The organism is Streptomyces sp. QH1-20, assembly GCF_041283565.1.
GTDB lineage: Bacteria > Actinomycetota > Actinomycetes > Streptomycetales > Streptomycetaceae > Streptomyces > Streptomyces syringius.
In genome coordinates this window covers 6,912,235-7,373,607 of record NZ_CP166299.1, presented here as the reverse complement: position 1 = coordinate 7,373,607, position 461,373 = coordinate 6,912,235, and the positions used below count along the sequence as shown (strand labels likewise).

Here is a 461,373-nt window from a genome sequence, read left to right as displayed (position 1 = left end):
CATCATCTACACCGGCGGCACCACGGGGCTGCCCAAGGGCGTGATGTGGCGGCAGGAGGACCTGTTCTTCTCCGGCCTCGGCGGCGGTGCGCCGACCGGCGTGCCGGTGAAGCGGCCGCAGGAGGTGGCCGAGCGGGTCGCGGCGGGCGGCGAGGGGCTCGTCTTCTTCCCCACCCCGCCGCTGATGCACGGCACTTCCACACTCACCTCGTTCATCGCCTTCGACTTCGGGCAGAAGGTCGTCCTCCACCGCAAGTACGCGGCCGAGGAGGTGCTGCGCACCGTCGCGCGCGAGCGGGTGACCAGCCTCTCGCTGGTGGGCGACGCGATGCTGCGGCCGCTGGTGGACGCGCTGTCCGGGCCGCTGCGCGACACCGACTGCTCCTCGCTGCTGACCGTCAGCAGCTCCGGTGCCGTCCTCTCCGACACCGTGCGCGCCCAGTTCGCGGCGCTCCTGCCCCAGGTGGCACTGCTGAACAACTTCGGCTCCTCCGAGTCGGGCTTCAACGGCACCGCGACCGAGGACGCGGGGCCCCTGCGGGGCTTCCGGTTGCGCGTCAACGACCGCACCGCCGTGGTGGATCCCGCGACCCGCGAGAGAGTCGCAGCCGGCGAGGTGGGGCGGATCGCGCAGCGCGGCCATGTGCCGCTGGGCTACTACAACGACCCCGTGAAGACCGCCGAGACGTTCTTCCGGGCGCACGGCGAGCGCTGGGTGCTGCTCGGTGACATGGCGACGGTCGACGAGACGGGCGTGGTCACGGTCCTCGGCCGTGGCTCGCAGTGCATCAACACCGGTGGCGAGAAGGTGTATCCGGAGGAGGTCGAGCAGGCCCTCAAGGCCCATCCGGATGTGTACGACGCACTGGTCGCGGGCGTGCCCGACCCGAGGTGGGGCCAGCGTGTCGCCGCCGTAGTCCAGCCCCGTGAGGGTGCCGCGCCCCTGACGGCCGACGCCGTACGGACCCACTGCCGGGCCCGGCTCGCGGGCTACAAGATCCCGCGCGTCGTCGTCCTCACCGACCACGTCCGGCGCTCCCCCAGCGGCAAGGCGGACTACCGGTGGGCGCGTGAGGTGGCGCGGGCGGCGGCCGGGGGCGACGGCGGGGACGGCATCGAGGCGAAGGCCTGACGCGCACCCGCCGGTCCCCCCTATCCGCCGAACAACGAGGGAAGCTCGCCGGGCGGTCGTGGCGAGGCCAGGTGGTACCGGCCGCAGCTCATCGACCAGTCCAGGTTGCCCCGGATCCACGCCCCCAGGCCCCGGACGTACCGGGCCAGCCGTGCGTCCCCCTCCTCGGCCAGCGGCTTGGCCAGACGGTCGAACCGCTTCATCTGTTCCTCGCACATGCCCACCGCCCTGTCCAACGCCTCCGCCAGGGAGCAGTTGAAGTGACCGGCCAGCACGGTGATCAGATTGATGTGGCCCGGCCAGTACAGTTCGCGGATGCCTGAGAGAACGTCGTGGGTGTAGGCGATGGCACGGGCAGCCGCCTGCTCGCACAGGCGTACATCGCGCCTCGCCCACACCGGGCCCGGCAGATAGCAGTCGTCGGCCAGTTCGATGATGACGAAACACACGCCGCGCATCAGGATCGTGGACTCCCGGAGCCGGAGGTACTGGCCGAGGTCCGGCGCGATGCCCTTGGCGCGGTAGATCGCCTCCGCCGCCACCGCGCCCAGATACCGGTTGAACCCGTCGGCGACGCGCTCCACCTGCTCCGGGTCGGCCGCCATACGGGCCAGTCTGCCGCGCAGGTCCACCAGGGCTTCCAGATAGGGCTCGGGGACCGTGGGGGTCTCGCGCCGGCTGTGCAGCACCCGCTGCGACCACAGGATGTGCTCGGCCAGCTCCTCGATCCTGCCCTGCGCCGGCGCCCGTTCGCAGAACCGGTCGTCCTGGAGGAACAGCCACACCATCAGCTGTGCCGCCAGCACCGCTCCCTCGAGCCCGCCGTGCGGGTAGGTCAACGCGCCCAGTTCACCGAACCGGGCCTCCCGGGCCATGACTTCCTCGGCGGGCGTGGTGATGTAGCCGAAGCGCCGCATCCAGGTGACGGTCCGCTCGGTCACCTCCTTCTCGTCCGGGTGGCACGCCGGGGCGACGGGGCACCAGAGGTGTGGTGCGCGGAGCCCCGCCGCCGGGTGCGTCGGATCAGTCGGCGGCAGGGTGGGCGGGGCAGCGGCGCGCTGTGGTTCCATCGGCGGCCTCCTGGTGTCCCTGGTCTCGGATGCCGCGTGGCTCGACCGTCAGCTTCAAGGGGACGGGTGAGAGCGTCATGCGCAGCAGTGGCGCCGGGTCCGGTGTGCCGGGGACCTTCGCGAGAGCGACCCGGGACAGGACGACGGCGGCGGCCAGCGTGGCCTCGGTGATGCCATAGGTGTCGCCGATGCACTTGCGGGTGCCGGAGCCGAACGGGATGAACGCTGCGCGCTGTTCGGGGCGCACCTGACCGGGCAGCCAGCGGTCGGCGGAGAAGCGTTCCGGGTCGGGGAAGACTTCGGCGTCCCGGTGCAGGCAGTAAGGGCTGAACATGACTTCGTCCCCCGGCGACAGAGCGGCGCCTTCGAGGCGGACATGCCGGGTGACCTTACGGCTGAGGACCGAGACCGACGGATACAGCCGCAGGGTCTCGGTGAGGGCCCGGCCCAGGCGGGGCAGGCGAGGAACGTCGTCGTGGGCGGGGGCGCGCCCGGCCAGTACGGCATCCACCTCCCCGTGCAGGTCCTTCTCCAAGGTGGCGTCCCGGGACAGGACGCAGAACATCCACGCCAGCAGGTCCGCGGTGGCGGGGATGCCGCCGATCATGAGGGTGGCGATCTGATCGCACACCTCCTCGTCGGTGAAGCCCCGCCCCCGGTCGTCCCTGGCGGACATGATCATGGAGAGCCCGTCGTCCAGGCCGGCTCCGCGGGCCCGGTAGGCGGCGACCATCCGGCCGATCAGGGAGCGCGCGGTGACGCGGGCCCTGGCAAAGCGGCGATTGGCCGGCAGGGGGGCCTTGTGCACCAGACCGACGGGGATGACCATCTGCCACCACATGCCGGGCATCAGGACGGTGTAGGCCTCTTCGATCTCGAGGGTGAGCCGCGCCTGGGCGGGGTCCGAGAACAGGGTGCGGGTCAGGGCACGGCAGGCCAGCCGGCGCATCTCCCGGCAGACATCCACGATCTGACCCGGCTGCCATGAGGCGACCATGTCTTCGGCGCACTCGACCATGGCGGTGGTGTAGGAGTCGATGCACGGCCGGCGGAACGCCTCGTTCATCAGGGGCCGCTGATAGCGGTGGTCCTCCGCCGAGCAGGTGCCGAGGCCGTCGCCGATCAGGGTGCGGGCCGCGTCGACGAACGGGCCGCCCTTGTCGAACCGGTGCTGCTCGGTGACCAGCACCTGACGCACCGGGCCGGGGCGGGTGACGAGGTGGACGAGCTTGGGACCGAGGCGCAGCCGCACCACGGGGGCGAGGGCGTGCTGCTCGAGGAGGAACGGCATGGGGTCGCGCCACATCGGCAGCGTATGACCCAGAAGCGGGAGGGCCTTGGCGGCCGTGGGCGGGATGACGGTTGTAGCGGGCGCGGACATATGGCCCCTTCTTCCGGTCCTGTGATCCCTGCTCCCGAAGGGAGAAGCGCACGCTCCGGGAGGGGAAAGCGCACGACAGAGCCCCTGCGGCCCTCCATGCTGGCGCCGCCCGGCCCGCTCGGTAAGAGCGTGCGCGGTAGCGCGTGAGGGGCGCGGGCCGGGCGGGTCGGCACGCCTTCCCGGGGCGGCAGTTGGATGGGCACAGTGGTGCGGTCAGGGGCAGGACGCGGGCACGAGGGGGCGGCGTGTGAACACCATCAGTGACGTACCCACCGCTCCCGGCGGGCTGCCGGGGGTGGGGCATCTTCACCGGCTCGCCCGGCACCGGCTGCGCTTCCTGGAATCGCTGCGACAGGTCGGGCCCTTGGTGCGTATCCGGCTGGGTACCGCGCCGGTGTACGTGGTGACCGACCCCGCCCTGGTGCATCAGGTGCAGTCGTCCAAGGGACGCAGCTTCGGGCGGGGCAAGCAGTTCCAGCGGATGGTGCCCCTGCTGGGCCACGGTGTGATCACCTCGGACGGGGAGCTGTACCACCGGCAGCGGCGCACCATCCAGAAGGCGTTCACCCCGGCGCATGTCGAACGGCACCTGGTGACCATCCACCGGCAGGCGGAAAAGCTCTGCGCCTCCTGGGAGGAAGGAAGGCCGGTGGACGTGCTGCATGCCATGAAGGGTCTTTCGGTGGCGGTGACGGCCGAGACGCTGTTCTCCGGGCGCATGACCGAGCAGGTCCTCTCCCAGCTGAGCCGGGTGCTGCCGGTGGTGGAGAAGGCCGCGGTCGAGCGCCCGATGATGCCGAAGGTGGTGGACCGGCTGCCGCTGCCCTTTGTGCGGCGCGGCGACGAGGCAATGGCCCGGATGCGTGCCGTGGTGGAGGAGGCGGTGGCCGCCTGCCGGGGGCGGGCCCCGCGGAGCGAGGGCGACATGGTGGCGTGCCTGCTGGCGGCGCGCGATCCGGACACCGGACGGCCGCTGAGCGACGACCTGGTGTGCGACGAGGTCATCGCCATGCTCATCGGCGGGGTGGCCAATGTGCCGGCCACGCTGGCGTGGGCGTGGTTCCATCTGGCGCTGCGCCCCGGGGCCGAGGAGCGGATGCTCACCGAGATCGGCGGGTCGGCCGACGCCCCTTTGACGACGGCGGACCTGAACCGCCTGCCCTACACCCGGGCGGTGATGTACGAGACGATGCGGCTGCACTCGGTCCAGTTGGTGACGCAGCGCACCACCGCCGCCGTGGAACTGGGCGGGGTGATGCTGCCGTGCGGCACCGACACGGCCTACAGCCAGCACTCGCTGCACACCGACCCCCGTTTCTGTCCGCGACCGGCGGTGTTCTCGCCGGAACGGTGGCTGCCGGGGAGCGGATGGGAGCCGGCCCGGCACGCGTTCGTTCCGTTCGGCGGGGGCAGGTTCAAGTGCGTCGGGGACAATTTCGCCTGCGCGGAGATGATGGCGACGCTGGCGGCGGTGGGCGGACGGTGGCGGCTTCGGCGGCCGCCCGGTGTGCGGGTGGGAGTGTCGGTGCGGGAGCCCATCCCCAGCCCCACGGGCCTGAGTCTCGTGCCGCGTCACCGGTAGTGCCGCGTGGTGGGTCCTGCCGGGCTCGCGTCGTACTCCTTGACTACCGCCCCGGGCTGCTGGTTACTTGATCACACAGATGGCTACCGAATGATCGGTCGGCTCGGCAGGGCGGTGGAGCACATGACGGATTCCCGGGGACTTCCCGACGCGGCGGAGCGGCTCTCGCACGAGGAGCTGGCGGCACTGCAACTGAACAGGCTGCGCTCCACACTGCGGCACGCCTACGACCACGTCGACTTCTACCGGCGCTCGTTCGACGCGGCCGGGGTGCGCCCCGAGGACTGCCGCAGCCTCGCCGATCTGGCGCTGTTCCCCTTCACCACCAAGGCCGATCTGCGTGCCGAGTACCCCTTCGGCATGTTCGCCGTGCCCCGGGCCGAGGTGCGGCGCGTCCACGCGTCCAGCGGCACCACCGGCGAGCCGACCGTCGTCGGCTACACCGAGCGGGATCTCGACACCTGGGCCGATGTCGTCGCCCGCTCCATCCGCGCCGCCGGCGGCCGGCCGGGCGAGACGGTCCACGTGGCCTACGGCTACGGGCTGTTCACCGGCGGTCTGGGCGCGCACTACGGCGCCGAGCGGCTCGGCTGCACGGTGATCCCCGCCTCCGGCGGCATGACCGCGCGCCAGGTACGGATCATCGTGGACTTCCGGCCCGAGGTCATCATGGTGACGCCGTCCTACATGCTCACGCTGCTCGACGAGTTCGAACGCCAGGGGGTGGATCCCCGCTCCACGTCGCTGCGGGTCGGCATCTTCGGTGCCGAACCGTGGGGCGAGGGGATGCGCCGGGAGATCGAGGACCGCTTCGCCATCGACGCCGTCGACATATACGGGCTCTCGGAGGTCATGGGCCCCGGCGTCGCCCAGGAGTGCGTGGAGACCAAGGACGGCCCGCACATCTGGGAGGACCACTTCTACCCGGAGATCGTCGACCCCCTCACCGGGGAGCTGGTCCCCGAGGGCGGCCACGGCGAGCTCGTCTTCACCTCGCTCACCAAGGAGGCCATGCCCGTCGTCCGCTACCGCACCCGCGATCTGACCCGGCTGCTGCCCGGCACCGCCCGCCCCGCCTTCCGCCGGATGGAGAAGATCACCGGCCGCAGCGACGACATGGTCATCCTGCGCGGGGTCAATCTCTTCCCCGCGCAGATCGAGGAGATCGTCCTCGGCACCCCCGGCATCGCCCCGCACTTCCAGCTACGGCTGACCCGCGAGGGACGGCTGGACCGGCTCACCGTGCGGGCCGAGGCCCGTCAGGGGGCCACGCCCGAACAGCGGGCGGCGGCGGCCTCGGACATCGTCCGGCGGGTGAAGGACGGGATCGGGGTCTCGGTTGCGGTCGAGATCGTGGCCCCCGAGACCCTGGAGCGGTCGGTGGGCAAACTCAAGCGGATCGTCGACCTGCGCCCGAAGAGCCCGTCGTGATCCGCGCCGTGCGCCGGTGGCGGCCGCCTCTCACGAGCCGAAGCGCTCGCGCAGCTCCCGCTTGAGGATCTTCCCACTGGCGTTGCGCGGCAGCCGGTCCACGAACAGCACGCGCTTGGGTGCCTTGAACGCGGCGAGCCGCTCACGCGCGTAGGCGATCAGCTCCCCTTCACCGACCTTGTCGCGTACGACGACCACGGCCGTGACCGCCTCGATCCACCGCTCGTCCGGCAGTCCGATCACCGCCGCCTCGGTGACGGCCGGGTGCCCGTAGAGAACGTCCTCGACCTGGCGGGAGGCGACGAGCACACCACCCGAGTTGATGACGTCCTTGACCCGGTCGACGACGGTGAAATAGCCCTCGTCGTCGCGGACGGCGAGATCGCCGGAGTGGAACCAGCCGTCGCGGAAGGCCTCCGCCGTCTCCTCCGGCTTGTCCCAGTAGCCCTCGCACAACTGCGGTGAGCGGTAGACGACTTCGCCCGTGGTACCGGCGGGCACCTCGCGGCCCTGCTCGTCCACGACCCGGGCCTCGACGAACAGCACCGGCCGCCCGCACGACTCCAGTCGCCCCTCGTGCTCGTGCGGACCGAGGACCATGGCCAGCGGGCCGATCTCGCTCTGGCCAAAGCAGTTGTAGAAGGCGAGGCCGGGGAGGCGGGCGCGCAGCCGTTCCAGGACGGGGACGGGCATGACGGAGGCCCCGTAGTACGCCTTGCGCAGGGCGCTCAGATCGCGGGTGGCGAAACCCGGGTGGCCGGCCAGCGCGATCCATACGGTCGGCGGGGCGAAGAAACTGCCGACGTGCCCGGCGGAGACGAGTTCGAGGATCCGGTACGGATCGGGGGCGTCGATGACGATGTTCTCCGCGCCCACCGCCAGATACGGCATCAGGAAGACATGCAGCTGCGCCGAGTGGTAGAGCGGCAGCGCGTGGAGAGGCCGGTCCGTCTCCTTCAGATCGAGGGCCAGGACGGCACTGGTGTAGGCGTGCACCAGCGCGCTGTGCGTCATCATCGCGCCCTTGGGCAGCGCGGTGGTGCCGGAGGTGTAGAGCAACTGCGCGAGATCGCCCTCGTCCGGGCCGCCGGCCAGGACCGTGACCGTCCCCGGCCGGGCCACGAGCCGCTCCAGCAGGGATCCGGTGGCATCGCGCAGCGGCAGCGCGCGCACCTCACCCGGCAGCCGGTGTGCGAGGTGCGGGTCGGTGAGCACCAGGGCGGCACCGGACTGTTCGAGGAGGTAGCGCAGGTCCTCACCGGTGAGGTGGTGGTTGACGGGCACATGCACCAGCCCGGCGCGGGCGCAGCCCAGGAAGCCGATCAGATAGGCGTCGGAGTTGTGCCCGTACGCGGCGACGCGGTCACCGGACCGCAGGCCGTGCTCCAGCAGCACCCGGGCCGCGCCGGTCACCGCCTCGTCGAGCTCGCGGTACGTCCAGGCGCGCTCCCCGTACCGCAGGGCGGTCCGCCCCGGTACCCGCCGGGCGCTGCGCCGCAGGACGCCGTCCACCGTGCTCTCGCGTGCTGAAGGCCGTGAAGACATGGCCGGATCCTGCGGGCGCGCCCGGGCCCGCGTCAAGGGCACCGGAGAACACGCACGAGACGGTCAACTGACGGCGCGGCGGCTGCGTCTGACCCCTCGCAGACAACTGTTTCTCCGCTCTTCATAGGGGAGTTCATGGTGCACCTCCGTCACCGCTTACGCGCGCTGACCGTAGGGGGGCTGGCGCTGCTGACCGCAGCCACGGCGCTGCCCGCCTCGGCCGCCGCCCCGGACCGCACGGACAGACCGTCGGGCGGCGGGCTGTCCGCCGTCATCCGCTACACCGAGTACGGAATCCCGCACATCACCGGCAAGGACTACGCCCAGCTGGGGTTCGGCCAGGGCTGGGCGCAGGCCACCGACCAGGTGTGCACGCTCGCCGACGGGTTCGTCACCCTGCGCGGCGACCGCTCGCGTCACTTCGGCGGCGACGCCGCGCCCGACCGTTCGCTGTCCGCGGCCGCCACCAACCTCTCCAGCGATCTGCACTTCCGGGGGCTGCGGGAGGCGAGGACCGTGGAGAAGCTCCTCGACCGGCCCGCGCCCCTCGGTCCGACCCGGCAGGCCAAGGAGCTGATGCGCGGCTGGGCCGCCGGGTACAACGCCTGGCTGCGGCAGAACAGGATCACCGACCCGGCCTGCCGCACGGCGGACTGGGTCCGCCCGGTGACCACCCTGGAGGTGGCGCGACGCCTCCACGCGATCACGCAGCTGGCCGGCCACGGCGCGGTCGTGGACGGCACCACGGCCCCCCGGCCGCAGGACAAGAAGCCCGCCCGCACCGCCGGGGCTCTCGACCCGGCCAAGGCGTCCCGCGAGCTCCTCGTCCGCCGCGGCAACACCATGGGGTCCAACGCGGTCGCCTTCTCCGGCTCCACCACCGCCGACGCACGCGGCCTGCTGCACGGCAATCTGCACTACCCGTGGCAGGGCGGCGCCCGGTTCTGGCAGACGCAGCTGACGATCCCCGGCGAGCTGAACGTCGCGGGCGGCTCGCTGCTCGGCGTGCCGGTCGTCACCGTCGGCCACAACGCGGACATGGCCTGGAGCTACACGGTCGCCACCGGCATGGCCATGAGTGTGTACGAGCTCAAGACCGTGCCCGGCGACCCGTACTCCTACCTCGTCGACGGCAAGCGCGAGCGCATGACCGAGCGCGCGGTCACCGTGCCGGTGCGGGGCAAGGACGGCCGCACCACCGAGGTCACCCGCACCCAGTGGTGGACCCGCTTCGGTCCGGTCACGACCAGCATGGAGGACATTCCCCTGCCGTGGACGGCCGACTCCGTCCACACACTCGTCGACCCCAGCACAGAAAATCTACGGATGACCGACACCTTCCTGGCGCTGAGCAAGGCCCATGGGGTGCGCGGTGTCCAGGACGCGCTGCGCCGCACCCAGGGGCTGCCGTGGGTCAACACCATCGCCGCCGACTCCCGGGGCCACAGCCTCTACACCCAGTCACAGGTGCTGCCGCGGGTCACCGACGAGCTGGCGAAGCGGTGTTCCACTCCGCTCGGCCGGCAGGTCTTCCCGGCCTCGGGCCTCGCGGTGCTGGACGGCTCGCGCCGGGACTGCGCGCTCGGCAACGACCCCGACGCGCTGCAGCCCGGGACATTCGGCCCGGCCGCGATGCCGACGCTGGTCGACGCCCCGTACGCCGAGAACGCCAACGACAGCGCCTGGCTCGCCAACGCGGACCGGCCGTTCACCGGCTACCCCAGGATCTTCGGCGACATCGGCACCACGCGTTCGCTGCGCACCCGCGGTGTCATCGAGGACGTCGCGGCCATGGCCGAGCGCGGCAAGCTGAAGGTGGCCGACCTTCAGCGGCAGGAGTTCGCCAACCGGTCGCACGCGGGTGATCTGGCGGCCAAGGACGCGGCGAAGGCGTGTGCGGCGCTGCCGGGCGGCAGGGCCACCGGCAGCGACGGCAAGGCCGTCGACGTCTCGGCGGCGTGTGACGTGCTGGCCGGCTGGGACCGGACCGTGCGGGCCGGCAGCAGGGGCGCGCTGCTCTTCGACCGCTTCTGGCGCGCTCTGGTCCGCTCCGTTCCGGAGCAGCGGCTGTGGCGGGTGCCGTTCTCGGCGGCCGCCCCCGTCACCACCCCGAACACCCTCAACACCGCGGACCCGGGCTTCGCCAAGGCGCTGGCCGACGCGGTCGGCGAGCTGCGCGCGGCAGGCATCGCGCTGGACGCCCCGTGGGGCGAGCACCAGTTCGTCGTGCGGAACGGCAAGCGCATCCCGCTCTCCGGCGGCGCCCACGCGCTGGGCATCTGGAACGTGATCACGGCCCGCTGGGACGCACAGCGCGGCGGTTACCACGAGGTGGTGCACGGCTCCAGCTACATCCAGGCCGTCGGCTTCGACGGCAGTGGCTGCCCCGTGGCCCGTACGCTGCTGACCTACGGGCAGTCCTCCAACCCGCTCTCGCCGCACTACAGCGACCAGACCGAGCTGTTCTCGGCGGGGCGCATGGTCACGAGCCGGTTCTGTGAGAAGGACATCCTCGCGTCACCGAAGCTCAAGGTGGTGCGGGTGAGCGAGCACTGATCCGCTCCGAACGCGACGGGGGCGCACCGCGCGGCATCGCGCGGTGCGCCCCTGGCCGTGGTCCCGGCGTGGGTCAGACCCAGATCTGGACCGCTTCCAGTCGCAGCGAGCGGCCGGTCGTGCCGACGGTGACGGGGTTGCCGCGCACGGACCCGAGCCAGCCGAGGTTCTGTACGTGCGCCCGGGCCGCCACGGATCCGGAGTTGACGCTGACGGAGAGCGCTTCCATCCGGCGGGACTGGCCTGTGGTCCCCACGACGACGTTGGTGTAGTCCGCGCCGCAGCGGGTGCCCTGCCAGCCGATGCCTTGCAGATGGGCGTTGAGGCACAGGCCGCCGACGTTGCCGGTGGCGACCTCCAGGGCCTCGATGGCTCTGCTCTGGCCCGTGGTGCCGGCGATGCTGCCGTCACAGACGGCCGACTGCCAGCCGATGCCCGCGACATGGGCGCGGTAGCACACGATGCGGGCGTCCGGTCCGTTCGTCGCGCGCTTGCCCAGTTCGGCCCGCACCGCTTCGGCGGCCGTGCGCGGCGCACCGGCCGAGGTCTGGCCGCGCCCGGTGTCCGTGGCGGCCGGGCCCGCGTGGGCGGTGCTCATGCCCGTCGCGCCGAGCACGGCGGTGACGGACAGGGCGAGCAGGGCTTTTCCGCTCTTGGTGACGAAGCCGTTCACAGTGGTGTCCTCCTGTTGATGGGCTGACAGCGGACATGTCTAGCGAGCCGGGGAGGAGAGCGGAACCGCGTGGGCCGAGGCGGCCGGGATTGGTGTGTGAGGGGCCGGGTCCGGGTGTGCGGGGCGGGATCGGGCGGGTCAGACCGAGCGCTCCCGGCCGTCCCAGTACGGTGCGCGAAGGCGCCGTTTGTAGAGCTTGCCGTTGGGGTCGCGGGGCATGGCGGTGATGAAGTCGAGGGACCTGGGGCGCTTGTAGCCCGCGAGGCGGTGCTCGCAGTGGGCGAGGATCTCCGCGGCGAGCGCCGCGTCCGGCGCCCGGCCGCCCGCGGGTTCCACGACGGCCTTGACCTCCTCGCCCCATTCCTCGTGCGGGATGCCGAAGACGGCGGCGTCGGCGACGGCGGGGTGGGCCAGGAGGACGGATTCGATCTCGGCGGGGTAGATGTTGACGCCGCCCGAGATGATCATGTCGATCTTGCGGTCGCGGAGGAAGAGATACCCGTCCGCGTCGAGATGGCCGATGTCGCCGACGGTGAAGAAGTCACCGATGCGGTTCTTCGCCGTCTTGCCCTCGTCCTTGTGGTACGCGAAACCGCCGGTGGTCATCCGCAGGTAGACGGTGCCGAGTTCACCGGCGGGCAGCCGGTTGCCGTCGTCGTCGAAGACGGCGAGTTCGCTGATGGGCCAGGCCCTGCCGACCGTGCCGGGCTTCTTCAGCCAGTCCTCGGCGGTGGCGAAGGCACCGCCGCCCTCGCTCGCCGCGTAGTACTCCTCGACGCAGGGCCCCCACCAGTCGATCATCGCCCGTTTGACGTGGTCGGGGCAGGGGGCCGCGCCATGGACGGCGTGCCGCATCGACGAGATGTCGTACGCGGCCCGGACCGGCTCCTCCAGGGCCAGCAGCCGCTGGAACTGGGTGGGGACCATATGGGTGTGCGTGCACCGGTGACCGTCGATGAGGCGCAGCATCTCCTCGGGCGTCCACTTGTCCATCATCACCAGCCGGTGCCCGATGTGCAGGGAGGCGGCGGCGAATTGGAGGACGGCCGTGTGGTAGAGCGGCGAGCAGACGAGGTGGGTGTTGCCGTCGAACGGCTTGATGCCGAAGATGCCGAGGAAACCGCCGAGGTGGGACTCCTCGGGTGGCCGGCCGGGCAGCGGGCGGCGGATGCCGCGGGGGCGGCCGGTGGTGCCGGAGGTGTAGTTCATGACCCAGCCGAGGGTGCGGTCGCCGGGCGGGGTGGCGGGCTGGTGGTCGAGGAGGTCGGTGTACGGGCGGAAGCCGGTGATGCCGCCGACGGCGTAGCGGCGGTCGGCGGGGGTGCCGGCCTCGTCGGCGGCGGCCGTCGCGGCGGCGGCGAACCGTTCGTGTGCGATGAGGACCTCGGCGCCGGAGTCGGCGACGATCCAGGCGATCTCCGGGCCGACGAGGTGGTGGTTGACGGGGACGAGGTAGAACCCGGCCTGGGTGGCGGCGAGGTACGCGGTGAGGAGCTCGACACCATTGGGCAGGACGACGGCGAAGGCGGCGCCCGGCCGGAGCCCGGCGGCGCGCAGCCCGTGCACGAGCCGGTTGGCGGCGGCGTGCAGTGCGCCCGCGGTCCATTCCCGGCCGTCCGGTGCGACGAGCACGCGCCGAGTGGGGTCGGCGGTGGCCTGCGCCCAGAAGCCGTTGGGGTGCTGGAGCGTGTCTGCCATGGCGGTGCTCCTCCTCAGGTGTCCGTGCCCGTGCCGGTGGCGATGGCGCGTCCGGCGATGCGCTGGAGGCGGTCGAGGGCGTGCTCGAAGCCCGTCGTCAGGTCGTCGAAGACGGCTTGGACGCTGCGCCGCGTGGTCATCCGGCCGACGATCTGGCCGACGGGTGTCCCCAGCAGCGGCTCGGCCTCGTACCGCTGCACCCGGGAGACGGCTTCGGCGACCAGCAGTCCCTGGAGCGGCATGGGGAGCGTGCCGGGGCCCGCGGGGTCGTCCCAGGCGTCGGTCCACGCGGTGCGCAGCTGGCGGGCGGGTTTGCCGGTCAGGGCGCGGGAGCGGACGGTGTCGCCGGAGCCTGCGGCGAGGAGTTTGGCGGTCAGGGCCGGGGAGTTCAGTTCGGCCTCCTCGGTGGTGAGCCAGATCGAGCCGAGCCAGACGCCCTGCGCGCCGAGGGCGAGGCCTGCGGCGATCTGCTCGCCGGAGCCGATGCCGCCGGCGGCCAGGACGGGCAGCGGGGCGACGGCCCGGACGAGTTCGGGCGTCAGCACCATGGTGGCGATCTCACCGGTGTGGCCGCCGGCCTCGTAGCCCTGGGCGACGACGATGTCGATGCCGGCGGCGACGTGGTGCGCGGCGTGCCGGGCGCTGCCCGCGAGCGCGGCGACGAGCATGCCGTGGTCGTGGGCGCGCCGGACGACGTCGGCGGGCGGCGGGCCGAGGGCGCTGGCGAGCAGTTTGACGGGGTAGTCGAAGGCGACGTCGAGCTGGGAGCGGGCGACCTCCTCCATCCATCCGGTGATGCGCCAGCCCGAGGCCTCGCCGTCGGGGAGTTCGGGCACGCCGTACCGGGCGAGGGTCTCCGCGACGAACCGGCGGTGCCCGGCCGGGATCATCGCCTCGACGTCGGCCTCGGTCACGCCCTCGACCTTCTTGGCGGGCATGACGACGTCGAGCCCGTACGGCTTGCCGTCGGTGTGGGCCTGCATCCAGTCGAGGTCCCGGGCGAGGTCGTCGGGGGTGCTGTAGCGCACCGCGCCGAGCACGCCGAGGCCCCCGGCCCGGGAGATGGCCGCGGCGACCGCGGGGAAGGGCGTGAAGCCGAAGACGGCGTGCTCGATGCCCAGCTGCTGGCTCAACTCCGTCTGCATGGGCGGCAGGATGCCGCAACGGGCCGGGCGAGGGAAGAGCATTTCTGATGCTGCGTCAGGTCGAGGTGGTCGGTCCGGGACCGTCGCGCACGGCCCTGCGGCGTCAGCGCGGGTGGTGGGCCCCGTGCGGGGAGCGGGTCTGGCGCAGCGCCGCGACCTGGCGGTACAGCTCGTGGGCCTCGGCGGAGCGGCCCAGCTGCTCCAGGCAGTGGGCCTCGTCGTTGCGGCTGGCCAGGGCGTCGGGGTGGTCGGCGCCCAGGACCCGCTGGCGGGCCTGGGCGACATCGCGGTAGACGGCGAGGGCGTCGGTCCAGCGGCCCAGCCAGCCGAGCCCGACCGCGACCTCACGGCGGCTGACGAGCGTGTCGGGGTGCTCCGGGCCGAGGACCCGGGCACGGATCGCGCAGACGTCGCGGGCCTCGGCGAGGGCCTCCTCCCAGCGGCCGAGCCGGCCGAGGTTGACGCCGAGGCCGTGCCGGGCGCGCAGGGTGTCGGGGTGGTCCGGTCCCTGCGCGCGGGTGCGGACCTCCACGAGGTCGCGGTACAGCGCCAGGGCCTCCGCGCTGCGGCCGAGCCGGCCCAGACAGATGCCGGCCTCGTAGCGGGCGGCGAGGGTGTCGGGGTGGTCGGCCCCCAGCGCCCGGAGCCGGGCGGCCGCCACCTCGTGGTAGGTGTGCAGCGCCTCGGCCCAGCGGCCCAACTGACCGAGGGCGTAACCGACCTCGTAGCGGGTGACGAGTGTGTCGGGGTGGTCGGCGCCCAGCACTCGGGCGCGCGCCGCGGCCACGTCCCGGGCCATGCGGTAGGAGTCCTCCAGCCGCCCGAGTCTGCTGAGGTTGTAGGCGAGGTTGTGGCGGCAGCGCAGCGTGTCCGGGTGGTCGGCGCCCATGGTGCGCTCCCGGGCGGCGAGCACATCGGCGTAGACCTGATGGGCCTCGAAGTGGCGGCCGAGCTGCCCGAGTACGTACGCGGTCTCCTGGCGGGCGGCGAGGGTGTCGGGGTGGTCGGGGCCGAGCACCCGCTCCCGGCCGTCCGCCGCCTGGGCGTATTCGCGCAGCGCGTCGGCGGGACGGCCCAGCCGGCTGAGGGTGAAGGCCACTTCGTACCGGCTGGCGAGGGTGTCGGGGTGCTCCGGACCGAGGACGTGCTCGCGCTCGGCGGCCACGCCGCGGTGCACCTTCCCGGCCTCGTCCCAGCGGCCGAGACGGGCCAGGCTCAGCCCGGCGCTGTGCCGGCTCGCCAGCTCGGCGAGGACCTCGGGGGGCGGCGGCGGGCGCTCGGTCCCGGTGGCGGCGGGGGTCGGGCGGCGGGGGTCGGCGACGCCGTTCCACGCCCCCGTCCAGGAGCCGGTGAGAGCGGCGGCGGGATGCGGCGGGGGCTGGAGCGGTCCGGTGCCGGCCGCCTTGGAACCGGTGGTCATGTTCCGGGCCCAGCCGGGCAGCCGGGGCGGCTCGGGCAGCCGCACGGACGCCCGGACCGGCCGGACCCTGCCCTCGGGCAGCGTCCGGTGCGGCGCGGAGCCGGCCCCGCGCACCCCGCCGGACCGGCCCGGCGCGCGCAGCCGCGCGATCCGCCGCACGAGCTCGCCGGCGTCGTCCGGCCGGTCACCGGGCTCCTTGGCGAGCAGGTCCAGGACGATCCGCTCGAAGTCCTCGGGCAGTTCGGGGCGCCGCTCGCGCGGCGGCTCGGGCTGGGTGTCGCGGTGGCCGACGAGCACGGCCCAGGCGTCGTCCATGTCGAAGGGCGGGGCACCGGTGGCGATCTCGTAGAGGACGCAGCCGAGCGAGTACAGATCGCTGCGGTGGTCGACGTTGCCGCCGCCGATCTGCTCGGGCGACATGTAGTGCGGGGTGCCCATGGCGATGCCGGTGCCGGTGAGGCGGCTGGTGAAGCCGATGTCGTGGCCGAGGCGCGCGATACCGAAGTCGCAGATCTTCACGGTGCCGTCGGCGACGCGCATGATGTTGGCGGGCTTGAGGTCGCGGTGCACGACGCTCTGGCGATGGGTGTAGTCGAGGGCGGCGCCGACCTGCTCGGCGATGTCGACGACCTCGGGCACGGGCAGGGGGCGCTGCCGGTGGTCCTCCAGGAGCTGGCTGAGATTGCGTCCGTCGAGCAGCTCCATGACCAGGTACAGCACGCCCTCGCACTCGCCGAAGTCGTGCACGACGGTGATGCCGCGGTGCTGGAGCGCGGCCGCGACCCGCGCCTCGCGCCGGAACCGCTCGCGCAGCACGCGCAGATAGGACTGCTCGTGATGGGGCCCCATGGGCTTGAGGCACTTGACGGCCACGTGACGGCCCAGCGACTCGTCGCGGGCCCGCCACACCTCGCCCATCCCGCCCCGCCCGATCAGGTCGAGCAGCTGGTACCGGCCCTGGATCAGCCTGGTGTCCGCCATCGGTGTGCCGCCGCCCCCGTCGAATTCGCTGTGCCGCCCCCGGCCCCTCCAGTATGGCGGCCGGTCCCCGCGGGTTGTAGGCGGAAGGTCGGCCCTCGGTGTGCGCGGTCCCCGCGTCGATCACCGGCCCCCTTTCCCGGTTCCCCTACGCCCGTGGCCCGACGAGGTTCGTCTCCCAGGCCCAGGCGGCGATGCCCACCCGGTTACGGACCTTCAATTTGGCCTGGATGTTGGCGATGTGGGTCTTGGCGGTGCCGGGGCTGATGAAGAGTTCGGCACCGATCTCGGCGTTGGTCAGGCCCCGGGCGACGAGGCGGGTGATCTCTCGTTCCCGGTCGGTGAGCGGGGTGCCCTGCTCGGTGGGGGCGGTGGGTGCCGGGGAGACCGAGGAGGCCGGGGAGGGGGACGGGGTGGCCAGCCGGTCGAGGAGGCGCACGGTGATCTGGGGGCTGATGAGCGCGTCCCCGGCCATGGCGGCCCGGACACCCTCGATCAGCAGCGCCGGGCCGGATCGCTTCAGCAGGAAGCCGCAGGCGCCGTTGCGCAGGGCCGTGTGCACGTACTCGTCGTGGTCGAAGGTCGTGACGACCACGACTCGCGGCGGCCGGACGGCTTCGGGGCCCGTGAGCAGGCGGGTGAGTTCCAGGCCGTCGAGGCGGGGCATGCGGATGTCCGCCAGGACGACATCGGGTTCGAGCCGGCGGGCGAGGTCCAGTGCGGTGGCACCGTCGGCGGCCTCGCCGACGACCGTCATGTCCGGCTGTGAGTCGAGTACGAGGCGGAAGCCGCTGCGGACGTCGCTGTGGTCATCGGCCAGCAGGATGCGTATGGTCACACCGGCCATGATCCCTCTCCGGGAGACCGGTGCCGGGACCGGTGTCCGGGAGGGCCCCGGGCGGCCGGAGCGGGTCCGGTGTCCGGGAGGATCCCGGTGCATGGAGCGGGTCCGGTGTCCGGAGGGGGCCCGGTATCCGGGGCAGGACGGCGACGACGTGCCAGCCGCCGCCGTCACGCGGACCGGCGGACAGGCTCCCGCCGGCCACCCGTACCCGCTCGCGCAGGCCCCGCAGACCGTGTCCGCCGTGCCGCTCGTCCCGCTCCCAGCGGGTGACGGGGCCCTTCTGCCCTTTCGCCCCCGCGTCGTTGCTCACCCGGACCTCGACGGTGTCCTCTCCCGCGGCGGCGAGGACGACATCGACGCGGGTCGCCCGGGGCGCGTGCCGACGGACATTGGTCAGCGCCTCCACGACGACGCGGTACGCGGTCGAGCCGACGTCGCGGGAGAGGGTGTCCGCCGCGCCCGGGTCGAGGGCGAGATGCGCCCGGGGACCGTCCGCGGCCGAGAACCGCTCGATCAGCCCCGCGAGTTGCCCGGGCCCCGGCAGCGGGTCGACACCGTGCGGAGCACCACCGGGCGGAGCGGCACCGTCGGACCAGGTGTCGTCGGACCAGGTGTCGTCGTGGAGCATCCGGACCATGCGGTCCATCGACTCCAGCGCGTTCAGCCCCGCCTTCTCGATGCGCCTCAGCGCGGGCAGGGCCTGCTCGGGGGCCGAGGCGGCGACGAACCTGGCCGCCTGCGCCTGGGCGACGATGCCGCTGACGTCGTGGGCGATGAAGTCGTGGAGGTCGCGGGCGATCTCGAGCTGCTGCGCCCGCCGCGCGTCCCGCACCCAGCCCCGTCCCCGGCGCTCGGCCCACCGGGGGTAGCCGCCGACGACGACGGCCCCCAGCACCGGCAGCGACCAGAACGCGGCCGCGCCGACGTGCGCCAGGAAGGACAGGGACGGCACCAACGGCCAGGTCCACAACGAGACGGCCGCCCCGACCACGAGCCCGGCCGGCGGCACGTGCCGCGCCGGCGACCGGCGGACCACCACGGTGAGCAGCGCCGCCAGCGCCCCCGCCTCGACGAGGTTCCCGTACGAGCCCCAGCCGCCGTCCGTCCGGTCGGGCGTCACGGCGAAGGTACTCACCAGGGACAGCACCGCCGCCGCCGTGACCGGGAGTGCCAGGCGCCTCCTGGACGGCGGTCGGCACAGGAGCGCCCAGAGCGCCAGCGCGGGTGCCGCGGCCGTCGCCAGGGCGGCGACCGGATGCACCCCGTGGGCGAGGGCCGCGACGGCCGCCGCCGCGCAGGCCGACACTCCTGTGCCGGCGGCCAGGACCGTTTCGTGACGCGTCATCGCCGAAGTCATGCGCTCCCCCATGATCGTCCCCATGCCAAGGACTCTACGGACGGCCGCCGCACCGGCGCTCTCCGCCGATCGGCACAGACCCGCCGCCGACGGGAGCGGAGGGATCCGCCGATCGGCAGATGGCCGCGGTCACGACCGGTGGACGAAGCTTGATCCATCAGAGGGAGCGCGGCCACCAGGCCTGCGGATCGAGGGAGTTCACCATGCGAGGCATCACCGGCACCACCTGCCGCAAGGCCGTCGTCGCCGTCGTCGCGACGGCGGCACTGGCCACCCTGACGACCGGCGTCCCGGCTTCGGCGGCGCCGGAGAAGAGCGACGCGCGGCCGACCAAGCCCGCGAGCGTCCACGGCGGGGGCCGGATCTTCTACGGTTTCGTCCCCGACGACGACATCCGCTTCACCGTCGACGCGACGTCCGCGCCGTACTCGCGGCCCTATCCGGGCATCCCGCAGTTGGAGAACGGCCTGCCCACCGACGCGAAGGGCACGATCACCATCTCGCACTGGTCGGCCAAGGAGAAAAAGACCATGAAGTCCGTGGCGACCGTCGACTGTCTCGTGACCGGCGACCGCACCGCGACGGTCACCGCGACCATCGCCACGGTCAACGACCCGGAGCTGGCCGACACCATCGGTGAGCGGCGGGGATTCAGCATCTACGACGGCAGGGGCGGCCGGGACCGGTTCGGCTTCTCCTGGGGGGTGGGGAACCTGGACACCGACCGGAAGGGCAACCCCGTCGGGGCGCGCGTGGGCACCTGCATGGCCCCGGCCCCCTTCGCCCCGGTGAGCGAGGGCGGCTTCACGGTCCGTCACGCGGAACTCGCCACGGAGCCGCCGAAGGCTGCCCGGGGCCGCTGACCCCGGTCCGGTCCGGCGCGGGGGTCCGGACCGGCCCGGGTGGCCGGAGGGCGTCGGCCCGGTGGGCGCGGGCGCGGCGTCAGGCGTCAGGCGTCAGGCGGTGGGCAGGGTCAGGGCACCGAGCTGGAGCAGCATGCCCAGCCAGTCCTCGCCGAACCACGCGTCGGTGATCTTGCCGTTCCGGACGGTGTAGATGCCGATGCCGATCCATTGGGCTTTCCTTCCGGTGGCCGGTATCCCCATGAACGCTCTGGAGTGGGTGGCGCTGCCGACGAACCGGACCACGACCTTGTCGCCGCTCGCGACCATGTCTTTGACGTCAAGGCGGAGGTCGGCGAGGGCGCCCCGGTTCGCCGTCATGAATCCCTTCCACTCGGCGAGGCCGTGGCATTCCCCCAGGATGCCGCCGTGGCAATGGAGGTCTTCCGCCCACAATTCGTCGACGAGACCGAGGTCGCCGCCGTTGACCACTTCGTCGAGGTGTCGTCTGACGACGGCTGTGGGGCGGGCCGGGGCGTCGGGTCCCAGCAGGACACGTATCGGTGGTTCGTCCAGCTCCACGAGGCGGCGGAGGGTGTCCGCGACCGTGGCCGGGTCGTCGGCCGCGCGGAGGGAAACCTCCTGGCGGAAGCCGGAGTCGGAGTCTCCGGGCTCGATCACGGTGACCTTGATCCCGAGCGGGGCGACCTCCTGGGCGAGCACCTCGCTGAAGCCGCTCACGGCCAAGTCGGACAGGTGGCACGGGGCGAGACCCGGTACGGCGATGGTGAGGACGTGCCCCTTGCCCTGACGGCGCAGCACGGGCAGGACCGCCCTGGTGACGTTGACGACTCCTAAGAGGTGGGTGTCCTCGACAGCCGCCGGGACGGATTCCGGATCCGGAACGGATTCCGGATGCGCGTGGCCCGCGTTGTTCACGACGACGTCGATCCGCCCGAACGCCCGCACCGCCTCGTCGACGGCCCGGCGTGCCGCGGCCGGGTCGGTCACGTCGAGCGGGAGGGGCAGGAGGTCACTGCCGTAGGACCGCGCGAGTCCGTCGAGGCATCCCTCGCCATGGGTGGTCGCGGCGACGCGGTCGCCGGCGCGCAGAGCCGCTTCGGTGATCTCCCGTCCCAGGCCGCGGTCGCTCGCGGTGATGAACCAGACCTTGCCGGTCATATGCCTCTCCTTCTTCTGGCCACAATCCGTTGGGTTCTGGCATTTCAGCCACTACTGGGCTGTGCGGACGGTGACTAGCGTCGACGAACAACGCCCCCTGGGGCACTACTCGCACAGAACTTCCCACCGAAGGGACCCGCCCCGATGCTGTGTCAGATCGTGCTGTTCGACGGCTTCGACCCGCTGGACGTCATCGCCCCCTACGAGGTGCTGTTCGCCGGCGGGATGGCCGCGCCGGGCGCGCTGACGGTCGAGCTGGTCTCGGCCGAGGGTGCGCGCGAGGTGCCCAGCGGTACGGGGCCGTTGTCGCTGCGAGCCGTCGCCGCACTCGATCCGCAGCGCGCGGACCTGGTCCTCGTGCCGGGAGCGGCGGGTCGGCCCGGCGCCCTTTCCGACCCCGGGGCCCCGGGGGACGAGGACTCCATCCCGGCCCGGCTCAGCCGTGCGCTGCGGACCGGACTGCCGGCCCTGCTGAAGGAGGCCCTCGACCGCGAGGGGCTGACCATGGCGACGGTCTGCGGCGGCTCCGGGCTCCTCGCCATGACCGGGCTGATCGCCGGCCGGCACGCGACCACGCACCACATGGGTGTCGGCCTGTTGGACGCCGGCGGCGTGGTGGCGATCGACGCCCGCGTCGTCGACGACGGTGACCTGGTGACCGGCGCGGGCGTCACCTCCGGCCTGGACCTCGGCCTGTACCTGCTGGAGCGCGAACTGGGCCCCCGCGTCGCGCACGCCGTCGAGAAGCTCTTCGTCCATGAACGCCGGGGCACGGTCTGGCGCGCCACCGGCCCGGTGCCCGCCGGGTTCTGAAACGCCGAGCGGGCCCGGGGAGGTTCTCCCCTCCACGGGCCCGCACCGGTACGAGTGTCCCTTGCCCCTACTGGGGCTGGAAGGACCAGATCGGGTAGTTGCCCTGCAGGTTGCCGCCCGCACCGGCCGGCGTGGAGCCGATACGGCCGCTCTTGTGGTTGGTCTTCGTGTAGTACTGCACCCGGTGCCCGGTCCCGTTCCACACGGAGCGGACGTTCTGCCCCCGCCGGATGAAGGAGCAGTCGTCGGCGGTGTTCGCCTTGCTGTCCTGGGCCCACTGGCAGCGGGTTCCCCCGCCGTTCCAGTCGCTGTAGATGCAGAAGTGTCCGGGAGCGCAGTTGAAGGCCGCCAGGCGGGTGGGGGCCGTGGGGAACGTGGTGGACGCGGTCGCGGTGGGCACGGCCCCGAAGGCGGCGACGACCAGGGCGACAGCGGCGGTGGCGAGCGAAGGAATACGACGCATGACAGGGCTCCATTTCCTCGTCGGCTGAGCACGGTGGCGGGCGGGCGGGAAATGCCACCCATCAGCCCAACGAGGCACCCACGGACAGGAAACGGGCCATGCGACGGACGCGGCGTCCACGCGCGCGTGCGTCAGGTCGCCGACATGTCGGCGACCGCCCCGGTCCCCTGCCTCACTCCCCCGGCTCGGCAGCCACGATGCCCAGAAGTCCGGGAAACCGCTGCTCGATGTCGGCCCGGCGCAGAGTGGCCATGCGGCTGTTGCCCCGGTCGACCTGCCGGATCAGGCCGGCCTCGCGCAGCGCGCGGAAGTGGTGCGTGACGGTCGCCTTGGAGACCGGCAACCCGAACGAGCTGCACGTGCGCGCCGCGCCGTCGGGTTCGGCCGCCAGCTCGCGCACCACGCGGCGGCGCAGCGGATCCGCCAGCGCGGAGAGCACCGGGCCGAGCTCGATCTCCTCGACGCTCGGGTGGCCTTCATCGTCGGGCATACGGGACCCTCCCCCAGAGGTATGGATTGCATCGTACCTACGAGTCCGATACCGTCCGGCAGGTACGAGATTCATTGTACCTACCAGGGGGAGAACCTTCATGACCCAGCCCTTCGCACTCGTCGGCATCGCACGCCCCAAGCCCGAACGCGCCGAGGAGTTGAAGCAGCTGCTGCTCTCGTTCGTCGAGCCGACCCGGCAGGAATCCGGCTGCCTGGAGTACCACTTCCACGAGGATCGCGACGAGCCCGGCGTCTTCGTCTTCTACGAGGCCTGGCGCTCACAGGCCGATCTCGACGCCCACCTGGCACTCCCCCACATGCAGGCCTTCTGGGAGCGGCGCATGGACTACCTGAAGACCGACTTCGAGATCCGCTTCCTCACCATGCACAGCCCCTACCAGCGGTGACGCCGCGCCGGTCGTTGGCGTGCCGGCGCCGCGGACCGCCCTGATGCGAGGAGTCACTCCTCGCACTGCCTGATGCACTCCGTGCTGGGCTTCCATGCACAGCAGGCGCGGCCACGCGGCGTGGCGTCGTCTCGCCGGGGTCGCGCTCCGGCCCGCAGGCGGGTCTAAGCCTTGATCGGTGCGGCCGGCCTGGCGGCCTGCTCGATCTTCGCGCAGTGGGCTGCGCGGGCTTCCTCGTCGATCTGCTTCTCGTGTTCGGCGCGCACCCCGGTCCGGCCGTCGAGGCCCTCGCGCAGGATGTCGGCGTGCCCGGTATGCCGGATGGACTCGCCGAGGACATGGACCATGATGGCGAACAGGTTCGTGTTCGGATAAGGCTCCGGCCACCACGGCACGTGGCCGGGGGCGTCGAGGGGAAGCTCGCTGATCGTCGCGTCCGAGTGTTCCCACGTGCGCCGGTAGAACCCGATGATCTGATCGCGGGTCTCGTCCTCGGTCGCCCACAGATCGCTGCCGTCGGAGTCCTGCCACCGGGGCAGCGGTTCCGGGGAAGGGCGGCCGAAGACCTCGCCGAAGTACCTGGCCTCGACGCTGGCCACGTGTTTGACCAGGCCGAGGAGGTTGGTCCCGGTCGCCGTCAAAGGCCGGCGGGCGTCGTAGTCGGACAAGCCGTCGAGCTTCCAGAGCAGCGCCTCGCGGTCCCGCCGCAGTCTCCCGTGCAGGTTGTCTTTAGCGAATTCATCGATCATGCGGCACGAGCCTGCCATGGGTCGCTCGTGGCCTCAAGATCCCGAACGTGTTCCGCAACGACCGGCAGAGCCGAGGCCTGGCCATGGCCGCCGCCCTGACCTGTTACAAGAAGCCCGCGAAACTTGCCACGCGAGACAACCTCTCAGCCTTCGGCCGATGTGGCATCGACGACGGACCGTGGATGGGCACATCCCGGACTACGGCGCGCCGTCGCCGTCGTCGACCGAGAGCTCCACACTGCGACGGATGCGCATCCGAAAGCCACAGAACGCACAGGGCGGCTCGCCCGGGTGGACGACGACAGCGCCCGCAAGCGGCGTGGCGCTCCTCACAACCCCTTGAACCTCACATCGGTGTGAGTTCTTAGCGTGAGGGCCATGACGAACACAGATCGCCCCATAGCCCTCTACGGTTTCCTGCGCCCCAGGCCGGAGCGCGCGGACGAGGTCCGGCACATCCTTTCCTCTTTCGTGGAACCCACCCGGCAAGAGCCCGGCAACCTTCAGTACCACCTCCACGAGCACGAGGACGGCCGCTTCTTCCTGTACGAGGTCTGGCGCTCCCGGGAAGACCTGGACCGGCACAACGCGACACCCCCGCTGCGTGCCTTCCTGGAGAATCTGTCGACCTTCCTGGAGGAAGACCCGGAGGGCTACTTCGACACCATGCTCAGCCCGTATGCCGAGACCGAACTGCTTCCCGCCTGAGGGGACACCCACGACAGGCCCGGTGCGGCGAACAGGGCGGAGCAGCGCCGCAAGACGTCAGCGGCGCACCCTGGGCATGCCGAGCCCGATCCAGGAGATGATCTCCCGCTGGATCTCGTTGTTGCCACCCCCGAACGTGAAGATGACGGCGCTGCGGTAGCCGCGCTCCAGTTCTCCGTGGAGTACGGCGCCGGCGGAGCCCTCCTTCAGGGGGCCGGCCGCGCCGAGGATCTCCATCAGCCAGGCGTAGGCGTCCCGGCGGGCCTCGGATCCGTAGACCTTGACGGCCGAGGCGTCCTGCGGGGTGAGCGTGGCCCGCTGCAGGGCGTCCACCATGCGCCAGTTGAGCAGCTTCATGGCGTCGAGCCTGAGGTGCGTACGGGCGAGCCGGCCACGGACCCAGCCGAGGTCGATGACGCGCCGGCCGTCGGCGAGCTTGGTGTCGGCGGCCCAGCGCTGGACCTGGCGCAGGGCGCTGATGGCGGTGGCACCGTGGGCGGCGAGGGTGACGCGCTCATGGTTGAGCTGGGTGGTGATCAACCGCCAGCCCTGGTTCTCCTCGCCGACGCGGCGGCCGGCGGGCACCCGGACGTTGTCGTAATGGCTCGCGGTGGTGTCGTGCGAGGCAAGGGTGCGGATGAGGGTGCAGGAGTAGCCGGGGTCCGTGGTCGGCACGAGGAGGATGGTGATGCCCTTGTGCGGCGGCACTCCGTCCTCGACGGGCCGGGTGCGCACGGCGAGCCAGACCCAGTCGGCGGTGTCGCCGTTGGTGGTCCAGATCTTCTGCCCGTTCACCGTGTAGTGGCCGGTGGTCTCGTCGCCCTCGCGCACCGCGCGGGTCCTGAGGGAGGCGAGGTCGGTCCCGGCGTCGGGCTCGCTGTAGCCGATGGCGAAGTCCAGCTCACCGGAGAGGATCTTCGGGAGGAAGTACGCCTTCTGTTCGTCGGTGCCGAACTGCATGATCGTGGGGCCGACGGTGTTGAGGGCCATGAGCGGCAGTGGCACGCCCGCCTGCGCGGCCTCGTCGAAGAAGATGAACTGTTCCATCGGCGTCATGCCGCTGCCGCCGTACTCCTTCGGCCAGCCGGCCCCGAGACGGCCGTCCGCGCCGAGGCGGCGGATCGTCCGGCGGTAGAAGCGCTTCTGCTCGGCGGGGTCGAAGTGCCGGGCGTAGGCGTTGTCGGGCACCAGCGCGGCGAAGTACTCCCGCAGTTCCGCGCGCAACCGCCGCTGTTCGGGGGTGTACTGGAGATCCACGGCCCCTCCAAGGTCCCGCTGGTCCCGGTGGCTGTTCCCTGGCACCGGCGCGGGTGCCCCGCGACGACGGCGCACACAGTAGAACGCGTTACAGAAATACGGAAGGGGTGGCGGGACGCGAACGGCCCCGGGGGCCGGTGGGCCCCCGGGGCCGGCCCGGGCGATCAGAGGGAACAGCTGAGGAACAGAGGGCTCAGCGCGCCGCGTGCTTGCGGTGGCGGCCGCCGCCGGCCGGTGCGCCGGGCGCTCCGGCCCGTGTCTGCCCGGGCACGTACGCGATGCCCTGTGCCGTGGCGGCCTCGCGGGCGAGGGCTTCCCGCTCCTGGGTGAGCCCGTAGCGCTCCATCAGCGGCACACGGTGCAGCTGCGGCAGCAGCCAGGCGTGCCACACGCCCGTCACGAAGGTGATCGCGGAAGCGGCGATCAGCACCGAGCCGAAGGTGTCGGTCGGGTAGTGGGCGCCGACGTACATCCGGGAGAAGGCGATGAGCAGCACCGCGAACGTACCGAGGACGAGGACGGTCCGCCGGTGCCGACTCTCGCGCAGCAGGAAGTACGCGGCGATCACGGCCGAGACCGTGAAGGCGGTGTGACCGCTGGGGAAGCTGTTGGAGCCGATCTCCGGGTCCAGCATGAACTGCCGCGGCGGCCGGGGCCGGGCGACGAGGGCCTTCGCGATCTGCGTGCTGTTCCAGCCGACCGCCACCACGAGGAAGGTGGCGACCGCCTTCGTCGGCTTGCGCCGCACGAACAGCAGCCAGCCGCTCCAGACCGCGAGGATCAACAGGCCCGCGATCGGCGAGGCGAGGGCGCTGACGCCCTCCATCGTGTGGTTCAGCCAGCCCGTGCGGGTGTTGGTCTGGATCGTGCGGTCCAGCTGCAGGTCGTGCGGCTGGATCAGCTTCGTGTGCGCGGCGACGAGGCCCAGCGCGATCGCGGTCGCGAACAGCAGGATGGAGTTGCGCAACCAGTGGCGCACGTAGGGCATGGGCAGGGCGTCCTTTGGATCTCTGGCGGTGGGTGCAGGCGGGGCGGTACCGAAGCGGCAGGGCACGCGGAGGTGTCGAACACACGTCGCGCGGATGTCATCGGCACGGCTGTATGACAAAAGCTACACGCGATCACCGCGTGCCCCACCGGCGCGCCCGGCCCACGACGGGCTCCGCGCCCACACTCTGGGGCCGGCGCCGCGAAGCCGTGGCAAGGTTGTGACGTTTTGCCCCGCTGCGCGGTGCGGGATTTCAGCAGAACGACGGACCCGTCACCACCGGTTACGCGGCGTGGCAGGCCTCGATCAGGGCGCGCAGCCCGGCCCGGGGCGGATCGGGCCGTACGGCGAGGTAGGTGCGCATGGCCGGGGCGGGGTCGCGCAGCGGGCGGAAGACGACGCCGGGGACCGGGAGCTGGTCGGCGTGCGGCGCGTAGAACACCGTCCAGGACGGCTTGCCGAAGCCGATGCCGGCCAGGGTGTCCTGGGCGGTCGTGAACTCCGCGCCGAACCACGGCTCGAATCCGGCCGCCCGGCAGGAGCGTGTCACCAGGTCGTACAGCGCGGGGTTGCGGGACCGCGAGGACAGTCGCACGGGCAGGGCGGCGAGATCGGCCATGTCGATCACACCGCGCACGGCGAGGTCGTGGCGGGCGGGCAGGGCGACCATGAGCGGGTCCTGCCACAGCGGCAGCATCTCCAGCTCCGGCTCCGTCCGCTCGCCGCGCAGCAGTGTCGCGTCCAGCTCGCCGGACCGCACCCACTTCAGACGGTCGTCGGTGGTGCCGGTGACCAGCTCCAGCTGGGCGCCGGGGGCGAGCCGGGCGAACTCGGCGAGAATGGTGTCCAGCCGCACGCCCAGCCCGGAGCTCGAGCCGAGCCGCAGCGTCCCGGCCCGCTCCGCGCGCAGCTCGTCGATCGCCGCCCGGGCCCGCGACCCTGCGGCCAGCACCTCGCGGGCGTGCGGCAGCAGCCGTCGGCCCGCCTCGGTGAGCCGCACGCTCCGGGTGGTGCGGTCGAACAGCGGGACGTCCAGCTCCCGCTCCAGCCGGCGCACCTGCTGGCTGACCGCCGACTGCACGATGTGCAGCCGCTCGGCGGCCCGTCCGAAGTGCAGCTCCTCGGCCACGGTCAGGAAGTACCGCAGCTGCCGGATCTCCATGCCCACCCCGCCACCCGGCCGACGCGGCAGCGGCCGCGATTGATCACGTGTCGTGATGAGTGTATGCGCGAATCCCCCCTTGGTCGCCGGTCGTGATCGCGATGAGGTGGGGCCCACCGGCGGACCGCACACCGGCGCACGGCACACCAGCGATCGAAGGAGTCGGCATGACGTACGTGGATGTGAACGGCACCACCCTCTACTACGAGGACGAGGGCACCGGACGGCCCCTGCTGTTTCTGCACGGCTGGGCGACCAGCGGCCGGGTGTGGGGCGCGCAGCTGCCCGACCTCGTCCGGGACCACCGGGTCGTCACCGTCGACTGGCGCGGCTGCGGCCGGTCGGCCCGGCCTTCCCGGGGCAACACCATCGACGGGGTGGTCGCCGATCTCGTGGCGCTCGTCGGCGCGCTGCGCCTGGACCGTCCGGTCGTCGTCGGCTCGTCGATCGGTGGCGTCTTCGCGACGGAGCTGGGCGCGCGCCACCCGGAGCTGATCGCGGGCGTGGTCTCCGTGGACGGGCCCGCCTACTGGCCTTCGACGACGCCCGCTCTGCTCGGCGGGCCGGTCGAGGGGCTGCGTCGCGACCGGGCCGGCACGGTCGCCGGGTGGGTGCCCGAGTGGTACGCGCCCGGCACCCACCCCGCACTGATCGACTGGACGGTCCGCCAGGTCCTCGATTCGGGCGTCTACGTCGACGACCAGCTCCCGGCCTTCGCCTCCTACGACCCACGGCCGCTGCTGCCCGGCCTGCGGGTGCCGATCCACTACATCCACGGCGAGCTCGACACCCAGATCCCGCTCGATGTGGCGCGGACCTGCGCCGCGCTCACGCCCGGCGCCGAGGTGAGCGTGATCGCCGGGGCGGGCCACCTTCCGCACCAGGAACGGCCGGACGCGTTCACCGCGGCGCTGCGGGCCGCGCTCGCCCTGATGCCGCCGGCTCCCGCCGTCGGCTGACGGCCACCACACGCATCACACACACCACATCACAGGGGGATGGATCATGCCCAGAACAAGCCTGCGGATCAGCGGCGGCGACGCCGTCGTCGAGTACGACATCACTGGTACGGGTCCGGGCCTGGTGCTCGTGCACGGCACCGGCGCCGGCCGCGAGCAGTGGCTGCCGCTCACCGAGGCGGTCGCCGACCGGTTCACCGTCGTCGCGCCCGACTGTTCGGGTTCGGGCGGCACCACCGACCACGGCGGCCCGGTCACCCTGGCCGACCTCGCCGGCGAAGTGCTCGCCGCCGCGGACGACGCGGGGCTCGACACCTTCCACCTGGTCGGCCACTCCTTGGGCGCGGCGGTCGCGACCCACCTCGCCGGGACCCGTCCGGACCGGGTCCGTTCGCTCGTGCTGCACGCGGGCTGGGCACACACCGACGCCCGGCTGGACGCCGAGTTCCGGTACTGGCTGGAGCTGCTGAGCGCCGACGCCGCGCACGGGACGTCGCTGTTCGCGCGGATGCTGCCGCTGATGGCCTTCGGCCCCGGGTACTGGGCGCGCACGGACGCCGCGGCCCACGAGGAGCTGGTCGGGGCGCTCTCGGGGATGATCGCGACGGGTACCGCGCGCCAGACCGCGGCCGACCGGACGGTGGACCTGCGGCCCCTGCTCGGCCGGATCACGGCGCCGACACTGGTGCTGGCCAACGCGCATGACCGGATCATCGCCCCCGAGCAGCAGCAGGCGCTGCTGGCAGGCATCCCGAAGGCCCGGTACGCGGAGATCGACGCGGGCCACGGCGCACCCGCCGAGGACCCGGCCGGCTTCGCCGCCAGGATCGCCGCCTTCCTGGACGAACAGCCGACGCCCCCCACGGAGACCGTGGCCGTCCGCTGACACCGCGCACGGTCCGCGCACCGCGGCGGCCCGGGGCCTCACCGCCGGCCGAAGAACTCCACCTCGGCGACGGCGAGCCGCCGGTCGAGGCGGATGCCGAAGTCGGCGTCCGCCGTCAGCCGGATGCGTACGACGTCGGAGCCGCGCAGGGCGAAGGTCTGCTGGCCGGGCTGGTCCCGGAGGGTGACGGTCTTCGTGCGGCGCTCACCGTCGGCGGCGACGAGCAGCACGGTGATCCGCGCGGGGCGGGCCTGGGTGAGGAACTCGTCCTGGTTGACCGAGCTTCCCGAAGTGATCAGCAGCTCCCGCAGCCGCACCGGCTTGTCGAAGTCGGCCTCCAGGTACTGCCCGACGCCCGAGCCGGGGTTGACGGGTGCCCAGTACCGGTTGGTGAAACCGTCGAAGGCCGCGCTCGCCGGATGGCCGGGGGCCTCGCTGGAGGCGCGGACCTCCGTCGGGCGCAGCGCCTCCGGCTTGGTGGTCCGGTCCCGGGTGAAGGTGAAGACGTCGGGGAGGTGGGAGCGGCCGAACCAGACCGCGAGCAGCAGGACCAGCAGCGTGAGGGGCAGCGCGAGGCGCGGCCGCCGCCAGGTCCGGTGCCGGGGCCTGCTGCCGGCCACCAGCGCCCGGTCGGGGCGCCGGAGGATCCGTCGCCACCACGGCGGGCGCGCCCGGCGGGGTGGCGGCGCGGTGTCGAGGACGGCACCGCAGCGGCAGCACAGCTGCCGGTCGTACGGATTGTCCGTCCGGCACAGGGGGCAGGGCCGCCCCGGCGGTCGCAGGGGCGGCGCCGGTTGGCCGGCAGCGCCGGTTTCCGGGCCGCTGTCGGGGCCGGGCTCCGGGCGGTCGCCCGGACGTCTGGGGGCGGCCGGGGGCAGGGGTTCCGCCGGGGTGGATGGCGGGGTGCGGGGGCGGGGCGGTGTCGTCGGTGCCGCGAGGGGGGCCGCCGCGGGCCGGGGCGGCACGGACGGTGGTGGGCCGGCGGGGCGGGACGCGGGCGGGGGCTCGGGGCCAGGCGAAGGAACAGGCGAACGGACAGGCGGGGGCGACGGGGTGGCGGCGGATGACGGGGGCGCGGGGGCCTCTCGCTCCTCCCACGCCAGGAACGCCTGGCAGGAGGCGCAGAAGCGGTCCGCGGTGTCGTTGTGGTGTCCGCAGTCGGGGCAGGTCATGACGGGTCCGCTCCCTCCGCCGTCGTGGGCAGCAGCTCGACCCGGTACGCGAGGTGCGCGGGTGTCTCGGCGGCGACGAGCCGCTCCAGCCGGGCCCGGTCGATCCGGTCCGGGTCGGGCACCCGCAGCCGGACCGTGACCGAAGCCCCGGCCGAGCCGGGCAGCGCGGCCCCCGGCACCGGCGACCAGGTGGTGGCCCCGCTCTCGTCGATCTCCGGCTCGGTCCCGGTCTCCAGCCGCACCGCCGCGGCCAGCCCGTGCCGCGTCCCGCGCCGCCGGTGCCGGGCGACCGCCTCGGTGACCACGGCGCGCCGCTGGTCCTCCGGCCGCCCGGCGTCGGCCTCCACCGCGAGCCAGCCCGCCAGCCAGGCGAGGAAGTCCTCGGGCGCGGTGCGGGGGTGGAGGTACGCGGGCAGGTTGTCGAGCGTGAGGTGCAGCGGCGCCAGCACCTCGTCCAGGGCGCCCAGGAAGCGCTGGAGGAAGTCGTGTTCGAGGTAGAGGGCGGGCAGTTGGTCCAGGAGGGGGTGGGGGGTCGGCAGGCCGGGGATCGTTCCGCGCACGTCGGTCAGTCCTCCCTCACCCTGAGCTGGTGTTCGTAGCTGAACGCCAAGGCGTGCCGGCCGAGTGTGATCTTGGTGGTGGCCTCGGCCCTGCGTCCGGTGACGGGGTCGGCGGGGAAGAGCCGTACGTCCTCCACCAGATCGACGCCGGGCACCTGTTGGAGCACGCCGAACACCTCGCCGGAGTGGATGGGCCGCCCGAACGGCCAGCCCTGCCCGGCCGGGCCGCCGGTGAGCGGGTTGAAGTAGCCGTAGAGGGCGGCCAGTGCCCTCTCGCGCAGCCGGTCGGCCGCGACGGCCCGGCCCGCCCGGACCGAGGCGACGACCGTGACGCCCTGGTAGTAGGGGGGTTCGACGACGAGCCGGGTGCCGATGGGGCGCCGCTCGTCCAGATACGCGGCGACCATGGCGAGGGTGTCCGGTGGCGGGATCAGCTCGTCGAAGTCGATCCGGCCCTGCGCGTCGCTGCGGCCGGCGGGAACGACGAGGAGGCGCACCCCACCGGTCCGGTCCTCCCCCTCGGCCCCTCCGGCCCCCTCGGCTTGGCCCGCCGGTACGCACTTCACGCGGGCGGCGTCGGGCGCGACTTCACGGGCGAGCTGTTCGTAGTCGTGCGGGACGACGGCCCGGTGCAGGGTGCGCAGGGTCATCGGGCCGCGGACGCGGGCGTTGTCCACGCTCTCGCCGTCGACGCCGCCGAGCGCCGGCCGCCGGTTGTGCACCCGGGCCACGTACGGCAGGGAGCTGCGCAGCACGCGCAGCGCGCCCCGGGCAACGTTGCCGCGGCGGCCGCCGCCGGTGCGGTAGGCCCGCACCCGGACCGGGCAGCCCTTCGGGGGCACGGCGCCGTACAGCCGGAGGGTCCCGTCCTGTTCCCGTACGGCCGGGCCGAAGTCGACCCGGCCGGAGGTGGGGTCGAGGGTGATGTGCCGGTCGGTCGCGGTGGAGTGGGCGAAGTCGTCGACGCGTGTCCACTCGACCCAGCCGCCGCCCTCCGCGACTTCGACGACGAAGGGTTCCTCGGCCGGCACCACCGGCGGCCGGGAGACGTGGAAGGCCTGGCCCGGTACGCCTTCCGACGGGCCGAGGAGTTCCTCGGTGACGGTCTCGGCGTGGGCGGCCTCCACGGTGCCGCCGATGGTGAACGCGGTGATGTGCCGTACGGTCGGCGACGCGAGGTAGGCGGGCTGGTCCGGGGCGGCTTCCCGCAGCCGGCAGCGCAGCCAGCCGGCCGAGTGGCGGGCCACGACGGAGGCGCTGTGGGTGGCGGGCATGTGCAGGATGACGTCCCCCGCCTTGTTGAACGCGCCGGTGTCGTCCTGCTCCACCTCACAGGGCGCCCAGGCCTCGCCGTCCCATGCCTCCCACACCAGCGGCGGGCGGCGGGGGTCGACGCCCACGCCGTCGACCCGGCAGTCCAGGCGCAGCACGAGGACACAGCCGGGCACGGGATTGGTCAGGCCGATGTAGAGACAGTCACCGGGTGCGGGCGAGGCGGCGAAGCAGGGCACGTCGCGGCCGAGGGCCAGTTCCTCCGAGCGGTCCGTGGCGTTCCCGGCGTCGGGCCAGGTGGCGAGGTGGGCGAGGGAGCACGGCGGCACCGGCAGATCGCGGCTCGTGGTGAAGACCACGGCCTCCTCGGTCTCGGTGCGTACGGTCGCGACCTCGGTACCGGCCTTGATCCGCACCGGCTCCGGCTGCGGGGCGGAGAGCCGGAAGGTGACCTCGGTGCGGGCCGCCGTCGGTGGGTAGAGCCGCACCCCGATCAGGTCGAGGAAGGCCAGATAGTTCTTGTCCGGCACCCGGTTGAGGCGGTAGACGAGCTGGTCGACCATGGTGGCGAAGGCCTCGATGAGGGTGACGCCCGGGTCGGAGACGTTGTGGTCCGTCCACTCCGGGCAGCGCTGCTGCACCAGCCGCTTGGCCTCGTCGACCAGCGTCTGGAACCGGCGGTCGTCCAGGTTGGGGCCGGGGAGCGTCATGAGCCCTCCTCGGGGCGGAGGTCGTGCCCCGCAGTGGGGGGTGCGTCGTGCTGCGGGATCACGTAGAAGGGGAAGACGAGGTTGCGCGGGTCGTTGGCGCCGCGGATCGCGTAGCTGATGTCGATGTAGAGCACCCCGTCGTCCGCCTCGTCGAAGCGGACGGCGACGTCGGCCACCTCCACGCGCGGCTCCCACCGCTCCAGGGCGAGGCGCACCTCGTAGGCGAGCTGCCCGGCCGTGCCGGCGTCGGCGGGCGCGAAGACGTACTCGCCGAGGGCGCAGCCGAACTCCGGGCGCATCGGGCGCTCGCCGGGCGAGGTGCCGAGGATCAGCCGGATGGACTCCTCGATCTCCCGGTCCCCGCCGACCAGGGCGATGCCTCCGGTGGGGTCCGTGCGGGGCGGGAACGCCCAGCCCGCGCCGATGAACTGCTGTGCCACGCTCCTCACCCCCCGATCAGCACGGTCGGGCAGCCGGCGACGATCGGGGAGCCGCAGCCCGTCGGATCGCCGACGCGGGCGGCCGGGCGGCCGCCGATCAGCACGCCGGTGCTGCCCGCCACGATCGTGGACGGCGGGTGCGCGGCGGGCGAGGCGCACTGGTGCGGTGTGCCGACGGTGGCGGCGGGACTGCCGCCGATCAGCACCGTGGGGTCCCCCGGCGGGCCGACGGTACCGGGATGGCCGGTGGGATCGCCGACGCGTGCGGCTGCTGGCATGAGCGGTGCCCCTCTGCGTGGACTGCGTGGACGTCAACTGCTGGATCCATTGCCTCGACCGCTGGTCCCGGCCTCTTCGACGACCTCAATTGATCTTCACCAGGGGCGCGTTGACGGATACGGTCCGGCCGCCCTTGACCTCGGTGCGGGTGGTGCCGTTGACCGCCACCTGGTTGCCCTGGACCTCCACGGCGCCGGTGGTGGCCACGGTCACCTGGCCGTTTCCGCCGTCCAGCCGCACTCCGCCGCGGGCCGTCAGTTCCACCGAGCCGCCGGTGAGTTCCAGCGTGCCGTCGCCCGCGTCCAGGGACACCCCGGCACCCGCCTTGATCGACACCCGTTGCCCGGCGTCGATCTCCACGGTGCCGTCGCTGTGCAGCACGATGGTGGTGCCCCTGCGATCGAGGTCGATCTTCAGCTTTCCGTCGCCGGTGACGAGCCGTACCCCCTGGGGGCCGTTCGCCGTGTCGAGGAGTTCGAGCTTGTTGCCGTCGCGGGATCCGAAGGCACGCTTGTTGACGGCGCCACTGGTCGGGTCGACGGTCCCGCCGTCCTGGCCCCCGGCGCCCTGGGACGGCTTGTCCTGCCCGTTGTAGAGGGCGCCCAGCACGTACGGGCGGTCCAGGTGCCCCTGCTCGAAGCCCACCAGCACCTCGTCGCCGACCTCGGGGACGAACACCTCGCCGCCGCCGGTGCCGCCCGCCTGCGCGGTACGGGCCCAGTCGCTGGCGTATGCGTCCGACAGCCACGGGAAGCCCACCTTGACCCTGCCGAGCCCTTCGGGGTCCTTGATGTCCGTGACCGTGGCGTTGACCAGCCCGGACATGCCCTGGTGGGCGGAGGCGCCGCCGCCGGTCAGCCCGAACAGCGAACGCTCCTGCTGCCCGGAGACCGAGATCCACGTCTCGTACCCGCGCAGCGAGTCGAACACGTGCCGCGAGGAGGTCACCGTGTACCGCCCCTCGAAGGGTGCCCCGACGCCGGTCAGCGTGACCGCACCGCCCGCCCGGACCGCGGGGTTGCCCCGGATGACCGCCTCCAGCTCGGCGAAGGACCCGGAGATGCGCTCGGCCAGCGCCCCGGCCGCCTGGTCCACCTCCGCCTGCGTGCCGTACGGGGCGTCCGTGACGACGAAGCCGGCCTCCCCGAACGGCGCGGTCACCTGCGCCGCGGTGACACCCAGCTCCAGGGTCCGGGCCTTCCCCGCCTCCGCGCGGCCCACCAGCGGCTGTTTGGCCCGTACGTCCCAGCCGCGCACCTCGACCGCCGAGACCTGTTCGGCCGCCGACACCCCGGCACGGCAGCGCAGCAGATTGACGCCCATCTCCAGGACGAGCGGGTGCCGTTCGGCCCGGGCCGAGACGTCGGGCGCGCCGCCCGCCTGTGTCGGCCGGGCGACGTGCACCTGCCCGTCGGCCACGTAGAGCTGCGCGCCGGCCTCCTCGGCCAGGCCCCGCAGGAACTCCCCGTCGCTGATATTGGGCTGCGCCACGTGCTCCAGCACCGGGCCCGCGACATCGACCTTCCCGGGGCGCAGCCCGGCCCGCTGGGCGACACGGGCACAGATGTCGGCGAGGGTCATGTTCTGGTAGCTCGCCACCCGGCGGCCGCGGAAGAGGCGGTAGGACTCGTCGAGGCCGCGTACGACCGTGAAGGTGCCGGTGTCGTCGATCTCCACCTCCAGGGCGGTGACGCTGCCGGTCAGCAACGGCGGGGATGCCGGGCCGCCGCCCGCGCGGGCCAGCAGCCGCACCTTCGTCCCGACGGCGATCCCCGCCTGTCCCAGCAGCACCCTGCCGGGGTCGCGGAAGCGCAGCACGAACAGATCGGGCAGCGTGCGGCTGTCGTCCACATAGCCTTCGACAAGGGTGTTCGCCAGGGCCGGTGGCAGCGGGCGGCCGCCGAACTCCACGAGCACGGACTTGGCGACGCTGTGTTGCGCCACGGGTCTGCTCACCGCCCCACGGTGTCGTCGTCGTACGGACCGTCCGGGTGCCGGAGCCGGTCCAGCTCGTCGAGGGCGGGGAGCAGCAGCTCCCGGCCGTTGGTCAGCCGCATCGGGTCGTCGATGCCGTTGGCCTCGGCGATGACCCGCCAGGCGGTGGGGTCGCCGTACTCGCGCCAGGCGAGGTGCGCCAGGGTGTCGCCGGTCTGTACCCGGTGCACCCGCCGGGCGTGCAGCGCGCCGGAGGTCGGGTTCTGTCCGGGCGTCTCGCCGCTGATCTCCTCCATCGTCACCTGGCACACGGCGCGGACCGGCACACCGGAGGTGGTGAACAGGGTGTATTTCACCTGCACTTGGCTGACGTAGCCGGGGAACCCGGTGAGGCCGCCCCAGTGGAACACCACCCACGGCGGGGACGACCGCTGCTGCTGCCGCGTCTCGTCGGTCGGCACACAGCAGGCGAACAGCCGCTCCACCGCCTTCACCACGCTGGTGTCATGGGTGTCGCTCGCGTCGAAGAACATCTCGACGGTGAGCTTGCTGGGCTGCGGCCCCTGGTACTCGGGCGGACCGGCGCTCTTCGCCCCCTTGGCGGGGGTGCGTTTCCACGCCGCCGCCTTGGTCAGGCTCAGTTCCTTGGGGTTGAACTGGAAGTCGATCCGCCCGCACGGCCCGCCCGGGGTGAGGCCGCCGCCGGGCGGCGGGGTGCGCAACTCCAGATAGGCGTGCTCCAGTTTGGGCCTGGCCCCGCCTCCCCGGGCCGCGGAGCCGCCGGTGCCGGCGGCGCTGAACGCCACGGGTGCGCTCATCGGCCTCAGCCCTCCATCACATAGCCGTGGTGGGCGATCTCGATGGTCTCGGTGGCCACCTTGGGCGACTCGGGGTTGAAGGACGGTCCGGTCCAGCGCACCGGCACGACCTCCAGCAGCCCCCACTGGGCGACCTTGCGACCGTCCCCGGTACGGGCCTCGATGTGCGCCGTCCGGCGTTTGAAGCCCGTGGTCATGCCGGCGAACCACTTGGCCACCTTCTCGGTCTCGCGGGTCAGCGGCCGGGACAGCTTCACATTGGGGTACTTCAGGCGGGTGGGCAGCTGCCACAGGTGCCCGTTGTTGCCGCCCTCCTCCCGCTGCTCCAGCACCACTTCGCAGCCGAGCCCCTCGCAGGTGTTGAACGAGCCGAGTTCGATGCCGTCGACGGTGACGACGAAGCAGACACTGACCGCCGGGTCATCGGTTACGGGCATGCGCTGTCCCCTCTGCTCTGCTGTGTGGTTTCAGTGCCGGGTGTCGATGAGGAAGCCGGCCCGCTCGCGTTCGAGCCTGAGCTCGGCCTTGAGCAACCGGCTGAGCGGGGCGAACAGGGCGCGGACCAGCTCGTCGGTCACGGCGGGTGCGGTGCCTTGCGGGGTGCCTTGGGCTTCGGGGTGACCGGTGGTGCCGGGCGGGGTGGGAACGGGGTCGGAGCCGGGCTCGGGTGCGGGCTCGGGATCTGCTCCGGGAGGCGGCGGCTCGGGCGGGGGGCCCGGCCCCGGCGGTGGGGGTTCGGTGGGTGCGGGGCCGGCAGCGGCCGCTTCGCGCTGTACGGCGGGCAACGATCGCGACGCCCGGAAGACGACCGAACCGTCAGCCATGCGCTGGGCCACTCCCGCGGCGACGGCCACCGCACCGGCGTCGAGCATGCGGGCGGGCTGTTCCGCCCGCGCGGGGAGCGGCGGCGTGGCCGGGGAGCCCGTCAGCCGCTGCACCGGGGCAGCGGGGAGGCCGGCGACGGGCGGCGGTACGGGGGCCGCTGTCCAGGGGACGACGGGGGTGGGTGCTGTGCCGGCGCGCTGGACGGGTGGTGGTGCCGTCGCCGGATCGGGTCCGGACCATCGCACGGGGACGACTGCCGGGGCCGGCGGTACGGGCGCGGGGTCAGCCGGTCCCGTGGGGAGCGGGCCGGGTCCGGAGAAGAGGGGCAGGGATCGCTGAGCGACCAACGGGACGGTGTGAGTCACCGTTCTCGGAGAGGGGCCCGGATCGGTGTGTGCCCCGGTGTGTGCCTCGGTGCTTGCCTCGGTCGGTCGGCCGTCGGCGGCGATGCGTTGGAGCGGTACCGGCGGATGAGTGCCGGGGGCTGCCGGTCCACTGGGCGGGGTCACCACCAGCGGGGACGCGCCGAGCAGCGGACGTGCGGGGGTGGGGGGTTCCGGTGCTGCGGGGACGTCTGCCGGGGCGTCGGGGCTGACGGGCTCCGATTCGGTCGGGCCGGTCGGGTCGGTCGGGCCGGGAAGCGGGGGCACGGCGGCCGGAGTCTCTCCGGTGCTCGCGACGGGCGTGCGCTGTGCGGTGGGCGGCAGCGCGGCGAGGGGCGCGCCCAGCCCGAGGCCCTGCGGTGCCGTGGAACGCTGCGCCAGGGGCGGCGGGGCGGGGGCATCGGGGACGGGCACGGGGTCGGGCCCCGGGGCGGTTGCCGGGCCCGGGGCCGAAGGCACAGGCTCCAGTTGATGGACGAACGTCTCCAGCGGTCTGGCCGACATCAAGGGTTCGCCACTGACCATCCGCTGAAGGGGAACGGGCGGCGCCGACGGCGCCATGTCCCGACTGACCGCCGGTGCGGGCTCGGACGCTCCGGACACGGGTGTGGCGACGGAACGCGACGCCAGCCCGTGGCCGACTCCGGACGGCGCCTCCGGGCTGACCTCGTGGCCGAGCGGAGCCGTGGTGAAGGAGGCGTTGCGCCAGGTGTTGAGGGAGCCGCGAAACCCGTCCGGGTCGGTGACGAGAGCCACGTCGCCGAGGGCGCGTTGCAGAGGTGGCAACTCCCGCCAACCGTCCGCGGGCCCGGCCGGGGAAGGGGACGCGGGCGCAGCGTCGGGTGCTCCGGCGTCGCGACGGCCGCTCAGCCAGGACAGCAACCCCATCAGTGCCCCGGTCCGTTCAGCCGGGCGACCTGCTCGACGTATCTCAGCCGGTCGGCGTGTTCGAGGTCGAGGATCTGATCGAGCGACCAGTGGAAGTGGTAGGCGAGGTACGCGACTTCCTCGTGGATGCGGTCGGCCGCGTACGTCACGATTCCCCCAGGCGACCACCGCCGGCGAGATCCACCGCGAAGTTCTCCCGGCACGCGGGGCAGGTGACGGCGGCGCGGGTGTGGCCCTCGGCGTTGATCCGTCGGTAGAAGTCCTGCAGGAAGGCGAGGTCGGAGGCGAAGAGGTCCTCGACGACACCCGGGTGGACGTCCTCGATGGTGCCGAGGCGGGTGAGCACGCGGGCGATGAGCACCACGGAGAGGTAGGCGGAGTTCTCCCGTACCCGGTCGTCCCGCAGCGGGATCAGCTCGTCCCGGGCGGTCGCCAGTCGCATCACGCCGGAACGGTGGACGGTGCCGGATTCGTCCACGTACCCCCGTGGCAGTTCGAAAGCGAACTCGGTGCGCAGCCGCTCCGGCTGAACCGGGGATTCGGCTTTCGGACGGGCGGTCGCCGCCGCGATGGTCCGGCGCATCAATCGACTTCCAGGCTCTCGTACGTGATCGCCAGTTTCTCCGTGAGGACGGAGGTGTCACCGGCCTTGAGCGCGCTGATCTCCAGCGACTTGGGCCAGGCGTTGATCAGCTTGTAGCGCTTGATCGGGATGCCCTCGTAGTCGTAGACGATGATCGATCCGTTGCGGCGGGCGCTGTTCATCTTCCCGAACCGGGAGTCCTTGATCCAGCGTTCGAAGCTGTTGTCCTCGGTCAGACCGCGGGCGACGGTGACCTCTCCGGCCTTGGGGCGTCCGGGCAGTTTCTTGATGGCGTATTTGCCGTCGGCGGTGTTCTGCTTCAGCTCGATGACGTCCTGTTCCATCTTCAGGCCGGTGACCTCGGTGATCTGCCGGATGAGGACGCTGTCGAATTCCAGCCCGAAGGAGTGCCCTACGGAACTGTCGAGATCGGGGAGCGGCATACCAGTCTCCTAGGGTCGGTACCGGAGTTCAGTCGTGTGCGCGGTCATTCGTCGACCGCGCCGCTTCCGCCGGACAGCTGGGCGAGCCGGAACACCACGAACTCCGCCGGCTTTACCGGTGCCACTCCGACCTCGCAGATGACCTGCCCCGCGTCGATGCTCTCCGGCGGGTTGGTCTCGCGGTCGCATTTCACGTAGAACGCCTCGTCCGGAGTGAGGCCGAACAGGGCTCCCTTCCGCCACTCGTTGACCAGGAACGCCGACACGGTGCGCCGGACCCGGGCCCACAGGGCGTCGTCGTTGGGCTCGAAGACCACCCACTGCGTTCCGGCGAGAATCGACTCCTCCAGGTAATTGAAGAGCCGCCGGACGTTGAGGTAGCGCCATGCGGGGTCGGCGGCGAGGGTCCGGGCGCCCCAGACCCGGATGCCGCGGCCGGGGAAGGCCCTGACGCAGTTGAGGCCGATCGGGTTGAGGAGGTCGTGCTCGCCCTTGGTGATCTGCGTCTGGAGGGCGACGGCTCCCCGCACGACCTCGTTCGCCGGGGCCTTGTGCACCCCGCGCGACTCGTCGTTGCGCGCCCACACGCCCGCGATGTGCCCGCTGGGCGGCACGAAGGCGTTGCGTCCCACGCCCGGGTCGAAGACCTTGATCCACGGGTAGTACATGGTGGCGTACTTCGAGTCGAACCCGGTGCGGTCGGTGCGCCATGCCTTGATCTGCTGCGGGCTCAGGCCGGGCGGCGGGTCGAGGATGGCGATGCGGTCACCCATCGCCTCGCAGTGGGTGATGAGGCCCTGCTGGACGGAGACGACCGTGTCGAGGTCGAGTGCGCCGCGCTCGTAGGCGCTCATCAGGTCGGGTGCCGCCACCATGGTGATCTCTTCGACGGCCTCCAGGCCGCCGAAGCCGGTGCGGAGGTCGGGGTCGCCGACGTAGGACTCGGCCGACAGCGCTTCGGGAGCCGGGGTGCCATCGGGCGGCGGGGCGGCGAGGGAGACCGACTGCGCGGCGGGCCGCGCGGGCGCGGCGCCCTTGCCGGGCTCCTCCAGGGCGATGAACCGGGAGCGGGACGCGACCTGCGCGGCCACGTTGTCCTTGCCGCGCTTGGTGGTGACGGCGGGATAGGTCTCGACGACGTCGCCGTCCCGCTTCACCAGGAGCGTGAAGACGTCCTGGGGCGGGTCCTCGCCCTCCGGGTCGGTGACTTCGACGGTGATCTCGCCGGTGACGCCCGGCAGGGCGCGTACGAGGTAGGGCCCGAGCGATGCCGGTGGTCCGGCGGCGAGGGCGGGGGCGGCGCCCGCGTCGTCCCCGTCTCCTCGCTGCCCGCCGATGCGTACGACGTAAGCGATCCCGCCGCCGTTGGCGAAGAAGCCGTAGACGGAGCCGGCGAGGTAGGTCCCTTCGACGAAGTCACCGAAGACGCCGACGAACTGGGTCCAGTTCGTGATGAGTGTCGGCTCGTGGAACGGACCCTTCTGCGCGAATCCGACGAAGGCGGCGACCGAGGTCCCGACCCCTTCGATCGGCCGCGACCCGGACTCCACCTCTTCGACGTAGACGCCCGGGGACAGGTACGACGGCATACCACTCTCCTTGACCGGGGAACGAGGGTGATTCTCGTCAGCGCCCGGGATCAGCGGAACGAGCTTTCGGCCGCCCCGACGTGCACGGCCGCCTGCCCGAACGGGCACCGGGCGATACCCCGGTTTTCGTCCTCCGGGCCGTGCCGCCCGTCTCCGCGGTCCGCGCATGCTCGACGCCATGTCGGGGACGTACGGAACCGTACGGGACGACCGGGTCGCGGCGTGAAGGCCGGCCCGGAAAAGGCCACCACGAAGGAACGCGGCATTCAGTCCGGGGCGGGAGCGCTTTCTGCCCGTGCCACGGAATCCGTATCCGCCCCGGTGCGCGGGGGCCGGGGGCTGGACCGACGCGCGATGCAGCGCCTTCAGGGGGCAGCGGGCAATGCGGCCGTCTCCCGTTTGGTGGCCCAGCGCTATGCGGAGGTGGTGACACCCCCGCCCGCTCAGGCACCGGGCTTTCGTGAGGTCACGGCGGATGTCGCGGCGAAGAAGCAGACGATCGCGCAGCACCCGCCGGCGGCCGGTGAGTCCAAGGCCGCGCAGGACGCGGCGGTGGCTCCGCCGGACGACAAACAGGCCCAGGGCAAGGCGGCCCAGGCCGAGAAGATGAACGCGGCGAAGCCGGGCGAGTTCGACAAGGCGGGGTTCATCAAGGCGGTCAACGACGCGATCGCGGCGCAGGCGCCGAAGAACCTCGACGAGGCGGACAAGTTTGCGGAGTCCGGGAAGGCCGACAAGGTCAGGGAACAGGTCGAGGGGAAGGTCGGGGAAGGCAAGGAGTCCTCGGCCAAGGACATCGAGACCACGACCGAAGCGGCCCCGGACACCTCGGCGGCCCAGGACAAGCAGGTCACCCCGATGACCCCGGACAAGCCTCCGGGGAACCCCGGCCCGCCGAGCGCCGACGCCGCGATACCGGCGAAGCAGCCGGACGCGGTGACGGACTTCTCCGAGGGGCCGAAGGAGAACGACAAGGCGCTGGCCGACGCGGAGATCACCGAGGACCAGCTCGCCAAGGGGAACGAACCGGAATTCGACCAGGCGCTGTCGGAGAAGAAGAAGGCCGAGGAACACTCCGCGCAGGCCCCCGCCCAGGGCCGGGCCGCCGAGAGCCGGCAACTGACGACGGCGAAGGCGAACGCGGCGGCGGCCGGCACCCAGGCGATGGCGTCCCTCACCGCCACCCGCACTGCGGCGGGGCAACAGGTCGACGGCGGAAAGAGCGAGACGAAGTCGAAGGACGAACGGAAACGGGCCGAGGTCACCGCCAGGCTCCAGAAGGTCTTCGACGACACGAAGAAGGACGTCGAAGGCACCCTGTCGGGCCTGGACAAGACGGTCGACGACCAGTTCACGCGAGGCGAGAAGGCCGCCCGGGACGCCTTCATGGCCGACCAGGAACGCCGGATGAAGGCGTACAAGAAGAAGCGCTATTCGGGGTTCACGGGAAAACTCAAGTGGGTCAAGGACAAGTTCAAGGGCCTCCCGGAAGCGGCGAACCAGCTCTACCAGGAGTCCCGCAAGCTCTACGTCCAGCAGATGCAGGGCGTCATCTCCGGCATCGCCGACACGATCGGCGCGGAGCTGGGGGCGGCGAAGGCCCGTATCGCGAAGGGCCGTGCCGAACTGAAGGCCGAGGTGGACAGACTCCCCGCGGACCTGCGGCAGTTCGGCGAGGAGGCGGCGGCGGACTTCGCGGGCAAGTTCGACGACCTCGAGTCGGAGGTCAATGAGAAGTCCCAGCAGCTGGTGCAGGAGCTGGCCACCAAGTACACCCAGGCCCTCAACAAGATCGACGAGGAGATCAAGAAACTCCAGGAGGCCAACAAGGGCCTGATCGACAAGGCGAAGGACGCGATCGTCGGCGTCATCAAGACGATCAACGAACTCAAGAATCTTCTGATGGGCATCCTGGCGAAGGCCGCCGGAGCCATCATGAAGATCATCAAGGACCCGATCGGCTTCCTGGGCAACCTGGTCCAGGCGGTGGGCGCGGGCCTGAACCTCTTCATCACCAACATCGCCGACCACCTGGAAAAGGGCCTGGTCTCCTGGCTCCTGGGCACCGCGGTGAAGGCGGGCCTGGAACTCCCGGCGAAGTTCGACCTCAAGGGCATCATCCACATCATCGGCTCGCTGCTGGGCCTGACGTGGGACAACGTCCGCGCGCGCGTCGTCCGCAAAGGCGTCCCGGACGCGGCGATGAGCGCGGTCGAACAACAGGTTCCCGTGGCCCAGTCATTGCAACGCGAGGGCCCCGCGGGAGCGTCCAAGGAAATCTCCGCCCAGACCGGCGACCTCAAGGGCTCAATTCTCCAGAAGCTCAAGAGCTATCTGATCCCGACGGTCCTCATCGCGGGCATCACGTGGATCGTGTCCCTGCTGAACCCCGCCTCCGCCTTCGTCAGGGCGGTCAAGGGAATCATCGACATCGTCATGTTCATCGTGAACCAGGGCGCGCAGATCGTCGACTTCGTCAACGCGGTATTGGACGCGGTCGTCGCCATCGCGAACGGCGCCAAGGCGGGCGTCCCGAAGATGGTCGAGACGGCGCTGGCGTCGAGCGTTCCGCTACTGATCGGCTTCTTGGCGGCGCTGGTGGGTGTGGGCGGGCTGGCGAACAAGGTGAAGCAGGTCTTCCACGCGGTGGCGCGGCCGGTGAACCGCGCGATCGACAAAATCGTGGACTTCTTGGCGAAGGCGGGCAAGAAGCTCTGGGACAAGCTCAAGAGGAAGAACGGCGAAGACGGCGAAAAATCCAACAAGAACAATCCGGAGAAGCTAAAAGAAGCGGCGAGATTCGCAGCCGAGGACGCACACAATAGACTCGCACGCGGAGTAATTGCGGATCAGATTCCGAGCGCGCTTGCACGCGTCAAACAGAAATGGAGCAAAAAGGGCCTCAAAGGGCTCGAGATAATACGATCCGGCAAGAGCTTTGGCGTCGAAGCGAAAGTCAATCCCACTCACTCGAGTGAGAAGAATCTAAAATTCGTCGAAGGCGACCTGAAGCAACATCACCCCGAACCGTGGAACGAAGATGAGCTGCGAGGCTGGAAGATCAAGTCCGACGAATACATGAAAGGGGTCACATGGGCTCGTGGTTATCTCAACTACAAGGCCAATACCACCAATGAGAAAAGATTCACCCGGAAGTTCAGAAGCGGAGAGAGGAAAACCGCATATCGCGAGGCTGGTAGCTTCCGCGGAGCACATGCAGAAGAGCATGTAATCACGCTTTTTAACAATAAGTGGCAATCCGCCTTACCGCAGGCCCCGACCTCGGTCCGGACCGATATTCACGTCTCGAAGTCACCTTGCACCAATTGCGCCGACTACATAAGCCAATACGCAAGGACCGTCCGGCAGACCGCCCCCGAGGCGAGAATTACAGTCCATGCCTCACAGCTCTACCATGGCGCACATACATTCCCCGAGGAAGTGAGGCAACGAAACCCGGAGCCGTTCAAGATACCCGAAATAAAGTCGAAGATCGAGCTTGCCGAGAACGGCGAATCGGGACGACACTCGGGCTACAACCAGGAGGCATCAGACAAACTCCCCGCCACAAACTGGCATAAGCAATCCAGCGGACCAACGGCAGGGAACCCAGGGATTGCCATTCTCCGGGACAACAATGTCGAAGTGAAGGGATTCGAATACACAACCGACCCGAACGACCCCGACGCCCCACCAAAGTTTCCCCACCCGGACATGATGCGGATAAACGAAAATTCTACTCAAGAATATAAGGAACAGTTGCGGCACAGAATTGACGCCGTTAACGACGCTGTCCAAGAGGTCGAAGGTTGGCTTTCTCAGGTGAAAGTTTAGCCCACCCAAGACCACCCTGGATCGAGCTGCACGCCCTGGAATACAGCCAGGCGTGGCAGAATCGGAGGATAGTCATCGTGGTCACTACGGATCAACTGCGAAGCGCATTCGGCACGAACCGCATCCGCATCGTCCCGCGTGAGCAGATTCCCCACGAAATAAGTTCAGACTCAGCACAAAGAGCGCTGACCGAGATCGGGCTGCCGCCCGCCCTTCTAAATATCGTGATGGTGCACTCGGAAATCACTTCCTCCATACCGAAACTGTCAGAGATATATGCGCGATACAAAAAGCCGACGCCACCTCACTTGGCACACTTGTTCAAGATTGCCCAATTCGGAGCCGGCAGCGCCTGCCTGAACGGCAGGAGCGGACAGGTCCTACTTGCGATCCTGGACCGCCCCAATCTTGACCCGCCACTGATCAATACCACCCTTGAGCTCTTCATAGAATTCCTATACGAAATCGAACTGGAACGCGCAACCATCGCGAGGAATGATTCACCCCTCCCTCACATCCGCCGACTGACCGGCCGACTCGCAACGTTGGATCCGCCCGCCATGGGCGAACTATCACCTTGGCATTTTGTGCTTGAGGTTGCCCTCGATGAGTCGAATTGGTAACTCAATATTTACTCGGTCGATCACCAAGTCCAAGCAGTGGGTGGCGGACCCGTCCGGGGTGATCCTTAGTCGGTCGAATCAAGGGACCACCCCGACCCGGGTGGTCGTCGCGTAGCGGGCAGAGGGATCACCCACTGGGCTGAGCTCGCAATCAGCTCGCGAGCAGCCCCATATACGGCCCGAATTCCGCGGCCAGCGTCAAGCGCCCCAGCTTCTGGTACTCCCGCTGCACCCCCCGGATCAGGTCCGACATCGTCACCGGCTCCCCCGACTCCGCCGACAGGTACGCCGCCGTCACCGCCACCGACCGGATGTTGCCTCCCGCCAGTTCGAACGACTCCGCGCAGAACTTCAGGTCCAGACCCGGCGAGCGCGGCAGCACTCGGCCCAGGCAGCGTTCCCACAGCAGCAGGCGTTGCTCCGCGTCCGGTACCGGGAAGTCGATCACCAGGTCCAGGCGGCGGGTGAAGGCGTCGTCCAGGTTGGCCCGTAGGTTGGTCGCCAGGATCGCCAGGCCGTCGAACGATTCCATGCGTTGCAGCAGGTACGCGCTCTCGACGTTCGCGTAGCGGTCGTGGGCGTCCTTCACCTCCGAGCGTTTGCCGAAGATCGCGTCGGCCTCGTCGAAGAGCAGCACGCCGTTGATTCCCGCCGCTTCCGAGAAGATGCGTTCCAGGTTCTTCTCCGTCTCGCCGACGTACTTGTCGATGACCGTCGACAGATCCACCGTGTAGAGGTCCAGTCCCAGATCCGCCGCGATCACCTCCGCCGACATCGTCTTCCCCGTACCCGAGTCGCCGGCGAACAGGGCCGTCACCCCTCGGCCCCGTCCGCCCCCGGGGCGCATGCCCCACTCCCCCAGGACGAGGTCACGGTGGCGGGCCCGGGCTGTCAGTTCGCGTAGTTGGGTCAGGGGGTCCGGTGGGAGGACCAGGTCCGGCCAGCCGACCGTCGGTTCGATGCGGCGGGCCAGGCGGTCCAGGCCTGCCGCGTTCTGGGCTCGGGCGCCGGCGCGGATGTGGTCCGGGCCGAGGGGGCCCCCGTCCAGCGCGGAGGCCTGCGCCGCGCTTCGGGCCGCGCGGGCGATCTGGTCCGGGGACAGGAGGAACGGGGACAGGACACCGGTGACGTCCAGATCCGGCGGGACGGCCTTGGCGTACGCCTTCGTCCACAGGGCGGCCCTCGCCGGCGGTTCCACCCTCGGGGCGTGGAGCAGCAGCGGTGGCCGGGTCGACCAGGTCGCGTCCCACGGGGCCCGCCCCACCAGGATCACCGGGAGCGGCGCGTCCGCGACCATGCGGATCACCTCCGGCTTCTCCCGGGCCAGGGCGTCGACGGGCCCGCACACCAGGCCCGCGCCCGTGAGGCGGGCCTCGCGGGCCAGGACGCGTACCGCTTCCGTCGGGTTCGGGTCCGCGGCCAGGCGTTCGAGGTCCACGCCCAGCGTTCCACGGCCCGAACGGGTCAGCGCGGACGCCGCCAGGGCCGTGCCCGCTCCGCCCTGTTCCTCCCTCAGGTACGCGAGTTGGATGCCGCCGTCCAAGCCGCGTGCCAACGGCCCCGGGTCGCCCACCCCGGACACCTCGCGCACGTCGTGCCACGGAGCGAGCAGGTCGGCGATCCGCGGGGCCGGGGTGTCGTCGCCGAGCAGATGGGAGGTGACCCGGTCCGGGACACGTAACTCCCGGCTCAGGAAGGGGCGGTCCCCCTCCTCCACCAGGAGCAGACCGCCCGCGCGCAGCGGCGCCGACGGGCCCAGCCGTCCTCGCGCACCCGCGTCGGCGGCGGACAGTCCGCACAGGCCGAGGGCCAGTCCCACCGAGGGACGGCGGCGCGTCACGTCGTCGTTCAAGTAGCCGTAGAAGGCTTCGAAACGGTCGTCCAGGTCCGGTATCAGGGCGATGAGCAGGATCTCCGTGTCCAGCTCGGTCAGGTCGAACTCCGCCGTGAGCAGGCCCAGTCGGGTCGGGCCGGTCGGCTCGGCGGGTTCCGTCGTGAACTCCGGCACCACGATCCGCCTGCCGTCGTCCAGCAGCCGTCGCACTCTCTCGTCGCTCAAGTACAGCCCGCGGAACGCGTCGTCCGGGTCGGGGTCCGTCTCCTGTCTCGCCGCCACCGCCCGTCGCACACGCTGCTCGACGATGACCGCGCGGCTCAGGAGGTGGCTCAGGCTCTGGTCCTCGGTCATGCCCGACCGTCCTCCGCGAGCCGGGACTCCGCCACCCGGGACTCCGCCACCCGGGAGGCGATCCCCGCCGACGGGGCCCCGGGCCGGGTGCCGTAGACCGGCAGCCGTCGTCCGTCCGGCGTCCTCCGGTAGGCGCCCTCGGCCTCGGACGGCCGCTCGGGCGGGATGCCGGAGAAGCCGAGCCGCACGCCGTCCTCGCCGACCGGCGGGCCCGCCTCGTACACCGGCGACGCCGTCACCGGCACGCTGACCACCAGGTCGAGCGACGGTTTGAGTTCACCTCCGAGCGCGCTCCACACATCCGCGAACGACCGGTCCTCCGGCGGGGGCAGGGCGATGGTCATGGGGACCGCCACGCCGATCTCCGCCAGGGAGCCGGTGAGGCGTTCCACGGGCAGGGCCTCGTAACGCAGCAGGCAGGCGAGCAGTGAGGACAGCAGCCGGTGTTCGTCCTCCGGGCGTTTGGTCCACGCGGTGATCAGGTACGAGAGCTTGAAGTAGCGCGGTGGCCGGCGGCGGGCCACGACGACACCGGCCTCGTCGTACTCGTTGTGCAGTCCGCGTTCCCGGCGCCGGGTGTCCTCGCGGATGTCGTACAGGTACAGATTGACCGTCGGTGCGTTGACCTTGGCGGCCCAGTCACGGGTGGGCGCGTCGAAGGCCACCGCGATCTGGGCGCCCTCCAGGGCGTCGTCCCGGAACAGGGTGCGCAGGGACTCGTCGACCTCATGGATCACAGGGGTGTATTCCTCGCCTCAGCTTCGGCCCACGAAGTCCGGTGGGTTCAGATTGCGTTGCACGACCAGGAAGGGTCGCTGGAGCCGGTCCAACCCCCTGACGTCCGCGTGGAGTTCACGCGGACCGAGCTGGTCCTTGCGCAGCACCAGTACCTGGGCCTCGAACGATCCGTCGCGCCCGACGCGCACCACCGACCGGGCCGCGGTGATCCCCGGCTTCCAGGTGAGCCGCACGGTCGCGCCGGGCGGGAAGTCCTTGCCGCGTGCCTGCACCACCTGGCCGGGTGGTCCGACCTCCGGGGTGATCGTGAGCTTCGGCCGCAGGACGCGGAGCCGGGCGACGGCGGTGTTGTTGCCTTGTCGTGGGTCCCGCAGCGCACCGCGCACGGTGGCGCGTACCTCGCCGTCCGCCGCCGCCGTGTACACCGCCGATTGCGTCACCGTGAGCCGCCCGCCCACCGGGATGCTGCACGGGTTGTCCTGTCCGCAGGCGGAGAGCCGGCCCACCGCACGCTTGCTCGCGTCGGTCACACCGGGCCACTCCGCCGCGAGCACGACGCCTTCCGCCGCCCTGGGGCCTGCGTTGGTGAGGGTGTAGCGCGCCTGTGTGGTCCTGCCGACGTAGTCGGGTACGGGCGTCACGCTCGCGGTCACCGCGACGTCCGCCTCGACCGGAATGGGGGCCGGGAGCACGCTGAAGACGGCCGTGTCCGTGCCCCTGTTGCCCGCGGAGTCCGTCGCGGTGCAGCTCACCTCGGTGGTTCCCAGCGGGAAGAGCGACCCCGACGCGGGGACACAGGTGACCGGCAGATTCCCGTCCACCGTGTCCATGGCGGTCGCGACGTAGTCGACCTTCGCACCGTCCTTGCCCGTCGCCTCGACCGTGCGGTCGTCCACCGTCACCTGCGGGGCGGACGCGTCATTGACGACGAAGTTGGCCGTGTCGGTGCCCTTGTTGCCCACGTAGTCGGTGGCCGTGCAGGTGACGTGGGTGGTGCCCATCGGGAAGAGCGACCCCGACGCGGGAGTGCAGACGACCGGCAGCTCGCCGTCCACCGCGTCGTTGGCCGTCGCGACGTAGTCGATCTTCACGCCGTCCTTGCCCGTCGCCTCGGCCTTGTGGTCGTCCACCGTGACCCGCGGGGCCTCGACGTCGCGCACGGCGACGCTGATCCGCTCGTGGTAGTCGGGTACCGGGTCGGGTACGGCCTCCTGACCCGCCCGCGTGCCGCCGGACAGCGTTCCCCCGCCCGGTACCTTGCTGTCCATCAGGAACTGGACGGTGCAGTGCAGGGTCTGCCCCTGCGGGGCGTCGCCCGCCGCGGTGATGGTCTCCTTGAAGGCGACGGTGGTGCCGCTGGTCACCTTTTGCGTCGCCGGCTCCAGGGTGACGGTGAGGGCCGGGTCGCAGCCGGTCGTCCGGTGGCTGACGGTCGTGGGCAGGGCGGTCAGGCCTTCCACGATCTTGTCGGCCACCCGCTTGGGGTCGACGCCCTTCAGGATCGTTCCCCCGGTGCTGTTCGCCACTTTGCTGCCCTGGTTGGGCTCATGGGGCTCCTTGGGGCGCCCGTCGCCGTCGAGACCGTCACCGACGGGGGTGTCGATGTCGACGGCGACCACGCGTGCCTTCCTGCCCGTCAGCGCGCCGATGGCGTCGTCGAGGCTGTGACCGAGGCTGGGGTCATGGCTGGAGGCGTCGCCGATCAGGACGACGACCGGGCTCGCGCCCTCCCGGAACGCCGTCTTCCCGCCTGCCCCGTGGGCGATCTGCCACAGCGCGTTGATCCAGTCCTCGACGGGCGGACTGCTGCCTCCGAGGTCCGCCTTGAGCTGGTCGACGCCCTTCTCCTGGACGTCCTTCAAGTCACCCGTCAGCCCCTGCAGAACGGTGAACGCCTTCTCGCCGTCGGTGACGTCGCCGTACTTGGCCACGGCGAACCAGGAGTCCGGTTGTGCGTCCCGTACCGTCCTGGTGATGGTGCTGAGCTCCGTCTTCAGCTTGCCGATGGTCTCCGCCATGCTGATGGTGCCGTCCACCAGAAGCACCACATCCGGTCTCGGTGGTACGACCGGCGTTCTCACCTGTTTGTCCACCTGGAAGGACGCGCCCGGGGCGAGGGCCGTCGCGACGGTGTCGGGCCGGACCGTCCACCACTCCGGGGAGGCCCGGCCGCCGGCCGTGGCGGGTACGACGGCGACCAGCAAGGCCAGCACGACCGTCACAGGGCCGATGCGGGAAGCCTTGATACGCGCCCAGGAGCGTCTGCCGCAGCCCGAGCCGGAGGCCGCCCCCGTCCTCAGCGATCGCTGAACCCCTCGCACACCCCACCCCGTTCACGATCGGTGCCCCGGGGCGGCCGCGCCCCGGCCCGTCCCACCCTCGCGTGCGTGTGCCCGCACCCACAGTGGAGTGCGAGCCAACCCTTCGGGTGCGCAGCGCTGCCCGAAGGGGCACGAGCGCGACCGCGCGTCGGTCAGATCAGTCCTTGCCGGAGGGCGTAGGCCACGGCGTGCGAGCGGTTGCGCAGATTCAGCCGGGTCATCACCGCGTGGAGTACGTTCTTGATGGTGCGTTCGGAGTAGGCGAGCTTCAGGGCGATGTCGGCGGTGTCGTATCCCTCGGCGACCAGCCGCAACACCTCGATCTCGCGGGCGGACAGGCCGTTGAAGTTGATGCCGCGCGGCCCGAGCACCTCGCCCTGCAGCCGGCCGACCTGCTCCAGCAGGCTGCCCAGCAGATCGGCCGGCACATACCCCTCTCCCCGCGCCACGGCCCCTATCACCTGGACCAGCCGTTCGGGGGTGGCCTCGGCGCGCCGGACGACTCCGACGAAGCCGCATTCCGCCGCGCTCACCAGTTGCTGCTCGTCGATCTGTGTGGTGACCAGTACCCCCCGCGCGGTGCTGGTCCGCTGGATCTGGCGCAGTACGCGCAGCGCGACCTCGTCGACGATGTCCACGACCATCACCACGACCTGGGCGTCCTCGGTGCCGCCCCGGTCGACGAGCCGTACTTCGGGGCGGGTGCGCAGCTGGCTCGCCACTCCGGCCTGCGAGATGGGGTCCTGTGCTCTCAGGTCGACCATGATGCGGTCCGCGGTTGTCTGGTTCACATCGTTCCTCCCTTGCCGAGCCACCGGTCCTGGTCGAGCCACCGATGTGATGCCTGCCGAATGTCGAATGCATCTGTCGTGCGCCTGTCACGTTATGGGCACCCGCCGCTCTCCCCACCCCCCTCATTTCCCGGCAAGCTCAGTATTCACCCGGGAAACTGACGATGTCTCAGGGCGAACCGCGATGTGCCCGAAAGTGTTCCTGTGCGGCCGCTGCCTCGCTGTGGTAGCGGACCGTAGCGTGCGCGCCATGAGTGTTTCGGCGAGCCTGGACGAGTCTTCGGTCACCGTGGAGCCCGGTGGCGAGGCCGAACTTTCCGTGCGGGTGCTCAATGCGGGCACCACCGTTGAGGAGTTCCGGTTCGAGGTGGCCGGGCCGTGTGCCGGCTGGACCACCGTCGAGCCGGCGAGCCTGTCCCTCTACCCCGGCGCGTCCGGCTCGGCGACCCTGCGGCTCCGGCCACCCCGCGACCCGGGCATCGTCCCCGGTGAGACCCCTCTCGGCCTGCGCGTCGTGCCCACCGGCGACCCCGGCGCCACCGTGGTGCCCGAGAGCGTCGTGACGGTGCTGCCGTTCACCGAGATCACCTCCGAGCTGGTACCGCGCACCTCGCACAGCGCCTGGCGCGGACGGCACAAAGTCGCGGTGGACAGCCGGGGCAACACACCTGTGACGGTGTTGCTCACTCCCCAAGGCGGCACCGAGAGGGCCCGGTTGGTCTTCGAGCCCGCCGAGCTCACCGTCCCGCCCGGTCAGGCCAAGTTCGCGAAACTGAAGGTCCGCCCGGCGGGGCGCCTGTGGCGCGGGGCACCGGTCACCCATCCGTTCCAGGCGGTGGTGGCACCGAAGCCGGTGGAGGGGCAGGGGCCGTACGAGCCGGAGGTGCTGGACGGCTCGTACGAGCAGCAGGCCATCCTGCCGGGCTGGCTGCCCCGCGCGCTGATCGTGGCGGCCATGCTGGTGGGGGTGCTGGTGGGGCTCTGGTTCGCGGTGCTCCGCCCCACCGTGCGGTCGGCCGCGCGGGAGGCGATCACCCCCGACGCGGTCGAGAGAGCCGTGAACAACAGACCGAAGGGGACCGGGACCGCGGGCTCATCAGGACAGCCGTCGGGCGGCCCGAACGCCCCGGGCGTCGCCGACGGCGGCGCGACGACGGGAACCTCGGGCTCGTCCGGCTCCCGGGCCACGCCCGGCGCTTCGGCCGGTTCGGCGCCGAAACCCGGCGAGCCGGGCGGGCCCGCGGCCCCCAAGAGCGCCCGGGTGGAGGTCCGGGACTCGGTCGGCGGCGGGGCGCAGAGCGCGTCCGCGATCACGGTCCCCGAGGGGAAGACCTTCGAGCTGACGGACATCGTGCTGCAGAACCCGCAAGGGGACGCGGGCACACTCGTCGTGTCGATCCAGGACGAGCAGCACTTCAATCTGGCACTGGAGAACTTCCGTGACTCCGACTACCACTTCGTGACGCCGATCGAGGTCCCCGCCGGTGGCAGGGTCACCCTGTCGGTCAGCTGCCGTGAGGTGGGCCGGCCCGTCAAGGCACCGACTCCGTCACAGTGCTCCGAGTCGATGTTCCTCGGTGGTTCCCTACGGGCGGAGAAAGCCGGTGACGACTGAGCGCACGGCGCCGCGCTCGCGGACCCGGCCGGCTACTCCGGCGGTGTCTCCTCTTCCTCCTCGCCGCCACCCTCCGTGGCCCGCTGCACGAACGACCCTTGGACGTCGGCCGGCTCCTCGTCCTCGTCCGCGGTCTGCCGTTGCACCGGTGGCACGGCGGCCGTGGGTGCGGGTGCGGCAGCCGGTGAGGCGGGTGGTGCCGCGGCCGGGGCGGGCTGTGACATGACCCGCTCGGCGGTGGCCACGGCCTCCTGCTCGAAGCGGTCCCCGGGGTCGCTCACCCGGATACCGCCCGGCGCCTCGGTGCCCTCGACCGGGCCGCTGCGCTGCTGGATGACGTGGGTGAGTTCATGGGCGAGCGTGGTCCGGCCCGCGTGCGAGGACGGGTCGTAGGCATCGCGCTGGAACACGACGTCGTTGCCCACCGTGTACGCGCGGGCGCCGACGTCCCGCGCCGACTCGTGCGCCGCGGAGCCCGTGTGCACCCGTACGTCGGAGAAGTCCGCGCCCAGCCTGGCCTCCATGTCGGAGCGGGTCTCCGGGTCCAGGGACCGTCCACCGCCCGAGGCGAGCACCTGGTGGACCGAGGAGCGCGGCGGGGCGTCCTCCGGCGTCTGTCGTTGGAGCATCGACCGTACGGCGCCGTTGCCCACGGCACGCTGCAAGGCAGCCGTCCCGGAACGGCCGACCACGTCGGTGCGCCCCGAGGCGGCAGCCTCGTACAGTCGGGAAAGCCCGGCAGGCGCGTCCGCTGCCTTCTCGGGCCGCACCGTCTCGCCGTGCTCATGCTCGTGCTCGCTGCCGTGCTCGTGTGCGTGCATGCGTGGCTCCCCTCGACTCCTCCAGCCTCGCCGGAGGGCGCCAGGGGCGTCCAGGCCCGGCTCCCGCCGGGAAAGGGCAGCACGCTCTGCCCGAAAGGGAAAGCCCCGACCGCCCTTGCCTGCGACCGTCGCGCCTCGATCCCACCCACCCGGCGTCACGCACTGGACGTGTTCACCTACGGTACGTATCCGCGGGCCTCGTGGTCACCGTGACAGCGCGGTCTCACCGTGCTTGAGTTGAAGGTGAGGGCCGCGAGTGTCGCAGAGTTCGCCATATGTGTCGCACCCTGACAGGTCTCGGTGTCTCCCCAGCTCGTGACCAGCACGAACGGGCCCCGGGCGGGCACGGCGGCGCCTCCATTAGGAGGGAGCCGTCATGGCTGCCACAGTCAACCGCGGCGAGATCGAAGCCGACATCAAGCAGACCTTGGGCCTCGTCCCGCACTTCTTCTCGACCATCCCGACCGAGCTGCTCGCACCCGAGTGGGAGATCTTCAAGAAGATGGAGCTCGGCGAGACGCTCATACCCAACAAGTACAAGGAACTGATCGGCGTCGGTCTGCACTCCGAGACCAAGTGCCGCTACTGCAGTCTGTTCCACACCGAGGCCGCGAAGCTCTTCGGCGCCACGGACGAGGAGATCCAGGAGGCCGTGCACTACGCGAAGGCGAGCCTGGGCTGGAGCGCGTACATCAACGGCATGCAGGAGGACTACGACAACTTCGCCGCCGAGCTGGCGCAGGTCGTCGACTACGTGCGGTCCCAGGGCTGACCGATGGAACTGGAGAGAGTCCGCCCGACGGTGCTCCGGGGGACGTTCCACGCGTACGAGCTGGCGGCCCTGGCCGCGGCCGCCCGTTACGTCACGGAGTCCGAGCCCCCGGAGCTGCCCGCCGAAGCCCTCGCCCAGCTGCGTCAGGTGCTGGAGGAGTACGACCGGCAGGTCCGCGAACTGTCGGCCCCGTGACGCCGTGACGTCCGGTGCTCAGCGCCCGGCATCACCGCCCGGCGCCGCCCCGCCGTGACCGGCGGCCACCAGGCACTCCGCCTGAGCCATGGGCGTCGCGTCCTCGAACAGCCTGTTGAGCAGGGCGCCCTCGAGCTCCACGGACGCGACCTCGTCGACACCGTATTCCGCCAGCAGTCTGCCGATGGACTGCAGGGCGAGAAGTGAGTAACCGCCGAGTTCGAAGAAGTCGCTGCGGTGGATGTCGATCGATTCGACTTCCACTTCCAGGACATCGGCCCAGATCCGGCGGACCGCCCCCGCCACCGCTTCGGCGGCGGGTGGCTCCCCCGATGGTGCTGCATCGGTCGACACAGTAGAAGTAACGGTATTCCGGAACATTGAATCGTCCGCCACAGATCCCCCAAATGGAATGTGCGCGCCTGACTGATTTCCTTTTCGTTCACGGCTTGCCCTTTTTCGGGCTCCGATGGCCATCGACCCCGACGGGGGGTGGCTGTTGCCATGAACGCTTACCAATGGTTGATGAAACCACATCAGGATCATTGCCGCAAGCATCTTCCGCGGAAACCTACTATCGCGACACCGATCCCAACTCCCCTACTGCTTCCCACTGTTGATGTGTATTACTCTTCTCGAAGGGCGCTTGCCGGAACGTTCCGAGCCGCGAAATCGCCCCGCCGACGACGGGCCTCCCGCCGGAGCGACAGGCCCCGCGCGATATCGCCTCTCCCCCTTTCCCGTGCGCCCATGTTCCGCACCCATCCATATTCCCGGGCCGTACCGCGTGCGCGTCACCCGGCGGCGACCCGAACCGACCCTGGAGGAAGGCCCGATGGGAAACACCAGGCCGACCGTCACGATGACCGTCGACGGTCGCGCAGTCGAAGGCGAGCCCGCGGGGCTGCCCGTGGAGGACCCGGCGCTCGCCCGGCCCTTCACCCACGCTCCACGGTGCACTCCCGACCTGCTCGCACGGGCCGTGAGCTCCTGCGGCACGGCCTTCCCCGCCTGGGCCGCCCTGCCGGAGAGCACCCGGCGTGCCTACCTGCTCGCGTGTGGGGACGCCCTGTCCCCGTACACCGAGGAGCTGGCCCTGTTGCTCACCCGGGAGCAGGGCAAGCCGCTGTGGGACGCCCGGGCCGAGGTGCGGCGGGCCGTGGACTGGTTCCGCCATACCGCCGAACTGGCTCTCCCGGTGGAGTCGTTCACCGATGACCAGGGCTCCCACGTCACCCTCTCGCGCGCACCGCACGGCGTCGTGGCGGCCATCTCGCCCTCCAACTTCCCTGTCATCCTCAGTGTCTGCAAAGTCGCACCGGCGCTGTTGGCAGGCAACACCGTGGTGCTCAAGCCCTCCCCCGAGACGCCGTTGACCGTCCTGCGGGTGGGGGAGCTGCTCCGGGAGGTGCTGCCGGCCGGGGTGCTGAACGTCATCTCCGGGGACGGCTCCCTCGGCGCGGCCCTCACGGCGAGTCCGGGCGTCGGGATGGTCTCGTTCACCGGCTCCCCGGCCACCGGCCGGGCCATCGCCCGGCAGGCCGCCGAGACCTTCACCCCCGTCGTCCTCGAACTCGGCGGCAACGACCCGGCGATCGTCCTGCCCGGCACCGACATCGCCGCTGTGGCCGGGCCCCTCTTCCAGGCCGCGCTGGTGAACAACGGCCAGTTCTGCGCCGCGGTCAAACGCGTCTATGTGCCACGCCCGCTCCGGGAACAGCTTCTGGACGCGCTGGGCGGGCTCGCCACCTCGGCGGTCGTGGGGCCCGGGCTCACGGCGGGCACGGAGCTGGGGCCGCTGGTCTCCCGTGCGCAGCGGGACACCGTCACGTCCATGGTGGAGGAGGCGGTGGCCGCGGGCGCCCGGGTGACCGCGCGGGGCAAGTGCCCCGAAGGAGAAGGCCACTTCTATCCGCCGACCGTGGTCACCGACCTGCCCGAGGGCAGCCGGCTGGAGGTGGAGGAGCAGTTCGGCCCGGTGATCCCGGTGATCGCCTACGACGAGGTGGCGCAGGCCGTGGAGCGCGCCAACGCGACGCCCTACGGCCTCGGGGCCTCCGTATGGGGGGCCGGTGAGGGTCTCACCACCACGGCCGACGCGTTGCGATGCGGCACCGTCTGGCTCAACACCCACGGTGAACTCCGGCACGATGCTCCCTTCGGTGGGGTCGGCTGTTCGGGAACGGGGGTCGAGTACGGCTACTGGGGGCTGCTGGAATACACCAGGATCACGGTCCGCAACGTCTCTTCCCGTACGGCGTAGGGCCTCTCAGTCGCCGGACGGGCTGGTCAGCCCGTCCGGCGACTGAGGACACCGCCGCGCAGCGGAGGTGCGCCTTCACACGAGCAGGTCGGGGTCCTTCGCCACGGATTCCAGCAGAGCCGCAAACGTGTCGGTGAGGTGCCGCGCGGTGGTGTCGTCGTAGAGCGCGAGGTCGTACTCGAAGAGGCCGTCGTAGCCACCGTCGTCGCCTTCCTCCAGCATCACCGTGGCGTCGAACTTGGCGGACCGGGTGTCGGCCCGCAAGGGCGTCACGGTCAGCCCGGGAAGGTCGGGGCTGCGGACCGTCGTACTGCCGTAGGAGAACATCAGCTGGAAGACGGGGCTGTGGTGACGGCCGCGGGCCGGGCGGACTTCCTCGACGACGCGGTCGAAGGGGACGTCCTGATGGGCCATGGCTTCCTGGACCGTCTCCTTCACCCGGGGCAGGAACCGGCGGAACGTCGCCCCCGCGGGAAGCCGGGTGCGCAGGGCGAGGGTGCGGGTGAACAGGCCGATCAGATCGACGGTCTCCGGGCGGTCGCGGCCCGACAGGAGGGTGCCGACCACCATGTCGCGGGCGCCGCCGGCCCGGTGGACGAGCGCCAGGAACCCGGCGAGCAGCACCATGAACGGGGTGACGCGTTCGGTGGCGGCCAGCTCGCGCAGTCGCGCCGCCACGTCCGGTCCGACGGAGAAGGGGTGGACGGTCGCCCCCGTCGGGCCGCCGACGCTGTCAGCGGCGACACGGGTCGGGGGCAGTCGCGTGACGGGCGGTGCGCCCGCCAATTTCTCCCGCCAATAGTCGAGTTGTCGGTCCATGGCCGGTCCTGTGTGCTGTTGGCTCTGTCCGACGGCGTGGTCCGCGTACTGCACCGGCAGGGGCGGCAGCCCCGCCGGTACCCCCGTGAGGGCCTCCCGGTAGTGGTGCGAGAGCTCGCGGAACAACACGTCCATCGACCAGCCGTCGAAGACGATGTGGTGAAAGACGAGTACCAGGACGTGGTCATCGGGCCCGGCGCGCAGCAGGGCCGCTCGGAGCAGCGGGCCGCGCGTGAGGTCGAAGGGGGCACCGGCCAGTTCGGCGACCGCACGGCGCAGCGCGCTCTCGGGCCGGCCGGAGAGATCGGTGATGCCGAGGGTGAGCGCGTCGGCGGTGCCGGGCGGGGCGACGATCTGTACGGGACGCCCGTCCTCGCTGCCGATGGTGGTGCGGAGCGTGGCGTGCCGCCGTACGATCCGCCGCAGCGCCCCCAGCAGGGCCGCCGGGTCGAGCTTGCCTTCCAGCCGCAGGACCACCGGGTCGTTGTAGGCGGCGCCGGACGGGGCCATCTTGTGCAGGACCCACATACGGCGCTGGGAGGACGTCACCGGAGCACGCGTGGGCTCCGCTGCCTGCCGCGCGTCCTCGGCCGGCGCGCTGCGCTCCGCCGAGATCAGTGCCGCGAGGGCGCCCACGGTCGGTGCTTCGAAGACCATCCGCTGTCGTACGTCGACGGCGAGTGCCTCGCGCAGGTGGGCCGCGAGCCGGGTGGCCGTCAGGGAGTCGCCGCCGAGGGCGAAGAAGTCGTCCTCGACGCCGACGTGGGGGACGCCGAGCGTCATCGCCCAGATCCCGGCGAGTGCGGCTTCCAGCGGGGTGCGCGGCGCGATGCCGCCCGGTGCGGCGGGCTCCGCGTCGAGCGGCAGCTCCCGCAGCGCCCGGCGGTCCACCTTGCCGTTCGGGTTCAGCGGGAGGCCTGCGACGGGGACGATGCGGGAGGGGACGAGTGCGGGTGCGAGCTGGGTGGTGAGGTACGCGCGCAGGCCCGCGTCGTCCTGCCCCGCTTCCCCGACCACGCAGGCGCAGAGCTGGTCGGTCCCGGCGGCGGTCTTCCGGGCCAGGACCGCGCACTCGGTCACCCCCGGATGGCGTCGGATGACCGACTCGACCTCACCCGGCTCGATACGGATGCCGCGGATCTTGATCTGGTGGTCGATCCGGCCGAGGAATTCGAGGTTCCCGTCGGCCAGGCGGCGTACGAGGTCGCCGGTGCGGTACATCCGGCTGCCCGGCCGGTCGCCGTAGGGGTCGGCGAGGAACCGCTCGGCCGTCATCCCGGGGCGCCCCAGATAGCCGCGGGAGACGCTGTCACCGGCGATATAGAGCTCGCCGGGCCGCCCGTCCGGCGCCGGGCGCAACCACTCGTCGAGCACATGAGCCCGCACACCGCCCAGCGGCGTTCCGACGGGGACGCGCGACCATGTGCCCACGTCGGCCGCCGGGCCGGTGGCCTCGTACAGCAACTGGGAGATGGTGCCCTCTGTGGCGCCGTACTCCTGCACCAGGCGGACCCCGGTGGGCAGCCAGGCCGCGACCGCCTCGACGGCGACCGCCTCGCTGCCGACGACCAGCAGTCGCAGCGAGGTGGGAGGCCGTGGCAGCCCGTCGCGTTCCAGCTCGCGCGACCACTCGTACCAGTAGGCGGGGGTGAGCTGCATGACGGTGACGCCCTGCGTGTCGACGACCGCCCGCAGACGGGCGCTGTCGGCGAGCGACTCCTCGGGATCGAGTACCAGGCAGGCTCCGGTGACCCAGGTGGAGAGGATCTCCTCGGCGGCCACCGAGAAGCCGATGGAAGCGAACTGCAGCACACGGTCGCCCGGCCCCAGTCCGAGCCGTCGGCCGACCTCCAGGGCGAGGTTGGCCAGCGGGCCGTGGGTGAGGCCGACGCCCTTGGGCGTGCCGGTCGAGCCGGAGGTGTACGCCACCCAGGCCAGGTTGTCGGGGTGGAGCGGGCGGCTTTCCGCAGGCCGCGTCCCGGCCTCCGGTGCGTCGTCCGGTGCGTCGTCCGATGCGTCGTCCGGATGCACGACGGTGCCGGGGTAGTCCGTGGCGGGCCCGGAGGCCGGGTGGCGACGGGTCAGCAGGATGGGGGCGGCGACGTCGTCGAGGATGAAGACAAGCCGGTCGCGGGGGTAGCCGGGGTCGAGCGGGACACAGACGCCGCCTGCCTTGAGGACGGCGAGGACCGCCACCGCCAGTTCGACGGAACGGGCCAGGTGGATGCCCACCCGGACCTCCGGGCCCACGCCGTGACGACGCAGCCGGCGGGCGAGCCGGTCGGCCCGCCGGTCGAGCTCCGCGTAGTCGAGGCACTGGTCACCGCAGAGCACGGCGGCGGCGTGCGGGGTACGGCGTGCCTGGTCCTCGACCAGCCGGTGCACGCCGGGGGTGGCGAACCGGGCCCGCTCGACGGCCGACGGCACTGTGGTGGAGGTGCTCACGGGATCAGCACCACCTTGCTCGCCTCCCCGGCGTCGAACAGCCGGAACCCCTCGGCCGCTTCGGACAGCGGAAGCCGGTGCGAGATGACGAAGGTGGGGTCGATCCGGCCGCCGCGCACCAGGTTCATCAAGGGTTCCCGCGCGCTGATCGGGTCGCCGACGGCGAACCGCAAGGTGATCTCCTTGGCGAAGGCCAGGCGCGTCGGCATGGGCATCGCCTCGGAGGCGTGGGAACCCACGGCGCACACCACACCCCGCGGCCGTACGATCTCCAGCGCGCTCAGCAGGGCGGCGTCACTGCCGACCGCTTCGAGGACGACGTCCGCGCCGCGCCCGCCCGTCAGGTCCCGGACCCGTGCGGGGAGGTCCGTGCCGGTGGGGACCGGCTGGGCACCGTGCCGGGCGGCCAGGGCGCGCCGGCTCTCCAGCGGGTCGACGGCCAGCACCGCGGCGGCGCCGAGGACCCACGCGGACTGCATGGCCAGCAGGCCCACGGGGCCGCAGCCCACCACGGCGACGGTGTCTCCGGGGCGCACCTCGCCGCCCACCGCGCCGGCGTAGCCGGTGGCGAGGACGTCCCCGATGAGCAGGGCCTGTTCGTCGTCGACGGCGTCGGGGACGGGGAACAGCACCACGTCGGCGAAGGGCACGCGCACGTACTCGGCGTGGCCGCCGGCGAAGGCCGTCGTGCCGACGACGGTGTCGTAGCCGAAGAGGCCCACCCGGTCGCACTGGTAGTGCCATCCGCGACGGCACGGCCCGCACTGCCCGCACGCGATGATGTCCGAGGCGACGACCCGGTCGCCGGGCGCGAAACCGCGCACCCCGGGTCCGACGGTCTCGATCACGCCGGTGAACTCGTGTCCGGTGACCGTGCCCGGTGTGAACGACGCGATCTCGCCCCGGTAGGGGTGCAGATCGGTGCCGCAGATGGCGCTCCTGACCACCCGGACGATCGCGTCCCCGGGGTCCTCGACGCGGGGCGTGGCGACCTCGTCGGTGAGCTTCACCTGGTACGCCCCGTGCCACTGCAAAGCCCTCATGCGTCCTCCTCCTTCTTCTGCTTCTCCGGAAACTTCTGTTTCTCCGGGAACGGCGGTCGGGCTCGCGGGCCGTCCAGTTCGTGGGTCGCGGCCAGAAGTGCGCCGTGCAGGTCGTCGAGCAGGCGCGCGGCGGCCGCGTCGTCGTACTGGGCGCGATGGTGGGTCAGCAGTGCCCGCAAGGCTCCGTCCTCTTCGTAGAAGCCGAGGTCGATGTCGTATCCGGAGAAGGGGTCGGGGTGGTTGATCAGCGTGACGTCGACGCCTTCGAGCGCGGGCGGCACCTCGGGGGTGGACTGGAAGGAGACGCACACATTGGTCACGGACCTGAAGCCGCGCCGTTTCAGACCGAGCTCCGCCATCAGTCGCTCGTAGGGAACGTCACGGTGCGTGTACGCCCCGATCATGGTGCGCCGTACGTCGTGCAGCAGCCGGCGGAAGTCGGTGCCCTGGGGTACGCGGGTGCGCAGCGGAAGGACGTTGACGAAGAATCCGACGGCCCTCTCGAACTCGACGCGGCTGCGGAATCCTCCCCGGGTGGCGACCAGGATGTCGTCACCCGGCACATAGCGGCGCAGCACCTGCTTGAAGGCGGTGAGCAGGAGCATGTAGAGGGTGACGTGCTCGCGTTGGCTGATCTCCCGCAGGCGGTCGTAGAGGGGTTGCGGGAAGGTCAGCCACCGGGTCACCGGGGGCCCTTGGGCCCGGCCGGCCGCCGGCCGGGCGAGGGACAGTTCGGGCAGCGGTGTCACCCCGGCCAAGGCCTGGCGCCAGTAGGCGAGTTGCCCGGGGTACACGGGGCCTTCGAGCCACTCCCGCTGCCATCGTACGAAGTCGGCGTAGTGGGTGGTGACGGGTGGCAGGGGCGAGGGCAGGCCGTGGAGACGCGCGGTGTAGAGCCGCTCCAGCTCGCGGAAGAGCACGGACCACCACGACCAGGCGTCCGACACCAGGTGGTGGGTGGTGATGCGGATGATGTGCTCGCGCGGGGCGAGCCGGATCAGCACGGCCCGGATCACCGGGCCGTGGACCAGGTCGAACGGTTGCCTGAGGTCCGCGTCCAGGAAGCGGGCGGCTTCCGCCTCCCGCTCTGTCGGTGCGAGGGCCGACAGATCGGTCAGCGGCAGGGGTACGGCGGCGTCCTGGGTCACCTGCTGGACGGGCTGTCCGTCCACCACTGGGAACCGGGTGCGCAGTGCCTCGTGTCTGCGGACGAGTTCCTCGATGCTCCGGTGCAGGGCCGCCGTGTCCAGCCCGCCGACGAGACGGAAGGTCATCGGGTCGGCGTACAGCGTCGTGCCGGCGAGCCTTTCCAGGAACCACATGCCCTGCTGGGCGTAGGACAGCGGCAGGGCCTGTCGACGGCGCTCCGGGCGGTCCGCCGCCCTGACTTCGTCCCCCACCGGCCCCTCCCCCCCTCCTGCCTGCCACGTCTTACTTGACACCGCTCACGAACAGCCAGCGCCGGGGCACTTCGGTCAGCCCCAGGTCCTGGAAGGTCGTGCGCAGGGCGGCCTTCAGTGCCTCGGAGCCGAGGGCCATGTCCGTGAGGCCGGTGGCGCCTTCGATGAAGACCGAGTAGCCGCACAGCGCGTCCCAGTCCTCCAGCGTCCACGCGTAGGTCTCCTCCTCGGCCTTCACCGCGGAGAATCCGGCCCGCTCGAAGAGTTCCTCGTGCTGCTGCGGCGTCAGTGTCTCCATGGCGACCGGCTTGTCGCGCTCGAGGACCAGATCGCTGCCCCGGCTCTTCAGCCAGGCGCGCGTGGCCTGCAGCCAGCGGGCATAGAAATGGCGAGTGCCGGGCAGCACGGCACCGTCGTAGAACAAGGTGTTGAGGGCGCACCGGCCACCGGGTTTCAGCATCCGGTAGCACCCGCTGACCACCGATCCCCTTTCGCCTTCAGGGATTTGGTGCATCACATTGCTGAGCACCGCGACATCCACCGGGTCGACCAGGGATTCGACGTCCTGGGCACGCCCGGTGAGAAAGCGGACCTTGGGGTCGCGCAGCCTTTTCCTGGCGATGGCGAGTTCGTGCTCCGACGGATCGACACCCACGATGGAGCCGACGTGTGCGAAGCGTTCGAGGAGTAATTGGGTGGCGAGCCCGGAGCCGCAGCCGACGTCCACGACGACGCTTCCGGGAGCGGCCTCGCAGATGTCGACGAGTCGCTGGGTCACGTCCCCGTACAGGCCGCGCCGCGACATTTCATCGAATTCGTATCCATGGACAAAAGTCATTGCTTCCTCGTCCTCCTCTTACGGGGTGAACACTTTTACGGGCTGAACGGGTCCGGTCAGCCGGTCAGCGTTGCCGCCGTGCCGCCCATGACGGCCCGGTATTCGTCCGGGGTCAGCGGATCGCTGCCGTCGGGCCACGGCTCGGTGTCCTTGGCCAGCCGCGCCATGCGGTCCATGGACTCGGTCATGGTCGCGAAAGGGAAGTCGGTTCCCCACAGCACACGGTCCAGTACGCCTCGTTCGCGGGCGTGAGCCAGTGCGGCGGCCACGGTCCCGGGCGGCAGGTACGTGCCGAAGATCGACAGGTCGGCGTACAGATTCGGGTGGCGGGCCAGCAGCTCGACGCAGGGGCCGGTCCATGGCCTGCCGAGGTGGGCCAGGATGATCCTCAGGTCAGGGAAGTCCCGGGCCACCGGCTCCAGCAGCAGCGGGGAGAAGTAGCGGCCGTCCGCGTTCTTGGCGGGGGTGTAGCCGGTGTGGACGAGCACCGGGATGCCGAGTTCCCCCGCGGTCTCGTACACGTCGTACCAGCGCCGGTCGGCGGGTGACATCCGCAGATAGCAGGGGGCGGTCTTCAGTCCGCGCAGCCCCCGTTCCGTGATGGCGTGCCGCAGTCGGGCGGCGGCGCCGGGGGTGCCCGCGTCCACGGAGGCGAAGCCGATGAACCGGTCGGGGTGGCGGTCGCACAGGTCGGCGACGAAGTCGTTGGGCACCGAGAAGCCCTCGACCCGCCGCACGTCGAAGGCGAGCAGGAAGGCCCGGTCGACGCCGGCCGTGTCCATCTCGGTGATCAGTTTCGTCTCCGGCGCGGAGAGTGCCTCGGGCGGCATTCCGGTCGTGGCCATCATCTGGTCGGCGAAGGCGGTGGTGAAGTGCCGGTAGTACTCCCCGGCGTGCACATGGGAATCGATGATCACGTACGGGTTCCCTTCACAGGTGCCCGGGCACGGCGGTCCCAGGCGGCGGTCCGGCGCGCCAGAACAAGAGATGGACGCCTTTCGCTTCCAGGACCAGGTGTTCGGTGGTCTCCGGGTCGGTGGCCGTGGCCGCCCGTCGTACGGTGGTCCGCGCTTCGGTGGGGGCGTGGTTGATCACGACGCCGCACCGTTGGTCCCCGCGGCCCAGCACGGTGGTCTCCACCAGGGGATCGTCGGCACAGAGCTCGGGCCGAATCCCGGCCGCCTCGGCGACGGTGGCGTACAGCCGGTACCAGGGTGCCTCCTGGAGGCGGTAGGGCGCGTTGAGCCGGTCCTCCAGCGGGGCGTTGAGGTAGTAGGCGGTGCCGTGACCGTAGGAGTTGCGGGTCAGGGCGGGCGAGCCGTTGGGGAAGGCGGCGAGCACCTCGGCACCGGCCGTGTCGATCACCGGGATCTGGCCGGGCGGCCAGTCGACGGGGAACCGGTGACCGGCCCAGGTGAAGGCCTCCTGCTCGGCGGCGCGCAGGGTGAAGTCCTTGGTCCGCACCCCGAACAAGTCCTCGCCGCCGGCGCCGTGCAGCAGATCGCCGGTGGAGTAGAGGACCGTCCCGCCGGACGCGGTGTACCGCTCCAGGCGGCGCTGGTCGTGCAGCGAGAGATGACGGACCGAGGGGCAGACGACCATCGCGTAGCGCTCCAGCTCCGCACCGTCGGTGAACCCGTAGGACAGGTGGGCTTGTTGGAGCAGCAGATGGGCGTAGAAGGCAGCGGGGGCGTCGGACCCGGAGGCCGACAGATAGCCGCCGCCGTCACCGTCGCCCTCGGGCAGGAAGACCCCGACCGTGGCGGGCCGGGGAGCGAAGCCCGCGAGTTCGGTGGTGACCCGGCGGGCGAAGGTCCGGTACTCGGCCATGGCGGGCTTCTCGCGGCCGTCCGCGTCGAGCAGCCCTACGAAGCGTTCGCCCGGGCGCAGGGCGTACGGCTTGCGCTCGGTGGTGAAGTCCTGCCAGCACCAGACGGCGGTGCCGACCGCGCCCGCGGCGAAGGCACTGTGGGCAGCTGCCCGCAGATACCCCGCCGCGGTGGCCTCGTCGCAGCCGTAGCTGCCCATCTCGTCGACGTAGACGGGTGTGTGGGCCCGGCCGCGCCGCACCAGATAGGGCAGGAAGGAGGTGGCTTTCGGCGCGGAGACGGACTCGATGTGGAACGGGGTCCACACCGGGAATCCGTGCAGTCCGACGAGGTCGAGGGGCTGGGCGTGCTCGGGGCGGAAGGCGTGGTCGCCGACCACGGCGGACGCCTCGTTGGCCTGGAGGACCAGCGCGCCGGGGTCCGCCGCGCGGACGGCCCCGGCGAGCAGGCCCCACCACGCGCGGGCCCCGTCGGCGTCGAGCGCGGCCGAGGCGGCCGGGTCCACGTGGATGATCTCGTCGCCGAGGTCGTAGGCCAGGACGTTGGGCGCCTCCCGCAGGGCGCCGGCGATGTGGTGGACGAAGTCCCGTTGGCGTTCGGCCATGTCCGGGTCGTGCCACAGGTCGCGGCCGTCGCGCCAGGGCGGGTCGAAGCGTTGTCCGTTCATCCAGATGGTCAACAGCGAGGGAAGGCAGAGCAGACCGTACCGTCCCGCGATCTCCACCAGCTCGCGCAGCCGGGCCGTCATCACCGGGTCGTACGCGCCTTCCTCCGGCTCGAAGTCGGCCCAGAAGACGAAGAACCGTACGGTGTTGAAGCCCAGGTCCGCCATGCGGCGGAAGTCGGCGTCGAGGGTTTCGGCGTCCCACTCCCGCCAGTAGTCGCACCCGGCCCGCGAGGGGTGGTAGTCGCAGCCCACGCTGAAGAAGGGCCGTCCGTCGCGGTGCAGAGCGCCGTCGACGAGGGTGATCCGCCCCGGCTTCAGGGTGCCGGCCGCCATGCCGCCCTCACCGCCTCGACGACGAGCCGGACCTCCCGGTCGCCGATGCCCGCGTAGAGCGGCAGCGACAGCTGGCGCCCCATGACGCTCTCGGTGACGGGCAGACTGCCGGGGCCCACTCCGTAGCGTTCGCGGTACGCCGTGAACAGGTGGGTGGGCGGGTAGTGCACACCGCTCTGGATCCCCGCGGCCTTCAGCCGGTCCTGCACGAGGTCGCGGTCGAGCCCTTCGGGCAGCACCACGGGGAACAGGTGGTGCGCGCTCTCCTCCACCGGCCGGTCGGCGAACGGCAGGGTGATGCCGGGCAGGTCGGCGAGCTGGTCCCGGTACTGCCGCACCGCTTCCTGGCGGCGTTTCCCCTTGGCCGCGAGGGCTTCGAGCTGGACGCGGCCGAGCGCGCAGGCGACCTCGGTCGGCCGGTAGTTGAGCCCGAAGGTGTCGACGTCGTAGGTGGAGGGTCCACCGCGGTGCCGGTCCTGGGCGCTCACCGTGAGGGCGTGCGAGCGCAGCCGCCTGATCCTGGCGCGGACGTCGGGGTCGCGGGCGACGACCATGCCGCCCTCTCCCACGGCGAGGTTCTTCGTGGCGAAGAAGCTGTAGCAGCCGATGTCGCCGACGGTACCCAGGACGCCCTGAGCGGTGGCGGTGGCCGGGGCATGTGCCGCGTCCTCGATCAAAACGAGTCCGTGGGCGCGGGCCAGCTCGGTCAGGGCCTTCAGGTCCGCCGCGTAGCCGCCGTAGTGCATCGCGACGACGGCACGGGTGCGTGGGGTGATCCTGGCGGCCGCGTCCGCCGGGTCGATGGAGAGGTCGTGTGCGCCGCCGATCTCGGCGAACACCGGGGTCGCCCCGGACAGGGCGACCATCGCGGCCGCGGAGACGAAGTTCAGCGACGGCAGGATGACTTCGTCACCGGGGCCGAGCCCCAGGGCGAGCACCGCCAGGTGCAGGGCGGCGGTGCCGTTGGCGACCGCGACGGCGTCGTCGACGCCGAGGGCGGCGGCGTAGCGGGCTTCGAAGTCCTGGGTCACGGGCCCGGTGGACAGCCAGCCCGAGCGCAGCACGTCGGCCACCGCCTCCATTTCGGCCGCGCCGATCTCCGGACGGTACAGGGAGACCTTCCAGTCGCTCATCCGCCCACCATCTCCTCCGCCGGGCCGGTGCCGGCCCACAGCTCGCTGTGTTCGTCGGGGCCGAGGTAGCGGGAGCGGTCCGCGCGGAACGCCGCGGTGGCGCGCTCCAGTTGCTCGGGGGTGCCGATGTCGCACCATTCGCCGTCGAAGACATAGCCCTCGACGCGCTCGCCCTGCTCGCGTGCGGCGGCCAGGAGGGCGGGCATGTCACGCCGCCCGCCGGGTGACAGGAGAGTGAGCAGGGACGGCTCCAGTACGTAGATCCCGCCGCTGACCAGGAAGCTCATCCGGGGTTTCTCCCGGAAGCCGGTCACCTGCTGCTCCTCGTCGATCTCCACCACTCCGTGTGCGATGTCGATGTTCTGCTGGGCGAGGGCGATGGTCGCGACCGCCTGGGACTTCTTGTGGCGTGAGAAGAGGTCGGCGAAGTCGATGTCGGTGAGCAGGTCCGCGTTCATCACGAGGGTGGAGTCCTCGAACGGTGGCAGCAGGGTGAGCGGGCCGGCGGTGCCCAGGGGCTCCTCCTCCAGGGAGAAGTCCAGTTCGAGGCCGGCCCAGCGGTTCCCGCCGAAGCTGGCCTTGATCATGTGTGCGCGGTATCCGAGCGACAGGGTGACGTGGGTGAAGCCCGCGCTCCTGAGCTGCAACAGGATGATGTGCAGGATGGGTATCCCGTCCACCGGCATCAACGGCTTCGGGACGGTGAGAGTGGCGGGCCGCAGCCGGCGGCCCTCGCCTCCCGCCAGTATCACTGCCCTCATCGGACCCCCTCCGTCTGCTGCCGGGCGGCCGTCAGTGTGGTGTAGACCGTGTGCACCCGGTCGGCGACCGCCTCCCAGGTGAGTTCGCGGCGTACCCGGTCGTAGCCGCTGCGTCCCATCGCCGCCCGTTCGGCGGGGTGGTCGAGGAGGCGGTTCACCGCCTCGGCCACCGGGCGCGCGGCCGGGCTCACGAGCAGGCCGTCGCGGCCGTGGGCGACGACTTCCTCGCTGCCCATGAACGCGGAGCCGATGACCGGCTTGCGGCAGGACCACGCCTCCACATAGACGAGCGGGAACAGATCGGCGGTGGACGGCAGACACACCAGGTCGCAGGCCGCGAGGGCGCTGTGTTTGGTGTCCTCGTCCGCCATGTCCAGCTCGATGATCCGGGGATCGGCGTGTGCCGCGAACCGGCTCACGCAGTCGTCGTCCCAGCGGGGGCCGAGGAAGACGAAGCGGGTGTCCGGGTGGCGTTCCCAGACGTGCCGGGCCGCCTCCAGTACGACGGTGTAGCCCTTCGAGCGCATCTTCCTGCCCAGGAAGAGCACCATCGGCCCGGTGATGCCGTGGGCGCGGCGGAAACCCTCGGGATCGGCGACGCCGGGCAGGTGCGGGCCCTGCCCGATGAGGTGCAGCACGGAGTCGTCGACCCCCTCGCCGCGCAGCATGGCGCGTTCCGCCTGGGACAGCACGAAGACGGCGTCCGCCTGCCGGCAGCAGTCGAGCACCGTCTCCCGGTCCGGCCACACCTCGGGAGCGGAGGCGGGGGTGATGGTGAAGGGAACGTCCCAGGCGCGGGCGAGCTCCAGGCCCGCCCGCATGTCCGCCGGGTGGAAGGCGTCGAAGGCGTGGAGGATGTCCGCCGCGCGGGGAGGGTCGTCGGCGGGATCGGGGATCGCCTCGACGCCGAGCCCCGCGGCCGCCATGAAGCGGGCGGAGTCCTCGTCCACCGCCCCGGAGTAGACGCCCACCTCCAGCCCGCGCCGGCTCATGCACTCGGCGAGGTACTGCGCCATCAGCTCGGCCCCCGCGCGGGCCGGGAAGTAGCCGCGGTGCACATAGCGCACGCGCATGGCGCTCACCGCCCCTCGCGGGCGGCTATGTCCCGCGCGTACCACTCGTACGTACGCCGCAGTCCCTCGCTCAGGTCCACCTTCGGGGCGTAGGCGGTGAGTTCGCGCAGCCGGGTGAGGTCGGGGAGCCGCCGGGACGGGGACAGCGGCGGGGCGGGGTGGACGTCGAGGGCCGGCCGGCGACCCACCGTCTCGAAGACCTTCCGGGCGAGGTCCTCGATGAGGACCTCCTCCCGGTCGTTGCCGATGTTGACGAGCAGCGTCTCCTTGGTGGGCAGAGCGGTCAGCGCGGTGATCGCGTCGACCGCGTCGTCGACGTAGCAGAAGGCGCGGCTCTGGTCGGCGCCGTAGACCGCGAAGGGGTCCGCCCCGCCGAGCAGCCGCTCGATGAACTGCGGGATGACGTGTTCGTATCCCATGCGGGGGCCGTAGATGTTGTGGAAGCGCACCATGCGCAGCGGGAAGCCGAACCTCCGGGCGTAGTTGCGGCAGAGCAGCTCGCCGGCGATCTTGCTGAAGCCGTAGCTGGAGCGGGCCACGGTGGGGTCGGAGACCATCAGCGGGACGTCCTCGGAGGTGGGTACCTCCGCGATTCCGGCCTCGACGCTGCCGGCGTACGCCTCGCTGGAGGAGGCGAAGCAGAGCGTGGCCCCGGTCAGGGTGGTGAACCAGTCGAGGAGGTGGACGGTGGCGAGGAGATTGGTGCGCAGGACGCGCTGCGGTTCCTCGTTGGAGTGCACGACGCCGACCACGGCGGCCAGGTGGTAGACCTCGGTGAAGTCATCGGCGAGCAGACCGTCGGGGACGGGGGTCGTCAAGTCGTGTTCGACGAGGGTGACCCGGCCGAGCAGCTCGGCGAGTTGTTCGTCGGAGCGGCCCCTGCTGAAGTCGTCGAGGAGGGTGACATCGCAGGTGGCGGCGAGCTTACCGGCCAGGTGCAGGCCGATGAAGCCCGCACCGCCGGTGATCAGGATCTTCTTACGCACTACCGAGCCTCATTACCTTCGTCGTGGGCGGGAGGACCCGCCAGGTGTCGTACACCAGCGCCGGAGGGCACATCCGTGAGATCAGGTCGTCGGCGTCCAGCTCCGCGTAGCGGGCGTGGTCGTTGAGGAGGATCACGGCATGGGCGTCGGTGAATCCCTCGGTGACCGTCACCGGGCGCACGCCCAGCGCCTCGATCCGCTCCGGCGGGACGACGAAGTCATGCCCGACGATCTCCTTGACGCGGCCGCGCAGGAATGCCAGCAGCGGCTCGTAGGGGGCGCCGCGCAGGTCGTCCGTCTCGGGGCGGCCCTTGTAGGCGAAGCCCGAGATCAGGATCCTGGCCTCGCCGGGGTCCAGCCCCTGGTCGCGCAGTGCGGCGAGGACGCGTTCGCCGACCCTGCGCGGCATGGATTCGTTCAGGGTGCGGGCGGCCGTGACCAGCTGGGGTGTGTGGCCGTGGGGTGCGAGTGAGTACCTCAGCAGGTAGGGGTCCTTCGTCAGGCAACTGCCGCCGACGAAGCCGGGCTTGTTGATATCGGGCCGCGGGTAGTCGAGGTTGGCGGAGCTGATGATCTCCATCGCGTCGAGGCCGAGCTTCTCCGCGATCAGCCCGATCTCGTTGCCGAATCCGTAGATGAGATCGGTGTGGCAGTTGCAGGTCAGCTTGATCAGCTCGGCGGCCTCCAGGGAGGAGACCGGCACGACCTGCTCGGTGACGGTGGCGAAGAGTCCCGCGGCGAGCTTCACGGCCTCGTCGGTCAGGCCGCCGACGATCTGCGGGAGGGACAGCAGCTCCGCGAGGGCCTGCCCCTGGATGGTCCGCTCGGGGCAGAAGGCCAGCAGGGGTTCGGCGGTGCGGCGGCGCAGGACGGGCAGCACCAGTCCGCGCGAGGTGCCCACCGGTACCGTGCTGCGGACGATCACCAGGGTGTTGTCGTCCATGCGGTCCGCTATCGATGCGGTCGCCGCCGTCAGATGGCTGAGGTCGGGGGTGGTCCCGCCGGCCTCGATCGGTGTTCCGACACAGATGATGACGACGGGCGGCAGTCGCAGCCCGTCGATGTCCGATGTGACCGCGAACGACCCGCTCGCGGAGCCGTCCTGGATCTGCTTGTCGACTCCGGGCTCCGACAGTTGCAGCTTCCCGCGGGCGAGGTCGCCCGCCACCGCCGGATTGGCCTCGTAGCCCAGTACCCGCTTGCCGGTGGACAGGAGCGCCGCGGTCAGTGTGACCCCGACGTATCCCAGCCCGACGACGCAGACATCGAAGTCCTCGTACGAAGTGCGCGGTTCCATTGAACGTACCCCCTGGATGCGACTCGGTAAGGTGCGGATCGCCGACGGGTCAGCCGACGACCCAGTGGGTCTTTTCGGGCCTGCCGCCCAACTGCCGCTTCTGGTCGTCGAGTCCCTTCACTTCGGACCCGCCCGCGTCGACTTCACGGATGCCTTGGTCCCACATTTTTTTGAAGACGTTCAGCCAGACGTACTGGGGGATCGCGGTGAATCCCGTCGGGTCCTTGAATATCCCGATCAGCCGCTCCGGGAAGCGCATGGACATGGTGCAGTAGAGCGATGCCCGGTGCGGTGCGGTGCGTTCTCCCGCGAAGAACATCACGGGGACCTCTTCGCCGTCCTCGACGGACAGGCTGCCGAGGTAGGCGAAGTAGTCGCGCTCGTTCTCGCCGCCGGGGCGCTGGGTGATGAGCGCCCGGTAGTCCTCGGGGGTGGAGCCGACCACCGTGCCCTGTTCGCTGCGGGCCTCGAAGTACCCTTCGACGATGCCCCGGGCCTTCCCCTGCTCCGTCTCGCCGTAGCCGTACGGAAGGATGCGGAAGTCCAGATGGTCGTTGCGGCGCAGGAAGTTCTCGAACCTGCGGAAGGCCAGGCGGTTCTTGCTCTTGTACCGCCGGTTCTCCGCACCCACGAGGTTCTTCACCTGGATGCTGCCGTCGGCTCCTTCCGCGAAGAGTTCGTCGAGGCGGTAGACCCGGTTGGGGTATGTTTCGTCCTCTTCGGGGGCCACCGGGTGCCAGGGGTCCTTCGTCACGGGGGCGAATCCCGCCGCGAGGAAGGCGATGTGGTCCTCCGGTGACAGATGACGCACATAGATCGAGGTCCGGGTGAGACCGGCTTCGCGGACCGCGGCGATGAAGGACTGCACCACGGCGATCCTGTCGGGTCCCTTCGGCGCGACGATGTGGAGATGCTTCTCGGGGTGCGCCTCCTTGCTGAAGTAACCGACTCCGAAGAGGTTTTCCCCGTCGTGGAAGACCAGACCGTTCGGATGCTGGGTGCTGGTGCCCCGGATGTTGTATCCGTTCGTGTAGAGCATCAATCCGAGATGCCCCATCGCGAACGACCCGTCCTTGAAGTTCCCGATGGTGTCGAAGGATTCCTCTACGGGGCTGAGCTTGTCTCCGAAGAGACTCTGCAGGCGCGCTTCGAACTCGTCGCGCTCGGTTGCCGGCAGACGCATGGATTCACCTCTGCTTGGAAGATTTCACGCGACCCGACCACGCTCGGCGGCGTCAGGCCGGCGCCGGGTCGGCGGGACCGGCGGGGCCCTCGGAAAGCGTCCGGGTGATGCCGTCCAGCACGTGCCAGAAGAGCTTCTCGCCCAGCTCGGCGCAGGCACCCGTGGTGGAGGAGAGCACCCCCTGGTTGGACATCCGGTCCACGTCGACGGGGTGGCGGTACACCCCCGGTGGCGGCGGGGTGGAGTGGGTGGGCCTGGCCGCGCGGACCACGTCCGGGCGGAGATACATCATCAGGCTCGTCTCGGTCAGCCCGGCGTGCTCGGCGTGCCAGCCGGGGAATTCCGGCACGTGCTTGCCGAGCCAGTCGTCCTCCACCAGGCTCCACCAGCTGAAGGCCACGATCTCGGTGTGCGGGAAGGTCGTGGCCGGCTCGCATCCGTCGATCGCCTCGAAGAGCAGGCCCTCGTTCTCGTAGTGGCCGTTGATGACGACCAGCCGGGCAGGCGCCAGCCGTGCGAGGCCCCGCAGGCAGTGCGTGAGGTAGTCGACGAAGGTGCCGCCGCCGATGTGGACGGTGCCCGGGAAGTGCAGTCCGCCGCCGCTCTGCGGCAGCGACCTGGCGGAGAACGGCTGGCCGGGGAGGAGCAGGCCGCCGACCTCCGCGACCACCTGCCGCGCGAGCGCGTCGGGGATGTCGAAGTCCACCGACAGCGGCAGGTGCGGACCGTGCTGCTCCAGCCCTCCCACCGGCCAGACCAGGGTGGCGCCGTCCAGTGCCTCCGGCACCTCCGGGCTGGTCAGGTCGCCGTACGCGGTCACGTCGGTGGTGCGCTGCCGCATGCCCGTCATCCCCTCACCTCTTTGACGCTCCGCCCGACCAGGTCCGTGACCGTGCCGCCGTGGGCGCGCAGCCAGTCGTCGAAGCCCTCGCGGATGCCCACCAGCGTGCCGAGCATGTTCGTGTGCAGGGCGGTGTAGACCTGCACGGCGTCGGCGCCCACGCTCAGGTATTCCGCCACGTCGGTGGCGTTGCGGACGCCGCCGCAGCCCATCACGGGTACGTCGGTCCCCCGTCGGCGCAGGGCGAAGATCTCGGCGAGGACCAGGGGTTTGATGCCGGGACCCGAGTAGCCGAAGGCGCCGCCCAGTTGCACCTCGCCGGTGTCGGGGTCGACGGCGAGCCCGGCGATGGTGTCGCTCAGGGTGATCGCGTCCGCGCCGGAGGCCACGGCCGCGTCGAGGCGCTCGCCCAGCCGCTCCCCCGCCGCCAGCTTGACGCTGAAGGGCACGGGGGTGACGCGCCGTACGGCGGTCGTGTACGCGGCGACCCGTTCGGGGGTGTCCTCCAGGCCGCCCTCTTCATTGAGACAGGAGATGCCCAGTTCGAGCGCCGGGCTACCGGCGGCGGTCACCCGCTCGGCGAGCGCGGCGAGTTCCGTCGGGGAGTCCGCGTGCACGGAGGCGATCACCGGCAGCCGGTCGTCGGCGAAGCGGCGCAGCGTCGCGCACCAGTCCCCGATGGCGCGGCGGGAGTACGTCGTGCTGTTGAGCATGCCGGTGGGGAGCCGCAGCAGCCGCTCGTCCCCCGAGGGCGCCGGGTTCGGGTGGATGGTCTTGGTGACGACGGCGCCGGCTCCGGCGGCGAGCAGTCTGCGGATGTTGCGTTCCTGGTCGGTGAGCAGGCCCGAGCCGACGACGACGGGTGAGGAGAGGGGCAGGCCGAGGATCTCGGTGGCCGCCGGGTGGTGGGTGCGGCCCGTCACTCCGACATCACGACCTCGCGGCCGACCTTGGAGAGCAGCAACAGCAGCCCGGCGGGGTCCTCGCGGGCTTCGGTCAGGTCGAAGACGCTCACGTCGGCCACCGAGGGCAGTCCGCGCAGCAGGTGGCTGGCGTTGGCGGCCATGGGGGTGGGGGTCACGACGACGATGGGCTTGCCCAGGGCGGAGGCCCAGCCGAGTTCGATGTGGGTGCCGTCGGTGCGCATCAGCTCGCCGTCGGCGTCGACGGGCAGGACGGGCACGAAGACATCGCAGCGGCGCATCCAGCCGAAGTCCCGCACGCTGACCTGGTCCGGTGAGAACAGCGGGGTGTCGATCCCGAACTTCTCGGCGACGTGGGCGGAGAACACCGTGCCGTTCACGTTCGTCACCGTTTCGATGACGTCGTGTATCGCATGCCGTAACGGCTCGTGGAAGCCGTCCTGTTGGATCGCGTGCTGGATGGGTCCGCCGACGAAGACGCTGACTCCCGACAGGTCGACAAGTCCCGTGCCGTCGACGCCGTTGGCAGTGGTGTCACTCATGACTTCTCCTGATCTCCTTCGCGGAGCGAGGTGGGAGGGTGATCCTTCGGTGCCTGAGGGCACCCGGCGGTCGTGCTCGGTCCCGGTCGCGCGGGGGCGGTGGCGACGGGGGGCGGCGGAGGCCGAGGACGACGTCACGGAGGAAGGTGGTCGCACGAAGGCGGCGGCTGCTCAGGACACCGGCAGTCCGACCCAGTCCGACGCAGTCCCCCGTCCGGTGACACGGTGCCGTACCACCCGATCTTTTTTCGGTCCCGTTACCTGCTGGATATGACGTGGGAACAGTCTCCCCGGGCGGTGCGGGAACGGGCACCCCCACTTTGGGGTATGGCCATCCGGCTACGCCGAACGCCCGGCCATGCGCGGCTGCTGGGGTGCGTCCTCGATCAGTTCCACGAGCAGCCGTTCGACGTCGTGGAGGAAGGTGTGGACCTCGGGCGGGGGAAACGCCCTGGTGTCGGCGTTGAGCACCAGCCGCAGCCGGCCGGGTTCCTCGTCGTCGACGACCAGGAAGAAGTCCTCTCCTTCCGCGAAGGCGTGCCGGGCGACGACGGTTTCGGCCAGGGCGGCGCGTACCGCGTGGGCGGGTGCCGGCGGACCGCCGCCGCGTGTCTCGTGTGTGGCCCGGATGTCGTTGAAGCAGCAGGACAGGTTGATGCCGGTGCCACGTTCGCGTTCCGCGGCGCGGAGGAGTTCCTCGGCGTGGTCGGGGTCGTACAGACCGTTGGCGTAGGCGGTGGTGCAGGCGGCGAAGGCGCGCCGGGCGATGGTGGGCACGCTGTCGCCCGTCAGGTCGATCGTGACCGGGACCTCTTGGTGCAAGTTGGCCACCGCGCAACGGAGTTCGGGGGCGAAGCGATTGGCGGCCAGCAGCCGGAGGGTGCAGACGGGCAGTCCGGCGCGGCGGCCGAGCAGCGTCGCGACGGCGGTGAGCAGGACCGCGGAGGTACTCACCCGCCATCGCTCGGCCAGTACGGGCAGGGCGAGGGAGGCGGCTCGGGAATCCATGACGGCGCTGTAGCGGTCCGGTGCGGACGGCTCGGTCGTACCGGGGGCGAGGGAGGGGAACATCGTGGCGGGCGCGGCGGCCAGTTGGTCCCGCCAGTACGCCCGGGAGCGGGCCAGCAGGGCCTGTCCGCGGGGGGACCGCTCGTACTCCGCCTGCTCGACCGGTTGACGGAAGGCGGCGGGGGGTGGCGCGGGCCGGCCGGTGGTCCGGGCGTCGAGCAGCCGGGTCAGTTCCGCGGCCAGATGGCGCAGGGACATCAGGTCGGCGGCAAGGTGCGACACATGGAAGGCGGCGAGCACCGGTGCCCCGTCGGTGACGACGACCATGGCGCGGAAGAGGGGGGCCGTGGCGAGGTCGAAGGCGGTCTGCCGCATTCTCCGTCGCCAGGCGCGCAGCACGTCGCGGGGGGCCTCGCCGGGGCCGGTCGCGGCGATCTCGGTCTCGAAGGTCCCGGACCGCAGCACCTGCTGCGTGAGTGTTCCGTCGGGGCCGGGACCGAAGGCGGTGCGCAACGACTCGTAGCGGCCCAGGAGTTCACCCAGGGCGGTGAGGACGTCTGCTGCGGAGGCGTGGGGTGGCAGGCGGGCCCAGTGGGTCACGTCGTAGAAGGAGGCGTCGGTTGATTGACGTCGCATCAGGTTCCACATGTGCCGTTGCGCACAGGTCGCGGGGGCGGTGGCGGAACGCTGCCCGTTGAAGGGAGTCCGGCGCCGGACGATTTCTGCCACGGCTCGCTGCCTTTCCTTGCCCGGTGGATGAGGCGCTGCGATGCGCTGCGGGCGGGGAAATCCGGTGCGGCAGTCGTCGACGGGCCTCGGACGGATTCAACGTAGCGAAGGGGTTACCGGATCGTCACCCGCACCTGTGGACCTAGCCCTTCGGGCAGTCCGACAGTGCGCCCATCCGGGGCTTTCCGCCCGGTCGGCGAGCGCTCAGCATGGGGGTTCCGGTGCCTTCGCGCGGGCTCGGGGCGGGTCGTGGCGTACCGTCCCGCCCCGCGCCGGGCACGAGTGAGGAGGGGACCCGTGTGGGTCCCCTCGGGTGGTCCTCGTTGCGGAGGCCGTCCGGCGCTCGACATCGATGACGGCCTAGTACTTGATCAGTCCCATTTGGATGGCCGTGACCACGGCGGCCGTCCGGTTGGGTGCCCCGAGCTTGAGCAGCAGGCTGGCCACGATGCGTTTGGCGCCGTGACTGGAGATCTTCAGACGCCGGGCGATCTGCTTGTTGCTCAGGCCTTCGGCGAGCAGGAGCAGCACCTCGTTCTCCCGGCCGGTGAGGGCCGCGTCACGCCGCTGCCTGATCCGGCCCGGTCCGCTCGCCCGCTCCAGGAGCACGCGGGCGAGCGAGGCGGGCATGGGCACCTCGCCGCCGGCCATCCGCTGGAGCGCGTCCTCCACGGCGGTAGCGGTCAGCTCGCCCTGCACCAGAAAACCGTCCGGCGGGAAGGGACCGGCCAGAATGTTTTCGTCGATACCGGTATCACTCAGCAGCAGCAGAACCTTCGGTCGCAGGCCACGGACGTCGTCGGGCACGCCGCAGTCGGAGCTGTAGTCGGACTCGTGGAGAAAAATGATGTCGACGGGACTGGAACGTAAGGCGACTTCGACCTCGTCCCAGTTTTCACAGTGCGTCACTTCGCTGACGACGGACGCCGTCGCCAGAACCGCCCTCAGTCCGAGCTGGAGAACACCGTCACGAACGAGGGTCGTGACGACCAACTGTCCACCCAGGGCAGGGGTACCACACGCTACACGGCTCATAGCACTCCTCCGAGCTGTCAGCACATGCCATCGGCATGGCGGTAGTCGCGGTGCTCGCTGAACTTGCATGGGGGGCCTGATCGGCCCAATTGGATCGTTACCCTCACTTCTTTCACTGCAACCCATGTGCAACAGCACACTCTCATCAGTTCGGTCGGGGCATCGGTCATCGTCGCGTACCGCCCTTGACGGTCCTCAACGGACTTAACGCCACCAATCGTGATGTACCGGTCATCCTCGCGGTTTGCTTTTTCTCCCGCCGGTCCGTAATTCACCTGCCGACCTGCGGGCTTTCGTTTTTCCGGAAAAACCAGTAACTTCCGTGCCACGGCGCGCCCTACCGTGAATTCCAACACCCGTGGACGGCTCGATGACGAAAAATAAAACAGTGGCCACCGACGCACCCGACCTGCGTCGGGCGCCGTGCGGAAAAAGCCCCGGAAAATTAGCCCGCTTATGTGTGGCGGGTGGCACCGGTCGATGCCGCACCGGCGCACCGGAAATTCCCGGAACAGGGCCCGTGAGCGGCGGGGCGAATTTCCGGGCGCGGCGGGAAATCATGAGCGAGGAGAGCCGATGACCGCCGATACCCTCCCGGGCCCGCGGGGCACGGCCGACAAGGCGGCGGCGCCCGCCGCCGGGCCCGCCCCCGACAGTGTCGGCCGCTGGCTCCTGTCGCAGATGCGGCGCTTCCGCTGGTACATCGCCGTCCATCTGCTCGGCAGTGTGATCTGGCAATCGCTGACGGCGGCCATCCCGCTCGTCATCGGACTGGCCTTCGACGCGATCCTCAAGGAGAACGGGGCCCCGGCCGACTTCGGCACCTTCCACGCCGTCGTCGCGGGCCTGCTGGCCCTGGTGCTGGTACGCGGGATCTGCGGTATCGCGGCCACCTACTCCCTGGAGGCCTTCGCCAGCGGCCTGGAGCGCGACGCGCGGGCCGGGGTCTTCGCCAGTCTGCTGCGCAAGAGCCAGCGCTTCTTCAACCGGCACCGCACCGGGGATCTCTCCGCGCGGGCCACCGGCGACGCCGAATCGCTGAACCTCATGGTGTCGCCCGGCTTCGACATGGCCGTCGACCTGGCGCTGAACATCGCGATCCCGGTCGTCTTCATCGGCCTGGTCGACCCACGGCTGCTGCTGTCGCCCGTCATCTTCGTCGTACTGTTCGCCCTGGCCATGGCCGAGCACGGCCGGCGGCTGGAGCCGGTCTCCGACCTCACGCGTGAGCACTTCGGGTCGATGACGGCCCAGGCCACCGAGAGCATCGCCGGCATCGAAGTGGTCCAGTCGACGAGCGGCACCGACCAGGAGCGTGAGCGCTTCGACCGGCTGGCCGCCGCCTACCGCGACGCGGCCGTACGCCAGGCCCACGCCCAGGCCCTCTCCTTCCCACCGCTGCTGCTCGTCCTGGCCACGGCGGGTGCCCTGCTGCACTCCGTGTACCTGCTGCGCGCCGGTTCGCTCAGCATCGGTGAACTCGTCGCCGTACTCGGGCTGATGGGGACCCTGCGCGCCCCCACCCAGCTGGCCTCGTTCAGCATCGGGCTCATCTACTTCGGCCTGTCCGGCGCGCAACGCATCCTGGAAGTCATCAACGACCGGGACGGCGAGGCCGAACCGGGCGGCGGACACGCGGCGCCCATCGCCGGGGAAGTCGTGATGGAGAACGTCGGCTTCGGATACGACAGCGGCAAACCCGTGCTGCGCGGGATCTCCTTCCGGGTCGCACCGGGGGCGACGGTGGCGCTGGTCGGGCCCACGGGCAGCGGCAAGTCCACCCTCCTGCACCTGCTCAACCACACCTACGCGCCCGACGAGGGACGGGTCCTCATCGACGGGGTGGACGCCGCCGAGTGGGACCAGGCGTCGCTGCGTTCGCAGATCGCGGTGATCGAGCAGGACGTGGTGCTCTTCTCCCGGACCATCGCCGAGAACCTGAGCTTCGGCGCGGGTCCGGACGTCGACCGCGCCACGCTGGAGGCCGCGGCCCGTACGGCCCAGGCCCACGACTTCATCATGGCGAGCGAGAACGGCTACGACACCGTCGTCGGCGAGCGTGGCGTCACCCTGTCCGGCGGTCAGCGCCAGCGGCTGGCCATCGGCCGGGCGCTGGTGACCGACCCACGCATCCTCGCCGTCGACGACGCGACCAGTGCCGTCGACAGCGCCACCGAGCACGAACTGCAGCTGGCGATGCGGCGCGCCTCGGCGGGACGCACCACCTTCCTGATCACACCCCGGCTCTCCCGCATCCGTGCGGCCGACCACATCCTCGTGCTCGACAAGGGCCGGATCATCAGCCAGGGCAGTCATGAACAACTCCTGCGCGACTGCGAGTTCTACCGCAGGATCTTCGCGCCCTATGCGAGCGGACCGGCGGCAACCGGCGAGGCCGGGGCGCGGGCAGAGGAGGGATCCCCCTGATGGCGCATTTGCTGGATGGCATCGACCCGGACGGCTACGACCGCGCGTACGGCGACCGTGAACTGACGCGCCGCATCGTCCCGTACTTCCGGGGCTGGGGCCGGGTCGTGGCGTTCGTGACCGCGGCGGTGATCGTGGCGGCGGTCGCTGGCAGTGCCGCGCCCGTTCTGGTGGCCCGTACCGTGGACTCGGCCGCGGGCGAGGACGGCACGGGGACAGTGGCGCTGCTGGTGGCGGTCATCGTCGTCACGGGCTCCGTCGCCTGGCTGTTCACCTTCCTCCAGCAGCGCCTCACCGGCACCCTGGTCGGTGATGTGGTGCTGAAGCTGCGCGAGCACGCCTTCCGGGCGGCCACGCGGCAGGACATGGCGTTCTACGACAGCCACCCCACCGGGGCGCTCGTCAGCCGGGTCACCAACGACACCCAGTCGTTCGCCACCCTCATCACCATGGTGCTCGGCCTGCTCGGCCAGGTGCTGATGATCCTGCTGCTGATGGTGGCCCTGTTCGTGATCAATGTTCCGCTGGGGCTGCTGACCGCGGCCGTGGCCGGGGTCATCGTGGCCGTCAGCCTCGGCTTCCGGCGCGTGGCACGCAGCGCGTCGCAGCAACAGCAGCGCGCCCTCGCCGAGGTCCACGGCTATGTGCAGGAGAGCCTGCGGGGCATCGCCGTGGCACGTAACTACCGGGGTGAGGAGGCCGCCGAGGCGGGGCTCCGGGAGGTCAACGGACGGTGGTTCAGGGCGAGTGTGCGCTTGAACCGGCTCTTCAGCGGGGTCTTCCCGCTGCTGATCTCCCTGACCGGGCTGGGTACTGTCGCGGTGGTCCTGGTGGGCGGGCACGCCGTGGAGGCGGGCGGCGTATCGGCCGGTGAATGGGTGCTGTTCCTGGAGGCGTTGGCGCTCTTCTGGTCCCCGCTGACCAGCATCGCCTCCTTCTGGAACCAGCTGCAGCAGGGCCTCGCCGCCGGAGAGCGCATCTTCGCGCTGATCGACCGCGAGCCGGCGGTGCGGCAGCTGCAGCGGCTGCCCGTGCCCCGGCTGCGCGGTGACCTGGAACTGCGCGACGTCACCTTCGGCTACAGCGCCGACCGGCCCGTGCTGAAGGACGTCAGCCTGAAGATCGCCGCGGGTGAGACCGTCGCGCTGGTCGGACACACCGGCGCGGGCAAGTCCAGCGTCGTACGCCTGCTCATGCGCGCCTACGAATTCCAAGGGGGACGGGTGCTGGCCGACGGCCAGGACGTACGGACCCTCGACCTCGACCAGTACCGGCGGTGTCTCGGCGTCGTCACCCAGACGCCGTTCCTCTTCTCCGGCACCGTCGCGGACAACATCGGCCTCGGCCGACCGGGCGCGGACCGCGAGGAGATCGAGGCCGCGGCGCGCGCGGTGGCGGGCGGCGACTGGCTGGAGCAGCTGCCCGAGGGGCTGGACACCCCCACCGACGAAGGCGGCCGGAACCTCTCGACGGGACAGCGGCAGATCATCGCGCTGGCCCGGGTCTTCCTGCAGAACGCCTCGGTGCTCATCCTCGACGAGGCGACCGCCAGCATCGACCCGCTGACCGAGGCACAGATCCAGGAGGGCCTGGACGTGCTGGCCGCCGACCGCACCACCATCGTCGTCGCGCACCGGCTGCCGACCGTCCGCAAGGCCGACCGGATCGTCGTCGTCGACGACGGGCGCGTGATCGAACAGGGCGACCACACCACCCTGCTGCGGCGCAACGGCGCCTACAGCCGCCTCTACGACCGGTACTTCCGCTACCAACAGCCCGACGTCGACCCGGCCGACGGCCCGGTGGGCACCCTCGCGGATCCGGCGGAAGCGAAGCACTCCCGGGAAACGGCACGGACGGCGGACGGCGAAGAGACGGGTGCGGTCGATGCGTTCAGCAAGTGAAGTCCCCGGCACGCTGGCCGACCTGGTGCGTGCCGCCGCCGAGGACCGCCCCGACGCCACGGCCCTGCGGTCCGGCGAGGAGGCGCTCACCTTCGGCGCACTGCGGGAGGCGGTCCTGGCCACCGCGCGGCGGCTGCGCCACCACGCCCCGCCCCCGGACGGCACGGCGGCCCTGCTCTTCGAGAACACCCCGGAGTGCGCCGTGGCCTTCCTGGCCGCCGCGTACACCGGGACGCGCCTGGTGCCGCTCGAACCCGACACGGGCGAGGCCCGTCTGCTGGCCCTGCGCCGGGAGCTGGGGCCGCTGACCGTCATCGGTCACGAGGCGAAGCTGCGCGCGCTGCGCCTGCCCGGCGCCGCGTCCGCCGACCGGTGGCAGGGCGGCGGTCTTCTCCCCGTCGAGGAACCACCGGCCGGCACACCGGCGCCGCGTCCCGACGAGGCGCCGCCGACGACGGCCGGGCCCGACGTCCCCTTCCTGTACCAGTACACCTCCGGTTCGACCGGGGAGCCCAAGGCGGCCGTGCACTCCCAGCGTGACCTGGTGCACGGCGGGGAGATCTACGCGCACACCTACGGCGTCACCGCGGCCGACCGCGTCCTGGCCTCCGTGCCCCTGCTGCACTCCTTCGGCATGGTCGCGGGTCTGGTCACCGCGCTGTTCACGGGGGCCGAGCTGGTGCTGCCGGGCCGTTTCGTGCCCGCCAAGCTGCTGCGGACGGTGCGCGAGCGGGCCTGCACGGTGCTGGTGACGACCCCGCTCGCCTGCGATCTGCTGGCCCGCTCGGCCGCCGCCGACCGTGGACAGCCGCCGCTGCCCGGCTCGCTGCGGCTGTGTCTCTCCTCGGGCGCCGCACTGCCGGCCCCCGTGGCGGACCGCTTCCGGGAACACTGCGGACTGCGTGTCCAGCAGATCTACGGCAGCACCGAGGCCGGCATCATCGCCGCGCAGCGCGTGGAGGACGAGGACGCGGACCGCGGGGTGGGCAGGCCGGTGCGCGGCGTACGGATCCGGCTCGTCGACGAGCGGGGCCGGGACGTGCCACCGGGCGGCACGGGCAGCCTGTGGGTGCGCACCCCCGCGATGTTCACGCACTACCTCGACCGGCCCGGGCCCACCGGGCAGGCCTTCCGTGACGGCTGGTACGTGACGGGTGACATGGCCCGCACGGACAGCGAAGGGCGTCTGCATCTGGTGGGCCGCAAGGACTCGTTCATCAATGTGGGCGGCAAGAAGGTCAACCCCACCGAGGTCGAGGAGGTCCTCCTGGCCCACCCGGCCGTCGCCGAGGCGGTGGTGTGGGGCGAACGGGGGGAGGACGGAGCGGACGCCGACGGTGTGAGCGAGCGGGTACGGGCCACCGTGGTGGCCCGGGCGCCGTTGAGCGCGGCCGAACTCACGGCCCACTGCCGTGGCCGGCTGCTGCCGCACCAGGTGCCCGGCGGGGTCGAGTTCGTCGCCTCCCTGCCGAAGAGCCCGCTGGGCAAGATCCGGCGGGCGGCGGTGGCGGACGCCGCGGCCCGGAAGGAGACCACGGGCGGGGCCGTCGGCGACTGACGGCGACTCGCACCTCGCACGAAAGGGCCGCTTGTTGCTCCAGAGTGACCTGGAGCAACAAGCGGCCACGGGTGTCATCGGGGCCGGGGCCCCGTGCGGCTCACCCCGTTTCCTCGGTCATCCGCTCGACGACGAGGTCCGTCAGCACGCGCGGCGTCGGGCACTCGTAGAGCACGTCGGCAGCCCAGTCCAGACCGGTCAACGTGGCGAGGTGGTCCCGCAGTTCGAGCGCGGCGACCGAGGTCAGACCGAGGTCGAAGAACTCGTCCTCGGCACCGATCTCGGTCGCGGACTCGTATCCGAGCACGGCCGCGGCGAGTGTCTGCACCCCGCCCAGCACGGCCTCTGCCCAGCGCTCCGGCGGCAGCTCCGCCAGCGTCGCCCGCAGTTCGGAGTCCTGGCTGTTCAGGTCCTTCGCCTCGGGTCCTGCGTCCGGCCGGTCGTCCGCCGGCTCTGCTTCGGCCGACGACTCGGCCGACGGCTCGGCCACGGGGGCCGGTTGCGCGGTGTCGGGCTCCGCGACGGGCGGTGCCGTCTCCGGCGCTCCGGCGACAACCGGCGGCGCCGGGGTGTCCGGCGCAGCGGTCGGAGCAACGGTCGGCGCGAGGAGTCGCACGGCCGGCTCGTCGGTGGCCATGGCCCGGCACAGTCCGAGTACGGCGGCACGGGGGTCGAGGCCGGGGTCGACCGCCACGACCCGCGCGGCACGGCCGTCCCCGGCCGCCGCCCGCAAGGTCGCGTCCACGCGGTCGCCCACGGACACGACGGTCACCAAAGGCGCTTCCACGTCGTCGAATCCGGTTCCGGCCCGGACGATCGCCGCCGTGAGCCGCACCGGGCCCTCGGCGCCACCGAACTTGACGGCGCCGGGCGGGCAGGTCACCCCGCCGGCCACCAGACAGCGGGCACCGGCCCGCAGTACGGCGTCGACCGTCGCCTCGGTCAGCGCGTCCGAAGGGCCGGCCACCAGGACGTCGCCCTGGGGCCGCCACTGACCGTCCGGGACGACCGTTTCGTACTCGCGCACGAACCTGCCGTCCGTCTGGATCAGCGTCTCCCGGTGCCCGTCGGCGATGGCCGCGCAGAGCCGGGCCCGGACGCGGGCGTCGATGCCCCGCGGCAGGGTCACGACGTGGTCGCCCTCGGGCACCGTGCCGCCGTCGGTGAGCACCCAACGGGGCACACCGGGCTCGGCGACGGGTTCGGCGCCGGGCAGCGCGACCACGAGGTCGGGCCGCCCGACGCCGCCCGACCGGACGCGGGCACCGTGCCGGACCAGGACACCGGCGATCGCGTCGGCCAGGTCGTCGTCACCCCCCTCGGGGGCGAGCAGCAGCACGTCGTGCGCGAGGACCGGCGCGGACGCGTCCGGCACCGGCGTCCACCGCGCCCGCTCCATGACCGGGGCGGTCACACCGAACCGCAGACGGCCGAGGGCCGCGAGCACCTGCGCCGGCGTCTCGTCGCCCCGCAGGTCCAGCAGGCCGAGGGCGGTGGTGACGTCGGCGCCGTCGACGGCCGACCAGAACGGATCGAGCGTGGTGTCCGTCGTGGCCGCGGGCACCGCGGGCGCGGGCTCGGGCTCGGGCTGCTGCGGGACGGCCGGTTCGGGCCAGTAACGACGGCCGCCGAAGGCGTACGTCGGCAGCGGCACCCGGCTCGCCGGCCTGCCCGCGTGGACGGCCCTCCAGTCGACGTCCACGCCGTGGGTGTGCAGGAGCCCCAGGGCTTCGGTCGCGGCACGGACGTCGTCGCGGCCGCGCCGCAGCAGGGCGACGGGGCGGACCGTGGTGTCCGGCAGGCACGCCTCCGCGGCCGGGGCGAGCACGGCGTCGGGGCCCACCTCCAGGAAGGCCGTGGCTCCGCTCTCGTGCGCCTGCCGGACGGCGTCGGCGAACCGGACCGAGCCGCGCAGCTGGTCCACCCAGTAGTCGGGGGTGTCCATGGCCCGGTCGGTCCGGACGGTGGAGACCACCGGGATCCGGGCCTGCCCGAACCGCATCGTCTCCGCGACCGCCCGGAAGCCGGCGAGCGCCGGCTCGACGTGCGGCGAGTGGAACGCGACGTCCACGCGCAGCCGGCGGGTCCGATGGCCACGGTCCGCCAGCTCCTGGGCCGCCGCCAGCACGGCCTCCTCGTCCCCGGACAGGACGACCGCCCGGGGGCCGTTGACGGCCGCGATCTCCACCTGGCCGGCACGGCCGTCCAGTACGGCGAGCACGTCCTCCTCCGTCGCCCGTACCGACACCATCGCTCCCCCGGCGGGCAGCGCGCCCAGGGCGCGGCCGCGCGCGGCCACCAGCGCGGCGGCGTCGGCGAGGGGCAGCAGGCCGGAGACGCAGGCCGCCGACAGCTCACCGATGGAGTGGCCGATGAGGGCCTCGGGCACGACGCCCCAGGACGACAGCAGCCCGAACTGGGCGACCTGGAGGGCGAACAGCGCCGGCTGGGTGTACTCGGTGCGGTCCAGCAGGTCCTCCCGCTCGAACACCACCTCCCGCAGCCCCGTTTCCAGGTCGAAGTGCGCGGCCACCTCGTCGAAGGCTTCCGCGTAGCGGGGGAACGTCTCGTACAGCCCCCGTCCCATGCCGGGCAGTTGGCTGCCCTGACCGGTGAACAGCAGTGCGAGCCGCTGCCTGCTCGCGGTCGCCCGCCGCAGGCCGTCGGCCGCGCGGTTCGCCGCCAGGGCCGTCAGGGCCGCCCGCGTGCCCGGCTCGTCGGAACCGGTCACGAGGGCCCGGTGGCGGTGGGCGGAGCGGGTGGTGGACAGGGCCCGCGCCACCGCGGCGGGGTCGGACGTGTCCGCCTCCAGCAGTCGCTGCGCCTGGGCGCGCAGCGCCTCCTCGGAGCGTGCCGACAGCAGCCACGGCACGCCTTCCAGGGCGGGCAGCGTCTCCGGGGCGGCCACCGGCGGCGCCTGCTCGATCACCACGTGCACGTTGGTGCCGCTGATGCCGAACGAGGACACGCCCATGCGGCGCGGTCCGGGCTGCTCGGGCCAGGGCTCGGCCGAGGTCAGCAGGGCGACGTCGCCGGTGCTCCAGTCGACGTGCGGGGAGGGCTCGTCGATGTGCAGGCTGCGCGGCAGCAGTCCGTGCCGGATGGCCAGGACGGCCTTGATGACGCCCGCGATGCCGGCCGCCGCCTGGATGTGGCCGATGTTGGACTTGAGCGAGCCGAGCCGGAGCGGCGCCGGACGGTCCTGGCCGTAGACCGCGAGGACGGCCTGGGCCTCGATCGGGTCGCCGAGCTCCGTGCCCGTGCCGTGTGCCTCGACGGCGGCCACGTCGGTGGGGCGCAGGCCGCCCGCGGCGAGGGCCGCGCGCATCACCTGCTCCTGGGCCCGGCCGTTGGGGGCCGTGAGGCCGTTGCTCGCGCCGTCGGAGTTCAGCGCGCTGGCACGCAGCACGGCCAGCACCTCGTGTCCCAGGGCGCGGGCCCGTGACAGGCGTTCGACGAGCACCACGCCGACGCCCTCACCCAGCGCGGTGCCGTCGGCGGCGGCCGCGAAGGGCTTGCACCGGCCGTCGGCGGCCAGTCCGCGCTGGCGGCTGAACTCCACGAACGGCACCGGTGTGGAGAGCACCGTCACGCCGCCCGCGAGCGCGAGTTCGCACTCCCCCGCCCGTACCGCCTGGGCGGCGAGGTGCAGAGCGGTCAGCGACGACGAGCAGGCGGTGTCGACGGTGACCGTCGGCCCCTCCAGCCCGTAGGTGTACGCCACCCGGCCGGACAGCACGCCGCCGCCGACACCGGGGGCGAGGAAGCCCTCGGCGGCGGCGTTCTCCAGCAGGCGGCCGTAGTCCTGGTACATGGCGCCCACGAACACACCGGTCCGGGTGCCCCGCAGGGTGGCGGGGTCGATGCCGGCGTCCTCGCACGCCTCCCAGACCGTTTCCAGCAGGAGCCGCTGCTGCGGGTCCATCGCGAGGGCCTCGCGCGGCGACACCCCGAAGAAGGCCGCGTCGAAGGCGGTGGCGTCGGTCATGAAGCCGCCGTGCCGGACGTAGGAGCTGCCCGCGGCCGCGGGGTCCGCGTCGTAGAGGCGCTCCAGCGGCCAGCCGCGGTCGTCGGGGAACGGGGAGATGCCGTCGCGTTCGGCGACCAGCATGTCCCAGAGGTCCGCCGGGGAGCGGACGCCGCCGGGGATCCTGCATCCGATGCCCACGAGGACGACGGGGTCGTCCGCGTCGGCGGTGGTGCCGGGGGCCGCCGCCGTCGCGGGGGCCGCCGGGGTGGCCCCCGCGAGCAGCTCGTCCAGGTGGCGTGTCAGCGCGGCCGGGTTGGGGTGGCTGAACACCAAGGTGGCGGGCAGCCGCAGGCCGGTGGCGCCGGCGAGGCGGTTGCGCAGTTCGACGGCGCTGAGCGAGCCGAACCCCGCGTCCTTGAACGCCCGGTCGGGGTCGACCAGGTCCGGTGAGGTGTGGCCGAGCACGGCGGCGGTGTGGCCGACCACCAGGTCGAGCAGGATGCGCCGCCGGTCAGCTCCGCTCTTCCCGGCGAGGCGGCCGGCGAGTTCGGAGTCGGCGACCGGTCCGCCGGGGGTGGCGGTGCGGCGGGCCGGCGTGCCGAGCAGGTCGCGGAGCGGGACGGGCACGGCCTCGCCCTGGGCCCGCAGGGCGGCCGTGTCGAGCCGGATGGGGGCGAGCACCGGCTCGTCGGAGGCGAGGGCGGCGTCGAGCGCGGCCAGCGCGTCGGCGGTCGGCAGCGGCAGGAAGCCGGAGCGGCCGAAGCGGGCGCGGTCGACGCCCTCCGTCATGTCACTGGTGGCGTCCCACAGGCCCCAGGCCAGCGACACACCGGGCAGCCCCTGGGCGTGGCGCAGCCGGGCCAGGGCGTCGAGTCCGGCGTTGGCCGCGGCGTAGTTGGCCTGTCCGAGTCCGCCGAGGACGCCCACGGCGGAGGAGAACAGCACCAGCCGTGCCTCGGGCAGCAGTTCGTGCAGGTGGCGTGCGGCGTCGAGCTTGGGCTCCAGCACGCGCGGGAGGCGCTGCGGTGTCAGGTCGGTCACCAGGCCGTCGTCCAGCGCGCCGGCGGCGTGCACGACGGTCGTGAAGCCGGCCCCCTCGACCAGCTCCGCCAGCGCGGCGCGGTCGGCGACGTCGCACGCGACGACCCGTACGGTCGCACCGGCCTCGGTCAGCTCCTCGGCGAGTTCGGTCATGCCGGGTGCCTGTTCCCCGCGCCGGCTGGCCAGGACCAGCTCCCGAACGCCGCGGGTGTGCACGAGGTGCAGGGCGACGAGTCGGCCGAGCGTCCCGGACGCCCCGGTCACGAGGGTCGTGCCGAGGTCCGCCGCCTCGCCCGTGGCGGGGGCGGCGCGGACCAGTCGCGGCACGCTCGCGGCGCCCGACGCGAGGGTGATCTGCGGTTCGCCGGCGGCCAGTGCGGCGGGGACCGCGGCGAGGGTGGCGTCCTCGTCGTCGGCCAGGTCGAGCAGCAGGAAACGGTCGGGGTGTTCGAGCTGGGCGGACCGCACGAGGCCCGCGACGGCGGCTTCCGCCACGTCGTCGTGGACGCGGCGGGTGACCACGACGAGCGTCGGGGCCGGGTGCCCGGCCTCCTGGGGGGCCTCGCCGTTCCGGTCGTCGGCCACCCAGTCGTGGACGAGGCGCAGTGCGTCGCGCACGGCGTCGGCGGGGTCGCCGGTGGGCGCCGGGACCAGCACGAACCGGGCGGCGTCCTGGGAGGGTCGCTTCTTGAGCAGCCGGGCGAGGTCCGCGTCGCGGACGGCGTAGTCCTCGTGGTCGCCCGTCGCGTCGGGCAGGGGGCGGGTCACCTGCTCGGGGCGCAGGAGGTCACCGCGGTCGGGCCGGTTGAGTGCGCCCGCCGGGAGCTCGCGGAGCACCAGCGTGTCCACCGACGCGACCGGTGCCCCGGAGGGGTCGGTGAGGGCGAGGCGGACGGCGTCGGGTCCGGCGGCGGAGAGCGTGACGCGGACGGTGTCCGCGCCGACGGCGTGCACGCGCAGGCCCTGCCACTCGAAGGGCAGCGAGGGACGGCCGTGTTCCTGGGTGAGGAAGCCGCCGAGTGCCACCGGGTGCAGGCACGCGTCGAGCAGGGCCGGGTGGAGGGTGAAGCCGTCGGCCCCGTCGGCGCCGGGGAGTGCGACCTCGGCGAACAGGTCACCGCCCCGGCCCCGCCACAGCGCCCGTACGCCGCGGAAGGCCGGGCCGTAGGCCAGCCCCGCCTCGTCCAGCCGGGCGTACAGCGCCTCGACGTCGAGCGGTTCCGCGTCGGACGGCGGCCAGACGGCGGGCGCCGCCGGAGGTTCGTCGCCGGTGGGCAGCAGGACGGCGGTGGCGTGCGTGGTCCAGTGCCCGGACCCGGTCCGGGCGTGCAGGGTCAGTCCGCGGGAGCCGCCGCGGTCCTCGCCGGTGATGTCGATGCGCAGCCGGACGTCGGCGTCGTCGGGCAGGACGACGGGGGTGAGCAGGGTGAGCTGGTCGACGGCGGCGCAGCCGACCTCGTCGCCCGCCCTGGACACCAGCTCCGCCAGCGCCGCGCCGGGCACGACGACGTGTCCCTCCACGGTGTGGTCGGCGAGCCAGGGCTGGTCGGCGAGGGTCAGCCGACCGGTCAGCACCACCTGCTCGGCCCCGGACAGGGCGGCCCGCAGGACGGGGTGGTCGACGTTGTCGAGGCCCAGCGCGGTCGCGTCGCCGGTGCCGGCGGTGGTGCGCAGCCAGTACGGCTCGGTGACGAACGCGGTGGTGGGCAGCTCGACGTGGCGGGCGCCGGGCCAGACGGCGGACCAGTCGGGGCGCACGCCCTTGACGTGCAGCTGGGCGAGGGCGAGGAGCAGCTGTTCCGGTCCGCCCTCGTCCCGGCGCAGCGTGTGGGCGACCGCGGTGTCGGTGCCGAGGGCGTCGACGGTCTCCTGTGCGCCGTTGGTGACGACGGGGTGCGGGCTGACTTCCAGCAGGGTGGCGCAGCCGCGCTCGACGAGGGCGGTGACGGCTTCGTCGAAGCGGACCGTCTCGCGCAGGTTGCGGTACCAGTAGTCGGCGTCGAAGGCGTCGGCGCCGTCGATCCAGCGGCCTTCCACGGAGGAGAAGAAGGGGACCTCGGGGGCGCGCGGGCGCACCGGGGCAAGGGCTTCCAGCACCTGCTCGCGGACGGCTTCGACGTGGGCGCTGTGCGACGCGTAGTCGACGTCGACGCGCCGGGCCCGCACGCCGTCCGCCTCGCAGGCGGCGAGGAGTTCGTCGAGGGCGTCGGTGTCGCCCGAGACGACCACCGAGGACGCCCCGTTGACGGCGGCCAGCGACAGCCGGCCGTCCCAGCGGCGCAGCCGGTCGCGGGCCTCGTCGGCCGGCAGGGCGAGGGACATCATGCCGCCGCGGCCGGCGATGGCCGTCAGGGCCCGGCTGCGCAGGGCGACGACGCGGGCGGCGTCCTCGACGGTCAGGGCCCCGGCCACGCAGGCGGCGGCTATCTCGCCCTGGCTGTGGCCGACGACGGCGGCGGGCCGGACGCCGAGCGAGCGCCACACCTCGGCGAGGGCGACCATGACGGCGAACAGGGCGGGCTGGACGACGTCGACGCGGTCGAGGTCGCCCTCGCCGCGCAGGACGGCCGTCAGCTCGAAGTCGACGTGGGGGGCGAGTGCGGCCTCGCACTCGGCTATCCGCGCGCGGAACACCTCGTTGGTGTCGAGCAGGCGCACGGCCATGTCCCGCCACTGCGAGCCCTGGCCGGGGAAGAGGAAGGCCACCGGGCCCGAGGGGCCGGTGGTGCCCTCCACCACGGCGGGCGACGGGCGGCCCGCGGCGAGCTCGGTCAGGGCCGCGAGGAGCTCGTCCCGGTCGGTGCCGAGGACGACCGCGCGGTGTTCGTGCGCGGCGCGGGTGGTGGCCAGCGAGAAGCCCACGTCGCGGGGGTGCTGTTCGGGGTGGTCGGCCAGGAAGCCGGCGAGGGCCGCGGCCTGGGCGTGCAGCCCGGCGGCCGAACGGCCGGACAGGGGCCAGGCCCACGGCCCGGTCGCGTGGGGCGCGGCGTCCTCGGCCTCGCCCCCGTCCTCGTATACGGGCGGCTCCTCCAGGACCACGTGGGCGTTGGTGCCGCTGACGCCGAACGAGGACACGGCGGCGCGCCGGAGGTCGTCGCCGGCGGGCCACGGCACGTCGTCGGCCAGGAGCTCCACGGCGCCCGCCGACCAGTCCACGTACGGGGTCGGGGCGTCGAGGTGCGGTGTGCGGGGCAGCACGCCGTGCCGCATGGCCATGACGGTCTTGATGATCCCGGCGACGCCCGCGGCGGCCTGGGTGTGCCCGAGGTTGCCCTTGACCGATCCCAGGCGCAGCGGCTTCTTCCGCTGCTTGCCGTACACGGCGAGCACGGCCTGTGCCTCGACGGGGTCGCCGAGCGGGGTGCCGGTGCCGTGCGCCTCCACCGCGTCGACCTGCTCGGGGGTGAGACCGGCGTCGGCCAGGGCCTCCCGGATGACGCGCTGTTGGGCGGGGCCGTTGGGTGCGGTGAGGCCGTTGCTGGCGCCGTCGGAGTTGACGGCGGTGCCGCGGACGACCGCCAGCACCCGGTGGCCGGCGGCCACCGCCGCCGAGAGGCGCTCGACGACGAGCACGCCCACGCCCTCGGACCAGGCGGTGCCGTCGGCGGCGGCAGCGAAGGGCTTGCACCGGCCGTCGGGGGCGAGGCCCCGCTGGCGGCTGAATTCGATGAAGCCGGTGGGGGTGGCCATCACCGTCGCACCGCCGACGAGGGCCATCTCGCACTCGCCGCGGCGCAGTGACCGCACGGCCAGGTGCAGGGCGACCAGCGACGACGAACAGGCGGTGTCCACCGTGATGGCGGGGCCGCGCAGGCCGAGCTGGTAGGCCACCCGCCCGGAGACGACGCTGCCCGCGCCCTGGGCGCCGGGGTAGTCGTGGTGCATCACGCCGGTGAACACACCGGTGCGGCTCTCGCGCAGCGCGGTCGGGTCCAGGCCCGCCCGCTCGACGGCTTCCCAGGAGGTCTGGAGGATCAGCCGCTGCTGGGGGTCGGTGTGGAGGGCTTCCTTCGGCGAGATGCCGAAGAATCCCGCGTCGAAGGAGGCCGCGCCGTGCAGGAAGCCGCCCTCGCGGACGGTGGTCGTGCCCGGGTGGTCGGGGTCGGGGTGGTAGAGCGCGTCCAGGTCCCAGCCGCGGTCGGCCGGGGACGGTGTGATCCCGTCGCGGCCCTCGGCGACCAGGGACCAGAGGTCCTCGGGCGATTCGACGCCGCCGGGGTAGTGGCAGGCCATGCCGACGATCGCGATGGGCTCGGCGGAGCGCTCCTCGACGTCGCGCAGCCTCTGCCGTGCCGTCTGGAGTTCCGCGGTGACCCGCCGCAGGTAGTCGCGGAGCTTGTCCTCGTTGGTCATCGGTTGCGGTCCTCCAGTCCCGGCAGCGGGGTGCCGAGCTCAGCGTCGATCAAAGCGAAGACCTCGTCGTCGGTCGCGGTCTCGTAGGTGGTGAGGGTGCCCGGCGCGGTGCGCGGCGCCAGGCGGTCGAGCAGGCCGCGGACCCGTTCCACGGCGCGGTCCCGGGCCGTGTCGTCCATGTCCTCCTCCGCCGCGGTGAGCGCGGCGGCGAGGCGGTCGAAGGCCTCGGACAGGGTCGGCGGGTCGTCCGCCCCCGACGCGCCGGCGAACCGCTCGTCGAGGTGGTCGACCAGGTCGGCCGGGGTGGGGTGGTCGAACACGAGCGTGGCCTCCAGGGACAGCCCCAGGGCCGCGCCGAGCCGGTTGCGGAACTCGATGGAGCTCAGCGAGTCGAAGCCGAGCTCCTGGAACGACCGGTCGGATTCGATCGCGGCGGCGCCCGAGTAGCCGAGCACGGCCGCGGCCTGACCCCGGACCAGCGCGGACAGCCTGGCCCGCCGCTCGTCGGGGCGAAGGCCCGTGAGGCCCGGGTCGACGGCGGGCGCGTCGGCCGGCTCCGACGTGAGGAGGCCGCGCAGGAGGTGCGGCACGACGGCGGCCCGGCCGGTGCCGAGTCGCACGGCGGTGACCTCCGGGTGTCCTCCGGCGAGGGCGGCGTCGAGCAGCCGCAGGGCGGCGTCGGTCGGCAGCGGCTCGACGCCGCCGCGGGCGAGCCGGTCGCGGTCGGCGACCATGCCGTCCTCGGTCGCCCACGGTCCCCAGGCCACCGAGACGGCCCGCCGGCCGGTCCCGGCGCGCTGCCGGGCGAGAGCGTCGAGGAAGGCGTTGGCCGCGGCGTAGTTGCCCTGGCCGGGGCCGCCCAGCACGCCCGCCACCGAGGAGAACAGCACCAGTTCGGCGTCCGGCAGCAGTTCGTGCAGGTTCGTCGCGCCGTCGACCTTGGGCCGCAGCACACGCTCGACGCGCTCGGCGTCGAGGGCGGTGACGACCCCGTCGTCGAGGACGCCCGCGGCGTGCACCGCCATCGTCACCGTCCGGTCGGCCAGCAGGGCGGCGAGGGCCGCACGATCGGCCACGTCGCACGCGGCGGTCTCGATGCGGGCGTCCAGCCCGGCCAGGTCCGCCGGGCGCCGGCCGCTGCGGCTGACCAGCAGCACGTCGCGCACGCCGTGCCGCTCCACGAGGTGGCGGACCACGGGCCCGGCGAGGGCACCGCTCGCGCCGGTGACGAGGACCGTGCCGGGTCGGCGCGGCTCGCCCGGGGACGCGGCGGCCGGTGTGCGGACCAGACGGGCGCCCAGCACCCGCCCGTCACGCAGCGCCAGCCTCGGTTCGTCGGAGCCCAGCGCGCGGGGCAGCGCGGCAAGGCCGTCCGCCTCGACGAGGGTGAATCGTCCGGGGTGTTCGGACTGGGCGGAGCCCACCAGGCCCCACGCCGCGGCGGTGGCCGGGTCGGGGGCGGTGGTGAGAAGGACGAGCCGGGAGGCCGCGTACCGCTCGTCGGCCAGCCACTCCTGGAGCAGGCCGAGCACCCGGGTGGTGAGCGCGCGGGCGGCGTCGGCCGTCGGTCCGTCGGAGACGACGGGCAGGACGACGACCGGCGGCACGTCCACCAGTGCGGACGGCTCCGGTGCCCGGAGCACCTCGGCCCCGGTCGCGGCCAGGGCGGCGCCGATCCCGTCCGGGTCCGGGCCGAGCACCGCGTAGCGGGCGTGCGCGTCGGCCTCCGGGGTCTCGACGGGCACCCACTCGATGTGGTGGAGCGGGTCGGCGGGGGTGCCGGCCCGGCGCAGGACGACCGAGTCGACGGACGCCACGGGAGCACCGGCACGGTCCGTGAGCCGGACCTCGACCACGTCGTCGCGAAGGTGGACGACCCGGACCCGGGCGGCGGTCGCGCCGGCCGCGTGGAGGCGCACTCCGGACCAGGCGAAGGGCAGGTAGGGACGGTCGCCGTCGAGCTTCGAGGCGAGGGCCACGGTGTGCAGGGCGGCGTCGAGCAGCACCGGGTGCAGACCGTGCAACCCGGCGTCCCCGTCGGGTACGACCACGTCGGCGTAGACCGCGTCGGCGGTGCGCCAGGCGCGGCGCAGGCCCTGGAAGGCGGGTCCGTATCCGGACAGCGTCTCGTAGAGCCGGGTGACGTCCACCTCCTCGGCGTCCTTGGGGAGGGGCGGCGTGCTCGGGGCGTCGTCGGGGGCGGGGGCGAGGGTGCCCGTCACATGGGCGGCCCAGTCGGCACCCGCGGGGCGGGCGTGCAGCTCGAAGTCCCGCCGCCCGTCCGCCGAGGGCGGGCCGACGACAAGACGTACGTCCGCGTCGCCCGACGGCAGCGGGGTGTGGGTCACGAGCTCGGCGACCTTGGGGCAGCCCAGTCGTGCTCCGGCGTGCAGGGCCAGGTCGACGAAGTACGTCCCGGGGACGAGCACGGCGTTGTCCACGGTGTGGTCGGCCAGCCAGGGCCGGTCGGCCGTGGAGATCCGGGTGCTGAAGACGTGCCGGTCGGGCAGCTCGACCAGTTCGGCCAGTGCGGCGGGCGCGACCGGCTCGGTGGGGGCAGTGGCCCCGGCCGGCGCGGGCAGGACGGCCCGGGGGGCCGGGGCGGTCTCGATCCAGTGCCGTTCGCGGGCGAACGGGTAGCCGGGCAGCGAGAGCCGGCGCGGGCGGTCGGGTGACGGGACGGTGATGTCCGCGCCCTCGACCCAGGCCCGGGCCAGGGCCTGCAGGTCGTCCCCGGAGACCGATGCGGCGGAGCGCCGCCGCCGGCCGCGGTGGCAGCCGGTCCCGGTGCGCAGGGCCTCGGCGAACTCGGCGGTGGTGGTGGCGACGACGGCGAGCCGCTCGTCGAGGTGGTCGCGTCCGGCCCAGAGCGTGAAGGCGAGGGCCGCCGGATCGACGGGCGGGGCCGCCGCGGCGAGCCCGGCCGCCAGTCCGGCCGGGGTGGTGCCCCCGTCGACGGGCAGCCGGACGCCGAAGGTCTCCTCGATACGGTGGGCGAGCTCGGCCAGCCGCGGGTAGTCCAGGCCGAGTTCGGCCAGCGGTTCGCGCGGGTCGGCCGGGAAGCCCACGACCTCGGTCAGGATCTCCGCCAGGGCGGCGGGGACGTCGGCGCCGGCCTCCGCGCCGTCGGCCCGCTCCAGGTGGGCGAGCAGGGCCGTGACCGTCTCGTCCAGCCGGGTGGCGTCCTTGGCCGAGAGCACGAACAGCCGGGGCCGCGCCGTCTCCGGGGCGGCGTCAGAGGTGGGGTGCTCGGTCAGCACCACGTGCGCGTTGGCGCCGCCGGCGCCGAAGGAGCTGATCGCCGCGGTCCGCGGCGTGCCGTCGGGCGCTGTCCAGGGTTCGGTGGCGCGCTGCACGCGGAACCGCGAGGCGGCCCAGTCGACACCGGGGTTGAGGGTCTCGGCGTGCAGGGACGGCACCAGTTCCCGGTGGCGCATCTGCAGCACGACCTTGGTGAGGGCGGCGATGCCCGCCGCCGACTCCAGGTGGCCGATGTTCGACTTGACGGAGCCGATGGGCCACGGGCCCCGGCCGGCCCCGGCGGCGTCGAAGGCCCGCTCCAGGGCCGCGATCTCGATCGGGTCGCCCAGGCTGGTGCCGGTGCCGTGCGCCTCGAGGTAGCCGAGGCCGGCCGGGTCGACGCCCGCGCCCGCCAGCGAGTTCTCGACGAGTGCGGCCTGCGAGGCCGGGTTGGGCACGGAGAAGCCACCGGTGTGGCCGCCGTGGTTGAGCACCGTGCCGCGGATGACGGCGTGCACGTGGTCGCCGTCGCGCAGCGCGTCGCGCAGCGGTCGCAGCAGCACCACGCCGACGCCCTCCCCGGGCACGTAGCCGTCGCCGCCCTCGCCGAAGGCCCGGCAGCGGCCGTCGGTGGAGAGGAAGGACGACTGGCTGAGCAGCAGGTACTTGTTGGGGTGGACGTGCAGATTGACGCCTCCCGCCAGCGCCGCCTCGCACTCCCCGCGCCGGATCGCCTCGACGGCGAGGTGCAGCGCCGTCAGCGACGACGAGCACATGGTGTCGAGCGCGATGCTCGGCCCCTTCAGGTCGAGGAAGAAGGAGACACGGTTGGCTATGGACGCGCTGAAGGAGGAGGGGACGAAGCCGGCCTCCTCGCGCACGCCGTGCAGTTGGTACTGGTTGTACATCACGCCCGCGAACACCCCGACGGCGCGTCCGCGCCAGGCCGAGGGCGCGTGTCCCGCCTCCTCGAAGGCGTGCCACGCCTCCTGGAGGAACAGCCGCTCCTGGGGGTCGAGCACCGCGGCCTCGTTGGGCGAGATGTGGAAGAACGCGGCGTCGAACTCGTCGATGCCGTCGACGAATCCGCCCCACCGGCCGTAGGAACGGCCGGGGACGCCCTTGGTGTCGGTGTGGATCGCGTCGTGGTCCCAGCGGTCGGCGGGCACCTCGGTGATGCAGTCGCGGCCGTCACGCAGGTTCGCCCAGAACTCGTCGACGCTGCGGGCCATGGGGTAGCGGCCGCTGATCCCCACGATGGCGATCGCGTCGTCGTCGCCGGAGGCATCGGCCGCCGGAGCGGCGACGGGCACCGGAGCGGTGACGGGCTCGCCGGCCGCGACGAGTTCAGTGCCCGCGACGGCCTCGGCTGCCACCGGGGTGAATTGGCTGGTGATCGTGTCCGCCGAGCCCACCAGGGCGACGAGGTGCGGCCGGCCGCTGCCCGCGGCCCGCAGCAGGATGTCCATCGCCGTCGGGGTGTCCATGGCCTTCAGGCCCATCGTGCGCAGGGCGGCGTCGTCGAGCGGCATGCCGCCGTCGGCCCACCCGGGCCATCCGACCGACACGACCCCCGGCTTGCCCTCCGCGAAGGCGTCGAGGAAGGCGTTGGCGCAGGCGTAGTCGGCCTGGCCCCGGTTGCCCCAGGCGGCGGCCGTGGACGAGCAGAGCACGAGGAAGTCCATCCCGAGGTGCCGGGTGGCGTCGTACAGATGACGGGCCCCTGCGACCTTGGGCGCCAGCACCGCGCGGACGTCCTCGGCGCTCTTGCCCGCGATCAGCCCGTCGCGCAGCACACCGGCGGCGTGCACCACACCGTGCAGCGCGCCGTACGTGGACAGCGCGTGGTCGACCGCGCGGCGTACGTCCTCGGCGCGGGTGACGTCCGCCGCGACGACGGCGACCTCGGCCCCGAGGGCGGTCAGTTCGGCGGTCACCGACGACGGGGCGGCCGTGCGCCCGCAGAGCACCAGCCGGGCCCGTACGGTCCGCGCCAGGTGCCGGGCCAGGGCGAGGCCCACCCCGCCGAGCCCGCCCGTGATCAGGTAGACGCCCCGCTCGCGCAGGCGCGTCGGGGTGTCCGGGGCGGGCGTCGGCCGGATGTCGCGCACCCGGCGCTCCCCCGCCTCGTACCGGACGTCCACGTCGGGTGCGCCCGCCGCGAGCTCGGCCAGGGCGTCGGCGGCGTGCGGCGAGCACACCACGGCGGCGCTGACGCCCGGCTGTTCCATGCGGAGGGTGCGGAAGAGGCCCGCGACCGCCGCGGCCGGCGCGTCGGCCGGAAGGTGGCAGACGATCCGGACCGGGCTCCTGCGGGCGCGCAGCAGGGCTGCCGCGAAGGCGGTCAGGTCGACCGCCTCCCTCTCCAGGTCCTGCGGGTCGGCCGGGGTCCAGAGAACGTCCGAGGCGTCCGTCGCCCCGAGCAGGGCCGGCCAGTCGCGCGGGGTCGAGGCGTCGACGGTCAGCACGGAGGCCGGCGCGGGTGCCGGCGGCAGCGGCGCGGCCCGCCAGTGGGGCTCGAACCAGACGACCTCGGTGGGCAGTTCCTCCCGCACCCCGGTCTCGGTCGGGGCGGGGGCCGCGGCCTCGGCGGGCGGGGCCGGGGTCACGGCCTGCGCGTCGTCGGGCAGCCGGTACTCCCCGAGGTGTTCGACCAGGGACGCGAAGGTGTTGTGCTCGAACAGCAGCGTGGGCGAGAAGTCGGTGCCGTACGCCCGCTCCAGGTCGGCGGCGATGCCGAGCAGCCCCGTGGAGTCGAGGCCCAGCTCGTAGAACCCGGCCTCCTCGTCGAAGTCCGCCGTCTCGAGTCGCTCGGTGAGCAGCGCGCGCACCACGGTCTCGGCCGACTGCCGCGGGCGCGGCGCCGCCTCCAGCCGGGTGATGGCGTCCTCGTCCCGTACCCGCTTCGAGGTGAGCCCGCGGAACCACAGCAGGACGCCGCCGTCCGGGTCGAGGAAGCGGAAGTCACAGGTGGTCAGGTCGCCGTCCGGGCCGGTCGGCCGGGGCGGGGTGGCGTGCACCAGGGTGCGCGCCCCGATCGGCTGCCGGGCCCGGAAGGACTCGATGAGCATCGGGATGTACGGGCGCGCGGCCGCGCCGACCCCGGACGAGGCGAACTGCGTCGGCAGCAGCGTCGAGGAGTCCAGCGCGGCGGGGTGCAGATGGAAGTACTCGGCGTACGCCGCGGCCTGCGGGCCGAGCGACAGGTCCGCCAGCAGTTCCCCGTCACCGACGTGCAGGGTGCCGCGGGCCCGCATGAAGTCCCCGTGCTCGATGCCGGTCCGCCGCACGAGCGCGTACAGGTCCGCCATGTCCGCGGTGTGCGGCGTCCGTCCGCGCAGGGCGGCCAGGTCGACGGCCTCCGCGGGGAAGGGCACGTCCAGCAGCAGCCGGCAGTCCAGCACCGGCTCGGTCTCGCCCGACGGGCGGCGGGTGCCCGTGACGGACACCCGGTAGCCGTCACCGTCCGCGGTGAAGCCCACCCGCAGCTCGGTGTCGAACTCCTCTCCGGCGGCCACCGGGTTGCGGAACAGCACACGGCGCAGCTCCACCCGGGCGGTGTCGACGCCTTGTGCGCGCAGGATCCGGTAGATCATGTCGAGGAACGACACGCCGGGCAGGATGCGCGTGCCGTGCACCCGGTGGTCGCGCAGCACCGGGTCGGTCCCGCGCACCACCACGGTGCAGGTCAGGCCATCCAACGCTTTCATTTCTTTCCTTCCGGCACAGTCGAGAACTCGAGCTCGAAGAACGGCTCGGGCGGGTCCGTCACCACGGGAGGTCCGGCGTCCGCGGACGCCGGTGCGGGGACGGACGTCGGCGCGGGCGCCGGTGCGTCGAACCAGAACCGCCGCCGCCGGTAGCGGGGCGCCTCCAGCGGAGCGCGGGTCGGTACGTGGTCGTCGGGTGCCTGGCGCACCACCATGTGCGCGTTGGTGCCGCCGAACCCGAAGGAGCTGACGGCGCCCCGGCGCGTTCCGTCGCGGCCGGTGAAGGGCCGCACCTCCCGCACGGGGAACAGCGGTGACTCCTCGAACCGGAAGCGCCGGTTGAGGGTCGCGCAGTGCAGTGTGGGCGGCAGCTGCGCGTGGTGGACCGACAGCACGACCTTGATCAGCCCGGCCATGCCGGCCGCGCTGAGGGTGTGCCCGATGTTGGTCTTCACGCTGCCGACGCCGCAGAACCCGATCTCGTCGGTGGAGCCGCGGAACGCCTCCGTGAGCGCCTTCAGCTCCATCGGGTCACCGATCATGGTGCCGGTGCCGTGTGCTTCCACGTAGCCGATCTGTGCCGGGGTGATGCCGGCGTCCGCCCAGGCGGCCTCGATCACCTGCCGCTGCGCGCTCGGCTTGGGCGTCGTGATGCCCATGGTGCGGCCGTCGTTGTTGACGGCACTGCCCTCGATGACCGCGTAGACCCGGTCGCCGTCGCGCACCGCGTCGGACAGGCGCTTGAGCATCAGCATGCCGGCGCCCTCGCCGAGGACGATGCCGTCGGCCCGCTCGTCGAAGGTGTGGCAGCGGCCGGTCGGCGACAGCGCGCCCGCCCCGCTCATGCCGACGAACGGAACCTCGTCGAGGAGGATGTCGACGCCGGCGGCGAAGGCCAGGTCCGACTCTCCGGTCCGCAGGCTGTGCGTGGCGAGGTGCACCGCGACGAGCGCGCTGGAGCAGGCCGTGTCGACGACGACGGCCGGTCCGCGCAGGTCGAGGTAGTGGGACAGCTGCGCGGCGATGAAGTTCTGCGCCATCCCGCTGATCGAGTGCGGGCCCGCGGTGCCGTGGTGCGCACCGAAGTTCGCCGCCCGGGCGCCCGCGAAGACGCCCACGCGTCGGCCCGCGACCTCCTCGGGGGTGAGCCCGGCGTCGGCCAGGCACTCCGCGCCGGTCTCGAGGACCTGGCGCACCAGGGGGTCGACGAAGGGGGCGCCGGCCGGGTCGAGCCGGAAGTGGTCGGGGTCGAAGTCCTCGATGCCGTCGAGGAAGCCGCCCCACTTGCTGACGGTGGTGCCGGGCTGCGGGTCGGGCCGCCAGAAGCGGTCCGGGTCCCAGCGGGACGGCGGCACCTCGGTCACCGAGTCCGTCCCGGACACCAGGTTCCGCCAGAACGCCCGGTGGTCGGGTGCCCCGGGGAAGTGCGCGGCCATGCCGATGACGGCGATGCCGTCCTTCGGTCCGGCTGCTGCCGCCTCGGACTCTGCCGTCTTTGACGTGGTGTCGGCTTCGGCCCGTCCGGTGGATTCCGTGGCTGCCACGGCCCGGGGTGTCCGCTCGGTCTCCGAGGGCATCGGGGCGGGGGCCGGGGCGGGCGCCGACAGTGCGGCTTCCGGCACCTGGTCCCGCAGCGCCTTCGCGAGGAGCGTCACGGTCGGGTTCTCGAGGACGGCCGACGGCTCCGCGACGACGCCGAGCTCCCGCTCCAGCGCGGCGAGGATCTGGGCGACCATGATCGAGTCCACGCCCAGATCGGCGAAGTCCTCGTCCGGCCCGACCTGCGCGGGGTCCAGCCGCAGCGTCGAGGCGATCACCTCGGTCACGCGCCGGACGAGGCCGTTCCCGGCCTGGACAGCGGGGGCTGCCGCAGCAGGGGCGGGGGCGGCCGGCGCGTCGGCCGGACGGCCGGGCGCGGGGACCGCGAGCAGGGCGCCGGCGTCGAAGCGGGCGGCGTCCACGACGCACGGCAGGAGAACCGGGTGGCTTCCGGTCATCGCCTGGTCCAGCAGGGCCAGTCCCGTCTCCGGGTCCAGGGTCCGCAGGCCGAGGTCCCGGTAGGCCGGGGTGTCGACCTCGGGCATGCCGGCCGAGCGCCAGCTCGGCCACTGCAGCGACCTGACGACGGGTCCGCCGGTGGCGGCCCGGTACTCGGCGACCCGGTCCAGCACGGAGTTGGCCAGCGCGTAGTCGCTCATGCCGACCGCCAGTGCGGGCACCTGGCCGGCGACGGACGAGTACAGCACGACGAACCGCAGGGGGTCGTCCGCGCACCCGTCCAGGACGGCCTGGAGGCCGGCCGTCTTCGGTTCGAGGACCCGCTGGATGTCCTCGATCCGCTTGCCGATGAAGGCCGGATCGCGCATCACGCCGAGTCCGGCGCAGTGCACGATCCCGGCGATCGGGCCCAGCTCACGCCGTGCGCGGTCCAGGACCTCGGAGATCCGATCCAGCGGGGCGGTCTCGACGGCCACCCGCACGCCCGGGCGGTCGAGCGCCGCGAGGTCGCGCAGCCGCGCCGCGAGGGCCGGGTCGGTGCCGGGGTCCGCGAGGAGCGCGGGCCACTCGTCCCGGGCGGGCAGCGGCGAGCGGCCGAGCAGGACGAGCCGGTCGGCTCCCCGCTCGATGAGCCGGGCCGCGACCAGCCGGCCCAGCGCGCCCGTGCCGCCGGTGATGACGACCGTGCGGCCGGCGAGGTCCGCCGACCAGTCGGCGGACGGCGTGACCGGGTCGGCCGGGCGCAGCACCGGCCGGTACCGCTCCCCCGCCCGCACGCAGGCCTCGGTGACCGGGTCGGTCGCGGCGAGTTCGGCGGCGACCGCCGCCCGCACCGCGGCCGGCTCCAGCGTGTCGAGGTCGAGGGTGCGGGCGAACACGCCGCGGTACTCCGCCGTGAGCATCCTGACGAGGCCGGCGAAGGCCGCGCCGCGCAGCGTCGGCTGCTCGGCCCGGAACGTCGTCAGGCCGCGGGTCAGGTGCAGGTAGGCGAAGCCACGGGTCCGGTTCGCGGTGACCAGCTCGCGCAGCAGCGCGATCCGGGACCAGTCGGCCTCCGGCGTCGCGAGCGGCGTGGCCGAGAAGTCGACCAGGTCCACGACGGCGGCCATGTCACGTGCCGACTCCGCGACGCGCGCGACGGCGGCGTCGTCACTGTCGTGGTCCAGCCGGACCACGGTGGCCGCGGGGCCGAACGCCGCGATGGCGACGGGCTCGGTCTCGGCGCTGACGAGCACCATGACGCGGCCCGGCAGCTCGCCCTGGGGCAGCGGCGCGGGCTCCCAGTCCTTCACCAGCAGCAGGGAGGTCGCCGAGTCCTGCGGAGCCGGCTGTCCGCCCGCGGCGGGGCCGGCGGTGAGCCAGTGCCGTTCGCGTGCGAAGGGGTAGGTGGGCATGGACGTCAGCGGGGGCCGGTCGGACCGCAGGGCGTTCCAGTCGAAGTCGGCGCCTGCCTGCCAAAGTTCCGCGATCCGGTCGAGGTTGCCCTCCCGGACCAGGCGCGCCAGGTAGCTCGCGCCCTCCGGCTCGGACAGCCACGCGTGGCCGCCGTCCGCACCACCACTGTCGACACGGTCGCCGTCGAGGAAGGCGGCCAACCGCGCCCGCAGTTCACCGGTCGAGCCGGCGACCACCGCGAGCCGCGCCGCCATGGGGATCCGCCCGGTCTGGGAGGTGTAGGCGAGCGAGGACAGCGACGGCGTCTCACCGTCGAGGAACGTCACCGTGGCCGCGGCGTAGCGTCGCAGCGCGTCCTCGTCGCGGGCGGAGAGCACGAACACCTCACGCGCCTGGCCCTCCTGCGGGGCCGGCGGCGTCGTGGCGGGGGCCTCCTCCAGGACGACGTGCGCGTTGACGCCGCCGAAGCCGAAAGAGCTGACGCCGGCACGCAGCGGCAGAGGTGCGCCGCTGTCGTCCGTGGGCGCCCACGGGGTCGTCTCCCGTACGGGCCGGAACGGGGTGCCGGTGAGGTCGATCAGCGGGTTGAGCGTCTTAAGGTGCAGCGTCGGCGGCAGCGTCCGGTGACGCATGGCCTGCACCACCTTGATGACGCCCGCGACGCCCGCGGCGGGTTCCAGATGACCGATGTTGCTCTTGACGGTTCCGATGCCGCACGCGGTCGCGGGTCCCTCGGCCAGGGTCCGGTGGGCCCGGACGAGGCCGTCGATCTCCACGGGGTCGCCGAGCGCGGTGCCGGTGCCGTGGAGTTCGGTGTAGGAGACCGTCTCCACCGGCACGCCCGCGTCCCGGTAGGCGTCGACCAGCAGGTCGGCCTGCGCGAGCGGGTTCGGAGCGGTCAGCGAAGACGCGTGCCCGCCGTGGTTGACGGCGCTGCCGCGGATCACGGCGTGCACCCGGTCGCCGTCGGCGAGGGCGCGGGACAGCGGCTTGAGCACGAGCACGCCCACGCCCTCGCCCTTGACGTATCCGTCGGCCCGGGCGTCGAGCGCCTTGCAGCGGCCGTCCGGGGAGAGCACTCCGAGCTGGTTGCCGGCGACGACGGTCTGCGGCGACAGCACGAGGCTCACGCCGCCGGCGATGGCCAGCTCGCTCTCGCCGCTGCGCAGGGCGCGGACGGCGCGGTGCAGCGCCACCAGGGAGCTGGAGCAGGCGGTGTCGATGCTCTCGCTCGGGCCCCTGAGGTCCAGCAGGTAGGAGATGCGGTTGGCCAGGATGGTCCGCGCCAGTCCGGTGCCGGCGTGCGGGTTGACCTGTTCGCCGCGCAGGACCATCGACTCGTAGTCGTTGAACTGCACGCCCGCGAAGACGCAGACCCGGCGGCCGGCGAGCCGGTCCGGCCGGCAGCCGGCGTCCTCCAGCGCCGCCCACGTCTGCTCGAGGAACAGCCGGTGCTGCGGGTCCATGACCTCGGCCTCGGCGGGCGAGATCTTGAAGAACCGCGCGTCGAAGCGGTCGACGTCGGTCAGGAAGCCGCCCCAGCGGGCGGTGCCGCCGAAGCGCCGGGACACCTCCTGCCAGTCCCACCGGTCGGCGGGGGTCTCGGTGATCAGGTCCCGTCCGTCGGCGAGGTTCCGCCAGAACGCCTCCACGTCCGGCGAGTCCGGGAACCGCCCGGCCATGCCGATGATGGCGATGGCGTCGTCCGACGAGGACGGGGCCGGGGTGGCGGGTGCAGGGGTGGTCACCGCTTCCGTCCGGGTGACCGGGGGCAGTGCGGCGGCGGCCGGTGCCGCGTCCCGCTCCAGCAGGGCGGGGTGCTCCGCCAGGAGGTGACGGGCGAGCTTGTCGATCGTGTTGGCACCGAAGAGCGTCGTCGTCGGCACCGTCACGCCGTAGGTCTCCTCCAGGGCCACGGAGAGGGACTGGAGTCCGAAGGAGTCCAGGCCGTACTCACCGAAGCCGGCCTCCGGGTCGAGCGCCGTCGGCGCCAGGCCGAGGAGCTCGGCGACCATCGTCCGCAGCCGGCCGGTCAGTTCGCCGGCGGACGGCGCGGCCGGCTCCGCGGCCGACGACGGCTGTACGACCGAGGGCGCCTGTACGACCGACGGCGTCGGGGCGGCCGGGCGGTCCTGGGGCGTGTTCTGCCGGATCCGCATCGCCTCGATCCGCTCGCGCATCCGCTCCGGCTCTCCCGGCAGCACGGCGACCTGGGGGTGTCCCAGGCGCAGCACGAGGTCGAGCATCCGCTCGCCCTCGTCGGCCTCCAGGTAGCGGAAGCCGGTGGCGGCGAGGTAGCCGCGCTCGTCCTCGGGGTCCACGTGCATGCCCCCGGCGCGCCACATGGGCCAGTCGATCGAGACCGTGCGGCCGCTGCGGCGGCCCGCCGAGCGCAGCGTCTCGCGCTCCTCGGCGAATCCGTCGAGGAAGCGGGCGCCGACGGCGTAGTCGACGAGACCGTAGTCGCCGAGCTGGCCGGCCAGGGACGAGTACAGGACGAATACGTCCAGCGGCTCGTCGCGGGTCACCTCGTCGAGCACCCGGGTGCCCTCGAAGCGCGCCCGCAGGTGGGCGCGGAACTCGGCGACGTCCTTGCCGGGCAGCGGGGTGCGGGAAGCGGTCGCGGCGAGGTGGAAGACACCGTGCAGCGCGCCCCACCTGTCCTTGACGGCCGTCACGACCTCCGCCATGGCAGCGGCGTCGGTCACGGACGCCTGGAAGTACGCGACGTCACCGAGTGCGCGCAGCTCGGCCAGTTCCCGGGCGCGGTCCTCGGCGGACGACCGGCCGGTGAGGGCCACTCGGGCACCGCGCGCCAGCAGCGTGCGGGCGAGCAGCAGTCCGAGCCCGCCGGTGCCGCCGGTCACCAGGTGCACGCCGTCCGGGCGCAGCGGCGAGGCGACGGCGGGCAGCGCGGCGACCTCCGAGAGGGCGCGCACGCTGCGGCCGCCGGCCGAGAGACGGACCGCGGCCGCGGAGAGCCGTTCGGCCGTCACCTCGGCGAGCAGGGCGGCCTGTTCGACCCGGCCCGTGACGCGTACGACGCCGAAGGCCGTGCCGGGCAGGGCGGCGCGCAGCGAGGTGTCGAATCCGCCCCAGGCCTCCGCCATGGCGTCCTCGGGCACGAGGACCTGGATCCGGGCCGCGGCGCGGGAGGTCGTCATGGCCTGGACGAGCAGGTAGACCGACTCGATGCCGAGGTCCTCGCGGTCCGGTTCGAGCAGCGGCCACTGGTGCACGATCCGGTCCGCCGGTGTGGCGAGCAGCCGGGCGTAGTCCTCGGCCTCGCCGGGGCGGATCGTGACGGTGGAGCCGTCGTCCGCGTACGCGGAGCCGGCCCGCACGTGGACGGCGCCGGGGACCGGCAGGTCGCCGAACACCAGCACCCGGCCCGTGAACGGCGCGGCGGGCGGCACGGGTTCGGCCGTCCACGCGGCCGTGAAGAGGCTGACGGGCTCCGTGTCCGCTGTGTCACCGGAGGCGGGCGCAGGGGCGGGCTCGATGGCTCCCGCAGGGGCGCCGTCGGTGAACCAGTGCCGCTCGGCGGCGAAGGGATACGCCGGCAGGGAACGCCGGCGCGGCGCCGGGGTCCACCGGGCGGACCAGTCGATCGCCCGGCCCCGGACCCAGGCGGCGGCCGTCTCGTCGGCGCCGCGGCCCTCGAACGGTGACCGGTCGGCGTGCCGGTCGACGTGGCCGAGGTGGATGCCGGAGGAGTCCCCGGCGAGGAAGCGGCGGAGGGTGGCCACCGCGTGCTCACCGGATTCCGCGACGAACGCCAGGCGTTCGGCGTGCTCGGCGCGGCCGGACTGGAGGGTGTGGGCGGTGCCCGCGAGGTCGTGCGCCCAGGTGTCCGGGGTGTCGACGAACGAGTGCGCGAAGGCGCGCAGCCGCTCCGGGTCGCGGGCGGAGAGCGTGAACACGGCCGGGCCGTCGGCCGGCGCGGGCTCCTCGGCCGGGTACTCCTCCAGCACGACGTGGGCGTTGACCCCGCCGTAGCCGAACGAGCTGACTCCGGCGCGGCGCGGCACGCCGGGCGCCGCGGGCGCCCAGTCACGGCCGGTCGCCGCGACCTCGAACGCCGTGCCCTCCAGCGCCAGGTGGGGGTTGAGCTCCGGGCCGTGCGGGTCGCCGGTGATCCGCCCGTGCCGCATCGACAGCAGCACGCGCAGCACCGCGGCGATGCCCGCCGCCGGTTCGAGGTGGCCGATGGTGTTCTTCAGCGCGCCCAGCGCGCAGTGCGGCGCGGCCGGTGCCGGGTGGCCCCACTCGCGGTAGAGCTCGGCGAACGCCTGGCGCAGGCCGTTGGTCTCGGCGGGGTCGCCGATGACCGTCCCGGTGCCGTGCGTCTCGATGTAGCCGATGGTCGCCGGGTCGGTGCCCGCCTCGCGGTGGGCGCGCACGATGACCTCGGCCTGGGCGCGCGGGTTGGGGGCCGTCAGCGAGTTGGACCGCCCGCCGTGGTTGACGGCGGTGCCGCGCAGGACGGCGAGGATCGGGTTGCCGTCGGCACGGGCCCGGCTGAGCCGCTTGAGCACGACGGCGCCGACGCCCTCGCCGCGCACATAGCCCGCGGCGTCCTTGTCGAAGGCCCGGCCCACGCCGTCCGGGCTGAGCATGCCCGCCCGTTCGAGGGAGGCGAAGGTCACGGGCGACAGCATGAGGCTGACGCCGCCCGCGATGACCGTGTCGCAGTGTCCGAGCCGCAGCGCCTCCGCCGCGCGGTGCAGGGCCACCAGCGAGCTGGAACAGGCCGTGTCCACGGGTTCGCTGGGGCCGCGCAGGTCGAGGTGGTAGGAGACGCGGTTGGCCAGCATGGAGGGGGTCAGACCGGTCGAGGAGTACGCGTCGGTGGCCGTGCCGGAGCGCTGCACCAGCTCGGCGTACTCCGACGCGCCGACGCCGACGAACAGTCCGGTGTCGGTGCCGGCGAGGTCGGCCGGGTCGATGCCCGCGTCCTCCAGCGCCGTCCACACGGTGCGCAGCAGCAGCCGCTGGCGGGGGTCCATCCAGCGGGCCTCGCGGGGCGAGATGCCGAAGAACAGCGGGTCGAAGCGGTCGACGTCCGGCATGAAGCCGGCCCGGGTGATCCGGGTCCGGTCGGGGTGGTGCGCCGGGTCCCCGTAGTGCGCGCGGCTGTCCCAGCGGTCGGCGGGTACCTCGGTGAAGAGGTCACCGCCCCGCTGCAGGCCGGCCCAGAACTCGTCCAGGTCCCGCGCGCCGGGCAGGGTGCCCGCCATGCCGACGATCACGACCGGGTCGTCGGCGGCCCGGTCGGCCGCCGCGGCGTGGACCGGCGCGGGCTCGGGCTCGGCCGGTGCCGCACCGGCCACGGCGTCCGGGTGTTCACGGTCGAGCCACTCGGCGAGCGACTTCGGGGTGGGGGTGGCGAGGAGCTGGTCGGGCCCGACGGGCACGCCGAAGGCGTTGGCGACGTCGTCGGCGAAGCGGATGAGGCTCAGCGAGTCCAGGCCGTGCTCGTGGAAGGAGCCGGCGGGGTCGAGGTCGGTCACCGGGTAGCCGCTGACCGCGCCCAGCAGACGCAGCAGGGTGTCCAGCGAACCGGCCGGGCGGGCCGGGCGGGTGGCCGGAGCGGCCGCTGCGACGGGGGCGGCCGGGGCGACGGCGTCGATCCAGCAGCGGGTCCGGGCGAAGGGGTACCCGGGCAGCGACAGCGGGCGCACCGGGCCCTGGTGGGCGGCCGCCCAGTCGAAGACCTCACCCGCGGCCCAGCGACGGGCCACGCCGTCCGGGTCGGCCGGGGAGGGCACGGTGGCCGTGCCGGGTTCCGCGGTCACCACGGCGGTGTGGCCACTGGGCCGGCCGGCGAGGAAGGCTTCGAGCGCTTCGGTGAGCTCCCGCGCCGAACGTGCCACGACGGCGAACCGGTGGGCCATGGGCTCCCGGCCGGTCTGCAGGGTGTACGCCAGCCGGCCGAGGTCGACGCCGGCGCCGCCGCCGGCCCGGCCGGCCAGCTCGCGCAGGGTCGTGCCGCCGTGCACGGTGCCCGGCCGGACGAAGTCGCCGAGGCCGATGAGACGCACCATGGTGGACGGGTCCAGCCCCAGCTCGTCGAGCGGTTCGTCGACGGCCGTGACGGGGACGCCGACCGCGGTGGCGATGTCCTTGGGGTCGGCGCCGGGGCCGGCGGTCCGCAGCCAGTCCAGCATCCGTTCGACGACGCGGCGCAGTGCCTCCGCGTCACGTGCGGAGAAGGGGAAGACGGCCGGTCCCGTCGTACCGCCCGCCGGGGTGTCCGCCGGGTACTCCTCGACCACGAGGTGGGCGTTGGAGCCCCCGGCGCCGAAGGCGCTGATGCCCGCGCGCAGCGGCTCGGCGCCCTTCCACGGCGTGAGTTCCCGCTGTACGCGGAACGGTACGGAGTTCCAGTCGACGGCCGGGTTGAGGGCCTCCGCGTGCAGCGAGGGCGCCAGTTCGCGGGCCTTCATCTGCAGCAGCACCTTGGTGAGGGCGGCGACGCCCGCGGCCGACTCCAGGTGGCCGACGGAGGACTTCACCGAGCCGAGGGCGACGGATCCGGCCGGCAGGTCGCCGAAGGCCCGGACCAGCCCGGCCACCTCGGCCGGGTCGCCCAGCGCGGTACCGGTGCCGTGCGCCTCGACGTACGAGACGGTCGCCGGGTCGATGCCGGCACCGTGCAGCGCCGAGGCGATGACCTCGCCCTGGGCGGCCGGGCTGGGGACGGCGAACCCGCCGGTCTTGCCGCCGTGGTTGACGGCTCCGGCGAGGATCACACCGAGGATCCGGTCGCCGTCGCGCTCCGCCGCCGCCAGCGGCTTGAGCAGGACCGCGCCGACGCCTTCGCCGGGCACCATCCCGTCGCCGTCGGCCGCGAAGCTGCGGCACCGGCCGCTTTCCCCGGTGAAGCCGCCGGCCGCGAGCTGGCGGTACTTGCGCGGGTGCGGGGCGAGGTTGACGCCGCCGGCGAGCGCGTAGTCCGCCTGCCCGGCCGCCAGGGCCTCACAGGCGAGGTGGATGGCGGTGAGCGACGACGAGCACATGGTGTCGATCGCCAGGCTCGGCCCGTGGAAGTCGAAGAAGTACGAGACCCGGTTGGCGATGGAGGCGTATCCCATGCCTCCCGCGAGGCCCCGCTCGTCCTCGAACAGTTGGTAGTGCCCGTACATGACGCCCGTGTACACGCCGACGCGGCTGCCGCGCAGGCGCGCCCGGGTGTAGCCCGCGTCCTCCAGCGCGTGCCAGGAGGTCTGCAGGAACAGCCGCTCCTGCGGGTCGGTCAGCTCGGCCTCGCGCAGCGACATCTGGAAGAAGCGGGGGTCGAACTCGTCGATGCCGTCGAGGAAGCCGCCCCAGCGGCTGATCTTCTGTCCGTCCGCCTCGGTCAGCGCGGTGTGGTCCCAGCGGTCGGCCGGCACCTCGCGCACGCAGTCACGGCCGGCGCGCAGGTTCGCCCAGAACGCGTCGGGGTCGTCGGCCAGGGGGTAGCGGCCGGCGACACCGATGACCGCGATGCGCCGGTCCGCTTCCGCGGCGGGCTCCGACGGGCGGTCGGACGCGCGCACGGCCGGGTGCGCCGCCACGGCGGGCTCCGGTGCGGCGGGCTCCGCCGCGGCGGGCGCCTCGGGGAGCAGGGCGCGCACCTTGTCGGCGTGCCGCTCGACCAGGTAGTCGGCGACCTCACGGACCGTCGGGTACTCGAACAGCAGGGTCGCGGGGAGCTCTCCCATGCGCTCGGACAGCAGGTCCACGATGCGGGCCACGGTCAGCGAGTCGACGCCGAAGTTCTCGTACGTCTCGTCCAGCCAGAGCCGGTCGCGCGGGACCTGGAGGATCTCCACGAAGGCGTCCTTCACGTACTCCTGGGCGGCCTCGACCAGCGCGTCGGTGTTCCCACCGGACGGCACGGACGACGGCACGGACGGCACAGCCGGTTCGATCGCCCGCGGGGCCGCCACGGCCGCCGTGGGGAGGGCCGCCGGTGCGGCGCCGATCGGCGTCTCCGCGACCACCACGTGCTGGGTCAGCCCCTCGTCGGCCGGGAGGGCACGGCTGCGGGCGAAGCCGGCGAGCGCGAGGGCCTTGCGCCAGCCGGGCGCGGAGAGCAGCGGGGAGCCGGGCAGGCGCAGTTCGGCGTCCTCGTGCAGCCACCAGCCGTCGAGCAGACCGAAGGTGAGCGTGGCGGTCAGGACGTTGCTGCTGGCCTCGTTGAGCACCAGCCGTCCGCCGGGCTTGAGCAGCCAGGCCACCGCGCGCAGGGTGCCGAGCAGGTCGGAGGTGGCGTGCAGGACGTTGGCCGCCACGACCAGGTCGGCGCTGCCCGGCTCGAAGCCCTGGGCCACCGGGTCGCCCGAGATGTCGAGCTGCTGGAACCGGACGTAGGGGTACGTCTCGGCGAAGCGCTGCTTGCCGTGCTGCAGGAAGGCGCGGGAGATGTCGGTGTAGACGTAGGTCACGTCCGCGCCCGAGGCGGTCAGGGCCGGAAGCACGCTCGCGGTGGTGCCACCGGTGCCCGCCCCGATCTCGACGATGGTGACGGGGCCGTTGTGGCGCGACAGGCCGTCCGTGACCGCGCCGACCACGAGTTCATTGGCGCGGTCGACGACCGGGCTGCCCCGGTAGGCGCCTTCCACGAGCGCGGTCGAGCCGCCGGGGAACATCACGTCGGTGGCGCGGACGCTGCCGCGCATCACCGCGAACAGGTTCCGCATGCAGGGGAGCAGCAGCCGGTCGAAGCGGTTGAGCGCCGGCTTCTGCTCGCAGAGGGCGATCAGCTCGCCCTCCGGGTCCTGGGGGGCGGGGCGGCCGGCGGGGGTGAGGTGCCCGCCGCCGTCGTGCAGATAGCCCGCCTCGGTCAGCTGCCGCAGGAGCTCGGCGAAGAGCCTGCCCTGCGTGGGCAGGACGCGCAGTCGCTCCGCGAGGGTCGCGGGGGTCCACCGCTCGCCCTGGCCGAGGAACACGCCCTCCTGGCGGAAGAGCGTCCACAGCCAGCCGCACATGACCTCGGTCAGGCGGGCGTCGTCGGCTTCGGTGAGCAGCCGGGCGACGGGGGGAAGTGCCGTCAGCGACGGCACCAGTGACGGGTCGTCCGCCGGTGCCTCGGTGTTCATGGCTGGGTTCGTTTCTGTGTGCGCGCGGTCCGCCGGGGCGGGTTCCACGCCGACGGCGGCGAGGGCGGTGGCATCGGCCTTGACCACGATGACCTGGCGGTCCGGGCGGCCCAGCACGGCGTGCACGGCGGCCATGCCCTCCTCCGGGGTGATCGAGTAGATGCCGGTGGCCGCGAGCCGGTTGCGGTGGCGCTCGTCGGCGACGATGCCGACGGTGCCCCAGTAGCCCCAGTTGATCACGGCGACCTTGGCGTCCAGCACCCCGTCGAGGTGGTGGGCGAAGGCGTCCTCGAAGGTCGATCCGGCGGCGTAGTTGCCCTGCCCGGCGCTGCCGGAGAGGGCCACCGCGGAGGAGAAGAACAGCACGAAGTCCACGTCGGCCGAGCCGCCGAGCGCGGCGTGCAGGGCGACCGAGGTGCGGGTCTTGGCCTCGAGGACCGAGCGGAAGGTCTCCTCGGTCATCGTGGCGACGGTCTGGTCCCGCAGGACGATCGTGGCGTGGAAGACGCCGTGCAGCGCGCCGTGGGTGGCGCGCGTCCACGCGACGGCGTCGCGCAGCGCCGCGGGATCCGTCGCGTCGGCCCGGCGGTAGGAGACCAGGTTTCCGCCCGGGTCGATGGCGCGCAGCCGGTCGCGGCGGGCGGTGTCCAGCTCGCTGCGGCCGAGCAGCACGACCTTCGCCCCGTACGTGCGCACGAGCCACTCGGTCAGTTCGAGGCCGATGCCGCCGGCGCCGCCGAGGATCAGGTAGGTGCCGCCGCGGCGGATCCGCTCCCGCGGGGGCGTGGCCGCGACCGGGACCAGCCGGCGGTGGTGGAGCACACCGCCGCGCAGTGCGTACGGGCCGCCGGCGGGGACGTCGAGCACGTCCGCGGAGGGCCGGTCGGCGGACGAGCGGTCGACGACGGCCACCCGCCAGCGCGGGTGCTCCTGCGCCAGCGACAGGGCGAGGCCGTGCAGGCTCGCCGCGTACGGGTTGCCGACCGGTTCGGCGGCCGTGCCGAGCGCGTCCTCGGTGACGACGGTGAGCCGGACCGAGGAGCCGAGCCGCTGCAGGATCTTGGCGAGCCGGAACAGGGCGAGGACGCCCCGCTCCTGGGTGGCTTCGAGGGCGGCGATATCGTCCGTGCCGCCGGTGCGCGCTCCGGCGCCGGGGCCGAGCAGGATGACGTGGTCGGGGCGGCCGGTCGCGGTGTCGAGACGGTCGTGGTCCAGCTCGACGACGGTGCCGCCCAGACGGGCCGTCAGGGCGGCCGCGAGCTCGACGGACTCCGGGCCGCGGACCAGCCAGGTGGTGCCGCCCGTGGGCGCCGTTTCCCGCGCGGACAGCGCGGACCAGCGCGGAACGTACATCAGGTCGTCCGCCACCACCGGCTCCGCCGATACCGCCTCGGGAGCAGCCGCGCCCGGGGCGGGGCGCAGGGACAGGTCGCGCAGCCGCGCGCAGACACGTCCGGCGTCGTCGGTCAGGGTCAGTTCGTAGCGGTCGGTGCCGACGGTCCGCACGTGCGCGTATCCGAGGTCCGTCACCGGGGAGAGGACCTCGGCGGCGGTGAGGGCGAAGGGCACCATGGCGGGACCGGCACTCCGGTCGCGCAGCACCGCGAACGCGTGCAGCGCGCCGTCGACCACCGAGGGGTGGAGGGCGGAGCCGGCGAAGCGGGCGGCCTCGGCGGGGACCCGCAGCCGCACCAGTGCTTCCCCGTCGCCCGCGGCGATCCACTCGACGGTCCGCAGGGCGGGGCCGTAGACCAGGCCCGCCGCCGCGAGGTCCGCGTAGAGGTCGGTGCCCTCGTGACGACGGTTCAGCCGGGCCCGGACGGCGTCGATCGCGACGGTCTCCGGGGCCGGGGCGGGCAGGGCGTCGATCCGGCCCTCGGCGAGCAGCTCGCCGTCGCCGTCCCGCAGGTCGAACACCAGGCCGCTGTCACCGCGGCGCAGCCGCGTCCTGGCCGAACGCTCGGTGCCGGCCACGACGAAGGGCCGCAGCCACCGGACGTTGGCGAGCTTGAGCTGCTGCCCCGCGCCGGCCGCCTCGGCCGCCGCGCGGGCCATTTCCAGGACGGCCGCGGCGGGCAGCAGACGCATGTCGCCGACCCGGTGTCCGTCGATGTAGGGGTGCTCGGGACCGAAGGCCGTCCGGTAGGTCAGGCCGTCGAGGCTGTCGACCGGGTCGACCTCGTCCAGCAGCGGGTGCACGGGGCGCGGCGCGATCCGGACCGGGCCCGGGGCCGGCTGCGTGGGCGGCGACCAGATGGTGTCGGTCAGCCAGCAGCGCAGCTCCTCGAACGGGTAGCCCGGCAGCGGCACGCGCCGCCCTCGCGTCTCGGGCCAGTCGACCGTCGCACCGGCCGCCCAGGCGGCGGCGATGTCCGCCGGGGCGGTGCCGGCGGGTGCCGCGGCGCGGGACGCCTTGCGGCCGCGCGCGCTGCCGGTCCAGACGCCCTGCGGGTCGCTCCCCCGCAGCCTGGCCACCAGCTCGGTGACGGTGGAGGCCGAGACGACCATCCGGTCCGCCCACTCCTCACGCCCCCGCTGGAGCGTGAACGCCACGTCCGCGAGGCGGCGGTGCGGGCCGTTCTCAAGGGCGTCCGCCAGCTCGGCGGCGAGCACCGGCAGGCGCTCGGGCGCCTTGGCGGAGAGGGGGAACAGCCACGGACCGCGCTCGTCGCCGTCCGTCGGCCCCACTCCCGCGCTCTCCTGGTATTCCTCCACCACGAGGTGGGCGTTGGCGCCGCCGGCGCCGAAGGAGCTGATGCCCGCCCGGCGGGGGGTGCCCGCGATCCGGGGCCAGGGGGCCAGGTCGCGCTGCACGCGCAAGGGGGTGGAGTCGAAGTCGATGTTCGGGTTCAGCGGGTCCGCGTGCAGCGACGGCACGAGCTCGCCGTGCTGCATCTGCAGCAGCACCTTGCACAGCCCGGCCATGCCGGAGGCGGACTCCAGGTGACCGACGTTGGACTTGACCGAGCCGATCGGCAGGGTGCGCGACGACGGGACGGCCGTGCCCAGCGCCCGGGCGAGGCCCCGGATCTCCACCGGATCGCCGAGCGCGGTGCCGGTGCCGTGCGCCTCCAGGTAACCGAGCGACGCCGGGTCGACGCCGGCCTGCTCCAGCGCCTGCGCGACGAGGTCGCCCTGGGCGACGGGGTTGGGCACGGTGAAGCCGTTGGTCCGGCCGCCGTGGTTGACGCTGGAGCCGAGGATGACGCCGTGGATGTGGTCGCCGTCGCGGACGGCGTCCGCCAGCGGCCGCAGCAGCACCGCGCCGACGCCCTCGCCGGGGACGTAGCCGTCGCCGTCCGCGCCGAAGCTGCGGCACCGGCCGTCGCTGGAGGTGAACTGGCCCTGGCCCAGGAAGCGGTACTTGTACGGGTGGGCGTGCAGATTGACACCACCGGCGACGGCCATGTCGGTGTCACCGGCCCACAGGTCGCGCACGGCCAGGTGGATCGCGGTCAGCGAGGACGAGCACATCGTGTCCACGCCCAGGCTGGGGCCGGTGAGGCCCAAGGTGTACGAGACGCGGTTGGCGATCGACGCGTGCGACGAGGCGCCGATCCGGCCGTCCTCGGCCTCGTGCAGCTGGTACAGCCCGTACATGGCGCCCACGTAGACGCCGACGCGATGGGAGCGCAGATCGGCGCGGGTGCGCCCGGCGTTCTCCATGGCGTGCCAGGCCGTCTGCAGGAACAGCCGCTCCTGCGGGTCGATGATCTCCGCCTCGCGGGGCGACACACCGAAGAAGAGCGGGTCGAACTTGTCGATGCCGCGCAGGAAGCTTCCCCACCGGCTGTACCGGGCCGCCCGGTCGGCGGGGGTGGCCTGGTCGTAGTCACGCCAGTCCCAGCGGTCCGCCGGGATCTCGGTGACGAGGTCCCGGCCCGCCTTCAGGTTGGCCCAGAACTCCTCCAGCGTGTCCGATTCGGCGAACCGCGCGGCGACGCCCACGATGGCGATCGGGACGGGCCCCTGGGCAGAGGCGGTCGCACCGCCCTGGTGGAGTGCGGGGGTGGCGGTCGGCGTCACCGGCGCGGGGGCCGGAGCGGCGGGCGCGGGTGCGGGAGCCTCGACGGCGGGCGCGGGCGTCAGTTCCAGGATCCGGGCGCCGTGGTGCTCGGTGAACCAGTCCGCGAGGGCACGCAGGTTCTGGTACTCGAAGAACAGCGTCTTCGGCAGCGACCCGAAGTGCTCCTCCAGCCGACGGGTCAGGTCCATGATCAGCAGCGAGTCGATGCCGTACTGCTCGAAGGCCGTGTCGGCCTCGATCTCCTCCGGCGGGAACTCGAACACCTCGGCGAGCACCTCGCGCAGGAAGTCCTCGGCCGCGGCCGACGGTTCGGTGCCCGCCGTCCCGGGCCGCGGAGCTGACGCGGACACCACCGGCTCCGGTGCCGGCGCGTCGAGCACCTCCCGCAGGCGGGCGAGGTTGCCGTGCGCGATCAGCACGTGGTCGCCGTCGTGGCCCAGCGCCCGGTCGAAAGCGGCCAGGGCCGCGTCGGTCGGCATCGCCACCAGTCCGACCTGACGGGCCATCCGGGCGGCGGTGGCGTCGTCGGCGTCGACGCGTATCCCGCCGTCGGCCCACAGCGACCAGAGCACGGAGAGGCTGCGGCCGGGACGGTCACTGCCGCGCCGCCACGCGGTGAACGCGTCGAGGAAGCGGTTGGCGTAGGCGTAGTCGGTCTGTCCCGGGCTGCCGGCGGCGCCGGACATGGAGGAGAAGGCGACGAAGAAGTCGAGCGGATCGTTCGCGGTGGCCCGGTCGAGGTCGAGGGTGCCGCGCACCTTGGGTGCCAGCACGGCCGCGCTGTCCTCGTCGGTCTTGCGGATCAGCAGCGCGTCGCGGGTGGTCCCGGCGAGATGCAGCACGCCGTGGACCGGTCCGAACGACGCGTGGACCCGCTCGACGAGGTCCGCCGCGGCGCCGGGGGCGCCCAGGTCCGCCCGCAGGTAGTGCACATCGAGGCCGGCGGCGCGCAGGTCCGTGAGGTCGGCCGTCGCCGAACGCCCCGTCAGGACGTAGCGGGCGGTGCCCCCCAGGTGGGCGACGAGGTGACGGCCGATGGCCCCGGCGCCGCCGGTGACCAGCACCGTGCCGCGCGGCGTGAGCGGGGCGGCGGCGGGCTCGACACTCTCCCACCGGAGGGCCTGGCGGCCCTCGGCCGTGTACCGGACCCGGAATTCGTGCGGGCCGGATGCTTCGGAGGCGACGACGTCGGCGAGGGAGGCCGTCCCCGGCTCGATCACCGCGACGCGGAACTCGGGGTGCTCGTGGGCGAGGGAACGTGCGAACCCGTCGAGGGCGTACACCCGCGCGTCCTCGGCCCCGCCCGCCGGGCGGAAGACGTGCAGCACCCGCACCGGCTGCCGGGCCGGCTGCGCCGACCAGGCGCGGAAGAGCCTCAGCAGCCCGGGCAGCGGGTCGCCGTCCACGGTGCGGACGACGAGGAGTTCCTCGGTGCGGGGGAAGACGGCGTCCTCGACGGCGCGCTCGGCGCCGGGAAGCGTTCCCTCGCCGAGCAGCACCACGCGCGCGGGCCGGCCGGCCGCCGCGGCCGGGGCGGGCCGCCAGCGCTGGGCGAGCAGGTTCGTGGCGACGGCGTTGTCGAGCCGGGCGGCACCGTCGACGGCCCGGGTGACGACGGCCCGCAGCCGTACGCACACCCGGCCCTCGTCGTCCGCGAGGGTCACGTCGTGGCCCGCGGGGGTGGCGACGGCGTGCACATGGCCCTGCTCGGGCAGCGGGCCGAAGATGTCGACCGCGTCCACGGAGAACGGCAGCTGCCGTGCGCGGGGGGCCGACGGGTCGTCGTCGGTCCACAGGCAGGCCTGGAGCATCGCGTCGAGCAGGGACGGGTGCAGGGTGAAGTCGTCGAAGGGGACGTCGGCGGCCGTCGGGACGGCGACGTGCGCGAGGGCCTCGCCCGGCGCGGACCGCACCGACCGCAGGCCCTGCAGGCTCGGGCCGTAGCCGCCGCCGAGGGCGGCGAAGACCGCGTAGCACTCGTCGGCCGTCGCCGTGCGGGGCAGCCGGGCCCGGACGGCGTCCAGGTCGAGGAGCGGTGCTTCGGGCCGGGCGTCGAAGCGGAGCGTGCCGGTGGAGCAGAGCGCGCCGTCGGCCGACCCGTCGACCCGGCGCACCTCGTAGGAGACACCGTCGGCGGCCTGTTCGAGGTGCAGGCGCACGCGCACGGCCTCGTCCTCGACGAGCACGGGGCGGGCCCACAGGACGTTGACGATGCCGGTCGGCGAGCCGTGTCCCAGCTTGACGGCGGCAGCCACGGCGAACTCCAGCGCCGCCACGGCGGGCAGGATCTTGACCGTGCCCAGGGCGTGGTCGCGCAGATAGAACTCGTCGCCGGTCAGGAGCCGTTCGGCCGGGCCGTCCGCCAGGCCGGCGGGCGGGTTGATCCAGTAGCGCCGGGTCGGCCGGGGCGGGTGGGGCAGGGAGAGCCGGGCCGGGCGGCCACCGGGCAGCTCCGGCCAGACGACGGGGCGGCCCGTGACCCAACTCCGGGCCGCCTCGGCCACGTCGCCGGTGGCGAGGGGTTCCCCCGTGGCGTCCGCCCGCACGGTGCCGGTCATGACGCCCTCGCCGTCGCGCAGCCGCGCCGCCAGCTCCCGGGTGCTCGTCACGACGACGGCGAGCCGGTCCCGCAGCTGTTCCCGGCCGGCCTGCAGCGTGTGCGCGATGCCGTCGAGGGAAGCCGTGGGGTGGGCGTCCAGCCAGGCCGACAGCTCGGCCCGGTACCGGTCGAGCTGTTCGGCGCCGTCGGCCGACAGCACGATCAGTCGAGCGGCCTTGTGCTCGGTGTTACCGCTCATCAACGCTTCCCCGCCTCTTCCACTACCACGTGCACGTTGCTGCCTCCCATACCGAACGAGCTGACGCCGGCTCGGGCCGGCGCGCCGTCGGGTGTTTCCCATGCCTGTGTTCCGGACTGGAGCCGGAACGGACTGCCGGCGAGGTCGATCATCGGGTTCGGCACCCGGAGGTCCACCAGGCCCGGCAGGGTGCGGTGACGCATCGCCAGCAGGACCTTCACGATGCCGGCGACGCCGGCGGCGGCCTCCAGATGACCGATGTTGGTCTTGACCGACCCGACGCCGGTCCGGCCCGGGACGACCGGGCTCCCCCAGTCGTCGTGCAACTGGCCGAACGCCTCCTTGAGCGCGTCGATCTCGATCGGATCGCCGAGCGAGGTGCCGGTGCCGTGCGCCTCGATGTAGCCGATCGTGTCGGGCGCCACCGCTGCGGCCCGGTGCGCGGCGAGCACGACATCGCGCTGTGCCTGCGGATTGGGCACCGTGAGCGAGTGGGTGTGCCCGCCGTGGTTCTCGGCCGAACCGATCAGCACGCCGTGCACCGGGTCGCCGTCGGCCAGCGCGCGGTCCAGCAGCTTGAGCGCCAGGAGCACCACGCCCTCGCCCCGGCCGTAGCCGTCGGCGCGCTCGTCGAAGGTCTTGCAGCGGCCGTCCGGGCTGAGCATCCCGGCGCGCCGCAGTCCGGTGAAGCCGTGCGGCGACAGCAGGAGGTTCGCCCCGCCGGCCAGGGCCAGTTCGCAGTCACCGAGCTGCAGGGCGCGCGCCGCGCGGTGGACGGCGACGAGCGAGCTGGAGCAGGCCGTGTCGAACACGGCGCTGGGGCCGTGCAGGTCGAACACGTAGGAGATGCGGTTGGCCGCGATGGAGGCGACGTTTCCGATCAGGAAGTGGTCGCCCATCTCCGGGGAGCCGGGGCCGAGCAGGCTCAGGTAGTCCGCGCCGCTGAGGCCGACGAAGACGCCGGTACGGCTGCCGGCCAGTGCCGCCGGGGCCTGGCCGGAGTCCAGCACGGCCTCGTGCGCGGCGTGCAGCAGCAACCGCTGCTGCGGGTCCATCTGGGCCGCCTCGCGGGGCGAGATGCGGAACAGCGGCGCGTCGAAGGCGTCCACGTCGTCGACGAAGGAGCCCCGGAAGCTCTCGGGGAACACCCGCGCGGAGAAGCCGCGCTCCATCGGGTAGGGGCGGGTCAGGTCGCGTCCGGCGGCCAGGTGGCCCCAGAACTCCTCCAGGTTGCCGGAGGAGGGCAGCCGTCCGCCGACGCCGATGACCGCGACCGGCGGGTAGCCGTCGACCGTGGCGGCCGGTGCCGGTGCGGCGGGCGCGGCGGGCACCCGCGGGGCCGGGGCGAGCGCCTCGGGGTGCGCCTTCGTCAGGAAGGCGGCGAGGGAGGTGAGGTCGGGGTGGGCGTAGAAGACCGTCGGCCGCACGGTGATGCCGAACCGCTCCCGCAGCGCCACCGCCAACCGGGTGAAGCCGATCGAGTCGAAGCCCGACTCGCCCAGCGGCCGGTCGACGGGGACCTGCTCCGCGGTCAGTCCGGCGACGCCGGCCGTGGCCTCCCGCAGCCGCGCCAGGAGGTCGCCGCCGCCCGCCGGGGCCGGGGGCGCCGCCGGCGGCGTCGCCGTCGGGGCTTCGACGGGCCGGTCGGCGTGGCCGAACCGGCGCAGCAGTTCGTCGACCGGGAGGGCCGCCAGCGGACCGGCGTCGACCTTCGCGTTGGGGGTCAGGGGGAACCGCGCCAGGGCCACGGTCCGGGAGGGGACCATGTAGTCGGGCAGCCAGGCCGCCGCCTGCTGGACGGCTCCGGCCGCGGCCTCCGCGGCGGCCGTCACGAAGGCCACCAGCTGCGGGTGCCCCGGGAGGTCCTCGCGCACGACCACGCGGACGTCGTCGACCTCGCCGGTGCGGCGGACGGCGGCCTCGATCTCCCCGAGCTCGATGCGGTGGCCGCGCAGCTTGATCTGCCGGTCGGCCCGGCCGAGCAGCACCATGTCGCCGGTGGCCGACCAGCGGGCCAGATCGCCCGTGCGGTAGAGCCGTTCACCGGTCGAGGGGTCGGTGACGAAGCGCTCGGCCGTCAGCTCCGGCCTGCCGCGGTAGCCCCGGGCGACGCCGTCGCCGCCGATGAGCAGTTCGCCCACCGCGCCGAACGGCACGGGAGCGCCGTCGGGGCCGACGGTGGTGAAGGTGGTGTTGGCGATCGGGGTACCCACGCTGATCGGCCGGTTGCGGCGGACGCGCTGCGTGGAGGACCAGATGGTCGTCTCGGTCGGCCCGTACATGTTCCACAGCTCGTCGCACCGGTGCAGCAGCCGGTCCGCGAGCTCGGCGGTCATCGCCTCCCCGCCGCACAGCAGCCGGCGCACCCGGCCCGTCCACCCGGCGTGCAGCAGCATCTCCCAGGTGGCGGGCGTGGCCTGGACGATCGTGGCGCCCGATGCGTCGAGCAGTTCGGCCAGGGCGAACCCGTCCCGCACCACGTCCGCGGGTGCGATGTGCACGGCGGCGCCGCGGATCAGCGGGAGCAACAGTTCCAGACCGGAGATGTCGAACCCGGCGGTGGTCACGGCCAGCAGCGTGTCGTCCTCGGCGCAGCCGGGACGCTCGGCCATCGAGGTGAGCAGATTGACCAGATTGCCGTGGCTGACCTCGACGCCCTTGGGCTCTCCGGTCGACCCGGAGGTGTAGAGGACGTACGCGAGGTCGGTGTCGCGGCAGGCGACCGAGCCGGCCGGACCGACCGGAGGCGTCGGTTCGGTCGGCGCCGGGTCGGTCAGAGGGATGCGCACACCCGGCGTGGTGTCGGGCAGTCGCCCGGCCAGGTCCGGGTCGAGGACCACGGCGGCCAGGCCGGCGTCGGTGGCGATGTGGGCGAGCCGCGCGGCCGGGAAGTCCGGGTCGAGGGGAACGTACGCGGCCCCCGCGGCCTGCACCGCGAGCAGGGCCACGATCAGCGCGGCCCGGCGGCCCACGAGGACGCCGACCAGATCGCCGGGGCGCACGCCCCGGTCGGTGAGGATCCGGGTGAGGGCGTGCACCTGCCCGGCGAGCTCCGCGTAGGTCAGCGACCCCGTGGCGTCGATGACGGCGGTGCGCTCCGGGCCGCTCCGCGCGCGGGCGAGCACCAGGTCGGCGGCGGTGACGTCGCGCGGCCGCTCGGCCCGGGTGGCGTTGGCCCGCTCGACCACCTGCCGTTCGGCCGCGGAGACCAGGGCGACGTCGCCGACGCGGCGGGCCGGGTCGGCCGTCACCTCCTCCAGCAGCAGCCGGTAGTGCTCGGCCAGCCGCTCGACGGTGGCGCGGTCGAACAGCTCCGGGTCGTACTTGACGTAGACGTGCGCGCCGGTGCCGCGCACGACCACCTCGACGACGAGGTCGTTCTCGCCCTCCTGGGTGAGGTCGAGCGCGTCGCGGAAGACGGTCTGACCGGCCGCCATGTCCTGGTCCCCGCCGACGCCCTGCTGCATGTAGAAGCCGATGTCGAAGCCCACCTCGCCGTCCGAGGTCCGGCGGAGGTCGTCGACGACGGACGCGAACGGGTAGGCGCTGTGGTCCTCGGCCTCCGCCATCCGCGTCTGCACGGTGTCCATGAGCTCGGTGAAGCTCTTGCCGGGGTCGCAGTCCACGCGCAGGACCACGGGGTTGATCAGGTAGCCCACGGTGCGGTCGAAGCGCTGCGAGGGGCGGCCGTCGGTCGGCACCATGACGCTGATGTCGCGGTGCCCGGAGTGCCGGTGCAGCAGCGCGGCGAAGGCGCCGAGAACGACGCTGAACGGCGTCAGCCGGGCGGCGCGGGCGGTGTCCCGGACAGCGGTCCAGGTGGCCTCCGGCAACCGCAGCTGCACCATCTCGCCTTCGGCGTGCGAGGCCGGGCCGACCCGGCGGCGGTCGGCGAGCGCGCCGAGCACCGGTGCGGTCGAGGCACCGGCCAGGCGACCCCGCCACCAGCGCCGGTGCTTCTCGGCCTCGGGGCCGTCGAGCATCGCCCGCTGCCACCGCACGAACTCGGCGTAGGGGGCGCCGTCTTCGACGGGAGGAAGCTCCCGCCCGGCGGCGAGCGCGTCGTGGCAGGCGACGATGTCGCGCAGCAGGAGGTGGCTGGAGACACCGTCGGTGATCAGGTGGTGGAAGACCAGCAACAGCAGCGTGGCACCGCCGGGCGCCGCGATGATCCACATCCGGTGCAGCGGGTCGTCCTCGAGGTCGAACGGACGGCGCACCAGGTTGCGGACGCGGGCGGCGAATTCGCCGTCGGTCACGTGGCCGAGGTCCAGCCGGGTCACCTCCGCGGGGCGGTCGGTGACTTCCTGCACCGGCCCGGTGGCGTCCAGCCGGACGGCGATGCGCAGCTCCGGGTGGCGTCGCACCACGGCGGCCAGCGCCTCGGCGAGCCGGTCCGGGTCGGCGTCGTCACCGAGCCACAGGCCCAGCGGGAGGTTGTACGACACGGCCTGCGGGTCGGTCGCGTGGATCGCCCACAGGGCGGCCTGCCCACGGCTGAGCGGGTACGGCCCGGGCTCGGGCGCGGGCTCGGCCGCCGGTGCGGGCACGGGTGTCGATACCGGTGCCGAAGCCGGTGCCGGCTCCGACGCCGGTTGCATCAGGCCCCGCAGCAGGAGCTCCGCCACGTCGTCGGACACCTCGCCGGTGGCGATCGCCGCCAGCAGCTCGCGCAGTTCGGTGCTCATCGTCCCGTTCCCCCCTTCAGTGCGGCCAGCGCGTCGTCCACGCCGACGGTGCCGTTGCGCAGGCCCGCCAGCAGGGCCGCGACCCCGTCCTTGGCCGGCTCCGAGGGCCGCGTGGCGGCCGGTGCCGGATCCGGCCCGTCCTCCTCGTGCCCCGGCAGCGGTCCGTACGCCTCGAACACGGCCCGGGCGACCGCCCGCACCGTCTGCGCCACCCCGAACATCCGGGCCGGGATGTCCACGCCGTAGTCGGCGCCGAGGCGACGGCTCAACCGGCGCAGGCCCAGTGAGTCCACTCCCGCGTCGGACAGCACCCGGTCCACGGGCAGGCGGTCGGGCCGCATCCCCAGGTGGGCGGCCAGCAGTCCGCGCACGTGCTCACGGACGGCGCTCTCCGGGTCGTCGTCGACGGGCGCCGCGTCCGGCACGGGCCGGGCGGCGGGTACAGAAACAGCAGACGCGGAAGCGACGGGCACCGGCGCTGCGGCCGGGGCAGGTACGGAAGCCGCCGCCTCCTCCTCGACGTGGGCGGCCTCCGTGCCGGCGCCCTCATCGGCGATCAGGCCCGCCTCGGCGGCCTGGACGGTGTCGAACCTCGGTCCGGGGGTGAGCCAGTAGCTCTCCCGGGCGAAGGGGTAGGTCGGTGCGGGCACCCGTCGGGGTGCCGCACCCGGCCACAGCTCCGTCCAGTCGATCGACGCGCCGCCGACCCACAGCCGGGCGACCTTGTCCAGGCGGCCGGAGTCCACCACGGCCCGCAGGTAGCGGTTCCCCTCGGACCCGTCCAACAGCAGGGCCGTGGTGGCGTCCTGGCCGTCCCCGGCGAACACACCGGGCGCGGTGCCGTCGGACAGCCACGCCTCCAGGGCCGCCACCAGCGCGCGCGGCGAGTCGGCGACGACGGCGAGGCGGTCGGAGAACGCCTCCCGGCCGGTCTGCAGGGTGTGGGCGAGGGCGGCCGGGTCGACCCCCTCGTTGGCCGCGGCCCAGTCGGCGAGGCGTCGCGCGTAGCTCCGCAGCCGCTCCGGGTCCTTCGCGGACAGGACGAACAGGTGGGCACCGGCGGGCCCGCCGACCGGCTCCTCCCGGTACTCCTCCACCACCACGTGCGCGTTGACCCCGCCGAGGCCGAAGGAGCTCACCCCGGCGCGCAGCGGCGCCTCGGCCCCGTCGGGTGTGCGGACCCGCCGCCACGGCTCGCGTCCGGCCGGCACCCGCAGCGGGCTGCCGTCGAGGCGCAGGTGCGGGTTGAGGGTGTCCTGGTGGATGTTTCCGGGGATCTCCCGGTGCCGCATCGCGAGCAGGGCCTTGATCAGGCCGGTGACGCCCGCGGCGGCCTCCAGGTGGCCGGTGTTGGTCTTCACCGCGCCCAGCGCCACGTGCGCTTCCGTGCAGGCGGCGCCGTGATCGGCGTACAGCTCGGCGAACGCCGTCTTCAGTCCCTCGACCTCGACCGGGTCGCCGAGTTCGGTGCCGGTGCCGTGCGTCTCGATGTAGGTGACGGTCCGCGGGTCCACCCCGGCGCGACGGTGCGCCTTGACGACGCAGGCGGCCTGCGCGTCAGGGTTGGGCGCGGTCAGCGAGTTGGTGCGGCCGCCGTGGTTCACGGCACTGCCCCGCAGGACCGCGTGGATGACGTCGCCGTCGGCGATCGCCGCGTCGAGGCGCTTGAGGACGACCACGCCGACGCCCTCGGCGCGGGCGATGCCGTTGGCGGCCGCGTCGAAGGTGCGGCAGCGGCCGTCCGGGCTCAGCATGTCGGCCTGGCTCATGTCCACGAACAGCGTGGGCGAGGCCATGACGTTCACGCCGCCCGCCAGCGCCACGTCGCAGTCGCCGTGCCGGATGGCCTCGGCCGCCCGGTGGACGGCGACGAGGGAGGACGAGCAGGCGGTGTCGAGGGTCTCGCTGGGGCCGTGCAGGTTCAGCAGGTAGGACACCCGGTTGGACATGATCGCGTGCGCCCTGCCCACCGTGCTGTACCCGTCGAGCGGGACACCGAGGGCGTGCTGCAGTTCGAAGTAGTCATAGGTGCTGCTGCCGATGAAGACGCCGGTGTCGGTGCCGGCGAGCGCGGACGGCCGGATGCCGGCGTCCTCGATCGCGGTCCAGGCGGCCTCCAGCACGAGGCGGTGCTGCGGGTCCATCGCCACGGCCTCGTGCGGCGAGATGCCGAAGAACTGCGGGTCGAACAGGTCGACCCGGCGCATGAACCCGCCCCACTTCGCCGTGGTGCGGAACTGTCCCGGCTCGGGCTCCCCGTGCAGCCGCCGCCAGTCCCAGCGGTCCGCCGGGATCTCACGGACCAGGTCGTCACCCGCGACGAGGTGCTCCCAGAACTCGTCCAGGCCGTCGGAGTCCGGGAACAGACCGGCCATGCCGACGATGGCGACGGCGGCCGGATCACCGGCGAAAGGAGCGGGGGCCGCGGGAGCGGGCACCGGCGCGGGGGCCGGTACCGCCGTGACGACGGCCGGCTCGGTGGCGACGGCCGGGGCCGGGAGGGTGGTCTCGCGGGTGGGAGCCGCCTCTCGCTCAGGCGCGGTCAACCGCGCCGCGAGAGCCGGGCCGTGGTTGTGGAGGATCTTGTCGATGAGGTCGTTCGCGGTGGCCACCCCGAAGAACGCGGCCGGTGTCAGGTCGAGGTCCCAGCGCGCGTTCACCTGGTGGCTGAGCCTCGTGTACATGATCGAGTCGAAGCCGAAGCGGCTGAGCAGGTCGTCCGGCGCGAGCTCGCCCGGGCGGATCCCGGCCACTTCGCGCAGGAGGGCCAGCAGTTCGTCGGCCGCCGCCGCGCGCCACGCCTCCCCGGCGGGGGCCGTGGCTGCTGGCACGACCGCCGGGACGGCCGGGGTCGTGGCCGCGGGTACGACCGCGGCCACGGGCCGCTGCTCGTCCGTGCCGGCCGTCGTCACGCCGATGCGGGCGAGGAAGTCGTCCGTGCCCGAGACCACTGCCACCTGAACCTCCTGTCGGCCGAGCACCTGGCTCAGCGCTTCGAATCCCGTCTGCGGGGCGAGCGGGTGGACCCCAGCGGCAGCCAGCCGGTCGCGGTGGCGCTCGGTGAGCGCCGAACCGGTCCAGGCGCCCCAGTTCACGACCCGTACGGGGTAGGGCAGGTGTCCGGCGAGCGCACGCCCGACGGCGTCCTGGGCGGTGCATCCCGCCGCGTAGGCGGCCTGCCCGGGGTTGCCGAGGAAGGACTGGACCGACGAGAACACCGCGAGGAAGTCGAGCCGTCGGCCGTCCAGCGCCTCGACGAGCGCCGCGAGGGTCCGGGTCTTCGCGGCCAGGCCCGTGGTGAACCAGGCCTCGTCCATGGCCGCCAGCGACCGGTCGCTCGGCACGGTCACCGAGTGCAGGACCCCGTGCACGATGCCCACGCGGTCGAACACGGCCCGTAGCTCGGCGGGTCGGGCGGCGTCCGCCCGGTGGACCTCCACCGAGGTGCCCGTCGGGTCGATGGCCCGGATCCGGGCGGCCTTGGCCGCGTCCGGCGCGGAGCGCCCGACGAGGACGACCTTGGCCCGGTGGAGCCGCACGAGCCGCTCCGCGACATCGAGGCCCACGTCACCGGTGCCGCCGACGATCACGTACGTGCCACCGTCGCGCAGCAGGGGCGCGGCGGGTGCCGTGGTGTCGAGGGGCTGGAGCACCTCCTCGTACCACTGTCCGGCGCGCAGCGCGTAGTCACCGGGAACGGCGACGGTGACCGTGGCGGGGTCGTCCGCGCCGATGTCGACGGTGCTGACCCGCCAGCGCTCGCACTCGTGCCGCACCGACCTGGCCAGGCCCAGGGCGGCCGCGGCCATCGGGTCGGTGGGCGTGGCGAGCGGCCCGGCGGCGTCGCGCGTCACGACCGTCAGCGACAGCTCGCCGGCCGCGCCGGGGCGCGACTGCAGGTGCGTGACGATCCGGAACAGGTCGAGGACTCCGGCCTCGCCGTGGACCACGGCGTGGACCGCGGCGGGCGTCGGCAGCGACGCAAGCGGCGCGCCCTCGACCCGGTGGACGTCGGCGGCCGGGAAGTCGTCGCAACCGAGCACCCAGACGGGCCCGGTGACGGGGGCGGTGACGGCCACCTCGGCGACGGGCCGCCGGCGCGGCGCATACATCCCCGCCGGGGCGGCGGGGGCGGCGGCGTCCCTGAGGGTCTCCGGCTCCTGGGGGCCGACCCAGCACCGGCGGCGTTCGAACGGGTAGGTGGGCAGCGGAATCAGTGCGCCGTCCTGCGGCCAGTCGACCCGCTGCCCGGCGACCCAGCGGTCGGCGGGTGTCGTGCCGTCGGGCCGGGCCAGGGCGGGGTGGTCCGCGCCCTCGGCGGCGGCGGACAGCGCGGCGGCGAGCGTGTGCCGGTCGGCGGCGGTGACCGCGAGCCGTTCGGCCATGGCGTCCCGGCCGTGCTGGAGGGTGTGCGCCATGTCGGCCAGGTCCGGGGTCCGGTCCAGGGCCGCGAGCAGCGCGGCCGCGTACCGGCGCAGGGCGTCGGGCGTACGGGCCGAGACGGGGAACACCCAGGGGCCGTGCGAGCGTTGCGGTGCCCGCGCGGGCTCGGCCTCCTCCAGGACGACGTGGGCGTTGACACCTCCGTAGCCGAAGGAGCTGACGCCCGCGCGCCGCGGCCGGCCGCCGGCCGGGCTCGGCCACGCCTGCGCCGAGCGGACCAGGCGGAACGGGCTGCCGTCGAGCCGCAGATGCGGGTTCTGCTCGCCGAGGCCGGCGACGGGCGGCAGCACGCCGTGCTCCATCGCGAGGAGCACCTTGATCACTCCGGCGGCGCCCGCGGCGGATTCCAGGTGGCCGATGTTGGCCTTGACCGCTCCGACACCGCAGAAGGGCTCGGCGGGTGCCGCGAGGCCCCGTCGGCTCAGCAGTTCGTCGAAGGCGAGCCGCAGGCCGTTGATCTCGACCGGGTCGCCGAGCTCCGTGCCGGTGCCGTGCGTCTCCAGGTAGCCCACCGTGGTGGGGTCGCCGCCGGCGCGCTCGTGGGCCCGCACGATCATCGCCGCCTGGGCGGCGGGGTTGGGCGCGGTCAGGGACCGGGCCCGGCCGCCGTGGTTGACGGCGGTGCCGCGCAGCCAGGCCCGGACGCGGTGCCGGCGGGCGCGGCTCGCGCTGGTCAGCACCACGAGGCCGAAGCCCTCGCTGCGGACGAAGCCGTCCGCCCGGGCGTCGAAGGTCTGGCACCGCCCGGTCGGGCTGAGCATGCCGGTGTTGCTGAGCAGGACGTGGTTGTGCGGCGACAGGATGAGGTTGATGCCGCCGGCCACCGCGATGTCGCACTCGCCCGAGCGGATCGCCTCGGCGGCCCGGTGGATCGCGACCAGGGAGCTGGAGCAGCCGGTGTTGACCGGTTCGCTCGGGCCGTGCAGATCGAGCAGGTAGGAGACCCGGTTGACGAGGATGGAGTGCGTGGTGGCGGTGGCGGCGTGGGCGTCGACCGGCACGTCGGCGGCCTTGCGGACCTCCTCGTAGTCGCTCGATCCGGCCCCGATGAACAGACCGACGTCGGAGCCCGCGAGCGAGCCGGGCGCCAGCCCGGCGTCCTCCAGGGCGGTCCACACGCCCTCCAGCACGAGCCGCTGCTGGGGGTCCATGCCCGCGGCCTCGTGCGGGGAGATGCCGAAGAAGAGGGGGTCGAACATGTCGACGTCGTGGACGAATCCGCCGCGGTGGGCGTGCACGCCGTCCGGGAGCGAGCGTGTCTCCCACCGGTCGGCGGGCACGTCGGTGATCAGGTCGTCGCCCGCCACCAGGTGCTGCCAGAACTCGTCCAGGTCGCGGCTCGCGGGCATCCGCCCGCTCATGCCGACGATGGCGATCGCCTCCGGCTCGGCGGGGGCCGCGACGGGGACCGTCGGGGCGGGGGCCGGTGCGGGTGCGGGTGCGGCAGTCTGCTGCGGCCGGGGTGCGGCCACGACGGCAGCGGGCTCGGCGGGCGCCGGGGCGGCGGTGTGCCGGTGCTGCAGTTCGGGGTAGTCGCGTACGAGCCGGTCGGCCAGGGCGCGCAGGGTGGGCGTCTCGTAGAACAGCGCGGGCGTCACCGCCAGGCTGAACTCGTCGTTCAGCCGGGTCGCGAGGAGGCTGTAGCTGACCGAGTCGAAGCCGTAGTCCCCGATCGCCCGGTCGAGGTCGAGGTCCTCGAGGGGGATGCCCGAGGCCTCCGACGTCAGGGCCAGGAGAGCGTCGGTGAAGCCGGTGAGCGACGTCTTGGTGGCGTCGCCGGGCGTGGCGGGGTCGTCCGCCCTGGCCACGAGGATGTGCTGGAAGTTGCGGGTGGTCTCGGCGGCGCCCGGCATCGCGGACACCGCGTCGTAGCCGACGCCGGTGAGCAGCCCGGTCCAGCCGGGCACGTCCAGCAGCGGCGAGCCGGGCAGGCGCAGGGCGGTGTCGGTGTGGGCCCACCAGCCGTCGAACAGCCCGTAGGTGAGCGTGGCGGCCAGGGTGACCGAGGTCAGTTCGTTGAGCAGCAGCTCGCCGCCGGCGCGCAGCACTCCGCGCAGGTGGCGCACGGCACGGCCGACGTCCGACGTGGCGTGCAGGACGTTCGCGCCGACCGCGAGGTCGAAGCCGTCCGCCGGGAAGCCCTGGGTGACCAGGTCGGTGTCCAGGTCCAGGCGCTTGAACCGCAGGAAGGGGTACTGCTCGCCGAACTCCCGGCGGCCGTGGGCGAGGAAGGTGACCGACAGGTCGGTGTACCAGTACTCCACCCGCTCGCCGTACGGGCGCAGCGCGCGCAGCAGCCCCGCGGACGTGCCGCCGGTGCCCGAGCCGACCTCCAGGATGCGGACCTTCGCGTCGGCGGGCAGCTCCGCCAGACGACGCTGGACGTGCGCGACGAGGTGCCCGGTGAGCAGGTCGTTGTAGAGGTCGCTGATGGGGTTGCCCCGGTAGACGCGCTCCATGAGCGAGGTGCCCGACGCGGGGAAGAGGAGCTCGGTGGCGAGGAGCTCGCCCCGCAGCAGCTGCGGGTAGTGCTCCAGGCACAGGGCCAGCAGCCGTACGAAGACCGCGGATTCGGGGTGGGCGTCGGCCAGCTCGTCCAGCTGCCGCAGGTGGCCGCCGGCGCGTGCCGCGGCGAGGGCGGCCGGGACCGGGCGGTGGCGTCCGTCGCCGGCCTCGGTCAGGCCCGCGTCGGCGAGCATGTCCAGCACGGTGTGCAGCAGCCGTGCGTACCGGGGGGTGACCCCGACCCGGCGGGCGACCTCGTCGGCGTCCGGGGCCGGGCCCCGCCAGGCGCCCAGGTCGTCGAGCAGGGCGAGCAGGGCCCCGCTCGCGATCGTCGTCATCTGCCGGTCGAGCGCGTGGAAGTCCTCCACCACGCGCAGGTCCGTGGTGGTCAGCTGCCCGCCGGTCGGCGTCACGTCCGTGGTCTCCGTTCTGATCGCTCCCATGCGTGCACGCAGGTCCTCGGTGCCGGGCACCACGACGGCCTGCGGTGCCGGCTGCCTCAGTGCCTCCACGAGCGCGGCGAACCCCGCCTCGGGCGTGATGGACCCGAAGCCGGCGGCGGCCAGGCGGTCGCGGTGGGTGTCGTCGGCCACCGCGCCGACCGTGCCCCAGAAGCCCCAGTTGACCGCGCGCACCGGGTAGGGCAGGCGGGCGTCGAGGGCATGGGCGTAGGCGTCCAGGAAGGTGGAACCGGCCGCGTAGTTCGCGAGGCCGGGGTCGCCCGTGAAGGACTGCGCGGAGGAGAAGAACACCAGGAAGTCCGGGCTGTGCCCGCGCAGGGCGTCGACCAGGGTCGCCGCGACACCGGACTTGGCCGCCAGGCTCTCCGCGAGGTCCGCGTCCGAGAGGTTGCGCACCAGCCGGTCCCGCTGGACCAGCGCCGCGTGCACGACGCCGTGCACCGGACCCGCCTCGTCGAGGACGGCGGCCAGTTGCCGGGCGTCGGTCGCGTCGGCGCGTACGTAGCGGATCCGGTCCCCGAGGTCGGTGCCGGGCAGCTCCCGGCGGCCGACCAGGACGACCCGTGCGTCGAAGTCCTCGACGAGCCGGTGGGCGATCGCCAGGCCGATGCCGCGGGCTCCCCCGATGATCACGTAGGTGCCGCCCCGGCGGAGCGGGACGGGGCCGTCGGCGGCCGGGGCGGGACGCAGCACCTGGGTGTGGCGGACGGCTCCGGTGCAGGCGAGCCGGGTGCCCCGGGGCGCCGCCGTCACGAGGTCGGCGAACTCATGGGCGGGATCGAGGTCGACGGTGGCGACCGACCAGGCGGGGTGCTCGTTCTCCAGAACCCGGGCGAAGCCGATGATCCCGGCGGCGTAGGGGTCGGTCACATCGCGGCCGGGTGCCGCGGCGGCACCGGTGGTGACGACGACCCAGTCGAGTGCGGACAGGCGGGACCAGTCGCGTGCGTAGCGGACCAGTGCCTTGACACCGGCGGCCTCGGCGCGCGCGACGCGGTCCGTCTCGTGCCCGGCGGCGCCCGTGGCACCGGCCAGGACGTAGACCAGGCGCGGCGTCACGGAGATGGGGGCTCCCAGCTCGGCGAGGACCGCCCCCTCGTGCCGAGTGGCCAGTTCACGGGCGAGGCCGGCGCGGTCGGGAGCGTGCAGCACCACGACCGGACCGGTCGGCGTCCCGAGCGGGGCGGGTGCCGGGCACGCCTCCCACACGGGGACGTCCAGCGGGATGGCCTCGAACGCGGCGGCCCGGGGCCGCTCGGCGGCCGGCGCGGCCACGGGCAGCGAAGCCTGCGCGGGAGGCGCGACGTCGACCCAGCACCGTACCCGTGCGAAGGGGTAGTGCGGCAGTGCCACCTTGCGCGCCTTCCGGTCGCGGTGCAGCGCACGCCAGTCGGGGGCGGCGCCCGCGGCCCAGCAGCGTGCCAGCACGTGCGGGTCGGTGGAGTCCGGGGCGGCGGCGGTGCTCCGCCCGGTGACCGTGCCGCGGTAGCCGGCTGTTTCCGAGCCGTCCAGGAAGGCGCGGAGCACCGAGCGCAGTTCGGCCGTGTCGGAGGCGACGACGGCGAGCCGCTCCTCCATGGCTTCCCGGCCGATCTGCGTGGTGTAGGCGATGTCGGCGAGCGGGGCGTCCGATCCGGTGGCGTCCTGCACGGCCGCGGCGAGGCCGGCCAGCGTGGAGCGGGCGTCGACGTGCGGGGCCGGGCCGGGGAAGCCGTCCGCGAGCGCCCGGGCCAGCCTGCGCAGGTCGTCGGCGTCCAGGCCGAGTTCGTCGAGCTCGGCCTCCGGGTCGGCGCCGGTCAGCCCGGCCAGCTCGGCCACCTCCGCGAGCCGGTCGGCGGCCGGCAGCCGCGTGTACCGCTCCGCCAGCTCGCGCAGGGCCTGCGGGGTGCGGGCGGAGAGCAGCACGACCTGCGGTCCGACCGCGGCGGCGTCCGAGGCCCACGCCTGCGGGAACTCCTCGACGACGACATGGGCGTTGGCCCCGCCCGCGCCGAAGGCGCTGACGCCGGCGCGGCGCGGGGTGCCGGGCCCGGCGGGCCACGGCGCGGCCTCGCGCTGCACGGTCAGGCCCGAGGCGTCCCAGTCGATGACCGCGTTGGCCGGTTCGGCGTGCAGGGACGGCACCAGGGTGCGGTGGCGCAGTTGGAGCAGCACCTTCGTCAGGGAGGCGATGCCCGCGGCGGGTTCGAGGTGGCCGACGCCGGACTTCACCGAGCCCAGCCGGCACGGGGTGTCGCCGTAGACCTGGGACAGGGCCGCGATCTCGATGGGGTCACCGAGGGCCGTGCCCGTGCCGTGCGTCTCGATGTAGCCGATCGACGCGGGGTCGACGTCCGCCTTCTGCAGCGCCCGCCGCACCACGTCGGCCTGTGCGGTGGGGTTGGGTACGAAGAAGCCCCCGGCGCGTCCGCCGTGGTTGACGGCGCTGCCCTTGATGACACCGAGGACGCGGTCGCCGTCCTCCAGCGCGCGGGCCAGGGGCTTGAGCACGACGACGCCGACGCCCTCGCCGGGCACGTAGCCGTCGCCGCCGTCGCCGAAGGCGCGGCAGCGGCCGTCCGTGGAGACGAAGCCGACCTGGCTCAGGTGCAGGTACTTGTACGGGTGGACGATGAGGTTCACGCCGCCGGCGAGCGCGAGCTCGCTGTCGCCGGACCTGAGGCTCTCGCAGGCCAGGTGCAGTGCGGTCAGGGACGACGAGCACATCGTGTCCAGCGCCAGGCTGGGGCCGCGCAGGTCGAGGAAGTAGGAGAGGCGGTTGGCGACCGCCGAGGAGAAGGACGTCGGCAGCACCGGCAGCCGGTCCTCGGCGCCCAGGCCGAGCATCTGGTACTGGGTGAACATCACGCCCGCGAAGACGCCCACCGGGCGCCCGGCCACGTCGGCGCGGGTCAGGCCCGCGTCCTCCAGGGCGTGCCAGGAGGTCTGCAGGAACAGTCGCTCCTGCGGGTCCATGCCCTCGGCCTCGCGCGGCGTGATCCGGAAGAAGGCGGGGTCGAACTCGTCGATGCCGTCGAGGAACCCGCCCCACTTGCTGTACGAACGCCCGGGGGCGCGCTCCGGCTCGTAGAAGCCGGCCGCCTCCCAGCGCTCCTCCGGGATCTCGGTGACGCAGTCGCGTCCCGCCAGCAGGTTGGCCCAGAACGCGTCGAGGTCCTCGGCCATGGGGTAGCGGCCGGCGACGCCGATCACGGCGATGTCACCGTCGGCTTCCGGCGTCCCCTGCGTCTCCCGGGGCAGGGCGCGGTGCTCGGCGTCCGGCGTGCCGTGGTGTGCCTCGGGGGTCTCGGTGGCGTCGGCGGGGGGCAGGCCCAGCGACTGGGCGGCGCGCTCCGGGTCGCCGTGGAGCACGACGACCTCGGTGCCGGCGAGCGTGAGGGCCTGCTCGAACACGTCCAGACCGTCCGTCGTCGGCAGCGGGACCTGGCCCTGACGGCGGAAGAGGGCCTCGGCCGCCGGGTCGGTGCGCATGCCGCCCTCGGCCCACAGGGGCCAGGCGAAGGAAGTCAGCCCGTGCTCGCGGGCGTAGGCGTCCATGAAGGCGTTCGCGGCGGCGTAGTCGCTCTGTCCCACGTTGCCGGCGACGCCGGTCACCGACGAGAACACGGCGAAGAAGTCGAGGTCCAGGTGGCGGGTCGCCTCGTGCAGCAGCACCGTGCCACGCACCTTGGGGGCGAGGACCGCCGCGACATCGGCGGCGGACTTGGCGGTGAAGAGCCCGTCCCGCAGCACACCGGCCGCGTGGACGACGCCGTCCAGCCGGCCGTACCGGTCGAGGACGTCCGTGACCAGGGCGGACACCTCGGCCGGCACCGTCACGTCGGCGCGGAGGTACCGGCCGGCGGACGGCTGCGGCTGCGGCGAGCGCCCGGTCAGGACGGCCGTGGCACCGCGCTCGGTCAGACGGGCGGCGAGTTCCCGGCCTATGCCGCCCGCTCCGCCGGTGATGAGGTAGACACCGCCGGGCCGGACGGGGGTCGGGCCGCCGAGGTCCGCCGCGCGGTAGCGGCGGACATGGCGGCGCCCCGGGGTGTGCCGCACCCAGGTCTCGTCCGGGTCGGCGAACTCCGCGAGCAGCGCCTGGGGATCGGCGGGGCCGTCGCACTCGACGGCGGTGATCGCGAGGCGCGGCTGCTCCAGGCGTACGGTGCGGGCCAGTCCGGCCACGGCGGCGGCGACGGGCGCCGGGCCGACGTGCACGACCGGCACCGGGTCGTCGGCGAGGGCCTGGGCCAGCGCGAGCACCTCGCAGCAGGCGGCGCGCACGGCCTCGGGGAGGTCGGCGGTGGCGTGCTCCGTGCGCTCCGCCACGTGCAGGACCGCCTCGGGCGGGGCACCGAGGTCGGCGACGAGCAGCCGCAGGTCCGCCGCCTCGCCGGGGCGGATCTCGTACTCGTGGTGCGCGACGCGGCGGAAGGCCGTGCCGCGGCGGGCGGTGATCTGACCGGGTCGGACCGGCAGTTCGCCGATCACCAGCAACGATCCGGTGGCGGGCGTCGAAGGCCGGGGGGCCGCCTGCCACACCCCGGTCAGGCAGCCGGTCCGTGCGGGGGCGTCCTCCTGCGGTACGGCGGCGGCCGTGCGGGTGCGCCAGTCGTCGGGCAGCAGCCCGGCGAGGTGCTCCGCGACCGCGTCGACCGTCGGGTACTCGAACAGCAGGGTCGGGTAGAGCGCGATGTCCCAGCGTTCCTCGAGGGCGCGGACCAGCGTGAGCAGGTGCGTCGACTCCAGCCCGAGGTCGTAGAAGCCGCGGTCGCCGTCCACCACCAGAGCGGGGTCGCCGACGGCGCGGCGGACCAGTTCGACGATCTCCGCCTGGATGTCGGCGGGCTCGCCGTCCGTGCTCGCGGGCGTCGAAGGGGCCGGGGAGGCGGCGGGGCCGGCGGGGGTCACGGTGAGGGCCGACGCGGCACTGGAAGTGTCGGTGGTGAGCCGGGTGATCGCCGCCGTGGAGCGGATCCGCTTGAAGGTCAGGCCCGTGAACCGGGCGGCGGGCGCGCCCGAGCGGTCGTACAGGTCGATGTCGGCCTTCACCACGTCGTCACCGGCGCCGGCCGGCCGCAGACGCAGGTCGACCGTGCAGGCGTCGCCGAGGGTGCGGGCCGCGCGGAAGGAGGCGATGTGCAGGGGGATGAGGGGGCGTCCGTCCGCGTCCGCGCCGTCGAAGGCGAGGGCGTACGACTGCATGGTCGACCCGTCGAGCAGGGCGGGGTGGAGCAGGAAGTCGGCCACCGTGGCGCGGGCCTCGTCCCCGAGCGCGAGTTCGGACCGCACGCGGTCCGTGCTCGCCCGCAGGGTGCCCGCGCACCGCATGAACGCCCGGTGCTCGATGCCGGCCGACCGCCCGGTCACGTACACCTCGGCCACGTCGCGCGGGGTGCCGGGGGCCGTCGGTTCGAGGGCGCCGGTGAGCGGGGGCAGACCGGTGCGCAGGGTCGCCCGCAGATGGGTGGTCCCGGCGTCGTCGACGGGGGTGCCGTCCTGGGTGCGGCGGCTGGTCGCCGTCACATGGAAGACGTCGCTGTCGGGGTCGGAGTCGGGTTCGAGGGCGATGACGAGTTCACGGTCGAAGGACTCGGTGGTCACCACCGGCTCGACGAACAGGACATCGCTCAACTCGGTCCCGTCCAGCGGGATGTCGCGCGCGGCGAGCAGTCTGCAGACGATGTCGAGGAAGGTGACACCCGGCAGGGTGCGCACCCCGTGCACCCGATGGTCGTCGACGATCGGGTTGTCCCGGTTCAGGTGCAAGACGCAGCGAACGGACCGTCGGTCCACGTGTTCTCTCCTGGTGATCGGCGATGCGGCGGAGCGTGATCTACGGCCCGGGCGCGCCGGGTTGCGTGAGGGTCAGGCCGGGGTTAGGTGAGGGTCAGGTCGAGCCGGGCCGAGCGGACCGGCGCCGTGGCCGGCCCGGGCGCGGCGGGCAGGCGCCAGAAGCGGCGGCGCCGGTAGACGGGCAGCGGCAGCGGGGGCCTGCCCGGTTCGCCGGGCGTGCCCGGCCCCAGGACGACATGGGCGTTGGTGCCGCCGAAGCCGAACGCGCTGACGCCGACCCGGCTGCCGGGCGGCAGGTCCATGGCCCGCGTCACCGGGAAGAACGGCGATTCGGCGAACGCGAAGCGCGGGTTCGGCCGCAGGCAGTGCAGGGTCGGCACGAGCCGGCCGTGCCGCAGGATCTGTACGGCCTTGATGAAGCCGGCGACGCCCGCCGCGCTGAGCAGGTGGCCCATCGTGCTCTTGATGCTGCCGATGCCGCAGTAGCCGCGGTCGTCGGTGTGCGTCCGGTGGACGGTCGTCAGCGCCTGGAGCTCGATCGGGTCGCCGATCATCGTGCCGGTGCCGTGGGCCTCGACGTAGCCGATGCTGCGCGCGTCGATCCCGCCGCGGGCGAGCACGTCGGAGACCAGGGCGCGCTGGGCGCGTCCGTTGGGGGTGGTGTGCCCCATGGTCCGGCCGTCGTTGTTGACGCCCGACGACTCGATCACGGCGAGCACCCGGTCGCCGTCGCGCTGGGCGTCGGCGAGCCGCTTGAGCAGCACCATTCCGGCGCCCTCGCCGGGGACGAGGCCGTCGGCGGACTCGTCGAAGGTGCGGCACCGGCCGCTGGGCGACAGCGCCTTGCCGGCGCTGAGCATGAGGTAGGGCTCCTCGTCGAACAGCAGGTCCACGCCCCCGGCGAGAGCCATGGACGACTCGCCCGACGCCAGGCTCTGCGCGGCCAGGTGAATGGTCACCAGCGACGACGAACAGGCGCTGTCGACCACCAGGTTCGGCCCGGTGAGGTCGAGGAAGTGCGAGATGTGCGCGGCCACGAAGTTCTGGTTGACACCCGCCGTGTACTGCCGGGTGGGGGGCTGCAGATGCGCGCGGTGGTTGCCCGTGCGGGTACCGACGAAGACGCCCAGCGACTGGCCCCGCAGCTCGTCCTCGCGATAGCCGGCGTCCCGCAGGCACTCCACGGACACCTCCAGCGCCTTGCGCGCCAGCGGGTCCAGCTGCCGGGCCGACTCGTCGTCGAAGCCGAAGAACTCCGGGTCGAACAGGGCGGCGTCGTCGAGGAATCCGCCCCACTTGCTCTGGCTGCGCCCCAGTCCGCCGTCCGGGCTGTAGAGCGAGCCGATGTCCCAGCGGTCGGCCGGCACCTCGGTGACGAGGTCGCGGCCCGCCAGCAGCACGTCCCAGAGCTGCGCGGGGTCGGCGGCGCCCGGCAGCCGGCAGCCCATGCCGATCACGGCGATCGGGGTCGGCCGCCCGTCGGGGGCGGGGACCGGTTCCGTGACGACGGCACGTGCGGGCCGGTCGGCCGGCCCGGCGGCGGGGGCGGTGGTGGGGGCACCGAGCGCGCCGGCGAGTCCGGCGAGCGTCGGGTGTTCCTGGAGCAGGCTCGGGTCGACCGCGTGGCCGAGCTCCGCTTCGAGGTCCCGCACCAGTTCGGCCATCAGCAGCGAGTCCACGCCGACGTCGCCGAGCAGGGTGTCGGGGCCCAGCAGCGCCGCGTCGACCTTGGTCGTCCGGGCCACCAGGGCGGTCAGCCAGCCGAGGTCCGCCGCCGTGTCCGGCGCGTCGTCCGTGGTGGCCTCCCCGGCCGTGTCCGGCAGGGCACCGGCGCTGTCGGAGGACGGGAGGGCCGGTGCGGGGCGCGCGGGCGCCCGCTCCGCCGGGGCGGTACGCGACGGGGCCAGGAACAGCTCGTCGGCGGCCAGCGAGGTGCGCTCCACCCGGCAGGGCAGGAGCACAGGTTCGCCGGGCACTCGCAGAGCGAGGTCGAGCAGTTCCAGGGCGTCGCTCCCGTCCAGGTCGGGTATGCCGAGGGCGGCGCCGGCGCTCGTCCGCTCGACGCCCATGCCGACGCCGCGCCACAGCGGCCAGCGCAGGGCGCGCACGGCGCAGCCCGACTCGCCGTCGTGGGCGGCGGCGAAGTCGTCGAGCACGGTGTTGGCCGCCGCGTAGTCCAGATAGCCCGCGGCCAGCCGGGGCACCGCCCCGGCCACCGAGGAGAACAGCACCATGAGCCGCGGGGGCTTCGGTCCGAAGGCCGACCACAGCACTTCGAGGCCGTCGGCCTTGGGCCGCAGCACCCGGGAGATCTCCTCGGCCGTCCGGGAGAGGAAGGACGCGGGCGGGTCCATGACGCCCGCGCAGTGGAAGACGGCCTCGATCCCGCCGGCCTGCTTCCTGACCCGGCCGATCAGCCGGCGGAGCGAGGTGACGTCGTCCAGCGCGTCGGTCCGCACGGTCAGCGTCACACCGCGCTCGACCAGGGCGAGCAGCGCCGTGAGCCGGGCCCGCAGGACCGGGTCCGTGGACGGCTCGGCGGCGAGGGCGGCCCACTGGTTGCGGACCGGCATCCGGGAGCGGCCGACCAGCACGATGTGCCGGGCGCCGCGGTCGGCGAGGTGGGCCGCGAGGCGCAGGCCGATGCCGCCCAGGCCGCCCGTGATGAGGACCGCGCCACGGCCGAGGTCCGCGAGCGGATCGTCACCGGCCGCCGCCGGGGCGAAGGCGGCCACGGGACGGCGGCGCCGGGCCCCCGCGTAGCGGATCTCCGTCTCCCGGTCGGCCGCCGAGGTCTCGGCCCTGACGGCCGCGACGAGTTCGGCGGGGCCGCCGTCCACGCGGACGGTCCGCCCGTGGACACCGGGGAACTCGCCGGACAGCGAACGGTAGAAGCCGGCGAGCGCGGAGCGTTCGGCGCCGCTGACGTGCACGCAGCGCAGCCCTATGCGGGGGTTCGCGGTGAGGACGCGCTGCAGCAGCGCGACCCGCTCGGTGACCCACGTCCCGGGCGCGGACCAGTCGACCAGGTCGACGACACCGGTCAGGCCGCTCGCCTCGGGCAGCGGGTCCCCGGGGGCGTGTACGACACCACGGTCACCGAGCACCGTACGGGCGAGCTCCGGGTCGGTGGTGAGCACCAGGAGCCGGCCGTCGTGGACGGCGTCCGGTGCGGGCGCGTCCTCCCAGGTGGTGGTGAGGAACTCGGCACCCGCGACGGGTGCCGCCCAGTGCTGGTCACGGCTGAAGGGGTAGGTCGGCAGCGACACCGGCGGGGCGTCGGGGACGGTGAACTCCCCCTCCGCGGCCGGCCGGTCCTCGGCCGGGGCCACGCCGTCGGCCGGTGCGTTCGCGAGCACCGCGGCGAGCTTCTCGGCCAGTTCGCCGAGGTCAGCCGCCTCGACGGCAACGCGGCACGGCAGGGCGGCGCGACCGGTCCGCAGGGTCCGCGCGATCGACGCGAGCGGCGGGGCGTCGGCGGAGCGGACCACCTCCAGCAGCGCGGCCACGGCCTCGCGCAGGGCCCGCGGCGTACGGGCCGAGACGGGGACGAGCACCGGGAGCGGGGTGGTCGTGGCCGGGGCCGCCGCTTCGGGTGCCTCCTCCAGCACGACGTGCGCGTTGGTGCCGCCCATGCCGAAGGAGCTGACGCCGGCCCGGCGCGGACCGCCACCGGCGGGCGCTTCCCAGGCGGCGCGCTGGAGTTGGAGCCGCAGCGGGGTGCCGTCGACCTTGATCATCTTGTTCGGCCGGCGCACGTTGCGGCTGGCCGGTAGCGTCCGGTGACGCATGGCCAGGATCACCTTGATCATTCCGGCGATCCCGGCGGCCGCCTCCAGGTGGCCGATGCTGGTCTTGACCGAGCCGACGCCGCAGTGCGGCGCGGCCGGCTTCGGGTGACCCCACTGGTCGTAGAGGCGCTCGAACGCCGCGACCATGCCGGAGATCTCAATGGGGTCGCCCAGGCGCGTGCCGGTGCCGTGCGCCTCGATGTAGCCGACGGTCGCCGGGTCGACTCCCGCCTCGTTGTACGCGGTGACGAGCAGGTCCGCCTGCGCGTCCGGGTTGGGCGCGGTGAAGGACTGTGCCTGCCCGCCGTGGTTGACGGCCACGCCGCGGATCACCGCGTGCACGCGGTCGCCGTCGGCCAGGGCCCGGTCCAGCGGCTTGAGCAGCAGGGCGCCGACGCCCTCGCCGCGGACGTATCCGTCGGCGTCGTCGTCGAAGGTGTGGCAGCGGCCGCGCGGGCTCAGCACACCGGTGCGCTGGTAGGCGTGCTGCCGGGCGGGATCGCACAGCACGTTCACCCCGCCGGCGAACGCCTGGTCGCACTCACCGGCGCGCAGGGCCGCGACGGCCTGCGCGACGGCCACCAGGGACGAGGAGCAGAGGGTGTCGACGGCGACGCTCGGCCCGCGCAGCCCGAGGGCGTAGGACACCCGGTTGGCCACCAGGGAGGGGGAGACCGCGACGCTCAGGTGCGGCTCGTCGCGGCCCGCGTGCTCGGCGAGGACGGCGGCGTAGTCGGAGTGGCAGACGCCCGCGTAGACGCCCGTGCGGCTGCCGGCCAGCGAGGTCGGGTCGCACCCGGCGTCCTCGGCCGTCGCCCAGGCCACCTCCAGCAGCAGCCGCTGCTGGGGGTCCATCAGTGCGGCCTCGCGCGGGCTGATGGAGAAGAACTCGTGGTCGAAGCGGCGGATGTCGTCGAGCAGGGCCGCCTTGTCGACCAGCCCGGGGTGGGCGGCCGCATCCCAGCGGTCGGCGGGGACGGTACGGACGGCGTCCTCGTCCCGGCCCAGCAGGTCCCACAGCTCGGGCACGCTCGACGCGCCGGGGAACCGGCCGGCCATGCCGATCACGGCGATCGGCGCCCCCGCGTCGGAGCGGGGCGCGGCGGGCGGGGCGGCCGTGAGGGGGGCCGGAGCGGGGCGCTCACCGCGCAGCACGCGGGCCATGGCGGCGACGGTGAAGGCCTGGAACATGGTGCTGGGGTCGATCTCCAGCCCGCTCTCGTCGCGGGCCCGGGCAGCGGCTTCCGACAGCGCCAGGCTGTCCAGTCCGCGCCCGCGCAGGTCGTCGTCCGCGGTCAGCGATCCGGCGGGCTCGTCGAGCACGCTCTCCATCAGCGCCAGGAGCCGGGGCTCGAGGTCGTCGGGTGCGGGCGCAACGCTCTCGGAGGCGGCGGGGGCCAGGGCCGGCCGCGCAGTGGAAGGGGCGGCGACGGGGGCTCCCGCGGCGTCCCACAGGGCCGCGTAGGCGTCGGGCCGGACGAGTTGCTTGACGCTCTCCAGGCGGGCGAGCGGCCTTCCGTCGCGCTCCCGCAGCAGGGATGACGTGAGGACCACACGGTGGTCCGCTTCCAGTCGGCAGTCGTCCAGGCGGTAGCGCACCGTGTCGTCGATGCCGCAGTTGCCGAGGTAGACGATGTCCCGGCTGAGGGTGACCGCCTCGACGGCCCACTCGCCGCCCGGCACGAGAGACTGGACGTAATTGCGCTCGCCGCGGTCGTTGATGTGCGGATACGAGGCGAAGTACAGCAGGCCGGCGGCGTTCATGTCCGCGAACGGGTTGAGTTCGTAGGTGTCGCTGAACAGGCCGGCGCCGTCGGGGGCCGGGGTGGTCCGTGCGCGGAACTCACGGTGGAAGTCGAGGTGTTCCGCCGCGGGCCGCGCCACCGGGGCGCCGCCTTGCGGCCGCGGGGTGCCGGGGACGAGCCAGTTGCCGGCGCCGCGGTGGACGAAGGCCGTGAGCAGCCGGACGTCGACGTGCGCGGTGGCCGTGGCGAAGCGGATGTCGCTGACGAATGTCTGCTCGTCGAGCTTGGTCAGCGCGCCGCTCAGCTCTCCCTCGTCGTGCTCGGTGAAGGACCGCAGCGACTCGGCCGCGATGAGCCGGGCGCGGGTGAAGGCGGGCAGCAGCCGGTTACCGTCGGTGTCGGCGAGTTCGGCGACGGGAAGACCGAAGTGCTCCCCGATGAGGGACCAGTGCAGGTCACCGGCCTCACGTAACAGCCAGTTCTCGGACAGACCACTGACAGAGAGTGCGGGAAGCCCCAGAACGACCGGCCGGGTCAGCATGCGGCCACACACGCGAAACGGGCAAGTGGCGCGGAAACACACACACCACGACCTGAACGCGGCCAGGAAAAACGGCAGCGCTGAATCATCACATCCCCCACCCTGCGATGTATTGCGATGAAGTCCCGCCGACGGCGCGGCGATGCGCCGACGCTAGCGGTCCCTCGGAAGAACCGTCGCGAGCGGAAGAACCAACCTCCGTTGGAGAGGCCGGAAATCGCGCTTCGACGGAACACATCTTGGTCGATCATGACCACTTCTGCAAGGGTAACCTTCGTTCATGACAGGCATTCAGGAACCGGGGTTCTGTCCAAACGGATCGATACGGACACCCCGTTCACCAGGGCGGACATCCACGAAGCTCTCCCCTGGCGCCGAGGCCGCGCACCTTCCGCGCCCGGCGGTTCCCGAGACCGGAAAGGGCCTGCTGGCGGGGCTGTTCCCGGACGTCATCATCGTGGAACGGTTTACGGATCCCCCGGACGTCCACCTGTACCCGCAGGAGGCCGACATCGTGGCACGCGCGGTTGACAAGCGCCGACGCGAGTTCGCCACCGTCCGGCTGTGCGCGCGCACGGCGCTGGCCGGGCTCGGCATCGCGCCGGGGCCGATTCTGCGCGGCGACCGCGGGGCCCCGGTCTGGCCCGAGGGGATCGTGGGCAGCATGACCCACTGCGACGGCTACCGCGCGGCGGCGGTCGCGCGGAACACGGCGGTCGCCTCGGTCGGGATCGACGCCGAGCCCCACGCGCCGCTGCCCGCGGGCGTCGAGAAACTGGTGGCACTGCCCGAGGAACGGCGCACGCTGGACCGGCTCAGCGTCTCGCACCCGGCGGTGGCCTGGGACCGGCTGCTGTTCAGCGCCAAGGAGAGCACGTACAAGACGTGGTTCCCGCTGACCGGACGGTGGTTGGACTTCCCTGACTGCGTCATCACCCCCGATCCGGAGGACGGCACCTTCACCTGCTCGCTGAACGTCCCCGGACCGGTGGTCGGCGGGCGCCGGATCGACCGGTTCACCGGACACTGGCGGACCGTCGTCCGCGACGGCGCCGCGTACGTGGCCACCGCGATCACGCTGCCGGGCGCCCATCGAACCGCTGCCCCGTGATGCCCGGCCGGCGAAAGCTTTTCAACTGCCGCCCGCTCCCCGGAAAATGGCCGAAACTTATCCTGGAATTCAGCATTCCGCCGACGAAACCCCGTAAGAAACCAGCCAGTACAGTCCGGCCGGCCCTCCGTACGCCGTCCCGTGGGGCCGAGGACGGCAGGAATTCGATCACCCCCTTGGAACACCCATCCGGCCCCAGTAGGGTTACCGCACGTCACCAGGGGCACCGGCGTCATGGATGCGCGGCGCCTTCCGTGCGGTCCGTGCGACCCCACGAAAGGTCGCGGGCGCACCGGCCGCCGGAGACGCCGTCACCGGCACCCGCGCCCGCGCAGCGGCCGACCCACCACGCCACGCGGTACCGGCGCCCCGGCTCCGGCCCGATGCGCCGCGGCCTCACCGCCGCCCCTGCGGCCGGCCCCGACCGGCCGACCCACCGCGAGGTGCGCCGACCGCGCACCGACCGCGCCATCCGTACATTCCACTCCGAGGACGTCGCATGCAGGACATCGTCAGCGCCATCGTGAGCGGGGACGCGGCACCGGAAGACTTCGCCGCGCTCACCCTCCCCGAGTCCTACCGGGCCGTCACCCTGCACAAGAGCGAGACCGGGCTGTTCACCGGGCTCGCCACCCAGGACAAGGACCCGCGCAAGTCCGTGCACCTCGACGAGGTCCCGGTGCCCGAACTCGGGCCGGGCGAAGCCCTGATCGCCGTGATGGCCAGCTCCGTCAACTACAACACCGTCTGGTCGTCGATCTTCGAACCCTTGCCGACCTTCAGTTTCCTCTCCCGGTACGGGGCCCAGTCGCCGCTGGCCGCGCGGCACGACCTGCCGTACCACGTCATAGGCTCCGACCTCGCGGGCGTGGTGCTGCGCACCGGACCGGGCGTCAACGCCTGGAAGCCCGGTGACGAGGTCGTGGCGCACTGCCTGTCGGTGGACCTGGAGGCACCGGACGGGCACAACGACACGATGCTCGACCCGCAGCAGCGCATCTGGGGCTACGAGACCAACTTCGGCGGACTCGCCGAACTGGCCCTGGTCCGGGCGAACCAGCTGATGCCCAAACCCGCCCACCTCACCTGGGAGGAGGCCGGCACCCCCGGACTGGTCGCCGCCACGGCGTACCGCCAGCTGGTGTCCCGCAACGGTGCCGGGATGAAGCAGGGCGACAACGTTCTGATCTGGGGCGCCTCCGGCGGCGTGGGCGCCTTCGCCACCCAGTTCGCGCTGGCCGGTGGCGCCACGCCCGTCTGTGTGGTCTCCAGCGAGCGGAAGGCGGAGATCTGCCGTGCCATGGGCGCCGAGGCGGTCATCGACCGCGGCGCCGAAGGCTACCGGTTCTGGAAGGACGAGCGGACCCAGGACCCCAAGGAGTGGAAGCGGCTCGGCAAGCGGATCCGCGAACTGACCGGCGGCGAGGACGTGGACATCGTCTTCGAGCACCCCGGCCGGGAGACCTTCGGCGCCTCCGTCTTCGTCGCGCGCAAGGGCGGCACGATCGTCACCTGTGCCTCGACCTCGGGCTACAACCACGAGTACGACAACCGCTACTTGTGGATGTCGCTGAAGAAGATCGTGGGCTCGCACTTCGCCAACTACCGCGAGGCCTGGGAGGCCAACCGCCTCATCGCCAAGGGCAGGATCCACCCCACCCTGTCGCGGACCTACGCCCTGGCGGAGACCGGCCAGGCCCTGTACGACGTGCACCGCAACCTCCACCAGGGCAAGGTCGGCGTGCTCGCCCTGGCCCCCCGGGAGGGCCTCGGCGTGCGTGACCACGCGTTGCGCGAGAAGCACCTGCCGGCCATCAACCGCTTCCGGACCCCGGAGCAGCCGGCCGGCTGACGCCCCTCTCCCCCGCTCTCCCGGCTCGGCCACGGGCTGCCACCTCCCCTCGGGCGACGGTGGCAGCCCTTCGTCGTGCGCAGAGCCTGTGCTTTCTTGATTCCGTTTCAGATACAGAGCTGTATTGGGATACAGTCTCGCATCTCAGCGGCTCGTCAGGGAGGCGATCACCATCACCCAGCGGCTCACCCGGCAGCAGAGCCGGGAACTCACCCGAGAGCAACTCCTGCGGTCGGCGGCCGAGCTCTTCGCCGAACAGGGAGTGAACGGGACGTCGGTGGAGCAGATCGTCGAGCGCGCCGGCTACACCCGCGGCGCGTTCTACGGCAACTTCAAGGGCAAGCACGAACTCGTGCTGGCCCTGCTCGAGCAACGGACCCAACGCGAGTTGGAGGAAGTCCGGGCGATGAGCCGCGAGTCGGGGTCCTTCGACGAGATGATCGAGCACCTGCGTTCCTGGCACGGCGAGCGCGACCGCAATCTCGCCGGCTGGCTCGCCCTGCGCACCGAACTCTGGCTCTACGGTCTGCGCGACCGCCCGGAGCTGCTGCCGGTGCTGGCGGACCGCGAACGCCGCACCCGGGCCGCGATGGCCCAGGGGCTGGAGCAGGGCTTCGCCGATCGCGGGGTGACCACCCCGGCCCCCGTGGAACTGCTGGCGCTCATCGTGCACGCCCTGGACGACGGTCTGTCGATCCAGCGTGTGCTCTCCCCCGCCGACAGCAGCACGGACACGGTCGTGGACGTGGTGGAGCTCCTGATGACGGCCTGGACCGCCCTCGCCCACAGCACCGCGCCCGTGGACGGAAACCCCTCCGCCGCCTCCGCCGACGGAACGGCAGGCCCAAGCACCGCACGTCCGGCATCCCCCGACCGGACGCGAACACTCGAGAACCTGGAGAAGAAGCCATGAGCAAGGCAGGGCAAACGGAGCGGTCGGCTACCGCGTTACCGCCTGTTACCCCCGACGAGCCCGAGCTCGACCCGAAGCGGTGGCTCGCGCTGACCGTCCTGCTGGTCGCCACGTTCATGGACCTGCTCGACGCCAACATCATCACCGTGGCCATCCCGAGCATCCAGCGCGATCTGGGTGCCTCGGCCGTCGCCGTCCAGGCGATGACAGCCGGTTACACCCTGAGCTTCGCGGTCCTGCTGATCACCGGTGGCCGGCTCGGTGACATCTTCGGCCGCAAGCGGATGTTCCTCACCGGCGTCGCCGGGTTCGTCGTCGCCTCCGCCCTGTGCGCCGCCGCGCAGAACACCGAGATGCTCGTCGCCTCCCGGGCGCTGCAGGGACTCGCCGCCGCCATCATGGTGCCCCAGGTCCTCGCGCTCATCCACGTCACCTTCGCTCCCCAGGAGGTCGGGCGCGTCGTCAGCCTGTACGCGAGCATGATCGGTCTGGCCATCGTCTCCGGGCCCGTCGTCGGCGGTGCCCTGGTCGACTGGAGCCCGCTGGACCTCGGCTGGCGGAGCATCTTCGTCGTCAACCTCCCGGTCGGCGTGGCGGCCCTGATCGGCGCCTGGAAGTGGATGCGGGAGTCGAACTCCCCGCACGCCAAGCGGCTGGACATCATCGGCATGCTGCTGGCGATCGTCGGACTGCTGCTGCTGATGCTGCCCCTGACGCTCGGGCGCGAGCTCGACTGGCCGGTCTGGAGCATCGTCGCGCTCGTCGCGGCGGCGCCCGTCATCGCGCTGTTCGTGGTGTACGAACGCCACAAGACCCGCAAGGACGGTTCGCCCCTGGTGACGCTGTCCCTGTTCAAGGTCCGCGCCTTCGGCGCCGGCATCGGCGTGCAGCTGCTCTTCAGTGCCATTCCCGCGGGCTTCTTCCTCAGCTGGACGCTCTATCTGCAGGGCGGCCTCGGCTGGTCCGCGCTGCACACCGGTCTGACCGCGATCCCGTTCTCGATCTGCGTCCCGCTCGTCGGCGGCCTCGCCGTGCGCAAGCTCTTCCCGCTCTACGGCCGGTACTGCCTGATGGCAGGTGCGCTGAGCATGCTGGCGGGCATCGCCTCCTACGCGTGGATGGCCCGGCACGAGGGCGCGGACATCACCTCCTGGCACGCCATCCCGTCCATGCTGCTGCTCGGCTCCGGCATGGGCCTGCTGATGCCCCCGCTGACCGCGCTGGTCCTCAGGGAGGTCACCCCGCAGGAGGCGGGTGCCGCGTCCGGCATCATCAACGCCACCGGCCAGCTCGGCGCCGCCCTCGGAGTGGCCGTCATCAGCGGTGTCTTCTTCTCCGCCCTGGCGAGCAACGCCGGGCCCGAGGCCGACCGCGTCGTCCCCGCCGTCCGGGCGGTGGCGCCTCAGCAGGCCGCGGCGGTCAAGACCTGCGCGACCGACTCGCTCGGCCAGGACGATCTGTCGAAGGTGCCGCGCAGCTGCACCGAGCTCGCCCAGGACGGCGACCGGGGCAGCCAGGGCGTGATCAGCGGTGCGCTCGGCGAGATCCGCGCCAAGACGTTCGTGTCCACCTACAGCGAGACGCTGTACTGGGCGGCCGGCGGCCTCGTCCCGGTCACCGGTCTGCTGTTCCTCCTGCCGCACCACCGGGTCCGGCGGGAGGAGATGGCGTAAGCCTCGCATGCCCCACCGGCGTCCGCCGGGACGAGCGCCGGCACCGACACCGATACCGAGAAACACCTCAGGAGAACCGCAGTCATGAGTCACACGACCTACCAGGTCATCGTCCAGGGCAAGTTCGCCCCCCTCGACGACGAGCAGCGCGCGTCGCTGCGGGCCCAGGCGGACGAACACGACGTGTTCAGCGCCCGGTTCACCGAGGAGGGCACCGTCACCTACCAGCGGACGCTGCACGGGTTCGCCTTCCGCGTCCTGGTCCCCGCCGAGGAGGAGGACAGCGAGGCCCTCGTGCTGTCGAAGGCCGAGGAGCTGGCCGCCGTCGCCGTCCGCAAGCTCGGGGCCGAGTGCGGTGACCTCCGTTCGGTGGCGACCGACCTGGCCAGCATCAAGGTCCGGCGGAAGGGCCGCTGACCCGTCGGGACGCGCCGTGAGAAAGATGTGGGCCCCACGTCCGGTACGGACGTGGGGCCCGCATCGCGTCCCGCTCCTGCCTTTACGCTCCGGCCGGTACCGGCCTGGGCAGCCGCACGGCGTCCAGCACGGCCGCCTGGTAGGGGGTCAGGGCCGTCGCGGGCCCGCCCGGGGACAGCGCCGCCCAGTGCGGCTCGCGTCCGCAGGCGTACAGCGTGCCGAGTGAGGAGAGCATCGAACGGCGCTCCTCCCGCCGTCTGCCCGACGGCAGCAGCCAGCCCTGCCGTTCGCCGCTCTCCAGCGTCTGCCGGACGGGGCTGAGCAGTACGGGGTGCGCGCTGACCTCCACGAACACCTCGTGCCCCGCGGCGAAGAGGTTCTCCACCGCGGCGGCGAGCCGTACGGGCTCACGGAGGTTGCGCATCCAGTACGCGGCGCCGAGGCCGGTGCCGGGCACCGGCTCGGACGTCACGGTCGAGTACATCGGCACCCGCGTGGCTGTCGGTTCCAGCGAGCGCAGGGCGGTGTGGAGGTCCTCGCGCAGCTCCTCGACGTAAGGGCTGTGCGAGGCGACCGTCGCCTTGATCACCCGGCAGTAGACGTCCCGCCGGCCCAGCTCGTCGACGAGCGCGGCGAGCGACCGGGCGTCACCGGCCAGCACGGTCGACCGGGGGCTGTTCTCCCCGGCGACGGTGATCGTGCCGCCGCTGGCCTCGGCCACCGCCTGGGCCTCGGCGGGCGAGAGCTCCGTCGTGGCCAGGGCCCCCTTGCCGGCGATCCGGCGCAGCAGCGCGCTGCGCCGACAGGCGATCATCACGGCATCGCGCAGGGTCAGCGCGCCGGCGGTGTGCGCGGCGGCGATCTCCCCCATGCTGTGCCCGACGACCGCGTCCGGGGTCACGCCCCAGCTGCGCCACAGCGCCGTCAGGGCGATCTGCAGGGACACCATCGTGGGTTGCAGGACGTCCAGCTCGTCCAGCCGGGCCGCCTCGGGGGGCAGTCCCAGCTGCTCGATGACGGAGAAGCCCGCGAACTCGCGTACGAGCCGGTCGCAGCGGTGCATCGTGTCCCGGAACACCGGCTCGGTGGCGAGCAGTTCGCGGCCCATTCCGTCCCACTGGGCGCCCTGTCCGGCGAAGACGAACACCAGCGGGGGGCGCCGGGTGGCGAGCTCCGCCGGGATGCGCTCCACCTCGCCCGCGCACACCTCCGCGAGCTGCTTCTCCAGCTCGGTGTACGACTCGACGGCGAACGCGACGCGGCACGGGCCGGCCGTGCCCGTCGCCGCGTCGTGGCAGTACCGGGCCAGCGGCGGGAGGTCTCCTCGGGTGCGGATCCGGTCCAGGTGCGCGACCAGGAGCGTCCGCAGGAGTTCCTCGGTGCCGGCGGCGACGGCGAACAGCCGTGCGCTCACATCTCCTCCTTTCCGTGCGAACGGCACGACGCCGGAGGGCGGGTCATCGGCGGACGGCGATCTGGTGGCGGTAGCTCTCCATCGGCAGTCCGCTCATCCACGGCACGATGCCCAGCTTGCTGAGCGCCTTGATCGTGGAAGGCGGCTGGTAGCCCGCGAACATGCCGCCGAACATGAGGATCTGGCTGTGCGCGACGACCTGCCGCATCAGCGGGTTCATCCGCTGCTTGCCCAGCATGGTGCGGAAGTGGCTGCCGGGTGCCATCCGGCGGCGTACCGCGGCGCGGACCCGGTCCGATATGTCGTGGTCGGCGGTCCACTCCAGGCCCTCGGTCTCCGCGGCCGCCTGCTTCATGGTCGCGGTGCGCTGCCGGGTGTAGACATCGATGTGGCTCAGGTAGCCGCCGGGGCGCAGCACGCGCGCGGCCTCGCTGAGGAACTTGCCGAGGTCGGGGTAGGTGTGGGAGCTCTCGATGTTGACGAGGACGTCCACCGAGCCGTCCTCGAAGGGCAGGTCCTCCGCGTCGCCGTGGACGAAGCGCAGCGCGTCGCCCCGGGACAGCGTGGCCGTGCCGCGGGCGATGGCCTTCGGTGACAGGTCCAGGCCGGTCATCCGGGCGCCGGGGGCGACCCTGGACAGGAAGTTCAGGCCCTCCCCCATGCCGCAGCCGACCTCCAGGACCTCCCGGCCGGCGTAGTCGTCCAGGTCGATCGGGAGGTCGCGCAGGGCGAGGAAGTAGAGCTGCTCGCTGAAGCCGTCGGTCCAGGGCTCGCCGAATCCGGGCACCCGGGCCCGGATCTCCTCGACGAGGTCGGCGTCGTACATGCCCCAGTTCCACAGGTCGCCCTTGCCGGACAGCGTGGCGGCCATGTCGTAGATGGTGGCGCTGGCGGACTTCATGCCGGCGGCCTTCGCGCCGCTCCGCGGGGCGCTGGACTCGGCGAGGTTGATGTCCGCGAGACCGCTGGTGAAGGCGGTCATGACGTCAGGGGTGGCACTCATGGGCGGTCTCCGATGGGCGAGGCGGGGTCGGTCACGCGCTGATGGTGTCGCCGCGCACCAGGCCGAAGCCCTCGGGCACCTCGGCGGGGTCCGAGCCCGTCGTGACGGGCCGGTTGTCCCTGTCGACGAACACCACGCTGGGCTTGTACGAGCGGGCGTTCTCCTCGCTCATGGACGCGTAGGAGATGATGATGACGAGGTCACCGGGGCTGATGAGGCGGGCGGCGGCGCCGTTGATGCCGATGATCCCGCTGTCGGCCTCCCCCTCGATGACGTAGGTGCTGAGCCGGTTGCCGTTGTCGATGTCGACGATGTCGACCTTCTCCCCGGGCAGCAGGTCGGCGGCGGCCATCAGGGTGGCGTCGATGGTGACGGAGCCGACGTAGTGCAGGTCCGCCTGGGTCACCGTGGCGCGGTGGATCTTGGACTTGAACATCTCTCGGTACATGGTCTCTCCGTTCAGCGGGGCACCGGCAGTTCGTGGGCGTCGGTCATCGCTCGTCCGTCTCCGGCGAGAGGTGCACGGGGAGCCGCTGCATGGCGAGCAGGTAGCGCGGGGCGAGCTCCGCCGGGTCGGCGGCCAGGCGCACGTCGGGGAACCGCTCGAACAGGGCGGTCAGCGCCACCTCGCCCTCGATCAGCGCGAGGCTGGCGCCCAGGCAGTAGTGGGCGCCGCGGCCGAAGCCCAGGTGCGGATTGTGCTCGCGCGTGAGGTCCAGGTCCGCCGGGCAGCCGAACTCGGCCGGGTCCCGGTTGGCGGCGGCCAGCACCACCTGGACGGCCTCGCCGGGCTGCACCGTCACCCCGCCGATCTCGACGGGCTCGGTGGCGAAGCGCCGGAAGGTGTGCTTCACCGGTGCGGTGTGGCGCACCAGTTCGGCGACCGCCCGGGAGGCGATGGAGGGGTCGTTCTTCAGCAGCTTCAGCTGGTCGGGGTGCTGGAGCAGGGTGAAGACACCGAGCGCGATGAGGTTGCGGACGGTTTCGTGGCCGGCCTGGACGAGCACCATGGCCAGGGCCACCAGTTCGTCGTCGGTCAGCCGGTCGCTGTCCTCCTCGTGGACCTGCACGAGCTCGGATATGAGGTCGTCCCGGGGCTCGGCCTTGCGGGCCTCGACCAGCTCCTTGGTCACCCGGGCCATGCCGCGCACCGCGGGGGCGAACTGTTCGGGGTTCGGGCGCAGGGCCTGGGCGAGCGTCTCGCTCCACTCGCGCCACTGTTCGCGGTAGTGCTCGTCGACGCCGAGCATCTCGCAGATGACGTTGATGGCCAGCGGGTGCGCGTAGTCCGCGATCAGGTCGGGCTCGGGCTTGTCGGCGAGGTCGTCCAGCAGCCGGTGCGCCATGGCCGTGACCGCCGGCGTCAGCGTCAGCATCCGCCGGGCGGACAGGGCGCGGGTGACGAGCCGCCGCACGCGCATGTGGTCGTCGCCGTCCATGGTCAGCAGGGTCGAGTCGAACATGTCGACGATGTCCTCGGGGATGCCCCGGCTGAGCATGGAGGCCCGGTGGGAGTCGCCCGGCGGCCGGCTGCGGAAGGTCGGCTCGCTCAGTACCGCCCTGACGTCCTGGTACCCCGTGGCCACCCAGACGTCGCTGCCGTCGGCGAACTTTCCCTTGCAGACCGGGCGGGGGCCGCCCAGCCACCGCTCGCCCGCCTCCGGGTCGGTGATGAACGCCGGGTCGGACAGGTCGAACTCGCTGGCCAGCTCGTCCGGATCGGTGGTGTGCTCCGGAGCGGAGGTTTCGGTCATGGGGTCGGCCTCGCTTTGCTCAGTTTCGTGTCGTGTTCGGTGTCGCTGGGTGGCCGGCGCCGGGTGTCGTCCGGCGCCGGCCAGGGGTCAGAGTGCCGGGCGGGCGACCGCGGCGGCCTCGGTCATCAGACGGTCGGCCAGCTCGTCGGCGTGCCGGTCCCGCCAGGCGTGCAGCGGTGTGTGCGCCAGCCAGCGGTTGCACGCGCCCAGCGCCGGTCCGCAGGGGATCTGGTAGTCGGCGGCGCGGCCCTGCGCCCCGTCGATCGCCCAGGTGCTCGCCTGCGCGCAGTACCAGCGGAAGACGAGCGCCATGCGCCGCTTGGGGTCGAGCGCCGGCTCGGCGGAGCGGCCGAGGCGGGCGTAGACGTCCTCGAAGGAGGCGCCCAGATAGTCGCGCTCCACCTTGGACCGCACCGCCGCGGGGACCGCGTCCCAGGAGTCGTAGTTGCGCCACAGGTCGTACAGCTTGCCCGCGCGGGCGTGGAAGAGCACGCCCTTGCGCAGCACGCGGGCCCGGCCGCCCAGTTCGAACAGGTCGCCGTAGGGCGCGAACGCGGTGTCGTGCACGTCGGCGTCCTGGAGCAGGTCCTTGGCGGCGGCGCTCATCCCGCTCTCGGCCGTGCACAGGTTGACGGAGCCGGTCAGGACGAAGTCGGCGCCCAGCACGAACGAGGCAGCGGCCGACTCGGGTGCGCCGATTCCGCCGCCGGCCCCGATGCGCACCCCCTCGGCGACACCGCCGAGCTCCGTGCGCAGCCGGCGCAGCGCGGGCAGCAGCGCCCACAGGGTCGCGAGGTCGGAGTGGTCGCCCGCGTCGCCCACCGCGCAGACGTCGTCGGCCAGCGCGACGCGCTCCCCGGCCGCGGCCTCCTCGGCGGTGAGCAGGCCCTCGGTCACCAGCTGCCGTGCCAGTGCGGCGGGCGGCGGGGAGAGGAACAGGCGGGCGGCATCCGGGCGGGTCACCTTCGCCAGGAGCTTGCGGGGCACGTGCGCCGTGCCGTCGGCGAGGACCCGGGCACCGGTCAGGCGGTGCCGGACCAGCGCGGGTGTCACCTCGACGTGGGTGGCGGCCTCCACGAACCGGACGTCGTGGCGGATCAGCACGTCCACCAGGTCGGCCTCGGCGCGCGGGTCGAAGGGGTCGTGCGTGACGTTGACGCCGAACGGTGCGCCGGCCGGGACGCGTTCGCGGATCCGGGCGACCGCCGTGGCCACGTCGGTGGCGGCGAGTCCCGAGGCACCGAAGTAGGAGAGCAGACCGGCCCCCGCCATCCGGGCGACCAGGTCGACCGAGCTGATGCCGCGGCGCATGCCGCCCGCGGCATAGGCGAGGCGGACCCCGTAGTCGCGCCGGAAGGCGTCCGACCCCAGCGACTCGGGGCGCGGGGCCGCGGGTTCGGTACGGACGGGCGCCGGCTGCCGCGGTGCGGCGGGCACGGAGAGGTCCGCGACCGGGAGCGCGGTCGCCTCGGTGCGGACCCGGGCGATGAGCTTGGTCAGCACCTGACCGGGGCCGAGCTCCCGCACCCGGAAGTCGCCCTGGCCCATCAGGAGCCGGACGCTGTCCGTCCAGCGCACCGGTGAGGCGATCTGGCGGCGCAGGGTGGCGGCCACCTCGCCCGCCTCGTAGGGCCGGGCGTCGACGTTGCTGATCACGGGGATCTTCGGTGCCGCGAACTCGGTGGCGTCGAGCAGCCGCCCGAACTCCTCGGCGGCCGCAGCCATGTACCGGCTGTGGAACGGCGCGCTGACGTTGAGCGGGGCGCAGCGGGCGCCGGCGTCCTTCAGCAGGGGAAGGGCCCGGTTGACCGCCTCCGCGGGACCGGCGATCACCGTCTGGGTCGGCGCGTTGTAGTTGGCGATGTCGAGCTCGGCGAGGCCGTTGTCCCGCAGGACCCGCTCGACGAGCGCGGCGTCGACCGCCGATACGGCGGCCATCGTGCCGCCCGTGACCTGTCCCATGAGCCGGCCGCGCTCGGCGACCAGGCGCAGCCCGGTCTCGAAGTCGAAGACGCCGGCGGCGAACAGGGCGGCGAACTCGCCGAGGCTGTGTCCGAGGATGTAGTCCGGCAGCCTCCCGCCCTCGCCGACGGCCGCCAGCCAGGTGAGGGAGTTGACGGCATACAGCGCGGGCTGGGTGTACCGCGTGTCGCGGAGGTTGCGGCCCGGATCCTGAAGGCACAGCTCCCTGAGGGAGTAGCCGAGCACGGCGTCGGCGCGGGCGACCAGGTCGGGGAAGCGGTCGAACACCTCCCGGCCCATGCCCTTGGCCTGCGCGCCCTGCCCGGGGAAGACGTAGACGTCGAGCGTCCGCCCGCCGGGGGCGGAATGGTCGGGCGTCACCGCGGGTGCGCTCACGGGTTTCACCTCGGTTCGTCGTGCGGGGGCGGCGGGTGCTTTGGGGGCCGCCAGGAGGGGGCGCGTGTCGAGCACGGCCCGGTACAGCACCTCGTCACGGGCGTACGGGGACAGCAGGGGCAGGACCTTGGACCGGCTGCCGTCCGGCAGGGCCGCGCGCACCAGGTTGGCCATCGACCCGGACGGCCCCAGGTCGAGGAAGAGCAGGTCGTCCTGGGCGAGCAGCGGGCCGAGGGCCCGGGTCAGGTCGAACGGCTCCCGCAGCACCTGCCACAGATGGGCGGGGTCGGGCAGGTGCACGGCCCCGCCGGTGGTGCCGGAGATCAGCGGGAGCGTGGCGGGCTTCATGGCCAGTTGGCCGATGAGGTCCTTGAACGGGCCCTCCACCGGGTCGATCAGGGGCGAGTGGAAGGGGAACAGCACGGGCAGCCGCTGGCAGAGCGTGCCGGTGGCCGTGAGGTGCCGCTCGATGCGGTCCAGGTCGTCGGCCGTTCCCGCCAGGACGAAGTTGTCCGGCGAGTTGACCGCGGCCACGTGCGCCGTCGCCAGGACGGGGTCGCGCCGGGCGAGACCGACGTCGGACAGGACCGCGAGCATGCCCCCGCGGGGGCACTCGGCCTCGAACAGGTCGACCTGGCGCAGCAGGGAGCGCAGGCACTCCCGGGGGTCGACCACGCCCGCGACGGCCGCGGCCGCGACCTCGCCCAGGCTGGCACCGAGCACCGCACCGGGTTCGAAGCCGTGCGACCGCAGCATCTCCGCCAGGGCGTACTCGACCATGAAGATCGCCGGCTGGGTGAGCGCGAAGCGCGTCATCGGGAGCTCGGGGCCGTGGCCGCCGCCGTGGATGGCCTCGATGACCGAGTCGCCGCGTACGTCACGGACGACCGCGTCGAGGGAGTCGAGGGCGGCGCGGAAGACGGGGTCGGCCCCGTACAGCCACTTGCCCATGCCGTGGTACTGCGAGCCCTGCCCCGCGAACAGGAAGACGGGCGTGAGCATCATCCGGCACGCAGGGAGGACTCGAGGACCTTGTGCCCCGTCGGCAGCTGGGCCACGGACTCCACCGTGAAGCCGGCCTCCTCCAGGGCGCGGCGCATGCCCGCCTCGTCCAGGCCGATGGTGCCCTCGTCGCAGGCCACGGCCTGGAACATCGCCCGCCAGCCGTCGATGTCGTTCTCCACCAGCGGCTCCACCACCAGCAGCCGGGCGCCGTCGGCGCTGTCGGCCATGGCGGTGGCGACGGTGCGCAGGATGCGGACGCAGTTGTCGTACGTCCAGTCGTGCAGCACGTTCTTCAGCAGATAGCGGTCGGCGCCCGCGGGGACCTCGGCGAAGAAGTCGCTCGGTGTGAAGGTGATGCGCTCCAGGACGCCCTTGTCGGTGACCCGGTCCAGGGCTTCGTGGCCACGGGCGCAGACACTGGCCCGGTCGGCCACGGTGCCGCGCAGACCGGGGTGGGCGGCCAGGAGGCCGGGCAGCAGGCCGCCACTGCCGCCGCCGACGTCGACGACGGTGGAGACGCCGCTGAAGTCGTGCGCGCCGAGCAGGCACTGGGCGACCGGCACGGCCAGGTCGATCATTCCCTGGTCGAACAGCTCCGCGGTCTCGGGGTGGTTCTCCAGGTAGCCGTAGAGCGACTGCCCGAAGACCTCCTGGAAGCCCGACCGTCCCGTCTTGACGGTGTGCATCAGGCCGCCGAAGGCGTCGTCGTACAGTTCGGCGGCGAGGATGGCGAAGTGGCGCTGGGTCATGGGGTGGTCGGCGCGCAGCGGGGCGTAGGCCTCGGACAGCCGGAACTTCTCGCCGTCCCGCTCCAGCACACCGGGCACGGTGAGCATCTGGAGCAGGCGGTGGAGCACGTCCGGGTCGGTCTCGGTGCGCTTGGCGAGCTCCGCGGACGACATCGAACCCCCGTCGAGGATGTCCGCTATCTCCAGCCGGGCGGCGACCGCCAGGGCCCGGGCGAACCAACCGCTGACGGCGAGCTTGAGGATTTCCATGGGATGTCTCTCTTTCACAGGTCCCGTCAGGCGAGCCGGCGCAGCCGGTCGACCAGCGCGGCAGGGGTCGGGGTCTCGAACACGTCGGTCAGGGCGAGCCGGACGCCGGTGATGTCCTTGATCCGCTGGGCGAGCGTGACGGCCAGCAGTGAGTGTCCGCCGTTGGCGAAGAAGTGGGTACCGGCGTCCACGTCCTGGCGTTCGAGCAGTTCGGCGAAGAGGCCGACGACGGTCGTGGTGAGGTCGTCGTCGCCCGCACCGGCCGCACCGCCGCCGGCGGCCGGGCCCCGGTGCTGCGCCGCTTGTTCGGCGAGGGCCAGGTAGTCGACCTTGTCGCTGCCGGTCCGGGGGAAGGCCTCCACGGCGATGAACTGGTGCGGTACCACCGAGCGCGGGAGCTGCCCGCGGGCGTGGTCCCAGAGCTCGGCCGCGGCCTCGGGGCGGCCGGGCATCCGGACGAACGCGGCCAGGGAGCCGTCGGCGCTCGGGTCGCCGACGACCACGACGGCCGCGGCCTCGACGTCGGGGTGGGCCAGCAGGACCGCCTCCACCTCCGCCAGTTCGATCCGGTTGCCGCGCAGCTTGACCTGCCGGTCGACCCTGCCGAACAGGTCGATCCGGCCGTCCGGCCGCCAGCAGGCCACGTCCCCGGAGCGGTGGAACCGGCCGTACTCGGCGTTCTCGCCGAAGCGTTCCGCGGTCAGCTCGGGCCGCCCGTGGTAGCCGGAGGCGACGCCCGTGCCCGCGACACAGAGCTCGCCCCGGAGGCCGACCGGCAGCGGCCTGCCGTGCGGGTCGGCGATGAAGACCTGGGTGTTGGCGATGGGTGAGCCGACGTCCACCCGCCCGCCGCGGTCGGCGCTCATGCGTCCCGCGGTGGCCCAGATCGTGCTCTCGGTGGGTCCGTAGACGTTCCACAGCTCGGCGCCGGCCGCGAGCAGCGTGGCGGCCAGCTCGGCGGGCAGGGGTTCGCCGCCGGTGAGGACGGTGCGGCCGGCCAGTGTCTCGGCGGCCTCGCGGGCGACGAGCCGCCAGGTGGTGGGGGTCGCCTGCAGCAGACCGATGTCGTGGGCGGCCACGGCGGCGGACAGCAGGCCGCCGTCGGTCCGTGCCTCGTCCGGGATGACGACCGTGTGTCCGCCGTGGAGCAGCGGCATCATCAGTTCGAGCGAGGAGGTGTCGAAGCTGTAGGTGCTGAGCCAGCCCGTGGGGCGCGTCGATCCCGCCACGCCGAACCGGTCGGCGTAGTCGACGATGTGGTTGACGAGGCTGCGGTGCCGGATCGGGATGCCCTTGGGCTTGCCGGTCGACCCGGAGGTGTAGATCACGTAGGCGAGGGCGTCGGGTTCGGCCGCCGCTGCCGCCGCGACGTCCACCGGCGCGTCGGGGACGTTCTCCCAGTCGACGGCGGGCACGGTGGCGCGGCCTTCCGGAGCGGTGATCCCCGCCCCGGCTATCACGGTGCGGGCCCCGGCGTCGTCGAGCTGGTACGCCAGCCGCTCCACGGGGTGGTTGGGGTCGAGCGGCAGGTAGGCGGCGCCCGCGAGCCAGGTGCCGAAGACCGAGGCGGCCAGCGCCGCGCCGCGCGGCAGGAGCAGCGCGACGACGTCGCCGGGCCGCACGCCGGCCGCGGTCAACCGGGCGGCGGTGTCGACGGCGGCGGACCACAGCGTGCCGTACGTCGCCGTGCGGTCGCCGTCGCGGACGGCCACGGCCGTGGGGTCCTTGGCGGCGCGCTGGGCGAACCCGGCGAGCACCGAGGGTGTTTCGATGACGCGGTCCGTGGCGTTGGCCGCCTCGATGATCGCGTGGTCCCGCGGTGACCAGACCGGCAGCGCGGCGAGGGGGGCGTCCACCGAGGCGCCCAGCGCGACGAGCAGGGCGTCGTAGCGCTGGACCATCAGCTCGACGTCCGACCGGTCCAGCACGCCGGTGTAGAACACCGCGCGCACGGTGGCCGTGTCCTTGTTGGCGGAGACGAAGAATTCGAGGTCGAACTGGCTGAAACCGTTCTCCACCACGATGAGTTCGGCCTCGGCGCCGGCGACGGTGAAGGTGCGCTGGTCGTCGACGAAGGGCACGTAGTTGAACACGTGCTTGAACAGGCCGTTGCGCCAGCCGGAACCGTCGCGCTCGACCATGTCGAGGACGTCGTCGGCCGCGACGTCCTTGTGTGCCATGGCCTCCATGAACGTCCGCCGGGTCAGGGCGGTGAGGTCCCGGAAGCTCGCGTCCGACTCGAGCAGCAGACGCAGGGTGACGAGGTTGCTGTGGTAGCCGACCGTGTCCACCGCCTCGCGGGGGCGGGTGTTCACCGGGGAGCCGATGGTCAGGTCGGGGCCGGCGCCGTGGGCGGCGAGGAGCACCGCGTAGGCGGTGAGGAGGACGACCGATTCCGGCGCCCGCAGTTCGCGCTGGAGGCGGCGCACCACCGCGTGGGCCTCGGGCGACAGGACGTGGGTGACCTCGTCGCCCCGGAGGGTGGTGACGGCCTGTTCCCGCTGCTCGCAGCGGAGTTCCAGCCCCGAGGAGCGGAAGCCGGCCATCTGCTCGCGCCAGTACTCCCGGCTCGCGTCCGACGGTTCGGGCTCGTGCCAGGCGGGCACCTCGGCGGGCACGGGCGGCTCACCGGCGGCACACGCCTCGTAGAGGGACACGAACTCGGCGCGCAGGATGGCCGTCGACTGGACGTCCGACACGGCGTGGTGGACCGCCAGGCACAGGACGTCCCCGTCCTGTCCGTGCAGCAGCAGCGCCCGCAGGAGCGGGCTGCCGTCCGTGGCGAAGGGCCTGGCCACGAAGGCCGTCAGGACGGCTCGTTCGGCGGCCTCGTCCCCGTGGTGGTCCGCTTCCTCCAGGGCGACGGCCAGGGACGGCACGACGGACTTGGTCAGACCGGTGTCGTCGCGGTGGAACACCGTCCGCAGCACCTCGAAGCGGGCCGGGAGGAGCTGGAGGGCTCGCGCGACGGCGGCGGGGTCGAGGCGGCCGCGCACCCGGAACGCGAGCGAGAGGTTGCTCGCGCCGCTGTCCGGGACCAGCTCGTCGAGCAGCCAGAGGGTGCTCTCCTTGCGGGACGGACGGACGTGGCCGTCGGGAAGTCCGAGGCTCACGCGTGGGCCTCCGGGCGGTCGGCCAGGACACCGGCCACCGACTCGGCGACGGCGGGGGTGCGCAGCAGATCGCGGTGCTCGACCTCGAAGCGCCGCTCGTCCCCGATCTCGATGGGCGTGATGCCCGGCGTCGCGCGCAGGCGGTTCAGCCCGCTCTGCTCGCTGGCGGACGTGATCACCGTGGCCCGCGCCCAGCCGGGACGCGGGTCGAGACCGGCGGCGGTGGCGAGATAGGCCATGAACGAGCCGACCAGTTGGACCAGTTCGCCCGCGTAGTCCTCGTCCAGTCCGGCGCGTCGGAGCGCCGCGGTGCCGATGGGCCGGAAGGCCGCGTAGAGCCCGGCCGCGAATTCGGCCGGCTCGATACCGGGCTTCGCGACGAGTTGCTCCGCGGCGCCGGTCAGCTCACTGATTTCCTCGGCCGTCAGAACGGTGGTCATATTGCCGATCACCCGCCCGAACTGGAGGTGAACGGTGGGTACATCGACCAGCTCGGGGTCGAAGACGACCACGCGGGGGGCGGTGGACTGGCGCGCGGCGATCTTCTCGGCGAGCACGCCGGCGAACACCGATCCCGCGCAGTAGCCCAGAACCGCGCGGACCGTCCGTCCGCTCGCCGCGACCTCCGAGAGCCAGGGCTCGAGGTACGCGTCGTCCAGGGCGTCCGTCTCGGGATCGCGGACCGGTGCGACCGTCTGCCACAGATCGCAGTCCAGTTGGAGACCGGGCGCCAGATCGGCGAATCCACCCTCGTTTCGGCCGGTCACCGGAAAATCGGCGGCGAGCACAATGTCGGTGTCAGCTCCTGAATCGAGCACGACATTCCACACGGTGGGGCTGGGCATATGAATTCCCCCGAATGTCAAAAAGTCTTCGGCTAATTCCTCGACCATGTCCGGTCAGGCCAGGCTGGATCCTAGGGGCAGGCAATCCGCTCTGTCCACAGCAAACGATCATGGACCGAACCGGGACAGACCTCACGGAAACCACCGAGTGGATTTGAGCCACGGCCGATGAATTTCAGACATGCAGTGAGGGAGTTCCAGACATGCGGCCATCGCATTTCAGCCGCATTGACCAGCGGGTTCGCCGGGAATCACCGGTCCGGCCGCACACACCGGGACTTCATGCCGGACGGCCGTCGACGCCCGTTGGAAACTCCTGAATGTCAGCTTTTGCGGCGTGACGGACCCCATACGCACAGTCGGCAACGCCCCACGTCATCGGTCGTTACCGGCCATCGCGCATCATCTGCCGCCGGGTCGGCAAAGAGCCGGACCGGGCCCTGGGGGCGCATGTGTAACGTTCGGCGTGCGTGACAGCCGTTGCCGGGGGTGTGAGGAGGGGGCAGTGAGCGGGATAGTGATCCATCTGCCGCAGGAGAGCGGCGTCGCCGGCGGGGGGCCGTGCGGTGAAGCGGTGACCTTGCGGCTCGGCCCGGGGGAAGTGGCGCGCTTCGGGCGGGGATCGGCGACGACCCCGGTCGAACTCCGCCTCGCCGACGAGGCGATCTCCCGGCTGGCGGGCGAGATACGGGTGACCGACGATCATTGGCAGCTCAGCAACCACAGCACGACCCAGAGCTATGTGGTGGAGAACCCGGAGGGGGCCGGGGAGTATCTGCGGGTGCCGCCCCGACGGGCCGGAGCGCCCATCCCCTTCGAGTTCTCCCGGGTCGTGCTGCCCGCACGCCACGGCACCACCGTCGCCTTCCAGGTGTTCGCACCCGATCACGTCTATATGGACCCGCACGAGACGGGCGGTCCCTGGGGGACCCGCACCGTCACCGCCTACTCCCTGGACGAGACGGCCACCTACTTCCTGGTGCTGGTCGCGCTCTGCGAACCGCGGCTGCGTGACGAGTCGGCGGTCGCGGTACCGACCACTCCCCAGATCGTCGAGCGGCTCAGAGCGCACGCCGCCTGCGGCCGGCTGACGGCCCGGGCCGTCAGCTCGCACATCGACTACCTGGCCGGGGAGAAGATGCGCATCAGCGCCCCGGCCGGGAGCGAACCGGGCAGGGAGGCGCGCCGCAACGGCAAGCGGGAGGCGATCGTCGGACTCGCCCTGCGGTTCGGGCTCGTACGGGAGGAACATCTCGCGCTGCTGCCGCCCCGGGCCGGATCGGGCCCGCGGGGGCGGGAGACGGTGGGGTGAGACCGATGGGACCGACGATACTGATGAGACTGATGAGACGCGGCCCCGGACGCAGACCAACGGGCAGCGGCAGCGCTCAGCGGTACGCCCGGCGGACCGGAGGGGGAAACGGTGCGGGCTCCGGCCGGCTCATCGGGGGGTGAGCGCACACCGCCGCTGCCGCGTGGATACCGCGTCGGCAGCTGGGAGGTCACCGAGCCCATCGCGTCCGGTGGCTGGGGAACGGTCTACGCGGGACGCCCCGTCGACGACGGCGCGGATCCGACAGCGGGTCAGGAAGACGTCGCGCTCAAGTTCTTACCGACCGAAGGGCTCGCACCGCGTCAGGCCCGCCGGGTCGCCGAAACCGCCCGCCGTGAGGTGGAATTCGGCCTCCGGGCCCGCCATCCCAGGCTGATCCGTCTGCTGGGCTCCCTCGTGCTCAGTGACCCGGGGCACCCGTTCCTGGACGGTGCGATCGTCCTGGTCATGGAGCGGGCCGCCCGCAGTCTGCGGGACCTGCTCGCCACGGACGTGGCCGAGGCCGAGGGCGCCCGGCTGCTCACCGAGATCTGTGAGGGCCTGGCCCATCTGCACCGCAGTGGCTGGGTGCACGGCGACCTCAAACCGGACAACGTCCTGATCATGGCCGACGGCTCCGTCAAGCTGTCGGACTTCGGACTCGTCACGGAACTGACCGGCACCCGCGGTACCCACGGCTACGGGCCCCCGATGGGCACGTTCGACTACCTCCCGCCCGAGCGCTGGAAGGCCCCGCTCGGCGAGCACGGTGTGCACGTCCGGCCGAGCGTCGACATCTGGGCTCTGGGCATCGTGATCCACGAGATGTTCACCTCGGGCGCCTCGCCGTTCCCCGGGGCCACGCCGGTCTCGCGCGCGGCCGCGGCACAGGAGTACGCCGACGGACGGGCGCCGTTGCGCATGGACAACGCCGTACCGCCGTTCTGGCGGGCGCTGGCCGCCGACTGCCTGGCACCGACCCATGACGCGCGGGCCGCGCACACCGCGGAGAGTCTGCTGGCGCGCATCACCGCCCGGCAGGACACGGAAGCAGAGCCTGCCGATGAGGCGGGGGGCCGGGCTCCCTCCGGGGCCGCGCGCCCTCCGGCAGGCCGACGCCGAAGAACCCGCGCCGGACAGGCCCTGGTGGCCCTCGCGGTGTGCGGGGCGGTCGCGGCGGGCTGGTGGTACGCCGCGCGCGACGGCGGATCCGCCTCGTCGGCCGGAACCGGCGGGCACGCCGCCACGGCATCGGCCGGCACGGAGTCCGGCGCCGCGGGCCGCATCCGCGTCTTCAACACCGAACCCTCCTGCGGTGACCGCGAGGACCGGAACCCGGAGTGCAGTCTCGGCCTGGCCATCGACCCCTTGCGGCCGTACACCATCGACAACGTCGTACCGACCCGGGTCTGGCACGGTGACGTCCTTGCCGTCGACTGCCAACTCCCCAAGGGGGTACCGATCGTCGACGAGGTGGGCACCTGGTCCGCCCAGTGGTTCCGGGTCCGTCTCCGGTCCGGCTCCACCCGGTCCACGGCATGGCTGCCCGCCGTGCGGACGAAGGACCGCCCCGCGATCCCCACGTGCCCGCGCCCCACGCCCGGCCGGTGACACACCTCTCCTTGGCACACCTCTCCTTCGCGCCTCTCCTCGCTACGTACACGAACAGCTCTATCGCGGGGCACCGGGCGCCGTCACCCCGGAAGGTTCCGGATGCCGGATCGCGGTGCCCCGCGACTACCTTGCGGCTCCGTCGGTCCCCGGACCGCGCTCACACGTGACACGACTCGTACAGGGGGAACGAAACAGTGCACCTGCGCAGCATGAGAACGCTCCTGCTCGGCGGAGTCCTCGCCGTCACCGCCCTCGCCCCGGCGCCGGCCGCCACCGCGGCCCCGGCGCGCGCCGACGACGCCGTCCAGTCCTTCAGGAACCAGGCCACGGGCCGCTGCATCGACGACACCAACAACGGCTTCCGCACCTGGAGCTGCAACGGCTCCACTCCGCAGAAGTGGTCCATCCACGTCTGGGGCGACGGAACCCGCCAGTTGAAGAGCCTGAACACGGGCCGCTGTGTCGAGGACACCGACAACGGTTTCCGGACCGTCGCCACCTGCGGCTCGCAACCGGAGCAGAGCTGGTGGATCAAGGTCTGGGACGACGGCACCGTCCGCTTCCAGAACCAGGCCACGGGCCGCTGCATCGACGACAGCAGCCTGGGCTTCCGCACCTGGGCGTGCAACAACACCCCGTACCAGAGCTGGTCCTGACGGCCTCTTCTCGAGGGGGGCAGTCATGAGATCACTGATCCTTCAGCGTGTGACCAGGGCGATGGCGCTGACGCTGGCGGCCCTCGTCGCCCTGGTGACCCTGGCACCGACCGCGAGCGCGTCGGACACGGACGGGCCGATCGGGCGGGGCGAGGTCATGGACCGCGCCTGGTCATGGATCGCCGAGCGGGTGCCGTACAGCCAGAGCGGCTGCCATCGCAACCAGTTCGGCTGCTACCGCCCGGACTGCTCGGGCTATGTGTCGATGGCGTGGCACCTGGGGTCGTCCTTGACCACCTGGAGTCTGTGGAACGTCACCTCCGAGATCCCGGCGGGCGATCTGCAACCCGGTGACGCCCTGCTGCGGGACTCGGGCGGCACGGACCATGTGGCGCTGTTCGTCCGGTGGGCGGACGCCGCGCACACCCAGCCGGTGGTACGCGAGACCTACGACTTCGGGCACGTGCCGGAGGAGCGGGTGTGGGGCGACGGCCTCCGGGGGTTCTCTCCCCGCCGCTACCACCGTCTGGACGACCTGATGCCCTACGGCGCGATCAGGGTGAAGTACGACGGCATGGGTGGCCTGGGCAGCACGCTGGGGCCGCCGATCACGGGTGAGCGCGACGCCTTGATGGGCGGACGGTTCCAGCAGTTCCGGAACGGAATCATCATCTGGCATCCGGACGAGGCCTACGCGATCCACGGTGACATCCTGAACAAGTTCTGGGCCACGGACGCCGAACGCCGCTGGGGCTTCCCCACGATGGACGAGGCCGAGGCCGCACAGGCACCCGACGGGACGCGCGGCCGGTACCAGTTCTTCGAAAAGGGACTCTTCCTCTGGTCACCACAGACCGGCGCCCACACCGTCCACGGAGAGATCTACAAAGCCTTCCACGCCGCCGGCCACGAAGCGGCGCTGGGGTACGCCGTGACGGACGAGATGGACGAGCCGGGCGGCAAGGCCCAGAAATTCCAGAAGGTCACCATCCACTGGACCCCCGCCAAGGGGACCTGGATCACCAACAACTGACGCGTTATTACTCCCTTTCCGACCTGGAGGTCATGATGAGCGAGCAGCGCCCTTCCCGCAGAGGTGTCCTGAAGGCTGTCGGCGGTCTGTCCGCGGCGATGGCGGTGGGCGGCGGAACCGTCCTCGCGACGGCGTCGTCGGCCAGTGCGGCCGGTGACGGTCACGGACTGCGCATCGTGGAAGCGGGCGAGAGCGACCCCCGCATGTGGTACTACCGGTTCGAGACCGCGGCGATCGGCTGGAAGCCCGCCGTCAACGTCCTGCTCCCCGACGACTACCACCACAGCGGACGCCGCTATCCCGTGCTGTACCTGCTCCACGGCGGCGGGGGCGACTTCATCGAGTTCGACCGCCTGCCCGAGGGGGGCATCCGGGCGTGGACCGCCGGCAAGCCCATGATCGTCGTGATGCCCGACGGCGGGCGCACGGGCTGGTACTCCAACCCGGTCACCTCCTTCGTGGGCCCCCGGAACTGGGAGCACTTCCACATCGAGCAACTGATCCCGTGGATCGACGACAACTTCCGGACGTACAACGAGTACGACGGCCGCGCCGTCTCCGGGTTCTCGATGGGCGGCTTCGGCGCGCTGAAGTACGCCGCCAAGTACTGGGGCCACTTCGCCTCGGTGAGCGCCCATTCCGGCCCGGCCAGCCTGCGCGGTCGCGGCGACATCATCGTCCATTGGGCCAACGCGACCTCCGCACTCGACCTGGGCGGCGGCACCGTCTACGGCGTGCCCTGGGACCAGAACCGGGTCAGCGCCGACAACCCGTGCCAGCGCATCGAGAGTTACCGGAACAAGCGGGTCTTCATGGTCGCCGGTACCACCCCCGAACGCATCTGGGACCGGCTGAACGAGGTCAACGTGCTCGACACCCAGCGAGAGTTCCGCGGCCTCCTCGACCGCGCCGGCATCCCGCACGAGTCGCACGAGCGGGACGGCGGCCACTGGGTCCGCCCGGACCTCTTCCGCCATGACCTCGACGGCATCATCGGCCGTCTCCGCAAGGCGTAGGACCGGCCGTGCGGCGACGGTGCCCCGCCAGTTCCACCGTGGTGCTCACGCGGACCAGTGCGGGGCGTCGGGGCACCGAGGCGGATCCGAACCGTACGGGCGGTTCCACCGCTGCGATGTGCCCGAGGTCCGCGCCCTGCCATCGGGCTTCGCTTTCGGTGAGGGGCAGCAGGTCCCGGGCGCCGTAGAACTGCCGTCGGCCTGCCTGCGCGCTGCCGTGGGTACGCAGACCCAGCAGCCGGGCGGGCAGGTCGGCGCAGCGGACCCAGAGCGGGTGCGTGGCCGCGGTGGCGGGCACCGAGCGCAGGAGCTGTCCCAGGGCGCCGCGGGCCCCGGTGGTGAAGTGCCAGACGAGCGGGCCGGCGGTCACCGACCAGTGGGTGTCCGCCCGTTCCACCGCCACCGGGTGGATGTGTACCCCGTCGAAGCTGTAGGTCGAGCTGACGAAGTCCGCTGTCTGTTCCGTGGGGGCGAGGAGAAGGCGCGTTCCGTCCCCGTGCTCGACCATGACGTCACTGAAGGGTCCGAAGGGCGACCGCGGCCAGTGCCCCAGCACCATGCGGGTGCCCGCCGCGGTACCCGCACCCGCGATCCAGCCGTCGAACAGCAGCCGCGTCGCCTTGCGCATACCCACCAGTGTCCCGCGGATACCAGCCGTACGCAGGGTGAGGCCGCTGAGCAGGGCCGCTGACGGGCCGCCTGGAACGGCCGCGCCGTCAGCGGCACCGCCGCCGCGCTTCAGCGGGGCGTACGGACTACAGGAGGGCGTACGAACTGGCCCGGTCGTTCATCGCGTCCCCCACATAGGGTGTGGAGTCGCGGTATTCCTGGTGGGTGCCGGTCTGGTGGGGGTCGGCCCAGAGCTCGATCCAGCAGGCGACGGGGACGACCGAGCTGAAGGTGTCCGCCCAGTCGGTGAACTCGCCCACGTAGTCGCGGCCGTTGCCGCTCTGGCAGGCGTTGCCGTTGAGAATGATCGACTTACCGCCGAAGTTCCAGTGCTCGTAGAGGATGGCGAGCTCGGTGGCCGGCTTCCCGCTCGCGGCGGAGGACACCCGCAGTCGGTCGACCAGCTTCCGGTCCCGCGCGGCGTCCTTGCCGGACAGGGGGGCGTCGGTGACCCGTCCCTCCGTGGAGACGGCGACGGCCTCGCGGAACGTACCGAAGCACCGGGTGGTGTTCGTATCGACGTCGACCAGGCAGGTCTCCGCCTTGGTCACAGGCTTCGGCTGGGCCTGGGCGGTGGCGCTCCCGGCGGCCAGGACCATCAGACCGGCCCCGGCGGTGATGGCTATGCGTGTCACACGTGATCTCATGGGTATCTCCCCAATCGTGGACGTTCTGCCAACACCGGGATCCTCTCCGCAGCGCCAGGTATATACCAAGGGCATTCCCAGCCAGTTGAACGCACTACCGCTTCACGGGTCATGCCCGGCCATGCGCGCGGCGGCACGTATGCTCCTGCGACCTCCGAGCACCGTCAGCGCTTGGGATAGACCCTGAGAACAGGGTGCCGGGCCGGGTCGGCTGCGGGGTCCTTCTCGTTCTGCGGAGCCGTCTCGTAGAGAGCCACGTCGCCTGTCACCCGGGTGGGAAGGGTGGCGCCGCCGAGTTCGGCGTGCGCACCGGTCGCGAGGTCGACGGAGACGGAGACACCGGTTCCCGGCGTCCGGGCCGTGCCGTACGCAGTGCCGGCGTTGTCCACTCCCATGAAATCCACGCGGGTCCGGTCACGGGTCCCGCCGAAGCAGTAGCCCTTCTTGGCCTGGAGGTCGAATGCCACGTACCCGGTCACGAGATAGCGCCCGTTGTCGCTGAGCACGGCTCTGCTCTCCGAGCTGATCGCCCCTCCCTCGGTCAGGCCTTCGCACGCCAGGGCGTAGACCGGCTTCCCCGTCCGCTCCTCGTGCAGCGCCCACACGAAGTTCATGGGCAGCCCGAGCGACGAGGACTCTTCCTTCTTGGACGGCCAGGAAGCCGCGACATAGCCCCCGCGCACACCGTGCGACGTTCCGTGGTTGGGGACGTCCTCCTTCTGCGCGCCCGTCGGCAGCACGTCCTGGCTCGGCCAGGCGTCATCCATCCTGAAGTACTGATTCACCTTCAGCAGGTATTCCCGGCTGCCGCGGTCCAGGCGCGAGCTGACCGCACCGGTCGTGACGTCGACGATCCTGGCCCCTGTGCCGTCCGCGAACGCCAGCGTGCCGGCGGTGTCGTGCGGGGTGGCGGTGCCGGACCCGGGGACCTTGACCTCGCGCACCGGAGCCACGCCCCTACCGGCGGAGTCGGCGGCGAAGATCGCGGCGATGGCGGTGGCCACGCCGCGGTCGACCGCGTCCACGCCTTCCCGGACCGGCGCGACGAGCGCCGCGAAGTCCTTCCCGTTCTTGCTGGTGACCACGAGTTGCACGTCGTCGGCACGGAACTCGGCGGTCCGCCCGCTGGGCTTCCACGGCGCGCTCGACCAGCGAACGGCGCCGGTCCTGGCCTCCCGCGCTTCCACACCGAAGGCCTTGCCGCCTTCGTGGGCCCTCAGGAACAGCACCAGACCGGAGTGCGGGGCGACGGCCGGCCGGGTCAACCGCTCCGACTGCATCACGGCCCACCCCTTGCCACCGTCGAACGCCGGGGGAACCTTCTCCGGCGCCGCCCGGGGCGCAGCGGGAGCCGAGGACGACGGCCCGCTTCCCTTGGGCCTGTCCGTACCGTCCCCCGTCGCCCCGCAGGCCCCCGAAGCCCACACGACAGTTGCCGTCAATACAACAGCCAGCGTTTTCTTCATAGCTCTGTCCACGCCTCCCCGGAAAACCTCATGTCCATGGAAACTATCGGCAACTCGACCGCCACACAGGGGACTTCGGAAACGGGCGGGTGGGAAGGCCCTGAGTCCGGTTCATGACGAGACGTCGAAGGACGTGCCGAAATCTGCGGGGGCATGCGCGGGTTCCTGCGGTGCGGGTGCAGGCCTGACCGGTCGCTGCGAAAGGGCCGGGGCGGGAAGCCCGCCCCGGCCGTCGACGGCGCGGAATTTGCCACTCACGAGGCGGCTGCCCCGCATCGGTCGATACGCCCCGTTATGCGGCTGGGGTGAGTTCGGCGCGGCCGAACAGCAAGGCGTAGCCGGTGGGGAGCTGGTGCAGGATACGGGTGGTGAGGTCGGCGCCGGCGTACGCGGCGACGGCCGCGAACACGGCTCCGGTGTCCCAGCGGGTGGTGGCCAGGGAGGCGCCCGAGCGTGCGGCGAGGTCCTTGACGAAGGCCCAGCCGGTCAGGGGCTGTGTATCGGGGACCTGCGTGGTGAGGACGCGGGCGGCCTCGAAGGGCAGCCGGGCGGCCAGGTCGACGCGCTCGTCGCCGGTCAGCTGACGTCCGAGGCCCGACAGGACCAGGCGGACGGCTTCCTCGGCTCTCTCCCGGGTGGGGTAGGCGCCTTCGTAGCGGACCTTCTCCAGCATCTGCTCGTACGCCGCCCCATAGGGGTGCGGCTGGTGCGGTGCGAGCCGGTCGGAGATCACGGGGGTGGTTGCCTTTCTTGCTGTGCCGGTGTGCGGATGCGCGCACACCGGGCGGGTTGACGGGTAATCAGGTGGGCTGGGGGCGCCCGAAGAGGAGGTCGTAGCCGGCGGGGAGCTGGAGCAGGATCCGCCCCAGCAGGTCGTCGCCGACGGCGTCGGCGACGGTGGACAGCACAGCGCTGACGTCCCAGGCCGCGGTCCGCTCGGTGGCGCCCTCGATCCAGGCGGCGGTCGCCCGGACGAACCGTTCCGGGGGCAGCGGTTCGGCGCTCTGCAGCGGGTTGAGCAGGATCAGGGCGAAGCCCTCCGGCAGTCGCGCCGCGAGCTGGGTGCGGACTTCGCCGACCAGGTGCGCGCCGAGCAGGGCGAGCACCACACGGGCCGCGCGCTCCGCTTCCTCCGTAGTGCCGTATTCGCCGCGTTCCTGTACGTGGTCGAGGAACGCTTCGTGTCGCAGTGTCATCGTGCCGCCGCCCCTTCTTCTTCGGACTGCCGAGGGGGTGCGGAGGGCGGGGTCGGGGGGGGGAGATCGGGTGCCCGTCCTCCGCGTCGGTCCGGCCGGTGTCAGCCGGAGATCTCCTTGCGGCCGGAGCCGACGCCGATGGAGATCTTGCGGGGCTTGGCGCGCTCGGCGATCGGGATACGCAGGGTGAGCACGCCCGCGTCGTAGTCGGCCTTGATGTGCTCGGTGTCGAGGGTGTCGGCGAGCACGATCTGGCGGGAGAAGACGCCCAGCGGCCGCTCGGACAGCTCCATCTGCACGTCGTCGGCCTTCGTCACCGGCCGGCGCTCGGCGTTGACGGTGAGCATGTTCCGCTCGACGTCGATGTCGATCGCGTCCGCGGTGACACCGGGAAGGTCGAAGGCCACCACGTACTCGTCGCCCTCGCGGTAGGCGTCCATCGGCATCGCCGAGGGCCTCGACCAGGTACCCGGGCCCATCAGCTGCTGCGCCAGCCGGTCCAGCTCACGGAAGGGGTCAGTGCGCATCAACATCGTGAAAGCACCTCCAGCAGGTTCAGGCAGTTGCTGCCAATGCGCTCACTGACACCGTTGTAACATGTCATCCAACGGATGACAATCAAGATGTCGTCGAAGTGATGACAATCTGAGGGAGGTGTCCGTGCCCGCAGCCGACCAGCCGTCCACGACCAGCACGAATGCCCACAGTCCGGCGTCGTTCCTCGCCGCCGAGGCCGCTCTGAACGCCATAGACGACGCCTTGCGCGACGCCCGTCGGGACGCTCCGGACATGCCCGACGGCCCCGGTCCCGGGCCGGAGCAGGCGCTGGCCTCCCTGTTGCTGTTGCGGCAGGTGCGCGAGCAGCTCGCCGGATGGGAGACCGGCCTGATCGAAACCGCCCGCGACGCGGGTGCCAGCTGGGCCGACCTCGCCCATACCCTCGGCGTCGCCAGCCGCCAGGCAGCCGAGCGCCGCTATCTGCGCGGCCGCCCCGGCCCCGCCGGGACCACCGGCGAGCAGCGTGTGACGGCCACCCGCCAGGCCCGGGCCGCCGAACGCACCACCGCCGCCTGGGCCCGCGCCAACGCCGCCGACCTTCGTCGTATCGCAGGCCAGATCACCGCCCTCACCGACCTGCCCGCCGCCGCCGGCCGCCCGCTCAGCAAGCTCCACACGGCCCTCGCCCACGACGACCCCGCCGACCTCATCGCCCCCCTGGCCGCCACCCGCCCCTACCTGGCCGCCCACCCCGACCTCGCCGCCCGGCTCGACACCCTCACACCCCCTGAACCGGTCTCGCGGGGCTGCGCGTCGTGAGCGGGTGACGGAAGCGGAGACCAACAGCCGACGACCTTGGTCGGAGCAGGGCCCAACAACTGGCCACGGCTCACCCGGAGCGGCCTCCCCCGGCACGGGCCTCGGCACCCTTCCCGAGACCGCAGACAGCCCGCAACGATCAATTGACGATCCATCAGGGACGTCGGAGACCGCCGAGACCCATTACCCCTGAAACCACCGCTGACCTGCTGAAACGCAGGTCAGCGGTTCGCTCGCCCCACACCCCTGGAGACCCACATGAAAATGCTCATCAACGTCGCGGAACTCGACATTCTCTCAGGTCAGACGGTCAATGGGAGTCGGCAGGTCAGCAAAAGGTCAGCAAGGACCCGCGGTGGCAGCCACTAATCGGTCCCGCTACAACAACTTCGCCGGGGCCAGGCATAACTCACCGTAACCGCCGACCCGTGCGGCAGGAGGCCCACGACCTGCACCCTGGCCGGGGAAGTCCCAAGGTCGGCCGCCCTCTCCCCCAGAGCCCGGCGGTTGTCAGTGGGCTGTGGTGTGCTTGGCTGCCCAGCACAACTCCGTCAACTCATCTTCCGCGAGCCGCGGCGAAGTGCACGCCAACCAGCCCGAGACCTACTCGGCGCGCATCTGGGCGGACTGACTGTGCGGCGAGCACGCCCCGGAGCGCTGGCACGAAATCCCGGCAGGCCGAGCTTGCTCACCAGGGCATCGTTGGTGTCCCATCTGGGTCGAGTCCGTACGGCCACCACGTGGTCATGTTGTCGATGAGCCATGGCTCTGCGTTCTTACGGAGCCCTGGCTCCACGCCATCAGAGAAGAAGGCATCGGCGAAGGCGCCGGCGTCAGCGGCTTGCCGGGTAAGGGACTGAGCTTCCGCAACTTCTCCAGCGCGGTATCGCAAGTGAGCCAGCAGTATGTAGGAACTGGCATTTCCGAGTTGCATGATCTGCTGAACGAGAGCCTCTATCGAGTCTTCGTCCCCTGTCCGGAGCAGTACGTCGGCCAACTCCACTAGGGCGTCGCTGGCGCCTGCGCTGATGGCGTACCAGAGGAGTTTCTTGGATTTCTCGTATTCGCCGCCCTTGCTGTACCAGAGGGCGAGGTCAACCAAGGTGTCAGGTTCGCCGAGGTCGGCAGCTCGTCGAGCAAAAGCTTCCGCTCCAGGCAGGTCTCCGGACTTCGCACGCAAGTGCGCGAGAAATATCGAAGCGTCACTGTCTCCCGAGACTTCTGCGGCCTGCCGTGCGTGGTGTTCGGCTACTTCTGAGTCCTCATCGAGCCATTGGTTTCGAGCAGCCATTAGCGGCGCGCCATCTACGGTAAATTCAATGCGAATTTCGGTAGGCGCCCCATCTTCGCCGGACTTCGCCACTTCCCGCCATTGCGGTGCGACCCAGATATAGCCCATGTAAGGGGCTAACCTTTTACTGCACCTGAGCGTTTTGAGTTCATCCCCTTTTGTACGCAGAAACATACTGGGAAGAAGATCTTGAGGAGAGCCGGTGGCATCGACTACCCGACGGGTTAGGCTTTCGGTGCCATGCGTATCGTCGGCATCTCTACGCAATGCGAGGAGTCGCACGAGGGCGCCGACGTGGCCAGCATCCGCCGCTTTATTCAAGTAGTGTTCAGCCCTGTCTCGCTTGCCAGCGTTTTCTCGACGCGCCGCGAGCCACAGCAGCGCCCAGACGCTGCCGGCGTCGGCTTCGCGGTGAACAAGTGCATCGACTCCTGCGGAATCTCCAGCAGTTTCACGCATTCGTACGACACATGTCTGGGTGCCGCCGCCGGTAGGCCCACAGACGCCGGAGGCACGGTGGAGATAGAAGGCCCAGTAGAGTCGGTAGCGATGCAGTGCCTCCTGCGCGATCTGCACAAGGTCATCGGAGTCCGTGATGTGGTCGTGAGCGGACTGCCAGAAGGAAGTCGGAGGGCACAACAACATACGCTCGTGACGGCCGTACTGCTCGAGATAATCCGCTAGCCGGTACACCGGACCGCGCTTCTGGTTCGCGAAAACCGGGGACGCTACGCCTGGGGCTTGACGTGGGTGTCGGGTGCGGATCCGGCGCAGTGGGGCAAGGTTGCCGTGGACAGGGCGGGCGAGGTCAGCGAGCGCTTCTTCGAACCAGTCATCGGGCAGCGCGTCATATTCGATGTCAGTGAGATAGTCCTCGGCTGCCTCCTGCAGGAATGCGAGCGGGAGACGGACGCCGGCGCCAAGACGGCGGGCGTCCATGGCGGCCTGCAGCACAGCCCGGGCCGCAGGTTGGGCAGTGTGGTAGCGATGGAGGAGTTCAGGTCCTCCCGCCAGATCTTGCGCCAGGTTCCCGTCCGGGGTGCGCTCAAGAGCGGCTGCGAGCTGTTGGTCGCCGGCATCAGCCAGAGCCTGTGCTGCGGCAATGGCGGCAGCGTCGAACTTGTTCGGGACGTTGATCCGGCGATTGGCGATCAGGGCCCTCACCTGGGCGTGCGGGTCCGCCTGTCCTGGATGTGGGACGGCCATGTACCTATCGGCGTGTTCGGGCCACAAGGTGCCAAGAACCAGGACTGGTCCCCGACTCGGGTCAGACAAGAGGGTGGCAAGTGCTGCAGACAGGCGTTCGCCGAATCCATGACCTGCACCTAGGTAGTGCTGGGCCTCATTCAGCCACACCACAGTCCTAGGACCAAGCTGATCGATGTCGGCCAGAACGGCCTCGAGCCGGGTGAGATCGAAAGGACGCCACAACCACCATCCGTTAGCTGCCAGCGGCTGGATCGCTTCCCAGCAAGCGCGCGTTTTGCCCGTCGACGACGAGCCGATCAGAACCGCCATTTGGCTGGTCCCATTGGCGGCTGCAGCTACGCACCTGGCCAGGTCCTCATCGTGCGGTCGGTGTACATAGCCGGGCAGACCGGAGGGGCTGTATGTCCCCGCCGGAGCCACGGACGGCGCGGGCGCGGCAGGATGAACTTCCAGGTCGAGGGGATCCCAGTCGCTGATCGGCCGACCGCGCACGGCTTCTCCTGCCAAGTCCTGGACCGGCGGTATGCGCACCGCGGCTTCGCGCAGGGCCAGCAGGGGGCCCACATCCGCCCCCAGGGCCTTCGCCAAGGCCACCAGCGTGGCCTCGGAGGGCACCACTTGACCGTTCAGCGCCTGGCTGACCGTTGTCCGCCCCAGCCCGGTTCGCTGCTGCAACCCGCCCATCTGCAGACCCCGCTGCGCCCTGAGGGTGCGCAGCCGCAGCGCGAGTTCCGCCAACGGACCGTCGTGCACGTCCCTCATGTCCTGCTTCTCCGTCTCTCGCCGCGACCGTCTTCGTTCATCATTGTTCGCCCTGAACCCCGGCGAACAGCAGAATCGCGAAATTCCCCGGAGACACCGTCATCGATCCTCCTGGGAAGAAGGCATGAACACCTCATCCATCCACCTGATGTTCCTGGTCCTGCTCCTGGCAGTCGTCGCGCTCTTCTGCACCCTCGTAGGAGCTGCGGCCGGTCTGCTTGCTCGCATCGACGGAGCCACCTACGCCAGCGCGCTGCTACGAGGTGCCGTGGCCTTCGCGGGCAGTGCCACCCTCTCCCTGGCACTGCTGACCTTTGTCCTCGCAGCACTGTGAACGACGGATGCGTTGCTGCACTTCGATAGGCGCGCATGACGTCCGGGACGGCGGCACCGTCGGTTGTGGATGCTGGGGATGCCGGTCAGTGCGAGGGTGCCGCCGCTCAGTAGCTGGCTATCCGTGGTGTCGCGCCATAATGCTGGTGGCACAAGGGGGGCCTATGGATGCGTCGTTTTCCAACCAGTTTGACGTGCAGGCAGTCCTGGAGGGCGGGACGCGTCCCGTCCAGTTCGGGACGAACGTGCTGGCAGGTCTCGTCGAGGGGATCGACGGCTTCCGCCGTGATCTGGAGCAGCAGTGGCGGTCGCGAAGTCTGGGACCTGCGATGCTTGGGGCCTTTTTGTGGGTGGATGACGCGGAGCTACTGCAGCGCATCGCCGAGTTTCCCTCCGCGTGCGTGGTGGTGAGCAAGCAGTCGCGAAGCAAGTACCACGCAGAGCGGTTGCGGAAGGTCGCCGAGTCGGTGAAAGATGCCGCTGGCTTCCCAGCCGAGGCTTTCCCCGAGCTGGAAGAGCTGCGGTTCCATCAGGGCGGCAAGGCGCCAGTGCTCGGCCCTGGCTCGCCACAGGAACACGTCCGGCTGCCAGCGCTGCGCGCTCTGGGCTACCGCAAGGCCGGAAACCATCTCGTCCCGATTCTCCACACCAAGATGCTGCTGCTGGGTGAACTGTGGTGGCACGACGAGGACGCCCTGGGGGGCGTGGCAGATGTCACCGGCTTCAGGCCACATCGGCTGTGGCTGGGCAGTGCCAACGGCACGGGGAGCTCCCGACGCAGCCTGGAGTTCGGACTGTGGCTAGATGATCCCAGCCTGCTGAAGGCTGCGCAACGGTTCCTGGTCGAGGTATTGGCCCAGTCCGAGGATCTGGATCCCGACAGTGACGACCTGACGCCTGACCTGGTGGTGCCGGACTACGACGATGAGGCTATGTGGGAAGCCATGGCCGCGCTTGCCGACTATGACGCCGACGAGCACGACAGCGAGGACGACGCGTGAGCAGCGCAGGCGAGGTCGTGGCTGTCGGCTCGCCGCGGTTTACCCTGCACACTTTGGGCTGGCGGGCCTTCCAGGACCTGTGCGCGGCTGTCCTGCGGGAGGTATGGGGGCAGTCGGTGCAGGCGTTCGCCGATTCCAACGACGGGGGCCGGGACGGTGCGTTCTACGGCATCTGGCAGCCGCCAACCGACCCCAGTGGCGTGCGAGACATTGCACCAGGGCCGTTCGTGCTGCAGTGCAAGCACACCAAGAAGGCTGACGCCACGCTCGCTCCGTCCGAGCTGGAAGACGAATTCGCCAAGGCCAGCGCCCTGGTGAAGCGGGGGGTGTGCGGGACGTACGTGTTGCTGACCAACGCACGGGTCACCGGCACCTCGGAGGAGGAGATCCGCCGTCGGCTGCACGCATCCGGTGTCGCGCATCCGCTGGTCCTGGACGGTCAGTGGCTGAGCGCCATGATCGCCACGCACCGTCCTCCGCCCGCGGCGGGAAGCTCGCCCTGCCCGCCCACCGCATGACCACCGCCACCGTCGCCGACGCCTACCCCTTCCTCGCCGAAGGCGACCTCGGCGCCGAAGGCACCTACATCGGCCGCGACGTCCACGCCGAAGCAAGTTTCACGTTCGACCCGTTCGCCCTGTACGGCAAGCTCGACGGCTTCACCAACCCCAACGTCCTGCTCGCCGGCGTCATCGGCATGGGCAAGTCGGCACTGGCCAAGAGCTTCGCGCTGCGCAGCGTGGCCTTCAACTACCGGATCTACGTCCCCTGTGACCCCAAGGGCGAATGAACGTCTGTGGCCGCCGCGTTGGGCGGCACGACCATCGCGCTCGGCCCCGGGCTGCCCGGGAAGCTGAACCCGCTGGACGCGCCGCCGCGGCCGGACGGTGTCTCCGCGGAGGACTGGTCCGGCGAGGTCCGCAAGCGCCGGCTGATGCTGCTCGGCTCCCTGGCCCGCACCGTCCTCGGGCGGGACCTGCTGCCGATGGAGCACACCGCGCTCGACGTCGCCCTCGACTGCGTGGTCACCCACGCCGCCCAGACCGGCCGGACCCCGCTGCTCGGCGACGTCGCCGCCACCCTCAACAACTCCTCGCTGCTCGACATCGCCGGCGGCGAACTCTCCGGCCGCCTCGGCGACGCCGCCCGAGACCTCGCCCACGCCATGCGCCGCCTCGTCCACGGCGACCTGGCCGGGATGTTCGACGCCCCCTCCACCATGGTCTTCGACCCACGCAGCCCGATGCTCACCATCGACCTCTCCCGCCTCGGTGGCTCTGGCGACGACACCGGCCTCGTCCTCGCCATGACCTGCGCCTCCGCCTGGATGGAGAGCGCGCTCGCCGACCCCAACGGCGGCAGGCGCTGGGTCGTTTACGACGAGGCGTGGCGGCTGATGCGGCACGCGGGCCTGCTGGAGCGCATGCAGTCTCAGTGGAAGCTCTCCCGAGGTCTGGGCATCGCGAACCTCATGGTCATCCACCGCCTGAGTGATTTGCTCACCGCTGGCGACGCGGGCTCGCGCGGACGCGCGCTCGCCGAGGGCCTGCTCGCCGACTGCTCGACCCGCATTGTCTACCGGCAGGAAGCCGACCAGGTCCTGGCCGCCGCCGGACTGCTGGGCCTGACCTCCGTCGAAGCCCAGGCCATCGCCCACCTCAACCGCGGACGTGGCCTGTGGAAGGTGGCGGGCAGGTCGTTCATCGTCCAGCACCTCCTCCATCCCCAGGAGCTGGAGCTGTTCGACACCGACTCTCGTATGCACTGACACCGGAGCCCCGTGTGCCGATCTACATCCGCCACCCCGACAACCTGCGCACCGTCGCCCGCGAGATCCGCGAGCTGACCAGCGGCCTCGACGTCCCCGAGCACTGCACCGAGGAGATGGTGGCCTACACCGCCGGTGCCCGGCTCAAGGCGCTGAGCCGCATGGCGGAGGAGATCTCCAACGTCATGCTCTACCGGCTCACTGGCCCCATCTCCACCGACCAGGCGGAACTCCGCGGCAACAGCGCCCTCGCGACTGCCGCAGCAGGAACAGCACAGGCCATGGGCTACCTGACCGCGGCCCTCCACCAGGTCGCCTTTCTCAACGAACACGCCCACCGGCCGCCGTTCCCGGATCTCGCCGACGCCCGCGACGCCGCCTGGAACGTCATCCACGACCGCATCGATGACGCCCGCGCCGCTCTGCACGACACCGCCGACCAGTTGGACGCCGACGCACGCCGTCTCACCCAGCCACCACAGCGGGCCGCCCGGCGCAGCGCCGTACCGGCCCCACAGGTCCAGCGCTCGCCCGCGCCGGCATCCATTTCCACGGTCTCCCGGCACCGACCGGCCCCGTGACCCTCGCCCGCCCGCCTGCCCGCACCGGAAAGATCTCTCCTCTCTTGTTTCAACGAGCTGACCTGTCCGCGTTCGCTACCGCGCTCGCCGAGCGCCTGCCCGGCGCCTGGAGCAGCAGGTACCACGCGCACGCCGCCTATCGCGACCAGTTCCCCATCGCCGAAGAGCGCTGCCCCGCTACGAGGAAGCCCTCGTCCACGTCCGCCGCAGGGCTGCCGAAGAGCAGGCCGCCTCTGCGCGCCGTGCGACGCGGGTTGCCTTTGCCTGGCAGACCGACGGCAAGCTGACTGCGGCCACGGAGCATCCCGGTGCTGCCGAGCATCTGGAGCGCGCCGGCTTCCAGCAAGATCTCCACGCCCCCGGAGTCTTCGCGCTGCCGGTCACGCTGTCTGCCGCCGAGCGGGACGAGCGGCTGCGGACCGTGGCTCTGCAGCTCGGAGCCCTCGGCGCCGACGTCTCCATCGGCCATGCCCCCGCGCCCCTGGTGCAGCCGACTGCGACCGTTCCCGCCTCGGTCTCCCTGACCGAGCTGGCGCACCGGGCCGCTGCGGCCTCCGACCTCCACGAGGTGGCCGCGGTTCTCGATCAGACGCTCGATCCGACGACCGGAGCACTGCCGGACCTGGAGGGCGTCGTCCGCCAGGCCGCCGCCCGTGCCGCCGACACCGGGCCACCTGCGCTACGCGATGAGTTCGCCGCCTCCTTCAACGCCATCACCACCCGTCTGCAGCGCCTCACCCCGTCGGCCATCACCGGTAACGCGAGCGCGGACGTGGCGGCGTGGAAGGAACTGACCGGCGACAAGGACCAACCCCTGTACAACCGGGCACTGAGACAATTGATGCCGCCAGGCCGGGCGCTCCACATGGTGATAGCGGCAGCAGCCCTGGGGAAGGAGCTGTACGCGACGCTGGATACGCGAACGGGCGGACGGGGCGGCTCTGGTCACTGCGCAAACGCCTCGATCAGGCAGGCGCTGCAATACGTGTGCGACGAGGTTTTCACGGGCATGGCGGCAGAAGTGGGCCAGGAAGCGATGCGGTCGGCGGCGGAGGCGTTCGGCTTCAACGAGAAGTATCCGCTGGTGCCGGTACGGGCCGACGCAGACTGTCTCCAGGCCGAAGTGGTCCTCGCCGAAGAAGCGGTAGCGGACCAGATCAATACTGCGCCGGTGCTCGCGGATGGCGTGCACGTCGTAGCGGGTGAAGTTGCCTGCGACGCAGATCAGCCTGGGTGCGCTCCAGAGCACCTGGGCCGCGGCCGCGGCCCCCGGCCGGTCGCGGACCAAGTGCCCGAACTCCGCCTTGTGGTCCACGAGCCACGAAAGGTAGAAGAGCCCCTGGTTGATTACGCCTGCGTCGGTCGCACGCTTGAACTCGATGACCATTGGGGCGCCGTTCTCGTCGATGCCCAGGGTGTCGATCCAGCCCCCATGGACGGGGCCTGTGCTGTACTCGCTCGCCAGGAAACCGTACGCCGAGCATCACCTCGAGGTTCGCCTCGACGAGGTCCTGCACATCCGTCTCGGCCTCAGCAAGACGCGACGTGACTGCTACCACGCCACCTTTCGTGTGGAACAGCTTCAGCGCCGACACCTTCCCCTCCTCGGTCGCACGAGCTCAACGTCAACAGGAGGGAGTCCTGTTTCCGCCGGCTAGGTCGCAGGGCTGCGTCATCTCGTGAAGTGTCGGCGATGCGTGAATCCGCCATCCCCAAGCGTTGACCCGCGCAGCCATCACCTTCGCAGCGCCCCTCCCCTTGGCCGCCACACTCACCACAGCAGTCGAGACTGCCTTCGCCTGATGGGGCTCGGCTCTCGAGACACCGGAGTTCCTCGACGCACCAGTCTCAGTACGCTAGGACCATCACGCTGAGTAGCCCACGATTCAGCTGATTGGGCGTCAGTCAAAAATGCAGGTCAGCGACCTCAGCGACCTCACCGCCTGTTACTGGAGGAGACCCACATGAAAATGCTCATCAACGTGGCGGAGACCGTCGTCGCCGATGCCCTGCGCGGCATGGCCGCGGCCCATCCCGAGCTGGCGGTCGATGTGGAACGGCGGGTCGTCGTCCGGCGTGACGCGCCCGTCGCGGGCAAGGTGGCGTTGGTGTCCGGTGGCGGATCGGGGCATGAGCCGTTGCACGGGGGCTTCGTGGGGTACGGGATGCTCGACGCGGCGTGCCCCGGGGAGGTGTTCACCTCGCCCGTTCCGGATCAGATGGTGCGGGCGGCGGCGGCCGTGGACAGCGGCAAGGGCGTGCTGTTCATCGTGAAGAACTACACGGGCGACGTCCTCAACTTCAACATGGCCGCCGAGCTCGCCGAGGACGAGGGCATCCAGGTGGCGAGCGTGCTCGTCAATGACGACGTCGCGGTGACCGACAGTCTCTACACGGCGGGCCGACGCGGCACGGGCGCGACGGTCTTCGTGGAGAAGATCGCCGGGGCGGCGGCCGAGGAGGGCGCGCCCTTGGAGCGGGTGGAGGCGATCGCCCGCCGGGTGAACGAGTCGTCACGGAGCTTCGGTGTCGCCCTTGCTTCCTGTACGACGCCTGCCAAGGGCGGCCCCACTTTCGACCTTCCTGCCGGTGAGCTGGAGTTGGGGGTCGGTATCCATGGCGAGCCGGGGCGCGAGCGTCGGACGATGATGACGTCCGGCGAGATCGCGGACTTCGCCGTGGACGCGGTGCTGTCCGATCTGCGGCCGAGCGGTCCGGTGCTGGTGCTGGTCAACGGCATGGGCGCGACGCCGCTGCTGGAGCTGTACGGCTTCAACGCGGAGGTGCACCGGGTGCTGCACGAGCGGGGCGTGCCGGTCGCGCGGACGCTCGTCGGCAATTACGTCACCTCCCTCGACATGGCCGGGGCGTCGGTGACGCTGTGCCAGGTCGACGACGAGCTGCTGCGGCTGTGGGACGCGCCGGTCCAGACGGCCGGGCTCCGCTGGGGCCGCTGACCGGCAGGGCCGAATGCCCGCCCGGGATGCGTCGGTCAGCGGGTCACCGACAGCGTGCGCAGCCGGTTCAGCGCTGCCGCGACCTCGAAGCGGCGCGGCAGCGCGAAGTCCTCGTCCCGTACCTCCAGGAGGCACTCGGCGCCGTCCGCGAGGTCGTGGTCGAGCAGGTCGAGTGCCTCGGCGAGGGTGCGCCCGCCGCCGAGGTGGCCCCGGCGGACCATGGCCTCCAGCGCCAGTCCCACCCCGACGACATGGGGTGTGTCGGCCAGGTGCGCCACCGCGCGCAGGTCCACGGTCTCCTCCCCGAAGACGAGCCCGTCCCTCCCCCGGGCCTGGATTCTGGGCCGGCCGCGCACGGAGCTGTCGACGCCGGCGGGGTCGGGACGGCGGTGGACGGTACCGGGGTAGGTGTCGGCCTCCGCCCGGCGCCCGGTCGGTACCGCGGCGAGTTCCTTCGCGCGGGCCGTGACGTCGGACGGCCGGTAGGCGTCCATCATGACCACCCGGTCCGCCACCTCCATGTAGTCGCCGGAGCCGCCCATGACGAGCACTGTCGAGACCCCCTGGTCCCGGTGGAGGGAGCGGACCAGGTCCACGAACGGGGTGAGGGGCTCGCGGTCCTTGGCGACCAGGGCCTGCATGCGCGCGTCGCGGATCATCAGGTTGGTGGCGGCGGTGTCCTCGTCGATGAGCAGCACCTTGGCACCGGCCTCGACGGACTCGACGATCGCCGCGGCCTGGGAGGTGGAACCGGAGGCGTTGTCGGTACGGAAGTCCGCCGTGTCGTCCCCGCTCGGCAGGTGGTCGACGAAGGCATGGAGGTCCACCCCTTCGATCCGGCGGCCGTCCTCCGCGCGGACCTTGACGGTGTCGGAGCGGGAGACCACCCGTTCCCGGCCGTCGCCCGGGACGTCGTCCCAGATGCCGGTCTCCAGCGCGCGCAGCAGCGTCGATTTGCCGTGGAAGCCGCCTCCGACGATCAGTGTGACGCCCTCGGGCACGCCCATGCCGGTCACCCGGCCCGCGTGCGGGAGGTCGACGGCGACCCGGAGTTCCTCCGGGGAGCGGAAGGGGATCGCGGCCGGCCCGGTCAGTGGGCGGTCGTCCACGCCGCTGCGCCGGGGCAGGATCGCACCGTCGGCGACGAAGGCGACGAGCCCGAGCCGTGGCAGTGCCTCGCGGAGGGCGTGGGAGTCCTCGGCCGTGTCGGCGAAGCGGGTGAGCGCCTCGGCGTCGACCGCCGTGTACCGCAGGGCCCGGTCGACCAGCCGGGGCAGCCGTCGGCACAGGACGTGCTCGGCGGCGCGCGCGTCGATCCGGCGGCCGCGGCCGGGGAGCGGGACGTTCAGCCGGAGGACGACGGACCCGGGTTCGCCCATCAGTGCCGTCGGGCCGGGCGGCACCACCTGGCAGGAGCCGCGGTCGAGGATCTCCTGGCCGCCCGCGTCCACGGCGATCCCCTCGCCGGTCTCCTCGGCCGCCCGCCGGGCCAGGAAGCTCGCGAGGGCCCGGCGGCGTACGGGCGTCCGCCACAGGTCGGCGGGGAACCCGGCGACGGTCGCGGGGACGTGCAGGGCGACGCGCGCGGGAGGCGCGTACGGGTCGGCCTGGCCCCGGACGATCTCCAGGTCGAACCCGTCCATGGCCCAGCGGCCGACGAGGGACTTGTAGCGGCCGTACGACGCGCCGTCCAGCGCCCACAGGGCGTCGGCGAACCCGTCCCGGGTCCGGCGCGGCGCCGGCGGACGGCGGTCGGTGGAGCGCGGCATGGTGCGGTGTCCTTCCCGGTGGCGTCGAGCGCACGTACCCTACGCGGTCGCCGCGAAGGCGCGCGAAAGGGCGGGAAAGGGAAGGCCGCGGACCTGCCGCTACCGCCCCTCGGGCTCCTTGCCGTGCCACACCGTCGTGACGTTGCAGAATTCGCGGATGCCGTGCCCCGACAGCTCCCGGCCATAGCCGGAGCGTTTCACTCCGCCGAAGGGGAGCGCCGGGTGGGAGGCCGTCATGCCGTTGAAGAAGACGCCACCGGCCTCCATGTCGCGGACGAAGCGGAGCTGTTCTTCCTCGTCACGGGTCCACACGTTCGAACTCAGGCCGAACGGGGTGTCGTTGGCGAGGTACACCGCCTCGTCCAGGTCCCGCACCCGGTACAGCGTGGCCACCGGGCCGAAGGTCTCCTCCTGGTGGATGCGCATCTCGGGGGTGACGTCGGCGAGGATCGTCGGCTCGTAGAACCAGCCGTTCGCCAGCGGCCCGGGGGTCTTGGGCCGGGCCCCGCCGCACAGCGCGGTGGCGCCCCGGCGCAGGGCGTCGTCGACCAGTTCCTCCAGGTCGGCGCGTCCCTGCTCGCTGGCGAGCGGGCCGACGTCGGTGGAGTCGGCCATCGGGTCGCCTACGGTCAGTTCCGCCATGCGGGCGGTGAAGCGCGCGGCGAACGCGTCGTAGACGTCCGTGTGGACGATGAAGCGCTTGGCGGCGATGCACGACTGGCCGTTGTTCTGCACACGGGCCGTGACGGCGGTGCGGGCGGCCCGGTCCACGTCGGCCGAGGGCATCACCACGAACGGGTCGCTGCCGCCCAGTTCCAGCACGGTCCTCTTGATCTCGTCACCGGCGATCGCCGCGACCGAGCGGCCCGCCGGCTCGCTGCCGGTGAGCGTCGCGGCGGCGACCCTGGGGTCGCGCAGGATGCCCTCGACGGCACCGGACCCCACGAGCAGCGTCTGGAAACAGCCCTCGGGGAATCCGGCGCGGCGGAAGAGGTCCTCCAGATAGAGCGCGGTCTGCGGCACGTTGGAGGCGTGTTTGAGCAGGCCCACGTTGCCCGCCATCAGTGCGGGGGCGGCGAAGCGCACGACCTGCCACAGCGGGAAGTTCCACGGCATGACGGCGAGGATGACGCCCAGCGGCCGGTAGTGGACGCGGGCGTGGGAGGCGCCGGAGTCCTTCACCTCCGCCTCGGCGGGGTGCTCGTCGGCCAGCAGTTCCTCGGCGTGCGCGGCGTACCAGCGCATGGTCTTCGCGCACTTGGCGGCCTCCGCGCGGGCGGCGGCGAGCGGCTTGCCCATCTCGGTCGTCATGGTGCGGGCGATGTCGTCCTGGTCGCCCTCCAGGAGGTCCGCCGCGCGGTTGAGCAGCCGGGCCCGTTCGGCGAAGTCCGTCGTGCGGTAGGTGCGGAACGTCGCGGCCGCGGTGGCCAGCCGTCGCTCGATCTCCTCGGCCCCCAGCGGGTCGAACGTCTTGAGCGTCTCGCCGTTGGCGGGGTTCACCGTTGCGATGGGCATGGATGTCCTTCCTCATGCTCGATGCCTCGACCTTGCGATGCCCCGCCCGGCCGCGCAACGCGTACCGGCCCCGGCACCACGACAGGGCCCTACCCCGTCCGTGCCCGGGCACGCCGGCCGGGCGTCAATTCCGGCCCGGGATCGATCACCCGAACCGGTGCCCCCTTTCGCAGTGCGGGTAGCGGAACACGGCCCCGCCGGTATGCTTTATTTCGTCTTGAGTGATCCGCTGATCATCACTTTTCCTGCTCATCCTCTTGTTGCGCCACCCCGTGTTGTCACGTCGGCGTCGGCCTGTCGACGACCGTTGCCGCGCCGCTGATCGGTCCTCGCGCAGGTCCTTTACATCGCTGTCCCTTGCATGTCCTTTGCATCGCTGTCCCCTTGCATCGCTCTCGCACCCGGCCACGCGCAGGTCCCTGAGGAGCAGCCCTTGAGGAGCGGAACGAGATCGAGGAGCGCACTCGTCCTGGCCACCGTGCTGCTCGTGGCAGCCTCCGTGGTGTCCTGCGGCCGGGGCGGCGTACCGCCGGGCAGCGTCGCAGCGATGATGGGCGCCGGGGAGAACGGGATCACCCCTTCGGCCTATCCGGTGAACCGGAACGTCACGGTCGAAGGCTCCCCCACCCTCGCCCGCGCCGAGGCCGCCCGCCGGATCGTCATCGGGGTGAAGTCCGACCACCCCTTCCTGGGGTTCGAGGACCCCGTCACCGGGCGGCGCTTCGGGTTCGACGTCGAGATCGCGCGGATGATCGCCGCGGACCTGGGGTTCGGGCCCGGCCGGATCTCCTGGAAGACCGTCCCGCCGCAGGGCCGGGAGACGGCCATCTCCAAGGGCGACGTGGATTTCTACGTCGCCGCGTACACCATCAACGACGAGCGCAAGAAGCATGTCTCCTTCGCCGGGCCGTACTACGTCGCGGGGCAGGACCTGCTGGTCAAGCGGGGAAACAGGGACATCCACGGCCCGGGCGACCTCAAGGGCAAGCGGGTCTGTTCGGTCACCGGCTCCACGCCCTTCCAGCGCATCGAGAAGCCGGAGTACGGCGCCGAGGTCAGCTCGCACGACAGTTACGCCCAGTGCGTCCAGGACCTGATCAGCGGTGAGGCCGACGCGGTGACCGCCGACGACACGATCCTGAAGGGCTACGCGGCGCAGAACGGCGGACGGCTGCGGGTCGTCGGCCGGCCGTTCTCGCAGGAGCCCTACGGCGTCGGGCTGGCCAAGGGCGACAAGGCCCTGCGCGACGCCATCGACGACGCGCTGGAACGTCACCGGGACAACGGCGACTGGCAACGGGCCTACGACGCCACGCTCGGCCTCTCCGGAGCGCGTGCCCCGAGGCCGCCGGAGGTGATCCGGTACTGACGACGCTCGTCAGGCTGCCCGCTGCCCCGCCCACGAGGCCACGGAGGCGAACGTGCACGTACTGCTGGACAACCTCGACCTCTTCCGCAGAGGGTTCGTCGGCACCGTGGCGCTCACCGGCCTGAGCACGCTGCTCGCCCTGGTCCTGGGCACCGTGCTGACCGTCTTCCGGGTCTGTCCCGTCCCACCGCTGCGCGTCATCGGCGCCGCCGGGGTGACCGTGCTGTGCAACACCCCGCTCACCCTGCTGTTCTTCGGCGTCACCCTCGGCCTGCCGATGCTCGGCATGTCCGGGCTCAGCTACTTCACGCTCGCCGTGCTGACCCTGGGCGGCTACACCTCCGCGTTCGTCTGCGAGGCCCTCAGATCGGGCATCAACACCGTCGACGCGGGACAGGCGGAGGCGGCCCGCAGTCTCGGCATGTCCTTCGCCCAGACCACGCTGCTGATCGTGCTGCCCCAGGCCGGCCGGGCCGTGGTCCCCCCGGTCGGCAGCCTGCTGATCACCCTGACCAAGAACTCGGCACTGGCGGGCGGCTTCAGCGTCTACGAGCTGTTCAGCGTGGAGAAGACCCTCGCCGAGGAGGGTTACGCCATTCTCACCGTCTTCCTGTGGGTCGCCCTCGCCTATCTCGCACTGATCATGATGATCAGCGGGGTCTTCCGGCTGCTCGAACACCGGCTGGCGGTGGTCCGGTGACCTCCGGTGAGTCGATCCTCTTCGAGGCGCCGGGGCCGCGCGGCCGCCGCCGCAACCGGATATGCAGCGTGCTGGCGGTCGTGGGCATCGCCGCCGTGGTCGGCTATGTGATCGTGCGGCTGCACGACGCGGGCCAGTTCACCTGGGCCATGTGGGAGGCGTTCACCTACCAGGGCGTCCAGCGGCGGATCCTGATCGGGGCCCTGGACACCCTCAAGGCGTTCGCGCTGGCGGTGGTGTTCTCCCTGCTGCTCGGTGTACTGCTGGCCACGGGCCGGCTCTCCCGGCACCGTGTGCTGCGCTGGCCCGCCACCGCGCTGGTGGAGTTCTTCCGCGCGATGCCGCTGCTCATCATGATCTTCGCGCTGTACAACATGGGCTGGCTGCGTTCGTGGGTCGCGGCCGTCGCACGCTTCCTGCGGGAACACCTGGGACAGACCGGTGTCTGGCTCGCGGACAACTTCGCGAGCCCCACACTCTGGGCGCTGGTCATCGGGATCGCCCTGTACAACGGTTCGGTGCAGGCGGAAATCCTGCGCGCCGGGGCCCGCGCGGTGCCCCGCGGGCAGACCGAGGCGGCGTACGCCCTGGGCATGCGCAAGACACAGGTCACCACGACGGTCGTGCTGCCGCAGGCGGTACGGACCATGCTGCCCAGCATCGTCGGCCAGATCGTGGTGACGCTGAAGGACACCTCGCTCGGTTTCATCATCACGTACGAGGAACTCCTTTACGCGGGGAAACTCCTGGCACAGAACACGGCGACCCCCGCGGGCTATCCCTACATACCCGTGCTGCTCGTGGTCGGCCCGATATACATCGGCATGTGCCTGGCGCTCAGCACATTCGCCAAGTGGCTCGCCCACCGGGGCCGGCAGCAGCGCCGGCCCGGGCTCCGTTTCCGGTCCCCCGCGGACCCTGTCCGAAAACCCGCCGGATAAAGCGCGACGGAACAGGGGCGAGGTTTCGGTGTCCCGGCCCCGGGCAGCCATCCAGCGGAATTCGACCCGAGGCTGTGGCAAGGGTCCGTCCCGGTATCCCCGAGGCCCAAGGAGATTCGGCGATGTCCTCATCCGTACCCTCAACCGGCTCTTCCGGTCCTTCGGGTTCGGTGCCCGACGACCCGTATCCCACGCGTTATGTGACCGAGTCGGTGCCCGTCCCCCGGAGCCACCCCGTCGTCTGGAGCGGCGCACCGGACGGGAGCGGCCCGTTGCACGCGGACGAGCTGGCTGCCTACGACCGCGACGGCTTTCTCGCCTTCGAGGCCCTGCTGACGCCTGGTCAAGTCGCCGCGTGCGCCGAGGAGATACGCCGCATAGGGCGCGACAGAGCGCTGCGCGACACCGAGCGGGTGGTGCTGGAGCCGGACTCCGAGGAGATCCGGTCGGTCTTCGAAGTCCACGCGCTGTCCGAGGTGTTCGCCGCCGTCGTCCACTCGGACGCCCTGGCGGGCATCGCCCGGCAGATCCTCGGCTCCGAGGTGTACCTCCACCAGAGCCGGGTGAACTACAAAGCGGCCTTCGAGGGTTCGCGGTTCGGCTGGCACTCCGACTTCGAGACCTGGCACTCGGAGGACGGGATGCCGGCGCCCCGGGCCCTCAGCATGTCGATCGCCCTCACCGAGAACATGCCGTACAACGGACCGCTGATGATCATCCCCGGGTCGCACCGGACCTTCGTGCCGTCCGTCGGCGAGACCCCCGACGACTACCACAAGCTCTCGCTCCTGGGGAAGAACCTGCCGGCCGGGTCCGCCGACCGGGCCGGGGTGACCGCGCTGGCCGAGCGGCACGGCATCCGGCAGTTCACCGGCGCCCCGGGCTCGGCCGTCATGTTCGACTGCAATTGTCTGCATGCCTCCAGCGGCAACACCTCGCCCTTCCCGCGCACCAATCTCTTCGTGGTCTACAACAGCGTCGAGAACCCCCTCGGGGCCCCCTACGCGGCACCCAGGCCCCGCCCCGGGTATCTGGCCAACCGCACGGTCACGCCGATCCCGCGACAGGGCCGAAGCCCGGGGCGATGAGCCGGGCCACCTCCCGCGTGGTGTAACCGCGCTCGAAGTGGCGGGGCTCGGACAGCATGAGGGCGCCGAGCCCGAGGAGGGTGTGCGCGTACTCCGCCATCGTGCCCCTCCAGGCCGTGGCGTCGAGCATCCACGGCTCGGTCTCCGCCGACAGATCGGCCGTCCCCTCACGCAGGAGCGACTTGGACAGCTTCGCCCCGGAGTCGGAGAGCACCACCGGGGTGAAGATCCGTACGGGCGGCACGGCGCCGGGATAGCACAGGAACGCCTCGTCCAGGAGCCGGCAGCCCGGCGCCCAGTCCGCGCCTTTGACGATCACCGGGAGGGCGTCGGGATCGCGGGCCGCGACGCGCTCCTTGACCAGGTTGCGGTGCAGGGTCGTCAGACCTATGTAGGTGTCCGTCCCGGGGGTGACGTCCACCAGGTACTTCCCGTGGTCGAGGCAGACCGCCGCGAACCGGGCCTCCCCGGCGTCGGCCGACAGCAGTTCGGTGTCCTCGCCGTGCTTCTGCGACCAGCCGCAGCGTGGGCAGGGGAAGCTCACGGGGACCATGCCGGTGGAGGGGGCGAGTATCCACCGCAGGGTGTCCATGATGCCCAGCGAGGCCAGGAACTCCTCCCGGAACGCCACCTGTGACTGCTGACGCGTATAGGTCTCGACCTCGTACGGCACACCCGTGGCGGCGGACAGTTCGTCGAAGAGGGCGCCGTAGTAGAGCCGCACCAGCTCCCGTACACGGGACTCCCCGAGCGCGTGCCGGAACGAGCGTTCGTAGACCGAGCCCGTCTCGGGACACACGCGGGTCTCGCAGGGGGAGTTGTCGAGGGCGCCGAACCGCAGGCACGGCTCGACGCCGAAACGTTCCTGCGCTGCCGCGGCGAGCTGGAACGCGGCGGTCTGCATGACGTTGGTCCCCAGGTGGGGGGCGCCGTTGATCTGCACTCCGGCGTGCAGGACCACGCGGTCACAACGGGTGGCTCTCAGCTGGGCGTGGATGAAGTCGGCGCTGTGCAGCACCGCGTGGGCGGTGACGCTGACCGGTGAGACGGGTATGGGACGTGGTGCGTTCACGACGGACTCTCCGCCTTTCTCTCGTGCTCGTTCCCTCTCGTGCGCGGCTGTGCTCACCCCCGTCGGACCGTGCCCCGCCTCACCAGTGGTGACGTACGGCGGCCGGCGGCAGATCCAGGACCCGCAGCTGGTCCGGCCGGCCCTCCGGGCGGTACCCGTCCAGGGTCTCCAGCCGGGAGGTGCGCGAACGGGCCGCGGTCCGCAGCAGTTCCAGCAGCCCGTCCGCGGTGAGCCGGCCGGACGCCCGGGCCGCGTCCGCCCCCGCCCACCGGCAGGCCAGGCCGACGATGAAGTAGGCGGGCGGCTCGTGCCCCGTCCGCCACAGCACGGCTTCGCCCTGCTCCTCCAGGGCCAGCACCTGGTCCATGTGGCTCAGGGTGAACTCCCCCAGGGGCAGCGGGCACAGCGTGACGGATTCGATGCGGTATCCGGCCGACTCCAGCAGCCGGACCGCCTTGCGCGGGGTGGAGTAACTGCCGATGGTGAAGCCCAGGTCGGCGCGGAGCGCGCTGCCGTGCCCGATGATCGCCGGGGCCCATTTGAGCCCGTCCGTGCCACCGCCGATGGACCGGCGCCGGTCATCGGCGTGTGCGGCGAGCGGAACGTACGGCGGGTTGCTGGTGACGACCAGCGGCCGGGGCAGCGGGGTGGGCGCGGTGGCCAGCAGTTCGTCGGTGGACAGCTCGGAGAAGTCGCCCCGGGCGATGGTGACCCGGCCGCCGTCGCGCGAGGCGTAGTGCTCGGTGGCCCAGGCGACCGTCTCCGCTCCCGCGTCCACGCCGTGGACCCGCGCCGCCCCGGCGCGGGCCATCGCGGCCGCAGCCGCCCCGCTGCCCGAGCCCAGGTCCAGCACGGAACAGCCCTCGGTGATGAGGTCGTGGGCCACCCACACGCCGATCTCGGTGTCGGCGGGCTCGAAGAACACCTGCGGGGAGGTGGGCGGGACGAAGTCGTCGGCCAGGAGGTGCTTGTAGTCATGGACGCGGGAGACGTTCGGCATGGAACCTCGATCCGGGAGTGTACGGGCGGGGAGCGGGGGCGAGACGGGTGCGGTCAGCCGTGCGGGCCTGCCGCCCATTCGAGGATCGCCATCGCGCCGGACAGCTTCATCGCCGCCTGCGTCCAGGCCAGCGACCGGGGGCCGTCGAGGACGTCTCCCGCGACCTCGTCGCCCCGGTGGGCGGGCAGGTCGTGCATGAACGACGCCTGGGGCCAGCGGCCCAGCAGCGCCTCGTCGACGTGGAAGGGGCGGAACGTCTCCCGCCAGGACGCGTCGGGCTTGGCGGTGCCCGTGGTCTGCCAGCGGGTGGTGTAGACGACGTCCACCTCGTCGGGGGCGAGGGCGAGGTCGTGGATCTGCCGGACCCGGGCGCCCGCGCCGTCGGCCCGGCGTACCGCCGCCGCCAGTTCGTCCGCGGGCAGACCGTACCCGGTGGGGGTGGCGAGGGTGAGCCGGGCCCGGGGCACGGCCGCGAGCCCGTGGGCGAGCGCGACCGCAGTGTTGTTGCCCTCGCCGACGTAGAGCACGCGGATGCCCGCGAGGTCGCCGAAGGTCAGCGCGAGCGTCGCGAGGTCGGTCACGCCCTGGCTCGGGTGCTCCTGGGCCGCCATGGCGTTGACGACCGGCAGCCGGCCCTCCCGTGACAGCTCGCGCAGCTCGTCGAGGGGGCCGGCGGTGCGGGCCACCAGGGCGTCGAGCATCGAGCCCAGCACCCGGCCGGTGTCCCCCACCGATTCACCGGTGTTCAGCTGCAGATCGCCCGGCCCGAAGGTGACCGGGGTGCCGCCCAGCCGGATGGCACCGACGGTGAAGGCGGTACGGGTACGGGTCGAGGTCTTGGTGAACAGCACGCCGATCGCCTGGCCGTCCAGCGGGCGGTCGTGGGCGTGACGGTCGCGGAACAGCTCGACCGATCGCCCGATCAGACTCGTGATCAGCTCTGGTGGCAGCTCGGCCAGCGAGAACAGGCCCCGCGCGTGCCCGGGGCCCTGCCGGTCGTGGGTGTCGCCCATGAAACCTCGCTCGTCGGAGACGGATCAACGGATGGGGAAAGGGATCGGGGAGGCCGGGTACGGCAGGGCCGCACCCGACGTCAGTAGAGGGTGAGCACCTGCCCGTGGCCCCGTTCCACGGCCACCCGGTGGATCTCCCCCAGCAGGCCGACGTCCAGTACCGACATGCCGAACGGGTTGCTGATCACATGGCCCGTGGTCGGGCGGATCGCGGGCCGCTCGCCGATGAGCACCTGGCCGAGCGTGCCGTCCAGGGCCCGTGCCCCGCCCCGCACGTCGGCGTCGGCCCGTGCGACGACATGGCCGTCGCGCAGCATCCTGCCGAGGATCCGGCGGGGGTTGTCGGCCACGAGATCCACGTCGTCCACGAACAGGCCCTGTGCGGTGAGGAAGACGTCCGGCAGGAGGTCGTCCAGGGAGACGTGGGCGACGAACGTGCCCGGGACGAGCCATCCCGCGGGCAGATAGCCGCGGTCGGTGGTGGTCGTGGTCACGACGACGGGCGCCGCGCCCACGGCCGCCCGCGCGCGGTCCTGGACGTGGACCTTGAGCCGCGGGTGGTGCTCGCGTGTCCACTGCGCCAGGGCTTCGGCGCGCGACGCCGCCATGTCGTGCAGATGAACGGATCCGACGTGCGGGAACGTACGGGCGAGGAGGTCGATGTGCGCGCGGGCCAGGGTGCCGCAGCCGATGACGGTCATCGCGTCCCAGCGGCTCGGCCCGAGGTGCGTGAGGCTCACCATGGTGTACGCGGCGGTGCGGGTGGCGCTGAGCCACCCCGCCTCGGCCAGCATCACAGGGCGCGCGGTCTCGGGGTCGAAGACCATGCCCACCCCACCGGCCCGCTCCCGGCCGTGCCCCGGGTTGCTGGTGGCCGCGTTGATCAGCTTCACCCCCAGCACGGGCGGCCCGTCGTCCCGCTCCACCGCGCCGAGCATGGCGAGGGAGCGGCAGTACGCCCCTTCGCCGTTGGTCCACGGGAGGTAGCCCTCGGGCGGCAGCGTGGTGCGCCCCTCGGCCTGGCGCCGCAGCACCCGTTCGACGACCGCGCAGGGGTCGACGTCCGTCATGCAGGCCAGCACCGCGCTCCGGTCCAGAAAGAGCAGATCTTCCGTCATCCGTCGCCTCTCGACAGGGCACGGCCCCACTTGTGCGGTCACCGCGCTGTTTCGTCAACTTCCGTACGAATCGGTCGCTCTCGATCGGTTTCTGTCGCGTGGAAGGGCAGGGAGTCGGTGGGGGGCTTTTCGCCGGTCGGCACGGTTCGGCGTCAGTCGTGGAGCAGCTCCGCCGCCTCGAAGGCCTCCCGGCCGCCGGGCACGCTCAGCGCGCCCACTTCCTCGAACAGCCGTACCGCGTGCCGGGCCGCGGACCTGATGCCCGCGTTCACCCGGTCCGCCGGATAGGCATCGCGGACGACCTCCTCCACGGCCGCCGGTGCCAGCCCGGCGGCGGCCAGCGAGGCCCGTACCGGACGCAGGTCCGGCAGCAGGCTGGAGCGGATCAGCCCGGGCAGGCAGCGGGCGACGCGGCCGCGCAGCGCGGCGGGCTGCTGGGCCCACAGCTCACGGAAGAACCGGGAGAAGAAGACGTGGTGCCAGCCCTCGTCCCGGGCATGGTCGCGGACGACGTCCCGGACGACGGTGAGGACCCGGGGGTCCTTCGGCACGTCGTTGAGGATCGCCGTGATCAGCATTTCGAAGACGACGACCTGGAGCAATTGGGCGAGGACGGGCTCGTCCGGCAGAGCCTGCTCGCCGACGTGGTCGAGCCGGCTGAGGAAGGGCTCGAAGTCATAGGGGGCCGGGGGGATTCGGGCCGCGGCGGAAATCTGGTCGATGATGTCGAGGCTGTAGAGGGAGTGATAGCCCTCGTCCACATAGATGCGGTAGGCATCCAGCCGGACCGGGGTGCCCGTGTCGACCCCGCTGCGGCCTCCCGCGATCCGTTCCGTGGCCCGGTTGACCACCCGGGTCTCGAACTGGGCGGTGAAGCCGAGGTATTGGAAGAGATGGCGGGCGAGCAGCTCCGCACGGCGGCGTTCGGGCAGGGCCCGCACCCGTGGGTGGTCCCAGTAGGGGACGAGGCCGGGCGGGAAGAAGAGCCGGCCGGTCGCCAGTTCGCCGCCCAGCCGGCGGCGCGGCCCGGACCGCACCCCGGCCCGGTCGTACCATTCGCGTTTGGCATCCGCCGCGCTCACGGCGTCGACTCCTCTCGTGGAAACCGCGGTGGCGGTGGGGCGGGCGGGGCGTGGTCGCGGGTGGCCAGGATCTCCACTCCCCGGGCGACGTCCACCGGCTCCAGCCCCTTCCGCTCACGCCAGAGGGCGGAGAAGACGGTGTCGAAGTAGCGGTCGGCGCCGTCCGGGCACAGACAGGCCACGCTGTCCCGCCGGGGTGCGGTGCGCAGCAGCTTGAGCGCCGCCGCGATCAGCGCCCCCGAACTCCCGCCCACGCCCATGCCGGTGCTCTCCGACAGCCACAGGCAGGCGCTCACCGCCTCCTGCGGGGTGATCCACAGGGCGGGGCGGTAGCCGTCGGGCAGGAAGGTGGACGGCCGGCTCGCACCGATGCCCGACAGCACCCGCCGCCCGGAGACCCCGCCGAGGGCGGCCGAGCCGACCACGTCCACGCCGATCAGCTCCCACTGGGGCCGGAAGGCGGTCACATAGTCGCGGAAGCCCGCCAGGGTGCCCCCGGTGGACACCGCCACCAGGACGGTCGTGGGCCGCCCCCCGGTCTGTGCCCACAGCTCGGGGGCCGTCCCCCGGGTGTGGGCGCGGGGATTGGCCGGATTGACGTACTGATTGGGCCAGACCAGGCGGGGCTGGACGCGCAGCCGCTCGCGTATGTACGCGATCCGGCTGAGCAGATAGCCGCCCGCGCCGTCCGGCTTGTCGACGGTGACCACTCGTCCCCCGAGGGCGCGCACGGCCTCCACGACCGACGCGCTGCTGCGGGGGTCCACCACGGCCGTGAACGGCACGCCGTGCGCCGCCGCGACGGCCGCGAGGGCGAGGCCGAGATTGCCCGAGGTGGACTCGACGATGCCGATTTCGGGATCCACCCGGCTCTCGACGTCCTGCCACAGGGCGAGCGCGGTACGCCCTTTGATGGAACCGTGCGGATTGTGTGACTCCAACTTCAGCCACAACGTTCCGGGAATACCGTCCACGGAAAGCTGCAAATCGACAACCGGGGTCATGGGCGCCGGAGATCCACTGTCCCTCGGCGGATTCGCGTGACCGTCGGCCAAGCCCGCCAAAACTCCTCCTCGGTACTGCCGGATCCGCCGGGCCGAAATCCGGGAAACGATACCCCCGGATCATCGAATCTATTTCCGGGTGACGCGTGCTGCAAGATGGCGAACTCGCCACCTTTATCGGTGGGCAGGCCATGACAGCCGCATAATTGCCTGGCCTTGATGTGTCGTCAGAGCCTGCTGATGACACAGCGCGCCCGCGGCGGCCGCGTGAGTCGCCCTGCGCACCATGGCCGAAATCTCCATCCGCTGCTCCGTCATCCGTCGGTCACCTGTCCGTCATCCGTCCGGCATGCGCCCGGGTGTGTCCCGTCATGGGTGGATCGCGCTCACCGGGGGCTCTGGTCCGCCGTGTCGTCGAAGGGCCGGGCCGGGCCCCGCAGCCGGCTCGCGGCCGAGGGACCGACACCGTCACCCACCGGTGCCCCCGGGACCGGCGATTCGGTCGGCCCGGCGGGGAGGGTCGTCTGCGCCGGCAGCGGACGGCAGGGCAACGCCCGGGTGCGGTACAGCCACACCGACGCCGAGGCGGAGATCATCCCGTAGCCCAGACAGCACATCCAGGGCAGCCAGGCGTGCCCGGTGGCCCCGGCCACGTCCATGGCCCAGCCGACCGCGGCATTGCCGCCGGTCGCCACCAATCCGGAGAACACATAGAACAGTCCGTAGTAGGTACCGGTCAGCCGCTCGAGCCCGAATCTCGGGATGAGGTCCATGACCGCCGGCTGGGCGATCATGAGCCCCAGGTAGAGCAGCAGCGAACCCGTGACCATCACGACCATCCGGGAAGCCGACTCGGCGAAGCCGTGCGGTGGCCCCGCACCGCAGATCAGCAGCGGTGGTGTGAAGCCGAGCCCTATCACGGCGAGCCCGGCACCCACCCATCGCGCGCCGCCGCCGCGCCGCGCCAGCACTCGGGTGATCCGGAGCTGGAAGAGCATGCTGGCGACCGCGCCGGTGGCGAGCAGCACGCTCGCCGCGCCCTGCCAGCCGGACGCCTGCCGCGCACCCTCGGGGAGCAGCAGATAGAGCTGGTTCTCCATCGCGAACATGCCGGTCACGGCGAACGCGAAGACCACGAACCGGCGGTCGCCGAAGACCGCACGCCAGTCCGCCAGCACCGTGCCCCGGTTGCTCGGCACCCGGTACGTCGGCAGCAGGAAGACCTGGGCGCCCGTGAGGAGGGCGAAGACCACGGCCGCCGACAGCGCGCAGAGCCGGAAGTCGATGGTGACCAGCAGGCTGCCCAGGAGCAGCCCGACCAGCGAGGCGGCCGTCGAGGAGACGGTCAGGAGCGAGAACGCCTCGGCCTTGCGCTCCCCCGCCTCGAGCGCGACGTAGGCACGCATCGCCGGGTAGAACATCGCCCCGGCGAGACCGCTGAGCGCGGACGCGCCGAGCAGCAGCGGCAGTGAGTCCCCGACGGCGAAGAGGGCGAAACCCACGGTCCGCAGGGCGCAGCCGCAGATGATCACCGCGCGGGGGCCGATGCGGTCGGCCGCCGAACCACCGAGGAGGAACAGCCCCTCCTGGCTGAGGTTCCGGGTGCCGAGCACCAGCCCGACCAGGGCGGCCGACATTCCGAGCCCCTGCCCCAGATATTCCGCCAGAAAGGGAATCAGGAGGTAGAAGCCGACGTCCACCCCAAACTGGTTGAGCAATAGCAATCGCAATGCGAGCGGAAACCCGCGGACCGCCTGTAGAGTCCTCATGAATTTTCCCTATTCGACCCGAACGGGAGAGAAGAACACCCGGGCCGAGTGGGCGGCATCGCGCCCAGCGGGTGTGACGGTGCGTGCAGCGGCAAGGACGGCGGCCGGGGCGGCCGCAGATACCGCCCTTTCAAGGGTCGGAGCGCCCCGGCGTCTGGCTCGTCAGCTCGCTTTCCCGTTCAGGGGAACGGTCGCACTCGTGGCCTGAGTCGGCGGTGGATCATATGCTTTTGCAGTGCATTCAACGACTCCCCGCTGCGCTCGGAAGAATACCCGACGGACACTTTAGCAAAGCAACCGCTTGCTCGATAGAGCGCGTTCAGGGGTTACTGCACCGCCGACGGCACCGATCTGTTTTTTCGGTGCCGTCGAATTCGGTCCCGGACTTTCCTTCGAACACGGGAACCCGCGTACCTACGAACTGGCCTCCGACCGGCTCTTCACATAGGCGGCGACTTCCTGGTGCGTCGCGTACCAGATGCCCTCGTGACCGGCGATGTGCTCCAGCAACTCCTCCAGCACCACCATGCGGGACCGGTGGCCGATCACATGCGGGTGCATCGTCATCTGGAACAGCCCGCCCTCGGCGTACGCGGCGTCGAACTCGTCCCGCCAGATGCCCACCACATGACGCGGCATCGCGTACGGCCGCAGAGCGGTGTACCGGTCCATCGGGAAGTAGATCGCGTCGTCGCGGATCCACTCCGGCGGGAGTTCCACCATGCCCGTGGGCTCCCCGTCGGCGACGATCTCGTAGGGGTCGTCGTCGGCCATCAGCGAGGAGTCGTACAGCAGACCGAGTTCACGGCTGATCGCCAGGGTCGCGTCGCTGAAGTCCCACGACGGGGTACGGATCCCGACCGGACGCTGTCCGCTGAGCCGCTCCAGGGTGTCGGCGCAGCGGAACATCAGGTCGCGCTCGTTCTTGGGGTCCAGTTCCATGTTGCGTTCGTGGATCCAGCCGTGGATGCCCACCTCGTGTCCCCGGTCGGTGTAGCCCCGCGCCTCGTCGGGGCGGAGCAGGGCGCACACCGCGGGCATGAAGAAGGTGGCGGGAATGGAACGTCGTTCCAGCAGCGCCAGGATCCTCGGGACGCCCACGCGGGCACCGAACTCGCCCTGTGACAGCTTGCCCGGCTGGGTCTGGCCGTCCCGCAGCGGTATCGACTCGTGGTCGGGGTCGAAGGAGATGGCGACGGCGGCCCTCGCACCCTGCGGCCAGGTGTCGGGCTTCAGGCTCCGCCCCGCACGGACCCGCTCGACGTGTCCCCGCCACTCGTGCTCCTCCCACTGCCAGGGAAGCTTCTCCGTCAGGTGATCGCGCCGGTCGGATGCGGCCATGGTCGGCTCCTCGTCCTCGAATGCGGTCTTGGATGCGGTCTTGGATGCGCGATACCGGGGCCGGCTCACGGGGCCCATGGCCCGGGCCGGGGCCGGTCGGCTGAGCCGGACGGGGCGGTCGGGTCGATCGGGTCGGGTTGACGCGGGCGAATCCGACGGCCGGTCGCGGCCGAAGGCAGCCGCCGACGGTTCCGGGGGTCGCCGCCCGGGGCGGCCTCGCGGAATCGGGCGTACGGCCCGCGGGGCGCGGTGTCGACGGTGACCCACGGCCCGCGGGCCGACGGGAGCCGCGGTGCCGTCCGGTGGTGTGGTCGGGCGTGCACGGCGCCGGGCCTCCGCCGACATGGTGACAGGGCGTCAGAGACCGGGTCAGGAGCGCGAATGCGCCACGTTGCGAGGGCGGTTCCGCCGGGATTCCGGGCCGCTCGGCCGCGGCGTCGCGGCACGCGGGCCCCGTCGGGTCCCCCTCAAGGCCACCTGGGGCCATGACCCGTCGCCCGCGTCGTCGGTAGCGGGCGCGCGGGGCGCGCGCCCGGCGGTGGCCGAATGCGGCGCGGGCCGGGCCGATGGTCTGTCGGCGCCCGCCCGGGGTGCCTACCGTGAGTCCGCGGCCGGATCCGGACGCGCGGAGCCGCCGTGAGGGCGTGTTCACCGCCCCCGACAGCCTCGTGAGACAGCACCCGCCCTCAGGGGAGAGGAGAGTCGATCATGATGGCCCTCAACGGTTCGGGCAAGGACGCCGCCCCCGCTGCGGAACGCGTCATCACCACCCTCGCGGGTACGGGCGTGGCCGGCTCCGGCGGCGACGGCGGACCCGCGGCCCACGCGGGCCTCGACCAGCCCCGGGCCGTGGCGACGGACCGCACGGGCGCCGTGTACGTGGCGGAGTGGAAGGGCCACCGGGTCCGCCGGATCTCCCCGGACGGTCGCATCACCACCATCGCCGGCACCGGAAAACCCGGCTTCGGCGGCGACGGCGGCCCGGCCGTGGAGGCCCAGCTGAACGAGCCGGGCGGCCTCGTCCTCGACGACGACGGAAACCTCTACCTCGCGGACTACTGGAATCACCGCATCCGTAGGGTCTCCCCCGACGGGATCATCACCACCGTCGCCGGGACCGGCGAGCCCGGCCACGGTGGTGACGGCGGCCCGGCCGACCGGGCGTTGTTCAACGAGCCCCGCGGGCTGGCCCTCGACGGGCGGGGAAACCTGTACGTCGCGGAGTGGAAGGGCCATCGGGTCCGGCGCATCGACCCCGACGGTGTCATCACCACCGTGGCGGGCACCGGCGAGCCCGGCTTCGGCGCCGACGGCATCCCGGCCACCACCGGCGCGCTGCGCAACCCCATCGATGTCGCGGTCGACGGCGCGGGCCATCTCTACATCGCCGACTGCTGGACCCACCGGGTCCGCAAGGTCGCCCCGGACGGTGTCATCACCACCGTCGCCGGAACCGGCCTGCCCGGCTACGACGGCGACGGCGGACCCGCGTCCGCGACCCGCCTCCACCAGCCACGCGGCGTCGACCTGGACGGCTCCGGGAATCTGTATGTGGCCGACTCCTTGAACCAGCGCGTCCGCCTCCTCACCCCCACCGGTGTCATCACGACGGTGGCGGGCGGCGCCGACCCCGACCACGACGAGGACGGCGCCCCGGCCCTGGGCGCCGAGCTGTACTTCCCGCGCGCCGTCGCCGTCGACGCACGGGGCGACATCGTCGTCGCCGAATGCGACAGCCACCGGCTCCGCAGGATCACCACCGTCACCGGGGCGGCGGCGGCCGCCGCGCTCTCCTCGCCCCTGGCGGGCCCGGGAGGGGTTTCCGTGGAGCCGGTCGCCCCGCCCACGGTCCAACGGGGTCACGAGTTCGGGCTGGGCGCGCGGATCAGGGCCCACGCCCCGACGCCCCTCGACGGGGCGGACGTCACCGTGGAGCTCGTTCTCCCGGAAGGGCTCGTCACCGCGGCGGAGGCGACCCGGGGCCCGGTCCGCCGCACCTACCCGGGCGGGCACCCGACGTCGGCGACGGGCGGTTCGCTCGACGGCGTCTTCCGGGTCAGGGCGACCGAGAACACCCGGCCCGGCCGCTACGAGGCAGCCCTGACCATCCGCCACGGCAGCGGGGCGTCCACACGCGAGACCGTCCACGCGCTGTCCGTGGTGGTGGCCGCGCCGCTCCCCGTCACCGACGAGCACGCGTTCACCGTCCTTCAGGAGAACGTGCCGCAGGTGGCCCCCGACGGGTCCGCGGCGCTCAACGTGCTGTACACCGCGCCCGCCGGGCGGCCGGTGAACCCCGGCCGGATACCCCAGCGCTTCACCGCGCCCACCGGGTTCGTCTTCGAGGGGCGCCCGCTCTTCCGGTATCCCCACGCCCCGGACGGCGCGCGCCCCAAGCGGGTGGGGTACCGCCTGGAGAACAGCGGCAGGACGCTCGTCGTGCTCGCCAACCCGCACCTGAACACGGTCAGCGCCGACTGCGGCGGCCTGGTGTGCACCCTTTCGCTCCGGGCACTGCCGTCCGCAGCGCCCGGCCACTACACCGACGGCGCGGCGGCGATCGGCGGCCTCGCCCCCGTACCGCTCCTCGCGACGGTCCTCGCGCCCGACGCTCCCTGACGGGGTGCTGGTCCTTGCTGTCGGGTGGTCACCTAATGGCCGACGTTTCCCCGGCCCCGTTCGCCTGTCGCCCACACCCGGAACATGATGAAAGGGGGCCCTCGAAGACGGTGTGCGACAGGCCGACAGGAGAGTTCCCTTGCCCCCCAACCCAGCTGTACGAGCGTCGTCGCCCCGGAGAGTACTGAGGCGGCGCGCGGTGCTGATTCCCGTGGTCTCGATCGCGACCCTCACCGCCGTCGCTCCCCCGGCCGGTGCCGATCCGGACACCGGGGTTCCTCCCATGCCGGTGGCGCGAGCCTACCAGGGGACGACACCGCTGGATTCCCCGCGCGAAGTCACCCGGGCCTGTGCGCTGGCCGGCTGCAGATTCCAGCTCCAGCAGGAGGACAACCGCGAGTACCTCACCGCCGTGTCCTCGGTGGGCAACGCGGTCATCAACTGCACGAACTCCGACATCCTCATCGACCGCACGCTCGCGCTCGAGACGAGCAGCACCGACAACGTCGGCGGTGAGATCTCGGGGTCCACCACCGCCGAGGGCACCATCAGCACGACCGGGCAGATCACCTTCGACGCCACCAAGGAGGTGAGCACCGACTCCACGAAGGATCAGACCTCCGACCAGAGCCACGCCCAGTGGGGTGCGCAGAAGGACAAGGGCCCCACGACGGAGGACGTCACCAAGACCGGCACCAAGGACAGCAATCATGTGGGGACGAAGGACACCGCCAAGATCGGCACGATGAACAACCTCGTGCTCGGCGCCAAGGCCGCCTTCCAACTGGCTTTCAAGGCCACGTTCAGTCACGGCTGGACCGCGAAGCAGACCGAGACCACCCGGCATCAGATGACGGTCAAGTCCGGTGACATCGTGGTCTTCGGGGTGCAGAACGCGATGGTCCGGGTGCAGGGCGTCCTCAGCGCGGACAAGAAGAAGATGAACGTCAAGGACGTCACGGTCGACAGTCCGTCGACGGTGAATTCCAGCCTCCTCAACGCGCAGTCCTTCACCATGCCCAACAAGTGCCTGACGCTGCGGCCGAAGGGACGGGCGGCGCACGCGGGGCCGATGGAGGCCAGGCCGGCGGAGGTCGCGGGGTTGTACGAGATCGCCGCACCGCCCCCGTGGGTGAGGCCCACGTCCACGGTGGTCGTGCCTGCTCTCAGCAGGAAGGTGACCACTCGCTGAACGAAACGGTGCCCAGCCGCCCGCGTACGGGCAGCCGGGCACCGTTTCGTTGCTCAGCGGTTGTCGGGGGTGATCGCCGTGGGGCGCGTCTTGTCGCATTTCAGCAGCTCGACGGGGTTCAACGGCCCGGACCGCTGGTACAGCCGGTCGGGACGGCCCGTCGACGGGCCGTCGAAGGTGGCGAACAGACGCTTGCGTTCCTTCTCCACATTGCTGTTCGAGGTGGTGTCGACGATCTCCGTGAACATGCCCTCGAATCTCTCCCGGGCGGCCTGCAGTTCGAGCCAGGTCACCTCACCGGGCTGGATGGACAGGGTGATCTGCCGTTTCCGATCGTCGTTCCCCCAGGAATACGGGTACTTGGCGTACTCCTCGAAGCCCGTCGCGATCAGGGGCAGCATCTCCTTGTAGTCCTTCACCAGCTGGTAGCCCGTCGGCTTGTTCTGTCCGAGGCTGTTGTACTCGCTCGCCCTGATCACGATGTCCCGGCGGTCCGTGATCGCGTTCCTCGTGCAGTTGATGGCCGCCTCGTCGACGGTCCGTGCCACGTCGAAGTAGGGATGCGCGGACCACGGGTACACCTCGAAGGTGCACTTCCTGGCCCCCTCCGTGCAGGTCGACACCGCGCTCGCGAGGTCCTTCTCCCGGTTGTTGCCCTTGTACGCCCTGGCCGGCGGCAGCGCGGTCTTGGACACCCCGGCGTCGTAGGAGGCGGGATCCTGTGAGGCGCGCACATGGGCCAGCATGGGCCCGCAGAAGTAGCTCTCCGAGTCCTCGGTCGTGGAGGTGAACGTGATGCGTTGCTGGTCCTCCGTTGCCGTGAACGTCCTGGAACGCTTCGCGGAATCCCAGTTCGCTTCCCCCAGTCGGGACAACTCCTTTGTACTGAAGGCCTGTTTCTGATCGCCGCGCGGGCCCCAGGAGAACTCATAGGTCTGCTCCCTGCCGACCTGGTCGTCGGCACATCTCTCGCTGGACCATCCGTCCCGCTTGTAGTAGGTACTGGGGCTGTCCTCCCATGCGATCTGCACCTGCGCTCCCTTGCGGACCTCCCACAGGCGCGTCGAGATGCTTCGTACCTCACGCCCTCGGTGCAGATTGGCGGCCTGGCGTCCGTCGTCCCGGCCGGCGGCCGCCGCCGAGACCGTCCCTCCCCCGTCGACGCCGGCCGCGCCGACCTCCTTGGGCTCCCCGCCGTCCCAGCCGAACGGGGTCTCCCCGTCCCATTTCAGCTCGCCCGGTGTGTCGGCCACCCGCGGTCGCGCGAAGGTCCCGTTCATCACGTCCACCGGCACTTCGAGGTCCGCGTACGCCGGCTGCGCCGCCATGGGAAGGGTGAGCGCCAGCGCCCCGCCGAGGATGGTCGTCATACGGTTCCTTGCACACCGTCCGGTCACGGCGTCTCCTTTTGAGGTCTACGGGCTCGGTTCGCACCCCGTCGGGAGAAAGACATAGTGGTCCTTCTTGAACGGCGGCAGACCGGACAGCGGGGTGGAGCAGGCGTCGTCGACCGCCCGCGCCGGGTCGGCCTCCCGTTGCCGGTCGTTGAATTGACCGACCTTCGCCTCCTGGCCGTCGATGAGGTCCTTCTCGCGTTTCCCGTCGGTCGCCACCTCGTCGAGACAGGAATTGTCCGTGGTGATCTTGGGCTTGCAACGCTGCATCTCGGACTGGTTGTCCGTGATGCCCCCGCACGCCTGCGGCTTCTGTGAACCCTCAGGGGTGTTGCAGGGGTCCTTCTCCTGTGCCCCGCCGCACGCGGTGCCGGGCTTGTCGCCCGCGCAGGGGTCGGCGTCCGGCGGATCGTCCCGGTAGGCGTTCGCCACCGCGACGACGACTTCCTGATCCGCGTAGGCCATCTGCGCCCCGAGGGGAAGTGAGAGCGCCAGCGCCACGCCGAGGACCGCGGCGACCCGGCCCTTCCTCTGCCGTTCCGACACAGGGTCTCCTTTTCCTCGGATGACCTTCATCATCAACTGAGGGGCGGGAACCGGCGAACGGACACCCTGGGTATTGCCGCCGTTCGGGAAGAGCCGTCAAAAAGAAGCTCCGCGCGCGTCTACTCACGGCTGAAGAGCACGCTGCTGAATTCGTAGTCGCTCTTCCCCAGGGTTTCTCCCGGCGCGACCTTCTCCACCTCGTCCCCCTGACAGGACCGGCCGTTCAGGAGGCGGGCGTGGCTGCCGGTCTTGTTCGTCACGGGGACCCGGGACCGGAAGACCGTGAAGCAGGTGCCGTCCTTCGGGTCCTCGATCGTCTTCAGGGTGTCGTTCGTGCCGTCGAACCGGTGATAGGTGAATTCACCGGTAGCGGCCCGGGAGCCGAGCGGAAGGGAAACGGTGAGCACCCCGGCGGCGATCAGCGCGCCGAGGGCACGCGTCATCAGGCGCACAAGCTTTTTCTCCTTTTGCGGAGCGAGAGGGTGATACGGGCGGTGATCACGCGGCCGCGTCCACGACGGTCCTGATCAGTTACTCGTCGTTCCACGCGCCCTGGCGTTTGAAACGCCGAGCACTGTCGCCGGTCCCACCCCCGAGCAGATATATGCGGCTGGTGGGTTTCCGACGGGTGTGGGCGGTAACGCGCACCACAGGCTCACCCTCCGAGAACTCTCTGAAGGAGCCCCACATGCTTGCAGTCGCCCTCCTCCTTCCCCCGCTCCTGCTCTGCGGGGTGCTCGCCCTGGGGCGCTACGAGGAGCGTCTGCTGCGCGGGCCTGCCCCGCAGCCCCACGCGCCGGCCGGACGCCATCTGCGGGCCGTGCCCGACCTCCCCTCCCCCGAGCCGACCGCGCTGCCCGCGCCGCCGCCCGAAGAGACACAGGCCGACCGCCGCACCGCCGCGGGCCGGGGCCGGCACGCCGCCTGAGCCCGCCCAGGGGGCCGGGCGGGCTCCTCGCCGGGCGGTATGTGAGAAGCGCCGAGCTCGGACACCCGTCACTGTGGAAGAAGCACACCCGGCTGGAGCCGACGGTCACGGAAGGAGGGCGGTGTGACGGGCGAGGCGATGAGGCTGTTCAGCGAGAGCCCGGAGGATCCGTTCTCGATCGACCAGGCGGCCTCCGCGGTAGTGGACCACCGGGGAACGGTCGTGGGCTGGGGACGGCGCGCCGAGGCGCTGCTGGGCCACCGGGCCGAGGAGGTCCTGGGCCGCCCCGCGATCGAGGTGCTGGTGGACCCCGGCGACCGGGACCGTGTCACGGAGGCGGCAGCGGCGTGCCTGCGGGCCCAGGGCTGGTTCGGCGTCGTGCCCGTGCTCCATCGCGACGGCCACCGGGTGCGGATGGGAGTCCGCGTCCGCTGTGTCACCCGGGAGGAGCCGTCCGCCGAGTGGTTCCTGGTCGGCGCGCCCGCCGAGGACGTGGTCCAGTGGGAAACCGACCGGGCGGTCCTGGAAGCGCTTTTCCGGCGTTCCCCCATCGGCCTCGCCGTCCACGCCCCGGACCTGCGGATTCTACGGGTCAACCGGGCCATAGCCGGAATCGGCGGCATCCCGCCCGAAGAGACCCGGGGACACCGCATCGGCGACTTCCTGGTGGCCGAGGACGCGGAGACGATCGACGCCCGGCTGCGGCAGGTCCTCGAGACCGGCCACCCGATGATCTTCACCGAACAGTCCTGCCGGCTGCTCACCGCCCCCTGCCGGGAGCGGTTCGTCTCCGTTTCGGCGTTCCGGCTGGAGGATTCCACGGGAGAGGTCCTGGGCGTCACCCAACTGGTGGAAGACGTCACCGAAGGACACCGCGCCAGGCTCCGGCTCGCCCTGATCAACGAAGCCGGCGCCCGTATCGGCACCACCTTGGACGTGGGCACGACCGCCCGTGAGCTGGTCGAGGTCCTCGTCCCCGAACTGGCCGACTGCGCCACCGTCGACCTCCTCGAACCCGTGAGCCACGGCGAGGAACCGTCCCAGGACGGCTTCGGGCCGGTCCGCAGGGAAGCCGCCAAGTCGGTCGTCGCCCATGCGGAGAAGGTCCTGAATCCGGTGGGCGGCCTCATCCGCTTCGCGCCGGACACGCCACAGGGCAGGTGTCTGGCCGAGAAGCGTCCCATCCTGGTGGCCCATGTGGAGGGCGGCCTCGGCATGTCCGCCGTGGCCCAGGAACGCGCCGCGGGCGCCGCGGCCCTCGGCGTCCACTCGGTCATGATGGTGCCCTTGGCCGCCCGGGGCCTCGTCCTCGGCTTCGTGACCCTGTGGCGGGCCCACAACCCCGAACCGTTCGAGAGCGACGACCTCACCCTCGCCGACGAGTTCGCCGCCCGTGCCGCCGTCTGCATCGACAACGCCCGCCGCTACACCCGGCAGCACCAGGCCGCGCTGTCCCTGCAATGCCGCCTGCTCCCGGGCGAACTGCCCGAACTGTCGGCCGTCGACGTGGCGCACCAGTACATCCCCGCGGGCGCCGTGGAGGGTGTCGGCGGTGACTGGTTCGATGTCATCCCGCTCTCCGGGGCCCGTGTCGCCCTCGTCGTCGGTGATGTCATCGGGCACGGTCTCGACGCGGCGGCCACCATGGGCCGGCTGCGCACCGCCGTGCACACCCTGGCCGAACTCGACCTCGACCCCGAGGAGGTCCTTTCCCACCTGGACGACCTCGTGCACCGGCTGGCCGCCGAACAGGAGGTCAACAGCCGGGACTTCCCCAACGACCAGGTGACCGGGGCCAGCTGTCTGTACGCCGTCTACGACCCGGTGTCGGGGCGCTGCTCCCTGGCGCGCGCCGGTCACCCGCCGCCCGCGCTCGTCACCCCGGAGGGGCAGGTGAGCTTCCCCGACCTCCCCGCCGGGCCGCCCCTCGGCCTGGGCGGTCTGCCGTTCGAGGGCACGGAACTCGAACTGCCGGAGGGAAGCGTCCTCGCCCTCTACACCAACGGGCTGATCCATACGCGCGGAGCCGACATCGACGCCGCGCTGGCCCGTCTGTCGCAGGAACTGTCCGGCTCCGCCCGGTCCGTGGAGGAGATGTCCAGGGCCGTCGTGGAAGCGCTGCTGCCCGCCCAGCCCACCGACGACGTGGCCCTGCTCCTCGCCCGGACGCGCGTCCTGCCGGCGGACCGGGTCGCCACCTGGACACTGCCCGCCGAGGCACAGGCCGCCGGACAGGCCCGCGCCCTGATGACCGAGCAGTTGAGCGTCTGGCAGCTCGACGACATGGTCTTCGCGACCGAACTGATCGTCAGCGAACTGGTCACCAATGCCTACCGCTACGGCGGCGGACCGGTGACCCTGCGACTGATTCTCGGCCCCTGCCTCATCTGCGAGGTCTCCGACACCAGCAGCACCGCCCCCCATCTGCGTCGCGCCCGGAGCACCGACGAGGGCGGCCGTGGCCTGTTCCTGGTCGCCCAGCTCACCGAGCGGTGGGGCACCCGCTACGGACGCGAGGGGAAGACCGTCTGGACCGAGCAGTCCCTGCCCCCCACGTCGACACCGGACTAGAGGGCGCGGGCCGGGCGCGAGCCGGGGACTTCCGGCACCCGTGGGCAGGAAGCTGTGGACGGCGAAGCCGCAGGCGGTGTCGCACATGGTCGCCGCGATTCCGCCGTGCACGATGCCGTTGGCTGCGCGGAGGGTGGCGGCGGTGGACACGCGTGGTCCACCGCCGCTTCCCGCGGTGTGTCAGGCGTCGAGAACGGCGATCTCGAGTCGGCGGAGCCGCTCCGGCTCCGCGATCACGTCGATTTCGGTGATCCTGTCCTCCGTGATCGTGAAGCGGAGCACCAGCGACAGCCGTCCGAGCGGGGCCATCGCGAGTGCGACCGCTCCGTCGACCAGCGCCGTGCCGGTGAACCGGGCCCGGCCCATGGCGGCCATCGCGCCCTTGGCGACCGTGCGGCCGCCTTCGATGACGATGGGTTCGGGGGTGGGAACGACCGCCTTGTCGGCACGGAGCACCACACCGGGGTGGAGCAGGCCGACCAGAGCGTCGAAGTCCCCGCCGCGGGTGGCGGCCAGGAAGGCGTCGACGACGCGACGCTGACGGGCCAGGTCGGCGGCGGGCGCCAGGGTGCTCCCCTTGACCCGGCGACGTGCGCGGCTCGCGAGTTGCCTCGTCGCGGCCGACGTCTTCTCGATCATCGGGGCGATCTCGTCGAACGGCACCGCGAACATGTCGTGCAGCACGAAGGCGAGGCGCTCGGCCGGCGTCAGCGTGTCGAGCACCACCAGCAGTGCCGGCCCGATCGAGTCGGCCATCAGCGCTTCCCGCTCGGGGTCGCCCCCGTCCTCGGGGCCGATGACCGGGTCCGACGGCGCTATGTCGAGAGGGGTTTCGCGCCGGTGCTCGCGCGAGCGCAGCATGTTCAGGCATACGCGCGCCACCACCGTGGTCAACCACCCACCGAGGTTCTCGACCTTGCCGGTGTCGGCGCGAGTGGCTCGCAGCCAGGCGTCCTGGACGGCGTCATCGGCCTCGCTGAGGGAGCCGAGCATGCGGTAGGCCACCGCTCTCAGACGAGGCCGGTGCTCCTCGAAACGGTCGGTCAGCCAATCGCGTTCGTCCACCGTGTCACATTCCTTCGTCGCCGGGGGTCATGTCAGCAGATACACAAAAGCCCGCTGAAGGTACCGGGACACCGACTTCCGGACCGAACGAATTTGGAGCAGTCATGACGTCATCGATCCTGGTCACCGGTGGTACGGGCACGCTGGGCGGCCATGTCGTCCCCCTCCTGCGGGACGCCGGCCGCACGGTGCGGGTACTCAGCCGGCACGGCCGGGAGCCGGAGGACGGCGTCGAGTACGTGACCGGCGACCTGCTCAAGGACGAGGGCATCGAGGCCGCGGTGGAGGGGGCCGAGATCGTCCTGCACCTCGCGGGTGGCCCCAAGGGCGACGACGAGGCGACCTCGAACCTGGTGCGGGCGGCGTCGCAAACCGGTGTGAAGCACATGGTGTACATCTCAGTGATCGGCGCGGACACGATGCCGCTGGGCTACTTCAGGGCCAAGCTGGGCGCCGAGCGGGCCGTTGCCGACTCCGGCATCCCCTGGACGACGCTGCGTGCCGCGCAGTTCCACGACCTCGTTCTGACCGTGGTGGAGAAGATGGGGAAGATGCCGGTGGTGCCCTGCCCGGGCGGGCTGCGCTTCCAGCCGGTCGACTCGCGTGAAGTGGCGGCCCGGCTCGTGGAGCTGACGCTCGGCGAGCCGTCCGGTCCGGTGCCCGATCTGGCCGGGCCGACGGTGTACGGCATGGCCGAGCTGGCCCGCGGATACCTGCGGGCGCGCGGCAGGAGCCGGCTGATGATGCCGATGCGGATGCCCGGCAAGGTCGGCCGCGCGTACCGGGACGGTAAGAACCTGTCGTTCGACGGCGCCACGGTGGGCGAGCGGACCTGGGAGGACTTCCTGGCCGAGCAGCTGGGCTAGGGCAGCCACTGCCTCCGAGGGGATTGCTGTCCGTTTCACAGGGGGGCAGCGCCATGGAGCGCTATGACAGCGAGTTTCACAGCGGTTTCACCCGCTGGATCGAACAGCGCATCGCCCCCGAGGACCGGGACGACCACATCGAGGTCTTCGGCGTCCTCGCCCGTGTGTACGGCCTCACAGCAGACGTGGCCGATGTCGTCGCGGCCATGACCGGCACCACCGTCGGCGATGTCGTAGCGGCCTACAAGGCCGACAACACCGAGTGGGCCCGGACGCAGGCGGTGTTCGACCGCCCCGACCTGGTCGCGCTCGAGGCACACCTCGACACGATCGCCCGTCGGCACTGACGCCGTCGGCGGTCGTTCAGAGCATGTCTCGGGGTGCCGTCCGGGCCCCCGGCCACGCACAGCTTCCGGGGGCCGTCGGCCGTCGTGCCCGCGGGATTCCGGCCAAGGCAGACACTGTTCGCACAGCGGCCCCTCACAGCCACGAAGGTGCTGGCCGCAGCCGCTGTGGATGCGCCCGAAGCGCCTGATACGCACGGTAGTTGTCCCTGGTGAGTGCCCGTAGCACCTTTCGGTCAGATGTGCCGTGCACCCGGTTCTCCCGGGCCTTCGTGTCGCATCCTCGGAGCCATCACGGCAGCCGCACCGGCTGCCCGTCGAGCAAAGGGGCGACCCATGGGCACCATCAGAACGAAGGCACGGCTTCTCACCGCGGCCGTGGTCCCGCTGCTGGCCGCGTCGGCGGCGCTCGCCGTCTCCGCGCCGCCGGCCGGCGCCGCACCCACCGGGGCCGACGCGTGCACCCACCCGGCCTGGTCCAACAAGTCCGGCGGCAAGGGCACCGCCGCCGGCAGCAGCGCCCTGATACGCACCGGGCCCAGCGAGGACTGCTCCGTGACCGCCGAGGTCGGCACCGCGGTGACGCTCTACTACCACTGCTGGGTGACCAACTCGGCCGGCAACAAGTGGACCCACGTCCGCATCGGAGGGACCCAGGTCAACGGCTGGGTCTACAACGCCCGCCTGGACGACGGCGGCTCCAAGGACCCCAGCAACAGGTGCTGACCGGGTCACCGTGACGCATGCGGGTGGGGCCGGCGGTCACCGCCGGCCCCACCCGCTCGCTCTCCGGGGCACGGGCACCGGCCCGCCGCCCGCCTCAGCCCTGGCCGATCCCCTCGAACCAGGTGGGCCCGCCCTGCGTCGCCTGCTTGATCCGCGACACCGCGAAGTCCTCCATGGGCGGCAGGGCGTCCGGCTCGAACCACCCCACCTCCAGCGACTCGTCGTCGTTCACCCGCGCTTCGCCGCTCACGTAGCGGCAGAGGAAGCAGATGTCCATGAACTGGCAGACGTCGCCGTTCGGGTAGGTGATCCGCTCCAGCGCCTGTACGAGCAGGACCCGCTCCGGTACGACGTGGACCGCCGTCTCCTCGTACACCTCGCGGACCACCGCGGCGGCGGGCTGCTCGCCGGGCTCGGGGATGCCGCCGATGATCGACCACTCACCGCTGTCGGAACGCCGGCCGAGCAGGACGCGACCCGCGTCGTCGAGGACGATGGTGCTCACGCCGGGCATCCAGAGCAGCTGGTGGCCTGCCGTGGCACGGATTTCTCGGATGAAGTCGGGGGTCGCCATGCGTCGAGGGTAGTGGGCGCGATGAGCGCCGGAGCACCCGCGCCCGCCGGAGTGACTCAGGCAGAGGCTTTGCGGCCGGCGTCGAGGCCCAGCCGGGCCCGGATCACCCGCACGGCGGCTTCGGCGTCGTCCACCGTGACGGTGAACGTACGACCGTCACCCAGGCGGAGCACGAAGCCCTCCCCTCGCCGCACGACGACGGCGGTGCCCTTCTCCGGGCGCCAGCGGTAGCCCCAGCCGCCCCATTGGCGGGGGGTGACGCGGGGGGCGAAATCCGCGCCGACGACAAGGGAGAGAGGAATGCGGGTGCGCGGGACCCCGATGTGGCCGCAGCGCACTTCCAGGGATTCCGTGTCGACCCGTACCGCCACATGGACGAAGGCGATGGTCCCGTAGAGCATCAGCAGCCCGGCGGCGACGCAGCCGACCACCGCCATCACCAGGGGGGCGAGACCGGACGTCCACGCGCTGTCGACGGCCAGCTCGATGCCCAGCGCCAGACAGGCGGCACCGGCGACGGCCATCAGCCATTGGACGCGGTTGGTCGCCCGCCCGGTCCAGACGGCGATATCGGTGCCGCCGTCGGTCTCCGGGGTGAGGAGCGGGATCCCGCCCGGCTGCTTGTCGTCCTCGGGGCTCGATGAGCTCCCCTGACCCTGTGGGCCCTCGGAGTGGTCCCTCATACGTGGCAGCCTACTCACGTTCCGCCACCGCGGCAGGGGTCATGCGCGGACGGGACGTGATCGGTTGTTCAGGGGCGCACGGGACGACGCACGGAACCGGCCGTCGTCAGCGACCGCCCCTCCGGGTAGGTCAGCGACGCGGGCTCCAGCGCCCCCTCGCGGCCGCTGAGCAGCACGGTCAGCTCGCCCGTCGGCGCGGCCTCAGGGGCGGGCGAGGCTCCGATGCGGCGCAGCGCCTGGGTGGCGACGGCCACGGCGGAGCCGTACAGGGTGAGGGGCGGAGCGCCGAGCGCCGACGCGGGCCGGACGGCCGCGCGAATACGCTCGGCGACGAGCTCGTAATGGGTGCAGCCCAGGACGACGGCTCTTACCTCACGGGGTGTGCGGGCGGCGGCCGCCGCGATCGCGGCGTCGACGGCCTCCATGTCGGCCCGCTGTACGGCGTCCGCGAGCCCCGGGCAGGGCACCTCGGTCACCTCGACGTCCGACGCGAAGTCGCGGATCAGACCGCGCTGGTAGGGGCTGCCCGTGGTGGCCGGGGTGGCCCAGATGGCGACCGGACCGCCGCCCACCGCGGCGGGCTTGATCGCGGGCACGGTCCCGATGACCGGCAGCTCGGGCTCCAGTTCGGCCCGTATCGCGACGAGGGCGTGCACGGAGGCGGTGTTGCAGGCGACGATGAGCGCGTCGGGACGGTGGGCCGCGGCGGCGCGGGCGCAGGCCAGGGCGTGCTCGATGACGTCCTCGGGGGTCCGCGGTCCCCACGGCATGCCGTCGGGGTCGGAGGACAGGACGAGATCGGCGTCGGGCCGCAGCCGGTGCACGGCGGCGGCCGCCGCGAGTAGGCCGTTACCGGAGTCCATGAGCGCGATCTTCACCCGGTCACTTTAATCGATGCGGTCCGGCGCGCTTGCGGGACCGTACGTCCGGGGCCGCGGCGCCCGGCGGGCGAGGACACCGCCGCGCAGCGCAGGTGCACACCAGGGGCCCGTCGTCCCGTGCCGGGGACACGGCCGCCCGGGATTCGCCGGGTGCCCGCGCGGGCGGGGGCGGTGCGGCAGACTGCGGCGGATGAACGCGCTGACTTGGATCTCCGTCGGTTCCCTGGCCGCGTGGGTGTGGCTGCTGCTGGGACAGGGCTTCTTCTGGCGCACGGACATCAGGCTGCCGGAGCGCACGCCGCCGGAGCGGTGGCCGTCGGTCGCGATCGTGGTGCCGGCCCGGGACGAGGCCGAGGTGCTTCCGGCGAGCCTGCCGTCGCTGCTCGCGCAGGACTATCCGGGGCGGGCCGAGATCTTCCTCGTCGACGACGGCAGTACGGACGGCACGGGCGAGGTGGCCCGCGCCCTGGCGGCCGCGCGCGGCGGACTGCCGCTGACGGTGGACTCCCCCGGGGAGCCCGGGCCGGGCTGGACCGGCAAGCTGTGGGCGGTTCGGCACGGCATGGCGCTCGCCCGCTCCCGCACCGACGCCGAGTACCTGCTGCTGACCGACGCGGACATCGCGCACGCGCCGGACAGCCTTCGGGAGTTGGTCGCGGCGGCCCACTCGGGCGGGCTGGACCTGGTGTCGCAGATGGCGCGACTGCGGGTGGCGGCCTTCTGGGAGCGGCTGATCGTTCCGGCGTTCGTGTACTTCTTCGCGCAGCTTTTCCCCTTCCGCTGGGTCAACCGTCCGGGGGCGCGGACGGCGGCGGCCGCGGGCGGGTGCGTGCTCCTGCGGACCGAGGCGGCCCTGCGGGCGGGCGTGCCGGACTCCATCCGGCAGGCGGTGATCGACGATGTGTCCCTGGCACGAGCGGTCCAGCGGTCGGGGGGCCGGATCTGGCTGGGGCTCGCGGACCGGGTGGACAGTGTCCGTCCGTACGAGGGCCTCGGCGGGCTGTGGCGGATGGTGGCGCGCAGCGCGTACGCCCAGCTGCGCCACCAGCCCCTGGTGCTGGCGGGCACGGTCGTGGGACTGGCGGTGGTGTACCTCGCCCCGCCGGTGGCACTGGTGGCGGGCGCGCTGACCGGCGAGGCCGTGCCGCTGGTGGCCGGTGCGGCGGCGTGGGCGGTGATGACGGCGACGTACGTACCGATGCTGCGCTACTACCGCCGGCCGTTGTGGTCGGCGGTGCTGCTGCCGTTCACCGCGGTGCTGTACACGCTGATGACCGTGGACTCGGCGGTGCGGCACTACCGGGGCCGGGGCGCGGCCTGGAAGGGGCGGACGTACGCCCGCCCCGAGGCCGCGCCCTGAGCCGCCGGAAGATCACTTACGGCCCGGCGTCCAGTTCATGCCCCAGCCGTACGCGCGGTCGAGGGTGCGCTGCGGGCTGACGCCGCGGTCCGGGACCAGATAGCGGGCCTCGCGCTGGACGACGAGGTCGCCGCCGTTGTTGGTGATGAGGGCGAGCGCGCAGACGGGGGACGGCACGGTGCACTCGTCGAGGGAGAAGTCGATGGGCGCGCCGTGCTGCGGCTGGAGGGTGACGGTGGCGTTGAGGTTGGCGAAGCTGCGGGCACCCTCGTAGATCGTCACGAAGACCAGGATGCGCCGGAAGTCGGCGATGTGGTCGAGGTTGACGGTCAGGTTCTCGCCGGATGCCGACGCGCCGGTCCGGTCGTCCCCGTCGAGGTGGATGAAGGGCGGCTGGTGCAGCGAGCCGAAGGAGTTGCCGAGCGCCTGCACCACGCCCTTGCTGCCGTCTCTCAGCTCGAACAGCGCGCCGAGGTCGAGGTCCAGGTCGGAGTGGAGGGCCATGGCCTTGCCGAGCTTCTGGCCCCAGCTCTTGAACTGCTTGTGCACCTGCCAGTTGAGGTTGACCCGCAGCGCGCCGGAGGTGCCGCCCTGCTTGGTGAGGGAGACGGCCGGGGCCTCCTTGGTGAGCGTGACCTTGGTCAGCCGCACGGGCTGGGCCGGGGGCGGCGGGGCGGCCTGCGGGGCGGGGGCGGCGGGCTGCTGCCGCACGGGCTGCGCGGGCGGGGCCTGCGGGGCGGGCACGGGCCGCTCGGACACGGGCTGCGGCTCGTCGACGCTGATGCCGTAGTCGGTGGCCAGACCCGCGAGGCCGCTGCCGTAGCCCTGGCCGACGGCCCGGAACTTCCACTCGCCCTGCCGGCGGTACAGCTCCCCCAGCACGAAGGCGGTCTCGACCGTGGCGTCCGTGCTGTCGAAGCGGGCCAGCTCCGCGCCGCCCGCGGCGTCGGTCACCCGGATGTGCAGCCCGGGCACCTGCCCGAACGAGCCGCCGTCGGCGGAGGCCGCGAGGACCACCGTCTCGATCGCGGGCTCGACGGCCGAGAGATCGACGGTGAGGGTGTCGGTCATCGCGTCACCGGCGGGGCGCTTGCCTTCGTGCCGCACCGCGCCGGAGGCGTGCACCGCCTGGTTGTAGAAGACGAAGTCCGCGTCCGAGCGGACCTTGCCGGCCGCCAGCAGCAGCGCGGAGGCGTCGACGTCCGGCACGCCGGGGCCCGACCGCCAGCCCAGCTCGACCCGCACCGCGGGTGCCGGAATGCGGACGTTGGTTCCTTTGAGCATCCCCATGCTCCACCCCTTACGAACGAGCTGAGTCTCTGGATCGTTCCAACGTACCCTGAGGTCGTTTTTCGCCGACACCGGCTGACATCCCGTCAGCAGCGTCCGTATCGCGGCGATATGGGCACGGGTACCAGCAGTCACAGGTGACCAATCGTTCACTTGTGCACCATGTTGTCGCTTCTGGACCGGTCTGCGTCTTTGCAGGTCAGAGGCGCACCGGGGGGACCTTGCCGTAGACCGGGGTCAGGTCGTGGGCTTAACTTATGGGCTATGACCTCCCCCCGCAGCACCTACGGCGGCGGCTACTACGCCGCGTCGTCGTTCCCGGACACCCCCATCTACGACAGCCTCGTCGCCGAGCGGGGCACCCCGCAGATCGCGCCGATCCGGGTCTCCTCCCCGTACGACATGGGCAGCCAGCAGCCGGCGCTGCCCGCCCTGCCGGCACTGCCGTCCGGGCCCTCCGCGCAGCAGGCGCCGCAGGGCCAGCAGGGCGGTTACGCCGCGCAGGCCCCGCAGTACGGTCAGCAGATGTCCGCGCCGCAGCCGGCCGGGCTGCAGCAGGCTCCCGCGCCGTACATCCCGCAGCAGGCCTCGGCGCCGCGCGGCTACCCCGGTCCGCAGCAGCAACAGCAGCGCCCGGGCGGCGTCACGGGCCCCGCGGGGTACGAGGCGATGCGCCCCGTCACGCCCCGCCCGGCCCCCGCGCCGTACGAGGACCCGTACAACCGTCCGTACCCGAACCAGGGCGGATACTGACCGACCCCGCTGATCGTGCCGCTTGTCGGTCCGATCGGCCAACTGTCCGACCCGGCTGGCAAAATGACCGCATGTCCAAGCCTGTACTGCATGCGGTTCATTGCTATCCGGTCAAGTCGATGGCGGGGTACAGCCCCGGCGAGACGGCCGTGGAGCCGTGGGGGCTCGCCGGGGACCGGAGGTGGATGCTGGCCGACCCCGACGGTCGGATGATCACCCAGCGGCAGCAGCCGCGGCTCGCGCTGGCCGCCGCGCGGCCGTTGCCGGGTGGCGGGGTCCGGCTCAGCGCGGCCGGGGCCGAGCCGCTCGATGTGGCAGTGCCGGCCGTGGGCGCCCCCGGCGAGCTGGTCACCGTCGAGCTGTTCGGGGACAAGGTCGAGACGGTGCCCGCGGGGGCCGCGGCCGACGCGTGGGTCAGCGCGCACCTCGGGAGCGAGGCCCGGCTCGTGCACATGGACGAGCCGGCGGTGCGCCGCCCCGTCGATCCCCGCTATTCCCGGCCGGGCGAGACCGTGAGCTTCGCCGACGGCTATCCGCTGCTGCTCACCACCGTCGCCTCGCTCGACGCGCTCAATTCCCTCATCGCCCAGGGCGGCCACGCGGCCGAGGCCCCGCTGCCCATGAACCGCTTCCGGCCCAATGTCGTGATCGAGGGCACCGCGCCCCGGGCCGAGGACGAGTGGCGGCGGGTACGGATCGGGGAGGTGACCTTCCGGGTGGTCAAGCCCTGCGGCCGGTGCGTCGTCACGACGACCGACCAGAGCACCGCCCAGCGCGGCAGGGAGCCCCTGCGCACGCTCGCCCGGCACCACCGGATAGGTGACAAGCTCGTGTTCGGGCAGAACCTCATCCCGGAGCACACCGGAGTGCTGCGGGCCGGCGACAGCGTCGAGGTCCTCGACTGAGCGGTCCCGGCCCAATCCGCCCGGGCCCGCTGCCGGACCGCCCCGCCCCCGTTTTCGCGACTGAGCCGCCTTACACCCCCGCCGCACGTCAACGCGCCGCCCCCATCGTGGTCCACCGGGGGTGATTTTGCGCCCCGCGCCGCCTTCCTCCGCATGCGATGCCCTGTGTGAGGTATCTACGGACGGGTGAGGGGGTGGGCATGGTGCGTGCGACGACCCGGCCATGGCACTGGCGACGCAGCCCGCTGCGCCGCCGGAGCGATCTCGTCGAGGCCTGGGTGGGGGTGGTCGCGGTGCTGGTGACGCTGCTCGCGGGGCCGGCCGTGGGCTGGGGCGCGGGCTCGCTCGCCCACGAGGCGCTGCGGCAGACCGTCCGCGAACAGCATCGGCACCGGCATCCGGTGAGCGCGACCGCCGTGCGGTCGGTGCCGGACGGCAGGTCCGCGGAGAGCGGTCGCGACGCGGCCGCCGACCGTGAGGGGTACCACCGGATCGTCGCCCACTGGCGGGGCCCGGACGGCACGGCGCGCTCCGGCACGGTCTCCGTTCCCCGGGCCACCGGCCCCGGCGACCGCTTCCCGCTGTGGACCGACGACCGCGGGCGGGTCTCGACCCGGCCCATGGACCCCCGCACCGCCGCCGTCCACGCGGTGCTCGCCGGCTTCGGTGCCGCCCTCGGCACCGGTGGCCTGGTGGAGATCGTCCGGCGGCTGGTCGTATGGCGGCTCGTCCAGCGGAGGTACGCCCAGTGGGACCGCGCGTGGGAGCGGGCCGGTCACACCTGGGGGCGGGCGGACGCGGGGAGCTGACGCGCGAACGGACGAGGGGGCCGAGGGGGACGGGGTACGGAGAGGCCAACTCCCTTGGCCCACGCACGCTACGGTGGGTGCGGCCGGTACGCATCCGTCCCGGGGGAACGCACGCGACGTACGAGGTGGGGGCACGGCAGCGCCATGGCACAGGGGTCGGTCCAGGTCACACACACCGGCACGGCACGGTGGCGGCGTCGTGCGGGAGAGTACGACTGTCTCGCCTCGGCGCTGGAGGCCGCCGCCGACGGGGACGTGCTGTTCATCGCGCCGGGTACCTATCGGGAGAACGTGGTCGTCGCGCGGGACGTGACGCTGCGCGGCGCCGAGGGAGCCGTCGGTCCGGTGCGGATCGCGCCCGCCGAGGGCGTCGCCCTGACCGTCCGGGCCTCCGCGACATTGATCGATCTGCACATCGAGGGCCAGGACTCGGCCGCGCCCGCCCTCCTCGTCGAGAACGGGGCGCCGGACCTGTCCGACCTGCGGATCACGACCCGTTCCGCGGTGGGCATCGAGGTGCGCGGCGGGGGCTCCCGGCCGACCGTGCGCCGCTGCGCGGTCGACAACCCGGGCGGGGTGGGCATCGGCGTCCTGGACGGCGCGGGCGGTGTGTTCGAAGACTGCGAGGTGGTGGCCGCGGGGCAGTCGGGGGTCGCCGTGCACGGCGGTGGTCATCCGCGGCTGGAGCGCTGCCGGGTCCATCACACCTCGGGCGCGGGGCTGTCACTGACCGGCGAGGGCAGCACCCTGGACGCGGTCGACTGCGAGGTGTACGAGATCAGGGGTGCCGGGGTGCAGGTGGCGGCGCGCGCGGCCGGCCGGCTCACCGGCTGCCGGGTGCACCGTACGTCCGGGGACGGCGTGGTCCTCGACACCGACGCGGTGCTCGCCCTCGACGGCTGCGACATCCACGACGTCCCGGAGAACGGGGTCGATCTGCGCTCGCGGTCGGTACTGACACTGACGCGCTCGACGGTGCGCCGGTTCGGGCGCAACGGTCTGTCGGTGTGGGATCCGGGCACGCGGGCGGAGGCGGAGGACTGCGAGATCCGCGACAGCACGGGCGACTATCCGGCCGTGTGGGTGAGTGACGGTGCCACCGCCTCGCTCGGCTCCTGCCGGGTGCGCGAGGTCCCGGACGCGCTGTTCGTCCTGGACCGCGGCTCGCGGGTCGACGTCGTCGACAGCGACCTCTCCCAGGTCCGCAACACCGCCGTCTCGGTGCGGGACGGGGCGACGGCGCAGCTCGACGACTGCCGCGTCCGTGAGGCGGCGACCGGTGCGTGGTTCCGTGACCACGGCAGTGGCGGCACGCTGACGGGTTGCACCTTCGACGCGACGGCGACCGGTGTCATCGTCACCAAGGGCGCCGATCCCACCGTCCGTGACTGCACGGTGAGTTCGCCCGTGGAGGCGGGGTTCTATGTGTCGGCGGGCGGCCGGGGCACGTTCGACGACTGCCGGGTGACGGACAGCGCCGGCTACGGCTTCCACGTCATCGACGGTTGCCGTACGACCCTGACCCGGTGCCGCACGGAGCGGTGCGCGCGGGGTGGGTACCAGTTCGCCGAGGACGGCCCGGTCAGCGAGGGCTGCACGAGCGACGAGAGCGCGCTCCTGCTGGCGGGCGTCTCACGGGCGGCACCGGGGCCGGCGGCCACCGTCCCGGCCGTCCGCCCGGCGGTGCCGCGGGTCGCGGTGCCGACGCAGCGCTCTCCCGAGGCGCCCGGGCCCGGGGGCGCCGGCTCCGAGCCCGTCCGCGGCTCCACGACGGTGCTCGGCGAACTCGACGCGCTGGTGGGTCTGGAGAGCGTCAAGCGTGAGGTCCGCGCGCTGACCGACATGATCGAGGTCGGTCGCCGCCGTCAGGAGGCGGGCCTGAAGGCCGCCTCCGTCCGCCGGCATCTGGTCTTCACCGGCTCCCCCGGCACCGGCAAGACCACGGTGGCCCGCCTCTACGGCGAGATCCTCGCCTCGCTGGGCGTGCTGGAGCGCGGCCATCTGGTGGAGGTGTCGCGGGTGGACCTGGTGGGCGAGCACATCGGCTCGACCGCCATCCGCACCCAGGAGGCCTTCGACCGGGCGCGCGGCGGGGTGCTGTTCATCGACGAGGCGTACGCGCTGTCGCCGGAGGACTCGGGCCGGGACTTCGGCCGGGAGGCCATCGACACCCTGGTGAAGCTGATGGAGGACCACCGGGAGGCGGTCGTGGTGATCGTCGCCGGGTACACCGCCGAGATGGAACGCTTCCTGACGGTCAACCCCGGGGTGGCTTCGCGCTTCTCACGCACCATCACCTTCGGTGACTACGCGCCCGAGGAGCTGCTGCGGATCGTGGAGCAGCAGGCGGAGGAGCACGAGTACCGCATCGGTGAGGGTGCCGCCGAGGCGCTGCTCAGGTATTTCACAGCCATCCCGAAGGGGCCGGCGTTCGGCAACGGCCGTACCGCCCGTCAGACCTTCGAGGCGATGGTCGAACGGCACGCGGGCCGGGTCGCGCAGCTGCGCGACCCGAGCACCGACGACCTCACCCTGCTCTACCCGGAGGACCTGCCCGAGCTGCCCTGAGGAGGCTGGGCCGGCATCCACATCGCCAGCCGGGCCAGCAGCATGGTGCGTTCCTGGGTGAAGGCGGGGTCCGTCTGGTAGTCGGAATGGCCGAGGATCGGCGCGGGCAGCGGGTGTTCGACCGTACGCCCGTAGGCCAGGGGGTCCTTGAGCGGGCCGCAGTCGACCTCGGTGCCCGTGCCCTCCGGGAGCCGGATCGGGCCGCCGATGGGGTCGGTGAGCCGCCACAGATTGCGCCAGCAGTGTATTTCGCCGTGCAGCGCGGTGAGTTGGGCGGGACCGAAGTACGCCGGGAACCAGCGCCCGTACAGCCGCTCGATGGGTGAGCCGTAGGTGAGCAGCGCGACGCACCGGCGGGTGTCGGGGTCGAGTTGCCAGACGGCGGCGGCCGCGAGGACGCTGCCCTGGGAATGCCCGGAGATGACGAGCCGGCCTCCGGTGCGCTCGGTCCAGCTCTGCATGCGCCAGGTGAGGTCGGGGACGGCGCGCTCCGCGTAGCACGGGGGCGCGAAGGGGTGGGCGGCGCGCGGCCAGAACGTCCCGACGTCCCAGAGGATGCCGATGGTGCGCCGGGCGGCGGGGTCGCGGTAGGCGCGCCGGCCCCAGGTGAGCAGCAGGACGAAGCCCACGCCCACGAACCACGAGCCGAGGGCCTGCACGGCCTGGGCCCCGTCCTCGACGACCCCGGGACTGCCCTCGGCTGCCTGGCCGGGCACATCGCGGGTGAGCCAGGCGCCGGCCACGGCGCAGCCGCCGAGCAGGAGGGTCAGCGCGGAGACCGCGCCGATCACCCAGGGGGCGGAGTCGGTGAGTCCCGCGCGGGCGATGACGCCCGCGATGGTGCGCGTACGGGCGTTGTCGGGGCGCTCGCCGGGGTAGCCGTCGGGGACGGTGCGCAGCAGTCGCCGGCGCACCACGAGGGTCTGTACGGCGAAGTGGAGCAGCAGCACGAGCAGCGCGGCGAGCAGCACCGGGATGACGGACGCCTGCCAGGAGAGCACCACCGGCGGCCCCGGCATCGGCCCCTCCCCCATGCCGGGGGTCGCGTCGCCGTCGAGCCAGTCGGCGATGCGCTGGGCCGCTCCGCCGGCCATGACGCCGCCGAGCGCGCAGGCGAGCATCGCGACGGCGGGACCGGCGAGGCCGCGCAGCGGGGTCCGCTCGACGGGGGCGGCGCGGTGCAGGCGCAGGGCGGCGAGCGACAGCAGGACGACGAGGGCGCCCTGGGTGAGGGCGATCAGGCCGAAGGTCCTGTTCCCGGACAGCATGCCGGCGGACGTCCAGCCGGGCCGGCTCCATGCCGTGTGCAGGGCGGCGAGCAGCAGGAGGGCGAGGGCGGAGCCGGGCAGCGCCCGCGTGGTGAAGCGGTCGCGGGTGTGGTCGGCTCTGTGCTCGCTGCGGCCGCGGCGGCAGACGACGAGGACCACGAATCCCGCGGCGACCGCCAGCGCCGCGTCGAGCGCCCAGCCCGCGGTGGCCAGTGCGGCGCTGCCGCCGGATCGGCGGTCGTAGCGGCCGGAGGCCTGGCAGAGGACGGCGGCGATGGTCAGGAACCCGGCCGCGGTGTGGGCGGCGCGCAGCCGGGCCACGATCCGCCGCCCGTACCAGAAGCCCGGCAGGCACAGGGCGGGCCGGCCGGCCGCCCGCTGGTCGCCCTCGTCGACGGTGCGGCCGGTGGGCTGCTGGGATTCGTACGCGCTCCAGGTGCGGTGGGAGAGCAGCCACAGCGTCGCCATCAGGGCGGTGGGGACGACGGCGGCGAGCGCGAGCCGGCGGCCCGGCTCACTCCACCAGCCGCCGTGCCCGGCCGCCATGAAGCCGAGCCACGACTTCCGCTCGGAGCACGCGCGCGTGCCCGCGCACTGCCATGCCGTCAGGTCGAGGGCGACCTCGCAGACGGCCGCGGTGAGCAGCACGGTGAGGCTGAGCGCGATCAGACGCACCAGCACGCCGTACGCCCGTACGGTCCTGCCGCGGTCCCGTGTCGTGGGCCGCATCCAGTGCGCGAGGTTGACGACCATGAAGGGCAGGAGCAGCAGCCACAGGGCGCGTGTGCCGTTCCCGGAGGTGAGGTTGGACCAGACGTACGCCTCGCGGACCGGCTGGTCGCGGTAGTCGTCCGGCCGGTCCTCCGCGTCGCGGTCCTCGACGCGGCGGTGGATGCCGGCCACGTCGTCGCCCGCGACGCGGTCGGTGCGGGGGTCGGTCAGCATGCCCTGCGCGGTGGCGCCGCCGACGCCGTGCACGAGGAGCTCCAGCGCGAGCCGCGCGTCCGCGCAGGGATCGGCCTCGGCCTCGTGCGGGCCCATGGCCTCCGTCGCGGGCTCGCCCGCGAGCGCCGCGTCGGGGCGGTCCGCCCCCGTGGTCCGGCCGAGCGGTCCGCCCGTCTGTTCTCTCGCGTCCGGTTGTTCGGTCGATGCCACCGTGTCCCCCGATCCCGGTGTGGTGTCACGCTCCAAGGATTGTCCCGGTGGGCGCCGACGACACCTTGTCCGCGATGAGCGAAGCGCAATCGTGATCGAGCCCAGCGAACCTGTCGGTGTCGTATACGCGTGGGAGGATGTGCGCGCGCCGTCGGCGGCGGCTGGATCGAAAGGACGGGCCGGGTGGGCGACAACCAGAATCTCCTGGCGGAACAGCGGCGTGCCCTGATCCTCGACGAGGTCAGACGGCGCGGCGGTGTGCGGGTCAATGAGCTGACGCGCAAGCTCAACGTCTCGGACATGACGGTCCGTCGCGATCTGGACGCGCTGGCCCGGCAGGGTGCCGTGGAGAAGGTGCACGGCGGCGCGGTGCCGGTCGCGGAGGCGACCACGCACGAGCCCGGTTTCGAGGCGAAGTCGACCCTGGAGCTGAGCGCCAAGGCGGACATCGCGCGGGCGGCGGCGAGGATGGCCGCGCCGGGCAGTGCGATAGCCCTGGCCGGTGGGACGACGGTGTTCGCGCTGGCGCAGCAGTTGGTCGAGGTCCCGGATCTGACGGTGGTGACCAACTCGGTGCGGGTCGCCGATGTCTTCCACAGCGCCCAGCGGTCGATGACGGCCGTCGGCCCGGCGGCCCGTCCGGGCGCGGCGACGGTGGTGCTGACGGGCGGGGTGCGGACACCGTCGGACACGCTGGTGGGCCCGGTGGCGGACGCGGCCATCCGCTCGCTGCACTTCGATGTGCTGTTCATCGGGGTGCACGGCATATCCGCGGAAGCGGGTCTGTCGACGCCCAATCTCGCGGAGTCCGAGACCAACCGGCACTTCGTGCGGTCCGCCCGGCGGGTCGTGGTCCTCGCGGACCACACCAAGTGGGGCACGGTGGGTCTGAGTTCCTTCGCGACCCTCGAGGAGGTCGACGCGTTGGTGACGGACGCGGGGCTGCCGGCCCCGGCACGCGCGGAGATATCCGAACGGCTGCCGGAGCTGGTGGTCGCGGGCCCCTCCGGCGAGGTCGTCGGCATCTGAGGGCGCCTCTCTCCCCCGCAGGCCCCCGTCCCGCCCGCTTGCGGACCCATCGCCTCACCTCGTCGGCGCGGACTAAGGTGGCGGCGCCCGCTCGATCAGTCGACCCGGCCGGGGGTGCATGGCGATGGCGCACGGACTCCGCCCTGTGGGGCTGGACTTCACCGAGACCGCACCCCTGCGACTGGTATGCGCCGCCCACGCGGTCGCGGCGCCCGGGGAGGTCTACCGTGCGCTGGCCGATGACGTGGAGGCGTGGCCGCGGTGGTTCCGCGCGGTGACCTGGGCGCGGCCGGTGGAGCGGGAGGGCCGGGCGGGCCGGGAGGTGCGGCTGTGGGGCGGGTGCCGTTTCACCGAGACGGTGGTGGCGGCGGAGCCCATGACGCGGTACGCCTACCGGGCCGATGAGACGAATGCTCCCGGGCTGCGTGCCCTGTTGGAGGACTGGCTGCTGATCCCCGCCGGAAGCGGCACGATCGTCCGGTGGACGGTGGCCGTGGACGCCTCGGCGCCGGTGCGGCTGGTGCTCGGTCCGGCGCGGCCGGGGGTGGGGCACGCCTTCCGCGGGGCGGTGCGGTCACTGGACCGGCGGCTGGCGGACGCCCGGGGGCATGCGGGGTGATCGCGTGTCAGGCCGGCCACCGGCCGGTCGCCAGGAAGCGGCTGATCGTCATGGCGTAGGGGGTGATGTCCAGGCCCTGCTCGGCGAGCCACACGTCGGAGTAGTACTTGTCGAGGTAGCGCTCGCCCGGGTCGCAGATGAGGGTGACGACACTGCCCGCGCGCCCCTGGTCGGCCATCTCCGCGACGATCTTGAGCGCGGCCCACAGACCGGTGCCGGTGGAGCCGCCCGCCTTGCGGCCGATCGCCGCTTCCAGGGCGCGGACGGCCGCGACGCTCGCCGCGTCCGGGACCTTCATCATGCGGTCGATCGCGCCCGTGACGAAGCTCGGTTCCATGCGCGGCCGCCCGATGCCCTCGATGCGCGAACCCCGCTCGCTGCTCGCCGCCGGATCGCGGTCCCTCCAGCCGTCGAAGAAGCAGGAGTTCTCGGGGTCGGCGACGCAGACCCGGGTGTCCTGCTGCATGTAGCGCACGTAGCGGGCGATGGTCGCCGAGGTGCCGCCCGTACCGGCGGTGGCGACGATCCAGGCGGGCTCCGGGTGGCGTTCGAGGCGGAGCTGGTGGTGGATCGATTCGGCGATGTTGTTGTTGCCGCGCCAGTCCGTGGCCCGCTCGGCGTAGGTGAACTGGTCCATGTAGTGGCCCCCGGACCGCGCGGCGAGGGCGGCCGCCTCCTGGTACATCTTCCGCGGGTCGTCCACGAAATGGCACTGCCCGCCGTGGAATTCGATGAGCCGGCACTTCTCCCGGCTGGTCGTACGCGGCATGACGGCGATGAAGGGCACGCCGACGAGTTTCGCGAAGTACGCCTCGGAGACGGCCGTGGAGCCGCTGGACGCCTCGACCACGGGGGATTCGGGGCGGACCCAGCCGTTGCAGAGCCCGTACAGGAACAGCGAGCGGGCGAGCCGGTGCTTGAGGCTTCCCGTCGGGTGGGTGGACTCGTCCTTCAGATAGAGGTCGATGCCCCACTCGTCCGGCAGCGGGAACCGGAGCAGATGGGTGTCCGCGGAGCGGTTCGCGTCGGCCTGGACCTTGCGGACCGCCTCCTTGAGCCAGGCGCGGTAGGGCGGGTCGCTGCGGTCCACGTCGACGGTCGGGACGGCGGCGCCCGTCGGCACCCGCCCCTCCGGTCTGTCCCCCGCGTTCGTCGCCCCCGTGTTCGATGTGCTGTTCACGCCGCTCCTCACGATGTCCATCGGGCCGATGCGGAGCACTCGGACGTTTCGATCATAAATGGGCACTGGTGCCGGAGCCGCCTCACGGGCAGACTGCGCACCAGACAGACAATTCGGCCGGGAAGGCGGTGCGTCGTGGCGGAACCGGAGTTCAACGCGACAGGGGTGCGGATCGAGCGTTTTCTGCGCTCGCTCACCCGGGCCGGCCAGGTGAAGATCGAGGACGGCAGGTTCCGGCTGCTGACCAGCTACGGCCGGGAGATCGACAGCGCGCCCATCGATTCGGTCCGCGCCGGCAAGCCGTGGTTCGCCGCCCGGGACCGGGCCCTGGCGACCGTGAACGGCACCCGCTATCTGCTCACCCTGGGCCAGCGTGACCCCGCCACCCGGGACTCGGGAGCAGTCGCCGTCCGCCGTTTCCTGGACGCGGTACGTTCCGCGCACGGCAGCGGCGCAAGGGGCTGAAGGTACAGGAGTTGCACATTCGGCCGCAGGAGTCGACCCTGGACTCGTACCAGCTTCACCGAGGGTTCATCGGCGGTTACGCACTGATCCTGTATCCGCCGGCCGGCTCGAGCAGCCACCGTCGCTGGACCGGAACAGACGCGTATCGAGACGCGTATCTGCATCAGGCTAGCCCTACTTCTTCAGGGAGTCGCAGCCGTGATCAGCCGAATGAACAAGCACTGCACCGTAGAGCTCCACGCGCTTCCCCCGCGCATAGGCCAGGTCCGAAGAATCGTATCTGCGCAGCTGCGCTACTGGCATCTCGACCCTCTCATCGATCCCGCGGCGCTCGGCGTCACCGAGCTCCTGACCAACGTGCATCAACACGCGGAACCCGACAAACGCTGCACCGTCGAGATCGACCTCATGGTGGACCGCCTCACGGTCTCGGTGCGGGACCACGATCCGCGCCTGCCGCGCGTTCTGGAACCCGACGTCGCCAGCACGCACGGGCGCGGTCTCGCCCTCGTCGCCGCCGTCAGCGCGAGCTGGGGCGTCGAGGAGCGCCTCGACGGCGGGAAAGTCGTCTGGTTTACGCTCCCTGTGCCCCCGTGCGCCCCCGCTGCCCCTCCTCGGCTGGTAAAAGCCTCGGAATCCACCGCCGTCTTCGAACAGTCCGTTCTCGAACTGTCGGCGCTGGAGAAGAACCCCCTCTTCGGCGGATCCCGGCTGCCCCGGCGGCCGGCTGTGCTGCGCGAGCCCGCCCCGGCCCGGTCCGCCGTTCTCGGCTGACCGCCCCGGGCGCGCCCGGGGCGGCGGTGCGGCGGGGATCGGCGGTCAGCCGAGGGCGACCAAGGGGTCGTCGAGGACCGGCTGCCAGGCCGCTTCGGCCGCTCCGATGAGGCTGTTGTGGTCGAGGCTCGCGGCCAGGATCGGCACGCTGCCGCTGCGGCCCCAGAGGCTGCGGTCGGCGACGACGGCCCGCAGCCGCTCCGGATCGGCGTCCAGCAGCTCCCGGTGGAGTCCGCCCAGGACGACCCGGTCCGGGTTGAGGATGTTGACCAGGCCGGCGAGGCCGAGGCCGAGCCGGCCGGCGATCAGATCGGCGGCGGCGCGGACGGTCGGGTCCCCGTACTCCGAGCGGAGCAGGTCGCGGGACTGTTGCAGGAGGGAGACCTCCGGTCCCGGATCACGGCCGGCGGCGGTGAGGAAGGCGAGCGGGTCGGTCTCGACGTCCAGGCAGCCACGGCTGCCGCAGTGACAGGGCACGCCCGCGGGGTTGACGGTGAGGTGACCGACCTCCAGGGCGAGACCGGAGCTCCCGGTGTGCAGCCGGCCGTCGAGGACGAGCGCGCCGCCGACACCGCGGTGGCCGGTGGCGACGCACAGCAGGTGCTGGGCACCGCGGCCGGCGCCGTGCCGGTGTTCGGCGAGGGCGGCGAGGTTGACGTCGTTGCCGGCCACCCCGGCGACGGCGCTGCCGTCCGGGCCGTGGACGCCCGACTTGGCGAGGGCTTCGGCGAAGAGCGCGCGGACCGGCGCGCCCGCGGGCCAGGACAGGTGCAGCGGGTTCAGCGCCGTGCCGTCCGGCTCGGCCACGGCCGAGGGAACGGCGAGCCCCGCGCCGAGGCAGCGACGACCGGTCTCGCGCAGCAGGCCGGCCCCGGCCTCCACGACGGCGTCGATGATGCGGGCCGGGTCGGCGGGCACCGTCATGCAGCCGGGCGCGGTGGCGACCATCCGGCCGCCGAGCCCGACGAGGGCGGCCCGGAATCCGTCGGCGTGGATCTGCGCGGCGAGGACGACGGGGCCGTCGGGGTCGATGGCGAGCCGGTGCGAGGGGCGCCCCTGGGAGCCGGCGGGCGCCGCGGGGCGCGCGTCGACCTGGATCAGCCCGAGCGCCTCGAGCTCGGCGGCCACGGCGCCGGCGGTCGCGCGGGTCACGCCGAGTTCGGCGGTGAGCACGGCACGGGTGGGGGCGCGGCCGGTGTGTACGAGCGCCAGGGCAGGGCCGAGGGCGCTCCGGCCCCGCTCCAGGCGTGTAGTCCGAGTCTGGGTCACATGCCTATTCTGACTTTGTGCCGACGTTGAACAAAACGGGATCGGTCAATTCCGGGAACAGTACCCGCCTACGGCCGCTCCTCAGCGCCGCGCCGGCCGCCGTCGTGCCCTCGGCGGCCGCGGGGCCGCTCTCGGCCAACGCGACGGTCCGCCCGTCGTGGAGCCGCCGGTTCCGCCTCGCCGATCATGCCGACGAGGCACTGGCCGCGGGTCCGTGCCCGAGCCCCGGCGGAGTCGAAGTCGTCGTCCGTCCGGCCGCGTTGTCAGTGGTGGCTGCCAGACTTCGGGGCATGGATACTTCCCGTCTTCTCGCCACTCTCGACCGCGACGGACAACGGCTCGCGGAAGCCGCCGCGCGGGCCGGACTCGATGCCCCCGTGCCGACCTGTCCGGAGTGGCGGGTGCGCGATCTGGTGACCCATACCGGGAGCGTGCACCGGTGGGCGGCGCGGATCGTCGGAGAATCGCTCACCGCGCCGATCGAGATGCCGACGGCTCCCGAGGCGGACGGGCCGGAGCTCCTCGCATGGTTCCGGGAAGGTCACCAGCTGCTGGTCGAGACGCTGACCGCCGCCGAGCCGGACCTCCGGTGCTGGACCTTCATGCCGGCCCCCTCACCCCTCGCCTTCTGGATACGGCGCCAGGCCCACGAGATGGCGGTGCACCGTGTCGACGCCGAGTCCGCGCTCGGTGACGGATCCTCTCCCGCGGGTGCCTCGTCCGCGGGCACCTCCGCGGGTTTCTCCCCCATGGACGCCGAGTTCGCCGCCGACGGAGTGGAGGAGCTGCTCATGGGGTTTCACGCCGGAGAGCGGAGCCGGGTGCGCACGGACACTCCTCGTACGCTGCGTATGCGGGCCACGGACTCCGGCGCGGTGTGGACGGTCCGCCTCTCCGACGGGCCGCCGCGCACGGAGCGCACGGCGGAGGGCCCGGCGGACTGCGAGCTGGCGGGGCCGGTGTCCGACCTGTATACGGCCCTGTGGAACCGGCTGCCTCTCGACGTGTTGGGGTGCACGGGCGACGCGTCGCTCGCCCGGCTGTGGCGGGAGCGTTCGGCCATCGGGTAGACGGGGGCGGGCCCCAGGCGGTCGCGCGCGAGGGGAGCGACCGGGTAAGGACAGTGGGAAAGGACGGGACGAGTGAGCCCGACGGGTGACAGCTGGCAGTGCGCCGGGGTGCGGTGGAGCCTCTCCGGGCCGGCACTGGCCTGGTTGCATCCGGTGCACGGCGCCCGCACCTCACCCTTGCCCCCGGGGCGCCCGCTGGCCTTCACGACGGGGGCGCGGCGGGTGTGCGTCGGGGTGCGCAGAGGCGGTCGGCACACCGCGTGCCCGCCGGGTGCCGAGGTGTCGGCCACGGCGGTCTCCGCCCAGTGCCCGGAGTGCGCGCGGCTGGACCGTTCGCACTCCGTGGCCGCCGACACCGCCATGGACGACCCGCGCCCCTACGACGTCTATCTGGCCTGGTTCGGACCGGGAGTGATCAAGGTCGGCATCACGGCCGCCGAGCGCGAGGGTGTCCGGCTGCTGGAGCAGGCCGCGCTGTCGTACGCGCTGCTCGGGCGGGGCCCGCTGATGGCGGCACGCCGCGCGGAGGCCGTACTGGGCGCGGCCCTCGACGTCCCGGATCGCTTCCCGTACGCGGCCAAGCGCGCCGCCCGGCACCCGCTGCCGCCTCAAGCGGCACGGACCGCCGAGCTCGCCGCCTTGCACGAACGGGCCCGTGGGCTCGACGGGCTGCCCGACTCACTGGCCGTGCGGGAGTTCGCGCCGGTCCACCACGACGAGGCCTTCCATCTCGACCGGCTCCGCCCGGGCCACGGCCTCGTCGGGCTCTCCCCCGGCCGCACGGTATCGGGCCGGGTGACGGCCGTGGCCGGGCCGGACCTGTACCTCGACGCGACGGACGGGCGGCTGCTGCTGGTCGACACCCGGCAGTTGGCCGGCTGGCCCCTCGCGGCAGCCGCGCCGGGAGCGGAGACGACAGCGACCGTCCGCCCGCCGGAAGTGGCGGGCCCCGACGCGTTGTTCTGACCGGAGGGCGAGGCGGGCGGCTGAGGCTGCCCCCGGAAGGACACAGCCTCGGCCGCCGCCGACATGCGGCGGCAGCACCCCATGGCACCCGCCGCCCGCTCGGATCCGAGCCGTCCAGGGCCTTTCCGGCGGATCTTCGTGCATCAGCGAGCGGCGTCCGGGGCGTGCGATCACAAGGCGGAGGATCGCCCTCGTACCGGTCGTACTCGGGCGACTTCTCCCCACGCGGCGAGCGCGCGTGCCGGGCGTCGGGAGCCCGCGAAGATCCGCCGGACAGGCCCTAGTGCTTGTCCATCGCGGACAGCACCCGCCGTGCCACCGGGTGCGTCCGTACGATCTCGGCCAGCGTCGTCGTACCGCGGGTGATCCTCGCGAACGCGTGCCAGGCCGGGCGGAAGCCCGTGACCGCCGCGTGGATCAGCCCGGGGCGGCGCTCGAAGAGCGTGAGCATGCGGCGCCCGACCCCCATCTCCACGCCGAGTCCGGCCTTGATGGCGAAGGCGTAGTTCAACGCCTGGCGGCGGGCGTCCACCGCGTCCTGCGCCTCGGCGATGCGGACGGCCCACTCCCCCGCCAGGCGCCCCGAGCGCAGGGCGAAGGAGATGCCCTCCCGGGTCCAGGGCTCCAGCAGGCCCGCCGCGTCGCCGCAGACCAGCACCCGGCCCCGGGAGAGCGGGGAGTCGTCGGACCGGCAGCGGGTCAGATGGCCGGAGGAGATACTCGGCTCGAAGCCCGCGAGGCCGAGCCGCGCGATGAAGTCCTCCAGATAGCGCTTGGTGCCGGCGCCCTCGCCGCGCGCCGAGATCACACCGACGGTCAGGGTGTCCCCCTTGGGGAAGACCCAGCCGTAACTGCCGGGGATCGGGCCCCAGTCGAGGTGCACCCGGCCCGCCCAGTCCTCGGCGACCGTCGCCGGCACCGGGATCTCGGCCTCCAGGCCCAGGTCCACCTGATCGAGCTTCACCCCGACGTGTGCCCCTATCCGGCCGGCGCTGCCGTCGGCGCCGACGACGGCGCGCGCCAGGAGGGTCTCGCCGTCGCCGAGCACTATGGCGACGGTCCGCCGGTCGGGCACGGCCGAGCCGTGCTGCTCGACCCGCGAGACGGTCACCCCGGTGCGCACCTCGGCGCCCGCCTTCCTGGCGACCTCGACCAGGCCCGCGTCGAACTCGGGGCGGTTGATGAGACCGAAGAGCATCCGCTTGGAGCGTCGGGTGCGCGTCAGCTTCCCGTTGAGGGAGAAGGTGACGGCGTGCACCCGGTCACGCAAGGGAAGTTCGAAGCCGGGGGGAAGCGCGTCGCGCGAGGGGCCGATGATGCCACCGCCGCACGTCTTGTAGCGCGGGAGTTCGGCCTTCTCCAGAAGCAGGACCTTTCGGCCCGTCGATGCCGCCGCGTAGGCGGCCGAGGCTCCGGCGGGACCCGCTCCCACCACCACGACGTCCCATACCGGCTCCCCGTCCCCGGGTACGTCCCGGCCCGCTTCCTGGGCCGCGTTGTCGCTGCTCACCTGTGGTTCTACTCCCGCTCGATCACCGGCTACCGCTACCGCCCGCATCCTACGGGCAGCCGCCCGGCCCACCCGCTGCGGGAAGGGGCCCGGGGGCGGCCCGGTAGGACATGGGAGGATCAGGATCACCATCGCCCGTATGTACGGACTTAACGCCGCGCCCACAAGGAGCGTTCCATGGAATCGTCCTCGACCCGCCAGCAGGCCCAGGCCGCGCTCGCGGCGACCGTCGCCTCGCTGCAGCCCCGCGCCCTGACCGAGCTGGCCGAGCTGGTGGCCTTCAAGTCCGTCGCGGACGAGGCGCAGTTCCCCCGGAGCGAGTGCGAGGCGGCCGCGAACTGGGTGGCCGAGGCGCTGCGGGCGGACGGCTTCGAGGATGTCGCCCTGCTCGACACCCCCGACGGCACCCAGTCCGTCTACGGCTACCTCCCCGGCCCGGCCGGTGCGCCCACCGTGCTGCTCTACGCCCACTACGACGTGCAGCCGCCGCTGGACGAGGCGTCGTGGGTCTCGCCGCCGTTCGAGCTGACCGAGCGGGACGGGCGCTGGTACGGGCGCGGCGCCGCCGACTGCAAGGGCGGCCTGATCATGCACCTGACCGCGCTGCGGGCGCTCAAGGCCAACGGCGGCATACCGGTCCATGTGAAGGTGATCGTCGAAGGCTCGGAGGAGCAGGGCACCGGGGGGCTGGAGCAGTACGCGCAAGCACATCCGGAGCTGCTGAGTGCCGACACCATCGTCATCGGTGACACGGGGAACTTCCGTGTCGGGCTGCCGACGGTGACCGCGACGCTGCGCGGTATGACGCTCGTCCGTGTCCAGGTGGACACCTTGGAAGGCAATCTGCACTCCGGCCAGTTCGGCGGGGCCGCGCCCGACGCGCTGGCCGCGCTGATCCGCGTGCTCGACTCGCTGCGCGCGGCGGACGGGTCCACGACCGTCGCCGGGCTGGAGACACAGGCCGAGGCGAGCTGGGACGGCCTGCAGTACCCGGAAGAGGAGTTCCGCAAGGACGCCAAGGTGCTCGACGGCGTCTCCCTGATCGGTTCCGGCACGGTGGCCGACCGCATCTGGGCCCGCCCCGCCGTCACCGTGCTCGGCATCGACTGCCCGCCGGTCGTGGGCGCCACCCCGTCCGTGCACGCCGGGGCGCGTGCCCTGGTGAGCCTGCGGGTGCCGCCGGGCACGGACGCCGCGGAGGCGACGAAGCTGCTGAGCGCCCATCTGGAGTCGGCGGCGCCGTGGGGCGCCCGGCTCTCGGTGGAGCAGGTCGGCCAGGGACAGGCGTTCCGCGCCGACACCACCAGCCCGGCCTACACCTCGATGGCCGCGGCGATGCGCGTCGCGTACCCGGGCGAGGAGATGCAGACCTCCGGCATGGGCGGCTCGATCCCGCTGTGCAACACCCTGGCCGCGCTCTACCCGGAGGCGGAGATCCTGCTGATCGGCCTGAGCGAGCCGGAGGCCCAGATCCACGCGGTCAACGAGAGCGTCTCGCCCGAGGAACTGGAGCGGCTCTCCCTCGCCGAGGCCCTGTTCCTCGTCGACTACGCCGACAGCAAGCGCTGACATCCTCCCGCCGGGGAAACCGCCGGGAGGACGGCGTCCTCCCAGGCGTCCCGGTACGGACTGCCGTGTGCCTCGCGGATTCAGGCGTCCTTTCGGCGCGTTCCCTCGGGGCGGCCGCGGCCCGGCGGCGCCGTCACCCGTCCGTCGCGGGCGGCTCACCGGGCCCGGCGGCGCCGACGGACCCGCCGGTCGGCGCCCGCTGCCCGGCGCCCGTCACCCGTACCGGGCAACCGTCAGCGTGAAGCCGTCACCCGACAGGGACTCCCGCTTCGAGGTTGAGCGGGCGTCCCTGCTCGCGGGCGCGCAGCGCCCAGCGCAGTCTGCTCAGCCGGACCGGCGGCAGCAGGGACGCCGCCTCGTCCTCGGTGACGAAGCGCCAGCCGCGCAGTTCCGCGCCGGGCAGCAGTAGCCGGCGGGCGTCGGCCCCGGTCAGCCGTCCGCCGTCGAAGAGGAACCGCAGCCCGCCGAAGCCGGGCGGTTTCGGCGGCTCCCAGTCGACGACCAGCAGCCGTGGCACCGTGGCGAGTTCGATGCCGATCTCCTCGGCGACCTCGCGCATGCCCGCGCGGGCGGGCGCCTCCCCCGGTTCGACGACCCCGCCGGGGAACTCCCAGCCGGGCTTGTAGGTGGGGTCGACGAGCAGGACCCGGTCCTCCTCGTCGAAGAGCAGCACCCCCGCGGCCAGCGTCTCGGCCTTCGGCTGCGGGGTCTGGACGATCGGGCAGGTACTCGCGGCTCCGGTACGGACGGCCTCCGCGACCCGCTCGGCCACCTCGCGCGGCGTCAGCGCGCCCGTGTCGACGGCGAAAGCGTCGGCCTCCAGCCAGGACAGCGCCTCGCGGTAGGGGGCGATGTGGTCCCGGGCCCACTGGCGGACGGACTCGCTGCGTTCGGGGTCGTCCTTGTACTCCTCGCGGCCCGCTATCCGGGCCCGAAGTATCGTTTCGTCCACGGTGAGCAGCACATGGCGCACCCGGATCCGCCGGGAGGCGAGCGCTCCGAAGATCTCGTCCCGGTATTCCTGCCGCAGCAGCGTCATGGGCACCACGAGCACCCCGCCGACCTCCGCGAGCAGCGCCGCCGCCGTGTCCGCGACCAGCCGCCGCCAGATCGGCAGGTCCTGGAAGTCACCGACCTCGCCCAGCCGCTTCGCCGGGAGCAGATACTGCAGTGCCCCGCCGATCACCTCGGGGTCGAAGAGGGTGCTGTCCGGGATCAGCTCGGTCAGCTCCCTGGCCGTGCTGGTCTTTCCCCCACTGAACGCACCGTTCAGCCAGACGATCACGGTTCCCCCTTCTCCGTAGCCCCCTGCGAAGTGCCCGGACTGTGACGTTGCCCGGAACACCCTGCCACGAAAACGCGTGCGAGCGGCATGGCGCACGCCGGGCCCTCAGCGGCCGAATTCAGCGCCACGCGCTATTCGGCGGGGCCCGTCCCGGCGGCCCGGCTCCCCGCCGCCCCCTCCCACAGCCCCAGGTGCCCGGCCGCCGCCGCTGCCGCCCCGACGAGACCCGCGTCCGAGCCGAGCCGGGCGGGAAGCACCTCCACCGAGGACGCGAAGGACAACGTGGCGTAGTCACGCAGGCGTTCCCGCAGCGGGGCGAAGAGCACCTCGCCCGCTCCGGCGACGCCGCCGCCTATGACGGCGACCTCGATCTCGACGAGCGTCGCGGTGGCGGCGATGCCGGCGGCCAGCGCCTGCGCCGCGCGGGCGAAGGAGGCGAGCGCGACCGGATCGCCCGCTTCGGCGGCGGCGGCGACGGCCGCGGCACTGCGGTCACCGTCCGGGCCCGGACGCCAGCCGGCGTCCAGCGCCCGGCGGGCGATGTTGGGGCCACTGGCGATGCGTTCGACGCAGCCACGGGCACCGCACGGACACGGGTCACCGTCGAAGTCGACACTGATGTGCCCGATGTGGCCCGCGTTGCCCGTGGGACCGGTGTGAAGCCGGCCCCCCAGGACCAGGCCACCGCCCACGCCGGTGGACACCACCATGCACAGCGCGTTGGCCCGCCCCCGGGCCGCGCCCTGCCAGTGCTCCGCGGCGGTCATCGCGACCCCGTCGCCCACGAGGACCACCGGCCGCCCGCCGACCAGTCCTGCCACTTCGGCGACCAGCGGGAAGTGACGCCATCCGGGCACATTGACCGGACTGACCGTGCCGGTGGAGGCGTCGACGGGCCCCGCGCTGCCGATGCCCACGGCCCGGACGCGCGGCCAGTGCGCGGTCCGCGCGAGCTCGTCGAGCACCGCCGCCACCGCGCCCATCACCGTCGCGCCGTCCTCCTTCGCGGGCGTCGACCGCCGCGCGCGCACGAGCAGCCGTCCCCGGCCGTCCACGAGCGCACCGGCGATCTTGGTGCCGCCGATGTCGAGAGCGGCGACGAGGTCGTCGGAAGCGGTGCGCATGGGGGCTGTCTCTCCTGGTACACGGGCGGCAGGGGGGTGGCGGAAGGTCAGTCTCGCCGGTGTTGACAACGTTGTCCAGGCTCTATGCTCGACGTCACCCGCCGCACCGCGGACCCCGACGAAGGACAAGCCACCGTGGCCGACACCGCCAGCCGCCCGCAGCCCCGTTACGGCACCCGTCCGACCATGAAGGACGTGGCGGCCCGCGCCGGGGTGGGGCTGAAGACCGTCTCGCGGGTCGTGAACGGCGAGCCCGGTGTCACCCCCGACACCGAGCGGCGGGTCCAGGACGCGATCACCGCGCTCGGCTTCCGCCGCAACGACAGCGCCCGCACCCTGCGCAAGGGCCGCACCGCCTCCATCGGCCTCGTGCTGGAAGACCTCGCCGACCCCTTCTACGCGCCGCTCAACCGCGCCGTCGAAGAGGTCGCGCGCGCCCATGGGGCGCTGCTCATCAGCGGCTCCAGCGCCGAGGACCCGGACCGCGAGCGCGAGCTGGCCCTCGCCCTCTGTGCCCGCAGGGTCGACGGTCTGATCATCATCCCGGCCGGCCATGACCACCGGTATCTCGAACCGGAGATCGCGGCGGGCGTCGCGACCGTGTTCGTCGACCGTCCCGCCGGGCTGATAGACGCCGACGTGGTGCTCTCGGACAGCTTCGGCGGCGCCCGCGACGGGGTCGCCCACCTCATCGCCCATGGCCATCGCCGCATCGGCTTCATCGGTGACCAGGTGGGCATCCACACCGCCACCGAGCGGCTGCGCGGCTACCGGGCCGCGATGACGGCCGCCGGACTCCCCGTCGACGACGCCTGGGTGTCGCTCGGCCCCACCGCCCCCGAGCGGGTACGGACCGAAGCGGTCCGGATGCTCGCCGGCCCCCGGCCGGTCACCGCCCTGTTCGCGGGGAACAACCGGGTGACGGCCACCGTCGTCCGCGTCATAGCCGGCCGGCCCCGTCCCGTCGCACTCGTCGGCTTCGACGACCTCGAACTGGCCGACCTGCTCTCCCCCGGACTCACCGTGATCGCCCAGGACGCCGTGCGCCTCGGCCGGACGGCCGCCGAGCGGCTGTTCCGACGGCTGGACGGGGTCTGCGAGCCACCGCGGCGCGTGGAGCTGCCGACCCGCCTCGTCGTGCGGGGCTCGGGCGAACTCCCGCCCGCCGAAGACTGATCCGCCCCGGCCGCGGCCCCCGCCCCCGCTCTCACATCCGCGGTCCGCGCCCCGCGAGAGCGTCGAGGTCGGCGCGCGTCAGCCCGGTCAGCCGGGCGACCTCCTCCGTGTCGAGGGCACCGCAGTCCAGGCCGCGCAGCAGAAAGCCGCTGAGCGCCCTGGCCGTCGCGGGCTCGTCCATCACCTCGCCACCGGCCCGGCCGACGTAGGCGACCAGCCGGGCGGCGGCCCGGTCCAGACCCTCGCGGTAGAAGGCGTAGACGGCCGCGTAACGGGTCGGCAAGTGAGCGGGGTGCATGTCCCAGCCCTGGTAGTACGCGCGGGCCAGGGAGCGGCGTACGAGGCGGTGGTGGAGCCGCCAGGCGTCGTGCACCCGCTCGGCCGGGCCGACGGGCAGCACATTGGTCGAACCGTCCGACAGACGGACCCCCGTGCCCGCCGCCGCGACCTGCATGACGGCCTTGGCGTGGTCGGCCACCGGATGGTCCAGGGCCTGATGCGCGGCGGCGACCTGGCAGGCGGCGCTGTAGTCGAAGGTGCCGTAGTGCAGGGAGGTGGCGCGGCCCCGGGCGGCGTCGATCAGCCGGGCCACCGTGGCACGGCCGTCGGCCCCCAGGATCGCCTGGGTGGTCTCGATCTGGATCTCGAAGCCGATCCGCCCCGCGTCGAGGCCGTGGGCCTTCTCGAACTCCTCGGCCAGGCAGGCCATCGCGGTGACCTGCTCGGGACGGCTGACCTTGGGAAGGGTGAGCAGGAGTCCCTCAGGCAGCCCCCCGGCCTCCATCAGTGCGGTGAGGAAGATGTCGAGGGTGCGGATGCCCCGGTCGCGGACGGCCGCCTCCATGCACTTCATCCGGATGCCCCCGTAGGGGGCTGCCGTGCCGTCCGCGTGCGCCGCGGCCAGGAGCCGCGCCGCGCGGGCGGCCGCGGCGTCCTCCTCGGCGTCGGGACGCGGGCCGTAGCCGTCCTCGAAGTCGACCCGCAGGTCCTCGACGGGCTCGCGTGACAGTTTGTCGCGAACCCGCTCGTAAACCTCCTCCGCGAGGTCGTCACGCAGTCCGAGGACGGCGGCGAACGCGGCGGCGTCGGGAGCGTGTTCGTCCAGGGCCGCGAGCGCCCGGTCGCCCCAGGAGCGGACGGTGTCGGCGGCGAAGGCGTCGGCGGGGACGTAGACCGTGTGGACGGGCTGGCGGGTGCCCGGATCGCCGGGGTAGCGGCGCGCGAGTTCCGCGTCGACCTCCGCGAGCGATGCGTCGACGGCCTCGCGCACCGAGGCCGCGAAGGTCGTGGCCACCGTCTCGTGCTGCCCCATTGCCCACCCTCCGACTGTCAGCTTTCCGCTGTACGGAATCCACTATCCGTGTGCGGGAAGCTATCGGCGCCCCGGCCGATGGTCAACACCCCGGGGCGCCCCGGCGGGAAGACGCGTGAGGTCCCCGTGCGCGGGGCGCACGGGGACCTCAGCGGCTGACCGGACAGCGGGCCGGAAGTGGAAGGGATCAGCCCTTGCGGGACTTGACCTCGTCCGTCAGCTGCGGGACGACCTCGAAGAGGTCGCCGACCACGCCGTAGTCGACCAGCTCGAAGATCGGGGCCTCGGCGTCCTTGTTGATGGCGACGATCGTCTTCGAGGTCTGCATGCCGGCCCGGTGCTGGATCGCGCCGGAGATGCCCGCCGCGATGTACAGCTGCGGGGAGACCGCCTTGCCGGTCTGGCCGACCTGGTTGGTGTGCGGGTACCAGCCGGCGTCGACGGCGGCACGCGAGGCACCGACGGCCGCGCCGAGCGAGTCGGCCAGCGCCTCGATGAGGGGGAAGTTCTCGGCGCCGTTGACGCCACGGCCACCGGAGACCACGATCGCGGCCTCGGTCAGCTCGGGACGGCCGGTCGACTCGCGCGGCGTGCGGGAGACGACCTTGGTGCCGGTCGACAGCTCGCCGAAGGAGACGGCCAGCTGCTCGACGGTGCCCGCGGCCGGGGCGGCCTCGGGGGCGGCGGAGTTGGGCTTCACGGTGATGACCGGGGTGCCCTTGGTGACGCGGGACTTGGTGGAGTACGAGGCCGCGAAGACGGACTGCGTGGCCACCGGGCCCTCGTCGCCGGCCTCCAGGTCGACGGCGTCGGTGATGATGCCGGAGCCGATGCGGACCGCGAGACGGGCCGCGATCTCCTTGCCCTCCGCGGAGGACGGCACGAGCACGGCGGCCGGGGAGACGGCCTGGTACGCCGCGGCCAGCGCGTCCACCTTCGGTACGACGAGGTAGTCGGCGAACTCGGGGGCGTCGGCCGTGAGGACCTTGACCGCGCCGTACTCGGCGAGCACCGGCGCGGCGGCGTCGGCACCGGCACCGAGGTGCACGGCGACGGGCTCGCCGATGCGGCGGGCGAGGGTGAGCAGCTCGAGGGTGGGCTTGCGGACGGCACCGTCCACGTGGTCGACGTAAACGAGGACTTCAGCCATGGGGTGTTCTCCTGCGCGAAAAAGAGGGGCGGGTGACGGTTCGTACGGACCGGGGGAAGCTCGACTGCCGTGTGCGCCGGGGGCGGTGGCGTCGGCGGGCGACGCCGCGGGGCCCCCGGGCCTCAAGCGGTCAGATGAACTTCTGGCCCGCGAGGAACTCGGCGAGCTGCTTGCCGCCCTCGCCCTCGTCCTTGACGATCGTGCCGGCCGTGCGGGCCGGGCGCTCCGTGGCCTCGTCGACCTTGGTCCAGGCGCCGTCGAGACCGACCTCCTCCGCCTCGAGGCCGAGGTCGGAGAGGTCCAGGGACTCCACCGGCTTCTTCTTGGCGGCCATGATGCCCTTGAAGGACGGGTAACGGGCCTCGCCGGACTGGTCGGTCACGGACACGACGGCCGGGAGGGAGGCCTCCAGCTGCTCGCTGGCGGCGTCGCCGTCGCGGCGGCCGGTCACCTTGCCGTCGGCGACGGCGACCTCGGAGAGCAGGGTCACCTGCGGGACGCCCAGCCGCTCGGCGACCATCGCCGGGACGACGCCCATGCCACCGTCGGTGGAGGCCATGCCGGAGATGACCAGGTCGTAGCCGACGTGCTCGATGGCCTTGGCGAGCACCAGCGAGGTGCCGAGCGCGTCGGTGCCGTGCAGGTCGTCGTCCTCGACGTGGACGGCCTTGTCGGCACCCATGGACAGCGCCTTGCGCAGCGCGTCCTTGGCGTCCTCGGGGCCCACGGTCAGCACGGTGATCTCGGCGTCGTCCGCCTCGTCGGCGATCTGCAGCGCCTGCTCGACCGCGTACTCGTCGAGCTCCGAGAGCAGGCCGTCCACGTCGTCGCGGTCGACGGTCAGGTCCTCGGCGAAGTGCCGGTCGCCGGTGGCGTCGGGCACGTACTTCACACAGACAACGATCCTCAAGCTCACGCCGGCTCTCCTACTGCATCGTCTCTTCGTAGCTGCCTTGTGCAGGCAGCATAGGCGCCTTGTGGGGCGGATTCCGGCTGGATCGGGCTCCGCTCCCACCAGAATGTTACTCGCCAGTACATCGAGCGCGTTCCCCGAGCGCAAGGCCGCTGAACTGTGATCTGTCCAACGCGGGAAATGCGGGACGTCTCAGTCCCGCAGACCGTTGAAGCGTCCCTGGTGGTAGAGCAGCGGCCGGCCGGCCCCGGCGGGGTCGCCGGCGACCGCCTCGGCGAGCACGATCCGGTGGTCACCGGCGGGCACCCGGGCCACCACCCGGCACACCAGCCAGGCCAGTACGCCGTCGAGCAACGGCACTCCCTCGGGGCCGGTGCGCCACCGGGTGGGCGGGGCGAAGCGGTCCGCGCCGCTGCGGGCGAAGGTGCCGGCCAGCTCGCGCTGGTGCTCGCCGAGTATGTGCACCCCGACGTGCTCGGCCTCGGCGACCACGGGCCAGCTGGAGGAGCCGGTGCCGATCCCGAAGGAGACGACCGGGGGTTCGGCGGCCACGGAGGTGAGGGAGGTGGCGGTGAAGCCGACCGGACGCGGGCCGGGCGCGGTGATCACCGCGACACCGGCCGCGTGCCGCCGGAAGACGGAGCGCAGCAGTTCGGGGGTGGCGAGGTGGGCGGTGCCCAGTCCGGGTGAGGCCGTCATGGAGCTGTCCTTCTGCTGGTGGTTCGAGCCGGGAGCGTGCGGTGGAGGCTGCTCAGGGGCTCGGACAGGGCACGCTCGGGGTCCGCGGGGGTTCCACGTGCGCGCGTCCGTAGAGGCGGGTTCCAGGCCACATAGCGTCACAGTGACGATTCGGGGCACGGAGCGTCAAGGGCGACCGGGGAGATGGGAGGCGGATCACGGGTCAGACGGCTTCGCCGAGGGCCGCGATGACATCGGCCTTACGCGGCTGACCGGCGGCGCGGCGCACGACGTGGCCGTCCGCGTCGAGGACGAAGACGGTCGGCGTACCGGTGATCCGCAGGGCGCGTACGAGTGCGAGCCGCGCCTCCGCGTCGATCTCGACGTGCGCCACCCCGTCGACCATGGACGCCACCTCGGCGAGGGTGCGCCGGGTCGCCCGGCACGGCTGGCAGAAGGCGCTCGCGAACTGCACGAGCGTGGCCCGCTCCCCCAGCTCCGCGCCGATGTCGGCGGCACTCAGCCGCTCCCGCTCGCCCTCTCGGCCCCGCCCGCCCACCCGCGTCCCCTCCGTCGTCACCGTCCGGACCTGTGTCCGATCTGCCGTGTGCAGCACCGTAGAGCCCGGAGAAATTTCCCGCCCGGGCGACGGGTGTGGCGGGCGGCCTCGGGGGCAGGGACGAATGGGGTTCGGCACGGGCGGGGTCCGCGCCGGATCCCCGGTGTACCTTCGGCTGTACCGGATTCCGGCCGACGTGATGAGAATCTCCCGTTCTGCGGGGCGTCCTCGCTGGCCGACAGGCCGGGCATTCAGGCACGATCTGCCGGAAGCCGAGAACCTACGGCCGCGTAACTTCAGCCGGGACACCCCTCCCCAGGCCCAGAAGGATTCCCCGATATGGCAGAACTCGTCTACCCCCCGGTGATCGGCGTCGCCCGCACCATGTTCAAGGCGCTCGATCTGCGCTTCGACATCCAGGGCAGCGAACACATTCCGCAGCGCGGTGGGGCGGTCCTGGTGAGCAACCACATCGGATACCTCGACTTCGTCTTCTGCGGGCTGGCCGCCCGCCCGGCCAAGCGCCTGGTGCGCTTCATGGCCAAGGAGTCCGTCTTCCGGCACAAGGTGTCGGGCCCGCTGATGCGGGCGATGAAGCACATCCCCGTGGACCGCGCGGCGGGCATGGACGCCTATAAGCACGCCCTCAAGGCGTTGCGCTCGGGCGAGATCATCGGGGTCTTCCCGGAGGCGACGATCTCCCAGTCGTTCACGCTGAAGAACTTCAAGTCGGGGGCGGCCCGGCTGGCCCAGGAGGCCGGGGTTCCGGTGCTGCCGATGGCCCTGTGGGGTACGCAGCGGCTGTGGACCAAGGGTCACAAGCGTGACCTGGGCCGTCATCACATCCCGATCACGATGCGGGTGGGCGAGCCGATCGCCGCCGACCCCGCCGAGCACGCGGACACCGTCACCGAGCGCGTCCGGGCCCGGGTCCAGGACCTGCTGGAGGCGGCCCAGCGCGCCTATCCGGTACGCCCCAAGGGGCCGGACGACACCTGGTGGATACCGTCCCACCTCGGTGGCACGGCTCCCACCCCGGCGGAGGCCGCGGCGCTGGACCGGCAGCGCTAGGGCCTGTCCGGTCGGCGGCTCACCCACGTCGGGTGAGCCGCCCCGGGCAGCCGCCCGGTGAACGACCTCAAGGCCCCCGGCCGTCTGCGCGACGGCCGGGGGCCTTGTTCATGCGTGGTCACGCATGGGGCATGGGTGCGTGAGACGCGCCGCTACTTGGCCATCTCCTCCGCGACCGCCGTGACGAAGGCGTCCACGTCGGCCTCGGTGGTGTCGAAGGAGCACATCCAGCGGACGACACCGGCCGGCTCGTCCCAGAAGTAGAAGCGGTAGCGCTTCTGCAGCCGGACGGCCACGTCGTGCGGAAGCCGGGCGAAGACGCCGTTGGCCTGCACCGGGTACAGGAGCTCGACGCCGTCCACGGCCCGTACGCCCTCGGCCAGGCGCGTGGCCATGGCGTTGGCGTGCGAGGCGCTGCGCAGCCAGAGGTCGCCCGTGAGCAGGGCCTCGAACTGGGCCGAGACGAAGCGCATCTTGGACGCCAGCTGCATCGACATCTTGCGCAGGTGCTTCATCGCCCGCACCGCGTCCGGGTTGAGGACGACGACGCACTCGCCGAACACCAGCCCGTTCTTGGTGCCGCCGAAGGAGAGCAGGTCCACTCCGGCGTCGGTGGTGAAGGCCCGCAGCGGAAGGCCGAGTGTGGCCGCCGCGTTGGCTATGCGCGAGCCGTCCAGGAAGACCTTCATGCCGCGCTCGTGGGCGTGGTCGCAGATCTCCCGGATCTCCTCGGGGGTGTAGCAGGTGCCCAGTTCGGTGGTCTGGGTGATGGCGACGAGCTGGGGCTGGGCCCGGTGCTCGTCGTCCCAGCCGAACGCCTCACGGTCGATCAGCTCGGGCGTGAGCTTGCCGTTCTCGGTCGGCACGGTGAGCAGCTTGAGGCCGCCCACGCGCTCGGGCGCGCCGCACTCGTCGACGTGGAGATGGGCGCTGTCGGCACAGATCACCGCGCCCCATCGCTCGGTCGCCGCCTGGAGGGCGAGAACGTTGGCACCCGTGCCGTTGAAGACCGGGAAGGTCTCGGCGGTGGGCCCGAAGTGGGCGCGCATCACGTCCTGGAGATGGGCGGTGTAGTCGTCCTCTCCGTAGGAGACCTGGTGACCGCCGTTGGCCAGGGCGAGCGCCGCGAGGATCTCCGGGTGCGCGCCCGCGTAGTTGTCGCTGGCGAAGCCGCGCAGCTCGGTGTCGTGCCGACGCACGGCGTCGGTCACCGGGGTCACGATTGCGGAGTCAGCCACAGACGGGTTCCGTTCACTTCCTGGGCGGGCTTGGACCAGACGTCGACGATGGCCTCGGCCAGGTCGGTGACGTCCGTGAAGCCCGCGAACTTCGCGTTGGGACGCTCGGCGCGCATGGCCTCGTGCACCAGCGCCTTGACCACCAGGATGGCAGCCGCGGCCGACGGGCCCTCCTCGCCCCCCGCCTTGCGGAAGGAGTCACCGAGGGCGAGTGTCCAGGCCTCGGCGGCGGCCTTGGAGGCGGAGTAGGCGGCGTTGCCCGCGGTGGGCCGGCTGGCGCCCGCGGCACTGATGAGGAGGTAGCGGCCGTTGCCACTGCGTGCCAGCGGGGCCTCGAAGGCCAGGGAGGTGTGCTGCACCGTGCGGATGAGCAGCTTCTCCAGGAGGTCCCAGTCGGCGAGGTCGGTCTCGGCAAAGGTGGCGGAGCCACGCCAGCCGCCCACCAGGTGGACGAGCCCGTCGATGCGGCCGAACTCCTTCTCGGTGCGGTCCGCCCAAGCGCGGGTCGCCTCGAGGTCGAGCAGGTCCACGGTGTCGCCGGTGACGGTGGCGCCGCCGTGGGCGTAACGGGCGGCGTCGACGGCCTCGGCGAGGCGTGCGGCGTCCGCGTCGGAGGCGACCACGGTCGCCCCGGCCTCGGCCAGGCGCAGCAGGGCAGCACGGCCCGCCGGGCCGGCGGCTCCCGCCACCGCCACGACGGCCCCGTCCAGCCGGCCATTGCCGTTCGTCGGAGTGCTCATGGTCGTCGCCTCACTCTCGAGCTTGCTCACGCGGCCACCTGCTCGCGCGGTGCGGTGATCCCCTTGGTCGAGGCGATCACGCCGCGCAGCTTCTTGGCAAGGGCCTCATAGAACATGCTGAGCGGGAACTCGTCGGGAAGCACGTCGTCCACGAGCTTGCGGGGCGGCTGGGTGAGGTCCAGGGCGTCGGGGCCCTTGGCCCACACGGAGCCGGGGTGCGGGGAGAGGTAGGTCGAGACCAGGTCGTAGGCGGCGAACCAGTGGACGAGCTTGGGACGGTCGATCCCGTCGCGGTAGAGCTTCTCGATCTCGGCGCACAGCTGGTTGGTGACCTGCGGGGCACGCTGCCAGTCGATGTGGAGGGTGTTGTCCGTCCAGCGTACGACGTCGTGCTTGTGGAGGTAGGCGAAGAGCAGCTGCCCGCCGAGGCCGTCGTAGTTGCGGACCCGGTCACCGGAGAGGGGGAAGCGGAACATCCGGTCGAAGAGCACGGCGTACTGCACGTCGCGGCCCTGGGCATAGCCGTCGGCCTCGAGCTTCACGGCCTCCTTGAAGGCGGTGAGGTCACAGCGCAGCTCCTCCAGCCCGTACATCCAGAACGGCTGCCGCTGCTTGATCATGAAAGGGTCGAAGGGCAGGTCGCCGTGGCTGTGGGTGCGGTCGTGGACCATGTCCCACAGGACGAAGGCCTCCTCGCAGCGGTGCTGGTCGCCGACCATGTCCTGGATGTCGGCGGGCAGCTCCAGGCCCAGGGTGGCGACGGCCGCCTCGGTGACGGCGCGGAAGCGGGCCGCCTCGCGGTCACAGAAGATCCCGCCCCAGGTGAAGCGCTCGGGGGCCTCGCGGACGGCGATGGTCTCCGGGAAGAGGACCGCGGAGTTGGTGTCGTAGCCCGAGGTGAAGTCCTCGAAGGTGATGCCGAGGAAGAGGGGGTTGTCGTAGCGGGTGCGCTCCAGCTCGGAGAGCCACTCCGGCCATACGACGCGCAGGGCGACGGCCTCGAAGTTGCGGTCGGGGTTGCCGTTCTGCGTGTACATGGGGAAGACCACGAGGTGCTGGAGGCCGTCGGCGCGGTGCGCGGCGGGCTGGAAGGCCAGCAGCGAGTCGAGGAAGTCCGGCACGCCGAAGCCCGTGTCGGCCCAGCGGCGCAGGTCCGCGGCGAGAGCGAGGTGGTACTCGGCGTCGTGGGGCACGAGCGGGGAGAGCTCCCCGACGGCCGCGATCACGCGGTCGACCTCGGCCCGGACACTCTCGCCCGGCGGTGCGCCCTCGGCCGTGAGGTCGATGGAACCGTCCGCGGACTGCCAAGGCCGAATTGTCTCCACGGCGTCCTTGAGCGTGGCCCAGGCCGGGTGGCCCACCACACGCTCCGCGGACAAAATGTTGGCCTCTGCCGCTATCGGCGCAAGGATTTCCGTCATGGCTACCCCTCCTCAGGAGAACCTGGTGTTAAGACACCGTATCTGTGTCAGGTTCTTCACCTCAAGGGGAGTAGCGATAAATTATCCTGCCGACCCCCGGGTCGGGCCGCTATTTTTCCTGCCGCCCCTCACCCGGCGTGCCTCATAGGCGGGATCCTGTCACCTCCGGCACACCGGTCACGGTGACTGAACCGCTGCATTTCGGCCATGGTCCAGCCGCTCTGCGGACGTCTACCCCGGCCCCACCGCGTTCATGAGCGTTCATGAAGCGGCAACAGTCTTCCGCTATTCGGACCATTCGTGGCATGACCTGGACAGATGGCCCCGCGCGCTGCCAGTCTCCCGCCATGCCCGTCGCCAACCAGCACCGATACGCCCGCAGTCGCGGGCTCCTGGCCGCCTCAGCCGCCCTTCTGTGCGCGGCGGTCGCCGGCTGCGCCCCGCAGGACGACTCCGACTCCGCGAAGTCCCCCGGCGCGTCGTCCGCCGGCCCGACCGGTGGAGGTTCCTGCGCGAAGGGGAAGGCGGCGACCGAGACCGCCGGAAAGCTGACGGTGGGCACGGACAAGCCCGCGTACGCCCCCTGGTTCCAGGACGACGACCCTTCGAACGGCAAGGGCTTCGAGTCGGCCGTCGCGTACGCCGTCGCCGAGCGGCTCGGCTACGGCCCCGCCGATGTGGTCTGGCAGACCGTGCCCTTCCAGAACTCCTTCGCACCGGGGGAGAAGAAGTTCGACTTCGACCTCAATCAGATCTCCATCAGCGACGAGCGCCGCCGGGCGGTGGACTTCTCCCCGGGCTACTACGACGTGCGCCAGGCCGTCATCGCCCTCAAGGACTCCCCCGCGGCGAAGGCCACGTCCGTCGCCGACCTCAAGCGCGCCAAGCTCGGCGCCCAGGTGGGCAGCACGAGCCTCGACGTGCTCAACGACGTCATCAAGCCGGGCCCGCGGCCCGCCGTCTTCCAGAAGAACGACTTCGCCAAGACCGCGCTCAAGAACGGCCAGGTCGACGCGATCATCGTCGACCTGCCCACGGCCTTCTACATCACCTCCACGGAGGTGAAGGAAGCGAAGATCGTCGGCCAGTTCGACGCCAAGGGCGGCAAGGCCGAACAGTTCGGCCTCGTCCTCGACAAGGGCAGCGCCCTCACGGCCTGCGTCAGTGGCGCCGTCGACTCGCTGCGCAAGGACGGCACGCTGGCCCGCCTGGAGAAGAAGTGGCTCTCCGAGGCTGCGGACGCGCCGGTGCTCAAGTGACGGTCAAGGACACGGTGCCGGAGGACCCGGCACACGGGATGCCCGGCGCAGCTCCCGGCAAGTTCCCCGCCAAACCCCTCGACGGGCCTGTCGACGGGCCCGCGGACGACGGCTCCGGCACGGACTCCGGCCCGTTCGGCACGGAGGGCGCGGCCGATGCCTATGTGCCGTCCGCGCGGCGCGTCGAGCGCGAGCGCTTCAAGCGGGCCCGGGCCCGCCGGGCCACGGCCATCGCGGCCGGGAGCACCCTGGTCACGGCCGTCGCGCTCTTCCTCCTCGTCGTCAACTCCCCCGGCTGGCCCCGTACCCGCGAGACGTTCTTCAGCGCCCACTACGCGCGCGAGGCGCTGCCGAAGGTCCTCGAAGGGCTGCTGCTCAATCTCCGGCTGCTGCTCGTCTGCGGCGCGGCGGTCCTCGTCCTCGGTCTGCTGATCGCGATCGCCCGCACCCTGCGCGGCCCGGTGTTCTTCCCGCTCCGCGCGCTCGCCACCGCCTATACGGACTTCTTCCGCGGGCTGCCGCTCATCATCTGCCTGCTGATGGTCGTCTTCGGCGTGCCGGCGCTGCGGCTGCAAGGGGTGACGACCGACCCCGTGCTGCTGGGCGGTACGGCGCTGGTGCTGACGTACTCGGCCTATGTCGCCGAGGTGTTCCGCGCCGGCATCGAGTCCGTGCACCCCAGCCAGCGCGCCGCGGCCCGCTCGCTGGGCCTGTCGGGGCGCCAGACCCTGCGGTTCGTCATCCTGCCCCAGGCCGTGCGGCGGGTCGTGCCTCCGCTCCTCAACGACCTGGTCTCGCTCCAGAAGGACACCGGTCTCGTCTCGATCGCCGGCGCGGTCGACGCGGTCTACGCGGCGCAGATCATCTCCAGCAAGAGCTTCAACTACACGCCGTACGTGCTCGCGGGACTGATCTTCGTGGCCCTCACCATCCCCATGACCCGCTTCACCGACTGGATCACCGCGCGGATGGACCGCCGCCGGGCGCAGGGAGGCATCGTATGAGCGGGCCCGACACCCACACCGGCACCGACACAGTGCTGCGGCTGGAGTCCGTCCGGAAGACCTTCGGCCGGTCCGTCGTGCTGCGCGACGTGGACCTGGAAGTGGCCCAGCACACCGTGACCGCGCTCATCGGCGCGTCCGGCTCGGGCAAGTCCACCCTGCTGCGCTGCGCGAACCTCCTGGAGGAGATCGACGACGGCGCGATCTTCCTCGACGGCGAGGACATCACCGATCCCCGCGTGGACCCGGACGCGGTGCGCCGCCGGATCGGCGTCGTCTTCCAGGCCTACAACCTCTTCCCGCACATGACCGTGCTGGAGAACGTCACCCTCGCGCCGCGCCGGGTGCACGGGGTGCCGCGCGCGGAGGCGGAGGAGCGGGCGCGCGAGTTGCTGGCGAGGCTGGGGCTCGACGGCAAGGCGGGCGAGTACCCGGACCGGCTCAGCGGTGGTCAGCAACAGCGCGTCGCGATCGTACGGGCCCTGGCCGGCCGGCCCCGGCTGCTGCTCCTCGACGAGATCACCGCGGCGCTCGACCCGGAGCTGGTGGGCGAGGTGCTGAACGTCGTGCGTGACCTGAAGGAGGAGGGCATGACCATGGTCCTGGCCACCCACGAGATGGGGTTCGCCCGGGACGTCGCCGATCAGGTGTGCTTCCTGGACGGCGGGGTGGTGCTGGAGCGCGGTACCCCCGCGGAGGTCTTCGGCGAGCCGCGGCAGGAGCGCACGCGGCGCTTCCTGCGTCGGCTCGTGGAGGCCGGACGGCTGTGAGGGCCGGCCGGCCGCGCGGTGTCAGGCCCGTTCCACCAGTTCCTTGACCAGCAGTTCGAACTCGAGGTCATCGCGCTGCGGGATGCCGAAGCGGGCGTCGCCGTAGGGGAAGGGGGACATCCGGCCGGTGCGCCGGTAGCCGCGGCGCTCGTACCAAGCGATGAGCTCGTCGCGCTGCCGGATGACCGTCATGTGCATCTCCCGGGCGTCCCACTCGGCCCGGACGACCCGCTCGGCCTCCGCCATGATCACCTTGCCGAGCCCGGCGCCCTGCAGGGAGGGACGGACCGCGAACATCCCGAAGTAGGCGTGGGTGCCACGGTGTTCGAGCTGGCAGCAGGCGACGATCTCGCCGTCCCGCTCCACCACGAGCAGGATGCTGGACGCGTCGGTCACCACGGCCAGGACGCCGTCGGGGTCGGTCCGCTGGCCGTCCAGCAGGTCGGCCTCGGTCGTCCAGCCCGCCCGGCTGTCGTCACCGCGATAGGCCGACTCGACCAGCTCGACCAGGGCGGGCACATCCGCGGTGGTGGCCGCCCGGAAGGTCGGCTCGGCGGTGCGGCTGCCGGCGGTCTCCATCATGTTCCGGGGTCCTCTCCGTAGGGTTGTCGGCCCTTATGACCCTAACCCGGTGCGGTGTGCGTACAGTCGCGGGCATGGTGCACGTACTGAGCAGCAGGGTGCTTCTGAGGCCGACCGACCCCGAGCGTTCGCGGGTCTTCTACGGGCGGACGCTGGGCCTCGCGGTCTACCGCGAGTTCGGCACCGGCCCCGAGCGCGGCACCGTCTACTTCCTCGGCGGCGGATTCCTCGAGGTCTCCGGACGCGCCACCGCCCCGCCCGCCCCCGGCCTGGAGCTGTGGCTGCAGGTCGCGGACGCGGAGGCGGCGCACGCGGAGTTCCGGCGGCAGGGGGTCGCGGTGCTGGAGCCGCCGGAGCGGAAGCCGTGGGGGCTGGTGGAGATGTGGATCGCCGATCCGGACGGGGTGCGCATCGCGGTGGTGGAGGTCCCGGAGGACCACCCCATGCGCTACCGCCCGGGGATCTAACGGGGCGGACCCGGGCGCCCGTACGGTCCGGTGTCCGTACGGTCGGGGGTGTCCATGCGGTCCGGGTTCCTTCGTACGCTCCGGGTTCTTCGTACGCTCCGGCGTGTCCGCGGTCCGTGCGCCGGCGCTGCGCGGGCGCATGCCCACCCCTTTGCATGCTCCCCTTTTTGCGCCTGTGCGCTCCCGTGTGATGCGGCCTCAGTGGGCATTCTCCGGAGGTAAGTGTGCGTCCATGGAGGTGTGCCGTGCACGGACCGCCGCTGGTCGGGTGGTTGCTGGTGGCGTTGTGCGCCGCGACGGGCGCGTACTGCCTCCTGAGCGTGCGGGCCGGCGCGGCGGGGGAGCGCCGGGCCGCACGCGGGGACGCGCTGATGGGGCTGGGCATGGCGGTGATGGCGGTGCCGGCCGCGGCGCTGGACACCAGGCCGTGGGGGGCACCGCTGTTCGCCGTGGTGTTCGCGACCGGCGGGCTGCGCGCGCTGCTGCTGGCCCGGGAGCGTGCCGAGGCCCACCATCTGCACCATGCCGTGGGCGCGTTCGCGATGGTCTATATGGCGCTCGCGATGTCGGGCACCCCTGTCGGCGGGCACGCGGGAGCCTCGCACGAGCCGGCGGGGACTCCCCTGCTGACCGGGCTGCTGCTGGTGTACTTCGCGGTGTACGTCGTACGGGCGGTGGCCGGGCTCGTCCCGGTGATGGCCGGGCCGTCCGGCGAGGCCGCGTGGGCCGATTCCCCACCGCGCCCCGGCTGGCAGTGGCGGCCCGAGCTGACCAACGCCTGTCGGCTGACCATGGGCATCGGCATGCTGGCGATGCTGCTCACCTTGTGACGTTCCCGAGGGGGCTCGCGGGCCGCGGGACGGGCCGCCGGGGGGCGTCGGTGTGGGGGCCGGGCACGGAGCGGTCCACCCCGCCGTGGCCCGCGTGGCGTGCGTCACTTCGCTCACGGGGACGTACCCCGGGACGGCCGCGCGCTCATAGGCTGACCGGCATGATGGTCCCGCTCGCGCTGCTGGTCCTCGCCGCGCTGGCCGCGGCAATGGCGCCGCGCCTGCTGACCCGTGCCGACTGGCCCGACCGTGAACCCGTCGTGGCGCTGTGGGTATGGCAATGCGTCGTCGCGGCCGTGCTGCTGTGCTGCGTGCTCGCCATGGCACTGAGCGCCGCCGCGGCCTGGCAGGCCGTGCGCGGCCATGTCTTCGCCCTGGCACCGCACGGTGTCATGGAGGCGTACGCCCTGACCGCCTACGGGTCGTGGGCGGCACCCCTGGCCGTCACCCTCGCGTGCGGCGCGGTGTGGACGGCCGCGATGCTCACCCGCGAGGTCCACTGGGCACGTCTGCGGCACCGCCGACGGCGTGCGGAGCTGCTCATGCGCTCCCCTCTGCTGCCCGGCGAGGAGCCCGGCGCGGACCGGCTCCTGGTGCTGGAGGGCGACCGGCCCGACGCCTGGTGGCTGCGCGGTCGTGCCACGCCGCAGTTGGTGATCACGACGGGTGCGCTGCGGCGGCTCAAGGGATCGCGGCTGGACGCGGTGCTGGCCCATGAGCAGGGACACGCGCGCGCCCGGCACGACTGGCTGCTGCACTGCTCGTCGGCGCTGGCGAACGGCTTTCCGCAGGTGCCGGTGTTCGCGGCGTTCCGCGACCAGGTCCACCACCTGGTCGAGTTGGCCGCGGACGACGCCGCCTCGCGCCGGTTCGGCCGGCTGACGACCGCTCTGGCGCTCGTCGAACTCAACGAGGAAAGCGGGGTGTTCGGCCCCTGCCCGTCCCGGCTCTCGCAGGTGCCCGGCCGGGTCCACCGGCTGTTGGAGCCCACGCCCCGGCTGACGGCCGGGCGGCGGCTGCGGCTCACGGCCGCGGCGGCGCTGGTGCCGGCCGTGCCACTGTTGGTGACCTTCGCGCCGGGACTCAGCGCGCTGGGGCTCGGCACACCGGGCTGAGACCGCGCCCCGGGTCCGTGGCCGGGCCGGTTTACCGCCCCCGCGGTCCGGTCCGCGTTCGCGGGCTGGTTTCGCGACGCCTGGATGGGCGACGATCTGATCATGCAGGTTCCCACGCGCCTCTCCGCCCCGCCCGCGGCACCGGCCCGGCCCACGCGCTCCGTGTGGCTGCGTTCGGCAGCCGTGCTCTGCGCCCTGTTCCTCGTCCTCCTGGCGCTGGTCGGCAGCGGCTGGCAACCCCTGGACTCGCTGGACCGGCAGGTGGCGAACGGCCTGCACCCGGTGGCGGTGACGCAGGACGGGTGGACGCACGTCATGCGCCTGCTGTCGGACTGGCTGTGGGATCCGTGGACGATGCGCGCGGCGCTCGCCGTCACGGCGGTCTGGCTCCTGTGGCGGCGCCGGCCGCTGCCGGCACTGTGGATCGGCGTCACCTCGGTGCTGGGGACGGCCCTGCAACAAGGCCTCAAGGCGGCGGTCGGACGGGACCGTCCGCACTGGGCGGACCCGGTGGCCACCGCCCACTACCAGGCCTTCCCGTCCGGACACGCGCTGACGGCGACGGTGGCGTGCGGACTGCTGGTGTGGCTGCTGTGGCTGCACGGGGCGGACCGGCGCCGTGTGCGTGCCGCGCTGGCGGTGGGCGTGGTGTCGGTGCTCGGCGTCGGCTTCACCCGCGTCTATCTGGGGGTGCACTGGCTGTCGGACGTCGTGGGCGGTGTGCTGTTGGGCGCCGCCCTGGTGGCCGCCTCTGCCTGGACGTACGCCCAGTACGTCCAGGGGCCGAGGCGGCGGGCGCACCACGCCGGGCCGTCGGCCCAGCCCGGCACCACTCCGGAATAGTTCAACTTTCATTCATGTTGGCGGAGGGGAAAGGAGCGACCATGACCGCCTTCAGGCCCTTCTCCCCCACCGCCGAACTCCCCGCCACGCCGTACCCGCTCGCGGAGGAGTACGCACGCGCGCAGCTCTTCTTCGAGGCCCGGGACTACACCGAGGCCGCCCGCATCCTCGCCCCCGTGGTGGAGGCCGAACCGGGGCACCTGGCGGCCCGGCTGCTGCTCGCGCGCTCCTACTACCACTCCGCCCAGCTGAAGCGCGCCGAGGCCGAACTGCGGCGTGTGCTGGAGCGGGACCCGGCGGAGACCTACGCCTATCTGATGCTCGGCCGCACCCTGGAGCGGCAGAACCGGTCGGCCGACGCCGCACCCTATCTGCGGCTGGCCGCCGCCATGAACGGCGAGACCGAGCCCGCCCCGCGCCGGGTCGTCCACCGGCGCGCCGACGGCTGACGGACCCGGGTGGCGGAGTGCTCCCGGTCCGGCCGGGCGTTCACCAGCGAACCCAGCCGTTCGGGCACCGAGTCATGCCGACGCCTCCCCGGCCCGCTCCGGACGGATCACCGCCTGGGTGGCGATGAGCGTCAGTGAGTTGGTCACTCCGAGGACCGGGCCGCTCACGGTGGCCACGGCCATGTACGAGGTGAGGGAGGAGGTCCGGGCAAGGCATGTCAGAACCAGCGCTCCCCCGGCCAGGCAGCCCGCCATCAGCCGTACCGCGGCCCGCGGCGGCACCCGCCCGGCGAGCGGCCCGGCAAGCGCCATGGCCAGCGCGGGAGCGAGGAACGCGGTGCCCGCGAGGACGACCGAGAGGTCCATTGCCCCTGGAGCGTCAGGGGCACGACGAACAGGAACATCACCGTGGTGGTGTTGGCCGCGGCACCGGCCAGGGTGAGCAGCGCGTCACTTGTTCACCGACGGGGCCGAGAGCCTCAGGCAGCAGAGCGAGATCCGGCTGTCTGGCGGGGTCACCTCTCCGGACCCCCTGGGGCAACGGGCGTACCCGGGGCGGCGTGCAGGGACCCGTGCAGATGGACCAGGCTGTCCCTCGGGGAGCCGATCCGTACATGCTCCACGGCACAGACGATCAGCTCATGGTCACCCAGCTTGAGTTGGCGGTGGCGCGTGCCGACCAGCCACGCGGCACAGTCGTCGAGCAGCGGCACCCCGTGTGGGCCGGTGTGCCAGCGGGTGGGCGGCGCGAACCGGTCGACGCCGGAGGCCGCGAACCGCTCGGCCACATCCCGCTGGGCGGCGCCGAGCAGCTGGATGCCGAACCTCCGGCAGTCCTTGATCCTGGCCCAGGTCGAGGACGTCTCGGCGAGCGCGAAGGAGACCAGTGCCGGTTCGGCGCTCACCGAGGTGAACGAGGTGATCGTCACCCCGGCGGGGCCGGACGGCGTGGCCGCGGTGAGCACCGCGACGCCGGAGGCGTGGCCCCGCAGGGCGGTGCGCAGCTCACCGGCGCCGACCGTGGGCGTCGCGGTGGTCACGCGCCCGCCCCCGAGGGCTGGGTGCCGATCAGCCGTTCGGGTCGGGGGGCCACGACCGCGATGGAGCGCGGTGTGCCCGACGCCGTGTCGGGCCGGGTCTTGATGGTGATCCGGGCGGCCAGTTCGTGGGCCAGGGCACGTGCTTCGTCGGCCGACTCGCCACGGACGATGAGCAGCCCGGACCGGTCGTACGACCAGGCGATGGGGGCCACCGTGTCACCGGGCGCGACGGAGAGCTGCAGGGCCACCACCCGCGGATCGGCGCGCACCTCGTCGGCTCCGGTGACGGACTCGACGATGCCCGGCTCGGCGGTCAGGAAGCGGATGGCGCCGCCGCCCCTGGCCGGGCCCGGCGCGATGGGCGCGGTACGGTCCGCGTACCAGAGGAAGCCCAGTGCGTCGATGTCGGTCCCGTACACCTCGTGGGTGAGGTCGGTGATCCGATCGCCGCCGCGCCGGTTGTGGGACTCCACCAGGCGGGGGCCGTCGGAGGTGAGGATCACCTCGGTGTGCGAGGGGCCGTCCTTGACTCCGACGGCGTCCAGCATCCTGGTGACCAGGGAGTCGATCCGGGCCGTGGCGTCCGCGTCGAGGCCCGCCGGCTGTACGTGCCCGACCTCGACGAACGAGTCCAGCTTCTCCTTGGCCGTGTACGCGACGACCACGTGCTCGCCCGCGAAGCTGAACGCCTCCACGCTGAACTCGGGGCCCCGCAGATACTGCTCCATCACGAACGTGTGCAGCCCGAACTCCGCTGCCCAGGCCGCGACCTCCGGGACCGCGTCGGGGCCCTGCACCAGCCGCACGCCGAGGCTGCCGGATCCGTACCTGGGCTTGATCACCGCGGGCCCGAACTCGTCGACGAAGGCGCGGATGTCGGCCTCGTCGTGCCCCAGGCGGGCGGCGACCCCCTCGATGCCCCGCTCGGCCAGCAGCTCCCGGAAGGCCAGCTTGTCCTGCAGCACGCGGACGGTGTCGAGGCCGGTGCCCGGCAGGCCGAGCGCCGTCGTCGCGGCCGCCGCCGACTCCAGGCCGTCCTCGATGATCGAGACGACCCGGGTCAGTGGCCGGTGCCGGTGCACGGCGGCGAGGAGGTCGGCGACGGCCTGCGGGTCGCGGTAGTCCGTGAGGTGGGCCTCGGCCACCCACTCCAGGCCCGACGGGTCGAGTTCGTGCGGGCCGTGCACCCAGACGATGTCGAAGCCGGCCTTCCGTGCCTTCTTCAGGGCGGCGACCTGGCCGCCGATGACCGCGATCCGCGGTGCGTTCTCGTGCGTCATGCGCGCAGCTCCCGTCCCGATGCGTTCTCCAGCCAGCGCACGACCTCGACGTTGTCGGCGCCCGCCGGCAGTTCGTCGTGCGCCTTCTCCCACAGCTCCCGGCAGGCGTGACCGAAGGCGGCGGGGCCGCCCGCGGAGTCGAGCAGCGACGTGCCGATGCGGATGTCCTTGAGCATCAGGCGCAGCGCGAAGCCCGAGTCGAAGGTGCCGGGCAGCACGTGGTCGGGCAGTTTGGTCTGCGAGGCGTGGTTGCGGCCGGTGGACGCGTTGATCACCTCCAGCATCGCCGCGGGTTCGAGACCGAACGCCCGCCCGGCGAGCATGACTTCGGCGACCGCGGCGAGATTGACCGCGGAGAGCAGGTTGTTGAGCGCCTTCAGCGCGTGGCCCGCGCCCGCGGGACCCACCCGGTACACCGTGCCGAGCGCGCCGAGTACCTGCTCCGCCCGTGCCACCTGCTCGGGTTCGCCCGCGGCCATCAGCGTCAGCTCACCGGCGCGCGCGGCGGCCGGGGAGCCGGAGACCGGCGCGTCCACCACGGACACCTCGTACGCGGCGGCCGCGCGGCCGAGGGCCAGTGTGTCCTCGGGTGCGGAGGAGCCCGTGTCGACGATCAGGGAACCCGCGGCGAGGTGCGGGAGCAGCTCATCGGCCACCTGCCGAACCGCCGCCCCGTCGGGCAGCATGGTGACCACCACCGGCGCGGCCAGGTCCGCGACGTGCTTGGCCGTGCGCACGCCCGGGTGCTCCCCGGCCGCCGCGGCGACGCGCGGATCGGCGTCGTAGGCAACGACGTCGAACCCGCGCTCCGCGAGGCGACGGCACATCCCTCCGCCCATGCTCCCCAGTCCCGCAAATCCCACCCGCATGATCCGATCCGTTCCTTTCTCGATACGTGTTGCTCGCGTCCCGGCGGACGCGTTCGTGCTGTTCCGCGCTCGTGCTGTTCCGGCGCGCTCGTGGCGCGGCGCCGCTCTCATCCCGCCACGATGGCGACCAGCCCCCGGACGAGGAGGACGAGCGCCGCGACGACCGCGAGGACGAGCACCGCGCCGCGCATCCGGCCGCCGCCGTCGACCCGCCGCCGGACCGGCCCCGACAGCGCGAATCCGGCCACCACCGCGGGCAGCAGCATCGCGCCGAAGGCCAGTTGATGGTCCGGCAGCCGGCCCACGACGGTGAGGGAGCCGAGCGAGAGCAGCGTCCCCGCCGTGTAGAAGACGCTGAGGGTGCCGCGGACCGTGGGCCCGGGCTCCCGGTGGTAGACGAGCGCGATGAACGGCCCGCCGATGGACGACGTCGTCCCGGTGAGGCCCGCCACGGCGCCGGAGGCGATCAGCGTGCCCCGGTTCCTGGGCAGCCTGGCCGGGTCGAAGGCGAGCAGCGAGACGACGCCCAGGGTGATGCCCGCCGAGAGCAGGTCGAGCGTCGGCACCGAGACCACGAGGATCACGTACGAGGCAGCCACGGTGCCCACGATCCGCCCGGCCATCGCCCAGGAGACGCCGTACCAGTCGGTGTGGGAGATCTCCCGGACCGCCCCGAGCGCGGCCAGGACGGCGGCGACCAGGAGCAGTGACCCCGGCATGAGACCCGGTGCGGCGATCTGCACCACCGGCGCCGACACCAGGGCGAGACCCACTCCCAGGCTGCCCTGGACCAGCGCGCCGAGGAACACCGCGACGGACGCGAAGGCCAGGACCGACGGTTCAGGCATGGGCGGGGGCCCCCGCGCGCATCCGCTCCCCGGCCGCGCGGGCGACCCGCTCGGCCGCGACGCCCGCCACCACGAGCACCGCCGCGGCCACCACCCAGCCGAGCGAACCCGATCCGAGCAGCAGCCCGGTGACCATCACGGGGCCGAGGACCCGCTGTCCGGCCACGCTCAGATTGAAGACGGACAGATAGCGTCCGCGCTGCTCCTCGGGGGCCAGGGCGATGGACAGGTCCCACACCGCGGAGTTGGCGATCACCTCGGCCAGGGACAGCGTGACCACGGCGGCGGCCAGCCATGCCACCGCGGGCCCGCCCCCGACGGAGCCGGACGCGGCGAAGCACAGGCTGCTCACCGCGAGCACGGCGCCCGTCCACGTCAGCATCCGGGTGGTGCGCCGCTGGCCGGTCGCCAGCTTGCTGACCGGGATCTGGAGCACCACGACGAGCGCGGTGTTCAGCGCGAACAGCACGGACACCGTGGCCCGCGGGGCATCGGTGTGCTCCAGGATCCACACGGGCATCGCGACCAGCAGCATCGTGTCGAAGAAGAACAGCAGGAAGTTGAGCCCGGTCAGCGTCAGATAGCGCGCGTCGGGCAGCAGCCGGCCCTTGACCGGTCGTTCCGCCGCGCCCTTCGGGGCGGCGGCCTCGGCCGTCGGTGCGGCCGGCTCGGACACCCGCAGCACGAGCACCGCACCGCCGAGGAAGGCGAGCCCGATGGCGAACAGCGTGACCCGGTAGGCGGCCTGGGTGTCGCTGGCGAGCGCCACGCCGGCCGCCATCGCGCCGACCCCGAGTCCGCAGTTGCGTACGACATTGACCACCGCGAGCAGCCGGGTGCGCTCCTGGCGCTCCGGCACGGCCACGGCGACCAGTGCCTGGAGCACCGGAGGCCCCGCCCGGTCGCACGCCACCGCGCACAGCGTCACCACCATGAACTGCCAGAAGTCCGTGACGAAGACGTACGCCGCACAGCACACGCCCCGCCCCAGATAGACCGCGGCGAGTACCCGCCGTGCCCCGTACCGGTCGGCGAGGACCCCGCCGAGCAGCGAGATCCCCAGGGCCACGACCCCGGCGAGGGCGAGCCCGGAGGCCACCTGGTTCGCCGAGAGGTCCACCTGCCGGGTGAAGTACGCCATGGAGCTCGCCATGAACAGGCCGATGCCGAGCGACTGGACGAGGGCTGCGGCGGCGAGTCTGCGCCCGCCCGCGGTGAGCTTCACGTCACTCGGCCCCGAAGTCGAAGTCGACCTGGTCCTCGAGCTCCATCTCGCGCACGATGCGCCGCACCCCGGAGAAGTCGCGCACCAGCAGGCCGGTGCCGGCCTGGCGGCGGCAGTCCTCGACGATCTCGTCGGCCTTCTCGAACCCGGCCGCCCGCAGGATGCCGGGCCACACCGCGAAGTCCTGCTCCACGAAGGCGTGCAGCGCCTTGGGCAGCGCGTCGACGAACGTGCGGCGCTGTTCGGCGTTCATGTGCACGTACAGCGCCTTGGCGACCTCGACCATGACGGAGGAGTGCGCGGACTCGTCGCGGGCGTGCAGCCGGGGCACCAGGGCGTGCAGCGGCTGGACGGACTTGTCGCGGGAGAGCAGTTCCAGATAGGCGTTGACGCTGATCTCCGAGACGGTCGTCCACACCAGCTTCAGCAGGTCGCGCTCCCAGCGCTCCGACGCCTTCGCGTCGGCCTCCAGGAGCCGGCGGTAGGTGACCGTGTGCGGGTAGGCGGGCTCGCCGGTGATCTGCCGGACCTCGCGGGTGCGCTGCATCGCGATCATGTGCATGTAGGTGTGCCAGACCTCGTCCACATGCGTCTGCTGGACGGCGCGCTTGAGCTGGATGCCGTCGGCACCGGGAAAGGCGCCGTGCATGATCATGGCGAAGGTCGGGTTGGCGACGTACTCCTCGGCCGCGATGACCCGCTCGTTGTAGACCAGCCAGGCCATGGTGAGGACCTTCTGGCGCTGCTCGGGCGTGGCCGCGAGGTACAGGGGGTGCTCGGCGAACGGCAGCAGGTGCTCAGGGTAGTCCGGCAGCCGCTCGTCGTACTCCTCCGGCTCCGATATCTGGTCCAGGTCGGTGCGGATCGTGGCGCGCCGGGGCCAGGAGTCGGCGATCCGGCGCAGCACGGTCTCGTCGATGCCGTGTGCGTGGCCGTCCTCGTGATCGCCCTCGATGGTCTGCTCGTGCTCGGCGATGCTCAACGCAGGTCCCCTTCGGATACGTGGTCGTGTGCGGCCGACGCGATGGCGTCGGCGAGGAGGGCGAGGCCGGGCGCCAGATCTTCGGCGTCCGCCACGATCGGCGGCATGATCTTGAGGACCTGGCCGCGGGCGCCGGAGGTCTCCACCAGGAGCCCGCGGGTGAAGGCGGCCCGTGACACCCGGTCCGCGAGCGTCGGATCGGTGAAGCCGAGCCCGCGGATCAGGCCGCGGCCCAGCACGGTGCAGCCGAGGTCACCGAACGTGGCGGCCAGCTCGGTGAGCCGGTCCTCCAGGGCGGCGGCGTTGCGGCGCACCTGCGGGGCGAACTCCGGATCCGCCCAGCGGTCCAGGCAGGCCGTGGCGGTGACGAAGGCCAGGTTGTTGCCGCGGAAGGTGCCGCTGTGCTCGCCGGGGCCCAGCTGGTCGAGCTCGGGGCGGATCAGGACGAGGGCCATCGGCAGGCCGAAGCCGCTGATGGACTTGGACAGACAGATCAGGTCGGGGACGATGCCCGCCTCTTCGAAGCTGAAGAAGGTGCCGGTGCGCCCGCATCCGGCCTGGATGTCGTCGACGATCAGCAGGATGCCCCGCTCGCGCGCCACCTCGGCGAGCCTGCGCAGCCACGGCGCGCTCGCCGCGGCGAGGCCGCCCTCGCCCTGCACGGTCTCCACCACGAAGGCCGCGGGCAGGTCGATGCCGCTGCCCGGGTCGTCGAGCATGCGGGTGAGGTAGTCGATGGTGTCGACGCCTTCGCCCGCGTACCCCTCGTACGGCATCCGTGTGACGTGACCGAGCGGCACCCCGGCCGCCCCGCGCTTGAACGAGGTGGCGGACGCGGCGAGCGCGCCGAGCGAGAGGCCGTGGAAGCCGCCGGTGAAGGCGATGATGTCGGTGCGTCCGGTGACCCGCCGGGCCGTCTTGAACGCCGCCTCGACGGCGTTGGTGCCGGTCGGTCCGGTGAACTGCACGCGGTGGTCGAGCCCGCGCGGCGCGAGCACCACCTCGCGGAAGCGGTGCAGGAACGCGGCCTTGGCGCCGGTGTGCAGGTCGAGACCGTGCACCGGCCCGTCGGCCTGGAGGTAGTCGATGAGGGCGGCGCGCACCTCGGGCGGGTTGTGGCCGTAGTTCAGCGCACCGGCGCCCGACAGGAAGTCGATGTACTCGCGGCCTTCCGCGTCCCACATCCGGTGTCCCGAAGCCCGCGTGAAGACGGCGGGGAAGCGCCGGCAGTAGGTGCGTACGGCCGATTCGAGCTCGTCGAAGACGGCCGTGTCCGATCCGGGGGTCACCGGCCCTGCGGTGATCGGTTCGGCGGTGGTCATGAGGCACTCCAGGGGTCGATGCCGGTGATCTCGGCCGTCTCACGGGGGGTCAGGGCGGTGCGCGGGGAGAGCGGGAACCAGCCAGCGACGCTGAGCCGCAGCAGTTCGCGCATGCGGTCGGCGATCAGCTCCGGGGTGTACCGGTCGGGCACCTCGGCCGCGTCGATCACCGGGGTCGGCGGGAAGTAGCGGCCACCCGGGACAGGGCGTACGACGGCGTCCCACAGGTTGAGGCTCTGGCCGCCCCAGCGGGCCCGGCCGCTGAACACCGAGTACAGCGGGAGGCCTTCGGGGTGCGGCCGGCTGAGCGCCTGGTTCACGGCCTCGCTGACCATCTCGATGATCAGTCCGCAGCCGCCCGCGGCGCGGGCCCTGCGGGCCTGCGCGAAGAGCGCGAGCGCGCCGTCCAGGGCGTCGCCGTGCCGGGCCAGGCCGCCGCTCTGCGGGGTGTAGCCGAGGTGCGCCAGGGTGGGTGTGCCGGTCGCGGCCACCGCCTCGATGCAGTCGAACTCGCTCTCGCCCGCCACCTCGATCTTGACGGCGTCCGCGCCGGCCGCGACGAAACGGTCGGCGGCGGCCCGGGCCGTGGCGGGGCTGCGGGTCGCACCGTCCGGCAGGTCGGCGAGCAGGAACGGCCGCCGGGCAGCGGGGAATTCGGCGTCCAGCGCCTTGCGCACCTCGGCCACCAGGCCGGTGAGGGTGGCGAGGCCCCACTCCTGCTCGGCGTCGCCGGTCAGTGTGGTGCCGCCGCGGCCCAGGTGGGTCATGAAGTACGAGTCGCCGACCATCACGCATTCGACGGGGGCGTCGTGCAGGTCCGGCGCGCGCAGCGCCTCGGCGAGGCCCTCCACCTCGTAACCCCGATACGCGTTGATCTTGAGGCCGAGTTGTGCGGGGCTGTCGTACCGGTGCAGATACGGAGCCAGCGCGGCAGCCGCCGCCGGCCTGGCCACGGTGGTGTCAACGGTCACGGCCGCCCTCCCAGTAGATCTTGTTGATACGGCCGATGGCGTCCGTGACGACCTCTTCGGGTGCCGCGGTGAAGCAGAGCCGGGCCCAGCCGTCGCAGTGGGCGCCGAACACCCGGCCCGGTGCGAGTCCCACGCCCGCCTCGGCGCAGCGACGCACGAACTCCGCGCCGTCGCCGTACCGGCTCAGGTCGAGGAAGGTGTAGAGCCCGCCCGTGACGCGGGTGTGCGGGATCTCCAGGGCGGCGTCGGCGAGCCGCCAGGCGCGCTCGGCCGCCGCCCGGCGCCGCGCCAGCTCCTCGTCGGGGGTGGCGAGCGCCCGGAACGCGGTGTACTGCGCGGCCGTGGAGACCGAGTACAGCGTGTGCAGCGACCACTTGGTGAGGATCTCCTCCGCGCCGGGCGGCGAGATGAGGTGGCCCACGCGGGCGCCGGGCATCGCGTACGTCTTGCTGCAGCTGTGCACCGAGAAGGTGCGCTCCGCCGCGCCGGGGACGGTCGCCGTGTCGAGGAAGCCGCCGTCGCTGAAGTCGTAGTTCTCGTACGCGTTGTCGGCGATCAGCCACAGGTCGTGCCGCACGGCGAGCTCGGCGAGCGCGCCCAGGGCACGCTCGTCCAGGCGGAAGCCCGTCGGATTGTTGGGGTTGTTGAAGTAGATCGCCCGGGTGCGCGGCCCCACGGCCCGCTCGATCGCGGCGATGAAGTCGAAGTCGGGGTCCTCACTGAGCTCCAGGAAGACCGGCACCTCGCGCGGCGTCCCGCCGGCCGCCCACACCAGACCGGTCGCGAACAGCCACTGCGGGGACAGGATGAGGACCTCGTCGCCCTGCCCCAGGATGGCGTGCAGGGTCACGGCGATGGCGTGGGTGGCACCGCTCGTCACCAGGACCTGCCCGGGGTCGACGGGGGTGCCCCGGCGTCGGCTCGCGGCCTCGGCGAACGCCGAGCGCAGCGCAGGGACGCCGGGGGGCGGCGCGTGCTCGTGGGCCGCGATCCCGAACTCCGCGCGCTCCCAGGTGCCCGGCCGCGCGCAGGGCTCGAAGACGGTCTTGCCCTGCTGCAACGGCACCGGCTCGGTGTGCGCGCCGGAGCGCAGCAGCCGGTCGACGGCCACCAACGGGGAGGGCGGTATCTCACTGAGGGTTCTGGCAAAGGAAGGCATGGGGGGTGCTCACTCCTGGATTCAAAACGGGCCCGTGCTGCTGAGCGGGAGTTCGGCCGCGGCGCCGCGGGCGGGCCGGTCGATGCCGAGGTTTCCGCGCAGGGTGGTGCTCTCGTACTCGGTGCGGAACAGGCCCCGGCGCTGCAGCTCGGGCACCACGAGGTCGACGAAGTCGTCCAGGCCCTCGGGGAGCACGGGCGGCATGACGTTGAAGCCGTCGGCGGCCTCACCGGTGAACCACTCCTCCATGAGGTCGGCGACGTCCTGGGGGGTGCCGATGACGACGCGGTGGCCGCGGCCCCCGGTGAGGGACTGGTACAGCTCCCTGACCGTCAGCCCCTCGCGGCGCGCCTTGTCGTAGACGAGCTGCTGGCGGCTGGTGCTGCCCTGGGTGGGCGGCAGTTCGGGCAGCGGCTCGTCCAGCGGGAAGCCCGAGATGTCGATGTCGCCGAGGAGCTGGGTGAGCAGCCCCAAGCCGACCACCGGGTCGACCAGTTCCTGCAGTACCGCGTACTTGTCCTCGGCCTCGGCGCGGGTGCGGCCGATCACCGGGAAGAGACCGGGCATCACCTTCATCTGGTCGGCGTCGCGCCCGTAGGCGGCGGCCTGCTCCTTGATGCCGCGGTAGAACGTCCGGCCTTCGTCCAGGGTCTGCGCGGCGGTGAAGACCACCTCCGCCCAGCGGGCGGCGAAGTCCTGGCCGTCGGCGGAGGCGCCCGCCTGGATGAGCACGGGGTAACCCTGGGGCGGGCGGGCCACGTTGAGCGGACCGCGCACCGAGAAGTGCTCGCCCTTGTGGTCGAGGACGTGCAGTCCTTCGGGGTCGAAGTAGCGCCCGGACTCCTTGTCGTACCCGAAGGCGTCGTCGTCCCAGCTGTCCCACAGGCCGGTGACGACCTCCATGAACTCCCTGGCCCGGTGGTAGCGCGAGGCGTGGTCGGGCTGGGAGTCGCGGTTGAAGTTCTTCGCCTCGGCGTCCGTCACCGAGGTGACGATGTTCCAGGCGGACCGGCCGGCGCTGAGGTGGTCGATCGAGGCGAACTTCCGCGCGATGTGGAACGGTTCGTTGTACGTCGTCGACGCGGTCGCCGCGAGACCGATGTGCGTGGTGTGCACGGCGAGGGCGGACAGGAGCGTCAGCGGGTCGAACTGGAGGAAGCGGCCCCATCGGCTCAACTCGTCGGCGTTGTTGTACGGGGTGCGGATGCCCACCCCGTCGGCGACGAAGAACATGTCGAACTTGCCACGCTCGGCGGTGTGCAGGAGCTCGCGGTAGTGGGCGAAGTCCAGGCCGCCGTTCGCGCGGGCCGTGGGGTGACGCCAGGAGGCGACGTGGTAGCCGGGGGCCAGGAGAAAGGCTCCAAGACGGAGCGTACGGCGTGTCACGCCCATAGCAGGTCTCCGGTGTCCTTGCAGGTGAGGAACTTTGGATCAAGACGGACGCTAGATCAGGAGCCGAGAGGGTGACACGTTTCTGCGTGCACTGTGGTTTTACTGCGGAAAGCCGGTTCTGCTTCTTTTGCTTACCGCGCGGTAATGACCCGTTGACCCCGAGGGATCGGCGCAGGCCCCGCACCGTTCGGGGTGTGGGGCCCGGTGGCGCCGACAGGCGCCTTCGCGGAGGCGCGCTCAGCGGGGGCGCGTGCGGGAGGCGCCGTGCGCGGACTCGTAGTGGTGCTCGGGTCGGCCGGCACCCCCGTATTTCAGGGCGAGTTGAATACTGCCGCGCTCCTGGAGGTGCTTGAGGTAGCGCTGCGCGGTGGAGCGGCTCACCCCGGTGAGGTCGGCCACCTCCTGCGCGGACAGCGCCTTGCCGGCCCTGAGCAGCGCGTCGCGGATGTGCTCGGTGGTCGCCGCCGAGTACCCCTTGGGCGGCACCACCGCCTGGACCGGTGCGTGGAGCGTGCCGAAGATCTCGTCCACCTCGCCCTGCCCGAGGGAGTCTAATCGGTCGAGGCGGTCGCGCATCTGGCCGTAGGACGTCAACTTGGCCTGCAGCGCCGCGAAACCGAACGGTTTGACCAGGTACTGCAGGACGCCGTGGCGCAGCGCCGAGCTCACCTGCTCCGCCCCGCGGGCCGCCGAGACCATGATGACGTCGGTCTCGTGGCCGAGCCGACGGAGCCTGCGCACCAGCTGCAGCCCGTCCTCGTCGGGAAGGTAGTGGTCGAGCAGCATCAGATCGACGCTGCCGCGTTCGACGGCCATCAGCGCCTCGGCGGCCGTTCGGGCCCGGCCCATGACGCGGAATCCCGGAACGCGGGACACATAGCGGGAGTTGACCTCGGCGACGTAGAAGTCGTCGTCCACGACCAGCACGTCGATCACGATGCCGCTCCCGCCGCCACGAGCGGATTCCGGGGCAGTCGGTCCGTGCGCACGGCACCACCGCACGGCGGTTCGGCCGGCCGGGTCGAGCCGTCCAGAATTCGTTGAATCTTCAACTTAACCCCAGTGCATGCGCAAGATCAGAATCGTCGGTTCCTGTTCTTCCTACACCGTCAGAATGAGCAGAACAATCTTTCCGAGGTAAAGCTGAGGTATGTGCCGGGACGGCCCTGACCTGGGCTCACGCCCCTAGCCTTGAGGCCGCACGCAGCCGGTGCGTGCTCGTGGGGAGTCCTGGGAGGTGCTGGTGAGATCTGAAGCAGAACGGAATGTTCTGGCTTTCGTGGACAGCGACTATGCGGACACTCCGTACGACAAGTGGGCGGCCGATACGGGCGTACGACCGCACCTCCTGGTCTCCGCGGCGAAATTCCCGCAGTACAGCCATATTCCGGGCGCTGTCTCCCTCCCCGACTTCCGCCAGGGCGGCGAGGCGGAGCGGATGGCCCTCGAACTCGCCGAGCGCATGCCGCTCAGCGCGGTGATCGCCCGCATGGAGGGCGACCTGCTGCGCGCGGCGCGGCTGCGGGAGCTGCTCGGGGTGCCGGGCCAGGACTTCGCCAGCACCCTCGCCTTCCGCGACAAGGTCCACATGAAGACCCTGGTGCGCCGAAGCGGCCTCGAAGTACCGGAGTTCGCCCCCGTGCGCGTGGACTTCGACCTCTTCGGCTTCGTCCGCGAGCACGGCTACCCCGTGGTGGTGAAACCGGCCCTCGGCTCCGGTTCCACCGGCACCCAGGTGCTGCGCGGCCCCGCGGACCTGGCCCGCCTCCTCGCCGAAGGCCTGCCCGAACACGCCGAGGTGGAGCGGTTCGTGGAAGGCCGGATGTACGTGGTGGACGGGCTGGTGGCGGCGGGCGCACCGGTGGCCACGTTCGTCTCGCGCTATCTGAACGACTGCCTGTCCTTCCACGACGGCGTCTATCTGGGCTCGGCACAGCTCACCCGCGACCACCCGCTGACGGACCGGCTCATCGGCTATGCGCGCCAGGTCCTCGACGCGCTGCCCACTCCCGAGTGCGCCACCTTCCACCTGGAGGTCTTCCACACGCCCGACGACCGCCTCGTGCTGTGCGAGATCGGCAGCAGAACCGGCGGCGCGCTGACCTCCCCCGCCATCCACGCCGCCACCGGCTTCAACCTCGACGAGCAGTGGTTCCGGGCCCAGGTCGCCCCGCGGACCCTGACCGATGCCAGGATTCACGGCGTCGCGCCCGGACGGAGCGCGGGCTGGGTCGTCTTCTATCCCGAACGGGGCACCCTCGCGGCCCTGCCGAAGAACCCCCCGCCCTTCGTGGTGGAGGAACGCCTGCGGGCCACGGTGGGCCAGGCATACCAGGGCGGCGTGAAGTCCGCTCATTACCTGGCGGCTTACGTCCTGACCGGTGCCGACGACCAGGAGGTCGAGCGGCGCGCCCAGGAACTCGCCGAGTGGTACGCCGCGGGGGTCCGGTGGACCGGACGCCACGACGAGGACGACGACGCGTCCCTCGACCGGTAGCCGCGAACCGCGTGACGACGGCGTGCTCGCACGCGCCGCCGTGCGTCCAGGGCAGCGGGGCCGCCCTGGACGCACGGTCCGCACGGCCGGCGGCCGGCCCCGGCACCCAACGCTAGGGAAGCGTTTCTTCCATCAGCTCTGAGTCACCTTGTGTGAAACATCTGCGAATCCGGCTGGACAGCGGCGTGGCACCGTTTTTGCTCATCGCATGACTGCTCCCGGTCCCGTCGCACTGCTTCGCGACCCTTCCGCCGTTCGAGACGCACTGGTTCTCTACTCGAGCTTCTCGGCAATTCTGGCCGGCTTCGCCTTCACTGCCGTCATCGTTGTCATTTCGGTGGCCAGAGAGCGAGCAAGCGGGGCCGGCGGCGAAGAGTTGGGGGAGACGCTCGCTGTCGGGATCTCGTCGTTCTTTGCCCTCAGCGTTACCGCGGTCTCCTACGGGTCCGTCGTGGCGGTGTCCGGCGACGCCTACAGAATGCTCTTGGGGGCGCTGCTCTCAGGCACATCCCTTGCGTTTTCGTCTCTCCTGCTCACCCTGTTCATCGTCCTTCTTCTCGATGCGTTCGTGCCGGGCAGCTCGGCAGCCACATACACACGTCGCATTCTCACCCAATTCTTTCCCCTGCTCTGCTTCGCCAACTTGCAAGGGCCGCTGGAAGCGTACTTGTCGGCCGAGTTCCCGGGCGGAGCCCCGATCTCCACCAGAATCCTCCTGGGCTGCTTCCTGGTCGTACTGCTGGCCTGGAGCATCGGCGGATTCTTCATCCACCGCTGGGGCTCCTTCGTGACCCGTTTCTCCATTCCGCGATCAGGAGCCCGCTGGATGGCTCTGGGGATCCTCTGCTGCTGCGCCGCCGCCACGACCGCTGCCGCTCTCTACATGAACTTCACCGGACCGGGGGCAGTCGTCGATGTGGGTTTCATGATGGCGATCATGACGCTCGGTTTCCTCGGATTCCTCGGATTCGCGATGTGCACGTCCTTGCTGGAGCCCGCCTGACGCACCCGCGCCCGCCCCTGCCGCCCTGTACCGCTCACGGCGCGGAGTCGGGGGCGCTGAGCGGCGGGCCACCGGGGAGACTGGGCGCCATGACCGTCAAAGGTGTTCTCTTCGACTTCTCCGGAACCCTGTTCCGCATCGAATCCACCGCCTCCTGGCTGCGGTCCGTGCTCGACCGGGCCCGGATCCCCTTGGACGAGGCCGAGTTCGAACGGCTGACCCGTGACCTGGAGGCCCACGGCGCCCTGCCCGGGGGCGTCGCCCCGCGCGCGGTGCCGGCGCACCTCACCGAGGTGTGGACGGAGCGCGATCGCACCGCGGAGCAGCACCGGGCCGCGTATACCGGAATGGCCCGCGAGGTCCCGCTGCCGCGCCCGGAGCTCTACGACGCCCTGTACGCCCGTCACATGGAGCCGGCCGCCTGGCGCCCGTACGCCGACGCGGGCGCCGTGCTGGCCGAGTTGCGGCGGCGAGGTGTGCGCACCGCCGTGGTGAGCAACATCGGCTGGGATCCGCGGCCGGTCTTCCGGGAGCACGGTCTCGACGCATGGGTCGACGCGTACGTGCTCTCCTACGAACACGGCGTCCAGAAGCCGGATCCGCGGCTGTTCCGGGCGGCGTGCGAGGCGCTGGATCTGGCGCCCGAGGACGTGCTGATGGTCGGCGACGACCGGCGCGCGGACGCGGGCGCCGCCGCGGTGGGCTGCGCGGTGCACCTGGTCGACCATCTGCCGGTCGAGGAGCGTCCCGACGCGCTGCGGGCGGTGCTCGAACTGGCCGGCTGACGCGAGGCCGGGCCCATGCCGTCCACTGACTTTGGGCGATCCCCCGCGTCGCCCAAAATCAGCGGACACACCGGAGCCCGCCCTGCCGAACGGGGCGGGACACCGAGGACCTGCTGAACAGACCGGCCCGGGGGCCGGTCGCCGCAGGAGTTACAGCATGTCCCCGCGCACCGCGTCGGTCAATGAGACCCCGTGTCCGCCCTGCCTGCGGTGCGGCCCCGCGACAGGGCAGCCGGTGTCGGGGCGGCCTCGGTACCCGCCGCCGCGCCGCCACGCGTCCACCTCTCCCGTATCCCGGTTCCCGGTGCGATGCTGGACGCACCCGCGGGAAGGAGTTCCGCCGTGCTTCGCGTCGCAGTGGTCGGATCGGGACCGAGTGGGATCTTCACCGCCCAGGCCCTGGTGCAGCAGCAGAGTGTCCCCGGTGTGACGGTCGATGTGCTGGACCGGCTGCCCTGCCCGTACGGGCTCGTGCGCTACGGGGTGGCCCCCGACCACGAGAAGATCAAGTCGCTGCAGAACAATCTGCGCGCCGCCCTCGAACACCCCGCCATCTCCTTCCTCGGCAACGTCCGGGTGGGGGACGAGGCAGGGGGATTGGCGCCGCGGCGGCTGCTGGACCTCTACCACGCGGTCGTCTACTGCGTCGGCGCCGCGACCGACCGGCGCCTCGCCGTGCCCGGGGAGGATCTGCCGGGCAGCTTCTCGGCCACGGAGTTCGTCTCCTGGTACAGCGCCCACCCGGACGCGGAGCCGGGCGGGTTCGTGCTGGGGGCGCGCTCGGCGGTCGTCATCGGGGTCGGCAATGTGGCGGTGGACGTGGCCCGGGTGCTGGCGCGCGGCGCGGACGAGCTACGGGCCACCGATGTGCCGGACGCGGCGCTGGCCGCGCTCGCCGACAGCCGGGTGGCGGACATCCACATGGTCGGCCGACGCGGTCCGGGCCAGGCGAAGTTCACCACGAAGGAGCTGCGGGAGCTGGGTGCCCTGCCGGGGGCGGAGGTACTCGTGGGGGCCGAGGAAGCGGCCCTGGACCCGGCGTGGTCCGACCCGTCCGGGCTGCCGGCCGTCGGCCGGCGCAATGTGGAGGTGCTGCGGGGCTGGGCCGGGCAGCCGGCCCGGGGCCTCGCGCGCCGGATCCGGATGCGGTTCTTCCTGCGGCCCGTCGCCCTGCTCGGGGAGGACGCCGTGCGTGCGGTGCGCTTCGAGCGGACCGCGCCGGACGAGCACGGCGGGGTGGTCGGCACGGGCCGGTTCGAGGACATCGAGGCCCAGTTGGTCCTGCGGTCGGTCGGCTATCGCGGGGTGCCGATCCCGGGGCTGCCGTTCGACCCGGAGCGCGGAACCGTGCCGCATACCGGGGGGCGGGTGCTGAGGGACGGCGTGCCGTCGTCCGGCGAGTACGTCGCGGGCTGGATCAAGCGCGGGCCGACCGGCGTGATCGGCACCAATCGCTCGTGCGCCAAGGAGACGGTGACCTCGCTGCTGTCCGACGCCGAGACCCTCATGGCACGCCGGCCGGTGGGTGACCCGTACGCCGCGCTGCGGGCGGCGGGGCAGGATCCGGTGCGGTGGCCGGGCTGGCTGGGCATCGAGGCGGCGGAGGCCGCCCTCGGAGCGCGGCTGGGCCGCGGGCCGGTGAAGATCCCGGACTGGGAGGGCCTGCTCGCCGCGGCACGGGACGACCAGGCCTGACCGAAGGGCCGGCCCCGGCGCCGGAGGGCAGCGCGCCTCAGCCGTCCTCCCCCAAGCGCTCGGCCTGCCGGTCGGCCGCGGTGAGAACGCTGTCGAGAAGCCCCGGGAACAGCGCCTCCAGGTCGTCCCGGCGCAGAGCGTTCATCTTCGCCGTGCCCCGGTAGATCTGGCTGACCACACCGCACTCGCGGAGCACGCGGAAGTGGTGGGTGGTCGTCGACTTGCTGACGGGGAGCTCCAGGACGGAGCAGGACTGCTCGGTCCCGGCCGCAGCCAGGGACCGCACGACCAGCAGGCGCATGGGGTCCGACAGGGCGTGCAGCACGCTCTCGAGCCGGATGTCCTCGCGGGCGGGGTGCTCGAGGACGCGGCTGGTCGACGGGGTTGCGGACGGCGTCTGCACGGCTGCTCCTCAGGGGTCACTGCGAGGGCCCAGTATACGAGAGTCGTACGAGGATCATCGTAGTTTGACAATTCTCGTAGTACGACGGGTATCGTACGAGCCGTACCTCGGTGCACCACACGAAGGAGCCTGTCGTGAGTTCCCTGTTCGAGCCATACACCCTGCGGTCGCTGACCTTCCCCAACCGTGCCTGGATGGCGCCGATGTGCCAGTACTCCGCCGAGGTCTTCGGGCCGAACGCGGGCGTCGCGAACGACTGGCACTTCCAGCACTACGCCGCCCGCGCGGCCGGCGGCACCGGCTTGATCCTCATCGAGGCCACCGCGGTGAGCCCCGAGGGCCGGATCAGCCCGGCCGACCTCGGCCTGTGGAACGACACCCAGACCGAGGCGCTCCGCCGCGTGACGGCCTTCCTCAAGGAGCAGGGCACCGTTCCCGGCATCCAGATAGCCCACGCGGGGCGCAAGGCCTCGACCGAGCGGCCGTGGCGGGGGCGCGGCCCCGCGAGCCCGGAGGAGAGCTGGCCGGTGGCCGGGCCGAGCGCGCTGCCGTACGCGGACGACCACCAGGTGCCCGCGGAGCTGACGGTGGAGCAGATCAAGGAGATCGTGGAGCAGTTCGCGGACGCGGCGCGGCGCGCCCTGGCCGCCGGCTTCGAGGTCGTCGAGGTGCACGGCGCGCACGGTTACCTCATCCACGAGTTCCTCTCGCCGCACAGCAACCGCCGCACCGACGAGTACGGCGGCTCGTTCGACAACCGCGTCCGGTTCCCGCTGGAGGTCGTGGACGCGGTGCGCGCGGTGTGGCCCGAGGACAAGCCCGTCTTCTTCCGCGTCTCCGCGACCGACTGGCTGACAGAGAACCCCGAGGACGAGCGCGAGGGCTGGACGGCGGACGACACCGTGCGCTTCGCGCGGGAGCTGCTCGCCCACGGCGTGGACCTGCTCGACGTCTCCACCGGCGGCAACGCGCCGGCCACCCACATCCCGGTCGGCCCCGGTTACCAGGTGCCGTTCGCCCGACGGGTGAAGGAGGAGACCGGTCTGCCCGTCGCCGCGGTGGGGCTGATCACCGACCCCGAGCAGGCCGAGAAGATCATCGCCAATGGCGAGGCGGACGCGGTGCTGCTGGGCCGCGAGCTGCTGCGCGACCCCTTCTGGGCGCGCCGCGCGGCGACCGGCCTGGGCGCCGACCGGCGCATCCCCGACCAGTACGGCTGGGCCGTCTGACCTGCGGCCCGCAAGGGGGAAGGCCCGCGCTCGGCGGGCCGTCCGCCGGCAGCGGCCACCGCGCGTACGAGCGTGCGCCGGGGCTTCGTACGGACGAACACGCTCCCGTTCGTCCCGGCACAGGCTGAGCCAGTAGAGTGACGCCCCGTGGCTGCACGACCATTGAACGAGATCGTAGAAGCGGGCTGGGCCAAGGCACTTGAGCCGGTCGCCGGGCGCATCACCGCGATGGGCGACTTTCTGCGCGCCGAGATCGCGGCGGGCCGGACCTATCTGCCCTCGGGCGCGAATGTGCTGCGCGCGTTCCAGCAGCCGTTCGACGACATAAGGGTCCTGATCGTCGGTCAGGACCCCTACCCGACGCCCGGCCACGCCGTGGGACTGAGCTTCTCCGTCGCACCCGAGGTGCGGCCGCTGCCCGGCAGCCTGGAGAACATCTTCCGCGAGTTGCACACCGACCTCGGGCTGCCCCGGCCGTCCAACGGCGATCTGACGCCCTGGACCCAGCAGGGCGTCCTGCTGCTCAACCGCGCACTGACCACGGCCCCGCGCAAGCCCGCCGCGCATCGGGGCAAGGGCTGGGAAGAGGTCACCGAGCAGGCGATCCGCGCGCTCGTCGCGCGCGGTCGGCCGATGGCGGCGATCCTGTGGGGCCGCGACGCCCGCAATCTGCGACCGCTGCTCGGCGGGGTGCCCTGCGTGGAGTCCGCCCACCCCTCCCCCATGTCCGCCGATCGCGGATTCTTCGGGTCCCGGCCGTTCAGCCGGACCAATGACCTCCTCGTTCAGCAGGGGTCGGCTCCCGTCAACTGGCAGCTTCCGTGATCTTGGGCGGTAAGGTGCCCGCCATGACCACCGGCACGGACAACACGGACAACCCGCGTCGGGCGGGCGACCGGCGGCGGACGTCGGCCGGGCGTGCGCCACTGCCGGGCGCGAGCACCGTCCCGAGCGGCGTGCGCGCGGTACTCACCGGCGCCTCGACGAACGAGCGCGCCGTGCGCGACTCCGGCTGATCCCGTGGACGTCACGCCCGGGAACCCTCCGGCCGACCATCTGCGGCAGGGTCCCTCCCACGTCCTTGGCGTCGACTCGGGCGGTTCGGGCATCAGGGTCGCCCTCACCCCCGTCCGGGGTGAGGGCCCGGCCCTCACCTGGTCCTCCCCCGATCCCGCCGTCATGGGCGCCCGGGGTGTCGACGCGCACAGCCTCCTCGACCGGGTGCTGCCCGCCGCCACGCGTCTCCTGCGCGAGGCGGGCGCGGAGCGCTGCGAGGCCGTCTGCGTGGGCGCCTCCGGCATGGCCACGCTCGGCGACGATCTCCGTGCCGTACTGCCCGACGCGCTGCGCGACGCGCTCGGGGCGCGCCGGCTGGCCCTGGCCTCGGACGCGGTGACCGCCTACGCGGGCGCGCTGGGGCAGCGGCCGGGTGCGGTCGTCGCCGTCGGCACCGGGCTGGTCGCGCTCGGCACCGACCTGACGCCGGAAGGCGGCTGGCGGCGCGCGGACGGCTGGGGTCACCTCCTCGGCGACTGCGGCAGCGGAGCCTGGATCGGCCGTGCCGGGCTCGAAGCGGCGATGCGCGCGTACGACGGCCGCGAGGAGGGTGCCTCCCCCGCCCTGCTGGCCCGGCTGGAGGCCCTGTTCGGCCCCGCGCCGGAACTGCCGGGGAAGCTCTACCCGCGCGCGGACCGGCCCGCGCTGCTGGCGTCGTTCGCACCCGAGGTCGGCCGGTGCGCCGGGACCGACCCGGTCGCTGCCCGCATCCTCCAGGAGGCAGCCCGCCATATCGCCGGGGCGGCGGCGGCAGTGTGCCCCCGCCCGGATCGGGACGCACAGCGGCCACATTCGGCGCAGCCGACACATCCGGCGCACCCACCTCAGCCCGCACTCCAGGACGACCGGACCCTGCCGGTGGCTCTCACCGGCGGACTGCTCCGCATGGGTGAACCGCTCCTGACTCCACTTCATCGGGAGTTGCAATTGCAACTACCTCAGGCGCGTCTGATCACCGCCTCGGGCGATCCGCTGGGCGGGGCGTCGCTCGTGGCAGCGGCACTGGCGACGGGCACATTGCGACTACCCACCGAAGCCGGATTACTACGGATCATTTGCTGAACACATCTCCACTGATCGTATGAACCACCGAATAAATCCGGACAGACGTCGCCTAGTTGCCCCCACCCGAACGGCCCAGTCCTCCGAACGACTAACATGCGGCGCCATGAGCTCCCCCACAGGGCCCGTGTCCGGCCTGCCTGTACGAATGCCGCGCCCCCGCCAGCCTGGACGGCACCGGCGGCCGGAGCCGGCGGCTGCTCCAGCGGGTGCGCCCCCGCTGGTCCTCGCCGTACCCGGGACACCCGACCCCGCCACGCGCCTCCTCGCCGAGGAGATCCTCAGCATCGCGCGCGCCGAGCTCCCGGGGCTCGACGCGCGCATCGGCTACGTGGACGCCGACGGCGGCAGCGAGGGCTACCCCTCCCTGGACGCCGTCCTCGGCTACGCCACGGCCCAGCACGCCGCTCGCGCCAGCGAAGCCCGTGAAGAGGCCGCAGCGGACGAGAACGCCGACGCGTGGGCCGCCGGACCGGCCGCCGTCGTCGTGCCGCTGCTCGCGGGGCCCGACAGCGCCCTGCTGCGCCGCATACGCCAGTCCGTCATGAGCAGCGGCTCCGTCGTCGAGCTGACCGACGCGCTCGGCCCGCACCCGCTGCTCGCCGAAGCACTGCACGTGCGCCTCTCCGAAGCCGGCCTGGCCCGCGCCGACCGCGCGCGACTGTTTACAGTTGCAACGGCTGCGGATGGCATCATTCTGGCCACGATCGGCGGCGAGGAAGCCGTCCAGGCCGCCGGAATCACGGGCATGCTGCTCTCCGCGCGTCTCGCGGTCCCGGTCATGGCCGCCGCGCTGGACGAGGAGGGCGCGATCGCCCGTACCGCCGAGCGGCTGCGTGGCTCCGGCTCCCGGAACCTCGCCCTGGCGCCCTGCCTGATCGGTCCCGAGGTGGCCGAGACCCTCCCGGCCGTGGCCGCCCAGGAAGCAGGCTGCGCGGCGGCGGAGCCGCTGGGCGCCTACCCGGCGATCGGCAAGCTCACCCTGGCCAAGTACGCGGCCGCGCTGGGCATCGCCCCCGAGCCGTCGCTTCAGGGCGCGCCGGTGCGCTGACGCCCGTTCGGCGTCCGGATGTGGACGCCTCGCTGTTCGGAGGGGCCCTCAGGGGCCCCTCCGGTCGTTTCCGGGGCCGAGCTCCGCCGGGACCGATAGGGCCGGATCCGATCGATAAGATCCGGCCATTCGGGCACGCCCGCAGGACCGGGCGTTGCATCACTTCAGGCAAAGACCACGCAGGACGCGGCGGGCATCTTGATCGACCCGGCGCGGCGCGGCAGGCCCGTGCCGGGCTCGACGGTGAACCAGGTGACGTCGCCGGAGCGCTCATTGGCGGCGTACAGCAGGTGCCCGCCCGGGTGCGCCGACAGATCGCGGGGCCAGTGGCCGCCGCAGTCGACGGTGGCGCGGAGGCCGAGGACATCACCCGAGGCGTCGAGGGCCAGCGTGGCGATGGTGTCGTGGCCGCGGTTGGCGACCCACAGGAACCGGCCGTCGGGCGAGACCACGGGGGCCGAGGGGAAATTGGGCGCCACCGCCTCGCCCCCGGTGGCCTCCTCGGGCACGACACGCCTCTCGCCGACCGGCTCCAGGACCCCGGCCGCCGCGTCCCAGCGGCAGACCGTGACGGTCGGCTCCAGCTCGTTGAGGACGTACGCGCGGTCGCCGCGCGGGTGGAGGGCGAGATGCCGGGGGCCGGTCCCGGGGCGGAGCGGTGTCTCGCCGTGGGGCCTCGGGATGCCCGTCGCCGGGTCGAGGGCGTGGATCCACACCGAGTCCGTGCCGAGGTCGACGGCGAGCACCCAGCGCCCGGACGGATCGGGCACCACGGCGTGCGCGTGCGGGCCCTCCTGCCGGTCCGTCACGGGGCCGCCGCCCCGGTGCGGCAGGACCGCCGAGGGCGCCTCGAGCCCACCGTCGGTGCCGATGGGCAGGGCGCTGACGCTGCCCGAGCCGTAGTTGGCGGTGAGGACGTGCGTTCCGGCGGGCGCGAGGTGCGTGGGAGAGGCGCCGCCGACGGGGACGGGCGCGCCGAGCGGCTCGGGCCGGGCCGGGTCGGCGAGGGAGAAGGCGACGGCGGCTCCCTCCGCCGTCTCGCTCACCGCGTACAGCACGTCGGCGGCGGGCGAGAGCGCGAGGTAGGACGGGTTCACCACGGCGTCGGTGGCGAACACGGGCGTCAGCGCGCCGGTGGCGGGGTCGACGTCCGCGACCGTGAGGCCACGACCGCCCGCCTCCGTGAACGACCCGATGTACGCCCGCTGCCCCCGCCGACGCCCCTGCTGTCCCGTACCGGCCACCGTGCCGCCTCCCCGTCGAGCCACTGTCCGCCCGACGCTACACCGGGGCACCGACAGCGGCCGGGGTGCTCCCGGCCACCCCCGGGGCCCGGCTCAGGCCTCGGCGAAGACGCCGCGCGGGTTGCTGCGCAACGGCGCGGCGAGCGAGACGAGCGTGGCTTCCAGGTCGTGCAGGTGGGCGAGGGCGCGCTCGGCGCCGGGGTGGTGGTGCGGGACGGGGTCGAGCGCCGCGGCGGCCGGAGGCGCGCCGTCCCCGCCGGGCGCGACCAGGGCGTACAGCGCGGTCTCGACCCGCTGGCAGGCCGCGGTGAGCCGGGCGTCGTGCGAGGCGGCGGGGTCGGCGGCGACCGCCGCCAGGCCCCGTGCCTGACGGGCGCAGTCATCGAGGAAGACCATGACCTCCCGGGCCCGGGCCTTGCGCGCCCGCAGCGGGCTCAGCGGGTGCAGCAGCGGCGCGAGGGAGACGCGCACCTTGCCGAGGAGCAGCTCCAGCTCGGCGACGTGCGCGGTGGGGTCGGCGGACTCGTCACCGGCCAGTCGCCGGGCCGACTCGGCGGTGCAGTGCCGTACGGCCAGCAGGGCACGCTGGATCCAGGCGTCGGTGGCGGCGTGCGTGGTGACCGGCAGGACGACGGCGACAGCGAGGGCCGCGCCGAGAGCGCCGACGGCCGTCTGCTCGAAGCGCAGCGCCAGCAGGCCCGGGTGGAGCACACCGAGGAGCCCGTAGAGCAGCCCGGCCATGACGGTCACGAAGAACATCATCCAGCTGTAGGAGGGCGCAGCGGTGTAGAAGATGCCGAAGACGCAGACGGCCACGAGCACCGCGGTGGGCGCGGGCGCGCCGTGCAGCGGCACGGCCACGAGGAGCCCGACGCCGATTCCGGTCACGGTGCCGACGACGCGGCGGAAGCCGCGGACGAGGGTCTCACCGCGCGAGGCGGTGTTGACGAAGATCCACCAGGCGGTGCCGACGGCCCAGTACCAGCGCTCGTCGGAGACGAGCTGCCCGACGGCGAGGGCGAGACCGCAGGCGAAGGTCGCCTGGAACGCCTGGCGGGTGGTGGGCCGCGCCAGCCCGCGCGCCGCGAGGGGGGCGGGCTGGGCCGGTGGCGGGGTCCGCCGTTCGATGCACCAGAACCCGAAGCGGACGAGACCGGACGCGGCGAGCGCCATCGCCATGGCCCCGTACAGCTCCGGCAGCTGAGCCGGTACGGCGTGCAGGAACTGCGTGGCGAAGAACATCATGAAGGCGAATATCCCGAGCGCGTGGCCACGCGGGCCCCAGCGCCGGGCGTAGACGCCGCAGAAGACCACCATGAGGAACGCCGCGTCGCGCACCAGCGGCACGCCGTGCAGGGCCGTCGCGAGGGCGAGCACGGGGAAGCCGACGGCCGGCAGCAGAGCGGTGCTGACCGCCTGACGCCGCACGGTCGGGTCACCGACGGTGAAGAGCGCGAGAAGCGCCGCGAGCCCGCCCGTGATGGAGGCGGGCAGCGACAGACCACAGAGCTCCGCCGCGGCGACCGCGAGACTCACACCGATGACGGCACGGACACCGGTGCGGAGCCTGAGCCGGCCCGGGTCCGGAGCCACGAACATCCTCTTCAGAGCGGCCGCCCCCTTCTCCCCAAGTAACGAATGTGTACGCATATGTGCGGATGTATTCCGCGGATGCGCTCGGACGTCGACGTCGCATGAGCGCTTTCCGGCACGACAAAGGCGCTGCGGGGGTTCGGAAGCGGCTTCTTCGCCGCCCGACGCAGCCCAGCGCAACGCCATCAGTAGGTAGAGGAAAACATCCGGAGCCTCAATGGCTCAAGAGCTCCTCGGATAACTGCGCCATTGGTACAGTGCTGGGCCAGGAATGGTGACCATAAGGAGGCCGTTGGCTCATGGCGGTGGACGCGCTGGACGCGAAGATCTTGCGGCTGCTGCTGGAGCAGCCACGGACGAGCGTGCGGGAGTACGCACGCGTGCTGGGCATCGCGCGCGGCACGCTGCAGGCCCGGCTCGACCGGCTGGAGCGCGAGGGCGTGATCACCGGCACCGGACCGCGGCTGTCCCCCGCGGCGCTCGGTCATCCCATGCTGGCGTTCGTCCACATAGAGGTCACTCAGGGCCATCTGGACACGGTGGCGAACGCGCTCGCCGAGGTGCCGGAGATCATCGAGGCGTTCTCGATCACCGGTGGCGGTGATCTCATGACGCGGGTCGTCGCGCGCGACGCGGCGCACCTCGAGGACGTGATCCAGCTGCTGGTCCAGTTGCCGGGGGTGGTCCGCACGCGCACCGAGGTGGTGCTGCGCGAGCGCGTGCCCTACCGGATGGTGCCGCTGGTGGAATCGGTGGGACGGGCGGCCCAGCGGTCTCCCTGACGGGGCGCCCGACCGGCCTGTCCGACCCGCCTGCCCGACCGGCCCGCCTGACCAGGCCGTCTGCCCGGGCCATCTGACGGATCGTCCGAGAGGTCGCCCTCACTCGGAGAGGCGCCCCCGATGTCCCCCCGCCCACGCATAGGTGGGATTATCTGCTCGCTCATCTCAACAAGCGAGGACAAGGGGATGTACATGGATCGAAATGGGGGAAGACCGGTACGCCGGTGGGGAACGGCGCTCGTCGCGTCGACCGCGGCGATCGCCGTCGTACTCCCGGCGACGACCGCCGAGGCCGCCGCCAGCGGTCCGTCGGGCGTCACCGCCCAGGGCGCGTTCCTGCTCGACACCGGCAAGAACAGCCGGCTGTGGTCCAAGAGCGCCGACACCAAGCGTCAGATGGCCAGCACCACCAAGGTCATGACGGCGACCGTGGTCCTGGACAGTGGCGTCAATCTCAACAAGCTGATCACCATCAAGCAGTCGTACCGCGATTACGTCGCGCGTAACGGCGCGAGCACGGCGGATCTGCGCGTCGGCGACAAGCTGACCGTGCGACAGCTGCTGTACGGTCTGATGCTCCCCTCCGGGTGCGACGCCGCGTACGCGCTCGCCGACACCCTCGGCAGCGGCAGCACCGAGGCCGCGCGCACGAAGTCGTTCATCGGCAAGATGAACAAGAAGGCCGCCGCCCTTGGTATGAAGAACACCAGGTACGACTCCTTCGACGGCATCTCGGCGGCGGGCGCCAACTACACGACGCCGCGCGACACGGCGAAGCTGGCCGGTCACGCGATGGCCAACAGCACGTTCGGCACGGTCGTCAAGTCGACCAGCACCCAGCAGAAGGCCGCGAACATCAATCGCACCTACTACTGGGACAACACGAACAAGCTGCTCGGGTCGTACAAGGGCGCGATAGGCATCAAGACCGGCACGGGCTCCGTGGCCGGGCCGTGCCTGGTGTTCGCCGCCCAGCGCGACGGACGCACGGTCGTGGGCGTCATCCTCAACGCGGGCAACCGCTACGCGGACGCCACGAAGATGCTCGACTGGGCCTACAAGACCAAGACGCCGGTGAAGCTGCGCCAGCTGCCGGAATCGGCCCAGAAGGACTGACGCACCCGGCTGAGCCGAGGCGGACCGGCCACCGGGCGGTCAGCCGAGAAAGGTCAGCCGCACCTGGCGGTCCGGGTTGTCCCGATTGGTATCCACCAGACACACGGACTGCCAGGTGCCCAGTTCCAGCCGTCCACCGAGGACGGGGAGCGTCGCGTGCGGCGGCACGAGAGCCGGAAGGACGTGGTCCCGGCCATGGCCGGGGCTCCCGTGCCGGTGCCGCCAGCGGTCGTCCGCCGGAAGCAGATCCCGCAGCGCGGCCAGCAGGTCGTCGTCACTGCCCGCGCCCGTCTCCAGGACGGCGACCCCAGCAGTGGCGTGCGGCACGAAAACATTGAGCAGGCCGTCGCGGCCCGCGGCCACGGCGTCCAGGAACTCCTCACAGTCACGTGTGAGGTCGTACACGGTCTCCGAAGTGCCGGTGGAGACGTCCAGGACATGCGTACGGAACGTTTCGGTCATGTTCCCATCTTGCCCGGTGCCGGGCACGCCACCCGACTCCGGGGCGGCTGGAAAGAGCGGGAAGATCGCACCCCTCGCCACTGTTAGTGGAATCATGAACAAAATCCGGTCGCGTGAGGTCGAGGTCGTCGTGGTGGGCGCCGGGCAGGCAGGACTGTCCAGCGCGTATCACCTGCGCCGGGCGGGGTACGAGCCCGACCGGGACTTCGTCGTTCTGGATCACTCGCCGCGCCCGGGCGGTGCCTGGCAGTTCCGCTGGCCCTCGCTGACCTACGGCAAGGTGCACGGCATGCACGCGCTGCCGGGCAGGGAGCTGACGGGAGCGGACGACTCCATGCCCTCCGCCGAGGTGATCGGCGCGTACTTCGCGGAGTACGAGGCCGCGTTCGACCTGCGCGTCCATCGTCCGGTCCAGGTGAGCGCGGTACGGGAGGGGCCGGGTGGGCGGCTGTGGGCCGAGACGTCCGAGGGCGTCTGGACACCGCGGGCCCTGATCAACGCGACCGGCACCTGGGACCGCCCGTTCTGGCCCCGCTACCCCGGTCAGGAGAGCTTTCTCGGCCGCCAACTGCATACGGCCGACTACCCGGGCCCGCAGGAGTTCGCCGGGCGGCGAGTCGTGGTCGTCGGGGGTGGCACCTCGGCTGTGCAGCATCTGATGGAGATCGCCGAGGTGGCCGCGGCGACGACATGGGTGACCCGGCGTCCTCCGCTCTTCCGCGAGGGCCCCTTCGACGAGGCCCGCGGGAGGGAAGCCGTCGCGCGGGTCGAGGAGCGCGTACGGCGGGGACTGCCACCGCAGAGTGTGGTGTCCGTGACCGGGCTGCCCATGACGGCTGCCATGGAACGGGCCCGGGCGGCGGGCGTTCTCGACCGGCTGCCGATGTTCGACCGCATCACCCCCAACGGGGTGATGTGGGCCGACGGCCGCGGCGTCGACGCCGACGTCATCGTCTGGGCCACCGGCTTCCGCGCCGCCATCGACCACCTGGCACCGCTCCGGCTGCGCGAGCCGGGCGGCGGCATCCGTGTCGAGGGCACGCGCGCGGTCCGCGACCCTCGCGTGCACCTGGTCGGATACGGGCCTTCGGCGAGCACCATCGGCGCGAATCGGGCGGGCCGGGAGGCCGTCCGGGAGATCCGGTCGCTGTTGGCCGGGCCCGGCGACGGGCCCACCGGCGGCCCCCGGGACCGCCAGGTGGACAGTCCTTCACAGCACGCGATCGCTGCGGCAGTATGAGCCGCGCGACGAGGAATCATGCGTGTGGGGCTGTTCATCACCTGCGTCAATGACACGCTCTACCCGCGCACCGGTCAGGCCGTGGTCACCCTGCTGGAGCGGCTCGGCGTTCAGGTCGAATTCCCCATGGCGCAGAGCTGTTGCGGTCAACCGCAGTTCAACACGGGCTACCGCCATCAGGCCGAGCCTCTGATGCGCCGCTACGCCACCGCCTTCCAGGACGTCGACCACGTGGTCACCCCGTCCGGTTCCTGTGCGGCGATGATCCGCGACAACTACCCCCGGATCGCCGCCAAGGCGGCCGCCGAGGGGCGGGGCGACGCGATGGCCGAGGCGGCGGCGGGCGCGGTGGCCAAGACCTATGAACTGACCGAGTTCTTGGTCGATGTCCTGGGGGTGACGGACGTCGGGGCGCACTTTCCCCACACCGTCACCTACCACCCCACCTGCCACGGACTGCGGGTACTGGGCCTCGGCGACCGGCCACTGCGGCTCCTGGAGAAGGTGCGGGGCATCGAACTGCGGGAGCCCGCCGGGGCCCAGGAATGCTGCGGCTTCGGTGGCACCTTCGCCATCAAGAATCCCGCCGTCTCCGCCGCGATGGGTGCCGACAAGGCCCGCGCGCTCAGCGAGACCGGTGCGGCGGCCATGTGCGCGGTCGACAACTCCTGTCTTCTGCACATCGGCGGCACGCTCGCCCGCAGAGGCTCCACCGTCCGCCCCGTCCATATCGCGGAGATCCTCGCCAGCACGGAAGGCAGCGTCCTGTGAGCGGTCCCGTGAGCCCTATGGGCGGCTCCGCCCACGCGACGTACCTGGGCATGCCCGCTTTTCCACGCGCCGCCGCCGTCTCGACCCGGGACGGCGGGCTGCGCGCCAACCTGCGGCACGCGACGCACACCATCCGCGCCAAGCGCGCCGCGGCCGTCGCCGAGCTGGACGACTGGGAGCAGCTGCGCGCCGCCGGAGCCGCCATCAAGGACCGGACCCTGCGTCACCTCGACCACTATCTGGTGCGGTTGGAGGAGAACGTGACCCGGGCCGGGGGCACCGTCCACTGGGCGGCGGACGCCGCCGAGGCGAACCGCATCGTCACCGACCTCGTGCGCGCCACCGGCGAGCGCGAAGTCGTCAAGGTCAAGTCCATGGTCACCCAGGAGATCGGCCTCAACGCCGCCCTCGCAACGGCGGCGATCCGGGCGTACGAGACCGACCTCGCCGAGCTGATCGTGCAGCTCGGCGACGATCTGCCCTCGCACATCCTGGTCCCCGCGATCCACCGCAACCGCGGCGAGATCCGCGACATCTTCCGCGACCGGATGGCGCAGTGGGGGCGCCCGGCACCGGAAGGGCTCACGGACCGTCCCGCCGATCTCGCCGAGGCCGCCCGGCTGCATCTGCGCGAGAAGTTCCTGAGCTGCAAGGTCGCGATCTCCGGTGCCAACTTCATGGTGGCCGAGACCGGCACCCTCGTGGTCGTGGAATCCGAGGGCAACGGCCGGATGTGCCTCACCCTCCCGGAGACCCTGATCTCGGTCGTCGGCATCGAGAAGACCGTGCCGACCTGGCAGGACCTGGAAGTCTTCCTCCAACTGCTCCCCCGCTCCTCGACCGCCGAGCGCATGAACCCGTATACCTCGATGTGGACCGGGACCACCGCCGAGGACGGCCCACGCGCCTTCCACCTCGTGCTGCTCGACAACGGCCGCACCGACACGCTCGCCGACCGGGTCGGCCGCCAGGCACTGCGCTGCATCCGCTGTTCGGCCTGCCTGAACGTCTGCCCCGTGTACGAGCGGGCCGGCGGGCACGCGTACGGCTCGCCCTACCCCGGCCCGATCGGCGCGATCCTCACACCGCAACTGCGTGGCCTCACCTCCCCGCTGGAGGAGTCCCTTCCCTACGCCTCCTCCCTGTGCGGCGCCTGCTACGAGGTGTGCCCGGTCGCCATCGACATCCCGGAGGTCCTCGTTCATCTGCGCGAGCGGGTCGTGGAGGGCGGCGAGGTGACGGTCCGCGGCACGAGAACCGTCATCAAACCGGCCAGGAAGCACGCCGCCGAACGCGCGCTGATGCGAACCGCCGGCTGGGTCCTCGACCACCCCGCCGTGCTCCGGCACGGTCAGCGCCTCGCCGCCCGCACCCGCCGTTTCCACCCACGACGGCTGCCCGGGCCGGGTCGCGCCTGGACGGACTCCCGTGAGCTGCCCGAGATGCCCGCCGAGTCGTTCCGGGACTGGTGGGCCCGCACCCGAGGCGGACCGGCGAGCACCCGGTCCCGGGAGCAGGTTTCATGAGCGCCGGTTCCGGCGGTGTCGGCGGCGACGCGAGCAGGGAACGGATCCTCGGGCGGATCCGGCGCGCGCTGGCGGATGTGCCGCGGCACGAGCGCCCGCGCGACCACCCCGTCGTCCGCGACTATCTCCGCACACACGCCGAGCGGACACCCGCCGAATCCGTGGACCTCCTCGCCGAGAACCTCGAGGACTACCGCGCCCTCGTGCACCGCACGGACCCGGCCGGACTGCCCCCGCTCCTGGGGCGGCTGCTCGTCTCGCGTGGGGCCCGCCGTGTGGTCGTGCCGACCGGGCTGCCGCGCGGATGGCTGGCCGGAGCCCGAGTGGACCTGGTGCCGGACGCGCCGGCTCTGACGCCGTGGGAGCTGGACAGCGTGGACAGTGTCGTCACCGGATGCGCGCTGGCCATCGCCGAGACCGGCACGGTGGTCCTCGACTCGGGCCCGGACCAGGGTCGTCGGCGCATCTCACTCGTGCCCGATCACCATCTGTGCGTGGTGCGGATCGCGGACCAGGTGGTGGACTCGGTGCCGCAGGCCCTCGAACGGCTGGCTCCCGAGCGGCCGCTGACCTGGATCTCGGGGCCGTCCGCGACCAGCGACATCGAACTGGACCGGGTGGAGGGCGTCCATGGTCCGCGCACCCTCGAAGTGATTCTGGTGAACGGCGATCCTCGGTCGATGTGAGCCCCGCCGGGCGCGGGACTTGTGGGGCGCGGGCGTCCTGTCCGATCCTGGCCCTTCGTGCTCTTCGGCGGTTTTCCCCCGTATGTGGCTGCCGTGTCCCGTCCCCGCGTCCTGTTCTCCCGACGTCCCTCCTTGGAGCTGACGTATGCGCGCACGACGACCGAACTCTTCGAACCACCGCCTCCCGGCCATCGCGGGCGAGGAATGGCAGGCCGGTCCCGAGACCTTCCAGGTGAACCGGGAGCCCGCCCGCGCCCGGCTCATCCCCTTCGCCGATCTCCCTTCCGCCCTCGCCGGCGACTGTGCCGACTCGCCGTACTACCGATCGCTCAACGGCGTCTGGCGATTCCACTGGTCCCCGAACCCCGCCGAGCACCCGAAGGGCATCGCCGAGGACGACTTCGACGACAGTGGCTGGGACCACGTCACCGTGCCGGGCAACTGGGAGATGCAGGGCTACCCGGAACCGGTCTACCTCAACGTCCGGTACCCGTGGATCGGCTACGAGCAGCCCACTCCCCCGCACGTGCCCACCGTCTTCAACCCGGTCGGCTCCTACCGCCGTACCTTCACCCTCCCGCGCGACTGGGCCGGGCGCCGGGTCCTGATCTCCTTCCAGGGCGTCAAATCCGCGTTCTACGTCTGGGTCAACGGCCGACGGGTCGGCTACAGCGAGGACAGCTACACGCCCGCCGAATTCGACGTGAGCCCCTGTCTGCGCCCGGGAGAGAACACCCTGGCCGTCGAGGTCCACCGCTGGTGCAACGGGAGCTGGCTGGAGGACCAGGACATGATCGACGTGTCCGGCATCTTCCGTGACGTGTATCTCTACTCCGTCCCCCTCGTGCAGGTGCACGACCTGTTCGTCCGTACCGAGTTGGACCGCGACGTCCGTGACGCGGACCTCAAGGTGTCCGCGACACTGCGGTCGGCGGATCCGGAGCTGCGACCCGGCGACCACCGCGTCCGGGCCACCCTGCACGATGCCGGGGGTTCTCCAGTCCTGTCCCGGACCGCGCCCGCCCGCTTCGACGAGTCCGGTGAGGCGACCGTCGAGCTGAGCGCCCGGGTCGCCCACCCCTCTCTGTGGTCGGCCGAACAACCCTGCCTGTACGTCCTGACCCTGGAGCTGACCGATGCGCAGGGCGACACCCTCGACATCCGCCGCACCCGTGTCGGCTTCCGCACCATTGGCTACGGCCCCGGTGAACTGACGGTCAACGGCAGGCCCGTCGTCTTCCGCGGAGTCAACCGCCACGAGTGGGACCCCGACCACGGCCAAGCGGTCCCCGAAGAGCGGATGATCGAGGACATCCGCATCATGAAGCAGCACAACATCAACGCCGTCCGCACCTCGCACTACCCCAACCACCCGCGCTGGCTGGAGTTGTGCGACGAGTACGGCCTGTACGTGATCGACGAGGCCAACCTGGAGACGCACGATCTGCGCGATGTCCTGCCCGCGAGCCTTCCCGAGTGGACCGAGGCCTGTGTCGACCGGCTCCGCAGCATGGTGGAGCGTGACAAGAACCATCCGTGCGTCGTGGTCTGGTCGCTGGGCAACGAGGCCGGCCAAGGCGAGAACTTCCAGATCATGGCCGACTGGGTGCACGACCGCGACCCGTCCCGGCCCGTGCACTACGAGGGCATGAACGCGGTGGCCGATGTCGAGTCGCGTATGTACGCCGATCCGGCCGCCGTCGAGGCGTACGGAAGGTCCGGCAACCCCAAGCCGTACCTTCTGTGCGAGTACGCGCACTCCATGGGCAACAGCACGGGAAATCTCCGGGAGTACTGGGACGTCATCGACGCCCACCCGAATCTGCACGGCGGATTCATCTGGGACTTCGCCGATCAGGCGATCCGTCTGCCGGTGCCGGGCGCACCCGGCCGCACGTACCTGTCCTTCGGCGGCGACTGGCATCCGGGCCACCCCGACGACGGAAACTTCAGCTGCAACGGTCTCGTCGCCGCGGACCGCACCCCGCACCCGGCTCTGCACGAGGTGAAGAAGGTCTACCAGGCGGTGCGGGTCTCGGCCGCGGATCTGGCGGCCGGGACGGTGAAGGTGACCAATCTCCAGCTGTTCACGGGCCTTGAGGCGTACGACCTGCGGTGGGAGGTCACCCGCGACGGCGAGCCCGTCCAGCACGGCACGCTCGCCGCGCCCAGGACCGGAGCGGGTGAGTCGACGATCGTCCGCCTGCCGTGGGAGCGCCCCGAGAAACCGGAGCCCGGCGCGGAGTACTGGCTCAACATCGCCTTCGTCCTCCGCGAGGCGACCCGCTGGGCCGAAGCCGGTCACATCGTCGCCGCGGAGCAGCTCGCGCTCCCTTGGCGCTCCCCGGCACCCGCCGCGCGCGATGTGGCCGCACTGCCCGCCCTCACGGTCGTCCGGACCCCTCACGCGATCACCGTCACCGGGGCCGATCTCGAACTCGTCCTGGACGCGGCAGCCGGCACGCTCAGCACCTATCGTTACCGTGGCCGGACTCTGCTGGTGGAGGGGCCGGTCCCGAACTTCTGGCGCGCCCCGACCGACAATGACATCGGTCGGGGCGCCCAGGTCTCGTCCGGTACCTGGCGTGACGCGGGGGCGAGGCGTGCGGTCACCTCGATCGACGTCGAGCAGCCGGCTCCCGCCGAGGTGGTTCTCACCATCGTCGCCGCCTTGCCCACCGCTCCTGCCGCCTCCCGGTGGACGACCGTCTTCACGGTGCTCGGTGACGGCGAAGTGCGCGTCCGGCACACTCTCATGCCCGGGCCGGGGCTCCCGGACCTGCCGGTGGTGGGTGCGCTGCTGACCGTGCCGGGCCGCTTCGGAACGCTCGGCTGGTACGGGCGCGGGCCGCACGAGAACTATCAGGACCGCCGCGACAGCGCGTTCGTAGGCCGCTACAGCCGCTCGACGGACGCGCCGGTGTTGCCGTACGCACGTCCTCAGGCCATCGGCAATGTCACGGATGTGCGCAGCGCCTCGCTGACCGACCGGGACGGCACGGGCCTGTCCGTGCTGGCCGAACCCGTGGACGGCGGGGGCCTGTTGGAGATCAGTGCTCTTCATTGCACGCCTTTCGACCTCGAAGGTCCGCGACACCCGCATGAGATGAGGTGGCGCGACGACACGATCCTGAGCGTCAACCATCGCCAGACGGGCGTGGGTGGCAACGACTCCTGGGGTGCTCGGCCGTTGGAGCGGTACCTGCTGCACACCGACCACGACTACAGCTACACCTACCGACTCCGCCCAGCCCGGTAGCTTCGCGGCCAGGGCCTCCGTCAACGCCCCTTGGGTGGTGGTCTCTTTGATCCCATGAGCGCCAGAGTAGAAGGCCCGATGCCGACGGGTGGTGAACTGTCCACAGGCCCGGTCATATGATCACGCCGATAAAGGAGGAGTGATGGAACTGCCCCTGCACGGCATCACCGTCGTCGCCCTCGAGCAGGCCGTCGCCGCGCCGTTCGCCACCCGCCAGCTCGCGGACCTCGGTGCGCGCGTGATCAAGATTGAACGACCGGGCCGGGGTGACTTCGCCCGCGAGTACGACCGGAGCGTCAAGGGGCTCTCCGCCTATTTCGTCTGGATCAATCGGGGCAAGGAGAGTGTGGCCCTCGACCTGAAGGAATCCGCGGACCGGTCGCTGCTCGACCGGCTTCTGTCCCGCGCCGATGTCTTCATCCAGAACCTCGGCCCCGGCGCGGCCGACCGGTTGGGCCTCGGCGCCGAGACACTGCGCGCCCGCGATCCACGCTTGATCACCTGTGATGTCTCCGGATACGGCCCCGAAGGTCCCTATCGCGACAAGAAAGCCTACGACCTGCTGGTCCAGTGTGAGGTCGGACTGCTGTCGATCACCGGCAGCCCCGACGCTCCGGCCCGGCCGGGCATTTCCATCGCGGACATCGCCGGGGGGATGTACGCCTACACGGGCATACTGACCGCGCTGTACGAGCGCGAGCGCACAGGCCGGGGCTCGGCGCTGTCGGTCTCCCTCTTCGACGCGCTCGCCGAGTGGATGGGGCACCCGTACTTCGCCCAGGCGTACGGAGGCGCGCCCCTCGCCCGCAGCGGGGCCCGGCACCCGACCATCTCCCCGTACGGGCACTACGCGTGCGGCGACGGCGCACGCGTGTTCCTGAGCGTGCAGAACGACCGCGAGTGGGCGGCCCTCTGTTCGCAGGTGCTGCGGCAGCCCGAGCTCATCCGTGACCCGCGTTTCGCCGACAATCCGCTGCGCCGGGCACACGACGACGAACTGACGGCCGTCATGGAGGCGGTCTTCGCCCGTCATACGGCGGACGGGCTCCTCGCGCTCCTCGACGGCGCCGGCATCGCCAATGCCCGCTTGCGTACCGTCGGGGAGTTCGCCGACCACCCGCAGTTGACGGCGCGCGAGCGCTGGCGTGACTTCGGCTCGCCCGCAGGGCCGCTGCGCGGTCTGTTGCCGCCCGTCGAGGTACGGGGCAGGGAAGCGGCCATGGGCGCGGTGCCCGCCGCCGGTGAGCATACGGCCGCGATCCGGGCCGAGTTCTCGACGACTTCGCAGACCGGCCCGCATGAGCGACGCACGCTGTCGGATCCCGAAGGTGACCCTGCCAGTGGTACGCACCGGGTGCCTACCAAGCGCAGAGGGCTGGGTGGGGCGATCTTCGAATAGCAGGCTCTTCCTCAGCACCGCACATCACGCGAGGAAGGCTTGATCATGACTGTTCAGGTACAGCGCTCCGTCCAGGAGCACGACTTTACGACCTCGGCGCTCGGCGAGGCCGGGAGCCGGGCGAACACGGCGACGCTGTGGTCGGCGGGTTGGTCGGCACCGGTACAGCGGCCGAGCAGCGGTTTCGAGGAGAACTGGTCGGAGGCCGGATTCGCTCGGCAGTCCGTGCGCCAGATCGTCCGCGTCACCGGAAAGGGCACAGCGGCCCGCATCCGTCTGTCGAACCGGTTCGGCAGCGAGCCCCTGGTCGTCAGCGCCGCGACTCTCGCGCTGACCGATGAGGGCGCCGCCACCCGCCCCGGCACCATGAGGCAGTTGACTTTCGAGGGGGCTTCATCGGTGGTGATCCCCGCCGGTGGTGAGACCGCCGGCGATGCGACGGGACTGCTGGTCGAACCGTTGGACTCGGTGACCGTGACCCTGTACTTCGAGGAGCCCACCGGGCCCTCGACATTCCACTCGCAGGCGTATGCCCACAGCTACCGCGCCACAGGCGACCGCACGGCCGACGTCGGCGGTGAGGGCTTCGGCGAGGTCACGCATTCCTGGTACTACCTCTCCGACGTCGAGCTGTCGGGAAGCGCCACCCCCTTCGAGACGGTGGTGGCCTTCGGGGACTCCATCACGGACGGCTTCGGATCCACCGTGGGGGCGAACCGCCGCTACCCCGACGCGCTTGCCGAGCGCCTCACCACCGCAGGTCGGCCACTGGCCGTCGTCAACGCGGGGATCGGCGGAAACCTCATGCTCAACGACTCCGCCTGGTACGGCGACCGGGCCGTGGACCGGTTCGAACGCGATGTTCTCGACAAGCCCGGTGTCCGCTCCGTGGTGGTGTTCGCGGGACTCAACGACATCGGCTTCAGCGAGGTGGACCTGCCGACGTACAAGCCGAACCCGGAGGTGTCGGTCGCGGAGCTGACAGCCGGATATCGACAGTTGATCGAGCGCGCTCACAGCCGTGGCATCAAGGTCATCGGCGCGACCATCCTGCCGTTCAAGGGCTCGGAGTACCACACTCCGTCGGCCGAGGCGAAGCGTGTGGCGCTGAACGACTGGATCCGCACTTCCGGTGAGTACGACGGGGTCGCCGACTTCGACCGGGCCCTGGCCTCGCCCGACGACCCCCAGGTGCTTCACCCGGCATACGACTGTGGTGACCGTAAGCACCCCAACGACGCCGGTTACCGGACCATGGCCGAGGCCATCGAACTCGATACCCTCTGAGGGGGATCAGACCTTTGCCGTCAGCCGCGTATCGCGCCGGACGAGCGCGGCATACGAGCCCGCACCCGCGAGGAGTTCCTGGTGGGTGCCGCGCTCAGTGATGCAACCGCCGTCAAGGACGACGATCTGGTCGGCGTCGCGGATCGTGGAGAGCCGGTGCGCGATGGTGATCGTCGTCCGCCCCTCGGACAAGGCGTCGATGGCCTTCTGCACGGCGTGCTCAGTACGGGTGTCCAGCGCGCTGGTCGCCTCGTCCAGGACGAGCACGGGCGGGTCACGCAGGATGGTCCGGGCTATCGCCAGCCGTTGCTTCTCACCGCCGGAAAAGCGATAGCCGCGCTCTCCCACGAGAGTGTCGTAACCGTCGGGCAGAGAGGCGATGTGGTCGTGGATCTGCGCCGCTCGAGCGGCGGCCCTGATCTCGTCGTCCGTCGCATCGGGCTTGGCGAAGCGGAGATTGTCGGCGACGGAAGCATGGAAGAGATAGGTCTCCTGCGAGACCACTCCCACCGCGCGGGCGAGCGTATCGAAGTCGAGATCGCGGACATCGACCCCGTCGATCAGCACCCGGCCGCCACTGACGTCGTAGAGCCGGGGGACGAGATAACTGAGTGTGCTCTTGCCCGAGCCGGTCGGTCCCACGACGGCCAGGCTGCTTCCGGCCGGAACGGACAGGTCGATGTCCGAGAGCGTCTTGGTCGACGGGTCGTAGGAGAAGGAGACCGAGTCGAAGCGGACTTCGCCGCGGATCTTCTCCAGCCGCACGGGCTTCTCGGGCTCGGCGATGTCCACGGGCAGATCGAGGTACTCGAAGATGCGGTGGAAGAGGGCCAGGGAGGCCTGCATCTGCACGCCGGTGGACAACAGACTGACCGTGGGCCGGAAGAGCCCCTGCTGGAGCGAGACGAAGGCGACGAGGGTACCGATCGAGATGTCGGTCCCGTCCGCCCGCAGGGCTATCCCGGCGGCCCAGTAGATGACGGCGGGCATGGCGGCCATGACGATGCCGATGACGGACATCTTCCACCGCCCGGCCATGTTCGCCCGCACTTCGAGCCCGACCAGCCGCTCGGACTCCTTCTCGAAGGCCTTGGTCAGGGAGTCGGCACGGCCCATCGTGCGGCCGAGCAGGATCCCGCTGACGGACAGCGATTCCGTGACCATGGCAGCCATGGACGCCATCTGCTGCTGCCGCTGCGAGGTGATCTTCTTGCGTTCGCTGCCGACGCGGCGGCTGATCCATACGAACGCCGGCAGGAGAAGGAGCGAGACGACGGTCAGGCGCCAGTCCAGGGCGAGCATCGCCACGACCGTGGCGATCACGCTGGTGAGGTTGGAGACCAGGGAGGTGGCGGTGGAGGTCACGGTCGCCTGCATGCCACCGATGTCATTGGCGATGCGGGACTGCACCTCGCCGGTGCGGGTCCTGGTGAAGAAGGCCAGCGGCATGCTCTGGAGCCGGCCGTAGACCGCCGTCCGCAGATCGTGCATGACGCACTGGCCGACCGTGGTGGAGATGAGGGTCTGCAGAACGCCGAAGACGCTGTTCACGACCGCTGCGGCGATCATGCCGAGCGCCAGCAGGCTCAGCAGGCCGGTGCGGCCGTCCGGAATGGCGACGTCGAGGACCTCTCGCAGCAAGAACGGCGAGGCCACCGAGACGAGCGAGGAGGCGGCGACGAGCAGCCCGACGAGGGCGAGTCGGCCGCGATAGGGGCGGAAGAGGCGGAGGATACGGCGCAGCTGCGCGGGTTGCTCCGGGTCTGTGGGCGGGGGCGTCCAGTCCGGTTCGTCGTGACGCATGGGCTCCTTCAGAGGGGTCGGGTCAGCGAGGTGAATCCCACCGTTCACCGAGCATAGCTCACTGTTACCTATGCTCACAATGCACTGCGTCCTGGTATTCTGTTGATCATGACCGCTCCCGATCCGTCCGGGCAGCTCGCCGAGCAGCTGCTGCGCCTCACTCGTCGGCTCCACCGCGCGCAGAAGCGTTACCTCGACCCGGTCGGCATCACGCCCGCCCAGTCCCGGCTGCTCCGCACCGTCTCGCACTACGAGGAACCACCGCGCATGGCGGATCTGGCGCAGCGCCTCGAGGTCGTGCCCCGGGCGGTCACCACGCTGGTCGACGCGCTGGAGGCCAATGGCGCGGTGCGCCGGGTGCCGGACCCCACCAATCGCCGGGTCATCCGGATCGAGATCACCGATCAGGGCCGGTCGACGCTGCGCGCGCTGCGTGAGGCTCGGCGGACGGCCGTGGAGGACATACTCGCCCCGCTGAGCACCGAACAGCGCGTCGTGCTCGGCAGCCTGCTGGACGAGCTCATGACAGGCCCGGAGCGCGGCTGCTGACACGCCACGCAGCAGGGCGCGCGGGCACGTGCCCGGTAACGCGTAGGGCGGGCCCGCTGGGCCATCCGGCCCCGCGAACCCGCCCTGGGTGGGGTGGGCGGTCAGCAGCCCTGTCGGTCCTCCGTCAGCTCCCCCTGTGCCGTGGCCAGGGTCCGGTCGTAGCAGACCCCCGGACCGTACAGGCGGTAGCGCTCGCGCGAGACACCTGTCGCGTGCCGCTGGTCGCGCGGCACGTTCTGGTTGTAGGCCGCGTCACCCGTGTAGGTGTTGTCCAGCCGCGACCATCCCACACGTCGGTGCCCACGCAGCGTGACCGTGTCCGCTCGGTCGCCCATGGTCATCACCGTCCGCAGCCGGCCCCCCGTACCGATGGTGATCTCACCGTCCATGCTGTACGCGCGCTGGGCCCTGGTCGTGGTCGCGGGGCCGCGTCCGTCGACCGTCACCGTTTCGTCGTCGCTCCAACGGGCCCGCAGCGCGTCGGTCGACTCGCTCTCGGTCCAGCGGTGGAGGGAGGTACCGGCGACCTTCCGGGCGACGGTCGTCGTGACCCGCCCGTGCGAGGTGTCCACGTAGCCCGCGACGGTGAGTGAATGCGCGCCCTCGGAGGTCAGTCGGTGCTCCGCACCGGGCGTGTATTCCGTGGTGTTGGCGAGGTCCCCCACCTTGTGTGCGGTGAGCGCGCCCGTGACGCGGGTGGCTTTCGCGTCCTGCCAGACCAGGATGTTGGTGGGCGTGCTCCAGCCGCTCTGTCCCTCGGGCACTCCGGCGACCGAGATGGCGACGCGGTGCGGCTTGCCGTCGTTCAGCAGGCCGGCGAAGGGCGTGAGGTCGTACTCCACGGGCCGGACGTCGAAGGCACGCGGCCCGGGAATCACATACCAGAGGAAGGGGTTGGACCAGCCGCCGGTCCACACGGTCGGGAAGGGCGCGGCGATCCCGGCGAGCCGGCCGTCCACCGAGACCTGCACTTCCCGGTACGGGCCGTTCTTGGCCTTGCACGAGTAGGGAGCCGCGTCCGGCACGGTGAGGTACCAGAACTCCTCACAGCCTCCGCCGGAGCCGGTGGCGTACACCTCGGCCAGGATCCGCTCGCTGTTGCGCGGAGTGGTCAGGCGACCTTCGTGGACGCCGCCTTCGGTGCGCGCACCGTCCAGGGTCAGGACCTTGTCCGGGGTGTGAGCCGGCTTCACCCCGCCCTCGGCCGCGTAGAAGGTCAGGGTCACCTTGACCTTGATGACCCCGGTGTAGGTGTCGTTCACGAGGTTGCCGATGAGCATCTCGACGGGCTGAGCGGAGCGCAGGGTCGCCGCGTAACGGGTGACGTCCTTCTCCACGTTCCAGGCGATGCCCTCGGGCGAGGGTTCCGGTGTGGAGGTGCGCAGGACCTCCACACCGCCTATCCGGAGGTAGCCCAGGCGGTCGTACTGCCGTCCGGCGACGGATCCTTCGAGTCGCAGCACGACCTTGTTCCAGCGGTCGCCGCATCCTTTGGGGGGCGTGTAGGCGCTCTTGTAGGGCGTGTAATCGCGGAACTCGGTCTCGGCGACGGTCACTTTGCACGAGGTGGTGTTCGGGGTGGCCACGGGAGGCGTGGCGGTGACCGGGTCGTGCCAGTCGGTACCGAACTCCGGGGGCGGTTCCGCGGCCGCGGCGGGGCTCATGCCCGACGTCAGGCCGATGGCCGCGGCGCACAGCGCGAGAAGCAGTCGTCTCGGTCTCATGGGGCAGGAGTGAAGCGTGCCGTACCGCGGCGCGCCAGAGCCTCTTTGGCCTGATCCGTCGACTGCGCGAAAAACCAGTTGAATTCGGCACTCCCGAAACGCGAACCTTTCACTTCTCCCGCCACGCCACCCCCGACCCTGGGACGTCATGCAGATTCGCGACCTTCCGTATACCGATCCCGGCAGTCCTGACGTCCGATCAGGCCCGCGTTTCCTCCTCTGGCTCGGGCGGAATCAACTGTCCGGCCAACTGAAGGCCATGCTGTGGGGCGTTCTGCACATGGCAGCGGTGGCCGTGTTCCCCGTGGCCGTGGGCTTCGCGGTACAGGCCGTCGTCGACCGGTCCGGCGCCCGTCTGGCGCTGGCCGGTGGTCTGATGGCGCTGCTCGGGGCACTCACCGCGCTGGGCGACACCATGCTGCACCGCACGGCGGTGACGAACTGGATCACAGCCGCCGCACGGGTGCAACAGCTACTGGCCCGCAGGACGGCCGAGTTGGGGTCGGCGCTGACCCGGCGCGTCGCGGCGGGCGAAGTCGTCGCGGTATCGACGGGTGATGTCGAGAAGATCGGCTGGTTTGTGGAGGCCCTGTCGCGCTTCATCTCCGCGGCGGTCACGACGCTCGCGGTGTGCGTGGCTCTGGTGATCTACCAGCCCGCACTCGGCGTGGTGATCGCGATCGGTGTGCCCGTGCTGACGCTGGCGGTGCTGCCTCTGCTGCCGCACGCGACCAAGCGGGCCGACGAGCAGCGTGAGAAGGCGGGCCGGGCCACCGAGCTGGCGTCGGACACGGTGGCGGGACTGCGGGTGCTGCGTGGCATCGGCGGCGAGGAGCTGTTCCTCACCCGCTACCGCCGTGCCTCACAGGAGGTACGCAAGGCGGCGGTGCGCAGCGCCCGGATGTGGGCGCTGATCGCGGCGGTGCAGGTGGCGCTGCCGGGGCTGCTGCTGATCGCGGTGGTCTGGTACGGGGTCGGGCTGGCCCAGGACGGCCGGATCGGTGTGGGCGAGCTGGTGACGGTCTACGGCGTCGTGACGTTCCTGCTGTTCCCGCTGCGCCAGTTCGAGGAGATCGCCATGGCGTACTCCTTCTCGCGGCCGTCCGCGCAGCGCGCCGCCCGGGTCCTGGCCCTGCGGCGTACCGATCCCTCGACCGACGACGGAGCGCGGGGCGTGGTGCTCACCGGTGACCTGTACGACCCCGAGAGCGGGCTTCTGGCTCCCGCCGGGCAGCTGACCACGGTGGTGTGCGGCGATCCGGACGTCGCCGGACGGCTCGCCGACCGGCTGGGCGGACACGCGGCGGAAGGCCTGGAGGGGGTGCCGTCGGCGTTGCTCGGCGGGGTGGCGCTGGACGAGGTGCCGCTGGACGAGGCCCGTGCCGCGGTTCTCGTCCAGGACAAGGACCCGGTACTGATGTCCGGGACCCTCGCGGAGTTGCTGGACGTGCCCTCCTCGGGCGCGGTCGACGCCGACGCGGCGCTGGCCGCCGCGCAGTGCAAGGACGTGCTGGCCGCCCTCGCCCAGGCCTCGGTGGACGATTCCGGCGACCCGATGCGGACCCGGATCACCGAGCGGGGCCGCTCGCTGTCCGGCGGGCAGCGGCAGCGGCTGGCGTTGGCCCGGTCGCTGGTGACCGACCCTGAGGTGCTGGTGCTGGACGAGCCGACCTCGGCGGTCGACTCGCATACGGAGGCACGCATCGCGGACGGTGTGCGGAACATGCGGGAAGGGCGCACCACGGTGGTGTTCTCCTCCAGTCCGCTGCTGCTCGACCGGGCCGACCGCGTGGTGTTCGTCCGCGACGGCCGGGCCGCCGCGGTGGGCACGCACCGCGAACTGCTGCGGGACGACCCCGCGTACCGCGCCGTCGTCACCCGTGAGCCGGACGAGGAGCTGGGCACGGAGCTCGCAGAGCTGAAGAAGACCGAGCACATCGAGGAGTCGGCATGATCGGCGTGGCGCCACCGGCGCACGACCCGGCCGCACCGGAGTCGGCGACGACTTTGCCGGTCGGCAGGCCCGCGACGGTGCGGGCGTATGTGAGCGGCCTGCTCCGCAGGCATCGGACGGCGTTCGTCCTGTTGGTGTCGGTCAACGCGATCGCCGTGATCGCCTCGATGGTCGGGCCGTACCTGTTGGGCGGGCTGGTGGAGGACCTGTCGTCGGGCAAGGACGATCTCCATCTGGGCCGGGTCATCTCGTTCTTCGCGGTCGCGCTGGCCGTGCAGACGCTGTTCGTGCGCATGGTGCGGTTGCGTGGGGCGGTGCTGGGCGAGCGGATGCTGGCGGACCTGCGCGAGGACTTCCTCGTGCGGTCGGTGGCACTGCCGCCGAGCGTGCTGGAGCGGGCGGGGACCGGGGACCTGCTGTCGCGGATCACCACCGACATCGACCGGCTCGCGAACGCCATGCGCGAGGCGGTGCCGCAGCTGGCGGTGGGCTTCGTATGGGTCGCGTTGCTGTTGGGCGCGCTGACCTTGACGGCGCCGCCGCTGGCGCTGTGTGTGCTGGTCGCGCTGCCGTTGCTGCTCGTCGGCTGCCGCTGGTACTTCCGGCGGGCTCCCGCTGCCTACCGCTCCGAGGCCGCGGGGTACGCCGCGGTCGCGGCGTCCCTCGCGGAGACCGTGGACGCGGGGCGGACCATCGAGGCCCACCGGCTCGGCCAGCGCCGGGTCGCGCTCTCCGACCAACGGATTTCCGAGTGGACGCAATGGGAGCGCTACACCCTGTGGCTGCGCTCGGTCCTCTTTCCGGTGATCAATGTGACACACGCCCTGCTGTTCGGCTCGGTGCTGATCATCGGTGGCGTCTTCGTCCTGGAGGGCTGGATCTCGGTCGGCCAGCTGACGACGGGAGCACTCTTCGCCCAGATGCTCATCGATCCGATCGGGCTGATCCTGCGCTGGTACGACGAGCTGCAGGTCGCCCAGGTGTCGCTGGCGCGGCTGGTGGGGGTACGGGAGATCGAGCCGGAGGAGGCGGACGAGCGGGTGAGCCCCAAGGGCCGGGACGTCAAGGCGGACGAGGTGCGCTTCGGCTACTCGGCGGGCCGGGACGTCCTGCACGGCGTGTCCCTCGATGTGCCGCCCGGCAGTCGGGTGGCACTGGTCGGGCCGTCCGGCGCGGGCAAGTCGACCCTGGGCCGGCTGCTGGCGGGGATCTACGCACCGCGCTCCGGCGCGGTGACGCTCGGTGGTGCCGAACTGTCCCGGATGCCCACGGAGCGGGTGCGCAGGCACGTGGCCCTGGTCAATCAGGAGCACCACGTCTTCGTGGGCTCGCTGCGCGACAATCTGCTGCTGGCCCGTACGACGGCCGAGGACGGAGAGCTGTGGGCGGCGCTCGGCGCGGTGGACGCCGACGGCTGGGCGCGGGCACTGGAGGAGGGGCTCGACACGGAGGTCGGGTCGGGCGGTCTGACGCTCACCCCGGCCCAGGCACAGCAGATCGCGCTGGCCCGGCTGGTCCTCGCCGATCCGCACACCCTGGTGCTGGACGAGGCGACTTCGCTGCTGGACCCGCGCGCCGCCCGGCACCTGGAGCGGTCGCTGGCGAAGGTGCTCGAAGGCCGGACGGTCGTGGCCATCGCGCACCGGCTGCACACCGCGCACGACGCGGATGTGATCGCGGTGACGGAGGACGGCCGGATCAGCGAGCTGGGCAGCCACGACGAGCTGGTCGCGGCCGATGGCGCGTACGCGGCGCTGTGGCGGTCCTGGCACCAGTAGCCACGTGGTGATCAAGCGGCTCCCCGGCCACACGGCCGGGGAGCCGCGTCGGGGCCGATGTCCCCAGGCGGTCAGATGTACCCCAGGGCGCCGAGTCCGCCGAACCCGCCGAGCACCATGAAGGCGGGCATGAGCACCTTCAACTCCACCCAGCTTCCTGCCCGGAAGCGCATGGCCTTCGGGGGGCCGAGCGGATACCAGCGCTTGCGGCCTACGGGGATGGGCCACAGGATCGGGCAGCCCGAGACGGTGAGCGCGTCCCCGATGTCGTGCACGAGCGCGCCGAGGATTATCGGCAGACCGAGCCACATGTACTCCTGGCCCGGATCGGTGAACAGCCAGCCGGCGCCGTTGCCCGGCTCGTTGAGGACACCGGCGAGGATCCACGCGCTGGTCGCCCCGAGCAGCCAGACCAGGACGTCGCTGGAGGTCCGGGCCATCCGCCACAGAAGCCCCTCGACGGCGAGGACCAGGTGGACGAAGAGGATGCCGAGCACGGCCCAGCGGCCACCGGTCATGGCCAGCGCCGAGGCGCCCACCCCTATCAGCACCGCCCACAGCCAGGTATGGGTGAGGGTGCGATGGCCGCCGTTGCGACGCGGGTCGCTCTGTGTCCTGGTGGCCTTGTAGACGGTGTGCGAGAGCTTGTCGATGATCTCGCAGAGCCAGCGCGAGATCGGACCGAACGCACGGGATATCGTGGCCGATTTGTGGTCGAGGTCGGGGGCGAGCGCCGCCCCCGCGCAGATCAGCGCGCCGGCGACGAGCACCGGCCAGGGCATCGGATGGCCGGCCCCGGCCACCGCGGCACCCACTCCCAGCCAGGCGGCGGCTCCGGAAAGCGAGTGCGCCGGTCCCATCATGGTCGTTCCACCTCAATTGGCCCTCTGATTGACGACGTCTCGCGTTTCTGACGCCCGGTCGGCCACTCAGCGTAGCGTCCGGATGATCACCGTTCGACCGGCCGGTTCCCTGATCCGGCCCGGGGCCAGGCAGTATGGAGGCGTGACCCTTATCGATCAGATGCCGAGCAATGCCGACCCCGATGCCCTCTTCGAAGCTTTCTCGACCTGGGCCGAGGAGCGGGGCATCTCGCTGTACCCCGCGCAGGAGGAGGCGCTGATCGAGGTGGTCTCCGGGGCGAATGTGATCTTGTCTACGCCCACCGGCTCGGGCAAGAGCCTCGTCGCGGCCGGCGCGCACTTCACCGCGCTCGCCAACGACCAGGTGACCTTCTACACCGCCCCCATCAAGGCTCTCGTCTCGGAGAAGTTCTTCGACCTGTGCAAGCTGTTCGGCACGGAGAACGTCGGCATGCTCACGGGTGACGCCTCGGTCAACGCCGACGCGCCCGTGATCTGCTGCACGGCCGAGGTGCTCGCCTCCATCGCGCTCCGGGACGGCAAGGACGCCGACATCGGCCAGGTCGTCATGGACGAGTTCCACTTCTACGCGGAGCCGGACCGGGGCTGGGCGTGGCAGATCCCGCTGCTGGAGCTGCCGCAGGCGCAGTTCGTTCTGATGTCGGCGACGCTCGGCGATGTGTCCCGCTTCGAGGAGGATCTGACCCGGCGCACGGGTCGGCCCACCTCGGTGGTCCGGTCCGCGACCCGTCCGGTGCCGCTGTCCTACGAGTACCGCACGACGCCGCTGACCGAGACGCTGACCGAGCTGCTGCAGACCCGGCAGGCTCCGGTGTACATCGTGCACTTCACGCAGGCGGCGGCCGTGGAGCGGGCTCAGGCGCTGATGAGCATCAACATGTGCTCGCGCGAGGAGAAGGACGAGATCGCCAAGCTGATCGGCAATTTCCGCTTCACCACCAAATTCGGCCGGAACCTCTCGCGCTATGTGCGCCACGGTATCGGCGTGCACCACGCGGGGATGCTGCCGAAGTACCGGCGGCTGGTGGAGCGGCTGGCGCAGGCGGGTCTGCTGAAGGTGATCTGCGGTACGGACACGCTCGGCGTCGGGGTCAACGTGCCGATCCGCACCGTGCTGTTCACCGCGCTCACCAAGTACGACGGCCAGCGAGTGCGGACGCTGCGGGCCCGGGAGTTCCATCAGATCGCGGGGCGCGCCGGGCGGGCCGGCTTCGACACGGCCGGTTTCGTCGTGGCGCAGGCTCCCGAGCATGTGGTCGAGAACGAGAAGGCCCTGGCCAAGGCCGGCGACGACCCGAAGAAGCGCCGCAAGGTGGTCCGCAAGAAGGCTCCCGAGGGCTTCGTCAACTGGGGCGAGAACACCTTCGAGAAGCTGATCGTCTCGGAGCCCGAGCAGCTCACCTCGCGCTTCCGGGTCACGCACACGATGCTCCTGTCGGTCATCGCACGGCCCGGCAACGCCTTCGAGGCGATGCGCCGGCTGCTGGAGGACAACCACGAGCCCCGCAGGAATCAGCTGCGGCACATCCGCCGGGCCATCGCGATCTACCGTTCGCTGCTGGACGGCGGTGTCGTCGAACAGCTCGACAAGCCCGACGCCGAGGGCCGGATCGTGCGTCTGACGGTGGACCTGCAGTCGGATTTCGCGCTCAACCAGCCACTGTCGACCTTCGCGCTCGCCTCCTTCGAGCTTCTCGATCCCGAGTCGCCCTCGTACGCCCTGGACATGGTCTCGGTGGTGGAGTCGACGCTGGACGACCCGCGGCAGATCCTGGCGGCGCAGCAGAACAAGGCGCGCGGCGAAGCGGTCGCCGTGATGAAGGCGGACGGCGTCGAGTACGAGGACCGCATGGAGCGGCTCATGGACGTCACCTACCCCAAGCCCCTGGAAGAGCTGCTGTCCCACGCCTACGACGTCTACCGCAAGAGCCACCCGTGGGTCGGGGACCACCCGCTCTCGCCGAAGTCGGTCATCCGTGACATGTACGAGCGCGCGATGACGTTCACGGAATTCACCTCCTTCTACGACCTGGCGCGGACCGAAGGCATCGTGCTGCGCTACCTCGCCGGCGCGTACAAGGCGCTGGACCACACCGTCCCGGACGACCTCAAGTCCGACGACTTCGAGGATCTGATCGCCTGGCTCGGCGAGATGGTGCGCCAGGTCGACTCCAGCCTGCTGGACGAGTGGGAGCAGCTGGCCAATCCCGAGACCGAGACCGCCGAGGAGGCCCAGGAGCGCGCCGACCAGGTCAAGCCGGTCACCGCCAACGCGCGCGCGTTCCGGGTGCTGGTGCGCAACGCGATGTTCCGCCGCGTGGAGCTGGCCGCTCTCGACAAGGTCGGCGAGCTGGGTGAGATGGACGCCGAGGCCGGCTGGGACGCGGACCGCTGGGGCGAGGCCATGGACGCCTACTGGGACGAGTACGAGGACCTGGGTACCGGTCCCGACGCGCGGGGCCCGAAGCTGCTGCGGATCGAGGAGAAGCCGGAGGACGGGCTGTGGCGTGTCCGTCAGACCTTCGCCGATCCCAACGGCGACCATGACTGGGGCATCTCCGCGGAGGTGGATCTCGCGGCCTCGGACGAGGAGGGCCGCGCGGTGGTGCGGGTCATGGAGGTCGGTCAGCTGTAGCCTCCGAGGCGCCGCCCGCGTGGCGCGCCCCGGAAGCAGCGAAGGAGCACCGATGTCCAGTCCCGCCGACCGGCTGGTCGATCTGCTCGACCTGGAGCAGATCGACCTGAACATCTTCCGGGGCCGGAGCCCGGACGAGTCGCTCCAACGCGTGTTCGGCGGGCAGGTGGCCGGGCAGGCGCTGGTCGCGGCCGGCCGGACCACCGACGGTGAGCGCCCGGTCCACTCCCTCCACGCGTACTTCCTGCGACCGGGGCAGCCCGGCGTGCCGATCGTGTACCAGGTGGAACGGGTGCGCGACGGGCGTTCCTTCACCACGCGGCGCGTGGTGGCCGTCCAGCAGGGCCGTACGATCTTCAACCTCACCGCCTCCTTCCATCAGCCCGAGCCGGGCTTCGAGCATCAGGTGGCAATGCCGGGGGTGCCCGGCCCCGAAGAGCTGCCGCAGCTCGCGGACGAGATCCGCGAGCACCTCGGGGAGCTGCCGAGCGCCCTGCGCCACATGGAGCGGCGGCTGGCCTTCGACATCCGGTACGTGGACCGGCTGCGCTGGACCGCGCGGGAGCTCTCGGAAGCGCAGCCGCGCAGCGCCGTGTGGATGCGGACGGTGGGGCCGCTCGGCGACGATCCTCTGGTCCACACCTGCGCCGTCACCTACGCCAGCGACATGACGCTGCTGGACGCGGTGCGCATCCCGGTCGAGCCGCTGTGGGGACCACGTGGCTTCGACATGGCTTCGCTCGACCACGCCATGTGGTTCCACCGTCCGTTCCGCGCCGATGAGTGGTTCCTCTACCAACAGGAGTCGCCCATCGCGACGGGCGCCAGGGGCCTGGCCCGCGGGCAGATCTTCGACCGCGAGGGCAGACTCGTCGTGTCCGTGATGCAGGAGGGGTTGTTCCGCAAGGTCACATGAGCCAGCCCCCGAGCCGCCGCGGGCGCGCGGAGCGCCTCATGTGCGGCGGCGCAGCCGATCCCACAGCCCTCGTGGCCGGGCTGGTGCGGCGAGCGTGGTCGCGGCTTCCGCAGCCGCTCCGGCCACGGCTTCGGTGTCCGCGTGGACTTCGGTGCCGGTCACGGGGGCCGCGGGCGACGGCATCGGGCCGGGTGCTGCGTCCGGGGCGGGAGCGGGTCGCACCGCGCGGGCCTGTGCCAACGCGACGGTCAAGCGGTGCCGGTGCCACTCGATCTCGTCCGGGTCCTCCGCCAGGAGCACGGATTCGATCACTTCGTGGGCGGCCATCGCGTCCGACCGCGCGGGGACGAGAGCCGGGCGCAGCCCGGTCACATAGGCCCGCTCGTTCGGGTCCGGCACGCCGGCGGCCAGGTCTTCGGGGCTGAGCACCGACGCGGTGACCGCCGCCCGCTCCCATGGGTCATCGGTCTGGGCCAGCAACTGGTCGAGCCTGCGGGCGCGCCAGGATCGCCCGCGACGGTCCTCGCGCTCCTCCAGCGCCGTGCGCAAGAGGGAAGGCGTACGGCCGGTCAGGAGCTCGGGATTGCGGTCGGCGAAGTCCACGAGATCCGCGGCCAGGTAGTGCCAGACGACGGCTCGGTACCGGTTGACGTAGAAGCGCACGGGTGCGAAACAACCACCCCGGGCGAGTCGTCCGAAGCGGGCCGGGCTGATCCCCATCAGTTCGGCGCCCTCCGCGGTGCCGACCACCCACAACCGTGAGCGCAGTCCTTCAGGGAATCCGTCGGCGCTCCGATGGCGTTCGATCTCCGCCCGGCTGACCCTCCGTCGACGACCGGGGCCGGATGCCACCGTCCGTACGGCCCCGAGCTGCACCGCCAGCTCGAACTCGCGCGGCTTGAGCTCCAGCTCCCGTGCCGCCCTTCCGAACGCGACGCTCTCCTCGGTCGCGCCCCGCACCTCGCACTGTCGCACCGCCATGACATCCTCCCCACCACCGGCCCATCACTGACAGTGACGACGATAGTGGCGGGGGGTGACATCGCGTCGACCCTGTGGATAACTCCGTTCCGGGCTGGGGGCGAGGTCGGCGCCGCACGTCAGCGCATGCGGCCGGGGGCCTCGTCCCGGCCGTCCTGCTGTCGCGACGCGACGCTCAGGTGCTCACCGACACGATTGACGAGCAGAGTCATCTCATAGGCGACTTGGCCGATGTCGGCATCGGCGTCACCGAGGACGCACAGACAACTCCCGTCGCCCGCGGCCGTCACGAACAGCACACCCTCATCGAACTCGACCATCGTCTGACGGACTTTGCCCGCCCGGAAGTGGCGGCCGGTCCCCCTCGCCAGGCTGTGCAGCCCCGACGCGACCGCGGCCAAGTGCTCGGCGTCCTCTCGCTCGAGGTCGGCACTCGCGCCCGTCACCAGCCCGTCATTGGACAGCACCAGCGCGTGACGTATTTGCTCCACCCGCTTGGTCAGGTCGTCCAGCAGCCAGTCGAGTCCCTTGGCCATGGCCATAATGCCCCGCCTCCCCGTTCCGTGTTTTCCCCGTAACTGCCGTGCCAGCCTTGCTCACCTACGCCCCGTCGGCAACCCGCCCGGTCCGTCGGCACGTGCCTGTTGGCCAGTTGGCACAAGATGAGGACATGGCACAGAAAATGAGCGAGGAACAGTGGCGGGCCTTCCTTTCCGAGGGCACCCGTACCGGAAAACTCTCCACGGTGCGCGCCGACGGCAGTCCGCACATCGCACCCATTTGGTTCCTGCTCGACGGGGACGATCTCATCTTCAATACCGGAGAGAACACGGTCAAGGGCCGTAATCTCGCCCGGGACGGCCGCGTGGCGCTCTGCGTGGACGACGACAGGCCACCGTTCTCCTTCGTCACCCTGCAAGGGCGCGCCGAGCTGAGTGCCGACCTGGTCGAGGTCCGGTCCGCGGCCACCAGGATCGCCGCGCGTTATATGGGGGAGGCGGCGGCCGAGGAGTACGGGGCGCGCAACGGCGTCCCTGGCGAGTTGCTGGTTCGCGTCCGCGTCGACAAAGTAGTGGCTCTGACCGGTGTCGCCGAGTAACCGGCGCCCTTGGTGCGCGTCGGCCGCGCGCCGAGCGGTCGACCGCAGCACTGAAGGAGTCATCGCGTGAGCAACGACCCGGCCCGGGTGAGGGAATTCTTCACGGCGCGTGCCGAAGGCTGGGACGCCAAGTTCCCCGGGGACGGTCCCGCGTACGACGCGGCCGTCGCCGACCTCGGCCTGCGCGAGGGCGACACGGTGCTGGACGCCGGGTGCGGCACGGGGCGGGCGCTGCCGGCGCTGCGTTCGGCCGTCGGCCCGCGGGGCGCGGTGCTGGGCGCGGACCTCACCCCCGCGATGCTGACCGCGGCCGTCCGGGCCGGCCGGCATCAGCACGGTCTGCTGATGATCACGGACGTCGGCCGGCTTCCGCTGCGTGGCGGTTCGGTCGACGCGGTCTTCGCGGCCGGGCTCATCGCTCATCTCGCCGATGCCACGGCAGGCCTTCGGGAGTTGGCCCGGGTCGTACGGCCGGGCGGCCGGCTCGCGCTCTTCCACCCCATCGGCCGTGCCGCGCTCGCGGCCCGCCAGGGCCGCGCGCTGACTCCGGAGGACCAGCGCGCCGAGCCCCGGCTCCGCCCCTTGCTGGCGGACGGCGGCTGGGACCTCATCTCCTACACGGATGAGGACACCCGTTTCCTCGCACTCGCCGTCCGCCGGAGCTGACCGGGCCGAATCGGCCATGAGCGCTCCGGGGGGTGCCACGGATCACGGTTTCGGCGGCTTCCCCGGGCGCTCTCCCTCGCATTCGCCGGAGGTTCAACTCCGCTTTGGGCGGGCACACTTGAACGACGCAGGACTAGCCGCTCACGGGGCAGGTGATCCGCGTGTTCCATAAATTCCGTAAGCGCCTCGAAGAAGTCCGCCGACCGTCCCCGGTGCCGCCGCCGGTGAATCGGCAGCGCAATCTCTTCGAGGCGGCGGCCACTTATGTGGCCGCATGTGCCGAGAACGATCTCGACGGGAGCACGGAGGCGGCTCGCTGGGTCTCGCCGGAGGCTCTCAGCTTCGGCGTGAACGAACTGGCCTGCCGAGCTGTCATCGCGCTCGCTCGTGAACACGACGAGTCACCACGCACCGTGGCCCGGGCCCTTCTCGGGTTGCCTGCCGCCTGAGCCCGGCTCCGCGGCCTGTCCCCCTCCGCGTCGCTTCACCCGGCCCGTAGCGGAGCACCGACGTCGTGCATGTGACCCAGCGCCTGTCGGTAGGAGTCGATGAGCCCGGTTTCCGCGTACGACAGGCCGGCCGCCCGGCAGTACGCGCGGACGATCGGTTGGGCGCGCCGGAGGTGCGGGCGCGGCATGTTCGGGAAGAGATGGTGCTCGATCTGGTAGTTCAACCCGCCCAGGAACCAGTCGGTGAGCGGGCCGCCGCGCACATTGCGTGAGGTGAGGACCTGACGACGCAGGTGCCCCCACCGCTCTCCGTGCGGGTCCGGCATCTCCATGCCCTTGTGATTGGGCGCGAAGACCATGCCGAGGTGGAGCCCGAAAAGGGCGTGGTGGAGGAGCGCGAAGGCGAGGGCCTTGCCGAGAGACATGGAGGACAGGAGCAGGGTCACGTAGCCCAGCAGATGCAGGGTGAGGAGCGTCGCCTCGACCCGTCGCTCTCCCGCCTCTTGCCGTCTGAGGTCCCGCACGCTTGAAACCTTGAGATTGAGGCCTTCGAGAAGGAGCATCGGAAAGAAGAGCCGGGCCTGGTGACGGGTGAGCCAGCGGGCGAAGCCTTCCCGCTGCGCGGCCTGTCGCCGGGTCCAGACCAGAGCGCCGACGCCGACGTCCGGGTCCTTGTCGATGTGGTTGGGGTTGGCGTGGTGGCGATTGTGCTTGTCGTTCCACCAGGCGTAACTCATGCCGAGCAGCAGGTCGGAATGGATGAGGCCGAGAACGCGATGGGTCCGCCGGGTGCCCGCTATCTGGGAGTGGCCGCTGTCGTGCCCCACGAAGGCGGTCCGGGCGCCGAAGACCGCCATGGGCACGGCCAGGAACAGCGTCCACCACGAGTCGCCCATGAGCACGATCCCGGCGCCCGTGGCGACCAGGGTCAACGCGTTGGCGGCGATGGTCAGCGCGTACCAGCCCCGCCGTCTTTCGAGGAGCCCCTCCGCGCGGATCCGGCGCAGGAGCGGGGCGAAATCACTGCCCGCCGCGGGTTCCGCGAGCAGGGCACTGGCCTGAGGCATGAGGTCTCCGGAGAGTTTCGACGGACGGCCGGGGCGGACGGCCCGGCGGCCCGGCGGCAAAGGGGCCGCGGGATGGATGACCGAGCTCAGGAAACGTACGGGCCAGAGGCTCGAGAGAGCCATGGAGCCACCACCCTGACCGGTCGGGGGACAACCCCCGAACACCGGAGGGGGTTGAGCGCACCCCGGCCGACGACATGACACGCATCACACACCGGAGAGCCTCGCCGCCCGTTCGCGTCCTGTACCCTCGGGCGCTCCGGAGCCCACTAGTCAAATTTGAGGAATGCGCATCCCTGTGACACCACCCCCTGCCGCAACCCCCACCGAGATCGCCCGGCTGGCTCGTTGCTCGGCGGTCTTCCTCCCCGGGGACCCGTCCCGGACCGGACGTGTCGCCTTCTGGCAGCCGGACGAGCTGGACAGCGAACTGCTCGTCGCCTCGGGCGTCGTGGAGGAGCTGACGATCGCCGTCGCGGACGGCGCGTCCGTCGCCACCACGACCGTACGCGCCACCACGCTGCCCGTACGCGAGGCGCTGCCGGCCCTCACCCGCGCCCGCGCCGCGCGGGGCGAGGAGTCGGCCGCGTTCTGGGGTGCCGCGGCGTTGCTCGCACTGCAGCTGGCCGCTCGCGGCCGACTGCTGCCGGGGTTGACCTCGACCGATCACGATGCCTGGCGCGTCGGCCCACTCACCCAGGACGACCTGGACCGGGTACGGGAGTTGGCCGCCGCGATGCCGCCGGCCGCGCACGCCGTGCCCCTGCCGGACAGCGACCCGCTGCTGCTGCCCGAGCCCGAGCGGCTCGTGCGCGCCTTCCTGGACGCCGTGGCCGACGGACTGCCGCGCTCCCCCGCCGCGGCGGCGGCCGCGGGTGGTCCCGCCTTCGCCGGCCCCGAGCCGTGCCGCTTGCCCGAACAGCGCGCCTGGGCCGACGAGGTCGCCGCCGGGCACGACGCGGGCGTGCGACTCTCCCTGCGCGTCGAGGTGCTGGGCCTGGCGGAGACCGCACTCGAGGACGGGGAGGCCGATGAGGACGCCCGCCCGCGATTCCGTGCCGTCCTCCAGCTGCACAGCCTCAGCGACCCGGCGCTGGTCGCGGACGCGGCCGAGGTCTGGGCGGGCGACTCCCCCGTGGCAGCCTCCCTCGGCCGGGGAGCGCGTATGAACGCCCTGCTCGCGCTGCGCCGCGCCGCGCACGCCTGGCCCGCACTCACACCGCTGCTCTCGGCGGCGGCACCCGACGCCATCGACCTCGCCGACGAGGAGCTGGGCGAGCTCCTGGGCGCGGCGTCGACGGCTCTGGACGCCGCCGGGGTCGAGGTCCACTGGCCGAAGGAGCTGGCCCGCAAGCTCACCGCGCGCGCCGTCGTCGGACCGCCCGACGACAACGGCGGCGCACAGGACGCCGGGCGGTCCGGCATGCCGTCCCTCCTCTCGGCGGACGCGCTGCTCACCTTCAGCTGGCGGTTCGCCGTCGGTGGCCTGGAGCTCACCAAGGAGGAACTGGACCGGCTGGCCGAGGCGAGCCGCCCGGCCGTGCGCCTGCGGGACCAGTGGGTGCTCGTCGATCCGGAGGCGGTGCGCCGCGCCCGGGAGCGGCAGGACCGCAAGGTCACGCCCATCGAGGCGCTGGGTGCCGCCCTCACCGGCCGCGCCCACGCCGAGGAGCGTGGCGACGAGGACGCCGGGGAGACGGTCGACGTACAGGCCACCGGCTGGCTCGCGGCCCTGCGCGACCGCATCGCCGACCCCGACTCCTCCTGTGAGCCCGTCGGCCAGCCCGCCGCTCTCGCCGCCACCCTGCGCGACTACCAACTACGCGGCCTCGACTGGCTGAACCGGATGACCTCGCTCGGCCTGGGCGGCTGTCTCGCCGACGACATGGGGCTCGGCAAGACCATCACCCTGATCGCCCTCCATCTGCACCGCCAGGCCCTGCCCGGCGCCGCCGGTCCGACCCTGGTGATCTGTCCGACGTCCCTGATGGGCAACTGGCAGCGGGAGATCGAGAAGTTCGCGCCCGGGACGTCCGTGCGCCGCTTCCACGGCTCGTCGCGGAGCCTGGACGCCCTGGCCGACGGGGAGTTCGTCCTCACCACCTACGGCACGATGCGGCTGGACGCCGCGCGTCTGGCGGAGGCCGGCTGGGGCCTGGTCGTCACCGACGAGGCACAGCACGTCAAGAACCCGTACTCGGCGACGGCCAAGCAACTGCGCACGATCGGCGCGAAGGCCCGGGTCGCCCTGTCGGGCACGCCGGTCGAGAACAACCTGTCCGAGCTGTGGGCGATCCTCGACTGGACGACGCCCGGGCTGCTCGGCTCGCTGGGCAGATTCCGCCGGCGCTACGCGCGGTCGGTCGAGGACGGCGCCGATCCCGCGGCCGCCGAACGCCTCGCGGCGATCGTCCGCCCGTTCCTGTTGCGTCGCCGCAAGTCGGATCCGGGCATCGCGCCCGAGCTTCCGCCCAAGACGGAGACGGATCACGCGGTCACGCTCACCAAGGAGCAGGTGGCGCTGTACGAGGCCGTGGTGCGGGAGAGCCTGGCGGAGGTCGAGGGCGCGGAGGGCTTCGAGCGGCGCGGGCTGATCGTGAAGCTCCTCACGGGGCTCAAACAGATCTGCAACCATCCGGCTCAGTTCCTGAAGGAGCACGACCTCAAGGAGGGCGGCCCGATGATTTCAGGCCGGTCCGGCAAGGTGGAACTGCTCGACGAACTGCTGGACACGATCCTCGCCGAGGGCGCGAGCGTGCTCGTGTTCACCCAGTACGTGCAGATGGCGCGGCTCCTGGAGCAGCACCTGGCCGCACGTGGTGTGCCGACACAGTTCCTGCACGGGGGCACGCCCGTGCCGCGGCGCGAGGAGATGGTCCGCCGCTTCCAGGACGGCGAGGTCCCGGTCTTCCTGCTGTCGTTGAAGGCGGCGGGTACGGGACTGAACCTCACCCGCGCCGGGCACGTCGTGCACTTCGACCGCTGGTGGAACCCGGCCGTCGAGGCGCAGGCCACCGACCGTGCCTACCGCATCGGCCAGACCCAGCCGGTGCAGGTGCACCGGCTCATCGCCGAGGGCACGATCGAGGACCGGATCGCACAGATGCTCACCCGCAAGCAGGCTCTCGCGGACGCGGTGCTGCACTCCGGGGAGGCGGCGCTGACGGAACTCACCGACGCCGAACTGGCGGATCTCGTCGAACTGAGGGGGACCGGACGATGACCGGGAATGACGTTCACGCGCGCGTGGAGCGCACGTTCGACGCACTACCGCCCGCGAGGGGACGAGGATTCGCCGAGACGTGGTGGGGCCGGGCGTGGCTCCGGGCGCTCGAGGACACCGCGCTGGACGGCGAGCAGGTGAAGGCGGGCCGCAGGCACGCGCGCGCGGGGGCGGTCGGCGCGGTGTCCGTACGGCCGGGACGGATCACGGCACTCGTCCGTGACCGGGACGGCACGCGCTACCGCTCCGATGTGGTGATCCAGGAGCTGTCCGGGGCCGACTGGGAACGGCTGCTGAACCTGGTCGCCGACCGGGCAGGGCACATCGCAGCGCTGTTGGACCGCGATATGCCGCCGCACCTGGTCGAGGACGCGGCCGCGGCGGGGGTGGATCTGCTGCCGGGCATCGGGGATCTGGAGCCCGAGTGCGCCTGCGAGGCGTGGGACCACTGCTCGCACACGGCGGCGCTGTGCCATCAGGTGGCGAGGTTGCTGGACCAGGATCCCTTCGTGTTGTTGCTGATGCGCGGACGGGGAGAGCGTGAGCTGTTGGACGAATTGCAGGCCCGTAGCGTCTCCCGTGCCGCCTCGCGGCAGACGCGGGAGAGCTCGGAGGTGCCTGCGGGCGTCCTGGCGAGCGAGGCGTTCGCGGCACGGGACCTCATACCGCCGCTGCCCGACGCCCCGCCCTTGACGGACGTCACAGCACGCCCGCCCGTCCTCACCGGGAGCACCCCTGCCGGGCCCGGCCTCGACGTCGGCGCGCTGGAGTTCCTCGTCGCGGACGCGGCCGCCCGGGCCCGGCAGCTGCTGGCCGAGGCCCTGGCGCCCGGCCATGAGAGGGCCCCCGTGGCGGACGCGCTGACGGCGCGGCAGGACGCGGTACGCCTGGCCGCCGCGGGGCCGCCCGAGAGGATCACCGCCCGGCTCGCGGCGGACAGTGGCTACGGACGCGCCGAGCTGGCCCGCGCCGTCCGCGCCTGGGGCCACGGCGGAGCCGCCGCACTGGCCGTGCTGGAGGAGGAATGGACACCCGAGCCGGAGGAGCTCGCCCGCGTACGCGCCCACCTGGCGGCCGCTTGGGAGGACGACGACAAGGCGCCCCGGCTGCGGGCCACGCGCAATCGGTGGACGGTGGTGGGCACCGATACCCAGCTGCGCTACGGGCGGGACGGACGCTGGTGGCCGTACCGCAAGGAGGGTGGCCGCTGGGAGCCCGCCGGACCGTGCGACCTCGATCCGGCGGCGGCCCTCGCGGTCCTGCTCGCGGAAGAGTGAGGGACGGGCGACGGCCGAGCCACGAACGAGAGCGAAAGAATCAAAGGGACAGAACAGTCAGTAAAGAGCTTTCCAAGGCAACAGAGGGCAATGGAGGAGCTTCCAAGCCCTAGTGACAGAATATGGTGATCTACCGTTCAATCACCTTCTGGACATGGAAAGGCACTTTGGGATGACTTTCGCCCTGCTGCGCCGGTACAAGCGTTCTCTTCACCGGGAGAGCGCACCGATTCCGTACGGCGCGGGGGCTCTCGACTGTGTCGTCGTCGACCCCGTGCGCCTTCCCCTGCACAGAGCGGAGGTATCCGTACGGGATGCGAACGGGCGCGAGGTGGTGCACGGGCAGACCGACCCGCACGGTCGGTTCGCCACGAACGTGGCACCCGGCGAGTACAGCGTCGCGGTGACCGCCGAGGGGTACCAGCCCGTGCGCCAGGCGTGCGAATCGACGGAGGGAACACGGACCGACCTCGGGACCATGCCCATGGAGCCGGCGCCCACCCCCGCCCTGCCGGCCCCGGGCGCCTGGCGCATCGACCCGGACCATACGGCGGTGCGCTTCATCGCCCGGCACATCGGGCTCGCCGAGGTGCACGGCCGGTTCAACCAGTTCCAGGGCACCCTGTGGATCGGCGAGCGCATGGAGGACTCCAGCCTCGACGTCGTGATCGAGACCGCGAGCATCGACACCGGGGTCGAGCAGCGCGACGCACACCTGCGCTCCCCGGACTTCCTGGGCGTCGACAAGTACCCGTACATGCAGTTCGTCAGCGAGCGCTTCGTGCACCGCGGCGGTTCGCGGTGGGCCGTGCAGGGGGTGCTCAACCTCCACGGGGTCAGCCGGAACGTCTCGCTCGACACCCGCTACCTCGGCCTCGGCACCGGCATCATGGGCGAGACCCGCGCCGCCTGCTCGGCCTCCGCCGAACTGCACCGTGAGGACTTCACCCTGGACTGGCGGTCCATGCTCACGCGTGGCATCGCGATGATCGGGGCGACGATCAAGATCGAACTCGACATCCAGGCCGTTCCCGCGGAGTGACCGCCGCACTCCGTCTCCCCCTCGCCCCGGCAGCGGCCACGGCCGTTCTGCAGGGGCGTCAGGCGAGCGGCTTCGTCAGCTTCCGACCGCTGCCCGTACCGCCCTCCTCGGCAGTCAGGCTGCAGGTGACGGAACGAATGCCCAGCCGGTAGCCCTGTAACTTCGGGTACTGCACCAGCGTGCCGCGCGCGGTGCCGACGGGCTGCTTCAGACTGCGGCCACGCATCGGCTGCCGGCACAGCTCCGCGGCCTTGTCCTTCAGGGCGCTCTCACTGTCGTACGTGCCCGACAGCCTGGGTGTGGCGACCACCTCGCCGTCATGGGGCGCGAAACACGAGCGCTTGACCAGCCGCCCCCCGGGGCCACCGGCGGGCAGGTCGAAGCAGTCCCCCGAGGCCAGCGCGAAGTAGTACGGCCTGTCGTCGGTGGGCGTCGGAAGGCCGCTCTCGACGCTCCGCGCGGTCGGCACACCGAGCAGCCCACTGGGGAACCCGCTCGGCAGGCTCGTGGGCATGCCCGACGGCAGCGTCGTGGGGAAACCGCTGGGCAGCCCCGACGGAAGGCCGCTGGGGAGGCTGGTGGGAAGGCTGAAGGAAGGCGAGGGCCCGCCGGTCGGACTGCCGGACGGCGTTCTCTCCCCGGGCTTCTCATCGTCACCGTCCCCGACGACCAGCACCGCGCCCAGCGCCACGGCGGCGACAGCCACCAGCGCGGTGGCCGCGATGGCGATCCGCTTGCCTCCGCCGCCGTCGGGCCGGGGCGGTTCCGGCGGCCAGGGCGGCCCTCCCGGACCGAAGCCCCCCGGCGGAGGCCAGGACGGCGGCGGGGGCGGCGCGCCCGAGGGCGGTCCGAGCGGGTTTCCGGGTGGCGGTCCAGGTGGGGTTGCCATACGGTCCAGCGTCCCCACGCGCGCCCGTCCGTGACCGCGTGGTGACCGTACCGCTACACCTTCCGCTCTGGATCGCGACATTCCACTGCGTGGCGCTCCCCACGGAATGATCCACTAACAGTACTATTTTCCGGTGACCGCCGAGATTTCCCATATACGCGTGAACGAGGCGAAGGCGAGGGCAGCACGCCTCCTCCTGGCCTTCCGGCACGGCAATCAGCAGGCGTTCGACGCTTCGCTGCCGGAGACCATGACGGCCGACGAGGCCAAGGACGTCGTGTCCGCGCTCTCCTGGGTCGCCAACGAAGCCGTACGCAAGGCATATCAGCCCGACGTCGCCGACCGGGTGTTGCGACACCTCGTCCGGCGCGCGCCGGACGAGGCGGGCTGGGTCGAGACGGATGAGGAGGCCGCACCGGATGTCGCAGTGCTGCTCGAGTCCGTCCGGCGCGGAGACACGGAGCGGGTGCGGGAGCTCGTGCGCGCGACGCCCGACACCACCTTCGTGCTCGGCAAACTGGTGCACGTCGTCGCGCTGTTGCTGCCGTCGGTTCCCGAGTCCCACTTCCGCGAGGTGCTCAGCGAGCTGCGCGGAGAAACGCCTCGAGTCCTGCCAGATCATCCGTGTTGAGGTAGTCCACACCGGCGTCCAGCAGCTCGCGCCAGAGCGCGTCACGGGCCGGGCCCGGCTCGTCGGGCGTGGCCCAGAAGCGCACACACCGGCCTGCCGAATGGGCGGCGGCGACGATCCGTCGAAGGGCCGTCCGCTCACGCTCGGGTATCGGCCCTTCACCTCGCCAGGTGAAGTTCAGCCCCCAGTTGTCGCTGATGAGCGAGGTGAACGAAGCGGGAACGCCGCTGCCGAGGTCCGCGAGGCGACCGTCGTAGAAGGCGTACCGCACCCGCTCGGCCTCCATGGGGGTGCGGGCACCCCGGTCGCCCGACACGACGGCGGTGACCGCGCCACGTCGCACCCGGCCGTCGGCACAGACGCCGAGCATCGACCGGTAGCGGCGCAGGCGTCTGGAGAGTTCGCGGTAGGTGGGATCGCCCGCGGTCTTGATGTCGATGAGCAGCTGCAACGAGAGGCCGTGGCCGCGGTAGACGCGGCCGTGGTTGGCGATGACCCGACGCAGCAGCGGGTCGAGGTAGAGCGATTCGAGGGTGCGCGTCGGATCGAGCTCGGACGCGTCGTGCGCCACGAGGAGTTGCCCGCCCACGAGCCAGATGTCGGCCTCCACGCTGCCGAATCCGTGGGAGAGGGCGTCGGCGAGCGGCCGGGGGTGCGCGTAGTCGTTGTGCGCGTGCGCCCGGCGCAGCGGCGCCTTGCCACGCCCTTGGCGGGTGCCGTCGCGCGAGTCCGGCACGACGGCGAGAGCCGGGGACGCGAGGGATCCCGCGAAGGCGGCTCCGAGGGTGACGACGGCTGCGCGGCGCGTGCGCGGGTGCATGGTGCCTCCCGAATCTCTGGGCGGATATCGATGGGTCGCACGTACTGACAGCTGTGAGTATCGGGGCGCGCAGGGCCGATGTGCAGGGACGTGCCGAGAGTTGCCCACGTCGACGCCGCGGCGTTCCTTGTCGTTCGTTCGGGGCATGGTGAACTCCCTTGCGCCGTGGCAGAGTTGATGGGACCTCTGGGGAGACTGTGAGAAGACGTACTGGCCGCGTACGCGCGGTGCTGACGGTGTGGGTGGCGTGGGTCTCATTGGTGGGTGGCGGAGGGACCGCCTGGGCGGAAACGGAAGCACGGCCGACTCCGCGGTTCGGCGGTCAGGCCGGCGTCGCGCCCGGGGTCACCTATCGGAAGTTCTCGGTCTCGGGCTCGCACGGGCCGGCCTTCGGTCATGTGCTCACCGTCGATCTGCGCCACCCGAAGGTGTCGTTGGACCTGTTGTACCCGGGCCGGGTCGCCGCACGGGCGACCGTGTCCCGCCTGGCCGAGTCCCGGGGCGCGGTCGGCGCCGTCAACGGCGATTTCTACAACATCACGGAGAGTCAGCACCCGGGGGTGGAGGCGACGGGGGCGCCGGTGGGCCCGTCCATCGCGAGCGGGCACCGCCTGAGCGCGGCCGTGCCGGACGGTCAGCGCTTCGGGCCCGCGATGCCGCAGGGGGTCACCACGAGGGACGTCATCGGCGTCGGGACGGACGGGGTGGCCCGGCTGGACCGGCTCACCCTGGTGGGGACCGTGCGGACCGCGGACCGGAAGTTCCCGCTGCGCGGCCTCAATCAGTACGCCCTGCCCGTCGGCGGCGTCGGCGCGTACACCCCCGCGTGGGGAGCGGTCTCGCGGCTGCGGGCCACCTGCGGTACCGACACGGAGCGGGCGGCGCCGTGCAGCGCCGAGACCTACGAACTGACCGTACGGCGGGGCCGGGTGACCTCCGTGGCCGAGGAGCCGGGGCGGGGGCAGATCGCGTCCGGCACGGTGGTGCTGGTGGGGCGTGAGGCAGGGGCGCGGGAGCTGCGCAAGCTCCGGGTCGGCGACCGGGTTCAGGTGGACGAGCGCCTGCGGTCCGCGCACCGCGGGGCGCTGCGCTTCGCGCTGGGCGGCTTCCCGGTGCTGCGCGACGGCCACCCGCTGAGCGGGCTGGACACGGTGGCCTCAGCCGTACGGACCTCGGCCGGGCTGGCCGACGGGGGCCGGCGGCTGTACCTTCTGGCGCTGGACGGGGGCCCCGACTATCGCGTGGGCCTGACCGTCGCCGAACTGGCCGGCGTCATGCGGGATCTCGGTTCCGAGGACGCCGTGAACCTGGACGGCGGCGGGTCGAGCACGCTGGTCACCCGCGCTCCCGGCGAAGGGCAGGCCGTCGTGCGCAACCATCCCTCGGGCGGGGCCGAACGAGCCGTCCCGAACGGTATCGGCATTTTTATCCGCCGTTAACATCGTCGATTAATCCACCCTTTAGGGTGACTGCGCCCACGGAATCACCCCGCTAGCCTCGGAGAAGCATCCCCGAGAGCTTATCGACGGTTCCGCAGCAGCCGGTCGCGCAGAGGAAATGGGTGGGCATTCCCGTATGACGACGTCATTGGAATCCGGTTCCGACACGGAGAATTCAGCGGGCCGACTGAGTCTCGGCACCGCGGCCGCCCGGAATCTGGCGACCACGACCAAATCCGTACCGCAGATGCAGGGCATTACTTCGCGGTGGCTGCTGCGCATGCTGTCCTGGGTCCAGGTCTCCGGCGGTACCTACCGGGTCAACCGGCGATTGACGCACACACTCGGCGACGGCCGGGTCGAATTCGTCTCCACCGGGGCCGAGGTACGCGTGATCCCGGCGGAGCTGGGCGAGCTGCCGCTGCTGCGCGGCTTCACCGACGCCACGGTGCTCGACACGCTCGCCGGCCGCTTCACCCAGCGCGAGTTCCAGCCCGGGGACGTGCTGGTCGAGGCCGGCCACCCGGCCGATCAGGTCGTTCTGATCGCCCACGGCAAGGTCAGCAAGGTGCACGCCGGGGAGTACGGCGACCCCGCCGTGCTCGGCGTGCTGGCCGACGGCGAATACTTCGGCGACCGGGCCCTCGCGGCGGCCGAGGGGGGCAACTGGGACTTCACCGTACGGGCGGTGACGGCCTGCACGGTGCTGACCCTGCCGCGCCAGGAGTTCGAGGAGCTCCTCGAGCGTTCGCCGGAGCTGCACGACCACGTGCAGGCCTTCCGCGCCGAGACCGGACGCCCGCAGAACGAGTACGGCGAGTCGGCCATCGACATCGCCTCCGGACACGTTGGCGAGCCTGCCCTTCCCGGCGTCTTCGCCGACTATGAACTCGCCCCGCGCGAGTTCGGCCTCAGCGTCGCCCAGACGGTGTTGCGCGTGCACACACGCGTCGCGGATCTCTACAACGAACCGATGAACCAGGTCGAGCAGCAGCTCCGCCTCACCATCGAAGCACTCCGCGAACGCCAGGAACACGAGCTCGTCAACAACCGCGAATTCGGCCTCCTCCACAACGCCGACCTCAAACAACGCATCCACACCCGCACCGGCCCACCCACCCCCGACGACCTCGACGAACTGCTGGCGACCGTCTGGAAGGACCCCGGCTTCCTTCTGGCACACCCGCGTGCCATCGCGGCGATCGGGCGCGAGTTCAACAGCCGAGGCGTGTACCCGGACAGCGTCGATGTGAACGGCCACGCCGTCCCCGCCTGGCGCGGTGTGCCGATTTTCCCCTGCAATAAGATCCCGGTCACCGAGACCGGCGTCAGCTCGATTCTGTTGATGCGCACCGGTGAGGAATCACAGGGGGTCGTCGGTCTCCACCGGACGGGAATCCCGGACGAGTACCAGCCCAGCCTGTCCGTACGTTTCATGGGCATCAACGACCAAGCGATCATGTCCTATCTGGTGAGCGCCTACTACTCCGCCGCCGTTCTCGTTCCCGACGCTCTCGGAATTCTCGAGAACGTCGAAGTCGGCCACTGACGGGACCGGACAGGGCAGGGCCATGGCCCTGCCCTGTCCGCACCACGTCGCCATCCGCAGCACACCGTTTCAGGTATCGCGTCAGCTATCGCATACAGATGGGTGAATACCAGCAATGACCACGTCAGTGGAGCAAGGGCAGACCGCGCGGGCGGGCGAGTCACAGCAGAGCCTCGACACCTCAGCGGCACGCCAGCTCGCGACGACGACCAAATCCGTACCGCAGATGCAGGGGATCTCCTCCCGATGGCTGCTGCGGGTGCTGCCTTGGGTGCAGGTGTCCGCGGGTACGTACCGGGTCAACCGCAGGCTGACCTACGAGATCGGGGACGGCCGCGTCGAGTTCATCACCACCGGCTCGGAGGTCCGGGTCATCCCGCCGGAGCTGGGTGAGCTGCCGCTGCTCCGGGGATTTGACGACAATGCCGTACTGGAGTCGCTGGCGGACGGGTTCGTCCAGCGGGAGTACGCGGCGGGTGACGCCCTGGTCGAGTCGGGTCAGCCGGCCGACCAGGTCTTCCTGGTCGTCCACGGCAAGCTCAACAAGACGGGCGTCGGCAAGTACGGGGACGACACCGTGCTCGGTGTGCTGGCCGACGGCGACTATTTCGGCGAACGCGTCCCCCTGGAGCCGGACGGGGTCTGGGGCTTCACCGTAAGGGCGGTGACGCGCTGCACCGTCCTCACGCTCTCCCTCCAGGCTTTCCAGGAACTGGCCGATCGCTCCGAGTCACTGCGCGACCATGTCGCGGGCTTCGCCTCCCGGCCCACACTCCCGCAGAACAAGCGCGGCGAGGCCGACATCGCAGTGGCCTCCGGGCACGTCGGCGAGCCGGCCCTTCCCGGCACCTTCGTCGACTACGAGCTGTCCCCACGCGAGTACGAACTGAGCGTCGCCCAGACGGTGTTGCGCGTGCACACACGCGTCGCGGATCTCTACAACGAACCGATGAACCAGGTCGAGCAGCAGCTCCGCCTCACCATCGAAGCACTCCGCGAACGCCAGGAACACGAGCTCGTCAACAACCGCGAATTCGGCCTCCTCCACAACGCCGACCTCAAACAGCGCATCCACACCCGCACCGGCCCGCCCACCCCCGACGACCTCGACGAACTGCTGTCACGGCGTCGTAAGACCCAGTACCTGCTGGCTCACCCCCGGACCATCGCGGCCTTCGGCCGGGAGTGCAGCAACCGTGGCCTCTACCCGCAGAACCTCGAGGTCCTGGGCTCGTCGGTGCGCGCCTGGCGGGGAGTGCCGATCCTCCCGTGCAACAAGATCCCGATCAGCGAGACCGGCACCAGCTCGATCCTCGCGATGCGCACCGGTGAGGAAGACCAGGGAGTCGTGGGTCTGCACCAGACGGGAATCCCGGACGAGTACCAGCCCAGCCTGAATGTGCGCTTCATGGGCATCAACGACCAAGCGGTCACGTCGTATCTGGTGAGCGCTTACTACTCGGCGGCGATTCTGGTGCCGGACGCGCTCGGTGTCCTGGAGGACGTCGAGATCGGGCGGGCATAGGCGGCTCAGGGACAGGTCCGGCCCCGCTCTGGGCCGCGGTCACGCTCCGCATCCCGCCCCTGATTCAGGCTCCCGTCGTCGAGCCAGGGCGGACGATCATGAGAACGGTGACCACGGCCCAGAGCAGGTTGAACACTCCGGTGTACATGGCCAGGCGACGTAGGGCGGCGGAGGTGCCGGAGCCTTTGTCGAGCGCGGCGAGGGCAGCGGACTGTCCGGGGAGGACGAGCGCCGCCAGGATCACGGCCGCGATCAGCGTGAGGACGATCGAGACGATCAGCCAGGGGTCGCCGAGGACGTGCAGGCTGTTGGCCGTCGCGAACCCGAAGACGGGGACGACGACACCCACGACGGCATAGACGCGACAGATCCGGTGCAGGGCCTGCGGGACCGAGGCCGCATCCCGGTCACCGGGAGAGGCCGACACCGCCGACGCCCGGCGGGTGACGGCGGGGAACATACTGGCCGCCACCGTCACGGGGCCGATGGCGATGATCGCGGCGAGGACGTGAATGCTCAGGAGAAGCTTCGTCATGGAGGGAGGAGTCTTTCGGCGGGTGGGTCCGGCTCGGGGCCGGCGGTCACGGCAGATCAAGCCGGGCGCGGCTCCGACGGTAGGCGTCATCCGGCGGGCACAGAAGTGGCGGGATTGCCATAGGTCAACGGGTTCTCGCCAGCGGGTCGGGGCTACGATCTCGTCATGCACACCGTCGCCGTTCTCGCCCTGGACGGGGTGGTGGGCTTCGACCTGGCGACGCCGGTCGAGGTCTTCACCCGTGCTCGTCTGCCCGGCGGCCGACCCGCCTACCAGGTGCGGGTCTGCTCGGCCGGCGGGGACGTCGACGCGGGCGCGTTCACCCTGCGGGCGCCCTGGGGCCTGGAGGCACTGACGCAGGCGGACACCATCGTCGTGCCCGGCGTCGCGAACCCCCTCGCGCCCGTTCCGGACGGGATCCTGGACGCCCTGCGCTCGGCGGCCGGCCGGGGTACCCGGATCGCGTCGATCTGCGTGGGCGCGTTCGTCCTCGCCGCCACGGGGCTTCTGGACGGGCTGCGTGCCACCACCCATTGGCTGGGCACCACGGAGCTGGCGCGACGGTACCCCGATGTCCATGTCGACCCGGACGTGCTCTACGTCGACAACGGCCAGCTGCTCACCTCGGCCGGTGCGGCGGCCGGGCTCGATCTGTGTCTGCACCTCGTCCGGCGCGATCACGGCTCGGCCGTCGCCGCCGACGCCGCCCGCCTCTCGGTGATGCCGTTGGAACGCGACGGCGGTCAGGCGCAGTTCATCGTGCACGAACCACCGGCCCCCGACGGGGCGACCCTCGAACCGCTGCTGCGCTGGATGGAGGAGAACGCCGGACGTGAGCTCACGCTCGACGGCATCGCCGCGCGGGCCCGGCTGAGCACCCGCACCCTGAACCGGCGTTTTCGCGAGCAGACCGGCACCACGCCACTGCAGTGGCTGCACCGGGCCCGGATCCGCCGGGCGCAGCATCTGTTGGAGACCACCGCGCACTCGGTCGACCGCATCGCCGCTCAGGTGGGGTTCGGCTCCCCCACCGCGTTTCGTGACCGGTTCAAGCGGCTCATCGGCACCAGCCCGCACGCCTATCGCCGGGCGTTCCAGGGCCCCGAGGCCCGCCGAACGCTCACCGGGCCGCGGGAAGCGGGCGGTGCTCCCGCACTCGCCCGTGCCACCCCGTCAGATCAGGGGCGCACGCCGCTGACCAGCTGAGCCGTGGCCGAGATGCCGTTGGCGATGGTCGGCGCCACACTGGTGCTCGCCAGCACGAAGCCGAGCAGGACGCAGACCAGCGCGTGCGAGACGCGGAGCGCTCCGCTGCGCAGGAACACCACCGCCAGCACCAGAAGCATCAGGACCACGGAGATCGAGACAACCACGGCAAACCTCCTCGGCTGAGCGGTGAGTATGCGCCAGTCTCGCTCATCACATCGGCGCCATCCGTGCCGCGCGTGTACTCCATCCAGGTACGGATTCACCGGCCGGGGCGGGAACGGACCGTCACGGTCTCATCGGCCCCGGGCAATCTTTTCGGGCCCGCACCCGTCCGGCGGGCGGGTCATGATTCGACAGGCGTCGGGGCAGTGGCGTGCCTAGGCTGGCGGAATGAGCCGCACAGTCCCGGACACCGAGCCCGCCACGGTGCGGGAAGGGGCGCGGGAGGGCGGCGAGCGGGCATCCGCCTGGCGGCGGCTGTTGCACCGGGTGCCCAACGGTTTCGCGATCTTCTTCGGTCTGCTCGGGGTCTTCTGCGCGCTCACCTCCCTCTTCTCACCGCTGCGGCGGGTGGCGGCCCCGCTGACCGACGCGCTGGACACCCTGACCGTTCCCACGGCCCCGAACCTCGCCTACGCCGTCTTCCTGCTGCTCCTCGCCGCGGCGATGGCCGCCCGCAAGCGGGTCACGCTCTGGTTCGTCCTCGGTTATCTGGCCCTGCTGCTGCTCGCGGACGTGCTGTTGCTGGCCGTGGGGTACTGGGAGGTGACCCCGTCCCTGGTGCTGTGCGTGGCGGCCATGGTGCTGCTGGTCCTGGCCCGGCGGGAGTTCTACGCGGCATCGCGGCGCGGTGCGTTCCTGCATGCCCTTCTGGTGCTCGTCGGCGGCCTCGCCGTCGCCATCCTGGTGGGCTGGGGCCTGGTCTCCCTCTTCCCCGGGTCGCTGGAGCGCGGCGGTGGGAACAGGCTGTTGTTCGTCGCCAACAAGGTGTGCGGCGGCCTGGTCAGCGGTCGGCACTTCGTCGGCCACCCGCCGCACTGGCTGTTCTTCCTCCTCGGCCTGCTCGGCGCGCTGGCGCTGCTCAACGCCACCATGTCGCTCTTCCGCTCCCAGCGTCTGGAGGCGGCCCTGCACGACGACGAGGAGCCGCGGATTCGCGCCCTGCTCGGCCGCTACGGCGGCCGGGACTCCCTCGGCTACTTCGCGACCCGCCGGGACAAGGCCGTCGTCTTCTCCCCCAGCGGGAAGGCCGCCGTCACCTATCGGGTCGAGGCGGGGGTCTGTCTGGCCTCCGGCGATCCGCTGGGTGACCCCGAGGCCTGGACACCGGCGATCGAGGCCTGGCTGGCGGTCGCGGGGCGCTACGGCTGGCAGCCCGCCGTCATGGGCGCGAGCGAGGCCGGCGCCAGGGCGTACGCCCGGTCGGGGCTCGGTGCGCTGCAACTGGGCGACGAGGCCATCCTCCAGGTCGCCGCCTTCGATCTGGAGGGCCGCGAGATGCGGGTGACCCGCCAGGCCGTCAACCGGGTGGAGCGGACGGGCGCGACCACCCGCGTCCGACGGCACGCCGAGCTCTCCGACGAGGAGATGGGCGAGGTGATCCATCGCGCGGACGCCTGGCGCGACACCGAGACCGAGCGCGGCTTCTCGATGGCGCTGGGGCGCCTCGGCGACCCCGCCGACGGCGATTGTCTGCTGGTCGAGGCGTTCGACAGCGAGGGCAACATGATCGCGCTGCTGTCGTTCGTGCCCTGGGGGCGCGACGGGGTCTCGCTGGATGTGATGCGCCGCGACCGGGCCGCACCCAACGGCGTCATGGAGTTCATGGTCGCCCAGCTGTGTGCCCAGGCCGGGCGGTTCGGCGTCAAGCACATCTCGTTGAACTTCGCCGTCTTCCGCTCGGCGTTCGAGGAGGGCGCCCGGATCGGCGCGGGGCCGGTGTTGCGGTTGTGGCGCAAGCTGCTGTTGTTCTTCTCCCGGTGGTGGCAGCTGGAAGCGCTCTACCGCTCGAACGTCAAATACAACCCCGAATGGCATCCACGGTTCCTGTGCTACGCCGACGCGGGCGCCCTCGCGCGGATCGGGCTGGCCGCGGGCATCGCGGAGGGCTTCGTCGCGGTACCGAGCCTGGGCAAGCTGTGGAGCCGGGGGCGGACGCGCGGCGTCTCCAGCCCGGCCACCACCGCCGGGCTGCCCTCGCTCTCCGAACTCGGCTACGGCACCGCCGCGGGGGCCGGTGAGCCCGGTGCGGCGGATGAGCTCGCCGGGCTGCCCGAGCAGGTGCGGGTACGGCGGGCGAAGCTGGATCGGTTGCGGGCGGCGGGTGTCGATCCCTACCCGGTCGACGCCCACCGCACCCACACCCTCGCCGCGATCCGCGCGGCGCACGCCGGGCTCGCGCCCTCGTCCCGTACGGGCGAGCGGGTGACCGTCGCCGGGCGGGTACTGCTGGTCCGCGACCACGGCGGGGTCGTCTTCGCCGTGCTGCGCGACTGGTCCGGCGACCTGCAGCTCACCTTCACCCGCGACGGATCCGGTCCGGAGTGCCTGCGGCGCTTCACCGACCACATCGACCTCGGTGACCACATCGAGGCCGAGGGCGAGATCGGTGCCACCGACCACGGTGAGCTGACCGTCTTCGTGACCCGTACCCGGATGATCGCCAAGTGCCTGCGTCCGCTGCCCGACAAGCGCCACGGCCTGAGCGACCCCGAGGCCCGGGTGCGGATGCGCTATGTGGACCTCGCCGTGTCGACGGAGGCCCGGCGGACCGTACGGGCGCGCAGCGCCGCCGTGCAGGCACTGCGTCAGGGGCTGCTCGACCGGGGCTATCTGGAGGTCGAGACGCCGATGCTCCAGCAGATCCACGGCGGGGCGAACGCCCGGCCGTTCACCACGCACATCAACGCCTACGACCTCGATCTGTATTTGCGCATCGCGCCCGAGCTGTATCTCAAGCGGCTGTGTGTGGGCGGCATGGAGAAGGTCTTCGAGATGGGCCGGACGTTCCGCAACGAGGGCGTCTCGTACAAGCACAACCCCGAGTTCACGATGCTGGAGGCGTATCAGGCCTGCGCCGACTACGACGTGATGCTGGACCTGACGCGCGAGCTGATCCAGGGCGCCGCCGTCGCCGCCCACGGTTCGGCGGTCGCGCTGCGGACGGACGGCGACGGCAAGCTCGTCGAGCACGACATCTCGGGCCTGTGGCCGGTGAAGACCGTCTACGGCGCGATCTCCGAGGCGCTCGGCGCGGAGGTCGACGCGGACACCCCGGTCGAGGCGCTGCGCCGCCACTGCGACGCGACGGGCGTGCCGCACAAGCCGGAGCACACGCGTGGGGACATCGTGCTGGAGATGTACGAACGGCTCGTCGAGGAGCGGACCGGACCGCCCGTCTTCTACAAGGACTTCCCCACCGACGTCTCGCCGCTCACCCGCCCGCACCGCGACGATCCGCGGGTCGCCGAGCGCTGGGACCTGGTGGCGTTCGGCACCGAACTGGGCACGGCGTATTCGGAGCTGATCGATCCCGTCGAGCAGCGCCGCCGCCTCACCGCCCAGTCGCTGCTGGCGGCGGGCGGTGACCTGGAGGCGATGGAGGTGGACGAGGACTTCCTGCGTGCCCTCGAGTACGCGATGCCTCCGACGGGTGGGCTGGGCATCGGCGTGGACCGGCTGGTGATGTTCCTGACGGGCCTGTCGATTCGCGAGACGCTGCCGTTTCCTCTGGTGCGGCATCGCTGACCGCCGGGTGCGGCACGCGGGTCCGTGTGGCGGAGGGTGCGGCCGGGACTGTGCACAACACCGTTGCCCACACCGGTCGAGGTCGGCAGAATGGCGGGCATGGCCGAGCCCTCTGTCATACGGCTGCTGTGCGACGTCACGTCTGCGGATGACGGGGCTGCGGGCGGCAGCGCGTTACGCCACGCCCTCGGAGGCACCCGATGACCGCCCCGGACGAGACAGCCCTGCCCATCCCGTCGGCGAACATGACCGCCGCGCACGCCTCCGTCGCCATGATGGAACGGCTGGCCAACGGGATCGGCAGCCGGGCCTCGGTAGCGGTCGTCTACGGCGAGCCCGTCACCGCGGCGGGTGTCACCGTCATCCCGGTCGCCAAGGTCGGCTTCGGCTTCGGTGGTGGTACGGGGAGCGAGGCCGGATCGGCCAAGGCGAGCGACGGCGGAGGAGGAGGCGGAAAAGCCAGCGCTCGGCCCTGCGGCTTCATCGAGATCAAGAACGGCTCCGCCACCTACAAACCACTCCGGAACCCCTGGCTTGATGTCCTCGTACCGCTCGCCGCCCTCGTGGCGGGCACCGCCGTCCCAGGACTCGCGCGCCGCCTTGCCGAGCGCCGCCTCAAGTGAGCAGGCGCCACACCGGGCTCAGGCGCCGGACGGCTTGTTCCTCGGCGGGCTCGGGTCTTCGGCCTGGATGAGTTCGGCCCAGTGGACCGTGCGGTCGCACCAGCGGTTCAGCAGGGTGCGGTCGTGGCCGACGGCGAGGAGGCCCGCGCCGCTCTCGCGGCGGTAGTCCTCGACAGCGGCGACCAGGGCGGCGGTCGTGGAGGCGTCCAGCATCGCCGTCATCTCGTCGCAGATCAGCCAGCGCGGGCGCAGCACGAGGGCCCTGGCCAGGCAGGCTCGTTGCAGCTGGCCGTCGCTGACCTCGTGCGGCCGGCGGCCGAGCAGTTCCTCGGAGAGTCCGACCCGCGCGGCGAGCTCGGCCACCGTCCCCTCGATGCCCGTGCGCCGGCCGGCCGCGCGCAACGGCTCGGCGATCAGATCGGTGAGGCGCAGCCGCGGATCGGCGGACTGGCGAGGCTGCTGGAACACCACTCCGAAGGCGGTGCGCTGCTCGCGCGGGGCGCGGTGCCGCCAGGCCCGGACTCGCTCGCCGTCGATGAGATACGTGCCGGAGTCGGGCCGGTGCAGCAGGGAGGCGACGCGGGCCAGGGTGGACTTGCCGCAGCCGCTGGGGCCGAGGAGCCCCACGGCCTCCCCCGGCTCGACGATCAGCGAGATGTCCCGGACCACGGGTGCGCGCCGGTCGTACCCGGCGGTGATGCGCTGGAGTTCAAGCACGCGTCGGCTCCTGCGGGTGGTGGCAGGCCGTGCCGTCCAGCAGCGCGGGGACGGTCCCGCAGCTCGCCGTCGCGTGTGCGCAGCGGGCGGCGAAGGCGCAGCCCTCGGGCAGCGCGCCGAGTTCGGGGGGCATGCCGGGGATGGGGGTGAAGGCGCGCTCGGGCAGGGCGTCGAGCAGGCCGCGGGCGTAGGGGTGACGGGGGCCGGGCTCGCCGAAGAAGGCGGGTGCGTCGGTGAGTTCGACGATGCGGCCCGCGTACATCACGGCGACGCGGTCGGCGATCCGTTCGGCCGCCGCGAGGTCATGGGTGATCATCAGCAGCGCGTGTCCCGCGTCCGCGTGGCGACGCAGTTCGTCGACCGTGCGGTCGACGAGGTCGCGGTCGAGGCCGGTGGTCGGTTCGTCGGCGAGCAGCAAGGGGGCGTCGCCGACGAGGGCGAGCGCGGTGGCGGCGCGCTGGGCGAGACCGCCGGAGAGCTGGTGGGGGTAGCGGTCGAGGTGGTCGGCGGGGAACGCCGCCCGCTCGGCGGCGGCCTCGGTCTTGGCCCGCAGCCCGCTGCCGCGGGCGCCGGTCAGCTCCCGGACGGTCTCCTGGAGTTGTGAGCGCACGGTGCGTACGGGGGTGAGGTGGGCGGCGGGGCTCTGCGGTACGAGGCCGACGCGGCGGCCCCGGACCGTACGGGCGAGCGTCCGCTCGTCGGCCGCGAGGAGGTCGAGTCCGCCGACGAGGGCCCGGCCCGCGGTCTGCGCGTTCGCGGGCAGCAGCCCGAGCAGCGCGGACGCGAGGACGGACTTGCCGCAGCCGCTCTCGCCGACGAGCGCGAGGCACTCGCCCGGCCAGAGCCGGAACGAGGCGTCGGTGACGGCGGCGATCCGCCGGCCTCCACGCATGCGGAACCGTACGGACAGGCCGCTGACGTCCAGTACGGGTTCGTCCGGGGCGGGGAGGGGTGTCGCTGCCCCGCCCTTTCGGGCCTGCGTCGTCACAGCATCAGCTCCGATCGGCGGCGGGGGTTGAGCCGTTCGCGCCAGGCGCCGGCCAGGCCCGCTATCGCGAGGGTGGGGATGATGATGAACAGCCCCGGGAACAGGGTCGGCCACCAGTCGCCCGCGAGCAGGGAGCCGCGTGCGGCCTGGACCATGTTGCCGAGGCTGGCCTCGTGGGTGGGCAGGCCCAGGCCGAGGAAGGACAGCGCCGACTCGTGCCAGATGGCGTGCGGGATCATCAGCACCGCCGCGAGACCGGCCTGGGGCAGGACCCCGGGCAGCAGATGCCGCACGGTGATCCGCAGTCGGGAGGAGCCGCCGGAGACCGCCGCGTCGATGTACGGGCGCGAGCGCAGCGACAGCACCTCGGCCCGTACGATCCGGGCCGTGGACAGCCAGTGGGTGAGGGCCACCGACGCGACCACCGGCCACAGGCCGGGCCGGAACATCGCCACGATGAAAACGCCGAGCAGCAGGTGCGGGACGGACGAGAAGACATCGACCAGACGCATCACGACCCGGTCGGCCCAGCCGCCGAGGGCACCCGCGAGGGCACCGACCACCGTGCCGACGACAGTCGCGGCGAGTCCGGCCACGACGCCGACGAGCAGCGAGATCCGCAGCCCGTAGACGCAGCGCAGCAGTAGGTCCCGGCCGACCTCGTCGGTGCCGAACGGGTGCGACCACGACGGTGGCAGGAGCTTGGACCCCAGGTCCACGGCCTGCTCGTCGAGCGGCACCAGGGCGGGTACGGCGAGGACGGTGAGGACGACCGCGACGACGAGGACGGCGGAGGTACGTGTGCGCAGCGCGCGCGTGCCGCGCCGGGCGGCTCCGCCCCGGGCCCCGGCACCGGGCGAACGCCAGGCGGTGGGTGCCGCCGCCTCGGGTGCGCTTGCGGTCTCAGCCATCGAATCCCACCCTCGGGTCGGCCAGTCCGTACAGCAGGTCGGACAGCAGATTGCCCACCAGGACCGCCACCGTGGCCAGCACGGTCAGGGCGGCCAACAGCGGGAAGTCGACGCTCGTGGCGGCCTGCACGGTCGCCGCGGCGATGCCCGGCCAGCTGAAGACGGTCTCCACGAGCAGCGCGCCCGTGATCAGTTCGGGTACCCGGGAGCCGATGAGGGTGAGGACCGGCAGCAGTCCCGAGCGCAGTGCGTGGCCGAGCAGGACGGTGCGTTCGCGCAGTCCACGCGCGCGTGCCCCGCGCACGGGGTCCTCCTCCAGGGCGTCGCCGACGCCCTGGCGCACGTACAGCACGAACCAGGGCAGCTGGGAGACGGCGAGCACCACGGCGGGCAGGACGACGTGCGAGGCGACCTGTCCGGCCGTGGCGACATCGCTGCCGGTGTCGGTGAGGCCGCCGGCCGGGAGGGCACCGAGCTTGAGGGCGAAGAACCAGATGGCGAGCAGTCCGAGCCAGAAGGGCGGCGCCGCCTCCAGCGTGTACGACAGGGACGTCACGATGCGGTCGAGGAGACCGCCGCGGCGGCGTGCGGCGAGGACGCCCAGTGTGGTGCCCACGAGGACGGCCAGCGCGAAGGCCACGGCGCACAGCAGGACGGACCAGCCGATGCGTTCGCCGATGACGTCGGCGACGGGCTGGCGCAGGGTGCTGGAGTCGCCGAGGTCGCCGGTCACGGCGGAGGTGACCCAGTCCCACCAGCGGGCGACGAAGGGCCGGTCGGCGCCGAGGTTCTCGCGCAGCTGGTCGAAGACGTCCTGGCCGGCGGCGAGGCCGGCCGAACCGGCGTAGGCCTTGGCGGGGTCGAACGGCGAGGCGGCGGCGATCGCGAAGACGCCGAAGGTCACGACGGCGAGCACGGGGACGGCGAGCAGCAGCCGCCGTCCCGCCATGCGTGCCATCGGCCCCCAGGGAAGCCGGGAGGTCACTTCTTCGACTGCCAGTCCTCGACGTTCCACCAGGGTCCCGCGCCGAGGCCGTGGTCGTGCGGCTCGACCTGGGTGGTGAGGTCCCGCCGGCCGTCGTTCATGACGTAGAGGTGGTCGACGTGGGTGAGGAAGACGTAGCCGGGGTCGGCGGCGAGATCGCGCTGGACCTGGTCGTAGGCGGCCTTGCGGGCGCCCTTGTCGCCGCTGCGACGGCCGTCCTCGAGGGCCTTGTCGACGTCGGGGTTGTCGTAGGCGGCCATGTTGTTGAAGCCGTCGAGGGCGAGCGAGGAGTGCAGCAGGTTGTAGAGGTCGAAGTCGGGGTCGGCGGGGTTGCCGCCGCCGGCGAGGACCGCGTCGTTCTTCATGCGCGGCTCGATGACCTCCCAGGTGCCGCTCTGCACCTCTACCTTGATGCCGGCCTTCTTGGCGTCGGAGGCGAAGGCGAGGGCGTGCTCCTGGCGGAGCTTGTCACCGGCGGGGAACCAGAGGGTGAACTTCGCGGGCTGCCCGTCCTTCTCCCGGATGCCCTGGTCGCCGGGGGTCCAGCCCGCGTCGTCGAGCAGCTTCTTGGCCTTGTCGAGGTCGTGCGGGCGCTCGGTGCCCTTGGCGAACCACTCGCTGTCGGTGGGGACCGGGCCGTAGCCGGCCTTGCCCGCGCCTTCGAGGAGCTTGTCGACCATGGCCTCGCGGTCGACGGCGAGGTCGAGGGCGCGACGGACGGCCACGTCGCCGGTGACCTTGTTCGCGGTCGGCAGGGTGACGCCGCGGAAGTCGGTGGTGCGGGCGGTGACGGTCCGCTTGGACTTGTCGCCCTTGAAGCCCTTGACGAGGTTGGGCGGCAGGATCGCGCCGTCGAGGTCGCCGGTCCGCAGCCGGGTGGCGCGGATGTCGTCGTCCTTGATGATCGCCATGGTGAGCTTCTTGATCTTCGGCTCACCGCCCCAGTAACCGGGGTTGGCCTTGAAGCTCAGCTTCTCGCCCTTGCTCCAGCCCGTGAGGATGTAGGGGCCGGTGCCGATGGGCCGGGTGTTGAAGGAGCCGGAGTTGACGTCCTGGCCCTTGGCCGCGTGTTCGGGCGCGATGGGCAGGACGGTGCGCTCGGCGAAGGGCGCGTAGGGGTACTTGAGCGTGAAGACGACGGTGTCGTCGCCGTCGGCGGTGACGCGGTCGATGGCGTCGAGTTCGCCCTTGGCGGCGTTGTTGGTCTTCTCGTCGAGAATGGTCCGGTAGGTGAAGACGACGTCCTTGGCGGAGAAGGGCTTGCCGTCGCTGAACTTCACGCCCGTGCGGAGCTTGTACGTGTACGTACGCCCGTCGTCGGTGATCTTCGGCAGCTCGGCGGCGAGGGCCGGCTGGAGCTTCATGGCGGCGTCCCGGCGGAGCAGCCCGTCGAAGATCTTGGAATTGCCGTCCTTGCCGTAGCCGAGGAGGGGGCTGAGCGTCTCCGGTTCGTTGGCGAGGCCGACGACCAGGGAGTCCTTGGCCCCGTTGGCACCGCCCGCGCTTCCGCCGTCGCCACCGCCGGGCGTCGAACAGGCCGCCGCGCCGGCCGTCAGTACCGCTGCCATGGCCGTGGCGGCCATTCCCCGAATGGACCGGGCCGTCATGCCCATACCTCTACTCACGCACTCTCACGTACTCAAGATCAACCGCTATTGCGAATTCCTCGCAATTAAACAGCACGGATAAGAGCAGGCATGATCCGGCCCGGACAAAGCGTGCGCACTACACGTCACGGGGAGGAAGTCAGCCGACGGGACCCGGCAGATTCACCAACCGTGCCAATGCCTCCCGGTGCCGGCCGGGCGTGCCCAGCGCGATCTGGTCGCTCTTGGCGCGCTTGAGGTAGAGGTGCGCCGGATGTTCCCAGGTCATGCCGATGCCGCCGTGCAGTTGCAGACACTCCTGGGCCGCGCGCACCGCGACCTCACCGCAGTGGGCCTGGGCGACGGCGACCGCCACCGCCGTGTCCGGTGAGCCGGTCGCGAGCGCGTCGGCGGCGTTGCGGGCCGTCGCACGGGCCGAGACGACGTCCAGCCACAGGGCGGCGAGCCGGTGCTTGAGGGCCTGGAACGAGCCGACGGGACGGCCGAACTGATGCCGTCCGCCGGTGTAGCGCACCGTTTCCGCCAGGCACCACTCGGCGATTCCGAGCTGCTCGGAGGCGAGCAGCCCGGCGCCGGTGAGCAGCGCGTCGGCGACGGCGTCGCGGGCGCGGGCCGGCTCGGCGAGCAGCGTCGCGGTGGCCCCGGTGAGGGTGACCCGGGCGAGCGGCCGGGTGAGGTCCAGCGGGGTGAGGGGGGTGACGGCCACGCCCGGTGCCGTGGTGTCCACGGCGTAGAGCCCGCTGTCGGCGGGGATGAGGAGCACGTCGGCGCCGGCCGCTCCGGCCACGGAGGTGATCTCACCACTGAGCCCTGCTGCCGAGCCGCCGACGGTCGCGGGCGGCGCCCCGCCCGGGGCGGTCGGCAGGGGGACGGCGAGCGCCCCGACCCGGCCGCCGTCGGCGAGCGCGGCGAGCGGGCCGGCCACCTCGGGGCGTGCGGTGTCGCACCCGAGCAGCGTCCTCACGGCCAGTACGGCGCTGGTGAGGTAGGGCACGGCGGCGACGGACCGGCCCAGTTCCTCCAGCACGACGGCGGCCTCCCGGGCCGTGGCGCCCTGCCCGCCGAGCCGCTCCGGCACCAGCAGCCCGGCGGTTCCCATGCCGGTGGCCAGCGACCGCCAGAGATCGGGGTCGTAGGGGCGGGCCCGCTCGGCTTCCGCGAGCGCCGCGGTGGGGCCGCCGCGGTCGGTGAGCAAGGACCGGACGGCCGCGCGCAGGTCGTCCTCGGTCTCTGAGTAGAGCAGGTCGGGCGGCGCGGGAGTGGTCATCGGGGCAGGTCCTTCCACGCGGCGTCCTTGTCGGTACGGGGCTCGGGCGGCAGGCCGAGGACTCGCTCGGCGATGATGTTGAGCAGGACTTCCGAGGTGCCGCCCTCGATGGAGTTGCCCTTGGCGCGCAGATAGCGGTAGCCCGCGTCGCGGCCCGTGAAGTCGACGAGCTCGGGCCGGGTCAGGGTCCAGTCGTCGTAGCCGAGTCCCTCCTCGGCCAGCAGTTCCACCTCCAGCCCGCTGATCTCCTGGTTGAGGCGGGCGAAGGCCAGCTTCATGCCCGAGCCCTCGGGTCCCGGATGGCCGAGGGCGAGCTGCCGGCCGAGGCGCTCGGCCGTCAGCCGGGCGGCCTCGGCGTCCACCCACAGCCTCAGCAGCCGCTGGTGGAGGTCGTGGGTGCGCAGTTCGGGCCGACGGCGCCAGGTGTCGGCGACGAGGCCGATCATGCCGCTCTCGCGGGGCACCCGGGCGCCCCCGATGGCCACCCGCTCGTTCATGAGGGTGGTCCGGGCGACCTGCCAGCCTTCGCCGACCTCTCCGAGGCGGTGGGCGTCGGGGATCCGCACCCCGGTCAGGAACACCTCGTTGAACTCGGCCTCGCCGGTGATCTGGCGCAGCGGCCGCACCTCCACGCCGGGGTCGGTCATGTCGCAGACGAAGTAGGTGATGCCGCGGTGTTTGGGCAGGTCCGGATCGGTCCGGGCGAGGAGGATGCCCCAGCGGGCGAGGTGCGCCTGGGACGTCCACACCTTCTGGCCGTCGACGATCCAGCCGGCGCCGTTCCCGTCCCGGGTGGCGCGGGTGGCGAGCGCGGCGAGGTCGGAGCCGGCGCCGGGTTCGCTGAACAGCTGGCACCACACCTCCTCGCCGGTCCACAACGGGCGGAGGAACCGCCGGCGCTGCGCGTCGGTGCCGTGACGCAGGAGGGTGGGCGCGGCCATGCCGAGGCCGATGCCGATCCGGCGGGGGGCGTTGTCGGGTGCTCCCGCGGCCTCCAGGGCCTGGTCCACGACCGGCTGGAGGGCGCGCGGTGCGCCGAGCCCGCCGAGGCCTTCGGGGAAGTGGATCCAGGCGAGCCCGGCGTCGAAGCGGGCGCGGAGGAAGTCGATGCGGTCGGTGGTGGCGGGGTCGTGCGCGGCGAGCAGGTCCGCGACCCGGCGGCGCAGGGCGTCGGCGTCGACGGCGGCCGTCTCCGTCCGCCCGCTCCGCGCGGCCGTTGCGTCCGTTCGCGACGTCGCCGGGCCGCTCATCGGACCGTCTCCGGGACGACGACGATACGGCCGGTGGTCGTGCCGTCGGCGACGCGCTGGACGGCGTCGGCCGCCTTGTCGAGGGGGACCCGTTCGCTGACGAGCGGCTTGATCGCGCCCCGCTCGGCGAGCGCGGCCAGTTCCTCGTGGCAGGCGCGGACGGCGCCGGGGTCCTTGGTGTTGTACAGGCCCCAGTGCAGGCCGAGGATCGTGTAGTTCTTGACCAGGGCGTGGCTCAGCGCCGGGGTGGGGATGGTGCCGCTCGCGAAGCCGACGACCACGATGCGTCCCTCGAAGGCGACGCACTTGGTGGACCGGGTGAACGTGTCGCCGCCGACCGGGTCGTAGACGACGTCCGCTCCCCGCCCGCCGGTGGCCTCCTTGACGGCCGCGACCACGTCGTCGGCCCGGCGGTCGAGGACGAGGTCGCAGCCGAGCTCACGGGCGACGCGTGCCTTCTCCGGTCCGCCGGTGACGCCGATGACGGTGGCCCCGGCGGCCTTGCCGAGCTGGACGGCCGCGCTGCCGACGCCGCCCGCCGCCGCGTGCACGAGGAGGGTCTCGCCGCCGCGGAGCCGGGCGCGGCGGTGCAGGCCGAACCAGCCGGTCTGGTAGCCGATGTGCAGGGCGGCGGCCTCGGCGTCGTCCAGTGCCTCGGGGGCAGGCAGGACGGTGCGGGCCGCGACGACCGCCTGTTCCGCGAACCCTCCGGCGGGCAGGGCGGGTTGGGCGAGGACGCGGGCCCCGATCTCGCCCTCGGTGCCGTCGCCGAGGGCGAGGATCTCGGCACACACCTCGACGCCGGGGGTGAAGGGCAGCGGGGGCCGGACCTGGTACTGCCCCCGGCACAGCAGCGCGTCGGGGAAGTTGACGTTCGCCGCCCGGATCCGCACGAGCAGCTCACCGGGGCCGGGGGACGGATCCGGGACGTCGTCCAGGCGCATCACCTCGCGCGGTTCGCCGTTCTCGTGCACTCGCCATGCCTTCACCGGGACCTCCACGAGGGGTAGGGGGCAGCCGTCACGCCGCTCGCATACTAAGCGGTCGCTAAGGAAACGACCAGGGTGCCGTCACTCGCCCCGGCGGGCCGGTGAGCCGGGGGCGTCCGGCGAGCGGGCAGGGCGTGGCAGCGGCGGCGCGGTGGACTCCCGGGCGGCGAGCCGTGGCGCCACGTCCCGCACCCGGCGGGCCGGTCCCCCGTCGAGCAGCGCGATCAGTTGCTCGGCCGCCCGCTTCCCGAAGCCCGCCGTGTCCCGGGCCAGCGCGGTCAGCGCGGGGTGGGTGTTGCGGCAGAGCACCGAGTCGTCCCAGGCGACGATGGAGAGTTGGCGCGGCACGGACACCTCGCGCTCGGCGGCGACGGCGAGGCCGGCGACCGCCATCACATCGTTGTCGTAGACGATCGCGGTGGGCGGGTGCGCGGCGGCGAGGACGCGGCGGGTGGCGGCGGCGCCCTGCGCGTCGGAGTAGTCGGTCGTCACCGAGACGACGTCCGGCAGGGCACGGCGGTCGGCCTCGGCGCGCAGGGAGTCGATCCGGCGCCGGGTGTGGGCGAGTTCGGGCAGCCCGGCGATGTGCACGATGCGGCGGTGCCCCAGGTCGTACAGGTGGCCGACGATGGAAGCCATTCCCCCGGTGTCGTCGGCCCAGAGGTTGGAGATCGCGCCGTGCGGGCCTTCGCCGACGCCGTCCAGGGCGCCGATGACCACGGCCGGCAGACCGAGCCCGTCGAGGAGCGCGGGGCGGGGGTCGTCGTCGCGGGGGTCGACGACGAGCAGGCCGTCCACCCGGCGCTCGGCCCACCAACGGCGGTAGACCGCGCACTCGGCGTCGAGGTCCTCGACGACCTGGAAGAGCAGGCCGAGCCGGCGCACCGCGAGCGCTTCCTGCACCCCGGAGACGAGTTGGAGGAAGAAGGACTCGACGCCGAGCGTGCGCGCGGGCCTCGCCAGGACGAGCCCGACCGTGGCCGACCCCTCGCCGGACAGGGCACGGGCGGCGGTGCTGGGCTGCCAGCCGAGCTCCTCGGCGACGCGCCGGACCCGGGCGCGGGTGGCCGCGGAGACGCCCGGCCGGTCGTTGAGCGCGAAGGACACCGCGCTCTCCGAGACGCCCGCGCGGCGTGCGATGTCCTTCATCGTCGGGCGGCGGGCGGGCGTACGGCGCATGGTTCTCCCTCTGCCCCGCCCGCACCGGCGGGGCCGTCGCCTAAAGCGCTTGAGCGCCACCACACTAAAGCGCATTAGGTCGCGGCGTAAGTATTGACGCAACTCCCTTGCCGGGTGCAGGTTTTGATCTGCCTCCTCCCGGCCTCAAGGCCCCTGCCGGCCCGATCGAAGGAGCTCATCCGGCCATGACCGCCTCTCGTAGAGCAGCCGTCACCACCGCGCCCCTCCTCGCCGCCGCCCTGGCTCTCACCGCCTGCGGCTCGGGCACGGACACCGACGGCGGGTCCCGCGCCGACGGAAAGGTCGCGGGTGACATCACCTTCCAGACATGGAACCTGCGGGCGAATTTCAAGGACTACTTCAACGGCCTGGTCCGGGAGTTCCAGGAGCAGCATCCGGACGTCAAGGTCAGATGGCTCGACCAGCCCGCGGAGAACTACGCGCAAAAGCTCAGCGCCGACGCCGGGGCCGGCACCCTGCCCGACGTCGTCAACGTCTCGCCGGATCTGTCCTATCCGCTGGCCAAGGCCGGATTGCTGATGAATCTGGACAAGGAGAAGGCCACCGCGAAGTTCAAGGACGAATACACCCCGGAGGCCTGGCAGGGCAACACCCTGCCGGGGCTGGAGGGTTCGTACGCCTTCCCCTGGTACCTCAACACCGGCCCGCTCTTCTACAACAAGGCCCTGTTCCGGCAAGCCGGCCTCGACCCGGAGAAGCCGCCGAAGAGCTACGACGAGCTGTTCGCCGCCGCCGAGACAATGGCACGGCGGTCGGGCGGGAAGACCGCGACGCTGGCGGGGACCCCGTCCATCGAGGACTTCGGGCGCTACGGCGTCACGCTGATGAACGACGACGCCACGCGGTTCACCTACAACGAGCCGAAGGGCGTCGAGCTGCTGACCAAGTACAAACAGCTCTACGACCACGGCGCGCTCGACCCACAGGCGCTCACCAACACCCCGGAGAAATCCGGCCAGAAATTCCTGGAACAGAAGGTCGCCATGAATCCGGGCGGCGCCCACGACCTGGAGACCTTCAAGAAGAACGCACCGAGCCTGTACAAGAACCTCGGGATCACCGACGCGCCCAACAACACGGGCAAGCCGAACATGTACGTCATGGGTCTGGCCGTCAACAACCGGAGCGACCACAAGGCGGCGGCGATCGCCTTCGCCCACTTCGTCACCGAACGGAAGAACCAGGAGGCCTTCGCCCACAAGGTCGCCGTCTTCCCCAGCACCAAGGGCTCATTGCAGAGCCCGTACTGGGTCGAGGACGACGGAACGGACCAGGGCCGAGTCCGGGTCGCCTCGGCGAAACTGCTGAAGGGCGCCGTCAATTACACACCCGTCGTGATGAGCGACGAGATGAAGGTCGTCCTCAAGAACGAAGTGGCCAAGGCCCTCCAGGGCAAGAAGTCACCCCGGCAGGCGCTCGACGACGCCGCGGCACGGAGCGACAAGCTCCTCGAGCAGAGCTGACCGGCGCGTGGACCGGCACGCGAGGCGACCGGCCCCCCGCACCCGCACCCACCGGGCGGTCAGCCCCTGGCTCTTCCTGCTGCCCGGCCTCGGGATCGTCGCCGCGTTCAATCTGTACCCCTTCCTCACCACCGTCCACCAGGCGTTCACCGACGCGCGCACCCTCACCCCCGGCACCTGGGTGGGCCTGCGGAACTTCCAGGACATGCTGGAGGACGAACAGTTCTGGGTCGCCCTGCGCAACAGCGGTCTGTACGTCCTGCTCGTCGTGCCCTTCACCGTGCTGCTGCCGTTGCTGCTCGCCCTGTTGGTCCACAAACAGCTCCCCGGCGTCACCTTCTTCCGGTCCGCCTTCTACACCCCGGTCGTCGCCTCCGTCGTCGTGGTGGCCCTGATCTGGGGCTGGATGCTGGACGACCGCGGCCTGCTCAACGGCATCCTGCGCTTCCTCGGGGCGGGGCCGGTCGCCTTCCTCGGCGACGAATGGCTGCTGCTGTTCAGCGCCATGGCCCTGACGGTGTGGCGGGGCCTCGGCTACTACATGATCATTTATCTGGCGGCGCTCGCGAACGTCCCCCGTGAGCTGCACGAGGCCGCCGCCGTCGACGGGGCCGGTGCGCTGCGCCGCTTCGTCAGCGTCACCATCCCGGCCGTGCGCTCCACGATGGTGCTGGTCGGCGCCCTGTCGTCGGTATCGGCGTTCAAGGTCTTCGCCGAGGTCTATCTGCTGGCCGGGCCCACCGGCGGGCCGGCCGGGCAGGACACCACGCTCGTCATGCTCGTCCAGCGCACCGGCACGGGCCTGAACGGGCGCGTCGGCTACGCCTCCGCCCTCTCCCTCGTCGTCTTCACCATCGCGCTGCTGCTGATGCTGCTGGTGCTGCGCGCCGACCGCAAGGAGGACCGGTGACGACCCGGACGAGCGCCTGGGAGAAGGCGCTGCGCTATCTGCTGATGCTCGGTGTCCTGGCCGTCACCGTCGGCCCGTTCCTCTGGCAGCTGTCGACCTCGCTGAAGAGCACCACCGAGGACATCTACGCCTACCCGCCGAACTTCCTCCCCGAGCGACCGACCCTGGACAATTACGCCGGTGTCGCGGACATCATCCCGGTCTGGCGCTACGCCCTGAACTCTTTGCAGGTCGCGGTCGCCAACGTCGTCACCAACCTCGTCGGCGCCTCGCTCGCCGGATACGCGCTGGCCCGGCTGCGTTTCCGGGGCCGCCGGCTCGCGGGCCTCGCCTTCGTGGCGGCGCTGCTGGTGCCCCTGGAGTCCATCGTCATCGCGCAGTTCACGATGATGCGCGACCTCCAGCTCAACAACACCCTGATCGCCGTCGTGCTGCCCGGTGCCGTCGGCGCGCTCAATGTGCTGCTGATGCGCAACGCGTTCGCGAACCTCCCGTACGAGATCGAGGAGGCGGCCGTCATCGACGGGGCGAACGTCTGGCAGCGGTTCGTCCGCGTCGCCCTGCCGTCGGTCCGGGGCACCCTCGCCGTCGTCGCGATCTTCGCGTTCATGGGGGCGTGGGACGACTTCCTGTGGCCGCTGATCGTCCTCTCCGACTCCGACAACTTCACGCTGACCGTCGGCCTGAACTTCCTGCACGGCACGTTCCAGCAGAATCCGCGGCTGGTCGCCGCCGGCACCGTCATCGCGGTCGCCCCGCTCCTCGTGATGTTCGCCTGTCTCCAGCGGTACTTCTTCCGCGGGGTCGGCGAAGGCGCCGTCAAGGGCTGACCACCATCTCCCGCCCGAAGGGACGATCCGTATGCGTTTCGGCGTCAACTACACGCCCACCCGGGGCTGGTTCCACCACTGGCTCGACTTCGACCTCGACGACATCCGGGCCGATCTGGACCAGATCGCCGCCCTCGGTCTGGACCACATCCGGGTCTTCCCGCTCTGGCCGGTCTTCCAGCCCAACCGCACCCTGATCCGGCCGCAGGCGGTCGAGCAGTTGGTCCATCTCGTGGACGCGGCCGGTGAGCGCGGGCTCGACGTCAACGTCGACGGGCTGCAGGGCCACCTCTCCAGCTTCGACTTCCTGCCCGCCTGGACCACGACCTGGCACCGCCGGAACCTGTTCACCGACCCGGACGTCATCGAGGCGCAGGCGGAGTACCTGCGGGTGCTCGCCGCCGCCCTCGCCGACCGGCCCAACTTCCTGGGGATGACGGTCGGCAACGAGATCAACCAGTTCTCCGGTGACCCGCACCCGGACCCCGACCGGGCCGACCCCGTCCAGACGGGCCACTGGCTGCGGCGGATGCTCGACGCCTGCGAGAAGGGCGCGCCCGGCCGGCCACATCTGCACGCCTCCTACGACGCCGCCTGGTACGACGGCGCGCACCCCTTCACACCCGCCCACTCGGCCCGCCTCGGTGCGATGACCGCCGTGCACTCCTGGGTCTTCAACGGCACCGCGCAGCGCCACGGCCACGCCGGGACGGCCACCGAGCAGCACGCCGCGTATCTCATCGAGCTGTCCAAGGCCTGGGCGGTGGATCCCGCCCGGCCGGTCTGGCTCCAGGAGGTCGGCGCGCCCGCACCGCACATCCCGCCCGGCCATGCGGCCGCGTTCACCGAGGCGACCGTCCGCAACGCGCTGGACTGCCCGGACCTCTGGGGCATCACCTGGTGGTGCTCGCACGACGTGGACCGTGCCCTGGCGGACTTCCCCGAGCTGGAATACGGCCTCGGACTGTTCACCAACGACCGCCGGATCAAACCCGCCGGTGAGGTGATCGCCAGGATCATCCGCACCTGGCGCGGGAGCGGCCGCCCCGCGGAGCCTCGCCGGACCGCTCTGGTCGTGGACGCGGGCGCGGAGGAGGGCGCGCCCTACCGCTCGGTGTGCTCGCCGGGTGGTGCGTATTTCGAGGCGTGGATGCGGCTTGCCTCCGGCGGGGGGCGGCCGGCTTCGGTGCTGCTGCAACGAGCGGGTGACCTCGGGTACCTGGCGGGTCGGGGGATCACGGAGGTTTTGACGGTGGATCAGGTGCGGTAGGCGGTGGCCGTTCGGTGGATGTCTTCCCCAGCCCCGCCCCTTCCCGTAACCGGGGCCCCGCCCCGGGCCCCGGTCCTCAAACGCCGGACAGGCTGACATGTGGAGCCGCCATGCATGACAGAGCCGCACGACCTCAGGTCACCCGCCGCCGCGTCCTTGCCGCAGGCATCGGTGCCTTTGCCGTACCCGCCGTACCCGCCGCCCGCGCCGCCCGCGCCGCGCCCGCCGGGGACCTTCAGCCGTACGCCTCGTACTGGTATCCCGACAGCTTGCCGGCGGGCTCCCCCGCGCCCGGTGTCATCTGGCGCAGTCTGCGTTCCTGGGCGCCCGGTAGCGACGTCGACCTGCCCTTCAACAAGGCGACCGTGCCCCTCGCCGCCCGCTTCACTCCCCCGCCCGTCGGTTCGACCGCGCGGGCGGGGCAGGCCCGCGTGTCCGCCCTCGCGGCCTTCGCGCACACCTCGGGGAATCCGTCGCAGGGCTCCCCCACCGCCGACTACTACGCCCTCACCCACTGGGCCTACCTGGACGAGCTGGTCTTCTGGGGCGGATCCTCCGGCGAGGGGCTGATCCTCGCGCCGAACGCACCGGTCGTGGACGCCGCGCATCGCAACGGCGTACCCGTCCTCGGGACGGTGTTCCTGCCTCCGGCCGCGTACGGCGGGCAGCTGCGCTGGACGCGGGACCTGGTGCGCAGGGGCGCGGACGGCGGGTTCCCGCTGGCCGACCAGCTGATCCGGGTGGCCCGCGCGTACGGTTTCGACGGCTGGTTCGTCAACGCCGAGACCGGTGGCGGTGACGCCGCCCTGGGCGCGGACGTGCGGGACTTCCTGGCCCACCTCCGGACCCACGGCAAGGGCCTGCGCGTCACCTGGTACGACGCGCTGGCCGTCTCGGGGGACGTCTCCTGGCAGAACGAGCTGAACGACCACAACTCCCCCTTCTTCCGCGCCGCCGACTCGATGTTCCTCAACTTCAACTGGAGCCGGGCGGGGCTCGCGTCGTCCGGTGCGCTCGCCGAGCGCCTGGAGCGGGGGCGGTACGAGCTGTGGGCGGGCATCGACGTGGAGGCGAACGGCTGGGACACCCGGGTCGACTGGGACGCGATCGTCCCCGCCGACCGTCCGCATGTCACCTCGTACGGCTTCTACCGGCCCGAGTGGACGTGGACCAGCCTCCCGGCCGGCGGGCGCACGCCCACCGCCTTCCACGCGCGGGACGACCGCTTCTGGTCCGGACCGGCCGGGGACCCGTCCGCCCCCGCCGGCGGGCCGTGGCGGGCTCCGGCGGCCTCCGTCGCGGACCGCTCGACCCTGACCGCGCTGCCGTTCGCGACGAGCTTCAACACCGGGCACGGTCTGGGCTGGTACGAGCGCGGCAAGGTCCTGTCCGACGCGCCCTGGAACCATCTGGGGCTTCAGGACCGGCTGCCCGGGCGGCGCTGGGTGATCCGCACGGCCGGTGCCCGGCCGGTGGTGGGCTTCGACTTCGCCGACGCCTGGCGCGGCGGCACGAGCCTGCTCGTGGAAGGTCCGCTCGCCGCGCCGACGACCGTCGAGCTGTTCACCGCGCGGCTGCCCCTGCCCGGGACGACGGTGGTGGAGCTGGCGCACCGCACCGATGCCGGGTCGGAGGGCGTCCGCGTGGAACTGGTGGTCTCCCCGACGCCCGGCCGCTTCGTCCATGTGCCGGCGGGCACGCTGCCCGCGGGCGGGCGCGGCTGGACCACGGCCCGGCTGCGCGTCGGCGCGCTGCTGTCCGGCCGCGCCGGCCGGACGATCCACGCGCTGGGCGTCCGGCTCACCGCCACCGGTGGTGGGGCCGTCCGCTGGCGGCTGGGCCATCTCGCGGTGCGCGACACCGGGGCGCCCGGACCGGCGGCCCCCGCCCGTCCGGCCGCGGTGACCGTCGCCGCGGCGCGGCCGAACGGCGACGGTACGGCCGCGCTGCGGCTCCTGTGGAGGCCGGGCACCCGCCGGACGCCGCCCGTGCGCCATTACGAGCTGCACCAGGTGTTGCCGGGCGGTGGCCGTCGCTTCCTCGGCGGCACCTGTGGGCATGCCTACTACGTTCCGGCGCTGCGTCGTACGGGCGGCGAGGCGGTCACCCGCGTCGACGTGCGCGCCGTGGACGAGCTGTACGTCTCCTCGGCACCCGCACGCGTTTCCTTCCGCTGGTCCATCCCGTCTTCGTGAGGACACCGACGCCCATGCACAACGACCGCACCGTCACCGAAGCCCGACTCAAGCGGGTGCTGGACGAGCGCATCCGGCCCGCCGTGTATCCCGAGTCGGTACCGCTGACCGTCACCGTGTGGCACGCGCCCGGCGAGCCCGTGCCCGTCGCCGAGGGCCTCGCGGCCGGGCGCGAGCCGATCGAGGTCGGCGCGCCGTGGGGCCCGCCGTGGGGCACCAGCTGGTTCACGGTCGCCGGGACCGTGCCCGAGGAGTGGGCGGGCCGGACCGTCGAGGCGCTGCTGGACCTGGGGTTCGACGAGAACATGCCGGGCTTCCAGTGCGAGGGGCTCGTCTACCGGCCGGACGGCTCACCCGTGAAGGGCCTCAACCCCCGCAATCAGTGGGTGCGGATCGGCGAGTCGGTCACCGGCGGCGAGGAGGTGCTGCTGCACATCGAGGCCTCGTCCAACCCCGTGATCATGGACTACCACCCGTTCGTGCCGACCGAGCTGGGGGACCGGCTGACGGCGGACGACGCGCCGCGCTACCGGCTGGCCCGGATGGATCTGGCCGTCCTGGACCGGGTGGTGTGGGAGTTGGTCCAGGACCTGGAGGTGCTGGGTGAGCTGATGGCCGAGCTGTCGGTGGACTCGCCGCGCCGCTGGGAAATCCTGCGGGCGGTCGAGCGGGCCCTGGACGCCGTCGACCTCCAGGACGTCGGCGGGAGCGCGGAGCGGGCCCGCGAACAGCTCACCGGCGTGCTGTCCGCGCCCGCGCACGCCTCCGCGCACCGGATCAGCGCGGTCGGGCACGCGCACATCGACTCGGCGTGGCTGTGGCCGCTGCGCGAGACCGTGCGGAAGGTCGCCCGGACCACCGCCAATATGACCGCTCTGCTGGAGGACGAGCCGGACTTCGTCTACGCCATGTCGCAGGCCCAGCAGTTCGCGTGGATCAAGGAGCACCGGCCGGAGGTGTACGCCCGGGTGAAGAAGGCCGTCGCGGAGGGCCGGTTCGTGCCGGTGGGCGGCATGTGGGTGGAGTCCGACACGAACATGCCGGGGTCGGAGGCGCTGGCACGGCAGTTCGTGCACGGCAAGCGCTTCTTCCTGGAGGAGTTCGGGATCGAGACGGAGGAGGTGTGGCTGCCGGACACCTTCGGCTACTCGGCGGCGCTGCCGCAGCTGGTGAGGCTGGCGGGTGCCAAGTGGTTCCTGACGCAGAAGATCTCGTGGAGCCAGACCAATAAGTTCCCCCATCACACGTTCTGGTGGGAGGGCCTGGACGGCACCCGGGTGTTCACCCACTTCCCGCCGATCGACACCTACAACTCGCGGCTGTCGGGGCAGGAGGTGGCGCACGCGGTCCGCAATTTCCAGGAGAAGGGCGGTGCGACCCGCTCCCTCGCACCGACGGGCTGGGGCGACGGCGGCGGGGGGACGACGCGCGAGATGGTGGCGCGGGCGAAGCGGCTGGCGGATCTGGAGGGTTCGGCGAGGGTCGTCTTCGAGCGGCCGTCGGCGTTCTTCGAGAAGGCGCACGCGGAGTACGGGCACGCGCCGGTGTGGGTGGGCGAGCTGTATCTGGAGCTGCACCGGGCGACGCTCACCAGTCAGGCGCAGACCAAGCAGGGCAACCGCCGCTCGGAGCACCTGCTGCGCGAGGCGGAGCTGTGGGCCGCGACGGCGGCCGTACGGGCCGGGTTCCGCTATCCGTACGAGGCGCTGGACCGGCTGTGGAAGACGGTGCTGCTGCACCAGTTCCACGACATCCTGCCGGGCACCTCGATCGCGTGGGTGCACCGGGAAGCGGCGGCGACCTACCGGGCGGTCACGGCCGAGCTGGAATCGATCGTCGGGGACGCGCTGGCGGCGCTCGCGGGTGATGCCCCGGCCGGTGGGACGGTGGTGTTCAACGCGGCGCCGCACGGGCGGGGCGGCGCGGTGGCCCACGGTGGCGCCCTGGTCGGGTCCCCCGACGGCGACCCCGACCCCGCCCCGCCGACGGTCCGGGCGCGCGAGGGCGGTGGTTTCACGCTCGACAACGGCCTGCTGCGGGTCGAGGTCGACGGGCGCGGGCTCGTGGTCTCCGTGTACGACCCGGCGGCGGACCGGGAGACGATCGCACCGGGGACGGCGGCCAACCTGCTGCAACTGCACCCGGACCTCCCGAACATGTGGGACGCCTGGGACGTGGACCACTTCTACCGGAACACCGTCACGGACCTGACGGACGTCGAGACGCTGGAGCCGACGGACGAGGGGGCACTGCGGGTCGTCCGGGCCTTCGGCTCCTCACGGGTCGAGCAGTTGCTCTCCCTTCCCCCGGGGGTGCGGCGGCTGGACATCGAGACGGAGGTCGACTGGCACGAGACGGAGAAGTTCCTCAAGGCCGCCTTCCCCCTCGATCTGCATGCCGATCGCACGGCCGCCGAGACCCAGTTCGGCCATCTCTACCGCCCCACGCACACCAACACCAGCTGGGACGCGGCCAAGTTCGAGGCGTGCGCGCACCGGTTCGTGCATCTGCAGGAGCCGGGTTGGGGGGTGGCGGTGGTCAACGACTCGACGTACGGCTACGACGTGACGCGCACCGTGCGCGACGCCGACACCGGGACCACGACCACGCTGCGGCTCTCGCTGCTGCGGGCGCCGCGCTTCCCCGACCCGCGCACCGACCAGGGCATCCACCGGTTCCGGTACGCGCTGGTGCCGGGCGCATCGTTGGGGGACGCGGTGCGTGAGGGGTACCGGATCAATCTGCCGGAGCGGAGGGTGCCGGGTTCCGCGGGGGTGGAGCCGCTCGTGTCGGTGTCCGACGACGCGGTCGTCATCTCCGCGATCAAGCTCGCGGACGACGGCAGCGGGGATGTGGTGGTGCGGCTGTACGAGTCGCTGGGCGGGCGGGCCCGTGCGCGGCTGACCGCGGGGTTCCCGACGGCGTCGGTGTCCGTGTGCGACCTGCTGGAGCGTCCTGTGGCCGCCGCCACGACGGACGGGGACGTCGTGGTGCTGTCCCTGCGGCCCTTCGAGATCGTCACCCTGCGACTGACGCGGGGCTGAGCGTTTCTTGTCCTCAATCGCCGGACGGGCTGCGTGGTGCCCGTCCGGCGGTCGAGAACTTCAGGCCCCGATGGCCTTCATCAGCATCGGGAACGATGCCACCAGCTCACGCTCCCAATAGCGCCAGGTGTGCCCGCCGGTCGACGCGCACACCGTGGCCGGGACGCCGAGCCGCGCGAGCTCGGCGCGCAGCTGCTGGTTCATACCGAAGACGGCGCGCTCGACCTGGTCGTCCGTGCCGTGTGCGGCCGGGTCCGTGCAGCGCGCGGCGGACGGGGGCGGGTCGCCCCACGTCCAGCCCGCGCCCTTCTCGGCGCCGTTGCCGTAGGAGACGTAGAGCGGGGTGCCCGCGAGCTCGGCGGCCCGCTCCAGCGGGCTGTTGCGCTTCCACAGCCACTGCTCGCGCAGATCGGCCGGGTCGTTCGTGTCGAAGGGGTAACCGGGCTCGCCCCACAGGCGCTTCCAGTCGGTCAGGCACGTGAGGCCGCCGACCTTCACCGCGTCGGGCCCGTCGAAACCGCCGTCGGGTGACTTGTAGAGGGGGTTGACGGCGCCACTGTACGAGGCGGCCGCGCTGAACAGACCGGGGCGCGTGGCCGTGAACTTCAGCGCTCCCTGGCCGCCCATGGACAGCCCCGCGACGGCTCGCCGCGACCCGGCGCGGTAGTCCCGCTCCAGCAGCGGCCGGACCTGGTCGAGCAGATACGTCTCCCAGGCCGGGGCGCCCCATCTGCCGCCGTTGTACCAATTGCTGTAGCCACTGCACCCGCTGGTCTCCGGCATGACGACGATCGCGTCCCGGTCGGCGGTGAGCTCCTCGATGTGCGTATGGGCGGTCCAGTCCAGATGGTTGCCCGCGCCGCCGTGCAGCAGCCAGAGGGTGGGCCAGGTCCGTGACGCGTCCTTGGACCAGCCCTTGGGCAGCAGCAGGCGCACCCACTTGACCAGCGCCCCGGTGTCGGGCGAGGAGACCGCCAGATCGAGCGTCCGGTCGTCGACCCGCGCTTCCTTGACCACCCGGGCCGGATTGTCCGCCGCGCGGGCGTGCGCGGGCCCCGCCCCGGCCGTCTGCGCCCCCACCACCGGCAGCAGCAACGCGAACGCCGCCAGCGCCCGCGCGGCCCGCGCCGCGAATCCCCCGTACCGAGCCCTGTGCACCATGCGATCGCCCCTCACATGCCGCTCACGTCAGTGATGCGCGTCATATTACGGTGAGGGGGTGACAACGTACGTGGCTCTCCTACGCGGCATCAACGTGGGCACCAAACAGCACGTTCCCATGCGGACCTTGCGCGATCTGCTGTCCGGCCTGGGCTGCGGTTCGGTGCGCACCCACCTCAACAGCGGCAACGCGGTCTTCACCCACCCGGGCTCCGACCCGGACGCCCTGGCGGCCGGGCTCGAGGAGGCCATCGCGCGTGAGCTGGGCCTGTCCGTACGCTGCTTCGTGCGCGAGGGAGTGAACCTGCGCCGTGTCGTTGACGCCAATCCGTTCGCCGACCGCGCGATCGATCCCGCGCGGTTCCTGGTGGTCTTCCTCTCCGGCCCCTCCGGCACCGCCCGCCCGGATGCCTTCGCGGACCTCGATCCGGGCGCGTACGCGCCCGACGAGTTCGTCCTCGGGGAGCGCGAGGTGTATCTGATCTGCCCGGACGGCATCCGGGACTCCAAGCTGGCGAAGCTCATGACGGGTCGGCGCCTGGGCGAGGACGGCACCGCCCGCAACTGGAACACCGTCACCCGGCTCGCCGCCATGGCGGACGAGGCAGCCGAGGCGGACGGCTGATCGCGCCGGGCGACCGCCCCGGGCCGCCCGTACCACGCCCGCGGTACGGGCGCCGGGGGTTGTACGCCGCGCGGAGGGGATACCGCTCCTCCTGTCGGCGGCGCAGGTGGACGACGGCTCCGCTTAGCATTCGGGCATGAAGCTGCGTTTCCCCCGGCGCCCTCGGTCCGGACGCGACCGGCTGCTGGCCGCCACGGCCGCCGGCGCCGTACTCGTCGGTGCAGGTACCTGGACCGTGGCCGCGGCCACCGGGTCGGACGCCGCCGTGCACCGCGAGGACCGGTTCCTTTCGATGCCCGACGCCCCGGGCGCCGAGCGCTCGGGTCCGGTCCGCATCGACACGTCGTACTTCACCTCCGGTGACACCGACACCCGCAGACCGGCCGTGCTGCTCGCGCACGGCTTCGGGGGCAGCAAGACCGATCTGCGCGAGAGGGCGGAGGAACTGGCGCGCGACGGCTACGCGGTGCTGACCTGGTCCGCGCGTGGCTTCGGGCGGTCCACGGGCCGTATCGGCCTCAACGACCCGGGCCATGAGGTCGCCGATGTGAGCCGGCTGATCGACTGGCTGGCGCGGCGGCCGGAGGTGCGGCTCGACAAGGCGGGCGACCCCAGGGTCGGTATCGCGGGCGCCTCCTACGGCGGCGCCGCCGCGCTCCTGGCGGCCGGGCACGACAAGCGCGTCGACGCCATCGCCCCGCAGATCACCTACTGGAACCTCGCCGACTCGCTCTTCCCGAACGACGTCTTCAAGAAACTCTGGTCCGGGATCTTCTTCACCACCGGCACCACGTCGGCCGGCGCCATGCCGAGCCGCCCCGCGCCGGCCGTCGGTGACGGCCCGGCCCGCAAGGCGGGAGCCACCGCCCGGTTCTCCGGCTGCGGCCGGTTCGAGAAGACGCTGTGCGAGATGTACGAGCGGGTGGCCGTCGAGGGGAAGCCGGACGCGCGGGCACGGGAGCTGCTGGAGAGCCGCAGCCCCTCCGCCGTCGCCGGCCGGATCAAGGTGCCCACCCTCCTCGTCCAGGGGCAGACCGACTCGCTCTTCCCCCTCGACCAGTCCGACGCGGCGGCCAAGGCCATCGCCCGCAACGGCGCGCCCGTCTCCGTCGACTGGATCGCCGGTGGCCACGACGGCGGGGCGGACGAGAACGACCGGATCGCGCGGCGCACGCGCGCGTGGTTCGACCGCTACCTCAAGGACGACGAGAGCGCGGGCACCGGGCCCGCGTTCCGCGTCAGCAGAACCGGCGGCATCGACACCACCGACGGCAAGGCGCAGCTGCGCGGCGCGAGCGGGGACCGCTATCCGGGGCTGCGCGGCGACCCGCGCGCGATCGAGCTGACCGGGCGCGAGCAGTCGTTCGGCAACCCGGCGGGGGCGGCACCGCCCGCGATCTCCGCGGTGCCGGGCATCGGTTCGCTGAACCGGCTGTCGGGCCTCGGCGTCGGTGTCTCCCTCGACTTCCCCGGCCAGCACGCGCGTTTCGACTCGGCCCGGCTCACCGAGGGCGTCCGCGTCACCGGCTCCCCGACCGTGCGGACGAGGATCTCCTCGGACACCGGGGAGGCCGTTCTCTTCGCCAAGGTCTACGACGTCGGGCCGGACGGGCAGCAGGTGCTGCCCGGACAGCTCGTCACGCCCGTCCGCGTCACCGATGCGAAGGGGGGCCGCACCGTCGAGCTCAAGCTGCCCGCCATCGACCACACCTTCGAGTCCGGTCACCGGATGCGGCTCGTCCTCGCCGCCACCGACCTGGGCTACGCCTCCCCGGCCCGGCCCGCCGCGTACACCGTCGCGCTCGCGGGCGGAGCCTTGAGCGTGCCGACCGCGCCCGGCGTGCGGACCGGCTCCTCCGCCCTCCCCTGGTGGACATGGGGGTTGCCGCTCGGCGGCGCGGCCGTCGCGGCGGCCCTGCTGCTGACCGGTCGCCGCCGCACCGCGCCGCCCGCGCCCGACCCGGCGCTCGCCGAGGTGCCGTTGCAGATCACCGGCCTGAGCAAGCGGTACGCCAAGTCCGCCGACCGGTACGCGGTACGAGAGCTGTCCTTCCGTGTCGAGCGGGGCCAGGTGCTGGGGCTGCTCGGCCCGAACGGTGCGGGCAAGACCACCACCCTGCGCATGCTCATGGGTCTCATCCGTCCCGACGAGGGCGAGATCCGCGTCTTCGGGCACGCGATCCGGCCGGGTGCGCCGGTGCTGTCGCGGGTCGGGGCGTTCGTGGAGGGCGCGGGGTTCCTGCCGCACCTGTCCGGCCGGGCCAATCTCGATCTGTACTGGCAGGCGACGGGCCGACCGGCCGAGGACGCGCACCTGGAGGAGGCCCTGGAGATCGCCGGCCTCGGCTCCGCGCTGGAGCGGGCGGTACGGACCTACTCCCAGGGCATGCGGCAGCGTCTCGCGATCGCGCAGGCCATGCTCGGCCTGCCGGATCTGCTGATCCTGGACGAACCGACCAACGGGCTCGACCCGCCGCAGATCCGGGAGATGCGCGAGGTGATGATCCGGTACGCGGCCGCCGGCCGTACCGTCATCGTCTCCAGCCATCTCCTCGCCGAGGTCGAACAGAGCTGTACGCACCTGGTCGTGATGGACCGCGGCCGGCTCGTGAGCGCGGGTCCGGTCGCGGAGATCGTCGGCTCGGGCGACACGCTGCTGGTCGGCGTCGAGGGCGAGCTGCCCGAGGTGACGGCGGAGAAGGTGGCGGCGCTGCCCGGCGTGGCCTCGGCCGTGCGGAGCGAGGAGGGGCTGCTGGTGCGGCTCGACGGCATGGGCGCACCGGAGCTGCTGGTGGAGCTGGTGCGGTTGGAGATCCCGGTGGCGCGGGTCGGCCCGCACCGCCGCCTGGAGGACGCGTTCTTGACCCTGATCGGAGGCTCGGCATGAGCACCGCGGTGACCACGGCCCCCGAGTCCGCGCCCGGATACCGGGCGCGGCACACCCTGCCGCTCCGGGTGGAGGCGATGCGGCAGTTGCGGCGGCGGCGCACCCTCGTGGTGGGGGCGGTGCTGGCGGTGCTGCCGTTCGTCCTGATCGCGGCGTTCGCCATCGGCGGGCAGCCGAGCGGGCGCGACGGGCGGGTGACGCTGATCGACACCGCCACCGCCTCGGGCGCGAACTTCGCCGCGACCTGTCTGTTCGTCTCGGCTGGATTTCTGCTCGTGGTGCCGGTGGCGCTGTTCTGCGGTGACGCCGTGGCCTCCGAGGCGAGCTGGTCCTCGCTGCGCTATCTGCTCGCGGCGCCGGTGCCGCGCGCCCGGCTGCTGCTGAGCAAGCTGGTCGTGGCGCTCGGGTTCAGCGCGGCCGCGATGGTGCTGCTGCCGGTGGTGGCCTTGGCGGCGGGCACGGCGGCGTACGGCTGGGACGGTCTGCAGATCCCCACCGGCGGTGCGCTGCCCGCCGGGACGGCCGTCGGCCGGCTCGCGATCGTGGTGGCGTACATCTTCGTCGGGCAGCTGGTCACGGCGGCGCTGGCGTTCTGGCTGTCGACGGTCACGGATGCCCCGTTGGGCGCGGTGGGTGGCGCGGTCGGGCTGACCATCGTCGGCAATGTGCTGGACGCGGTGACCGCGCTCGGGCACTGGCGCGATTTCCTGCCGGCGCACTGGCAGTACGCGTGGGCGGACGCGTTGCAGCCGCAGTTGGAGTGGGGCGGAATGATCAAGGGGACGGCGGTGTCGGTGGCGTACGCGCTGGTGCTGTTCGCCCTCGCCTTCCGGCACTTCCGGGCGAAGGACGTCGTGTCCTGAGGGCCCCCGGGCCGCCCTGGTGCTCAGTCGCCGGACGGGGCGGCCCCGTACACCCCTCCCGGCTCCCGCAGCCCCGGCAGCAGCTCCCGTACCGCGCCGCCCGCCTCGGCCGGTGTCCAGCGATGGCCCTTGTCGGCCGTGGGGCCGGGGTGCCAGCCCTCCATCACGGTGATCCGGCCGCCCTCGGCCTCGAAGACCTCGCCGCTGACGCCGACGGAGTCCGCCGAGGCGAGCCACACCACCAGCGGGGAGACGTTCTCGGGGGCCATGGCGTCGAATCCGGTCGGCGGCGCGGCCATGGCGTCGGCGAACGTCCGCTCGGTCATGCGGGTGCGGGCGGCGGGGGCGACGGCGTTGACCTGGACGCCGTAGCGGGCCAGTTCGGCGGCGGCGACGAGGGTGAGGGCCACGATCCCGGCCTTGGCGGCGGCGTAGTTGCCCTGTCCCACGCTGCCCAGCAGCCCCGCGCCGGAGGTGGTGTTGACGACGCGTGCCCGGCGGGCGCGGCCCGCCCTGGCCTCGGCGCGCCAGTACCCGGCCGCGTGCTTGAGCGGCAGGAAATGGCCCTTGAGGTGCACGCGCAGGACCGCGTCCCAGTCGTCCTCGTCGAGGTTGACGAGCATCCGGTCGCGCAGGAACCCGGCGTTGTTGACGAGCGCGTCGAGGCGACCGTAGGTGTCGAGGGCCGTGGCGAGGAGCGAGGCGGCGCCCTCGGGGGTGGCGATGTCGCCGCTGTGCGCGACGGCTTCGCCGCCGCGGGCGCGGATCTCCTCGACGACGTGCTGGGCGGGGTCCGCCGAGCCGCCCTCCCCGCCGGGCCCGACGCCGAGGTCGTTGACGACGACCCGGGCGCCTTCGGCGGCGAGCGCGAGGGCGTGCGCGCGGCCGAGACCGCGGCCGGCGCCGGTGACGGCGGCGACGCGGCCCGCGCAGATTCCGGTCATCTCAGGGCTCCTCGAAGGACGTGGCCGAAGGGTGGGCACGAGCCGCGGCCAGGAACGCCGGGCGTTCGCCGCCGCCGTGGAGGACGAGACTCGCGCCGGTGATGTAGGACGCGCGGTCGGAGGCGAGGAAGACCACGGCGTCGCCGATCTCGTCGGGTTCGGCGAGACGGCCCGCCGGGACGGTGCGGGCGACGGCGGCGACGCCCGCCGTGTCGCCGTAGTGCAGATGGGCCGACTCCGTGCGGACCATGCCGAGGACGAGGGTGTTGACGCGTACGGCCGGTGCCCACTCCACCGCCATCGTGCGGGCGAGGTGTTCCAGCCCGGCCTTGGCGGCGCCGTAGGCCGCCGTGCCCGGTGACGGGCGGGTGCCGCTCACGCTCCCGATCATCAGGACGCAGCCGCCGTGCGGCTGTCGGCGCATCACCCGGTGGGCGGCGAGCGAGACGGTCAGCGGCGCGGTGAGGTTGAGTTCGAGTACGCGCGCGTGGCGCTCGGCGTCCGCGTCGTCGAGCAGCCGGAAGGGCGCGCCACCGGCGTTGTTGACCAGCAGGTCCAGTCGGCCGGAGGCCGACGCCAGCTCGTCGAACAGGGCCTGTACGGCGGCCGGTCGGCGTACGTCCACCGGCCTGAAGCAAGCGGTCCGCCCGTCGGCCGTGACCGGCTCGTCCGGCGGGCGGCGGGCGCAGACCACCACCCGTGCCCCGGCGCGCAGCAGCGCCCGTGCGATGCCCGCGCCGACGCCGCGCGTTCCGCCGGTGACGACGGCGACGCGTCCGTCCAGGTCGAGCGCTCCACTCATCCCGTACCACCTCCCGCGCCGGACGATCCGCTGCTACCTTCGCCCCTAACAAACGTTTGGTGGAAAGGTAGCTGATCCACTGATGGGTGTCTCCACCTCCCGCCCCGAAGCGGGCATCGCCGTCGTCACCGTGGACTTCCCGCCCGTCAACGCCGTTCCGGTGCGCGGCTGGTACGAGCTGGCCGAGGCCGTGCGCGCGGCGGGCGCCGACCCCGCCGTCCGCTGCGTCGTGCTGACCGCCGCCGGGCGCGGCTTCAACGCGGGGGTCGACCTCAAGGAGATCCAGCGCGGGCCGGGCCACCGGGCGCTGATCGGCGCCAACCGGGGCTGCGCCGCCGCGTTCTCGGCCGTGTACGACTGCGAGGTGCCGGTCGTCGCCGCCGTGCGGGGCTTCTGCCTCGGCGGCGGGATCGGGCTCGTCGGCAACGCCGACGCCGTCGTCGCCGCCGAGGACGCCACCTTCGGCCTGCCCGAGCTGGACCGGGGCGCGCTCGGCGCCGCCACCCATCTCGCCCGGCTCGTGCCCCAGCATCTGCTGCGCACCCTGTACTACACCTCGCGCACCGTCACCGCGCGGGAGCTGCACCGGCACGGTTCGGTGTGGCGCATCGTGCCGCCCGGCGAACTCCTGTCGGCGGCCCTGGAGCTGGCGGGCGAGATCGCGGCCAAGGACGGCTCGCTGATCCGTCTCGCCAAGGCCGCGCTCAACGGCATCGACCCGGTCGACGTCCACCGCGGCTACCGCTTCGAGCAGGGCTTCACCTTCGAGGCCGCGCTCACCGGCGTGGCCGACCGGCATCGCGAGGCCTTCGTCTCCGGGAGAACCCGGCCGCCCCGACTGCCGGGGACATCCGTGCCGGACCCCCAGGAGGAGCCGTGACCGTCGGAAAGCTGATGACAGCCGACGAGGCCGTCGGCCGGCTGGAGAGCGGCATGACCGTCGGCATCGGCGGCTGGGGCTCACGGCGCAAGCCGATGGCGCTCGTACGGGCCCTGCTGCGTTCGGATCTGAGGGACCTCACGGTGGTGTCCTACGGCGGCCCCGACGTGGGCCTGCTGGCGGCGGCGGGGCGGATCGCCAAGCTCGTGACCGCCTTCGTCACGCTCGACTCCGTCCCCCTCGAACCGCACTTCCGGGCCGCCCGGCAGAGCGGCCGCCTGGAGCTGACGGAGCTGGACGAGGCGATGCTGATGTGGGGGCTGACGGCCGCCGCGCACCGGCTGCCCTTCCTGCCCGTCCGGGCCGGTCTCGGCTCCGACGTCATGACGGTCAACCCCCACCTGCGGACGGTCGTCTCGCCGTACGCGGACGGGGAGGAGCTCGTCGCCGTGCCCGCGCTGACCCTGGACGCGGCCCTGGTCCACCTCAACCGGGCGGACGCGCGGGGCAACGCCCAGTACCTGGGCCCCGATCCCTACTTCGACGATCTCTTCTGCGAGGCCGCCCGCGAGGCCTACGTCTCCTGCGAACAGGTCGTGGACAGCGCCGATTTCGCGCCCGCGGGCGGCCCGCAGACCCTGCTGATCGCGCGGCACTGCGTCACCGGGGTGGTCGAGGCGCCGGGAGGGGCGCACTTCACCTCCTGCGCCCCGGACTACGACCGGGACGAGGCGTTCCAGGCCGCGTACGCCAAGGCCGCGGCCGACCCCGCGGCGTGGCGCGAGTTCGCGGGCCGCTTCCTGTCCGGCGACGAGGACGACTACCGGGCCGCCGTCGCGGCCTTCACCGGGGAGGGCGCGTGAGCGAGGACGCGGGCGTGACCCGTGCCGAGTACTGCGTGATCGCCTGCGCGGAGGCGTGGCGCGGCGCCGGGGAGATCCTGGCCGCCCCGATGGGACTCGTCCCGACGGCCGGCGCGCGGCTCGCGAAGCTCACCTTCTCCCCCGGCCTGCTGCTGACCGACGGCGAGGCGACGCTGATGGGTGACGTGCCCGCGCTGGGCGCGGCGTCGCGGGTGAGCGAGGGGTGGCTGCCCTACCGCCGGCACCTGGCGCTGGTCACCGGCGGCAGCCGGCACGTGATGATGGGCGCGAGCCAACTGGACCGGCACGGCAACCAGAACATCTCCTGCATCGGCGACTGGAAGCGGCCCGACCGCCAGCTCCTCGGGGTGCGCGGCGCGCCCGTCAACACCCTCAACAACCCCACCAGTTACTGGATCCCCCGGCACTCCCCCCGGGTGCTGGTCGATCGGGTCGACATGGTGTGCGGCGTCGGCTACGACCGGGCGGCGTCGGCCGGGCCCTCCGCGACCCGCTTCCACCACATCCCCCGCGTGGTCACCGATCTGGCCGTGCTCGACTTCGAGACCCCGGACCGCACGATGCGCGTGCGCTCCCTGCACCCCGGGGTCACGCCCGCCGAGCTGCGGGCGGCGACCGGCTTCCCCCTCACCGTCCCCGACGACGTGCCGCGCACCCGGGAGCCGACCCCCCGGGAACTGCGTCTGCTCCGCGAGGTCGTCGACCCGGCCGGACTGCGCGAGCGGGAGGTGCCCCGATGAGGACTCCGCTCACCGACCTGACCGGGGTCCGCCACCCCCTCGTACAGACCGGCATGGGCTGGGTCGCGGGCCCGCGCCTCGTCGCGGCGACGGCGAACGCGGGGGCGCTCGGCATCCTGGGCTCCGCGACCATGACGCCCGACCGGCTCAGGGAGGCGGTCCGCGAGGTGCGCCTGCGCACCGACCGCCCGTTCGGCGTCAACCTCCGCGCGGACGCGGGGGACGCGGAGGAACGAGTGCGGATCATCATCGGCGAGGGCGTGAAGGTCGCCTCCTTCGCGCTCGCCCCCTCCCGCGATCTGATCGCCCGTCTCAAGGACGCCGGGATCGTCGTCCTGCCGTCCGTGGGCGCGCGGCGGCACGCGGAGAAGGTCGCGGCGTGGGGCGCTGACGCGGTCGTGGTGCAGGGGGGCGAGGGCGGCGGCCACACCGGGGGCGTCGCGACCACGGTCCTGCTGCCGCAGGTGGTCGACGCGGTGGACATCCCGGTCGTCGCGGCGGGCGGCTTCCACGACGGCCGGGGCCTGGTCGCCGCCCTCGCCTTCGGGGCGGCGGGGGTGGCGATGGGGACCCGGTTCCTGCTCACGGCCGACAGCACGGTCCCGGCGGCGGTGAAGGCCGCCTACCTCGCCGCGTCCGTCCAGGACGTCACGGTCACCACGAAGGTCGACGGCCTCCCCCACCGCATGCTGCGCACGCCGTTCGTCGACGCGCTGGAGCGCTCGGGCCGGGCCCGGGCCCTGCTGCGGGCGGTGCGGCACGCGGCGTCCTTCCGCGCGGTCTCCGGGCTGACCTGGCGCCGGATGGTGCGCGACGGGCTGGCGATGCGGCACGGCAGGGACCTCACCTGGAGCCAGGTGCTGCTGGCCGCGAACACCCCGATGCTGCTCAAGGCCGCCATGGTGGACGGCCGTACGGACCTCGGGGTGATGGCCTCGGGGCAGGTCGCGGGCCTCGTCGAGGACCTGCCGTCCTGCGCGGAGCTGGTGGAGCGCGTGATGCGGGAGGCCCACGAGACGCTCGCGGGCCTCCCGCCGGTCACAGCCGCTCGATGATCGTGACGTTCGCCTGGCCGCCGCCCTCGCACATCACCTGGAGGCCGTAGCGCCCGCCCGTGCGCTCCAGTTCGTGCAGCAGGGTGGTCATCAGCTTGACGCCGGTGGCGCCCAGGGGGTGTCCGAGGGCGATCGCGCCGCCGTTGACATTGACCCGGTCCGGGTCGGCGCCCGTCTCGTGCTGCCAGGCCAGGACCACGGGGGCGAACGCCTCGTTGATCTCCACCAGGTCGAGGTCGGCCATCGCGAGGCCGGTCTTCTTCAGCGCGTGCGCGGTGGCGGGGATGGGCGCGGACAGCATCCGGATCGGGTCCTCGCCCCGCACCGAGAGGTGGTGGATCCGGGCGCGCGGGGTCAGCCCGTGGTCGCGCACGGCGCGCTCGCTCGCGAGGAGCATGGCCGCCGCACCGTCGGAGACCTGTGAGGAGAGGGCCGCGGTCAGCCGTCCGCCGGGCATCACGGGCGCGAGGGCCGCCATCTTCTCCCGTGTGGTGTCACGGCGCGGCCCCTCGTCGGTGCGCACCTCGCCGTAGGGGACGAGTTCGCGGTCGAAGCGGCCCTCGTCGATGGCCCGCACCGCCCGCCGGTGCGAGCGGAGGGCGAAGTCCTCCATGGCCGGGCGGGTGATGCCCCACCGCTCGGCGATCAGCTCGGCGCCGTGGAACTGGCTGACGGGCCGGTCGCCGTAGCGCTCCCGCCAGCCGCGCGACCCGGCGAACGGCCCCTCCGTCATTCCCAGGGGCTCGGTGGCCCGGCGGGTGGCGTAGCCGATGGGGATCTGCGACATGTTCTGCGTGCCGCCCGCGACGACCAGGTCCTGGGTGCCGGAGAGCACGGCCTGGGCGGCGAAGTGGACGGCCTGCTGGGAGGAGCCGCACTGCCGGTCGACGGTGACGCCGGGCACCTCCTCCGGGAGCCCGGCGGCCAGCCAGCTGGTCCGGGCGATGTCACCGGCCTGCGGACCGACCGCGTCGAGACAGCCGAAGACGACGTCCTCGACGGCGCCCGGGTCCACGCCCGTACGCTCCATCAGCGCCGTGAGCACGTGCGCTCCGAGGTCGGCGGGGTGGACGGACGCGAGCGCGCCGTTCCGTTTGCCGACGGGGGTGCGTACCGCTCCGACGATGTACGCCTCGGCCATGGCTGCTCCTTCGACAGATGATGCCCGTACGGGCCCTATGCGGCCGGTTCCCTCCCGGCGATGCCGTCCAGCACCATCGACAGGTACTGACGGGCGATCTCCTCCGGGCTGTGCGCCCCGCCCGGCCGGTACCAGGACGCGGCGACCCACACGGTGTCGCGCACGAAGCGGTAGGCGAGCCGGATGTCGAGGTCGGCGCGGAAGGATCCGTCGGCCACGCCGCGCTCCAGCGTGCCCAGCCAGGCCTTCTCGAACTTCCGCTGCGAGTCCACGAGATAGCCGAAGCGGGGCTGGGTGACCAGGTGCCGGGACTCCTTCTGGTAGATGGCGACGGCGGCGCGGTGCCGGTCGATCTCCCGGAAGGACTCGGTGACGAGGGCCTCGATGGTCTCCCGGGGGCCGAGACCGGCGTCGAGCACGGCGTCGTAGCCGGTCCACAGCTCGTCCAGGAAGCCGGAGAGGATCTCGTCGAGCATCGACTCCTTGGAGTCGAAGTGGTAGTAGAGGCTGCCCGCGAGGAGTCCCGCCTCGTCGGCGATCCGGCGGACGGTGGTGGCGTTGTAGCCCTGCGTGGCGAACACCTCGGCAGCGGTCGCGAGGAGCTCGCGGCGCCGCTCGGGGGCGGGGTTCGCGGTGGTCTTCCTGCTGTTCGTCGGCACTCTCTCATTGTCGGTCACGCGCGCTGGCTGCTGACGGAGACCGTCTCGCCGGTCATGTACGAGGAGTAGCCGCTGGCGAGGAAGACGATCACATTGGCGATCTCCCAGGGCTCGGCGTAACGCCCGAACGCCTCGCGCCCGGTCAGCTCGGTGAGCAGTTCGGGGGTGGTGACCTTCGCCAGGTGCGGGTGCATGGCCAGGCTCGGGGAGACGGCGTTGACGCGCACGCCATAGGCCGCGGCTTCCACGGCGGCGCAGCGGGTGAGGGCCATGACGCCGGCTTTGGCGGCGGCGTAGTGGGCCTGGCCGCGCTGGGCCCGCCAGCCGACGACGGAGGCGTTGTTGACGACGACCCCGCCGCCGGTGCCGTGGCGCAGCCGGCGCAGGGCGGCGCGGGTGCACCGGAAGGTGCCGGTGAGGGTGGTGTCGACGACCTTGTCCCACTGCTCGTCGGTCATGTCCACCAGATCGGCGGTGCCGCCGAGCCCGGCGTTGTTGACGACGACGTCGAGGCCGCCGTGCCGCTCCTCGGCGAGGTCGAACAGGGCGGCGACCTGTGTCTCGTCGGTGACGTCGCAGGTCAGCCCGGCGACGGAGCGGGCGCCGAACTCGTCGGCGAGCGTCGCGACGCACCCCCGCAGCCGGCGCGCGTGGGCGTCGCCGAGCACGACGCGGGCGCCTTCCTCGAGGAAGCGGCGGGCGGTGGCGCCGCCGATGCCGGCGCCGGCGGCGGCGGTGATGACGGCGGTGCGGCCGGCCAGCAGATCGTGACCGGGGAGATAGGGCGGCGGTCCCGCGGGGCGGGCGGCGGGCGCCACGGACTCCTCGACGCTGCTCATGGCCGTACGTTAACCTACCAAACACTTGTTAGGGAAGGAGTGGCGGATGGCCCCCGACCATGACCCCGGCCACCACCTGGATCGGGACTTGGAGCCCGACGACGAGTCGCCGGGCCCGGTGGTGCGCTACGCGCGGCGGGGCCCGGTCGCGACCGTCACCATGAACCGGCCGGAGTACCGCAACGCCCAGAATTCCGCGATGACCTACGCCCTGGACGACGCCTTCGCCGCGGCCGCCGCCGACGACGGGGTCAAGGTCGTCGTCCTCGCCGGGGCGGGCCGGCACTTCTCCGCGGGCCATGACATCGGCTCCCCGGGGCGCGACGCCGACCTCCCCTTCGCCCGCCGGGCGGGGCTGTGGTGGGACCACTGCGACAAGGCGGGCGCGGAGCGCCGCTTCGCCCGCGAGTCGGAGGTCTATCTGGGCATGTGCCGCCGCTGGCGCGAGCTGCCGAAGCCGATGATCGCATCCGTCCAAGGGGCCTGTGTGGCGGGCGGGTTGATGCTGGCCTGGGTGTGCGATCTCATCGTGGCGAGCGAGGACGCCTTCTTCGCTGACCCGGTCGTCCGGATGGGCATCCCCGGCGTCGAGTACTTCGCCCACCCGTGGGTGATGCCGCCCCGGGTCGCGAAGGAGTTCCTCTTCACCGGCGACCGGATGAGCGCACGGCGGGCGCATGAGGTGGGGATGGTCAACCGCGTGGTGCCCCGCGAGCAACTCACCGGGGGCACCCGCGAGTTGGCCGAGCGGGTGGCGGAGATGCCGCGCATGGGTCTGGCCCTGGCCAAGCGGGCCGTCAACCAGGCCGAGGACCTCCAGGGGCTGCACAGCGGTCTGGACGCGGTGTTCGGCCTCCATCACCTCGCGCACGCGCACAACGCGGAGACCGCCGCCGATCCGCTCGGCGGGATGGACGTCGCCGCGATGAAGGCACGGGCGGACACCCCCGCGCAGCCGGAGGGGCAAGGGGGGACCCAGCGCTGATGGATCTGGACTTCACGCCCGCCGAGGACGCCTTCCGCCACGAGGCGCGCGACTGGCTGGCGGCCCATGTGCCCCACGCGCCCCTGCGCTCGCTGGAGACCGCGGAGGGGTTCGCCGAGCACCGGGCCTGGGAGCGGACGCTGTTCGCCGGTCACTGGTCGGCGGTGTCCTGGCCTCTGGCGTACGGCGGCCGGGACCGCTCGCTGCTGGAGTGGCTGGTCTTCGAGGAGGAGTACTACGCGGCCGGCGCGCCCGCCCGGGTCGCCCAGAACGGCATCCACCTCCTCGCCCCCACCCTCTTCGAGCACGGCAGTGACGAGCAGCGCGCCCGCGTCCTGCCCGCCATGGCGAGCGGGGCGACGATCTGGGCGCAGGCCTGGTCCGAGCCGGAGGCCGGGTCCGACCTCGCCTCCTTACGGTCCGTCGGGGAGCGCACGGCGGGTGGCTGGCTGCTCAGGGGGCAGAAGACGTGGTCCTCGCGGGCTGCCTTCGCCGACCGCGCGTTCGGCCTGTTCCGCACCCACCCCGACGCGGACCGGCCGCACCGGGGGCTCACGTATGTGATGTTCCCGCTCGACGCGGACGGGGTGACCGTGCGGCCCGTGCGGCGCCTCGACGGCAAGCCCGCCTTCGCGGAACTCTTCCTCGACGATGTCTTCGTGCCCGACGCGGACGTCATCGGCGAGCCCGGGCGGGGCTGGTCCGTCGCCATGAGCACGGCCGGGAACGAACGGGGGCTGACCCTGCGCAGCCCCGGCCGCTTCACCGCCGCCGCGCGCCGGCTCGTCGGGCTGTGGCGGGACCGCGCCGACGCCGGCGACACGGCCCTGCGGGACCGGGTCGCCGACGCCGTGATCCGGGCCCGCGCCTACCAGCTGTCCGCCTACGCGGACGCCACGCGCCCGGCCACAGGCGGCGCGCCGGGCGCGAGGTCCAGCCTCACCAAGGTGTTCTGGTCCGAGCTGGATCTCGCCCTCCATGAAACGGCCCTCGACCTGCTCGGTCCGTACGGCGAGCTGGCCGACGGCGCGGCGGACGCGCCCGCGCGGGGCGCCTGGGCGGACGGCTACACGTTCTCCCTGGCCGGGCCCATCTACGCGGGCACCAACGAGATCCAGCGGGACATCATCGCCGAGCGGCTGCTCGGGCTGCCGAGGGGGACGCGCCGCGCATGAGGTTCCTGCTGGACGCCGAACAGAGTGCCTTCGGCCGCACCCTCGACCGGATGCTGGGCGCCGCCGACACCCCGGCGGTCGTGAGGGCCTGGGCGGGCGGCGACCACGGACCGGGGCTCGCGTTGTGGGAGCGGCTCGCGGACGCGGGGGTCTTCGCCGTCGCCGTGCCCCGCGCCTACGACGGGCTGGGGCCGCTGCCCGTCGAGGTGGGCCTCGCCTTTGTGGAGTTGGGCCGCCACGCCGTGCCCGGGCCGCTGGTCGAGACGGTCACCGCCGTGGCTCTGCTGTCCCGGCTCGCCGAGCGCGGCGAGCCGGCGCCCGCCGAGGAGTGGCTGCCCCGGATCGGCGCCGGAAAGGCGAGGGTGACGGTGGCTCTGGCGGCGGGTGGCCCGTACGCGCTGGACGCGGACGCCGCCGACGCGACGTTCGTGGTGACGGGCGACGTGTTGCGGCTCGCCACCGGCCACGGTCCGGTGCAGCCCTCGCTCGACCCCGCGCGGCGGCTGTCGCGCCCGCTCACCGGCGGAACGCCGCTCGCGGGCGGCCCCGCGGTGCGGGACGCGGCCGCGTACGCCGCCGACCGGGCCGCGTTCGCGACCGCCGCGCAGGCGCTCGGGGTCGGGCTGGCACTGCTGGAGCGCACGGTCGCGTACGCCAAGGCGCGCACCCAGTTCGGGGCGGCCATCGGCTCGTTCCAGGCGGTCAAGCACCGGCTGGCCGACGCGCTGCTCGGGCTGGAGTTCGCCCGGCCGCTGCTCCACGGCGCCGCCGTGGCCCTCGCGTCCGGGGCGCCGGGCGCGCCGGCCGAGATCGCCGCGGCCAAGGTCGCCGCCTGCGACGCGGCGTACGCGGCCGCCCGTACCGCCCTGCAGGTGCACGGTGCGATCGGCTACACCGCCGAGTGCGATGTGTGCCTGTGGCTCGGCAAGGCCCGGGCGCTGCGGTCGGCGTGGGGCACCCCGGCGGCCTGCCGGGCCCGCGCGCTGGAGCTGTTCGACGGGTAGGGGACGGCAGGTGGCGCGCGGGCGCGTGCGGACGGGACGGCCCGGCGCGTGAACCGCGCGCGTCGTGGCCTCCTTCGGCGCGTCGCCCGCGAGGCGGCAGAATCACTCTCCAGTGCACCGACCGGAGAGGATCGACACCGTGGGCCATGACGCCGGGGACGACGCCGGGACCGCCGTGAGCGCGGGGAGCGCCGGGAGCGGCAAGGGCGGCAGGGGCGACGGGGACGCCGAGGACATCGTCGCGCGTGTGCTGCGCCAGTGGCAGCAGGTCCACCCCGGGCTCGACACCGCGCCGATGGCCGTGATCGGCAGGCTGAACCGCTGTGCCGCGCTGCTCCAGCAGGCCACCGACGCCCCGCTGGCGAGCGAGGGACTGACGCGGGGGGAGTTCGACATCCTCGGTACGCTGCGGCGCACCGGCCGGGAGCTGACGCCCGGCCAGATCGCGCGGGAGACCTTCGCCTCGGGTGCCGCGGTCACCAAGCGGCTGCGGGTGCTCGAAGGGCGCGGACTCGTCGCCCGCCGAGCCGACGACCGGGACCGGCGGGTCGCCCATCTGTCCCTCACCGAGCCCGGCGGCGCGCTCATCGACCGGCTGGTCCCGCATCAGGTCGCCTACGAGGGCGCCCTGCTGGCCGGGCTCGGTGAGGAGCGCCAGGGCCGGCTCGCGGAGACCCTCGCCGAGCTCCTCGTCCTTCTCGAAGGGCGGATCGGCGGGCTCCAGCCCTGAGCCACGCCCCTCGGGCCGGCGGGGATCAGCGCAGGAGCAGCGACATGAGGAGCCGGTCCTCGTCGGGGCCGAAGTAGTCGTCCCGCCGCCCGGCCTCGGTGAAGCCGAAGGAGCGGTAGAGCCGTATCGCGGCGTGGTTGGCCGGCTCGACGCTCAGCCGCACCTCGCCGACGCCGTGGTCGGTGAGCCTGGCGAGCCCGGCCCGCAGCAGCCGTCTGCCGTGCCCGTGGCCGCGCTCGGCCGGCTCGACGCCGAGGCCGAGTATCCAGGCGTCCTTGCCACCGGGCACGACACCGGCCAGCACATAGCCGACGAGCCGGGGACCGCCGGGCGCGATCCCTTTCCCGGGCCCCTCACCGCGCCCCTCGGCTCCAGGGCCCTCCAGAACGAGTAAGTGCTCACGGTGCACGTCGAAGAGCTGACGCATGACGAAGAACGGATAGGCGGCGCCCTGGAATACCGCGCGGTCCAGCCGCAGCAGTTGCGGAAGGTCACCTTCTGCGACTTCCCGGACTCCGGGGGCATAACGCTCGCCGGTGCGGGGTGCCGCGGTGCGGCACGAGGTGTGGTCGCTGTCGTCGGACAGGGGATTCATCGCGCTCCCTTCGTGGGCCGATGCCACGACTATTGATCCTTTCGGGTGAAGAGCGAGATCCCCCGTCATTCGATCACAGGTCCGGGCACACCACGGTCAATGGCGTAAGCCCCACCCCTACCCAACCCCGGCTGCCGGTGTACCCGTCGGTGCGGGTTCTGTCCAGTACGCGCCCGCTCCCACCGGGGTGTCACCGCACCCCCCAAGCGCTACCATCGACAGATGGATCTCACGTCCGCGGGATACACCAAGGGGCTCAATCGAGAAGCCCCCTGGGACTCATTCGACTCCCGGGCTTACCACCAGCACAACTACGCCTTCCTCCGGAAGGAAGACCAAGAGATCATCGAGGCCGTTCGCGACTACTTCTGCGAGCATTTCCGGAAGCATCCCGACCGGCCCGATTCCGGTATCGATGTCGGGGCCGGCACCAATCTGTATCCCGCGTTGTCCCTCCTGCCGTGGTGCTCGAATATCACGCTGTACGAGCACTCCGTGGAGAATGTGCTGTGGCTGGAGCGGGAGGTCGCCGCGTTCTCCGCCAACTGGGGCGCCTTCTGGGAGGTGTTCACCGAGCGGCCGGAGTACCGGGCCGTCAGCGACCCCCGGGGGGCCGTCGCGTCGGCCGCGGCCGTCGGCAAGGGGGACCTGTTCGACCTGCCCCGCGAGCGGTGGGGCATCGGCACGATGTTCTTCGTGGCCGAGTCGATGTCCACCGCCTACCGGGAGTTCGAGGGGGCGGTGGCGGCGTTCGCCCGGGCGCTGACCCCGCGCGCGCCCTTCGCCGCCGCGTTCATGGAGAACTCACAGGGGTACCAGGTCGGCGATCTCCTCTTCCCGGCGTGCGGCGTCGACGCCAAGGACGTCCGCGGCGCCCTCGCGCCGTTCGCCGAAGATCTGCGGATCAGCCGGGTAGGACTGCCCGAGGATCCCATTCGCTCGGGTTATACGGGAATGATTCTGGCCTGCGGACGGCGCGTATAGAACCGGCGGATCAGCATCCGGTTCCACCACGGCGGGGCAGCGGGGAAAAGGGGCAGGGGTACGGGGGATGCGTATACAACCACGCCAGCACATGCTGGAGATCTGGCGGGCCGTAGCCCGGCAGTCGTTCCCTCACGGCGTGTGGCGCCCGGACGATACCGATGGTGATTCGAGCAGCGTCGAGGACGCCGAGCGACTGCTCTGTCTGATGTATCCGGCGACGGAATTACCGGCGTTCAGACTGGACGCGCCGGACGAAACGGCGGCGGACGTCCTGGCCGCCCTGCAGCGGGTCGGCAACAACATCGACATTCCGCGGAAGTTGATCGGCGCCATAACGGATTTCACCCGGACACACACGGACGAGGCATCGGTTCCGAGTTTCGCGGGCGGCCGGTATTTCTCCGCCGTCGATCCCGCCGCCGAACTCACCCCGGAGCAGCGCGCGCTCGGAGTCGTCGATTCCTACTCCATGTCGATCACCCTGTCGCTGGCGACGCTGGGTTTCCTGAAGGTCCTGACCCGGAAGGTGCACCGCAAGGACGTCCAGGAAATGGCCGAAAAGCTGGAGGCCGCCACCCGCACCCGGCTCTCGGCCGCCATGGTGAGCCTGCTGCGCAGCTTCACGGTGAACCTCTTCGACGCCGAATCCCCGCAGGGCCGCGCGGTGTGCGCGCTGGTGAACCAGGACGGGCTGTCGAACCGCCTGGTCGTGCACCAGCTCCAGCAGCGCCTCAAGCCGCTGCGCGCCTCCATCCGGGAGTACATCACCCTGGGTCTCAATGTGGTCGGCGATCTGGACAACGACAATCTCCTCCTGGAGTGCGGCTGGTCGTGGGGGCTCGTGCAGGACGCCCCGCCGGTCGACACCACGGAGCCGGTCGGGACGCAGCCCAAGGGGCTGGCGCACCAGGTGCCGTATCTGTACTTCACGGTCGTGGCCCTCGACGGCATCGCCGATCTGTTCTCCGAGCGCACCCTCACCCTCGGGCTGCTCAACGACGAGCAGCAGCGGCTGGCGGAGGCGCTGCGGCTGCGCTGGGAGATCACCCAGCAGTACTGGTCGATGGTGGCCCGGTTCGGTGAGGAACGCTGGCCGCTGGAGGACATCCCCTGGCGGGCGACCGCGCGGGTGCAGGAATCGGAGTACTTCAGTCTCTCGGTCGCCGCCATCCTCGTGCAGGATCTGGTGCGCCGACGGGCCACGGACGACGATCTGACGCGCACCGTCGCGGTGATGGAGGAGCTCGCGGTCCGCGCCAAGATCACCCGGCGGATGACCGACGGGGATCCGGCCATCGCCCTGCACCACCCCGGGGTGCGGCTGCCGCTGCTGGGCAGCGAGAGCATCGGGCCGCCCATGCAGTGGACCATGACGGATTTCTCGGCCCAGTTGCTCAAGCGCACCATTCAACTGTGCGCCCTGTCGCGGAACATAGAGTCCCACGACCGGCTGCTGCGGCTCGCCGAGCAGATTCTGGACCACCTCTGGAAGCGCCGTATCCCCTCGGGCCCGGGCGCCAATCTCTGGGACAACATCCGCGCGGTCTATCCGCAGTCGACGCAGACCGGCACCCCGCTGTCGTGGAGCATGACCGAGCGCACGGTGGAGTGCATGGTGGCGGCCGCGGGGCTGTACGAACAGCCGCCGATCCGCAGCCGCACGCTCAATGACATCGCCACGGCGCTGCTCAGCGAGGCGTCCCATCTCTTCGGCAAGGAGATGATGGAACCCGCGCCGGCCCTGGAGGAGTCCGTGCGCAATGACCTCAGCGACCAGTTGACGGTCGCCGAGGGGAAGCTCCGGCGCGCCCGTCAGATCGTCGACGACCGGCCCGGCACCGCCTGCACCCTGGCCCTGCAGGTCCTCGGCCAGTTGGACGAGATCGCGCTCGGCCGACGCGCGGCGTCGAGGGGGGTGTAGAGGGGTGCTGGTCTTCGCCGCCTCGGACAAGGGCGGCACCGGGCGCTCGGTGACGAGCGCGAACATCGCCTATCGCCGAGCGCTCGGCGGCGACGACGTGTGCTACCTCGACTTCGACTTCGGCTCGCCCACGGCCGCCGCCGTCTTCGACGTGCCGGGAGCGCTGCGGGGCGTCGAGGCGGGCGGTCTGCACTCCTATCTGCAGGGGACGGCGGTCGAGCCGCACCGGGTGGATGTGTGGGCCGAGTCCGAACACGATGTGCTGCGCTCGCGCCCCACCGGCGCCGGCCAGCTGGTGCTGGTCCCCGGCGACCGCAGCGGCGGCGAGTTCACCACGAACCCGGCCACCGTGCGCCGTTGCGCGGAGCTCTTCCTGCGGCTGGAGGAGGAGTTCGACATCATCCTGGTCGATCTCAGCGCGGGCCGCTCCTACGCCGTCGACATGGTGCTGGAGGCGACCGCGCGGGAGGAGCTCAGCGATCTGCGGGTGCGCTGGCTGGTCTTCCACCGGTGGACGCGGCAGCACATCATCGCCGCCCACGGCCTGGTGTTCGGCGAGCGCGGGGTGGTGGCCGGCGGCGTCACGCGAGGGCACGAGGCGGACCGGCTGCGCAGCGCCATCCGCTTCGTCCGGGCAGCCGTGCCCGACCCGGAGTCGGCGCTGTTCGCGCATGTGCCACCGCCCCAGGCGGCATGGCTGCGCAAGTGCGACCAGGATCTCAAGGAGCTGGCGGCCCGGCTGGACATCGGCGTGACGAAGGTGCTGGGCAGTGTGCCGCTGGAGCCGGTGCTCCAGTGGCGCGAGCAGTTGATCACCGACGAGGACGTGCTCACCAGCCGAGTGGCGAACGTCCGCACCCGTGATGCCTTGAAACGGCTGGCGGAGGCGCTGTCCGGCGAGAAGGCATGGGAGCCGCTGTGATGGAGACGACCTTCCGGGAGGAGAGCGCGGATCCGCGTACCCAGTCCCTGCCGCTGTCCCATCTGTCCGTGGAGCTGGGCCATCTCTATATGGAGGACTTCGCGGCGGGGCCCGGGCGGCTACGGGAGCAGTTCACACGGGTGAAGCCGTGGGCGGACGCCGCGCGGCTGTCCGTGGCGGGTGCGGCCGGGGCCCGGCGGCCCCGGGTGAGTACGTGCTTTCTGGTCGACGACTACTTCACCCGTTTCTCCTCGCCCGCCGAGTTGGTGCCGATGCTGCTGGCGGAGGCGGAGGCGTGCGGTCTGACCATCGACTATCTGGCGCGTGAGGCGGGATGCGCGGGGGCCGACGGCATGGAGCTGGCCTCACTGGTGGAGGGCAGGCTGGTCGAGTCACCGCCGGTGGGGAGCAACGGCTCCCGCCCGGCGGTGCGGGAGATCGGCTGGCTCTGCAACGGCGAACGGACCCCGGCCGCCGGCGGGGAGGCGATGAGCGGAGCCACCGGCTGGGCCGCGCCCGTCGAGACCGGGGCGCGCCGGCATTCGGTGTTCATGGACGTGGAGCTGTGGGACGACGGGGACCGGGGCCGTACGTGGTCGTGCCCGTTCCTGGCCGCCGTCTGGCAGCTGTTACGGCTGGGGCTGTTACGCCGCGAGGGGCGGCCGGTGTTACAGGTCGTTCCCTGGGGCGGTGAGCGCGGTGCCTTCCCCCGCGACTGGGACGATCTGCCGCCGCTGGTGCAGCTCAACCCCTCGGCCGCCCCCTTCGCCGCCTACGGAACGTTCTCCGTGCTTCCCTCGCGGTTCCTTCCGGTGGAGCACGCGGTACGGCTCGTGCTCGGCCAAGTGGCCCTGGAGGAAGCGGTATTGCGCCAGGCCGCCGAGCGGGCGGACCGCGAGGGCTTCGCCGTTCCCCCCGCGGTCGCCGACCGCGCCGCCTACGCCTTCTACGCCGAGCCATGACGGGCGGCGCGGGAGACGGGCCCGAGGCGTTCGTCTGCGGCGAGGTGCGCACCTGTCTGTTGCAGACGTCGGCGTCCCTGCCGCGCTCCGAGGCCGTGCGGCTGCTCCAGCTCCGGTCCGACGAGACGGTGCGCTTCTCGGAGCGCCCGAATCTGTACGCCGTCTCCCCCGAGGTGCTCACCGGCGTCGACTGCGCGCTGCCCGCCGCCACCGGCAGCCGGGTACGGGCGGTGGGCACGGTGCGGGCGCGGGCGGTGCTCACCGAGGGGCGGGTGCTCCAGGCGACGGCCCGGCTGTCCGCGCCGGCCTCGGGCGCCGACCGGCGGTTGCCGTGGGGGCACTATCTCGTACGCCCCGGCGTCGTCCAGCCGCTCGGGCGGTTGTCGGTGCCCGATGTGGCGGCGGGTTTCCTCGGCGCCCGGCCGGCCGCGCCGGACCGGCACGCGGCCGCCACGGTGGATCTGGGGGCGATCGCCGAGCGGCTGCTCGCGCGCGTCCTCGGGCAGCCGCTGCTGGACCGGCGCGCACCCTTCAAGTCCCGCCGCACCCGACTGCGGTGGTTCGCGGTCCACGCGGCGGCCGGGCAGGGCCCGCCCACCGCGGAGTTCACCGTCGCCGCCGACGGACTACGGACGCTGTGGATCTCCGCGGCGGGTCTCGACGCGGCGGAGATCGCCGGTTTCTGCGAGGAACTGGCCCTGCACGACTGGCTCCTGACGACGTTGATAAGGATGATCGACCGCAGTCGGCTCGGGTCGGCCGCGGGACCCGAGGCGGTGCTCGCCCTGCGGCCCGCCGTGGACCATCTGCTGCACCTGTGGATGCCCGGTGCCCGTACGGGAGCCCGGCTGGCCCCGCTGTGGGACGGCCTGGAACGGCACCCGGGCTTCACCCGTCAGTGGCGGACGCTGGTCCAGCGCATCCGCGATCAACTGGCCTTGCAGGCCATCCCGTTCAGGTGCGAGGCCTAGGGAGCACCCGAACGGCCCACTCACCGACAAGAACACCCATCGGGGGAAGACATGGAACGTACGACGAGAATCCCGCCGTTCCTTCAGAAAGCCGCGATCACCGTGATACTCGGGTGCGCCGCGTATCTGACGACCACGCTCACCGGGCAGCCGGAGATATGGCGGCTGACCATCTCCATATTCATCGGTGGCGCGTCGCTGATCGTGCAGTTCATGACGGACTTCGACCGCCGGCTGGGGGTGGTCGAGACGTCGCTGACGTCGCACAGCGAGGACATGAAGCAGCTCGTCGACGGCGGTTTCTCCCGGATCAACGAGGCGACCCGGCTGTTCGGCCTGGTGGAGGGCTCGGCGCTGCGCACCGACGCGGTCACCCAACTTGTCCGCAACGCCACGGAGATCGGTGTGGGCGGTCCGGACATCATCTACGACTTCGCACAGGCCGAGATCAGCCGGCTGGCCCAGCTGATGAAGGACCTGCACGGCGGCCAGGCCGCCTACGACGGCGAGGACCACGACTGGCTGCTGACGCTCACCCGCAGCGCGGGGGTCAGCATCGACGCCACGAGCACCGCGATGGACACCGATTTCTGGCCCACCGAGCTGGGCCGTCGCTATCTGCGGGCGCAGCGCGAGGCGATCAAGCGGGGGGTGCGGGTACGCAGGCTGTTCATCGTGGCCCACCCCGAGTTGCTTCAGGACGAGCGGATCAAGGCCGTCTGCCGCAGTCACGAGGACCTCGGTGTGGAGGTGCGGGTCGCGGCGATGTGCACCCTGCCGCCGGCGGCGATGCTGGACCCGGTCTTCGACTTCATCGTCTTCGACGGGGGTGTGAGTTACGAGGTCAGCCCGGCGCTGGGCAGTGAGCACACGCCGCGCCCCGTCGTCGCCAAGACGACCCTGGACGTGCGCGAGAGCCTGGTGACGGACCGCGTCCACCGTTTCAACGACCTGTGGGAGGCGGGACAGTGACCGCCGGCCCCGTCCCCCAGCTCGTGGCGCGCGTGAGCTGACCCCCTTCCCGCTCCCACAAGACATACCCCCGGGGGGTACCCACCGGAGTGGCGTCGACTGCTTGCCTCCGGATACACCCCGGGGGTACACATGGGCTCAGCAGATACCCCCCGGGGTATCTACAGCCCTTCCAGTGGGAGCAGCGATGACCACGACGACGTCGTCCGGGGCGATCTGCGGGTCGCTGCGGACGCGATCCGGCTGGCCCGCCGGACGCTGGGCACCATCAGGTCCAACCTCTTCTGGGCCTTCGCCTACAACGTGGCCGCGCTGCCACTGGCGGCCTCGGGGCTGCTCAACCCCATGATCGCGGGCGCCGCGATGGCCTTCTCGTCGGTCTTCGTCGTCGGCAACAGCCTGCGGCTGCGCGGGCTCCGCCCCCTGGGCCGGTAGGCCTTCGTCAGAGGAGCTCGTCAGGGCGCCGGGGAGACGGACGGGCCGGGCCGCCCGGGCTGGGGGAAGAGCGAGGCACAGACCTGGTCGGTGACGGACTTTCCGCCGCCGACCAGGCTCACTTTCACCTCGTCGGCCGGCAGCTTGCCCGGCACCCCGTTGTGGGCCGCCGTGCACACCAGCTGGTTGCGCGCGGTCCGGGTGAGCCGGGAGACGTCCGTCCCCAGCCGGATGACGACACGGTCGGTGCTGGTGATGACGTCCACACCGCCGACCTTCGGCAGCTCGGAGTAGTAGCCGCGCAGCCGCTCGGGCTCGTTGGGCCCCTTCAGCAGGAGCGGTACCGCGTCCTCCGCGCTCACCGCGTCACCGGCCGGGCGGCTCACCGGCACCACGCCCCCGGGGTAGGCGAAGTAGAGCACGGCCTGCGTCGCCGGAACGCCCGGCCGCTTGGCGCCCGTGGCGGGATAGCCCACGTCGATGACCTCGGTCGGTTCGATGCCGCAGCCCGCCAGTGCGGTGAGCAGACCGAACAGGGTCGCGGCGGCCGCCGCACGACGCATCCTCATGCTTGCCCCTCCTCGAACTCCCCGCACTCCCCGCGCCGCAGCGGCAGGTCCACGGTGAACACCGCGCCCCCATCGGGGCCGTTGGCGGCTCGTACGGTCCCGTCGTGCAGACGGACGTTCTCCAGCGTGATGGCGAGCCCGAGGCCACTGCCCTCGGAGCGGGCCCGGGCGGAGTCCGCCTTGAAGAACCGCTCGAAGACATGCGGGAGCACCTCGGGGTCGATGCCCTCGCCCCGGTCCGCGATCTCGATCAGCAGGCGCTGTCCGTCAGCCCCCTTCACCCCTTGCGTGGTCCGGACGGCGACGCTCACCGGTTCCCCACCGTGCTTGAGGGCGTTGCCGACGAGGTTGGCGACCACCACGTCGATGCGGCGCGGATCCAGCCGGGCCCGTACGCCCTCGGGCAGGTCGGCCGCGATCCTGTCCTGCCAGCCGCGGGCCTGGAGGGTCTTGCGCACGGTCTCGGAGACATCGACCTCGTCCAGGTGCAGGGCGGCGGCGCCCGCGTCGAAGCGGGAGATCTCCATCAGGTCCTCGACCATGCGGGCGAGTTTGCCGGTCTCCTCGCTGATGAGCCGGACGGCGTAGGCGGTGTCGGGGTCGAGCGTGGCGGCGTCCTCGTCCAGGACGTCGACGACGGCGGTCATCGCGGCCAGCGGAGTGCGCAGCTCGTGCGAGACGTCGGCGGCGAAGCGCCGGGAGTTGGCCTCCATGCGGCGCAGCTCGGCGACGTTCTCCTCCAGCGCCGCCGCCATGTCGTTGAACGTCCGGGAGAGGTCGGCGAGCTCGTCGCGGCCCGTCACCTTGAGCCGGGTGTCCAGCTCGCCGGCGGTGATCTGCTGGGTGGCGCGCCGCAGCTCCCGTACGGGCCGCAGCACGCCGCGCGCGGCGAACAGGGCGGGGACCACAGCCAGTGCGATGGCGGGCAGCGCCCCGTTCTGGGCGGCCTGGACCAGCGCCTGCACATTGAGCTCGTCCTCGCGCAGGGGAAGCTTCGCGTACACCTCGAGACCGGAGATCTCCCCGCCGTCACCGCTGTAGGTGACGGGCAGTCCGATGGCGAGCCACGGCTTGCCGTCGAGCTCGATGCGCTGGAAGGCCGCGATGCCCTTGTGGACCTTGGCCTGCACCCCGGCCGGGATGCCCCGGCTCCCGGTCGGCCCGGTGGGCGGGACGAGCGGTCCGTCCTGGTAGCGGGTGTGGACCATCCAGCGCTGGGCCACCCCCGCCCGGTTGAGGCCCTCGGAGAGCCGCACGAGGTCGTCGTTGCCCGGCGGGAAGGGCACTTCGGGCACCTGCGAGTTGACCTGCGCGCGCAGGGTCTCCACGGCCGTGTCCTGGGTGCGCTGGAGGATCTTGGTGCGGGCCTCGCGGAAGGTGAGCCCCGCCGTGGTGAGCGCGCTCAAGGCGGCCACCAGCAGGAACGCCACCACCAGGCGCGCCCGCAGCCCCCGGGCGAAGGTGCCCAGCGCCGGGCGTCCGAGCCGCAGGCTCCGGAACCCCATGCTCCGGAGCCGTGCGTGCCACGGGGCCGGGGGCTTCCCGGGGCTTCCCGGGGGCACAGCCGGGGTCGCAGCCGGGGTCACAGGGGCCCGAACCGGTACCCGAAGCCCCGCACGGTCTGGATGTACTTCGGCGACCGCGAGGAGTCCTCGACCTTGGTGCGCAGCCGCATCACACAGGCGTCCACCAGCCGGGCGTCACCGTGGTAGCTGTGCTCCCACACGTGCTCCAGGAGCTGCTGGCGGCTGAAGACCCGGCCCGGGGTGGCGGAGAGGTACAGCAGCAGCTTCATCTCGGAGGGGGCGAGCGCCAGGTCCTGGCCGTTCTTGGAGACGAGCAGGCCCGCGCGGTCGACGGTCAGGTCGCCGTGGGTCTCGGCGGGCTGGGTGACGGCCGGGTCCGGGCCGCCGTCGCTCGGGGCGGCGCGGCGCAGCACGGCCCGGATGCGCGCTTCGAGGACCTCACCCCGGGCGGGCTTGACGATGTAGTCGTCCGCGCCGGCCTCCAGGCCGAGGACGACGTCGATGTCGTCGCCGCGCGCGGTGAGCATGATGATCGGGATCTGCTGGGTGGCGCGGATGCGGCGGCACACCTCGAAGCCGCTCTTGTCGGGCAGCATCAGATCGAGCAGGACCAGGTCGGGGCGGAAGGTCTCCAGGGCGGCGAGACCGGCCCCGCCGGTCGGCGCGGCCTCGACCTCGTGGCCGCGGCGGCGCAGGGTGAGAGTGACCCCTTCCCGTACGGCCCGGTCGTCCTCGATCAGAAGCACGCGTGACATGCGGACAGTATCGTTCCCATCAGCACACCCGTGCGCCCCGCAGGCCTGTGAACAGCGCAACTGTCACCGACTGCTCATATTCCCCGCACCCCGCGTGGGCGCCGCGGCGAGGACCGGCCACAGCCCGGGCTCCTCGAAGTCCAGCGCCCACAGCGCGGTGCCCGTGACCCCGTACCGGGCCAGTACGGGCAGGTGGGCGGCGATGCCGCGGGCGTCCTGGTACCAGACCTCGCGCTGCCGGCCGTCCTCGGTGTAGGTGAAGTGCGGCGTCCGGGAGACGGGGTCGAGGGCGTAGGGGGCGCCGACGCGGCGGCGCAGCGCCTCGGCCTCGCGCGTGGTGCGGTGGGTGGCGCGGGCGGGGTCCGCCACCTTGTGGTCCCAGCCGTAGGCCGGGATCCCCATCTCGATCTTCCGGGCGGGGACCCGCGCGGTGGCGTACCGCAGGACGTCCGCGTACCAGTCGGGGCTGGAGAGCGGGCCGGGGGCGTCGAGGGCGTTGTGCAGGTTGTAGCCCATGATCCGCAGCCGGTCGAGGGTGCGGCCCAGGTGCGTGTAGTCGTGGACGGGGCCGTCGTCGCGGGTGGCGGAGCGGGGGATGACGGCGGCCACGCATTCCTTGCGCAGGGCGTGCAGCCGGTCGCACAGTTCGGTGATCAGGGTGTTGAAGCCGGTGCGGACGCGTTCGACGAGGGCCGGGGCGGCGTCGGGCTCGTTCATCCGCTCGTAGTCGAGGTCGAGGCCGTCGTAGGGGTGGGCGGTGGCGAGGCGGACCAGGGTGTCGACATGGGTGGCGCGGGCCTTCGGGTCCTCCATGAGGCGGGCCATCGCGGCCGCGTCGAGGCTTTCGGTGACGGTGGGCACGACCTTGATCCCGGCCCGGCGCAGCCCGTCGATCACGGCCCGGTCACCGGCGCCCGGGTGGGCCGTGACGCGGTCGGCGGCGGTGGCCTCGTACCAGAACGGGCTGACGGTGTGGAGCTGGTCGGCGTGGGCGAGGGCGTCCCGGTAGGCGCCCGGTTCCCAGTAGGGCAGCCAGGCCGACACGGTGCGTCGCGCGGTCGGCCGCGGCTCGGCGGCCGCGGCGGCGGGCAGCAGCGAGCCGGCGAGGGCGAGGGCCGTGGCCAGGACGGCCACACGTCTGCGGAGCATGGCCTCAGCGTCGTACGGGGTGGCTTGCGCCGCACCCGGGCCGCCTGCCGCGGCGGGCGGGCTCGGCCACCACGAGCCCGCCGGACAGGCCCTAGGAGCGTGTCCCAGTAACCGGCAACTGACCGGGTGATAGTGGTGCCGAGGTCGGTTGCCGTCGCCCGACCTGCACGCTGCCGGGGTGGCCGGGTCTTGCCGGTCCGGGAAGCGGCCCGAGGGGCCGGTGGTCCGGGCCGGTCAGGCGATCGCGGCGGCGAGTCCGGCGGTTCCGACGTGTCGGAAGATCTTCCGGAAGTTGCGGCAGGCGGCCAGAAGACGCCACTCTCCTCGGGCGCCGTCCTCGCCGCGCAGGAGGAGCCGGCGGCCGTTCTGGCAGGTCATGATCTGCCAGAAGACGGGTTCGACGATGGCCTTGCGGCGGCTGTAGGCCTTCCGGCCGGGCTTGGTCCGCAGCTTGCGGGCCATGCGCTCCTTGAGGGTGGCGTCCTTGGGGATGCATCCGCGGGGTGCGGGCGGGACCTGCTCGTCGTGCCCGAGCCGGCCGGTGGCCATGAACGTGTCGGTGCCGCAGGTCACTCGGCGACCCCTGGCGGCTTCGAGGTTGGTCTCGGAGCAGTATCCGGCGTCGACGAGGGTCTGTTCGGGGTGGATGCCGGTGTTCTGGTGGGACTGGTCGAGCATTGGGGTGTAGTCCAATGCGTCGGAGGCGTTGGTCGTCACGTCGGCGGCGGTGATCACCTGATGGTGCTCGTCGACGACGGCTTGGGCGTTGTAGGCCTGGATATAGGCGCCGTCGCTGTTCTTCATGATCCGCGAGTCGGGGTCGGTGAAGTTGGCCTGGGCCTTCGGCTTCGAGGCGGGTTGCCGGTTGCGACCCACTTCAGTCCCCCTTGCCCCTACGTTTACCGGCTTCGAGATCGGTCAGTGGGCTTGCCGGGGTGTCTGGGAGCGGAAGCTGTGGCCGAGTTCAGGGCCCAGTCCGTAGTAGTGACGGAAGTTGTAGATCAGCGGGCTCCACGTGGCCGGGTCGACGTGCTGGGAGCCGGGGACGACGATACGCGGATCGGCGTGGACCTTGAGCACGTGGGCTTCGACGATGAGGAACGCCCCGGAGGCGTCGGGTTGGACCCGGGCTGCGCGGGCCTCCAGCTGGATAGGACATTCGGCGGCCCTGGGCGGCCGGACCAGCTCGGAGGGTTCAGGTCGCAGGCCGGCTGCGGCGAACTTGTCCGGCTCGAAACGGAAGGTGTCGCGCTTGTCCACGGGTACCGGGGTGCGTCCGGTCAGCGGCGCCAGCCGCTCCACCGCCGGCCACTGGGCAGGCTCAGGGAGGTTCACCACGAGATCGGGTCGGCTGCGGAGATTGTGCGCGGTCTGTCCCCCGGGGCCCAGACCGAGGACGATGACGTGGCCGAGTGCCCAGGCCGAGGACATCGGCGCGAGGTTGAAGGTGCCGTTCTCGTTCTCTGTCGAGAGCAGTACGACCGGCGTGCCGAAGTACAGGATGCTCGGCTCGATGGTCACATGGGCGGCCGACGTGTTGCCGGGCGTGGTGCTGCGTGTAGCGGTGTCCATGGGAGTCGACCGTAGGGTGAAGACACTTCGGCCCTCACCGAAGGATCGCTGGTGGATGATGGACGGCGATGAGAAACCATGACGCGCACCTGGAGGGCCCGGACCTCGCCGCTCTGGCCGGACTCCTGGCGGACGGCACCCGCGCAAGCTTCTGCCTGGCCCTCCTGGACGGCCGGGCATGGACCGCGACCGAGTTGGCGCGCCATGCCGGGGTGGCCGCCTCGACGGCCACCGAGCACCTGAACCTCCTGGTCGGCGGAGGACTGCTCGCCCAGGAGCGTCAGGGTCGCCATCGCTACGTGCGCCTCGCCGATCCCGAGACGGCCCAACTGATCGAGACCCTTGCCTCCATGGCGCCTCGTCGCGTCAATCCGCCCCGTTCACTGCCCGCCGTCAACCGGAGCCGGGCGCTGGCCCGCGCCCGCACGTGCTACGACCACCTCGCGGGCGCCCTCGGGGTCGCGATCACCGAGGCGATGACCGACCGGGGGCTGCTGGACTGGGAGCAGGGGCTGACGCTCACCGGCAACGGGATCGCCTGGCTGGCCGGTCTCGGCATCGCGCTACCGCCCGCCACACGGCGTCCGCCCGTCCGCGCGTGCCTGGACTGGACCGAACGCCGCCCCCACTTGGCCGGTGCCGTCGGTGCCGCCCTGTGCCGCCACGCCTTCGACTCCGGCTGGATCACTCGGATCGGCACCGGCCGCGCCGTCGCTCTCACCGAGATCGGCGGGCGTACGCTTCAGGACCACCTCGGCCTGTCCGACGAGACGGGCACTCCCGTCAGCTGAACACCGATCCCGCCCGGTCAGACGCTGCCGCTACCCGCGCCTCACCGCGCCGCACCCTTCTGTGTTACTGAGACACGCCCCTAGCCCCCGATGTGCCGCAGCAGCAGGGCGCGGAAGTCCCGGTCGGTGGCCTCGTAGCGGCGGCGCAGCCGGTCGCCGGGCCAGTCCTCGGGCAGCAGGGCTGCGGGGAGCACGGGGTCGGCGAGGAGGTGGCGCAGGACCGCCGCCGAGACCATGAAGCGGCTCGCGAGGCTCTCGGTCCGCTCCTCCCGCAGCGCCTCCTCCAGCACGCGGGCCCGCGCCGCCCAGTCGTCGAGGTCCCACAGGGTCGCGGCGAGCGCGGCCGGATCGCCCTCGGGGAGGCCGGTGAGCCGGGTGCACTGCGCGTCGACGACGTCGGGGCGGGGGCGCACCAGGTTGGCCGGGCGCAGCCAGCAGCCTTCGCGCAGTTCGGCCAGGCGCAGGGCGGCCATGGCCTGGCGCAGGGCGGCGCGGTCGGCGGCCGGGCGGCGCTCGGTGGTGACGACGGCGATCTCCCAGTCGCCGTCCCAGGGGCGGGTGCGCGGGGCCCGGCTGTCGTCCTGCCGCGCCTGGCGGGCGAGGAGGCGGTCGGTGAGCCGGTAGGTGCCGTCGCGTTGTTCCAGGTCACCGGCGGCGACCATCCGGGTGAGGGCGGTGCGGACGGTGCCCTCGGCGGTGCCGAAGAGCTCGCCGACGCGGACGAGGGCGCGGGCGGGCAGGGCGGGCGGGTGATGGCCGAGAAGGGTGGAGAGCACGATCGAGCGCGCGGTCAGCGGCGGCAGGGCGAGAGATCCGGTGGCGTCCATGATTGCCGAAACCCTATCCATTACAGTCCTGAATCACGCATCATGAAAGTGTAATACCGGGCCGTACGCACCCTCGGAGGTCGCTGTGAGCGCCACGCACGAAGTCCTCAACCAGGCTCCGCCCCTGACCGGCTTCACCACGGCCGACGATCCGGCGCTGCTGGAGGCGCTGCGCCGGGACGGCGGTGGCTGGGGCGAGGCGGAGGTGCGCGAGCTGGGCGCACGGGCCGGAGCGGAGGAGACGCAGGAGCAGTCGCGACTGGCCGAGGCGCATCCGCCGGTGCTGCGCACCCACGACCGCTTCGGCCACCGCGTCGACGAGGTGGAGTTCCACCCCGCCTGGCACCAGCTGATGGCGGCGGCCGTGGAGAGCGGCCAGCACGCCGCGCCCTGGGCACAGGCCCGGCCGGGGGCCCATCTGGTGCGCGCCGCGAAGTTCTACGTCTGGGCCCAGGCCGAACCGGGCCACGGCTGCCCGATCTCCATGACGTACGCCGCCGTTCCCGCGCTGCGCGCCCAGCCCGAGCTGGCGGCGCTCTACGAGCCGTTGCTCGCGTCGCGCAGCTACGACTACGGGCTGCGGCCCCCGCTGGGCAAGCACGGCCTGATCGCCGGCATGTCGATGACGGAGAAGCAGGGCGGCTCGGACGTACGGGCCAATACGACGACGGCCGTACCGGCGGGCGACGGCTCGTATGTGATCACCGGGCACAAGTGGTTCACGTCGGCGCCGATGAGCGATGTGTTCCTGGTGCTGGCCCAGACACGAGAGGGCCTGACCTGCTTCCTCATGCCGCGGGTGCTGCCGGACGGCACCCGCAACGCGATGCGGCTGCAGCGGCTGAAGGACAAGCTCGGCAACCGCTCCAACGCCTCGGCGGAGATCGAGTACGAGCGGGCGGTGGCCTGGCCGGTCGGCGAACTCGGCCGTGGGGTGCGGACGATCGTCGAGATGGTCAACATGACCCGGCTCGACTGCGTCATCGGCTCGGCGGCCGGCATGCGCGCGGGCCTGCGGCAGGCCCTGCACCACACCACGCACCGGCGGGCGTTCGGCGCCGAGCTGATCGACCAGCCGCTGATGCGCAACGTGCTGGCGGACCTCGCCGTCGAGTCCGAGGCGGCGACACTGCTGGCGATGCGGCTCGCGGCGGCGCTGGACGCCTCCGAGGCGGGCGACGCCTCCGAGGCGGCCCTGCGACGGCTGGCGCTGGCGGCGGGCAAGTACTGGGTCTGCAAGCGCGGCAGCGCGCACGCCGCCGAGGCGCTCGAGTGCCTGGGCGGCAACGGCTACGTCGAGGAGTCGGGCATGCCGCGGCTGTACCGGGAGGCGCCGTTGCTCTCCATCTGGGAGGGCTCGGGCAATGTGGCGGCCCTGGACGTACTGCGCGCCCTGGCCAAGGAACCGGCGGGGCTGGACGCCTACTTCGCGGAGGTCGACGCGGCGGCCGGGGCGGACGCCCGCCTCGACGCGGCGGCGGCACGGGTACGCGAGCTGCTCGGTTCGCTGTCGGACCCGCACCGGGCCCAGTTGCTCGCCCGCCGGCTGGCGGAGCAGCTCACGCTGGTCCTCCAGGGCAGCCTGCTCGTACGGCACAGCACCCCGGCCGTCGCGGACGCCTTCTGCGCCTCCCGGCTGGGCGGGGAGTGGGGGCACGCGTTCGGCACCCTGCCGACGGGCACGGACCTGGGCCCGATCATCGACCGCGCGGTGGCGAAGGACTCCCGGTGACGGACGGCCGAACCGGGGCGGACGCCCCGGCGGTCCGTGCCGAGCGCCGGGGACCCGTCACCACCGTCGTCCTGTCCCGGCCCGCGGTCCGCAACGCCGTGGACGGGCCGACGTCCCGGGAACTGGCCGACGCCTTCCGGGCGTTCGAGGCGGACGACGGGGCGCGGGTCGCGGTGCTGTGGGGCGAGGGCGGTACGTTCTGCGCGGGCGCGGACCTCAAGGCGCTCGGCACCGCGCGTGGCAATCGGGTCGCGCCCGACGGCGACGGCCCGATGGGCCCCACCCGGCTGCGGCTGTCCAAGCCGGTGATCGCCGCGGTGAGCGGCCACGCGGTGGCGGGCGGGCTGGAGCTGGCCCTGTGGTGCGATCTGCGGGTGGCGGAGGAGGGCGCGGTCTTCGGCGTCTTCTGCCGCCGGTGGGGCGTGCCGCTGATCGACGGCGGTACGGTCCGGCTGCCCCGGATCGTCGGCACGGGCCGGGCGATGGACATGATCCTCACCGGCCGTCCGGTGCCGGCGGCGGAGGCCCATGCCATCGGGCTCGTGAGCCGGCTCGCCCCGCCGGGCGGGGCCCGGGCGGCGGCGGAGGAGCTGGCGGCGGAGATCGCCCGTTTCCCCCAGACGTGCCTGCGCGGCGACCGGGCCTCCGTGCGGGACCAGGAGGGTCTGACGGAGGAGGCCGCGCTGGCCGCCGAATTCGCCCACGGCCGGGCGGCGTTGGCCGAGGCCGCCGAGGGCGCGGCCCGCTTCACGGCGGGCGCGGGCCGGCACGGGGAGTTCCCGGGGCAGTGAGGTGGGGCGCGCGGCCGGGGCGGCCGGGCTTCGCACGCCGGGCCCGTCGGGGTGAATTCCCGCTGAACGCCCGGACGTTACGTCCGCATTGCCCGGCATGACGCACACACAACGCACACAGTTGTTCATCCCATCGGAGGGATTTGGTCCAGGACGCGACCAAGGGGAGCGCGGGCACCGGAAGATCTCCGTCGTGAACGGACGGGCGCCGGCAGGGCGAGCGGGGATCGTGGCCTTCGTGGCCGTACTGGCGACAGCGGGGGCCGGGCCCGCGTGGGGCGGTGAGGCCGACGGCCGGCCGACCGTGGACCCTCCGGCCACCGCGGCGCCCGGCCCCACCGGGCACGGCCGTGCCGTCGACACGGCGTCGGCTGTCCGCCGCTCCCACGGAGTGAACGTCACTGCACACGACGGCTCGTCCTCCGTCGTCATCCACCAGGGGCGTCGCCACCCCGGGGGGCCCGACAGCCGACGGGCCCGGACGGTGACCGCCGTCACGGGAGACGATCTGTCCTCCGCCGTGGTCCATGACGGCGACGAGTGCCTGGCCGTCAGCGCGCACACTGCGGGAAGTGCGACCGTGGTGCGGATCTGCGGCCCCCGGGCGCCCCGCCCGAAGCCCCCGCCCGCCCCCCGCCCGGCGCCGGTCCCGCCGGCCGTGAAACCGGCACCCGCTCCCCCGGCCCCTCCTGCCCCGGCACCGCCACCGCGCCCCGTCCCCGTCCTGGCCCGCGGCGGCGAGGTGCCGACGCCGCCGCCTCCCGTGGCCCGGCCCGCTCCCCCGCCGCCGCCCGCGCCCGCGCCGAGGCCGAAGCCCGCGCGGATCGCACCGCGCGCCTACCACCGGGCCGATGCCCCGACACCCGAGGGCGGGCCCTCGATGGTCACGCTCATGCTGCTGCTCACGGCCCCCGCCGTGCTCGCGGCCGCGCTGCTGCGGCCCCGCGGCGGCGGCGGGCGGCGCTGACCGCGACCCCGCCCCTGGCCCCCCTTCCCGCCCCCTTCCCGTCCCCCGCAACCCCCTGTTGGATCCCGGAGGTTCCCTTGTCCGAATGGCTGGTCCTGGCCATCGCGATGGCCGCCGCGTGCGCCGTCGTCCTGACCATCACCGTCGTCAGAGAACGCAGGCTCGGAGCGGACGACGACCCGACCCAGACCCCCGACGTCATCGAGTACATGACGATGATGGTCGGCGTGGTCTACGCCATCGTGCTGGGCCTGGCCATCGCCGGTGTCTGGGAGGCACGCAACAGCGCGCAGCAGGCGGTCACGGCCGAGGCGCAGGCCCTGCACGAGGTCAGTGAGCGGGTGATGGCCTACGCCCCGGACGCCCGGAACCGTACGCGCGAGGACGTCGAGGCGTATGTGACGTACGTCGTGCACACCGAGTGGCAACACATGCTGGACGAGGGCGAACTCACCGACAAGGGTGCGGAGCTGCTGGCCAAGGTGCGCCGGGACGTGACCTCGTACGTACCGCGCAACGACCAGGAGGGGCAGCACTACCAGCCGCTGCTGGACCAGGTCTCGGCGGTGGACGCGGCGCGCGGCGCGCGGGCGCAGAACGCGGAGTCGACGCTGCCGGGCGTGGTGTGGTTCGGTCTGATCGCGGGGGCCCTGGTGGCCGTGGGGCTGATCTTCACGCTGCAGATCCGGCGTTCGCCCCGCGAGCTGCTGCTGGCGGGGCTCTACAGCGCGCTGATCTCCTTCCTCCTCTTCCTCGTCTGGGACTTCAACTCCCCCTTCGGGCACAGCGTCGCGGACGCGACCGGCCCGTTCACCGATCTGTTCGCCATCTGACCGGCAGGCGCTTGAGGCCGTTCTGGAAGTTGGACACCAGCCGGACGGCCTCACCCGCCCGCTCCAGACCGGGCAGCCGGTCGATCGTGACCCGCAGCACGGCCCGCATCTGGACACGCGCGAGGTGGGCGCCCAGGCAGAAATGCGGGCCGAAGCCGAAACTGACGTGGTCGTTGGGGGCACGGGTGATGTCGAAGCGGTCGGGGTCGGTGAAGACGCGCTCGTCGCGATTGGCGGACGCGTGGAAGACGACGACCTTCTCGCCGCGCCGGATGCGGCGGCCGCCGAGCTCGGTGTCCCGGGTGGCGGTGCGCCGGAAGTCCATGACGGGCGGCCAGAAGCGCAGCATCTCCTCCACCGCGGAATGCGTCAGGTCCTCGCGCTCCCGCAACAGGGCGTACTGGTCGGGGTGGTCGAGGAGCGATTTCAGGCCACCAGGGATGCCGTTGCGCAAGGTCTCGTTCCCGGCCGTCGCGAAGAGCAGGAACATGGTCTCGAACTCGTCCCGGGTCAGGCCGCCTTCGCGCATCTGCGCCATGATGCTGCCGGGCCGGGCGTGGTCCGCCAGGGCGTGGGCGTAGACGAACATGTCGGCCAGAGCCTCCTTGGTGCGCGGGGCGGCCACACTCCCGTCGGGGCGGGTGAGCGTGGCCGGCCGGTGCGCGAGGGCCGCGCGGCCCATCGGGCTCAGCGTCCCGGCGTCGGCGGTGCACGAATCCGCGCGGTCGGCGTCCTGGTAGCCGATCACCCGGTTGGACCAGTCGTACAGCAGCCGCCGGTCCTCCTCCGGCACACCCATGAGGTGGGCGAGGGTCCAGACGGGCAGGTCCGCGGCCAGCTCCACGTAGTCCGCGGCGCCGAGGCCGGCGACGGAGTCGACGAGGGCGTGCGCCCGCGCCTCGATGACGGCCTCCAGCTCCCGCACCGCGCGGGGGGTGAAGGCGGCGGAGACGATGCGCCGCAGCCGCGCGTGGGCGGGCGGGTCCTGGTTGAGCATCATGGTCCGCAGGAAGGCGAGGTCGCCCTCGGTCTCCGGGTCGGCGATCTGGGTGGCGCCCGTGTACGAGGAGAAGATCTCGGGGGTCCGCAGCACGTGTTTGACGTCGGCGTGCCGGAAGACCGCCCAGAAGCCGGGGCCGGCGGGCCAGGGCCCGACGGCCGGTTCCCCGATCCGGCACACCGGGGCGGCGTCCCGCAGCTCCCGGTACCGGGCGTAGGGCACGCCGCGCGCGTAGGTCTCGGAAAGGAAGACGTCGGCGGTCACCTCGTGTGAAGTCACCTCACGGACGGTATGTCCTCCCCTGGCGGACGCGTCAAGGGCTGGCGACAATGTCCTGGTGGCCCGAGGCCGTCCGGCCAGGCCGGACGGCGTGACGGCTGGTTCGCGCCCCCATGCACTCTTGTAGCAGCGGGCATGCAGTGGTTTAGGTGGTACGGACCGAACGTACGGGAGGTACGGGACCGTGACCGACAGCAAGGACCTCAGAGAGGACCGCGACCGGCTCGTCGACGCGGCCGACGCGGACGCCTATGTGCGCGGCATCTGTTTCAAGACCGGGCCGCCCCGGCTGCTCGGTGTCGAACTGGAATGGCTCGTCCACGATGTGCGCGATCCCGTCCGCCCGGTCGCCCCGCCCCGGCTCGCGGCCGCCGCCGACCGGTTGCGCGCGCTGCCGCTGAAGTCGCTGCTGACCGTCGAGCCCGGCGGCCAGCTGGAATTCTCCTCACAGCCCGCGAGCTCCCTCGCCTCCTGTGTCACGGAGGTCTCCGCGGATCTCGCCCTCGCCCGCGCCGAGCTGAGTGATCTCGGGCTCGTCCTCGCCGGGTACGGCAAGGCCCCCTGGCACGAACCGCCCCGGGTCGTGCACGATCCCCGCTACGACGCCATGGAGAACTACTACGGCCGGTGGAACGACGCCGGGTACACGATCATGTGCCGTACGGCGTCCGTCCAGGTCTGTGTGGACGCGGGGTACGAGGAGCCCGGGCCGCTCGGCTACGGGCGCCGCTGGGCGCTCGCGCATCTGCTGGGCGCGGTGCTCGTCGCCTCGTTCGCCAATTCCCCGCTGCACATGGGCCGCCCGACGGGCTGGCGTTCGACCCGGCAGGCCTGTTACGGACGGACGGACCCCGGCCGCACCCTGGCTCCCTCCGACCGTCTCGACCCGCGGAGCGCGTACGCGGCGTACGCGCTCGAGGCGCCGGTGATGGTGCTCCGCTCCGACGAAGGGCCCTGGGACCCTCCCGAGGGGCTGAACCTGAGCCGCTGGACCCGTACCCGGCGGCCCAGGCCGCCGACGGTCGACGATGTCGCCTACCACCTGACCACGCTGTTCCCGCCGATACGGCCGCGGGGGCATCTGGAGCTGCGCATGATCGACGCGCAGCCCGGGGAGGAGGGCTGGCTGGTGCCGCTCGCCGTCACCGCCGCGCTCTTCGACGATCCGGTGGCCACCGAGACGGCCTACCGCACGGTCAAGGCCCTCGCGGACACCGCGGGCACCGCCCCGGCGCCCCGCAATCCGCTGTGGCGCAACGCCGCCCGGTTCGGGCTGGCCGACCCGGAGCTGCACGCCGCCGCCACCGTCTGTTTCGCCGCGGCCCGTGAGGCGCTCCCCCGGCTCGGTGCCCCGCCGCACGTCCTCGATGCCGTCGACGCCTTCAGGGCCCGCTATGTGGACCGCCACCGATGTCCGGCCGACGATCTGCTCGACCGGATGAACGGCAAGGAGATCCGCCCATGACCGCCCCCGGCCCGGATCCCGACCTGTTCCGCTCGCGGGCCGTGGAGGCCCTGCTCACGGCGCGCGAGCGGACCCGTGTGCTCACCGCCTGTGTGGACGAGCGGGAACTGACCGCCCAGCACTCGCCGTTGATGTCCCCGCTGGTCTGGGACCTCGCCCACATCGGCAATCAGGAGGAGCAGTGGCTGCTGCGCACCGTGGGCGGCCACGACGCGCTGCGGCCCGAGATCGACTCGGTGTACGACGCGTTCGAGCACCCGCGTGCCGAGCGGCCGACGCTGCCGCTGCTGGCGCCCGCCGAGGCCCGGGGCTATGTCGCGGACGTCCGTGACCGGGTCCTGGACGTGCTGCACAGCGCCCCGCTGCACGGCGGGCCGCTGCTGGAGGGGGGCTTCGCCTTCGGCATGATCGCGCAGCACGAGCAGCAGCACGACGAGACCATGCTCATCACCCATCAGCTGCGCCGCGGCCCGGCCGCGCTGTCGGCCCCGGAACCGCCGCCGGCCGCGCCGGACACGGCGCTGCTGCCGACGGAGGTGCGCGTCGAGGGCGGCCCGTTCACGATGGGGACCTCCACCGAGCCGTGGGCCCTGGACAACGAACGGCCCGCGCACCACCGCTTCGTGCCGTCGTTCTTCATCGACACACTGCCGGTGAGCAACGGCGCGTATCTGCGCTTCATCGACGACGGGGGCTACACCGACCCGCGCTGGTGGCATCCGAAGGGCTGGGAGCAGGTCCGCCGGCACGGGCTGGGCGCGCCGCTGTTCTGGCGGCGCGAGGGCACCGGCTGGGTGCGGCGGCGGTTCGGGGTGGTCGAGCCCGTACCGCCGGACGAGCCAGTGCTGCACGTCGGCTGGTACGAGGCGGCGGCGTACGCGGCGTGGGCGGGGCGGCGGCTGCCCACGGAGGCGGAGTGGGAGAAGGCGGCCCGCCACGATCCGGTCTCCGGCCGCTCGTTGCGCTATCCGTGGGGTGACACCGACCCCACCCCCGAGCGGGCCAATCTCGGCCAGCGCCATCTGCGGCCGGCCCCGGTCGGGGCCTATGCGGCGGGTGACTCGCCGCTGGGCGTGCGGCAGCTGATCGGTGACGTGTGGGAGTGGACGTCGAGCGATTTCCTGCCCTACCCCGGTTTCCGGGCGTTCCCCTACCGCGAGTACTCCGAGGTGTTCTTCGGCGACTCCCACAAGGTGCTGCGCGGCGGCTCCTTCGCCGTCGACGCCGTCGCCTGCCGGGGGACGTTCCGCAACTGGGACCTGCCGGTGCGCCGGCAGATCTTCGCGGGCTTCCGTACCGCCCGTGACGCGGAACCCGTCTGATGTGCCGGCATCTGGCTGTCGTGGGGCCCGAGGCGCCCCTCGGCGAGAGCCTCCTCGCGCCTGCGCACTCGCTGTTCCGTCAGTCGTGGGCGCCACGGCGGCAGTTGCACGGGACGGTCAACGCCGACGGGTTCGGCATCGGCTGGTACGCGGCGGGCGATCCGGTGCCCGCGCGCTACCGGCGGGCCGGGCCGATCTGGGCGGACGGCTCGTTCCTCGACCTCGCCCGTGTCGTCCGCACCGGGGCGCTGCTCGCCTCGGTGCGGGACGCGACCGTCGCGGACCCGGACGGGGAGGCGGGCGCGGCCCCCTTCACGGCCGGGCCGTGGCTGTTCAGCCACAACGGCGCGCTGACCGGGTGGCCGGAGACCGCGGCGCCGCTCGCGGCGCTGCTGCCCCCGGTGGCGCTGCTGCGGCTGGCGGCGCGCTGTGACTCCGCGTTCGTCTGGGCCCTCGTGGAGCACCGGCTGCGGGAGGGCGAGGCGATGGGGCCGGCGCTGGCGGGGACGGTCCGGGCGCTGGCCGACGCGGCCCCCGGCTCCCGGCTCAACCTCCTGCTCACCGACGGCGCCGCGATAGCCGCCACCGCCTGGGGGGACACCCTCTGGTACCTCAGCGGGCCGGGCGGCCGGACGGCCGTGGCCTCCGAGCCGTACGACGACGATCCGCGCTGGGTGGAGGTCCCCGACCGCACCCTCCTCACCGCGACCCCCACCGACATCACGCTGCGCACGCTCAAGGAGCCCTGTCTGTGAGCCCGTTCGCCCTGACCCGCATCCTCCCCCTCGACGCGACCGCCGCGGCTCTGCGCGCGGACGTCGCCACGGGGCTCACCCGAACCCCCAAGGAACTGCCTCCGAAGTGGTTCTACGACGCCCGGGGCAGTGAACTGTTCGACGAGATCACCCTGCTGCCCGAGTACTACCCGACGCGCGCCGAGCGGGAGATCCTCATCGGCCGCGCCCCGGAGATCGCCGAGGCCACCGGCGCCCGTACGCTCGTGGAGCTCGGCTCGGGGTCGTCCGACAAGACCCGCCACCTCATCCGGGCCCTGCCCGCCCTCGACCACTACGTGCCCGTCGATGTCAGCGAGAGCGCCCTGCGGGGCGCGGCCGGCACCCTGCTCGCCGAGCATCCGGCGCTGACCGTGCACGCGCTCGTCGCCGACTTCCAGTACGGCCTGGCCCTGCCGACGACCCCCGGCCCGCGCCTGGTCGCCTTCCTCGGCGGCACCATCGGCAATCTGCTGCCCGCCGAGCGGGTGGCGTTCCTCACGGCCGTACGGTCCGAGCTCGCGCCCGGCGACGCCCTGCTGCTCGGCACGGACCTGGTGAAGGACGAGCGGACGCTGGTCGCCGCGTACGACGACGCGGCCGGGGTGACGGCCGCCTTCAACAAGAACGTCCTCGCCGTCGTCAACCGCGAACTCGGCGCGGACTTCGACCCGGACGACTTCGCGCACGTCGCCCTGTGGGACGCGCGGCGGGAGTGGATCGAGATGCGGCTGCGGGCCCGTACGGCGCTCGTGGCGAAGATCCCCGCGCTGGACCTCGCGGTCCACTTCGCGGCGGGCGAGGAGCTGCGCACGGAGGTGTCGGCGAAGTTCCGCCGGTCCGGCGTCGCCGGCGAGCTGGCGGAGGCCGGGCTGCGGATGAGCCACTGGTGGACGGACGAAGAGGGCCGCTTCGCGTTGTCGTTGTCGGTGCCGGACCGGCCTGTGGCCGGACAGGGCTAGGTCTGCCGGATCTTCACGGATGCCCGCCTCTGCCCTGCGGGCCGTTGCGTGTGCACCTCCGCTGCGCGGCGGTGTCCTCAATCGCCGGACAGGCTGGTTCCGGCTGAGCTCAGCCACCCCTACAGCGGCCTGGTGCGGGCGGCCGACGACCTGACGGCGGACGCGGTCGTCGTGGGCGCCTCCGAGCGGGCGGGCCACCGCATCGTCGGCTCGGTGGCGGTCCGCCTGGTCAAGGCGGGGCGCCGGCCGGTGACGGTGGTGCCGTAGGCCTGCCGGCCGGCTGCTCCGCCGCCCCTTGCCCCGCCCCCGGTCCCGCGGGCCACGCCAACAGCGGCGCTCGCCTCGCGCGCCGTCGTCCGGTGCACCACGGTGGAGATGTCAAGGCCGCCCAGTCGCCCGGAGAGCACCCATGTCGCATCACAGCCACACGTACCGCGTGACCGAGATCGTCGGTTCCTCCCCGGACGGCGTGGACGCAGCCATCCGCAACGGGCTCGCGCGCGCCTCACAGACGCTGCGCAACCTCGACTGGTTCGAGGTCACGCAGATCAGGGGCCACTTCGACGAGGGAAAGGTCGGTCACTACCAGGTGGGCCTGAAGGTCGGCTTCCGGCTGGAGGACAGTGCCTGAGGCCGGCGTGCGGGGTGGTCAGCCGCGCGGGAGCACCGTGGAGAGGGCCTTCGGCAGGGGGTACCAGTCGGCGGTCGCGAAGCTGGCGTGGGTCCTGGCCATGAGGGCGACGCGGGCGCGGGCATCGGCCTCGGTCGGCTTGGTGCCGTCGATGACGGGCGGCACCTTGTGCGCGTCGGTCATGACCACGAGGTAGTGCCGGTCGTCGTACCAGGCGGTGTCGATGCCGCCCTTGGCGTAGGTGGCGGCGTCGCCGTCGAAGACCACGAACCACGGGCGGATGGTGGGGTCGGCGTAGCGCGTGCGCGGGTCGCCGGCCACCGCGCCGTGCACGGCGGGGAAGGCACCCGCCTGGCGGAGCCGGCCGGCGGCGGCGAGGTCGCGCAGGTGCGTGGCGTACTCCCGGTCCGTCCACAGCCGGTCGGCGGGGTTGCCCTCCTCCACCGTGCCGGGGATCAGCTCGACGACGAACTTGCCCGCGAGCGCCGACCGGCTGGGCCAGCCGCCGGCCCGTACGGCCTGGTCGAGGTCGGTGTGGCCGGCCGCGAGGTCGGCGGGCCGGTAGAGGGCGTCGCCGAGCTTCTCGGTGAGCAGGGCGTCCAGTTCGGCGGGGCCGCGTCCGCTGTCCGCGTTGAAGCCGTCCTTCATCTCCACCTTGAGGAAGACGGGCCGGTGGCCGGGGTTGGCGTCGTGCCAGGCCCGGATGTCGGCGAGGCAGCCGGCCAGGGGCTGGTTGCGGGACTTGGTGCGCAGCTCGGCGGGGGAGGTGGCGCCCTCGCAGTTGTTGGCGTTGCGCACCGGGTTGGCGTGCGAGACGCGGAAGGCGCGCCCGCCGAAGCCGTTCGTCCAGACGTCGAGTTCGAGGAGCGAGGCCCCGGAGTCGAGGGCGTCGGCGAAGTAGGGGTATTTGTCCTGGAGGTAGGCGTTGTGGAGGCCGACGGACGTCGTCGCGGAGTAGGGCGCGGTGGCGGTGTCCGCCGCCGCGCCCGTGGTCCGCGCCCCTGCCGGGGCCACCGTCGTGGCCACCGCCGCCGCTGCCGCCACCGCGACCATTCCCGTACGCGTGACTGCGCGCATGTCCCCCACCGCTTTCGTTCTGTCTTGCTGTTACGAACGAGGAGCAGGGTACGGGAGTTGATCAAGTGACGGGGACGGGGGTGGTTCAGCCCGCCCCGTAGACGTCCTCCACATAGCGGCCCGCTTCGGTCAGCTCGCGCAGCCAGGCGTCGCAGGCGGCGGTGTCCGCGCCGGTCCGGCGGGCGTACAGCTCGCGCAGGGCCGCGCGGACGCCCGGTGCCATCCGGGCGCCGTCGCCGCACACGTACACGCGCGCCCCGGCCTCCAGCAGTGCCCAGACCTCGTCCCCCTCGGCGGCGATGCGGTGCTGGACGTAGCGGATGTCCCCCGCGCCGCCGGGCCGGGGGCCGGCGCTGAACGCGGGCCGCAGGGACACCGCGCCCGCGTCCTCGGCGGCGCGCAGTTCGGCCGCGTGCAGGAAGTCCGCCTCCGGTGCGTCACAGCCGAAGTACAGCAATGCGGGGGCGAGTTCGGCGCCGGACGCGAGGAGGGCGCGGCGGTCGGCGACCGCGCCCCGGAAGGGGGCGAGGCCCGTTCCGGCGGCCACCATGACGACGGGGGCCTTGGTCCCGTGCGGGATGCGGAAGTCCGCGCGGCACGGCTGGACGCGGGCGAGGACGGTGTCGCCGGGCCGCAGCCCGGCGAGGTGCCCCGAGCCCGTGCCCCGGTACTCGCCCCGGCCGGAGCGGGCGGGGGCGCGCAGCAAGGAGACCATGAGGTCGAGGTGACCGGCCCCCGTGGCGGCGGGCGAGGAGGAGATGGAGTACATCCGGGGCCGCATGGGCGGCAGCAGGTCGGGCACGGCCGCCGGGCCGAGCGTGCCGCGCAGCGCGGGGTGGTCCTCGATCAGGTCCAGGAGGGTGCGCGGGTCGTCGGCGGGCAGGGCGCGCAGGGCGGCCTGTTCGGGCGGACAGGGGTGACGGTCGGCGAGGGCGGCCAGCTGCCGGGGCGTGGGCCGGTCCTGCAGCTCGACGTGGTGGGTGAGGATCTCCCGTACGGTCAGCGGCCGGTCGAGGACCAGGGTGCCCGGTCCCGGTCGGCCCGGACCGTTCGGCCGCACGGCGAGGACGGTTTCCGGGTCCAGGCCGAGGAGGTCCGCGGCGCGGGCGACGAGGTGCGGGGCGTTGGCGGGGAGCACGGCGAGGTGGTCGGCCGTGCGGTACTCCACCCCGTCGGGGAGCGCGAGCCGCAGGAAGTGCTTCGTGCGCGGGTGCGCGGGGTCGGTGAGGGGGTACGCCTCGGTGACCGTCATGGGCACCATGCCGTGCCGGTCGGCGAGTGCGGTGAGCGGGTCGCCGGCGATCTCGGTGACGGTGCAGGCGGGCTGAAACGCGGAGACGGCGGCGGTGGAGAGGGAGGTGTCCGCCCCGATCGACTCCGGGTCGCCGTGCCGTTCCAGGAGCGTCCTGCGCAGGGTGCGGGCGAAGTCCTCGATCGCGCCGGTCAGATCGCCCGAGACGTCGGCCTCGGCGCGGGGCAGCAGCCGGGTGCCGCCGAGCGCCGCGAGCCGCTCGTCGAGGAGGGTGGGCACGCGCTGGTAGGTGGCGGCCCAGTTGCGGTCGCCGACGCCGAGGACGGCGTAGGCGACTCCGGTGGCGGCGCCCGGGTCGGCCGCCTCGGCCCACCGGGTGAAGGCGGTCGCGTCGTCCGTCGGCCGGCCGTTGTAGGAGGCGGCGACGATGACGACGGGCGCGTCGGTGGGCAGGGCGCCGGCGTGCGCGTCGAGCGGGGCGACGGTGGCGTCGAAGCCGAGGGCGGCGGCCTCGTCGGCGAGGTTGCGGGCGAAGTCGCGGCAGGTGCCGTAGTTGCTGCCGTGCAGGACGAGCAGTCCGGTGCCCTGCCGGGCGCGGGTGGGCGCCTCGTCGCCGTCGCCGGTGTCCGTGCGCGGGGCGGGGCCGGAGCGGCCGGGCAGGGCGGCGCGGGCCTCGGCCCGGTCGGCGGGGGTGCGGCGGGCGAGGGTGAGGGTGAAGCCGTCCGGCTTGAGGGTCAGCGTCTCCTTGATCCGCAGCCGGTAGCCGGTGTGGTCGATGAAGCGGTAGCGGTGCACCAGCAGCCCGAGCAGCATGGTGGCCTCGTGCAGGGCGAACTGCCGCCCGATGCAGGCACGTTCACCCGTGCCGAAGGGTTTGTACGCGTGCGGGGAGCGGGCCGCCTCCGCCTCGGGGGCGAAACGGGTGGGGTCGAACAGCTCGGGATTGTCGCCCCAGACGGCGTCCCGGTGGAGCAGCGGCGTGAGGACGGTGACGCCCTGGCCCGCGCGCAGCGGGTAGCGGCCGCCGAGGAGGGTGTCCTCGCGGGCCTGTCGGCTGAAGGCGGCGGCGGTGGGCCACAGCCGCAGCGCCTCGCTCAGCACCTGCCGGGTCCAGCGCAGCCGCCCCACGTCCTCGAACGTCGGCTCGGGGTCCTCGGTGTCGCCCCACAGTTCGTCCGTCTCCCGCTGGGCGAGGCGCAGCGCGACGGGGTCCTTCAGGAGGTGGTGGAGCGCGAAGGACAGCGCCCCGGAGGTGGTCTCGTGGCCGGCGATGAGGAAGGTGATGACCTGGTTGCGGATGTTGGCGAGGTCGAGGGTGGTGCCGTCGGCGGGGTGCGGGGCGCCGAGCATGAGGCCGAGGAGGTCGTCGGTGCTGCTGTCGCCGGCGGCCGTACGGGCACTGATCACGTCGTCCACGACGCCGGCGAGGAAGGCGGCGTCCGACCGGAACGCCTCGTCCTCGGCGCGGTGGTCGCCGCCGGGTGCGCGCCCGAGGGCGTGCATGCTCCAGTCCAGGCAGCGCACCATGGCACCGACGAAGGGGTGCGGCTCCTCGCGGGCGAACGACTCGAAGTCGTAGCCGAACCCGGCGAGGCCGATGGTGTCGAGCGTCATCCGGGTCATGTCCTCGGGGACGTCGACGGGCGTGCCCGAGCCGAGCCGGGCGTCCCAGGAGGAGATGAGGCGGCGGGCGACCCGCAGCATGGCCGGGTGGTAGGCGCGCATCGACCCGAGGGCGAAGGCGGGCATCAGGATGTCGTGGGCCTTGGCCCAGTTGGGCTCGTCGTTGTACGCGGTGAACAGTCCGTCGGCGGCGAACTCGCGGACGTTCTCCAGGGCCGGGCCGACGTACTTGGTGAAGCGTTCCTCGTCGGCGAGCTCGGTGACCAGGTCGAGCGAGCTGACGAAGAGGGTGTCGAGGCCGTTGAGCCTGCGCCGGAAGACCGGGCCGTGCCGGCGTGCCAGCCGCATCGCCTGCTGGACGGGGGTGGCTCCGGCGCCGACGGCGGAGATGTCCACCACGGGGACGGCGTCGTTCCCGGTGTCCGATGGTGTGCCGGACGGTGTCGTGCCTGACGGCTCGACACGTGTGGCGGGCAGGGCGTGCGCGGGCTGCGCGAGGGTCGCGTGGGTCATGCGTCCAGGCTGGCCGCCCCGACGGGGGGTGCCGTCGGCGGCGACTGCATGATTGTGCAGTGGTCCGCGGCGTGTCGCTCTTGCGCGCGAGCACGCCAGGGGCTCGCAGGAGCACGGTACGAGCGGGAGGCCCGCGGGCATGAGCAGCGACGAGTACATCGCCTGGCGCAACCACTTCCTGCTGCTGCTCGACCGGATCCCGACGCCGATCGCCGTCTGCCGGGCGGACGGGGAGATCACGGTCGCGAACCCGGCCATGGCCGCCGAGTGGGGCGCGGTCCCCGGGCGGCTGCGGGGCCGCAATGTGCTGGACCTCTTCCGCCCGCGCGCCTCCGCCCAGCTCGACCGGCTCGGTGAGGCGCTGCGGCTGGGCCATCGCTCCCGCTACCGCGTCGAGGTGTGCTGGCCCGCGGCGGGTGCGGACGGGGCCGAGCGCGAGGGCGAGCTGTTGGTGGACCCGGTCGGCGAGCCGTCCCCGACGTATCCGATGCTGCTGGTGGTGCTGCGGGTGCGGGCGGCCGGGCCCGCCTCGCCCGTGGCGCCGCCGGAGGCGGAGGTGAGCGAGGTGGAGGCCCGGATCCTCGCGCTGGCGGCGTCGGGGGCCACGACGGCCGCCGTGGGCAAGGCGGTCGGGCTGACCGTGGACGGGGTCAATTACCATCTGGCCCGGCTCACCCGGCGCTGGCGGGTGCCGAACCGTACCGCGCTGGTGGCCAAGGCGTATGTACTCGGGGTGCTCTCCCCCGGGCGGTGGCCGCCTACACCTGCCGGTCAGCGGGTGCGCAGCACGCAGTCGCCGCACATGCCGCCGGAGGGCACCCGGTAGTACAGACAGCAGCTGCGGCGCCGGAAGGACGGCACGCCGCGGGTGGTGAGCGTGCCGGTGCCGCGCAGCAGCGGGTCCTCGAAGAGGGCTTGGGTGAGGGTGACCGCCCGGGCCGCGTCCTCGGGCCGGCCCTGTTCGAGGCACCAGGTGTGCAGGACGCGCAGGGAGCCGGCGAGGGAGGAGGCCGCGTTGCCCCACAGCAGCCGCCCGGAGATCGGGACGACCGCGCGGGTGAGGTGGTGCAGGCAGGCCAGCCGGTCGTGCAGGACGCTCGCGGCGATCAGCGGCACCGGGTCGGTGCCGGGCGGCAGGGCGGCCGGGCGGGGCAGCCAGAGGTCGTCGGGGGCGGTTCGGGCGGGGTGCCACCACAGCGCCGGGCCCGTGAGGTCGGGGACGCGTCCGGTGAGCACGGCGGAGCCGAGGGCGATCGAGAGCAGCCGTCCGGCGATGCCCTGGAAGGCGATGGACGCGGCCACCCGGCGGTCCGCGGTATCGAGCCGCTCGGCGACGGTCGCCACCCGGGCCCGTACGGCCGGTTCGGCGAGGGGCAGATAGCCGTCTCCGGGCGGCCCGTCGGGGGCGGCGGGTCCGGCGTCGGTGCGCAGGGCGAAGAAGGGCCCTACGGAGTCGAGGTCGCCGAGGTGCATGGGCGGGTGCGCCTTCCTCAGTCGGTCGTGCGGCTGCCGGGGGGCGCGCCCATAGGTATCAGAAGGCACCCCGCGGGCCACCGGCGGGGTGACAGCTCGTCACCCCCTGCGGACCGCCCGGGAACGCTGCCCGGGCACCACGCCCACCATGCGACGCATCCTTGACAGGCTTCCCGCCCCACAGGAGCCTCGACCTGACAACGATGTCATCGGAACATGTGAGGGACGTGGACGATGAGATGGACCCAACGCCCGCGGCCGCGCACCCTGGCGGTCGCACTCGCCCTCGCGGCGATGCTGGGCGGTACCGCCCTCGTATCCGCACCGGCGGCCCCGAAGGCCGAGCCCCTCACCGATCTGGTGAACCCGTTCATCGGCACCCAGAACGCGGGCAACACCTTCCCCGGCGCCTCGGTGCCGTTCGGCATGGTGCAGCTCTCCCCCGACACCAGGCGCAACTTCGGCTACGACTACAAGGACGACCACATCCGTGGCTTCAGCTCCGTGCACCTGTCCGGGGTCGGCTGCAACCTCGGCGGCGATCTGCCGGTCCTGCCCACCACGGGTGAGGTGACGGAGACCGACTACGGGCGCTACGCCGCGAAATTCGACCACGCGGACGAGAAGGCTCACCCCGGCTACTACCGGGTCGCTCTGCAGACCGGCATCACCGCCGAGCTGACGGCGGGTGCCCGCACCGGTCACCAGCGCTACACCTTCCCCGCGACGGACAAGGCCAACGTCCTGCTGAACGCCGGACAGTCGATCCACAAGACGGTCTCCACCACCGTCGAGATCCTCGATTCCCGTACCGTCCGCACCACCATCACCGGCCGGGGCTTCTGCCGGGACACCCGCCCGTACACCCTCCACACCCTCACCCGTTTCGACCGTCCCTTCACCACCTACGGCACCTGGAACGGCGGGACGGTCACCGACCGGTCCAAGCACTCCACCTCCACCGGCCGCAACGGCGCCTGGGTCCGCTTCGACACCACCGCCGACCGGACCGTCGAGGCCACCACCGCCATCAGCTACGTCGACGCGGCGGGCGCGGCGGGCAACCTGCGGGCCCAGCCCGGCGGCTTCGACCGGACGGCCGAGGCCGCCCGCTCCGCCTGGGAGCAGCGGCTGGGCTCGGTACGGGCCGTGGGCGGCGGGAAGTCGCTGCGGCGCGCCTTCTATTCCTCGCTCTACCGCTCCTTCCTCACCCCCAACATCGGCAGTGACGCCGACGGCCGCTACACCGGCTGGGACCAGCGCACGCACCGCGCCGAGGGCTTCACCTACTACCAGAACTGGTCCCTGTGGGACACCTACCGCACCCAGGCGCAGCTGCTGGCGCTGCTCGCGCCGGGCGAGTCGCGGGACATGGCGCTGTCGGTGCTGCGGATCGACACCGAGAGCGGCTGGCTGCCCAAATGGGGCTACGCCACGGTCGAGACGAACATCATGACCGGTGACCCCGTGACGCCCTACCTCACCAACGCCTATCAGCACGGGCTGCTGAAGGGCCACGAGGAGGAGGTCTACCGGGCGCTGCGCAAGAACGCCGACGGGGTGCCCCCGGCCGAGTCCATGCAGGTGGGCCGGGAGGGCAACGCCGAATACGTCCGGAACGGTTTCGTGCCCTTCCGGCCCGACGCGCCCGAGCGCAAGCCCGGCGACACCGACTACAAGCACGCCGCGTCGGCCACCTTGGAGTACGCGCTGTCCGACGCCGTGCTCGCGAAGATGGCGCGGGGCCTCGGCCACCGGGAGGACGCCGAGCGGTACGCGGCCCGGTCCCTGAACTACCGGAAGCTGCACGACGCGACCACCGGCTTCTTCCGCCCCCGGGACGCGAACGGCGCGTTCGCCGGGTCCGCCGACCCGGCGAAGAGCCCCGGCTTCCACGAGGGCACGGCCTGGCAGTACCAGTGGCTGGTGCCGCACGACGTGCCGGGCATGGTGAAGCTGATCGGCGGCAAGGACGCGGCGGACAAACGGCTGGACGCGTTCTTCGCGTACGACAAGCTGCTCGCCGATCCGGCGCGGACCGCGCGCGAGGTGTGGATCAACGGCCCCTACGCCTACTACAACGCCGACAAGTACAACCCGCAGAACGAGCCGGACCTCATCGCCCCGTACACCTACCTCTCCACCGGCAAGCCGTGGAAGACGACGGACGTGGTGCACGCCGCGCTGACGCTCTTCACCGACACACCGACCGGGATGACGGGCAACGACGACCTCGGCACGATGTCGGCGTGGATGGTGCTCTCCGCCATCGGGGTGTACCCGGTGCAGCCGGGCGGTGACGTGTGGGGGCTGAGCACCCCGGTCTTCGACCGCGTGGACCTGCGGCTGGACCGGCGCTGGTACCCGCAGGGCGGCTTCGCGGTCACCGCGCCGGGCACCTCGGGCACCGACCGGTACATCCGCTCCGCGCACCTGGACGGGAAGCAGCTCGACCGTACGTATCTGACGACCCGGGAGATCCGCCAGGGCCGGCGGCTGGACTTCCGGGTGGGCGCCACCCCCTCCCGCTGGGGCACGGCACGCACCTCCGCGGCGCCCGCCATCGGATGAACCCTCGGCCGGGCGCGGGGCGGCACCTTCCTTCGCCGCCCCCGCTCGGCCATGATGACCGGCCGTCAGCGTCGACGAGAGGACACGAGATGGCCGGGCTCCGGCAAGGCGTACTGCGCCGCAAACCGATCGAGCACATCGAGGAGGCGGAGACGGCCGAGGGCGGTGGGCCCTCCCAACAGCTGACCCGGACGCTGGGCCTGTGGCAGCTCACGGCGATCGGTGTCGGCGGCATCATCGGCGCCGGCATCTTCAGCCTCGCGGGCACCGTCGCGAACGGCACGGCGGGCCCGGCCGTGCTCATCTCCTTCCTGATCGCGGGCGTGGCGAGCGCGGCCGCGGCGTTCTCGTACGCGGAGTTCGCGGGCCTGATCCCGCGCGCCGGATCCGCCTACACCTACGGCTACGTGGTGCTCGGCGAGATCGGCGGCTGGTTCATCGGCTGGGACCTGCTGCTGGAGTACACGGCGATCGTCGCGGTCGTGGCCATCGGCATCTCCGGGTACATCAACTTCCTGCTCGGGGAGGTGAACGCGGAGCTGCCCGCGTGGATGCTGGGCGCCCCGGGCACCGGGGACGGGCACCGGGTGGACCTGTTCGCGGCGGTGCTGTGCCTGCTGATCGCGTATCTGCTGACCATGGGCATCAAGAACGCGGCCCGCTTCGAGACCGTGGTCGTGGGGCTGAAGATCCTGGTGGTGCTGCTGGTCGTCGTGGTGGGCTTCTTCCACGTCAAGTCCGACAACTACACCCCGTTCTTCCCCTTCGGCGTCACCGGCGCGTTCACGGGAGCGGCCACGGTCTTCTTCGCGGTGTTCGGGTACGACGCGATGTCCACGGCGGCCGAGGAGTCGAAGGACGCGCAGCGGCACATGCCGAAGGCGATCATGTACTCCCTCGCGGTGTCGATGGTCCTCTACGTCCTGGCGTGCCTGGTGCTCACCGGCATGCAGCCCTACAAGGAGATCGACAAGGAGAGCGGCTTCTCCACCGCGTTCAAGTCGGTGGGGCTGACCGGCATCGCGGACGTCATCGCGGTCGGCGCGATCATCGGCATCCTGACGGTGATGTTCACCTTCATGCTCGGGGTGACCCGTGTGTGGTACGCGATGAGCCGTGACGGGCTGCTGCCCAAGTGGTTCGCGAAGACGCACCCGACCCGGCACGTGCCGACCCGGGTGACGTGGATCGTCGGCTTCGCGTCGGCGGCGATCGCGGGCTTCGTACCGATCGGCGAGGCGGCGGAGCTCACCAACATCGGCATTCTGCTGGCCTTCGCGGTGGTGTGCACCGCCGTCATCGTGCTGCGCTACAAGCGGCCGGAGCTGCCGCGCAGCTTCCGCTGCCCGTGGGTGCCGTTCGTCCCGGCGGTCGGGGTCGCCGCGTCGATCTGGCTGATCACGTATCTGGCCTGGCAGACGTGGGCGCGGTTCGCGGTGTGGTTCGGCATCGGGCTGGTGGTGTACTTCGCGTACTCCTACCGCAATTCGGAGCTGGCCAAGGCGGAGCGGGCGGCCGGCCGCCAGGACTGACGCGCCCTCTTGTTGAGGAGCCCTATTTCAGCAGGCGGGAAAGCCTCCGGTCCGCGAGAGGCTTCCCGCCTGTCTGGCAGGTGGGGCAGTACTGGAGGGAGGAGTCGCTAAAGGACACCTCCCGGATCGTGTCCTGGCAGACCGGACACGGCTGCCCGGTCCTGCCGTGCACCCGCAGCCCGCTCTTCTTCTCCGCCTTCAGCTCCCCGGCGGCGTGCCCGCGCGAGCGTTCCAGCGCGTCGCGCAGGGTGGCGCCGAGGGCCGCGTAGAGCGCTGCGGTCTCCTCCTGTGTGAGGCTCGCGGCGAGTTTGAAGGGGGACATGCGCGCGGCGTGCAGGATCTCGTCGGAGTAGGCGTTGCCGATGCCGGCGATCACGCTCTGGTCCCGCAGGACGCCCTTGAGCTGCCGGCGCTCCGCGCGCAGCAGCCCCGCGAAGACCTCCAGGGTGAACTCCGGTGCCAGGGGGTCGGGGCCGAGCCGGGCGATGCCCGGCACCTCGGCGACGTCGCGGACGCAGTACACGGCGAGCCGCTTCTGGGTGCCGGCCTCGGTGAGGTCGAAGCCGTCCCCGGCGGGCCCCGCGAGGCGCACACGGAGGGCCAGCGGTCCCTTCCCGGGCCGCGGCGGGGCGTCCGGCAGGGGGTCCCGCCAGCGCAGCCAGCCCGCGCGGGCGAGGTGGAAGACGAGATGGGGGCCGTCGGTGACGAGATCGAGGAACTTGCCGTGCCGGCGCACCCCGACCACCGTGCGGCCCTCGACATCGGTCAGCGGCGGGTCGTACGTCTTCAGCACGCTGACCGTCAGCGGCAGCACCCGCTCGACCGTACGGCCGACGAGGTGCTCGGTGAGGAAGCCGGCCAGCGCTTCGACCTCGGGCAGCTCCGGCATGCTTCCAGTCTGCCGCAGCGGGCCGAGGCGGCAAGTCAGCGCACGGTGGCCGCCCAGTCGACGCGGTAGCCGGTGAGCCAGTCGGCGCTGCCGTCCCCTTTCTCCGCGACTTTCTCCGCGACCTGGCGGGCCACCTCGGCGTCACGCGCCCGCCGCTCCTCGAAGGTGGGCGACAGCCGGCCCGCCATCTCGGCGCTGAGCGCGACGGCCCGCTCGACGCGCGCGCGGCGCAGCCGCTCGTAGGCGGCGAAGGCCCGCTGCGCGTCGGGGAGGTCGCGCAGACAGCGGGCGAGGACGACGGCGTCCTCGATGGCCAGCGAGGCGCCCTGCGCGGCGTTGGGCGCGGTGGCGTGGGCGGCGTCCCCTATGACGACGGCACGCCGGCCGTGCCAGACGGGGGTGGTGGGGATGTCGTAGGCGTTCATGCCGACGACGGCGTCACCGGTGGCCGCGGCGATGGCGGCGGCGGGCGTGCGGTCGGCGCCGAAGGTGTCGATGACGCGGCGGCGCCAGTGGTCCGGGCCGGCGGCGAGGTCGGCGGCGGGCAGCTCGGCACCGGGGATGTTCGCGAACCAGTAGGTCGTGCCGTCCGGTGCGGTGGTGCAGCCGAAGAACCCCTGCCGTCCGTAGATCATGCGGTAGGTGTGCGGCGGGGCGGGGTCGGTGGTGTCCCGGGTGCGGCCGCAGACGGTGAGCTGGCCGGTGTGGCGGGGCGGCGGCGCGGCGGGGTCGAGGAGGGTGCGGGTGCGGGAGTGGATGCCGTCGGCGCCGATGAGCAGATCGCCCTCGGCGCGGGTGCCGTCCGCGAAGGACGCCACGACCCGGCCGCCCGCCGTGGTCGTGGCGTCGACGAGGCGTTTGCCGTACTCGATACGGACACCGCGGCGGACGGCCTCGTCGCGCAGGGCGCGGTAGAGGGCGGCGCGCTGGAGGGTGCGGGGGCTCAGGGCCGGCTCCGCGGTGCCCGCGAGGGGCCGGGAGCCGAGCGGTGCGCCGGTGTCGGAGAGGAACTCGGCCGTCTCGGCGGGGAAGGAGTGCTCGCGCACGGCCACGTCGGCGCCGATGCTCCGCAGCGCGGCCAGCCCGTTGGCGAAGAGGACGAGGAACGCGCCGAGATGGTCGGCGCCGGTGGGATACGCCTCGTGGACGGTCGCGTCGAAGCCGGCTTTCCGCAGGGCCATCGCGGCCACGGGTCCGGCGATGCCCCCGCCGATGATCAGAGCATGCGCCATGGTGCTCCGTTCCGACGCCTCGCGTGCGGTCGAACGCTTGACCATGAGCGTAGCGGGCCGGGGTGCGGTGCTCCAGAGTGCGTGCCGACGGGTCCGGGGCCGCTCAGCCGCCTCCCCGCAGGGCCTCGGCGAGATAGGGCGCGGTCACGCTTCCGGCGGCGCCCGCCACGTCCCCCGGGGTTCCGGCGGCGACGATCCGGCCGCCCTCGGCCCCGCCGCCGGGCCCGAGGTCGACGACGTGGTCGGCGCCCGCGGCCACGGCCATGTCGTGCTCGACGACCACCACCGTGTTGCCCGCGTCGACCAGTCCGTGCAGCTGACGCAGCAGCAGTTCGGTGTCGGCGGGGTGCAGTCCGGTGGTGGGCTCGTCCAGGAGGTACAGGGTGTGTCCGCGGTGGGTGCGCTGGAGTTCGGTGGCGAGCTTGATGCGCTGCGCCTCCCCGCCGGACAGCTCGGTGGCGGGCTGTCCCAGGCGCAGATAGCCGAGGCCGACGTCCTGGAGCGTCCGCAGGCCGCGCAGCGCGGCGGGCACGTCGGCGAGGAAGCCGACGGCCGCGTCGACGGTCATGTCGAGGACGTCGGCGATGGTCGCGCCCCGGTAGGTGATCTCCAAGGTCTCGGGGTTGTAGCGCGCGCCCCGGCAGGCGGTGCAGGGCGCGTACGTGCCGGGCAGGAAGAGGAGTTCGACGGCGACGAAGCCCTCGCCCTGGCAGACCTCGCAGCGCCCGGCGACGACGTTGAAGGAGAAGCGGCCCACGGTGTACCCGCGGGCGCGGGCCTCGTCCGTCGCCGCGAAGACCTTGCGGACGGCGTCGAACAGGCCGGTGTAGGTGGCGAGGTTGGAGCGCGGGGTGCGTCCGATCGGCCGCTGGTCGACCCGGACCAGGCGGTCGATCGCCGCGAGCCCCTCGGCGGCCGCGGCGGCGGGGCCGTGCTCACCGGTCTCGCCGTCCTCCTCGTCGGGGCCCGCGCCGACGTGGGAGCCGACGACCTCCGCGAGCACCTGGCTGACCAGCGTCGACTTGCCCGAGCCGGACACGCCGGTGACGGCGGTGAAGACCCCGAGGGGGAACTCGGCGTCGAGGTCGCGGAGATTGTGCCGGGTGACACCGCGCAGCCGCAGCGAGCCGGAGGGGGTGCGGGGCGCGCGCGGGACCGGCGGCGCCGCTTCGGGGAAGACGAACCGCCGGGTCGCCGATTCCGCCACGTCCGCGAGCCCCGCGACCGGCCCGCTGTGCAGCACCCGCCCGCCGTGTTCCCCGGCGTGCGGACCGACGTCGACGAGCCAGTCCGCGCGGCGTACGACGTCCATGTGGTGCTCGACGACGAACAGCGAATTGCCCGCGGCCTTGAGTCGGTCCAGGACGGTCAGCAGGGCGGCGCTGTCGGCGGGGTGCAGCCCCGCCGACGGCTCGTCCAGGACGTACACGACGCCGAACAGCCCCGAGCGCAGCTGGGTGGCGAGCCGGAGCCGCTGGAGTTCACCGGCGGAGAGAGTGGGAGTGGGGCGGTCCATGCCGAGGTAACCGAGGCCGAGTTCGGTCAGCACCTCGATGCGGGCGACGAGGTCCTTGGCGAGCGTCGCGGCCACGCCGTCGCGGTCGCCGTCGTCCGTGGCGGCCGGTCGCAGCACCTCCGCGAGCCCGGACAGGGGCAGCGCGGCGAGCGCGGCGATGTCCCGCCCGGCGAAGGTGACGGCCAGCGCCTCGGGCCGCAGCCGCCGCCCGTCGCACACCGGGCACGGCCCGCTCACCAGGTGCCGCTCGGCGCGCGCCCGCAGCGCGGCGCTCTTGGAGTCCGCGAAGGTGTGCAATACGTAGCGTTTCGCGCTCATGTACGTGCCCTGGTACGGGCGTTGGATCCGCTCCGCGTCCCGTACGGGGTGCACGGTGACGACCGGCTGCTCGTCGGTGAACAGGATCCATTCGCGGTCGGCGGGCGGCAGCTCGCGCCACGGCCGGTCGACGTCGTGGCCGAGCGCGGCCAGGATGTCGCGCAGGTTCTTGCCCTGCCACGCCCCCGGCCAGGCGGCGATCGCCCCCTCCCGGATCGACAGCGACGGATCGGGCACCAGCGACTCCTCCGTCACCCGGTGCACCCGCCCGAGACCGTGGCACTCGGGGCACGCCCCGGCGGCGGTGTTGGGCGAGAAGGCGTCGGAGTCGAGCCGCGCGGCTCCTTCGGGGTACGTACCGGCCCGGGAGAACAGCATCCGCAGCGAGTTGGACAGCGTGGTCACCGTCCCGACGGAGGACCGCGACGTCGGCGCCGACCGCCGCTGCTCCAGTGCCACGGCGGGCGGCAGCCCGGTGATCTCCTCCACCTTCGGCGCGCCGACCTGGTGGATCAGCCGTCGCGCGTAGGGGGCGACGGATTCGAAGTAGCGCCGCTGGGCCTCGGCGTAGACGGTCCCGAAGGCGAGCGAGCTCTTGCCCGAGCCGGAGACCCCGGTGAAGACGACGAGGGCGTCCCGGGGGATGTCCACGTCGACACCCCGCAGATTGTGCACCCGGGCGCCCCGGACACGGACGTACCCCGCGGACGGGTCGGCGGGGAGGGCCGGGTCGTTCATCGAGGTCATCTCCGCGGTTCGCGTGGGCCTGGCCTGCAGATCTTCGACTATATGCCGCCATTCGCCTGACCGGCGGATCTTCGGCTGCGGGCCGGCTGTGCCGCCTGCGGCGGCGAGCGCCCTGCGGGCGCGTCCTCAAACGCCGGACGGGCTGGATGTGGCTGAGGACACCGCCGCGCAGAGGTGCACACGTCGGCTACCTACGAACGGCCCGCTGCCGTCAGCGCGCGCGTGAACGCATGACAGGGAGCCGCCAGTACGCGTGCCGTCTCGCCCTGTTCGACGATCTCGCCGTCGTCCAGGACCGCGATACGCGTCGCGAGGGCCGCCGTGTCCAGGTCGTGGGTGATGAGGACGAGCGCCGGGCCGTCGGGCTCGTGGGTCAGCTCGGTCAGCAGTCGGAGGATGCCGCGGCGGGTGACCGTGTCGAGGCCGGAGGTGATCTCGTCGCAGATCAGCACCCGGGGGCGGGCGAGCAGCGCGCGGGCGAGCGCGGCGCGCTGGAGTTCGCCCCCGGACAGCCGGCCGGGCCGCCGCCGGGCGTGTTCCTCGCCCAGCCCCACCCGGGCGAGGACCGTACGGGCCTCCTCCTCGGCCGCGCGCGGCGTGACGCCGCGCAGCCGCACGGCCGTGCGGGCCACTTGGTCCAGCACGGGCCGGTATTCGTCGAAGGCGGCCCGTGCGTCCTGGAAGGCGTACTGCACCGCCGCCAGTTGGGACCGGTTCCGGCGCCGCAGGCTGCGGGGCAGGGGGGTGCCGTCGAGGCTCACGACCCCGTCGTAGGTGGAGTGGAGTCCGGCGAGGCATCGGGCCAGGGTGGTCTTGCCGCTGCCGGACCGTCCCACGACGGCCAGGCACTCCCCCGCGCGGACCGTCAGCGAGGCACCGCGGAGCAGATCACCGGTGCCGCGATGGCGCGCGGTGACACCCTCGGCGGCGAGCAGCGGGGCCCCCGACGGCACACGCACCGGCGCCGGCGCCGTCTTCTCCTCCCCGTGCAGGAGTTCACGCGTCCACAGGTGCCCGGGCGCGGCCCATACGTCCTCCACCGCCCCCGACTCGATCACTCGCCCCTCCCTCATCACCAGCACCTCGTCGGCCAGCTCGCGCACCACGGGCAGATCATGGCTGAGCAGCACGACCGCGATGCCCTGCCGGGCGACCGCGGCCAGCTCGGCGACGATCCGGCGCTTGGTCAGGGCGTCCTGGCCCGTGGTCGGTTCGTCCGCGACGACCACGCGGGCGCCCAGCAACAGGGCCTGGGCCAGCACCACGCGCTGCTGCTGGCCGCCCGAGAGCTGGTGCGGGTAGCGCGTGAGGACCGACCGGCCGTCGGGGAGCTGTGCCGAGGCGAGGGCCGCCAGCACCCGCTCGCGCGCCGCCGCGCCGCGTGCCCGGCGGGGCAGGGAGCGGACCCGGTGGCGGGCGATGTCGTGCAGGAGGGCGCCGACGCGCCGGGCCGGGTTGAGGACGGACGCCGGGTGCTGGGGGACGTACCCCACGAGCCCCTCCGCGACGCGTACGTCACCCGTGACCCGCGCCCCCGCCGGGTACTCGCCGAGCAGCGCGAGGCCCGTCGTCGTCTTTCCGCTGCCGGACGCCCCGACGAGCGCCGTGACCCGGCCGGGCCGCGCCGTCAGGTCCACGCCGTCGACGAGGGCGCGGCCGTCGATCTCGACCCGGAGCCCCCGGATCTCCGCCACGGGCCCGGGTGCGCCCGCCGATTCGCTCATGACCGTCCTCTCTTCTTGGCCAGCCCCGCGTCGAACAGCAGATTCGTCCCGACGGACAGGGACACGATCAGCAGTGCGGGGACGACCACCGCCCACGGCGCCACGAACAGCCCGGTGCGGTTGCGGTCGACCATCACCGCCCAGTCGGCGGTGTCCGCTTCGACCCCCACCCCCAGGAACGCGGCCGTGGCGACCAGGTACAGCGCGCCCGTCAGCCGGACGCCCGCGTCGGCGGCGAGCGTGCGGGCCATCGAACGCCCGACGTATCCGGCGGCCATCCGCCACCAGCTCTCGCCCTGCATGCGCAGGGCCTCGACGGCCGGGCGGGACGCGGCCTCGGCGGCCTGCGCCCGGACGATCCGTGCCGCGTCCGGCACGGTGACCAGTGCCACGAGCAGCGCGAGCCCGGCGGTCCCCGGTTCCAGAGCCGTCGCCACCAGCAGCACGAGGAGCAGGGACGGTACGGCCAGCAGGACGTCCAGGGGGCGCATCAGGGCCTCCTCCAGCCACGGCCGGTGGGTGAGCGCGGCCGTGAGTCCCACCGGCAGGGCCACCGCGTACGCCAGTGCCGTCGCCGCGAGCGACACGAGCACGACGGACCGGCCGCCGAGCAGCACCTGCCGCCACACGTCGCGGCCCACGAAGTCCGTGCCGAGCCAGTGCCCGCCGCCGAGGGTGAACGACGTGCCGCGCGCGCCCGCTCCGCCCGCGAACCAGGGGCCCAGCAGGGCGAGGAGCAGCGGAATCCCGACGATCACCGCGCCGGCCAGAAAGCGCTGGGGCCTCATGCCGCCACCCCCGCCCGGGGGGCGAAGCGGCGGGCGACCAGGTCGGCCGCCAGGTTGAGCACGACGGCGACCAGTCCGAAGACCACCGCGAGGCCCTGCACCACGGGGACGTCCCGGGCCGCGACCGCGTCCATGAGGACCGTGCCGAGGCCGGGGACGACGAACAGCGCCTCGACGACGATCACACCGCTGAGCAGCCAGTCGACGGTCCGGGCGAGTTGCTGGGCGGCGGGGGCGACGGCGTTGGGCAGGGCATGGGCGTAGCGGACGCGGGCGCCGGAGATCCCGTACCGGCGGGCCTGGGCGGTGTACGGCGCGGCCAGCGCGTCGATCATCCCGGCCCGTACGAGCCGGCTGAGGGAGCACACCGGGCGGGCCAGCAGCACCAGGACGGGCAGGACGAGCACCGCCGGGTGGGCGAGCAGGTCGGTGCCGTATCCGACGGCGGTCGGCGGCAGCCAGCCCAGGCGCAGCGCGAAGACGGTCACCAGCAGCACCCCGAAGGCGAATTCGGGCACCGCGTACACCGCGAGGGTCAGGGAGCTGACGGCCCGGTCCACGGGCCCGCCTTCGTGCCGGGCGCCCAGCACACCGAGGCCGACGCCGAGGGGCACCAGCAGGATCACGGTGAGCGCGGCCAGCAGCAGGGTGGGCCCGAAGCCGTCGGCGAGGGCGGAGGTGACGGGGCGTCCGGAGGCGAGCGAGACCCCGAGGTCTCCGTGGAGCAGGCCGGCGGCCCAGTCCGCGAGGCGTTCGTGCGCGGGCCGGTCCAGGTGCAGCGCCTCACGGATCGCGGCGATCCGGGCCGGGTCGGGGTCGTCGCCCGCCAGTGCCACGGCCGCGTCGCCCGGCAGGGCCTCGGTGAGCGCGAAGACGAGCAGCACGACGGCCGCGGTCTGCGCGAGGCCGAGCAGCAGCCGCCGGGCCGCCCAGGAGCGCCACGGGGACGGCTTGGCGGGCCCGGGCAGGACGTCGGTCATGCCAGCCACACGGTGTCGAAGCGGGCCCAGTCCAGCGTGTTGGCGGGGGCTTCCTCGGCGACGCCCCGCACCCGGCGGCCGGTGCCGACGATCCAGTCGGCGAACCCCCACACCAGGAATCCGCCCTCGGCGTGCAGCCTGCGCTGCATCCGCTCGTAGAGGGCATGGCGCTCGGAGGTGCTCTTCGTCGACTGGAGGCGCTGGTAGAGGGCGTCGAAGTCCTTGTGGCGCCAGTGCGTGGCGTTGGTGGTGGAGTCGGTGAGCAGCCGCTGGGAGATGTGCGACTCGATGGGCATGGCGCCGGAGCGGTAGCTGGCCAGGGTGCCGGAATCGAGGATGTCCTTCCAGTAGCTGTCCTTGTTTCCGGTCCTGACCTCGATCGTGACGCCCGCTTTCCTGGCCTGGTCGCGGAAGATCCCGGCGGCCTCGACGAACCCGGCGGCGACCGGCGAGGTGTCGAGGGTGACCCGCAGGTCCTCGGCGCCCGCCTGCTTGAGCAGATGGCGGGCGCGGTCGAGGTCCTGGGTGCGCTGCGGCAGCCCGGCCGCGTAGTGGGCGTAGCCCTTGCCGAAGAGGTCGTTGCCGACCTCTCCCGCCCCGGACAGCGCGCCCTTGACGAGTTCCGCCCGGTCGGCGATGAGGAAGAACGCCTCCCGCACCCGCGGGTCGTCGAACGGCGCCCGGTCGGTCTTCATCGCGAAGCCCTGCATGGCGCTGTCGCGCAGCCGTACGATCTCGATCTGCCCCTTGCCCTCATGGGCGCGGGCGGTGGTGGGGTTCAGCTCGTGCGCGTACTCGACCTGGCCGCCGAGCAGGGCGTTCACCCGCGCGGACTCCTCGCCCGCGACGACGAACTCGATTTCGTCCAGGTGGGGGGCGCCCTCCCAGTAGGCGTCGTTGCGGCGGAAGACCGCGGAGCGGCCGGGTGCGAAGGACACGAAGCGGAACGGGCCCGAGCCGACCGGCTTGTCGAACCGCTCGGTGCCCTTGGGGACGACGTACGCGCCGAACGCGGCCAGCACATTGGGGAATTCGGCGGTCGGCCGCTTCAGCCGGAACTCGACGGTGCGGGCGCCCACCGCGCGGCTCTCGGCGAGGTCGATGGGTTCCAGGGACGCCTTGGCGCGGTAGGCCTTCTTGGGGTCGGCGATGCGGCGGTAGCTGTAGAGCACGTCCTCGGCGGTGACGGGCTTGCCGTCGTGGAAGACCGCCTCGCGCAGGGTGACCGTCCAGCGGTCCAGTCCGGAGTTCGGCTCCCAGCGGGTGGCGAGGCGCGGCCGGGCGGACATGTCGGACCCGTAGTCGGCGAGCTTGTCGAACAGCGCCTTGGCGCGGGCGGCGTCGGCGAACAGATTGCTGAGGTGCGGATCGAGCGTCTCGGCGGCCCCGCCACCGGCGAACGCGGCCCGCAGGCGGCCACCGCGCTTCGGCTTGCCGCCCTTGTCCTGCCCGGACTTGAGGGCGGGTCCGCCGCCGCAGCCGGCGAGGGTGAGAGCGGCGGCGGTGCCGCCGGTCGCGGCGAGGAAGCCGCGACGGTTGAGGCCGGGATAGTGGCGCATGGGTGCTCCTGGTGATGGGTGACTGTAGGTGTCCTCAATCGCCGGACGGGCTGGATTTCCAGCCCGTCCGGCGATTGAGGACCGGGGCCCGGGGCGAGCCCTGGTTCGGGAAGGGGTCAGGTCCGGCGGGCGACCACGTGCAGGCGGTCGCCATCCGCACTGCCCGTCGGCGCCGGGCCACCGGCCCGCCACGCCGGCTCCGTCCGCGGCCCCGGCCCGTCGTGCAGCTCCAGCACCGTGAAGCCGTGCGCGGCCAGTACGTACCGCAGTTCCTGGGGGAACAGCAGCCGCCAGGCGGACCGTTGCTCCACCGGTGGCGACCCGTCGTCGGTCGTCCAGACGCGGCGCCGGCACAGCAGTTGCGCGGCCCGGTCGACCCGCAGCCTCGTGACGTGGCGGTACGTCGTGCCCTGCCAGGTGAACGAACCGGTCGCCGGCGCGTCCAGCAGTTCCGTACTGCCCAGGAAGAACGCCCCGTTGCGCATTTCCGCGACGAGCAGCCCGCCCGGTGCGAGGGCCCGGCGGCAGGAGGCCAGCAGCCCGTCGAGGTCGTCGTTGGTGTGGCAGTACAGCAGGGCGCTGTCCAGGCAGACCACGGCGTCGAAGACCTGTGCGCCGAGGTCGAAGCGGCGCAGGTCGGCGCGGACGTACTCCGGGCCCCGGTGGTGGGCGCGGGCGTGGGCGAGCATCGCGTCGGACAGGTCCGCGCCGGTGACCTCGTACCCGGCCCGGTGCAGCCACGCCGCGTCGCGGCCCGTGCCGCAGCCGAGGTCCAGGACGCGGCGGCCGGCGGTGTGGGAGCGCAGGCAGTGGTCGGCCCAGCGGGCGGCAAGGTGGCCGGGGTCGGGGAATCTGGCCTCGTACAGCGCGGGGTGGTCGGTGAGGAGGTTGGGGTCGGTCATCGGGTGGCTCCCACGGGTTGCTGTGGCAGGACGCGCAGCCGGTGCAGCCAGGCGACTCCGCCCGCCGACGCGAGTCCGAGGGCGAGGCAGCAGGCCCAGGGCAGCCACGCGGCCCCGTCGCGGCCGCCCGCGTCCATCGCCCAGCCGACGACGGCGTTGCCGACGGCCGCCGCGATGCCGGAGACGACGTAGAAGATCCCGAAGTAGGTGCCGGTCAGCTCGGGGCGGCCGAACGCGGGGATCAGTTCCATCACGAACGGCTGGGCCACCATCACCCCGAGGTACAGCAGCAGGGCACCGCCCAGCACCGGCAGCAGTCCGAGGGCCGCCCGGGCCGCGCCGCCGGGTTCGGCGGTGCCCGTCACCACCATGGGCGGCAGGAACGCGAGTCCCATGAGGGTGAGCCCGGCGCCGATCCACTGCGTGCGGCTGCCCCGGTTCTTCAGCGCGCGGGTGACACGCAGTTGCAGGCCCAGGTTGGCGAGGGTGCCGACGAGGAAGACGATCCCGGCCGCGCCGTCCCAGCCGGTGGCCCGGCGGGCGCCGTCGGGCAGCAGGAGGTAGAGCTGGTTCTCCATGGTGAACATGCCGACCATGGCCAGCGAGAACGCCAGGAAGGCTCGGTTGGAAAGGACTTCCCGCCAGTCGGCGAGCACACTGCCGCCGGTGGGGGTGACCTCGCGGGCGGGCAGGACGAGCGCCTGGGCGACGGTCAGCAGGGCGAAGATGCCGGCGGCCGTGAGCGCGGAGGCGCGGAAGTCGACGAGCAGCAGGGCGCTGCCGAGCAGCGGGCCGACCAGGGCGCCGGTCGTCGCGAAGACGTTGAACAGGGCGAACGCCTCCGCCTTGCGCTCCCCCGCCTCCTGCGCGAGGTAGGCCCGTACGGCCGGGTTGAACAGGGCCCCCGCGAGTCCGCTGAGGACGGACGCGGCGAGCAGGATCGGCAGTCCGTCGCCGAGGGCGAAGAGGGCGAAGCCGACGGTGCGCAGCGCGCATCCGGCGATGATGACGCCGCGTGCCCCGAGCCGGTCGGCGGCCGAGCCGCCGACGATGAACAGGCCCTGCTGGCTGAGGTTGCGGACGCCGAGGACGATGCCGACGACGGCCGCGGACATACCGAGGTCCTGGCCGAGGTGGGTGGCGAGGTAGGGGATGAGCAGATAGAAGCCGGTGTTGACACCGAGCTGGTTGACCAGCAGAAGGCGGATCGCGAGCGGGAAGCCGCGTATCTCATGCCACGTGCGCACGGTGCGGTGTCTCCTTGGCGGGGCCGGGTATGCCGGGGGCGGGCGGGCCCGGGGTGGTCGTGGCTCCGGGCTCGGGAGCGGGCTCGGCCCGGCGCACGCCGAGGCCGGCGCGGTCGGCCGCCCGGACGGTCCCGTCGGTGCCGCCGATGCCCTGCCAGGGGTCGTGGGCGAGCAGCAGGTGGCCGTCGAGGTCGATCCAGCGGGCCCGGTCGGCGAGGTGGACGGCGGGGGCGATGCCGAGCGAACTGGCTGTCAGGCAGCCGAGCATGAGGTCGGTGCCGCTGCCCGCCAGTGCCTCGGCGATGCGCAGCGCGGCGTGGGGGCCGCCGCATTTGGCGAGCTTGACGTTGACGCCGTGCACCCGGCCGGCGAGGCGGCGGGCGTCGTCGAGGCCGACGGCGTCCTCGTCGGCGATGAGGGGCAGCGGCGAGGTCCGCGCGAGGCGGGCGAGGGCCTCGGGGTCGCCGGGGGCGATGGGTTGTTCCACGGCCTCGACGCCGAGTTCGGCGAAGCGCGGCAGCAGTCGTTTCGCTTCCGCGGTGGTCCAGGCGCCGTTGGGGTCGAGGAGCAGCCGGGCGTGGGGGGCTCCCTCGCGTACGGCCCGGACCCGGGCGAGGTCGTCGGCGGGGTCCGGCGAGCCGCCCTTGATCTTGATGACGGTGAAGCCGCTGTCCGCCAGGCAGCGGGCCCGCAGGGCGGCCCGTACCGGCGACGTGATCCCGATGGTGCGGGCGGTCGCGGCGACGGGCGGGGTCTGGGCGCCGAGGAGTTGGTGGACGGGGGTGCCCGCGCGCTTGCCGACGAGGTCAAGCAGGGCCGCGTCGACGGCGGCGCGTACGGCGGGCGGCGTGTCGAGGGGCAGCAGCGCGCCGTCCCGGGCCGCCGCCAGGGCGCTCTCCGGCTCGGCGAAGCGGCCGAGTTCCACCGCCGCCTCGCGCAGCAGCCGCCCGAGGGCGTCGGCGTCCAGCCCGTAGTAGACGCTGGCCACGGCCTCGCCGTGGCCGCGTGCCCCGCCGTGCTCGACGGACAGCCACACGGCGTCCCGGGCGTCCATGACGGACCGGGAGATGCGCAGCGGTTCGGCGAGCGTCAGGCGCGTGGTGTGCAGGGTGCTCTTCACGGGGTGCCTCCACAGGGGGTGGGTGCCGGGTCGGTCACCGTCCGGCACCGCGCCCAGCCCGTGGCCTCCGCCGCGCGGGGGTGCGGGATCTCCACGGGGCGGGTGACGGCGGCGGCGAGGTCGAGGCCGTGGGCGGTGGTGAAGTCGTCGTCGTAGAGCGTGCCGAGGTAGCGGTGCGGGCCGTCGGGGAAGACCGTGGCGACGACCGCGCCGGGGTGGACGCGGGCGGCCCAGGCGGCGACGAGTGCGACGGCGCCGGTGCTCCAGCCGCCGCTGACGAAGTTGGCGCGGGCCAGTCGGCGGCAGGCGCCGGCCGCCTCGGCGGGGCCGACCCAGTGCACCTCGTCGAAGGCGTCGTAGGCGACGTTGCGCGGGTGGATGCTGCTGCCGAGGCCGCGCATGAGGCGGGTCCGCGCGGGCTGGCCGAAGATGGTCGAGCCGGTGGCGTCGACGCCGATGAGCCGCAGGGCCGGCCAGTGGCGGCGCAGCGGTGCGGCGACGCCGGCGCTGTGTCCGCCGGTGCCGACGCTGCAGACGAGGATGTCGAGGTGGTCGAGCGCCCCGGCCAGCTCGGCGGCGAGCGAGGCGTAGCCGGCGACGTTGTCGGGGTTGTTGTACTGGTCGGGCCAGTACGCGCCGGGGTGCGCGGCCAGGACCTCGTGCAGCCGGGCCAGCCGTGCGGCCTGCCAGCCGCCCTCGGGGGCGGGCCGGTCGACGAGTTCGAGGCGGGCGCCGTACGCGCGCAGCAGCTGCCGCATCGAGGGTTCCAGCTCGGTGTCGCCGATGAGGACGACGGGGTGGCCGAGGGCCTGTCCGGCGAAGGCGAGGCCGATGCCGAGCGTCCCGGAGGTGGATTCGATGACGGGTGCGCCGGGGCGGAGCTCCCCGCGCTCCCGGGCGCCCATGAGCATGGACACCGCGGCGCGGGCCTTCATGCCGCCGGCGCCGAGTCCTTCGAGCTTGGCCCAGAAGCCGGGGTGCGGGAAGGGGAGTTCGGCGGTGACGCGGGCGAGGGGGGTGCGGCCGAGCAGGGCGAGGAGGTCACGGTTGGCCGGCGGCGCGGCCAGCAGCGCAGGGGTCATCGGATGCCTCCGTAGCGGTGGATCACGCCGGGTCCGCCGTCGAGCCAGAAGAAGGGGTAGGGCTCGGCGCACACCGCGCCGACGCCCGCGCCGAGCAGGCGTGGCAGGACGGCGCTGCCGGTCTGCGCGAACATCACCAGCGGCTTGTCGTGCCGGGCTGCGTGCTCGCGCAGCGCCTCGAAGGTGCCGTTGCCGAGGGTCATCCCGGAGGCGAGCACGGCGTCGCAGCCGGGGAGTTCGGCGAGCGCGTCGGTGCGGATCCGCTCGCCCCATTCGGTGGTGCCGCCCTTGAGGTCGCAGGGCACGTAGTCGACGCCACGCGCCCGCAGGGCCTCCATCAGGGAATTGACGACACCGACCACCAGGACCCGGCCGGGGGCGGCGCCCAGCAGGTCGACGACGCCGCGGGCCCGGGCCCGTGACTTGTGCAGCGAGCTGCCGGCGGGCAGCGGCCAGGGGCTCGCGCCGTGGGCGGGGGTGTGCGGGGCGACGTGCATCAGATAGGCGTCGAGGGCTGCCACCCGGACGGCCTGGACGGGGTGGGCGAGGAGGGTGGCGACGCTCGCGCCGACGCATTCCTCGATGGCGGCGGCGGGCAGCGTGCCCGGCTCGACCGCGCACGAGCCGACGGCTTCGCCGAGGCGCAGGCTCAGCACCTCGTTGCGGTAGCCGCCGCTGCGCCCGTCGTGGCGGACCGCCTGGCTGGTGGTGAAGGCGACGCTGATCCGCGCGTCCTGCGGGGACGGGCCGAACTCTCCGGCGCGTACCCGCTGTTCGAGGTCGGGGAGGGAGGTGGCGAGCGGGATGCCGGTCACGGTCACGGCTTCACCATCCGGGGACAGAGGCCGGCCAGGAGCCGCTCGACACGGTCGCGCGCACCGGGCCCGTCGGGGTCGGCGGCCATGACGTGGCCGAGGTAGTCGTTGTTGCTGCCGCTCGCCTTCACGGTGGTGCCGGGCCGGGCGAGATGCGTTTCCAGCACGCCGGGTTCGCCGTCGACGCCGTCGGCTCCGTCGATGGCCTCCAGCGTGCCGGGGGCCCCGGGGACGAGGAACCCGATGGCGGCGCTGCGCAGCCCGGTCTCGCGGGCGGTCAGGTCGGGGGCGAGCCCGAGGGCGACGTCCACGCAGGCGGCGGTGAGGTCGATACCGGTGACGTGGCGGACGAGTTCGGTGATGCGGTTGCCGGCCGGCCGGGGGTTGACCTCGACGACGCGGGGGCCGTCGGCGGTGAGCTTGATCTCGGTGTGGGCGACGAGGCCGTCGAGCCCGAGGGCGTCGAGGGCGCGCAGTGCGGTGTCGGCGGCGGCCCGGGCGGACTCCTCGGGGAGGTCGGCGGGGAACATGTGGCCGGTCTCGATGAACGCGGGTGCGCCGCTCACGCTCTTGTCGGTGACGCCGACGACGTGCGTCGTCCCGGCGAAGGACACGGTCTCGACGCTGACTTCGGGGCCTTCGAGCAGCTCTTCGAGCAGGACGACGGCCTCGCGTCGCTGCCCGCGGGCGTTGACGGGGAAGTCGGCGAGGGCGCGGTAGGCCCCGGCCAGCTCGCTCTCGTCGGCGACCTTGCGTACGTACATCCCGGCGCACAGGTCCACGGGCTTGAACACCAGGGGGTAGCCGAGGTCGCGGGCGGCCTCGGCGGCGGCCGCCCAGTCGGGGCAGAGCGCGAAGCGCGGGCCGGGCAGCCCGGCGTCGGCGAGGGCGCGGCGGGTGGCGTCCTTGCGGCAGGCGGCGGCGACGGCCCGCTCGGTCGGGCCGGGCAGGCCGAGGCGGGCGGCGATGCGGGCCGCGGTGGGGAGGTAGTAGTCGCAGGAGGTGATGACGCCGTCGAAGCGCAGCGCGGAGTGCAGCCGCTCGATGTGCGGGAGCAGCGTCTCCACGTCGTTGGTGTCGGCGGTGACGATGTTGCGGGCGGCGAGCAGCGGGTGGGCCGTGCCCTCGGGGGCGGCCCGCAGATAGTGGTGGAGGTCGCGGGTGAGGAAGGTGAACTCGTGGCCGCCTTCGCGGATCGCCCGTGGCAGAAGTCTGCTCATCGATCCGACCCAGCTCTCGACCATCAGCAGATGTCCCACAACTCTCCCTTGGGGTGGCGCTGTCCGGGAGCGGGGCATGCCGAGGAGAGCCCTCGGGGCCCGGGTCCCGTCTTGACTGAGCCCACACGTTATCGATAATCGTTTTCATTGTCATCTGTCGTTCCATCAGCCACTCGCGCCCCACTCACCTCGATTGCGAGCCACGTGAACCGCTCCACCCGACTGCCCGGCCTCCTCTGCGCCCTCGCCGCGACGAGTGCCGCCCTCGCCGTCCTGCCTCCCGTCAACCCGGCACGGGCCGACGGGGCCCCCGCCCGCTCCCCGCACTCCGGCATCCGCTTCGGCGCCTGCCCCGAGGCGGTACCGGCCCCGCCCGCCCCCGCCCGCGTCGAGTGCGGCTCGCTGGAGGTACCGCTGGACTGGGACCGCCCCGACGGCCGCCGGCTGCGCATCGCCGTCTCCCGGGTGCGCGCCACGGGCACCCCCGCCGAGCGCCGGGGCGTCCTGCTCGTCAATCCCGGCGGGCCGGGTGGCTCCGGCCTCCCCTACGCCGTGACCAAGCGCGCCAAGCTGCCCGAGCGGGTCCGCCGCGCGTACGACGTCATCGGCTTCGACCCGCGCGGCGTCGGCGGCAGCGCACCCGCCGACTGCGGCGCGATGGGCGGGCTGTTCCGCACCCCCGCCGCCGATCCCGTCCCGCGCGGCCGGGCGGCCGAGCGGAACCACCACAGCGCACTGCGCCGCCTCGCCGACGACTGCGCGGCCGGCGCGGGCCCGGCCCTGCCCCATCTGTCGACCGCGGCCACGGCCCGGGACATGGACGCGATACGGGCGGCGCTCGGCGAAGAGCGGATCGGCTTCCTCGGCGTCTCCTACGGCAGCTATCTCGGCGCGGCCTACGCGGCGCGCTTCCCGCACCGGACCGGCCGGATGGTGCTCGACAGCGTCGTCGGGCCCGAGAGCTGGTACGACTTCGACCTGCGCCAGGCCCGCGCGCTGCTCCGGCAGCGCGTGACCCTGCTGGAGTGGCTGGCCGCCCATGACGACCGGTTCGCGCTCGGCGGGAGCGCGCGCGAGGTCCGCGCGGCCTACGACCGGGTGCGGGCGTCCCTGGCCGCCCACCCGGCCGACGGCTTCGGCCCGGCCGAGTTCGACCGCGCGGTGTACCGGGCCCTCGGCCGCACCGAGCGCTGGGCGCCGCTCGGTGACGGGCTGCGCGCGTATCTGCGGGACGGCGCGGTCGAGGGGCTGCGCCCCAAGGCGCCCTTCGACGGGCCGGAGTCCCGCAACTACGAGGCCGCGAACCGCATCGTGAAGTGCGCGGACGGCCCCGGCCCCGCACCCGCCCGCGTCACCGCGGACCTCCGCGCGCTGCGCCGGCTCGACCCGTTCCCCGTCGTCACCGGCATCGAGGCCTCGGCCTGCGCGTACTGGCACCACCGCCCGGACAGCCGCACCCCGCTCGGCGGCCCGGCCACACCGCCCGTCCTACTGGTCGCGTCCGCACACGACCCCGTCACCCCGATCGAGGGCGCCCGGCGGCTGCGGCGCGAACTGCCCGGCTCCCGCCTGGTGACCCTGGCCGACGACTACTCGCACGGTGTCTTCGCCAGCCGGGGCAACGTCTGCGTGGACGACACGGTCGCCGCCTACCTCGTGGACGGCTCCGTACCGGCCGCGGACGTCCGCTGCGCGGGGCCGGGCCTGCCGACGGCCTGAACCGCCGGTGATCGCCCCCGCGCCCGATTCTTACGAAAGGAGGACGTCTTCCCTGGTGGGGCCCGCATCGTCGGGTGTTCGCCGCCCGACGGTGCGAGGCTTGCGGCATGCAGACCCCACCCCCCGCCCGTGTCCTCGTCGTCGACGACGATCCGACCGTCGCCGAGATCGTGACGGGCTATCTCGACCGGGCCGGTTTCACCGTCGACCGGGCCGCGGACGGCCCCACCGCCCTGGAGCGGGCCGCCGCCGCCCGGCCCGACCTCGTCGTACTGGATCTGATGCTGCCCGGCATGGACGGCCTGGAGGTGTGCCGCCGGCTGCGCGAGCGCGGGCCGGTGGCGGTCATCATGCTGACGGCACGCGGCGACGAGGACGACCGCATCCTCGGGCTGGAGGTCGGCGCCGACGACTACGTGACCAAGCCCTTCAGCCCCCGGGAGCTGGTCCTGCGGGTGGAGTCCGTACTGCGCCGCGCCCGCGCGCACGCCCCGGGGCCCCCGTCCGCGCCACCGCTGCGCGCCGCCGGGCTGGAACTCGACCCGGTGGGCCGCCGCGCCACCAAGGACGGCACCGCGCTCGCCCTCACGCTCCGCGAGTTCGACCTGCTGTCCTATCTGCTGCGCCACCCGGGCAAGGCGTGCGGCCGCGAGGAGCTGATGCGCGAGGTGTGGGGGTGGGAGTTCGGCGATCTGTCGACGGTCACCGTGCACGTACGGCGGCTGCGCGGCAAGGTCGAGGACGACCCGGCGCGCCCACGGCTGATCCGGACCGTGTGGGGCGTCGGCTACCGCTTCGAGCCGGCGGACGTCCCGGAGGGCGGGGGCGGCCGTGCGTGACGTCCTGCTGATCGCCCTCTTCGCCTTCCTGGGCGCGGCCGCCGCGGGACTGCTGGGAGCCCTCGCCCTGCGGGCCCTGCGCCACCGCTCGGTCCTGGTCTCCCTGGCCGTGGTGGCCGTGGTGTCGGTGGCGGCCATGCTCGCCGGGACGCTCGCCGTGGCCCGGGCGATGTTCCTGTCGTCCCACGACCTGACGGTCGTGACGACGGTCTGCGCGATGGCCGCCGTGGTCTCGCTCGCGACGGCGCTGCTGCTGGGCCGGTGGGTGGTGGCGCGCAGCAACGCCCTGACCGTGGCGGCCCGTTCCTTCGGTGAGGGCGGCAGCTTCGCCGCCCCCGGCGGCGGCTCCACGGCGGAACTGTCCGCGCTGGGGCGGGAGCTGGCCGCGACGAGCGAGAAACTCGCGCGGTCACGGGAGAGGGAGCGGGCGCTGGACGCCTCCCGCCGGGAACTCGTCGCCTGGATCTCGCACGACCTGCGGACCCCGCTGGCCGGCCTGCGGGCCATGGCGGAGGCGCTGGAGGACGGCGTGGCCGAGGACCCGCCGCGCTACTTCCGCCAGATCCGCACCGAAGTGGACCGGCTCAACTCCATGGTCGGCGACCTCTTCGAACTCTCCCGCATCCACGCGGGCGCGCTCCCGCTGAGCCCGAGCCGGATGTCGGTGTACGACCTGGTGGGCGACGCGCTCGCCGGGGCGGGCCCGCTGGCGCGCGAGCACGGGGTCCGCCTGGTCGGCGACCCGGTGGCCGAGGTCCCGGTGGAGGTCGACGGCAAGGAGATGACGCGCGTCCTCGGCAACCTCCTCGTCAACGCGATCCGCCACACCCCGGCCGACGGCACGGTCGCGGTGGCCGCGCGGCGGGGCACGGACGAGGAAGAGGACACCGTCGTGCTGTCCGTCACGGACGGCTGCGGCGGCATCCCCGAGGACGACCTCTCCCGCGTCTTCGACACGGGCTGGCGCGGCTCCCGGGCCCGCACACCACCGGCGGGCGCGGGCCTGGGCCTGGCCATCGTCCGCGGCATCGTCGAGGCCCACGCGGGCCGCGCCGCGGTCCACAACGTCCCCGGCGGCTGCCGCTTCGAGGTCGTCCTGCCGGCGGCGGGGTGACGCCCACCGGAGCTCACCGATGCGGTGAATCGAGCCGCCCGAAGGGGATTTTCAGCCCAGCCCCCACCGCCGACCGGCTCCCGCGCCATCCCGCTCCGCTCTCCTCAGCCCTGTTCACGCGGCGAGCGTGGCGCGCCGAAGCCAGCAGGGCCGGTCACCCGACGCCGTGGACGAAGCCGTGACCGCCGCCCGACCGACGACGCGGCAGCGCCCCCGGCTCCGCCGCGCCTCCACCACCGCGCCGCGGTCAGCGGCTCGGCATCGCCTGGCCGCCGAAGCCGCGGCCGCCGTCGGCCGCGTCCCGCCACCAGGCGTCGATCGCGTCCGGGTCCATCGCCGGCCAGTCCGGCGTCCGCTGGACCTGTGCCCGGCCCAGCCGACGGGCCAGTTCGACCGCCGCGCGGCCGGAGGGGGTGCGTTCGGCGTCGTACGCGGCGACCGCCTCGCCCCAGGTGGCGGCCGAACGCAGGGAGCGCTCCAGCACCGAGGCGTCCTGCAGCGCCTTGACCGCGCCACCGCCGGCGTGCGGGCGGGCGACGGCGGCCGCGTCGCCGAGGAGGGCGAGCCGGTCCTCCCCGAAGTGCGGGACGATGAGGTCGTAGATGGGCTGGACCTGCGTCTCGGCCTCGGGGGTGCGTCTGATGACCTCCTGCCAGAAGGGCGGGAAGTACTTCTCGATCACCTCGGTGTGACCGGCGATCAGCTCCTGAGGCACCGCACCCGGCGGCAGGCTCGTGGGGTCCTCCAGCGTCAGCCCCGCCGCAGCCGGCGGGGCGGCGTAGAACACCCAGTTGGCGGAGACGCCCCGGCCGCCGCGGCCGGGGATGCGGTAGGCCATCAGATGACCACCGGGGAAGCCGACGGACGTGGCGGCCTCCTCGGGCCAGGCCGTGTCCGGGCCGGGCAGCTGTTCGGCGGGCAGGGCGCCGCGCCAGGCCAGATACCCCGCGTACACGGGCACCGTGGCCGCGCGGGTCGCCGCCCGGACGACCGAGCGGTAGCCGTCCGCGCCGACGACGAGGTCGAAGCGCTCCTCGCTCCCGTCGGCGAACCGCAGCGTGGCGCCGTCGGGCTCGGACAGCACCCGCTCGACGGCCGCCCCCTGGCGGTAGGTGACGGACGCGGGTATCCGGGCCCGTAACTCCTGCCAGAGCGATCCCCAGTTGTACGAGCGGAACGGGAAGGGCACCGCGCCCACCGTCCGCCCGGCCCGCTCCGCGCCGTCCCTGACGACCCAGGGCCGGTGGGTGAGGCGCACCCAGGGGATGTCCGCGTCGATGTACCCGGCGGCCTCCATCTCGGCGTACCGGTCGTCGTGGACGGCGAGGCCGACTCCCCGGTCCTCGAGCCGGCCGGCCGCCCGTTCGTAGACCACGACCTCGTCGGCTCCGGCCCGTGTCGCGGCGAGCGCGGCGGCACAGCCCGCCACGCTCCCGCCGACGACGGCCACGCGTCCTTTGCGCATTGACGATCCCGTTCCTCTCCCGGCCCGGGACGGCACAACGGCTCCCCCGGACCCTCGTTCTGTACCCGGACCACCGACGTGATCCGTGGAGTGCCCAGCGGGCTCCCCCGTTCGTGGTCGAGTCTGCTCAACTTCTCTTCCGCGCGCTCCCGTTTTCACCGTGACCTGCGACTCGTTGTGCGCCGAACGGGCGGTGGCACCGAGTCCGCTTCGTGCGGCGGTGTCCATGTGGTGGACGCGTCGGGCGAGCCGGTGCTACGCACACCCTGAGCGCGTCGCGCGGACCGCAGGCACCGGCACGAGAAAGGGCTGACCGCATGGCAGACACGGAAGACGAGCCGGGCCGACGGGTCGGATTCGTCCGTCGCATCGGGCTGTTCCAGGCCACCGCCCTCAACATGAGCCAGATGTGCGGCATCGGCCCCTTCGTGACCATCCCGCTGATGGTCGCGGCGTTCGGTGGGCCGCAGGCCGTCATCGGGTTCGTGGCGGGCGCGGTCCTCGCGCTGGCGGACGGGCTGATCTGGGCCGAGCTGGGGGCCGCGATGCCGGGGGCGGGCGGCAGTTACGTGTATCTGCGGCAGGCGTTCCAGTACCGCACCGGAAAGCTGATGCCGTTCCTGTTCGTCTGGACGGCGATGCTCTTCATCCCGCTCGGCATGTCCACGGGTGTCATCGGCTTCGTGCAGTATCTCGGCTATCTGTGGCCGGACATGGGGCAGACGCAGGGCGATCTCGTCGGGCTGGCCGTCGTCGCGCTGATCATCGCGGTGCTGTGGCGGCGGGTCGAGAACATCGCGAAGATCACCGTCGTGCTGTGGTGTGTGATGATCACCTCCGTCGTCCTCGTCATCGTGGCCGCCTTCACCCACTTCAGCCCCGAGCGGGCCTTCACCTACCCGGCCCACGCCTTCGAGCTGACGACCAATCACTTCTGGATCGGCTTCGCGGCGGGCCTGACCATCGGCATCTACGACTACCTCGGCTACAACACCGCCGCCTACCTGGGTGCCGAGATCAAGAACCCCGGACGTACCCTGCCGCGCGCCATCGTCTTCTCCATCCTCGGCATCATGGGCATCTATCTGCTGCTCCAGATCGGCACCCTGGGCATCATCGACTGGAAGCAGATGCTCGACCCCGACTCGACGGCGTCGAGCTCCGTCGCCTCCGCCGTCCTGGAGAAGGCGTGGGGAAGGACGGCGGCCAATACGGTGACCGTGCTGATCCTCGTCACGGCGGTCGCCTCGGTCTTCGCCGGTCTGCTCGGCGGCTCCCGCGTCCCGTACGACGCCGCCCGGGACAAGGTCTTCTTCCGCCCGTTCGGCAAGCTGCACCCACGCCACCGCTTCCCGGTGCTGGGGCTGGTGACGATGGGCGTGCTGACCGCCGTCGGCTTCCTGATCGGCCGCCACACGAATCTGGCGACCCTCATCCAGCTGCTGACCGCCGTCATGGTGATCGTGCAGGCGCTCGCCCAGGTCGCCGCCGTGACCGTGCTGCGCCGCCGTCAGCCGACGCTGCGGCGCCCGTACCGGATGTGGCTCTACCCGCTGCCGAGCATCGTCGCGCTCGTCGGCTGGCTGGTGATCTACGGCTACGCGGACAAGAACTCCCCCGGCCGGCACCCCATCGAATGGTCCCTGGCCTGGGTCGCGGCCGGCTGTGTGGCCTTCGTGCTGTGGGCGCGCTACGAGAAGGTGTGGCCGTTCGGACCACGGGAGATCAACGAGGAGTACCTCCGGGGCGCCGACCCGGACACCGACCCCGACAGCGACCCGGACCCCAAGGAGCCGGTGGCGCTCTGACCCCGCGCTCGGCCCGCGTAACCGCTCCCCCGTTCGGCCCCGTCGCCGCCTGCGCACCGGCGGCGGGGCCGAACGGTGATAAAACGGCACCCATGCCTGTGACCTCCGCTGTCCCCCCGTCCACCGCCACCGCCCCACGGCGCAAGCTGTTCTGGCACCGCCTCATATTCGGGCTCTGGTTCCACCCCGTCGAAGTGCTCGACGAGGCGCGGGACCGGAGCGTCTGGGGGGCCGCCGCGTTTCTGTGCCTGCTGTGCGGAGCACTCGGAACGCTGGCCAAGGACTCGTTCTGGGGGCAGTGGCGGGTCGACCGCACGCTCGCGCTGGAAGCCATGGGCATCGCCTCGGTCGTGGTGCTCTTCGCGAGCCTGCTGCTGGGGGTCGTCACCCACGCCATCGCCCGGCGCCTCGGGGGCAACGGAAAGTTCGGCCCGACCGTCGGGCTGTTCGTCGTCCTGTTCTGGGCGACCGATCTGCCGCGGCTGATCCTCGACACCTGGCTGGCGGGCGACACCGCGCCGGTACGGGCCGCCGCCTGGATCACCTCGGCCTACGGCTACGCGCTCGCGGCGCTGCTGATCCGCGGCCAGCACCATCTGCCCACTCACAAGGCGGTCGCGGCGGTGAGCATCCAGATGCTGGCGGCCGTGGCCCTGCTCAAATTCCCCTACGGAAACGGCGGCTGAGGCCGGCCCCGGTGGCGTATCCGTCCCGCGCCGGCGCCGCCCCGGTCCCGTACGGATCCGGAGACATCGAAGGCCCGCCCGGTGCGACGGGGGATGCACACCGGGCGGGCTCGAGGACAGTTCTACCTCATCAAGGATGGGTTATGCACCAAAAACCTGTTCGGCTTGTCGATTACCAGCGAACGGGGAGCGAAATCAGGCCACGCGCGCGCACCGTCGGACGCCACCTCAGCTCCTCGCGCGGCACATCGAGCGCAAGTCCCGGAAAACGCTCCAACAGCACGGCCAGCGCGGTCTCCATCTCCATCCGGGCCAGCGGCGCGCCCAGGCAGTAGTGGATCCCATGGCCCAGCGTGAGCTGCCCGGATCCCTCCCGTCGCAGGTCAAGGCGGTCGGGGTCGGAGAATTGCCGGGGGTCGCGGTTGGCGGAGGCCAGCGAGAGCAGCACGGTCTCACCGGCGGGCACGACCACCCCGCTGATGTCGACGTCCTCCAGCGGGAAGCGCCGGATCGCCAGCGGAGCGGGGCCTTCCCAGCGTCCGAGCTCCTCCACGGCCCTTCCGAGACCGTCCGGATTCTTTCGCAGCTCGCGCAGCTGTTCGGGATGGTCGAGCAGGGCCAGGACGGCATTGGCGATGAGATGGACGGTGTTCTCGTAGCCGGCGAAGAGGATGAGGAACGCCAGGGACGTCAGCTCGTCCTCGGAGAGCCGGTCGTCGCCGGCACCGCTCTCCTCGTCCCGGGCCGCGATCAGGTCGGAGAGCAGATCGTCGGCGGGTTCCGCGCGCTTGCTCGCGATGAGCCCGGCGAAGAAGCGCATCATGCTGCCGACGGCCTGCTTCGTGAGCTCGGGCCGCGCGCGGTCCGGGGTGATCAGGGCATCGGTCCAGGCCCGGAAGTCGTGCCGGTCCTCCTTCGGGATGCCGAGGAGGTCGCAGATGACGGTGATGGGCAGCGGGCCGGCGTAGGCGGTGAGCAGATCCGCGCGCCCGTCGGCCTCGACGGCGTCGAGGAGTTCCCCGGCGAGCGCGCGCACCGGCTCGCGGAGCTTGTCGACCCGGCCGGTGGTGAAGGCCTTCACCACCAGGCGGCGCACCCGGGTGTGGTCGGGCGGGTCCATGTTGAGCAGGTTGGCGTCCAGCGCCGGGGGCAGCGCGAAGCCGCTGTAGTTACCGGGCAGGGCGTTGCGCCTGTCCAGCGAGAAGCGGGGATCGGCGAGGGCCCGGCGCACGTCGTCGTAGCGGGTCACCAGCCAGGCGGGCCGGCCGTCGTGGCCGGTGATCCGGTGGGCGGGAGCCGCCTCGCGGAGCTCGGCGTTGGTGCCGTGCGGGTCGGCGATCAGCCGTTCGGTGACGTCGGGCGGGGTGGGGTTCTGCATGGCATCCGATTCCGGTAGGGAGCGCACCGGCGGCGCTGGATCCGTACGGTCGTACGGATCCAGCGCCGGCCTGTGTCGCAGGCGGCCTTGACCCCCGTCCATGGCCGCCTCGTCTGTGGGGCCCGCTGTCATAGCAGGCGGGCCGAGCAGGACTCGCGCAGTTCGGTGAGCACCTCGTCGACCATCGGGTCGTGGTAGACGTCGGCGACGCGCGCCAAGTGCTCGTGTTCCTCGGCCGGATCGGCGCTGACGGTGACCACCACGCTGTCGGCGTGCGGCGTGGGCACGTGTCCGGTGATCTGGTTCGCCAGGCCCCGGCGCAGGGCCGCGGCCTCCACCACCGCGGCGAGCCGGCGGTCGTCCAGCGCGGCGGCGGTCGCCTTCCGCCGGGCGATGACGAGGGTCTCGGGCTCCACGTGGCGCCGGATGCCGCGCTGGATGTCGCGGATCTCCGCCATCTGGCGGTTGGCCCGCCACTCCAGGTCGGCGACCGGCCAGCGCCGGCTCCAGCGGGACTCCCCGATGGTGACCTCGGGGGCGTGCTCGGTGACGGCCCGCCACAGCGGGCCGAGCCGGCGCAGCCGACGCCAGGCGGCGGCCCGGGGGCCGACGGCGGGCAGCGAGAAGCCGAGGAGGACCAGCAGGGCGGCCACCGAGGCGCTCATCGGCGCGACGCCGTTGGAGAGCCAGTACATCTCGTGGCCGGCCCAGCTGAGCACGAATCCGACCAGCTTGCAGGCGCAGTACAGCAGGCCGAGCCAGCAGCCGGCGGCCAGCGTCCGCAGGCCCTTGGCGAGCCAGGAGCGGCCGAGTTGGGCCGCGTAGCGCGGGCACAGGGTGCCGAGCCCGGCGAGGCTGACGCCGAAGATGGTCAGGTACAGCACCAGGAAGGCGACGACACCGGGCGCGTCGGCGTAGGCGGTGGAGAAGTCCCGGGGGTGCTCGACGGCGTCGGGGCGGCCGACGGCGAAGCAGACGATCGCGGCGGTCCAGGCCACGGCCACCGTGATCACGGCGAACCGGGACCGGGCGGCCGCACGGGCCCTGGCCGCCTCGTCGCCCCGGCCGGTCCAGCGCAGCAGCAGCACCGTGGCACCGGAGGCGAAGAGCACGACCGCGGAGTACAGGAAGACCATCGCCAGATTCGCCACGCCCGTCAGCCGGTCGAACGAGCGGTAGACGCTGGGCGCGGAGAAGAGGAAGACGATGGGGACGCCCGAGGTCATGAGGGCGGTCAGGCCGAGGTCGGTGTTGCCGCGGTCACGGAACCAGGCACGGGCCTTGTAGCCGACGATGGCCCAGGCGACGGCGCTGAAGGTGAGGTAGAGGGCGTCAAACACCGGCGTCCCCTCCCCTGCCGTCCGTGGCGTCACCGCGGTCGTCGGTGCCGTTGCCGGGCGCGGAGCCCGTACGGGTGTCGTCGCGCGGACCGATGCCCGTCTCGGGGCGTACGGCGCCCCCTTCGCGCAGTTGGCGGCGTACGTGCTGGAGCGCGGGCCCCAGCGAGGCGGCGAGCTCGGCCGCCTGGCCCTCCAGCGGCAGGTCCTGGCCGGGCGGCGGGGGCACCACCCGCTCCATGAGGAGGGTGCCGAGGATCTCGGTCTCGCGCTCGGTGAGGTTGTCGTAGCAGTGGTGGCGGGCGAGGCCCATGGTGAGGCCCATCCGGCGCATGGCGGTGGCCACGTCGACCGACGGCGTCCACATCTTGAGGGCGTCCTCGGTGACGGCCGGGTCCTGGTCGTGGCCGAGGATCAGGTGCCCGATCTCGTGCAGCACGATGTGCACCTGGTGCCAGGGCGAGGTCTTCTGCTCGTAGAACACCCAGTACGCGTCGTCGGTGGTGGCCGTCATGCCCGAGACGACCCCGTCCAGGCTCATCGGCACCAGACGGATGGGCCGGCCCACGCGGCGCGCGACGACGTCGCACATGCCCTGGAGATCGGTCGACGCGGGCAGCGCCAGCTCATGGATGAGCTGCTTGCACCGTCGCCGTATCCGCCCCACACGCATGCTTGCACCGTCCTCGTCCTCGGAACGCCGCCAGGTATAGAAGAGCCGGTCATCCGCCATGACGGTCACGGGCGTCCGTCACCACCCGCGTCGGGCGGGTCGGCGGGCAGATTCATCTGCTGCCGGAACTGACAGATGATCGTGGTGAGGCTGTCCTGCACTTCCGGCGGCAGACCCACCGAACGCAGGGCGATGCCCCTGACGCGCTGATCCCTCATGGCGACGAGGAACCGGACCTCCTCCTCGACCCGCGCGGCCTGGGAGGCCGAGAGGTCGCCCATCAGATAGCCGACCGGCACGGCGAAGAACTTCGCCAGCGCCCGCAGCACATCCGGGCTGGGGTTGGCCCGCCGGCCGTTGCGCAGCATCGACAGATACTGCTCGGTCAGCGTGATCCCGCCGTACTCCTCGGTCCCGCGGCTGATCTCCTCGGCCACGTGCCCGTTGGTGTACGGCGCCCCCGGCGGATGCATGTTCGCGAACAGGTAGTTGAGCCGCTCCGCGAGCGGGCTGCCCACGTCACCTGCCGACCTGTCGCCCCCGACTGCCATCTGCTCCGTCCTTCGGACTCTTCCTCCACGGCGCCTCACGGCCAGTTAAGCCCGCCCCGGCCGCGATAGGCATCCTGCCACGGGAAGAACGCCTTGCACTAGTCCACCCTTCAGGAAAGGCAGGTCCGCGACTTAACCAGGAGTTGATGGACCGGTGAACAAGCTGGTCGACGAGGAAACGCCGGGGGCTTCGGGCACATTCCGCGGCCGAATTTTGACGGCGGCCCCGCGGCCGGACTTTTCGGGCATGCCGAAGAGCGCCCTCGCGGTCACGCGGGGCGTACGGCCGGCACGGCGGTGCCGACGGGTGGCTGCGCGGGGGCCACGACCTCAGCGGCCGTGGCCGACTACGCTAGTTGGACGTCCAGGTGATGTCCCTGCCCTGGACCAGATGGCCGACCTGGGCGTTGCCGGAAACGGTGTTGTTCACCTGGCTGTTGTCGACGCTCAGGTGCGGCCGGGCGCTCTCGGCCCAGGCCCGGAACTCCGCGGCGAAGCCGGGGTTCTGGAGTGCCTGCGCGAAGAGCAGCGCGGACAGCGACTGAACCTGCTCGTCGTCCTCGGGGTCGAGGGGAAGCAGGGCCGTGGCGCTGTCGTCGTCCCGCCCCCGGCCGAAGGTGCGGCGGGCGAGGTCCACGAGGGAGCCCCACGCCTGGCGCCCCGCCTCGGTGCCGACGGACCCCGCGGCGGCGGTCACCGCGGTGGTGATCGCGCCCAGAGACAACGGATCGACCATGAGTCAACTCCCCACCCTGCAGTCAAAATTTTCGCCCGGACACATCGCTCGGACACATCCCGGCCGCGACAGGTTACCGCTCGGCCTTGTTCGAACGGGTGACGTCGTCCCGTGTGTCGCGTGTCTCGCTTGCGCGACCCGGTGATGTCACGCTCGCCTCGTACGTGTCGGCACTCCCGTACGCCCGTCCGTCATCGGCGTATCGGCATCGGCGTTCAGAGAGGAACCCGTTCATGGACAGACGATTCGCCCTGCGCGGCCTCGCGACCCTGTTCCTCGGGCTGCTGGCCGCGGCGCTGCCGGGCCCGGCCGCGCTCGCCACGACCGCGGGCAGCACGCCCGCGGCGATCGCGGCCGCCTCGGCCGACGCCTACTGGACGGCCGAGCGGATGGCAGCCGCACAGCCGGTGACCGCGGGCGGGAAGCGGCAGCCGGCCGCCGTGGGCGCACCGGTGCCGCCCAGCCGCCCCTTCGACGGACTTCCGCAGGTGGGTACCTTCTTCTGGACCGACGGGCAGAACGTGGGCCGGTTCTGCGGCGGGACGGTGGTACGCAGTCCGCACCGCGATCTCGTGGTCAGCGCCGCGCACTGTCTGCGCTCGCCGAGCGCGAAGCTGCGGCTGGCGTTCGTGCCGCAGTACCACGACGGCCTCAAGCCGCACGGCGTCTTCCCCGTCGAGCTGATCTACATCGACCAGCGCTACTACGACCTCGGTACGGGCGCCGGTGCCCGCTGGGACTACACGGTGGTCCGGGTCGGTGCCCGCGCGGACGGCAAGCAGGTGCAGAGCGCCGTCGGCGGCTTCGACCTGCTGCCCTACGCGGGCTACCGGCACGAGGACGTGCGACTGATCGGCTACCCCGGCAACAGCGACGCCACGTACCCCAAGCCCCTGGACTGCCGCTCCGCCACGCACCGCTACACCAGCACGGATCCGGGCGCGCCGGGTGACTTCCTGGAGATCCCGTGCGCGGGCTATGTGGGCGGTACCTCGGGCGGGCCGTTCCTGGTGCGCGGCCCGGCGGGGTACGCGCTGATCGGCGTCATCGGCGGTTACCACACGGGCGGTGACACACCGGACATCTCCTACAGCTCGTACTTCACCCGCGATCTGCTCGCCCTGTATCTGCACGCCGTCCACGGCGATCCGCCCGCAGGTCCCAGGCCCGTGTGAACAGGCCCGTGTGAACAGGTCCGTGTGAACGAGCCGCGTAACGGGACGCGCCCGTGGTCACGAGGACCACGGGCGCGTCGGGGTGGGTGAACCGCCGGGACTCAGCTCCCCGCGGGGGGACGAGTGGTCCAGCGGGGCCGTCGGGTGAGGGTGTACCCGCCGATTGCCGCGAGGGCGCCGAGCACGGCGCCTCCCACGGTCCACACCCAGCGGTCCGAGAACCAACCGCCGTTCCAGCCGCTCTCGGGTTCGGAGACGGCCGCCGCGTGCAGCGGGGCGCCCAGCTCGCCGCCCTCGGCGCGCGGCCCGCCGGCGTCGTTCGCCGTCGCCTCGACCTCGGCCCGTACGGGCTGCCCGAGGTCCTCGTCGGGGATGTCGGTGACGGTGAGCCTGATGTAGTACGCCCCGGGGAGCGGGTCGTTGGCCCAGCGCTCGGACCAGGGTCGTACGGTCCGCAGGTGGCAGGTCACGGTCACCGTGGCGTCCTGGGCCGACGCCTTGTCGGTCGGCACGCCGGAGGCGCACGCCTGACGGCGGCGCAGCCCGTCGAAGACGTCCAGCTGCCAGGTGGCCGAGCCGTGCCGCGCGGACGATTCCGGCAGCTTCACCGTCGCCTTGACGATCGGCTGCTGGCCCGCCCCGGCGGGGAACTGCCAGTAGAGGTAGTCACCGGTGGATGCGTCGGCCGTGGCCTTCTGGCCCTGCTTGACCGCCGTCGCGGTACGGAAGGTGGTGCCGGCCTCGGTGGGCGCGTCGCGCTCGGTGGTGGAGGGGCTCGGGCTCGCGTCGTCCGCCGTGGCGGCCGTCGCGGAGGTGAACAGGGCGGCCGCGGCGAGCAGCACGGAGGTCAGCACTCGTGTCGTACGCATCAGTTCGTCCTCCACACCGAGACACGCCAGCGGGACAGCCAGCCCCAGAGCAGACCGGCGATCAAACCGGTCACGGCCAGCACGACCAGCAGCACCCAGCCCCGGCCGAGGCCGAAGGCGGCCAGGTCGGAGGGGTCGTCCGGGGCGTCGACGAGGTCGACGGCCAGTTCGACGGGGAGCCCGGGGTCACGCTTGACGGAGGCGGGGGCGGAGAAGGAGTGCGAGACCTCCAGGCAGACGGTCCGCGCCTGCTTGTCCTCGCCCTTCTTCCCCTCGGCGATGGGATAGCGCAGGCCCGCCGACATGACATCGGTCCGCCCGCTGCCCGCGTCGGTGCCGCGCACCAGCTCCCGGCCGCTGTCGTCCACGGCGCGCACCAGCACCCCGTAGTCGGGGTCGACCGCGCGGTCCGCGCCGACGCTCACCGAGGTGCGCAGCTCCTGGCCGGGGGTCACCTTGACGCGGTACCAGCGGTGCTGTCCGAAGGTCGAGCGGTCGGTGTAGAGGCCGGCCCCGAGTTCGGGCGCCTTCGCGCACTCGGCCGCGCCCTGGGTCGCCTTGGGCGTCTCGACGGGGTCGGCGGCGCGCCGTACGAGCTGCTTGATGCGGCCGGACAGCTCCTTGGTGTGCCGCACGGTGGTGTACGTCCCACCGGTGGCCTCGGCGATGCAGCTGAGCTGCTCGCGGGTCTTGTCGTCGTGGGCCAGGCCCAGGGTGTCGACGGTCAAGTGGGTTCCCTTGGCGGCCAGTTCACGGGCCACGTCACAGGGGTCGGGCTGCCCGCAGGAGTCCTCGCCGTCGGTGATGAGCACGATCCTGCGCGTACCGCCCCCGACGTCGAGGTCGGCGTCCGCGCCGCGCAGCGCGTACCCGATGGGCGTCCAGCCCGTGGGCCGCAGCGTCGCGACGGCCGCCTTGGCCTCGGTCCGGTTCACCGGCCCGACGGGGTACAGCTGCTTGCTGTCCTTGCAGCCCAGCTCCTTGTCGTCACCGGGATAGTTGGCCCCGAGGGTACGAATGCCGAGCCGCACGTCGTCCGGAACGGCGTCGATCACCTCGTTGAACGCCTGCTGGGCCGCCGCCATGCGCGACTGCCCGTCCACGTCCCGGGCGCGCATCGAGCCACTGACGTCGAGGACGAGCTCGACCTTCGGGGAGTTCTTCGAGGGTTCGTCGGCGGCGTTCGCCGGCGCGGTTCCCGCGGCCAGGGCGGCGAGCAGGGCACACGCGCCCGCCGCCAGCCGTTTTCTGATGATCATCCAAATGATCCTAGTGAGCGCCGGGCGGCAGCCCCAAAACGGGAGGCGCGGGAGCGGGCCGCCGGGACCGCGATACCGGCGACCGGCGCTGCCCACCACGTCGCATCCGTTGTCCCCGGCCCCCGCCGCGGCGAGGATGAAGGGTATGGGGAGTCCGGGGGAGTCGGCGCCGCACGGGGTACGGGACGCCGCCGAGTTCGTCGCTGCGATGCGGGAGCTCAAGGCGCGGTCGGGGTTGACCTACCGGCAGTTGGAGGAGCGGGCGGCCGCGCGGGGGGACGTGCTGGCGCGCAGTACCCTGGCCGACGCGTTGCGGCACGACGCCTTGCCGCGTGTGGAGACGCTCACGGCGTTTCTGCGCGCCTGCGGGGAGGAGCACAATGCCGGGGCCTGGCTGGAGGCCCGCAAGCGGCTCTGCGCCGCGGATGCGGCTCCTCCCGGCGGGCCGGACCGTGAGCGTCCTTCCCGGTGGCGCACCCGGTCGTTCCGCGTCGCGACGGCCGCCGCGGTGGTGGTGCTGCTGGCGGCCGGAGGTCTTGCCGGGGCGCGGTACTTCGACAGTCGGGAGCCGGACGGGTCGTCCGCCGCCGGTGAGGTGCAGCGCTGCCGGAACAGCACGTGCAAGGGGAAGGATCCGCAGGACTTCCAGTGTCTCGGTGACGCCGAAGTGGCCTCGGCCGTCAAGAGTGCCGAGGGGCTGATCCACCTCTACTACAGCGCGGACTGCCAGGCGTTGTGGGCGGGAGTCGGTTCGGCCGCGGACAAGGTCGTCTCCGTCTATGTGAAATCGGGCGAGGGAGACGCCCTGTCCCTCAAGCGTGACCGGCTGCTGCGGAATCCCGGGCTGCCCGGATCGGCGCGCACCCCCATGCTGCCCTCGAAGGGGCTGCCGCGGCATGCCGAGGTCTGTGTCACCTACCCCGGCATGGAGGCGTGTACGGGCAGCGACGGCATGAGCCGAGTGAAGCCGTACCCGTCCGCCTCGTAGCCCCCCTTGTCCGCGACGAAGACCTCCCCATCGCGGGGAGGTCTTCCTGCGTCACCGTGGGGTGGCCGCGGGCCTACTCCTCGCCCTCCAGGTTGCCCTCGGTCTCCAGGAACGCCTGGCGCAGCCCCTCCAGCGTCTCCGCGTCCGGCTTGGCCCACATGCCGCGGCTCTCCGCCTCCAGGAGGCGCTCGGCGATGCCGTGCAGGGCCCAGGGGTTGGCCTCCTGGAGGAAGGCGCGGTTCTCCGGGTCGAGGACGTAGGTCTGGGCGAGCTTGTCGTACATCCAGTCCGGGACGACGCCGGTGGTGGCGTCGTAGCCGAACAGGTAGTCCACGGTGGCGGCGAGTTCGAAGGCGCCCTTGTAGCCGTGGCGGCGCATCGCCTCGATCCAGCGGGGGTTGACGACGCGGGCGCGGAAGACGCGGGAGGTCTCCTCGACCAGGGTGCGGGTGCGGACCGTCTCCGGGCGGGTGGAGTCGCCGATGTACGCCTCCGGGGCCTTGCCCTTGAGGGCCTTCACCGTGGCGACCATGCCGCCGTGGTACTGGAAGTAGTCGTCGGAGTCGGCGATGTCGTGCTCGCGGGTGTCGGTGTTCTTCGCCGCGACCGCGATGCGCTTGTAGGCGGTCTCCATCTCCTCGCGGGCCGGGCGGCCCTCGAGTTCACGGCCGTAGGCGTAGCCGCCCCAGACGGTGTAGACCTCGGCGAGGTCGGCGTCGGTGCGCCAGTCGCGGCTGTCGATGAGCTGGAGCAGACCCGCGCCGTAGGTGCCGGGGCGGGAGCCGAAGATGCGGGTGGTGGCGCGGCGTTCGTCGCCGTGCTCGGCGAGGTCGGCCTGGGCGTGCGCGCGGACGTAGTTGTCGTCGGCGGGCTCGTCGAGGGCGGCGGCCAGCCGGACCGCGTCGTCGAGGAGGCCGATGACATGCGGGAAGGCGTCGCGGAAGAAGCCGCTGATGCGCAGGGTGACGTCGATGCGGGGACGGCCCAGTTCGGCCAGGGGGATCGGCTCCAGGCCGTTGACCCGGCGTGAGGCGTCGTCCCAGAGCGGGCGGATGCCCATCAGGGCGAGGGCCTCGGCGACGTCGTCGCCGGAGGTGCGCATCGCGCTCGTGCCCCACAGGGACAGGCCCACCGACTTCGGCCAGTCGCCGTGGTCGGTGCGGTAGCGCTGCAGCAGGGAGTCGGCGAGGGCCTGGCCGGTCTCCCAGGCGAGCCGGCTGGGCACGGCCTTGGGGTCGACGGAGTAGAAGTTGCGGCCCGTCGGGAGGACGTTGACCAGGCCGCGGAGGGGCGAGCCGGACGGGCCGGCCGGGACGAAGCCGCCGTTCAGGGCGTGCACCGCGTGGTCGATCTCGTCGGTGGTGGCGGCCAGGCGGGGTACGACCTCGCGGGCGGCGAAGTCGAGGATCGCGGCGACCTGTTCGCCGTGCTCCCGCGCCACGGCGGCGATCGCGGCCGGGTCCCAGTGCGCGTCCTCCATGGCCTGGACGAGCGCACGGGCCCGCTCCTCCGCCTCGTCGGCGGTGGTGCGGGTGGCGGCGGACTCGTCGAGGCCGAGGGCCTCGCGCAGGCCCGGCAGAGCCTGCGTGCCGCCCCAGATCTGGCGGGCGCGCAGGATCGACAGGACGAGGTTGACGCGTGCCTCACCGGTGGGCGCGCCGCCGAGGACGTGCAGACCGTCGCGGATCTGGGCGTCCTTGACCTCGCACAGCCAGCCGTCGACGTGCAGCAGGAAGTCGTCGAAGCCGTCGTCGTCCGGACGGTCGTCGAGGCCGAGGTCGTGGTCGAGCTTCGCGGCCTGGATGAGCGTCCAGATCTGGGCGCGGATGGCGGGCAGCTTGGCCGGGTCCATCGCGGAGATGGACGCGTACTCGTCGAGGAGCTGCTCCAGGCGGGCGATGTCGCCGTAGGACTCGGCGCGGGCCATCGGCGGCACGAGGTGGTCGACGAGGGTGGCGTGGGCGCGGCGCTTGGCCTGGGTGCCCTCGCCGGGGTCGTTGACGAGGAAGGGGTAGATCAGGGGCAGGTCGCCGAGGGCGGCGTCCGGGCCGCAGGCGGCGGACAGGCCGGCGTTCTTGCCGGGCAGCCACTCCAGGTTGCCGTGCTTGCCGAGGTGGACCATGGCGTCGGCGCCGAAGCCGCCGTCCGCCTGGGAGGCGGCGATCCAGCGGTAGGCGGCGAGGTAGTGGTGCGAGGGCGGCAGATCGGGGTCGTGGTAGATCGCGATGGGGTTCTCGCCGAAGCCGCGCGGCGGCTGGATGAGGATCAGGAGGTTGCCGCGGCGCAGCGCCGCGAGAACGATGTCGCCCTCGGGGTTGGCGCTGCGGTCGACGAACATCTCGCCGGGCGCCGGTCCCCAGTGCTCCTCGACGGCCTCGCGCAGCTCGGCGGGCAGCTCGGCGAACCAGCGCCGGTAGTCGGCGGCCGGGATCCGGACGGGGTTGCGGGCGAGCTGCTCCTCGGTGAGCCACTCCTGGTCGTGGCCGCCGGCCTCGATGAGGGCGTAGATCAGCTCGTCGCCGTCGCCGGACGCGAGGCCGGGGACCTCCTCCGTGCCGAAGTCGTAACCCTCCTCGCGCAGTCGGCGCAGCAGCGCCACGGCGCTGGCGGGGGTGTCGAGCCCGACGGCGTTGCCGATGCGGGAGTGCTTGGTGGGGTAGGCGGAGAGGACGAGCGCGAGGCGCTTGTCGGCCGCGGGGATGTGGCGCAGCCGGGCGTGGCGCACGGCGATGCTGGCGACGCGGGAGGCGCGCTCGGCGTCGGCCACGTACATCGGCAGGCCGTCCTCGTCGACCTCCTTGAAGGAGAACGGGACGGTGATGAGGCGGCCGTCGAACTCGGGTACGGCGACCTGGGTGGCGGCGTCGAGCGGCGAGAGGCCCTCGTCGTTCTCCTCCCAGGCGCTGCGGGGGCCGGTCAGGCACAGGGCCTGGAGGATCGGTACGTCGAGCGCGGCGAGGGCGCCGGCGTCCCAGGACTCGTCGTCGCCGCCGGCCGAGGCGGCCGCGGGCTTGGTGCCGCCCGCGGCGAGGACGGTGGTGACGACGGCGTCGGCGGTGCCGAGCGCCTCGATGAGCTCCGGCTCGGGGGCGCGCAGCGAGGCGACGTACAGCGGCAGGGCGCGGCCGCCCGCGTCCTCGATCGCCCCGCACAGGGTTTCCACGAAGGCGGTGTTGCCGCTCATGTGGTGGGCGCGGTAGTAGAGCACCGCGATGAGCGGGCCGCTCGCGCCGGGCTTGGGGGTGCGCTCCAGCGGGCCCCAGGTGGGGGCGGGCGCGGGTGCCTCGAAGCCGTGTCCGGTGAGCAGCACGGTGTCGGAGAGGAAGCGCGCGAGCTGTTCGAGGTTGTCGGGCCCACCGTGCGCGAGGTAGGCGTGGGCCTCGGCGGCGATGCCGATGGGGACGGTGGAGGCCTCCATCAGCTGGGCGTCGGGCGCCTGTTCGCCGGTGAGGACGACGACGGGGCGGTCCCCGGCGAGCAGCAGGTCGAGGCCCTCCTGCCAGGCGCGGATGCCGCCGAGGAGGCGGACGACGACGAGGTCGGTGCCGTCCAGGAGGGCGGGCAGGTCGTCGAGCGCGAGCCGGGCGGGGTTGGCCAGGCGGTACGGGACCGGGCCCCCGTGAGCGGCAGCCGCGCGGGCGCTGAGCAGGTCGGTGTCGGACGTCGACAGGAGAAGGATCACGCGGCGCTCCCCAGGGCATCGAGGGTCGCCCGGGGTACGCCGGACCGGATGGTGCGCATGCGGCGGCTGGCCTTCCTCGGGGTCCGCGCCCCGGGCGGTTGGAGGACGGCGGGAGTTCCTGACTCGCCCGGCATCGCTGCCGGGCTCACAGTGGCGGGACCGTGCCGGAGTCTCACCGGCTTCCTCCCCTGACGCCGTCGCTGGCGTTTGGCGGACCAGAGGACGAACAAAGAGATTCTGGCCACCGATGAGCATAGTAAGCGCTGACCGTTTGGCACAGGACGGTGCACCCGGTGTGATCGTCGGTATGCTCGCCGCCATGCCCGTCACCCCCACATCCCCCCCGGAGCGGGATAAACCGGCCGCCGGCGGACGGACCGTCCGCGCGGGCGGCGACGCCTGCCCCGGTGCGCTGCGGCTGCACACCGCGGACGACGGTGCGCTGGCGCGCGTCCGGTTGCCGGCCGGGTTGTTGACAGCCCGTCAGGCGGTGGCATTGGCGCTGGTCGCCGAGGAACTGGGCGACGGGAATCTCGACATCACCTCGCGCGGCAACGTCCAGTTGCGCGGGCTGGCCGACGGCTGCGGCGGTGAACTGGCCGACCGGCTGCGGGGCGCGGGGCTGCTGCCGTCCGACCGGTACGACCGGGTGCGCAATGTGGCGGCCTCGCCGTTGTGCGGTCTGGACGGGGCCACGGAGCCGGCCCGCGCCGGGGCAACCGATGTGCAGACCTGGGCGCGCGCCCTGGACGCACTCCTGTGCACCCCCGCGTCCGATGCGCCCGACCCCTCCGAGGGTCTGGATTTGTCAGGTTTGTCGGGCCGTTTCCTCTTCGGACTGGACGACGGCCGCGGCGACATCGTGGCCCTCGGCCCCGATGTGACATTGATCGCAAGCGGCGAGGAGCAGGCCGTGCTGTGCTTCGCCGCCACCGGGCCCGGTCTGCGGATCGCCGCCCGTGACGCGCCGCGCGCGGCCGCGCTGGCCGCGCGCGAGTTCCTCGCGGCACTGGCCCACAGCGGCACCAGGGCCTGGCGTGTCCGGGACCTGGCCCCCGAACACCGCCCGCGCGTCGAAGCGTTGGCGGACCGGCTGACGGCCGCGGGCATCGCTTCCGTCCCGCTGCCCAGGCCCCGTCTGCCGCACGGCCCCCCCGTCGGGCCCGGCCTGGTCACCGGCCGGGACGGGCGGTGCGCCCTGTCGGTGACCGCGCCGCTCGGGCGGCTGACCGCCGCCCAGTGGCGGCTCGTGGCCACCGCGGCCGACCGGGACGGGACGGGCGAGCTGCGTGTGACACCCTGGCGCGGCATCGTCGTCCCCGGCCTCCCGGCCGGTACGGCCCGCTCCCGGCTGACGGCGCTGGCGGACGCCGGACTCGTCACCTCCACCACGTCCCCCTGGCACCGGGCGGGCGCGTGCGCGGGCCGGCCGGGCTGCGCCAAGTCCCTCGCGGACGTACGGGCGGACGCGGCGGCCTGCCTCGCGGGGCTGCCCCCAGCGGGGCTCCCGGTGTACTGGTCCGGCTGCGAGCGGCGGTGCGGCCACCCGGGCGGGACATGGGTCGACGTGCTCGCGACCGGGGACGGCGGCTATCGGATCGCGGTACGGGACGGGGAGACGGAAACGACGACGGAAACAGCCACAGCGGGGGGACTGGCCGACGCGGTCGCGGCGGCCCGTACCTCCGCGGACTGACCCTGCACGACACCACCAGGCGCAACCCAGCAAGCGAGGCACAGTGTTCGAGTACGAGAAGGACGGCGCGTCCATCTACCGCCAGTCCTTTGCCACCATCAGGGCCGAGGCCGACCTCGGCGGACTGCCGCCGGACGTCAGCCAGGTCGCGGTGCGCATGATCCACGCCTGCGGGATGGTCGATCTCGTACGGGACCTCGCGTACTCCCCCCAGGTGGTGGCACGGGCCCGCGAGGCGCTGCGCGCCGGGGCGCCGATCCTGTGCGACGCGAACATGGTCGCCAGCGGGGTGACCCGCAAGCGGCTGCCCGCGGACAACGAGGTGCTGTGCACCCTCGCCGACCCGTCGGTGCCGGAGCTGGCCCGGCGGATGGGCACGACCCGCAGCGCGGCGGCGCTGGAGCTGTGGCGCGAGAAGCTCGACGGCGCGGTCGTCGCGGTCGGCAACGCGCCGACAGCGCTGTTCCGGCTGCTGGAGATGCTCGAAGAGGGCGGGGCGGCGGCGCCGCGCCCCGCCGCGGTCATCGGCATACCGGTGGGCTTCATCGGTGCGGCCGAGTCCAAGGACGCCCTGGCCGACAGCCCGCTGGGGCTCGACTATCTGGTGGTGCGGGGCCGTCGCGGCGGCAGCGCCATGGCAGCGGCGGCGATCAACGCGATAGCGAGCGAGGAAGAGTGAACGAGCAGCCTTCGACGACGGGCCGACTGTACGGAGTGGGCCTCGGCCCCGGCGACCCGTCGCTGATGACCGTGCGGGCCGTCGAGGTCATCACCGCGGCCGACGTCGTCGCGTACCACAGTGCCCGGCACGGCCGCAGCATCGCGCGCACCATCGCCGAACGCCATCTGCGCCCCGACCACATCGAGGAGCAGCTGGTCTACCCCGTCACCACGGAGACCACCGACCACCCCGGTGGCTACCGGGGCGCGATGGAGGAGTTCTACGAGGAGGCCGCGGCGCGGCTGGCCGTCCATCTGGACGCCGGGCGCACGGTCGCGGTGCTCGCGGAGGGCGACCCGCTCTTCTACAGCTCGTACATGCACATGCACAAGCGGCTCGCGGACCGCTACCCCACGGAGGTGATCCCCGGGGTCACGTCCGTCAGCGCGGCGGCGGCCCGGCTGGGCGAGCCGCTGGTGGAGGGCGAGGAGATCCTGACGATCCTGCCGGGCACGCTGCCCGAGGAGGAGCTGACGGCCCGCCTGGCCTCGACCGACTCGGCCGTGGTGATGAAGCTCGGCCGGACGTTCCCCGCCGTGCGGGGCGCGCTGGAGGGCGCGGGCCGGCTCGCGGACGCGCGGTACGTCGAGCGCGCCACGATGCCCGGGGAGCGTACGGGCCTGCTGGCCGACGTGGACCCCGAATCGGTGCCGTACTTCTCGGTGGCGGTGCTGCCGAGCCGTGTCGACGCGGCTCCGGCCGCCTCGGACCGGGGCGAGGTCGTGGTCGTCGGGCTCGGCCCGGCCGGCCCGCTGTGGCTGACGCCGGAGGCGCGCGGCGAGCTCGCGGCGGCCGAGGACATCGTCGGCTACAGCACGTACGTGGACCGGGTGCCCGTCCGGCCGGGCCAGCGGCGGCACCCGTCCGACAACAAGGTGGAGTCCGAGCGCGCCGAGTTCGCGCTCGACCTCGCCCGGCAGGGGCGGCGGGTCGCCGTCGTCTCCTCCGGCGACCCGGGTGTCTTCGCGATGGCGACGGCGGTCCTGGAGGTCGCCTCCGAGGACCCGTACCGCGAGGTGCCCGTGCGGGTGCTGCCCGGCATGACGGCGGCCCACGCCGCCGCATCCCGGGCGGGCGCGCCGCTCGGCCACGACTACGCGGTCGTGTCGTTGTCCGACCGGCTCAAGCCGTGGGAGGTCATCGCGGAGCGACTGCGCTCCGCCGCGGCGGCGGACCTGGTCCTCGCCCTGTACAACCCCGGCTCCCGCAGCCGCGTCTGGCAGGTCGGCAAGGCCCGCGACCTCCTCCTGGAACACCGTCCGGCCGACACCCCGGTCGTCCTGGGCCGGGACGTGGGCGGCCCGGAGGAGAGCGTACGGATCGTCCGGCTCGGCGAACTGGACCCGGAACAGGTCGACATGCGCACGATCCTCATCGTGGGCTCCACGCAGACCCGCGCGGTACGGCGTGGCCCCGGCGGCGGCGAGGAGATCGTCTGGACGCCCCGGCGGTATCCGGAGAAGTGACGCCACGGTGCCCTTCGGGCCGGGAACACCCGGGCCCGAAGGGCACCGTGTTCGTTCGCCCGAAGAACACATCGCTCTGGCCAATGCGTTGACAAGGGCAGACGCCGGGCGTTGACTGACCACTACGGCGTAGGGCTACGACGCTCCGGCATCCTCCGGACGGCGCCCCCCGTCCAGCTTCGCCCGGCCCCCGCGGAACTCAGGGAATCCTCCCTGTGCTCATTGGAGCTCCGGCCGTGACCGTCTGGATCGTTCTCCTCCTGCTGGTCCTGCTTCTGTTCGGGTTCGGCTTCACCATGCACCTGCTGTGGTTGGCCGCGGCTCTCCTGCTGATCGTCTGGTTCTTCGCCTTCGGCCGCCGCACCCACAAGGGCGGCGGATCCCGCTACCGCAGCGGCCACGGCCATCGGTAGCCGGCCCCAGGCTTCGGACCACCCGCCTGAAGACTCGGAGCGGCTCACGAGCCGGGAAGCAGCGAGGGAAGTCATGTCCACCGTCGTGATCATCATCTCGATCGTCGTGGCCGTCCTGGCCGTGGCCACCGCCCTCTTCATCGGGCGCGGCCGGGCACGTGGCGGCCACCGGATGAAAAAGCGCTTCGGCCTCGAGTACGACCGTGCCGTCGCCTGTCACGACGGCGACACCGAGGCCGCCGAGCGGGAACTCGGCGAGCGCGTGCAGCGGCACGGTTCCCTGAAGGAGCACCCGCTGCCGCCCGAGGCCCGCGAGCGGTACGTGATCCTGTGGGCCCGGATCCAGGAGCGGTTCGTCGACTCACCGCGGGAGGCTGCCGCGGAGGCCGACGCGCTGTTGGCGCGGCTGGCGGAGGACCGGGGCTTCCCCGGCGGTGAGCGGTTCGAGGAACAGCTGGACGCGCTCTCCGTCCACCACGCCGGGCAGGTCCACGGCTACCGCAGGGTGCACATGGCCGTGCGCGGCGAGGCCGGCACGGAAGAAACGCGGGACGCCCTGGTCGAGGCCCGGGGCCTCTTCGACGAACTGGTCGCGCGACGGCCGGAGGGCTCGGAGCGGCGCCGGCACGCCCTCGACGGGTCCCACGACGGGTCCTACGACAACCGCGGCCACGCACCGAGGGTGCGCGGCCGGCCCGACACGAAGGGATAGTGGCACGTCATGCTGTACGACAAGGAACGCGCGCAACAACCCCCGACCGAGAAACGGCCGCCCACCACTTCACGCGCCCCGCAGACACCTCCCCCCGTGCCGGCCCGGCACCCCCTCGAACCGGTCACGGGCCCCGCCGGCCCCGACCGTGGCCCCGGCTCGGCGCGGCTCCTTCCGCAGGACGGCCGGGACGAGCTGACCGCATGTCTCCAGCGGGCCGTCAACACCTTCCTCGACGACCCGCGCCGGGCGGTGGAGGAAGCCGAGGGCGTCTTCGACGCGACCGTCACCCACGTCACGGACACCCTCGCCGAACGAGGGCGCGCGCTCCGAACCGGCTGGAAGGACCGGGACACCGAGGCGGAGACGGAGGAGCTACGGCTCGCGCTCCGACAGTACCGGGAGATCACGGAGCGGCTGCTGCGCATGTGAGCACGTAGCTGAGCCGTCACCGAGTCGTCGCGACAGGACGCGCCCGGCCGCCCCGCCTCCCGGCGGACCGGCCACCGGCCGGACATCCGGGTGGCCGGGCGATCGTCCTCGCGAGGCTTCACCGGCCGCAGCCGTAAGACCTACGCGCGAAGTCGCGCCCTCGCTCCGGCGGTCGTACCCGGCAGCGGGGACTACCCGCGGGCGTCCTTCTCCGCCGAAGCCTCGGACGCCCTGTCCTCGGCGTCCGCCTTGGCCTGCTTCACTCTGCCTCGCGCCACATGCTCCGCGTGCTTCGTGCGCGCTCTCTCGCCGGGTGCGGGATGTTTGGCCTCGTCGGCCAGATGGCGTTCCTTGTCCTGGGACCGATCGGCGTTTCCCATGATCGTTTCTCCCACGGAGGCTCGGTCTGGGGGATCACCCTCACCATGCCACCAGCGGCCGGGCGCCGCACATCGTCATGTGCCGATCCCTCACGTCAGTGATGCGCGCAGCCAGCGCGCCGCCTCCGCCGGATCCGCCGCGACGGGCACCCCCTCCGGAGCCGGGGGCCGGCGGACGATCACTACCGGGATGCCCGCCTGCCGGGCGGCGACGAGCTTCGCGGCCGTCGCCGCAGCCCCGCTGTCCTTCGTGACGAGGACGTCGATGCCGTGGCGGCGCAACAGCTCCGCCTCACCCTCCACCGTGAAGGGGCCCCTGGCCAGCAGCACCTCCATGCGCGCCGGCACGGGCGGTTCCGGGGCGTCCACGGAGCGGACGAGGAACCACATATCCTCCAGGTGGGCAAAGGCCGCGAGGCCCATCCTCCCCGTGGTCAGGAACGCCCGCTTCCCGAGCGCGGGGATCGCGTCCGCCGCCTCGGCCAGCGAGCCGACCGGGTGCCAGTCGTCGCCCGGCCCCGCGACCCAGCCGGGACGGCGGAGGGCCAGCAGGGGAACATGGACGTCCGCGGCAGCCCGTGCCGCGTTGCAACTGATCGTGCCGGCGAAAGGATGGGTGGCGTCGATGAGCGCGTCCACCTGCTGCTCGCGCAGCCACCGGGCCAGGCCCTCGGGTCCCCCGAACCCCCCGATCCGCACCTGTCCCGCGGGCAGTCGCGGTGCGGCGACGCGCCCCGCCAGCGAGCTGGTGACGCGCAGCGCGGGATCGGCCGCCAGCTCGGCCGCGAGCCGTCGCGCCTCGGTGGTGCCGCCGAGGATCAGGACGTGGCGTGGCCTGTGCACCGCCGGCCTCCCGGGTCGGGCCCGCGGGCGCGGGCCGGTGTGCCGGGCGCACGGCCCGGCCGGTGCCGCGGCGGCACCGAGTGGTCAGGTTAGCCGGACGGGCGGAGCCCCCCGTGACTGACGTCAAGGCCGAACCGACCCCGAGCGGGCGCGGTGCGCAGCTCGCGCACACCGGGCTCCGGCACGGCTGGACCACCGGCGCCTGCGCGACGGCGGCGACCACCGCCGCGTACACCGCGCTGCTCACCGGCGACTTCCCCGACCCCGTGACGATCACCCTGCCGAAGGGGCAGACACCCGCCTTCGCGCTCGCCGCCGAGGAGCTGCGCGACGGCGGCCGGACGGCCATGGCGGCGATCGTCAAGGACGCGGGCGACGACCCGGACGTCACGCACGGGGCCTTGATCCGGGTCACGGTCCGAGCCCTGCCGCCCGGCTCCGGGGTCGTCTTCCAGGCGGGCCCCGGGGTGGGCACGGTCACCCGGCCGGGGCTGCCGCTGGCCGTCGGCGAACCGGCGGTCAACCCCGTCCCCCGGCAGATGATGCGCGATCACGTGGCCGAGGTCGCCGCCCGGCACGGGGGCACCGGGGACGTCGAGATCGAGGTGTCGGTCGATCACGGCGAGGAGATCGCCCGCTCCACCTGGAACCCGCGCCTGGGCATCCTGGGCGGCATCTCCATCCTCGGCACCACCGGCATCGTCGTCCCCTACTCCTGTTCGGCCTGGATCGACAGCATCCGGCGCGGTGTGGACGTGGCCCGCGCGGCGGGGCGCACGCATGTGGCGGGCTGTACGGGCTCGACGTCGGAGAAGGTCGCGGTCGCCGTGCACGGACTACCCGAGGACGCCCTGCTGGACATGGGCGACTTCGCGGGGGCGGTCCTGAAGTACGTCCGCCGTCACCCGGTCGACCGGCTCACCGTCGCGGGCGGCTTCGCGAAGCTCTCCAAGCTCGCCGCGGGCCATCTCGATCTGCACTCGGCCCGCTCGCAGGTGGACAAGGGCTTCCTCGCCGAGCTGGCCCGCCGGGGCGGCGCGGACGCGGAGCTGGCCGCCGCGGTCGCCGCCGCCAACACCGGTCTGGAGGCCCTGACCCTGTGCGCGGCCCGCGATGTCCCCCTCGGCGACCTCGTCGCCCGGGCCGCCCGCGACGAGGCCCTGGCGGTGCTGCGCGGGGCGCCCGTCACGGTCGACGTCATCTGCATCGACCGCGCGGGCACGATCGTCGGCCGGGCGCAGCCGCGCGGTCCGGCCGGGGGCTGACCCGGACCGGGCGCGGGGTAGGGTCACGCCGAAGATCACCAAGGGGGATTCCGCACATGCACCGCCACCTCACCAGAAGCACCTGGGGCCTTCCGATACTCGTCAGCGCACTGGTGGCCACGTCCGGTTGCGGCGGCCGCTCCCCCGACGCCACGCCCCCGGCCGGGCCCGGCGAGCGAACCGCCGCGTCCGCGGACAAGCCCGCCGCCCCGGCTCCGACGAAGCCGGCCCGGGTCGCCGAGCTCAAGCGCCTGCTGCTGACCACCGACGACCTCGGCAGCGACTACACCGCGGAACCGTCGAACGACGACACGAAGGACGACGACACGGTGAGCGGCTGCCCGGCGATGGAGCGGCTCGTCGCCAGGATTCCCCGACTGCAGCCGGTGAACCAGGCGGAGGTCTGGTTCATGTACGGCAGCGATCCCCGCTCGACCCTGGAGGAAGAGCTCGACAGCGACTCCCCCGCGCAGCTGTCCGCCACGCTGCGGGAGGTCCGGGACACCTACCGGGCCTGCCCCACCTACACCGTGACGTCGGGCACCACACCGGTCCGGATCACCCTGACCGAAGCCGTCATGCCCGACCTCGGTGACGAGCGGTACGCCTTCACCTCGACGTTCATCGGCCCCGGAGGCGCGTCGGAGGTCAAGCGGGTCGCCGTCCGCAAGGACAACATCACCCTCTTCCTGACCGGCTCCCCCGCTCTCGTCGACAAGCACCTCAAGAAGGCGTTCGAGAAGGCCACCGCCCGCTGAGCCCGCCCGCGCGGCGGTCCTGGGTCGTCCGATGCGCGCGGCCCGGCCGGCTTGCTGCCCGGCGATCTCATGCGACGCGCAAGCCCAAGGCGAAGACCGCGATTCCTGCCTGATATCGGGCAGGAATATGGACGTTCCACAGCTCCCGACCTAGGGTGATTGCTCATGATCACCTCAGACGCCATGGGAACTTCCGCGCCCACAGCGGGACTTCTCACGCTGACAGCCGGACTGGATGCCGTACGCGTCCCGCGCACCACCTGAAGCGAAAGGACACCCGCATGGGCTCGCTCCTCACCAACGCCGAGGCAGTGGTCTTCGACTGCGACGGCTTGCTGGTCGACACCGAAGCATGCTGGACCGTTGCGGAAACGGCCATCTTCGCGGCACACGGTCACCCCTTCGGCCCCGAACAGAAAGCGCTGGTCATCGGGCGCACCGTGGAGGACGCCGCCGAGGCCATGGCCGAATACCTCGGGCGCCCCGGCGCCGGGGCCGAACTCGCCGCCGAACTCCTCGAAAGAGTCCGCAAAGAGCTCTCCCGAGGCGCCGAACCTCTCCCCGGGGCAGCGGAACTGGTGCGCGCCTGCCGGGCGGCCGTCCCCGTCGCCGTAGCCAGCAACAGCCCCCGGGAACTGCTGGACGCGGCCCTGTGGTCGGCCGGCCTCGCGGACTGCTTCACCCACTCGTTCGCCGCCGACGAAGTACGCTCCCCCAAGCCCGCACCGGAGCTCTACCTCACGGCATGCGAGACACTCGGTGTACCCCCGACGCGTTCTGTCGCGTTCGAGGACTCGGCCACGGGTATTGCCTCGGCGCGTGCTGCCGGGCTCTGCGTCGCGGTCGTGCCGTCCCTTTCGGGAACCGACCTCGACCACGACTGGCTGGGCACCAGCCTGGCCGAACCCGAACTGCTGGACTGGGCAGGGAGGCTGGGAGACGGCACGGTCCGCTGACCCACTCGTCTTGGTGCGCACGAGGGGGCCTGCGGCGAGTTGGCGAACGCTCCCGGCGGATCAGGCTTCTCGCGGTTTATTCCGTTGCCGAACCGTCCGGCATGGGATCTGCTGGTCGACCACGAGCGGCCGAACGTCCTTATGAGCAGCGCCGAGGCCGCCTGGGGCTCGGCCGCCCGCCGGGCTCCAGCGGGCGACGAGAAGGGTTCCGGAATGCTGGGAGTGGAGAATCTGCCGACCTACGCCCTGGGCGCGCTGCTGATCATTCTGCTGCCGGGGCCGAGTTCATTGTTCACGCTCTCGGTCGCCGCACGTCTTGGGGTCAGAGCCGGCTACCGCGCCGCGGCAGGGGTGTTCCTGGGCGAGACCCTGCTCATGGTGGCGACGGCTGCCGGGCTCGCTTCGCTGCTGCAGACCAACGAGCTGCTGTTCACCATCGTGAAGTACGCCGGAGCCGGCTACCTGACCTGGATCGCGGTGGGCATGATCCGGGCGGCGTGGGCGATGTGGCGACGCCGCAACGGAAAGACCGCGGAGGATGCGGCGGTCGCCCCCGACCCGTCGACGGGCGGAAGGCTGTTCCGACGCTCGTTGGTGATCACCATCCTGAACCCGAAGGCGATTCTGTTCTTCATCTCGTTCTTCGTACAGTTCGTCGACCCGCGGTATGCGTACCCGGGCCTGTCCTTCGCGCTGCTCGCACTCGTCTACCAAGTCATCAGCATCGCGTACGTCACCGCCTTGATCCTCGGCGGTACCTACCTCGCCGCGCAGTTCCGCCGCCGCCGGAAGCTGTCAGCGGGCCTCACGACGGGGGCCGGAGCGCTGTTCCTCGGCTTCGCGGCGAAGCTGGCCACCACGAGCAACTGAGCGCGGCGCCGGCGTCCCTCATGCCCTGCCCCGGCGGCCAGGCCGCCGGGGCACCGCGGAGGGGGCAAAAGCCCCGGTCCGGGTGCCCGGGGCTCCGGCGCCCCCGCCCGGCTCTGTCCACCGATGCTTGCCCGTGGGGCAGGTGAGGAGGACGATGGAGAAGGGGCGAGAGGGTGTGCGTGAACGGAGGAGAACCTGATCGTCTCGGGCGATCCTGTTCCTGCCGGGCAGCCTCAGCCGGCTCCCGCTGAGCCGCGACGGCCGGCCACCGGCCTGGGAGCGGCCCCCTTGGCAAGGAGCGGCGGGAACGTGGGCGCCGCGTCGGCGGCCGATGCCCCAAGGCAGCAGTCGCCGCGCTCGGGGAGCATGCGGCTACGAGCGGAGGATGCCATGTCCCTCATCACCATCATTATCATCGCCGCTGTGCTGGTGCTGCTTGTGTGCGCGGTGACGGCGGGGACGCTCGCCGCGCGCCGCCGGAAGCTGCGGGAGCGCTTCGGACCGGAGTACGAGCGGACCGTGGAGTCCAAGGACAGCCGCCGTGAGGGCGAGCGCGAGCTGCGCGAGCGCCAGGAACGCCACGACGCGTTGGACATCAAGGAACTGCCGGCATCCGTCCGGGACCGCTACGCCCAGGACTGGGCGCGCGTACAGGAGCAGTTCGTCGACCGGCCCGACGACGCGGTCCATGAGGCGGACCGGCTCGTGACCACGCTCATGGGCGAGCGCGGGTACCCCACCGAGGGGTACGAGCAGCAGGTGAGGGATCTGTCCGTGGAGCACGGACGCACCCTGGAGCACTACCGGGCCGCCCATGAGGTCAACGACCGCAGCAGTCGCCATCAGGCGACCACGGAGGAGCTGCGCGGCGCGATGGTGCACTACCGCGCACTGTTCGACGAGCTGCTCCACAACGGCGACCGGCCGCGCGAGAGCCGGGGATGAGAGATCGGCCGGCAGCCCGCAGACGGTGAGCCGGCTCCGTCGGTGTCCGGACGGACCACGATGACGGACGGAAGTGACGAGGAAATGCGCAACCACGACACACCCCGGGACGACGAGGGTGTTCTCTCCACGGAAGACCTGGCCGGTGCCCGGCAGGGCATCGGAGACACCGGAGACGAGGCGCTGGATCCGGCTGACGCGCCGCCGCAGTACCCCGGGGAAGCCACCGGCCTCGACCGGGAAGGCCGGGAAGGGCAGGAGGACCGGGAGGGCAACGGCGGGACGTCCGCCGGTGACCGCCGGGAAACGGAACCGACCGAGGAGAACGAGCCCCTGCTCGGCGAGGAAGAGGAGGAATTCCGCACCAGGTGGCAGAAGATCCAGAGCGACTTCGTCGATGACCCCAGGGACGCCGTCAACGCGGCCGACCAGCTCGTCGCCGAGACGATGCAGGCCCTGGCCACGACCTTCTCCGACCACAAACGAGGACTCGAGGACCAGTGGCAGCAGGGCGAGGAAGTGGCGACTGAGGATCTACGTGTCGCCCTCCAGCATTACCGCTCCTTCTTCAACCGCCTGCTCAGCACCTGAAGTCTGCCGACCGGCCCGCCTCCCCGTGCGGGCGGCACGGCCGGCGGGCCTCGTATGCCGACAGCGGTGGGAGCACCCGGAACCGCACGCGCGGTCCCGGTCCGCGAGAGTGAACCTCCGTGGAGGCCGGGCGCGTCACATCCGAGGGATGCGGCGCACCCGGCCACACTGCGGGAGTGTCCGCAGAAGAGAACAAGAAGCTCGTCCGCCGCTTCTACGCGGAGATCGACCAGGGCAACATCGACGCCTTGGACGACCTCGTCGCCGAGGACTACCTGGACCACTCTCCCCCGCCCTTCCCGGGCTTCGGCACAGGTCTCGAAGGGCTGAAGCAGATCTTCCGCGTGTTCTGGGAGGCGACGCCGGGCACGCACGAGATCCAGGACCAGGTGGCGGAGGGCGACAAGGTCGTCACGCGGCTGCTGTGCCGGGGTGTGCACGAGCGCGATCTGCCGGGCATTCCCGCCACGGGCCATCAGTTGGAGATCACGGCGACAGTCGTCCACCGCATCGAGAACGGCAAGCTGGCGGAAAAGTGGTCCGACAAGGACACACTCGGTTTGCTGCAACAGCTCGGCGTCCTTCCGCCGCTCGGGGAACCGACCGAGTAGAGCGGCATGTTCCCCGAGCGGGGACAGCACGACCTGGGCGCGAAAACCGTGGCCGGCCTGGTGTCCGGCCTTGTCCGGGCCCTGTCCGGGCAGGTTGGCCGGTTCGCGGATTGCGCCCCCGGCCCACGCCGGGAACCATTCCGGCATGCGGGGGACCGGCACACAGCGACGAAGCGCACGTGACGCGGACGAGCTCACCGATCGCATGCGCCAGGTCAAGGACCGCTCGGGACTGACCTACCGGGAGTTGGAACAGCGGGCGCAGGCCCGGGGCGAGTTCCTCGCCCGCAGCACTCTCGCGGACGTACTCCAGCGCCAGTCCCTGCCACGACCGGAACTGCTCGTCGCGTTCCTCCACGCCTGTGGGGTGGACGACGAGCGCGAGATCGCAGCGTGGCTGGAGACCCGGAGTCGCATCGAGGAGGGGTCGGGCAGGTCACGCCGCTTCCGCCGCAGGCCAGTGGCGGTCACCGTGGCCGTGATCGCCGTCCTCCTGCTGACAGCGGGTGTGTGGATGCTGCTGCCCGGCGACGGGAACGGAACACGTGCGCCGGCGGCCTCGGCCGTACGGGGCTGGGTGGAGATCCGCCCGGCCCGCACCCCGAACCTCTGCCTGACCGAGGGCCGCGACCGCAGTGGCGCGTACCCGAGCGCGATCGCCGCGCAGCGCCCCTGCGGGGAGGCGAGACCACCGCACACCTACCTCAAGCGGGTGCACGACGGCCCCGACGCCCCGTACTCCATCGAATGGCACCACCCCCAACACGGAAAGGGCTGCCTCACCATCCGCCGGAGCGCCCCGGCGAAAGGCATGCTCGAACCCTGGGACGCGTGCAGCCGTTCCAACAAGGACCAGCACTTCCGCATGGAACCTGTGGGCGCCACGACGCGCTATCGCCTGCGTCTGGAGGGCACGCGCCGGTGCGTGGGCATCGCCGGCGAGGACACCGCCCCGGAGGCGGAGGCCATCGAAAAGCGGTGCAGCGACGGCCCGGACCAGCAATTCCTGATCGAGAACGTGGCCTGACGAGGCCCCACGGGGTCCGTCCGCCGCGGTGGCGCGCGCCTGTCGATCGTCGGTCAGGCTTCGGTGCCCGGTCCGGGGGCGTCGTCCAGGAGGTGGGGGCCGTTGTTGCGGACGCTGTTCACCGCGGTGGTCACCGCGCGGACGTCGAGGTCGCCGTGGGCGGGGGCGTTCAGGAGGGCGCGGAGTTCGTCGGGGTCCTGGTGCGCGGGGTCGAGCCAGGCCTCGTAGTCCGCCGGGGAGATGGCCAGGGGCATGCGGGGGTGGATGCGGCCGGCGGTGTCGGTGGCTTCGGTGGTGATGACGGCGCAGGTGGTCCACCACGCCGCGGGGTCCTCGTCGTCGGCCACCGCGGGGTCGCGCCAGAACTCGTACAGCCCCGCCATCGCCATCACCTGCCCGTCGGCCGGGCTGATGAAGTACGGCTGCTTCCTGGCCTTCGCCGTCCCGGTCGCCGGGACGGTCTGCCATTCGTAGAACCCGTCCGCGGGGAGCAGGCAACGGCGCTTGGCGAACGCACGACGGTAGGCGGGCTTCTCGTGCACCGTCTCCACCCGCGCATTGATCATCTTCGCGCCCGTCTCCAGGCTCTTCGCCCAGAACGGCACCAGCCCCCACCGCAACGCCCGCAGCTGCCGCTCCAGCACACCGCTCTCACGGTCAGCGCGTTCCAGCACCGCCCATACGTCATCGGTCGGGGCGACATTCCAGCTCGGTTCCACGAGCTGCTCCGGGTTCCAGCCCGCGACCTGGAACAGACTCGCCAGGTCCTGGGGGCTGCGGGTGGAGACGTATCGACCACACATGGCACCTACCTTGCCACGTGCCCTGTTCGGCAGCCGTGCGTCAGGCCTAGGGGCCGCCGCCGACAGTGACCCGGATCTGTCCCGCTCCACGGATCGGCCCCCCTGGCCAGGGCTGCACCCTCGCCCTGACTCTGCCGGTGACGGCCCGTCACCGGGACGGGGCCGCGCACGGCGTCGGGGGCGCCACGCGATACGGCGGCGCCGCCTTCCCCTTTGCCCTCATCCGGTCGTGATCCTCAGCGCGCCCACTCCGGTGACGCCTCCCAGCCCGGCCGGCGTCAGGCATGCCGTCGGGGGCTCCGCGGGCAGCATCCGGACCGTGCGGCGCGCCGTGCCGCCCGCGCCGAGACCCTCCGTCACCCGGCCCGTGAGCGTCACGACCATGACGCCCGCGGCCCGGACGGCGATCGACTCCCCGTAGACGATCACCGACTTCCGGCCGTCGGCGTAGCGCACCCGCTCCCGCACGCGGGGCGAGTTCACCGTCACGCACGAAGCGGCGGGCGACTCTCCCACGCTGAGCCCGGCCGCCGGGACCGGCGCCGGGCCGAGACCGTGGCAGCTGTAGTCGCTGACGGCCTTGAGGGAGACCCGCTTCGGCAGAAGGGTCAGCCCCGGGCTGTACGTGGTGTTCTCCGCCCCCTCGCAGGCGATCACCTTGCCGGGTTCCGAGGCCGGGGCCGGCACCGAGGACGCTCCCGCCAGCACCAGGGAACACACAGCCACCACGGCACCACGTACACCGAACATTTTCCCACCCTCCGCACCACGGACGCGCCGACGATCGCGCTCCGCTGCTCCCTACCCGCGCGGAGCGCTGGGGCCCCTCACCGTAGGAAACTCCCGGAGCACGCCCGTCCCGCCGCGCCCAGCACGCACGCCCCGGCGCGCGGCCGATAGCCGCACCACCGGCCTGCCAGGCGGCCGGACGCACGAGGTGTCCCTGCTGATCACTCCGGGCCCCTGCCCTGGCCCTCCCGTGCCCACAGCCGTAGCTTCTCGGGGTTGCGGACCGCCCAGATCCGGGTGATGCGCCCGTCGGAGACGTCGAACGAGGCCACGGTCATGACGACGCCGGCACGCTGGGCCACCAGGCCCGGCGCACCGTTGACCGATCGCTCCAGCAGTTCGAGCCCCGGAGCCTTGTCGGCGACGGCAACCATGTACTGGGCGATGCGCGCGCCGCCCTCGACCGGGCGCAGGGCGGTGCCGACCATGCCGCCGCCGTCGGCGGTCATCACGGCGGCCGGGTTGAGGAGACGGATGAGGGCCGCGATGTCCTTGGTCTCCCATGCCTCTTTGACGCCTCTCACCACATCGGCCCGGCCGGTCGCCGTCACCGGAGCGCGCGAGGCGGTCACCCGCCGCCGGGCGGAGGAAGCCAGCTGCTTGCAGGCCGCAGGGCTCCGGCCGAGGGCATTGGCGATCTCGGTGAACGGGTACCGGAAGACGTCGTGCAGGACGAACGCCACCCGCTCGGCGGACGTCATCGACTCCAGGACGACGAGGAAGGCCATGCCCACCGACTCATCCAGGATGAGCTGGTCGGCGGGGTCCGCACCGCCCGCGCGGCCCCACTCGGTGCGGTCGGGCAGCGGCTCGGGCAGCCACGCGCCGACATAGCGTTCACGGCGGGTCCGCGCCGAGCCGAGCAGGTCCAGGCAGATGCGGCTGGTCACCGTCGTCAGCCAGGCGCCGGGAGACAGGATCTCCTCCTGCCGGCTGCGTGGCAGCGCGCACCAGCGCGCGTAGGCATCCTGTACCGCGTCCTCGGCCTCGGTCAACGACCCGAGCAACCGGTAGGCGATATTGATCAGTTGGCGCCGCTCGCCTGCTATCCCGTCCGCGCCGGCCCCGACAGTCCCCATGCTTCGGCCGCCCCCTCGCCTTACCTTTCGCAGGCCCGCGTCGTCGGGCTGCCGAGACCTTATCGACCGGCCGCCCGAGGGCGGACAAAGGGGGACTGTGACATGGCCACTCAGGTGACGGCGAACGCACAGCGGCGCAGTGCCTTGTTCCTGCAGATCGCGATCGCCCTGCAGACCCTGACCATCCTCCTTCAGGCGGTCTCCGCCGGACTGCTGCTGGCCTCGTCCTACGGGGAGACGCTGCACAGCGTCGGAGCCCGCGTGATGTACGGGGCGTCGATGCTGTATGTGCTCGCGGCGGTACTGGCATGGAAGCCGGGCGGCAGCTCACCCCGGCCGATCTGGCACGCGTCGGGCTTCCTCGTACTCGCCTCGGTCCAGGTCGTGCCCGGCATCGCGCACGTCCCGTCGGTTCATCTCCCGCTGGGGGTCCTGATGTTCGGTCTGAGTGTGCTGGCGCTGGCCCGGCGCTGAGGCCCGTACAAAGGTGTGCCGCTTGTATTCGTCAGGCCAGTGCTTCCTCTGGTCCCGAGCCCGGCCGTGATCTCCTCGGCCGAGGAGCTGCGCAGCGCCTCGTCGCTCAGGTACGACCGGCTGGGCCCAAATGGCAGAGCCCACCCGAGCGTTCAGCCAACGGCTGAACACCTGCCCGACCGGGCTCGATGATCGCTACAGTCCAGTCTCATGACGACGGTTACCACGCGGACGGTCGAGTACCCGGCCGACGGCCTGACGATGGTCGGGCACCTCGCGCTCCCGGCCGGTGTCGACCGCCGGCCCGCGGTGCTGCTCGGACCAGAGGGTCCGGGGCTCAGCGACGTCGAGCGCCGCCGGGCCGATGCGCTCGCCGAGCTGGGATACGTGGCGCTGGCCTTCGACATCCATGGCGGGCGATATTTGAGCGACGCCGAGGAGATGCTGGCCCGTTGCATGCCGCTGCTCGACGACCCCGACCGGATGCGGGGCATCGGTCACGCGGCGCTCGATGTGTTGCGCGCCGAACCGCGTACCGCCCCTGAACGGATCGCCGCCATCGGCTACGGCACCGGGGGCGCCATCGGGCTGGAACTCGGGCGCGACGGCGTCAACCTGCGCGCGATCGGGACAGTCAACGCACTGACCACGGGCCGGCCGGGCGAGGCGGCGCGCATCCGCTGCCCGGTGTGGGCCGGGGTCGGGTCGGAAGACCCGATCATGCCGCCCGCGCAACGGGCCGCGTTCACCGCCGAGATGCAGGCCGCGGGCGTCGACTGGCGCCTCGTGGTCTACGGCGGTGCCTTGCACGCCTTCCACCACCCGCCGGTCGACCAGCCCGTGCTCCCCGGCGTCGGCTACCACCCACGGCACGCGCAGCGCGCCTGGCTCGACGTCGTCGACCTGCTCGCCGAGTGCCTGCCCGTGACGGAGTGATCTGGTTCGAGGCGCACTTCGACGACGAGGTTCGGCAGAGAGTAAGCCAGGAGCTCAGGTGTAGAAGGTCTCGAACGTTCCGATCCACCAGGCTGCCAGCGGCAGGACGCACACCTGTATGCAGGCCGTGATCCAGCACCGGCACAGGACAGCGATCCCGAAAGTCCACCATGCCGTCGTGCGCAGCATGCTCACCACTCCGGCCTGATATCCCTGCCCGGTGGGATCCGTCATGCCTGCGTAGCCCATCCAGTCCTCGGTGAAAATGCCGTCCGTCCCGAACACGATGGCTCCCGACACGAGCCACAGGTCGGCCAGGACGGCGAACACAGCGAGCGCCACGTCGAAGCGCAGGTACGCGGTCGTCGGCACCAGCAGCCGTACGGCCGCGTGTCCGTGGCGGCGCATCCAGTCCTGCCGCCGGATGCGCACCAGCACAGCAACGGCGTACCCCAGCGCACCGGCGGCTGCCAGCCACCCGGCCATGAAGAACAGCCCGAAGAACAGCATCCAGAAACCCACACCGGGCCAGATGCCGCACCGTTCGGAACGGTTCCCTCCGTAGCGGGGAGGACTGCGGCTGAGCGGCGGTGACGGCACGCCATCGCCGCAGGCTGACCTCGATGATCGGCTGAGCAACCGCTTGGCCAGTCCTCGGAGGAGAGATCATCATGTGGGGATGCCTGACAACCAGCCCTCTGTAGCACCGACTGTCGTGCGGCTCCCCCGGTACACGAAGACGGAGCAGGACGAGATCCTCGGCGACGGCGACGATCCCTTCGGTGTTGCCGCGGCCGGTCTCACCTGGCTGCCCAAAGAAGAACACTTCGGCATCAGACACGGCGACCGACTTGTGGCACACGCCGGCCTGCTGAGGCTGCCTGTTGCGATCGGCGACACCCGGACCGAGGTGGTGGGCGTCGGCGGGGTGGCCGTCGCACCCGACATGCAAGGTCGGGGGCTGGCGCGGCTCGTGGTCACAGCAGCACTCGACCACGCTCGCACGATGGGTCCGCAGCACGCGCTCCTGTTCTGCCGACCTCTTCTCGTGCCGCTGTACCAGCGCCTCGGCTGGCATCCGCTCGACAGGGACGTACTCGTCGAACAACCCGGAACCCGCTTGGTGACCATGCCACTGCGGACCATGGTGACGCCCCTGCGCGACCAGGCTCACTGGCCTTCGCAGCCAGTGCGTCTGTTCTCCCTCCCGATGTGACGGGCCCTGCCGCACCGCTGTCAGTTCGCGCGGACATTTCGGCCCTGCGATCAACAAGTGCTTCCCGAATGCGGCGACAGACGGCGCCCGCACGTCCGATGGGAACGACGCCGGCCTCTCCGCCGTTTCCCGACCGTCAACTGTGGTGAGGGCGATGGGAGGTGCCGACTGTGGCGATGTGGGCCATGTCGTTCCCGGCGTTCGTGTGTCTACTGGCCCTGTTCGCCCTGGTGGAGAGCATGTGGCGGTGGTTCACGGGGCTGGGCTTGATGCCGTGGCTGCGCAGGCGCGCGGGGCGGTCGTTGTCGAACACGGCCTTCGATGAATTCACGGCGGTCGTGAACGGAAACAAGACGGTGGAGCTGGAGCAGCGGAGGGTGGAGTTGTTGCGACGGGACGACGAGAGCGACGGTGCGCCGCCCCGCTCCAGCATCGATCTGGCCAAGGGCACCGCAGTCATCGTGTTGCCACAGGAAGCGGACAGCCCATGTGCTGACAAGCGCGATGCCGGTAAGGGCCTGCGGTGAAACGCGAACCGGAGGGAACAGGCGCGAAGCCGTCCACGCTGTGGGGGCGTATCGCCTGCTGGTGGGCGGTCGCGTTCGCCGGGTTGCACTTCTACTGGGCCGTCGGCGGTGATGTGGGGCTGAGCGTCTCCGCCGGTCCGCTGGCCACCGAGCGCCCGCTGTGGTTCGTCGTAGCCGGTTTGTGGGGTGTGGGTGCGCTCTGCCTCCTCGGCGCCCTGCTGGCATGGCTGCTTGCCCATTCGAGGCTCCGGGGCGTTCCCGCTCGACTGGCAAGGTGGCTGGGATGGGGTGCCAGCGCCCTCCTGCTGGCCCGTGGCATCGGCATCGAGGTGCTGCTGCTGACCACCGGCACAGCACACCTGGACAGCTCCGTGAGCGCGAGCCAGCGGGCCTGGACGCTCGCCCTCTGGAACCCCTGGTTCATCGCCGGAGGGCTGGCCTTCGGCCTCGCCGCCCTTCGGTCCGGCAGGCACACCGATGCGCGAGCGCCGCGTCGGCTTCCTCCGGGCTGCGCGCCCTAGCGACGTGGTCAGTGGTTGGCGGACCCGTTTCCGGTCAGCAGCGGGATCTCCTCGACGAGGTGGGACAGCTGGTCGTCGCCGTCGCTGATCGTGGAATCGTCGGCGCACTGCTGCTGTTGCTGCGACGTGAGGACGGGGATGTCCTGAAGGCCGATGTTGACCAGCAGGGCGAGCGACTGGACGCCGACCTTTCCTACGCCGAGACACAGCTTGTTGAGCGTCCCCTGCACCGCGCTGATCTGCGGGCTTCGGTCGCCGCCGGTGACGGTGTTGCCGTATCCGGTCCTGGCGGCGTTGCCGTTCGCGACGTCCCCGCCGTCATTGCCGACGGCCGTCGCGGGAGCGACGAGGAGACCGGCTGCCGAAGCCGTGAGGGCGGCCGTCGCGAGTACTCTCTTCAGCACGTCCGGTGACCTTTCGCGTGGTGAGTCGTCCCTTGTCGGGGGTTCACCCGGGTAACTGGCCGTCACCGGGGAGGTTTCGCGCCCTCACTCGTTCGCCCCAGGCCGGGCCGCTCCTCGGCCACCTGATCGGCGCCGGCGCTCAGCCCGCGCAGCGGTCCCGGGTCGTCGAGTACAGGTGGCTGTCCGGGAACTGCTCCGCCCCCAGCGTGCGGCCCACGATGATGACCGCCGTCCGGACCACGCCCGCCTCCTTCACCTGGTCGGCGATGGTGGCGAGGGTGCCGCGCAGGACGAGTTCGTCGGGGCGGCTGGCCATGGCGACGACGGCGGCGGGGCAGTCGGGGCCGTAGTGCGGGAGCAGTTCGGCGACGACGCGGTCGGCGTAGCGGGCCGCGAGGTGCAGGACGAGGAGGGCGCCGCTGCGGCCGAGGGTGGCGAGGTCCTCGCCGGGGGGCATCGGGGTGGCCTGCTGGGCGATGCGGGTGAGGATGACGGTCTGGCCGACGGTCGGCACGGTCAGCTCACGGCCGAGGGCCGCAGCCGCGGCGGCGAAGGCGGGGACGCCGGGGACGATCTCGTACGGGATGCCGGCCGCGTCGAGGCGGCGCATCTGTTCGGCGACCGCGCTGAAGACGGCCGGGTCACCGGAGTGCAGCCGGGCGACGTCGAGGCCCGCCTCGTGGGCGGCGACGAACTCCGCCGTGATCTGGTCCAGGTTGAGCTGTGCCGTGTCGACGAGACGGGCGTCCGGCGGGCACTCGGCGAGGAGTTCGCGGGGGACGAGGCTGCCGGCGTAGAGGCAGACCCCGCACCGGGCCAGCGTCCGCGCGCCGCGCACCGTGATGAGGTCGGCGGCGCCGGGGCCGGCGCCGATGAAGTACACGGTCATGCGTCGGTTTCTCCTTCTGCGGGTTTGGCCACGGCTTCCGCGGGTTTGACCACGGACCACTGCGTGACCGGCATGGCCTGCCGCCAGCCGGTGAAGCCGCCGACGGGCACGGCGTGCGCGACGGCGAGGCGGGTCAGGTCGCCGCCGTGGCGGCGGTACCAGTCGGTGAGCAGCGCCTCGGATTCGAGGGTGACGGTGTTGGCGACGAGCCGGCCGCCGGCAGGGAGCGCGGCCCAGCACGCGTCGAGCAGGCCGGGGGCGGTGAGCCCGCCGCCGATGAACACGGCGTCGGGGGTGGGCAGGCCGGTGAGCGCGGCGGGGGCGGCGCCGGTGACGACGCGCAGCGCGGGTACGCCGAGGGTCTCGGCGTTGCGGGCGACACGGGCGGCCCGTACGGGGTCGCGTTCGACGGTGACGGCGCGGCAGGAGCGGTGGGCGCGCATCCATTCGATGCCGATGGAGCCGGAGCCGCCGCCGATGTCCCAGAGCAGCTCGCCGGGGGCGGGGGCGAGTGCGGCGAGGGTCGCCGCCCGCACATGACGCTTCGTCAACTGACCGTCGTGCTCGAAGGCTTCGTCCGGAAGGCCGGGGGTGAGCGGCAGCCGGAGGGCGTCCTCGGCGCGTCGGCAGTCGACGGCGATGACGTTCAGCGCGTCGCCGGGGGCGTGGTTCCAGTCGTCGGCCGTGCCCTCGACGCGGCGCTCGCGGGCGCCGCCGAGTTGTTCCAGCACGGTCAGCGGGCTCGGCCCGAAGCCTCGGTCGCGCAGCAGGGCGGCGACCTCGGCGGGGGTGTCCGCGCCGGCGCTGAGCACCAGCAGCCGGCGACCGGGGTGCAGGGCGGCGGACAGCACGCCGAGCGGGCGGCCGACGAGGCTGCGCACCTCGATGTCGTCGAGCGGCCAGCCGAGCCGGGCGCAGGCGTACGACACGGAGGAGGGGTGCGGCAGGATCCGCAGTCCGTCGGAGGTGCCGAGGGCCTCCACGAGCGTGCGGCCGATACCGAAGAACATGGGGTCGCCGCTGGCGAGTACGCACACCCGGCGTCCGGTGTGCGCGGCCAGCAGTCCGGGGACGGCCGGGCGCAGCGGCGAGGGCCAGGCGACGCGCTCGCCCGCGCAGTCGGGGGGCAGCAGATCGAGCTGGCGGGGGCCGCCGACGATCACCTCGGCCCGGCGCAGGGCCTCCTGGGAGCCGGGGGCGAGGCCCGGCCAGCCGTCGGCGCCGATGCCTACGACCGTCACGGGGGCTTGGCTCACGTGGGCGCACCTCGGGATTCGCGGCGTACAGGGGCATCGGAACTCTACTGACCTGCGACGACGGCACCACGACCGGGACCCGGCTCGCCTACAGTTGCATACTGTTTGCAATTACACAGGCTAGGCAGGAGGTCCGCTCGTGAGGCGTTCACCGGTGGTGCTGGGGATCGAGTCGTCCTGCGACGAGACCGGTGCCGGTCTCGTCCGGGACGGGAAGCTGCTGGGTCACGCGGTGACCTCCAGCATGGACGAGCACGCGCGGTACGGCGGTGTCGTGCCGGAGATCGCGGCCCGCGCGCATGTGCACGCGGCGGCGCCCGTCGTCCATGCCGCGCTGGCCGACGCGGGCCTGACGATGCGCGACATCGGGGCGGTGGCCGTGACGACCGGCCCCGGCCTGTCGGGCGCGCTCCAGGTCGGCGTCGCCGCGGCGAAGGGCTTCGCCTACTCGCTGGGCGTGCCGCTGTACGGCGTGCACCACCTCGCGGGGCACGTGGCTGCCGACACCCTGGAGCACGGGCCGCTGCCGAACCCGTGCATGGTGCTGATCGTCTCCGGCGGGCACACCTCGCTGCTGCTCGTGCGGGATCTGGCGCGCGACCCGATCGTCCACCTCGGCGACACCCTGGACGACGCGGCGGGCGAGTGCTTCGACAAGGTGGCCCGGGTCTTCGGCCTGCCCTACCCCGGCGGTCCCGCCGTCGACCGGGCGGCCCGCGAGGGCGACCCGCGCGCGGTGGCGTTCCCCCGGCCGCTGACCGGGCCGCGCGACGATCCGTACGCCTTCTCCTTCTCCGGTCTGAAGACGGCCGCCGCCCGCTGGGCGGAGCGGCACCGGCAGGCCGGGCGGCCGCTGCCCGTCGCGGACGGCGCCGCGTCCCTCCAGGAGGCCGTGGCCGACGTCCTGACCCGCAAGGCCGTCGCGGCATGCGTCGAGCACGGCGTGGGCACCCTCGTCGTGGTCGGCGGGGTGGCCGCCAACTCCCGGGTGCGGGCGCTGGCCCAGGACCGCTGCGCGGCGGCGGGCGTCGAGCTGCGGGTGCCGCCGCTGCGGCTGTGCACCGACAACGGCGCGATGATCGCGGCCGTCGGTGATCTGCTGGTGCGCGCGGGGGCGGAGCCCGCGCCGCTGGAGGTGTCCATCGACCCGTCGGCGCCGCTGGAGTACGCGGCGCTCCACCCGGTGGCGAGGGCCGCCCGCGCCGCCTGAGCCGTGTCCGGCGGGTCAGGTGAACGGGCGCCGCGGCCCGTGCCGCCCCGCACCACCACTGCGCGGCGGTGTCCTCAATCGCCGGGCTGTTTTGCCTGAGGTCAGCCAAAACAGCCCGTCCGGCGATTGCGGACGGGCCCGCAGGGCGCTCGCCACCGCAGGCGGCAAGACCGGCCGGACACGGCCTAAGGCCCCTGGTACGTCCGCGCCCGGTGCGCGATGTTGCGGGCCATGCCGCCGAAGACGATGGCGTGGAACGGGGCCACGGACCACCAGTACGCGTGGCCGGCCAGCCCGTGCGGGCGGAACAGCGCCCGCTGGCGGTACGTCGCGCGGGACGCCCCGTCGGGGGTGACGGTCAGCTCCAGCCAGGCGCGGCCCGGCAGCCGCATCTCGGCGCGCAGCCGCAGCAGCCGGCCCGGTTCGATCTCCTCGACGCGCCAGAAGTCGAGGGAGTCGCCGACGCGCAGCGCGTGCGGGTCCCGGCGGCCTCGGCGCAGGCCGACGCCGCCGACGAGCCGGTCGAGGAGGCCGCGCAGGGACCAGGCGAGGGGGAAGGAGTACCAGCCGTTCTCCCCGCCGATGCCCTCGACGACCCGCCAGAGCGCCTTCGGCCCGGCGTCGACGGACACCTCGCGACGGTCCTCGTAGAGGCTGCCGCCCGACCAGTCGGGGTCGGAGGGCAGCGGGTCGCTGGGGGCGCCGGGCAGGGACGCGGAGGACCAGCGGGTGGCGACGTCGGCGTCCCGTACGCGCCTGAGGGCCAGCCGCACGGCCTCGTCGAAGCCGATCAGGCCCTCGGGCGGGTCCGGAGCGTAGCGGGCGAAGTCGTGCTCGCGGCAGACCACCTCGTGCCGCAGCGACTCCACCAGGGGACGCGCGATGCCGCTGGGGACGGGGGTGACCAGGCCGACCCAGAGGCTGGACAGGGCTGGGGTGAGCACCGGCACGGGCAGGACGAGCCGCCGGGGAAGCCGGGCGACGGCCGCGTAGCGGTCCATCATCCGGCGGTAGGTGAGGATGTCGGGGCCGCCGATGTCGAA

358 protein-coding genes, 5 pseudogenes and 1 riboswitch (2 of these 364 cut by a window edge) are annotated in these 461,373 nt (G+C 72.4%); of the genes and pseudogenes, 170 read left to right on the top strand and 193 right to left on the bottom strand.

The window, feature by feature from the left end:
* A protein-coding gene (locus tag AB8O64_RS32945; RefSeq protein WP_370423327.1) for an acyl-CoA synthetase crosses the window boundary here: on the top strand, positions 1-1,132 show its 3' portion. 527 nt of this gene lie to the left of the window's left edge; the window shows 1,132 of its 1,659 coding nt (coding positions 528-1,659); the start codon falls outside the window, past its left edge; it ends in the stop codon at positions 1,130-1,132.
* Positions 1,133-1,152: 20 nt separating this feature from the next.
* Here the strand turns inward: AB8O64_RS32945 and AB8O64_RS32940 are convergent, their stop codons facing one another.
* Both AB8O64_RS32940 and AB8O64_RS32935 read right to left on the bottom strand, forming a co-directional pair.
* Entirely contained in the window at positions 1,153-2,202 is a 1,050-nt protein-coding gene (locus AB8O64_RS32940; protein ID WP_370423325.1) for a hypothetical protein, read from the bottom strand.
* Positions 2,156-3,583 (bottom strand): cytochrome P450, encoded by a 1,428-nt coding sequence (locus AB8O64_RS32935; RefSeq protein ID WP_370423323.1) that lies wholly within the window; start codon positions 3,581-3,583, stop codon positions 2,156-2,158. Before AB8O64_RS32935 ends, AB8O64_RS32940 begins: the two co-directional genes overlap by 47 nt.
* A gap of 247 nt (positions 3,584-3,830) precedes the next feature.
* On the opposite strand from AB8O64_RS32935, the gene AB8O64_RS32930 reads away from it, so the two are divergent.
* Together AB8O64_RS32930 and paaK are read left to right on the top strand one after the other, a co-directional pair.
* Entirely contained in the window at positions 3,831-5,165 is a 1,335-nt protein-coding gene (locus AB8O64_RS32930; protein ID WP_370423321.1) for a cytochrome P450, read from the top strand.
* Between the two features lie 123 nt (positions 5,166-5,288).
* Entirely contained in the window at positions 5,289-6,596 is a 1,308-nt protein-coding gene (gene paaK, locus AB8O64_RS32925) for a phenylacetate--CoA ligase PaaK (protein ID WP_370423319.1), read from the top strand.
* Positions 6,597-6,626: 30 nt separating this feature from the next.
* Here the strand turns inward: paaK and AB8O64_RS32920 are convergent, their stop codons facing one another.
* On the bottom strand, positions 6,627-8,141 hold the full coding sequence (locus tag AB8O64_RS32920) for an acyl-CoA synthetase (RefSeq protein WP_370423317.1): 1,515 nt from the start codon (positions 8,139-8,141) through the stop codon (positions 6,627-6,629).
* Between the two features lie 135 nt (positions 8,142-8,276).
* On the opposite strand from AB8O64_RS32920, the gene AB8O64_RS32915 reads away from it, so the two are divergent.
* Positions 8,277-10,697: a penicillin acylase family protein gene (locus AB8O64_RS32915; protein ID WP_370423316.1), complete on the top strand. Its 2,421-nt coding sequence runs from the start codon at positions 8,277-8,279 to the stop codon at positions 10,695-10,697.
* Between the two features lie 73 nt (positions 10,698-10,770).
* Here the strand turns inward: AB8O64_RS32915 and AB8O64_RS32910 are convergent, their stop codons facing one another.
* The 6 genes from AB8O64_RS32910 to AB8O64_RS32885 form a co-directional block, all read right to left on the bottom strand.
* The gene (locus AB8O64_RS32910) at positions 10,771-11,370 is read right to left on the bottom strand and encodes a hypothetical protein (RefSeq protein ID WP_370423314.1); all 600 of its coding nucleotides are present in this window, start codon (positions 11,368-11,370) and stop codon (positions 10,771-10,773) included.
* A gap of 138 nt (positions 11,371-11,508) precedes the next feature.
* Positions 11,509-13,068: an acyl-CoA synthetase gene (locus tag AB8O64_RS32905; protein ID WP_370423312.1), complete on the bottom strand. Its 1,560-nt coding sequence runs from the start codon at positions 13,066-13,068 to the stop codon at positions 11,509-11,511.
* 14 nt (positions 13,069-13,082) lie between these two features.
* Positions 13,083-14,213: an NAD(P)H-dependent flavin oxidoreductase gene (locus AB8O64_RS32900; protein ID WP_370423310.1), complete on the bottom strand. Its 1,131-nt coding sequence runs from the start codon at positions 14,211-14,213 to the stop codon at positions 13,083-13,085.
* A gap of 103 nt (positions 14,214-14,316) precedes the next feature.
* Positions 14,317-16,614 carry a tetratricopeptide repeat protein gene (locus tag AB8O64_RS32895; protein WP_370423308.1) on the bottom strand — a complete coding sequence of 766 codons (2,298 nt, stop codon included), beginning with the start codon at positions 16,612-16,614 and terminating at the stop codon, positions 14,317-14,319.
* A 145-nt stretch (positions 16,615-16,759) separates the two neighbouring features.
* Entirely contained in the window at positions 16,760-17,458 is a 699-nt protein-coding gene (locus AB8O64_RS32890; protein WP_370423306.1) for a response regulator, read from the bottom strand.
* Entirely contained in the window at positions 17,421-18,836 is a 1,416-nt protein-coding gene (locus AB8O64_RS32885; protein ID WP_370423304.1) for a sensor histidine kinase, read from the bottom strand. The genes AB8O64_RS32890 and AB8O64_RS32885 overlap by 38 nt, the downstream gene beginning before the upstream one ends.
* A gap of 179 nt (positions 18,837-19,015) precedes the next feature.
* Here AB8O64_RS32885 and AB8O64_RS32880 point away from each other — a divergent pair, with 179 nt between their 5' ends.
* Complete coding sequence (locus AB8O64_RS32880) at positions 19,016-19,675, top strand: hypothetical protein (RefSeq protein WP_370423302.1); 660 nt, start codon at positions 19,016-19,018, stop codon at positions 19,673-19,675.
* Between the two features lie 93 nt (positions 19,676-19,768).
* Here AB8O64_RS32880 and AB8O64_RS32875 read toward each other — a convergent pair whose 3' ends face one another.
* Entirely contained in the window at positions 19,769-20,836 is a 1,068-nt protein-coding gene (locus tag AB8O64_RS32875; RefSeq protein ID WP_370423300.1) for an SDR family NAD(P)-dependent oxidoreductase, read from the bottom strand.
* Between the two features lie 144 nt (positions 20,837-20,980).
* Here AB8O64_RS32875 and AB8O64_RS32870 point away from each other — a divergent pair, with 144 nt between their 5' ends.
* A complete protein-coding gene (locus tag AB8O64_RS32870) occupies positions 20,981-21,649 on the top strand; it encodes a DJ-1/PfpI family protein (RefSeq protein WP_370423298.1) in 669 nt (222 codons plus the stop codon).
* Between the two features lie 67 nt (positions 21,650-21,716).
* Here AB8O64_RS32870 and AB8O64_RS32865 read toward each other — a convergent pair whose 3' ends face one another.
* The gene (locus tag AB8O64_RS32865) at positions 21,717-22,112 is read right to left on the bottom strand and encodes a peptidase inhibitor family I36 protein (protein ID WP_370423296.1); all 396 of its coding nucleotides are present in this window, start codon (positions 22,110-22,112) and stop codon (positions 21,717-21,719) included.
* Between the two features lie 172 nt (positions 22,113-22,284).
* The gene (locus tag AB8O64_RS32860) at positions 22,285-22,602 is read right to left on the bottom strand and encodes an ArsR/SmtB family transcription factor (protein WP_370423295.1); all 318 of its coding nucleotides are present in this window, start codon (positions 22,600-22,602) and stop codon (positions 22,285-22,287) included.
* Between the two features lie 100 nt (positions 22,603-22,702).
* On the opposite strand from AB8O64_RS32860, the gene AB8O64_RS32855 reads away from it, so the two are divergent.
* Positions 22,703-23,011: a putative quinol monooxygenase gene (locus AB8O64_RS32855; protein WP_365215527.1), complete on the top strand. Its 309-nt coding sequence runs from the start codon at positions 22,703-22,705 to the stop codon at positions 23,009-23,011.
* Positions 23,012-23,175: 164 nt separating this feature from the next.
* On the opposite strand, the gene AB8O64_RS32850 is transcribed toward AB8O64_RS32855, so the two are convergent.
* The gene (locus tag AB8O64_RS32850; RefSeq protein ID WP_370423294.1) at positions 23,176-23,760 is read right to left on the bottom strand and encodes a DinB family protein; all 585 of its coding nucleotides are present in this window, start codon (positions 23,758-23,760) and stop codon (positions 23,176-23,178) included.
* A 378-nt stretch (positions 23,761-24,138) separates the two neighbouring features.
* Here AB8O64_RS32850 and AB8O64_RS32845 point away from each other — a divergent pair, with 378 nt between their 5' ends.
* Entirely contained in the window at positions 24,139-24,468 is a 330-nt protein-coding gene (locus AB8O64_RS32845; protein ID WP_370423293.1) for a putative quinol monooxygenase, read from the top strand.
* A 57-nt stretch (positions 24,469-24,525) separates the two neighbouring features.
* Here AB8O64_RS32845 and AB8O64_RS32840 read toward each other — a convergent pair whose 3' ends face one another.
* From AB8O64_RS32840 to AB8O64_RS32830, 3 genes are all read right to left on the bottom strand, one after another.
* On the bottom strand, positions 24,526-25,725 hold the full coding sequence (locus AB8O64_RS32840) for an acyl-CoA dehydrogenase family protein (protein ID WP_370423292.1): 1,200 nt from the start codon (positions 25,723-25,725) through the stop codon (positions 24,526-24,528).
* A 193-nt stretch (positions 25,726-25,918) separates the two neighbouring features.
* Entirely contained in the window at positions 25,919-26,713 is a 795-nt protein-coding gene (locus AB8O64_RS32835) for a phosphatase PAP2 family protein (RefSeq protein WP_370423291.1), read from the bottom strand.
* A gap of 283 nt (positions 26,714-26,996) precedes the next feature.
* Positions 26,997-27,875 carry a LysR family transcriptional regulator gene (locus AB8O64_RS32830; RefSeq protein ID WP_370423289.1) on the bottom strand — a complete coding sequence of 293 codons (879 nt, stop codon included), beginning with the start codon at positions 27,873-27,875 and terminating at the stop codon, positions 26,997-26,999.
* Positions 27,876-28,042: 167 nt separating this feature from the next.
* Here AB8O64_RS32830 and AB8O64_RS32825 point away from each other — a divergent pair, with 167 nt between their 5' ends.
* Both AB8O64_RS32825 and AB8O64_RS32820 read left to right on the top strand, forming a co-directional pair.
* Positions 28,043-28,834, top strand: a complete 792-nt coding sequence (locus AB8O64_RS32825; protein WP_370423287.1) for an alpha/beta fold hydrolase — start codon at positions 28,043-28,045, stop codon at positions 28,832-28,834.
* Between the two features lie 46 nt (positions 28,835-28,880).
* A complete protein-coding gene (locus AB8O64_RS32820) occupies positions 28,881-29,720 on the top strand; it encodes an alpha/beta fold hydrolase (protein WP_370423285.1) in 840 nt (279 codons plus the stop codon).
* Between the two features lie 38 nt (positions 29,721-29,758).
* On the opposite strand, the gene AB8O64_RS32815 is transcribed toward AB8O64_RS32820, so the two are convergent.
* The 13 genes from AB8O64_RS32815 to AB8O64_RS32755 form a co-directional block, all read right to left on the bottom strand.
* Entirely contained in the window at positions 29,759-30,340 is a 582-nt protein-coding gene (locus AB8O64_RS32815) for a hypothetical protein (protein ID WP_370423284.1), read from the bottom strand.
* A 548-nt stretch (positions 30,341-30,888) separates the two neighbouring features.
* Positions 30,889-31,452 carry a phage tail protein gene (locus AB8O64_RS32810; protein ID WP_370423282.1) on the bottom strand — a complete coding sequence of 188 codons (564 nt, stop codon included), beginning with the start codon at positions 31,450-31,452 and terminating at the stop codon, positions 30,889-30,891.
* A 5-nt stretch (positions 31,453-31,457) separates the two neighbouring features.
* Positions 31,458-33,434, bottom strand: a complete 1,977-nt coding sequence (locus AB8O64_RS32805; RefSeq protein ID WP_370423280.1) for a putative baseplate assembly protein — start codon at positions 33,432-33,434, stop codon at positions 31,458-31,460.
* Positions 33,431-33,874: a GPW/gp25 family protein gene (locus AB8O64_RS32800; protein ID WP_370423279.1), complete on the bottom strand. Its 444-nt coding sequence runs from the start codon at positions 33,872-33,874 to the stop codon at positions 33,431-33,433. Before AB8O64_RS32800 ends, AB8O64_RS32805 begins: the two co-directional genes overlap by 4 nt.
* Before the next feature lie 5 nt (positions 33,875-33,879).
* Entirely contained in the window at positions 33,880-34,152 is a 273-nt protein-coding gene (locus AB8O64_RS32795) for a PAAR domain-containing protein (protein WP_370423277.1), read from the bottom strand.
* Between the two features lie 85 nt (positions 34,153-34,237).
* Positions 34,238-36,097, bottom strand: a complete 1,860-nt coding sequence (locus AB8O64_RS32790) for a VgrG-related protein (protein ID WP_370424045.1) — start codon at positions 36,095-36,097, stop codon at positions 34,238-34,240.
* Between the two features lie 8 nt (positions 36,098-36,105).
* Positions 36,106-36,906, bottom strand: a complete 801-nt coding sequence (locus tag AB8O64_RS32785) for a LysM peptidoglycan-binding domain-containing protein (RefSeq protein WP_370423275.1) — start codon at positions 36,904-36,906, stop codon at positions 36,106-36,108.
* 5 nt (positions 36,907-36,911) lie between these two features.
* Positions 36,912-37,343, bottom strand: coding sequence for a phage tail protein (locus tag AB8O64_RS32780; RefSeq protein WP_184731519.1), 432 nt, complete (start codon positions 37,341-37,343; stop codon positions 36,912-36,914).
* A gap of 30 nt (positions 37,344-37,373) precedes the next feature.
* The gene (locus AB8O64_RS32775) at positions 37,374-39,002 is read right to left on the bottom strand and encodes a hypothetical protein (RefSeq protein WP_370423273.1); all 1,629 of its coding nucleotides are present in this window, start codon (positions 39,000-39,002) and stop codon (positions 37,374-37,376) included.
* Positions 39,002-39,151 carry a DUF6760 family protein gene (locus AB8O64_RS32770; RefSeq protein ID WP_370423272.1) on the bottom strand — a complete coding sequence of 50 codons (150 nt, stop codon included), beginning with the start codon at positions 39,149-39,151 and terminating at the stop codon, positions 39,002-39,004. The genes AB8O64_RS32775 and AB8O64_RS32770 overlap by 1 nt, the downstream gene beginning before the upstream one ends.
* Positions 39,148-39,585, bottom strand: a complete 438-nt coding sequence (locus tag AB8O64_RS32765) for a hypothetical protein (protein ID WP_370423271.1) — start codon at positions 39,583-39,585, stop codon at positions 39,148-39,150. Before AB8O64_RS32765 ends, AB8O64_RS32770 begins: the two co-directional genes overlap by 4 nt.
* Positions 39,585-40,028, bottom strand: coding sequence for a phage tail protein (locus AB8O64_RS32760; protein ID WP_356449855.1), 444 nt, complete (start codon positions 40,026-40,028; stop codon positions 39,585-39,587). Before AB8O64_RS32760 ends, AB8O64_RS32765 begins: the two co-directional genes overlap by 1 nt.
* A gap of 44 nt (positions 40,029-40,072) precedes the next feature.
* Entirely contained in the window at positions 40,073-41,617 is a 1,545-nt protein-coding gene (locus AB8O64_RS32755) for a phage tail sheath family protein (RefSeq protein WP_370423269.1), read from the bottom strand.
* Positions 41,618-41,839: 222 nt separating this feature from the next.
* Between AB8O64_RS32755 and AB8O64_RS32750 the strand changes: the two genes are divergently transcribed.
* Together AB8O64_RS32750 and AB8O64_RS32745 are read left to right on the top strand one after the other, a co-directional pair.
* Entirely contained in the window at positions 41,840-45,451 is a 3,612-nt protein-coding gene (locus AB8O64_RS32750) for a hypothetical protein (RefSeq protein ID WP_370423267.1), read from the top strand.
* A 77-nt stretch (positions 45,452-45,528) separates the two neighbouring features.
* Positions 45,529-46,074 (top strand): SUKH-4 family immunity protein, encoded by a 546-nt coding sequence (locus tag AB8O64_RS32745; protein WP_370423265.1) that lies wholly within the window; start codon positions 45,529-45,531, stop codon positions 46,072-46,074.
* Positions 46,075-46,225: 151 nt separating this feature from the next.
* Here the strand turns inward: AB8O64_RS32745 and AB8O64_RS32740 are convergent, their stop codons facing one another.
* The 4 genes from AB8O64_RS32740 to AB8O64_RS32725 all read right to left on the bottom strand — a co-directional run bounded on the left by AB8O64_RS32740 (position 46,226) and on the right by AB8O64_RS32725 (position 52,085).
* Positions 46,226-48,262, bottom strand: a complete 2,037-nt coding sequence (locus tag AB8O64_RS32740; RefSeq protein WP_370423263.1) for an ATP-binding protein — start codon at positions 48,260-48,262, stop codon at positions 46,226-46,228.
* Positions 48,259-48,999: a DUF4255 domain-containing protein gene (locus AB8O64_RS32735; protein ID WP_370423262.1), complete on the bottom strand. Its 741-nt coding sequence runs from the start codon at positions 48,997-48,999 to the stop codon at positions 48,259-48,261. Before AB8O64_RS32735 ends, AB8O64_RS32740 begins: the two co-directional genes overlap by 4 nt.
* 18 nt (positions 49,000-49,017) lie before the next feature.
* On the bottom strand, positions 49,018-51,222 hold the full coding sequence (locus tag AB8O64_RS32730; protein ID WP_370423261.1) for an HYR domain-containing protein: 2,205 nt from the start codon (positions 51,220-51,222) through the stop codon (positions 49,018-49,020).
* Positions 51,223-51,473: 251 nt separating this feature from the next.
* Positions 51,474-52,085: a LuxR C-terminal-related transcriptional regulator gene (locus tag AB8O64_RS32725; RefSeq protein ID WP_370424044.1), complete on the bottom strand. Its 612-nt coding sequence runs from the start codon at positions 52,083-52,085 to the stop codon at positions 51,474-51,476.
* A gap of 277 nt (positions 52,086-52,362) precedes the next feature.
* Between AB8O64_RS32725 and AB8O64_RS32720 the strand changes: the two genes are divergently transcribed.
* Positions 52,363-53,727 carry a hypothetical protein gene (locus AB8O64_RS32720; RefSeq protein ID WP_370423260.1) on the top strand — a complete coding sequence of 455 codons (1,365 nt, stop codon included), beginning with the start codon at positions 52,363-52,365 and terminating at the stop codon, positions 53,725-53,727.
* A 32-nt stretch (positions 53,728-53,759) separates the two neighbouring features.
* On the opposite strand, the gene AB8O64_RS32715 is transcribed toward AB8O64_RS32720, so the two are convergent.
* On the bottom strand, positions 53,760-54,548 hold the full coding sequence (locus tag AB8O64_RS32715) for a DUF4157 domain-containing protein (protein ID WP_370423259.1): 789 nt from the start codon (positions 54,546-54,548) through the stop codon (positions 53,760-53,762).
* Between the two features lie 376 nt (positions 54,549-54,924).
* Between AB8O64_RS32715 and AB8O64_RS32710 the strand changes: the two genes are divergently transcribed.
* Complete coding sequence (locus tag AB8O64_RS32710) at positions 54,925-55,320, top strand: carboxymuconolactone decarboxylase family protein (RefSeq protein WP_356449870.1); 396 nt, start codon at positions 54,925-54,927, stop codon at positions 55,318-55,320.
* A gap of 3 nt (positions 55,321-55,323) precedes the next feature.
* Entirely contained in the window at positions 55,324-55,515 is a 192-nt protein-coding gene (locus tag AB8O64_RS32705; protein WP_365373954.1) for a hypothetical protein, read from the top strand.
* Positions 55,516-55,533: 18 nt separating this feature from the next.
* Here AB8O64_RS32705 and AB8O64_RS32700 read toward each other — a convergent pair whose 3' ends face one another.
* On the bottom strand, positions 55,534-55,869 hold the full coding sequence (locus tag AB8O64_RS32700; protein ID WP_370423257.1) for a phosphopantetheine-binding protein: 336 nt from the start codon (positions 55,867-55,869) through the stop codon (positions 55,534-55,536).
* A gap of 481 nt (positions 55,870-56,350) precedes the next feature.
* Here AB8O64_RS32700 and AB8O64_RS32695 point away from each other — a divergent pair, with 481 nt between their 5' ends.
* Entirely contained in the window at positions 56,351-57,778 is a 1,428-nt protein-coding gene (locus tag AB8O64_RS32695) for an aldehyde dehydrogenase family protein (RefSeq protein WP_370423255.1), read from the top strand.
* 75 nt (positions 57,779-57,853) lie between these two features.
* Here AB8O64_RS32695 and AB8O64_RS32690 read toward each other — a convergent pair whose 3' ends face one another.
* From AB8O64_RS32690 to AB8O64_RS32610, 17 genes are all read right to left on the bottom strand, one after another.
* The gene (locus AB8O64_RS32690) at positions 57,854-61,042 is read right to left on the bottom strand and encodes an amino acid adenylation domain-containing protein (RefSeq protein WP_370423253.1); all 3,189 of its coding nucleotides are present in this window, start codon (positions 61,040-61,042) and stop codon (positions 57,854-57,856) included.
* Entirely contained in the window at positions 61,039-62,085 is a 1,047-nt protein-coding gene (locus AB8O64_RS32685; RefSeq protein ID WP_370423251.1) for an alcohol dehydrogenase family protein, read from the bottom strand. Before AB8O64_RS32685 ends, AB8O64_RS32690 begins: the two co-directional genes overlap by 4 nt.
* Positions 62,082-63,485 carry a condensation domain-containing protein gene (locus tag AB8O64_RS32680; RefSeq protein WP_370423250.1) on the bottom strand — a complete coding sequence of 468 codons (1,404 nt, stop codon included), beginning with the start codon at positions 63,483-63,485 and terminating at the stop codon, positions 62,082-62,084. The genes AB8O64_RS32685 and AB8O64_RS32680 overlap by 4 nt, the downstream gene beginning before the upstream one ends.
* 31 nt (positions 63,486-63,516) lie before the next feature.
* Entirely contained in the window at positions 63,517-64,323 is an 807-nt protein-coding gene (locus tag AB8O64_RS32675) for a class I SAM-dependent methyltransferase (RefSeq protein ID WP_370423248.1), read from the bottom strand.
* Positions 64,324-64,379: 56 nt separating this feature from the next.
* Positions 64,380-65,240, bottom strand: a complete 861-nt coding sequence (locus AB8O64_RS32670) for an amidohydrolase family protein (RefSeq protein WP_370423246.1) — start codon at positions 65,238-65,240, stop codon at positions 64,380-64,382.
* A gap of 13 nt (positions 65,241-65,253) precedes the next feature.
* Entirely contained in the window at positions 65,254-67,152 is a 1,899-nt protein-coding gene (locus AB8O64_RS32665; RefSeq protein WP_370423244.1) for a beta-galactosidase trimerization domain-containing protein, read from the bottom strand.
* Complete coding sequence (locus tag AB8O64_RS32660) at positions 67,134-68,285, bottom strand: DegT/DnrJ/EryC1/StrS family aminotransferase (RefSeq protein WP_370423242.1); 1,152 nt, start codon at positions 68,283-68,285, stop codon at positions 67,134-67,136. The genes AB8O64_RS32665 and AB8O64_RS32660 overlap by 19 nt, the downstream gene beginning before the upstream one ends.
* Positions 68,282-69,046, bottom strand: coding sequence for an NDP-sugar synthase (locus AB8O64_RS32655; RefSeq protein ID WP_370423241.1), 765 nt, complete (start codon positions 69,044-69,046; stop codon positions 68,282-68,284). The genes AB8O64_RS32660 and AB8O64_RS32655 overlap by 4 nt, the downstream gene beginning before the upstream one ends.
* Positions 69,043-70,119, bottom strand: a complete 1,077-nt coding sequence (locus AB8O64_RS32650) for a glycosyltransferase family 4 protein (protein WP_370424043.1) — start codon at positions 70,117-70,119, stop codon at positions 69,043-69,045. The genes AB8O64_RS32655 and AB8O64_RS32650 overlap by 4 nt, the downstream gene beginning before the upstream one ends.
* A 5-nt stretch (positions 70,120-70,124) precedes the next feature.
* The gene (locus tag AB8O64_RS32645; RefSeq protein ID WP_370423239.1) at positions 70,125-71,105 is read right to left on the bottom strand and encodes an NAD-dependent epimerase/dehydratase family protein; all 981 of its coding nucleotides are present in this window, start codon (positions 71,103-71,105) and stop codon (positions 70,125-70,127) included.
* Complete coding sequence (locus AB8O64_RS32640; protein WP_370423237.1) at positions 71,098-72,402, bottom strand: nucleotide sugar dehydrogenase; 1,305 nt, start codon at positions 72,400-72,402, stop codon at positions 71,098-71,100. Before AB8O64_RS32640 ends, AB8O64_RS32645 begins: the two co-directional genes overlap by 8 nt.
* Before the next feature lie 49 nt (positions 72,403-72,451).
* Positions 72,452-73,585 carry a hypothetical protein gene (locus AB8O64_RS32635; protein WP_370423236.1) on the bottom strand — a complete coding sequence of 378 codons (1,134 nt, stop codon included), beginning with the start codon at positions 73,583-73,585 and terminating at the stop codon, positions 72,452-72,454.
* 52 nt (positions 73,586-73,637) lie between these two features.
* Entirely contained in the window at positions 73,638-74,435 is a 798-nt protein-coding gene (locus tag AB8O64_RS32630) for a creatininase family protein (RefSeq protein WP_370423234.1), read from the bottom strand.
* Positions 74,432-75,349, bottom strand: a complete 918-nt coding sequence (locus AB8O64_RS32625) for a dihydroorotate dehydrogenase (protein ID WP_370423232.1) — start codon at positions 75,347-75,349, stop codon at positions 74,432-74,434. The genes AB8O64_RS32630 and AB8O64_RS32625 overlap by 4 nt, the downstream gene beginning before the upstream one ends.
* On the bottom strand, positions 75,346-75,891 hold the full coding sequence (locus AB8O64_RS32620; protein ID WP_370423230.1) for a nucleoside 2-deoxyribosyltransferase: 546 nt from the start codon (positions 75,889-75,891) through the stop codon (positions 75,346-75,348). Before AB8O64_RS32620 ends, AB8O64_RS32625 begins: the two co-directional genes overlap by 4 nt.
* 339 nt (positions 75,892-76,230) lie before the next feature.
* A complete protein-coding gene (locus tag AB8O64_RS32615; RefSeq protein WP_370423228.1) occupies positions 76,231-77,628 on the bottom strand; it encodes a condensation domain-containing protein in 1,398 nt (465 codons plus the stop codon).
* Positions 77,629-77,988: 360 nt separating this feature from the next.
* On the bottom strand, positions 77,989-78,621 hold the full coding sequence (locus tag AB8O64_RS32610) for a response regulator transcription factor (RefSeq protein WP_370423227.1): 633 nt from the start codon (positions 78,619-78,621) through the stop codon (positions 77,989-77,991).
* 618 nt (positions 78,622-79,239) lie between these two features.
* Here AB8O64_RS32610 and AB8O64_RS32605 point away from each other — a divergent pair.
* Genes AB8O64_RS32605 through AB8O64_RS32595 form a run of 3 tightly spaced genes read left to right on the top strand, consistent with a single transcriptional unit; the run spans position 79,240 to position 84,552 of the window.
* A complete protein-coding gene (locus tag AB8O64_RS32605; RefSeq protein ID WP_370423225.1) occupies positions 79,240-81,090 on the top strand; it encodes an ABC transporter ATP-binding protein in 1,851 nt (616 codons plus the stop codon).
* On the top strand, positions 81,090-82,994 hold the full coding sequence (locus AB8O64_RS32600) for an ABC transporter ATP-binding protein (RefSeq protein ID WP_370423223.1): 1,905 nt from the start codon (positions 81,090-81,092) through the stop codon (positions 82,992-82,994). The genes AB8O64_RS32605 and AB8O64_RS32600 overlap by 1 nt, the downstream gene beginning before the upstream one ends.
* Complete coding sequence (locus tag AB8O64_RS32595; RefSeq protein ID WP_370423221.1) at positions 82,978-84,552, top strand: class I adenylate-forming enzyme family protein; 1,575 nt, start codon at positions 82,978-82,980, stop codon at positions 84,550-84,552. The genes AB8O64_RS32600 and AB8O64_RS32595 overlap by 17 nt, the downstream gene beginning before the upstream one ends.
* 100 nt (positions 84,553-84,652) lie before the next feature.
* Here AB8O64_RS32595 and AB8O64_RS32590 read toward each other — a convergent pair whose 3' ends face one another.
* From AB8O64_RS32590 to AB8O64_RS32565, 6 genes are all read right to left on the bottom strand, one after another.
* Entirely contained in the window at positions 84,653-93,916 is a 9,264-nt protein-coding gene (locus tag AB8O64_RS32590; RefSeq protein ID WP_370423220.1) for an SDR family NAD(P)-dependent oxidoreductase, read from the bottom strand.
* A complete protein-coding gene (locus AB8O64_RS32585) occupies positions 93,913-100,866 on the bottom strand; it encodes an SDR family NAD(P)-dependent oxidoreductase (protein ID WP_370423218.1) in 6,954 nt (2,317 codons plus the stop codon). The genes AB8O64_RS32590 and AB8O64_RS32585 overlap by 4 nt, the downstream gene beginning before the upstream one ends.
* Positions 100,863-120,173 carry an SDR family NAD(P)-dependent oxidoreductase gene (locus tag AB8O64_RS32580; protein ID WP_370423216.1) on the bottom strand — a complete coding sequence of 6,437 codons (19,311 nt, stop codon included), beginning with the start codon at positions 120,171-120,173 and terminating at the stop codon, positions 100,863-100,865. The genes AB8O64_RS32585 and AB8O64_RS32580 overlap by 4 nt, the downstream gene beginning before the upstream one ends.
* Complete coding sequence (locus AB8O64_RS32575) at positions 120,173-124,861, bottom strand: amino acid adenylation domain-containing protein (protein ID WP_370423215.1); 4,689 nt, start codon at positions 124,859-124,861, stop codon at positions 120,173-120,175. The genes AB8O64_RS32580 and AB8O64_RS32575 overlap by 1 nt, the downstream gene beginning before the upstream one ends.
* Complete coding sequence (locus AB8O64_RS32570) at positions 124,858-138,048, bottom strand: SDR family NAD(P)-dependent oxidoreductase (RefSeq protein ID WP_370423213.1); 13,191 nt, start codon at positions 138,046-138,048, stop codon at positions 124,858-124,860. Before AB8O64_RS32570 ends, AB8O64_RS32575 begins: the two co-directional genes overlap by 4 nt.
* A gap of 83 nt (positions 138,049-138,131) precedes the next feature.
* On the bottom strand, positions 138,132-144,125 hold the full coding sequence (locus AB8O64_RS32565) for a beta-ketoacyl synthase N-terminal-like domain-containing protein (RefSeq protein ID WP_370423211.1): 5,994 nt from the start codon (positions 144,123-144,125) through the stop codon (positions 138,132-138,134).
* 280 nt (positions 144,126-144,405) lie between these two features.
* On the opposite strand from AB8O64_RS32565, the gene AB8O64_RS32560 reads away from it, so the two are divergent.
* The 5 genes from AB8O64_RS32560 (at position 144,406) to AB8O64_RS32540 (ending at position 150,091) form a co-directional block, all read left to right on the top strand.
* The gene (locus AB8O64_RS32560; protein ID WP_370423209.1) at positions 144,406-145,236 is read left to right on the top strand and encodes a 4'-phosphopantetheinyl transferase; all 831 of its coding nucleotides are present in this window, start codon (positions 144,406-144,408) and stop codon (positions 145,234-145,236) included.
* A gap of 499 nt (positions 145,237-145,735) precedes the next feature.
* On the top strand, positions 145,736-147,088 hold the full coding sequence (gene ccrA, locus AB8O64_RS32555; protein WP_370423207.1) for a crotonyl-CoA carboxylase/reductase: 1,353 nt from the start codon (positions 145,736-145,738) through the stop codon (positions 147,086-147,088).
* Between the two features lie 124 nt (positions 147,089-147,212).
* A complete protein-coding gene (locus AB8O64_RS32550; protein ID WP_370423205.1) occupies positions 147,213-148,001 on the top strand; it encodes a TetR/AcrR family transcriptional regulator in 789 nt (262 codons plus the stop codon).
* Positions 147,998-149,674, top strand: coding sequence for an MFS transporter (locus AB8O64_RS32545; RefSeq protein WP_370423203.1), 1,677 nt, complete (start codon positions 147,998-148,000; stop codon positions 149,672-149,674). Before AB8O64_RS32550 ends, AB8O64_RS32545 begins: the two co-directional genes overlap by 4 nt.
* A gap of 84 nt (positions 149,675-149,758) precedes the next feature.
* Entirely contained in the window at positions 149,759-150,091 is a 333-nt protein-coding gene (locus AB8O64_RS32540; RefSeq protein ID WP_370423202.1) for a DUF6204 family protein, read from the top strand.
* A gap of 82 nt (positions 150,092-150,173) precedes the next feature.
* Here the strand turns inward: AB8O64_RS32540 and AB8O64_RS32535 are convergent, their stop codons facing one another.
* The 8 genes from AB8O64_RS32535 to AB8O64_RS32500 form a co-directional block, all read right to left on the bottom strand.
* Positions 150,174-151,505 carry an acyltransferase domain-containing protein gene (locus AB8O64_RS32535; RefSeq protein WP_370423200.1) on the bottom strand — a complete coding sequence of 444 codons (1,332 nt, stop codon included), beginning with the start codon at positions 151,503-151,505 and terminating at the stop codon, positions 150,174-150,176.
* A gap of 43 nt (positions 151,506-151,548) precedes the next feature.
* Entirely contained in the window at positions 151,549-152,508 is a 960-nt protein-coding gene (locus AB8O64_RS32530) for a methyltransferase domain-containing protein (protein ID WP_362208581.1), read from the bottom strand.
* 31 nt (positions 152,509-152,539) lie between these two features.
* Positions 152,540-152,956: an aspartate 1-decarboxylase gene (gene panD, locus AB8O64_RS32525; RefSeq protein ID WP_356449935.1), complete on the bottom strand. Its 417-nt coding sequence runs from the start codon at positions 152,954-152,956 to the stop codon at positions 152,540-152,542.
* Positions 152,957-152,999: 43 nt separating this feature from the next.
* Entirely contained in the window at positions 153,000-154,262 is a 1,263-nt protein-coding gene (locus tag AB8O64_RS32520; RefSeq protein ID WP_370423198.1) for a cytochrome P450, read from the bottom strand.
* A gap of 87 nt (positions 154,263-154,349) precedes the next feature.
* Positions 154,350-157,625, bottom strand: coding sequence for an ACP S-malonyltransferase (fabD, locus tag AB8O64_RS32515; RefSeq protein ID WP_370423197.1), 3,276 nt, complete (start codon positions 157,623-157,625; stop codon positions 154,350-154,352).
* Positions 157,622-158,623, bottom strand: a complete 1,002-nt coding sequence (locus AB8O64_RS32510) for a methyltransferase (RefSeq protein WP_370423195.1) — start codon at positions 158,621-158,623, stop codon at positions 157,622-157,624. The genes fabD and AB8O64_RS32510 overlap by 4 nt, the downstream gene beginning before the upstream one ends.
* A 26-nt stretch (positions 158,624-158,649) precedes the next feature.
* On the bottom strand, positions 158,650-161,736 hold the full coding sequence (locus AB8O64_RS32505) for an amino acid adenylation domain-containing protein (protein WP_370423193.1): 3,087 nt from the start codon (positions 161,734-161,736) through the stop codon (positions 158,650-158,652).
* The gene (locus tag AB8O64_RS32500; RefSeq protein WP_370423192.1) at positions 161,733-162,581 is read right to left on the bottom strand and encodes a hypothetical protein; all 849 of its coding nucleotides are present in this window, start codon (positions 162,579-162,581) and stop codon (positions 161,733-161,735) included. Before AB8O64_RS32500 ends, AB8O64_RS32505 begins: the two co-directional genes overlap by 4 nt.
* Positions 162,582-163,086: 505 nt before the next feature.
* Between AB8O64_RS32500 and AB8O64_RS32495 the strand changes: the two genes are divergently transcribed.
* The 5 genes from AB8O64_RS32495 to AB8O64_RS32475 all read left to right on the top strand — a co-directional run bounded on the left by AB8O64_RS32495 (position 163,087) and on the right by AB8O64_RS32475 (position 168,212).
* The gene (locus AB8O64_RS32495; protein ID WP_370423190.1) at positions 163,087-163,893 is read left to right on the top strand and encodes a serine/threonine protein kinase; all 807 of its coding nucleotides are present in this window, start codon (positions 163,087-163,089) and stop codon (positions 163,891-163,893) included.
* A 111-nt stretch (positions 163,894-164,004) separates the two neighbouring features.
* Complete coding sequence (locus AB8O64_RS32490) at positions 164,005-165,504, top strand: serine/threonine-protein kinase (RefSeq protein WP_370423188.1); 1,500 nt, start codon at positions 164,005-164,007, stop codon at positions 165,502-165,504.
* 212 nt (positions 165,505-165,716) lie between these two features.
* The gene (locus AB8O64_RS32485) at positions 165,717-166,163 is read left to right on the top strand and encodes an RICIN domain-containing protein (RefSeq protein ID WP_370423186.1); all 447 of its coding nucleotides are present in this window, start codon (positions 165,717-165,719) and stop codon (positions 166,161-166,163) included.
* A 49-nt stretch (positions 166,164-166,212) separates the two neighbouring features.
* Positions 166,213-167,196: a hypothetical protein gene (locus tag AB8O64_RS32480; RefSeq protein ID WP_370423184.1), complete on the top strand. Its 984-nt coding sequence runs from the start codon at positions 166,213-166,215 to the stop codon at positions 167,194-167,196.
* Positions 167,197-167,231: 35 nt separating this feature from the next.
* Positions 167,232-168,212: an alpha/beta hydrolase gene (locus AB8O64_RS32475; RefSeq protein ID WP_370423182.1), complete on the top strand. Its 981-nt coding sequence runs from the start codon at positions 167,232-167,234 to the stop codon at positions 168,210-168,212.
* On the opposite strand, the gene AB8O64_RS32470 is transcribed toward AB8O64_RS32475, so the two are convergent.
* From AB8O64_RS32470 to AB8O64_RS32445, 6 genes are all read right to left on the bottom strand, one after another.
* Positions 168,187-168,840: a hypothetical protein gene (locus tag AB8O64_RS32470; RefSeq protein ID WP_370423181.1), complete on the bottom strand. Its 654-nt coding sequence runs from the start codon at positions 168,838-168,840 to the stop codon at positions 168,187-168,189. The genes AB8O64_RS32475 and AB8O64_RS32470 overlap by 26 nt on opposite strands.
* A gap of 127 nt (positions 168,841-168,967) precedes the next feature.
* Positions 168,968-169,528 (bottom strand): hypothetical protein, encoded by a 561-nt coding sequence (locus AB8O64_RS32465; protein WP_370423179.1) that lies wholly within the window; start codon positions 169,526-169,528, stop codon positions 168,968-168,970.
* A 164-nt stretch (positions 169,529-169,692) separates the two neighbouring features.
* Positions 169,693-170,811, bottom strand: coding sequence for a hypothetical protein (locus tag AB8O64_RS32460; protein ID WP_370423178.1), 1,119 nt, complete (start codon positions 170,809-170,811; stop codon positions 169,693-169,695).
* Positions 170,812-171,286: 475 nt separating this feature from the next.
* Entirely contained in the window at positions 171,287-171,667 is a 381-nt protein-coding gene (locus AB8O64_RS32455; protein WP_370424042.1) for a DUF2267 domain-containing protein, read from the bottom strand.
* A 127-nt stretch (positions 171,668-171,794) separates the two neighbouring features.
* Positions 171,795-172,190: a DUF2267 domain-containing protein gene (locus AB8O64_RS32450; RefSeq protein ID WP_370423176.1), complete on the bottom strand. Its 396-nt coding sequence runs from the start codon at positions 172,188-172,190 to the stop codon at positions 171,795-171,797.
* A gap of 101 nt (positions 172,191-172,291) precedes the next feature.
* Positions 172,292-172,723: an Hsp20/alpha crystallin family protein gene (locus AB8O64_RS32445; RefSeq protein ID WP_365370470.1), complete on the bottom strand. Its 432-nt coding sequence runs from the start codon at positions 172,721-172,723 to the stop codon at positions 172,292-172,294.
* A 127-nt stretch (positions 172,724-172,850) separates the two neighbouring features.
* Here AB8O64_RS32445 and AB8O64_RS32440 point away from each other — a divergent pair, with 127 nt between their 5' ends.
* On the top strand, positions 172,851-173,507 hold the full coding sequence (locus tag AB8O64_RS32440; RefSeq protein WP_370423175.1) for a type III effector protein: 657 nt from the start codon (positions 172,851-172,853) through the stop codon (positions 173,505-173,507).
* 688 nt (positions 173,508-174,195) lie between these two features.
* On the opposite strand, the gene AB8O64_RS32435 is transcribed toward AB8O64_RS32440, so the two are convergent.
* Complete coding sequence (locus AB8O64_RS32435) at positions 174,196-176,769, bottom strand: helix-turn-helix domain-containing protein (protein ID WP_370423173.1); 2,574 nt, start codon at positions 176,767-176,769, stop codon at positions 174,196-174,198.
* Positions 176,770-176,893: 124 nt separating this feature from the next.
* Between AB8O64_RS32435 and AB8O64_RS32430 the strand changes: the two genes are divergently transcribed.
* The 5 genes and pseudogenes from AB8O64_RS32430 (at position 176,894) to AB8O64_RS32410 (ending at position 180,452) form a co-directional block, all read left to right on the top strand.
* Positions 176,894-177,103: a hypothetical protein gene (locus AB8O64_RS32430; RefSeq protein ID WP_370423171.1), complete on the top strand. Its 210-nt coding sequence runs from the start codon at positions 176,894-176,896 to the stop codon at positions 177,101-177,103.
* A gap of 163 nt (positions 177,104-177,266) precedes the next feature.
* Positions 177,267-178,103, top strand: a complete 837-nt coding sequence (locus AB8O64_RS32425) for a hypothetical protein (protein ID WP_370423170.1) — start codon at positions 177,267-177,269, stop codon at positions 178,101-178,103.
* Positions 178,100-178,621 (top strand): restriction endonuclease, encoded by a 522-nt coding sequence (locus AB8O64_RS32420; RefSeq protein WP_370423169.1) that lies wholly within the window; start codon positions 178,100-178,102, stop codon positions 178,619-178,621. Before AB8O64_RS32425 ends, AB8O64_RS32420 begins: the two co-directional genes overlap by 4 nt.
* A pseudogene (locus AB8O64_RS32415) lies at positions 178,570-179,871 on the top strand (ATP-binding protein); the annotation flags it as partial. The gene AB8O64_RS32420 and the pseudogene AB8O64_RS32415, both read left to right, overlap by 52 nt.
* Positions 179,872-179,885: 14 nt before the next feature.
* Entirely contained in the window at positions 179,886-180,452 is a 567-nt protein-coding gene (locus AB8O64_RS32410) for a hypothetical protein (protein WP_370423167.1), read from the top strand.
* 136 nt (positions 180,453-180,588) lie between these two features.
* Here AB8O64_RS32410 and AB8O64_RS32405 read toward each other — a convergent pair whose 3' ends face one another.
* Both AB8O64_RS32405 and AB8O64_RS32400 read right to left on the bottom strand, forming a co-directional pair.
* Complete coding sequence (locus tag AB8O64_RS32405) at positions 180,589-180,921, bottom strand: hypothetical protein (RefSeq protein ID WP_370423165.1); 333 nt, start codon at positions 180,919-180,921, stop codon at positions 180,589-180,591.
* A gap of 636 nt (positions 180,922-181,557) precedes the next feature.
* Positions 181,558-182,047 (bottom strand): annotated as a pseudogene (locus AB8O64_RS32400) (transporter); the annotation flags it as partial.
* Between the two features lie 369 nt (positions 182,048-182,416).
* Here AB8O64_RS32400 and dhaK point away from each other — a divergent pair.
* Complete coding sequence (gene dhaK, locus AB8O64_RS32395) at positions 182,417-183,409, top strand: dihydroxyacetone kinase subunit DhaK (RefSeq protein ID WP_370423163.1); 993 nt, start codon at positions 182,417-182,419, stop codon at positions 183,407-183,409.
* A gap of 35 nt (positions 183,410-183,444) precedes the next feature.
* Here dhaK and AB8O64_RS32390 read toward each other — a convergent pair whose 3' ends face one another.
* Positions 183,445-185,178 (bottom strand): ABC-ATPase domain-containing protein, encoded by a 1,734-nt coding sequence (locus AB8O64_RS32390; protein ID WP_370423161.1) that lies wholly within the window; start codon positions 185,176-185,178, stop codon positions 183,445-183,447.
* Between the two features lie 99 nt (positions 185,179-185,277).
* A complete protein-coding gene (locus AB8O64_RS32385) occupies positions 185,278-186,693 on the bottom strand; it encodes an NADP-dependent succinic semialdehyde dehydrogenase (RefSeq protein WP_370423159.1) in 1,416 nt (471 codons plus the stop codon).
* 433 nt (positions 186,694-187,126) lie between these two features.
* Here AB8O64_RS32385 and AB8O64_RS32380 point away from each other — a divergent pair, with 433 nt between their 5' ends.
* The 4 genes from AB8O64_RS32380 (at position 187,127) to thpD (ending at position 190,791) form a co-directional block, all read left to right on the top strand.
* On the top strand, positions 187,127-188,062 hold the full coding sequence (locus AB8O64_RS32380) for a glutamate ABC transporter substrate-binding protein (protein ID WP_370423158.1): 936 nt from the start codon (positions 187,127-187,129) through the stop codon (positions 188,060-188,062).
* Positions 188,063-188,114: 52 nt separating this feature from the next.
* Positions 188,115-188,762 (top strand): amino acid ABC transporter permease, encoded by a 648-nt coding sequence (locus tag AB8O64_RS32375; RefSeq protein ID WP_370423156.1) that lies wholly within the window; start codon positions 188,115-188,117, stop codon positions 188,760-188,762.
* On the top strand, positions 188,759-189,703 hold the full coding sequence (locus tag AB8O64_RS32370; protein ID WP_370423154.1) for an amino acid ABC transporter permease: 945 nt from the start codon (positions 188,759-188,761) through the stop codon (positions 189,701-189,703). Before AB8O64_RS32375 ends, AB8O64_RS32370 begins: the two co-directional genes overlap by 4 nt.
* 122 nt (positions 189,704-189,825) lie before the next feature.
* Positions 189,826-190,791 carry an ectoine hydroxylase gene (thpD, locus tag AB8O64_RS32365; protein ID WP_370423153.1) on the top strand — a complete coding sequence of 322 codons (966 nt, stop codon included), beginning with the start codon at positions 189,826-189,828 and terminating at the stop codon, positions 190,789-190,791.
* On the opposite strand, the gene AB8O64_RS32360 is transcribed toward thpD, so the two are convergent.
* From AB8O64_RS32360 to AB8O64_RS32325, 8 genes are all read right to left on the bottom strand, one after another.
* Entirely contained in the window at positions 190,751-191,863 is a 1,113-nt protein-coding gene (locus AB8O64_RS32360) for a hypothetical protein (RefSeq protein WP_370423151.1), read from the bottom strand. The genes thpD and AB8O64_RS32360 overlap by 41 nt on opposite strands.
* Positions 191,864-191,942: 79 nt before the next feature.
* A complete protein-coding gene (locus tag AB8O64_RS32355; RefSeq protein WP_370423150.1) occupies positions 191,943-192,863 on the bottom strand; it encodes a methyltransferase domain-containing protein in 921 nt (306 codons plus the stop codon).
* A gap of 53 nt (positions 192,864-192,916) precedes the next feature.
* Positions 192,917-193,876, bottom strand: a complete 960-nt coding sequence (locus AB8O64_RS32350; protein WP_370423148.1) for an ornithine carbamoyltransferase — start codon at positions 193,874-193,876, stop codon at positions 192,917-192,919.
* 80 nt (positions 193,877-193,956) lie between these two features.
* Positions 193,957-194,994: an ornithine cyclodeaminase gene (locus tag AB8O64_RS32345; protein ID WP_370423147.1), complete on the bottom strand. Its 1,038-nt coding sequence runs from the start codon at positions 194,992-194,994 to the stop codon at positions 193,957-193,959.
* Between the two features lie 152 nt (positions 194,995-195,146).
* On the bottom strand, positions 195,147-196,076 hold the full coding sequence (locus AB8O64_RS32340; RefSeq protein ID WP_370423145.1) for a diiron oxygenase: 930 nt from the start codon (positions 196,074-196,076) through the stop codon (positions 195,147-195,149).
* A complete protein-coding gene (locus AB8O64_RS32335; protein ID WP_370423144.1) occupies positions 196,073-197,080 on the bottom strand; it encodes a pyridoxal-phosphate dependent enzyme in 1,008 nt (335 codons plus the stop codon). Before AB8O64_RS32335 ends, AB8O64_RS32340 begins: the two co-directional genes overlap by 4 nt.
* A gap of 386 nt (positions 197,081-197,466) precedes the next feature.
* Positions 197,467-198,849, bottom strand: a complete 1,383-nt coding sequence (locus AB8O64_RS32330) for an MFS transporter (protein WP_370423142.1) — start codon at positions 198,847-198,849, stop codon at positions 197,467-197,469.
* A 414-nt stretch (positions 198,850-199,263) separates the two neighbouring features.
* A complete protein-coding gene (locus tag AB8O64_RS32325; protein WP_370423141.1) occupies positions 199,264-200,190 on the bottom strand; it encodes a polysaccharide deacetylase in 927 nt (308 codons plus the stop codon).
* Between the two features lie 708 nt (positions 200,191-200,898).
* On the opposite strand from AB8O64_RS32325, the gene AB8O64_RS32320 reads away from it, so the two are divergent.
* A complete protein-coding gene (locus AB8O64_RS32320) occupies positions 200,899-202,809 on the top strand; it encodes an NHL repeat-containing protein (RefSeq protein ID WP_370423139.1) in 1,911 nt (636 codons plus the stop codon).
* Between the two features lie 199 nt (positions 202,810-203,008).
* Positions 203,009-204,001 (top strand): hypothetical protein, encoded by a 993-nt coding sequence (locus AB8O64_RS32315; protein WP_370423138.1) that lies wholly within the window; start codon positions 203,009-203,011, stop codon positions 203,999-204,001.
* 53 nt (positions 204,002-204,054) lie between these two features.
* Here the strand turns inward: AB8O64_RS32315 and AB8O64_RS32310 are convergent, their stop codons facing one another.
* From AB8O64_RS32310 to AB8O64_RS32300, 3 genes are all read right to left on the bottom strand, one after another.
* Positions 204,055-205,371 (bottom strand): hypothetical protein, encoded by a 1,317-nt coding sequence (locus tag AB8O64_RS32310; RefSeq protein WP_370423136.1) that lies wholly within the window; start codon positions 205,369-205,371, stop codon positions 204,055-204,057.
* A gap of 45 nt (positions 205,372-205,416) precedes the next feature.
* Entirely contained in the window at positions 205,417-205,941 is a 525-nt protein-coding gene (locus tag AB8O64_RS32305; protein ID WP_370423134.1) for a hypothetical protein, read from the bottom strand.
* Positions 205,942-206,060: 119 nt separating this feature from the next.
* Positions 206,061-206,393, bottom strand: coding sequence for a hypothetical protein (locus AB8O64_RS32300; RefSeq protein WP_370423133.1), 333 nt, complete (start codon positions 206,391-206,393; stop codon positions 206,061-206,063).
* A 236-nt stretch (positions 206,394-206,629) separates the two neighbouring features.
* On the opposite strand from AB8O64_RS32300, the gene AB8O64_RS32295 reads away from it, so the two are divergent.
* Positions 206,630-206,869, top strand: a complete 240-nt coding sequence (locus tag AB8O64_RS32295; protein WP_370423131.1) for a hypothetical protein — start codon at positions 206,630-206,632, stop codon at positions 206,867-206,869.
* A gap of 138 nt (positions 206,870-207,007) precedes the next feature.
* Positions 207,008-209,440 carry a SpoIIE family protein phosphatase gene (locus AB8O64_RS32290; protein WP_370424040.1) on the top strand — a complete coding sequence of 811 codons (2,433 nt, stop codon included), beginning with the start codon at positions 207,008-207,010 and terminating at the stop codon, positions 209,438-209,440.
* A gap of 180 nt (positions 209,441-209,620) precedes the next feature.
* Here AB8O64_RS32290 and AB8O64_RS32285 read toward each other — a convergent pair whose 3' ends face one another.
* On the bottom strand, positions 209,621-210,505 hold the full coding sequence (locus AB8O64_RS32285; RefSeq protein ID WP_370423130.1) for a sigma-70 family RNA polymerase sigma factor: 885 nt from the start codon (positions 210,503-210,505) through the stop codon (positions 209,621-209,623).
* Positions 210,506-210,609: 104 nt separating this feature from the next.
* On the opposite strand from AB8O64_RS32285, the gene AB8O64_RS32280 reads away from it, so the two are divergent.
* The 3 genes from AB8O64_RS32280 (at position 210,610) to AB8O64_RS32270 (ending at position 212,441) form a co-directional block, all read left to right on the top strand.
* Positions 210,610-211,371, top strand: a complete 762-nt coding sequence (locus AB8O64_RS32280) for an SDR family oxidoreductase (RefSeq protein ID WP_370423128.1) — start codon at positions 210,610-210,612, stop codon at positions 211,369-211,371.
* Between the two features lie 53 nt (positions 211,372-211,424).
* Positions 211,425-211,718: a hypothetical protein gene (locus AB8O64_RS32275; RefSeq protein ID WP_370423126.1), complete on the top strand. Its 294-nt coding sequence runs from the start codon at positions 211,425-211,427 to the stop codon at positions 211,716-211,718.
* A 333-nt stretch (positions 211,719-212,051) separates the two neighbouring features.
* Entirely contained in the window at positions 212,052-212,441 is a 390-nt protein-coding gene (locus tag AB8O64_RS32270) for an SH3 domain-containing protein (RefSeq protein ID WP_370423125.1), read from the top strand.
* A gap of 94 nt (positions 212,442-212,535) precedes the next feature.
* Here AB8O64_RS32270 and AB8O64_RS32265 read toward each other — a convergent pair whose 3' ends face one another.
* From AB8O64_RS32265 to AB8O64_RS32255, 3 genes are all read right to left on the bottom strand, one after another.
* Positions 212,536-213,015, bottom strand: coding sequence for an NUDIX domain-containing protein (locus AB8O64_RS32265; RefSeq protein WP_370423123.1), 480 nt, complete (start codon positions 213,013-213,015; stop codon positions 212,536-212,538).
* Between the two features lie 56 nt (positions 213,016-213,071).
* Entirely contained in the window at positions 213,072-213,698 is a 627-nt protein-coding gene (locus AB8O64_RS32260) for a hypothetical protein (RefSeq protein WP_370423121.1), read from the bottom strand.
* 68 nt (positions 213,699-213,766) lie between these two features.
* Positions 213,767-214,576 (bottom strand): glutamate racemase, encoded by an 810-nt coding sequence (locus AB8O64_RS32255; RefSeq protein ID WP_370423120.1) that lies wholly within the window; start codon positions 214,574-214,576, stop codon positions 213,767-213,769.
* 193 nt (positions 214,577-214,769) lie between these two features.
* Here AB8O64_RS32255 and AB8O64_RS32250 point away from each other — a divergent pair, with 193 nt between their 5' ends.
* Positions 214,770-215,939: a glycosyltransferase gene (locus AB8O64_RS32250; RefSeq protein ID WP_370423118.1), complete on the top strand. Its 1,170-nt coding sequence runs from the start codon at positions 214,770-214,772 to the stop codon at positions 215,937-215,939.
* 12 nt (positions 215,940-215,951) lie between these two features.
* On the opposite strand, the gene AB8O64_RS32245 is transcribed toward AB8O64_RS32250, so the two are convergent.
* Entirely contained in the window at positions 215,952-217,229 is a 1,278-nt protein-coding gene (locus tag AB8O64_RS32245) for a TerD family protein (RefSeq protein ID WP_370423116.1), read from the bottom strand.
* A gap of 264 nt (positions 217,230-217,493) precedes the next feature.
* On the opposite strand from AB8O64_RS32245, the gene AB8O64_RS32240 reads away from it, so the two are divergent.
* The 4 genes from AB8O64_RS32240 to AB8O64_RS32225 all read left to right on the top strand — a co-directional run bounded on the left by AB8O64_RS32240 (position 217,494) and on the right by AB8O64_RS32225 (position 222,264).
* Entirely contained in the window at positions 217,494-217,982 is a 489-nt protein-coding gene (locus AB8O64_RS32240) for a DUF6643 family protein (protein WP_356450022.1), read from the top strand.
* 71 nt (positions 217,983-218,053) lie between these two features.
* The gene (locus AB8O64_RS32235; RefSeq protein ID WP_370423115.1) at positions 218,054-218,887 is read left to right on the top strand and encodes an MOSC domain-containing protein; all 834 of its coding nucleotides are present in this window, start codon (positions 218,054-218,056) and stop codon (positions 218,885-218,887) included.
* A gap of 200 nt (positions 218,888-219,087) precedes the next feature.
* Complete coding sequence (locus tag AB8O64_RS32230) at positions 219,088-219,696, top strand: hypothetical protein (RefSeq protein ID WP_370423114.1); 609 nt, start codon at positions 219,088-219,090, stop codon at positions 219,694-219,696.
* Positions 219,697-219,840: 144 nt separating this feature from the next.
* Positions 219,841-222,264, top strand: a complete 2,424-nt coding sequence (locus AB8O64_RS32225; RefSeq protein WP_370423112.1) for a right-handed parallel beta-helix repeat-containing protein — start codon at positions 219,841-219,843, stop codon at positions 222,262-222,264.
* Here the strand turns inward: AB8O64_RS32225 and AB8O64_RS32220 are convergent.
* Positions 222,234-224,573 (bottom strand): hypothetical protein, encoded by a 2,340-nt coding sequence (locus AB8O64_RS32220; protein WP_370424039.1) that lies wholly within the window; start codon positions 224,571-224,573, stop codon positions 222,234-222,236. The genes AB8O64_RS32225 and AB8O64_RS32220 overlap by 31 nt on opposite strands.
* Positions 224,574-224,870: 297 nt before the next feature.
* Between AB8O64_RS32220 and AB8O64_RS32215 the strand changes: the two genes are divergently transcribed.
* Both AB8O64_RS32215 and AB8O64_RS32210 read left to right on the top strand, forming a co-directional pair.
* Positions 224,871-225,716: a DeoR/GlpR family DNA-binding transcription regulator gene (locus tag AB8O64_RS32215; RefSeq protein ID WP_370423110.1), complete on the top strand. Its 846-nt coding sequence runs from the start codon at positions 224,871-224,873 to the stop codon at positions 225,714-225,716.
* 124 nt (positions 225,717-225,840) lie between these two features.
* Positions 225,841-226,335, top strand: coding sequence for an SRPBCC family protein (locus AB8O64_RS32210; RefSeq protein ID WP_370423108.1), 495 nt, complete (start codon positions 225,841-225,843; stop codon positions 226,333-226,335).
* 7 nt (positions 226,336-226,342) lie between these two features.
* On the opposite strand, the gene AB8O64_RS32205 is transcribed toward AB8O64_RS32210, so the two are convergent.
* On the bottom strand, positions 226,343-227,458 hold the full coding sequence (locus AB8O64_RS32205; RefSeq protein WP_370424038.1) for a PLP-dependent cysteine synthase family protein: 1,116 nt from the start codon (positions 227,456-227,458) through the stop codon (positions 226,343-226,345).
* Between the two features lie 192 nt (positions 227,459-227,650).
* Between AB8O64_RS32205 and AB8O64_RS32200 the strand changes: the two genes are divergently transcribed.
* Together AB8O64_RS32200 and AB8O64_RS32195 are read left to right on the top strand one after the other, a co-directional pair.
* Complete coding sequence (locus tag AB8O64_RS32200; protein ID WP_370423107.1) at positions 227,651-227,980, top strand: hypothetical protein; 330 nt, start codon at positions 227,651-227,653, stop codon at positions 227,978-227,980.
* A 198-nt stretch (positions 227,981-228,178) separates the two neighbouring features.
* Entirely contained in the window at positions 228,179-228,754 is a 576-nt protein-coding gene (locus tag AB8O64_RS32195; RefSeq protein WP_356450033.1) for an ATP-binding protein, read from the top strand.
* A gap of 45 nt (positions 228,755-228,799) precedes the next feature.
* Here AB8O64_RS32195 and AB8O64_RS32190 read toward each other — a convergent pair whose 3' ends face one another.
* The gene (locus AB8O64_RS32190) at positions 228,800-230,023 is read right to left on the bottom strand and encodes an ROK family protein (protein ID WP_370423106.1); all 1,224 of its coding nucleotides are present in this window, start codon (positions 230,021-230,023) and stop codon (positions 228,800-228,802) included.
* 290 nt (positions 230,024-230,313) lie between these two features.
* Between AB8O64_RS32190 and AB8O64_RS32185 the strand changes: the two genes are divergently transcribed.
* Together AB8O64_RS32185 and AB8O64_RS32180 are read left to right on the top strand one after the other, a co-directional pair.
* Positions 230,314-231,093 (top strand): maleylpyruvate isomerase family mycothiol-dependent enzyme, encoded by a 780-nt coding sequence (locus tag AB8O64_RS32185; protein ID WP_370423104.1) that lies wholly within the window; start codon positions 230,314-230,316, stop codon positions 231,091-231,093.
* A gap of 72 nt (positions 231,094-231,165) precedes the next feature.
* On the top strand, positions 231,166-232,059 hold the full coding sequence (locus AB8O64_RS32180) for a DUF2797 domain-containing protein (protein ID WP_370423102.1): 894 nt from the start codon (positions 231,166-231,168) through the stop codon (positions 232,057-232,059).
* Between the two features lie 280 nt (positions 232,060-232,339).
* On the opposite strand, the gene AB8O64_RS32175 is transcribed toward AB8O64_RS32180, so the two are convergent.
* Complete coding sequence (locus AB8O64_RS32175; protein WP_356450038.1) at positions 232,340-233,569, bottom strand: geranylgeranyl reductase family protein; 1,230 nt, start codon at positions 233,567-233,569, stop codon at positions 232,340-232,342.
* A 177-nt stretch (positions 233,570-233,746) separates the two neighbouring features.
* On the opposite strand from AB8O64_RS32175, the gene AB8O64_RS32170 reads away from it, so the two are divergent.
* A complete protein-coding gene (locus tag AB8O64_RS32170; RefSeq protein WP_370423100.1) occupies positions 233,747-235,138 on the top strand; it encodes a dipeptidase in 1,392 nt (463 codons plus the stop codon).
* Between the two features lie 247 nt (positions 235,139-235,385).
* On the opposite strand, the gene AB8O64_RS32165 is transcribed toward AB8O64_RS32170, so the two are convergent.
* Positions 235,386-236,423 carry an NUDIX domain-containing protein gene (locus AB8O64_RS32165; RefSeq protein WP_370423099.1) on the bottom strand — a complete coding sequence of 346 codons (1,038 nt, stop codon included), beginning with the start codon at positions 236,421-236,423 and terminating at the stop codon, positions 235,386-235,388.
* Positions 236,424-236,554: 131 nt separating this feature from the next.
* On the bottom strand, positions 236,555-237,547 hold the full coding sequence (locus tag AB8O64_RS32160) for an ROK family protein (RefSeq protein ID WP_370423097.1): 993 nt from the start codon (positions 237,545-237,547) through the stop codon (positions 236,555-236,557).
* 186 nt (positions 237,548-237,733) lie between these two features.
* On the opposite strand from AB8O64_RS32160, the gene AB8O64_RS32155 reads away from it, so the two are divergent.
* Positions 237,734-238,723, top strand: coding sequence for a LacI family DNA-binding transcriptional regulator (locus AB8O64_RS32155; protein WP_370424037.1), 990 nt, complete (start codon positions 237,734-237,736; stop codon positions 238,721-238,723).
* A 31-nt stretch (positions 238,724-238,754) separates the two neighbouring features.
* Here AB8O64_RS32155 and AB8O64_RS32150 read toward each other — a convergent pair whose 3' ends face one another.
* The 5 genes from AB8O64_RS32150 to AB8O64_RS32130 all read right to left on the bottom strand — a co-directional run bounded on the left by AB8O64_RS32150 (position 238,755) and on the right by AB8O64_RS32130 (position 243,356).
* Complete coding sequence (locus AB8O64_RS32150; RefSeq protein ID WP_370423096.1) at positions 238,755-240,035, bottom strand: aldolase; 1,281 nt, start codon at positions 240,033-240,035, stop codon at positions 238,755-238,757.
* 187 nt (positions 240,036-240,222) lie between these two features.
* Positions 240,223-241,185, bottom strand: a complete 963-nt coding sequence (locus AB8O64_RS32145) for an electron transfer flavoprotein subunit alpha/FixB family protein (RefSeq protein ID WP_356459127.1) — start codon at positions 241,183-241,185, stop codon at positions 240,223-240,225.
* A gap of 130 nt (positions 241,186-241,315) precedes the next feature.
* On the bottom strand, positions 241,316-242,101 hold the full coding sequence (locus AB8O64_RS32140; RefSeq protein WP_356459125.1) for an electron transfer flavoprotein subunit beta/FixA family protein: 786 nt from the start codon (positions 242,099-242,101) through the stop codon (positions 241,316-241,318).
* Between the two features lie 189 nt (positions 242,102-242,290).
* Positions 242,291-242,797, bottom strand: coding sequence for a flavin reductase family protein (locus AB8O64_RS32135; RefSeq protein WP_370423094.1), 507 nt, complete (start codon positions 242,795-242,797; stop codon positions 242,291-242,293).
* Between the two features lie 202 nt (positions 242,798-242,999).
* Entirely contained in the window at positions 243,000-243,356 is a 357-nt protein-coding gene (locus tag AB8O64_RS32130; protein WP_370423093.1) for a TlpA family protein disulfide reductase, read from the bottom strand.
* Between the two features lie 318 nt (positions 243,357-243,674).
* Here AB8O64_RS32130 and AB8O64_RS32125 point away from each other — a divergent pair, with 318 nt between their 5' ends.
* Positions 243,675-244,406, top strand: coding sequence for a lysophospholipid acyltransferase family protein (locus AB8O64_RS32125; RefSeq protein WP_370423092.1), 732 nt, complete (start codon positions 243,675-243,677; stop codon positions 244,404-244,406).
* A 152-nt stretch (positions 244,407-244,558) separates the two neighbouring features.
* On the opposite strand, the gene AB8O64_RS32120 is transcribed toward AB8O64_RS32125, so the two are convergent.
* From AB8O64_RS32120 to AB8O64_RS32110, 3 genes are read right to left on the bottom strand one after another with little or no spacing between them, the layout of a single operon-like run.
* Entirely contained in the window at positions 244,559-245,644 is a 1,086-nt protein-coding gene (locus AB8O64_RS32120) for a low specificity L-threonine aldolase (protein ID WP_370423091.1), read from the bottom strand.
* Complete coding sequence (locus AB8O64_RS32115; RefSeq protein ID WP_370424036.1) at positions 245,623-246,384, bottom strand: SDR family NAD(P)-dependent oxidoreductase; 762 nt, start codon at positions 246,382-246,384, stop codon at positions 245,623-245,625. The genes AB8O64_RS32120 and AB8O64_RS32115 overlap by 22 nt, the downstream gene beginning before the upstream one ends.
* A gap of 26 nt (positions 246,385-246,410) precedes the next feature.
* Positions 246,411-247,805 (bottom strand): DUF6421 family protein, encoded by a 1,395-nt coding sequence (locus AB8O64_RS32110; protein ID WP_370423089.1) that lies wholly within the window; start codon positions 247,803-247,805, stop codon positions 246,411-246,413.
* A 305-nt stretch (positions 247,806-248,110) separates the two neighbouring features.
* On the opposite strand from AB8O64_RS32110, the gene AB8O64_RS32105 reads away from it, so the two are divergent.
* Genes AB8O64_RS32105 through AB8O64_RS32095 form a run of 3 tightly spaced genes read left to right on the top strand, consistent with a single transcriptional unit; the run spans position 248,111 to position 250,838 of the window.
* Positions 248,111-249,064, top strand: coding sequence for an ABC transporter substrate-binding protein (locus AB8O64_RS32105; RefSeq protein ID WP_370423087.1), 954 nt, complete (start codon positions 248,111-248,113; stop codon positions 249,062-249,064).
* Positions 249,061-250,068: an amino acid ABC transporter permease gene (locus tag AB8O64_RS32100; protein ID WP_370423085.1), complete on the top strand. Its 1,008-nt coding sequence runs from the start codon at positions 249,061-249,063 to the stop codon at positions 250,066-250,068. The genes AB8O64_RS32105 and AB8O64_RS32100 overlap by 4 nt, the downstream gene beginning before the upstream one ends.
* Positions 250,065-250,838 (top strand): amino acid ABC transporter ATP-binding protein, encoded by a 774-nt coding sequence (locus tag AB8O64_RS32095; protein ID WP_370423083.1) that lies wholly within the window; start codon positions 250,065-250,067, stop codon positions 250,836-250,838. Before AB8O64_RS32100 ends, AB8O64_RS32095 begins: the two co-directional genes overlap by 4 nt.
* Before the next feature lie 21 nt (positions 250,839-250,859).
* Here AB8O64_RS32095 and AB8O64_RS32090 read toward each other — a convergent pair whose 3' ends face one another.
* Positions 250,860-251,417 carry a GNAT family N-acetyltransferase gene (locus AB8O64_RS32090; protein WP_370424035.1) on the bottom strand — a complete coding sequence of 186 codons (558 nt, stop codon included), beginning with the start codon at positions 251,415-251,417 and terminating at the stop codon, positions 250,860-250,862.
* 77 nt (positions 251,418-251,494) lie between these two features.
* Here AB8O64_RS32090 and AB8O64_RS32085 point away from each other — a divergent pair, with 77 nt between their 5' ends.
* The 5 genes from AB8O64_RS32085 to AB8O64_RS32065 all read left to right on the top strand — a co-directional run bounded on the left by AB8O64_RS32085 (position 251,495) and on the right by AB8O64_RS32065 (position 255,124).
* Positions 251,495-251,887 (top strand): VOC family protein, encoded by a 393-nt coding sequence (locus AB8O64_RS32085; protein WP_370423081.1) that lies wholly within the window; start codon positions 251,495-251,497, stop codon positions 251,885-251,887.
* 245 nt (positions 251,888-252,132) lie between these two features.
* Positions 252,133-252,717, top strand: a complete 585-nt coding sequence (locus AB8O64_RS32080; RefSeq protein WP_356452028.1) for a DUF5134 domain-containing protein — start codon at positions 252,133-252,135, stop codon at positions 252,715-252,717.
* Positions 252,718-252,878: 161 nt separating this feature from the next.
* Entirely contained in the window at positions 252,879-253,832 is a 954-nt protein-coding gene (locus tag AB8O64_RS32075; protein ID WP_356452026.1) for a M56 family metallopeptidase, read from the top strand.
* A 102-nt stretch (positions 253,833-253,934) separates the two neighbouring features.
* On the top strand, positions 253,935-254,675 hold the full coding sequence (locus AB8O64_RS32070; RefSeq protein WP_370423079.1) for a phosphatase PAP2 family protein: 741 nt from the start codon (positions 253,935-253,937) through the stop codon (positions 254,673-254,675).
* A 41-nt stretch (positions 254,676-254,716) separates the two neighbouring features.
* Positions 254,717-255,124: a tetratricopeptide repeat protein gene (locus AB8O64_RS32065; protein ID WP_370423078.1), complete on the top strand. Its 408-nt coding sequence runs from the start codon at positions 254,717-254,719 to the stop codon at positions 255,122-255,124.
* Positions 255,125-255,196: 72 nt separating this feature from the next.
* Here AB8O64_RS32065 and AB8O64_RS32060 read toward each other — a convergent pair whose 3' ends face one another.
* The 12 genes from AB8O64_RS32060 to AB8O64_RS32005 form a co-directional block, all read right to left on the bottom strand.
* Complete coding sequence (locus AB8O64_RS32060; protein ID WP_370423077.1) at positions 255,197-255,490, bottom strand: hypothetical protein; 294 nt, start codon at positions 255,488-255,490, stop codon at positions 255,197-255,199.
* Positions 255,491-255,639: 149 nt separating this feature from the next.
* The gene (locus AB8O64_RS32055) at positions 255,640-256,164 is read right to left on the bottom strand and encodes a flavin reductase family protein (protein WP_370423076.1); all 525 of its coding nucleotides are present in this window, start codon (positions 256,162-256,164) and stop codon (positions 255,640-255,642) included.
* On the bottom strand, positions 256,161-257,444 hold the full coding sequence (locus tag AB8O64_RS32050; RefSeq protein ID WP_370423075.1) for an ATP-grasp domain-containing protein: 1,284 nt from the start codon (positions 257,442-257,444) through the stop codon (positions 256,161-256,163). Before AB8O64_RS32050 ends, AB8O64_RS32055 begins: the two co-directional genes overlap by 4 nt.
* Positions 257,441-258,313, bottom strand: coding sequence for an NAD(P)-dependent oxidoreductase (locus tag AB8O64_RS32045; protein ID WP_370423073.1), 873 nt, complete (start codon positions 258,311-258,313; stop codon positions 257,441-257,443). The genes AB8O64_RS32050 and AB8O64_RS32045 overlap by 4 nt, the downstream gene beginning before the upstream one ends.
* Before the next feature lie 107 nt (positions 258,314-258,420).
* Positions 258,421-259,161 carry a TSUP family transporter gene (locus tag AB8O64_RS32040; protein WP_370423072.1) on the bottom strand — a complete coding sequence of 247 codons (741 nt, stop codon included), beginning with the start codon at positions 259,159-259,161 and terminating at the stop codon, positions 258,421-258,423.
* Positions 259,154-260,386: an MFS transporter gene (locus tag AB8O64_RS32035; protein ID WP_370423070.1), complete on the bottom strand. Its 1,233-nt coding sequence runs from the start codon at positions 260,384-260,386 to the stop codon at positions 259,154-259,156. The genes AB8O64_RS32040 and AB8O64_RS32035 overlap by 8 nt, the downstream gene beginning before the upstream one ends.
* Before the next feature lies 1 nt (position 260,387).
* On the bottom strand, positions 260,388-261,368 hold the full coding sequence (locus AB8O64_RS32030) for a diiron oxygenase (RefSeq protein WP_370423068.1): 981 nt from the start codon (positions 261,366-261,368) through the stop codon (positions 260,388-260,390).
* Positions 261,365-262,690, bottom strand: coding sequence for a diaminobutyrate--2-oxoglutarate transaminase (ectB, locus tag AB8O64_RS32025; protein ID WP_370423066.1), 1,326 nt, complete (start codon positions 262,688-262,690; stop codon positions 261,365-261,367). Before ectB ends, AB8O64_RS32030 begins: the two co-directional genes overlap by 4 nt.
* Complete coding sequence (locus AB8O64_RS32020; RefSeq protein ID WP_370423065.1) at positions 262,687-263,661, bottom strand: 3-methyl-2-oxobutanoate hydroxymethyltransferase; 975 nt, start codon at positions 263,659-263,661, stop codon at positions 262,687-262,689. Before AB8O64_RS32020 ends, ectB begins: the two co-directional genes overlap by 4 nt.
* On the bottom strand, positions 263,651-264,820 hold the full coding sequence (locus AB8O64_RS32015; protein ID WP_370423063.1) for a pyridoxal phosphate-dependent aminotransferase: 1,170 nt from the start codon (positions 264,818-264,820) through the stop codon (positions 263,651-263,653). The genes AB8O64_RS32020 and AB8O64_RS32015 overlap by 11 nt, the downstream gene beginning before the upstream one ends.
* Positions 264,821-264,841: 21 nt before the next feature.
* Positions 264,842-266,206, bottom strand: a complete 1,365-nt coding sequence (locus tag AB8O64_RS32010; protein ID WP_370423062.1) for an LLM class flavin-dependent oxidoreductase — start codon at positions 266,204-266,206, stop codon at positions 264,842-264,844.
* Positions 266,207-266,449: 243 nt separating this feature from the next.
* A complete protein-coding gene (locus AB8O64_RS32005) occupies positions 266,450-267,148 on the bottom strand; it encodes a response regulator (RefSeq protein ID WP_370423060.1) in 699 nt (232 codons plus the stop codon).
* 343 nt (positions 267,149-267,491) lie between these two features.
* On the opposite strand from AB8O64_RS32005, the gene AB8O64_RS32000 reads away from it, so the two are divergent.
* The 4 genes from AB8O64_RS32000 (at position 267,492) to AB8O64_RS31985 (ending at position 272,192) form a co-directional block, all read left to right on the top strand.
* Positions 267,492-268,709: an acetyl-CoA carboxylase biotin carboxylase subunit family protein gene (locus tag AB8O64_RS32000; RefSeq protein WP_370423058.1), complete on the top strand. Its 1,218-nt coding sequence runs from the start codon at positions 267,492-267,494 to the stop codon at positions 268,707-268,709.
* A 208-nt stretch (positions 268,710-268,917) separates the two neighbouring features.
* A complete protein-coding gene (locus AB8O64_RS31995; RefSeq protein WP_370423057.1) occupies positions 268,918-269,712 on the top strand; it encodes a hypothetical protein in 795 nt (264 codons plus the stop codon).
* 89 nt (positions 269,713-269,801) lie between these two features.
* Complete coding sequence (locus tag AB8O64_RS31990; RefSeq protein WP_370423055.1) at positions 269,802-270,497, top strand: HAD family hydrolase; 696 nt, start codon at positions 269,802-269,804, stop codon at positions 270,495-270,497.
* A gap of 342 nt (positions 270,498-270,839) precedes the next feature.
* Entirely contained in the window at positions 270,840-272,192 is a 1,353-nt protein-coding gene (locus AB8O64_RS31985; protein ID WP_370423053.1) for an FAD-dependent oxidoreductase, read from the top strand.
* 37 nt (positions 272,193-272,229) lie between these two features.
* On the opposite strand, the gene AB8O64_RS31980 is transcribed toward AB8O64_RS31985, so the two are convergent.
* On the bottom strand, positions 272,230-272,595 hold the full coding sequence (locus AB8O64_RS31980) for an ArsR family transcriptional regulator (RefSeq protein ID WP_356451992.1): 366 nt from the start codon (positions 272,593-272,595) through the stop codon (positions 272,230-272,232).
* Between the two features lie 134 nt (positions 272,596-272,729).
* On the opposite strand from AB8O64_RS31980, the gene AB8O64_RS31975 reads away from it, so the two are divergent.
* The 5 genes from AB8O64_RS31975 to AB8O64_RS31955 all read left to right on the top strand — a co-directional run bounded on the left by AB8O64_RS31975 (position 272,730) and on the right by AB8O64_RS31955 (position 276,993).
* On the top strand, positions 272,730-273,824 hold the full coding sequence (locus AB8O64_RS31975) for an NADH:flavin oxidoreductase/NADH oxidase (RefSeq protein WP_370423051.1): 1,095 nt from the start codon (positions 272,730-272,732) through the stop codon (positions 273,822-273,824).
* A gap of 147 nt (positions 273,825-273,971) precedes the next feature.
* Positions 273,972-274,649: a uracil-DNA glycosylase gene (locus AB8O64_RS31970; RefSeq protein ID WP_130881113.1), complete on the top strand. Its 678-nt coding sequence runs from the start codon at positions 273,972-273,974 to the stop codon at positions 274,647-274,649.
* Between the two features lie 23 nt (positions 274,650-274,672).
* Complete coding sequence (locus AB8O64_RS31965) at positions 274,673-274,840, top strand: hypothetical protein (RefSeq protein ID WP_370423049.1); 168 nt, start codon at positions 274,673-274,675, stop codon at positions 274,838-274,840.
* A gap of 4 nt (positions 274,841-274,844) precedes the next feature.
* On the top strand, positions 274,845-275,942 hold the full coding sequence (locus tag AB8O64_RS31960) for an N-acetylglucosamine kinase (RefSeq protein ID WP_370423047.1): 1,098 nt from the start codon (positions 274,845-274,847) through the stop codon (positions 275,940-275,942).
* Between the two features lie 106 nt (positions 275,943-276,048).
* Entirely contained in the window at positions 276,049-276,993 is a 945-nt protein-coding gene (locus tag AB8O64_RS31955; RefSeq protein ID WP_362209563.1) for a hypothetical protein, read from the top strand.
* A gap of 164 nt (positions 276,994-277,157) precedes the next feature.
* Here the strand turns inward: AB8O64_RS31955 and AB8O64_RS31950 are convergent, their stop codons facing one another.
* The gene (locus tag AB8O64_RS31950; RefSeq protein ID WP_370423045.1) at positions 277,158-278,237 is read right to left on the bottom strand and encodes a lactonase family protein; all 1,080 of its coding nucleotides are present in this window, start codon (positions 278,235-278,237) and stop codon (positions 277,158-277,160) included.
* A 93-nt stretch (positions 278,238-278,330) separates the two neighbouring features.
* Entirely contained in the window at positions 278,331-279,836 is a 1,506-nt protein-coding gene (locus AB8O64_RS31945; RefSeq protein ID WP_370423043.1) for an FUSC family protein, read from the bottom strand.
* 293 nt (positions 279,837-280,129) lie between these two features.
* On the opposite strand from AB8O64_RS31945, the gene AB8O64_RS31940 reads away from it, so the two are divergent.
* Positions 280,130-280,612 (top strand): Lrp/AsnC family transcriptional regulator, encoded by a 483-nt coding sequence (locus AB8O64_RS31940; RefSeq protein ID WP_130881118.1) that lies wholly within the window; start codon positions 280,130-280,132, stop codon positions 280,610-280,612.
* Positions 280,613-280,804: 192 nt separating this feature from the next.
* Positions 280,805-281,728, top strand: a complete 924-nt coding sequence (locus AB8O64_RS31935) for a D-alanyl-D-alanine carboxypeptidase family protein (protein ID WP_370423040.1) — start codon at positions 280,805-280,807, stop codon at positions 281,726-281,728.
* A gap of 39 nt (positions 281,729-281,767) precedes the next feature.
* Here AB8O64_RS31935 and AB8O64_RS31930 read toward each other — a convergent pair whose 3' ends face one another.
* Positions 281,768-282,190, bottom strand: a complete 423-nt coding sequence (locus tag AB8O64_RS31930; RefSeq protein WP_356451978.1) for a YjbQ family protein — start codon at positions 282,188-282,190, stop codon at positions 281,768-281,770.
* A gap of 94 nt (positions 282,191-282,284) precedes the next feature.
* Here AB8O64_RS31930 and AB8O64_RS31925 point away from each other — a divergent pair, with 94 nt between their 5' ends.
* The 7 genes from AB8O64_RS31925 to AB8O64_RS31895 all read left to right on the top strand — a co-directional run bounded on the left by AB8O64_RS31925 (position 282,285) and on the right by AB8O64_RS31895 (position 292,358).
* On the top strand, positions 282,285-283,430 hold the full coding sequence (locus AB8O64_RS31925) for an NAD(P)-binding domain-containing protein (protein WP_370423039.1): 1,146 nt from the start codon (positions 282,285-282,287) through the stop codon (positions 283,428-283,430).
* 18 nt (positions 283,431-283,448) lie between these two features.
* A complete protein-coding gene (locus tag AB8O64_RS31920; protein WP_370423037.1) occupies positions 283,449-284,201 on the top strand; it encodes a (Fe-S)-binding protein in 753 nt (250 codons plus the stop codon).
* A gap of 17 nt (positions 284,202-284,218) precedes the next feature.
* Complete coding sequence (locus tag AB8O64_RS31915; protein ID WP_370423036.1) at positions 284,219-285,727, top strand: lactate utilization protein B; 1,509 nt, start codon at positions 284,219-284,221, stop codon at positions 285,725-285,727.
* Positions 285,724-286,413: a lactate utilization protein C gene (locus AB8O64_RS31910; protein ID WP_370423034.1), complete on the top strand. Its 690-nt coding sequence runs from the start codon at positions 285,724-285,726 to the stop codon at positions 286,411-286,413. The genes AB8O64_RS31915 and AB8O64_RS31910 overlap by 4 nt, the downstream gene beginning before the upstream one ends.
* Positions 286,414-286,558: 145 nt before the next feature.
* On the top strand, positions 286,559-289,672 hold the full coding sequence (locus tag AB8O64_RS31905) for a glycoside hydrolase family 2 TIM barrel-domain containing protein (RefSeq protein WP_370423033.1): 3,114 nt from the start codon (positions 286,559-286,561) through the stop codon (positions 289,670-289,672).
* Positions 289,673-289,814: 142 nt separating this feature from the next.
* Positions 289,815-291,071, top strand: coding sequence for a CaiB/BaiF CoA transferase family protein (locus tag AB8O64_RS31900; protein ID WP_370423032.1), 1,257 nt, complete (start codon positions 289,815-289,817; stop codon positions 291,069-291,071).
* Between the two features lie 45 nt (positions 291,072-291,116).
* Positions 291,117-292,358: an SGNH/GDSL hydrolase family protein gene (locus tag AB8O64_RS31895; protein ID WP_370423031.1), complete on the top strand. Its 1,242-nt coding sequence runs from the start codon at positions 291,117-291,119 to the stop codon at positions 292,356-292,358.
* Between the two features lie 6 nt (positions 292,359-292,364).
* Here AB8O64_RS31895 and AB8O64_RS31890 read toward each other — a convergent pair whose 3' ends face one another.
* Positions 292,365-294,161, bottom strand: coding sequence for an ABC transporter ATP-binding protein (locus AB8O64_RS31890; RefSeq protein WP_370423029.1), 1,797 nt, complete (start codon positions 294,159-294,161; stop codon positions 292,365-292,367).
* Between the two features lie 108 nt (positions 294,162-294,269).
* Here AB8O64_RS31890 and AB8O64_RS31885 point away from each other — a divergent pair, with 108 nt between their 5' ends.
* Positions 294,270-294,710 carry a MarR family transcriptional regulator gene (locus AB8O64_RS31885; RefSeq protein WP_365369665.1) on the top strand — a complete coding sequence of 147 codons (441 nt, stop codon included), beginning with the start codon at positions 294,270-294,272 and terminating at the stop codon, positions 294,708-294,710.
* Positions 294,711-294,811: 101 nt separating this feature from the next.
* On the opposite strand, the gene AB8O64_RS31880 is transcribed toward AB8O64_RS31885, so the two are convergent.
* Positions 294,812-296,434 (bottom strand): peptide-N4-asparagine amidase, encoded by a 1,623-nt coding sequence (locus tag AB8O64_RS31880; protein ID WP_370423027.1) that lies wholly within the window; start codon positions 296,432-296,434, stop codon positions 294,812-294,814.
* Between the two features lie 148 nt (positions 296,435-296,582).
* Between AB8O64_RS31880 and AB8O64_RS31875 the strand changes: the two genes are divergently transcribed.
* Both AB8O64_RS31875 and AB8O64_RS31870 read left to right on the top strand, forming a co-directional pair.
* Positions 296,583-298,388 (top strand): ABC transporter transmembrane domain-containing protein, encoded by a 1,806-nt coding sequence (locus tag AB8O64_RS31875; protein WP_370423026.1) that lies wholly within the window; start codon positions 296,583-296,585, stop codon positions 298,386-298,388.
* Positions 298,385-300,166, top strand: coding sequence for an ABC transporter ATP-binding protein (locus tag AB8O64_RS31870; RefSeq protein WP_370423025.1), 1,782 nt, complete (start codon positions 298,385-298,387; stop codon positions 300,164-300,166). Before AB8O64_RS31875 ends, AB8O64_RS31870 begins: the two co-directional genes overlap by 4 nt.
* A gap of 71 nt (positions 300,167-300,237) precedes the next feature.
* On the opposite strand, the gene AB8O64_RS31865 is transcribed toward AB8O64_RS31870, so the two are convergent.
* Entirely contained in the window at positions 300,238-301,029 is a 792-nt protein-coding gene (locus tag AB8O64_RS31865; RefSeq protein WP_370423023.1) for a metal-dependent hydrolase, read from the bottom strand.
* A gap of 142 nt (positions 301,030-301,171) precedes the next feature.
* On the opposite strand from AB8O64_RS31865, the gene AB8O64_RS31860 reads away from it, so the two are divergent.
* Both AB8O64_RS31860 and AB8O64_RS31855 read left to right on the top strand, forming a co-directional pair.
* Entirely contained in the window at positions 301,172-303,685 is a 2,514-nt protein-coding gene (locus AB8O64_RS31860) for a DEAD/DEAH box helicase (RefSeq protein WP_370423022.1), read from the top strand.
* A 52-nt stretch (positions 303,686-303,737) separates the two neighbouring features.
* Positions 303,738-304,601 carry an acyl-CoA thioesterase gene (locus AB8O64_RS31855; protein WP_370423020.1) on the top strand — a complete coding sequence of 288 codons (864 nt, stop codon included), beginning with the start codon at positions 303,738-303,740 and terminating at the stop codon, positions 304,599-304,601.
* Positions 304,602-304,637: 36 nt separating this feature from the next.
* Here AB8O64_RS31855 and AB8O64_RS31850 read toward each other — a convergent pair whose 3' ends face one another.
* Both AB8O64_RS31850 and AB8O64_RS31845 read right to left on the bottom strand, forming a co-directional pair.
* Positions 304,638-305,582: a DUF6397 family protein gene (locus AB8O64_RS31850; protein WP_370423019.1), complete on the bottom strand. Its 945-nt coding sequence runs from the start codon at positions 305,580-305,582 to the stop codon at positions 304,638-304,640.
* A gap of 119 nt (positions 305,583-305,701) precedes the next feature.
* Positions 305,702-306,124: a roadblock/LC7 domain-containing protein gene (locus AB8O64_RS31845; RefSeq protein ID WP_370423017.1), complete on the bottom strand. Its 423-nt coding sequence runs from the start codon at positions 306,122-306,124 to the stop codon at positions 305,702-305,704.
* A gap of 128 nt (positions 306,125-306,252) precedes the next feature.
* On the opposite strand from AB8O64_RS31845, the gene AB8O64_RS31840 reads away from it, so the two are divergent.
* From AB8O64_RS31840 to AB8O64_RS31830, 3 genes are all read left to right on the top strand, one after another.
* The gene (locus tag AB8O64_RS31840; protein WP_370423015.1) at positions 306,253-306,681 is read left to right on the top strand and encodes a PPOX class F420-dependent oxidoreductase; all 429 of its coding nucleotides are present in this window, start codon (positions 306,253-306,255) and stop codon (positions 306,679-306,681) included.
* Between the two features lie 66 nt (positions 306,682-306,747).
* Positions 306,748-307,347, top strand: coding sequence for a class I SAM-dependent methyltransferase (locus AB8O64_RS31835; protein ID WP_370423013.1), 600 nt, complete (start codon positions 306,748-306,750; stop codon positions 307,345-307,347).
* 212 nt (positions 307,348-307,559) lie between these two features.
* Positions 307,560-307,796 (top strand): hypothetical protein, encoded by a 237-nt coding sequence (locus tag AB8O64_RS31830; protein WP_365369858.1) that lies wholly within the window; start codon positions 307,560-307,562, stop codon positions 307,794-307,796.
* A 35-nt stretch (positions 307,797-307,831) separates the two neighbouring features.
* Here AB8O64_RS31830 and AB8O64_RS31825 read toward each other — a convergent pair whose 3' ends face one another.
* Positions 307,832-308,863: a fatty acid desaturase gene (locus AB8O64_RS31825; RefSeq protein WP_370423011.1), complete on the bottom strand. Its 1,032-nt coding sequence runs from the start codon at positions 308,861-308,863 to the stop codon at positions 307,832-307,834.
* 286 nt (positions 308,864-309,149) lie between these two features.
* Here AB8O64_RS31825 and AB8O64_RS31820 point away from each other — a divergent pair, with 286 nt between their 5' ends.
* From AB8O64_RS31820 to AB8O64_RS31810, 3 genes are all read left to right on the top strand, one after another.
* A complete protein-coding gene (locus AB8O64_RS31820; protein ID WP_370423010.1) occupies positions 309,150-312,086 on the top strand; it encodes a DEAD/DEAH box helicase in 2,937 nt (978 codons plus the stop codon).
* Positions 312,083-313,363, top strand: a complete 1,281-nt coding sequence (locus tag AB8O64_RS31815; protein ID WP_370423009.1) for an SWF or SNF family helicase — start codon at positions 312,083-312,085, stop codon at positions 313,361-313,363. The genes AB8O64_RS31820 and AB8O64_RS31815 overlap by 4 nt, the downstream gene beginning before the upstream one ends.
* A gap of 172 nt (positions 313,364-313,535) precedes the next feature.
* Positions 313,536-314,405 carry a YceI family protein gene (locus AB8O64_RS31810; RefSeq protein WP_365204702.1) on the top strand — a complete coding sequence of 290 codons (870 nt, stop codon included), beginning with the start codon at positions 313,536-313,538 and terminating at the stop codon, positions 314,403-314,405.
* A gap of 58 nt (positions 314,406-314,463) precedes the next feature.
* Here AB8O64_RS31810 and AB8O64_RS31805 read toward each other — a convergent pair whose 3' ends face one another.
* Positions 314,464-315,294, bottom strand: coding sequence for a hypothetical protein (locus AB8O64_RS31805; protein WP_370423007.1), 831 nt, complete (start codon positions 315,292-315,294; stop codon positions 314,464-314,466).
* A gap of 133 nt (positions 315,295-315,427) precedes the next feature.
* Here AB8O64_RS31805 and AB8O64_RS31800 point away from each other — a divergent pair, with 133 nt between their 5' ends.
* The gene (locus tag AB8O64_RS31800) at positions 315,428-315,925 is read left to right on the top strand and encodes a hypothetical protein (protein WP_370423006.1); all 498 of its coding nucleotides are present in this window, start codon (positions 315,428-315,430) and stop codon (positions 315,923-315,925) included.
* On the opposite strand, the gene AB8O64_RS31795 is transcribed toward AB8O64_RS31800, so the two are convergent.
* Positions 315,873-316,745 carry a phosphatidylinositol-specific phospholipase C/glycerophosphodiester phosphodiesterase family protein gene (locus AB8O64_RS31795; RefSeq protein WP_370423004.1) on the bottom strand — a complete coding sequence of 291 codons (873 nt, stop codon included), beginning with the start codon at positions 316,743-316,745 and terminating at the stop codon, positions 315,873-315,875. The genes AB8O64_RS31800 and AB8O64_RS31795 overlap by 53 nt on opposite strands.
* A 197-nt stretch (positions 316,746-316,942) precedes the next feature.
* Between AB8O64_RS31795 and AB8O64_RS31790 the strand changes: the two genes are divergently transcribed.
* The 3 genes from AB8O64_RS31790 to AB8O64_RS31780 all read left to right on the top strand — a co-directional run bounded on the left by AB8O64_RS31790 (position 316,943) and on the right by AB8O64_RS31780 (position 321,258).
* Entirely contained in the window at positions 316,943-318,184 is a 1,242-nt protein-coding gene (locus tag AB8O64_RS31790) for a phosphodiester glycosidase family protein (protein WP_370423003.1), read from the top strand.
* Between the two features lie 136 nt (positions 318,185-318,320).
* Positions 318,321-319,733: a family 2B encapsulin nanocompartment shell protein gene (locus tag AB8O64_RS31785; RefSeq protein WP_370423001.1), complete on the top strand. Its 1,413-nt coding sequence runs from the start codon at positions 318,321-318,323 to the stop codon at positions 319,731-319,733.
* A gap of 115 nt (positions 319,734-319,848) precedes the next feature.
* Entirely contained in the window at positions 319,849-321,258 is a 1,410-nt protein-coding gene (locus tag AB8O64_RS31780; protein ID WP_370422999.1) for a family 2B encapsulin nanocompartment shell protein, read from the top strand.
* A 64-nt stretch (positions 321,259-321,322) separates the two neighbouring features.
* Here AB8O64_RS31780 and AB8O64_RS31775 read toward each other — a convergent pair whose 3' ends face one another.
* Positions 321,323-321,793, bottom strand: coding sequence for a hypothetical protein (locus AB8O64_RS31775; protein ID WP_370422997.1), 471 nt, complete (start codon positions 321,791-321,793; stop codon positions 321,323-321,325).
* A gap of 165 nt (positions 321,794-321,958) precedes the next feature.
* Here AB8O64_RS31775 and AB8O64_RS31770 point away from each other — a divergent pair, with 165 nt between their 5' ends.
* The gene (locus AB8O64_RS31770) at positions 321,959-322,999 is read left to right on the top strand and encodes a GlxA family transcriptional regulator (RefSeq protein WP_370422996.1); all 1,041 of its coding nucleotides are present in this window, start codon (positions 321,959-321,961) and stop codon (positions 322,997-322,999) included.
* Here AB8O64_RS31770 and AB8O64_RS31765 read toward each other — a convergent pair.
* Positions 322,972-323,166: a hypothetical protein gene (locus AB8O64_RS31765; protein WP_130881150.1), complete on the bottom strand. Its 195-nt coding sequence runs from the start codon at positions 323,164-323,166 to the stop codon at positions 322,972-322,974. The genes AB8O64_RS31770 and AB8O64_RS31765 overlap by 28 nt on opposite strands.
* 226 nt (positions 323,167-323,392) lie before the next feature.
* Between AB8O64_RS31765 and lysX the strand changes: the two genes are divergently transcribed.
* The gene (gene lysX, locus AB8O64_RS31760; protein WP_370422994.1) at positions 323,393-326,749 is read left to right on the top strand and encodes a bifunctional lysylphosphatidylglycerol synthetase/lysine--tRNA ligase LysX; all 3,357 of its coding nucleotides are present in this window, start codon (positions 323,393-323,395) and stop codon (positions 326,747-326,749) included.
* 200 nt (positions 326,750-326,949) lie between these two features.
* A complete protein-coding gene (locus AB8O64_RS31755; protein ID WP_370422992.1) occupies positions 326,950-327,372 on the top strand; it encodes a spore germination protein GerW family protein in 423 nt (140 codons plus the stop codon).
* A gap of 18 nt (positions 327,373-327,390) precedes the next feature.
* On the opposite strand, the gene AB8O64_RS31750 is transcribed toward AB8O64_RS31755, so the two are convergent.
* The 9 genes from AB8O64_RS31750 to AB8O64_RS31710 all read right to left on the bottom strand — a co-directional run bounded on the left by AB8O64_RS31750 (position 327,391) and on the right by AB8O64_RS31710 (position 337,265).
* Positions 327,391-328,089, bottom strand: a complete 699-nt coding sequence (locus AB8O64_RS31750) for an ABC transporter ATP-binding protein (protein WP_370422990.1) — start codon at positions 328,087-328,089, stop codon at positions 327,391-327,393.
* Positions 328,082-328,981: an ABC transporter ATP-binding protein gene (locus AB8O64_RS31745; protein WP_370424034.1), complete on the bottom strand. Its 900-nt coding sequence runs from the start codon at positions 328,979-328,981 to the stop codon at positions 328,082-328,084. The genes AB8O64_RS31750 and AB8O64_RS31745 overlap by 8 nt, the downstream gene beginning before the upstream one ends.
* A gap of 92 nt (positions 328,982-329,073) precedes the next feature.
* Positions 329,074-329,988 carry an ABC transporter permease gene (locus AB8O64_RS31740; RefSeq protein WP_370422988.1) on the bottom strand — a complete coding sequence of 305 codons (915 nt, stop codon included), beginning with the start codon at positions 329,986-329,988 and terminating at the stop codon, positions 329,074-329,076.
* The gene (locus tag AB8O64_RS31735; protein ID WP_370422986.1) at positions 329,981-330,946 is read right to left on the bottom strand and encodes an ABC transporter permease; all 966 of its coding nucleotides are present in this window, start codon (positions 330,944-330,946) and stop codon (positions 329,981-329,983) included. Before AB8O64_RS31735 ends, AB8O64_RS31740 begins: the two co-directional genes overlap by 8 nt.
* Before the next feature lie 23 nt (positions 330,947-330,969).
* Positions 330,970-332,580: an ABC transporter substrate-binding protein gene (locus AB8O64_RS31730; RefSeq protein ID WP_370422985.1), complete on the bottom strand. Its 1,611-nt coding sequence runs from the start codon at positions 332,578-332,580 to the stop codon at positions 330,970-330,972.
* 139 nt (positions 332,581-332,719) lie between these two features.
* A complete protein-coding gene (locus AB8O64_RS31725; RefSeq protein ID WP_370422983.1) occupies positions 332,720-333,847 on the bottom strand; it encodes an acyl-CoA dehydrogenase family protein in 1,128 nt (375 codons plus the stop codon).
* Positions 333,844-335,097: an acyl-CoA dehydrogenase family protein gene (locus tag AB8O64_RS31720; RefSeq protein WP_370422981.1), complete on the bottom strand. Its 1,254-nt coding sequence runs from the start codon at positions 335,095-335,097 to the stop codon at positions 333,844-333,846. Before AB8O64_RS31720 ends, AB8O64_RS31725 begins: the two co-directional genes overlap by 4 nt.
* A complete protein-coding gene (locus AB8O64_RS31715; protein WP_370422979.1) occupies positions 335,094-336,086 on the bottom strand; it encodes an NADPH:quinone oxidoreductase family protein in 993 nt (330 codons plus the stop codon). The genes AB8O64_RS31720 and AB8O64_RS31715 overlap by 4 nt, the downstream gene beginning before the upstream one ends.
* An 81-nt stretch (positions 336,087-336,167) precedes the next feature.
* Positions 336,168-337,265, bottom strand: coding sequence for a LacI family DNA-binding transcriptional regulator (locus AB8O64_RS31710; RefSeq protein WP_370422977.1), 1,098 nt, complete (start codon positions 337,263-337,265; stop codon positions 336,168-336,170).
* A 185-nt stretch (positions 337,266-337,450) separates the two neighbouring features.
* Here AB8O64_RS31710 and AB8O64_RS31705 point away from each other — a divergent pair, with 185 nt between their 5' ends.
* The 6 genes from AB8O64_RS31705 to AB8O64_RS31680 all read left to right on the top strand — a co-directional run bounded on the left by AB8O64_RS31705 (position 337,451) and on the right by AB8O64_RS31680 (position 346,998).
* Complete coding sequence (locus AB8O64_RS31705) at positions 337,451-338,749, top strand: sugar ABC transporter substrate-binding protein (RefSeq protein ID WP_370422975.1); 1,299 nt, start codon at positions 337,451-337,453, stop codon at positions 338,747-338,749.
* A gap of 7 nt (positions 338,750-338,756) precedes the next feature.
* On the top strand, positions 338,757-339,659 hold the full coding sequence (locus AB8O64_RS31700) for a carbohydrate ABC transporter permease (protein WP_370422973.1): 903 nt from the start codon (positions 338,757-338,759) through the stop codon (positions 339,657-339,659).
* A 44-nt stretch (positions 339,660-339,703) separates the two neighbouring features.
* Positions 339,704-340,489: a carbohydrate ABC transporter permease gene (locus AB8O64_RS31695; RefSeq protein WP_370424033.1), complete on the top strand. Its 786-nt coding sequence runs from the start codon at positions 339,704-339,706 to the stop codon at positions 340,487-340,489.
* A gap of 31 nt (positions 340,490-340,520) precedes the next feature.
* Positions 340,521-341,759 (top strand): glycosyl hydrolase, encoded by a 1,239-nt coding sequence (locus AB8O64_RS31690; RefSeq protein ID WP_370422971.1) that lies wholly within the window; start codon positions 340,521-340,523, stop codon positions 341,757-341,759.
* Between the two features lie 110 nt (positions 341,760-341,869).
* On the top strand, positions 341,870-343,954 hold the full coding sequence (locus AB8O64_RS31685) for an endo-beta-N-acetylglucosaminidase (protein ID WP_370422970.1): 2,085 nt from the start codon (positions 341,870-341,872) through the stop codon (positions 343,952-343,954).
* A gap of 14 nt (positions 343,955-343,968) precedes the next feature.
* Positions 343,969-346,998, top strand: coding sequence for an alpha-mannosidase (locus AB8O64_RS31680; RefSeq protein WP_370422968.1), 3,030 nt, complete (start codon positions 343,969-343,971; stop codon positions 346,996-346,998).
* 60 nt (positions 346,999-347,058) lie between these two features.
* Here AB8O64_RS31680 and AB8O64_RS31675 read toward each other — a convergent pair whose 3' ends face one another.
* A complete protein-coding gene (locus tag AB8O64_RS31675) occupies positions 347,059-348,159 on the bottom strand; it encodes an alpha/beta hydrolase (protein WP_370422966.1) in 1,101 nt (366 codons plus the stop codon).
* 58 nt (positions 348,160-348,217) lie between these two features.
* Between AB8O64_RS31675 and AB8O64_RS31670 the strand changes: the two genes are divergently transcribed.
* From AB8O64_RS31670 to AB8O64_RS31660, 3 genes are all read left to right on the top strand, one after another.
* Positions 348,218-348,784 (top strand): DUF1697 domain-containing protein, encoded by a 567-nt coding sequence (locus AB8O64_RS31670; protein WP_370422964.1) that lies wholly within the window; start codon positions 348,218-348,220, stop codon positions 348,782-348,784.
* A gap of 136 nt (positions 348,785-348,920) precedes the next feature.
* On the top strand, positions 348,921-351,671 hold the full coding sequence (locus AB8O64_RS31665; RefSeq protein WP_370422963.1) for an alpha/beta fold hydrolase: 2,751 nt from the start codon (positions 348,921-348,923) through the stop codon (positions 351,669-351,671).
* Positions 351,668-352,534, top strand: coding sequence for an ABC transporter permease (locus AB8O64_RS31660; protein ID WP_370422961.1), 867 nt, complete (start codon positions 351,668-351,670; stop codon positions 352,532-352,534). The genes AB8O64_RS31665 and AB8O64_RS31660 overlap by 4 nt, the downstream gene beginning before the upstream one ends.
* Before the next feature lie 23 nt (positions 352,535-352,557).
* On the opposite strand, the gene AB8O64_RS31655 is transcribed toward AB8O64_RS31660, so the two are convergent.
* Together AB8O64_RS31655 and AB8O64_RS31650 are read right to left on the bottom strand one after the other, a co-directional pair.
* Positions 352,558-353,478, bottom strand: coding sequence for an SDR family oxidoreductase (locus tag AB8O64_RS31655; protein WP_370422959.1), 921 nt, complete (start codon positions 353,476-353,478; stop codon positions 352,558-352,560).
* Between the two features lies 1 nt (position 353,479).
* The gene (locus tag AB8O64_RS31650) at positions 353,480-354,280 is read right to left on the bottom strand and encodes an SDR family oxidoreductase (RefSeq protein WP_370422957.1); all 801 of its coding nucleotides are present in this window, start codon (positions 354,278-354,280) and stop codon (positions 353,480-353,482) included.
* A gap of 82 nt (positions 354,281-354,362) precedes the next feature.
* Between AB8O64_RS31650 and AB8O64_RS31645 the strand changes: the two genes are divergently transcribed.
* Genes AB8O64_RS31645 through AB8O64_RS31630 form a run of 4 tightly spaced genes read left to right on the top strand, consistent with a single transcriptional unit; the run spans position 354,363 to position 357,839 of the window.
* The gene (locus AB8O64_RS31645; protein ID WP_370422956.1) at positions 354,363-355,160 is read left to right on the top strand and encodes an enoyl-CoA hydratase family protein; all 798 of its coding nucleotides are present in this window, start codon (positions 354,363-354,365) and stop codon (positions 355,158-355,160) included.
* Positions 355,161-355,174: 14 nt separating this feature from the next.
* Positions 355,175-356,023 carry a CoA transferase subunit A gene (locus AB8O64_RS31640; protein ID WP_370424032.1) on the top strand — a complete coding sequence of 283 codons (849 nt, stop codon included), beginning with the start codon at positions 355,175-355,177 and terminating at the stop codon, positions 356,021-356,023.
* On the top strand, positions 356,020-356,784 hold the full coding sequence (locus tag AB8O64_RS31635) for a CoA-transferase subunit beta (RefSeq protein WP_370422954.1): 765 nt from the start codon (positions 356,020-356,022) through the stop codon (positions 356,782-356,784). The genes AB8O64_RS31640 and AB8O64_RS31635 overlap by 4 nt, the downstream gene beginning before the upstream one ends.
* A complete protein-coding gene (locus AB8O64_RS31630; protein ID WP_370422952.1) occupies positions 356,781-357,839 on the top strand; it encodes an NAD(P)H-dependent flavin oxidoreductase in 1,059 nt (352 codons plus the stop codon). The genes AB8O64_RS31635 and AB8O64_RS31630 overlap by 4 nt, the downstream gene beginning before the upstream one ends.
* Here the strand turns inward: AB8O64_RS31630 and AB8O64_RS31625 are convergent.
* From AB8O64_RS31625 to AB8O64_RS31615, 3 genes are read right to left on the bottom strand one after another with little or no spacing between them, the layout of a single operon-like run.
* Complete coding sequence (locus tag AB8O64_RS31625) at positions 357,823-358,980, bottom strand: acetyl-CoA C-acetyltransferase (protein ID WP_370422951.1); 1,158 nt, start codon at positions 358,978-358,980, stop codon at positions 357,823-357,825. The genes AB8O64_RS31630 and AB8O64_RS31625 overlap by 17 nt on opposite strands.
* A 35-nt stretch (positions 358,981-359,015) precedes the next feature.
* Positions 359,016-359,639 carry a TetR/AcrR family transcriptional regulator gene (locus tag AB8O64_RS31620; protein ID WP_356451881.1) on the bottom strand — a complete coding sequence of 208 codons (624 nt, stop codon included), beginning with the start codon at positions 359,637-359,639 and terminating at the stop codon, positions 359,016-359,018.
* Between the two features lie 14 nt (positions 359,640-359,653).
* A complete protein-coding gene (locus tag AB8O64_RS31615; RefSeq protein ID WP_370422949.1) occupies positions 359,654-360,478 on the bottom strand; it encodes an SDR family oxidoreductase in 825 nt (274 codons plus the stop codon).
* Between the two features lie 46 nt (positions 360,479-360,524).
* On the opposite strand from AB8O64_RS31615, the gene AB8O64_RS31610 reads away from it, so the two are divergent.
* From AB8O64_RS31610 to AB8O64_RS31595, 4 genes are all read left to right on the top strand, one after another.
* Entirely contained in the window at positions 360,525-361,463 is a 939-nt protein-coding gene (locus AB8O64_RS31610) for an enoyl-CoA hydratase (protein ID WP_370422947.1), read from the top strand.
* Positions 361,463-362,638 carry an acyl-CoA dehydrogenase family protein gene (locus AB8O64_RS31605; protein ID WP_370422945.1) on the top strand — a complete coding sequence of 392 codons (1,176 nt, stop codon included), beginning with the start codon at positions 361,463-361,465 and terminating at the stop codon, positions 362,636-362,638. The genes AB8O64_RS31610 and AB8O64_RS31605 overlap by 1 nt, the downstream gene beginning before the upstream one ends.
* A complete protein-coding gene (locus AB8O64_RS31600; protein ID WP_370422944.1) occupies positions 362,635-363,642 on the top strand; it encodes an acyl-CoA dehydrogenase family protein in 1,008 nt (335 codons plus the stop codon). Before AB8O64_RS31605 ends, AB8O64_RS31600 begins: the two co-directional genes overlap by 4 nt.
* Before the next feature lie 175 nt (positions 363,643-363,817).
* A complete protein-coding gene (locus AB8O64_RS31595) occupies positions 363,818-364,372 on the top strand; it encodes a MarR family winged helix-turn-helix transcriptional regulator (RefSeq protein WP_370424031.1) in 555 nt (184 codons plus the stop codon).
* A gap of 25 nt (positions 364,373-364,397) precedes the next feature.
* Here the strand turns inward: AB8O64_RS31595 and AB8O64_RS31590 are convergent, their stop codons facing one another.
* Positions 364,398-364,967: a GNAT family N-acetyltransferase gene (locus AB8O64_RS31590; protein WP_370422942.1), complete on the bottom strand. Its 570-nt coding sequence runs from the start codon at positions 364,965-364,967 to the stop codon at positions 364,398-364,400.
* 222 nt (positions 364,968-365,189) lie between these two features.
* Here AB8O64_RS31590 and AB8O64_RS31585 point away from each other — a divergent pair, with 222 nt between their 5' ends.
* The 7 genes and pseudogenes from AB8O64_RS31585 to AB8O64_RS31555 form a co-directional block, all read left to right on the top strand.
* Positions 365,190-365,951 carry an SCO2525 family SAM-dependent methyltransferase gene (locus AB8O64_RS31585; RefSeq protein WP_370422940.1) on the top strand — a complete coding sequence of 254 codons (762 nt, stop codon included), beginning with the start codon at positions 365,190-365,192 and terminating at the stop codon, positions 365,949-365,951.
* 67 nt (positions 365,952-366,018) lie between these two features.
* Positions 366,019-367,875 carry an SCO2524 family protein gene (locus AB8O64_RS31580; RefSeq protein WP_370422939.1) on the top strand — a complete coding sequence of 619 codons (1,857 nt, stop codon included), beginning with the start codon at positions 366,019-366,021 and terminating at the stop codon, positions 367,873-367,875.
* Positions 367,876-367,879: 4 nt separating this feature from the next.
* Positions 367,880-368,797 (top strand): SCO2523 family variant P-loop protein, encoded by a 918-nt coding sequence (locus AB8O64_RS31575; protein ID WP_370422937.1) that lies wholly within the window; start codon positions 367,880-367,882, stop codon positions 368,795-368,797.
* Entirely contained in the window at positions 368,794-369,759 is a 966-nt protein-coding gene (locus AB8O64_RS31570; protein WP_370424030.1) for an SCO2522 family protein, read from the top strand. Before AB8O64_RS31575 ends, AB8O64_RS31570 begins: the two co-directional genes overlap by 4 nt.
* On the top strand, positions 369,756-370,730 hold the full coding sequence (locus AB8O64_RS31565; protein WP_370422936.1) for an SCO2521 family protein: 975 nt from the start codon (positions 369,756-369,758) through the stop codon (positions 370,728-370,730). The genes AB8O64_RS31570 and AB8O64_RS31565 overlap by 4 nt, the downstream gene beginning before the upstream one ends.
* Positions 370,731-370,781: 51 nt before the next feature.
* Positions 370,782-371,702 carry a hypothetical protein gene (locus AB8O64_RS31560; protein WP_370422935.1) on the top strand — a complete coding sequence of 307 codons (921 nt, stop codon included), beginning with the start codon at positions 370,782-370,784 and terminating at the stop codon, positions 371,700-371,702.
* A 198-nt stretch (positions 371,703-371,900) separates the two neighbouring features.
* A pseudogene (locus tag AB8O64_RS31555) lies at positions 371,901-372,137 on the top strand (heavy metal translocating P-type ATPase); the annotation flags it as partial.
* A gap of 20 nt (positions 372,138-372,157) precedes the next feature.
* On the opposite strand, the gene AB8O64_RS31550 reads toward AB8O64_RS31555, so the two are convergent.
* The 6 genes and pseudogenes from AB8O64_RS31550 to AB8O64_RS31525 all read right to left on the bottom strand — a co-directional run bounded on the left by AB8O64_RS31550 (position 372,158) and on the right by AB8O64_RS31525 (position 377,708).
* Positions 372,158-372,706, bottom strand: a complete 549-nt coding sequence (locus tag AB8O64_RS31550; RefSeq protein ID WP_370422933.1) for a hypothetical protein — start codon at positions 372,704-372,706, stop codon at positions 372,158-372,160.
* Positions 372,703-374,211, bottom strand: coding sequence for an ATP-binding protein (locus AB8O64_RS31545; protein ID WP_370422932.1), 1,509 nt, complete (start codon positions 374,209-374,211; stop codon positions 372,703-372,705). Before AB8O64_RS31545 ends, AB8O64_RS31550 begins: the two co-directional genes overlap by 4 nt.
* Before the next feature lie 77 nt (positions 374,212-374,288).
* Positions 374,289-374,987 (bottom strand): response regulator transcription factor, encoded by a 699-nt coding sequence (locus AB8O64_RS31540; RefSeq protein WP_365204632.1) that lies wholly within the window; start codon positions 374,985-374,987, stop codon positions 374,289-374,291.
* A 63-nt stretch (positions 374,988-375,050) separates the two neighbouring features.
* On the bottom strand, positions 375,051-376,136 hold the full coding sequence (locus AB8O64_RS31535; RefSeq protein WP_370422931.1) for a glycosyl hydrolase family 18 protein: 1,086 nt from the start codon (positions 376,134-376,136) through the stop codon (positions 375,051-375,053).
* Positions 376,137-376,370: 234 nt separating this feature from the next.
* A pseudogene (locus AB8O64_RS31530) lies at positions 376,371-376,985 on the bottom strand (transposase); the annotation flags it as partial.
* A 69-nt stretch (positions 376,986-377,054) separates the two neighbouring features.
* Positions 377,055-377,708: a flavin reductase family protein gene (locus AB8O64_RS31525; protein ID WP_370422929.1), complete on the bottom strand. Its 654-nt coding sequence runs from the start codon at positions 377,706-377,708 to the stop codon at positions 377,055-377,057.
* Positions 377,709-377,776: 68 nt separating this feature from the next.
* On the opposite strand from AB8O64_RS31525, the gene AB8O64_RS31520 reads away from it, so the two are divergent.
* Positions 377,777-378,499 carry a winged helix-turn-helix domain-containing protein gene (locus tag AB8O64_RS31520; protein ID WP_370422927.1) on the top strand — a complete coding sequence of 241 codons (723 nt, stop codon included), beginning with the start codon at positions 377,777-377,779 and terminating at the stop codon, positions 378,497-378,499.
* An 80-nt stretch (positions 378,500-378,579) separates the two neighbouring features.
* On the opposite strand, the gene AB8O64_RS31515 is transcribed toward AB8O64_RS31520, so the two are convergent.
* Entirely contained in the window at positions 378,580-379,326 is a 747-nt protein-coding gene (locus AB8O64_RS31515; protein ID WP_370422926.1) for a PaaX family transcriptional regulator C-terminal domain-containing protein, read from the bottom strand.
* A gap of 85 nt (positions 379,327-379,411) precedes the next feature.
* Between AB8O64_RS31515 and AB8O64_RS31510 the strand changes: the two genes are divergently transcribed.
* The 4 genes from AB8O64_RS31510 (at position 379,412) to AB8O64_RS31495 (ending at position 383,649) form a co-directional block, all read left to right on the top strand.
* Positions 379,412-381,058: an acyl-CoA dehydrogenase family protein gene (locus tag AB8O64_RS31510; RefSeq protein ID WP_370422924.1), complete on the top strand. Its 1,647-nt coding sequence runs from the start codon at positions 379,412-379,414 to the stop codon at positions 381,056-381,058.
* Positions 381,055-381,849, top strand: a complete 795-nt coding sequence (locus tag AB8O64_RS31505) for a crotonase/enoyl-CoA hydratase family protein (RefSeq protein WP_370422922.1) — start codon at positions 381,055-381,057, stop codon at positions 381,847-381,849. Before AB8O64_RS31510 ends, AB8O64_RS31505 begins: the two co-directional genes overlap by 4 nt.
* A 193-nt stretch (positions 381,850-382,042) precedes the next feature.
* Positions 382,043-382,816, top strand: coding sequence for a hypothetical protein (locus AB8O64_RS31500; protein WP_370422920.1), 774 nt, complete (start codon positions 382,043-382,045; stop codon positions 382,814-382,816).
* A 77-nt stretch (positions 382,817-382,893) separates the two neighbouring features.
* Positions 382,894-383,649, top strand: coding sequence for a DUF4239 domain-containing protein (locus tag AB8O64_RS31495; RefSeq protein ID WP_370422918.1), 756 nt, complete (start codon positions 382,894-382,896; stop codon positions 383,647-383,649).
* Here the strand turns inward: AB8O64_RS31495 and AB8O64_RS31490 are convergent.
* Positions 383,627-384,928: a cytochrome P450 gene (locus tag AB8O64_RS31490; protein ID WP_370422917.1), complete on the bottom strand. Its 1,302-nt coding sequence runs from the start codon at positions 384,926-384,928 to the stop codon at positions 383,627-383,629. The two genes, AB8O64_RS31495 and AB8O64_RS31490, sit on opposite strands and share 23 nt — an antisense overlap.
* 184 nt (positions 384,929-385,112) lie before the next feature.
* Between AB8O64_RS31490 and egtA the strand changes: the two genes are divergently transcribed.
* The 6 genes and pseudogenes from egtA (at position 385,113) to AB8O64_RS31460 (ending at position 390,081) form a co-directional block, all read left to right on the top strand.
* Positions 385,113-386,393: an ergothioneine biosynthesis glutamate--cysteine ligase EgtA gene (gene egtA, locus AB8O64_RS31485; RefSeq protein ID WP_365369779.1), complete on the top strand. Its 1,281-nt coding sequence runs from the start codon at positions 385,113-385,115 to the stop codon at positions 386,391-386,393.
* Positions 386,390-387,715: an ergothioneine biosynthesis protein EgtB gene (gene egtB / locus AB8O64_RS31480; protein WP_370422915.1), complete on the top strand. Its 1,326-nt coding sequence runs from the start codon at positions 386,390-386,392 to the stop codon at positions 387,713-387,715. Before egtA ends, egtB begins: the two co-directional genes overlap by 4 nt.
* Entirely contained in the window at positions 387,715-388,470 is a 756-nt protein-coding gene (egtC, locus tag AB8O64_RS31475; protein WP_370422914.1) for an ergothioneine biosynthesis protein EgtC, read from the top strand. The genes egtB and egtC overlap by 1 nt, the downstream gene beginning before the upstream one ends.
* On the top strand, positions 388,467-389,450 hold the full coding sequence (egtD, locus tag AB8O64_RS31470; protein ID WP_370422912.1) for an L-histidine N(alpha)-methyltransferase: 984 nt from the start codon (positions 388,467-388,469) through the stop codon (positions 389,448-389,450). The genes egtC and egtD overlap by 4 nt, the downstream gene beginning before the upstream one ends.
* Before the next feature lie 117 nt (positions 389,451-389,567).
* Positions 389,568-389,717, top strand: a pseudogene (locus AB8O64_RS31465) (universal stress protein); the annotation flags it as partial.
* Between the two features lie 142 nt (positions 389,718-389,859).
* Positions 389,860-390,081: a dodecin gene (locus tag AB8O64_RS31460; protein WP_356451835.1), complete on the top strand. Its 222-nt coding sequence runs from the start codon at positions 389,860-389,862 to the stop codon at positions 390,079-390,081.
* 18 nt (positions 390,082-390,099) lie between these two features.
* Here AB8O64_RS31460 and AB8O64_RS31455 read toward each other — a convergent pair whose 3' ends face one another.
* The gene (locus tag AB8O64_RS31455; RefSeq protein ID WP_370422910.1) at positions 390,100-391,158 is read right to left on the bottom strand and encodes a phosphatidylinositol-specific phospholipase C domain-containing protein; all 1,059 of its coding nucleotides are present in this window, start codon (positions 391,156-391,158) and stop codon (positions 390,100-390,102) included.
* An 85-nt stretch (positions 391,159-391,243) separates the two neighbouring features.
* Entirely contained in the window at positions 391,244-394,546 is a 3,303-nt protein-coding gene (locus tag AB8O64_RS31450) for a bifunctional cytochrome P450/NADPH--P450 reductase (RefSeq protein ID WP_370422909.1), read from the bottom strand.
* 139 nt (positions 394,547-394,685) lie between these two features.
* On the opposite strand from AB8O64_RS31450, the gene AB8O64_RS31445 reads away from it, so the two are divergent.
* Positions 394,686-395,372 (top strand): helix-turn-helix transcriptional regulator, encoded by a 687-nt coding sequence (locus tag AB8O64_RS31445; RefSeq protein WP_370422908.1) that lies wholly within the window; start codon positions 394,686-394,688, stop codon positions 395,370-395,372.
* Here AB8O64_RS31445 and AB8O64_RS31440 read toward each other — a convergent pair.
* The gene (locus tag AB8O64_RS31440; RefSeq protein ID WP_370422906.1) at positions 395,318-396,019 is read right to left on the bottom strand and encodes a (2Fe-2S)-binding protein; all 702 of its coding nucleotides are present in this window, start codon (positions 396,017-396,019) and stop codon (positions 395,318-395,320) included. The genes AB8O64_RS31445 and AB8O64_RS31440 overlap by 55 nt on opposite strands.
* Positions 396,020-396,253: 234 nt before the next feature.
* On the opposite strand from AB8O64_RS31440, the gene AB8O64_RS31435 reads away from it, so the two are divergent.
* On the top strand, positions 396,254-398,590 hold the full coding sequence (locus AB8O64_RS31435; RefSeq protein WP_370422905.1) for a GH92 family glycosyl hydrolase: 2,337 nt from the start codon (positions 396,254-396,256) through the stop codon (positions 398,588-398,590).
* Between the two features lie 89 nt (positions 398,591-398,679).
* A complete protein-coding gene (locus AB8O64_RS31430) occupies positions 398,680-400,122 on the top strand; it encodes an amino acid permease (RefSeq protein WP_365369799.1) in 1,443 nt (480 codons plus the stop codon).
* Between the two features lie 22 nt (positions 400,123-400,144).
* Here the strand turns inward: AB8O64_RS31430 and AB8O64_RS31425 are convergent, their stop codons facing one another.
* The 13 genes from AB8O64_RS31425 to AB8O64_RS31365 form a co-directional block, all read right to left on the bottom strand.
* The gene (locus AB8O64_RS31425) at positions 400,145-401,011 is read right to left on the bottom strand and encodes an Fpg/Nei family DNA glycosylase (RefSeq protein ID WP_370422903.1); all 867 of its coding nucleotides are present in this window, start codon (positions 401,009-401,011) and stop codon (positions 400,145-400,147) included.
* A gap of 35 nt (positions 401,012-401,046) precedes the next feature.
* Positions 401,047-402,243, bottom strand: a complete 1,197-nt coding sequence (locus tag AB8O64_RS31420; protein WP_370422901.1) for an FAD-dependent monooxygenase — start codon at positions 402,241-402,243, stop codon at positions 401,047-401,049.
* A 103-nt stretch (positions 402,244-402,346) separates the two neighbouring features.
* Positions 402,347-404,824, bottom strand: a complete 2,478-nt coding sequence (locus AB8O64_RS31415; protein WP_370422899.1) for an ABC transporter — start codon at positions 404,822-404,824, stop codon at positions 402,347-402,349.
* A 191-nt stretch (positions 404,825-405,015) separates the two neighbouring features.
* Positions 405,016-406,548 carry an ABC transporter ATP-binding protein gene (locus AB8O64_RS31410; RefSeq protein ID WP_370422898.1) on the bottom strand — a complete coding sequence of 511 codons (1,533 nt, stop codon included), beginning with the start codon at positions 406,546-406,548 and terminating at the stop codon, positions 405,016-405,018.
* Positions 406,545-407,336 carry an ABC transporter permease gene (locus tag AB8O64_RS31405; protein WP_370422897.1) on the bottom strand — a complete coding sequence of 264 codons (792 nt, stop codon included), beginning with the start codon at positions 407,334-407,336 and terminating at the stop codon, positions 406,545-406,547. Before AB8O64_RS31405 ends, AB8O64_RS31410 begins: the two co-directional genes overlap by 4 nt.
* Positions 407,333-408,316, bottom strand: a complete 984-nt coding sequence (locus tag AB8O64_RS31400; protein ID WP_370422895.1) for an ABC transporter permease — start codon at positions 408,314-408,316, stop codon at positions 407,333-407,335. Before AB8O64_RS31400 ends, AB8O64_RS31405 begins: the two co-directional genes overlap by 4 nt.
* Entirely contained in the window at positions 408,313-409,875 is a 1,563-nt protein-coding gene (locus AB8O64_RS31395) for an ABC transporter substrate-binding protein (protein WP_370422894.1), read from the bottom strand. The genes AB8O64_RS31400 and AB8O64_RS31395 overlap by 4 nt, the downstream gene beginning before the upstream one ends.
* A 116-nt stretch (positions 409,876-409,991) precedes the next feature.
* Complete coding sequence (locus AB8O64_RS31390) at positions 409,992-410,777, bottom strand: class I SAM-dependent methyltransferase (RefSeq protein ID WP_370422892.1); 786 nt, start codon at positions 410,775-410,777, stop codon at positions 409,992-409,994.
* Positions 410,774-412,024 (bottom strand): MFS transporter, encoded by a 1,251-nt coding sequence (locus AB8O64_RS31385; protein ID WP_370422890.1) that lies wholly within the window; start codon positions 412,022-412,024, stop codon positions 410,774-410,776. The genes AB8O64_RS31390 and AB8O64_RS31385 overlap by 4 nt, the downstream gene beginning before the upstream one ends.
* The gene (locus tag AB8O64_RS31380; protein ID WP_370422888.1) at positions 412,008-413,144 is read right to left on the bottom strand and encodes a dipeptide epimerase; all 1,137 of its coding nucleotides are present in this window, start codon (positions 413,142-413,144) and stop codon (positions 412,008-412,010) included. The genes AB8O64_RS31385 and AB8O64_RS31380 overlap by 17 nt, the downstream gene beginning before the upstream one ends.
* Positions 413,141-414,226, bottom strand: a complete 1,086-nt coding sequence (locus AB8O64_RS31375; protein WP_370422887.1) for a PLP-dependent cysteine synthase family protein — start codon at positions 414,224-414,226, stop codon at positions 413,141-413,143. Before AB8O64_RS31375 ends, AB8O64_RS31380 begins: the two co-directional genes overlap by 4 nt.
* Positions 414,223-415,047 carry a Rossmann-like domain-containing protein gene (locus AB8O64_RS31370; RefSeq protein ID WP_370422886.1) on the bottom strand — a complete coding sequence of 275 codons (825 nt, stop codon included), beginning with the start codon at positions 415,045-415,047 and terminating at the stop codon, positions 414,223-414,225. The genes AB8O64_RS31375 and AB8O64_RS31370 overlap by 4 nt, the downstream gene beginning before the upstream one ends.
* Complete coding sequence (locus AB8O64_RS31365) at positions 415,044-416,300, bottom strand: ATP-grasp domain-containing protein (protein WP_370422885.1); 1,257 nt, start codon at positions 416,298-416,300, stop codon at positions 415,044-415,046. Before AB8O64_RS31365 ends, AB8O64_RS31370 begins: the two co-directional genes overlap by 4 nt.
* Before the next feature lie 165 nt (positions 416,301-416,465).
* Here AB8O64_RS31365 and AB8O64_RS31360 point away from each other — a divergent pair, with 165 nt between their 5' ends.
* From AB8O64_RS31360 to AB8O64_RS31350, 3 genes are all read left to right on the top strand, one after another.
* Complete coding sequence (locus AB8O64_RS31360; RefSeq protein ID WP_370422883.1) at positions 416,466-417,980, top strand: alpha/beta fold hydrolase; 1,515 nt, start codon at positions 416,466-416,468, stop codon at positions 417,978-417,980.
* A 107-nt stretch (positions 417,981-418,087) separates the two neighbouring features.
* A complete protein-coding gene (locus AB8O64_RS31355) occupies positions 418,088-418,819 on the top strand; it encodes a response regulator transcription factor (RefSeq protein ID WP_370422881.1) in 732 nt (243 codons plus the stop codon).
* On the top strand, positions 418,812-419,933 hold the full coding sequence (locus tag AB8O64_RS31350; RefSeq protein WP_370422879.1) for a sensor histidine kinase: 1,122 nt from the start codon (positions 418,812-418,814) through the stop codon (positions 419,931-419,933). The genes AB8O64_RS31355 and AB8O64_RS31350 overlap by 8 nt, the downstream gene beginning before the upstream one ends.
* 247 nt (positions 419,934-420,180) lie before the next feature.
* Here the strand turns inward: AB8O64_RS31350 and AB8O64_RS31345 are convergent, their stop codons facing one another.
* Entirely contained in the window at positions 420,181-421,398 is a 1,218-nt protein-coding gene (locus AB8O64_RS31345) for an FAD-dependent monooxygenase (protein ID WP_370422878.1), read from the bottom strand.
* Between the two features lie 317 nt (positions 421,399-421,715).
* Between AB8O64_RS31345 and AB8O64_RS31340 the strand changes: the two genes are divergently transcribed.
* Both AB8O64_RS31340 and AB8O64_RS31335 read left to right on the top strand, forming a co-directional pair.
* Positions 421,716-423,206 (top strand): APC family permease, encoded by a 1,491-nt coding sequence (locus AB8O64_RS31340; RefSeq protein ID WP_370422876.1) that lies wholly within the window; start codon positions 421,716-421,718, stop codon positions 423,204-423,206.
* Between the two features lie 92 nt (positions 423,207-423,298).
* Positions 423,299-423,892 (top strand): Yip1 family protein, encoded by a 594-nt coding sequence (locus AB8O64_RS31335; protein WP_370422874.1) that lies wholly within the window; start codon positions 423,299-423,301, stop codon positions 423,890-423,892.
* Between the two features lie 172 nt (positions 423,893-424,064).
* On the opposite strand, the gene AB8O64_RS31330 is transcribed toward AB8O64_RS31335, so the two are convergent.
* The 5 genes from AB8O64_RS31330 to AB8O64_RS31310 form a co-directional block, all read right to left on the bottom strand.
* Positions 424,065-425,270 carry a cytochrome P450 gene (locus AB8O64_RS31330; RefSeq protein WP_370422873.1) on the bottom strand — a complete coding sequence of 402 codons (1,206 nt, stop codon included), beginning with the start codon at positions 425,268-425,270 and terminating at the stop codon, positions 424,065-424,067.
* Positions 425,271-425,398: 128 nt separating this feature from the next.
* Positions 425,399-426,610, bottom strand: coding sequence for an MAB_1171c family putative transporter (locus tag AB8O64_RS31325; RefSeq protein WP_370422871.1), 1,212 nt, complete (start codon positions 426,608-426,610; stop codon positions 425,399-425,401).
* Positions 426,603-427,340: a hypothetical protein gene (locus AB8O64_RS31320; RefSeq protein WP_370424029.1), complete on the bottom strand. Its 738-nt coding sequence runs from the start codon at positions 427,338-427,340 to the stop codon at positions 426,603-426,605. The genes AB8O64_RS31325 and AB8O64_RS31320 overlap by 8 nt, the downstream gene beginning before the upstream one ends.
* A gap of 5 nt (positions 427,341-427,345) precedes the next feature.
* Positions 427,346-427,831 carry a helix-turn-helix domain-containing protein gene (locus AB8O64_RS31315; protein WP_130881230.1) on the bottom strand — a complete coding sequence of 162 codons (486 nt, stop codon included), beginning with the start codon at positions 427,829-427,831 and terminating at the stop codon, positions 427,346-427,348.
* Between the two features lie 352 nt (positions 427,832-428,183).
* A complete protein-coding gene (locus tag AB8O64_RS31310) occupies positions 428,184-428,567 on the bottom strand; it encodes a hypothetical protein (RefSeq protein ID WP_370422870.1) in 384 nt (127 codons plus the stop codon).
* A 233-nt stretch (positions 428,568-428,800) separates the two neighbouring features.
* Here AB8O64_RS31310 and AB8O64_RS31305 point away from each other — a divergent pair, with 233 nt between their 5' ends.
* Positions 428,801-429,742: a serine protease gene (locus AB8O64_RS31305; RefSeq protein WP_370422868.1), complete on the top strand. Its 942-nt coding sequence runs from the start codon at positions 428,801-428,803 to the stop codon at positions 429,740-429,742.
* A 101-nt stretch (positions 429,743-429,843) separates the two neighbouring features.
* On the opposite strand, the gene AB8O64_RS31300 is transcribed toward AB8O64_RS31305, so the two are convergent.
* Both AB8O64_RS31300 and AB8O64_RS31295 read right to left on the bottom strand, forming a co-directional pair.
* Positions 429,844-430,611 (bottom strand): hypothetical protein, encoded by a 768-nt coding sequence (locus AB8O64_RS31300; protein ID WP_370422867.1) that lies wholly within the window; start codon positions 430,609-430,611, stop codon positions 429,844-429,846.
* Positions 430,611-431,870, bottom strand: coding sequence for a VWA domain-containing protein (locus tag AB8O64_RS31295; protein WP_361933563.1), 1,260 nt, complete (start codon positions 431,868-431,870; stop codon positions 430,611-430,613). The genes AB8O64_RS31300 and AB8O64_RS31295 overlap by 1 nt, the downstream gene beginning before the upstream one ends.
* 145 nt (positions 431,871-432,015) lie before the next feature.
* On the opposite strand from AB8O64_RS31295, the gene AB8O64_RS31290 reads away from it, so the two are divergent.
* Positions 432,016-432,858 carry a DUF2690 domain-containing protein gene (locus AB8O64_RS31290; RefSeq protein WP_370422865.1) on the top strand — a complete coding sequence of 281 codons (843 nt, stop codon included), beginning with the start codon at positions 432,016-432,018 and terminating at the stop codon, positions 432,856-432,858.
* Positions 432,859-432,931: 73 nt separating this feature from the next.
* Here AB8O64_RS31290 and cobN read toward each other — a convergent pair whose 3' ends face one another.
* Positions 432,932-436,540 carry a cobaltochelatase subunit CobN gene (cobN, locus tag AB8O64_RS31285; protein WP_370422863.1) on the bottom strand — a complete coding sequence of 1,203 codons (3,609 nt, stop codon included), beginning with the start codon at positions 436,538-436,540 and terminating at the stop codon, positions 432,932-432,934.
* Between the two features lie 89 nt (positions 436,541-436,629).
* A riboswitch (cobalamin riboswitch) is annotated at positions 436,630-436,775 on the bottom strand.
* 84 nt (positions 436,776-436,859) lie between these two features.
* On the opposite strand from cobN, the gene AB8O64_RS31280 reads away from it, so the two are divergent.
* From AB8O64_RS31280 to AB8O64_RS31255, 6 genes are all read left to right on the top strand, one after another.
* Positions 436,860-438,236, top strand: coding sequence for a cobalamin biosynthesis protein CobG (locus AB8O64_RS31280; protein WP_370422862.1), 1,377 nt, complete (start codon positions 436,860-436,862; stop codon positions 438,234-438,236).
* A gap of 43 nt (positions 438,237-438,279) precedes the next feature.
* Positions 438,280-438,915: a precorrin-8X methylmutase gene (locus AB8O64_RS31275; RefSeq protein ID WP_356458670.1), complete on the top strand. Its 636-nt coding sequence runs from the start codon at positions 438,280-438,282 to the stop codon at positions 438,913-438,915.
* Positions 438,912-440,423 (top strand): precorrin-2 C(20)-methyltransferase, encoded by a 1,512-nt coding sequence (locus AB8O64_RS31270; RefSeq protein ID WP_370422860.1) that lies wholly within the window; start codon positions 438,912-438,914, stop codon positions 440,421-440,423. Before AB8O64_RS31275 ends, AB8O64_RS31270 begins: the two co-directional genes overlap by 4 nt.
* A 236-nt stretch (positions 440,424-440,659) precedes the next feature.
* Positions 440,660-440,836 (top strand): hydrophobic protein, encoded by a 177-nt coding sequence (locus AB8O64_RS31265; RefSeq protein ID WP_370422858.1) that lies wholly within the window; start codon positions 440,660-440,662, stop codon positions 440,834-440,836.
* Between the two features lie 73 nt (positions 440,837-440,909).
* Positions 440,910-441,548, top strand: a complete 639-nt coding sequence (locus AB8O64_RS31260; RefSeq protein ID WP_370422856.1) for a hypothetical protein — start codon at positions 440,910-440,912, stop codon at positions 441,546-441,548.
* A 9-nt stretch (positions 441,549-441,557) separates the two neighbouring features.
* Positions 441,558-441,980 carry a hypothetical protein gene (locus AB8O64_RS31255; RefSeq protein ID WP_370422855.1) on the top strand — a complete coding sequence of 141 codons (423 nt, stop codon included), beginning with the start codon at positions 441,558-441,560 and terminating at the stop codon, positions 441,978-441,980.
* 191 nt (positions 441,981-442,171) lie between these two features.
* On the opposite strand, the gene AB8O64_RS31250 is transcribed toward AB8O64_RS31255, so the two are convergent.
* Entirely contained in the window at positions 442,172-442,360 is a 189-nt protein-coding gene (locus AB8O64_RS31250; RefSeq protein WP_370422854.1) for a hypothetical protein, read from the bottom strand.
* Between the two features lie 90 nt (positions 442,361-442,450).
* Entirely contained in the window at positions 442,451-443,203 is a 753-nt protein-coding gene (locus tag AB8O64_RS31245; RefSeq protein ID WP_370422853.1) for a cobalt-precorrin-6A reductase, read from the bottom strand.
* 113 nt (positions 443,204-443,316) lie between these two features.
* Between AB8O64_RS31245 and AB8O64_RS31240 the strand changes: the two genes are divergently transcribed.
* The 8 genes from AB8O64_RS31240 to AB8O64_RS31205 all read left to right on the top strand — a co-directional run bounded on the left by AB8O64_RS31240 (position 443,317) and on the right by AB8O64_RS31205 (position 450,226).
* Positions 443,317-444,468: a cobalt-precorrin-5B (C(1))-methyltransferase gene (locus AB8O64_RS31240; RefSeq protein WP_370422852.1), complete on the top strand. Its 1,152-nt coding sequence runs from the start codon at positions 443,317-443,319 to the stop codon at positions 444,466-444,468.
* 56 nt (positions 444,469-444,524) lie between these two features.
* Positions 444,525-445,226 carry a hypothetical protein gene (locus AB8O64_RS31235; protein WP_370422851.1) on the top strand — a complete coding sequence of 234 codons (702 nt, stop codon included), beginning with the start codon at positions 444,525-444,527 and terminating at the stop codon, positions 445,224-445,226.
* Between the two features lie 281 nt (positions 445,227-445,507).
* Positions 445,508-446,182 (top strand): HAD family hydrolase, encoded by a 675-nt coding sequence (locus tag AB8O64_RS31230; RefSeq protein ID WP_370422850.1) that lies wholly within the window; start codon positions 445,508-445,510, stop codon positions 446,180-446,182.
* Positions 446,183-446,395: 213 nt separating this feature from the next.
* Positions 446,396-447,052: a leucine efflux protein LeuE gene (leuE, locus tag AB8O64_RS31225; RefSeq protein ID WP_370424028.1), complete on the top strand. Its 657-nt coding sequence runs from the start codon at positions 446,396-446,398 to the stop codon at positions 447,050-447,052.
* A 390-nt stretch (positions 447,053-447,442) separates the two neighbouring features.
* Entirely contained in the window at positions 447,443-447,997 is a 555-nt protein-coding gene (locus AB8O64_RS31220) for a hypothetical protein (protein ID WP_370422849.1), read from the top strand.
* Positions 447,998-448,057: 60 nt separating this feature from the next.
* Positions 448,058-448,588 carry a hypothetical protein gene (locus AB8O64_RS31215; RefSeq protein ID WP_370422848.1) on the top strand — a complete coding sequence of 177 codons (531 nt, stop codon included), beginning with the start codon at positions 448,058-448,060 and terminating at the stop codon, positions 448,586-448,588.
* Positions 448,589-448,764: 176 nt separating this feature from the next.
* Positions 448,765-449,199, top strand: coding sequence for an ester cyclase (locus AB8O64_RS31210; RefSeq protein WP_370422846.1), 435 nt, complete (start codon positions 448,765-448,767; stop codon positions 449,197-449,199).
* A 145-nt stretch (positions 449,200-449,344) separates the two neighbouring features.
* Positions 449,345-450,226: a helix-turn-helix domain-containing protein gene (locus tag AB8O64_RS31205; RefSeq protein ID WP_370422845.1), complete on the top strand. Its 882-nt coding sequence runs from the start codon at positions 449,345-449,347 to the stop codon at positions 450,224-450,226.
* A 53-nt stretch (positions 450,227-450,279) separates the two neighbouring features.
* On the opposite strand, the gene AB8O64_RS31200 is transcribed toward AB8O64_RS31205, so the two are convergent.
* The 3 genes from AB8O64_RS31200 to sigJ form a co-directional block, all read right to left on the bottom strand.
* Positions 450,280-451,029 (bottom strand): SOS response-associated peptidase, encoded by a 750-nt coding sequence (locus tag AB8O64_RS31200; protein ID WP_370422844.1) that lies wholly within the window; start codon positions 451,027-451,029, stop codon positions 450,280-450,282.
* A 219-nt stretch (positions 451,030-451,248) separates the two neighbouring features.
* Positions 451,249-451,779 carry a hypothetical protein gene (locus AB8O64_RS31195; RefSeq protein ID WP_370422842.1) on the bottom strand — a complete coding sequence of 177 codons (531 nt, stop codon included), beginning with the start codon at positions 451,777-451,779 and terminating at the stop codon, positions 451,249-451,251.
* Positions 451,780-451,979: 200 nt separating this feature from the next.
* The gene (sigJ, locus tag AB8O64_RS31190) at positions 451,980-452,897 is read right to left on the bottom strand and encodes an RNA polymerase sigma factor SigJ (RefSeq protein WP_370422841.1); all 918 of its coding nucleotides are present in this window, start codon (positions 452,895-452,897) and stop codon (positions 451,980-451,982) included.
* Positions 452,898-452,999: 102 nt separating this feature from the next.
* On the opposite strand from sigJ, the gene AB8O64_RS31185 reads away from it, so the two are divergent.
* Entirely contained in the window at positions 453,000-453,371 is a 372-nt protein-coding gene (locus tag AB8O64_RS31185; protein WP_370422839.1) for a hypothetical protein, read from the top strand.
* A 210-nt stretch (positions 453,372-453,581) separates the two neighbouring features.
* Positions 453,582-454,307, top strand: coding sequence for a dienelactone hydrolase family protein (locus AB8O64_RS31180; RefSeq protein WP_370422838.1), 726 nt, complete (start codon positions 453,582-453,584; stop codon positions 454,305-454,307).
* 54 nt (positions 454,308-454,361) lie between these two features.
* Here the strand turns inward: AB8O64_RS31180 and AB8O64_RS31175 are convergent, their stop codons facing one another.
* Entirely contained in the window at positions 454,362-454,829 is a 468-nt protein-coding gene (locus tag AB8O64_RS31175) for a hypothetical protein (protein ID WP_370422836.1), read from the bottom strand.
* 157 nt (positions 454,830-454,986) lie between these two features.
* On the opposite strand from AB8O64_RS31175, the gene AB8O64_RS31170 reads away from it, so the two are divergent.
* From AB8O64_RS31170 to AB8O64_RS31160, 3 genes are all read left to right on the top strand, one after another.
* The gene (locus AB8O64_RS31170) at positions 454,987-455,523 is read left to right on the top strand and encodes a GNAT family N-acetyltransferase (RefSeq protein ID WP_370422834.1); all 537 of its coding nucleotides are present in this window, start codon (positions 454,987-454,989) and stop codon (positions 455,521-455,523) included.
* 176 nt (positions 455,524-455,699) lie between these two features.
* Positions 455,700-456,050 (top strand): DUF6191 domain-containing protein, encoded by a 351-nt coding sequence (locus AB8O64_RS31165; RefSeq protein WP_370424027.1) that lies wholly within the window; start codon positions 455,700-455,702, stop codon positions 456,048-456,050.
* Entirely contained in the window at positions 456,047-456,571 is a 525-nt protein-coding gene (locus AB8O64_RS31160; protein ID WP_370422832.1) for a DUF3995 domain-containing protein, read from the top strand. The genes AB8O64_RS31165 and AB8O64_RS31160 overlap by 4 nt, the downstream gene beginning before the upstream one ends.
* Positions 456,572-456,579: 8 nt before the next feature.
* Here the strand turns inward: AB8O64_RS31160 and AB8O64_RS31155 are convergent, their stop codons facing one another.
* From AB8O64_RS31155 to cbiE, 3 genes are all read right to left on the bottom strand, one after another.
* Positions 456,580-456,975, bottom strand: coding sequence for a rodlin (locus tag AB8O64_RS31155; RefSeq protein ID WP_370422830.1), 396 nt, complete (start codon positions 456,973-456,975; stop codon positions 456,580-456,582).
* Positions 456,976-457,114: 139 nt separating this feature from the next.
* The gene (gene cobM / locus AB8O64_RS31150) at positions 457,115-457,864 is read right to left on the bottom strand and encodes a precorrin-4 C(11)-methyltransferase (RefSeq protein ID WP_370422828.1); all 750 of its coding nucleotides are present in this window, start codon (positions 457,862-457,864) and stop codon (positions 457,115-457,117) included.
* A complete protein-coding gene (gene cbiE / locus AB8O64_RS31145) occupies positions 457,861-459,120 on the bottom strand; it encodes a precorrin-6y C5,15-methyltransferase (decarboxylating) subunit CbiE (protein WP_370422826.1) in 1,260 nt (419 codons plus the stop codon). Before cbiE ends, cobM begins: the two co-directional genes overlap by 4 nt.
* A 154-nt stretch (positions 459,121-459,274) precedes the next feature.
* Here cbiE and tsaD point away from each other — a divergent pair, with 154 nt between their 5' ends.
* The gene (gene tsaD, locus AB8O64_RS31140) at positions 459,275-460,330 is read left to right on the top strand and encodes a tRNA (adenosine(37)-N6)-threonylcarbamoyltransferase complex transferase subunit TsaD (RefSeq protein WP_370424026.1); all 1,056 of its coding nucleotides are present in this window, start codon (positions 459,275-459,277) and stop codon (positions 460,328-460,330) included.
* A gap of 185 nt (positions 460,331-460,515) precedes the next feature.
* On the opposite strand, the gene AB8O64_RS31135 is transcribed toward tsaD, so the two are convergent.
* Positions 460,516-461,373: the 3' portion of an SDR family oxidoreductase gene (locus tag AB8O64_RS31135; RefSeq protein ID WP_370422825.1), read on the bottom strand. It continues 684 nt past the right edge of the window; the window shows 858 of its 1,542 coding nt (coding positions 685-1,542); its start codon lies off the right edge, out of view; the stop codon is at positions 460,516-460,518.

Excerpts from the sequence above, each read along its gene's own strand:
- AB8O64_RS32830 (WP_370423289.1), bottom strand. The coding sequence starts at position 27,875 with ATGGAGATCCGGCAGCTGCGGTACTTCCTGACCGTGGCCGAGGAGCTG.
- egtC (WP_370422914.1), top strand. The coding sequence starts at position 387,715 with ATGTGCCGGCATCTGGCTGTCGTGGGGCCCGAGGCGCCCCTCGGCGAG.
- AB8O64_RS31310 (WP_370422870.1), bottom strand. The coding sequence starts at position 428,567 with ATGGTCGATCCGTTGTCTCTGGGCGCGATCACCACCGCGGTGACCGCC.
- AB8O64_RS31260 (WP_370422856.1), top strand. The coding sequence starts at position 440,910 with ATGTCCACCGTCGTGATCATCATCTCGATCGTCGTGGCCGTCCTGGCC.
- AB8O64_RS32655 (WP_370423241.1), bottom strand. The coding sequence starts at position 69,046 with ATGAGGGCAGTGATACTGGCGGGAGGCGAGGGCCGCCGGCTGCGGCCC.
- AB8O64_RS32605 (WP_370423225.1), top strand. The coding sequence starts at position 79,240 with ATGACCGCCGATACCCTCCCGGGCCCGCGGGGCACGGCCGACAAGGCG.
- AB8O64_RS32090 (WP_370424035.1), bottom strand. The coding sequence starts at position 251,417 with ATGGAGACCGCCGGCAGCCGCACCGCCGAGCCGACCTTCCGGGCGGCC.
- AB8O64_RS32760 (WP_356449855.1), bottom strand. The coding sequence starts at position 40,028 with ATGCCGCTCCCCGATCTCGACAGTTCCGTAGGGCACTCCTTCGGGCTG.
- AB8O64_RS32290 (WP_370424040.1), top strand. The coding sequence starts at position 207,008 with ATGAGGCTGTTCAGCGAGAGCCCGGAGGATCCGTTCTCGATCGACCAG.
- AB8O64_RS31335 (WP_370422874.1), top strand. The coding sequence starts at position 423,299 with ATGCCTGTGACCTCCGCTGTCCCCCCGTCCACCGCCACCGCCCCACGG.
- AB8O64_RS31720 (WP_370422981.1), bottom strand. The coding sequence starts at position 335,097 with ATGAGCGGCCCGGCGACGTCGCGAACGGACGCAACGGCCGCGCGGAGC.
- AB8O64_RS31955 (WP_362209563.1), top strand. The coding sequence starts at position 276,049 with ATGAGCTCCCCCACAGGGCCCGTGTCCGGCCTGCCTGTACGAATGCCG.
- AB8O64_RS31795 (WP_370423004.1), bottom strand. The coding sequence starts at position 316,745 with ATGCACCCGCGCACGCGCCGCGCAGCCGTCGTCACCCTCGGAGCCGCC.
- AB8O64_RS32060 (WP_370423077.1), bottom strand. The coding sequence starts at position 255,490 with ATGGACCTCTCGGTCGTCCTCGCGGGCACCGCGTTCCTCGCTCCCGCG.
- AB8O64_RS31255 (WP_370422855.1), top strand. The coding sequence starts at position 441,558 with ATGCTGTACGACAAGGAACGCGCGCAACAACCCCCGACCGAGAAACGG.
- AB8O64_RS32635 (WP_370423236.1), bottom strand. The coding sequence starts at position 73,585 with ATGCGTCTGCCGGCAACCGAGCGCGACGAGTTCGAAGCGCGCCTGCAG.
- AB8O64_RS31315 (WP_130881230.1), bottom strand. The coding sequence starts at position 427,831 with ATGGCAGTCGGGGGCGACAGGTCGGCAGGTGACGTGGGCAGCCCGCTC.
- AB8O64_RS32675 (WP_370423248.1), bottom strand. The coding sequence starts at position 64,323 with ATGACTTTTGTCCATGGATACGAATTCGATGAAATGTCGCGGCGCGGC.
- AB8O64_RS31880 (WP_370423027.1), bottom strand. The coding sequence starts at position 296,434 with ATGAGACCGAGACGACTGCTTCTCGCGCTGTGCGCCGCGGCCATCGGC.
- sigJ (WP_370422841.1), bottom strand. The coding sequence starts at position 452,897 with ATGGGGACTGTCGGGGCCGGCGCGGACGGGATAGCAGGCGAGCGGCGC.
- AB8O64_RS32875 (WP_370423300.1), bottom strand. The coding sequence starts at position 20,836 with ATGACCGGCAAGGTCTGGTTCATCACCGCGAGCGACCGCGGCCTGGGA.
- AB8O64_RS32850 (WP_370423294.1), bottom strand. The coding sequence starts at position 23,760 with ATGATCGATGAATTCGCTAAAGACAACCTGCACGGGAGACTGCGGCGG.
- AB8O64_RS32785 (WP_370423275.1), bottom strand. The coding sequence starts at position 36,906 with ATGAGCGCACCCGTGGCGTTCAGCGCCGCCGGCACCGGCGGCTCCGCG.
- AB8O64_RS31895 (WP_370423031.1), top strand. The coding sequence starts at position 291,117 with ATGACTGTTCAGGTACAGCGCTCCGTCCAGGAGCACGACTTTACGACC.
- AB8O64_RS31605 (WP_370422945.1), top strand. The coding sequence starts at position 361,463 with ATGGATCTGGACTTCACGCCCGCCGAGGACGCCTTCCGCCACGAGGCG.
- AB8O64_RS32135 (WP_370423094.1), bottom strand. The coding sequence starts at position 242,797 with ATGACGGCCTCACCCGGACTGGGCACCGCCCACCTCGCCACCCCCGAA.
- AB8O64_RS32260 (WP_370423121.1), bottom strand. The coding sequence starts at position 213,698 with ATGAGGGACCACTCCGAGGGCCCACAGGGTCAGGGGAGCTCATCGAGC.
- AB8O64_RS31290 (WP_370422865.1), top strand. The coding sequence starts at position 432,016 with ATGGGGAGTCCGGGGGAGTCGGCGCCGCACGGGGTACGGGACGCCGCC.
- AB8O64_RS32880 (WP_370423302.1), top strand. The coding sequence starts at position 19,016 with ATGCGAGGCATCACCGGCACCACCTGCCGCAAGGCCGTCGTCGCCGTC.
- AB8O64_RS32775 (WP_370423273.1), bottom strand. The coding sequence starts at position 39,002 with ATGGGGTTGCTGTCCTGGCTGAGCGGCCGTCGCGACGCCGGAGCACCC.
- AB8O64_RS32330 (WP_370423142.1), bottom strand. The coding sequence starts at position 198,849 with ATGAGGACTCTACAGGCGGTCCGCGGGTTTCCGCTCGCATTGCGATTG.
- AB8O64_RS32465 (WP_370423179.1), bottom strand. The coding sequence starts at position 169,528 with ATGAGATCACGTGTGACACGCATAGCCATCACCGCCGGGGCCGGTCTG.
- AB8O64_RS32230 (WP_370423114.1), top strand. The coding sequence starts at position 219,088 with ATGGTGCGTGCGACGACCCGGCCATGGCACTGGCGACGCAGCCCGCTG.
- AB8O64_RS31445 (WP_370422908.1), top strand. The coding sequence starts at position 394,686 with ATGAGCAGCGACGAGTACATCGCCTGGCGCAACCACTTCCTGCTGCTG.
- AB8O64_RS31725 (WP_370422983.1), bottom strand. The coding sequence starts at position 333,847 with ATGACCACTCCCGCGCCGCCCGACCTGCTCTACTCAGAGACCGAGGAC.
- AB8O64_RS32590 (WP_370423220.1), bottom strand. The coding sequence starts at position 93,916 with ATGACCAACGAGGACAAGCTCCGCGACTACCTGCGGCGGGTCACCGCG.
- AB8O64_RS32895 (WP_370423308.1), bottom strand. The coding sequence starts at position 16,614 with ATGGCGGACACCAGGCTGATCCAGGGCCGGTACCAGCTGCTCGACCTG.
- AB8O64_RS31545 (WP_370422932.1), bottom strand. The coding sequence starts at position 374,211 with ATGGGGTTCCGGAGCCTGCGGCTCGGACGCCCGGCGCTGGGCACCTTC.
- AB8O64_RS31965 (WP_370423049.1), top strand. The coding sequence starts at position 274,673 with ATGACCACCGGCACGGACAACACGGACAACCCGCGTCGGGCGGGCGAC.
- AB8O64_RS32015 (WP_370423063.1), bottom strand. The coding sequence starts at position 264,820 with ATGCCTTCCTTTGCCAGAACCCTCAGTGAGATACCGCCCTCCCCGTTG.
- AB8O64_RS32640 (WP_370423237.1), bottom strand. The coding sequence starts at position 72,402 with ATGGAACCGCGCACTTCGTACGAGGACTTCGATGTCTGCGTCGTCGGG.
- AB8O64_RS31405 (WP_370422897.1), bottom strand. The coding sequence starts at position 407,336 with ATGAGGCCCCAGCGCTTTCTGGCCGGCGCGGTGATCGTCGGGATTCCG.
- AB8O64_RS31280 (WP_370422862.1), top strand. The coding sequence starts at position 436,860 with ATGCCCGTCACCCCCACATCCCCCCCGGAGCGGGATAAACCGGCCGCC.
- AB8O64_RS31855 (WP_370423020.1), top strand. The coding sequence starts at position 303,738 with ATGTCCAGTCCCGCCGACCGGCTGGTCGATCTGCTCGACCTGGAGCAG.
- AB8O64_RS32475 (WP_370423182.1), top strand. The coding sequence starts at position 167,232 with ATGAGCGAGCAGCGCCCTTCCCGCAGAGGTGTCCTGAAGGCTGTCGGC.
- AB8O64_RS31215 (WP_370422848.1), top strand. The coding sequence starts at position 448,058 with ATGACGGACGGAAGTGACGAGGAAATGCGCAACCACGACACACCCCGG.
- AB8O64_RS32580 (WP_370423216.1), bottom strand. The coding sequence starts at position 120,173 with ATGAGCGGTAACACCGAGCACAAGGCCGCTCGACTGATCGTGCTGTCG.
- AB8O64_RS31230 (WP_370422850.1), top strand. The coding sequence starts at position 445,508 with ATGGGCTCGCTCCTCACCAACGCCGAGGCAGTGGTCTTCGACTGCGAC.
- AB8O64_RS31705 (WP_370422975.1), top strand. The coding sequence starts at position 337,451 with ATGACCGCCTCTCGTAGAGCAGCCGTCACCACCGCGCCCCTCCTCGCC.
- AB8O64_RS31910 (WP_370423034.1), top strand. The coding sequence starts at position 285,724 with ATGAGCGCCGGTTCCGGCGGTGTCGGCGGCGACGCGAGCAGGGAACGG.
- AB8O64_RS31890 (WP_370423029.1), bottom strand. The coding sequence starts at position 294,161 with ATGCGTCACGACGAACCGGACTGGACGCCCCCGCCCACAGACCCGGAG.
- AB8O64_RS31580 (WP_370422939.1), top strand. The coding sequence starts at position 366,019 with ATGCGTATACAACCACGCCAGCACATGCTGGAGATCTGGCGGGCCGTA.
- AB8O64_RS31920 (WP_370423037.1), top strand. The coding sequence starts at position 283,449 with ATGCGTGTGGGGCTGTTCATCACCTGCGTCAATGACACGCTCTACCCG.
- AB8O64_RS32155 (WP_370424037.1), top strand. The coding sequence starts at position 237,734 with ATGAAGGACGTGGCGGCCCGCGCCGGGGTGGGGCTGAAGACCGTCTCG.
- AB8O64_RS31460 (WP_356451835.1), top strand. The coding sequence starts at position 389,860 with ATGTCGCATCACAGCCACACGTACCGCGTGACCGAGATCGTCGGTTCC.
- AB8O64_RS32510 (WP_370423195.1), bottom strand. The coding sequence starts at position 158,623 with ATGGAAATCCTCAAGCTCGCCGTCAGCGGTTGGTTCGCCCGGGCCCTG.
- AB8O64_RS32210 (WP_370423108.1), top strand. The coding sequence starts at position 225,841 with ATGGCGCACGGACTCCGCCCTGTGGGGCTGGACTTCACCGAGACCGCA.
- AB8O64_RS32900 (WP_370423310.1), bottom strand. The coding sequence starts at position 14,213 with ATGCAGACGGAGTTGAGCCAGCAGCTGGGCATCGAGCACGCCGTCTTC.
- AB8O64_RS32070 (WP_370423079.1), top strand. The coding sequence starts at position 253,935 with ATGCAGGTTCCCACGCGCCTCTCCGCCCCGCCCGCGGCACCGGCCCGG.
- AB8O64_RS31165 (WP_370424027.1), top strand. The coding sequence starts at position 455,700 with ATGTGGGCCATGTCGTTCCCGGCGTTCGTGTGTCTACTGGCCCTGTTC.
- AB8O64_RS32125 (WP_370423092.1), top strand. The coding sequence starts at position 243,675 with ATGGCAGAACTCGTCTACCCCCCGGTGATCGGCGTCGCCCGCACCATG.
- AB8O64_RS31395 (WP_370422894.1), bottom strand. The coding sequence starts at position 409,875 with ATGCGCCACTATCCCGGCCTCAACCGTCGCGGCTTCCTCGCCGCGACC.
- AB8O64_RS31820 (WP_370423010.1), top strand. The coding sequence starts at position 309,150 with ATGCGCATCCCTGTGACACCACCCCCTGCCGCAACCCCCACCGAGATC.
- AB8O64_RS32720 (WP_370423260.1), top strand. The coding sequence starts at position 52,363 with ATGAGTGTTTCGGCGAGCCTGGACGAGTCTTCGGTCACCGTGGAGCCC.
- AB8O64_RS32595 (WP_370423221.1), top strand. The coding sequence starts at position 82,978 with ATGCGTTCAGCAAGTGAAGTCCCCGGCACGCTGGCCGACCTGGTGCGT.
- AB8O64_RS31435 (WP_370422905.1), top strand. The coding sequence starts at position 396,254 with ATGAGATGGACCCAACGCCCGCGGCCGCGCACCCTGGCGGTCGCACTC.
- AB8O64_RS31295 (WP_361933563.1), bottom strand. The coding sequence starts at position 431,870 with ATGATCATCAGAAAACGGCTGGCGGCGGGCGCGTGTGCCCTGCTCGCC.
- AB8O64_RS32085 (WP_370423081.1), top strand. The coding sequence starts at position 251,495 with ATGGTGCACGTACTGAGCAGCAGGGTGCTTCTGAGGCCGACCGACCCC.
- AB8O64_RS32115 (WP_370424036.1), bottom strand. The coding sequence starts at position 246,384 with ATGAGCACTCCGACGAACGGCAATGGCCGGCTGGACGGGGCCGTCGTG.
- AB8O64_RS31640 (WP_370424032.1), top strand. The coding sequence starts at position 355,175 with ATGACAGCCGACGAGGCCGTCGGCCGGCTGGAGAGCGGCATGACCGTC.
- AB8O64_RS32045 (WP_370423073.1), bottom strand. The coding sequence starts at position 258,313 with ATGCGGGTGGGATTTGCGGGACTGGGGAGCATGGGCGGAGGGATGTGC.
- AB8O64_RS32825 (WP_370423287.1), top strand. The coding sequence starts at position 28,043 with ATGACGTACGTGGATGTGAACGGCACCACCCTCTACTACGAGGACGAG.
- AB8O64_RS32630 (WP_370423234.1), bottom strand. The coding sequence starts at position 74,435 with ATGACGGGCATGCGGCAGCGCACCACCGACGTGACCGCGTACGGCGAC.
- AB8O64_RS31615 (WP_370422949.1), bottom strand. The coding sequence starts at position 360,478 with ATGAGCAGCGTCGAGGAGTCCGTGGCGCCCGCCGCCCGCCCCGCGGGA.
- AB8O64_RS32575 (WP_370423215.1), bottom strand. The coding sequence starts at position 124,861 with ATGAGCACCGAACTGCGCGAGCTGCTGGCGGCGATCGCCACCGGCGAG.
- AB8O64_RS31710 (WP_370422977.1), bottom strand. The coding sequence starts at position 337,265 with ATGCGCCGTACGCCCGCCCGCCGCCCGACGATGAAGGACATCGCACGC.
- AB8O64_RS31585 (WP_370422940.1), top strand. The coding sequence starts at position 365,190 with ATGGATCTCACGTCCGCGGGATACACCAAGGGGCTCAATCGAGAAGCC.
- AB8O64_RS32835 (WP_370423291.1), bottom strand. The coding sequence starts at position 26,713 with ATGCCCTACGTGCGCCACTGGTTGCGCAACTCCATCCTGCTGTTCGCG.
- AB8O64_RS31825 (WP_370423011.1), bottom strand. The coding sequence starts at position 308,863 with ATGCCTCAGGCCAGTGCCCTGCTCGCGGAACCCGCGGCGGGCAGTGAT.
- AB8O64_RS31375 (WP_370422887.1), bottom strand. The coding sequence starts at position 414,226 with ATGACCCCTGCGCTGCTGGCCGCGCCGCCGGCCAACCGTGACCTCCTC.
- AB8O64_RS31540 (WP_365204632.1), bottom strand. The coding sequence starts at position 374,987 with ATGTCACGCGTGCTTCTGATCGAGGACGACCGGGCCGTACGGGAAGGG.
- AB8O64_RS32445 (WP_365370470.1), bottom strand. The coding sequence starts at position 172,723 with ATGTTGATGCGCACTGACCCCTTCCGTGAGCTGGACCGGCTGGCGCAG.
- AB8O64_RS32710 (WP_356449870.1), top strand. The coding sequence starts at position 54,925 with ATGGCTGCCACAGTCAACCGCGGCGAGATCGAAGCCGACATCAAGCAG.
- AB8O64_RS32500 (WP_370423192.1), bottom strand. The coding sequence starts at position 162,581 with ATGCCCAGCCCCACCGTGTGGAATGTCGTGCTCGATTCAGGAGCTGAC.
- dhaK (WP_370423163.1), top strand. The coding sequence starts at position 182,417 with ATGAAAATGCTCATCAACGTGGCGGAGACCGTCGTCGCCGATGCCCTG.
- AB8O64_RS32160 (WP_370423097.1), bottom strand. The coding sequence starts at position 237,547 with ATGCGCACCGCTTCCGACGACCTCGTCGCCGCTCTCGACATCGGCGGC.
- AB8O64_RS32350 (WP_370423148.1), bottom strand. The coding sequence starts at position 193,876 with ATGGGCGACACCCACGACCGGCAGGGCCCCGGGCACGCGCGGGGCCTG.
- AB8O64_RS32250 (WP_370423118.1), top strand. The coding sequence starts at position 214,770 with ATGAACGCGCTGACTTGGATCTCCGTCGGTTCCCTGGCCGCGTGGGTG.
- AB8O64_RS32855 (WP_365215527.1), top strand. The coding sequence starts at position 22,703 with ATGACCCAGCCCTTCGCACTCGTCGGCATCGCACGCCCCAAGCCCGAA.
- AB8O64_RS31940 (WP_130881118.1), top strand. The coding sequence starts at position 280,130 with ATGGCGGTGGACGCGCTGGACGCGAAGATCTTGCGGCTGCTGCTGGAG.
- AB8O64_RS32890 (WP_370423306.1), bottom strand. The coding sequence starts at position 17,458 with ATGGCCGGTGTGACCATACGCATCCTGCTGGCCGATGACCACAGCGAC.
- AB8O64_RS31600 (WP_370422944.1), top strand. The coding sequence starts at position 362,635 with ATGAGGTTCCTGCTGGACGCCGAACAGAGTGCCTTCGGCCGCACCCTC.
- AB8O64_RS32920 (WP_370423317.1), bottom strand. The coding sequence starts at position 8,141 with ATGTCTTCACGGCCTTCAGCACGCGAGAGCACGGTGGACGGCGTCCTG.
- AB8O64_RS31740 (WP_370422988.1), bottom strand. The coding sequence starts at position 329,988 with ATGGCTGAGACCGCAAGCGCACCCGAGGCGGCGGCACCCACCGCCTGG.
- AB8O64_RS32560 (WP_370423209.1), top strand. The coding sequence starts at position 144,406 with ATGACAGGCATTCAGGAACCGGGGTTCTGTCCAAACGGATCGATACGG.
- AB8O64_RS31695 (WP_370424033.1), top strand. The coding sequence starts at position 339,704 with ATGCTCGGTGTCCTGGCCGTCACCGTCGGCCCGTTCCTCTGGCAGCTG.
- AB8O64_RS31995 (WP_370423057.1), top strand. The coding sequence starts at position 268,918 with ATGACTGCTCCCGGTCCCGTCGCACTGCTTCGCGACCCTTCCGCCGTT.
- AB8O64_RS32865 (WP_370423296.1), bottom strand. The coding sequence starts at position 22,112 with ATGCGTCGTATTCCTTCGCTCGCCACCGCCGCTGTCGCCCTGGTCGTC.
- lysX (WP_370422994.1), top strand. The coding sequence starts at position 323,393 with ATGAGCCGCACAGTCCCGGACACCGAGCCCGCCACGGTGCGGGAAGGG.
- AB8O64_RS32765 (WP_370423271.1), bottom strand. The coding sequence starts at position 39,585 with ATGCGCCGGACCATCGCGGCGGCGACCGCCCGTCCGAAAGCCGAATCC.
- AB8O64_RS31685 (WP_370422970.1), top strand. The coding sequence starts at position 341,870 with ATGCATGACAGAGCCGCACGACCTCAGGTCACCCGCCGCCGCGTCCTT.
- AB8O64_RS32425 (WP_370423170.1), top strand. The coding sequence starts at position 177,267 with ATGGATGCGTCGTTTTCCAACCAGTTTGACGTGCAGGCAGTCCTGGAG.
- AB8O64_RS32485 (WP_370423186.1), top strand. The coding sequence starts at position 165,717 with ATGAGAACGCTCCTGCTCGGCGGAGTCCTCGCCGTCACCGCCCTCGCC.
- AB8O64_RS31875 (WP_370423026.1), top strand. The coding sequence starts at position 296,583 with ATGCAGATTCGCGACCTTCCGTATACCGATCCCGGCAGTCCTGACGTC.
- AB8O64_RS31355 (WP_370422881.1), top strand. The coding sequence starts at position 418,088 with ATGCAGACCCCACCCCCCGCCCGTGTCCTCGTCGTCGACGACGATCCG.
- AB8O64_RS31905 (WP_370423033.1), top strand. The coding sequence starts at position 286,559 with ATGCGCGCACGACGACCGAACTCTTCGAACCACCGCCTCCCGGCCATC.
- AB8O64_RS32520 (WP_370423198.1), bottom strand. The coding sequence starts at position 154,262 with ATGACCGAAACCTCCGCTCCGGAGCACACCACCGATCCGGACGAGCTG.
- AB8O64_RS31650 (WP_370422957.1), bottom strand. The coding sequence starts at position 354,280 with ATGAGTGGAGCGCTCGACCTGGACGGACGCGTCGCCGTCGTCACCGGC.
- AB8O64_RS32885 (WP_370423304.1), bottom strand. The coding sequence starts at position 18,836 with ATGGGGACGATCATGGGGGAGCGCATGACTTCGGCGATGACGCGTCAC.
- AB8O64_RS31870 (WP_370423025.1), top strand. The coding sequence starts at position 298,385 with ATGATCGGCGTGGCGCCACCGGCGCACGACCCGGCCGCACCGGAGTCG.
- AB8O64_RS31680 (WP_370422968.1), top strand. The coding sequence starts at position 343,969 with ATGCACAACGACCGCACCGTCACCGAAGCCCGACTCAAGCGGGTGCTG.
- AB8O64_RS32845 (WP_370423293.1), top strand. The coding sequence starts at position 24,139 with ATGACGAACACAGATCGCCCCATAGCCCTCTACGGTTTCCTGCGCCCC.
- AB8O64_RS32185 (WP_370423104.1), top strand. The coding sequence starts at position 230,314 with ATGGATACTTCCCGTCTTCTCGCCACTCTCGACCGCGACGGACAACGG.
- AB8O64_RS32820 (WP_370423285.1), top strand. The coding sequence starts at position 28,881 with ATGCCCAGAACAAGCCTGCGGATCAGCGGCGGCGACGCCGTCGTCGAG.
- AB8O64_RS31735 (WP_370422986.1), bottom strand. The coding sequence starts at position 330,946 with ATGGCACGCATGGCGGGACGGCGGCTGCTGCTCGCCGTCCCCGTGCTC.
- AB8O64_RS31535 (WP_370422931.1), bottom strand. The coding sequence starts at position 376,136 with ATGCTCCGCAGACGTGTGGCCGTCCTGGCCACGGCCCTCGCCCTCGCC.
- AB8O64_RS32650 (WP_370424043.1), bottom strand. The coding sequence starts at position 70,119 with ATGCGCGTGCGCTATGTGCACCGCGGCTACTTCCCGGCCCGCGCGGGG.
- AB8O64_RS31610 (WP_370422947.1), top strand. The coding sequence starts at position 360,525 with ATGGCCCCCGACCATGACCCCGGCCACCACCTGGATCGGGACTTGGAG.
- AB8O64_RS32905 (WP_370423312.1), bottom strand. The coding sequence starts at position 13,068 with ATGGCAGACACGCTCCAGCACCCCAACGGCTTCTGGGCGCAGGCCACC.
- AB8O64_RS31300 (WP_370422867.1), bottom strand. The coding sequence starts at position 430,611 with ATGCGTACGACACGAGTGCTGACCTCCGTGCTGCTCGCCGCGGCCGCC.
- AB8O64_RS32065 (WP_370423078.1), top strand. The coding sequence starts at position 254,717 with ATGACCGCCTTCAGGCCCTTCTCCCCCACCGCCGAACTCCCCGCCACG.
- AB8O64_RS32695 (WP_370423255.1), top strand. The coding sequence starts at position 56,351 with ATGGGAAACACCAGGCCGACCGTCACGATGACCGTCGACGGTCGCGCA.
- panD (WP_356449935.1), bottom strand. The coding sequence starts at position 152,956 with ATGTACCGAGAGATGTTCAAGTCCAAGATCCACCGCGCCACGGTGACC.
- AB8O64_RS32050 (WP_370423075.1), bottom strand. The coding sequence starts at position 257,444 with ATGACGCACGAGAACGCACCGCGGATCGCGGTCATCGGCGGCCAGGTC.
- AB8O64_RS32095 (WP_370423083.1), top strand. The coding sequence starts at position 250,065 with ATGAGCGGGCCCGACACCCACACCGGCACCGACACAGTGCTGCGGCTG.
- AB8O64_RS32545 (WP_370423203.1), top strand. The coding sequence starts at position 147,998 with ATGAGCAAGGCAGGGCAAACGGAGCGGTCGGCTACCGCGTTACCGCCT.
- AB8O64_RS31425 (WP_370422903.1), bottom strand. The coding sequence starts at position 401,011 with ATGCCGGAGCTGCCCGAGGTCGAAGCGCTGGCCGGCTTCCTCACCGAG.
- AB8O64_RS32725 (WP_370424044.1), bottom strand. The coding sequence starts at position 52,085 with ATGGTCGACCTGAGAGCACAGGACCCCATCTCGCAGGCCGGAGTGGCG.
- AB8O64_RS31450 (WP_370422909.1), bottom strand. The coding sequence starts at position 394,546 with ATGACCCACGCGACCCTCGCGCAGCCCGCGCACGCCCTGCCCGCCACA.
- AB8O64_RS32435 (WP_370423173.1), bottom strand. The coding sequence starts at position 176,769 with ATGAGGGACGTGCACGACGGTCCGTTGGCGGAACTCGCGCTGCGGCTG.
- AB8O64_RS31590 (WP_370422942.1), bottom strand. The coding sequence starts at position 364,967 with ATGAATCCCCTGTCCGACGACAGCGACCACACCTCGTGCCGCACCGCG.
- AB8O64_RS32585 (WP_370423218.1), bottom strand. The coding sequence starts at position 100,866 with ATGAAAGCGTTGGATGGCCTGACCTGCACCGTGGTGGTGCGCGGGACC.
- AB8O64_RS31935 (WP_370423040.1), top strand. The coding sequence starts at position 280,805 with ATGGATCGAAATGGGGGAAGACCGGTACGCCGGTGGGGAACGGCGCTC.
- AB8O64_RS32715 (WP_370423259.1), bottom strand. The coding sequence starts at position 54,548 with ATGCACGCACACGAGCACGGCAGCGAGCACGAGCATGAGCACGGCGAG.
- AB8O64_RS32405 (WP_370423165.1), bottom strand. The coding sequence starts at position 180,921 with ATGGCCGATGGAGACGTCGGCGCCGAGGGCTCCGAGCTGCAGAGCCAC.
- AB8O64_RS31415 (WP_370422899.1), bottom strand. The coding sequence starts at position 404,824 with ATGACCTCGATGAACGACCCGGCCCTCCCCGCCGACCCGTCCGCGGGG.
- AB8O64_RS32450 (WP_370423176.1), bottom strand. The coding sequence starts at position 172,190 with ATGACACTGCGACACGAAGCGTTCCTCGACCACGTACAGGAACGCGGC.
- AB8O64_RS32795 (WP_370423277.1), bottom strand. The coding sequence starts at position 34,152 with ATGCCAGCAGCCGCACGCGTCGGCGATCCCACCGGCCATCCCGGTACC.
- AB8O64_RS31625 (WP_370422951.1), bottom strand. The coding sequence starts at position 358,980 with ATGGCCGAGGCGTACATCGTCGGAGCGGTACGCACCCCCGTCGGCAAA.
- AB8O64_RS32870 (WP_370423298.1), top strand. The coding sequence starts at position 20,981 with ATGCTGTGTCAGATCGTGCTGTTCGACGGCTTCGACCCGCTGGACGTC.
- AB8O64_RS32780 (WP_184731519.1), bottom strand. The coding sequence starts at position 37,343 with ATGCCCGTAACCGATGACCCGGCGGTCAGTGTCTGCTTCGTCGTCACC.
- ccrA (WP_370423207.1), top strand. The coding sequence starts at position 145,736 with ATGCAGGACATCGTCAGCGCCATCGTGAGCGGGGACGCGGCACCGGAA.
- AB8O64_RS31235 (WP_370422851.1), top strand. The coding sequence starts at position 444,525 with ATGCACCGCCACCTCACCAGAAGCACCTGGGGCCTTCCGATACTCGTC.
- AB8O64_RS32150 (WP_370423096.1), bottom strand. The coding sequence starts at position 240,035 with ATGGGGCAGCACGAGACGGTGGCCACGACCTTCGCGGCCTCGGTGCGC.
- AB8O64_RS31410 (WP_370422898.1), bottom strand. The coding sequence starts at position 406,548 with ATGAGCGAATCGGCGGGCGCACCCGGGCCCGTGGCGGAGATCCGGGGG.
- AB8O64_RS31815 (WP_370423009.1), top strand. The coding sequence starts at position 312,083 with ATGACCGGGAATGACGTTCACGCGCGCGTGGAGCGCACGTTCGACGCA.
- fabD (WP_370423197.1), bottom strand. The coding sequence starts at position 157,625 with ATGATGCTCACGCCCGTCTTCCTGTTCGCGGGGCAGGGCTCGCAGTAC.
- leuE (WP_370424028.1), top strand. The coding sequence starts at position 446,396 with ATGCTGGGAGTGGAGAATCTGCCGACCTACGCCCTGGGCGCGCTGCTG.
- AB8O64_RS32805 (WP_370423280.1), bottom strand. The coding sequence starts at position 33,434 with ATGACGCTCCCCGGCCCCAACCTGGACGACCGCCGGTTCCAGACGCTG.
- AB8O64_RS31390 (WP_370422892.1), bottom strand. The coding sequence starts at position 410,777 with ATGACCGACCCCAACCTCCTCACCGACCACCCCGCGCTGTACGAGGCC.
- AB8O64_RS31455 (WP_370422910.1), bottom strand. The coding sequence starts at position 391,158 with ATGCGCGCAGTCACGCGTACGGGAATGGTCGCGGTGGCGGCAGCGGCG.
- AB8O64_RS32430 (WP_370423171.1), top strand. The coding sequence starts at position 176,894 with ATGAACACCTCATCCATCCACCTGATGTTCCTGGTCCTGCTCCTGGCA.
- AB8O64_RS32935 (WP_370423323.1), bottom strand. The coding sequence starts at position 3,583 with ATGTCCGCGCCCGCTACAACCGTCATCCCGCCCACGGCCGCCAAGGCC.
- AB8O64_RS32455 (WP_370424042.1), bottom strand. The coding sequence starts at position 171,667 with ATGCTGGAGAAGGTCCGCTACGAAGGCGCCTACCCCACCCGGGAGAGA.
- AB8O64_RS31170 (WP_370422834.1), top strand. The coding sequence starts at position 454,987 with ATGCCTGACAACCAGCCCTCTGTAGCACCGACTGTCGTGCGGCTCCCC.
- AB8O64_RS32620 (WP_370423230.1), bottom strand. The coding sequence starts at position 75,891 with ATGAGTGACACCACTGCCAACGGCGTCGACGGCACGGGACTTGTCGAC.
- AB8O64_RS31180 (WP_370422838.1), top strand. The coding sequence starts at position 453,582 with ATGACGACGGTTACCACGCGGACGGTCGAGTACCCGGCCGACGGCCTG.
- AB8O64_RS32355 (WP_370423150.1), bottom strand. The coding sequence starts at position 192,863 with ATGCCGAACGTCTCCCGCGTCCATGACTACAAGCACCTCCTGGCCGAC.
- AB8O64_RS32530 (WP_362208581.1), bottom strand. The coding sequence starts at position 152,508 with ATGAGTGCCACCCCTGACGTCATGACCGCCTTCACCAGCGGTCTCGCG.
- AB8O64_RS32270 (WP_370423125.1), top strand. The coding sequence starts at position 212,052 with ATGGGCACCATCAGAACGAAGGCACGGCTTCTCACCGCGGCCGTGGTC.
- AB8O64_RS31320 (WP_370424029.1), bottom strand. The coding sequence starts at position 427,340 with ATGGCGGATGACCGGCTCTTCTATACCTGGCGGCGTTCCGAGGACGAG.
- AB8O64_RS32915 (WP_370423316.1), top strand. The coding sequence starts at position 8,277 with ATGGTGCACCTCCGTCACCGCTTACGCGCGCTGACCGTAGGGGGGCTG.
- AB8O64_RS31305 (WP_370422868.1), top strand. The coding sequence starts at position 428,801 with ATGGACAGACGATTCGCCCTGCGCGGCCTCGCGACCCTGTTCCTCGGG.
- AB8O64_RS31780 (WP_370422999.1), top strand. The coding sequence starts at position 319,849 with ATGACCACGTCAGTGGAGCAAGGGCAGACCGCGCGGGCGGGCGAGTCA.
- AB8O64_RS31565 (WP_370422936.1), top strand. The coding sequence starts at position 369,756 with ATGACGGGCGGCGCGGGAGACGGGCCCGAGGCGTTCGTCTGCGGCGAG.
- AB8O64_RS31755 (WP_370422992.1), top strand. The coding sequence starts at position 326,950 with ATGACCGCCCCGGACGAGACAGCCCTGCCCATCCCGTCGGCGAACATG.
- AB8O64_RS31440 (WP_370422906.1), bottom strand. The coding sequence starts at position 396,019 with ATGCACCTCGGCGACCTCGACTCCGTAGGGCCCTTCTTCGCCCTGCGC.
- AB8O64_RS31520 (WP_370422927.1), top strand. The coding sequence starts at position 377,777 with ATGAGAAACCATGACGCGCACCTGGAGGGCCCGGACCTCGCCGCTCTG.
- AB8O64_RS31660 (WP_370422961.1), top strand. The coding sequence starts at position 351,668 with ATGAGCACCGCGGTGACCACGGCCCCCGAGTCCGCGCCCGGATACCGG.
- AB8O64_RS32470 (WP_370423181.1), bottom strand. The coding sequence starts at position 168,840 with ATGCGCAAGGCGACGCGGCTGCTGTTCGACGGCTGGATCGCGGGTGCG.
- AB8O64_RS32280 (WP_370423128.1), top strand. The coding sequence starts at position 210,610 with ATGACGTCATCGATCCTGGTCACCGGTGGTACGGGCACGCTGGGCGGC.
- AB8O64_RS32565 (WP_370423211.1), bottom strand. The coding sequence starts at position 144,125 with ATGCTGACCCGGCCGGTCGTTCTGGGGCTTCCCGCACTCTCTGTCAGT.
- AB8O64_RS32235 (WP_370423115.1), top strand. The coding sequence starts at position 218,054 with ATGTCCAAGCCTGTACTGCATGCGGTTCATTGCTATCCGGTCAAGTCG.
- AB8O64_RS32660 (WP_370423242.1), bottom strand. The coding sequence starts at position 68,285 with ATGAGCGACTGGAAGGTCTCCCTGTACCGTCCGGAGATCGGCGCGGCC.
- AB8O64_RS31185 (WP_370422839.1), top strand. The coding sequence starts at position 453,000 with ATGGCCACTCAGGTGACGGCGAACGCACAGCGGCGCAGTGCCTTGTTC.
- AB8O64_RS32225 (WP_370423112.1), top strand. The coding sequence starts at position 219,841 with ATGGCACAGGGGTCGGTCCAGGTCACACACACCGGCACGGCACGGTGG.
- AB8O64_RS31990 (WP_370423055.1), top strand. The coding sequence starts at position 269,802 with ATGACCGTCAAAGGTGTTCTCTTCGACTTCTCCGGAACCCTGTTCCGC.
- AB8O64_RS32265 (WP_370423123.1), bottom strand. The coding sequence starts at position 213,015 with ATGGCGACCCCCGACTTCATCCGAGAAATCCGTGCCACGGCAGGCCAC.
- AB8O64_RS32310 (WP_370423136.1), bottom strand. The coding sequence starts at position 205,371 with ATGACGACCATCCTCGGCGGGGCGCTGGCGCTCACCCTTCCCATGGCG.
- AB8O64_RS32390 (WP_370423161.1), bottom strand. The coding sequence starts at position 185,178 with ATGCCGCGCTCCACCGACCGCCGTCCGCCGGCGCCGCGCCGGACCCGG.
- AB8O64_RS31655 (WP_370422959.1), bottom strand. The coding sequence starts at position 353,478 with ATGACCGGAATCTGCGCGGGCCGCGTCGCCGCCGTCACCGGCGCCGGC.
- AB8O64_RS31630 (WP_370422952.1), top strand. The coding sequence starts at position 356,781 with ATGAGGACTCCGCTCACCGACCTGACCGGGGTCCGCCACCCCCTCGTA.
- AB8O64_RS31250 (WP_370422854.1), bottom strand. The coding sequence starts at position 442,360 with ATGGGAAACGCCGATCGGTCCCAGGACAAGGAACGCCATCTGGCCGAC.
- paaK (WP_370423319.1), top strand. The coding sequence starts at position 5,289 with ATGACGGATTCCCGGGGACTTCCCGACGCGGCGGAGCGGCTCTCGCAC.
- AB8O64_RS32240 (WP_356450022.1), top strand. The coding sequence starts at position 217,494 with ATGACCTCCCCCCGCAGCACCTACGGCGGCGGCTACTACGCCGCGTCG.
- AB8O64_RS31330 (WP_370422873.1), bottom strand. The coding sequence starts at position 425,270 with ATGCAGAACCCCACCCCGCCCGACGTCACCGAACGGCTGATCGCCGAC.
- AB8O64_RS32145 (WP_356459127.1), bottom strand. The coding sequence starts at position 241,185 with ATGGCTGAAGTCCTCGTTTACGTCGACCACGTGGACGGTGCCGTCCGC.
- egtB (WP_370422915.1), top strand. The coding sequence starts at position 386,390 with ATGACCGCCCCCGGCCCGGATCCCGACCTGTTCCGCTCGCGGGCCGTG.
- AB8O64_RS31900 (WP_370423032.1), top strand. The coding sequence starts at position 289,815 with ATGGAACTGCCCCTGCACGGCATCACCGTCGTCGCCCTCGAGCAGGCC.
- AB8O64_RS31775 (WP_370422997.1), bottom strand. The coding sequence starts at position 321,793 with ATGACGAAGCTTCTCCTGAGCATTCACGTCCTCGCCGCGATCATCGCC.
- AB8O64_RS31200 (WP_370422844.1), bottom strand. The coding sequence starts at position 451,029 with ATGTGTGGTCGATACGTCTCCACCCGCAGCCCCCAGGACCTGGCGAGT.
- ectB (WP_370423066.1), bottom strand. The coding sequence starts at position 262,690 with ATGACCACCGCCGAACCGATCACCGCAGGGCCGGTGACCCCCGGATCG.
- AB8O64_RS32540 (WP_370423202.1), top strand. The coding sequence starts at position 149,759 with ATGAGTCACACGACCTACCAGGTCATCGTCCAGGGCAAGTTCGCCCCC.
- AB8O64_RS32385 (WP_370423159.1), bottom strand. The coding sequence starts at position 186,693 with ATGCCCATCGCAACGGTGAACCCCGCCAACGGCGAGACGCTCAAGACG.
- AB8O64_RS31560 (WP_370422935.1), top strand. The coding sequence starts at position 370,782 with ATGGAACGTACGACGAGAATCCCGCCGTTCCTTCAGAAAGCCGCGATC.
- AB8O64_RS31845 (WP_370423017.1), bottom strand. The coding sequence starts at position 306,124 with ATGGCCATGGCCAAGGGACTCGACTGGCTGCTGGACGACCTGACCAAG.
- AB8O64_RS32275 (WP_370423126.1), top strand. The coding sequence starts at position 211,425 with ATGGAGCGCTATGACAGCGAGTTTCACAGCGGTTTCACCCGCTGGATC.
- AB8O64_RS31400 (WP_370422895.1), bottom strand. The coding sequence starts at position 408,316 with ATGACCGACGTCCTGCCCGGGCCCGCCAAGCCGTCCCCGTGGCGCTCC.
- AB8O64_RS31865 (WP_370423023.1), bottom strand. The coding sequence starts at position 301,029 with ATGATGGGACCGGCGCACTCGCTTTCCGGAGCCGCCGCCTGGCTGGGA.
- AB8O64_RS31945 (WP_370423043.1), bottom strand. The coding sequence starts at position 279,836 with ATGTTCGTGGCTCCGGACCCGGGCCGGCTCAGGCTCCGCACCGGTGTC.
- AB8O64_RS32705 (WP_365373954.1), top strand. The coding sequence starts at position 55,324 with ATGGAACTGGAGAGAGTCCGCCCGACGGTGCTCCGGGGGACGTTCCAC.
- AB8O64_RS31205 (WP_370422845.1), top strand. The coding sequence starts at position 449,345 with ATGCGGGGGACCGGCACACAGCGACGAAGCGCACGTGACGCGGACGAG.
- AB8O64_RS31665 (WP_370422963.1), top strand. The coding sequence starts at position 348,921 with ATGAAGCTGCGTTTCCCCCGGCGCCCTCGGTCCGGACGCGACCGGCTG.
- AB8O64_RS31850 (WP_370423019.1), bottom strand. The coding sequence starts at position 305,582 with ATGGCGGTGCGACAGTGCGAGGTGCGGGGCGCGACCGAGGAGAGCGTC.
- AB8O64_RS31925 (WP_370423039.1), top strand. The coding sequence starts at position 282,285 with ATGAACAAAATCCGGTCGCGTGAGGTCGAGGTCGTCGTGGTGGGCGCC.
- AB8O64_RS32040 (WP_370423072.1), bottom strand. The coding sequence starts at position 259,161 with ATGCCTGAACCGTCGGTCCTGGCCTTCGCGTCCGTCGCGGTGTTCCTC.
- AB8O64_RS31515 (WP_370422926.1), bottom strand. The coding sequence starts at position 379,326 with ATGGACGCCACCGGATCTCTCGCCCTGCCGCCGCTGACCGCGCGCTCG.
- AB8O64_RS32105 (WP_370423087.1), top strand. The coding sequence starts at position 248,111 with ATGACCTGGACAGATGGCCCCGCGCGCTGCCAGTCTCCCGCCATGCCC.
- AB8O64_RS31930 (WP_356451978.1), bottom strand. The coding sequence starts at position 282,190 with ATGACCGAAACGTTCCGTACGCATGTCCTGGACGTCTCCACCGGCACT.
- AB8O64_RS32665 (WP_370423244.1), bottom strand. The coding sequence starts at position 67,152 with ATGGCGGCCGGCACCCTGAAGCCGGGGCGGATCACCCTCGTCGACGGC.
- AB8O64_RS31345 (WP_370422878.1), bottom strand. The coding sequence starts at position 421,398 with ATGCGCAAAGGACGCGTGGCCGTCGTCGGCGGGAGCGTGGCGGGCTGT.
- AB8O64_RS32075 (WP_356452026.1), top strand. The coding sequence starts at position 252,879 with ATGATGGTCCCGCTCGCGCTGCTGGTCCTCGCCGCGCTGGCCGCGGCA.
- AB8O64_RS32755 (WP_370423269.1), bottom strand. The coding sequence starts at position 41,617 with ATGCCGTCGTACCTGTCCCCGGGCGTCTACGTCGAAGAGGTGGAGTCC.
- AB8O64_RS31195 (WP_370422842.1), bottom strand. The coding sequence starts at position 451,779 with ATGTTCGGTGTACGTGGTGCCGTGGTGGCTGTGTGTTCCCTGGTGCTG.
- AB8O64_RS31420 (WP_370422901.1), bottom strand. The coding sequence starts at position 402,243 with ATGGCGCATGCTCTGATCATCGGCGGGGGCATCGCCGGACCCGTGGCC.
- AB8O64_RS31550 (WP_370422933.1), bottom strand. The coding sequence starts at position 372,706 with ATGAGGATGCGTCGTGCGGCGGCCGCCGCGACCCTGTTCGGTCTGCTC.
- AB8O64_RS32740 (WP_370423263.1), bottom strand. The coding sequence starts at position 48,262 with ATGACCGAGGACCAGAGCCTGAGCCACCTCCTGAGCCGCGCGGTCATC.
- AB8O64_RS31770 (WP_370422996.1), top strand. The coding sequence starts at position 321,959 with ATGCACACCGTCGCCGTTCTCGCCCTGGACGGGGTGGTGGGCTTCGAC.
- AB8O64_RS31915 (WP_370423036.1), top strand. The coding sequence starts at position 284,219 with ATGGGCGGCTCCGCCCACGCGACGTACCTGGGCATGCCCGCTTTTCCA.
- AB8O64_RS31745 (WP_370424034.1), bottom strand. The coding sequence starts at position 328,981 with ATGCGTGGAGGCCGGCGGATCGCCGCCGTCACCGACGCCTCGTTCCGG.
- thpD (WP_370423153.1), top strand. The coding sequence starts at position 189,826 with ATGTCCTCATCCGTACCCTCAACCGGCTCTTCCGGTCCTTCGGGTTCG.
- AB8O64_RS31220 (WP_370422849.1), top strand. The coding sequence starts at position 447,443 with ATGTCCCTCATCACCATCATTATCATCGCCGCTGTGCTGGTGCTGCTT.
- AB8O64_RS31525 (WP_370422929.1), bottom strand. The coding sequence starts at position 377,708 with ATGGACACCGCTACACGCAGCACCACGCCCGGCAACACGTCGGCCGCC.
- AB8O64_RS31840 (WP_370423015.1), top strand. The coding sequence starts at position 306,253 with ATGGCACAGAAAATGAGCGAGGAACAGTGGCGGGCCTTCCTTTCCGAG.
- AB8O64_RS32110 (WP_370423089.1), bottom strand. The coding sequence starts at position 247,805 with ATGACGGAAATCCTTGCGCCGATAGCGGCAGAGGCCAACATTTTGTCC.
- AB8O64_RS31785 (WP_370423001.1), top strand. The coding sequence starts at position 318,321 with ATGACGACGTCATTGGAATCCGGTTCCGACACGGAGAATTCAGCGGGC.
- AB8O64_RS32320 (WP_370423139.1), top strand. The coding sequence starts at position 200,899 with ATGATGGCCCTCAACGGTTCGGGCAAGGACGCCGCCCCCGCTGCGGAA.
- AB8O64_RS32245 (WP_370423116.1), bottom strand. The coding sequence starts at position 217,229 with ATGGGGATGCTCAAAGGAACCAACGTCCGCATTCCGGCACCCGCGGTG.
- AB8O64_RS31885 (WP_365369665.1), top strand. The coding sequence starts at position 294,270 with ATGACCGCTCCCGATCCGTCCGGGCAGCTCGCCGAGCAGCTGCTGCGC.
- AB8O64_RS31690 (WP_370422971.1), top strand. The coding sequence starts at position 340,521 with ATGCGTTTCGGCGTCAACTACACGCCCACCCGGGGCTGGTTCCACCAC.
- AB8O64_RS32220 (WP_370424039.1), bottom strand. The coding sequence starts at position 224,573 with ATGGGCCCGCACGAGGCCGAGGCCGATCCCTGCGCGGACGCGCGGCTC.
- AB8O64_RS32600 (WP_370423223.1), top strand. The coding sequence starts at position 81,090 with ATGGCGCATTTGCTGGATGGCATCGACCCGGACGGCTACGACCGCGCG.
- AB8O64_RS32325 (WP_370423141.1), bottom strand. The coding sequence starts at position 200,190 with ATGGCCGCATCCGACCGGCGCGATCACCTGACGGAGAAGCTTCCCTGG.
- AB8O64_RS31645 (WP_370422956.1), top strand. The coding sequence starts at position 354,363 with ATGGGTGTCTCCACCTCCCGCCCCGAAGCGGGCATCGCCGTCGTCACC.
- cobM (WP_370422828.1), bottom strand. The coding sequence starts at position 457,864 with ATGACCGTGTACTTCATCGGCGCCGGCCCCGGCGCCGCCGACCTCATC.
- AB8O64_RS31340 (WP_370422876.1), top strand. The coding sequence starts at position 421,716 with ATGGCAGACACGGAAGACGAGCCGGGCCGACGGGTCGGATTCGTCCGT.
- AB8O64_RS32940 (WP_370423325.1), bottom strand. The coding sequence starts at position 2,202 with ATGGAACCACAGCGCGCCGCTGCCCCGCCCACCCTGCCGCCGACTGAT.
- AB8O64_RS32685 (WP_370423251.1), bottom strand. The coding sequence starts at position 62,085 with ATGAGGGCTTTGCAGTGGCACGGGGCGTACCAGGTGAAGCTCACCGAC.
- AB8O64_RS32335 (WP_370423144.1), bottom strand. The coding sequence starts at position 197,080 with ATGACCCCGGTTGTCGATTTGCAGCTTTCCGTGGACGGTATTCCCGGA.
- AB8O64_RS31675 (WP_370422966.1), bottom strand. The coding sequence starts at position 348,159 with ATGGTGCACAGGGCTCGGTACGGGGGATTCGCGGCGCGGGCCGCGCGG.
- AB8O64_RS31430 (WP_365369799.1), top strand. The coding sequence starts at position 398,680 with ATGGCCGGGCTCCGGCAAGGCGTACTGCGCCGCAAACCGATCGAGCAC.
- AB8O64_RS32170 (WP_370423100.1), top strand. The coding sequence starts at position 233,747 with ATGGAATCGTCCTCGACCCGCCAGCAGGCCCAGGCCGCGCTCGCGGCG.
- AB8O64_RS32345 (WP_370423147.1), bottom strand. The coding sequence starts at position 194,994 with ATGACGGAAGATCTGCTCTTTCTGGACCGGAGCGCGGTGCTGGCCTGC.
- AB8O64_RS31810 (WP_365204702.1), top strand. The coding sequence starts at position 313,536 with ATGACTTTCGCCCTGCTGCGCCGGTACAAGCGTTCTCTTCACCGGGAG.
- AB8O64_RS32295 (WP_370423131.1), top strand. The coding sequence starts at position 206,630 with ATGCTTGCAGTCGCCCTCCTCCTTCCCCCGCTCCTGCTCTGCGGGGTG.
- AB8O64_RS31805 (WP_370423007.1), bottom strand. The coding sequence starts at position 315,294 with ATGGCAACCCCACCTGGACCGCCACCCGGAAACCCGCTCGGACCGCCC.
- AB8O64_RS31730 (WP_370422985.1), bottom strand. The coding sequence starts at position 332,580 with ATGACGGCCCGGTCCATTCGGGGAATGGCCGCCACGGCCATGGCAGCG.
- AB8O64_RS32860 (WP_370423295.1), bottom strand. The coding sequence starts at position 22,602 with ATGCCCGACGATGAAGGCCACCCGAGCGTCGAGGAGATCGAGCTCGGC.